The sequence below is a fragment of the Vibrio breoganii genome (assembly GCF_001677275.1).
GTDB lineage: Bacteria > Pseudomonadota > Gammaproteobacteria > Enterobacterales > Vibrionaceae > Vibrio > Vibrio breoganii.
In genome coordinates, this window is record NZ_CP016177.1 from 1,785,723 (window position 1) to 2,247,095 (window position 461,373).

The following is a 461,373-nucleotide window of genomic DNA, read 5'->3' on the forward strand; positions in this document are numbered from 1 at the left end:
CGATCGTCGACAATCCTCTTGCATTAAATGCTTGCAACAAAGCTCGTGAAACAACCGTTTTTCCTACATCCGTATCCGTTCCAGCAACGAAAATTGTCTTGTTCATTTCTTTATTAGCCCTAGGCAAACTCGGTAAGTTGCCGGTAATTTGAGATTGGTCTGAAATAATTGTTGATAGACCTGCTCTAGCTTAACCAATGAGCTTTTTTTGGTTAATCCTTGTGAGCGGCCACCTATTTGAGTCGCACCTATGCCTTTTAGATCTTTCATTAGCTCAAAGGCACTATGGTACCAATAGGTCATTTTTGCCAAGTCTACTTGAGAGCCATCACACTTCGATTGAGCCAACGCAATTTTTATTGCCTTTTCAGATACAAACTGCTTCACATGTTGATACTGATCAACATAGCTCCACGCCTGCTTTAATTCATACAGCGATCCCTCAACCAATGTAGAGAACAAGACATGCCCTCCCACTTTACACACGCGTTTTGATTCTCGGATGGGAACACTTAAATCCTCGCACCACTGCAACGCTAAACTCGAGACAACGTAATCAAAGCTATCATCAGCAAAGGGAAGAGCTTCAGCATCACCTAAGTAATAGGTAACCTGCTTTCCACAACGTAATCTAGCCTGATCTAACATTTTGTCCGAGAGATCTAACGCCACAACCTCAGCCCCTCGCTGCAGTAGTTTTTCGGTGAGATAACCTGTACCGCAGCCTACATCCAGAATCTGTTTACCTATCAGGCTTGCCGGCAGCCTTTCGAGTAACTTCTCTACCACGTCTCTTTGAAATCGAGCATGCTGGTCATAGTTAGAAGCTGCACGACCAAATGCGCTGGCAATGGCCTGTTTCTCTGGCGTAGCAATCAACACTCCATTTGAGCCCATGACTAACAACCCTCCTTGGCATACTGACATTCAAATTGCTTTAGCGATTGAGCAAGTTTACTGATCTGTTCAAGCTTATGATTGGCCGATAATGTCACTCGAATTCTGGCCTTTCCTTTTGGCACTGTGGGCGGTCTAATTGCCGTTGCCCAAAGCCCTTGCTGGCGCAAGTAACTTGCCATCGACATGGCTCGGTCTGCAGAGCCTGCTAAGTAGGGTTTGATTGGCGTTTGTGTCTCTATAAAACCCGGAAGGTCACCGAGCAGGCGCGAATAGGTATGTTGTAAATCCGATAATTGGTCACGACGCCATTGCTGAGTGCGAGTGAGCTGTATCGCTTTAGTCACTGTGGCGGCCTGTGCCGGTGGCATCGCCGTTGAATACACAAAGTGACGCGCATACTGACGCAAATATTCGGCTATGGATGAGCAGCACAAGATCGCCGCGCCTTGCACGCCTAACGCCTTCCCAAAGGTCACCACCAGCAATTGAGGCTTTATTGAAGACTCTGTGCAGCTGCCTTTGCCTTCCTTGCCTAACACCCCTAAGCCATGGGCATCGTCAACCATCAGCCAGCAGTTTTGTTTTTGGCTCTGAATTTGAATATCAGCCAGTGGGGCTTTATCCCCATCCATACTAAACACCCCTTCAGTGACCACTAAACCTGAGCCATTGCGCTCAATCAGATCACTTAAGCGCTGAGTACTGTTATGAGTGAACCGGTATTGGGTTGCGGGGCTTAACATGCCAGCCTCCATCAGAGATGCGTGATTGAGTTTGTCTTGATATAAGCAATCACCCTTTTCAAGCAACGCAAAAAGAGCCGCTTGATTGGCACTAAACCCTGAATTAAACAATACCGCTTGTTCATATCCAAGCCAGTCACATAAGGCGTCTTGCAGTTGCAAATGTGCGTAGGAAAACCCTGTCACCATAGGCGAGGCGGCGCTGCCTACACCGTGACGATCCACCGCCGTTTTCCACGCCTCTTTCAAGGTGTTGTCATTGGCAAGCCCTAGGTAATCATTACTAGAAAAATTAACGAAGCCCTGCTCAGCGATTTGGACCTGTGCTGTATTTCCGCCATGAACAGGGGTGAGGGTTCTAAGTAGCCCCTGTTCACGTCTTTGTTGCAGTGCGCTCGTGATCCTCGATTCAAACAGTGGCATCGTAGAAAAGATCATCTTTTGTCGGTCTTGCAGCCACCCTTTCATTGACCTGCTCGAGCAATTCATGCTCTTGGATCTGATCAGGTTTCTGGCTGGTTGCTAGGGTATTGATACCCAACTTTTTAAATAGCTGCATATCGCTATCTTCATCAGGATTCGGCGTTGTTAGAAGCTTGCAACCATAGAAAATGGAGTTAGCGCCCGCCATGAAACACAGCGCCTGCATTTGCTCGTTCATATTTTCACGGCCAGCCGACAAGCGCACAGCCGATTCAGGCATCATTATGCGAGCAATGGCAATCAGTTTGATGAACTCAAATGGGTCGACATCGTCAACGTCTTGCAGTGGTGTGCCCTTTACTTTCACCAGCATATTGATAGGAACGCTCTCAGGGTGAACCGGCAAGCTCGCTAATTCAGCCAATAGGCCTGCGCGATCTGCGGTGCCCTCGCCCATGCCAATAATCCCTCCAGAACAGATTTTCATTCCGGCTTCACGCACATGCGACAAGGTATCTAAGCGGTCTTGGTAGGTTCTGGTGGTGATGATGTTGCCATAATACTCTGGCGAGGTGTCTAGGTTGTGGTTGTAATAATCAAGCCCTGCAGTAGAAAGTTCGGATGCCTGCTCAGGGGTCAACATACCTAGAGTCATGCAGGTTTCTAAACCTAAAGACTTCACACCCTTAATCATATCGGTCAGCAAAGGCATATCGCGCGCTTTAGGGTTCTTCCAGGCAGCGCCCATGCAAAAGCGCGTAGAGCCTGAGTTTTTCGCCTTCTCTGCCGCTTCTAATACTCGCTCTACTTCCATTAAGCGCTCTTTATCCACGTCAGTTCGATAATGGGCACTTTGTGGGCAATATTTACAATCCTCAGGGCAAGCCCCTGTTTTTATGGAAAGCAATGTACTGACCTGCACATAGTTATGCTGCTGGTGCTGGCGGTGAACGGTCTGTGCTTGATACAACAGATCCATAAACGGGAGATTAAGTAGTGTCTGGACCTCTTCAACTGTCCAATTATGACGAACTTCCACGCTGTTATCCTTTTCTAAATTCATTGTATAAACGGCATTATTTTTAATGCTCTGTTGCTTGGCTAGTCTAACCTGAAGCGATACACTGTCAACACAGCAAGGATAACTTTGTTTACTAACGAACATTAATTGAACAATTTGAGCTCTTTTATGGATTTAAGCTTCGACAAACAACACCTTTGGCACCCGTACACCTCAACTCTGAGCCCTCTCACCTGCTACCCAGTGTCATCAGCATCGGGTGTTACATTGCGATTAGAAGATGGCACCGAGCTTATTGACGGTATGTCTTCGTGGTGGTCTGCAATACACGGCTACTCACACCCAAAGCTAAATGCTGCGGCTCACCAGCAAATTGATACTATGTCCCATGTGATGTTTGGCGGCATTACCCATAAGCCCGCCATTGAGCTTGGGAAAAAGCTACTCGATCTTGCACCCAAAAATCTCCAGCACATCTTTCTTGCTGATTCGGGTTCGGTGGCAGTAGAAGTAAGCCTCAAGATGGCACTGCAGTACTGGCACACCTTAGGTGAGCGCCGGCCCAAGTTTCTCACCCTACGACACGGTTATCATGGCGATACCTTCGCTGCGATGTCGGTGACCGATCCTGACAACTCAATGCATTCACTGTACAAAGGCTTTCTACCTGAGCACATCTTTGTGGATTCCCCTCAGTGTGGCTTTTTTGATGATTGGGATGAAGCCGATATAGCGCCAATGCTCGATGCCCTTGAGATTCATCATCGCGACATAGCCGCCATCATTCTAGAGCCCATAGTCCAAGGCGCAGGCGGAATGCGTCTGTATCATCCAAGCTACTTAAAGCGCGTGCGAGAATTGTGTGACCACTACGGCATCTTGCTCATTGCTGATGAAATTGCCACTGGATTCGGGCGTACAGGAAAGATGTTTGCAGTAGAACATGCTGGCATAGAGCCAGACATTCTATGTGTGGGTAAGGCTTTGACCGGTGGCTATATGACCCTGTCAGCAACCCTTGCTACACCAAAGGTCGCCAACACTGTCTGCGGAGGCGAAGCAGGGTGCTTTATGCATGGACCCACTTTTATGGGGAACCCACTCGCCTGCGCAGTGGCATCGGTGAGTTTGGAGATATTGCAATCCGGTCAATGGCAGCAGCAAGTTGCCGATATTGAAACGCAGCTTGCGCAGTCACTCGGTCAATTATCTCGCTATGCACTGGTAAAAGAGACTCGATACCTTGGCGCTATCGGTGTGGTAGAAACACATAAACCGGTCAATATGGAGAAGATACAGGCACACTTCGTAGAACAAGGGGTATGGATTCGCCCGTTTGGTAAGCTGATTTATATTATGCCGCCATACATTATTAAGCCGGATGAGTTGCAGATACTGATAGAGGCGATTGAAAGCGCGGTGCAAGATGACGGGTTGTTTTTGTAGGGTGTAATGTGCTTGCTAAGATCCTGCTGGGCTGGCATTCCAGTTTTCGTCAGGATGACAACTCCTTTATAAACGTCAGCTCTAAATTCGCATCATGTTGGGAAACCCGGAGTATCTCAGAGTCTTTAGCACCCTAAATCACCACACCGAATTCATAAAGCAGGCACCTGCTTATCGAACAGACATAAAAAAACCGGCTAACAAGTAGCCGGTTTTTCATGCAGTCACTTATCAACCAATGTGGGTCAAACCACCCATGTATGGTTGAAGTACAGCAGGGATCTCAATGCGACCATCTGCTTGTTGGTAGTTCTCTAGGATCGCTACCATGGTACGACCTACTGCTAGGCCAGAACCATTTAATGTGTGTAGAAGCTCTGGCTTCTTCTCACCCTTACGACGGAAACGCGCTTGCATGCGACGTGCTTGGAAATCGGCAGTGTTCGAGCAAGAAGAGATTTCACGGTACGTTTTTTGTGCTGGAACCCAGACTTCAAGGTCATAGGTCTTGCGAGCGCCGAAGCCCATATCGCCAGTACAAAGCACCACTTTACGATAAGGTAGCTCTAGCAATTGAAGTACTTTCTCAGCGTGACCGGTAAGTTCTTCCAAAGCATTCATTGAATCTTCTGGACGCGTGATCTGAACAAGCTCAACCTTGTCGAACTGGTGCATACGGATCAAGCCACGAGTATCACGACCGTAAGAACCCGCTTCAGAGCGGAAACATGGCGTGTGAGCCGTCATCTTGATTGGCAGGTCTGCTTCATCAACGATGGTATCACGTACCATGTTAGTTACTGGAACCTCAGCAGTAGGAATAAGAGAAAGCTTACGAGGCTCTTCGTCATTCACTTTTTCTGTTAGTGGCTCAGTGTGGAATAGGTCTTCACCAAATTTAGGCAGCTGACCTGTGCCAAATAAGCTTTCTGAGTTCACTAGGTACGGCACATACATCTCTGTGTAGCCATGCTCATCGGTGTGCAGATTCAGCATGAACTGCGCAATAGCACGGTGAAGACGAGCAAATTGGCCCTTCATCACGATGAAGCGTGCGCCAGTAATTTTGGTTGCGCTAGCAAAGTCTAGGCCACCAGCCATCTCACCAAGATCGACATGATCTTTTACTTCAAAATCGTACTCTTTTGGCGTGCCCCAACGAGAAATTTCTACGTTCTCGTTTTCGTCTTTGCCGTTTGGTACAGAATCATCTGGAAGGTTAGGTACAGACAGCGTGATGTCTTCTAGCTGAGCTTGAACCTCTGCTAGTTCGACTTTCTTCGCATCTAGGTCAGAACCCAGAGTACCGATCTGTTTCTTGATCTCTTCAGCGCCCTCTTTATCGCCAGCTGCCATTTTTTGGCCAATTTGCTTGGAGATAGAGTTACGAGAGGATTGCAAGTTTTCAACATCAACCTGAATAGCTTTACGCTTTTCTTCTAGTTGGCGAATGGTATCAACGTCTAAGGTAAAGCCTCGACGCGCTAGTTTTGCTGCTGTTTCGTCCAGCTCTGTACGAAATAATTTAGAATCTAGCATTGCTAATCCTGCGTGTAGTTAACGATAACTCTCAAGGAGCTAAAAAGGGTAAAATTTCAATCGAACAAAGATATCTAAAAAACACTACTTTTTGTAGCGCTTTCGTGTGCTTTTTTCGTCTAAAGAATGGAGATAGTTCAGCTTTTCAGCAATTTTTGTTTCTAGGCCACGATTTTCTGGGAAATAGTAGCGAGTCTCGCTCATTTCTGGAGGGAAATAGCATTCCCCTGCCGCATAAGCGCCAGGTTCATCATGAGCATAACGATACTCGTCACCATAGCCTAATTCTTGCATCAACTTAGTCGGTGCATTACGGAGGTGGTGTGGCACTTCTAGCTCTGATGTGTCGTCTGCATCTTGCAACGCTTGTTTCCACGCTGTGTAAACGGCGTTACTCTTTGGCGCGCACGCTAAATAGACCACGGCTTGCGCCAGAGCCCTTTCGCCTTCTGCAGGACCTATGCGTGTAAAACAATCCCACGCGCTAATCGCCACTTGCATGGCACGGGGATCAGCATTGCCAATATCCTCAGATGCAATGGCTAGCAAACGACGAGCAATATACAAAGGGTCACAACCCGCCTTGATCATGCGAGCACTCCAATACAAGGCCCCATCAGGGTTTGAGCCTCGAATTGACTTATGCACCGCAGAAATCAGGTCATACCAAATATCGCCCTTGTTATCGAAGCGTGCCACCTTAGAGCCAGCTACCTGTGCGAGCAACTCAAGATCTATCTGCTTAACGCCGTTTTTCTCTGGCGCCATATCAAACAACAGCTCTAAGTAGTTGAGCGCCATGCGCGCATCACCGCTGACAAGTTCCGCTAAGCGCTGATCGCTCTCGCCGATAAACTCCGCCTTAAGCTTACCTAAACCGCGCTCATCATCGTTTAAGGCCTGTTGAATCACTTGCTCGATATCTTGGGTATCTAGGGAGGCAAGCTTATACACTCGCGCTCGTGATAGCAGTGCGTTATTGAGCTCAAAGGAAGGGTTTTCGGTGGTTGCGCCTATAAAGGTGACCGTGCCATCTTCAATGTGCGGCAAAAAAGCGTCTTGCTGGCTCTTGTTGAAGCGATGCACCTCATCGACAAACAAGATGGTGCGATGTCCCGCCATCTTGTTGTCACGTGCCTTTTCAATGGCGGCTCGAATGTCTTTCACCCCAGAGGTCACGGCAGACACGCGCTCTACCCTAGCATCGGCATAGCTTGCGGCTACCTCTGCTAATGTGGTTTTGCCTGTGCCGGGTGGGCCCCATAGGATCATGGAGTGAAGCTGTCCTGCCTGCAAAGCACGATATAAGGGCTTACCCGGGCCTAAGACATGTTGTTGACCTATGTATTCCTCAAGGGTTCTTGGGCGCATGCGCGCAGCAAGGGGACGAAAATCCTCCCCCGTTGAGAAATCAAATTGCATATTGCTCATGATATAGGTTTAGTTACGCTGGTCGTCAACTTCAACCCCATTTGGGATTTCAAATACAAAGCGCGACTTAGCGGGCGTTTGGGCACGGTAGTCATTAAAGGTAAACTTACTGCGCTGGCCATCTTGCTCCACCACGTTAAAGCCTGAGATTGCTCCCGCTTTATCAATGTCAATTTGGAACTGGCCCTGTGTAGAGGTTTCGTCCATTGGCGTTAAGGTAAAGCGATCGCCATTTTGAATTACGTTGTATTTGTCCCAATCGCTGGCTTTATTGCGCGTTAGCAATACAAACGGTGTTTGCTCTGTCGCTTGCTCTTGCCAGTAAATACTCACTTGTTCGATAAACGGGCTGTAATACCACAGCGTTTCGCCATCAGACACTAATACATTTTCGTCGGGTGTATTGGTGGTCCAGCGAAAGAGGCTTGGCCTTGCGATCTCAACGGAGCCTGTGCCTTCCATAACAACTTCATCATCTGGGCTCACAACAGTTTGTGAAAACTGCGCAGTAAAGCCATCGGTTTTATCTAAGCGTTGCACAAGCTCTTGCTGAGGGTTGGCAGACACAGCGCCTGAAACCAACACCAATAAACTTACTAATATTTTCTTCATACTACTCTCTGAATACTGGGCCAAGAGGCCCTATTACATATCTTTAATTGGCGGCGGTGCAAGTACCTCTCGGTTACCATTATGCCCCGGAGCCGATACGATACCTTGCGCTTCAAGTTGTTCTACTATGCGAGCGGCTCGGTTGTAACCGATCTTAAATTTACGCTGCACGCCTGACACAGAGCCACGACGCGTCTCAGTAACATGCTCAACCACCTGGTCAAACAGCGGGTCCGTGTCCTCTTCCCTTTCCATTTTTTCACCCGGAAGCAAGGTTTCTGGCGACGGTTCACCCTTAGTGATCTCATCGATATACTGAGGTTTACCTCGCGCCTTCCAGTCATTCACTACCGCGTGCACATCATCATCTGAAGCGAACGCGCCGTGTACACGAATGGTATGGCTAGAGCCAGGGGGTAGATACAACATGTCACCCATACCTAGCAGCGACTCTGCGCCACCCTGATCTAGGATGGTTCGTGAATCAGTCTTGGTCGATACCGTAAACGCAACACGCGTCGGAATGTTCGCCTTAATCAGGCCTGTAATCACATCCACCGATGGACGCTGCGTGGCCAGAATAAGGTGAATACCCGCCGCACGCGCCTTTTGCGCGATACGAGCAATCAGCTCTTCAACCTTCTTACCCACCACCATGATAAGGTCGGCAAATTCGTCAACCACCACCACGATGTAAGGCAGTTTTTCAAGCAATGGCGCTTCTTGATCCATACTGTCGCCCGGTTGCCACAGTGGATCATGGATTGGATGTCCTGCATCCGCCGCCATTTTCAGCTTCTCGTTAAAGCCTTTCAAGTTTCGTACGCCAAGGGCGGACATTAGCTTATAACGGCGCTCCATCTCACCCACACACCAGCGAAGGGCATTCGACGCATCCTTCATATCTGTAACCACTTCGGACAACAGATGAGGAATTCCTTCATAGATAGAAAGTTCTAGCATTTTCGGATCAATCATGATGAAACGCACATCATCTGGTGTTGATTTATACAACATACTCAGAATCATGACGTTTACACCTACAGACTTACCCGAACCTGTAGTACCGGCTACTAACACGTGCGGCATCTTAGACAAATCAGCGACAACCGCATCACCGGCAATGTCTTGACCCAGCACTACCGCTGTTGGCGATTTATTCTCGATAAACTGCGGGCTACAAACCACATCGGACAAAAATACCGTCTGACGAGTCATGTTTGGAAGCTCTAAACCCACGTAAGGCTTACCAGGAATCACTTCAACGACACGCACTGCTAATGCAGATAGCGAACGCGCCAAATCCATGGACAAACTGGAAATCCTAGACACTTTGACCCCTGGCGCAAGGTCTAGTTCAAATCGAGTGATAACAGGTCCAGGGAAAATACCTACGACCGCTGCCTTAATTTTGTAGTCCGCCAGTTTGGACTCAACAAGACGCGCTATGTTTTGCAGCGCTTCTCTATCAATATGGTTTTCACGCTTTTCAGGATGATAAAGCAGTTCCAACGTCGGCATTGGACTGGTTGGCACGGGTAGGTCAGCATCTTTACGAATCAAGAATGGATTTTGAGAGGCCGCTTGTCTGGCTTTCTCATCGGCTATTTGTTTAGCAAAGGCTTCGGCATCCGTTAACTCTTCAACGATGACTTCTTCATCTTGTTCTTGCGCTTGTTCTTGTTCAGAAGCGGCAGTCTGCTCTTCCACCTCATCAAGGGATTCCATAGAGATGCTTGGCTGTGGCTTTTCTGCTTCTTCGACAATATCAAAGTCAGAAGAATCTCCGACTAGCTCTGCGTCATGATTGTGTGAATGTTGCTGTTCATCTTCAAGTAGCGGATCGCTTTCCAGTGTTGGTGGCTGGAAGCTTGGCTTCTCTTCTACTATCTCTTCCGTGGCAGAAAAATGCTCTTCCACCTCAGGAATCTCCATTTCTGGTGTTGGATCTTGGTTAGACTCTTGAGTCTGCGCCACTGTATCTACTGTCGGCTCTTCAGTATCCGCGTAGTCATTCGCTAGTTGGGCATCGCGCTCAAGCTGATCTATCGGCGCATTGAGGTTGCTGGTTCTATCGAAGGTAAAGGTTTCGTCTTCGCTGTCCTCAGGCATATAGATCTTGTATGGGGTTTCTTCTGCAAGCGCTTCAGTAGATGGCGCTAGTAACGGATCTTCTGTTATCGGACTCTCAGTATTCTCTAACGTAGGTTGCAGAGCTTCTGGAGAAGTATCTGCATAAACCAATTTTTGATCGTCAAGGCGCGTAGGTTCAAGCACCTGCTCTTTGTCACCACGGACAAAGTTCAAGCAAGAGGTCACGCACCATAAGGTGCCCTGACCGATGCGTTCAACAATCGATAGCCAAGAGATACCGGTAAACAGAGTAAAAGAGGCGCCCCAGAAAAATAGCAGCGCAAGGGTACTGCCTAGGCTGTTGAGCGTTGGAAGTGCCAGACTGGTGATCACATCACCCACCACGCCACCGGATGAGAAGTACCAGATGTCATCAAAGTTCAGATCCGCTAGGCCACAACTGGTTACAATTAACAGTGCACCGCCAAGCAACCTCGTGCCCCATAGCATCAAATCTACAGGTTCTGTGTCTGTGCGTTTACGAAATACAATCCAAGAAAGTAGAACGATAATGGCTGGTACAAAATAGGCCAGAACGCCGAAGGTGAATAACAATGTATCACCTATCCAGGCACCCATTAGGCCACCCGCATTCTTCACTTCCCCACCCCACGCCGTTTGCGACCATGAAGGATCTGCTGGGTTAAAGGTAATCAGTGATACTGCCATAAGGACAGCAAGCAATACGCCAATGATAAGACACCCTTCTCTGAGGCGTTGAATGCCGGTGAGATTGGGTTTGGCCTTGTGAGGAGACTTGTGAACTACTGTTCGAATTTTGGGATTTCTTTTCAACATATCCATTGCATGCGGGTCTTAGTCGGATAAACGACACGAGCGACTAATGTCGCCCGTGATTATCTTCATTTAAACACATGCTGAGGTAAAAACCCAAATAGAACCTCAGGGAATCAGCAATTTAGCGAGTTTTGATCACTAGGTTATTGCTCTGCTTCACTTCTTCCATGACGACATAAGTACGAGTGTCATTCACACCCGGCAGGCGTAGCAGGGTGTCGCCTAGCAATTTACGATAGGCACCCATATCAGATACACGTGTTTTCAATAGGTAATCGAAATCACCTGAAACAAGATGACACTCTTGAATGTCGTCTAGCTTTTGTACTGCAGTATTGAACTGCTCAAATACATCTGGCGCACCACGATTTAGGGTGATCTCTACAAATACCAGTAGAGAGGCATCTAAATATTGGGGGTTAAGTTGTGCGGTATATCCTAAAATATAACCTTGACGCTCAAGACGTCTTACCCTTTCCAAGCAAGGGGTTGGCGACAAACCAACACGCTTAGACAGTTCTACGTTAGAAATTCGGCCATCTTTTTGCAGTTCATTAAGAATATTTCTGTCTATACGGTCCAGTTCCTTGGACGGTTTACTCGCTTCTAACATGGTTTTGTTCCACCTTTTTACTTCCTTGCAACAATATACACTACAATATTAAAATATTCAGCATCAAATTTTGAATAAACGGTTCTATACTAGTTGATAACACCCCACATAAGCAATTTATGCAGTTACTATAACTAGAAAACAATAAGGAGTCAGGATGATAATTGGTATCCCTAAAGAGATTAAGAACCATGAGTACCGAGTTGGTATGGTCCCAGCCAGCGTGAGAGAAGTTATCTCTAACGGACACCAAGTTATAGTTGAAACGCAAGCCGGCAGCGGCATAGGTTTCAGCGACGATGACTATATCGCAGCAGGTGCATCCATTCTTCCAGCCACAACGGAAATCTTTGCTCAGGCAGAAATGATCGTGAAGGTAAAAGAACCTCAGGCCATTGAGCGAGCAATGCTTCGCGAAGGGCAAATCTTGTTTACTTATTTACACTTAGCTCCTGATTTTCCACAAACTGAGGAACTAATCAATAGCAAAGCGGTATGCATTGCGTATGAAACCGTGACCGACCGCTTAAATCAGCTACCTCTTCTTGCACCAATGTCAGAAGTTGCGGGCAGAATGTCCATCCAAGCCGGTGCACAAGCCTTAGAGAAATCCAATGCTGGCAGAGGCCTTTTGCTGGGTGGAGTACCCGGTGTTGAGCCTGCAAAAGTGGTGATCATTGGCGGTGGTGTTGTTGGCTCAAACGCCGCTCGAATGGCTGTCGGTATGCGTGCTGATGTGACTATCCTTGACCGAAACATTGATACGCTTCGCGCTCTTGATGAAGAGTTCCAAGGACGTGCAAAAGTAGTTTATTCCACTGAAGAAGCACTAAGTCGTCATGTATTAGAAGCCGATTTGGTTGTGGGCGCGGTATTGATTCCAGGTGCTGCAGCGCCAAAACTTGTTACAAAAAAACACATTGAATCAATGAAACCTGGTGCCGCTATCGTGGATGTGGCCATTGACCAAGGTGGTTGCTTTGAAACCTCCCATGCAACGACTCATGCTGATCCAATCTATATTGTCGATGATGTGGTTCATTATTGTGTCGCAAACATGCCTGGCGCGGTAGCTAGAACCTCTACCTTTGCCCTCAATAACGCGACCCTGCCTTATATCATCAAACTGGCAAACAAGGGTTATAGACAAGCGCTTACTGAAGACAAAGGCTTCCTGAACGGCCTTAACGTCATTCATGGTGTCGTGACATGTAAAGAAGTCGCCGACAACTTCAACCTAGAATATGTAGAGCCTAGCAAGGCGATAGCGCTATTTTCTTAATAACGACAGCCACGCATTGCCGAGGTTTCTTATCGGCAATTTCTTGGTTGTAAAGATCCCCGACAAGAGCACTCGGGGATGACGGGATTAGACTGTCAGCTATAACACCGCGTGTATGAGAATATTACGCGGTGTTATTTTTTTTTCGCAAAACTCCGTTAGATGAACCTTATAGCCGTGCTCTTGCAGATAGAGAGATTTATCTAGGATAAGCCACATCTCTAATGGTCGATGAAAAGCCATTTGCACTAAGCTGAGCTTTTCCATTCGCGCAAAACGCGCCTCTCCTAGTCTTTGATAACGCTTAAAATCACAATCGGGCAACTCAAAGCCCTTTCGCTGCGCCGCCCACTCACAAAACTCTATGAACCCAAGCTGCAACTGAGACTTCTTGACACTTGGAATGGGTTGATATTCGCTCAAGCCTAGCTCTTCTCGTAAAAGCTCATCCAGCCCAAGTCGATAACTCATTTCTTGATATCGATGGCGCTCCACTCTCTCGCCGCCGGTAACCGTTTCCTGTAAAGGAATACGCAGCTCTGACTTGGATAGTGCCAAGGCTGACTGCTTTCCCAAACTCGAAAGAGGCTGATACTGCTCATCCTGTATTAAGTGATAACAACAAGGCGCTATTGATAGCGCGGCTAACTGGTGATCCATCGCGTGCTTCATCAAAGAAACATGTAAATCTCCGCAGGCATGCAAAGCGACGGCATGTTGCTTGTGATTAAATATATGTTGATGGTCACAGTTAAAGGCATCACCCTGAATAAAGGTGACAGGAAGATTTTGCTTGTGAGCCTCGGCCTGTCCATGCTCACAAAGTGGCTGTTGCCACTCAAAACTGGTCACCGCCTGCCCCGAATGATGCGCGAGTATTCGCCCTAAGAATCCCTTACCGGCACACCACTCTAACCACTCCGCGCCTGAATGCGCTGAGAGCGCCCGAGAGCCCATAGCCGTGATTTGTTCTAGCTTTCTTCCGGGTATTCCAGTGGCAAGATGAGAATCAAGCTCTAGAGGCGTTGTCGATGAGTGCTCAAGCGTCACTAAGGGCTCTATATCCTTAAGTTCGGGTATAAATGTTTGTAGCTGCTGATACACACTCGATACGTCGTGCTTTAGGGAATGAGCATCGGACGCAGATAAACCGTCAAGCCAGGTTGCCAATGGCGTATCCGCAAATCGGTGTTGTCGAGAGCGACTCTCGTGAAAAGGCTCAAAACGCCAAAAGTGTTGGCATTTAAGCAATAGATGATCGAGCGGTGTAAAGTGTGTGAGCATGCTTCCCCCTAGGTGTTTATTTTAGAGGGAAGCGAATCAATTAGGAATGTTTAACGAACCGGAAGCTCAATATCCTTGAACATTTCCGTGATTTCATGATTGTTTTTCAACGAAATCGCCTGCTCTACCACTGGACGGGTTAAGTGCGGCGCGAAACGCTCCACGAAATCGAACATGTAGCTACGCAAGAAGGTGCCTCGTCTAAAGCCAATACTGGTGGTGCTTGCCCCAAAGATATGACTGGCATCAATCGCCACTAAGTCTTTATCTTGCTCTTCATCGATGGCCATACTCGCGATAACGCCCACACCGATCCCCATGCGTACATAGGTTTTGATGACATCAGCATCGGTGGCGGTGAATACGATTCGTGGTGTTAAACCAGCATTGTTGAAGGCTGCATCTAGCTCCGAGCGCCCGGTAAAGCCGAAGACATAAGTCACTAGTTGATATGCGGCAAGGTCTTCAATGGTCACGTTCGCCTTATTGGCCAGCGGATGGTCACGCGTCACCACTATTGAGCGATTCCAGTGATAGCACGGTAGCATGATGGCATCATGGTAAAGGTGTAGAGCCTCCGTCGCGATAGCGAAATTGGCAGTACCCTTGGCAATGGCCTGAGACATCTGTGAAGGTGTCCCTTGGTGCATATGTAGGGAAACCTTAGGATATCTCGCGGTAAAGCCTTTGATAACATCAGGAAGTGCGTAGCGGGCCTGAGTATGTGTGGTAGTGATGTTCAAGGTGCCCATTTCTGGATGGGTGTGCTCGGAGGCGACGGACTTTATCGATTCCACACGAGATAAGATCTCTCGAGAGATTTTGACAATGTCTTCGCCCGCTGGGGTCACCTGAGTCAGGTGCTTACCGCTTCGTTCAAACACTTGTATTCCAAGCTCATCTTCAAGCAGTCTCACCTGCTTACTGATGCCCGGCTGAGAGGTATAAAGACTCTCCGCGGTGGCAGACACATTGAGATTGTGATTAACCACTTCCACTATGTATCTTAATTGCTGTAGCTTCATGCTATGCCTCGTATTCCTTTACATATAATGATTAGTTATAACGTTTTTGGATTAGTATGAAAAGTAGTTTCATTGATATTCATGATATAAGGTCACTATAGACACAGCGAAACAAATTTCTTAGGCTACGGCATCGCTGTAATGACAATGGATCTCTCATGTATCAACACCTTCTCGAACCCATTCACCAATTTCTCAACTGCACTACTCCAACACAATGGATAGAGGAAGCAAAAAAGCCCGAGCGATTGCCTGTGGTGCTTATCGACCACCTGCTTTGTGAATTAAAAGCGGGCCAATCCGCCATGTTCCTGATCCGAAAATATGCGGCAAACAATGAGAGCAAACAGCAATTGTTGGAGTGGTTCAAGCCCTATGAAGAATTTGCCTATAAGGGTATTGGTGACCTGAATACCTTAAAAGGTAAAAGCAATATCTCAAAAGGCATTATTGCTCAATCCGATTCACCGTATAGCCAAGACCTTATCGATAAGATGGTGTTGCTGATCAAAGAAGAGCTGCATCACTTCTATCAAGTGCTAGAGATCATGGATAGCCGCGGCATTGAGTACAACCATGTACCCGCCAGCCGTTATGCGAAGGGTTTGCTTAAGCATGTGAAGACCTATGAACCACAGACACTCATTGATAAGTTGATTATTGGCGCATTTATTGAAGCAAGATCGTGCGAGCGCTTTGCTGCTCTGGCGCCACATATGGACGAAGATATACAGAATTTCTATATCTCTTTATTGCGCTCAGAAGCTAGGCACTATCAAGATTATCTAACCTTAGCTCAGCAGATTGCCAGTGAAGACATTAGTGAGCGAGTAGAATATTTTGCGAGGGTTGAGGCTGAATTAATTACTACACCTGATGTTGAGTTTAAATTTCATAGTGGTATTCCGGTTTAAGAACAAATAGTCAGTAATACTAGTTAAATCGTCATACTGGAAACCGCGACGCGGTTATCCAGTATCTTAGAGAGTGACAGTGGTGGGTATTGAGCTATCAGCTATCAGCTATCAGCTATCAGCTATCAGCTATCAGCTATCAGCTATCAGGGTCATCCTGATGGAAATCAGGAACTTAGTGAGCACTTGTTCTAAATTTCGAACGTTCTAAGATGCTGGATAAATACTTTGTATTTTCCAGCATGACGGGAGCGCACTAATTTTGCCTATCTTACGCTCGTCATCCTGATGAAAATCAGGAACTTAGTGAGCACTTGTTCTAAATTTCGCACTTTCTAAGGTCCTGAATCGAGTTCAGGATGACATTTGTTATTGGCAGAGTAGTTACGCTAGTGTCGCGTTGATCTCAGCTAACACTTTCGCAGGGTCAGCGGCTTGGGTGATTGGGCGGCCGATAACAAGGTAATCAGAACCTGCTTGAATCGCGTCAACTGGGGTCATGATGCGTTTTTGGTCGCCAACGGCTGCGCCTGCTGGGCGGATGCCTGGGGTCACCAATTTAAACTCTTTACCTAGCTCAGATTTCAAGAAGCTCGCTTCTTGGGCTGAACATACCACGCCGTCTAAACCGCTGTTCTTGGTTAGGTGTGCAAGGCGCAATACCTGATCTTTTGGCTCAACGTCTAGGCCAATACCTGCCAAGTCTGACTGTTCCATGCTGGTTAGCACAGTTACACCGATCAGTAGTGGACGATCTTTACCGTAAGGTTCCAAGATTTCACGTGATGCGGTCATCATACGCTCACCGCCACCGGCATGAACGTTCACCATCCATACGCCCATTTCAGCTGCAGCGCGAACCGCTTTAGAGCAAGTGTTTGGGATATCGTGAAATTTCAAATCCAAGAATACAGAAAAGCCTTTTTGATGGAGTTGTTTAACAAACTCAGGGCCAAATAGAGTGAACATCTCTTTGCCGACTTTTAAGCGGCATGAGGCTGGGTCGATTCGGTCTACAAAGTTTAAAGCGTCATTCTTGTTGTCATAGTCTAAGGCAACGATCACTTTTTGATCCATCGAAAGGTCTCCTAGTATGGGCATGGGGGATAAAGCGCGCCTATTCTAACCTTGTCAGACAGAGATTGTTAGAGTGAAACGTGATTTTATACCAATCACACTAAGTAAGTGATCAGAAGTAGCTCAGGAAAAATGCTCGAGAACAAGGCAGGATTTTTCGATAAGTAGTTATTCTACAATCAAAAATTTTAACGCAGTTATCGAGTATTTTAACCAGCTAGAATGACCAGTTATTTAGTACGATTGGTATTATTCGCCGTCTAGGCCTCGGATAGGCTTGATGCTACCCCAGCTGCGGCAAGATGGGCAATGCCAATGAAGGGCATGAGTTGAATAGCCACATTTGCGGCATCTGTGATGGGGTTTCACCTTCAATTGCTCACCAACCATGGTTTGCAGGGTGCTTAAGCTGTCTTTAGCACGGCCCTCTTCCGCCTCTGCAATATGGTAATCAATTAAACGGTAGAAGCCCTTCATAGTAGGGTTCTTGATGAGCTGTCGAGTCAACAACGATTGAGCGGCGCCTGTGCCTTCATGCTGAGCGACCACTTGTGCCAGCATGAGCTCGACGGACACACCCGCTTTCTTGTCGATACATTTACGAAGAAACTCTAACAGTTCAGGCTCTTGACCCAGGTGGTAATAGCAATCGGCGAGGTTTGGTAGCACCTCACTGATAAAGTCGACATCCTGAGCTAACACCGACTCTAGATACTTAATGGTCTTGGTGTACTCTTCCGTTTCCATGTAGATGCGGCCAAGTGATATGTTGGCACGCACACATTTAGGGTCTTCAGCTAGCGCTTTCTTATAGTACTGAATGGATTTGGCACGCTTGCCAAAGGCCTTTTCATTCAACGCCAGTTCACACCAGTAATGAGAAATACTGGTGCGCATTTTTCTGCGCCCCATCTTCACCAACATACTGGCGTAGTGGATAGCCTTGCTCCACTCCTTGGTTTGTTGGTAAATCGCCACCAATTGCTGCAGCGCCTGTTCTCTATGATCAGGCTCTTCCACCAATTGCTCGTAGATTTTTTCTGCGCGATCTAGAAAACCCGAGACCATGTAGTCTTTAGCCAACTGCTGCAAAGCAATGTTCTTTTGTTCAATGGTCAGTTCGGTACGCGAGATGAGGTTTTGGTGAATGCGAATCGCTCGGTCAACCTCGCCACGTGAGCGAAACAAGTTACCCAAAGCAAGGTGAGTATCTATGGTTTCGTCGTCGACCTGCAAGAGTTCGATGAAGTGATCCACCGCTTTATCTGATTGCTCGGATAACAGCAGATTTAGACCATGAACGTACTGTCTGGATATTTGGTTAGACTGTCTCTGGTTATCTTGACGTGCACTACGCTGGCCCATGTACCATCCATAGGCTGCTGCAATTGGTAAGAGTAGAAACAGTAACTCAAGCATCCAATAAATTTACTTCTCTGTTTTGATTGAAGCGGGTACGGACGGGGTAGTCGGTGCAGAAGTCGCCACTTGAGGCGTTAGCTTCTTCAGTTTTCTATTTAGCTTGCGCACTTGAAGTTGAGATTTGAAATGCATACTGCCAAAAACCAGTCCTGAGATAACAAAGCCAGTTACGAATACGATACCAATCAGCGTAGAGAGATGAAATTCACCTTCCGCGAGCAAGTAGTTAAATGTCACCACTTCTTGGTTTTGAGCGCCTAGAGCCAGCGCAATAAGAAACAGAACCAACACTAACGCTATCTTTAGAATTTTCACTAAGACTACCCTTTTAAAATCAGTCTAATAACAGTGATTATGCAGTAATTCGACACTCTACACCATGCTAATTCGTAAATTATCATCGACTTGAGTATTCAATAATCAAATTGTGAATTCGCATCAACTTGAGGCGCATCAACTGAGTAGCACAACGAAAAAAACGGCACTCCATTATGAAGTGCCGTTTTCATTACTCTTTATCACTATAGACTGTCGTTAACGCGCTCACGCAACTCCTTGCCTGGCTTAAAGTGCGGAACGAACTTTCCGTCCAGCTCTACCTGATCGCCAGTTTTAGGGTTACGACCCATACGCGGCTCACGATAGTGAAGAGAAAAACTACCGAAACCACGAATTTCAATTCGCTCACCCGTTTCTAGAGTGTCGGCCATATGCTCAATAATTTCTTTTACTGCGTCTTCAATTTCTTTGGCAGATAAGTGTGTCTGCTCAGCACACAGTCTCTCAATTAATTCAGACTTTGTCATAGTTTCCCTCATTCATAAATCAAAAAAAGGGAGCCGTATGGCCCCCTCTTAGCGATCATCTTTTAGTTAAAAAAGTGATTATTCGCCTTTAGCAGCCTTGAATGCATCTGCCATAGCGTTACCGAACCCGCCGTCTTCAGCTTTGTTCAGTGAAGCCATTGCTTCTTGCTCTTCAGCTTGATCTTTAGCTTTGATAGATAGGTTGATTACGCGGTTCTTACGGTCTACACCGGTGAACTTAGCTTCAACGCTATCGCCAACACTTAGGATCAGAGACGCATCTTCAATACGGTCACGAGATACTTCAGAAGCACGGATGTAACCTTCAACGCCGTCTACAAGTTCAATTGTAGCACCTTTTGCGTCTACTGCAGTTACAGTACCGTTAACTAGCGCACCTTTTTTGTTGTCAGCAACATAGTTGTTGAACGGGTCGTTTTCCATTTGCTTAACGCCAAGAGAAATACGCTCACGCTCTGCATCTACTGCAAGAACAACAGCTGAGATTTCGTCGCCTTTCTTGTAGTCACGTACTGCTTCTTCACCAGCAACGTTCCAAGAAATGTCAGACAGGTGAACTAGACCGTCAATGCCGCCTTCTAGACCGATGAAGATACCGAAGTCAGTGATAGACTTGATCTTACCAGTTACTTGATCGCCTTTCGCTTGAATTTCAGCGAATGACTGCCAAGGGTTAGCTTTACATTGTTTTAGGCCTAGAGAGATACGACGACGTTCTTCGTCAATCTCAAGAACCATAACCTCAACTTCGTCGCCTACGTTCACAACTTTAGAAGGGTGGATGTTCTTGTTAGTCCAATCCATTTCAGAAACGTGTACTAGACCTTCAACGCCTTCTTCGATTTCTACGAAGCAGCCGTAATCAGTAAGGTTAGTAACGCGACCAGTTAGCTTATGAGTCTCAGGGTAACGCTTAGCGATTGCTACCCATGGATCTTCGCCAAGTTGCTTAAGACCTAGAGAAACACGAGTGCGCTCACGGTCAAACTTAAGAACTTTAACTAGGATCTCGTCACCAACGTTCACGATCTCAGATGGGTGCTTAACGCGTTTCCAAGCCATGTCAGTGATGTGAAGTAGACCGTCTACGCCGCCAAGGTCAACGAATGCACCGTAGTCAGTAAGGTTCTTAACGATACCTTTAACTTCAGTACCTTCTTGTAGAGTCTCAAGAAGTTCGTCACGCTCAACACTGTTTTCAGATTCGATAACAGCACGACGAGAAACAACAACGTTGTTGCGCTTCTGGTCAAGCTTGATTACTTTGAACTCTAGCTCTTTGTTTTCTAGGTGAGCAGTGTCACGGATAGGACGTACGTCTACTAGAGAACCAGGTAGGAAAGCACGGATACCGTTTAGTTCAACAGTGAAACCGCCTTTAACTTTACCGTTGATGATACCAACAACAGTTTCAGCTTCTTCGTAAGCTTTCTCAAGTACGATCCAAGCTTCGTGACGCTTAGCTTTCTCACGAGAAAGTTGAGTCTCACCGAAACCATCTTCAACAGCGTCAAGCGCTACGTCTACTTCAGAACCCACTTCAACTTCAAGTTCGCCAGCAGCGTTCTTGAATTGTTCTGCAGGGATAGCAGACTCAGACTTAAGACCAGCGTCAACAAGAACGAAACCGTTCTCGATAGCTACTACAGTACCTTTAACGATGCTGCCTTGTTGGAATTCAGTTTCGTTTAGAAACTCTTCAAAGAGTTGAGCAAAAGATTCAGTCATTATTTGATCTTCAATATTTAAACGTCCACGGGCATCCTACCGCGTGGGGTTGATAAATTCGCCAGTCATCATCCTTGCGACCAACGTTCCATAAAGCCCTGATTACCTTAATAAAGGTGAAATCAAGACAGTTTAGATTCGATAAATTGTAAGGCTTTTTCTACCACTTCTTCAATAGAAAGTTCTGTAGAATCAAGCACTAAAGCGTCTTCCGCAGGACGTAAAGGTGCAACCGCTCTGTTGCGATCGCGATGGTCACGTTCTTGGATCTCGCTTAAAAGGTGGTCAATACTAACGCCTAAGCCCTTGCCTTGCAACTGATTAAAGCGTCTTTGTGCTCGTTCCTCAGCGCTGGCATCTAGGAAAATCTTTGCCACTGCGCTAGGGAAAACCACTGTCCCCATATCACGCCCATCGGCAACCAAACCTGGTTCAGTTTGAAATGCTCGCTGACGACGCAACAAGGCCTCTCTAACTCGAGGCAGAGCAGCAACTTTAGAGGCTGCCATTCCTGTTTCTTCTTTTCTTAATTCGCTTGAAACATCTTCACCTTCCAGTACAACCTGAACAAGGTCGCCCTGAGCGATAAATTGCACATCTAAGTGCGTCGCTAGTGGTACCAAGGCATCTTCTGATTCAATATCAACACCATGGTGAATTGCCGCTAGCGCTAGGACACGATAAATCGCACCTGAGTCGAGTAATTGGAAGCCTAACTTTTCAGCCAACATCATACATAAAGTGCCCTTACCCGCCCCACTTGGGCCGTCTACGGTAATGACAGGAGAAAGAGAAGACATATTTACTCCAGATGTTTTTCTTGTTGTTGTGGGTCTTTGCCCTAAGTGCGTCTCTTTGAACGCGCGGCATATTATAGAGGTAATTACCCCACTCTGCGAGTAATAACACAGAAGATTATACAAGGATGGCTCGCAGGCTAGGTAGCATGCAGGGCGATGAGTTAGCGCTATAATAAAACAGTCATAAAAAGGGAGTTTTTATGCCTAATTTATTCTCAGATATCCCCAATGATTTGCCCAACGAATTATTTAGCGATCTACTCAAGAGTGAACACACCCGTATAGAACGGATTATCTCTCATGGACACACCTCACCAGACACAAGTTGGTATGACCAAGAAGAACACGAGTGGGTGATCGTATTAAAGGGAGAAGGTGAGATTGAGTTTGAAAGTGGGGAAACGATAAAGCTAGGCGTTGGGGAGTATCTCAACATCCCTGCTCATCAAAAGCATAGGGTGGCCTGGACCACCCCTGAAGAGCCAACCCTATGGTTAGCGGTGTTCTATCGTTAACCGCCTAGGCGATTGTATCGCTAAACAATTGGGCGTTGACCACGCTGAACCCATTTTAGCAGCACTGAATCTGTCGCTTCTGCAGCCGCTTTTCCAAACTTGTCTGCTAGCTTCTTCTTCTGTACGTAATGAACCGCTAGTACGGTTTTATCCTTACACGCCTCTACCACTAAGTCGTCAGATGTTTGCACCTTATCGATCAAACCAAGGTCAAGGGCTTGGCTACCATACCAATGCTCACCCGTTGCGACTTTCTCTAGTTCAAGTTCCGGACGACGTTCGCGGATGAAATCTTTAAACAGCACATGGGTTTCTTCCAGTTCTTGCTTAAACTTCTCGCGCGCTTTATCGGTATTTTCACCGAACATTGTCAGAGTACGCTTGTACTCACCTGCGGTCATTTGTTCAAACTCAATATCGTTCTTTTTCAGAAGCTTATTAAAGTTAGGGATTTGAGCGATCACACCAATAGAGCCCACAATAGCAAACGGAGCACTGACTATCTTATCTGCCACACAGGCCATCATGTAACCGCCACTAGCTGCGACTTTATCCACCGAAATGGTCAATGGAATGTTTGCTGCTTTGATGCGATCTAACTGTGAAGCCGCCAGACCATAGCCGTGCACCATGCCACCGCCAGACTCTAGGCGCACCAATACTTCATCACCTTCACGAGCACACGCCAGTATGGCGGTGATTTCTTCACGAAGATTAGTCACCTCTTTGGCATCAATACTGCCAATAAAGTCCAATACAAATAAATGCGGTTTACGTTTGGTGTCTAGCTCGCCACCTTTAACCGCTTCTTTGATCTCTTTACCGCGCGCTTTCTCTTCTTCTTTACGCTTCTTTTTCGCCGCTTTATCACGAGCCTTGATAAACGCTTCATCGTGCAGATGATGCTCCATCAGTTCGATATTTTGCTCATGTTGCTCAGATAGGTTGGTCACCTCTAGTGATCCCTTTGCGCCTGATTTAGTTGATGCTGATTTTGCAATCACCAAAACCACAATAATCGCGGCGACAAACGTAACAATTTTGGCCAAAAACAAGCCGTAATCTAACAAAAATTCCAATGTCTTATCCCTGAAGATGAATATTGTTGTATTGTAACGTCCTATTCATATTCGTTAAATCAAAACCGCATACAAAAGGACTCAGATTGTGGATTACGCAGTAGCAACTGACGCTTTAAAAGACAAAATTATTCTAGTAACCGGTGCTGGAGACGGCATTGGTAAACAAGCCGCTCTCTCTTACGCCCAGCATGGCGCCACCGTTATTTTGCTTGGTCGCACCGTGAACAAGCTAGAAAAAACGTACGATGAAATTGTTAATGCAGGTTATGCCGAGCCGGCTATTGTGCCATTGGATATGCAAGGCGCCACTAAACAGCATTACATTGATATGGCTGAAACCATTGAAGGGCAATACGGTCGCTTGGACGGCTTACTGCACAATGCAGGTGTGCTAGGCATGATCAGTCCGTTTGACCAAATTGAAGAAGATACCTTTGACGAAGTGATGCAAATCAACGTCAAGGCTCAGTTCTTGATGACTCAAGCCTTACTGCCGTTAGTGAGAAAAGCAGAGTTTGGGCGCATTGTATTTACCTCATCAACCGTCGGCCACATCGGGCGTGCGCTGTGGGGCAGTTATGCCATTTCCAAGTTTGCGACCGAGGGCATGATGCAAGTCCTTGCGGATGAACTCAGCAATACTAATGTGCGCATCAATGCCATTAACCCTGGCGCTACTCGCACCTCAATGCGCGCTGGCGCTTATCCAGCTGAAGATTCAGCAACCCTTAAAACGCCACTGGATATCATGCCACTTTACCTCTATTTGATGAGTGAACAATCTCAAGAAATCAGTGGTTTATGTGTAGACGCTCAACCTAAATAATTGAGATAACTCACAAGGTACGTTTTGTAACTCAACCTTAGCTGACTCGCAGCTTGAGAGATGCTAAAGATAGACTTAGAAACCTTGTGCAATAAGGAGTCGCTATGCGTACCGTTTTGATTACCGGCGCCAATCGAGGGATTGGTCTTGGCCTTACCATTGCGTATTTGAAAATGGGGGCGAGCGTTGTCGCCACCTACAGAAACGAAGCCTCCAGTGAAGAGCTTCTTAATCTTTGTGAAAAGTACGATAACTTGCGCGTAAGGCATTTAGATGTCACTGATTACGCTGCCGTTAACGCATTCAAGAACGAATTTGAGCAGCTAGACCTGCTGATCAATAACGCGGGTTACTACGGTCCTAAAGGCTGCAGCTTCGGTGACACCGATGTTGACGAGTGGCGAAAGGTACTAGAGATCAACACCATCGCCCCTTTGAAGCTAGTAGAGGCATTATATCCTGTACTTGAAAAGAGCAGTGAGAAACGCATCGCAATCCTCTCCTCACGCGTTGGCAGTATGCAAGAAAACACCTCTGGTGGTGGCTACATTTATCGTTCGTCAAAGGCTGGAGTTAACTCTGTAGTAAAAAGTCTGCATAACGATTTAAGCCCACAAGGCTATACCGTTTTAGCGCTGCACCCAGGCTGGGTGAAAACGCGCATGGGCGGGCCCAATGCACTGATTGATGTCAACCAATCAGTGGCAGGCTTAGTTAAAGTGATAGAAGAGTCTGGAGATGGACAATCCGGCGGTTTCTACAACTACGATGGTCAAACTATCGCTTGGTAAGCTGTTGGCAAACGCTTTCTAATCACGCAAGCCTCGTTACTTAGCGCCGCCTTTCGAGTAAGACTTTTTCTTACTGGTGCGGCGTTTTTTAAAGGCTGGCTTTTTCACTTCTGGTAAAGAGCGCAGAGAATCTGGGACAGGGCCTGATTTGGCGGTATCCATCAATTGAGACAGTTGCTGCTGCAGTTGACTAATAAAGGGTTGATAGGCCTGCTTTTTCTCTGCCATGTCCTGTAGCTGTTTTTCCCAATTCGCGGTCAAATCTGGATAAGTAGAGAGATCAGGCAATGCTTGCACAAGGCCTCTTCCCGCAGGGGTGCTCAGTACTGACTTTCCACTTCTCATCAAAAGAGCGCGCTTAAACAAGGTGTCTAGAATACCAGCGCGAGTGGCCTCTGTACCTATGCCGTCTGTCTCTCTTAAGATTTTCTTCAATGAATCGTCTTGTACAAATCGTGCAATACCCGTCATCGCCTGAAGTAGTGTCGCTTCAGTAAAGTGTTTAGGAGGCTCAGTTTGCTTTTGTTTGATCTCGCCTTCTCGGCAAGTCAGTTCTTGCCCCTCTTGCAGCGCAGGAACTAACGGCGCCTGATCTTCCTTATTATTGCTATTTGCACCTTGGCGGGCAGGGAACAATGCCTTCCAACCGGGCAGGATTAACTGACGACCCGAGGCCACAAACTTTCCACCTTGGATATCAAACTCAAGCTTAGATTCTGCGTATTCCGCCGATGGGTAAAACTGCATCAGATATTGGATTGCGATTAACTGATACACCTTAGACTCTTGCGCTGGCAAGCTGCTCACCTTTTTCGGTGTCGGTATGATGGCATGGTGTGCATCAACCTTGGCATCATTCCATGCCTTAGAGCGCAGAGACAGGTTGGCGTTTTCCACTGCCACTTTGTGCTCTGACGAGTTTGCTAAGATTGCAGCGCAAACCGAGGACGCTTCTTTAAAATGCTCTTTAGGTAAATAACGGCAGTCCGAGCGAGGGTAAGTAATTACCTTATATTTTTCATACAGAGACTGACAAAGATCGAGCACCTGCTGCGCACTCATGCCGTAGCGTTTAGAGGCATCAATCTGCAGGGCACTCAATGAATACGGCAAAGGCGGCGCTTGTTTGGTCTTTTTCTGCTCTGACTTGACCACTTTAGCGGGCTGGCCCTTAATTCGGTGGGCTACATTTTCCACCAAAGCGCGGCTTAATACGCGGCCATCTTCATCTTGCCATTTTTCGCATGCCTCGCTTGGCACCCATTTAGCCCTGATATCGTAGGCTTGGGAGTTGTCTTGATACGGAATCAAGGCGTGTAAGGTGAAATAGTCTCGCGGTACAAAGCGTTCAATTTCCAGATCGCGACGCACAACAAGGCCGAGTACCGGTGTTTGCACTCGACCAACGGACAAGACTCCATTATAGCCAGCTTTTTTACCTAACAAGGTATAGGCACGTGACATGTTCATCCCATACAACCAATCGGCACGCGAGCGAGCTAAAGCGGATACGGATAAAGGGACGAATTCTCGGTTGCTGCGCATACTAGAGAGCGATCGCTTGACCGCCGCAAGGTTTAAATCGCTGATCAACAAGCGTTGGGCGGCTTCCTTTTTGGTTTTACTCACCTTGCAATAGTCAAAGACTTCATCCACCAGCAATTGCCCTTCTCTATCGGGGTCGCCAGCATTAACGATTTGTTTCGAGGATTTAAGAAGCTTTTTGACCACAGCAAGCTGCTTAGCAGCGCTTTTGCGAGGGCGTAATTGCCAAGCATCGGGAATGATGGGGAGATCCGCCAGATCCCACTTTTTATAACGTGGATCATAAGCGTCGGGCTCAACTTGTTCGAGAAGGTGACCGATACACCAAGTAACAACGTCGCCATTTCCACATTCAATGTACCCTTGCCCATTCTTATGGGGTCTGGGAAGTGCGGCGGCGATTGCGCGACCTAGGCTAGGTTTCTCTGCTACAAAAAGTCGAGTCATAAGGAAATTAACTGAAAATAGATTACTGGATAAATATACATACCCAGTAATCTAAGTGCAAGAATGATAAAGGGATTACCCTTGCTAAATGACGCTCGAGATAGGGCTATAGATACTCGACGAACTTATCAAGATCTCGCTCGGGCGCTTTGGCTGGCGTGCACTCTGATGTGCCTAAATATAAAAACCCGACAATCTTGTCTTGTCCTTCAACACCAAACGCTTTAGCAACATTGGGATCAAACATCCAAGTCCCCGAACGCCAAAAGCCCTGAAAGCCCTGTGCGACCGCGGCCATTTGCATCGCCTGTACAGCGCACGCAGCCGACAAGTACTGCTCAAACTCTGGCACTTTTGGGTGTGGCTTGGTTTTCGCAATTACCGTAATCACCATAGGCGCTCGAAATGGCGCCTTAGAAAGCTTCTCTATTACGGCTTCCTCAGCCTTCGCCACAGTTGCTGCTGATACCAAGATATCAGCCAGCTTTTGCAGCCCTTCACCTTGTGAGATAACAAAGCGCCATGGGGTAATAGCCCCGTGATCTGGCGCCCTTAAACCGGCTCTTAAGATATTCTCTAGTACCTCTCCACTTGGAGCAGGGGCAGACAGTCTCGCGATTGAGCGACGGTTTAATAATAGATCGAGTGCTTCCATGTATTTTTCATTCCAGAATCAGTTTTACATTACTCGAATGAGTGTAACATCTAAATGAGACTAGATCTTAATTGCAATCTCAAACCCTTGACGAATAGCGCGAACCGCATCAAGTTCACCGGCTTCACTTGCCCCACCAATGACGTGAACGTGGCCTTCTTTTTCCGCCCATTTATCTTCAAAGGGTCTTACTGACTCTTGTCCAGCGCACACCACCACACTATCAACGTCTAGGGTTTGCGATTCTCCCTTAACAGATAGATGCAGTCCGGCCTCATCCAGTTTCTCATAGTTAACCCCGCCCAGTAGATGAACACCGCGTTTTTGCAGCGTCGCTCTGTGTACCCAGCCGGTTGTTTTTCCTGGTCCCTTGCCAACGGTGCCGTCGCGGCGTTGCAATAACCACACTTCTGTTTTGGAATGGATCTCAGGGAAAGGATACAAACCACCGTCATGCTTGTACTCTTGGTCTATGCCCCATTCATGCATCCACTCTTGCAGAGAGTAACGACTAGGTTCAGTGAGCATGGTCGCTACATCAATGCCTACGCCACCGGCGCCTATCACCGCGACTTTGTCGCCGACATAGCTTTTCTCGCGAATTAACGTTTGATAATCATACACCTTGGTGCTTTCTGCCAAGCCTTCAATCTTGACCTGTCTTGGCTTAACGCCCGTGGCCATGATCACATCGTCGTATTCTTTCAGCACTTGCTCGGTTGCTTCCATATTCAGAAGCAAATTCACGCCATACTTATCCAGTTGGTTGGCAAAGTAGCGAATGGTTTCTCTAAACTCTTCTTTGCCTGGGATCTGCATCGCCAGCCTAAATTGACCGCCGATCCTATCGCTCTTCTCGATAAGGTCTACTTGGTGCCCGCGCTTGGCACAATAAAGGGCAGCGCTGAGCCCTGCAGGCCCAGCTCCGACAACCGCTACACGCTTGCTTTGCTTGGCTTTTATAATGGGGTATTCGGTCTCGTAGCACGCTCTAGGGTTGACCATACAACTGGCGCGCTTGCCCTTGAAGGCATTGTCTAAACAGGCTTGGTTACAACCGATGCAGGTGTTGATCAATTGCGGCTCGCCGTCTGCAGCTTTGCGAATGAATTCAGGGTCTGCAAGGAAGGGTCTTGCCATTGACACCATGTCCGCGGCGCCCTGAGCGATAATCTCTTCAGCCTGCTCTGGGCTATTGATTCGGTTGGTGGCTATGACAGGGATAGATACATGCGGTTTGACCTTGTTGGTCACCCAAGTAAACGCCCCTCTTGGCACTGAGGTGACTATGGTAGGAATGCGCGCTTCATGCCAGCCAATGCCAGTATTGATAATTGTGACACCGGCTTTCTCTAGCTCTTTAGCCAGCAAAATCACATCATCTAAGGTGCTCCCCTCCTCGACCAAATCCAGCATCGAGAGGCGGAAGATAATAATAAAGTCGTCTCCTGCAGAGCGACGAATAGCCTTCACTATTTCAAGGGGAAAGCGCATACGGTTCTTATAACAGCCACCCCAGTCATCGGCGCGCTTATTGGTACGCTTACAGATAAACTGATTAATGAGATAGCCTTCAGAGCCCATCACCTCGACGCCATCGTAGCCCGCCTGCTTCGCAAGAGCTGCACTGTTGGCGTAATCTTCGATAGTATTTTCGACCTGCCTAGAGCTCATCTCACTGGGTGCGAACTTAGCAATAGGAGCTTTAGCTGGAGTAGAGCTTTGAGTTAGAGGGTGGTAGCCGTAACGCCCAGCATGCAGCAACTGAAGGGCAATTTTACCATCATGGCGATGCACCGCTTCAGTGATCACCTTGTGTGCCTCAGCGTGTTTTGGTCGGCTAAATTGTGCAGCCGTTGGATAGAGACGACCACGCAGGTTAGGAGAGAATCCTCCAGTTACTATAATACCTACTCCGCCTTTGGCACGCTCTTCGTAAAAAGCCGCCAGCTTTTGCAGGCCTTTTGCACTGTCTTCAAGCCCTGTGTGCATTGAGCCCATTAAAACTCGGTTTCTCAATTGGGTAAAACCTAGGTCAAGTGGTCGAAGTAGGTTTGGGTACATAGCATCCCCTGTTTGCTTAATTCATCCTGGTCTGACCACGATAAAACGGGTTCCCTCATATGGCAAATATATTTTTACAATTCCGCAACATTCGTTAAGGTAATCACAATCTTTGCGATTAACGTATACCATATCTAAGAGTGCAGAATAATCTGTCACAGCAAACCTGTAGGTCTATGATTTTATTTGACTCTTTTGAGCAATATTTCGCACTGAGAGGTTTGTGATTGGACTGATTATCACTTAGCATTAAGAATCATTTCCCCTAAATCTCTGATTGTTGAAGGATCAGGCGGAGAACACAATGAAAACACTGTTTCGCTTCATAGGTAAGATAATAAAAGGCATTTGGAAGGTCATCACTTTCATTCGCCTCGCTCTCGCCAACCTTTTATTCATCGCAGCTATCGTCTTTATTTACTTCAGCTTCTCGCAAATTAGCTCAAAAGATGACGTTGCTCCTGTCGAAAAAGAGCCAAAAGCTCTGGTACTGAATATTTCAGGGAAAATCGTCGAACAACGACGCTTCGTGAATCCCATGGATTCATTAACAAGCTCGCTACTAGGTAACGAGATCCCGAGAGAAAATGTGCTCTACGACATCAGAGAGAGCATTCGCTATGCGGCTTCAGATGAAAACGTTTCAGGTCTCGTTCTCAACTTGAAGAAAATGCCAGAAACCAATCTCACCAAGCTGCGTTATATTGCCAAGGCTCTTAACGAGTTTAAGGCAAGCGGAAAGCCTGTTTATGCCATTGGAGATTTCTACAACCAGAGCCAATATTATCTAGCGAGCTATGCAGATAAGATTTATCTGGCTCCAGATGGTGGAGTATTACTTCGCGGTTACAGCTCATATTCTCTTTACTACAAAACCCTACTCGAAAACCTCGACGTTACGACGCACGTTTTCAAGGTGGGAACTTACAAGTCCGCAGTTGAACCCTTTACCCGTAACAATATGTCTGCACCCGCCAAGGAAGCGGCTGGCGTATGGTTAGGTCAACTTTGGGGAGCCTATGTCGATGATGTTGCCAGCAACAGAGGCATTGAGAAATCGGTTCTGAACCCAAGTATGGATGCCTTCTTGAAGGAGTTTGAACAAGCGGACGGCAGCCTAGCTCAGTTGGCAATGCAACTCGGTATGGTCGATGAATTAGCGACTCGCCAACAAGCAAGAGACGCGATGATCGAAGCCTTTGGTGGCGATGATGAAAATGGTTTTAAATCCGTTGGTTATTACACCTATAAAGACGAAGTGATCCAAGAACCCGTACTTACCGATAATGAAATTGCCATCGTTGTCGCCAGTGGCGCCATTATGGATGGCCCACAGCAAGGTAATTCGGTGGGCGGTGATACAACAGCCGCACTGATTCGAAAAGCTCGCCTAAATGACGACGTCAAAGCTTTGGTACTTCGCGTTGACAGTCCAGGAGGTAGCGCTTTTGCGTCTGAGGTGATTCGCAATGAACTGATTGCATTCAAGGCAACAAATCGTCCAGTCGTTGTGTCTATGTCTAGCCTAGCCGCATCTGGGGGATATTGGATTTCGATGTCTGCCGACGAGATCATGGCGCAACCAACAACCTTAACCGGCTCAATTGGTATCTTTAGTGTCGTGACCACCTTTGAGAAAGGCTTTAACAAGTACGGGGTCTACAGCGATGGACTTGGCACTTCTCCCTTCTCTGGTATTGGTATTGCTACCGGTCTAAACGATGGAGCGAAGCGGGCTATGCAATTAGGTATCGAAAATGGTTACCGACGCTTTACAGGCCTTGTGAGTGACAACCGAGGCATAGAAGCAGACGCTGTTGAAAAAATAGCGGAAGGCCGCGTTTGGACTGGTCAAGATGCGGTGGATAATGGCCTTGTGGATTCTATCGGTGATTTTGATGACGCCATTGCTCGCGCAGCAAGCTTAGCGGAGATAGATACCTACTCCCTTAATTGGCTACAGAAATCTTTGTCACCTGCACAGCAGTTTTTGCAGGACTTCAGCAAACGAATCTCAGTCTCTTTAGGTCTAGACGTTAATATGTGGCTTCCTAGCGCACTGCAACCTATTGCTTCGCAAGTTCAGCAAGACCTTAGCGTGATGCAACAGTTTAACGATCCAAACGGTTACTACACCCTGTGCCTGCCATGCCAAGTGCAATAAGCATTTAAATAGTAAGCACTAACCACCAAAGCCCAGTATTACGCTGGGCTTTGTTATATTTGCACCAGTGTCATATTGCTTGAGCCCTTAAATCCGCTATACTTCGCCCCAATCAGTTACCCGTCAAAAGCACCTGTTTTTATGTCTCAGCAGAACACACGTAAACACATTTATATCGCGTATACCGGTGGTACTATCGGTATGCAAAAATCCGCGAACGGCTATGTACCGGTAGCAGGTTTCATGGAATCGCAACTTGCTGGTATGCCGGAGTTCAATCGTCCAGAGATGCCAGAGTACACTATCCATGAGTACGCACCGCTTATCGACTCTTCCGATATGACCCCTGCTGATTGGCAACAAATTGCCGACGACATCAAGAATAACTACGACAAGTACGATGGTTTCGTGATTCTGCATGGTACCGATACCATGGCGTACACGGCGTCAGCTCTGTCGTTTATGTTGGAAAACCTTGGCAAGCCAGTAATAGTGACAGGGTCTCAGATCCCCCTCGCAGAGCTGCGCTCAGATGGTCAAGCCAATTTGCTTAATGCCCTGCATATTGCTGCCAACTACCCCATCAATGAAGTGACCTTGTTCTTCAATAACCAGCTAATGCGTGGCAATCGAAGCACCAAATCCCATGCCGACGGTTTTTCCGCATTTACCTCGCCAAACCTGCCTCCTTTACTTGAGGCAGGTATCAATATTCAGGTGAGTTCTATTGCAGAAGTGGATAAGAAGCCCGTCGGTGAATTTAAGGTACACACGATAACTCCTCAGCCTATCGGCGTTATCACTATGTATCCGGGTATTTCTCATGAGGTGATCCGCAATACATTGCGCCAGCCAGTGAATGCCATGATCTTACTGACCTTTGGTGTGGGTAATGCCCCGCAAAACCCGCAGTTGCTGGCACATCTTAAAGAAGCGTCAGAGCGTGGCGTTATCGTGGTTAACCTCACACAGTGTTTGGCAGGCAAGGTAAACATGGGCGGCTACGCAACAGGCTGTGCTCTGGCTGACTCTGGAGTGATCAGTGGCTATGACATGACTCATGAAGCGGCGCTGGCTAAGCTTCACTTCCTTCTAAGCAAAGGCTTGGACTACGAAGAGATCAAGGTTCAGATGCAACGAGTACTGCATGGTGAGATGAGTTTATAAGACTAAAGTCTTTTGGCTTGGTTTTTGTAGCGACCTTTCTTTAAGTAAAATAAGCCGACCAATATTCGTTGAGTCGGCTTGCTTCTGCCCTAATCATCTTGTGTCCTATCCGCCTTTAACAATCATCATAGTAAGTGCTATTGTCACCCTATCCAACCAATTAGGGTAAGTCGGTTATGCGCGATACAGTCTTATTTGATATTAACGAAACGGTTCTAAGCTTGGCGCCACTCAAACCTAAATTTGCAACCTACTTCGGCAGTGCAGATTACGCCGACACCTGGTTTTCTATGTTGCTGCATAGCTCAACGGTCGCCATCGCTACTAGGGTCAAATCCGATTTTGCGACTCTTGCAAAAATTGCCCTGCAAACATTAGCCTCAAAAAAACAAATATTGTTAAGTGAAGCCCAGCAAACCGAAATATTGTCGACATTTGCGAATCTTCCCGCTCATACAGATATAAAACCGGCACTAATTTGGCTTAGAGACAATGGTTATCGCACCGTTGCCCTATCCAACTCGTCCTCTAAACTAATTACCACACAGATAGAGAATGCCGGACTGACTGACTACTTCGACCAAGTCATCTCCGTCGAGGAAACAGAAAGCTTCAAGCCGTGTACGGATGTATATCATTATGCGGCGTCAAAGGTGGAGCGTTCGGTCGAAGACCTTAGATTAGTGGCAACCCATGATTGGGATACTCATGGGGCGATGACGGCAGGAATGCGCGCCGCTTACATTAACCGAAGCGGCGCCCTCTATCATCCGTTGTATAAAAAGGCTGAGGTTGTTGCTGACAATATGCAGCAACTGGTGGAGCAGATAGTGAACATTGACAATAAGCTGAAGGCTTAACAAACCATCACTAGTTAATCGACTTTAACTTTAGTGATTGTTTCTTCATTGTTAAACTGACGCTTCAATTCACTCTTAGATTTAAAACTGATTTCTCCGCCTGCCGCCACCGTCATGTGCTGCGCCTCGGTATTATTCTTACTTTGGTACAGCATTACCGCCTGCTGACAGTAGGTTCTTTGCTCTTCACTAAGCGCAGTCCCTTCAGGCCAGCGGCCAGTTTCTACAGCAAAGCAAAGCCTTTGATATGCCTCTGGAGTAATGGCATCGACCATTTGCTCTAAATCCGGTTTAGTTTGACTCATTGTCTCCCTCCTGCGTTGTTTTATGTCGTAACAAAGTTACCACAATGATTAACCTTGCTCATTATCCTTGTTAAACACTAAGGATATCGAGTTCACACAATAGCGCTCTCCGGTGCTAATAGGCCCATCAGGAAACACATGTCCCAGATGGCTATCACACTTCGCACAGCGGATCTCTACGCGCTTCATGCCATGACTGTTGTCTTCCAGATAACGAATCGCATCATTAGATACCGGTGCATCAAAGCTTGGCCAACCACAACCCGAGTCGTATTTATTGTCTGATTTAAACAGCAAAGTCTTACAGCAAGTGCATGCGTAATCGCCGGTCGCTTTATTGTGTAATAGTTTTCCACTATAAGGCGCTTCAGTGCCCTGCTCTCGACACACACGATATTCTTCTTCTGATAATTCCTGACGCCATTCTTGGTCTAATTTTTTACTATCACTCATACGTAAAACGAGTCCCTGCTTCCCTAATTAAAATTTATCATGACTTTTTGGCAGTGGATCACTTGCCTCGTCCGATGTTGTAGCACATACTTTCTTCCACTTATGTGAAAGAGATAGAAATTCGCGCTTCAATATCAGTTTTTTGTTGCGCAACACGCACTTATTGGACAGTACCTCGTCAAATGAGTGCAATAAACGACCATCTGCAGGGCTAAGTGCGATAAGAAAGTATTTTTTTTTGACTTTAAACAAAATAAGCATGATTATCGGTTGCAGAAGGAAACTGAGTTTTGTAATTTTACTACCAGTTTAAAATTAATCTGACATAAAAGTTGTGGAGCAACAATAATGACTATCAAAGTAGGTATTAACGGTTTTGGCCGTATCGGCCGTTTCGTTTTCCGTGCAGCACAAGAGCGTAACGACATCGAAGTAGTAGGTATCAACGACCTAATCGACGTAGATTACATGGCTTACATGCTTAAGTACGATTCAACTCACGGTCGTTTCAACGGCACTGTTGAAGTTAAAGACGGCAACCTAATCGTTAACGGTAAGACTGTACGTGTAACTGCTGAACGCAACCCTGAAGATCTTAAGTGGGACGCAATCGACGTAGACGTTGTTGCTGAAGCAACTGGTCTTTTCCTAACTGACGAGACTGCTCGTAAGCACATCACTGCTGGTGCTAAGAAAGTTGTTCTTACTGGTCCTTCTAAAGACGCAACTCCAATGTTCGTTAACGGCGTAAACTTCGACACTTACGCTGGTCAAGACATCGTTTCTAACGCTTCTTGTACTACTAACTGCCTAGCGCCAATCGCTAAAGTTCTTAACGACAAGTTCGGCATCGAGTCTGGTCTTATGACTACAGTTCACGCTACTACAGCAACTCAAAAAACTGTAGATGGTCCTTCTGCTAAAGACTGGCGCGGTGGCCGTGGTGCTTCTCAGAACATCATCCCATCTTCAACTGGTGCTGCTAAAGCTGTAGGCGTTGTACTTCCAGAAGTAAACGGCAAACTAACTGGTATGGCTTTCCGCGTACCAACTGCTAACGTTTCTGTAGTTGACCTAACTGTTAACCTAGTTAACGGTGCTTCTTACGAAGCTATCTGTGCTGCTATGAAAGAAGCTTCTGAAGGCGAAATGGCTGGCGTTCTTGGTTACACTGAAGACCAAGTTGTTTCTCAAGACTTCATCGGTGAAGTTTGCACTTCAGTATTCGATGCTAAAGCTGGTATCGCACTTAACGACAAGTTCGTTAAAGTTGTATCTTGGTACGACAACGAAATCGGTTACTCAAACAAAGTTCTAGACCTAATCGCTCACATCTCTAAGTAAGCATTAGCTAAGAAATTTGCATGAAGGCGGCTCTTGAGTCGCCTTTTTTTTGTCAAAAATTTAGGGCAACAACTACAACTGCACATTCAATCGTGCATCACAATACGCCCTAATTTAGTGAGAACTCAATATGGATGTATATCAACTACCCGCAATAGCGGTCCTCTCTGACAACGTCACTATCGCTGAGCAAGACGAGCTTAAGATTGTTCGCGTCATTCACGAAAAAGCGTCTGCTGCCATCGCGCTTCACGGCGGTCATGTCATCTCTTACAAGCCACAAGGCCAGCAAGACCTTATCTGGATGAGTGAACAAGCCATTTACGATGGTAAAGCAGCATTGCGTGGTGGGATCCCTGTTTGCTGGCCATGGTTTGGCCGAATTGCAGCACCTGCACATGGGTTTGCTCGCACCTCACAATGGAAACTTATCGAGCACAGAGAAAATGAAACCGGCGTTATTGTGAGTCTAGGTCTCAGCACCTCTGAAGAGACGCTAGCAGTATGGCCACATCAATTTGAAGCTGTGCTGAACGTAGAGGTTGGTAACGAGCTAAAGGTTAGCCTTGTTATAACTAACACAGATGAAGCCGACTGGCGCTTCTCTGGCGCGCTTCACACGTACCTTAATATCTCTGATATCCATAACGTTGAAACACGTGGCATGGGTCCTGAGTATATCGATAGCCTAAACGAAGCGAAACTGACTCAAGGCGGCGACGTACTCACCCTTACGGATACCATCGACAGAGTTTACACTCAGCCAAAACCACTCATCACCTTGAGCGATCCTGGCTTTGAACGTGAGATTGTCATTGAAAACCAAGGTTCAAACTCAGCAGTAATTTGGAACCCTTGGGCCGAGGGAGCGCAAGCAATGAGTGACATGCAAGACGATGGTTACAAAACAATGCTGTGCATTGAAGCTAGTCAGCATGCCCCAAGTATCGAGTCAGGCACGGTTGTTAAGCCTGGTGAGAGCTACACGCTGTCGACTACTATCGGTTGTAAGTAAACGCCTGTGAGTGACTCTAGATTCATTGCTAGAGTCACTTCTTATAATCATTGTCTCTATCATCGATAGCGACTACTATCTGCATACCATTTTTTGAATCCAGTTATTATGATCTACGCCTGTCCTCTTTGTTCACAACCTTTAGCCCTAGAATCTCGAACGTTTAAATGCCCTAACAATCATATGTTCGATAAGGCCAAGGAAGGCTACGTAAATCTGATGCCCGCTCATCACAAGCATTCAAAGAACCCAGGTGACAGTAAAGAGATGATGCAAGCCCGCAGAATCTTTCTAGAATCCGGTCACTATCAAAACCTGCAGCAGCAACTAGCCTCGACGGTCAATAAGTGCGTAGAAGGCATCAAAGCTCCAACGGTATTGGATATCGGCTGCGGTGAGGGCTACTACACCAATGAAATTGCCCTAACGCTTACCGATGATGCCGAAGTCTATGGTTTGGATATCTCCAAAGTGGCCGTTCGCTACGCATCAAAGCGTTACGCGAATTGCCATTTCAGTGTTGCATCAAGCTATAAACTGCCCTTTAGCGATAACAGCCTAGACGTCATTGTTAAGGTCTATGCACCTAGTAAACAAGAAGAACTGCTGCGCTGCCTAAAGCCTAATGGTCTATTAATTACAGTGACCCCTGGCGCAAGACATCTATATCAGCTTCGCGAACGTATATATCAAGAAGTCCGTTTGCACGAAGAAGAAGCCGATGAATTTGCAGGGCTAGAGTTAGTGGAACAAACTAAACTCAATTATCAGATGCAACTAGAAAAAGGCTTAGCGTTTGAGCTTCTGCAAATGACGCCCTTTGCTTGGAAAGCGTCTACGGAATTGCAAGCAGAGCTTAAAGACTTTGACACCTTTGAGTGTGAAGCGGACTTTAATATTCAGGTTTACAGGGTGAGTTAACCCAAACAGGCAGGAGAGCCGATATGTATGCACATAGAAACACCTTAGTTTTGCTCTCCTGTTTTCTTTGTTCCCAAGTCCTTGCTAAAGAGCAGCACTCTGCTGTCACTACATTTTTTGACTATCAGCTTTATCAAAAGCCGTCCAAGTCAATAACTCTATCCTCGCTTCCCTCGCAGGTCTTAAACGCAGATGTTGTCCTCGTTGGTGAGTGGCACTCTCATTCTGCCGTACATCGCTTTCAGTCAGATCTCTACCGATTGTTACTTGATAAGAACGAATACGTGGCTCTCTCTATGGAGCAATTCAGCCGACCTGCGCAATCAACTCTAGATCAGTATTTGAATGATGAAATTGGCGAATTAGCGCTGATTGCTCATGGAAATGCATGGCCTAATTACACCAGTGACTATCGCGCTCTTGTTGAGCAAGCCAAAGCGGCGAACATGCCTGTGATTGCGGCAAATGCCCCACGAGATATTGTGCGTTGTATCGGGAAAGTTGGTCCTGATTATCTTAAACAGCTAGACAGTAAAGAGCGCAAGTTTGTGGCGGCGCAACTGGATACTTCTGATAGGCCCTACAAGGCAAATTTCACCGAGATGATGGAAGGGATGGATAAAGATGTCGTAGACAAGATGTACGCGGCTCAGGTTTCATGGGACGAGACTATGGCGGAGAGTATTGCTATGCACATTAAAGACAACCCTGAACATCAGGTGATGCATACGGCTGGAAAGTTTCATGTTGAGAATGGGATGGGCATTGCCTACTCACTCAACAAGCGAATACCGGATCTCAAAATTGCGCTGATTACACCGGTGACAGAGGTTTCCGATATATCAAAACAAAGCCCCTTCCCTGAGTACCAATTATTAGTTTTACCTTTACCCGAACAGGTTGTTAGCGGAGCTCTTAATCATGGCATGTCAACACATCCGCATTCGGATGCGAAGACAGATTGTGAGTAGTTACTTTCTGTTTGGGTGATTTTGGATGTGGTCTTCCCAATCCACAACATCAATCTCATACACTACTTTGTTGCGAACGCTTTCGCCTGCAGCGTGCATGGCTGATTTTGAACCTGTGATCAACGGGTGCCATTCAGGCAGATCTTTATTTTCTGACAATAAGCGGTAAGCACAGGTTTCTGGCAACCAATGAAACTCATGAATCTTGTCGCGTGTGAGCTTTAAGCATTCTTCACCAGACTCAAAACGATTGGCATAATCTTTACAGCTACAGGTTTTGCTGTTTAACCAGCTACAGGCCACATTAGTGTAGTAAACCTCATCACTGTCTTCGTCCATAAGTTTGTGTAGGCAACATTTACCACAGCCATCACATAGAGCTTCCCACTCTTGTTCGCTCATCTGTTCTAGTGTTTTTGTTTGCCAAAATGGAGAAGTCATCTTAAATCTTACCGTCATAAACTTGGAGGCGTTTTATACCTATTCATCGCTTAAAATACAAGCAAAAGCGATAATCAAGCACTTACATGAATACTTTTCATCCGAGTACAGAAACTTCTTTCAATCTTAGTAAAACTGTTGATAATCCCCCTTCACTTTTCTTGTAAGGCTCAACTGTATGGAATGTCGTCTTTATTGTGGTGCCTGTTGTATAGCGCCAAGTATCTCTAGCAGCTTTCCACTGCATCCTAACGGCAAGAACGCCGGTGAGCGCTGTAAACAACTGACCGAAGATAACTTGTGTAAGCTTTTTGGCAAGAAAGAACGCCCAGACGTATGCCATGGCTTTAAAGCGGCAGAATGGGTGTGCGGTGATACCCGTGAACAAGCGCTTTTCATTCTCAATGATCTAGAAAACTGTACCGCGTAAAGTGGCTCTTGTCAGAATTCTTCGTTTTGTACCCTTATAAAATTTTCCACACTTAGAAAAACCGACTACCTTTATTAAGAATCAAACACTTATAGAAGGGATTCTTATGAATAAGTACTTAGCCGAACTGATTGGAACTTTTTGGTTGGTATTGGGGGGGTGTGGTAGTGCTGTTTTAGCGGCTGGCATTCCCGATCTTGGTATTGCCTTTGCGGGCGTTTCGTTAGCCTTTGGTCTTACCGTTGTCACTATGGCCTATGCTATTGGGCATATCTCAGGTTGTCACCTAAACCCTGCGGTGACTATTGGTCTTTGGGCCGGTGGCCGCCATGAAGCTAAGGAAGTCGTCCCCTATATCATTGCACAAGTTATTGGCGGCATTATCGCCGGTGGTGTGTTGTATGTGATTGCGACGGGTAAAGCAGGTGCCGATATTGGCGGGTTTGCTACTAATGGCTACGGCGATTACTCTCCTATGGGCTATGGACTGACCGCGGCACTAGTGACTGAGATTGTTCTCACTGCCGTGTTCCTATTCGTTATTATGGGCGCGACCGATGGTAGAGCTCCAGCGGGCTTTGCACCTCTTGCTATAGGCCTATGTCTCACACTGATTCACTTGATCAGTATCCCTGTCACCAATACTTCAGTAAACCCTGCGCGAAGCACCGGGGTGGCCGTATTTGTTGGGGACGCGGCAATCAGTCAGTTATGGCTATTCTGGGTAGCACCCATTATTGGCGGTATTATCGGCGCTATCATCTACAAAGCAGTTGCTGGCAAAGAGTAGTAATACAAACACACTAATGTAAGAAAGCATAAAAAAGGCCGCTTAGTCTACACTAAGCGGCCTTTTAACATCTTGCTATTAAAGCTTGTGTCGCCCAAGGAGGGAGTGAGACAAGGTGGTGCCATCCACTAGGTCCAGTTCGCCACCGACAGGTACGCCATGAGCAATCCTAGAGGCATTAACTTGGTGAATATGGCATAGCTCAGCAATATATTGAGCTGTGGCCTCACCTTCAACCGTTGGGTTAGTCGCCAATATCACTTCGGTGACTTCGCCTTCTTGAAGCTTAAAGTCGAGCTTATCAAGCCCAATATCACTGGGACCAATTCCATCAAGGGGAGAAAGATGCCCCATCAACACGAAATAGAGTCCAGAATACTGACCAGTTGCCTCTACGGCTGCAATGTCAGCTGGGCTTTCAACCACACATATTTGGCCTGTTTGCTGCCGTTTGGGGTTGCTACAGATATGACAAACATCGTTTTCCGTGAAGGTTCGACATTCGCCACAGTGACCCACTTCAGTCATTGCCTGACTCAGGGCGTCTGCTAGCTTAACGCCACCACTTCTATCTCGCTGCAATAAATGAAAGGCCATACGTTGCGCCGACTTGGGACCCACCCCAGGTAGACAACGTAAGGCCTCCATCAACTGCTCCAGCATGTTACTGGTACGCATTGATTAGTTCTGTTTCTTAGAACGGCATTTTCATGCCTGGTGGTAGTTGCATACCGCCAGTCACAGAAGCCATTTTTTCTTTTTGAGTCTCTTCAACACGACGAGCTGCATCGTTAAATGCTGCTGCAATCAGGTCTTCAAGCATCTCTTTGTCGTCTTCCATCAAACTCTCATCGATGTCAACGCGACGCACATTGTGGCTACCAGTGATAGTCACTTTAACTAGGCCTGCACCAGACTCGCCAGTTACTTCCATTTGTGCGATCTCTTCTTGAAGCTTCGCCATACGATCTTGCATTTGCTGGGCTTGCTTCATTAGGTTGCCCATACCGCCTTTTCCAAACATTCTGAATCTCTCTTTGATATCGGTATTGATAATTACTAGTGAAATGGGGATTACTCTAACCCATTTCAACCCTATATTGGACGAACACTCTCTCTATCCAGTTCCGCTGAAAAACGGGCCTCAATAAACTTTATATGCTCGTCGCTCTCTAAACTGTTAAACGCCTGCTCAAGCTTTTGTTGATACAGGGTTTCTCGTAGCTCTAACGGTGTTTGACCTTGCTCATCGACTTGTACCGTTATCTCTCGATGTTGCCCTGTCACGTCAGCAAGCGCCTGCATCAACTCACTGCGAGATTTGTCTCCATCGAGATGTTGTTGACTCGGTCTTAAATGCAAGACAATCCCACCCTCGCTTTCCTCAAAGTGCGAATTCAAGGCTAATTGTTCCACTAGCTTAGCGGTATTCAGCTTAGCTATCAAAGCGCTCCAGCTGTCTTGTGCGACAGATTCATCCACCAGTTTGGACACCATTTCGGGTGTCTTCTCATGTTCCAAAGCCTTTTTCAACAATGCCGGTGTTAGGCCTGGCTTTATTTCTTTGGGTTGAGAAGACTCTGACGCCTGCCATTGATATGGTTGACCACTGGTATCGACTTTTTCCTGCAGCACGGACTGTGAAGGTGTCTTTGGCGGGTGCTTTTGAGTCACTCGCTGAAGTACGCTTTCTTTCTTGCCTGTCTGTACTGCCTCACCCTTTTTTGAGCGGTCGCCTTGTACTGATGTTTTGCTTTGACGCTTAGAACGAAGTTGATGACGAAGGCCCACTAGCGGGCTCTGAACCGAAGTTTGTGGCTCATTCATTGTGTCATGACCAACAGGCTCTGCTGGCTGAACTAGGTTTGAGGCATCTTGGTCCTGCTGAGCCGCTGGCTCATATCCTGAGTGCACAGGAGGTACATCAGTCCTAGGCGGTTGCTGTGTTGAAATAGGCGGTTGTTGTGCAGAATAAGGGGCTTGTTGCAGCGGTTCTACAGGGCGAGGCTCAGATGAAACCGGTTTAGCACCCCCCTGCTCTAACACCTTTTTCGCTTGTTGAACCGGCGATGGCCTTTCCGCTACCGGCGCTGTATCCACAACAGGTAAGGACTGTGTTGCTTCACTGCTGATATTGCTCTGCGTAGAGATAGTGTTCGCTGCTGGCTTGTCAGCAGGGCTAAACGCTAACATACGCAACAAGGTCATCTCGGCCCCTGCTCGCTCTGTTGGCGCCATAGAAAGCTCATCACGCCCTTTTAGAGCAATTTGGTAGTAAAGCTGTACCTCTTGCGGAGAGATTTGCTCAGCAAGGTGTTGAACTCGTTCAGCGTCCATATGACCCGCATCTAAGGTGGCAGGAAGCGCTTGATACATGGCGATGCGATGCAATTGCATCGACAGCTCTTGCAACAAGCCATCCCAATCAACGCCATTGCTGGCAAGTTGATTTAGTGCCTCTAGGCTTTTCGATGCCTGCTTATGAACAATGGCATCAATCAGATATAGCGCTTGTTCGCTATCTAGAGTGCCAAGCATTCGCGACACTTGCTCTGTCACTACATTGCCGTTACCTAAAGCAATAGCCTGATCAGCTAGGCTCAAGGCGTCACGCATACTGCCATCAGCAGCATGGGCAAGCATACCTAGGGCACGGTCTTCTCTGGCAATACTTTCTTGCTCTAGAACGTGCTCTAGTTGCTGATGAATATCATCAACAGTAATAGGCTTAAGATGGAATTGAAGGCATCGAGACAGAATCGTCACTGGCAATTTTTGTGGATCCGTTGTCGCCAACAAAAACTTCACATACTCAGGTGGCTCTTCTAGGGTTTTCAGTAGTGCGTTAAAACTATGCTTTGACAGCATATGCACTTCATCTATCAGGTAAACCTTAAAGCGACCTCTAGCTGGCTTGTATTGAACGTTGTCCAATAAATCGCGAGTATCTTCAACCTTAGTTCTGGAGGCAGCATCGATTTCTAGCAGGTCAACGAATCGACCTTGATCTATCTCCACACAGCTTTGGCACGTGCCACAGGGTGTTGAAGTGATGCCAGTTTCACAGTTCAAGCCCTTGGCTAGTAGGCGACCAATCGTCGTTTTACCTACACCGCGAGTACCACTGAACAGGTAGGCGTGATGCAAACGGTTTTGATCCAATGCATTTTCCAACGCGGTCAAGACGTGCTCTTGCCCTACGACTTCTTTAAATCGCTTTGGACGCCATTTACGTGCTAACGCTAAATAACTCATTAATTATCCTGATAGATGAGAAGGATTAGTGGCCATCAAACTCGCATAGGCTAAACACTTCGATGCCCATTTTTTCAATGCGCTTATCACCACCAATCTCTGGCAGGTTGATAACAAAGGCTGCGTGTTCAACGATGCCACCAAGTTGGCGAATCAGCTTGGTTGTTGCTTCGATTGTGCCACCGGTAGCAAGCAGATCATCAACCACAAGTACCTTGTCACCTTCGGTGATCGCATCGGTGTGGATCTCCAGTACATCGGTACCGTACTCTAACTCATAAGATTGAGAGATAGTGTTACGAGGTAGCTTGCCTGGTTTGCGCACTGGAACAAAGCCAACACCCAATTCAAGCGCTAGAGGTGCACCAAACAAAAACCCACGTGCTTCAGTGCCCACCACTTTAGTAAAGCCCATGCCTTGGTAGCGTTCGATAAGCATCTCAATCGTGGCTTGATACACTTTTGCATCTTCCATCAAACTGGTCACGTCACGAAATAAAATACCTGGTTTCGGGTAGTCTGGAATGCTTTTGATGCTGGCTTTGATCAGGACTTGCTTTTCAATATTCATAGTTAATTCTTACAGTTTAATTCAGACCCTAACCATTGTCGTTCATCCCCTGACTTGGCATTGCTAAAACGCTGAGTAAGAGCACTCAGGATAGCTTAAATCATGGTGATGAACTGACGCCAATTTGCGTATGGGTTGAGTGCGATTGATATCTCTCTAACCAAAGTATAACCAGAGTCTCTGACCATAGTGATTAGATTGATATAAGTGGACGATATGGTAGTGATTTTATCAATTTTGAGCAAGCCACACTTTGGTATGCCTCAAGTTTTCGTTCTTGAGTTACTCAGCAGGCTCGGGAAGACGGCTCAACCACAGCAGTAATACTGCCATTATGGCCACCAACAGCAGTCTCACCCAGTTAATTGGCGCTAGAGCAATAGATAAAGCGAAACTAAACAAAATCAGCCAGTACGCTTTGCGCTTAACCGAGCGCTTTACGCCACGAGTATCGCGCCAGTCTTCGATAATAGGACCAAAAGTTGGGTGAGAGAGTAGCTTTTGATTGAGGCGCGGAGAGCTCCTCATGAAACAGGCACTAGCTAGCAGCACAAAAGGAGTGGTCGGTAACAGCGGCAACACAACGCCAATTATCCCTAACACAAGGCACACTACCCCTAGGGAGATTAACATCCATCTTTTTATTGGGTTTTTGGGGGTAGCCACTACTGTAAAGCCTTGTCCATGCATAAGTCTACAAAGAGAATATCTGAACTAGGCAAAAAAAAGAAGTGAAGCTAGGTTTACGACTAATTCGCTTTGCTTGCGATGACAATTTGACAGTTAGCGTTCGCTAGACCAGACAGCTTCAGGCTATTTTTTCCCGTTGTGGCAAGGGGGAACTGTTCCTGATGCAACACCTTATCGTCACCCAAGCTCTGTTGAGTTGCGAGTGCATGATTTGCATTCGAAGTGCTCCAAGCGCCCTCTATACCTGCGCTGATCACCTTAAATTCACGGTTTGAAAAATCAGCAAGACCGACTATCGCATTGATGGGTTCACCGCAATCAGCATAGCGAATGGCTTTTTCAAGATTGTTCACTAAATCTTGGATATGGAATACCTGTGATTCTTGGCTACGGATATAATCATTGAACAAAGCTCGAACCAATAGGGTTGTTGACACCCCAAACTGCTCGGCCGAGTCAGAATCAAGAACGTAAAATAGAAACTGCCCATTCATGCTCCATGCGTAGTCATAGACGATGGGCATGGATTCAGAACTTTGTAGTACCCGAAAGTGGCAGTTCCACACGCCTTGGCTTGTTTTCTGCTCAGGAACTAAAGCCTGCAACAAGTCACGGGATATATCAGGATGATTATCTAGGTACTCTAGGTGCCAATGCAATTCCTGGTCTTCTGGCAGTTCACCTTGAGGATTTAACTGAAACCATTGGCTGGTAAAGTCTCTTGCGCCCAATGCAGAGTCTTTCGCGTCTTCAAGGGTACTCTCTACCGTCGATAGAAGATGAGTAGGATTGACGATAGGTTTAGTAACGAAGTCTTTTATGCCGAATTTCAAAGCCTTTGCCACCACCGACATCTTTTCAGTACCGGAAATAACAATCAGGGGCAAAGAGGGATATTGATGACTGGCTTCTTCCACAAACTCCATACCATTTAACAACGGCATCTCAATATCGCAAATCACCAAGTCGGGTACATGTTTCGCAAGATGCTGTAATCCCTCGAGACCATTATCCGCTTCAAAGACGCGATAGTTTTGGGTCTCAAGTAGTGAACGTACTAAATTTCGAAATACGGCATCATCATCCAATATAAGAACGTCTGCTGCATATTTTTGACTCATCGGCAGCTCCACTAAGGTACTCTCTTGGTGCACTTTATACTCTTTAAGTCTACTTCAATTGCTATAACATTAGATGTCCGTTTAAATAATCACAAAGATAAATGACTTATTTTGACGACAAATTGTAAAAACTGTTTGATAATAAACACTAAATCACCTGACCCAATAGGGTTGTTACCCCCCTTTGAAAGTGAGCGCATATCTAGATCATGAAAGATACTATGAAACTTGATGACCTCAATCTGTTCCGACAAGTCGTGGAGCATGGAAGCTATACAGCCACCTCTCGAGCTACTCGCATACCCGTTGCGACCATTACTCGAAGAATACAAGCGTTAGAAGACGCCATTGATTTAAGGCTGCTGAATAGACACGCTCGCAAATTAACACTAACAGAAGCCGGCCAACGCTTTTATGAGCAATGTGGCCCTCTACTAAAGCAAATATCAAGTGCTGCCGTAGAACTGGGTGAAGAGTGTCGCGGTGCGGCAGGTCGCTTAAGAGTTTCCTCTCCTGCTAACCTGACTAAACGTATGTTGATGCCGTTGTTGGAAGGCTTCATGGATACCTACCCTGATATCCAGATTGACCTTAGCATGACCAACCGCGCTGATGAACTTGACCCTACAGAGTGGGACATGATTTTTCGTGTGGGTCCTCAACGAGATTCAAACCTCATCGCTCGTAAGCTTACCGAAGTTAAAGACATCTTAGTTGCTAGCCCTGAGTATCTGAAAAACAGTTCAGCGTCATTGCAGCATGCAGAAGACCTTACCGATCATGCCCTACTAAAAGGCTTACCCCTTACCCACTGGTCATTGCTCAATACTCACGGTGAAACCGTAGTGAACAAAGCGAAAGGTCGACTAGAAGCAACTGACCTTAATGTAGTGAGACATGCCTGCTCTGCGGGTGTCGGGATTGCTTTGATTCCCAACGTAATGGTGAATCATCACATCGAAAGTGGTGGCTTAGTGCAAGTATTACCAGAATGGGCAGCAAACCCACGTGATATCTTTATGCTATATAACCATAAAGACCATATCCCAGAGAAAACACGACTGCTGATCGACTACATCAGAGATTACTTTAACTAAACCAGTGTTGGTTGATATTCAAAGTACAAAAAAAGGCCCAGCATGATGCTGAGCCTTTTTATTTGAACTGAAGAAGCATTACGCGCCTTCGTTATACATCTCTAGGTTTGCTAAGTCTTGAGCAATGTTTTGCTCAGTTTTTGCATCGTCAGAGCGCAATGAATCAAGAAAGTCTAAGTACTCTTGGTCCACATCACCTGTCACGTATTGGCCACTGAATACAGAGGTCTCAAACGTCTTTATATCAGGGTTGCCCTCGCCTACTGCAGCAACAAGGTCTTCTATTGATTGGAACATCAGTCCATCAGCGCCGATAAGCTTAGAAATCTCATCCACTTCACGACCGTGAGCAATCAACTCATTAGCACTTGGCATATCGATGCCGTACACATTCGGGAAGCGTACTTCTGGCGCCGCTGAAACGATGTAAACCTTGTTTGCACCTGAATCACGAGCCATCTCGATGATCTGCTCGGATGTTGTACCACGAACGATAGAGTCATCAACTAACAGTACATTCTTGCCTTTGAATTCAGAGCGAATTGCGTTCAGCTTACGACGTACTGATTTCTTACGTTGCTGCTGACCTGGCATAATGAAGGTACGACCTACATAGCGGTTTTTAACGAAACCTTGACGGTATGGCTTGCCAATAATCTGAGCAATCTGCAGTGCGATATCACAAGAGGTTTCAGGGATTGGGATAACCACATCGATATCCAAATCATCCCATTCGCGCTTGATTTTCTCACCTAGCTTATTACCCATTTCAACGCGAGCACTGTATACAGATACCTTGTCGATGAATGAGTCAGGGCGAGCAAAATAAACGAACTCAAAGATACATGGGTTCAATTGTGGATTCTCTGCACATTGCTTAGTGTACAGTTGTCCATCAAAAGTAATGTATACCGCTTCACCTGGTGCTACATCACGCATGAAATCAAAACCTACAGCATCGAGTGCTACAGACTCAGATGCCACCATGTATTCTGTGCCACCTTCAACTTCACGTTTACCAAGGCATAAAGGACGAATGCCATTTGGATCGCGAAATGCAACCATGCCATGACCAATGATCATTGCTGTTACTGCATAGGCGCCACGAATAGTCTGATGTACACGCTCAACCGCATCAAACACGTCTTTCTCAGTAATGTTGAATGTCTTGGTCATATCAATGTTATGAGCCAGTACATTTAGCAGAACTTCAGAATCAGACGTTGTATTTACATGACGACGATCTTGTTCGAAAAGCTTCTGACGAACTTCAGCAGCGTTTGTTAGGTTGCCGTTATGAGCTAACGTGAGACCAAAAGGAGAGTTCACGTAAAAAGGCTGTGCTTCAGACGCACTTGAACTACCTGCAGTAGGGTAACGAACGTGTCCGATACCTACCGAGCCTTGTAAGCGTTGCATGTGTTTGGCTTCAAACACATCCTTAACTAGACCGTTTGCCTTACGCAGACGAAAACGATTGCTATCTATGGTAATAATACCCGCAGCATCTTGTCCACGATGTTGCAAAACCGTAAGCGCATCATAAATCGATTGGTTAACAGGAGTTGTGCCTACAATTCCAACAATACCACACATGTCTAAACCCTCAGTATTGGCCAGTTTAGCTTTATATCACGCCGGATAAAAAGCTAGACGTTTCTTTAAGATGTTCGAAAAACGGTGCGATCAGACGACTGAACTCTGGAATCAATTGCGATTGCTTCCACCAGTCGGAATTCGACAAACTGGTGAAGGCATCCATAAAAAACAGTACTGCAGCAACGATTAATACGCCGCGCAAAGTACCAAACACGACCCCAAGCACGCGATCTGTCCCGGACAGACCTGTCTTTTGGACCAACTGGCCTATGGTGTAGTTAATGACTGCACCAACGACTAGCGTTGCCACAAACAGAGCGCCAACTGCAGCTCCATTTCGGACCATGTCATCTTGGATGTTTGTAAAGTACACCGCTAATCTAGTGTAGTACTGGCTGGCAATAAAAAAGGCGCCAAACCAAATCACTAACGAGAGCGCTTCCTTAACAAAACCTCGTACCAAACTGATCAGCGCAGAGATGCCGATCACACCTAAAATAGTAAAATCTATCCAATTCATGAGCTTTACTTCCTCATGCTGGCGCGCATTCTAACAGAAAAATGCGCGACGCAAACGTTTTCTTTATGGTTTTAGTGGCTTAAATGTCTGAATCTGGCCAGAAGCGCCAGTGATCTTTTTCAATTCAGGCAGTTGCGATTCTAACTTGGAACGTGATACATCAGGACCGACTATCACACGGTAAAACTCATTCGCTTTTACAACGCTCGCTCGGTAACCACGGGTGCGGAGATCTTTTGCCAAGGTTTCCGCATTCTCGGAATTTCTTAAAGAAACGAGCTGGATTATCCAACCACTGTCTTGATAATTGTTACGCTCTTCAACCTTACGCTCTTTTACCTCAACTACTTCAGGTTTAGGCTTCACTTCTGGTTTGGGCTCAGCTTTTGGCTTGGTTTCTGCCACTTTTACCGGCTCAGAGCTTTCATGAATGATCTCTTCGACTGGCTCAGGTGGTAGTGATACATCCTCTTCGACAGGATCGAGGATCTCGAAGGACTCTACTTCTGATTCAAGCTGAGGCTTGATTGGAATGGCAACAAACTCTTCCTTGTAGTGAAGCTTCTCACCATCTAACACGTCAGGGAGTACGATAACCCCCACGGCAACGAGTACTATGGTACCGACTAAGCGACTTTGAAATTTACTCGCCATTGTTTCTCCTTGTTTGCCAGTGTTCCAACACGGCCCCTACGGTAAAAAATGATCCCAATACGACGACAATGTCCTCTTTACCTGCATCACTCATAGCTTGCTCAAACGCTTCCACAGGGTTTTCAAATCCTACGGTGCCCTTATCCAGATATTGACACAGCTCATCGGCTGACGCCGCTCTAGGGCCTTCTAGCGAAGCAGGATACCAATGCTGCGTGCAGCTTGAGAGCGCTTCGATTGTGGCTGCCACATCTTTATCATGAAGCATTCCAACAACCGCTCTTATTTTTTGCTGTGGATAGCGCTGTTGCAATTGAGCAACCAAGTATTCGGCAGAGTGAGGGTTATGAGCAACATCTAAGATGACGGTTGGCTGTTGCGATAAATACTGCATTCTTCCCGCAAGCTTGGCATTCTTTAGGCCGTTAACAATATTCACATCAGTAAGGTCTAAATCAGACACGCCCAACGCCATCAAAGCGGTAGCCGCATTGGCTAGCGGAAGATTCGGTTTTGGTAAATCGGAAACATCAAAGCTGCCAGACTGCCAATGCCACAATTCGCCGTCTTCTTTATACGAATATTGATATTCAACCTGATAAAGCGTCGCACCGATATCATCGGCATGAGCGGCTACTGTCATCGGTGCATTAGGCTGACCACAGATCGCCGGCTTGCCCGCTCTGAAGATGCCCGCTTTTTCAAAGCCAATGACATTGATGTCGTCACCAAGCCAGTCAACATGGTCCACCGCTAGGCTAGTAATGATACTGACGTCGTGATCGACGATATTGGTTGCATCTAGACGACCGCCAAGGCCCACCTCAAGAAGCACTACATCGACTTTTTGCTGCTGGAATAAGTGCAAAGCAGCAAGCGTCGCGTATTCAAAAAAGCTGAGGCTGATGTCGCCTCTTAATCTTTCGATAACATCAAAAGCAGCAACGTGAAACTCGTCCGCAAGCTCTGCACCATTAATTCGAACGCGCTCGTTGTAACGAATAAGGTGCGGAGAGCTATATACGCCAACGCTATATCCAGCGTCGAGCAATATGGCTTCCATAATGGCACACGTTGAGCCCTTGCCATTGGTTCCGGCAACGGTAATCACTTTGGGAGCAGGCTTAGTCAGGCTAGGCGTCGCTTTCTGGGCTACTTGAGATACACGGTCAAGACCTAGGTCTATCGCACTGGTATGAATGGACTGTAAATAATCAAGCCACACCGTTAGGGATGATGTGGCTTGTGGGATATGTGAACTCATCTATCTATATAACGCTAATTACTGGCAGATAATGAGTACTGTACTATTTTTCTGGCGCTACGGGTACTTCGTATTCAGCCTCTTTTGGGCCTTCGTTAACAGAAACCACTAAAGGTGATGAATGGTTTGTCAACTTGGCCAATAAGCCACCCACTCTTTGACGCATTTCACGGCGATCAACGATCATGTCAATGCCACCATGCTCAAGTAGGAACTCACTGGTTTGGAAGCCTTCAGGTAGGTCTTCACGAACCGTTTGTTCGATAACACGACGTCCTGCAAAACCGATAACCGCGCGAGGTTCACCAATATTGATATCGCCTAGCATTGCGAAGCTTGCTGATACGCCACCCATAGTTGGGTCAGTCATAACAGAAATGAACGGTAAACCTTTCTTTGAAAGTCGTTCAAGTGCTGCACTGGTTTTTGCCATCTGCATCAGAGACATTAGCGCCTCTTGCATGCGAGCGCCGCCACTTGCAGAGAAACAGACTAAACCACAGTTGTTTTCAATTGCAGCGTCTACTGCGCGAACAAAGCGTGCACCCACAACCGAGCCCATAGAGCCGCCCATGAATTTAAACTCCATCGCACACGCTACAACAGGTATACCGTGTATAGCACCCTTCATTGCGATCAATGCGTCTTTCTCACCACTGCTCTTTTGGTAAGTAGTGATACGATCTTTATAGCGCTTAGTATCTTTAAACTTCAGCTTATCCTGAGGCTCTAGCTCTGCACCTAGCTCTTCACGGCCATCTGCATCTAGAAAACTGTCTAAACGGTTACGTGCAGAGATGCGCATGTGATGATCACACTTAGGGCAAACCTCTAAGTTACGCTGTAGCTCTGCTTGATATAAAACTTGTTCACAAGAGGTACATTTCGTCCATACACCTTCAGGAACATTCGCCTTGCGAGACGTTGAAATACTGCTTTTGTTGAAAATCTTCTCAAGCCAACTCATGAAAGACCTTTTTCATTAAGCTCTCGCCGCAACGGCAAGAGGTTGATAATTTGCAAGGATTAAACCATAGATCCACTCTAGTGTAGATAAAAAACTGGTTGTACCTATCCCTTACTACTTAATTATTACCGCAAAATGACGTCTAATTGACGCTATATTTGCGTTTCATCACAATTCTTCGGGTAAAAACAGCGGCCCCATAGGCAATTCAGGAATAGCGAATTCCTCTGGGTAGTCCACTTTTACCAAATATAATCCGTGGGCTTTCGCCGTTGCTCCTGCTAGGGAGCGATTTTTCTGCGCTAGTAACCACTCAATCCATTCAATCGGTTGCTCATTGCGGCCTACCACCAGCAAGCTACCGACGATGTTTCGCACCATGTGATGGACAAAGGCATTCGCCTTGATATCGACAACGACATAGTGGTTATGGCGAGTCACGTTAATGTGCATCATGTTACGAAACGGACTGTGCGACTGACAATGCGCCGCCCTAAATGAGGTAAAGTCATTCTCTCCTAACAAGAACTGGGCAGCTTGATGCATTTTTTCTACATCAAGGTCGCCATGATAATGGCTCACCCCTTTTGCTAGGATTGCAGGGCGCAAAGCATGATTATAAATAACGTAGCGATAGCGCCTTGCTGTGGCACTGAATCGTGCGTGAAAGTCTTCAGAAACCTCTGTAGCCCAACGTACCGCAATATCACCGGGCATATTCGCGTTCACGCCCATTTGCCAAGCCAGCATCTTGCGAGAGGCAGTAGTATCAAAATGCACGACTTGTCCGGTGCCATGGACACCAGCGTCTGTGCGACCTGCGCATTGAACCTCTACTGGGTGATTCGCCACTATGGAGAGTGCTTTCTCTAAACGCTCTTGAACAGAATCGAACTCATTCTGTCTTTGCCAACCATAATATTTTGCACCATCGTATTCGATGCCTAGGGCGATTCTCATCAGTCACAATCCAGTTGAAATTTGGGGCGGGCAGTATAAACGATGCACGTTAACCTCACAAATTTCATTAAGAGCGAATAGACTCCAATAGCTGCTGAGCGCGCTGTTGTTCCTCTTGCGAGCCCTTTTCCAACACCCCTTTTAACAACTTTCTGGCATGGTTTAGGTCGTTCATTTGAATGTAAACCGTAGCAAGATCTAACTGACTTGCGACTTCTCCCTCCAAATCAACGTCTTTTAGTTCGACCTTGCCAATCACATCGGGGAATTCATCAAGCCCAACCCTAAGGTCTAGCTCTTCTTCATCTGGGTTTGTTGTAGGCTCAGCGTCTCCCTCAGCGATCACTTCATCGATAGTCTTATAAGGGCTATGAGGCTTCTGTTCTACTGATGGCTCATTCTCAACAGGTATCTGTTGCGACACAACGTCTTCCGTAGGATTAATCTCTTGTGATTCAGACTCTAACGACGATTGGGGGGCTGACTCTTCACCTGCAGGCTTGGATTCAGAAATCTTAGTAGTATCGTCTTCAGCTAATAGCTCTAACGCTTCTTTTCTAGCATCAGCTAACGCCTCTTTTTCACCATACTCTGGCAAGTCTTCATCATGAACAACCTCTTCTGGTTCGACTTCTGATTGAGAGCTTGATTTGACGTCCGCTTCTGCTAATTCGTCATGCTCACTCTCTGCTTGATCCGCCAAGATTTTATCAAGCTCTTGCTCAAACTCTTTATCTAACGGATTTACCGTGCCTTGCTGTGATTCAGTATGTGTAGATTCAGCCTGTGTAGATTCATCAGTAGCCGAATCTTTCCTTGCCTCCACAGGCTCTACATTTTCAATCTCTGGCTCATCATCACCTCGAGCAACAGGTGCTGGGTTTAGTGCCTTAGGCGCTGAAGGCTCATTACCGATCTGAGGAACAGGTCGAATGGAAAGGGTTAGCCTAATGATCAGCAACATAATCAAGGCAGTGACCGCCGCCGACAGCGCCACAATCACCCACACATTAGTGAGTAGGCTTGTACTGTCTTGACTAACAACTGTACCTGATGCATTACGCTGCTCAATGAGTATCTTTTCTACATTGGCGCGACGCTCAGACTCAAGGTCTAATTGACCTTTTAACTCCACTACGTCGGTGCGAATAGTGCCGATAGCCTTAAGTAGGTCCTGATTATTTTGTTGTAGGGAATTAAATTCACTTTGCGACGATTGCAATTGCTGCTGCAAAAACTCTATCTGTTTTTGCTGAATTTCTCGTGCGCCAAGGTCTTCAACATTAATCTGAGTAGGGGCATTTTCACTGGCTACCTTGGCAAGATAGCTCGCTTTGCGCTCATGAATTTTGAATAAACGAACCGCTTCCGCAACACTCTGTTTTTCTACTTCAGCATCCGTTGGAATCGTGATGGTGCTGCCCGGCTTTAGCAAATGAATGTTTCTGTCTTCAAAAGCGGTAGGGTTCGCTCTGTAGATAGCCAATACCATCTTATAAACAGATTGCTGCTCGCTAGTTCTTACCGTTTGACCAATAGACCATAAGGTCTCGTCTATAGCGGTAGGGCCATACGTTCTTTGAGTAGAAAGCCTGTTTTGGTCGCGATTTAGCGTCGTGCCATCAAGGTTATCTGGGACAATATAGGTAGGAACCGCTTGCAGTTTTCCACTGGGTCCGACAAGGCGAATTTCTTCAGCATGCGAAACAACAGAAAACAGAATACAAACAATGACAATAAGGGTACGACGATACAATTCCATTTGAGAGCGCAACTAGATTTACCTTAGGCGATGAATAGTTCTAATTTGCTAAAATTTACAACAAAAGACAACAACAGCATGCCAATTTACGTTAAAAATGTGTTGCAAATACCGCTAATGGTTAATCACTGAGCTTTATCTTGCCTAAATAGAAAAAGCCAGAGATGAACGAGTCAACTCTGGCTTTGCCAATCAGACGAGCATTACTTCATAGAAGCAGTCACCGTTTAGAAGTAATCGCGAATCAATAATTCAGCGATTTGTACCGCGTTAGTTGCCGCACCTTTACGCACGTTGTCAGCAACAACCCACAAGTTAAGGCCGCTTTGATGACTAATATCATTGCGTACACGACCGACCATAACGTGATCTTTGCCGCCAGCATCGCGTACCTGAGTTGGGAAGTCTTCACCTTGGAAAACCTCAATACCCTCTGTTTGCTCAAACAGCTCAATAGCATGCGCAGCATCAATAGGAGCGCGCGTTTCTACGTGCACTGCCTCTGCGTGACCATAGAAAACAGGAACGCGAACACACGTAGGGTTAACCATGATTGAAGGGTCATTGAAGATTTTTTGTGTTTCCCACACCATCTTCATTTCTTCTTTGGTGTAACCGTTATCCATAAACGCATCGATCTGAGGGATACAGTTAAATGCAATTTGCTGAGAAAACGTTTCAGGTTCTGCTGGAATACCATTAAGTAGCTTCGCCGTTTGGCCTGCGAGTTCATCAATGCCTGATTTACCTGCACCCGCAACTGACTGATAGGTCGATACGTTAATGCGTTCAATGCCGACTTCATCATGAATGGGCTTCAAAGCCACTAGCATTTGGATAGTAGAACAGTTTGGGTTTGCAATGATGTTACGGTTACGGAACTCAGCAATCGCCTCTGGGTTCACCTCAGGAATAACGAGAGGGATGTCGTAGTCGTATCTGAACTGCGAAGTATTGTCGATGACGACAACCCCTTCATCTGCCGCAACAGGTGCCCAGCGTTCAGACAATTCACCGCCCGCTGAAAATAGAGCGATATGAACTTGAGACCAATCGAATTCTTCAACATTTTGTACTTCGATGCTCTTACCGTTAAAACGGTAGCTCTTACCCTTACTACGCTCACTGGCCAGTAAATGCAGATCTCCTACTGGGAAATCTCTCTCTTTAAGCACTTCTAGTAGTGTTTCACCCACAGCACCAGTCGCGCCTAAAATAGCCACATTAAATTTTTGACTCATTTACTTACCTCTACCTTAAAACCTAATTCTTGCAAGGGTTGCAGATTACAAGACGCATCACCGGTCAGCGTCACCGCGCCATATTCTCGGCGGTCCCAGTATTCTTTGCGCATTTGGTCAAATGCACCCGTTTTCCCAATCTTTCGGCGAAACAGGGCATCGTCTTTGCGCACATCATAGATCAATTGTGTGATGTTGTGCAGTGTTGCTTCATCCCAAGGGCGAGATAAATGCATTTCAGGTACTGGCGCGATAGGCAAAAGATCGGCAGCGTTAGCAGAAAGTGGGCTCTCAATTAACTGACAAAAAGAGTTAAAGATCATAGTCGTGCCTCGGGCTTTACCCTCTAGGCCATATCCAGCAACGTGTGGCGTAGCAAAAGCCAGCAATGGAAGAAGCTCAAGATCGACCTCAGGCTCAAACTCAAACACGTCTAGTACTGCAGTGAAGCCATCATTGCGCTGTAGTCTCTGTTTTAGCGCAGAATTATCGACAATCGGTCCACGGGCTGCATTAATCAAAATTTGATCAGCACGCATTGCCTGCAAACGCTCAGAGTCGATGAGATGATGAGTTGGGTGCTCGCCGTCTCGGGTGATTGGCGTGTGCAGAGAAATCACATCACTTTGCTCTAGCAATTCATCCAAAGCGGTAAACTGACGAGTGTCACCCTCAGCCTCTTTTAATGGGTCATTAAGCAGCACCTTAATACCGATGCCAGAAAGGCACTTCGCTAAATAACTACCCACTTGCCCTGCACCTATGATGCCGACCGTCTTATCAAAGATTGAGAAGCCTTGCTGCTGAGAAAGTACCATCAATGATGAAATGACATATTCCGCCACACCCACCTTGTTACAGCCAGGGGCGTGAGTATAAGCAACGCCCTTTGCCTCGAGTGCTTTTTCGTCAAGGTGATCGTACCCCGCCGTTGCAGTACCCACGAACTTAAGTTTGTTGGCTTTAGACAACAGCTCACTGTTCACTTTAGTGACAGAGCGAATCATCAGGGCATCAACGTCGACTAGGTCATCCGCATTGATAGTACGTCCGGATAACGCGATAACCTCGCCTAGCTGACCAAATAACTCTTTGGCGTAAGGCATATTTTCATCAATTACAATTTTCATTAACAGGGCTTCAAAGTGATTGGCAGGGTTATAGATTAATAATAAAAGGCCCGACAAGCAAAGCCTGTCGGGCCTTAAAATTGTACTACCCAAAGCAGATTCCCGATAAAAAACACTCGGGAATGACATGTACCCTACCTAATAAAAGGTAGGGGGAGGGGATTAGCCTTCGTACTTTTTGAACACTAGCGTTGCGTTAGTACCGCCGAAGCCAAAGCTGTTAGACATCACGGTCTTAAGTTCTTGGTCGCGCTTCTCAGTCACAATATCAAGACCCGCAGCTGCTTCGTCTAGATTTTCAACGTTGATGCTTGGCGCAACAAAGCCGTGCTCTAGCATAAGCGCAGTGTAGATAGCTTCATGTACACCTGCCGCACCTAGTGCGTGACCTGTCATTGCTTTCGTTGCTGAGATTGCTGGGCTGTTGCCACCAAATACTTCTTGGATCGCGCCTAGCTCTTTCACATCACCAACCGGAGTCGATGTACCGTGAGTGTTCACGTAGTCTACAGAATCAACATTCTGCAGCGCCATCTTCATGCAGCGAACCGCACCTTCACCTGATGGAGCCACCATATCATGACCATCAGAGTTAGCACCGTAGCCGACAAGCTCGCCGTAGATTTTTGCGCCACGAGCAAGAGCGTGCTCTAGCTCTTCGACAACCATCATACCGCCACCACCAGAGATAACGAAACCATCGCGGTTTGCATCGTAGGTACGTGAAGCGCGAGTCGGCTCATCGTTGTATTTAGTAGACAGTGCACCCATCGCATCGAACATCATCGACATGCTGTAATCAAGCTCTTCACCACCACCAGCAAAAACAACATCTTGTTTGCCTAGTTGGATAAGCTCCATAGCGTGACCGATACAGTGAGCTGATGTAGAACATGCAGAGCTCATTGAGTAGTTAACACCTTTGATTTTGAATGGTGTTGCTAGACAAGCGGATACTGTAGAACCCATGGTACGAGTTACCATGTAAGGACCGACACGCTTAACGCCTTTTTCTCTTAGGATATCGATAGCCGCTACTTGGTTTAGTGAAGATGCACCACCAGAGCCTGCAACAATACCTGTGCGCTCGTTAGAAACCTGCTCTGGAGCCAGGCCTGAGTCAGCAATGGCTTGTTCCATAGAAATGAATGCGTAAGCTGCCGCATCACCCATGAAACGCATTTGCTTGCGATCGATATGTTCTGCTGGATTAATCTTCAGACTGCCCCAAACTTGAGAACGCAGCCCTTTTTCTTTAAATTGTTCTGAGGCTTCAATACCAGATTTGCCAGCTTTTAGAGACTCTAGTACTTCTTCGACGTTGTTACCGATGCTGGAAACAATACCCATACCGGTGATCACGACTCGTTTCATGTGACATTCCTATAATTCATAATTTCCGCTAGATGATAACCAGAAAGGCCGGATAAAGTGGTCAGCTTTCCTAGATATTTGTACAATCTCTACAGTTAACGACTCATTCTATGATCAATATGCCCAAAATTAAACATGCACAGCTGGATTGGAACGACTCTGGCACCCCTATCTCTGAACAATTCGATGACGTTTATTTTTCCAATAATGACGGGCTTGCTGAGACTCGCTACGTCTTTCTTACTCAAAACCATATCCCAGAGCGATGGCACAAATATGACCAATCGCGATTTGTCATCGCTGAAACAGGTTTTGGCACTGGTCTAAACTTTTTGGCGGTATGGAAAGAGTTTGAGCAATTTAGAGCAGAAAATCCACAAAGTAACCTGACTCAACTGCACTTTATCAGCTTTGAGAAATTCCCCGTTACCTTGCATGATCTCAAGCAAGCACACAAAGCGTGGCCTGAGCTGGAAAAGTACGCTACCGAACTTCAGCAGCACTACCCTATGGCATTGCCTGAATGTCAGCGCCTGATCTTAGCCGATGGTGCCATTACATTAGATTTATGGCTCGGTGATATTAAAGATAACCTGCCTCGAGTCCCCACTTATCAAGAAGGCATTATTGATGCCTGGTTCTTGGATGGGTTCGCCCCGAGTAAAAATCCAGAGATGTGGAATCAAGACCTGTTTAATGGCATGGCCAAAATAGCTAAGCAAGATTGTAGCGTTGCCACCTTTACCGCAGCTGGATTTGTGCGTCGAGGCTTGATTGAAGCGGGCTTTGAGATGAAAAAAGTGAAAGGCTTTGGTCACAAGCGCGAAATGATTGCAGGCTCTATGGTCAACAAGCAGCCTTACGGCAACCTCTCGCCACTGTTTGAGCGCCAATCTGCAACTGAAAAAGCAGAGCACCTTGGGGATATTGCAATTGTCGGGGGTGGCATTGCCAGTGCTTGCTTAGCATATTCATTGATTCAGAAAGGGGCGAGCGTCACCCTCTATTGCAAAGATGAATCTCTCGCAGAAGGCGCATCAGGAAACCGACAAGGGGCGCTCTACCCTCTTCTCAATGGCAATAACAATGCGGTGTCTCAAGTGTTTGCCAATGGCTTTACCTTTGCGAGACAGTTTTATGATCAGATTGCGAATAAAGTGGATTTTGACCATGACTGGTGCGGAGTGACTCAGCTTTTTTGGAATGAAGCAGAGCACAAAAAACTCTCTCGCTTAGTGCAAGGGCAATATCCACAAGAGCTAATCAAGTCATTAAGCCCGCAGAAAACCCGTGAAACAGCGGGCTTAGATTGCTCCTTTGGCTCGGTGCTTTATTCTCTTGGCGGATGGTTATCCCCTCAGCAATGTACTGAAGGCGTATTTAAACTGCTCAGTGAGCAAGGAAAACTGACTCTCAAGCTAAGTCATGAAGTCACCGACTTAACTGAACAAGACCAAAAATGGCAATTAGCGACTAACAAAGGGACGTTTGAGCATTCTGTTGTTGTGATTGCAAATGGCCATCTGTTCGACCAATTTACTCAAAGCCAATCAATACCATTGGGTAAGGTAAAAGGACAAGTCAGCCATATTCCTACCAATGAGCATCTGCAACAACTAAAAACAGTGGTTTGTTACGATGGTTACCTAACGCCAAAGAGTCCGTTGGATAAACATTGTATTGGTGCCAGCTATGATCGTAGCGACTTGACCACAGCGTTCGATCCACAGGCTCAGCAGCAGAATGCCTCTAAGCTACAGCAATGCATACCTGAGCAAGCGTGGACAACAAAGGTGGATATCAGCGACAACGACTCTCGACAAGGGGTTCGCAGTGTTTCCCGAGATCACCTTCCTTTCGCAGGAAATGTGGGACAGTTTGAACCGATACTCGAGCAGTATGCGAACTTGTATAAGAGAAACAGCGCCGAACCAACCCCTGTCAGCCAGTACACAAATCTGTTTTGCTTATTAGGACTGGGGTCGCGCGGACTAACATCGGCTCCAATGCTGGCTGAGGTATTGGCTTCTCAGATCCTTGGGCTGCCGTTGCCTATGTCTACCGATATGCTTGAAGCGGTGCACCCCAGTCGGATGTGGGTACGAAAGCTAAGAAAAGGCAAACCCATTCCTGGGCTCGAAAAATAAGATCTAGAAAGAGATATAGGTTTGGATAATAAAATGGGCTCACACTATATTCAGAGTTGAGCCCATTTTTGTTTTCATTCGATGCGGGAGAAGTTTACGCGACTTCTGCCACCAAGGTATCGACCGCTTCTTGAACCTTCCCTTTGAGTTCAGCTTCCTTGAACTCATTGCTCTCGACGTCAAAAACATCGTAAAAGCTTGGGATAGACAGTGACGCTTTGACGTCGGCGCCAAAATACGGCGCTGAGCCTACTGCGCTTGCCAATACACTCTGCGCGCCACCAGGGCCCGGTGAAGTAGCTAAATACACAACAGGTTTGTTCTGGAACACATTGCGCTCGATGCGAGTCGCCCAGTCGAATAGGTTTTTGTACGCTGCCGTGTAGCTACCGTTATGTTCCGCAAACGAGACAATCACAGCGTCAGCGCGACCAATCTTAGCAATCAGCTTTTGCGCCGACTGCGAATGACCAATTTCTTTCTCTGTGTCTTCGCTGAACAGCGGCGCAGGGAAATCAATTAGGTCAATGACTTCTACATCGGCACCAGGAATTTGCTGAGCGGCATAAGCGGCTAGAGTTTTGTTGATAGAGGTTGAGCTTGTGCTGGCTCCAAACGCGACTACTTTCATGATGACTTCCTATTTTAACTGTCTCTTAGTGTTACGTTCATAATAATAAGATCAGAGCATTTGACCATAGAGTCAGTTGTAACAACTTCATCAAAAAAATTGAACAAGTAAACGGGTCGAGTTAAAGACTAAACGATCGCCTTTGATAAGCCATCCCACATGTCTGCCACGATAACGCGATCAGCTGGAGTCAGCTCAGATTGCGCATCCGCCAAACTTTGTTCAATTTTTTGTTTGAATACGGCGACTTCAGTAACGGCTTCATATTCGCAATCAGCGGCAGCAAGGGAAATGTGACCACGCAGATAACCACCAGCAAACAACTCATCATCCGAGGCTGTCGCTACGGTTTGGTCAATAGTGTCAAGGAGTTGTTCTTCGAGTTGTAAAATCATGGTTTAAAGTACCTTAAAGTCTTCCTGAGTAAGTGAAGGGACACTGTAATGTTCCCGAAGCGCATTAGAAAGCATCTCGACCCTAGTTGGCAAGCCTTTCTCTAAAATGTCGATGACCTCTGCATGCACTTTTTTCATAAAACCTAATCTATCTGGCTCAAACGCGCCGTGCAAGTTGTCACAGCTGACTTGAAACCGAAACCCGGCGCTTTGTGAAAGTATCCACTCATAGGCCTGTGGCCTGATTTCCACTTTTTCGAATTCCGCCTGTGTATTGGCGTCGCGACCATCTGGCTCATACCAATAGCCGAAATCTTCAATAAGTCGTCGCTCAGCCCCTGCTACGCACCAGTGCGCGATCTCATGCAATGCAGAGGCATAAAAGCCTCTAGCAAAAATGATGCGATGATGGTGATTTGATTCATCCGCAGGGAGATAGATCGGCTCATCTCCGCCGAGTTCTAGCTTGGTATTGAACGAGCTATAAAAAGTATCGTTAAATAGAGTGATTAGGTCTGAGTACTCGTGAGTCATAGCGAGCTTTGGTCGTTGTATCTGTGTAAAACAATATTGTCTCTTTTTTAAGGCGATAGGTAAACCCGCAGTAATTCGCCCGCCATTAGATTTAGTAATCTGACAAACGATTGCGTCGGTACAAAATCTCATTCGTCACCGTTCGGATTTCGCTCTACACTCACGCCTAATTTTCCCGCCTACCAGCACAACTGGTCACGATTAGAGTCTCACAACATGCTACTAAGTGCTTTGTATATCATTGGAATTACAGCAGAAGCTATGACAGGCGCATTAAGCGCAGGTCGACGAAAAATGGATTGGTTTGGAGTAATGCTAGTCGCAAGTGCAACGGCCATAGGCGGCGGAACAGTCCGTGATATTTTGCTCGGCCACTACCCACTAAGCTGGGTGAAAAATCCCGAATTTTTAGTGATTACCTGTATTGCAGGCATACTCACTACTGGATTTGCCAAATGGGTAATCAAGCTCAAGGGAGTATTTATTCGCTTAGACGCTCTGGGATTGATCGTATTTAGTATTATCGGTACTAAGGTAGCGATGGGCATGGGACACCATGCGCTTATCTGTATGGTTTCAGCCTTGGTGACTGGCATTTTTGGCGGGCTTTTAAGAGACTTAATCTGTCGTCAAACACCTCTGGTATTGCACGAAGAGCTGTATGCCTCAGTGGCATTAATCGCATCGGGTTTGTACCTAACCCTACTTGAATTCGGCATTAGCGATGTTACTGCGACAATAACCACCTTGATTGTTGGCTATCTACTAAGAATGGCAGCCGTGCGATTCAAATGGCGCCTACCTTCATTTCATCTTGAAGCAGAAAGCTCACTGCACTAATGGCTCAAACCACATATGCACTCGTCTATTTATCACAAAGCGTAATATTGCGATAACTTTACGCTCTATTTCGGCCTTACTTTTTCCTCCAAAAGGAAAAGTAGCCGCGGCATTTTTTGGGTACTTTTTGTTGCTGCAGACAAAAAGTACCTCGCCGGTCAAAGGCGAAACCATTGCTAACCGTTATGAACAAAGCTGAATTTGTGACACCAAACAAAAAGGCCCCGAACATTTCTATTCAAGGCCTTGAAAGTACTCATCACCGTTAACTTTAAATCTTCGGCGTCTCTGTAGAAACACCAAAGTTTTGCCCACGATGACGAAGCAAATGATCAAGCACCACAATCGCCAGCATAGCCTCAGCAATCGGCACTGCGCGAATGCCCACACATGGGTCGTGACGACCCTTAGTGATTAACTGCGTCGCTTCACCCTGACGGTTGATAGTATTACCCGGCACGGTAATGCTCGATGTCGGCTTAAGTGCAATGTTGGCAACAATGTCTTGGCCAGTTGAGATACCACCTAAGATGCCACCAGCATGGTTTGATGCAAAGCCATCCGGTGTTAGCTCATCGCGATGCTCGCTGCCTTTCTGTGCAGCCACTTCAAAACCATCACCAATTTCAACGCCCTTAACAGCATTGATACTCATAAGTGCATGGGCAATATCGGCATCTAGGCGGTCAAAGATAGGCTCGCCCAAACCAACAGGTACGCTCTTTGCGACTACCTGAAGTTTTGCGCCTACAGAATCGCCGTCTTTTTTCAGTTCGCGAATCAGTTGATCAAATTTTTCAACCGCTGCTGCATCTGGAGAAAAGAACGGGTTGTTTTCAATCTCATCAAAATCGACATTCTCAATCTTTACGTCACCCATTTGAGTGAGGTAAGCCTTGATTTCAACACCAAACTCTTGCGCTAGGTACTTTTTCGCTACCGCACCTGCGGCTACACGCATGGCTGTTTCACGAGCAGAAGAGCGACCACCACCACGATAATCACGCACACCATACTTTTGATGGTAAGTGTAATCAGCATGACCTGGGCGGAATTTGTCTTTGATCTCAGAATAATCTTTTGAGCGTTGATCGGTATTTTCGATCAACAGACCAATTGAAGTGCCTGTCGTTTGCCCTTCGAACACACCAGAGAGGATCTTCACCTCATCCGGTTCGCGACGAGCGGTAGTATAACGAGAGGTACCCGGACGGCGACGGTCTAGGTCTTTTTGAAGGTCTGCCTCTTCTAAGGCTAAACCAGGAGGGCATCCATCGATGATACAACCCAAAGCGATACCATGGCTTTCGCCAAATGTGGTTACGCGAAAATGCTGGCCAATGCTGTTTCCTGCCATTACTTCCTCATTGTAAGTCTGTTTTGTGCGAGCTAATGTCTTTCATACTCGCCTTATCACACTCTATTGTAAAGATCTTTGACAACAAAAAACGGCACCTCCATGGGTGCCGTTATTCAATTTAGTTCTTAAAACTAGTCGATATACAGAGCAAATTCGTCTGCACAGTCAACGAGCTGCTCGCGAGTTAACATGAATACGCCATGACCACCGTTCGCAAATTCAATCCAAGTGAATGGAATTTGTGGGTACTGTTCTATCATGTGAACCATTGAATTGCCCACTTCACAAATCAGGATGCCATTTTCTGATAAGTAATTAGGGGCATTAGCAAGGATACGGCGCACTAACTTAAGGCCATCAGTACCCGCCGCTAAGCCTAACTCAGGCTCATGCTTAAATTCCTCTGGCAGACTGTTCATGTCTTCTTCATCCACGTACGGTGGATTAGTCACAATCAGGTCGTATTTCTCTTTAACCAAATCGCGGAACAAGTCTGAACGAATCGGCGTCACTTGAAGCTCTAGGCCGTGGTCTTGAATATTTTGCTCTGCCACTTCTAGCGCATCAGAAGAAATATCAATCGCGTCAACTTCAGCATCAGGGAAGGCATGCGCACACGCGATAGCAATACAACCGCTACCCGTACACATATCCATGATACGAGTTGGCTGGTCGACCAACCATGGCTGGAAATGACTTTCGATCAACTCACCAATTGGCGAGCGTGGCACTAGTACTCTTTCATCAACAAAGAATTCCATACCGCAGAACCATGCCTTGTTAGTCAGGTAAGCGGTTGGAGTGCGTTCGTTAATACGCTGAATGACTCGCTCTACGACACGTAAGCGTTCACTACTAGTCAGGCGCGAGTTTAAGACATGCGAAGGCACATCTAGGGGTAGATAGAGTGAAGGCAGGATTAATTGTACAGCTTCATCCCACGCATTATCTGTGCCGTGACCATAAAATAGTCCCGCCGCGTTGAATCGACTAACTGTCCAACGAATCATGTCTTGCAGTGTGTGAAGTTCCGACACTGCTTCATCTACAAAAATCTTATCCAAAATTTTCTCCAAAAAGCGCTACAATACTGCCCAATCAAAGATAGATCAGAAAACTAATCCCATGAACAAATCCGATAAGCCAAGTGATGATGACTTTGCTTTGTTTAAAGAAGCAGTACAGGGCGTTAAAAAGTTGCAACAGGATACCATAATCCAACCGCCAAAAAGAGAGACAAAGCAAAAACAACAGCAAAGGTTCAGTAGAGAAGCCAAAGACAACGAATTTTTCTTCTCTGATGAGTTCGAACCTATGCTCAGTGACGACGGCCCTACCCGTTATGCGCGAAGCGATGTGTCTAAATACGAAGTGAAGCGATTGCGACGCGGCGTTTACGTACCCGATGTTTATTTAGACATGCATGGCATGACTCAACAAGAAGCGAAGCGTGAACTTGGCGCAATGATTGCGCACTGCATCAAAGAAAACGTGCACTGTGCCAGCGTGATGCATGGCATTGGTAAGCATATTCTCAAACAGAAGGTTCCATTGTGGCTGGCGCAGCACCCTGATGTCATGGCTTATCACCAAGCCCCTCTCGAGTTTGGCGGCGCGGGTGCCCTGTTGGTATTGCTCTCTATTCCGGAAAAATAATGATCCTTTGCTCCCTCGTTGCGTAATCAATGTTGCATGTATCCAAAGCATTTGGATATTCAACAAGACAACACGAGGGATACGTTATGTTCACACAACTCGCAACAAAAGCAGTTTGGTTGGTCGGTTTACTGGCGCTAAGTTTTAATATCTATGCTGGCCATCACGGCATGAAAAAAGACATTGTTGATGTGGCGGCAAGCAATGACGATTTTTCAACGCTAGTCGCGGCGGTTCAGGCAGCAGGACTGGTTGATACGCTGAAAGGCGAAGGCCCATTCACGGTATTCGCACCCACCAACGAAGCGTTTGCCAAATTGCCCGACGGCACAGTGGAAATGCTACTAAAACCAGAAAACAAAGATAAGTTGGTGGCAATCTTGACCTATCACGTGGTGGCAGGAAAGGTAATGGCAGCCGATGTTGTGAAACTGAGTGAAGCACAAACAGTGCAAGGTGGCACGGTGATGATTAAAGTGATGGACGGCACCGTAATGGTAGACAATGCCACGGTAACCGCGACCGACATCAAGGCATCAAACGGCGTTATTCACGTGATCGATACTGTGATTATGCCTAAATAAGTAACCACACTATTAAAAACGGCGACCTGAGGTCGCCGTTTTTGTGTGTGAATTTTTATAGGCAAATTAAGGTGCAATATGCCACATCAACTCGCCATTACTGCTCTCAAGATCAAAGTCTATGGCAGCAAAGCCCGAGGTTGGAAACATAGGCGCGCTCATATCATTAACAAACTCAGCGGTTAGATAGCCCACCAAAGGCAAGTGCGAGACAAGAAGAATGGACTTCGGCTGCTGTGTGTCTGCGATTGCACACACATATTGATAGACGTCATCGGACTGGCCATAGGGCGTAATATCCGCACACTCCTCAACCTTTGTCGCCGAGAACTGCTCTTTAATCACATCCCACGTCTGCTGAGCTCGGATGTAAGGACTGACTAACACGAGATCAAAATGGGACACACCCTGCCCTACCACAGCTTTAGCGACCTCTAATGATTGCTGTTCTCCACGCTGAGTCAGAGTACGTTCTGCATCGCTTATTGCAAAGCTTCCCGCCTCTCCATGGCGCATGATAAATACGTTCATTTCTATCCTAAACTTGTGACTGCCTCATGAAAGAGTACACCATAACCAGTAGGGTTATCTCTGATTGAGCTAGCATTTCAATAAAAATTTACTTTTTAGGTTTGCTAGACGTCATTGCTCCGCCATACTTGATATACAAAACAATAGTTTACCTCGATAGAGATTAACATCTCTGGACGTGAGTAACTCAAAGGAGAGCGTTAAGTGCATCAAAGCCCGAATGATAAAAACAGCTATCGTCCCTTAACCCTAAGCAATCAACTTAAGGTTATCTTGGTTCAGGCTCCCGAAGCACTCCGTTCATCTGCCTCACTTGCCGTAAGAGTCGGCCACTTTGATGACCCTGCTGACCGTGAAGGGCTGGCGCATTACCTTGAACACATGCTCTTTCTTGGCACTAAGGCTTACCCTAAAGTCGGTGAGTTCCAAACGTTTATAAGCCAACATGGGGGCAGTAATAATGCCTGGACCGGTACTGAGCACACCTGCTTCTTCTTCGATGTTTCTCCTGACTTCTTTGAGCCTGCTCTATCCAGATTCAGCCAGTTTTTTATTTCTCCGCTATTCAACCAAGAAGCCTTGGACAAAGAAAGACAAGCGGTGAACTCTGAGTACCAGATGAAGATCCATGATGATTCTCGTCGCTTTTATCAAGTACAAAAAGAACTGGTGAACCCTGCTCATCCGTTTTCCAAATTCTCTGTGGGCAACGAAGAAACGCTAAATGACAGAGAAAGTGGTTCAATCAGAGACGAAATCATTCGCTTTCACGATGAAAAATACTCAGCCGATCTTATGACCGCAGTACTGGTTGGCCCTCAATCTTTAGATGAACTGGAAGAACTAGCCACTGGCTTATTTTCTGATATCCCCAATAAAGACTTTAATGGTAAAGCCCTCACCACCCCATTGCTCACCGAGCAAGAGCAGCAACTGTATATCCAGATAGAACCGGAAAAAGAAGTGCGAAAGCTAAGCCTCTCCTTCTCTTTCCCCAATATGGACAAGCATTACGCCACCAAGCCTCTGTCTTATTTTGCCCATCTCATTGGTTATGAAGGGCCGGGAAGCTTGACCTTAGCTCTTAAAAATAAACATTGGGTGACCTCTTTAGCTGCCGGTGGCGGTATCAGTGGTGGCAACTTCCGAGAATTCACTATCGGCTGTCTGCTCACACCCGAAGGGCTTGATCATATTGATGACATCATTGAGATGATCTTTTCCTACATGAAACTGGTGTTTGAAGAGGGTATTGAAGATTGGCGTTATCATGAGAAGCAAGCGGTTTTAGAATCGGCATTTCGCTTCCAAGAATCGGTGAAACCCATGGATCTGGCCAGTTATCTGGTTATGAATCTACAACACTACCCCATTGAAGAGGTGCTGTACGGCGACTATCGCATGAGCGATTTCGACCGTTCACTAATCGAAAGCTTTGTCCCGTATTTTTGCGTAGAAAACCTCCGCGTTTGGGTGACCGCCAAAGGGCTTGAGTATGACAAAGAAGCGGATTGGTACTTTACCCCTTACTCATCTAAGAAATTAAGTTCCGAGCAAGTTCATCGCTGGAACAATCCACATGCTAATGATGAGTTTGCACTTCCGAGTAAAAATCCGTTTATTTGCTACGACTTAGACCCAAAACCACTCGAAGAACGCAAAAAGCTACCGACGCTCATTGAAGAGTTGCCTGGTTTAAGGCTTTGGCACCTTCAAGAGCCGGACTTTCGCGTACCCAAAGGATCACTGTACATCGCCATTGACAGTCCATGCTCTGTTAAAGACCCGCAAAGCATAGTGAAGCTGCGCCTGTGTGTTGAGCTGTTCATGGAGGCTTTGTCTCGCCAGTCTTATCAGGCTGAGATTGCAGGCATGAGCTACAACATTTATGCCCATCAGGGGGGCTTAACCCTGACTATCTCTGGCTTTAGTGAAAAACAGCCTCAGCTATTGAAGATGATCTTGGAAAAGTTTGCCACTCGAAATTTTGAGCAGCAACGCTTTGACACCATTAAAGCTCAGATCCTTCGAAAATGGCGAAATGCCAGCAAAGATAGACCACTTTCACAGCTGTTCAATCAATTATCGGGGATCTTACAACCCAACAATCCACCCGCGGCTATACTTGCTGATGCCCTTGAAGAAGTGACCATTGATCAACTTCCAGAATTTGTCTCTATGCTATTGGGCAAACTCTACGTAGAGATGTTTGTGTTCGGCGATTGGACTCAACAAGCGGCCCATCAAATCTCTGATGAGTTGAAGAATGCATTACGTGTAGAAAATCAGGTATACAAAGAGTCACTGCGCCCTCTAGTGAAGCTGGGCAATCAAGGGACTTTCCAGCGAGAGGTTAAATGTAATCAAGACGACTCTGCTGTGGCTATATATCACCAAGGTAAAGACTCTAGCCCGACGTCAATTGCCACCTTTACTCTAGCCAATCATCTAATGTCGTCGGCATTTTTCAATGAAATCCGCACCAAGCAGCAACTGGGTTACATGGTGGGAACAGGAAACATGCCACTAAACCGCATTCCAGGCATTGTCCTCTACGTTCAGTCACCCGTTGCCGCTCCTATAGACCTTGTCGCTTCTATCGATGAATTCTTGAATGCGTTTTATATGGTGCTGTTGGAGCTCACCGAAGCGCAATGGCAAAACAGTAAGCAAGGACTACTCAATCAAATAATGGCGCCGGACAATAATCTACGAACTAAAGGTCAAAGACTGTGGGTCTCTATCGGCAATAAAGATAAAGACTTTAATAACAGAGAGATTGTGGTGGATAAGATTCGCGATCTCACTCGCGCAGATATGATTCGCTTTGTTGTTGAACAGCTCAAACCAAGAACGGCCAACCGCCTTGTCATGCACACGCAAGGAAACCAACACCACGATGCCCCGCCATTGAAACTAGGTAAAGAAATAGGCTCTATTGAAGAGTTTCAGCTGATGCCTAAAGATGTGGAGCTTGGCTAGGGTCTGTTGACCTTAGCAACGAATTGAAATATGGACAGAAGCAGTATCAAAGCTAAGCGCATGTTTTGGCTTTGATACTCTTAATCTGTTACATTCGCGACATTCTTAATCATCTTTGTTAGTAGCCATGCCCCAGCAAGAAATGTTCGACAAAATAGTTGAATTTGGAAACACTCTGCATAAGAGTGGATGCCCACCCTATAAGGTAGAAAAATTCACTCAACATTATGCGAAACAACATAACGTTCAAGTTATGCTGCAGGCACTACCAACATCGATTAATTACCAGTTTCCCGAAGACAATAATAAAGTCATTATGAAACGCCTACCGCCCGCTTCTATCGACCTTAGCCTTCTTGCTCAAACCATACAACGTCTGCGAAGACCTAATGGCGCAACCAAACAAGAGCCTTTTCGCTACCCTATCTGGGCGGTTGCTCTGGCAAATATGTCCATTCCACCAGCCTATCTGATGCTCATCGGCAGTACGCTTGAGGCGATCATCTGCTCGCTCTTTCTCGGGTTTATGGTTTGGGGTTGTCAAATGGTGCTGCGTGGGCGTCGTACCATCGCGGTGGAATTTATAGCGGCGTTACTCACTGGTATCTGTGTCGCTGGATTGAGTAGCCAAGGGCTCCCCATTCCCGTGTATGCATTATGTATCGCCGCGATCGTGCTATTTGTGCCCGGCTTGTCCATTGCCAACTCGCTCGAATGTCTCGCCTTCAACGACCTTGTCTCGGGAACCAGTTTACTTGGGCAAAGTGCACTGACCTTAATAAAGCTCTTTATCGGTATCTTCATGGGCGTTCAGGTGGGCGAAGCAATATGGGGAATGAGTGACTCTCTGACTTATACCAATGATGTGCCAGTGTGGATGCATATCGCAGGCTTACCCATTATATCTATTGCTATCGGCATCATATTCAATGCACAACCAAGAGACATGCTACTAGGGCTGCCTGTTGCTGTACTTGGTATGTGGGGACCGTATTATCTCGGTTTTGGCAGTGGTTGGATTGTAGGGACTTGGCTTACTACGGTCATTATTACCCTCTACGGCACATGGATTGCAAAAAAGATGAACCTGACCGGTTCCATCTATATTCTGCAAGGCATCATTATCCTAGTACCCGGTAGCCGAGTATTGGTCAGCGCCAGTGAGTCCGTGTTTGAGCAATCGATACTGCCGATCCCTAGCATTGGATTATCAGCATTGTTCATGTTCTCTGCGATTATGGCGGGGCAAATTACGGCGTATTCTATTTATTCGCCGAAGATTGAGAGGTAGATAGGTAGCAATGTGCACCCTAAGACCCCGGATAAGCTTCGCTTTCCGGGGTGACGCTTTTTCTCGTCATCCTGATGAAAATCAGGATCTTAGCACGCACAATAGTCAACTCTACCTACAAAAAAAGGCGTAACCCTTAATAAGAGTTACGCCTATTCAATTCGCTTATTGTCTCACCCCAAAATGGGCTTACCTGTCAGCTATAAAATTTCTCGCCTGATTCCAATCTATCCAGCAATCCCTGACACGGTTTAAATCGCTCGCCGTATTTGAGCTCAAATTGGTTCATCTTCTCGATCAAGTTCTCCAAGCCGTAGGTATCAATAAATCGGAACGGGCCACCTGTAAATGGTGGGAAGCCAATACCAAAAATGGCGCCAATATCGCCGTCTCGTGCACTAGCTATAATCCCTTCATCAAGACAGCGTACCGCCTCATTGAGCAGTGGAATGGTGCAGCGAAGAGCAATGTCGTCTTCGGATAGACTGCGTGAAGGCGTCAATTTCAATAATCCATACACAGATTTATCGACCTTCTTGTCCTTGCCTTTGTATTGGTAGAACCCTTTGCCGACCTTTCTACCCTTGCGACCATCATTAAGCAGGGTATCGAACAGATCTGGACCTTGGAATCGCTCACCTAGTTCTTTGACTAGGATGGGCATGATTTTGGCTCCAATATCTACGCCCACTTCATCTAACAAAGTAATAGGTCCTACAGGGAAGCCAAAGTTGAGCAAGGCATTATCAATATGCTCTATTTCTTGCTCTGCCATTAATACTTGCGCTGCCTCGTTCATATAAGGTGCAAGAATACGGTTCACATAGAATCCGGCGGTATCTTTGACCACAATCGGCGTTTTGCCTTGCTTACGAGCTAGGGCTACCACAGTGGCCACAGTTTCATCTGAGGTCGTTGCATGGGGTATCACCTCAACCAAAGGCATCTTCTCTGCTGGGCTAAAGTAATGCAGGCCTACGATATTTTCTGGCCTATGAGCACCTTCGGCTATCTGATGAATAGGCAAAGATGAGGTGTTAGACGCAAAGATAGTGTTATCTGAACACTCACTCTCAATCTCTTTCACCATGCTTTGTTTTAACGCAAGGTCTTCAAATACGGCTTCGATAACCACCTGAGCTTTATTAAACCCTAGGTAGTTCGTTCCGCCGCGAAGCTGAGACATTTTAGATTGCAGCTGTGCTTTAGAAAGAATGCGACGCTTGCGCTGCTTGTTTAAAAGCTTGTAGTTGTACCCAAGCGCATTAAGCACGCCATCTTGAGACACATCTTTAAGGTTTACGGGTAGCTTGGCTTTCGCCAGTGAAACATGCGCAATCCCCGCTCCCATCAGGCCGCCTCCAAGGACACCCACATGCTTAACCTTTGCAGGCGTAGCATTGCCAAAGTGCTCTTTCTTCATTTCTGTCGTAGCAAAAAACAAAGAACGCAGCGCTTTAGATTCAGAGGTCATCACTAGCTTGCCAAATTCAAGCGCTTCTTTTTCAAGCCCCTTAGCAAAGCCTTTTTCTAAGCCAAACTGCATCACTTCAAGGATCTTGTCAGCAGCGGGATAGTTTCCACGCGTCTTTTGCTTGGTTTTCTTTGCAGCTTGATCAAAAATCACTTTGCGACTCAAGCCAATGCTGGAGATGAGTTTCTCTTTGGCGGGCGCTTTGCGTTTGGGTTTAGATTTAGCGGCGTAGGTCTTCGCGACATCCATCAAGATACTCTGAGGAACGCTGGCATCTACAAGGCCCAATTTCTTTGCCTTCTTCGCTCTCACTTGTTTGCCAGTAAGGATCAAGTCAAGAGAGGCCATAAGACCAATCAAACGAGGCAAACGCTGAGTGCCCCCTGAACCAGGTAACAAACCCAGTTGAACCTCGGGCAAACCTAAGCGAGTAATATCATCATCACTGCACACTCTATAATCACACGCTAATGCTAGCTCTAGTCCACCGCCAAGGCACGGGCCATGAATGGCTGAGACCACAGAGAAGGGAAACTCACCCAATCTTGCAAACATCTTCTGACCCGTCGTTGCAAGCTCTGTTGCTTGCTCTGCGGTGCTACAGGCATCGAGCATACGCACATCGGCGCCAGCCACAAAGTTATCGGGTTTAAGGGAGTGAACAATCAGGCCTTTGATCTCTGATTTCTTCGCTTCAAGCTGCTCCAAGATGTCGTTCATCTCGTCAGCGAATGCCGCTTGTAGGGTGTTCATCTTCTCACCCTGCACGTCAATGGATAGCCAAGCTAGTTGCTCTGAATCTATGGTTAGATTAAATGTTTTAGTCTCGCTCATTATTCCACCTCCAAGATCATCGCAGCACCCAGTCCGCCCGCCGCACATGCGGTATTAAGACCTAACCCGCCCCCTCGTCGTTTGAGCTCTCTTAGGGTTTGCGTAATCATACGAGCGCCGGTAGCAGCAAATGGGTGACCATAAGCAATAGAGCCGCCCAGCACATTAAACTTATCCATATCGATTTCGCCAATCGCCTTATCTCTGCCTAGCTTTTCTTGTGCAAACTTATCACTGGCAAACATCTTCATATTCGCCAGCGCTTGAGCGGCGAAGGCTTCATGCATATCGATTAGTGTCAGGTCATTTAGTGTAATTCCAGCACGGTCTAGTGCTATCGGCGTTGCATACGAAGGCCCCATCAACATGTCTTTCTCAACGCCAGTGGCTGAAAACGCATAGGAGCGAATGTACCCTAGAATCTCTAGGCCGAGTGCCTTCGCTTTACTTTCTGTCATCAGCATTATCGCAGCTGCTCCGTCCGTAAGCGGCGTAGCATTGGCTGCCGTTACCGAACCGAACTGACGGTCAAAGGCTGGTCTTAATTTGGCGTAGCCTTCAATGGTGGAGTCAAAGCGAATGTTGTTATCGGTATCAATCCACTTCTTATAAGGTTCTGGGTAGGCTGTCATCACCTCATCGCGGATCTTGCCTTCATTCCACGCCTCTGCGGCAAACGCGTGGGAGCGATGCGCTAATGCATCTTGATCCTGTCTAGAAATAGAATGCGTCTTTGCCATTTGCTCTGCGGTTTGTCCCATCGACAATCCGGTAGAGTATTCAGCAACAGCGGGAGGCACAGGCATCAAGTCTTTCACCTTGAAGCTGCTTACGATTTTGAGCTTTTGTGATAGCGAGCGAGCTTTGCTCAGTGCTAAGAGATTTGAGGCTAGAGATTTAGTCACCCCAATTGGTAGCACTGATGATGAGTCTGCGCCACCAGCAATGCCCACCTCGATATTGCCGGCGAGAATCGACTCTACAACATTCGCGGTCGCTTGAAAGCTGGTCGCACAAGCGCGTGTCACACTGTAGGCATCAGTCTTAATATCCATGCCTGTACCCAGCACAATCTCACGCGCAATGTTTGGTGCAGCTGGCATTTGGATGACTTGACCAAATACGACCTGCTCTATCATTGACGGGTCGATCTCTGTACGCGCAAGCATTTCGCTTACCACCATCTTGCCAAGATCTAATGCAGGCACATCTTTGAGTTCTGTGCTTTGTCTCGCAAAGGGCGTTCGAAGCCCAGCGACTACTGCCACCCTATCTCCCTGCCGGGTCGTCAACTGTTGTAATCCCATCACACATCCTTAGTTAAGAGGTCAGACCTCAACCATTGTAATCAGAATGTTAATGAAATCAAAAGATAAAATGAGCAAACTAGATCTTAAGCAAAAAAAAACCGCACTCAAGGGTGCGGTTATAAAGTACTGTTAATACAGTGTACTACTCACTGTATCGTCAAATCTCACTAAAAAATGGTGAATAGCCAAAAGGCAAAAGGTTAAGTGAGAGATTGAAGTCAGTCTAAAAGGAAACTGTCACTTGAGTGGGCTTACAATATGCGATTGTTTTCACTATGCAATGGTATGTCCGACCAGATGACGGGGTGTACTATAGGGAAACTGAGCATTCATTCTTTGAAGTAGATCAATTTTTATAGTGTTATAGGTACAGTGAATACTACAAGCACGCATAAACCAAGGAGGTTGTGTGGCAATACTGCAGATTTTTAATAAAAAAGAAAAATCTCGAAAGAAAAGTTCGGCCTCTCCGGTCGACTCTAATATGGATAAACAAAGAAAATACGAAGCGCTCGTACGCGCTTATCATCGAGACCTATTTCGCTATGCATACTGGTTGTGTAAAGATCGCTCTGTTGCAGAAGATCTTGTGCAAGAAACCTGTTTGAGAGCGTGGAAGGCACTGGACTCTTTGCAAGACGACAAAGCCGCTAAGTCTTGGCTTATCACCATACTTCGACGAGAAAATGCTCGACGTTTCGAAAGAAAGCAGCTTGATCTTGTCGATATAGACGATCCTGGCAACGAAGGGCACAGTAGCGATGATGGCTTTCATCAAAGTGAGTGGCTTCAAGCTCAGATAATGCGCCTTGACCTCGAATATCGAGAGCCGTTGTTCCTGCAAGTAGTGGGTGGATTCAGCGGAGAAGAGATCGGTGACATATTAGACCTAAATAAAAATACTGTGATGACTCGACTTTTTAGGGCTAGAAACCAACTTAAAGAGTTACTTGATTCATCAACTTCAAATCAGGGGAGGCAAAATGGATGATTTAGAATTTCGCCGCCGTATCATGTCTGACCCGAAAGCGCGAGACGAAGACTTACTCAGCGCCATCGCAAATAGTGACAGCAATGCCAAGTTTGCCGATGACGTGTTAAATCTAGACGCGAGAATCGAACAGGCGATGCGTGTCGATGTGCCAGAGAGTTTGGCTGATAAGATTTTGTTTAATCAGAGTACTGAAGACAACGTGGTGCGCCCAAGCTTTGCCAAACGCAGTCTTGCGGTCGCAGCTTCTGTCGCATTTGCCGCTGGGATTATGATTGGGCAACTGAATTGGTCAGCAAATATTGTACCTGTTGCCCATGCAAGCCTTGCCGATGAAGCTATACACCACGTGATTGCTGAAAGCCCATTTACAGACAAACTTGATGAGCAGGTTGACTCTAACCAAATCAATACCAAGCTAACGCCATTTGCGTATCAGTTTAGTGAGAGTTTTCCCTACCACGTGTACTACTTAAATCATTGTGGTTTTGGTGAAAGTAACGCTTTGCACATGGTTTTCCAAGGTGAAAAAGGGCGAATTACCCTATTTATTACCAATATCAGCTCAGATCATGCAGTGAACTTTAGCGAAAACCAGATGTCCGGCACTGTAGTCCCCATTGGCTCTGCTTCTATGATACTCGTCGGAGAGAGTGACGAGGATGTTGCAAGTGTTGCTAAGCGGTTATCAAGCATCATAACACCCATCTCATAGCTATAATACCCCAATGATTTCAACCCCTTACAACTCAAAATTGTTAAGGGGTTATCATTTTTCACCTATTTTTCTTATCAACAATTGATTTAGAGCAATAACTCTAAGAATCACGATATTCCACGAATATTGCACCATATTGCTCTCAAAACTAAACAATTTAGCCATTTTGGGTAGTGGTCTGAGTTGTTAAATTTATAATAATCAATAGTATCAGCCGACTTCGACAAAAAGACCCGGTTGATGCGCTAGGATTTTGGCGTAAACCATAAGGAAATATTTCATGAATAAGACGCGTATTCTTAAACGCTCTCTACTTGCAGCAGCAGTGATTGCTTCAACTTCTCAAGCTCACGCAGCAGGCTTCCAACTTAACGCACAATCAGCAACAGGTATTGGTCGTGCATTTGCAGGTGACGCAGTAATCGCAGATAACGCGTCTTCTATGGCTCGTAACCCAGCGACAATGGCCCTTTTTGATAAAACTTCTTTGTCTCTTGGTTTTGAAGCGATCATTACTGATATTTCTGTTAAGGATGTACAAGTTCTAGGCATTGACGATCCAAATGGAAACTACGATGACATCGGTGGCACTTCAGTTGCGCCGAACATTCATCTTATCGTGCCAGTAAACGATAAGTTTGCGTGGGGTATCAACGCGTACTCAAACTTTGGTACTAGCACAGACTTCTCAGACAGCGATCGTTGGAACAATTCAGTATTCGGTGGCGAAACTGATATCCTGAGCATGAACATCGGCCTTTCAGGCTCTTACCGTTTGAACGAACAGTGGAGCTTTGGTGCTGGTCTAGACATCATCTACGGCAAAGGCACTATCCGACGTGGTGCTACAGAACTAGGCGCTCCTCTGCAAACACTTAATGTGCAAGATGCTGATGGTTGGGGCGTAGGTTTCAACGTTGGTACAGTGTACGAGTTGAATGAAAATAACCGATTTGGTTTATCGTATCGCTACAGCCCAGAAATCACAGCTAAAGATGATTACGGCCAAGAAATCAGCCTTCCTCTACCAGATATGGCTGAGTTCTCTGGTTACCACCGTATTAATGAAACGGCCTTCGCTGTTCACTATTCTGTTCAGTGGATTGGTTGGAGTGCATTCGACAAAATCGATTTTGATAACCTAGATCCTAGCCAATCTCTTATTGGTGCAGGTGGCGGTTCATACTCTAAGCCATATGAGTGGCAAGACGGTTGGCACTTTGCAATCGGTGGTACTTGGTACTTGAACGAGAAAGTTACTCTTCGTACCGGTTACATGCATGACACAAGCGCGCAGGATGAAATCACTTCAATCTCTGTACCTGACTCAGACCGTAACTGGATTTCTGCTGGTGCGACATACCACTTCAGCGATGACTCGAACATGGACTTCGGTATTACTTACCTAATCGGTTCAGACGAAGCTGTTGATGAAGGTCTAATTACAGCAACCACTCGCGCAGATGCAATCCTAGTAGGTCTACAGTACAGCCACAGCTTCTAAGCTAAGCTGACTGAAATCATTTAGATGGAAGGTGTTGAACTAAGGTTCAGCACCTTTTTTGTTTCTAGTGACTTATCATGATCGAAGGAGGGGAGATTCCTGCCTTCGCAGGAATGACGGGGAATAGCGCGATGTTTAGGAAACTAGACCCTGGTTCCTGGGCCCTAGGGCCTAGAAACCATAAACCCAGGATCCCGTCCCTAAACCCTATTATCCCCACAACTAAACGCGATAATCTGACTTATCTCATTAAAGCTTCTTCCCGACTGTTGCTGCCAGTGACAAAATGCCTTGTTAGTCGCCACTCTTGATTTTTTGGTATCACGGCCACCGTCGATAATGTGGTAACTTCGCAGATAACTTTCAACATCTGAGGATAAAATGAAGGTATCTACACCTATTTGTCTTAATGCGTATGGGCCTGTATTTCCACCCAATCTCGCACCATGTTTTTTCAAATGCTCCCATAAGCCTGTGATGCTCTCTGCTGGCCACTCGGCAACCATCTTGGAAAATGAGCCATATGTCAGCCTTGCGTCCATCAACATTTCTGCATTGGTTTTAATGGTCATTACCTTACCAAAGTGGCGAATGATCTTAGGATCTCTTGCTTTCATCTCCCAATGCTCATCAGATAGCATCAAAAGCAGCTCTGGTTTAAAACCAAAGAACAGCTCTTCAAAATTTGGCCATTTGTCTCTAACAACCTTCCATGACATTCCCGACTGAAACACCTTTAGGCTAAAGATCGATAGCCACCTATCATCTGGGATTTGAGAAATCTCCTGTTTGGAGAAAGGGATTGAAAGAAGCGCTTCAAGTTGAGCGCTTCCACCCTTTCGCTTGGCGGCGCGCTGATAGATATCGGAGAATTTTTCGAGATGCATAAAACAAAACCTAGCGAGTTCTTTACTAATATTTGAGAAACAAAAAGGGCGAAATCAAACCCGTTGATTTCGCCCTCGGTGTTATTTTGTTTAAATTACAGCATCGCTTCGCGGTCTGCTACCTTCTTCAGGTCGATAATTTCGCCCAGTTCAGTATCATTTAGGAAGGCACTCTAGAACTCCAGTTATAAGCACGAAACCATCTAGAAGCTCGCAGCTATCAACTAGCAACTAGCAACTGTCAAAAACCTAAAACTCCTCATCCAAATAATCATCAAGGAAGTCTTCTTCCTCCTCATCAACAGCTTCGTGGTCAGCCACTTGCGCTTTGTATGCGCGGCGCTGTAGGTAAGCGTCTCTGGATAAGGCGTAAGGATCAGGAGAGTTATTCAGAAGCTCTTCTTGTGCAACCAATGCAGAGCGGGTTTCCATGCCTTCAAACACCCATTTACCGAAGCTTGCCCAAATATTCAGGTAAGACAGTGTTGGGTAGAGGCCATCGGCAAAGTCCCCTACCTCACGCAATGTATAGGGGCCGTAACCCGGGAACATGAAGTACCAACCGCTTCCTAGCCCCCATTTGCCGAGCACGTCACTGAACGCCCGATCTTCTTCTTTGGCTATGCCACCATGTGCGGCTGCATCGTAGAGACCCGCGACACCAAAGGTGGTGTTAATCCAGAATCGATTAAAGTGGTTAAGTGCCAGAGTACCGTTACCCATCAATAGGTTGTTCACCACGCTTGATGGTTCGTCTAAATGAGCAAGGAAATTACTAATACCGGTTCGAATAAAACCAGGGGTATAGCCTGTATAGGCAAGGGAAACTGGGCGAACGAAATAAGGGTCAAGGATCTCGTAGTTGAAATCCCACATAGTGCGGTTGAAACCCTCAAAGGGGTCGTTGGGATGAGAGACTTCCTCCCCTTCGGGATTAGAGGCACAGCCAACCATCAATGTGACAATCAAGATCCAAATTCGACTCATATAGGACATCCGTTCCCTGTCGATTCAATTAGTTAGGTGCAAAGGCTCTGCCTTTGCACCTACTTACTAGTATTGACTATTTATGACTAAATTAACATCTTCCCCTTTAGTCGTCACTGCACTCTCGCCATACCAGTCACCACCTTTAGTGGAAACATTACCGTCGGTATCAATACGTGCACGTACAATAAACTCATCTAAATCAGACAGGTTTTGCCCTTCAATCATGCTGTTTCCATCATCCATCATGATCATGCGAGGGAAGGTACCAAGGCCGTATCGGGCAGCGGCAACCGGCATAGGCGAACCATCAGCTCTATGTACCGACACAATCAATACGCCCTGCTCAGGTAGCGCCACGTCATTTGACAACGAGATACCTATTCGCACTAAGCCAGGGGATGCTTCACCTTCTACACCTAAGCTACGGCGAGCGCTGTCGATACTACGCTCTAGCATCTCATAGCGGCTATCGTCGGGGCCGATAAGCTGCTGCATGGTTCTCCAGTAACGAATTGCGCCTGCATAGTCTTGTTTCTCAAATGCGCTAAAAGCAAGCAGTGAGAACACGCGTAAATCCACATAGTCTTTGCGTAGCAGATCATGAAGAAGACGCTCTGCTTCAAGTTGATCTACCTCGTCACCAGATAAAGTTAGCGCTTGCGCAAGACCTAGCTGAATATCAGGGTTCTCTGGCTCTAGCTTACGTGCTCGCTCCATTGCGCCAATAGCGGTTTGGATGTCACGATTGGCCAGTCCAATTCGGCCTAATAATAGCCAACCAGTCGCATCATCACTGTTCCTATGCAGGCTAGTTCTTAGCGCTAAAGTCAGGTCTTTAAGCTCATCGTCGCTCATTGGTTGCCCATTGGCATCCATTAGCTTCTTGCTAAGAGCCGGTAAGTTTGCACTTACTTCCTGCCAATGTTTCACATCATTGATTGCGCCAAACTTAGCATAGAAGCCATAAGAAACGCCCAATAAAAGAACGGCAGATACCACGGCAACAAGTACTGGAGAGGCCAGTTTTGTTGACGCTAGTTGCTGATCTTGAGGAATATCATCAAGGAGTGCTTGCTTCAAATCGACGATCAGCTCATCTTTATCAACAACGATACCTTCTTCATCTTCAACGCCAAGCTCAGCAACACGCTCTTTAAATATCGCTTTGTTAAGCTCATCACGACGCTCTGCATCGTTGATCGCTTTTTTGCGAACCAGTGGAATTACAATTAGTGCCGCCGAAAAGAGGACAATAACTAGGGTAGAAATCCAAAACAACGTCATTATTTGTTGTCTCCATTGTCTTCTTTAAGCAATGCATCAAGGCGTTGCTGCTCTTCTGCACTGAGTGGTGTGCTCTTTACAGCCTTGGCTGGTTTGCGTCGGCTTCTGGTGAGAATGAAACCAAAACCAATTAATACTACGCACAATGGTCCGAGCCACAAAATAGCCGTTGCTGCAGTAAACGGTGGCTGATAAGTCACGAAATTACCGTAACGTGCCACCATGTAATCGACAATCTCTTGCTTAGACTTACCCTCTTTGGTCATCTCATACACTTTCTCACGAAGATCGAGGGCGAGCTCTGCATTAGAGTCACCAATAGTGTTGTTCTGACATTTTGGGCAGCGAAGCGTTTGATTGAGTTCGTGAAACTGCTGCTCTTGCTCTGGAGAATCAAATTCATGAATCTCAATAACAGCAAACGCAGTCATACTCATCATCATTGAAGCAACTAAGGCAATTAACCACTTTTTCATGATTTCACCTCATCAAGCATCTCTTGATACATAGGGCCTAGCTTCTCACGCCAGTTGGTTGCATTCACATCACCCACATGGCGATAGCGAATTACGCCATTGGCATCAATTAAGAAGGTCTCTGGCGCGCCATAAACCCCTAAATCAAGTCCTAGCATTCCCCTGCCATCGAATAAGCTAACCATGTAAGGATTGCCCAGCTCTCTTAGCCATTTGATGGCTTTAACGCGATCATCTTTGTAATTCAAGCCAATGATCTTCACGCCTTGAGAGGACAGCTCATTAAGATACTGATGCTCGGCAAAACAAGTCGGGCACCAAGTTGCCCAAACATTAAGAAGCAAAGGTTGTCCGGTAAATATTGCCTGATCGTGTTGAAGACCTTCGGTTTCTAAGTCTTCAAGCTTAAACACAGGCACTTGCTTTCCAATCAGTACTGATTCCAGCTTAGTAGGATCATCGCCCCCTGCGTTGCGAGTTAACTGGGTAGCAAACACCATTGCTAACACCATAAACATCACTAGAGGTACAAATAATACTTTCTTATTCATTACGACTCCTTTTTCACCGCTTTATTACGAAAGCGGTAGCGTCTATCACTGATGGCAATAGCACCGCCGATAGCCATTAACAAACTACCAGCCCAGATCCAACGAACGAATGGCTTGTAGTAGATACGCACAGCCCATGAAACGCCATCATCAAGCTTCTCACCCATGGCGATATACAAGTCACGAGTCACACCAGCATCAATGGCCGCTTCTGTCATCATAGAGCGAGCTGTGGTGTAGAAACGCTTCTCGGCGTGTAGCGTATTGATGTGCTTACCATCTTTAGTGACATCAAAGTCGGCAATATAACCGTCGTAGTTAGGGCCGTCGTTATCACGCACTTTATCAAAGTAGAAGTTATAACCTTGAATCTCGAAGTTATCCCCCGGAGCAAGACGCACATCGCGTTCGATGCTGTAGTTTTGCACCATAGCGATACCTATCACAGTGACTGCCAAACCAATATGCGCTGACATCATCGCCCAGTGGTTGCGAGGTAGCTTAGTGATGCCCTTTGCAAACGAGTGACGGTGTGTCGCTCTGGTATAAAGCTCAAACGAATGTAAACAGATGATCCACAGCGCCATCACCCAGCCAAGGTATGCAAGACCAGTAAAGCGCTCACCCAATAGCGTCACCATTACCGCGCCCAATACTAGCGAGATAACCCCACTGATCACGATTGGCTTGGTAAAGTTCGCAATGCTGTCACGCTTCCAGCGCATCAAAGGACCAATACCCAATAGGAAGGCAAAAGGCACCATCAGCCAAGTGAACAAGGTGTTGAAGAACGGCGCACCGATAGACACCGAGCCAAGGCCAATTTGTTTGTGTACTAGCGGTAACAACGTACCAACAAGCACCACAACCAGAGCAGCTACGAGTAACACGTTGTTCGCCAGCAGTGCGTTCTCACGAGAGACTAAATCAAAGTTGCCACGTACACGTACTGACGAACCTTTCAGAGCAAACAGTAATAGAGAGCCGCCGATAACAAAGACCAAGAAGCCTAGAATGAACATGCCGCGAGCAGGATCAGACGCAAAGGCGTGCACTGATACTAAGATGCCTGAACGAACCAAGAAGGTGCCGAGCAAACTTAATGAGAAAGCAGAAATCGCCAGTAGCACTGTCCATGCTTTGAAGGTTCCGCGCTTTTCAGTTACCGCTAATGAGTGCATCAAAGCGGTACCCGCTAGCCAAGGCATAAACGAAGCATTCTCTACTGGATCCCAGAACCACCAACCGCCCCAGCCAAGCTCGTAATAAGCCCACCATGAACCTAGTGCAATACCCACAGTTAAGAAAGCCCATGCCGCAATTGTCCAAGGTCTTGACCAACGCGCCCATGCAGTGTCAAGTCGACCCGTCATTAGTGATGCGATAGCAAATGAGAACGCGACAGAGAAACCCACATAGCCCATGTACAACATTGGCGGGTGGATAATCAAGCCAGGGTCTTGAAGCAGTGGGTTAAGGTCTCGCCCATCGACAGGGAAGTAAGGTAATGTCCTATCAAATGGGTTTGAAGTGACGATGATAAACAGCAAAAAGCCCACAGTAATCAGACCCATAACCGCGAGTACGCGAGCCACAGACTCTTGAGGCATTCCCTTACTGAAGGTAGCAACAGCAACCGTCCAAGCCGCTTGAATCAATACCCAAAGTAGTAGTGAGCCTTCGTGCGCACCCCAAACAGCAGTAATGCGGTAGTACCAAGGCAAGCTACTGTTGGAGTTATTCGCGATATACTGCAACGTAAAATCGTTGTGATAAAAAGACCAACACAAGATGAAAAACGAAATCGCTAGCAGGATAAACATACCCCAAGACAAAGGTCTCGCTGTGTTCATCAGTAACGCATTGTTTTTAGAGGCGCCCCATAAAGGCAACACACTCAACAATACCGCCATCGCTAGTGAAACGATGAGAGCAAAATGCCCTAACTCAGCAATCATTGAGCGCTTCCTTGTTGTTGTTCTTGAGTGTACTCAAGAGGCTCGTGAACCACCTTCATTGCTTCAGCAACCTCGGGTGGCATGTATTCTTCGTCGTGCTTTGCTAAGACTTCAAAGGCTTCAACGGTATGGCTATCCGTCAAGACGCCTTGCGCTACGATGCCCTGCCCTTCACGGAACAAATCCGGCAAGATGCCATCGTAAGTAACCGTCACCGCTGGGCCAATATCCGCAACATCAAAAGACACACGTAGCGACTCTGAATCGCGAGATACAGTACCAGCAACAACCATGCCACCAATACGTAGACGCTGGCCGACTTCTGGTTTCTCACCGTTACTCTTACCGTTTACGATCTCAGTCGGCGTATAGAACAAATCCATATTCTGATTTAGTGCATACAGCATCAAACCTATCGTGGCTCCCAAACCAACCAACAGAGCGACAATTAAGCCCATTCTCTTTTTACGTCTAGGATTCATAGTGTGTTCTCCATATTTTTAGCCGCATCGATACGCGCTTGGCGATCCATCCGATTTTTAACCTCTTTTAAAGTCGCTTTACTGTCTAAGCGACTCGATAGAAAAATCAAACCTAGGGCGCCAAACGTGATGGCAAAAGCACCCCAAACGTAGGAGGCATAACCTCCCATATAAAATAAGTCCGACAGGGAATCAAAATGCATGCGTTACCCTTTAGCAAAAGTACGTTTAGCGAGTTCTTGCACCCAAGGTCTGTGTCCCTCTTTTTGCAGAATCGCGGTTCTAAAACGAGTCATGGTCACTGAGCCAAAGAAGAAGGCAAAGCCGAAGATGTTGAGCAGCAATGGCCATAACATGTCATTGGAAATTGATGGTTTTTCAAATTTGGTGATGGTGGCGCCTTGATGGAGTGTATTCCACCACTCCACAGAGAAGTGAATAATGGGCAAGTTGATAACACCTACCACAGCAAGTAAACCAGCCGCTTTTGCTGCTGTCTTTTGGTCATCAAAGGCGTGATAAAGTGCAATAACACCTAAATAGAGAAATAGAAGCACGAGCTCGGAAGTCAGACGTGCGTCCCATACCCACCAAGTGCCCCACATAGGCTTACCCCAAACTGCACCTGTTACTAGTGCTATAAAGGTAAACACAGCGCCAATTGGTGCCATTGCTGAAGCGGCGATACTGGCTAGGCGCAACTGCCAAACCAGACCAATAAAGGCCGCAATCGCCATCGACATGTAGGCGCCCATTGACCAAATTGCTGAAGGCACATGAATGTAGATGATTCTGAAGCTATCACCTTGTTGATAATCACTTGGCGCGAAAGCCAGCCCCCACACTGTTCCCCAAACGAGAAAAACTACAGCTAACGCTGTAAACCAAGGTTGCAGGGTTCCGCATAGGTTATAAGTTGCTTCAGGTTTTGCGTAAGGATGGAGCCACTTCCACATGTTTTTTACTCTCTGAGAAAATTAAGGTTAATTTACCGATACGCGCAATGCTGCGCTAGTTGCGAATGGCGTTAATGTTATCGAGCCCACTAACATGGCCGCTAAAATTGCGATTTGACCGTTGTATGCAACGCCTAGTCCTGCAGAGTCAATTGCAGAGGTAGCAAAAATTAGTACCGGAATATACAAGGGTAAGATCAAAAGACTCAATAAAACACCGCCTTTTTGTAGCCCAACGGTCAAAGCAACACCAATTGCACCCAAAAAGCTTAACGTTGGGGTGCCGAGCAACAAGGTAATCAATACCGCACTCCAAGACTCCCAAGTCAGACTTAGCAGTACAGCCAATAAAGGGCTGATGAGAATCAAGGGTAATCCAGTCAAAATCCAGTGCGCTATCACTTTAGAGATAACCACTAACGGCAATGGCAGTGGCATCAGCATTAATTGCTCAAGCGCCCCATCCTGATAGTCATCACGAAATAGTCGTTCCAAAGATAAAAGCGCCGCCAATAGCGCTGCAACCCATACAATGCCGGGAGCAATACGCATCAGCAAATTGGGCTCAGGACCAATACCAAGTGGGAAAAGGGTAATGACGATGATAAAAAACCACAATGGGTTAAAAACATCTGCGCGACGCCTAAATGCAATCAACAGCTCACGACGAATAATGGCCCACATATGCTTAAACATTAGTGACCCAACCTTATCTTGCGTAGCTTGCTGTTGTTCTCAAACATATCTTGGTGGGTAGTCAACAACACCATACCTCCCTGCTCCGTATGCTGAAGAAACAGCTGTTCAAGGACCTTCACTCCTTGTTTGTCTATGGCCGTCAGTGGCTCATCAAGAATCCAGAGTGGGTGCTTGCTTAACCATAGTCTTGCCAAAGCAACTCTGCGTTGCTGTCCCGCAGACAACTGGGCTACTGGCACATCTTCCCGCCCAGCAAGACCGACTTTGGTTAGTGCTTGCCAAACTTCATCATGGGTATAGGAATGGCCACTGATATTGAGATAAAACGAGAGGTTTTCAAAGGCACTCAAATCGCGCTTGATACCCGTTTGGTGTCCCAAAAATAGTAGGTCTTGGTGGAAACTGTCTCGGTCAGCAAAAATGGATTCATTCTTCCATGCAATATCGCCGGCTTCTTTATCACCTAAACCAGCAATAATTCGAAGCAGCGTCGTTTTACCCGTACCATTTCGCCCTTCGATCTGAATCAGATCTCCGGCCTCTACAGTAAAAGACAGGCTTTCGAATAAAATTCTTTCATCGCGAATTGCAGTTAATCCATTTACTTCCAGCATAGCCCGCCAGTACCTATTCCAAAGAAATGGCATAGTAACACAGGCTTATTATGGCCAACCAATGTAAACGATTAATTAGTAAGCGTTTCTTCACAGAAAAGTGAAGTATGTCGTCAGGATTTGAATCGGGTCATACTCTCAACCCTTAATGCCCTTAGTATGAGTAGGTCATTACCATATTTACCAGGTTTCGTTCTGGTCCTGCAACTAGCTCTAGGCTAGTGCCAAATGAGTCAGCAAAGTTCCAGTTCATACCCACAACTGCTGCGTATTGCGAAGAGCTACTTTGCTCTAGCGAGTAACTTAACCCTTCAACCCCCAAAGCATCGTTTTCCGCAACGCGACCTTCTGTATTCATATAAGCGGCCCCCACATATCCGTAGATGGCGCCATAGCCCTCAACGGGAAACAACTGGCCGATACGAGGACTGAACATCACGGTTTTTGCAGTAGTACGGCCGTCATCGGTTTTGGATTGAGTCATACTCAGCGGCATCACATAGGTAAACCCGCCAAACTGACCGACAAAATTCGCCGAAAAGCCCCAGTTTGTTCCTTTAATATCATCAATCTCAAAGGTGGGTATCTCTATCACCTCACCTATCTTGTCGCACAGTTCACCACCCAATCTTGGATCCGCTTGGCAATGCTCGGAGAAGCGTTCAAATATCGATGTCGGTATTGCAACGCTAAGGGCGGTTCGTCCTCGAAAGCGACCGCCATGCACACCCACCTGCAAATTAGGAAAAACCCATGCCGCTGCTCTTAATTGCAAAGTCGCACTTTCAATCTCTGGGTCTCCCCACGTTACCTGAGAAAGGTCATACTTATCGCTTAAATTGTTGTCTCCGTAAGAAACCTCAAGGGAATGGATATCGTAGCCCTGCTTCGCCACACTAGGGATCAAAGAGAGCGAAAAAGGCAGTGGTAGATGGTAACCAAGGTCGATCGCCTGCTGAGCATGAAACGGCAACATACGGTCGTACTTTTCATTCAGGTGCTCTTGCTGCTGCTGATCGGGGAAATCAACACGAGCAGAATCAGCTTGAGCTATCGCACTAAACAAACAAACAATGATTAAGCAAAGCAAGATGCGCATACTCAAAACGCCTCTGTAAAGGTGAGATAAAACCCCACCTCATCTTGATTTGAGAAGCCCAAGTCTGCGCGAACATTCATCCTTGGTTGCAACTCATAGCGATAACCCACCCCATAAGTCACAACCCAATCCTGATACAGGTCACTTGCTTGCTCACCAATAGAGCCCGCTCCAAGCCATAACGTGACACCGTGTCGGCTCAAACCGTCACCGTCTCTAAAGGTATGACGATACTCCACTGTATTTTCTGTGGCATTAAGGTCTCGAAAGTGACCTAAGTAGGTGCCTCGCATGAAATCCATACCGCCAAGGGTTGCCATATCGTAATAAGGAACGTCGCCTTCACTTAATTCGATTCGGTTCAAGAACGCAAAGGTGGATCCCACTCTTGGAGTGATGTAGAAGCGATAATCAAAGAGGGCTTTTTCATATTCAGAGTCACTGCCCCAATCTGGAGAGTAGCTTGAGTATTCAAGGTTAAAGAAGTGACCACGCCTCGCGTTAACCGCCACATCTCGGCTATCCCACTGAATAGCAGCGCCAAGGCCGAGGCTTAACGGTAAGTCTTTGAAGCGGTTAAAGTTGGGGTCTTGCAGAGCTGACTCTGGGATCTTATCTTCTGTTGGCGAGAAATACTTCAATCGTAAGATCGGCCCAATATAAAGCTGGTCATAAACCCGAAATGTAAGGTCAGCGTTATATTTGGCGAATTCGAGATCCACCAGCAAGTCATCACTTGCCTTCTGCGATGTGCCCGCCTCATAACCGATACCCCAGTAATAGAGACTCTGATGGCCCGCATCCAAATGCCCAAAGTAACGAATGTCGTCATCCGCAAAGAAGACCTTTTGCTTTGAGCGAATCCCAAAACCAATCCCCTCTTCAAGCTCGTTGGCAACCCCTACCAAGGTAATAGACGAGCGTTGTAGCGCATCATCGTCTTCTGTCTTAAAGGAGAAGAGTCCGCCAACGGCCAGCATTAACCCAGTTTCTGGCATATACCCCGGCCCGCCAAGGATAGAAAACATCGGACGATTAGGGTCTTTAGACTCAGAGCTAGAGGCAAACGCGTGCCATCCCCACAAAGGGCAGCATAAAGTTAGGGATAGGAATGCTTTAGTAGAGAATGAGCATCGACGCATATTGAAACACAGACAAAAGATCCATGTTAAAAGCAGACGTGATATTCATCTAATCACGTGTTTGCATTTCAGGTATGCGTGCACATCATATCGATTCTGCTTATTGCTGTATAAACATGACGACTTCCTAGAAACTAAAAAGCCCCATCAAATTTGATGAGGCTATCTTTGGCGTTTTTATCTAATCAATCTTACTTGGCAATAAAAGGCAGTGAACTCTCAAATACACTTTGAATTTGTTCTTTCATCCAAGTGTGAGAGCCATCTTTTTCATTCGCTCTATGCCAGTTCAAGTAGGTATTGAATCGGTCATCTTTGCCCGGTAATGGAAGCATACGAATATCGAACTGACTTCCTGCTTGTTCTATTACGCGTCTTGGAGCAACCGTTATTAAATCCGTATTGGCTACCACTGCCATCACCTCGTCTAAGCTGCTCGAAAGGTATGTTGGCTTTTGGCTCAATGCTTTGATTTTTTGAACTCGTGACTGCATGTTTACGGTTACTGCCATTTTCTCTGCTTGTAAGAACTCGAAGCAAAGGTTTGAATATTGAGTCAGACGTGGGTGATTGTTAGCAAACACCACAACTAGCTCATCGGATACTAACAAGCTATTGGTAAAGCCCTCTGTCATTACAGACTCTACATCAATAACAAAATCAACGTTTTGATTAAGGGAAGTCGTTGTCTGACTCGCTTCTGAAATCAGAGACAAAGTTATACCGGGTGCTTGCTCTGATACCTGGGTAATCAGATTACTCAAGTAGCGCTGATCTTGCGGTGCACGAAGCACAATATGGTAGTTGCGGCATGATGACTCAGCCACAAAACGACTGTTGGGTAGTTCATCTCTAATAATATGCATAGCATGGCTCAACGAACTCTGAAGTTGTTCAGCGCGAACGGTAGGCACAATGCCACGACCCATGCGCTCAAACAATTCATCATCAAACAAAGCACGTAAACGCGATAATGCGTTACTTACGGCTGGTTGAGACATGTTTAAGATCCTTGCTGCGCGAGTCACGTTCCTTTCAGCCATCACAGCCTCAAATACAACAATAAGGTTAAGGTCTACTTTCCTTAGTAGCGATATAGTATCGGGGTTGGTCGAGGTAAATGTGGGGGTAAGGGTTGCCTGCATGGTCAATTCTCTCTGTGTCTAAGCCAAATATGCACGCGACTACCGTTTTATAATTTAGGGTATGGCAGCGCTGTACAGAGAATGAACTATAAATGAGGCTGATGATTTATATGGAATAGTCGATATAACATTTCGGAAAATGTCATCAATCAAAGATAAATCAAATTAAAACAAAGAGTTAGATCCTGACATTATCCTGTCGTTATTTGATGCCTGAAACATCAGAAACAAAAGTGTAACCAAATACAACAAGGGCAGACCTACTGGCCTGCCCTAAGTTATCAATTAACCATGAAAACGATTACTCAAACGTATAGGTGTATACGCTATAGCCTTCGTTATCACCGACACTGCCAGTTTCGTTAGTGAATTCAATTGAATCAGTTTCGCCGGCAAATTCTTCGGCTCTTGGAGAAGAGAGGAAGTTCACTGTCAGACCTTGAGAGCCGATCAAGCTAAAGTTTTCAGCATTAACAAACTCATGCTCTGGAACAGTGCCTGCCACTGGAGAAACCGATTCTTCTGCTAAGTGCTTTAGATATTGATCAACAAGCTCGCGGTTAGAGTAAGCAGCATCTTCAAGGACAAGCTCAGCGTTATCAACACCTGGAATCCAGTTGTTTGAAGCGCGGTAGTTGTTAGTGACTACGTATACAACTTGAGTATCATCTAACACTTCACCATTGTAGGTAATATCACCAATACGGCGGTTATCGTTAGGGTCTAGCTGAGGTGTTTCGCCAACAAGCTCACCAGTACCATCAACTAGGTAGCGAGGCTCTTGCGAAACATCAATAGTGTAATGCAAGGCATTGCTTTCAACGTTTTCCTTCCAGCCACCGTAGAACACATCATAGTTATAACTGCGGAACATCTGGTGAAGGAGGTCATCACCCTCATTCGCCACTGTTTTATATTGCTGAGATGCAATAGTTTCTAGCCACTCTTTAACGTCAGCAACCGTTAGTTTTAAGATTGCTGGAGTGTTGTTATCAAACACATAAAGGTCAGCAACGCTTGCGTTAGTTAGCTCAGTGCCATTGATATCGGTGTAGTCATCTCTACCGCCACGGCCGCCTTTAAAAGGTGCAGAAACGGATAATAGAATTTCATCATCCTTAATCTCCAGTTCACCTTCTTCGATTAATTGTTGTCCCCAGTGGAACTGTGCTTCATTAACAATCTGTACTGATAGATCAGGCTTAATTGCAGAGAAGAAGCTATTAATCTTCTGGGAGATACCCAGAATTGGCTCTGCCATGTACTCTTGTGTAGCGGTATGCTCTTTTGCCACAGAGGCTGCAATCTGTATCGAGATCTGTGTTTGATCTTCAGGCAAAGTACGAAGTTCCGCAGTGCTTTGACCGTAGTTCACAGCCCAAGTCTCACCTTCATCACGCGTCTCAAGAACAAGGTCAATAACGCCCACATGGTTACCCCAGAAGCCAGGCATTACCGCAGGCTTACCAAAGATCTTACCTGCAGGAGCATCAACACCTTCCATCCCATCGTAACTACCTGCCGTCGTTGGGAAGTTATTATGGTCATGACCAAACATGATCGCGTCAATGCCGTCGATCTTCGCTAACTGCCATGTTGCGTTGTCTGCAAACTCAACGTCGAGATCTGCACCAGTCAAACCAGAGTGAGGAACCGCAACAATAATGTCAGCGCCCTGCTCTTTCATTAGTGGTACATAGTGAGCCGCAGTCTGCTTAATGTCAGAAACAACAACTTCACATTCCAAATGGCTCTTGTCCCAACTCATAATGTTTGGCGGAGTAAAGCCAATCACACCGACCTTAATGGTGTAGTCCTCACCGTTTCGAGCGGTGAAGGTGCGGTCTAGCATTACATAAGGTTCAAAGAAAGGTTTTGCTACCCCAAGAAATTCTGAATCCACTCTCAACTCACAAGAGTTAGTATCAAAATTATCCGCCGTAAGAAGGTTCTCATCATACTCAAAGACATTTGAGACAACATAAGGGAAGTTGGCGTGCTCTGTTGCCGCATCGAGGAAATCCAATCCATAGTTGAACTCGTGGTTTCCGATATTTGCAGCATCGTAATCCATTAGGTTCATTGCTTTGTAAACTGGATGTGGATTGCTCTTAAGATAATCTTCGTCTTGAGCAAATTGGTTCGCAATGTAATCCGCCATTGGGCTACCTTGGATAAGGTCACCATTGTCAAACAACATGCTGTTATTCACTTCACTGCGTGCCTCATTGATGATCAATGCAGTACGCGCGAATCCATAACTTGGTTCATACTTATTTGCGAAGTAATCAAACGGCATCATGTTGCCGTGCAGATCTGTGGTTTCCATCAAGCGCAAATCCATAGACACCCTGGAGTCACTTGAACTATTACAACCCAGCAAAGCTAGTGATATAGCACTGCATACTGCAGCTTTTTTAGTAAATAACATTAAATCATCGTAAGAATGCGATATAAAAGTCGACGGGGATAATAGTTGTATTTTGTGACGTTACCATGGCTTGGTTGGTTAGATATGTTTCTAGTTATTAATCGGAGCACGATTATTTTTAGAGTTATAACTCTAATTTAGCGCCAAATAGCACCACATTGAAAGCATTTAACAGCGAAGATTGCCATGCAATCGGTTGCGCCACCGTTTGCATAAGATGTAACTTTTGAAATAACTTTTTTCTTAAGATTAGAATTGAAGAAGTTGAATTGATGTCTTAGCTGCCTATTAGTGCTTGCTTTATATATGAAAAGCCCTCGCCATACAGCGAGGGGGTCAAAAGTAGCAAGACCAAAAAGTACCAATAATTGCTCAAAGCATTTTTCTTCAAGCTTCAGCTTTCATGCTTTTGAGCTTAACTAATAGATAGCGTTCGTTATCTAAGGGGCTAGTTATAAGCTCGAGCAAGAACACCGTTTCCTTGATATTGGTAAACGCTAGAATTATTGCTAACAAAAATAGACTCACCCGGTTTTAGGGTGATGCTTTGTCCTTCGGATGAAATCGTCGCTACACCTTCCACACAGAAAAGAATCTCCGCGCTACGTAGGTATTGTGCCTTGCTCTCATCGGTAGCCGACAAAATATCAAAACCAAAATCGTCCACAGGGATTGGGTAGCTCATCTTGCCTTCTTTCAATACCGGGTTTAGTCGAATATCTTCAGGCTTAATTGGCTCAAAAATAGTGTTGTCGATTAGCTCTGGTACATCGATATACTTGGGGGTAAGACCAGCACGAAGCACATTATCGGAGTTTGCCATGATCTCAAGCCCAGTCCCTTGCACGTATGCATGAGGGGTTTCTGCGTGAAGGAACATCGCTTCGCCCGGAGCCAATTCAACGGTATTGAGCATCAATGGCGCAAACAAACCGATATCATCGTTGTAATGTTGCTTGAACTCTTTGGAGTATTGCAATGCTTCTCGTCCCATCACCGTTTTGGCTGGGCGAGCATGAGCGGCATACAGCTCAGCTAATGCTGCTTCTTTACGCTCCCCTTCTAAAGACATAATTGCACTAAAAAACGCTTTTAATGCATCACTATCGCCATTAGCCTTCAGGACGTTTAATTCAATGTTAAGCGTGGTGATGTTTGCTTCTTCAAAAAGCGCAGCAATGTGCTCGATAGGTCGAAAGCCATTCATTGCTTTATAAAACGTCAACGCATACACCAGTTCTGGCTTGTGGTTGGGATCCTTGTAATTGCGGTTTGATGCATTTAGTGGAATACCCTCAGCATTTTCACGCTCAAAACCCAATTCGGATTTGCGCTTATTAGGATGCACTTGTATCGACAGTGGTGTTTCTGCTGCTAAAACCTTAAATAGAAAAGGCAGTCCACCAAATCGCGTTGCTGTATAGCCACCCAGAACATCCAGTTTGTTTTGGTCGATCACTTCGGATAGCGGTTCACCTGTTGTGCCCAGCTTTGAACAACCATTTGGGTGTGCGCCCATCCAGATTTCAGCTTGTGGTTCATGGTTTGGATTTACAATACCAAACAGTTGATTGATGGAGTCTTTACTGCCCCATGCGTAATTTTGAATAACGTTATCGAGTTTAAAAAGAGACATAATTACTTCTCATTGAAAATCTGTGCGCCAAGCTTGAGCGTGGCTGCGATATTACGGGCAGTGCGAGTTAGATTGTTACTCGCCTCGGATAAAACTTGTTCTAGAGGCTGAGGTGAACGAACCGTACCAAACGTGCTGTGTATGGTGCTGTATAGCTCATCAATCTCTTGACCCAACGAGCCTGCAATACCTATGGTGGGAATACCCTTCATCTGTGCACGCCTAGCGATACCGAAAGGGGTTTTACCCTGCAGTGTTTGATTGTCCATCTGGCCTTCACCAGTGATTACCAGATCTGCTCCTTCCAATACTGTGTCGGCTTCAAGTACATCAAGCACCATCTCGATGCCTTGCTTGATTTGAAGTTCAAACAGCAGCGAAAGCCCCATCGGTGTACCGCCGGCCGCCCCAAAGCCTTTAGAGCCAGAGTGATTAACACCCGTTTGCTGTTCACGAATCGACGCAAAATGAGCTAAAGCTTTATCAAGGGACTTCACAAGCTCCGGCGTTGCGCCTTTTTGTGGGCCAAAGACATGGCTTGCACCGCTTTCACCAACCAATGGATTGGCAACATCACAGGCAACAATAAACTCAACCTCTTTGCATCGAGGATGAATCTCTTCAAGATTGATGCTGGCCAAGTCTGCAAGTGCTGCGCCGCCAAAGGGCAGTTCTTTACCCTCTTTGTCCAGCAGTTTTCCACCCAGAGCTTGGACAATCCCCGCACCCGCGTCGTTGGTCGCACTTCCCCCTAGACCTAATAAGATCTTGGTGGCCTCGCTATTGAGCGCCTCTTTAATCAATTCTCCGGTACCAAAGGTTGTAGTTACCGCAGGATTACGCTGTTCAGGTTTTATGAGGTCCAAACCTGATGCCGCTGCCAGCTCGATTAATACCGTTTTCCCGTCATCAGTTTGTTTGTTGGTAAGGACTGCCCAACTGGCATTAACCTTCTCCCCCAATGGGCCTGTGACTTGTGTTTGGCGAATTTCACCCTCAAGTCCTTGCAGTAATACATCCACAGTGCCTTCGCCACCATCTGCCAATGGCAAATGAACATACTCTGCGGCGGGGAACACTTGGACAAACCCAGATTGAACACTTTCACAAGCCTGCTTCGCAGTTAGAGATTCTTTGAAAGAATCGGGAGCAATAACAATCTTCATCATCATTTACCTTTTCCGCCTGATTGCTCAGGCGGATTCTCACATTTGATAACCTAAAACTTCACTTGGAATGTTTTTGCCTGACAAGGCTTCAGTTCACCAAAGCTCTGCATCTCAACTTGGGTATCACGTACCTTCTCGTCTAGGCTCGCTTCTTGCCAAGAGGTAACCGATGGAGTGAAGTTGATGGTGTCTTCAACCTCACCATTTTCTGCTGGGTTATAGACACGTAAGATAAGTGCGTCTTCATCTTCCGCTTTTTTAAGAACGCTCAAGACTGCGCCTGACTGATCTTTGCTAAGCAATGAATAAGTCATTGGTTTGTCTTGCTCACCAACGTTTAGCTTCATCGCGTTGTATGGGATCTTGTTGTAGCATTCAATCGGCGTCACGTTATCGCGAGCTTCTGCCATAATGTTTGCTTCAATATGATTACCAGCAAAACCAAACAGTGCGAATTCACAAACGATCTTGCCGCGAGTTTGAGAATCTGGAGTTGGGATCTTGATGCCGGATGGGCGACCAGGACGAAGAAGAAGTTCCTCTTTACCTAGCACACCTACGCCACGTAACAGGGTCAAAGCAAAGGTATCGCGTTGTACATTGTTGTTTGAAGAGATCACTTCAAATTCACGCAGGCCGTTGGTCATTAATGCCATGCCGCCAGTGGTATCCTCAACAGCCGCAAAGTTCATTAGCTGATAAACAGGAACCGGTGCTTCTTTCCATTTCTCTTGTTCCCATACCGCCATTGCTGGGTCGTTCGTTGGGCGAGTAATAAGGCCAAACTGGTTGTCTGCAACCACTGTTTCTGAAACAAATGGGGTTGGTACAAGAACACGAACACGGTGATCATCCGCTTGGTTGTCCAGTTCCATGCGAACTTCAATGCGACGAGAATCGTTCTTCAGCACCACTTGGCAATCCACGTCAACAAAGCCATTTTGGCCAGTGCGCTCTTCACGCTCTTGTAGATTTGCAGGAACGTCCATGCGCAGTTTAATGCTTGCTACAGACTGGAAGCCTTCGTGCTTGATATTGGTTTCCGCTTTAAAATCGTCCGAGTACAACAACCACTCTTGACGTGATGGTGAGTAATCGTACTCATCACCATCGTCTGATCCATCCTCTATACGAAGGACTTGATCAAACAGCATCTCAGTCTCTTTATCGAAGATGGTTAGTGTGCCGTTGTCATTCACGTTGATGCGGTAGAACTCATTCTCCAGAACATAATCTTTTTGCTCTGCGATCATCTTGTTGCCTTTCCCATTAGCTTCAATGTGTAGAGTAGTGAAGCCCATTGCGGGTACAGCACGCTTGATTTGAATGTCGTATTCAATGAACGGGTCGTAGTTTCCGTAGTGCACAATTTGACGGTCAATCTTGCCTGGGTCGATTACACGCTGGTCTTGAACGTAGTATTCAATTTGGTTGCCATCTTCATCGAAGATATTGAACTCGTTGGCACGGATAGTAATTGTGGTGTTGATCACCTCTTCACGCTCGTAAGGAGAAAGGTTAAAGAAGGCGAGTTTGTCACAACCTTCACGCACTGGCATATGATCAACAATCTTACGCTTGTAGAAGTGGATAAGATTGGTTGCCATATCGTCCGCTAGGATGTAACGGTTTAGGATCTCTGCGTGCACCTTATCTGAGCAGCAGCAACCAATGGAGTCGTGAGCGTGATTCTTCATGCTCTCTTTCCACATCTTCTCAATTAGGCCGTGGTGGTATTCAAAGCCTAAAGACCATGCAATGGAAGCTAGTGGCTCAAGGATATTTACGATCTTGTTTTCTACTTCAGCGTGGATCAGTTTGATGTCCATACGAGTTGAAGAGATCGTACGGTGAACACGCATGTATTTACCGTCATTGAACTCACCTTTGATAGTATCTAGGTTGTCACGCTCTTCACGAATACGGTCAAACACCTCTTCAAAGCGGCTCATTACGAACTCTCGCTCTGGGTAGATTTCGCGTAGCTTATCCATCACCTCGAAGATGTCTTTTTGGATAGGCATCTGGTCATGGCCGTTTGGCAATAGAATGTCTTTGGTGACTGAAGGTTTCTCTAAAACAGGGAAATATTTATCAAGGCGAGCACGCAGACCTTCTTCGTCTTGAGGCAGATACTTACCAATCGCGTAACCAAGAGGAAGCACTTGTGCCATTACCTCTGAGCCGTCGTTTGATTGCCATAGGAATTCTGTCTTGTTTGTGCCATGACGCTCAGAACAACCACGCCAGAACATCGCAGTATCAATGCCAAAGCCGTTGTAGATCATCGGCAGCTGTGAGCTCATCGAGAACGAATCCGGCAGATAACCAATCTTCATTGGCTGGCCTAATTCAAGGCAATCACGCATTCCATAAAGCATGTTACGTACAATCGACTCACCGGACACCTGCATGGTATCTGTTTGGGAATACCAAGGACCCACAATCAGTTTGCCCGCTTCTGCCAACGCTTGTACGCGCACTTTGTTTTCTGGTTTGATTGCAAAGTAATCTTCAAGCACCGCTGTTTGGCCATCAAGTACGTAGTACTTGTACTCTGGATCGCTTTCCAGACGTTGCATGATTTCTTCCATGTTGTTCACAAGAAGAATTCGAGATTCTTCTGTTGTGAAATACCATTCACGATCCCAGTGCATGTGTGGAGTAATATGAACGCGTGATGTAGTCATTTTGCTTACCTCTAGAGACTATTCGGTCTTTGATAGACCAAATAGAGGGTTAATTCTTATATCAAGGAAATTGAATATCAGTCTGATTTTGGGCACAGTTATCCTGTGCCCATCAGTTACTTATTTTTTATGAGCTTTCTGTTTAATACTTAGTGATTTAAAGCTGAAGAGGTTAAGCGGCAGCCTGAGCCTGAAACTTACCCTTTTTTACTGCATGGCCACGCCACATCAATAAGGTAATGGTAGAGATAACCGTACCCACAATAGCTGCACCAAACCAAATACCTGCGGCCATGAAGCTACCAATACCTGCATCATGCAGTAAGAAAAGTGAGAAAATGCCTGCGCCTGGAGTTGATAGTCCAATACCTGCAGCACCCACCATGGCACCTGTTACGACAGAGCCTAGAAGGAATGAGCCGATTACGCGGATTGGATCTTCAATCGCCATTGGAATTGCACCCTCAGTGATACCAGCAAGGCCAAGTAGCCATGTTGATTTACCCGTCTCAATCTCAAAGTCTTTGAATAGGCGTGGAGCAATCATAGTTGAGGCTGTTACCGTGAAAGCCGATACCATTTTCACTGAACCAAAGATTGCGTATGGGCCGTAAACACCATTCGCCATTGCACCTAAACAGAATGCATAAGCGGCTTTGTTTACAGGTCCACCAAGGTCGAAAGAGACAAACAAACCAAGGATTGCGCCTAGCAATAGGGCGTTTGTGCCTGACATACCGTTTAGCCAATCCGTTAGGCCTTGGTTTAGCATGGCAACTGGCTTACCAATGACAAACAGCATCAGTGAGCCGGCAATCAAGGTACCGATAACTGGGTATAGGTAGAAGGTTAGGAAACCATTAAAAGCTGGACCTAAGCGAACGTTTTCTTTTACCCAGCGCATCACGTAACCGGCAATCAAGCCACCTACAACACCACCTAGGAAACCAGAACCGATTAGGTTTGCGGCAATGCCGGCTGCGAAACCAGGGCCTAACGCAGGTTTATCAGCTAGTGAGTAAGCAGTATAAGCAGCCAGCACTGGCACCATTAATGTGCCTAGCAGACCGCCACCAAGCTTGCGGTACATCCATAACCAAGAATCTTTTGTAGCGTAGAGCTCTTGCAGGTCAAAAATTTGGGCAATAAGAACGGCGACCGCAAGAACAGTACCACCAGCAACGATCAAAGGAACCGCATAAGAGATACCTGACAATAGTGCTTGTTTAAGTTCTGTCTTCAAAGGCAATTTCTTCGGAGCATCATCGACTGCGACTGCAGCATCAGCACTGCGCCCAGCCTTACCGGCTTCGATTGCTTCATTAAGGATGCGCTCTGAATGTTTGATTGGTTCTGCAACAGGAACCTCTATTCTTGGAATGCCGTTAAAGCGCTCACTTTCTTTAATCGCTACTTCAGCTGCAAACACTACAGCGGTTGCATTATTGAGCTGCTGCGCAGTTAAGCGGTCTTCAATACCATTTGCACCCTGCTTTTCGACATAAACTTTATAACCAAGCTTTTTGCCTGTTTTTTCAAGGTACTCAGCGGCCATATAGGTATGTGCGATACCTGCAGGACAAGCGGTCACAGCAACAATTGTTGGTGCATCAGCATCAATAATGTCTTTTTCTTGTGCTTCTGACGCATCTTCATTGCTCAGCAAAGCCATAATTTGTTCTATATTTGTAGCATTAAGAACAGCTTCACGCACTTCATCATCAACGAGTGTCGTTGTCAGCTCTGTAAGCAAATGCATGTGGGTGGAACCCGCTTCCGCATTCGGGATTGCAATCAAGAAGATAAGATTTACATCCTCGTCTTCATCAAGCCCTTTCCACTTCAAATCTTCCTTTAGTGTTGCTACTGCAAAGGCCGCTTCTTTTACTGCGTCTGTTTTACCGTGAGGTACAGCAAGGCCTTCTCCCAGGGCTGTTGGGCCTTGTTCTTCGCGAGCAAATACCGCTTTTAGATACTCGTCTTTATTATGTAGTTTTCCTTGCTGATTTAGTTGTTCAGCAAGTGCTTCAATCGCTTCATTACGACTTGTAAATGTCGTTTGTAGGGTAATCAGCGATGAGTTGGTCAGAGATGTCAAATTCATAACGTATGTCCCAATGTCTCAATGTTTGACTGTCTATTTACGTACAGTGTTTCCGTACAACAGTGAGACAATAATACCTTTTAAATACAAATAAACTGTGATCAAGATCTCACACACAGAAATATATGTATTATATTTGTATTGTTAATTTTCCCTTATTTATAAACTAATACTTGTTTTAGCCAATTTAAATCGTATTATGCTAGCTATGTAGAGTAGGATTACTGGGCATAATAGCCTATGAGAGTATGCAAAACGTTTACTCGGATCATATCTATGAACATCTTTAGATTTACCATGAAGAATATGTATTCTTTCTCATTACATTTGTATTATCTGTAGAGGTTTTAATGGCAAGATTGCCAATGTATCGTCAAATTGCTGATGCTATTCGTGAAAAAATCAGCACTGGTGAGTATAAAGTCGGCGAGGCTCTTCCTACCGAGGCTCAACTTCGTGAAGAGTTTTCAGTTAGCCGAGTGACAGTAAGACAAGCCATCAAGCTGTTGGTAGAGAGTGAAGAACTTGAAAGCATTCAAGGTAGCGGTACTTACGTTAAAGAAAGCAAAGTGAACTATGACATTGATCAACAGAGTAGTTTCGCAGAAAAGTGGGCTCACCTAGAAGGTGTCACTCACAGCAATGTGCTTGCATTTGAGATACAACCCGCCTCGCTAAGCATCGCTGATATCCTAGAGATCAACGAAAAAGAGATGGTGTTTTACATCAAGCGAGTTCGCTTCTTAAATGACCAGCCTATTACCGTTGAAGAGACATGGATGCCAACGGAGATGTTCCCTGATCTTACCTATCAAGTAATGCAAGGCTCTAAGTATGACTTTATAGAAAAGCAGAAAGGTATGGTGATTGATCGTAGTGAGCAAGAGCTGATCCCTGTCCTGCCACAACAAGATATCGCTGATCTGCTGAATATTGATGCTGCACTGCCGATCATAGAAAAGCGTACTCGTGGGCATTTGCACGATGACACCGTGTTTGAGTACAGTCGGAACTATTTCACAACAAATGATTACAAGTTCAAACTTATAGCTAAGCGTCAGCGCCCATAATAGGTTCGCTTTTTAGCCTGTATGAATGAAGCATTAAGTGAATAAGCTTTTTACTGGCACCCAAATCGCACCGGTACATTTTTTGATTGATATAACTAATTAATAGATAAAGAAAAAAACCTGAAGTGGCGTCCCCTACAGGATTCGAACCTGTGTCTAAGGCTTAGGAGGCCCTTGTTCTATCCAGCTGAACTAAGGGGACGTAACAATATGTTTACCATAGCTTTTCTATGGCAACAATCCTAAGTCTTTTGGATGGTGATTTTTTGTTCATTCAAAGGCTAACACTTTGAACACGATCGTGAACGCGCTCCACTCTTGGTATGTATATCGACCAACTCCCCCTGCTCATTGAGCGAGAAGTCGCAGCATTGGTTGAAGACCTCAAGTAAAAGCTTTCGCCCCTTTTGTACTCGTGATTTTAGCGTTGAGTAAGCCACACCCACCTGCTGGGCGTACTCTTTTTGCGATAGTCCTTCTATCTCGATAGCAGTCAGCAGTTTTGCCTCTTCTTCAGGTAAGGCTTGAATGAAGGGATGTACACAATGGGTCATCTGTTGATAGAGGCTCTCCTCGATATTTTCATACCAAAGATCATCAGGGTTGAAGTTGTCTTTTCTAGCTCTCGCTCGGTAAAAATCAATGATTGCTCGATTCGCTACCTGAAAAAGCCACGGCTTTAGCTTGTTCACATCTTCAATGCGATGCAAATTTTGGTGGGTCTTTAGCATGATCTCTTGTAGCAGATCATCAACATCATCGGCATTTGAAACATTCTTCAATAAAAACACCTTGAGGCTCGCCTGATATTCAGACCAAATAGCTTCTATCTTCATTGTCATCCTTTATGCATCAAAGCCCCTTTATAAGAGGCTTTGTCTACTTTGTTTTTAGCAGCAGCTAGTCTTTGTGCCGCACCCTTTTGGCTGAACAATATTTTGATTGTCTGCAAGATAGGTGTTGTTTAAGTAAAAGGCCTTAAATGCCGTTTCAAAGTCTTCTGACACCGTCTGCTCAACCAATCCCGAATTCAGCACGTTCTTTTGCCATGCCTGAGCCTTGGGTAAACCGCACAAAAAATCGTAGCCGCTGTGTTGTTTGATGATATGCGCTCTATGCAGCAAAGGCAGCCATGCGATATCAATGTTCCTTAATTGGTTTGATTTAAAAAAGGCGAAATCAGAGTCCAACTTTGCCTCTACCTTGTTAAATGCCGCGATTAGCTTTTCAGAGCGCTGCTCTAAGATGTCCGCACTCTTGCTACTCATTGCTCCACATTGAGGAAGATAATGCTTAGTACCTAAATAACTCCATGCTCTATCTAGCGCACGCTGTTCATTGCTCACATTCTCTTCAAGTGAGCCATATTCATCTTCTATATATTCAACGATAGCATCAGACTCAAACAATGCCGTACCTGATTCCGTAATCAATACAGGAACCTGTCCATTAGGAGAAAGGTCTAAAAACCACTGTGGCTTGTCCTTAAGACTAATGTATTCAATCTCAAACGGAATGCCTTTGGCCGCTAGAGCACCTGTCACTCGTTGAACAAAAGGGCAGATTTTAAAACTGACAATCTTTAACATGTTTTACTCTCTTAATAGTTATCTAACCTCTATAAGACGGAGTGGGTAAGGAAAAGACGACAACTATCTGAGCTTTTTTCTGAAACTAGCCTCTTATTTAAGCTAACTATCTGACAAAACAAGGACTATTCTTCTGTACAGGTAGACACATCTTGTTTCATAATCTCGGCCTTCTAAAGCAAAATGTGATCGCAAAAGGTCAACAGGGCCTAATCGACCCCAGCTATCAGGACATTGAATGGATACTATATCAGCCGCTGTGATGCTATTTCTTATCATGGACCCTATGGGCAACCTGCCCATCTTTACGTCATTACTAAAACATATTGATAAGAAACGACGTCGCCTAGTATTGATTCGTGAGCTAGTGATAGCGCTCGTGGTAATGTTCCTATTCCTATTCGCAGGCGAACAGATCCTCACCTTCCTTGGATTGGATAAAGAAGCCGTATCCATTTCTGGGGCTATCATTCTATTTTTGATCAGTCTAAAAATGATTTTTCCGCCAGAGGGTGGCCTTGGTGCGAGCTTAGGGGCAGGTGAAGAACCTCTGATAGTACCGCTGGCTATTCCTATGATGGCTGGCCCCTCTATCATTGCGACCTTAATCCTACTTGCTCACCAAGATCCACACCGCATGATGGATTGGTCGTTAGCTCTGGTTGGTGCTTGGTTGGCCTCTGCTGTGATCTTAATGTTCTCAGAGCTATTCCAGCGTATCGTTGGCGAAAAGGGCCTAAAGGCTGTTGAACGACTAATGGGAATGCTACTGCTAATGATCGCGGTTCAGATGTTCTTGAACGGCATTGAGAGCTACCTCGGTTAACCTCTAAACCAAATCGATTATTGCAAAATGAGTAAAAGTATTTTGCTCATTTTGCGGTTTAAGACAATAGTGCGCGCTGATAGTCTAGCCTCAGTTTCCAATCCATTAAGGAATTGACCCATGACTTCAGCACTATTTGAACCTATCAAACTTGGCAACATCACCCTCAAGAACCGCATTGTAATGCCTCCAATGACTCGCTCTAGAGCGTCTCAACCAGGCGATGTTGCAAATGAGATGATGGCAACCTATTACGGTCAGCGCTCTCAAGCCGGCCTCATCATCTCTGAAGGCACTCAGATCTCGCCTATGGGCAAAGGCTATGCTTGGACTCCTGGAATCTATAGCAAAGAACAAATTGCTGGCTGGAAAAAGGTTACCACTGCAGTACATGGCAATGGTGGAAAGATCTTCGCTCAGCTTTGGCACGTAGGTCGCGTCACCCACCCAGATAATATTAATGGCAACCAGCCTATCTCTTCTTCAGCAATCAAGGCTGAGAACGTTAAGGTATTCATCGATAATGGTTCAGATGAGCCGGGTTTTGTGGATGTGGTTGAGCCAAGAGAAATGACCACTGCAGATATCAAAGATGTAATCGCTGAGTTTCATCAAGCAGCGTTAAATGCACTAGAAGCGGGCTTTGATGGCATCGAGCTTCACGCAGCCAATGGTTACCTAATCAATCAATTTATCGATTCAGAATCGAATAACCGTACCGATGAATACGGTGGCAGTCTAGAGAACCGCTTACGCTTTTTGGACGAAGTAGTGACAACACTGGTTGATGCTATTGGAGCAGACCGTGTAGGCGTGCGCCTCGCACCGCTGACAACCCTAAATGGTACAGTGGATGCAAACCCAGAGCATACGTACACCGAAGCGGCTAAGCTATTGAACTCGCATAATATTGCCTACCTACACATTGCAGAGGTGGACTGGGACGACGCCCCTGATACCCCTAAGGCGTTTAAGCTTGCGCTACGCGAGGCGTTCAAGAATACCTTGATCTACGCTGGTCGCTATAAAGCCGACACTGGCGCAAAAGCAGTCGAAGAAGGATTGGCAGATATGATCGGATTTGGCCGACCATTTGTGGCAAACCCTGATCTGCCAGAGAGAATTCAAATCGGTGCACCGCTAGCACAGCACGATCCAAATACCTTGTTTGGTGGCGGTGAAAAAGGACTCACTGATTACCCGACGTTCAGTCAAGAGAAATAACAAAAAGCCCCTATTGCCACTGCTCCTTCGAGTCACAGCAATAGGGGCTTTTTTCAAATCTAGTCTTTATAAACGATTAAGTACGTTCACTAATAGGTCGAGCCTTGGCTTGATAGAATCAATCAGAAGATACTCTTTATCCGAGTGAAGACCAGCGCCAGACGGCCCAAAACCATCCAGAGTTGGCGTGCCTACATTGGCGGTAAAGTTACCATCTGATCCGCCACCGGCGTTCTCCCAGTCGTAAACGAGATTCAGTTTATCGGCTTCAGCACTCACCAGTTCAATCATCTGTTCCGTCGCAGCAGTGGGGATCATAGCGGGTTTAAAGGCCAATCGCTTAACCTCCACTCGCGCGCCTTCCTCAAACGGTGTTGCTGCCATCTGTTCTAGTTTTTGATGGATAGCTTCTGCTTCTTCATTATTCCAGAAGCGTAAGTCGACAATCGCCTTAGCGTGATCAGGAACCACATTAACAGCCACTCCCCCTTCAACCGTACCCACGTTCATTGTGGTGCCCGTCTCTAGGTTCACCATATCTTTAATAGCCAATGACCAGTGGCTTAGCTCGTAAATAGCCGACACGCCATCTTGCAGCGCCGAGCCTGCGTGAGAGGCTACCCCATGAAAGGTCAGCTCATATTTTGCATTACCTTTACGAGAACGGATCAGGTTGCCGTTTGCGCGTGAGGCCTCACACACTAGCACTTTATTACTCTTACGGGCTAAAGACTCCACCCACTCTCGAGAATATCGCGAACCAATCTCTTCATCGCTGTTCAGCGCAACAAGAATAGAAAGCTTATCTCTTTGTTCCGAAGACAGCATTTGCAGTGCATACCATGCGCTTAGGATCCCCGACTTCATATCCGTCACACCAGGGCCATAGATCTTCTCACTATCAAAAGTAAGAGGACGCGTCTCTATTGTGCCATCGGGAAATACCGTATCCATATGCCCACAAAGCATGACATCGTAACGCTCGGCATTGGGCTTATTGGTGATTTCTAGACAAGGGCCTGCATCGCTATCAACGCTACGTCTTGTAACGTTAAACCCTATTTGCTCAAACATAGGAGTCAGCACATCCGCTACGTTAGCGATGCCCTGCACGTTCGCACTGCCACAATCTATATTAACCAGCTTGGAAAGCTGCTCAATATAGGTATTTACGTCAAAAGAAACTGTCATGATACACCTCGAGAGAGCTCTCTAATTGAGAGTAGAGAGCTTATTTGAATTGATTACGCTGTCAGATTACGCCGCCATAGGTACTAGGAAAATGGTACCAATAATAACGGTGGCAAGACCACACATAACGGGAACAAAGGTACGCTTTACCACCTCAAATGGGCTGATATTACCCATACCAGAGGTTGCTACAATAACACCAGAAACAGGAGAGATTGTGCGGCCTAAGTTAGAAGCTTGAAGCATTGGGATAATAAGGAACGCTGGGTTAATGCCCATTTTACCCGCTAACGCTGGGGCCAGTTCAACAAATGCATAGAATGGCGCATTACCAGAACCGGTAGCGATGGCTGCGGCAACTGTTAGCCCCGTCAGCAATAGCATTAGAGCAATCGCGCCTGCACCTGCGTTATCCGCTAGGTGAATCAGGTTATCGATAGCGCCAATAGACATTAGGCCTTGAGCAAATACACCGGCAGCCACCAGTAGCATTACCACACCTTTAAACGCATCAGCCATACCCGCATAGCAAGATTCAAGATCTTCAAGGGTTTGCTTACCGTCAAAGCGCTTCACCACGTAATCTACTACAGCGCCGATAAAGATAGACAGTACAACGATGGTATAGATATCTAGCGAGAGGCCAGGAATCGTGCGTCCGTTGAACAAGAACACACCTAGGATTGGCAAGAACGGCAGAATGGCATAGAACGCAGGCGCATTCACTTCCATCTCTGAAAGGTCTAGCTTCTCCATTGGCGTATTTTGCTTTTTATCTAGATATTTGTTCCAGAAGTAAGCCGCAACCGCCATCACCGCGATAGCACTGATAGAAACTGGCAATACCGTTTGGAAAGCAAAGATATCTAATGCCATGCCCGATTTTTCAGCGGCAATAACCACGTCACCAGAAGTAGGAGACAAGATGATCGCAGCAGGCGATGCACACACAGCAACAGCGGCTGGACGTGAAATACCCATCGCCGTCATCATAGGGAACAAAGTCGCCATCAATAGCACACCAAGCCCTGTTGCAGAGCTTACCGCCAAAGACATCAAACACGCCACGATATAAGCCGCTACCAATAAAATGTAAGGCGATTTGATGAACGAAAGAGGTTTAGAAAACTGCTTTACCACCACATTGTTTGCGCCAATGTGTGTCATATAAGAAGCGAAACCACACAGCAACATGATTTGTAGACCAAGACCGCCACCACGGTACTGAAGCATATACTTCACAAACTCAAGTGCATCGGTAAAGGTATTACCTGTCGACGCCACTTTAGCAGGCAATACAGTGTGACCCAGTAGGCCAGTAATAATAAGGAGTGTAAGGCCAGCGGTCAGCAGTACACCTGCCGCTCGATAACCTTTAATAATGAAATAGCCGACGATTACTGTGGCGACTAATCCAATGAGTAGTTCTAACATGTCGATAAACCTTGCTAATGTTCAAATTATCGACGCAAGTTAGCAGAGCCTTTGCATTTAAAAGGGGATGCAAATCAACTTTTGATACACTTTTAACGATCAAATTTACATTTGGTTACATTCGTGAGTCGTATCAATTTTTCATTGCTTTCAACTACAGTAAATTCAACCCGCTGATTACATAACAAAAACAAATTGCTCCCACTTATACATCATCCCTGTTGCAAAAGGGAAACCTACTCCGGCTTCCCCTATTACCATCAGAGCAAGTTACAACTGAGAAAGTATTTTGTCGCTGCCACTTTCTATGAGATCAAGCACATGTTCAAACCCTTGTTCACCACCATAATAAGGATCGGGAATTTCATCAGTCTCTAGGTCTGCACCTTTAAGAAACAAAGCCAATTTGTATTGATACTCGCTAGGACAGATACCTTGAAGGTCTGCAAGGTTTTGTTTGTCCGCTGCCAGTATTTGGTCAAAGTAATAGAAATCTTCTTGCGTTACCCCTCGAGCTCGTTTTCTACCAAAGGAATAGCCCCTGCTCCGCGCTGCCGCCTCTGCACGACTGTCCGGCTTTTCTCCATGGTGATAATCAATGGTGCCTGCCGATTCTACCTCAATCAATAAGCCGTTATTTTCGGCTCTCGTTCGTAGCACGGCCTCTGCAGTTGGACTGCGGCAAATGTTTCCCATACACACAACCAAAATCTTCATTGCGATCAATCCTTCTTTTATCAGTAGAACTATGTTTATCATAGCCTTAACTCGGGATCAGCAAGTCTCAATACCGAGTATTTTTAACCATTGGCAGAATGCTCTATTAACACCATCATTCTGTGTCGCAGTTATGACGGCAATATGTCAGCAATGTAACGGGAAGGACAATGACTCAAAAACAGGATCGCCACCAGCAACGTCAGCAAAAGCTAAAAGAAAAAGTCGATGAGAAGATAGCTGCGGCTACGGAAGAAAAAGGGCTAGTGTTGGTCATAACCGGTAACGGAAAAGGAAAGTCCACATCAGGCTTTGGCACTGTGGCTCGCGCTGTAGGACACGGTTTTAGCTGTGGCGTGGCGCAGTTTATCAAGGGCACTTGGGATAACGGCGAACGAAACCTTTTAGAGCAGCATGGAGTGACATTTCATGTAATGGCGACAGGCTTTACTTGGGAAACGCAAAACAAAGAGGCAGATACTGAAGCCGCACAACTGGTATGGCAAGAGTGCAAAAAGATGCTGCAAGACCCAAGTCTCGACGTGGTGCTGCTCGATGAGCTTACCTATATGGTCAGCTTTGATTATATAGATTTGGACGAAGTGATTAACGCCATTGAACAGCGCCCAACCCAGCAATCTGTGGTCATCACAGGTCGTGGAGCGCACCGCTCGCTAATTGAATTGGCTGATACGGTATCAGAGGTGCGTAATGTTAAGCACGCCTTCGATTCTGGCATCATGGCTCGCAAAGGTATTGATTGGTAGGTAAGAGTGCGCTCTATTGATTTATGCTCTTTTAGGTCAGGGACCACTCTACTGCGGAAGAAGCGTGAATCAGCGTGGTATCAAACAAGGGAACATCAGTGTGTTCCTTGTTAACCAGCAGTCCAATCTCTGTACAGCCAAGAATCACGCCTTCGGCTCCTCGAGATTTTAAGTCTGTAATAATATCAAGGTAGATCTGGCGAGATTCAGGCAAGATCTTACCTTGGCACAATTCATCATAGATGATCGTATGGATCTGTTTGCGCTGCTCTTTATTGGGCACTAATACACAAATAGCCTGATCGGTCAGTCGCTGCTTATAAAAGTCTTGCTCCATGGTGAAGGCGGTACCCAGCAATGCAACCTTATCGATATTTTCTTGCTTAAGGGTTCGCGCGGTCGCATCCGCAATGTGGAGTAGAGGAATAGAGATAACCTGCTCAATATCCTCTGCCACCTTATGCATGGTATTCGTGCAGATCACAATGGCTTCTGCACCTGCGGTTTGCAATGAAAGTGCAGCTCTAGACAAAATCTTAGCCGCTTGCTTCCACTCTCCTTCTCGCTGAAGCTTTTCTATTTCGGCGAAGTTGACGCTATACAGCACGAGCTTCGCCGAATTTAGACCACCTAGGCGCTGCTTTACTTGAGTATTTAACAGCTGGTAGTAGGTCTGAGTGGACTCCCAACTCATTCCTCCTATTAAACCTAAGGTTTTCATTGTCATTTGCCTCGATTAGAACAATTTTTTCAGCAATGAATCCGTGATGTTCTTAGTTTCTTCATCACTGGCTTTATCACCCAGTAGTTTTTTCAAACCGCGCTCAGTTTCTTTTTTGGCCTTCTCTTCAAGCTTCTTCTTATTGCGTTCGATCTCTTGCTGTTGCAGGGCCGCCAAGTCTAAGCTCACTTTAGGGCTCGCCCAACTTCCCTGTATACGCAATGGAATAGTCAAATCGGTCAGATCATCAATGTCTTTACCGCCCTGCCCTTCAAGAGAACCCACTACCGAGGTCTTCGCTAAGATATCCATGGTCTCTTTTAGGTAGTTCGCATCACCACTCGCTTTGATGCGCAATAAAGGTGACTGTACCGACACACCAGACAGTGTTGCCACCCCTTTATTCAGCTTAACCACTGCATTCATAGCGCTAAAGTCTGTTTTCTTGGCCTCAGTTTCCTTTGGCACTTCTTCACCCTTGAACTTGGCATAGTTAGTACGAATAATTTGCGCCACATTAATGCCATTGATCGCACCATCTGCAAACTTGACCTGTATGGTGCCGGCTAAGTGCTTCTTCAGTTCATCCGGGATAAGGCTTTTACCCTTCAGGTCTATATCGATATTACCCGTGCCTTCAAGAGTGTTGTTATCCGCTACATCCACCAGTAAAGGGCCAACCTTTACGTTCTTAACCGCCGCATCGATGTCGTAGCTCGCAACAGGCTGCTTCGCATTGACTACGGCTTTGGCATTGATACTGCCTTGGTAAAGCCTTGCTTTTAAAGAACGCAGGTTAAACACGCCATCTTTAATGGCAATGTCCGCAAAGGCATTTTGCATCTTAGCGTTACTGGCCTGCAGCTTATCAATGGTGATATTACCTGCAACATCTACTGTCTTCAGTACAGATAAATCCGGTTCTTGTGCTGCCTGTGGTGTTTGATTTGATGATCCTGACGCTGCCTTTTCTGCTGTCGCAGGCTGCGTCGAATCTGCACCTGTCCATTCATCAACATTGATGTTCGGACTATGTAGCTTAAAGCGAACCTTGGGAATATCCGCTAACACAACGCTAGTAGTGCCATCAAATTGCAGGTCGTTGGCAGCCAGCTTGTTTAGAATTAGCGACAATTTATTCTTGGTAAGATCAAATTCGATGTTCGAGTTGATATCAAGATTGATCGGGTTTTGCGGTAGCGCGTCTCCTGCTACTTTACCTTTCACGTCAAAGCCATTGATATTGACCTTGGAAATCGCCTCATCAACCAACAGACTCCCCATCATTGTAATATTGCTATCCATACCCGCAGCATTACCAATTACGGCTAATTGAAAACCACCTGGTTCTCCAAACCTAAATGATGACATACCAAGCCTAACGGTTTCGATATCCAGGTCTTTACCCTTCAGAGGCGTTTCTAAAGCAAGATCTTTAATACCAAAGGTCGCGAGGTCTTTTTCCAGCTGAGCTTGTACTGTACTGGTTAGATCAAATTCGTTGCCTGCGGCATTGCCTTTGGCCAGCAAGGATATATTTGCCCATGCCCCCAATTTGAACTCATCCACTTTCAATTCAAAGCTGGCAAGATCAAAGTCAGGTTGTGAGAAGCTTCCGCCAACCTCAATGTCTTTGACTTGGTAGTCAGTAAATTCTGCATTGGTTTTTGCGTTCGCTTTACCGGATAGTGCGAATTTTTGTTGGTTGTTTACCCCAGAGAAGCTAAAGCTTACTGGTGTCCACTGGTCAAATTCAAAGTTAGCCACCTGCAGATTGACGTTCTCAAGCTTGGTATACAACTTAGCCTGGTCGTCTTTGATCTCAAGAAAGGCATTTTCAATGTTTGCCCCTTCAAGTGAGATAGTCCATGGTTCTGCGGGTGCATCGGTAGTTGTGGTCTCAGTGCTTGTCTCAGTAGTAGACTCAGTAGCGACTGATTCGTCGGCGACTTGTTGAGATCCCGTAAGGGCATCGAGGTTACTGCTGCCATCTGCGTGAGTTTCCATATAGAACTCAGCGCCAACCAAGGTGACATTTCCTACTCTTAGCTCTTTATCCAGTAATGGAAGAACGGAGATATCCAAGCCGACTTGGTCGACTTTTAGCATGTTAGGGGCACTAAACCCTTCTGGGTTACTTAGCGTGGTTTTACCAAGAGAAAATCCAATAGAAGGAAAGAACTGCCAACCAATATCCCCTTCGATGGTTAAATCAAGGTTGGTCTGCTTCTTAGCTTGCTCCACCAGCATGGGTTTAAATTGATTGGGGTCGACAAATACTAGCAAGGCGACGACGGCTAATACGACCAACACGATTGGTGTGATGATAAATAATGACAGCTTTTTCATCTTTTCTTCCCTGTAACCTGATTTTTCTATGCGCTCGCTGGGTTTGGCAAACGTTAGATACAAAAAATGGCACATCCGTGCCATTTAATTCTTAACCAAAACTTGCCACTTGTATGTAACGTCAGCCTAAAAAATACTGTGCTTATTCTTTAGGTGTAATGAAACCGTGTGTGCCAAGTCTATTAAAGCGACAACTAGTCAGTAAATTACTAAGATTTCAATAATTTAGCAATATGTGCTTTTAATACATCAATCGCGATACGGTTTTTACCACCACGTGGAACAATGATGTCGGCGTATTGCTTTGACGGCTCAATAAACTGCATAAACATTGGGCGCACTGTTTTTTGGTATTGGTTCAGTACGGACTCCATGGTGCGGCCACGTTCTTCAACATCACGCTTCACACGGCGTAGCAAACAAATATCCAAAGGAGTGTCCATAAATACGCTTGCATGCATGATCTTGCGAAGACGAGGGTCTGTTAGTAGCAAGATACCTTCAAGGATAATAACTTTTTTAGGTGTCATGGTTTTCGTGTTGCTAGTGCGAGTATGCTCTGTATAGCTGTACTCTGGCACTTCAACCGCATGGCCATCAGCCAGTTGCTGAAGATGCTCACACAATAGATCGTGATCCAATGCCTTTGGATGGTCGTAGTTGGTCTTTACGCGCTCTTCCATGCTCAAATGACTTTGGTCATTGTAGTATCTGTCTTCCGTGATTACACCGATTTGATCTGGGCCTACCTTTGCACGCAGCTCGTTATAGATAGTACTAGCAATAAGGCTCTTACCGGACGCCGATGCACCCGCGATGCCGACGATGACACATTGATTATTTTCAGACATTTACTGATCCTAACGAAAAACAGAATTTAAACCGTGTAATTATAGGGATTGATAAACTTTGATACCAGAAATAAGCTCATAATCCCTAAAGGTTGGGCATAATATAGTCAGCCATTAGCAAATGCGGTACACAATACGCACAATTATTTTACTTCAACAAAACTGATGCGTTCAGGCTGGGGTTTACCATGCCAAAATAAGCGACTCACCACTTGTTCTGCCAGTTGTAAATAACCTTGCGCTTGCTCTGCTGATTCAGGGTTTACCACAGAAGGCACCCCCATATCGATGTCTCGGCGAACGTTAAGGTGCAATGGCAATTGACCCAATACTGATATCCCCTTTTCTGCGGCTAATTTCACCGCGCCACCACTGCCAAAGATGTCTTCATGTGAGCCACAATTGCTACACACGTGATAGCTCATGTTCTCGATAAGCCCTAATACTCCAACCTCGGCTTTCTCAAACATGGCGATACCTTTTATTGCATCTGCCAGCGCCAAGTCTTGCGGTGTTGTCACCACTAATGCACTGGTTAATGGTATCTCTTGAGAAAGGGTCAGCTGCAGATCGCCCGTGCCCGGTGGCATATCGATAATCAGATAATCCAACTCTGGCCATTGCGTTTCTTTGAGCAGTTGCATCAACGCCTTCGATGCCATAGGGCCACGCCAAACCGCTGCATCATCACTTGAAATCAAATAGCCAATGGATTGAGTAAAAACGCCGTGCGCTTCTAACGGTTTCATCCACTTATTGTCGATGATTTCTAAGTTTTTGCCCTTAGTACCGAACATCAACGGAATAGAAGGACCGTACACATCAGCGTCCAGCACGCCTACCTTAGCGCCTTGCTTGGCGATAGCTAGAGCCAGATTTGCGGTAGTGGTGGATTTGCCCACTCCGCCCTTTGCCGATGTCACGGCAATGATATTTTTAATGCTGGTTAGGCTGCTGACAACCTTGCTCTCAAGCGGGCGTACTCGGGCTGAAACATAAAACGTGTACTCATCCCATTCAGTTGGAGCATCGTGCTGTGATATCCAATCGCCAACCGCTTGCGTTAAAGACTCCACCAAAAAGGGGATCTCTACATCAATCGCTTTGTCCTTTTCGTCTACGGTCACCACGCCTTGAGTCGCCGCCCACTCACTCACAAGTAACGGATGCTGAAATTGATTCAACCAAGCGTGAAGACCCTGTATTTCTTTATTCATTGATGCGTCCTTTTCTAGTTATGAATACATCTTAGCGCTAATATCGCGCTGAATTAACAGGATTCTTTCACCTATAACAAATTAGCGACATATGTGCGGTTATTTTCAGCAATTACCTAGGTTTCCTTACTTGTTACTAGGTAAACACAATGCAATTTATCCGTGAGATCCTTTTCGTTATTGCTAGCTTACGGTAGTATAAGCGCCTACAAATTTAACCTATCTGCGAAAAGTTAAGTATGACTACTGAATTAAGAAAAATGCTCGTCACTTGTGCGCTACCGTATGCCAATGGTTCAATCCATTTAGGTCATATGCTTGAGCACATCCAAGCTGATATCTGGGTGCGTTACCAACGCCTACGTGGTAACACGGTAAACTTTGTGTGTGCCGATGATGCGCACGGTACCCCTATCATGCTTAAAGCCCAGCAGATGGGAATTTCGCCAGAAGACATGATCGCAGCGGTAAGCGAAGAACATCAAAAAGACTTCGCAGGTTTTGACATCAGCTTTGATAATTATCACAGCACTCACAGTGAAGAGAACCGTGAGCTGGCGTCTAACATCTACCTTGAGCTTAAGAAGAATGGCTTTATCTCTAGCCGTACTATCTCGCAGCTGTTTGACCCAGAAAAAGAAATGTTCCTGCCGGATCGCTTCGTTAAAGGCACCTGCCCTAAGTGTAAGTCTGAGGACCAATACGGCGACAACTGTGACAACTGTGGTGAGACCTACAGCCCAACAGAGCTTATTAATCCTAAGTCTGCGGTATCTGGTGCGACTCCAGTAATGAAAGACTCTGAGCACTTCTTCTTCGACCTTCCGCAGTTTGAAAGCATGCTAAAAGAGTGGACTCGCTCGGGCTCTTTACAAAGCGAAACCGCGAACAAGATGCAAGAGTGGTTTGAATCAGGCCTGCAACAGTGGGATATTTCTCGCGATGCACCTTACTTTGGTTTTGAAATCCCAGGCGAGAAGAATAAGTTTTTCTACGTATGGCTAGACGCACCTGTGGGTTACATGGCATCTTTCAAAAACCTTTGTAGCAAGCGTGATGACCTAGATTTCGAAGAATACTGGAAGAAAGACAGCACCACTGAGCTGTATCACTTCATCGGTAAAGACATCGTTTACTTCCACAGCCTATTCTGGCCAGCCATGCTAGAGGGCGCAGGTTTCCGTAAGCCAAACAATGTTTTTGTGCACGGCTACGTAACGGTAAACGGCGCAAAAATGTCTAAATCTAAAGGCACCTTCATTAAAGCGAGCACTTACCTAGATCACCTAGATCCAGAGTGTCTGCGCTACTACTACGCGGCTAAGCTAAACAGTCGTATTGATGACCTAGACCTTAACCTTGAAGACTTCACTCAGCGTGTAAACTCTGATGTTGTAAACAAGATCGTTAACCTAGCATCTCGTAATGCTGGTTTCATCACCAAGCGCTTTGAAGGCAAGCTGTCTCAAGACTTTGCTGAGCCAGCGCTATACAAAGAGTTTGCTGACGCCGCTGACCGTATTGCAGAGCTGTACGAAACTCGCGAATTTAGCCGAGCTATACGCGAAATCACTGCACTGGCAGATAAAGCAAACCAATACGTTGATGAAAAAGCACCTTGGGTTGTTGCTAAGCAAGAAGGCCAAGACAAAGAGCTTCAAGACATCTGTTCTGTGGGCATTAACCTGTTCCGCGTGCTAATGACTTACTTGAAACCGGTTATGCCAGAGCTTGCAGCTCGCACTGAAGGCTTCTTGAATCAAGAGTTGACTTGGGAAGGTGTCGCAATGCCTTTAACTGATCACGAGATCAGCAAGTTCAAAGCGCTATTTAACCGTGTTGACCCTAAAAAGGTAGAAGCAATGGTTGAAGCATCGAAAGAAGATGCGGCAGCTGAAGCAGCGGCCAAAGAACAAGCAGAGCAAGCTAAAAACGAAACTGAGCTGACCAAAGAGCCAATCGCTGATGAAATCGAGTTCGATGATTTTGCCAAGGTTGACCTGCGTATCGCTAAGATCGTCGAGTGTGAATCTGTGCCTAAAGCAAACAAACTACTAAGACTGGTACTGGATCTTGGTGGTGAAACTCGTCAAGTATTTGCTGGCATCAAATCAGCCTATCAGCCAGAAGACCTCATTGGTAAGCACACCGTAATGGTAGCAAACCTTAAACCTCGTAAAATGAAGTTTGGTATGTCTGAAGGCATGGTGTTGGCAGCAGGCCCTGGTGGTAAAGATCTTTGGATCTTAGAGCCTCATGAAGGTGCACAGCCTGGCATGCGCGTAATGTAAGCGCCGTACTGTCACAAAGTGGTTCAATACTAAAATACCGGCCTTAATGGCCGGTATTTTTTTGCGCCAAACCAGTGCAATATCGCCCTCAAGTAACGCAACTTAATTCACGCTTTATATGCAACTCACTGTTTTTATTAACGAAAGCACACAAACCCCCTCTGGCATAGATACTGCAATACCCTTATTTGACTCGTAGCTTTTAGGGAGTAAGTTATGTTCATGATTATTGCAGCCAGTCTCAGCGCTATCATCGTGCTCTATTTATTGATGCGACACGGCAGGCAATCCAAACTCAATGACAATCGCTATCGGTTGGTGTGCGAACTGCGCAGCGTTGCCGAGCAACTGCGCGAGCACAGGCACCTTGCCCACACTCATCTTAGCTTTGAACCTATCCCCGATAACCATACCGTTGAGATTGAGAAAAACATCAGTAACTCGCTGCTCTTCCTCGTCGAAAAAAGCTTCGTCAATGACCGTCCAATGTTTCGTCTTTTGATGAAACAGATACAAACATTACTGTTTGAATGGCGCGATATGACGCCATCTAAGAGCCAAATGAGCCACGGTAAAGCCATACGCGCTACCTTGTACCTCATTGATGAAATCGTACTAACTTGGTTGGTAGAGTCCGATCAGGTGGAATTGAGTGAGCAATATTCACGGCAATGGAGCCACGTCATTGATTCATTGGAGGCGTTGACCCAGTTTAGAATGCTGGTAAGTGATTCTAGAGATGAGCTGCAGTGTGAGCGCCTGAATCTGAAGGCACAAGTACTGCTGCGTAAAATAAATCGATTAAGCTTACTGTCACCCTTGGGCGTACATGCTCCGAGTACCAGTCATGCGGCAAGACAATTAACTGAAATCATCTCTGCCCATGGTCATATCGAAGAGTTGGATGAACGAGAGCTTTATCAGCTAACAAGTACGTTATCACTGGCCATATTTAAAGTGTACGACCAAATCTTAATTGAGCTTAGCGAGCAGCTTAATCAGCCTTTGCCAGCTAAAGAAGTTAAGGCCTAGCCCTCGACCACTTTCATCAAGAGTACACCATCATACAGGGCTTGCTTAATCAAGGCGGCACCCGGCATGGTGGCGTTCTTGATAAAGCGACTTGGTACAATTTCTAAGTCTTGACGATAGATAGGCAGGCTTTGCTCCTGCACGCAGCGTTCAATCTCAGGCAAGATGATGCCTTTGGCTACGTTGATGTCGCCACCAATGAGTACCTTCTCTGGATTAAACATATTCACCACCAAAGAAACCGCCATACCCAAGCGCTTTGCTAGCTGCTTAATGATTTTCAGTGCAACCTCATCGCCATTATTGGCTGCCATACAGATATTGATGACCGATAGGGTTTCTAGCTCTAAACTGGTTTCATCACCGGCGGCAATGGCTTCTTGGGCCTGGCGAAGCAGCGCATGAGAGCTAGCTACCGTTTCCAAGCAGCCTCTATTACCACAGTGGCAAGGGTAACCATTTGGATCCACTTGGATATGGCCAAGCTCACCTACGTTCCCCAAACGACCCTGAAGGACTTTGTCCTCAAGGATAATCCCTGCACCAATACCATTGTGAATAGAGATCAGCACAGAGTTTTTGTTCTGCTGAGAATTACCAAATAACTTTTCAGCCAGTGCCCATGCGCGCGTATCGTTGGCAATAAATACAGGCAGGCCTGTCGCTTTATACAACGCAGGGCCAAGCTCAAGATACTTCACATCAAAGTGAGGCATCTGCAACACTAAACCACTTTCAGAGTGAACAAGACCCGGTAGCGTAATCGCAATACTGGTCATGCGCTCTAGTACTGCTCCCTTATCTTCGAAGAACTGAGTAATCTCAGACAACAGACGCTCAAGCATCTCATCTTGATGACGCTCTTCAATATCGATGTACTTTTCAGTGATCACCTCGCCGCCGAGTTCATGCAGTGCGATGGTTAAGTAACCTCGGCCTAGACGAAGCGATAAGAACTGCCAACCTTCATTATTGGTTTGCAATCCAACAGCAGGGCGACCACGACTTGTCGCCTCTTGCACAACCGTCTCATGGATAAGATGGGCATCGATGAGCTCGCGGGTGATCTTAGTGATACTCGCTGGCGCAAGAGCGCTCAGCTTAGATAGGTCGATTCGGGAGATGGGACCAAATTGATCAATTAGTTGATACACCTTGCCGGCGTTAATCTGTTTAATATGGTCAATGTGGCTTGGTTGAGCCGTGTACATAGAATTTCTCCCCAATCGTGAGGTTCTATTTTTTTACAGCTCGAAGTAAATGTGAAGCACTGTTATCTAAAGGCGTGAGCCTGCTCACCGATTAAGCGTTAATTGACGTGTGCGCCTTTCTTTATCTTTCTTTTTCGAGTGCTCTGATACTCATCAATGAAGCGATATCCCGAGTTTAATCCCTGCTGATAGTCAAAGAGTAGGTCCTCGGTACTGCTCATCAGCGACGAACTGCGCAGAGGTTCTTCTGGGATGATCTGCATCACGTAGCAGTCTTCAGGTGGGTTAGAGATAAATTCTTGAGTCAACGCATAGGTTTGATAGTGCACCATTAGCATATCGGCTAACCCTGCATCGAGTCGATTGCCTAGCAAATGAGACAATCGATAGACGTTGTCCGCCCCGAATAACCATCGACCTCCATTGAGTAGCTCTAAACGCGACATGGGTTTTCCAGATCCGCTTTGACCCACTCTCTCATCGATAAAGTCTTCAATACTCTTTTTGCCTTGATCGAGCTTGTCGTTCCAAAAACTTTGAATATTGTCTATCGGACTGCGATACCAGACCTCTTTGTCATGCGCCTGCGCAGACTCTGCTCCTTCTTGCCCTGTAAGCAAAGGGTGTTCTGGTAACTCGGTTCGAATAACCACAATACTACGAGCGCCTTGCCTCCAAGCTTCTTGAACCGGTACCGACGCTGAGACCCCCCCATCCACAAATTCCTTACCTGCTACAGAAATGGGCCTAGATACAAGGTTAGGTATCGCGCACGTTGCCCGAATAACATCTAGCCAATCAGTCGAAAGCATAGGGAGATAGTCATCGTGGAAATTGTCTGCTCGTGTCACTGCAGCAAAGGCCTCTCTTCCAACAAGCATTTCTTTCCCCATATCAATATCGAGTTTATAAGGAGGAGAACAAATCTTACCGAGCGCCCAATCGAGCCCAATATAATGTTTTTGCCTGATAAAACTGAACAGATTGAAAAAACGATCGTCAGTGGTGAGGTCTAAAAGGAATGATTTCCCGATTTCGGGTTGCCGGCAGAGGTACGCACAAAGGTTGAGCGCGCCAGCAGAGGTGCCATAGAAGGTGTTAAATGGGTCAAAATTGGAATACAAGAAAGCATCTAAAACACCGGCGGTGAAGATACTACGTTGTCCTCCTCCCTGTGCAACTAGCGCATTTTTGCCATTAATATACTCAGCAAACATCTCTTGCTTGTATAAGGCATTGTTACCCCAAACTAACCCACTATTGTCCATTTATCCACCAAAAGAAATTAGCTAAACACCGCCACTAATCCATAAGCGATAAGTATTGCAAAGATTGAGGTTACTATTGTTATGGTAAATTTTAGATCGGTACTCATTCTCTCACCTTATAGATATTCGACAGTCCCTAAAGATAATAATACCTAGGGTTAACATAAGTTTTAGCATTCCTCAGTTTACCTCTCAAGACTTAGCGAAAAGCCGTGCAGAATTATGCAGTTACTGTCACAATTACAACTACGTAACTTAGTCGCTACATTAGCGAGAGTGTCGATCGTTGACACTAAGTAAACATGCTCTAGATTGACAAGGATGACAATACTATGAACAGAAAGACCCTCACCCTATTGGTACTAGCCTGTGGTTATCCTGCTGTATCTCAAGCAAACATCCACATTACCCCTATGGTTGGCTACAGCATGGGTGGTTCGTTTGATACCGAAGAGAATGGCAGTTTTGATATCAAAGAAGCCGTCAACTACAACATTGCGATTGAAACTAATGTCGATGCAGGACGCTTAGGCTTACTCTATTCTCAACAAGACTCTTCTATTGAAGACGTTAATCTTGATACCACACTGCGCTACTTACACTTTCAAAGTGCCGTCTTTTATCCATCAGGAGACAAGTGGAACTCCTACATAGGTCTGAGTTTAGGTGGAACACAAATAGATGTTCAGGGCGCAAGCAATGAATACAAATTCTCTGCAGGCTTCTATGGCGGTGTCGAATACAAATTCACTGACAGTTTTGCCCTGCAAGGACAGGTTCGCTACTTAGGAACCTTGGTTGATGGGGATTCCATTACGGTATGTAACTCTTCTAGCGATGGTACAAGCTGTAAGTATGCGTTCTCCGGTGATTGGATGAGCCAAGTTCAAGCCAACCTAGGCTTTAGATTTAGCTTCTAAATCGATACATAATCACAACAATATATTAACGAGCGAGAGATCCTTGGTTTTTCGCTCTTAAATTAACATTTAGTCATATCCTCTAACTTAAACCATTTATTTAATTGATGACAGCGGTCAGAAAGTCATTTGCAGTACGATCCATTAATAAGCTCCCTATCACCAGCAATTCTGCGATCATTCTTACCAAATATGAGCCTTATTTTATCTTGCCAGACAGAATATCTCACGGTAACCTGCCGTTATGACCCAGAATATTCTACTAGTTTTAGAGCCTGGGCAGTAAATTCTCAAAAATAAACCACTACTTATTAAGCGTTAAATCAGAACTAATAACTACCTTATCGCATTGATGCGAGGTGATTATTTTATACACTCTGGTTATTTAAGCAAAAGAGACTCTTAACTCTCAATTAATATTTGCAACTCTTCATAAGTAATTACAAGGAGTAATTATGAAACGAGAACAATGGGGTTCCCGTACCGGATTTATCTTAGCCGCAGTAGGCTCAGCAATCGGTCTAGGTAATATATGGCGCTTCCCGTATATGGCCTACGAAAATGGCGGTGGCGCATTCTTTATCCCTTACCTTTTCGCCATGTTAACGGCCGGTATTCCATTTATGATTATGGAATTCAAGCTGGGTCAAAAATATCGTGGTTCTGCACCTGCAGCACTTCGCTCTGTCAATCCAAAGTTTGAATGGTTGGGCTGGTTCCAAGTTGGTATTGCAGCATGTATCGCTGTTTACTACGTTGCTGTTATCGGTTGGTCGATCTCATACCTTGGCATGTCTTTCAATCAGGGTTGGGGAACCGACACTAACGCCTTCTTCTTCAGCGAGTACTTGAACCTAGGTGATAACTCACCGTCTAACCTTGGCTCTATCCAATGGAAGATTGCGGGCACCATGCTTCTAGCTTGGGCTATCACCTATTCAGCCATTGCAGGTGGTGTTAAGTCTGGTATCGAACGCGCAGCTAAAATCATGATGCCAGTATTGTTCATTATGGTATTAGTGCTAATCGGTCGCACTATCTTCCTACCGGGTGCACTTAACGGCATCAACTACCTGTTTGAACCAGATTTCAGTAAGATCATGGATCTTAAGGTGTGGGCAGCGGCTTATGGTCAGATCTTCTTCACCCTAAGTATCGGCTTTGCAATCATGCTTGCTTACTCTAGCTACCTGCCAGAGAAATCAGACATCAATAACAACGCCTTTATGACGGTATTGATTAACTGTGGCTTCTCTATCCTTGCGGGTATCATGATCTTCTCTGTATTAGGCTTCATGGCACATGAACAAGGTAAAGAGCTCACAGACGTGGTTTCTGCTGGTGTAGGTCTTGCCTTCGTTACATTGCCTGCGGCAATCAACGAGCTACCTGCTCCTTATATCCTAGGTCCACTACTGTTCCTAGCACTGACTATTGCTGGTTTAAGCTCGCACATATCAATCATTGAAGCGGTAACATCGGCAATCATTGATAAGTTTAAGCTAGAACGTAAAAAAGCAGCGACATTGGTGTGTGGTATTGGCGCGATAGTCTCTCTAGCGTTTGCTACCAACGGTGGTTTGCTACTGCTAGACCTTGTTGACTACTTCACTAACCAGATTGGTATCGTACTAAGCTGCTTCATCGAAGTTCTGTTGATTGTATGGATTGTTAAGACCGCAACGATTCGCAACTATGTAAACTCAGTCTCTGATTTCCAAATTGGCGTTTGGTTTGATGTTTGCTTGAAGTTTGTAAGCCCAGCAATTCTAGCGCTAACACTATTCAACACATTGAAAGCAACCCTAACAGACGGTTATGGCGGCTACGCACAATCTGATCTGCTACTACTGGGTTGGGGACTACTCGCTCTTCTCGTTATCATTGGTGTAGCGATTAACGTACTAAGCAAAAAGGAAGCGTAATTATGACGACTAGCGCAATCATTATGATGGTTCTTGGCCTTGGGATTACTTGGGGTGGCGCAGCCATCTGTATCCGTAAGGCAATGAAAAAACAGCAATAAAAACGAGTAGCTGACAGTTTAAAGCTGTCAGCTATCAGAAATGAAAAAGCCGACATAGTCTATGTCGGCTTTCTTGTATCTATTTGCATAAAAATTAGAAGCGGTAAGTCACACCTATTGCGGCACCGAACTTAAGCTTTGATTTGTCTTGGATCTGCCATTCTGGTGCAACTTGTCCAAAGGCATTCCAATTTGGCGCGAAGTTCCAATCCAAGCCTAGTGGTACTCGAAGACCCCAATCGTCATCCCATTCATACCAGCCACCAGCCCCGACATACCAATCAAAAGGAACATCTTGAGAAAAGCTGCCTTTGGCAAAATGGTAATCAAACGCCATTCCATCATTGCCTACCGTTAAGTTAAATCTGTCTTCAAATTTAACTACCGCACTTAGGCCCTGATCAAACGCCATACCTACTTTAACATTAGTAGGACCGGCTGCTTTCGCTGCTCCAACATAGGTTGCTACACCAGTAAGAACTGCCGTGACCAATGCTAACTTCCCAATATTCACTTTATGTATCCTTGATTATGTGTAACTTCGCGAATTTTAACCTTATTTTAGCGCTCTTTGTCAGCGATATGTGATGAAATCTGTAAAAGTGCGTTTCGTAACACATTTTTATTTCTAGTAACACATTCAGCCCTTGTATACCAAGGGTGATTAGAGCATCGCAGTTTGTTCAAGATCAAAAAAAGGAGGCCTAAGCCTCCTTTTTGTATCATGGTTATATGTGGATATTAACCGTTGTTACGAATCCACTCGTCCATGTCTGTTTTAAGGTTGTCAGACTTAGTACCGAAGATAGCCTGTACACCACCTGAAACAACAACTACACCCGCTGCGCCAAGTTGCTTAAGCTTATCTTGGTCAACGTTATCAGTGTCAGCCACTGCTACACGTAGACGTGTAATACAAGCATCAAGACCTGTGATGTTCGCTTTGCCACCGAATGCAGCAACAAGCTCGCCTGCTAGTTCAGAACCAGTTGCAACTGAAGCTGCTTCTTCTGTTTCGTCTTCACGACCAGGAGTTTTAAGGTCCATAGCAGTGATAACAGCGCGGAATACGAAGTAGTAGATTGCAGCGTAACCAAGACCAACAGCAACCATTAGACCCATCTTCTGAGCATTACCAGAAAGAACGATGAAGTCGATTAGACCGTGTGAGAATGATGTACCGTGTACAAAGCCTAGTACGTTAGAAACAACGTATGCAGAACCAGCTAGTAGTGCGTGAATTCCGTAAAGTACAGGAGCAACGAATAGGAATGAGAATTCGATTGGCTCAGTGATACCTGTTAGGAAAGAAGTCAACGCAGCAGAAAGCATGATACCCATTACTTTAGCGCGGTTTTCAGGCTTAGCACAGTGTGCAATAGCGATTGCAGCAGCTGGTAGACCGAACATCTTGAACATGTAACCGCCAGCAAGTTGACCGAAGCCATTACCTGCAGCACGAGATGCTTCATCAGCAACTAGGTAACAAGTTAGAACACCGTTTTGAGCTACGCCGTTTCCGTCAACACAAGAACCTGCTTCGAAGAAGAAAGGTACGTTCCAAACGTGGTGAAGACCGAATGGGATTAGTGAACGCTCAACGATACCGTAGATACCAAATGCTAGCTCAGGGTTTTGTTCAGCTGCCCAGTGTGAAAATGCACCGATTGCAGAACCGATTGGTGGCCATATGATAGAAAGTAGGATACCAAGACCAATAGATAGGAAACCAGTGATGATTGGCACAGCACGCTTACCAGCGAAGAAGCCAAGGTACTCTGGAAGTTGGATGCGGAAGAAACGTGCAAATGACCATGCAGCAACACCACCGACTAGGATACCACCTAGAACACCAGTATCGATTTTCTCAACGCCCATAACACCAGCCATAACGCTAAGTGTTGCAGTCATGATGCCGTAACCAACGATAGCAGCTAGACCTGCTACACCGTCGTTATCTGTAAAGCCAAGTGCCACACCAACAGCAAATAGCAGAGCCATTTGACCGAATACTGAGCCACCCGCTTGTTCCATTAAGTTAGATACAACGTCTGGAATGAAACCAAGGTCAGCGGCGCCGACACCTAGTAGAATACCTGCAACTGGAAGTACTGATACTGGTAGCATCAGAGACTTACCAACTTTCTGCAAGTTCGCAAAAAGGTTCTTAAACATGTTTATGCTCCTGAAAGATTATTAGTATTTTGTCGGGTCCCATCGACTTACCCCCGTAGTCCGAATGATGGTTCCCATCGAAGAAATGTAACCTCTACGATTATATTTTTCGTCTCTAAATATATATTGATGCGCCTCAACTTTCCTCACTGACTAAAATCTAAGTTTTCAAAAGCCGTTATGGATCACATTCGACAACACGAACAATAAACAAACAAATGCATCCTAAGTAACTGTATTTAAATAAAAAAACTACATTAAAAATGACGTTATTCACTAATGTACGCGCTTTCAAGTACTTATTTTTTATACGGAAACTTACTACAACAGCTATGTGAAGTCGATTTTAAACACATAACATAATAAACAACACATATGGTAATTATGCTAAGTTATCGCATCATTTTAGACCAAAGAGGTGAAATACGCACAAAAACTAACTTAGCGACGCAAAAAAAGATCGGCGAAATTTTGCGTAGTTTTTTCCGCTACCTGACCTAATGAAATGCCTTTTAGCTGCGCAATATAGCTTGCAACTTCAACTACATAGGCAGGTTGGTTCTCTTTTCCTCGGTGAGGCACTGGCGCCAAATACGGAGAATCTGTTTCAATAAGCAAACGTTCTAGAGGTAATTTTTTAACAACCTCTTTTAATTCAATAGCTTGACGAAAAGTCACGATCCCTGACACTGAAATGTAGAATCCGAGTTCCATCGCAGCTTCTGCAAATGACTGGTCTTCAGTAAAACAGTGGATAACCCCACCGCACTTTTCTGCCCCACCGTCACGCAATATTGCGAGTGTCTCTGCTCGTGCCTGTCGCGTATGGATAATCAAAGGCTTTTTTACTTCAACCGCTAGCTCAACTTGTTGTTCAAATCGTTCGATCTGTAAGTTCTTGGTCTCTGGCTTGTAATGAAAATCAAGACCGGTCTCACCAATCGCTACTACCTTTTCATGTCGAGCAAAAGAAGCAAGCTGTTCAAGGTCAAATGCGCTCTCCACATCAAGAGGATGAACCCCTGCAGAAGCATGAACCTGTGGAAAGGGAGTAATGAGCTCGATCATCTTTGGAAAAGCGTCAAGGGTCACTCCAACCGATAACAGTTGCTTGACGTTTGCTGCTTCCGCTTTAGCAATGACGTCGGCTACACCAGTGTGCAAGTCTTGATAATTCAGCTTATCAAGATGGCAATGAGAATCTACAAACATATAACACCTATAAAAAAACGCGCTATGCGCGCGCCTTGTAAACAATAATTTTAACTAGTACGAATAATCATCTAGTTTTCGTTTCAATGAGCCACTGACTTAATAGTAGTTCTTTATTAAGCCCAGTATGAAGGGTAAGTTGCTCAATAAGCTTGGCGAGTCTTCGTGTCATGTCAAACACCTGCTGATAATCTAAAACTGATTTGAGACGTTTTAATTGAGGGTGGTTTTCTACCGTAGGCAGTTCAACAAAATACCCTTTCTGCAATTCGATCAAAGCCAATGACAACAGACTCAGCTTAGCGAGCGTGTCCGTAGAACACTTATCTACGAAGGTTTTCGGTAATGCAAAGTCCTGCTCAATAAAATCCGTTAACGCAGCCAATGTAGAATCAAACTCCGCGCCTTGCCCTTCATCAATAAATGCTTTTAGCTTTAATGGAGCGCCTAAGCACAGCTGATAATACAGCTCAGGCACCTCAGAGATCCCATTAGCCGTTAGCCATTGCTGATATTCACTCAGCACAGGTGTTTTAACGTGCCAATGCTGACAGCGACTCTTAATCGTAGGCAACAAGCGATGAGGTGCATGGCTTCTTAAAATAAACACACAGCTATCAGGTGGGCTTTCGAGTGTCTTCAATAACGCATTCATCGCCTGCTCTGTCATTGATTCAGCAGGCTCTATAATAATGACTCGTTGGCCACTCAGTTGGGACGACTCTAGAGCATAGCGATTCCCTTCACGGATCTGATCCACTGAAATGGTCGCTTTACCCTCAGCGGGTGCAATTCGATGTAGATCAGGGTGTGTCCCAGCTTGAAATAATGCACAGCTGTGACAAAAGCCGCATGCCTCTACTTCACTACTGTTGCACAATTGCACCTTGAGCAATGCTTCAACCAGTGATTCTTCACCAAGACCTTCCGTTGCACTAAACAGCAAAGCGCCAGGCAATGAGCCATGTTGCATGCTCGCCTGCAAATTCGTCCAAGTTTCAGATAGCCATGGGTACTGAACACCATTCATTACTCGTGACTTCCTAACCAATGAATTAGTGCTGCTTCAATATCACTGGCCACTTTATCAATCGGCTGCGCAGCATTAATGATTAAAATCGAACTATCGCTGTTAGCCAATTCTAGGTAGCGCTCTCGTGCTCGCTCAAAAAACGAAATATCCATTTTTTCAATGCGATCCAAATCGCCACGGCCGCGCGCACGCTCTAAACCCAATCGCGGCTCAATGTCCATGTATAGGGTAAGATCGGGTTTAAAATCACCTAAGCTAATCTGCTTCAATGACTGCATTGTTTCTGCTGGGATCTGTCGGCCGCCACCTTGGTATGCCTGAGATGAAAGGTCATGACGATCTCCCACCACCCAATTACCTGAGCTCAATGCAGGCTTGATGACAGTTTCTACCAACTGTACTCGAGCGCCATACATAAGAAGTAATTCGGTGATATCTTGAATCTCTTCTGCTTCATGCTCTTCTTTGACCAAAGCACGCATTTTTTCCGCTAAAGGAGTACCACCAGGTTCTCTTGTTGAGACGATATTCTCGATACCTGACGAGGTTAACACCGACATAATACTCGCTATAGCGGTACTTTTTCCGGCGCCCTCTAGGCCCTCAACAACAATAAACTTACCTTGTTCCATTTATTTACGTGCCCTTAGCTTTCTTAGATATTCTTGAACAGCGCGGTTATGATCTCTTAAGTTTTTAGAGAAGACATGCCCACCATCACCACTTGCTACAAAGTACAGATACTTGCTGTCATCCGGGTCAACAGCTGCGGCTATTGCCTCTTCACCGACCATAGCAATTGGCGTTGGTGTCAGACCGTACATGGTATAGGTGTTGTATGGTGTTGGCGTTTGTAAATCACGCTTACGAATATTGCCTTTATACTTATCACCCATACCGTAGATAACGGTCGGATCTGTTTGCAATCGCATGCCAATATTCAAGCGATTAACAAACACAGACGAAACTAACGGGCGCTCTTCGGGAACCGCCGTTTCTTTTTCAATAATAGAGGCTAGGATAAGCGCTTCATAAGCGTTCTTCAGAGGCAGTTTGTCTTGGCGTTGACCCCAATATTGTTCTAGAACACGGTTCAACTGTGTATGAGAGCGCTTCATGATGTCCAAATCTGACATGCCTACCGTATAGTGGTAAGTCTCAGCCAAGAATAAACCTTCGAGTTTCTCTCTATCAATCTGCAGGGCTTCGGCTATCTCAGCCTCAGTCATGTCTTTGGTCGTGTGTATAAGGTGGGGCGCCTCGTCGAACATTGCGCGCCATTCTTTAAAGGTGCTTCCTTCAACAAAGGTGATGCTAAATTGCATCTGCTGCCCATGGACCAAATCTAAAAGGGTTTGTTTAAGGGTAAGATTCGGCTGTACCTGAAAGGTGCCCGCTTTAACCTGAGTGAGTTCAGGGTGCGCACGACGCAATAAACGAGAAAAGTCGCTTGGTTCAATCCAGCCGTCTTTCTCAAATCGATTTAACAACGAATTAAATGAGGTTCCCGACTCGATAGTCACTAGAGTGGGCTCATCAATTTTCACTGATTGGTTAACATAGCCGTCGAGTTGGTTCCAAACGTAGAACAAACCCGCTCCAGCCAAAAGAATGCAGATGATACAAAGGGTGATGATTTTTTTAAGCACTATTTATACTCTCCTGAAAGTCGCGTGTGATTATACCGACTGGATAGGATTTATGTGTGATTTTTACGACAGGAGCGATACCTAACAAGGAATTACACATGAAAACTTCATCTGCGGTCAATAAGTGTCCCATTTCAAACTCACCAAACAGCACCTTCATACCCAACATCTGAGCATCTTGGATAACTAATCGGCGAATGACACCAGACACACCACACTTTTCCATACTAGGGGTATAGAGCGTCTTACCTTTAACCCAAAATAGATTTGCCATCGTTGTTTCTACGATATGGTCATTAAGGTCAAGCACTACCCCGTCAAGGTGGCCTTGCTGTTCAATATCGGCCTTTAACAGCACTTGCTCTAATCGATTGTTGTGTTTATGCCCGGCTAATAGGGGATTAATTCCCAGTTTGTGCTCAGCAACGCCTAGCTCAACGCCTTGCTGTTGCCATTCTTTGTAGTGTGCAGGGTAGCCAAATTCACTGATGGTCACTAAAGACTCGGTAACTCCCGCAGGACTATACCCTCTACCGCCACTGCCTCGACTGACGTGGAGCTTCACGCCCCCTAAGCCTTTTTCTATTGCCGCCTGCTCCACCCATGCCCGCACTTGTTTCCAATTAGGCTGAGAAATTTGTAGCAGCTGCAAACAGGCTTGCATCCTTTCTACATGCAAAGACCAAAAAAGAAGCTTTCCATCAATCGTTTTGATTGTGGTAAAACCGCCGTCTCCGTAATTGAAGCTTCTGTCACTGGCCGAGACAGTGGCTTCTTGGATTCCATTTATCCAATACATGCACTCTTTCCATAGGTTACTAACAATAAAAAAGGCCAGAGCCAGTTTCTTTGAAACTGAGTCTGACCCAAACTATTCTAGCTAACTATTTGTTCTATGGTATCTAGGATTATTAAATCTTTTTGAAGATTAATGAACCGTTCGTACCACCAAAGCCAAATGAGTTACATAGAGCATATTCGATATCAACATCTTGAGCGACGTTTGGCACCAAGTCGATACCTAGCTCTGCAGCACGCTCATCCATATTATCTAGGTTGATTGTTGGCGGAACTTTTTGGTCACGAAGAGCCAATGCTGTGATAATAGCTTCAACAGAACCTGCAGCACCCAATAGGTGACCAATCATAGATTTAGTAGAAGAAACCTTCACTTGCGCAGAGCCTGCATCACCTAGAGCGCGTTTAACGCCTTTAAGTTCTGCAACATCACCCGCTGGAGTCGAAGTGCCGTGTGCATTGATGTAGCCAATTTGCTCACCAGTCACACCCGCATCACGCATTGCCGCTTCCATTGCTAGTGCACCGCCAGAACCATCTTCACTTGGAGAGGTCATGTGGTACGCATCGCCACTCATACCGAAGCCAACTAGCTCACAGTAGATGTTAGCACCGCGTGCCTTAGCTGATTCGTACTCTTCCAGTACCATCATGCCAGCACCATCGCCCAATACGAAACCATCGCGCGCTTTGTCCCATGGACGAGAAGCTGCTTGTGGGTTTTCATTATTAGTTGATAGAGCCTTAGCTGCACCAAAGCCTGCGATACCCATTGGAGTAGACGCTTTTTCAGAGCCACCCGCAACCATCGCATCAGCATCACCGTAAGCAATCATACGTGCCGCATGGCCGATGTTATGCAAACCAGTAGTACAGGCTGTAGAGATAGCAATGTTAGGACCACGAAGGCCACGCATAATAGAAAGGTTACCTGCAACCATGTTTACGATGGTTGACGGAACGAAAAATGGGCTCACTCGACGTGGGCCTTTGTCGTTCATAACATGGATACCGTTTTCAATCAGACCTAAACCACCAATACCAGAGCCAATCGCCACGCCTACGCGAGTGCAATTTTCGTCAGTGATTTCTAGGCCAGAATCATCAAGAGCTTGGATACCTGCTGCGATACCGTATTGGATAAATAAATCCATTTTACGAGCATCTTTTTTAGACATGTACTCTTCGCAGTTAAAGTCTTTAATAAGACCTGCAAAGCGTGTTGTGAATTCGGTGGTGTCAAAGTGTTCGATATTTGAAATACCGCTTTGACCAGATAGCAGGGCTTTCCAAGAAGATTCTACGGTGTTGCCGACCGGTGACAACATACCCATGCCAGTGACAACTACACGACGCTTGGACACGATTTTTACTCCGGGTTAGATTAGTTAGATATTGATTTTAAACAATAAGGGAACTGAAATGAATCAGGCGGCCAAGATAGACCGCCTGAGAAGAGAATTACTGAGCGCCAGTTACGTAATCGATAGCAGCTTGAACAGTAGTGATTTTCTCTGCTTCTTCATCAGGAATCTCAGTGTCGAACTCTTCTTCTAGAGCCATTACTAGCTCAACTGTGTCTAGAGAGTCAGCGCCTAGATCGTCAACGAAAGATGCTTCGTTCTTAACTTCAGCTTCGTCAACACCTAGCTGTTCAACGATGATTTTTTTTACACGTTCTTCAAGATTGCTCATTTTTTATTTCCTATACATAAGTCGCTTAATGCGATGTTTTGCGTAGTTTATTCGAAAGTTAAAAAGTTGCAAGGGCATCCTTGCTGGTCAAACCACAAATTTGTGAATTTAACCGATTTTAATGGCATTTTTGACATATATCACGCCAAAAATGCGCAAAATTACACCATGTACATGCCACCATTGACGTGCAATGTTTCACCTGTGATGTAAGCGGCGTCTGGAGAGGCAAGAAATGCCACAGCAGCTGCAATCTCACGAGGATCACCTAAGCGACCCGCAGGCACAGAAGAGAGCGTCGCAGCGCGTTGCTCGTCGTTCAATGCTTTTGTCATATCAGTTTCGATAAAGCCCGGTGCTACAGTATTGACCGTTACTCCGCGAGAAGCAACCTCACGTGCCATAGACTTTGTAAAACCAATCACGCCCGCTTTCGCTGCTGCGTAGTTTGTTTGTCCAGCGTTGCCCATAGTACCAACTACTGAACCTACATTGATGATTCTACCGCACTTTTTCTTCATCATGCCACGTAGAACGGCTTTAGACAAACGGAAGATTGAGGTCAGGTTAGTGTCCATGATATCTGTCCACTCGTCGTCCTTCATGCGCATTAGCAGGTTGTCACGTGTGATACCTGCGTTGTTCACTAGAATATCAAGAGGGCCAAACTCTGTGGTGATCTCTTTAAGAACTGACTCAATAGACGCAGGATCAGTCACGTTAAGTGCCATTCCCTTACCTTTGTCACCTAAATACTCGCTAATCGCTGCAGCACCGTTTTCGCTCGTTGCTGTACCGATCACTGTTGCACCACGTGCAACCAATGTTTCAGCGATAGAACGACCGATACCACGGCTAGCACCAGTAACTAGTGCGATCTTTCCTTCAAGGTTCATTATTCGTTATCTCCGTTAAGAATCTTATTTCGCCGCTTCAAGGGATGCAGTGTCATTGACAGCTGCAGCCGTTAGGCTTTTTACAATACGTTTAGTTAGACCGGTTAGTACTTTACCCGGACCTAATTCTAGAAGTTTTTCAACACCTTGCTCGTGCATCTTCTGCACACCTTCTGTCCAGCGTACTGGGCAGTATAGCTGACGCACTAATGCATCTTTGATCTTTGCAGGATCCGTCTCAGCAGCCACATCCACATTGTTGATCACTGGCAGCGCTGGTGCGTTGAACTCAATATCTTTAAGTGCTTCAGCCAAACGATCCGCTGCTGGCTTCATCAATGCACAGTGTGATGGTACAGAAACAGGAAGAGGCAGTGCACGCTTAGCCCCTGCTTCTTTACACAGTGCACCCGCGCGCTCTACAGCCGCCTTGTTACCTGCGATAACCACCTGACCTGGAGAGTTGAAGTTAACCGGTGAAACAACCTCACCTTGCGCCGCTTCTTCACATGCCTTGGCAATCGCATCATCAGCAAGACCAATAATAGCGTACATTGCACCCGTACCTGCTGGTACCGCTTCTTGCATCAATTGACCGCGTAGTTCAACTAATTTAATCGCTTCTTTGAAGTCAATAACACCCGCACATACTAGCGCTGAGTATTCACCTAGGCTGTGACCCGCTAATAGCTCAGGAGTCGCTAGGCCTTGATCGTTCCAAACGCGCCAAACTGCAACAGAAGAAGCCAGTAGTGCGGGTTGAGTGCGATGAGTTTGGTTCAAATCTTCAACTGGGCCGTCTTGGATAAGCGCCCAAAGGTCGTAACCTAACACCTCTGAAGCTTCTGCAAATGTTTGTTTAACAATATCAAACTGCTCGCCAAGTTCAGCTAACATACCAAGGCTTTGAGAGCCTTGACCTGGAAATACGATTGCAAATTTGCTCATAATTCGTCCTTTAAGCCTTGCTAAATATTGAAAAAGAAGTGCAAAGGCACTTCTTTTGGTTAATCGAACGCGCTTGGGTTAAAATTTAACCAGCGCAGAACCCCAGGTGAAACCACCACCAAAGGCTTCTAGCAACAGCGTCTGACCACGCTTAATTCGACCATCTCGCACTGCTTCATCCAACGCTGTTGGAACTGTTGCAGCCGAAGTATTGCCGTGGCGATCAAGGGTCACTACCACCTGATCCATAGACATAGACAGTTTCTTTGCCGTTGCGGTAATAATTCTTAGGTTTGCTTGGTGTGGCACTAACCAATCCAAGTCTTCTTTACTCATGTTGTTGGCTTTTAGCGTATCGGTAACCAAACGAGAAAGTTGGGTTACTGCCACCTTGAATACTTCATTGCCCGTCATGTGTAGCCACTTATCGACTTCACCACCACGAACTGGCATTTCAAGACTAAGCAGCTCGCCATAACGGCCATCAGCGCCTAAATGCGTCGATAGGATGCCCTGCTCTTCGCTTGCACCTAACACCACAGCACCTGCACCATCACCAAACAAGATAACCGTTGAACGATCAATCTCATCCACTGATTTAGACAAAGCATCAGAGCCAATAACTAAGATGTTTTTGCACATGCCTGAACGGATGTGTTGGTCTGCTATTGATAGTGCGTATACAAAGCCCGTACATGCAGCTGCCACATCGAACGCAGCACAACCAGGGATCTCTAAGAGTCCTTGGACCTGACACGCTGAAGATGGGAATGCATGACTACCACTTGTAGTAGCAACAATGATGAGATCGATATCTTTCTTATCGATACCGGCCATTTCAATTGCATTTTTAGCGGCAATAAAGCCCATATCCGCCACCGATTCATCGGGAGCAGAGATGCGACGTTCTTTGATACCTGTACGAGCAACAATCCACTCGTCGGCAGTATCTACCATTTGTTCTAAATCTGCATTGGTGCGCACTTGGGAAGGCAAATAGCTGCCTGTGCCTAATATTTTGCTATACATGAAGACTAATTTTGCCTCTCGAGTAAAACGGTTTCCAAACGGTCACTTATACGACTGGGTACTTGACGTTTGACCTCGTGAACTGCCTCTATGATTGCATTGATGATAGCAGTTTTATCCGCACTTCCGTGACTTTTAATGACAATGCCGCGCAATCCTAGCAAACTTGCCCCGTTATACTGGTCGGGGTTCAGCTGTTTTAGCTCAGAAAACAGCTCAGAGAAGAATAATTTTGAAATCCAAGCTCTTAGCTTAGACGACAGCATATGACGTTTTAGCCTTTCAAGGAATAGATTTGCGACTCCTTCAGACGCTTTTAGGCATACATTGCCTACAAAGCCATCACATACCACTACATCCGCTTCATCGTGTAATAATTGATGAGCCTCGATAAAGCCGGTGTAATTAATTGATTTTACCTGCTGAAGCATTTCAGCACAGTTTTTTACCAGATCATTTCCCTTAATCTCTTCCTCGCCCACATTCAATATCGCCACTCTTGGTGCACGTTGCAGGTGTTCTTCAGCAAGTGCTGAGCCCATCACCGCAAATTGAAATAGCGTGTTCGCATCGACGGAGACATTTGCGCCAAGATCCAACAACCATACTTTTTGGCCACTACGGGTAGGTAAAGCAGAGATCAGTGCTGGCCTTTCAATGCCGGGAAGTAACTTTAGACGATAACGAGAGAGTCCCATCAAGGCACCTGTATTTCCTCCGCTCACACAAGCCTGTGCAGTCTGATCTTCAACAAGATCGATGGCTCGACGCATAGAAGTGCCTACGCTACGGCGCATGACGGAAGAAGGTTTATCGGTGTCTGCAATGACCTTATCGGTATGCTCGATATGAATTCGGTCTTTGGGGTAAGAACCCAATGTAGAGAGGTGGGGAATGAGGACAGATTCGTCGCCCACTAATATAACTTTCAGCTCTGGGAAAATAGACAATGCCTGCACGGCGGCAGGCACTGTAACATGGGGACCGAAATCCCCACCCATTGCATCAAGTGCAACGGTAATCGTTTGCAAAAGGCAACCTTACTTGTTGACTACCTTTTTGCCACGGTAGTAACCTTCAGCAGTCACGTTGTGACGTAGGTGAGTTTCACCTGAAGTTGCGTCTACAGATAGTGCAGCTGTAGTTAGCGCATCGTGTGAACGACGCATGCCACGCATTGAACGTGATTTTTTGCTCTTTTGTACGGCCATTGACCCTACTCCTTTGTCTTTGCTTTTAAGCTTTTTAAAACTTCGAACGGGTTTGGTTTATCTTCCTCAATTTCTTCAGGAATATCACCAAAAACCAAGTTATGTGTATTTACGCTACAGTCAGAAACATCATGCATTGCTATTTGAGGCAAATTTAGAAGGAACTCGTCTTCAACTAACTGTATGAGATCGCATTCACCGTACTCGTTCAGATCTACCAAATCGTACTCTTCCGGGGCTTCCTCTTCGGTCTTTTCGCCCTTATTAGGGGTATAGACGAATTGGACTTCACAAACATGTGTGAAGTTCTCATTGCAGCGTTGACACTCTAAATCGACTTCGACGTTAGCTTTACCAGAGATAACGACCAATCGTTGTTCATCTAAGTCAAATGACAATGTGACTTCTGCGTCGCGTTTTACGCCTTCGACCGACTCGGCCAAGCGCTTGAGCAGACTGACTTGGATGATGCCATCATAGTCTAGTCGTTTCTGAGCAGCTTTACTCGGGTCAACCGTTCGCGGTATTTTTACCTTTTGCATAGGGCGCGAATATTATCTCTCAATTTATATTTAGTCAAAGGAAAACAGAAAAAACTTACTCAATTTTTGTACGTCGATTATTCTATAGCAATCAATACTGACCCATAGATGGAATTCATGAGCGAATATCAAATTGTTTTAGCCTCAACATCACCCTATCGAGCTGAAATTCTGCATAAATTATCTCTTTCTTTTACTCAGCTTAGCCCAGATTTTGACGAAACCGCTCAGGACAATGAAACACCCGAGCAACTCGTTGCCAGACTGGCCGAAGGAAAAGCGAAATCTTGCGCCCTACCCGATGGCAATCACCTCGTTATTGGCTCCGACCAAGTATGTGTGGTCAATGGCCAAATCGTCGGTAAACCGCATACGGTAGAAAACGCGATTCAACAGTTGCACGCTCAAAGCGGCCAAACTATTACGTTTTACACTGGCCTTGCATTATACAACAGCAAGCAGTGTCACACTCAAGTGGTTGTTGATACCTTTAAGGTTCATTTCAAAACTCTAACAGACACTCAAATCAAGCGTTACGTTGAATTGGAACAACCTCTCAATTGTGCTGGTAGCTTCAAGAGCGAAGGACTGGGCATCGCTCTATTTGAAGCTTTGGAGGGTAAAGACCCAAATACATTAATTGGGCTACCACTCATCGATCTTATTACTTTGCTCGAAAACGAAGGGGTTTCTGTATTAGGTAACGCCGCTACTTAACACGTAGCCCTTCGATAGCACGTTGCAGTTTATTTTCCATTGGTGCAGAAATGTCCATTTCCTTTTCTGTACCTGGATGGATAAATTTAATATTTGCCGCATGTAAGAAAAGACGGTCAAGACCCACCTTCCCAGTGAAAGCATCAAAACGGCGGTCACCATAGCGATCATCCCATGCAATTGGATGACCTACATATTGAGTGTGTACACGAATCTGATGCGTACGCCCGGTGATAGGGCTCGCCTGTAGCAAAGTCGCATTGTTGAGCTTTTCAATTATCTTAAAGCGAGTTTCTGACGCCTTGCCGTTCGGGTTTACACGCACAATGCTGTTCACTTCATTCTTGAGAAGTGGCGCAGTTACTTTACGAATGCTGCTCTTCCACTCACCCATCACTAACGCGAAATAGTACTTCTGTACAGTCTTCTCACGAAATTGAGCTTGTAGATGACGCAATGCCGAACGCTTCTTAGCGATTAATAGGATTCCAGAGGTATCTCTATCAATGCGATGCACCAACTCTAAAAATCTCGCTTCTGGTCTAAGCGCTCGCAAGGCTTCAATAGCGCCAAACTTCAGGCCACTGCCGCCATGAACCGCGGTGCCCGATGGCTTGTTAAGAATCAGCACATGCTCATCTTCATACAAAATGCAGTGTTCGAGCTCTGACACCTTATTCAGCTTAGTGCTAAGGGCCGGCGCTTCTTCGGTAGCAGGCAAGGTTACAGGTGGGATCCTGACGATATCACCCGCTTGCAGCTTGTATTCTGCTTTAACACGCTTTTTATTTACACGGACTTCTCCCTTACGCACGATTCGGTAAACCATGCTCTTAGGGATCGCCTTCAATTGATTGCGCAAAAAGTTATCAATGCGCTGTCCAGCCATGTCGGAATCTATGTCAACAAACTGTACTTGGGTTCTAATTTCACTCATTCCCTTAGTCTAACATCCTAAAGTGCTGTAAATCACATTTTTCTCTACTAAAATGGATAACTGAAACAAGCTGTGTTCCTGTTTGTTGGTTATTTAAAAACCTGTGTACAACATTAAGCCGTCACAGTTTTGTCATTTTTGCTGACATTTATTAAACAGTTTAATATCAGCTACTTATATGTACAGCCTTCGCAGTTTTTAGATTTATTTCTATCCTTTATCTGTTTGTCGATTGCTGTGTATTAGTGACACTGTTATAGTTCGTCAATCAATATGCCCTCTTGGTTGTTTTTTACACTTTTCTAAGGTGCAAATTGATAAAAAAACGAAAGTCGATTGTTCATTTCCCAGTGCTGCGTAAGGCATAAGACATTGATAATGAACAAACTTATCGCGCGACTTTTACCTATCGATGCAGAGATCGACTGCAATTACTCGCAGATCATGTTTTTCTGAAGAGAAAAATGTGATGGCTAAAGTGTCCCCGAGCATCCCTTCCAGCCGAGAGGCTGCATTGATTGACCATGGGATCAGACACCATCGATAGAAACCATTGCGATAAACACAATTGAAATAATTAAAGAATCACAACGAGATTTCGAATGAAAAGAATGTTAATTAACGCAACTCAAAAAGAAGAGTTGCGTGTCGCCCTCGTTGATGGACAGAAGCTATTCGATCTAGATATCGAAAGCCCTGGCCATGAATCAAAGAAGGCGAATATCTACAAAGGACGTATCACACGCATCGAACCAAGCCTAGAAGCGGCGTTTGTTGACTATGGTGCAGAGCGACACGGTTTCCTCCCTCTAAAAGAAGTTGCTCGCGACTACTTTCCTGCTGGTTACACATACCAAGGCCGTCCAAGCATTAAAGAAGTGCTTAAAGAAGGTCAAGAAGTCATTGTACAAGTAGAGAAAGAAGAACGTGGTAACAAGGGCGCAGCCCTAACTACCTTTATCTCTCTTGCGGGTAGCTACCTAGTACTGATGCCTAACAACCCTCGTGCAGGCGGTATTTCTCGTCGTATCGAAGGTGACGAACGCACTCAACTTAAAGCAGCTCTAAGTACATTAGAACTGCCTCAAGGTATGGGTTTAATCGTTCGTACAGCAGGTGTTGGCAAAAGTGCTGAAGAGCTTGAATGGGATCTAAACGTACTTCTTAACCACTGGACTGCAGTAAAAGAAGCGTCTGATGCAAATCAAGCGCCTTTCCTGATCCATCAAGAAAGTAATGTTATCGTTCGAGCTATTCGCGACTATTTGCGTCGTGATATTGGCGAGATCCTTATCGATAGCAACACTATCTTTGAGCGTGCTCAAGCGCACATTCAATTGGTTCGTCCTGACTTTATCAACCGTGTTAAAAAATACGAAGGTGAAGTACCACTATTTAGCCACTACCAAATTGAAAGCCAAATCGACTCTGCGTTCCAACGCGAAGTTCGTTTGCCTTCTGGTGGCTCAATCGTTATCGACCCAACTGAAGCGTTAACCTCTATCGATATCAACTCTGCTCGCGCAACAAAGGGTAGCGATATCGAAGAAACCGCACTGAACACTAACTTAGAAGCGGCCGATGAGATTGCTCGTCAGTTGCGTCTACGTGACCTAGGTGGTCTGGTTGTTATCGATTTCATCGATATGACTCCAGTACGCCACCAGCGTGAAGTAGAAAACCGCCTTCGTGAAGCTGCGCGTCTTGACCGCGCTCGTGTACAGATTGGTCGTATCTCTCGCTTCGGTCTTCTAGAGATGTCTCGTCAGCGTCTGAGCCCTTCTCTAGCAGAAGCCAGCCACCACATTTGTCCTCGTTGTTCGGGTACCGGTGTTGTACGTGACAATGAATCTCTAGCGCTATCTATCCTTCGTTTGGTTGAAGAAGAAGCACTGAAAGACAACACAGCTCAAGTACTTGCTGTTGTGCCTGTGCCTATTGCTTCTTACTTGATGAACGAAAAACGTCGTAGTGTTAATCACATCGAGCGTTGCCAAGAAGTTAAGATCCTTATTGTTCCTAACTCAGACATGGAAACGCCTCACTTTGAGGTGGTTCGTGTTCGTGAAGGTGAAGAACAAAGCCTGCTTTCATACCTATTGCCGAAGAAACTAGACGCAATGAAAGAAGCAGAAGCTCGCGATGCTGGTGAAGTTGAAGCTGCACCTCGACGCATTGAAGAGCCTGCACTACAAGGTTTCGCTTCTCCTGCTCAATCAGCAGCGCCTGCGCCAAAACCGCAAGCAGCACCGGTTGCGGCAGCACCTGTGGCTACTGCTCCAGCTAAGCCTGCAGCACCTGGCCTATTCTCTCGCATCATCTCAGCTATCAGTAAACTGTTCAGCTCAGAAGAAGAAGTGAAAGAAGAGAAACCGGCTGTTGAAGAAAGCAAGCCAAAACCGCAACGTCGCGATCGCAACGATAACCGTCGTCGCAATAACCGTGATAACCGTCGTCGTAACAACCGTCCAAACCGTAACAAGTCTGAGAACGAAGAGACCACGACAGAAGCACCTCGCGACCAAACACCTCGCGAACAAGCACCTCAACAAGATGCACCTCGTAAAGAGAACAAGCGTAAACCTCGTAAAGAGAGAAAAGCGCCAAGCAAAGTTGAAGAGCAAGGTAAGCAAATTGCCGAGCAAGCTCAGCAAGAGCCTGAAGCGAAGAACGACAAAGAAACCAAGACAAGTCAGGTTAAACAACGTCGTCAACGTCGTCAGATGAAGAAACAAGTACGCGTTAAGGATCAGCAAGCAGAAGCGAACCAACAGGACGTAACTGCGGAAGCTCCAGCGGCTAAAGTGTCTAAACCTGAAGCAGAAAAACCAGCGAAGAAGCAACAACCGAAAGGCAAAGTTTCAGCTGAAGACAATGCTCAAGGCGAAAACGCTGAGAAGAACGAAGCACCACAACAACGCCGTAACCGCCGCTCTCCGCGTCACCTACGTGCAAGTGGCCAACGTCGTCGTCGCGGTCGCGATCGCAGACCTAACCCATTCCGCCTACGCAAAGGTGGTGTTGCCTCTCCAGAGATGGCAATGGGTAAAGTGATGCCTAAGTACGACTTGCCTAAGCCGAAGAAGAAAGCGCCTAAAGTTGAAGAAACAACCGTTAGCGTAATCGGTGGTGTTGCTTTCCCTGAAATGTCTATGGGTAAAGTTATCGTAATGAAAGCCGCTCAACCTGTTAAAGCAGAACAACCTAAGGTAGCACCTAAAGTTGAAGAAGCTAAGGTTGAAGTTGCTAAGGTTACTGAAGCTAAAGTTACTGAAGCCAAGGTAGAGCAAGCGAAACCTGTAGTGGCAGAAGCAAAAGCTGAAGCACCAGTTGCAGCACCTATCGTTGCAGAAACTGTTGAGCAACAGCCTGTTGAACAGCAGCCTGCACCAGTAGTTGAAGCTCCTGCACCAGAAGCCGTAGTGGTTGAAGCAACGCCTGTTGAAACTACACCTGTAGAAGCGGCGCCAGTGGAAACAGCAGAAGTTGTTACTCCTGAGGTAGCGAAGCTGCCAGAAGTGAAAGCTGCGCCTGCACCAAAAGTACCGCAGTCTGCTCCTAAAGCGACAATGAGCTTTAAGGGTCACGCAGGGTCAGGAATGACAAGCGCGCCTGGTCCACAGGAAACACGTGAAATTACTGTCAAGGCAGCCGATTTCCGTAGCGAACGCTTACAAGGCAAAGCCGGTGGCAGTCAGTCTGCTACTGCTAAGGCAACGGCCGGAACCACTAAACCAAATTACTAATTTGGATTAGCTAGAAAAGAGTCAGCTTTATGCTGGCTCTTTTTTTTATTGGATATTACTGCAGTTTCTCATCCCTTGATTGCACTTCAACCTCGTTTCCGTTAGCATTCGCCGACGAAAATTATAATAGCAAGCATGAATGTGTTACCTGGTGTAACCATATTCCGCAAGTATCCACTATCACGACTATTCTTTAAGTCTCCGGTCGTGAACCCAAACCAAAAGATGAAATAACACAAATGTTTGAATCTCCACAGTTTTCAGCTCAAAGCGTCAAGAATGACGTTTTGTCCGGTCTAACCGTAGCACTTGCATTGGTACCCGAAGCGGTAGCCTTTGCCTTTGTTGCAGGTGTTGACCCTATGGTTGGCTTATACGCTGCCTTTATCGTTGGCTTAATCACTTCTATCTTCGGCGGTCGTCCAGGTATGATCTCTGGTGCGACAGGCGCAATGGCTGTTGTAATGGTAAGCCTTGTTGCCGTGCATGGTGTTGAGTACCTATTTGCCGCTATCATGCTTACCGGTTTATTGCAGGTGCTTGCCGGCATATTTAAGTTAGGTAAGTTCATCCGCATGGTGCCTCATCCAGTAATGATTGGCTTCGTGAACGGCTTAGCGATTGTTATTTTCCTTGCTCAGTTGGGACAGTTTAAAGCACCAGATATTGCCGGTGTAATGACTTGGCTTCCTGCTGGTCAAATGACGATCATGCTAGGTCTTGTTGCACTGACTATGGGTATCATTTTCTTCCTTCCTAAGCTGACCACAGCAATTCCGTCTTCTTTGGTGGCCATAGTTACAGTAACCCTAATTGTTCAATTTGGCGGTCTTGATACGCGCACTGTTGTTGACTTCTTACGTGCTATGTCTGGTAACGATGCGGCAACTCTTGCAGGCTCACTACCAACATTCTCAATTCCTCAAGTGCCATTCAATCTTGAGACACTGAAGATCATCTTGCCTTATGCCATCGTTCTAGCAGCGATTGGTCTAATTGAATCACTACTGACGCTAACGGTTCTTGATGAAATGACAAACACCCGTGGTAAGAGTAACCGCGAATGTGTGGGTCAAGGCATCGCAAACCTAAGCTGTTCAGTATTTGGCGCTATGGGTGGCTGTGCGATGATTGGTCAATCTATGATCAACATTAACTCAGGTGGTCGTGGTCGTCTTTCTGGTATCGTTGCCGCAGTTGCACTACTGATATTCATTCTGTTTGCTTCAGCGCTTATCGAGATGATTCCACTGGCTGCGCTAGTTGGCGTTATGTTTATGGTAGTTATCGGCACCTTTGAGTGGGCAACATTCAAGTTGGCACGCCGCGTACCTAAGCAAGATTTCTTTGTTATTGTTCTAGTAACTGTTGTAACAGTGCTGACTGACCTCGCCGTTGCGGTTGCAGTGGGTGTTATAGCTTCGGCTCTGATGTTTGCTTGGCAACATGCGAAACACATCTATGCAAGCAGCCAGACCAATGAAGAAGGCTCAAAGGAATACCGCATTCACGGCCCTGTATTCTTCGGCTCTGCGGCTAACTTTTTAGAACTGTTCGATGCACACAACGACCCTGTCGACGTGATCGTTGATTTCGCTGATTCTCGCGTTGCTGACCACTCAGCGATCGAAGCCATTGAAACTCTGGCTGAGCGCTATTCCGCTGTTGGCAAAACGCTACATTTGCGCCATCTTAGCCAAGACTGCCGTGCATTGCTGCACAAAGCAGGTAGCCTTGTAGAGATCAACGTAAAAGAAGATCCTAGCTACAAGGTTGCAACTGACGTCCTAGCGGGCTAACAGCGACAAAATACAAAAAAGCCTATAGGGAGGCTCTCTATAGGCTTTTTTTAACTCCGCGTCTTATTACTTTTGCTCTGTTGCCAGTTCATCATTCTTCGCAAGCTCTTCCATTACCACAGCATCATGAGTACAAAACGGCTGCATGTTAACGCTGTGCAACCCTTCATCTACCTCATCCTCAACAGCCGCCTCCTTGTTCAGCTGATGGACATGAAACCTAAGAGCGGCCAGCGCAATCAAGCCAAAGACGATATTGCCCACCGCCTGTCCGTACAATACGCCTAACGCGCCAAACCAAGCCGAGCCAATATAAACGAAAGGGATAGTACCAACGGTCGCCTTACCTACATTAAGAGCCGTGGAATACAAAGGCTTACCAAGATTGTTAAACGAGGTGTTCGCCACAAATTGAGCGCCATTGAACAGGAAAGTCACAGCGACAAAGGTGCAGAAGGTTCGAACTAACACATCAGCATCACCCGTTAAGTTAAAACCGCTGACTATAAAGGATTGAAGGAGGTATAAGACAAGACTTACGGTAACGCAGTAGATACTGACTACGATTAAAGAATTCAACAGCGTTTCTTTCACCCTATCGATGCGATCAGCTCCATAATTCTGCCCAATGATAGGCCCTACCGCGCCCGATAACGCAAAAATAGCGGCAAACACTACCGGTGTCAGACGCCCAACAACCGCAAAGCCTGCCACAAAATCCTCACCATATTGCGCAATGGAACTGGTGACGATGGCATTGCCTATTGGGGTAGCGATATTGGTAAAGATAGCGGGTAGCGCAATGGCAAATATCGCTCGTTGGCTAATGAGCCACTGCTTATATCGGAACTTGCCAACCAAGTCATGGTGTTTGATCAGTGGGGCTAACGAAAAAGCCAGTACCGTAAATCGCGACACGACAGAGGCCAAAGCTGCGCCTTCTACGTTCCACATAAACACGAAGATAAATATAGGATCAAGAATTGCGTTAACCACCCCGCCCCATATAGTCGCCATCATAGAGCGTTTGGCATCTCCTGCAGCACGTAATGCGGCACCAGCAGCCATACCAAGAGCCACAATGGGCGTACTTGGCAGTAAGATATACATGTAATCTTTAGCATGCTCGAATGCCGCGCCCTTGGCGCCAATGAGCTGCAATAACTCAGGGATGTAATAGGTCATCACGCCAGTAATTACCGCGTTGACCAAAAAGGCCGTCACCAAAACATTGATAACAAGATGACGAGCACTTTGAACGCGCTTTGCGCCAAGCTCTTTCGATACCAAGGCGCCCATGGCAATGGAGGTACCAATAGATATTGAGGTGGAGAAAAAGATGATTGTTCCTGCAAAGCCCACTGCCGCTGCCAGCTCAACCTGCCCTAGCATACTGATGAACATCATATCTAGGAGGTCGACAATAAATAGCGACATTAAACCAATGGAACCGGCCCCCGACATCGTCAGGATATGCCTCATGGTTGAGCCTTCGACGAATTTCGCTTGCTGTTCTGGCACCGTCACTTCCTTGTCGGTTGTTAGGGTCTGTTGACCTAGAAGTTTATCGTAATAATTCGATAGCGAGTATTAGCATCACAGCGCCCACCGCTCCTTCAAGTACTTTCCAAGTATGGGCTTTTTTGAAGTAAGGGGTTAATAATCTTGCGCCGTATCCCAAACTAAAGAAGAAAACAAAGGATGCGCACACCGCCCCGATACCGAATAAGTCTTTATCTGCGCCATATTGAGTAGACACTGAACCCAATAACACTAAGGTATCAAGATAGACATGAGGATTGAGCCAGGTAAAGGCGAGGCAAACGGTGAGGGTTTTACTTAATGAGGATGGCGCTTTAGCGGTTGGGTCTAATGTATGTTTATTCTTAAACGCAGACCACAGACTGCTTGTGCCATACACAATCAAGAATAATGCACCGCCATATCGCGCAATATCTTCCACTTGAGGGTAAGCCTTCACGACCACAGAGAAGCCTGCGACACCTGCGCTGATCAGCAGAGCATCTGAAACGGCGCATACCAAGCAGACCCAAAACACATGCTGCCTAAGCAAGCCCTGCTTTATGACAAAGGCATTTTGCGCTCCGATAGCCAAAATGAGTGATAGACCAATAGAAAAGCCGGCCAAAAACGCAGACATTGATTCATCCTTGAATACTACAATGTGACAACTCTACAAGTGAACTTGTTAATTTACAAAAGGAAAAAGAGCAAACCCATCGGAAAGAGTTTGCTCTTTGTGCCCACAAGCAAAAAGCAATGAGCGGTATCACTAGTTGTCTTGGTATTGTTGGAGGTTCTAGGTTCTAGGTTCTAGGTTCTAGCTTCTAGCTTCTAGGTTCTAGGTTCTAGCTTCTAGCTTCTAGCTTCTAGCAGCTTGTAGCTTGTAGCTTGTAGCTTGTAGCTCGTAGCTCGTAGCTCATCCTAATAACAATAGATATCAATCTGGCGGTAGAGATCCATCTATTTGGGCATAAGACTGGAAGTTAGCTGTAATTCACGACAACGCATGAATAAACAAGAGGGATGGACAGCTAACTTCCAGAATACTTTACTAAGCTCTTTTTGCTTTTAGCGCTTCATCAACCGCTACTGCAAGAGCCACAGATGCACCCACCATTGGGTTGTTACCCATACCGATGAAGCCCATCATTGCAACGTGTGCGGGTACTGAAGAGCTACCTGCAAACTGAGCGTCAGCGTGCATGCGACCCATAGTATCTGTCATGCCGTATGATGCAGGACCTGCTGCCACGTTATCAGGGTGAAGAGTACGACCAGTACCACCACCGGATGCTACAGAGAAGTACGCTTTACCTTCGCGATTACATTCTGCTTTGTAGATGCCCGCTACAGGGTGTTGGAAGCGTGTAGGGTTAGTAGAGTTACCAGTAATACTTACATCAACACCTGCACTGCGCATGATAGCGACACCTTCACGTACATCGTCAGCACCGTAACAGATGATCTCGCCGCGTGGGCCTTGAGAGAAACGACGGCGTTCTACTTCATTAAGCTCGCCAGTATCGTAGTCGTATTGAGTTCTTACGTAAGTGAAGCCATTAATGCGTGAGATTAGGTATGCTGCATCTTTACCTAAACCGTTAAGGATAACTTTAAGCGGTGTAGTACGTGCTTTGTTTACGTTAAGTGCAATCTTGATTGCGCCTTCTGCTGCCGCAAATGACTCGTGGCCAGCAAGGAAAGCAAAACAGGTGCTTTTTTCATCTAGAAGACGAGCGGCTAGCGCGCCGTGACCAATACCAACTTGGCGTTGGTCTGCCACACTGCCTGGTTTACAAGACGCTTGTAGTCCTTTACCAATGGCATTTGCCGCTTCAATTGAAGTCTTGCTATCAGTGAATAGAGCGTAAGCGGTACCTACAGTGTACGCTTCAACTGCGCTTTCAAAAGCGATAGGCTGAGTTTCCATGACTTGTTCACGGGTATCGATGCCAAATTCTTTACAATAAGCGAACGCTTCTTCTAAAGAGTTCATGTTCATTTCGGTTAGTAGAGCTTGAGTTGCGTTGTTCATGATTCAGTCCTCTTCGCTTATTGTTGACGTGGGTTAATAGTTTTAACAGCTTCGTCGAAACGACCATACTGACCACTAGCTTGTGCCAGTGCTGTCTCAGCATCAACGCCAGCGTTGACTGCTTTCATGAATTTACCAAGGTTCATGTATTGGTAACCGAAAGACCCATTTTCGTTACATAACCTTCTGCGATTTCCATGTAACGAACGCCTTTCGCTCTAGTTGAGTAGCTAGTACCCACTTGGCTACGAAGAGTTTGACCTAGGTCTTCTAGTGCTTCACCCACTTCCAGACCGCCATCTGAAAATGCTGATTGAGTTCGACCGTAGGTAAACTGAAGGAAGATTTCGCGCATTGCCACGTTGATAGCGTCACACACTAAGTCAGTGTTCATTGCTTCAAGAATGGTTTTGCCGGTAAGAATTTCTGATGCCATTGCTGCTGATTGAGTCATACCTGAACAGCCAATGGTTTCGATTAGAACTTCTTCAATGATGCCTTGCTTTACGTTGAGAGTAAGTTTAGCAGCGCCTTGCTGAGGTGCACATGCACCTACGCCGTGGCTTAGACCAGAGATTGCAATAACCTCTTTAGGATTGATCATACGGCCTTCTACTGGAATAGGAGAAGAAGCATGTAGGTCGCCACGTTGAATTGGGCACATTGATTGAATTTCGTTTGTGTAATGCATAATGTTTTCCGCTCTAACAAATGAATAAAGTTGGGAAAACAGTGCGAGAAAGGATTGGTTGCAAGATGGATTAGATACGCCCTACCAAACCGAGTACTACAAGGTACTAGCCTCAAAGGTCATAAAGACCATGAGTCACTGTTTCCGATTTTGGTAGGAGTCATTAGCCGACTGGTCGGCGGTTAAGTAGGTGGAACCCCATCACCTGTGCCACTAAATTTAAGTCAAACGAGCGAGTGTCGCAATAGGCATAAATGCAATCTAACATTACAACTATGCAACTGGTTAACTACTTAAGATCGAGAGCTGGATAAAATTTACGTTATTTCAATAAGATAGTTTTAATAATGCTTGCTAACATTCATGAATAGACAAGTAAACCGTACTTAGGGATAAGCAATTAATGTCACAAAAAACCATTGAATATAATAATTTGCCGAGCAATCTGCGCATTTTGGGCAGAACTTTATTCAAATCTCAATCCCGTTCCGCTATCCCACAATTACATTTCACCGTAAAAGATTTTCACTTTGACCAAACGCACCTACAAAGCTACCAACGCTATTGTGGTTTTACTCATGCGCAGCTGCCCTTGCCCTATTTATTTGTTGCCAGCCAAAAGGCGCAATTGCATCTACTCACCGACAATCAGTTTCCGCTAAAGACATTAGGGTTAATCCACACTGGAATTCGTTTTTATCGACATAAGGAGATCGATACTAGAGCAAACTACGATGTCACTGTTTCGGTTGGCCATGTTGAAAGCAAGGCTCGAGGCATAGAGTTTGAGTTATGTGTACAGTTTTTTGAAAATGATGAACGAGTGTGTGGGTTCGATAGCCTCTATTTTTCCATCACGAGTAGCCAGCGAGGAAATAAGCCTGCGCCAATAGCGGACGACTTTAGTGCCTTTCAGCATATTGCTCGGCTGAAGATAACAGAGCAAAGCGTTCGCGGGTATGCACGGGTATCGGGCGACTACAATCCCATCCATTTGCACAGGCTGACATCCGCACCCTTCGGCTTTAAGAAACCCATCGCCCACGGCCTCTATTTATTGGCTCGCTCGCTAGTGTCTCTGGATATTGCGCCAGCAGAGGTCGAAGTCAACTTTAAGCGCCCTGCACTGCTGCCCATTGAAACCGAATTAGTTCAAACGGGCAATCAGGCATTATTGCTTAATCCAGAATCAAAACCGCTGCTTGATATAAAGTGGACTAGCTAATCTAATCTCGCTCTGTGAGTGTGATAGTCACAATGCCATGGTCGCTGGCCATACGGTCGATGGCATAGATAGGGTTTACAAGATGACTATCAGAGACCTGATAATGACTCACCTCAAACAAACAAGACGCACTATTGCGATCAAATTCCTCTGAAAGCATGATGTAGTCTAGGACGCTGCCTTTTGCGCCATAATAGTGTGTGGCTTGTATTGGTGGCTCTTGTGCTAAAACGGTCTTCGAATCGCCAAGTCCTGTTGTTTCATCATCGCGAGTCGCATGGAAACAAGAAAATTCGGCACTGGATAAATCTCGATTAAAGTCTCCCATCAATACCTGAGGGTAACCTTTGCTGCGCTTACGCTGGGCAAAGAAAGCATCAATAAAACGAGCCTCAAGCCCCCTTTGCATGGTAGAACGCCAACTCTCAATCGGCTTCAAGCCGGGGTTTTCGACGCTCAGGGCTTTAGGCCGCTGAGACTTAAAGTGCACCACCACACAATCCACCTTACCAATAACCGGCAATTCGATAAGTGCATGCAAGGGGGCTCGGCTAAAAGCAAAACCTAACTCTGCCGATGCCGTAGGGTCAGATTCAATCGCAGAGACCGACAGCAATGGATAGCGAGAAGCAATGCCCACCACTGGCTCTGAATGGATAAAATCACTCTCGACCTTTGGCTCATCAATCACCGCAAAATACGGATAACCTATGCTAGCGAGCTGCTCTTCCAATTCAACGGCACTGAAGATCTCCTGAAAACCAATCACGTCGGCATCCGAAGCCTCTATTTGCTGGAGTGTCCAATGTTGTTTGTCCTGCCAATGGGCAAAGCTATAGATGTTTTCGAAGTCGTAATACGCCCCCGGAGGCGCTAGGTAATTAAACAGGTTGAAGGTCGTGATCTTAATTTGATGTGGGCGCAAAGAGCATCCATCCATTACAGTTGCCAGAAAGCTTAACTCCAAGATAACTCAAGTTACTGGTTTCAGCGAGTGCCATAGAGTATCTTAAAGAGATAATCAGGATGAGGAGAGCCCACATGGAATACGCCAAACTTGGCCATAGTGAACTGCAAGTATCGCGCGTCTGCTTAGGTAGCATGACTTGGGGAGTGCAAAACAATCAACAAGATGCCGATGAGCAAATCAGTCATGCCCTAGCGCAAGGCGTCAATTTTATCGACACCGCAGAAATGTACGCCATCCCGCCTACTCCAGATACTTACGGAAAAACTGAAGCCATCATTGGTGACTGGATCGCTCGCAATCAAGCTAAGCGTCAAGAGACTATTATTGCCACAAAAATTGCAGGGCCCGGCATGCATTGGGTTCGCGATGGTGGCCCTATTACTGGCGAAGCCGTTATTCAATCGGTAGAGAATTCGTTAAAGAGGCTGCAAACGGACTACATTGATCTTTACCAACTGCACTGGCCAAACAGAACCTCTCCTCACTTTGGTAAGCAATGGCCAAATACCTTCAGCTTCGCAGACGTTGACGTCAGCTCACAGCGCTCACAAATGCTAGAGATCTTACAGGCGCTCAACGAATGTATTACCGCAGGTAAGATTCGCCATTGTGGGCTATCCGACGAAACGACTTGGGGCATCAGCACCTATCTAGAGCTTGCCGAAAAACACAGCCTACCTAAGATGGTTTCCATACAAAACGAGTTCAGCCTACTGTGTCAAAAGGATTGGCCCTACTTGATTGAACACTGCCATCATGCGGATGTCGCTTATCTACCTTGGTCACCGTTGGCTAGTGGTTTGTTAACCGGGAAATATGCCAATGGCGCTCGCCCTGAAGGCAGTCGCTGGAGCTTAATGAACTCAAATAACATCTACCGAAGCACTGAACTCGCACACAGCGCCGTAGCGCAGTACGCTGACATCGCCAAAGACATCGGCATTACTCCAGCGCAACTGGCGTTAGCGTGGTGTAACAGCGTTCAGGGGGTGACCTCTAGCATTATTGGCGCGACGAGCATGTCTCAGCTAAAGGAAGACCTAGCAGCCTTCGAACTGACTCTGGATAATGAGACTCAGAAGCGTATTGCCAACGTCATCAAGCAAATCCCTGCTCCTTATTAATTGACCAAACTCGAGCCCAGAAAAATGAGTGAGTTAACACCTTTAAAAAACGACACTGCTGCGCCTTCATCTCCGAAATCAAACCGCGCACTCCTTACCGTAATTACTCTGCTTCTCACCATTGGCGCAGTGCTAAACTTTGCGGATCACTACGCCGATATCAAACTCAACGAATCCTTAGAGCAAGGCGTCGTCGCCTTTGCATCGGTGCGCAGTATTCATGCTGTCATATCTATGCTGAAAGGCACTGAAATCAGCGTCCCATTCCTTACAGTGAGTGTTGGGGAGATTCTATCGCCCGCAACAGAGATACTGCAGTCGACTTCTACCGTACTTACCACAGCTTTAGCATCGCTGGGCTTACAGAAAATCTTACTGGATGTGTTTTCAGCCAAATTGGTCAATATAACCATAGCCATCAGTGCCTTTGCCTATTTGGTTACCTTGTGGGTATCGTCTTTTAGTCGATTTTTGAAGTTCACACAGTCGCTATTTTTTGTCCTCTGTCTGACTCGATATCTGCTAGTAGGAACACTATTGCTCAATAGCCTAGTCGATACCTTGTTTTTAAATGAACAAACAGAACAGATCACCCAGCAGACCGATTTTATTGCCACAGATTTGCATCAGTTTAATCAGCAGTTGATTGACGGAAAGGCAGCAGAGTACGAGGAAGATGATAGCCTACTGGGCAGCGCGAAAAGAACGTGGAATAACGTAACCAATGGCTTTGAACAAACCAAGCAAGAGATGCAACAAAGCTTTGATGAACTTCAGGAAAAAACAGAGTCTTTAGTCATCAATCTACTCACCCTGATTGCAATGTTCACGCTAAAAACCATTTTGATCCCCATAGGCTTTTTGCTACTGCTGAAAAACCTGTATTGGAGTCTGATTAAGCGCTTATCACCTATTTAATTACTCGCTTCCCCCCTGAATGTTAGGGGGAAGCGAGTATAAGACCTAGTCTCTGTATTTGGCGGAGGTAATAAATTCGCCAAAGCTTTCACACCAAATAATCACGGTCGTGTAATCTTCAAGGTCGATGGACTTATCGACAGTGAGACTAAAGCCGTTAAAGCTTTTTACGTCTCCCACCTGCACCATCTGTGGTTTTAATTGGTTGAATTTGGCTTCTGTTTCTACATAGTCTGGAGAGAGGTACAACTTGTAGTCAGGGCCCGGCGCTAATTCACCCACAAAGGAGATTTGCTCTGCGCTAAGCATCACCTTTCCTTCTCCCCAATGGAAAAAGTCGCTGTCTTGGCGCTCTTTATCAAAGCTTGCGGTAAACTCAGCCTTATCAAAATGCTGAATGATTTGTTCCGTTGGTGCCGGTGGTGCGGTCAAAATCGGCAGTGCGTAAATACCAAGGGCAAAACCAAAGCCAATCGCGATTATATGAGTAACCAATAACAATACTTTTTTCAACGCCATCAATCCTTGTACAAAGGGTTCACTAACTCATTCAATTCTAGGCATATTCACGGCGACTTGCTGAAGAAAGTGCATAAGCGGTAATACCCAATAACAATCCCCAAAAAGCACTACCAATACCCATAAGCGACACGCCAGATGCGGTCATTAAAAAGGTAAGCAAGGCTGGCTCTCTTTCACTCGCGTCATTTAGCGCAATAGCAAGGCTATTACCTATGGTTCCCACTAGAGCGAGTCCGGCTATGGTAAACACTAAGGTTTGCGGAAAGACCGAAAATAGCGTCGCTACCGTTGCCGCAAATAGCCCAGTGAGCAGATAAAACAGGCCTGCCCATACCGATGCCATATAACGCGTTTTAGGATCTTCGCCCGCTTCTTTTCCCATACATATAGCCGCAGTAATGGCAGCCAGATTAAACGCAAAGCCACCAAACGGTGCCATCAGCACGCCCATGAATCCGGTGGTTGAGATAAGTGGAGACGATGGCGTCTGATAGCCATTCGCCCTCAACACAGCAATACCCGGCACATTTTGTGAGGCCATGGTCACCACAAATAAGGGGATCCCTATGCCTATCAGCGCAGATAAAGAAAACTCTGGGGAAATCCAAACAGGAGCGGCCATTTCCAACCTGATGCCCTCTAATCTTAATGAACCCTGAGTCAAACTTATGGCGACACCTATCAACAGCACCAAGGGAATGGCATACAAAGGAACACATCGTTTTAGAACAAGGTAGCCAATGAGCATACCGCCCACCAGCAAGGGGTCGATGGCGATTCCCGTAAACACATTTAGACCAAACTGCAATAAGACTCCGGCCAACATGGCAGAAGCGATAGAGCTTGGTATATGGCGAGTCAGTTTTTCAAACCAACCCGTTAGGCCGCACACCAGTATTAGGGTGGATGAGAACAGAAACACCCCTATCGCCTGATTGAGACTAACGCCGTCTAGTGAGGTTGCCAGTAATGCAGCCCCAGGTGTCGACCATGCCGTTAATATGGGGGTTTTATAAAAGAGGGATAAGCCTATAGTGGTCACCGCCATCCCTACACCTAGCGCCCACAGCCATGAACTGATTTGCTCAGCACTGGCACCCGCTGCATTAGCGGCTTGAAAGATAATGACCGCAGAGCTGGTATAGCCGACCAACACCGCAATAAACCCTGCGGTAACATGAGATAGATTAAAGAAGCGATGGATCTTTTGACCATACTGACTGACGTGCATACCCTTGCCCTTCCCCTATTACTATAAACAGCATCCTTTGTGCGTAATAACGCACAAATCAAAAGATAGCACTTGTGCGCTATAACGTACAGCTCTAAACTAATAAAGGATAAGCAGGGAAAACGAGCGTGGTATCAAGTGTCAGAACAGCTATTTAAGCAGCAAGTGGGAAAGAAGTTAAAATCAATTCGTCTGGATAAACAGCTTAGCCTAGACGCTGCTGCAAAGCTCACTGGGGTGTCCAAAGCAATGCTTGGGCAGATTGAACGAGGTGAATCCAGCCCTACCATCAATAAGCTTTGGCAAATTGCCAGTGGGCTAGAGGTGTCCTTTTCTTCTTTCTTTGCCACAAACAAAGAACTGCGTCAGCACACCCAAGCCTTTCCCAACGACAGTAAGATGAAGGTCGATACGCTGTTTGGCTATCAAGGCGATACCCAGTTTGAAATGTTTGAAATACAGCTTACAGACTTTCATCAGCAAGACTCTACACCTCACAGCCATGGGGTCATTGAGCACATTGTCGTGTTATCGGGGGAGCTCGCTATGTGGTTCGACGGTGACTGGCACCCATTACAGCAAGGAGAGTGTGTTCGATTTTTTGCAGATCAAGCGCACAGCTACAAAGCCATAACTGAAACCGTGCGCTTTCAAAATATTGTGTACTACCCCTAGCCCTAGCTATAACGCTAGATTATGAGGCTACATCGGTAGCTATGTCCGCAGCCTTGTCGGTGGGTTTTTTTCTTCTGCGCCAGCGGATGGGCATTAACGGAACCACAATCATCGCAATACCAATGATAGTCAACAGGTCTGGGATCTCGTCAAACCACATGATCCCAAACAGGGTAACAAAAACCAGACCTGAATATTCTGCCAAGGCTATCTGACTTGCTGGGGCTTTTTTATACGCCACAACCACCAGCGCGTGATAGCTCAATACAAAAAAGTTAATCGCTAAGATCCAGAACAGGTGACGAATTTCAATGGGCCCCCAATTCGGTAGCGCCAGTAAAAACGCTCCAGGGATCGTTAAAGCGGTAGTCCAAAACAGCGTCGACACCACTGACTGAGAAACCGGCAAGCGCTTGATTAAGATATTGCCTACCGCCATCGCCAAAGCACTACCCAAGGCAATAATCGCCGCCCAATGAAAATGCTCAGGTCTTAACACCACCAGCACGCCAATAAAGCCAATACCCGTTGCGATCACCTTCTTCATCGGAGGCATCTCTTTCAAAAAGATGATCGACAATGGCAGCATCATTAACGGGGCCACATAAAACATCGCGTTCGCCGTTGCCAAGGTTAAATGGGTAATCGCCACCATAGCGCAGCCGCTGCCAATCAAAATAAATTGCGAGCGCCAAAAGTTAATCTTGCCACAACCCTGCATACGCTCTTCCCTTGGTAGGCGCAGCCATAATGGCGCAATGATCAGCAGGCTCATGATCTGCCTGATCAACACATACTGAAAGGTGGGCACCTCACCATTAAGGACCTTAAGTGAAACATCCGAGAGTGAAGCTAAGAAATTGGCAAAGACCAATAATAAGATGGCTTGAGTGACCGAGTTACCGCGCATAGTGCTCTAACATAGTGAAGAATGGCAAAGAGGCGCGAAGATATCAGTCTTTGTGCGATAGATCCAATTGTATGATTAATTAAGCTTGCGCTAACATTAAGCTAAGCATGTGCTAAAGTAGCGACCGCAAAGCAGACACCCAATACCGAGTATCGATATCCTGATGAAAAATAACAAAGTTGCCGCAAAAAAAGCTGTGAAAGCCGGTCTTCATCCGCGAAATAAACACCACGGACGCTACGATATCGATGCCTTGGTAAAAGCACTCCCAGAATTAAAACGTAAAGTGACACTCAATCCTAAGGGAGAGCAAACCGTAGACTTTAGCGACCCTGAAGCCGTGCTAACCCTTAATAAGGCCTTGCTGGCGCACCATTATCAGGTGAAGTTCTGGGATATCCCAAAGGGCTACCTATGCCCGCCGATCCCAGGACGTGCCGATTATGTGCACCGCTTAGCAGACTTATTGGATACCGCGGATAACACCATCAATGCTCTCGATATCGGCACAGGGGCGAGCTGTATTTACCCGATTATTGGTGCCACGGACTACCAATGGCACTTTACTGCGTCCGATGTTGACCCAATATCCATCAAAGTCGCTACCGAGATTGCCAAGCTAAACCCTCATCTATCGATGAAGATAGTCCCGCGCCTACAAAAAAATGCTGACAATATCTTCAAGGGAGTCATTAAAGAGGGCGAGTACTATCACCTCACCATGTGCAACCCACCCTTTCACAAATCTTTAAAGGATGCGGAGCAAGGGACAAAACGAAAGGCTGACAATCTTGCAAAGAACAGAGCCAAGCGCGGCTCAGAGGCTATGAATAAAAAAGGCCAGCCAATAAAATCAGCGCCACAAGGGCTCAACTTTGGTGGCCAGAAAGCGGAGCTTTGGTGCCCGGGCGGCGAAGAGGCCTTCATCAAAAACATGGCCGTAGAAAGTGCCCTATTTAAAGAGCAAGTAGGCTGGTTTAGTACCCTTATATCCAAAAAAGAGAACGTCGCACCGATGCAGAAGGTACTTGGCAAACTAGGTGCGAGCGAGGTCAAGGTTGTTGAGATGTCTCAGGGACAGAAAATCAGTCGATTTATTGCTTGGCGATACTAGGGTCTGTTGATCCTAATTTACTCAAGGCATAAAAAAGCCAGTAAGCAATAACTTACTGGCAAATACAACTACCCGAATTTGGTTTTTACTCGGTAATGTAATCCACTACCTCTAAGCCGAAACCAGACAAGGCGTGATACCTTTTATTTGAAGACGAGAGTAGCTTCATTTTTGATATCCCAAGATCCGCTAATATCTGAGAGCCAACACCCACCTGACGTGACGTATCCACAGGCTTGTGCTTAGGAGTAGCCTCGCCTTCCGCTTGCATTTGAATTGACTTGATCTTTTGTATCTTAGCCTCTGAGGTTTGCTCTTGGCCTAAAATAACAACCGTACCACCTTCGTTAGCTACCTTCTTCAAAACCTTATCTATTGGCCAAACAGGCTGTCCTGCATGGGTAGACAATAGTACGTCACTGAGCTGATCGTATACGTGCACACGCACTAGAGGCGCTTCCAAATCTGAGCCACTACTTAACGCATAATGAATCTGGTTATCTATGGTGTCTCTGTAGGTCACCATATCAAACTCACCAAACTCAGTTGGCATCTTACATTCAGCAATACGTTCAATCGTCGTTTCTTGAGTATTTCGGTATTCAATCAAGTCCGCAATAGTACCGAGCTTAATATTATGTTTTTCCGCAAACACTTCTAATTGAGGACGGCGAGCCATTGTGCCGTCTTCATTCAAGATCTCTACAATCACAGAAGAAGGCTCAAATCCCGCTAGTCGAGCTAGATCACAACCCGCTTCAGTATGCCCTGCACGGCTAAGTACCCCACCGTCTTTAGCCGCCAAAGGAAAGATATGCCCAGGCTGGACAAGATCGGATGCTACCGCTTGCTTTGCAACAGCAGCCTGAATGGTTACCGCTCGGTCTTCAGCAGAGATGCCCGTTGTCACCCCACTAGCAGCTTCAATAGAGGCGGTAAATGCAGTTGCCCAAGGTTCTGTTGGGTTTTGCACCATAGGAAAGAGATTAAGCTTGTTACAGCGTTCCTGAGTCATGGTCAGGCATATCAGGCCTCGGCCGTGAGTGGCCATGAAGTTGACATCTTGAGCTGTCACACACTCGGCAGGGAGCATGATGTCACCCTCATTCTCGCGATCTTCATCATCCATTAAGATCACCATCTTACCCTGACGATAATCTTCGATAACTTCTTCTATTTTACTGATAGGCATTACTAGGGTCCGTATCTGGTTAAACTGAAACTAATTACTGGCTAACTGGCGAATGTAAGAAATACTTTCGTCCAATACTCGAGTGATCTCTTCAATGCTCTCAGGGGAGCGACCACGCACAGGGAAGGTATCCTTACGTCTATGCATTCTTAGTGGCTTTTCAATACTGAATGGTACACACCTATTACTCAATGACTCAACAATAGGCTTAAAATTGATCATACCTTGACCTAAGGCTGGGAAGGTAAACTTATCATCATGAACCGAGACATCTTTCACATGAAAATGTCGGCAGAATGGCATGGCAATACGTGCCTCTTCACTTGGGCTCAGGTTGGGAGCCAAAGAAACGCTGTTTCCTGGATCAAAGTTAAGCGCTAATGCGGGGTGAGACACTTCACTAAGTATGCGTACGCCATCATCAGCGCTAGTGAAGGCATTAAAGTTATGATCCCCACCATTCTCGATACAAATAACACATCCATGCTCTTCGGCATAAGGAGCTAATTGCTTGAGGTTATTGATAATAATATGGCGATCACCGATAGGCCCAGTACATGTATTGAGGTATTTAACACCTAAGTGATGAGCAAAGCGTATACGCATTTTAAACTCTTCTAGTGCATTGGGCGAAGCAAGGTTCATGGTACAGCCTAAGGCTTCTGTTTTAAGTTGCTCTTTCTCCAATAGAGAGAGCAAATAGTGAGCATGAGCCTCAGAGAACATGTCACTATCGAGCTGGCCTACGTATCCTTGGTTAAAGGCAAATTCTACATATCCAACCCCTAGGCTTTTGATCGTTTTTAAAGAGATCTTCAAATCATGCCCATCAAAAATAGCGGTATTAATCGCCAACCTATCTAAAATACTCATTTTCTATATCCTTATATGTTTCGCTCAAACTAAACGCGAAACAATGACTTCCCAAGCAAACACCGACAACAGAGATAACCCCGTCGACCCGACAATGACACTTGCTGTGGCTTCCCTCGCGACTTGGTAGCGTTCTGCCAATAAATAGACATTAATTCCGGTGGGTAAACTACAAAGTAACACCAACACCTGCATTTCAAGTAAATCCAACTGTAACCAAAAGTAGCTGATGCACAGCACAATGAATGGGAATCCAATCATTTTCACAAACAACAACATAGTGACTTTCTGTTGTAATAGCTGTTGAGTGTTGTAAAAACTCAAGCTCGCTCCCAACACTAGTAAAATGATAGGCAACGCATACATTCCAACATGATCTACCGCACTCAGTAGATAAGACGGCAAAGGAATGGAAAGCAAGTTGATCAAAGCACCCGTTACAATTGCGATAATGATGGGGTCACTAGCAACCTTTCGATAGCTGTAGAACCCAGCCTCACCACTGCGAATCATCAATATATTAAAAAGAGGCAACACCAAGACTAAGTTGATGAATACCACGCCCATTAATATCAGCTCGGCCTCCGTTCCGTACAAAGAAAAGATCAACGGAACGCCAACACCAACAGCATTAGGATATAACGCTGACATCGACTTTATGTTTGAACAGGACGATGTTTCATCGCAGGTCTTAGCAAGAAATAACCGCATCAGCACAAATAGAGTGAACATGGCCAATAGGTAACTAATCACCAGATTCAAAGATGGCAAGTGATCAAAGTCAGCCTTCACCATTGAACCAAAAAATAGAGTGGGCGTTAAAAAAGCAAATGCAAAGCTTCTTACCCAACCCACTCTGGTTTCGTTAAAGGCGTGAATGAATTTAGCCAACATAAAGCCGACTAATATCCATCCAATTAACTGCACTTGTTGCATCTAATTTAGTTCGCTTTGCTTTGCGCTATTTCTAGCAAATGGCAATACCCATCGGCATTCCAAGCAGTACGGCCCACAAACAAGCCATCGATATTCGCTTGGTCTAGTAGTTCAGAGGCGTTATCAAGATTGACACTGCCACCATAAAGTAGAACCATTTTTTGCGAAATTGATGAACCAAACTCAGCGCTCAAAGCATTACGAATCGCTAAGTGCACTCGCTCTGCTTCCTCTGATGTCGCAGGGATACCCTGCTCACCTATCGCCCACACCGGTTCATAAGCAATAATGACATCTGTAACTTGCTCTTTTGGCACTTCGTATAAGGCAATCTTCACCTGCCTAATGACTGACTCTGCTGACACACCCCAACGCTTTTCATCGTGAGTATCGCCCACACACACTAAAGGGGTTAAGCCATGCTTGAGACTAGCAAGTACCTTTTTGTTTACTCGTTCATCCGTTTCACCAAACATCGCGCGTCGCTCAGAATGGCCAATTTCAACCAGAGTGGCTCCACAATCTTTTACCTGTATGGGTGACACTTCTCCTGTATAAGCGCCTTCATCCTGCCAACAGATATTCTGTGAGCCGATGCGAACACCTTTATCATTCAGTTGCTCACTCACCTGTTGAATGTATGGAAAAGAAGGGATCACAAAAGGTTGAACCGACTCCGAGCACGCTTTTACCGCAGGTTCTACCGCGGATGCCCATGCATCCGCCGCAGCGCTGGTTTTGTTCATTTTCCAACTAGTGCCTATCCACACTTTTTTCATGCTGTCACTTGCTCCGTAGCAAACTCAGTCATAAATTGAAGAATAAACGCCATAGACACAGCACCAGGATCTGGGTGTCCTAGAGAACGTTCACCCAATGTTTTTGCCTTACCCGTTGTGGCAATCATATCTTTAGTCGCTTCTACACCTTGCTGAGCGGCAGCGGCAATGGCAGGTAAATTCTCTGCTAAATCGCCTTTGCGAGACTCAGATTCCTTAACTGCAGCCACCAATGCATCAATCATGGTTTTATCGCCAGGTTTCGCGCCGCCACGCTCATACACACCCTGTAAACCTGCTGATAAAAATTCAGACAATGTTTCAGCGTTTAGCTCGGTCGCGCCTTTAATTGCTTTTGCACCTGAACGGAACAAAGTACCAAAGATAGCGCCAGAAGCACCGCCCATAGTCGCCATCATTGTGGAGCCGATTTTTAACAGTAGCTTGCTCACATCAGCAGGTTGATAGCTCTCATCTGCTAGCAGTTCTTGGACCGCTTTGAATCCACGTTCCATACCAATGCCGTGGTCACCATCGCCAATGGTTTGGTCAAACTTAGTTAACACCGGCTCACTAGCTACCATTTGTTTAGCAACATAAGCCATCATTTCTTTTGCAATTACTACGTCCATTGTCTTACTTCCTTAAAGCAAATGAGTCACAAGGTTGGTTGTATAGTTCTTTCAGCTCTGCATCGAGCTTGAGCAGGGTCAGTGAATACCCTGACATTTCTTGAGAGGTACAGTAGTTACCCACTAGCGTGTCGTGTACTGTGATGCCACGTTCTGCCAATAGTTTGTGCGCTTGGCGAGTTGCAATAAGTAGCTCCATATAGGTCGAAGCACCCAAGTTGTTCACCAGAAGGCACACTTCATCGCCGTTTTGATAAGGCAGGTCATCACACAACTGGTCAATGAGCTTAGTTACGACTTCGTCGGCAGTGCTCATTTTCTCTCTAGCAACACCTGGTTCACCATGGAGCCCCATGCCGATTTCAAGCTCGTCATCAGGCAGTTCAAAATTAAAGGTATTGGTTTGAGGTACCGAGCCGGCAGAAAGGGCCACACCAATTGAACGTGTGTAATCACGAGCACGCTCAGTCACTTCAACGACTTTGTCGAAATCGTCATAAGCTTCCGATGCAGCACCCGCAATTTTCAATACATAAAGATCACCCGCGGTGCCACGACGTTCTTCTATTTTCTCCAGTGGCGCAGAAGCCACATCATCCCATACGCGAATGGTATGCGTCTTGATATCATCGTCATCAGCCAGCTCAGACGCGATATCAAAGTTCATGTTGTCGCCAGCATAGTTGCCATAGATATAGATAACGCCTTTACCGTTATCTACCGCCTCTGTGGTTTGCAAAATTACGTTTGGTGGTGGTGCTGCAAATATGTCGCCTAAGGCAGCTGCGTCCGCTAGACCTTTACCCACATAGCCTGCGAACAATGGTTCATGGCCAGAGCCGCCCCCCGTCAAAATAGCCACTTTATCGCTAGGTAGGTCAGTACGAATCGCGCCCGTGATACCGGGTAGGCCCTCTAGCTTGCCACTCATTGCCGCCAACAAACCCTCATATTGCTCTTTAGCAACTACCATTGGGTCATTAATCAGTTTCTTTGGCTTTCTCATGATAGTTTCCTTACGCAAATTTCTTCTGGTAGGTCGTCGCCATCTTCACTGTTGTGATCAAGGCATTTTCCATAGCAGCTGTTGATGCAATATTTTTTCCGTAGATATCAAATGCACTGCCGTGGTTTGCTGTAGCGATTGGTAGCGGAATGCCGCCTTGTACTGTAACGCCACGGTCGAAGCCCATCATTTTCAAAGCAGTAGCACCTTGGTCGTGATACATAGACACTACCGAGTTCATGTTTTGTTTTTGCACAATCCACATGGTGGTATCACCAGGGTATGGTCCAAAGGCTTGGATCCCTTTCTCTTTCGCTTTCTCAATCGCTGGCGTGATAATGGTGATTTCTTCATCGCCAAATAGGCCGCCTTCCCCACCGTGCGGGTTTAGAGCTTGTACTGCAATCTTCGGCTCTGGGAAGCCTGCTGACTTAAGAGTACGATCCATCAGCTCGATGGTTTCTAGTACTGACTCCACACTTAGATTGTCCACCACATCTTTAAATGGGATATGAGAGGTAACTCGACCCGCCCAAATGTCATCAACCACATTCACTTCACAGCCAAAATCTTTGTAATCAGTAAGCTCTGCAAACCAAGACAACTCGTCACGATGCGCTAGACCCGCCATATGCATTGCTTGTTTGTTCAGAGGAGCAAAACAGATTCCGTGAGTTTTTCCAGCAAGAGTAAGATCTACAGCTATCTTCAAAGAGTCCAATACGTATTGACCACCCTGCGCGGTCGCCTTGCCGTATTCAATGTCATCTGCATGAGAGTTCTTGAATGTCAGTAGCGCTGGCGTATTGTTTTTAAACTCGGCTTCTTCAAAGCTTGATACTAGCTGGTAGTCAAAGCTTGCCTGCGCCACATCCATGCCTTTACGTAATTCGTACTCTTCAGCAATAATTAATATGTTAGCCAGCTCTCTATTCTTTTGTTCGCTTAGCACTTTAACCGCGACTTCCGGGCCAATACCTGATGGGTCGCCTAGCACTAGAGCAATAGTTGGTTTCGTCATTTTCATTTGTCCTTAAATTTAGTTGTATAGGTAATTTACAAATCCAATAGAGATTGCGGGTACGTAGGTCGCGAGCATCAATACCGCTACTAATACTGCGATGAACATCGCGTTCACTTTTGTCACGGACCAAATATCTTTCTTAGCAATCGAACAGGCCGTAATTAATACACTGGCGACTGGTGGCGTTTGCTGTCCGATCGAGATATTCAGAGCCAACATAATGCCAAAGTGGATAGGATCGATTCCCAATTGGTGAATCAGAGGTAACACAATCGGTACTGTTAGGATGATGGCAGCTGCGCCATGCAAGAATATGCCAACGACCAGTAACATTAAGTTCAACATCATAAGAACAACATATTTGTTCTCTGAAATGCTAAGGATGCCAGCAGCCATTGCTTGAGGAACTTCTTGCTCTGTTAAAAACAGGCCCAATACAGCTGACGTCGCAACTAACAACATCACGACTGATGTACCAGTAACACCTTCCATTACTGCTTTGTAGAAGGTTTTCAACGACATTTCTTTGTAGATGAAAACTGAGATAACAAGTGCAAGCAGTACGGCAATACCTGCAGCTTCTGTTGCTGTCATAAAGCCTGATAGGATGCCACCAAGGATTGCAAACGGTAGAGTCAAAGCCCAAAAAGCATCTTTAAACGCGACCCAAAGCTTACGTAAGCTAAATGAATCTTCTCGAGGCAAGTCATACTTAACGGCGTAGTAGTAACACACACCGAACATACCTGCTGCGCCCAATAAGCCAGAAATAATGCCCGCTACAAATAGCTGTGAAATAGACACATCAGCCATTGCGCCGTAGATAATCATTGGTAGCGAGGGTGGGATAATGACAGCAAGTGATGCAGAAGAAGACGTCACAGCAGCAGAGAAGCTACCTGAATAACCACGCTTTTTCATCGCTGGAATCAAGATCGAGCCCAATGCAGCCACATCAGCAACGGCCGAGCCTGAGATTTCCGCAAAAATCATCGACACGCCCACGTTCACCATAGACAGACCACCACGCACGAAACCCACAATAGCATTAACAAAGTTAATCAATCGCAGTGAAATACCACCAGTGTTCATCAATGCACCCGCAAAAACGAACAATGGAATAGACAATAGGGTGAATTTCGAACCACCTTCAAACATCGCTAAAGCAGCGTTGTAAATTGAATCAATACCTGAGGTTGCAACCATACCAACCAAAGCAACCGCACCAATTGCAATGCCAATAGGTACATTGATCATCACAAGGGCAATCAAACAAACCAAAACTAAAATCGAACTCATTTCACTGTCTCCATGACATCGGCCATCTCTTTCTTAGCATCGCGAATGGCTTCTTCTATTTCTTCGCCTTCTTGAGTCGTGCCCTTGCTAACCATTTCCCACGCTTTAGGGAAAGAGCAAAGCTGCGCCACTACAAACAAGACTGCGCCAATAGGAAGTGCTGACTGAGCAAATGAAAGCGGAACAAATTCCAGACTGGTTAAGGTCTCATCGCCGAAGATTTGCAAGATGTAATAGCTTGCCCAGGCAATGGTGACAAAAAAACTGATAACAATAAGTTCACTAAGCAAAAAGAGTGCTTTACGGCTGGTCAGTGGCAAGCTTGCTATAAAACCACCAAAGCCCATATGAGATCGTTTAAGTGCGCAAAGCGCAGAACCGTAGAAACTAAGCCAAGCCAATAAAATGGCAGATACTTCATCGTACCAATACAAAGAAGCACCACTAAAACGGGAGAATACCGCTGTAATTATGATTGCGCTTAACGACAATAGAATCGTTGCTGAAACAACAATGAGTACTTTTTCTAAAACATTGGATATGGCATTTATACCGCTTCTAAATGACATCTTGTCCCCCAAAAGAAAGAAAAAGTCATGCCCCTTACGGGACATGACTTAAATGGTTATTGCGCGCTTGATAGTGCTTTTGTCAGCATAACATCGCCGTTATTTACGTTTTTCTTGAAGTCGTCGTAGATTGGGCCACTTGCATCAACAAATGCCTGGCGATCTGCCACATTCAGCTTCATACCACCAGCCACTAACTTGTCTTTCAGCTCGGTTTCAAGCTGTGCAGCCTGGGTGTAGCCCCATTGTTGAGCAGCCTTAGCTGATGCTTCCAAAATATCGCGAACTTCTTGAGAGTGCTTACCGTAGTGTTTTGCACCCGCAGTCAAATACGCTGGCGTGTAAACGTGATTAGTCACACTTACGTAGCTTTGAACTTCATTTAGCTTAGCGGCATAAATGTTAGTGTATGGGTTTTCTTGACCATCAATAACGCCTGTTTGCAAACCAATGAATACTTCACTGAAGCTCATAGGAGTTGGGTTTGCTCCCCAGTTCTTAAACATTTTCACACGCCAAGAGCTATTTGGAGTACGAATCTTAAGGCCTTTCAAATCAGCTGGTGTATTGATTGGGCGCTCACTGTTAGTGATGTTACGGAAGCCGTTTTCCCAAAAACCAATAACGCGATAGCCTTTCTTTTCAGCCGCAGGCGCGATATAAGGCCAGAACACTTCTTGCTCAATTTTTGCTACATGTTCACGGTCAGAAACAAGGAAAGGTAATTCAAAAAGTGCCATTTCTGAAACATGAGTAGGAAGCGTTGACGTCAATAGAGCAAGGTCAATCGTACCTAGCTTCAGTTTTTGTTGAACATCTTTGTCTTTACCTAATTGGGCAGCACCGAAAAACTTCAAGTTGTAATCGATACCTGCTTTATCAAACTCTTTGTTTGCATAGTCAGTAAAGTATTCTGTCGTGTTGTACTGAAGAGAGCCTACTTGCGCACTGGTCGCTACTTTCAGGTCTTTAGCGAACGCTGTTGAAGACATCATTACTGCTACAGCTACTGCACTTGGTATTAGAATAGTTTTTTTCATTGTTTGTTCCACGTTAGTCCATTAATTAAGCAAATTGATTAAGCGATAAATTCTTTCTCTATCTCCTTGATTCGATTTACTTTTGGGGTTGATGGCCCATCAGAAAACTCTGATATTAGCCATGTATCTAGGATGCTCTTCGCCAATTCACTGCCGATAACTCTTGCACCCATAGTAATAATTTGCGCATCGTTGCTCTTACGCGCACGCTCTGCAGAAAAGGTGTCATGGCATAAGGCGGCTCTGATTCCAGGGACCTTATTTGCAACGATTGATACACCAATACCCGTGCCACAAAGAATGATGCCTCTTTCGTGTCGCCCTTTACTTACCGCCACGCTGACTTCCTTAGCTACATCAGGGTAAAGAATTCCATCTTCTGGATCGGCTCCATAATCAACGAATTCAATTCCTTTTGAGCTCAGGTGTTGCTTCAGTATTTCTTTGAGCTCTACTGCTGCATCATCACACCCTATTGCAATCGACATCCCTACCTCACTGTTCATATGTTCTTCATAAGTTACAAATGATAGTAAACAGATTGTTACCAATCGCAACATACGACGAGTTGCAAACGCGATAATTATCACAAAAAAACAACAATACCACGCATGTCTGTGATTACGATCAAATAAAAATCCTGTGTATACAAGCTGTTTATTTATTAACCGAAAATCACTGAAAATCTATATATCTCATATTTTTCAATTACTTACTGAAACCACTCAGATAATGAAGCACTCAGTTATAAATCAATGGCCAATTGTGCATTTACCGTTGAAATGCTCAATAGAGCGCATATAGAGAATCAAAAATAATTAACATTCGTTGCTTTTTATATCAGTGAACATTTGTTAAGTTATATGAACATATGAACACACCTAACTATTGTTAAGGACACGACAATGAAACCAGAACTATCCATAGCCTTCTCTCAGGTCACAGAGGGCGCAGCATTAGCGGGTTACAAATGGCTGGGAAGAGGAGATAAGAACTCAGCGGACAAATCAGCCGTTGAAGCGATGCGTTATCTACTTAATAACACCTCTATCGATGGCAAGATTGTCATTGGAGAGGGCGAGATTGATGATGCTCCAATGCTCTACATTGGCGAAGAGCTTGGTTTAGGTGGCAGCGCTGTGGATATTGCAGTGGATCCTATAGAGGGAACACGAATGACAGCGATGGGGCAATCTAATGCTATCGCCGTTTTAGCTGCCGGAGAAAAAGGCAGCTTTCTAGAGGCGCCCGATATGTATATGGAGAAACTTGTAGTGGGTCCTAAAGCCAAAGGTTGTATCGACCTACACCTTCCCCTACAAGAAAATCTACATAACGTAGCAAAGGCACTGAACAAAGAATTAGAAGAGCTTGTTGTAGTTACCCTTGCCAAGCCTCGACATGAAACTGTTATTCGTGAAATGCAACAACAGGGAATCCGCGTGTATGCATTTCCTGATGGAGACGTCGCCGCCTCTATTCTGACGTGCATGCCAGATAGTGATATCGATCTTATGTATTGTGTTGGCGGTGCTCCAGAAGGCATTGTGACCGCCGCCGTAATGAAAGCGTTAGATGGAGATATGCACGGTAGGTTGCTCCCACGACATCAAGTCAAAGAACAATCTGATGACAATATTCGCCATGGCAATATCGAGATTAAACGCTGCATTGAAATGGGTGTTGAACCAAACCAAGTATTGGCTCTCAATGATATGGTTAAGTCAGACAATGTGATCTTCTCGGCAACGGGCATTACCAAAGGTGATTTACTTGATGGTGTTTATCGTGATGGTGACCTAATCACTACGGAAACACTCCTTATCCAAGGAAAGAACCGAACCATTCGCAAGATAAAGTCAACACACGACATTAAGCACCTAGATGCAAGCCTCGCCGAACTGGTGTGCTAATAATGTAAATTGCCTACTTTTTTACTAAAGTAGGCAATTTACCTGTTGTTAACTTATTAATTTTATTATTCTTTGTGTTATGCAGTAAAAATACTGAATGGACGCTATGAAAATCGAACAAACAGAAGAAACGAACCTACTCACCGAAATTGCTGTCGCCTATTATCAAGATGGCGCAACGCAAGAAGAGATCTCTAAGCGATTTGGACTAACCCGAGTTAAAGTGGGTCGACTTCTAAAGCGAGCTCGAGACATTGGTATCGTAGAGATCACGGTTAAGTACCATCCGGTTTTCAGTGCTAAATTAGAAGAAAAACTAAAAGAAACATTCGGCTTAAAGCGAGCTTTAATCGCTCTAGATCAACCCAGTGAAGAAGAACAACGAACACTGATCGCCAGCGTAGTTTCTACCTATCTCTCCTCTAGCCTAAACGACAACATGGTCATCTCTGTTGGACAAGGAAGAAACGTATCTGCGGTATCTGAGCATATTGGCATAGTCACCCCCAAAGAGTGCACCTTCGTTGCCAGCATCGGTGGTATTCACCCTAGAGGTGGCATGTTAAATGCCGATCATATATCTCGACAGTTTGCGAAAACCTTTGGTGGTGTGAGTGAAACCCTTTATGCCCCGGCCTACATCTCAGATCCTGACCTGCGCAATACTCTGATGAACGACATTACCGTTCGCCAAACTATGGATATTGCTCGTAAAGCTGACGTGGCATTGGTCGGTATTGGTGATCTCGCTGAGAACAGTTATATGGTTAACCAAGGCTGGTTTTCAGTTCAAGAAATGGTGGAGGCACGAATCCAACAAGGCGTTGTCGGAGAAGTGGGGGGGTATGACTTTTTCGATATTAAGGGAGAGGTTCAAGATACTAAAATGAGTAACCGCGTTGTAGGTTTAACTATTGCTGATTATCAAAAAATACCAGAGGTTATCGCGATCGCAGCAGAGAATAGTAAGCCACTCTCTATCTTAGGCGCTTTGCGCACTGGCGCCATTGATGTTCTTGCCACTAGCGTAGCAAACGCTATCACGATTCTAAACCTAGAAGCACAACAGTAAACACTTAAGACGCGCGGGTATCTACGCGCGTCTTTCTTCACGACTTGCTATGCAATCCACTGCAAACTTAGCAAAACCACACCCGTTGCAAACAAAGAAAACAAACCTACCACACCACAAATTTCATCAAAACGCATAGCGACTGTGGATGACGCATTCTTAGTATTGGTATTCACTACTGTTGCTGAGTTCATATGCACCTTCATTGTTGTAATATTTCAGATTGATGGCGACATTCTAACCAGTTATGTGATCAGCATCAATATTATATGTAACAAAAGTACAAATACCTCATTTATCTAGTTACAAACAGATCATCGCTACGTTTCGATATCAGCCACCTTTATCTTAAGCTCAGAGGGCCTTGCAAAGGTGCCAAATAAATCAGGTTTAGTGCAAGAAGGTTTCTATAATTCATAGATAATCCTAAGGGGATAAAGCATGTATTGGATCATCACTAAATACCTCATCACCGCAGGCTTAATCGTGTTCATCTCAGAGGTGGCCAAGCGCAGCGATAAACTGGGTGCGCTGGTTGCAGCATTGCCTACTGTCACTATCTTGGCTCTAATCTGGATGCACATTGAGGGATTACCTAGAGAGAAACTCGCCAATCATTCCTTTTATACCTTTTGGTACGTCCTCCCCACTCTTCCTATGTTTTTGCTCTTCCCTATCCTTATAGAACGTTTTACGTTTTGGATTTCATTGCTGTTATGTGTCGGACTTTCCCTATTCTGTTTTGGCGCAGTGGCGCTTCTGGCAAGGTTTGTAGGTGTACAATTACTTTAACCTTATGAAATGCGTTAAAAATGAATAACATAGACACTTTAAATATTTTATGTAAGCGCTTACATAACTAGCTGAAAATAACTCTAACCCGGATCATGTTTTGACACACTCTGTCATTTGATTTGCACTATTTCTAGGTCACTCACATTTAAAATTAATCATACAAGTCAATGGGTTACAACTTGAATTGGCGCACATTTATACAATTAAATTCACTTTAATATCATGCATAGAGCGTATGAATGTTACCCCCGCATATCAATGCTCTACGGATATCATTTACCTCACTGACGAGACCAATAATGAAAACAAAAATAAATTTACTCTCCAGTGTAATTTCGGCCACATTAATCTTAGGTTGTACTTCTTTGGGCGCCAAAGAAAGCGCTTTCACAATTCCCCACTTTGATGAATGGCCCCAAGTAGACAGTGTTGTTAAAACCAACCCCGGCATAGAAAATCGAGTTCAAAAAATTCTAGCGAAAATGACGCTGGAAGAAAAAGTGGGCCAGATGGTTCAGCCCGACCTTCGCGAAGTCACTCCAGAAGAAGCCAAAGAATATAAACTGGGTTCCTTGTTAAACGGTGGCGGGGGTTGGCCAAATGAGGACAAATACGCCACAGCAGAAGATTGGGCAAAAGAGTCAGATAAATACTGGTTTGCTCTAAAAGAAGCGTATGCCGATAGAGGCTTCGATATCCCGTTCATTTGGGCAACCGATGCAGTACACGGTCACAACAACGTATTCAAGGCGACGGTATTCCCGCACAACATTGGTCTAGGTGCCGCCAGAAACCCTGACCTTATTGAAGAGATCGGTCGTGCCACCGCAAAAGAAATCGTGGCTACCGGTCTAGATTGGACCTTTGCACCAACGGTTGCGTCTCCTCGAGATTATCGCTGGGGCCGAGTCTATGAAGGCTACTCAGAAGATCCTGAGGTGATTTACGCTTATGCAGGCCGTATGGTTACCGGTCTTCAAGGTGGTAAAAACGGTATCAAGACCGACAGTCACGTCATCTCTAACGTGAAACACTGGGTTGGCGACGGCGGTACCCTTGATGGTGTTGACCGCGGCGAAAACCACTACAGCGAGGAGTATTTAAGAAACATCCATGCTACCGGTTACTTCTCAGGGCTAAATGCTGGCGCTCAGGTAGTCATGAGCTCATTTAACTCTTGGCACAACCCTGCTAACTACGACCAAACGGGTACGGGTGAGTACAACTATAAGATCCACGGCAGTAAGTATCTTCTCAATGATGTACTAAAGGACGAAATGGGCTTTGACGGCATCATTGTTACCGACTGGAATGGTCAAGGTGAGATCAACGGTTGTACCGCTGCAAACTGTCCAGAGGCAGTGAATGCGGGTAACGATGTATTCATGGTGACCTCTCGCAACGATTGGAAGTCTTTCTACCACAATGTCATTCAGCAAGTGGAAGATGGCATTATCCCAATGGAACGTATTGATGACGCGGTTACCCGTATTCTGCGTGTGAAAATGCGCGCGCAGCTTTGGGAAAAACCACAACCATCGCTTCGTACCTATGCGGGTAAATCTGACATCTTAGGTGCGGATGAGCATCGCGCATTGGCGAGAGAAGCCGTGAGCCAATCACTCGTTCTTCTAAAGAATAACGACAATATTCTGCCACTTTCACCTAATCAAAAATACTTGGTTCTAGGTAGTGCGGCAAATGACATTCAAAAACAAACCGGTGGCTGGACACTGACTTGGCAAGGCACAGAAAATGAAATCGAGCGCGATTTCCCTGGTGCTCAAACCATGCTGATGGCCATGCGTGAGCTAGTAGGTGAAGAAAATGTCATTACTGATATTAATCAAGCCGATGAAGACACCACGGCAATTGTTGTGTTTGGTGAAGACCCATACGCTGAGATGTTTGGTGACATTAAGAAGAACCAAACCCTTGAATACGCCACATTAAAATCCAAGTATGGCGAAGACTTAGATCTCATTCGAGAACTGAAACAACAAGGCAATCCTGTGGTTTCTGTGTTCTATTCTGGCCGTCCATTGTACGTCAATGAAGAAATCAATAAATCAGATGCATTCGTTGCAGCATGGCTTCCGGGTACAGAAGCAGGAGGCATCACCGATGTACTCTTTGCTCAAGACAACCATGGTTTCACCGGTTCATTGTCTTACTCTTGGCCTAACCTAAAATGCTCGACAACCATCAACCGTCACGCACCAAACATTAAAGACTACGTGACTCCAGAAACAGAGCAAGACATTGAAGGCGAGCACAAGCCACTATTCCCTTACGGCTATGGCTTGACCTACTCTAGCAATACCGAAGATCAAGACTTGGATAACTTGCCTCTAGATCCTCGAGAGTTTGGCTGTGGGCAGGACAAACCTGACGATGGCATCGCTACCGAGCCTCTAGAAATCTTTGGACGTTCAAGCTCTGGTGAGTTTGTTGCAAGAATGTCTGGCGATAATACCGGTTGGGCTGGCGTTGATGTTTCAAATGGTTCAGAAACCACCATTGGTAACCTAACGACTCACCCTATCAACTACATGCACCAGCAAGATGCTATTAATGTGACTTTCTCAGGAGAAGGCGCGCGTCAACTGTACATGCAAACCTATGACGAGCAAGGTGAGGATAGAAACTCATATCTCAATGCGGATGCAACGCTGCAGTTTGATATCGATGTGAAGAAAGAAATACCTGATAACTTCATTCTATCAATGCACTGTGAGTGGCCTTGTTTTGGCGAAGTGGAAGTCGGAAAAGTTCTACCAAAACCACTGGCAGACCCATCACAGAGCAACTGGCAAACCATCAAGATACCTTTGCAGTGTCTTGCTGATGAAGGCATGAGCTTCCCAATGATGAATACCGCATTCCTGCTGTACTCAAACGAGTCTCAAGAATTCGAATTTAACCTTGGTGAAATTCGCTTTGTACCTCGTTCAATCGATCCTGCTGAAGATGCGCTAACTTGTGAAGAAATAGCAGGTGAAGTATTGCCTCCACTTGATCAAGACGTTGTCGATGTAAGCGCGCTTTGGCCAAACCTAACCGACTACAAGGTGAATACGGATGACTGGCAAGGTATCGAAGGTCATATGACTTATCAAAGACTGTCGAATGGCGATTTAAGCGTTGCCTACGATGCAACAAGTCCAGAAAGCTACAAAGGTATTGTCTTCGTTCAAGGTGAGCCTCAGAACCTAGAAAACTACCTTGATGGCACGCTAGAGTTTGAGCTTTATGTAGAAACCTATGGTACTCCAGCCAACGAGGGTGAAAATGCCACTCAAGGCTTAGTGATCAAGATGGAATCTCCAGAAGGCCCTGGTGATGACCTACTATTGCCTCGCGCTGATTACCCTTTGGGCGAGTGGCACAAGGTCTCAGTACCAATGTCACAACTTAACACTGGTAGCTTAAACATTAACAATGTGAATACCCCACTCGCTTCGCTACCGTCATGGAATGCTAGCCAAGCTGGATTTACATTCACAGTGAGAAACATTGAGCTAATTAAGTAGCTATTGGTTAGTACTTACTACTAAATCAAAAGGTCAGGTCTATTATAGACTTGACCTTTTTCTTTTTTGTCTGGTTAAAAAACACTCTTTCACAATAACTCCATAAATCAATCACCTAGAATCGGCCCCATTTTTGCTTTGTCAGAACAACGTAAGAATCACCCTGCATATATTGATGTGCTCAATAATCGAGCCGTATAGTGGCTCGTGTGAACACGTTTTAATCAAAGTACAGGTGCTGTACAAGGTAGTTTAGGTACAACAATGCGATATATACCGATCATCCTTTTGTCGACTCTTTTAATCGGTTGTGGCTCAGGTTCGAGTTCTACGAGTAACTCCGAGCCCAATTCAGAAACAGACCCAACAAACGATCCCATAGCGACGGTTCCCGATAGTGACGGAAGCACACCAGGAAACGAGGACGGCTCAGAGCCAGAATCAACGTCACCCGACGAGCAAACCCCAGAACAAGATGACTTCGCAAGCTTGATGCTAACTGCAGTCAATCACGCCCGCTCAATAGAGCAAAACTGTGGCGGAACCATCATGCCAGCAGTACCTGCCCTAAAATGGAATTATGACTTAGAAGCAGCCGCATTCAGGCACTCAAGTGATATGGCTAATGGCGATTTCATGGATCACACAGGCTCGGATGGCAGCACACCCGCAGAACGCGTCGCAGATACCGGCTATTCAGCCAATGCATGGGCAGAAAATGTCGCCGCTGGGCAAAATTCAATAGACGACGTCATGGCATCATGGATGAGCAGCGCTGGCCACTGCCAAAATATAATGAGCAGTAATGTCACAGAGATGGGCGCAAGCGCAGTAGAAAATGCAGATACCCAATACGGCATCTACTGGACACAGGTGTTTGCTAATGCTTGGTAAAGTTGTGAGGTGATGCGTTCCAACCAGATTTTCATAAATTGCAATTAAGCATCATCAGAAAGTAGTTATTCCTGTTGGTTAAGCAGATACAAAAAAGCAGTGAAGAAGAACTCCACTGCCTTTTCTTTTTTACGACGCTTTTTTGATTACTGAGTAACAACAGTCGCTGTAGGTAAATTCATGAACGCTTCGATTTCAGGCTCGTACGCTCTCAAGACAATATTCCAAGGCTTCGCTGCGTAAAGATAGTTTTCAGCACCTTCTTTACACTCTTTCGGGCCAACCGTCACTTCAATCTGACCCGTTTCATCACCTTTGATTGTGTTGCTTTCATCGGCCATTAAGAACATATCTTTGCCGTAAATAGTCAGGCTGTAAAAACCGTTAGCGTTAGTATCCACAACAGGACCTTCAAACGTCACTGTGCTGCACTCTAGATCTTTAGGGCCAGGGATCAATTTATATGATGCACGTTCTTCGGCACTCAACCCCCAACCTGCAGCACTAATTAGCGTGTATTTTTCCCAATCAGCGATTTTGTCGGTTGTTTCAACCATGCCACCTGAGCTATCCATCGGACTTTTTGCAAACTCTTGCTTTAATGCAGTACGCGTAGCAAGCAATTTATCTAAGTCGTACGAAGGTAGAGGGTTTGCATTAGTAGCGGTGACTGAGAGTTCATTTGAAATAACGTCAATTTGCTCTTCAGCATCAGCGTTATCTTCGACACCAATACGCACTAATATACCAACATGGTTATCAAACTTTTCAGAAGAGAAAGTGTACTCACCACCTTTAGTAAGATGAACCGGTGTGGTGTGCGTATCAAGGTTGATAATTTGCGCAGTGACTAGACGGCTGTTATCAACTGGCAAGTTAAGCGTAAACCCTCCTGTCGTATCGACGATAGCCGCTGTGTATAACACATTCACGTTTGGAGTCGTTAGGATTTGGTTGTTCACACTTGCAATGCTAGGCGTATTGAATGTGTTAAGACCATTTACTTTTACTAGGTTGGCTGCAAAATCCATCCCTTCAGACCAAATGAATTCTTCTGATGTCAAGCCTGTTGCTTCAGGGCGCGTGCCCCAATCAGACGTATCCACAACCGTCTCGGGAGCGACAGACAAAGCAATCATTGATTTTTTCATTATTAAGACCCTATTTTCAGTAAAAGATGCAACGTCCTGTCGCTGGAAGTGCCGTCATAATATAAAGTCACTTGTTAATTGGATATTCATTAGATTTGCATTTAGTCTTAAGCTGTACTTAATACCTAAGCAGAGCATAAGATGACAAAAGATAAACTGAAGAACCTAGATTTAAACTTACTCAAGTTATTCTCTGTCGTTTATCAACAAAGAAACTTAAAGCGTTCATCCGAACTGCTATTTATATCCCCACCAGCCGTCAGTCAAAACATCAGTAAATTAAGAAATCATTTTGACGACGAACTGTTCATCAAGACCACAAAAGGCTTTGATGTGACTCCTTTTGCAGACAGTTTATTCAAGGCACTGACACCCATCATGGAGCAATTATCAGTTGCATTGAATGAACATCATCAATTCGATCCCGGCAATCTAGAAGGCACTATTACCATTGAAATGGGACAACAAATCCTACCCTGGCTACCCTCCCTACTGTTTTCACAGATCGCGAACGTGTCTCCCAATGTCGCCTTTGCCGCTCACAACATCACTCAAGACACGCCTAGAATGATTCTAAGCGAGCAAGTCGATATGGCGATTCAGTTTCAATTTGCCCACATGAGCAAAGATATCTACGAGATGCCCTTGGTCGATGTCGAAGTGTTTGCAATGGTAAGGGAAGACCATCCTCTGAAAGAAAAGGCCGTTGAGGTTGAAGCGCTACTCAATTACAACTTTGCTTTAATTGAAATGCCGTTATTTAACCAGTTCCACTCTTCACTCATTGAAGCCTCAATGGAAAAACGTGGTACGCCTATAAAAGTCATGTATCGGAGCACTTCAGCCAGTAGCGTGAAACAGGCAGCACTGAACTCCGACCTGATTTTCCCTGCGCTTGGCAACTACGCTAAGCATTGTGGTGAGGGATTACGCGCTATCCAAGTCACCAACATACCCGAAGTAAACAAATTAACCTTATGCGCCTACATCCACAGAAAAAACCGCAAAAGCAAAAAGCATCTTTGGTTGTATGAAATGGTCAAATCAAAATTACAGGGCGATTAGGCGACGACTTTAGTATTGATATAGCCACCATGGCAGCCAATAATTCAATATATAGACTTGCAGTTGGTGCGTATCAGAACGACAGAAGTTTTAGGGAGGTTCAAATCCTTTCATCTCTAACCAAGAGCTAACTAGACTATGAACAGCAAAAACGAAAAAGGCCTGACAACTTAAAAAGTCGTCAGGCCTTATAGAATGTGGCGCGCCCTGTAGGATTCGAACCTACGACCACATCCTTAGAAGGGACGTGCTCTATCCAGCTGAGCTAAGGGCGCGCTATGGGGAAGGATTATACGAGTTGAGAATCAATGGTCAACGGCTTTATTGAACATTATGATCTAAGTGCCGAAAAAAAAGTCAACGTTATACATTGTGGATATAAAATACCCGACGCAAACGTTTGCTATGTAGCAAAACTGTTTCGTTTCTGCGACAATGCGCCAAAATGTTGAACCGCCTTAACTTAGGGATCGTCATGACTGCTCAAAACATTGATGGAAAACTGATTTCTCAAACCGTTCGTTCTGAAGTTTCAGCGCGAGTAAAAGCTCGCACTGAGGCTGGATTACGTGCACCTGGCCTAGCTGTTGTTCTTGTGGGTCAAGACCCTGCATCTCAAGTTTATGTGGGTAGTAAGCGCCGCGCTTGTGATGAGGTTGGCTTTGTGTCGAAGTCTTTTGACTTGCCCTCTACCGCTACCGCGCAAGAGCTTTTAGAGCTGATTGACCAGCTCAATGCTGATAATGAAATCGACGGTATCTTGGTTCAGCTTCCTCTTCCAGCGGGTATCGACTCTACTGAGATCCTTGAGCGTATCACTCCAGAGAAAGACGTGGATGGCTTCCACCCTTATAACGTGGGTCGTCTCGCACAACGCATGCCTAAGCTTCGCTCTTGTACGCCAAAGGGTATCATCACTCTGCTAGAGCGTTACAACGTACCAACACACGGTAAGCATGCGGTAATCGTCGGCGCATCCAACATCGTTGGCCGCCCTATGACCCTTGAGCTTCTGCTAGCGGGCTGCACAACTACAACCTGTCACCGCTTTACTAAAGACTTAGAGAGCCACGTGCGTCAGGCTGACGTGCTTGTGGTTGCGGTAGGTAAGCCTAACTTTATTCCGGGTAACTGGGTGAAAGAAGGCGCGATCGTGATTGATGTAGGCATTAACCGCCTAGACAATGGCAAGCTAATTGGTGACGTTGAGTATGATGTTGCACGTGAGAGAGCAAGTCTTATCACTCCAGTACCAGGCGGTGTTGGCCCAATGACAGTGGCAAGTTTGATTGAAAACACCATGATTGCCTGCGAGCAGTTTGGTAAATAAGCTTTAAGACTGCACAAACAAAACAAAAAGAGCGAGGATAATCCTCGCTCTTTTTTATAATGATTTCAGCTGATCCGCTAAATGACTCACCGCCAAACCAAAGTAGTAGGAGCGGTTCCATTTCATCAATACTTGATAGTTGTTGTACACCAAATACACCCTGCCAGATGGTGAATCTGGCGCTATCAGCCAAGCATCAATATCCTTTTTAAGCTTAGGTAAATCATGCCCTTGCAGGTTGCGAACACCCAACTCTTGCCACTGCGTCAATGTTTTAGCTTGCTCAGGCTGTCGCCCAAAAAGGCTATCATCTAGAGACTCAGATAAGGTCACCTGACGACCCCAGGTATAGGTATCATTCCATCCAGATTGCTTTAGATAGTTAGCAGCAGAGGCGAACACATCGGATTCATTCTTCCAAATATTCTTGGTGCCATCGCCATTACCATCAGCCGCGTAATTTAAGAAAGAACTTGGCATAAACTGAGGCTGACCCATAGCTCCAGCCCACGACCCTTTCATATTTTTCGCGGTGATATGACCTTCATCTAAAATGGTTAGCGCCGCCATCAGCTCATTGCGAAAAAACGTCTCACGGCGCCCTTCATAAGCCATAGTGGTCAAAGCATCAATCACATTGTAGCCGCCAGTCAGCACGCCAAAGTTACTCTCAACGCCCCATAGAGCAACGATAAACCTTGGCTGCACGCCATAAAGCTCACCGATGCGCTCGAGCTCAGCTTGATGTTGACGATATTTCTGCTTGGCCTGTTTTACCTTCCACTTCGGTACCGCTCTAGGTATGTACTCATCCAGAGTGATTTTGTTTTCTGGCTGAGAACGGTCAGCCGATACCGCACGAGGCTTAAACTGCACATTAGCAAAGGCACTTTCTACAGTTTTAGACGTAATCCCCTGCTCTGCTGCCTCGTTTTTTAACGCAACAACGTACTCATCAAAGCTGACATCTCGCTTAGGTATCTGCGTATTCGCTGATACTGAAACACTACTTGCTAGTAAGATAAGCCCAATGCTTTTTGCGCATTTCAACATCCTTATCATGCTATCTCTATTCCTTTATGCGTGTTAATCAGCCGAATCGTCTTGCTCTTTTTTACGTCGCTTATAGGCATCCAATTCATTCTCAACTGGAGGTGGCAACTGCAAGAAGAAGCCATCGCTTAATAGTGATTCTTTTACTTTTTCGACATTGACAGTGGCAAGACCGCGCTTCGCGAGATTCACCACCATCACCATGGTCGGCTTACCGAACATCTGCATTAATTGATCTGGCACTGCAGAAAAATCATCTTTTTTAGTGATGTAGAGGTACATCCCCTGTTTTTTGTTACTTTTATAGATTGCACAAATCATATATCGCCTTGATCTATCGAGTTCATATCCAAGCTTAAACAGCTAAAGTGTCAATTTTAAAGACTTTGTGTGATTTTGAGCTTAAAACCAACATTTGACAACAAGTTACTTGTTCGTTGTCACTATGATAGATAACATAACAGGTAACTGTTTGATTATATGCCAAGGCTAGGTTAGATGTCTCAAACTCCAGATCTAAAGGGAAGCAGTTTTCCACTTACTGTGCTTCACATGTATGAGCACGACACTGATTCAGCAATTCGTTATTTAGATGAAAAAGTGGCTAAGGCCCCTGCCTTTTTTAAAGCTGCTCCACTGGTCGTTAACCTGTCTCAGGCAAGCTCTGAGCTCGATTTAGCTCGTCTCAAACAAGGCATTATTAATATTGGTATGGTGCCTGTAGGCGTCACCGATTGCACCAACAAACACCTCGAAAAGCTAGCAAGAGAAGCAGGGCTTGCTGTTATGACTGGCACCAACCGTCCAGATAAAGCACCCGTAGCCATTACGCCAAGCAAAATAATTCGTACTCCAGTGCGTTCTGGACAACAGATCTATGCCAAAGACAGCGACCTAATCATCCTAAGCCATGTGAGCGCGGGTGCCGAGGTGATCGCTGACGGAAGCATCCATATTTATGGCACTTTGCGCGGACGTGCTATCGCAGGCGCGAGCGGGCAAGCGGCCTCAATACTTTGTCATAACATGCAAGCAGAATTAGTCTCCATTGCTGGAAACTATTGGCTTAGCGAACAAATAGAATCTCACTTCTGGGGAGAAAAAGTGATTTTGGGTTTAACGGACCAAACCCTGCACTGCGATCTCCTCAATATTAAATAAAGGATAAAATGATGGCACGTATCATTGTTGTTACTTCAGGAAAAGGCGGCGTAGGGAAAACCACCTCCAGTGCCGCTATTGCATCGGGTCTAGCCCTGCAGGGTAAGAAGACCGCGGTTATCGATTTCGATATCGGTCTACGAAACCTAGACCTTATTATGGGCTGTGAACGCCGCGTAGTGTATGACTTCGTTAATGTTATTAACGGCGAGGCGACACTAAACCAAGCGCTTATTAAAGATAAGCGCACAGAAAACCTATTCATTCTGCCTGCATCACAAACTCGTGATAAAGACGCACTTTCTAAAGAAGGCGTTCAGCAAGTATTGAATGACCTAGACGAAATGGGTTTCGATTTTGTTATCTGTGATTCTCCAGCGGGTATTGAGCAAGGTGCTTTGATGGCATTGTACTTTGCCGATGAAGCGGTTGTAACGACCAACCCTGAAGTATCATCAGTACGCGATTCAGACCGTATCCTAGGGATTCTTGATTCTAAATCTCGCCGTGCGGAACAAGGCCTTGAGCCTGTGAAGACGCACCTGCTGCTGACTCGTTACCATCCTGCTCGCGTAACTCAAGGTGAGATGCTAAGCGTGGAAGATGTAGAAGAAATCCTTCACATCAATCTACTAGGCGTGATCCCTGAGAGCCAAGCGGTACTGAATGCGTCTAACAAGGGCGTGCCAGTTATCTTTGACGAGCAGTCTGATGCAGGCATGGCTTACCACGACACAGTACAGCGTCTACTAGGTGAGCAAATCGAGTTTCGATTCCTTACGGAGCCGAAGAAAGGTATCTTCAAACGTCTATTTGGGGGTTAATTAATTTATGTCTTTACTAGAATTTTTCCGTCCAAAAAAGAAGACGACGGCTAACGTTGCCAAAGAGCGTTTGCAGATCATTGTTGCAGAGCGTCGCAGTCATGACGACCCAGCGCCGTCTTACTTGCCAGAGCTTAAGGCTGATATCTTGAAGGTTATCAGCAAGTATGTAGACATTGATCCAAACATGGTGAACGTCTCTTTTGAACACAAAGATGATGACATCTCAGTACTCGAATTAAACGTGAAGTTACCAGAAGAAGAGTAATTCTTACTCTGACAGAAAAAAGTAAGGCGATGATCTCTCATCGCCTTTTTTATTAATTCAATTTCTTGAGTAAACGCTCACCAAGCAGAGGTTTACGCCAGCCCTGCATTAAATCAGGGGTGGACTCTGGTGCCATGTTCTTGCGCCATACCCAAGAGATAAGTTGGTTCACTTGCTTCTTAGAGGCTAAAAATTCAGGGGCAAGATGCGAGTCCTTCACCACCTTGTTCACTTCGTCTTTCAGTGACTTGAACGTCTGCTTGTAGTTTGGCAGATCCACTAGGCGATCAATCTTTTGCGGCCACTCGGCTTCTGGTGTGCTTTGCGCTTTACGCACAATATTGGCAATCACAGCGCTATAACGACGTACCGAGCGTACATCACACTGCTCTCTTTCCATATCACGTGCTGAGGTGAGACTAAAGCGAGCAACAGCCAGCAAATCGACTTCTTTAAACACAAAGTTAAGTGCCAAGTCTTTACGCAGTGCCGTTTCATAACGCCATGTTGCCAACGGCTTAAGAACGCTAAGCTGCTGCGGAGACAATTGCCATGCGCCCTTAATGTCGAGATACGCTTTCTCTGGCTCATGATGACGAATACGCTTAGCCACCTGAAGTTCAGACTCTTGCATCGCATTCTGCCAGTAACCCGACTCCTTAAGAGCCGCTTGCAGCTTGTCAAATAGAGGTTGCAGATAGAATACATCCGCCGCCGCATAATCTAATTGCTTTGGGGTCAATGGACGAGCTAGCCAATCTGTACGCGCTTCGCTTTTATCCAGCGCTACTGACAAGTATTCATTTACCAAAGTGGCAAAGCCTGTCGAAAGGCCGTGGCCTAAAAATGCCGCCATTACCTGCGTATCAACCATAGGCGTTGGGACACTCTGGAAATGGTGTTGGAAGACTTCAATATCTTCACCACACGCATGCAACACCTTAAGCACAGAGGTATCTTGCAGCAGCTCTACTATCGGAGTGACATCATCAATAACGGTGGTATCTATCAAGCTAAGAAGCTCGCCATCGTACATCTGCACCAAGCCAAGCTGCGGGAAAAAAGTACGGGTACGGACAAATTCGGTATCCAACATCACCGCTTCTTTTTGACGGGCTTGTTCGCACGCCTGTGCCAGAGTTTGAGTGTCTGTCACTATCTGATAATTCAAAATAGTCTCTTTATATATCCATAATTAAAAACGCCCCTGCATTGCATGCGCTGATTGCGTCTGCTCTGCAGGGGCTTATGTTCAATATCGGTTTCGTTTAAGCCGATTTTGCTTCTTTAGCGTCAGTACGTAATTCACGACGCAAGATCTTGCCAACGTTTGTCTTTGGCAGATCTTCCATAAACTCAACAATCCTAGGTATCTTATAACCTGTTAGATGCTGACGACAATGGTTAATTAGCTCATCCTTAGTTAATGATGGATCGCGTTTAACTACGCAAATCTTAACCACTTCACCTGATACATCGTGCGGTTCGCCAATAGCGGCGACTTCTAGCACCTTACCATGCAGCGCAACCACGTCTTCGATCTCATTTGGATAAACGTTGAAGCCAGACACTAAAATCATGTCTTTCTTACGATCAACAATGTGCAAGAAGCCTTCGTCATCAAACTTAACAATGTCACCCGTTGATAGCCAACCGTCTTGAGTAATCACTTCACGGGTTGCTTCCGGACGTTTCCAGTAGCCTTGCATCACCTGCGGGCCGCGTACTTGTAGCTCACCCACTTCAGTATTCTCTAGAGGCTCACCTTCGTCATTAACAATACGAACCTCTGTAGAAGGCACTGGTAAACCGATAGCGCCATTGTAATCAGTCATGTCGTGTGGACAGCCCGATACCAGTGGAGAACACTCTGTCAAACCATAGCCTTCCAGCAAAAAGACACCTGTAGTCTTTTTCCATTTGTCCGCTACCGCTTGTTGAACTGCCATACCACCACCAACAGATAGCTTCATACGGCTGAAATTCAGCTCATGGAAGTCTTCATTGTTGACCAAGGCATTGAACAAGGTATTTACACCGGTAATCGCGGTGAACGATACCTTCTTTAGCTCTTTCACAAAGGTAGGAATATCGCGCGGATTGGTGATTAACAGGTTGTTGGCACCCAACTCTAAGAACAGCAAGCCGTTCACTGTCAAAGCGAAGATATGATAAAGCGGCAACGCCGTAACGACTAACTCTTTACCTTCTTCTAGCTTAGCAGCATACGCCCCCTTGGCTTGCAGTACATTGGCAACCATATTGCGATGCGTCAGAACCGCACCCTTGGCCACGCCGGTTGTACCACCGGTGTATTGCAAGAAGGCAATATCTTCACCACTCATAAATGGCTTCACATATTGAAGGCGACGGCCTTTATGCAATGCCTTTTTGAATGAGATAGCACCAGGAAGGTCGTATTTTGGCACCATGCCTTTCACGTACTTGACGACAAAGTCGACAACCGTACCTTTGGCTGTCGGTAGCATTTGTCCTAGGCTCGTCAATACCACGTTTTTCACAGAGGTATTGTCAACGATTTGCTCAAGGGTGTTCGCAAAGTTAGAAACAATAACAATGGTTTCTACTTCCGCATCATTCAACTGATGTTCAAGCTCACGCGGGGTGTAGAGTGGATTTACGTTCACTGCAATACAGCCGGCACGAAGCACACCAAACAGCGCAATGGGATATTGCAGTAGGTTTGGCATCATCAAGGCAACTCGATCACCCTTTTTAAGCTTTAATTCATTCTGCAAATACGCAGCAAATGCACGACTTCTTTCTTCTAATTTACGATACGTCATTACCGACCCCATATTGAGGAAGGCAGGTTGATCAGCAAACTTTAGAACACTGTTTTCAAACATCTCTACCAAAGATGGGTAGGTATCTGGGTCAATCATTTCTGGTACATCAGAAGGATATCGAGAGAGCCAAGGTTTATTCACGTTATTACTCCTGAAAAAATAGCAACGCATTATATACGACTATCAGGTTGAATTTCTTTGTTTTATTGCGATTCCATTACAGGATAGCCGGAAAATCCAAAGGCGTTCAAATGGTGTTCACAAAAGCACACTAACCGAACAAAATTAGAGCGATTATTGCCTCAGAAATAGACTTCGGACAAGTTAAGTGGCAGTGATGACCACCCTTAATGTGTGAAATTCTCGTCGTTGGGGAACAAATTGAGCTCAAATGGGTAAAACCCGCATCACCCAAAATGAGTAGATTGGACTTAGGAAGAGCATCAATAACCTGTTTCGCATGCGCTTCTGTCATTCGATACAGGGATTCGGCCTTGAGTTTTTTGTCGTGTCGCCAGCACCACCCCTGCTCTGTTTGCTCAGAATCTCGCTCCACCAGCGGAGTAATTTCATCCGCGTTTAAAACATAGCGCTTAGCGCGCAGCTGCACCATTTCTTCAAAGCTTTCAAAAAAACGTGCTGGTTTTTTAGTGACTCTTTGCCTACTCAGCACACCCTTTCTCAATCGAGTTAAGCTGTTCTGTGGCGACTCAGATATCGGGCCATAACCCTCGATTTGAACCAAGTGTTCGACATTCTCAGAAAAGGCCGCAGAGTAACAACTCGCGATAAGCGCACCCATTGAATGCCCCACTAGAGTGAGAGGGCAATTGAGCTCTTTTTTAAGCTCAGTGATAACTTGATGTAGGGAATCAATATAGTCATGGAAGGGATAATAGCCACTGCGCGAGTGGGAGCTATAACCGTGGCCGGGAAGGTCTAACGAGATAAGCTGGATATCTGGGTGTTGCGAGCGCATTACGTCCATTAAAGGCGTAAATGACGCCGCATTATCTAGCCAGCCATGTAACATCAAAACACAATGCGAGGGGCTCTGTGGTTCATAGCACAAAGCCGATAGCAAGTAGTCACTAACCTCAAAGGTGCGTTCTGATAACACCGTTATTCAACACTCTGCACGACGTGCCCTGTTCTAGGTCCATAGTTGACCTCGCGACAGTACAGCGAACGACAAGGGAACATACTCAACGGTTCATCATGCACAATCAGCTTTTCTTTGATTTGCCATAGATGGTAGCCGTCGGCATTAAGCACAGGGAATCGATATTCATACTCTCCTACTTTGCCACTCTCATTGCCGGCAGGCTTTCCTAGCACAGAGATCAAACGCCCTTTGGCGAAGGTTACAGGGTCAATAAAGCCATCCACGTAGGCAACAAAGCGCCCTTCAGGCTCTACATTAATATCCGGCTTGCCATCTTTGGCTATGGGTAGGTTCACGATTTCAAGGCGTGTTTTTGCCTCAAGATTCGTGATCTTGGCAATCACACCGCCAAGTCGTACTTCGGAGACCTCTTCGGGTGCGCTGTTCACCCAGTTACCGTAGTCGGTCACTATCTTTTCGTTGCTCGAAACAAGCGAGTCAGGCAAAGAGCTGCAGCCCGCCAACACTAAACCCAAAAGAAGAGCGGTTAATACTCGATACATACAGTCTCCGTGTACAACGTATCTAACGTGATGTGGTTATTCTCGACCCGGAAGCTTTTTCCAAGCCACCTTATCACGTAGATAAACAGGTGACGCTTCTTCCGCCCCCACTTGATTGCCATTGGCAAGCTCGTGCTGAGCCAAAATAACGATATCTTGTGATTCAGGGTATAGTAGACCGCTGTCAGTGCGCTTAAGTTCAAGCTGATTTAATTCTTCAGCGTACGCTTCCCAGCCCGTGCCCACTTGAGCCCAAACCAGTTCGCTTTTTGCAGTTTGCTGAACAAGCTCAGCCGGAGGAATCACACACTCTTCATCGTCGATGTGCCAAACGCCAGATTCCATACGACTGAATCGACCCCAGTACACCTCGCTCATGCGAGCATCAATAGCAGCCGCCACGTTGTTTGCTTGAGTGGTACGATACGCACCTTGAGCCATTGCTTGCAGGGTAGAAACGCCCACCATAGGCAAGTCAGCACCAAAGGCTAGGCCTTGAGCAATACCAATACCAATCCTAACACCCGTAAAACTGCCAGGGCCTTGGCCGTAAGCAAGGGCATCTAAATCACCCAGTTTCAAACCTGCCTCAACCAAGAGTTGATCCACCATTGGCAAGATCTTGGTGGTGTGTTCACGAGGGGCAACCTCACCTTTAGATAACACCTCTCCGTCAACCATAATGGCTGCAGAGCAAAACTCGGTTGAGGTATCTAGTGCTAGAATTTTCGCTTTCATCTATTACTCAATTATTCGCTGTACTATTCAGCCTCGATCACGACATCGGTCGAAGGCTGTAAGAAATTTATAATGTTCGAAACGCTACGAGTGCGCGGTATCGGTGGCAGACTGGATAAAAACATCTTACCGTAATCGCGTGTTACCAAGCGATTATCGCAGATAATCAATGCACCTCTATCGCTTTTATCTCGAATTAAGCGCCCCACCCCTTGCTTCAATGCAATAACAGCATCAGGGAGTTGCACCTCATAAAAGGGTTCGCCACCGTTGAGTTTACAGTCCTCAATGCGCGCCTTTAACAGCGGGTCATCAGGGGCGGTAAACGGCAATTTGTCGATAATAACACAGCTTAACGCGTCACCTCTAACATCTATCCCTTCCCAAAATGCTCCGGTGGCCACCAGCAAGGCATCGCCCAGTTCAGTAAACTCTTTTAATAACGCCTGCTTACTGCTCTCCCCTTGCATTAGCACAGGCAAGTCTAGTCGTTGTCTGAAGCGTTCGGTGAGGTCTTTCATCATGGCGTGCGAGGTACACAAGAAGAAACAACGCCCTTTGTTGGTCTCAATAACCGGCGTCAACATAGACACCAGCTTTTGCGCCATTTGCGGGCTGTTTGGCTCAGGCAAATAGCGAGGCACGCACAGTCTTGCTTGTGACTGATAATCAAATGGACTGCTTAAGGCTAGGCTCTTTTTCGCCTTTAACCCCAAACGAGAGGTAAAGTGCTGAAAATCGCCCGATACCGACAAGGTCGCCGAAGTAAACACCCAACTTCCGCCGTGTGCGTCCACTTGCTCTTGAAACTTATTCGCTACTGAAAGCGGTGTGATGTTCAATGAGAAGTGTCTTGGGGTGCACTCAAACCAGTAGGAATACCCCATGATCGAGGTATCACACACTCGCGTTAAGCGGTTTTGTATCTGAGTGACACGATCAAACGCGGTATCTAGAAGCTGGCTGCGGCCTAGCGCCATTTTGAGCACATCACGACATAGTTGCAGCGCATCTTGCAGGCGCTCCATCTCTCGTTGTAGCTTTTGATTTTTCAGCGCGTCGCGCCAGTTGCCACGAAAGCCCGGCTCACCCAAGGAAATACGCATCTCAGAGGCCGAGCTCACCAGTTTATCCGCCACCTTTTGTAGCTGACGCATGTCTTTGGCTTCCGTGCGATAACCAATCTCTATGTCTTTGGCTAAATCCGCAATCTGCTTAGAGCTAATAGACTGACCAAAGTATTGGCTGGCAATATCTGGGATTTGATGTGCTTCATCGAATATGAAGACCTCCGCCTCTGGCAACAGCTCACCAAAGCCGGTTTCCTTTACCGCCATATCCGCCAAAAACAGGTGATGGTTCACCACCACAAGATCAGCCTCGAGCGCTTTATTGCGTGCCTTAAACACAAAGCAATCGCCGAAACTCGGACATTCCTTCCCTAAGCAGTTTTCATTGTTAGAAGTAATATCTGGGATAATTCGGCTGTCTTCGGCAAGGTCTTCACATTCGCCAAGGTCGCCGCTTTTTGTCGATGAGGACCAAGAACGAACCTTAACCAATTGGGTCAGTAATTGCGGATCGGAATGGTGGCCGTGACTCTCGACAATCTGACGGCTCAATCGGTCAAGGCACAAGTAATTGGCGCGGCCTTTTAACAGCGCAATACGACCCGTAAAGCCCAGTGCATCTTTCATCAATGGCAGGTCGCGGTGAAACAGCTGTTCTTGCAGGTTTTTCGACCCCGTAGAGACGATGGTTTTCTTACCGCTCAACAATGCAGGAGCAAGGTAAGCAAATGTCTTTCCAGTACCCGTGCCCGCCTCAACCACCAGTTGAGACTGCTCTTTAATAGCTTGATGGACACTTTCTGCCATCATGGTTTGCTCATCACGCGGCTGAAAGCCAGAGATCGCTTTACCTAATGCGCCATCGGCAGAAAAAACAGTACTGATATTCACAAAAGGGGGCCTTGTTGATTGAGCGAGAAATTATACCAATCGTACTAAATAACGGGTCATCCTAGCTGGCTAAAATGCTCGATAACGGCGTTAGGATTTTTGATTGTAGAATAACTACTTATCAAAAAACTCTGCCTTGTTCTCGAGCATTTTTCCTGCGCTATTTCTGATCACTTACTTAGTGTGATTGGTATTATTATGTCAGCTTTTACCCATTGGTGCGACTGTGAGCTTAGAGTGCAGGGCAATCTAGCCACTAGTTGAATTTGCAAGCAGGTGAAAAATTGGATAATGTCGAAGCAGACCTATTTTCATCATTTTTATTAAAGAGTCATCATGGAAAGAAAGACCCTACTCACCCATTGCTCTGACGAGCCAGGACTGATCGCGAAGATCACTAATATCTGTTACAAACATCAACTGAACATCATTCATAACAATGAATTTGTAGACAACACCAGTGGTCACTTTTTTATGCGTACTGAGCTTGAAGGCAACTTCAACGATTCGGTATTTATGGAAGACCTAACGTTTGCATTGCCTCAAAACGCCAGCAAGAAACTGGTGGATTCAAGCAAGAAGAAGGTAGTGGTGTTGGTCACCAAAGAGTCGCACTGTATAGGCGATATCTTAATGAAAACCTTTGATGGCAGCCTAAATGTGGATATCACCGCAGTGGTCAGCAACTATGACATCCTGCAACCGCTAGTAGAGAAGTTTGATATTCCGTTTCGTCACGTGAGCCATGAAGGGCTAAACCGTGAAGAGCATGAAGCGAAGGTGAAAGAAGCCATCGATGGCTTTGATGCTGATTACCTAGTGCTGGCCAAATACATGCGTATCCTAACGCCAAGCTTTGTTGAGCATTACCACAATCGCATCATCAACATTCACCACAGCTTCTTGCCGGCCTTTATTGGCGCTAAGCCTTATCTTCAGGCGTATGAGCGCGGCGTGAAAATCATTGGTGCAACGGCGCACTTTGTGACTAACGATCTAGACGAAGGCCCAATCATCAAGCAAGACGTGATACCTGTGGATCATAACTTCAGCGCTCAAGATATGGCGCAAGCAGGTCGCGACGTTGAGAAGAACGTGCTGAGTAAAGCACTAAACAAGGTAGTGAACGACCACGTATTTGTTTACGGCAATAAGACCGTTATCTTGTAATCTTCTTTGACTGAACCCCGTCTGGGGTTCAGTTTCTACCCTTGTTACGCTTGCTCTGATTCTACAATTTTCTTTAGCGGATGCGGGTGCAGCTTGATACACACTCCGTCTTTCTTAAACGCTACGGTAGGATTGACTAAACGCTCCCCTTCGCCCTTCGGGCTAGATAACTTCATCTTCATCCCTGTTTCAAGGTTAAAGCTTGGAAATCGCTGCTTGATATCTTGCAGGTAATCTTGCGCATCGACCTTATCTGATGGGATCACAAACTCAATGTGTTCCCAGTCTTGAGCAGGATAGATCTTACCCTTTGCTGGATAAGGAAGCTCTAGGCAATCAATAGACCAAGCGCCGGCGCTGATTGGGGTATCAAAGGCAATCACTACGATAGGTCTGCCATTGATTTGCGCCTGTGAAATGGTCGCGCCTAGCTCTGACCACGCCTCGTGAGCAAGCTTAGCAAGAGCTGAGTCATTGATTCTGAGGGCAATATGATCCGCCTGAAATTGGCTGAGGTCTAACCCTAGTTCCTGTCCCAAAACGGCTATCTTTTCAGCAAACGCATCAACCCTATCTAGCATCTGTTGTGGGTGCAGATTTGCCTGTTGTAATTGCTCCATATTCCCTACCCTTTGGTCATTTAATCCAGTTTTGGCAGAAGTTTACCTTCAACAGAGAGTTTTGCTACAGATTAATTGGATTGCACCCTTTGAGAGCACTTTTAGATCAGCGCTGATCTTGTTATCATTACCCCCATTTTTGTGAACTACGGCACGAAAGCACTTATTATTAGCTTTCTTGACACTCCTTGAATTGAAGGAATTGCGTGTGAATATCCAAGCACTTATTAACGACAAAGTATCTCAAGCACTAGAAGCAGCAGGCGCGCCAGCAGGCAGCCCAGCAGCAGTGCGTCAATCTGCAAAAGCTCAGTTTGGTGACTACCAAGCGAACGGCGTAATGGGCGTTGCAAAGCGACTAGGTACAAACCCACGCGAATTTGCTCAAAAAGTGCTTGAGCACCTAGACCTAGATGGCATCGCTAGCAAAACTGAAATCGCAGGCCCTGGTTTCATCAACATCTTCCTAAGCGAAGAGTTCCTAGCGAAGTCGGCAAAAGCAGCACTAGCGGATTCTCGTCTTGGCGTTGCATCAGAAGCACCGCAAACTATCGTAGCGGATTACTCTGCACCAAACGTGGCCAAAGAGATGCACGTTGGTCACCTGCGTTCAACCATCATTGGTGATGCTGTAGTTCGTACTCTTGAGTTCTTGGGCCACAAGGTTATCCGTGCTAACCACATCGGTGACTGGGGTACTCAGTTCGGTATGCTTATCGCAAACCTTGAGCGCGTTTCAGAGCAAGATGGCGAAGTTTCAATGAAACTGTCTGATCTTGAAGCCTTCTACCGTGAGTCTAAGAAACTGTACGATGAAGACGAAGAGTTCGCGGTTAAAGCTCGTAACTACGTCGTTAAGCTGCAAAGTGGCGATGCGTTCTGCGTAGACATGTGGAAGAAGTTGGTGGACATCACCATGCAACAGAACCAACTGAACTACGACCGTCTAAACGTATCTCTAACTCGTGACGACGTGATGGGTGAGAGCCAATACAACGACATGCTAAAAGGCATCGTTGCTGACCTTAAAGAAAAAGGCCTAGCAAAAGAAGATGACGGCGCACAGGTTGTATTCCTAGACGAGTACAAGAACAAAGACGGCGAGCCTATGGGCGTTATCGTTCAAAAGCGTGACGGCGGCTTCCTATACACTACCACCGACATCGCTTGTGCAAAATACCGTTATGAAGAACTAGGCGCGAACCGCGTACTTTACTTCATCGACTCACGTCAGCATCAGCACCTAATGCAAGCTTGGACTATCGTTCGCAAAGCGGGTTACGTGCCAGAAGACGTTTCTCTTGAGCACCACGCATTTGGCATGATGCTAGGTAAAGACGGTCGTCCATTTAAGACTCGTGCTGGCGGTACTGTTCGTCTAGTTGACCTTCTTGACGAAGCAGAAGAGCGCGCGGGCAAGCTTATCGAATCTAAGAACCCAGAGCTTGCAGAAGACGAGAAGAAAAACATTGCGTCTACTGTTGCTATGGCTGCGGTTAAATACGCTGACCTTTCTAAGCACCGTACCACTGACTACGTGTTCGATTGGGACAACATGCTGGCATTTGAAGGCAACACAGCGCCGTACATGCAATACGCTTACACTCGCGTAGCGTCTGTATTTGCAAAAGCTGGCGTGTCTATGGATGACTTGCAAGGCGACATCATCGTTACTGATGAAAAAGAGAAAGCGCTTATCGCTAAACTGATGCAGTTTGAAGAAGCAGTACAAGCTGTTGCTCGCGAAGGTCAGCCTCACATCATGTGTAGCTACCTATTCGAACTAGCGGGTCAATTCTCTAGCTTCTACGAAGCATGCCCAATCCTAGTAGCAGAAGACGAAGCGGTTAAGCAAAGCCGTCTGCAACTAGCAGCGCTTACAGCGAAGACCATCAAGCAAGGTCTGTCTCTACTGGGTATTGAAACTCTAGAGCGCATGTAATTCATCGAACTATCGCGGCTTAAAGTTAAGCCACTTTAGAACGAGACAAACGAGAAGGCTTGAACATCACGTTCAGGCCTTTTTATTTGCCCTCAGTAAAGCCTTCCGCACACTAACCTACTGAAATAAAAACGAAATATAGATGACATTTATCTGCAATGAATAGTGTTTAGCTTATGGTCTTCATTAGTTAAACCTAAAAGGAATGTCCGTGAAACTTACACCTGTAGTTGCAGCTCTAATTATGTCCGCCAGTTCAGCAAGCTATGCTTTTGATCTGCAAACACCTGCCAATAACGATACCGACAACTTGGTGTGGACGGGTCACTTAAGCCCTGATACCGATACAGTAATGTCGGCGCTACTTGCAGCTCACATCTACGGTGGCACCGCGACAGTTCCTGAGCAAATCAACCCTGAGTCAGAGTTCGTTCTTAACTACTGTAAGGCTGAGTCTCCTCGCGTTGAATCAGACTATTCCTCATACCAAGTAGGCTTGGTGGACTTTAACCAGACTACGCAGTTAGCACCCACTATCGATCAAAACTCCATTGTGGCAGTAATTGACCACCACGCTATTGGCGGCTCACCAATCAATACCCCACAAATCGTAGCCATGGATATCCGCGGCTGGGGCTCAGCGGCAACTATCTTGGCTGATAACGCCGAAAAGCTTAACGTTACCCTACCTAAGCATCTTGCGTGTGCAGGCCTAGGCGCAATCCTATCTGACACTGTCGTGTTCCAGTCATCAACCACTACAGACTACGATAGAGAATTTGCCGAAAAACTAGCAAAAATTGCAGGTGTTGAAGACCTCGAAGATTTCGGTCAGCAGATGCTAGTGGCCAAATCAGACCTAAGCCACCTATCATCAGAAACCATCCTAACTATGGATTACAAAAACTTTGAATATGGCGGTAAAAAGGTAGGCATCGGCGTAGCAGAAACCCTAACGGCTCAACAGTTGATTGACCGCAAGGATGAACTGCAATCAGCGATGAAAACTTACAAAGAAGCCAACGGACTGGATCACTTGTTCTTCTCTATCACGGATACCAAAGACAAGAAAGCCAACCTACTGTGGGTTGATCAAGGTGATTACCAAGTTATCAAGACTGCGTTTAATGTTGAACCAACCTCTGACATGTTGACTCTGGATGGCGTAACTTCGCGCAAACGCCAGATTGGCCCAGCGATTCAGAAGGCGCTTGAGAGTTTGTAATAGAAGCTTTCGCTGAGCGAATAGAAATTAGAAGGGTCTGAATGTTATGCTCAGACCCTTTTTGGTGTTTGGAATAGATGAGCTAACTCGGAAATGGACAATTCTGAGTTACGCAGGGGCAATTGGTGAACGTTAGAAATAAACGTTCATTTACTGATAATTACACATTGTTTACGTTGATTTACATGATACACCCTAATATATGCGCCAGTTATTTTAGTTAGTTCAGCATATTGATTTGCTGAGACTAAAACCTATACTCAAGTTTCATACTTACTATTGGACTTCTATTGATTATTAATATAAACAATCAAGTATTCGTTCTTTCATCTATCGCCCTGTTTTTGACTGGTTGTTCTCAGTCCTCTGACCTAACTGTTAGTGGAAGCATCAATGATTACAAGGGTTCAGCTAGCATTACTCAAGGTCTTGCAAAAACAGTAGAAGCGAATCTTTTTGAATGTGCAAACGGTCGAAGTCGTGTGGCAGGCATCGGTGAAATTGCTGATGCTGACGGGAAAGTATGGACAGTTCCAGCTAAAAACCATTTCACAACTGCGCCAAAAGCTGTCGATCTTTATGAAGAGTGCACTAATATCACGCCTGATAGCATAACTGATGTGGATGAAGAGCCTGTCCCTGTGGCTGTTATTGACTCAGACGGTGAAGAGATCACAGGTTACATCTTTGCTGACAACTATTTCGAGTTATATATTAATGGTCAGCTTGTCGCAGTAGACACGGTACCTTTCACACCGTTTAACTCTAGTATCGTCAAGTTCAAAGTAAATAAACCTTACACGATTGCCGTAAAAGTAATTGATTGGGAAGAAAACTTAGGTTTAGGTACAGAAGATAACCGTGGCAAGGCATTCCATCCAGGTGATGGTGGCTTTATCGCAAGCTTTAGTGACGGCACTGTGACAGGTTCCGACTGGCAAGCTCAGACATTTTATACTGCACCAATCTATGATTTAAGTTGCCTAAGTGAAGTCGATGGGAAGCGACTATCGGAGAACTGTACAACACAAGGTACAGATAACGGTGAAAATGCTTATGCGGCTCATTGGGAAACCCCAAGTAACTGGATGGCAAAAGATTTTGACGCAGTTTCATGGCCGCAAGCGACTGAATACTCAGAAGATGAAATTGGTGTGAATAACAAGAAATCGTACATGAACTTTATTGATAAATTCAGTGGTGCTGGAGCTAGCTTCATTTGGTCAACAAACGTTGTTTTGGATAATGAAGTTCTACTTAGGTACGAAGTAAAATAGCCTTACCCTCTCACATAAGAAGCAGTTATATCTCATCAGAACAGATATAACTGCTTACCTTTCTTTGTTCATTACTTCTTACAAGCCCTTTTCCCTCTCTAGCAAGCTTTGGGGCAAAACCTTGTTATCCAGAAAAACAAAAACCTCTGCATGTATGACTACAAACAGAGGTTTTTCATTGTTAATTGCTACTACTTCAGAGGGTCATTATCCGGCAACACGCTGTGCATCCAAAGCGCTAAGCGGTGCTTGATGTTAGGACCGTCTAGCTTATTGTCTGGCAATGGCGTGATTTGATTTACGCCTACTAGAAACAGGTACACACCTTGCGCCTTTAATGGTCCTGTCGAACTCGGCAAATCAATGCCTTGCATCTTTGCCATCTTCAAACCGACTTCTATTGCCTTTTTTACTAGCTTGTCTTCATTGTGAATCTTTGCGGTTTTTGACATATCGAGCTCATCCTTTGCGTTGATTTACAACTGAGTATATCAAAGGCTAAGAGACTCACGCTCACGCAAATCTCAAGTTGAGAAGTGAGTCTCAGGCCGCTTGCATTAACGTTCGATTGCTAGAGCGTCTGGTTTCATAGATGAGCTGCGCTAGTAAAAGCACACCGGTAACGCCAAGGCCGACACCAATACCACCCCAAATACCGGCTAAACCATAAGCCTTCATCAAGTACCATGCGGCTGGCAAGCCAAATGCCCAGTAACCGATTGCCGTCATTATGGTTGGCACCATCACTATCTTCATTCCGCGAAGCAGGTTAATGGCGAGTAGCTGCCATGCATCCACCACAAAGCATAATGCCACTACCCAGATCATCGACGTCAACAAAGTGGTCAGTTCATGACTGCCCTCTGCATCCAACTGGAATAGATTAGCAATGGCTTCAGGCCACACGATAAAGCCAAAGGCGATCACAAAGCTCAGCACGGTTACTGCTACAAAGCTCTTCTTGGCGATGGTTTTGATGCCATCGTAATTGTTCGCACCGTACTCTTTGCCCACCAAGATGGCAGAGGCTTGTGCAAAGCCAAAGTTGATGTTCCAGGTAAAGGACAAGCACTGCAGTAAAATTTGGTGTAATGCTAAAGATGCCACACTAATCATACCCGCCATCAAGGTGCCACCATAGATAAGGCCGTGCTCCAGCATGCCCGCTAAGGCAATTGGCATACCCATAGACAAAAGCGGTCCCATGAGTCTTGGGGTGTACTCGTGCATATTTTGCCAAGGTGCAAAGCGTTGGTATTTGCTTTGACGAAATACCCAAGTGCCGTAACCCACTAATACGAACCAAGCTGCGATTGCAGTACCGTAGCCAAGGCCTGCAATACCCCAATCTAAAGTAAAGGCAAGGAAGTAGCTGATTGGCACATTGATGATTACCGTCAGAATCGACATCACCATCACTGAGCGCACATCACCAAAGGTGCTAGTAAGCCCGCGCAGAACAAGCAAAAGCAGCGTTGGCAACATTGCCCACTTCAATGCGTTGAGATACAGCATTGCGATATCTATGACTTCTGGTGATTGTTGAGCTTTCGCTAACAGTTGAGGTGCATACAAGAAGCTAAAACTCAGTGTGACCGCTAGCAGAACAGAAAGCATCACTGCGCCTTTGACCGCAAAGCGGATCTGCTGCTGGCCAAATTCAGGGCGCGCAATACTCTGCCCGTAAGCGATGGCAATCAAATTGGCGACACAACCCACGATGCTGCCTGCCATAAGAAAAACAAACGAATACACAGAGGCACCCAATCCACCAGCGGCGAGATCGGCAACACTGATTTGTGACATCATCCAAACATCGGTGAGTACCAATGCCATAGCGATGAGTTGGGATAATGTCAGCGGCAATGCCAGTTTAAGAATGTTTTTCATACAGCCCTCTATGATTTGGGCTCAAAGTACTGCTAATTGAGCTAGGATTCAATTAACATTTATGTCAGTTGGCATTACCTGAGATCATGTGAAGAACTATGAAGCCTTATCCCGATATCCCCTACTCCCACAACAGCTTGAAAACCTTTGAGGCCGTTGCCCGCCACCTGAGTTTTACTGAGGCAGCGGATGAGTTGAATGTCACCCAAAGCGCCGTCAGTCGTCAGGTCAAACAGCTCGAAGAAGGCCTAGGTGTCGAGTTAATTGTGCGAGGGCATCGAAGCATCGACTTAACGCTGCAAGGCTCAGAGTTGTTTGCTGTGCTTCAGCGGAACTATCAGAGCGTACAAACCTTAATACAGTCTTGGCAACCCAATCAGCAGCAGCGAATCGTAATTAAGGCCGCGCTCAGTTATGCCACTCGCTCATTGCTCCCAAAGATACAGCAGCTGCAAGAGCGCTACCCTGAACATGAGATCGTGGTGATTCCCACTATTGATGAAGATGAAGCCCTTAAATCCACTGACTATGACTTGCTGATTCTTAACACTCGGATTCCCCACCAATATAAGAAGCGCTCTGATGTGGTGTTTTTAAGAGATGAATACATGGCGCCAGTGTGCTCTCAAGAGCTGTATTCAAAAGAAGGTAGCCTGCAATCTCTACTCACGATGCCACGATTGCACCCCACCCTTGACCATCATGACTGGAAAACCTGGCTAGCCCGTGTCGGACACAAAGACAGCGCAAAGATACGCAACACCACCTTCTTTACTCTGGATTTGGCCTTGAGTGCTTGTTTATCTAGCCAAGGAGTGACCGTGAGTGACCTGCTATTGATCTTGCCTGAGCTGGAACACGGCTATTTAGTTTGTCCTAGCAATGCACAAATCCAGCCTAGTGCTTGGCAATACTTCTGCCATTGCCGAGGTACTTCCGACATTGTTAAAGAAATTCATCAATGGATTCAAAGAGAAACGGCAAAGGAGTTGAAGACATTAGAGAGGTTAAGCAGAGAATTTGGCTGGAATAGCGTTTAAACGCAATTATAGGCAACTAAAGTGAATATAAATGCAGAGGTAATATCTAAATAACCAAGCGATAGATTTGAGTTCGTAAGCCACAGAGCTGTTCAGAACAAGAGACTTTAAGACAGAAAGTGGCGCTAAAACACGTAAAGTTCTTTGAACGACTCAAGCGGAAACATTTTTCAGAGAGGTGTTTTTAGGGGCAATCAGCTAATGATTGTGCAATAAACTAGCGATTAACTGCAATTATGCGATCAATGCCCGATAAATGTACTTTTAAGGGTTTTAACTTTACTCACAAACTGGTTAACTTGCCACTCTTAGAGCGTCACTCAAAACTTATATGGTGTAAACCTTTATTTACACCCCTCTTTTTAAGGCGCCGAGTAGTAAAAACACAACATTAAATTTGGAGTAATTGTGGCGACTGGAAATGCATCAGCAGCCCCTCGTGATAACTGGGGTTCAAAACTTGGATTTGTAATGGCAGCGGCTGGTTCAGCTGTTGGCCTTGGTAATATTTGGAAATTTCCGTACACAGCGGGTGAGAACGGTGGTGGTGCATTCGTACTTATCTACCTAGCATTCGTAATCATTATTGGTTTCAGCGTAATGCTGACTGAATTTGCAATCGGCCGTCACACTAGCCGTTCTGCTGTAGGCGCATTTAAATCAACAGATAAGCGTTGGAGCTTTGTTGGTGTTATTGGTGTACTAAGTGGTCTATTGATCATGGGCTTCTACCCTGTTGTAGGTGGTTGGGCTCTAGCGTACATCCCTAAAGTGGCTACTGGCCTACTAGACACCCCTGAAGCAATCGGAGATAGCTTTGGTGGCTTCATCTCTAACCCAATCCAACCACTATTGTGGATGGGCGCATACCTAGTGCTTAACATTGTTATTGTGAGCAAGGGTATCTCTGGTGGTATCGAGAAAGCAGGCAAGATCCTAATGCCTTTGCTATTCCTTATTCTTATCATCGTAGCGGTTAAAGGTCTTTCTCTACCTGGCGCAAGCGCAGGTCTTGAGTTCCTATTCAAACCAGACTTCACTCAAGTAGATAGCCAAACTGTTCTAGCTGCATTGGGTCAAGCGTTCTTCTCCCTATCTCTTGGTATGGGTTGTATGATCACTTACGGTAGCTACCTGAAGAAGAAAGAGAACCTTGTTCAAACTACAGGTATGGTTGTAGGTATGGATACTGCGGTAGCTCTACTTGCAGGTATCGCTATGTTCCCAGCAATGTTCGCATTCAACATGGAACCAGCGGCTGGCCCAGGTCTAGTATTCGTTGTTGTTCCTCAGCTATTTGCTCAAATGGGTGGCACAGGTCTTATCTTTGCACTTATCTTCTTCGTTGGTCTAACGGTTGCTGCACTGACTTCTTCTGTATCTCTACTAGAAGTAGTTGTGTCTTACCTAATCGACGAGAAAGGCATGAAGCGTGTTAACGCTGTACTTTCTGCAAGTGCAGTAATGGCAGTGATGTGTGTGTTTGCTTCTCTATCACTAGGTGGTCTTGGTCCTAAGCTGTTCGATACAGGCGTATTCGACATCTTCGACCTACTAACTGACAAAGTATTCCTAGCGGTTGGCGGTATGTTCATCTGTATCTTCGCAGGCTGGCGTCTAAACCGTGTTGACCTAGAGAAAGAAATTACTAACGACGGTAAAGTATCTTTCCCACTATTCGGTCTATGGTACAACCTAGTTAAGTACATCATCCCTGTAGCAGTTGCTGTAGTTGCAATCGCAGGTATCCTAAGCGGCTTTGAAAGCGGCAAAGGCCCAATCATGATTCTTGCAATCGCTATCATTGGTTTGACTGCGGTAGTATCTAAGAAGCTGTAATTGAGATAGCTGACAGCTTGAAGCTATCAGCTATCAGATAAAGATTTGAAGAGACCCTTATGGGTCTCTTTTTTTTGTCTGCAGATGAATCCAAGTAGCTGTTGCTTTAAAAACTGACAGCTGACAGCTGACAGCTAAAAGCTTTCAGCTATAAAAATCCATTTTCTCTACGCCTAAATTTTGCTACCTTAAATGGACTTCAGGGCGGGGCGAAATTCCCCACCGGTGGTAAAAGCCTAGCTTGAGCCCACGAGCGCCTTCACTACGTGAAGGGACAGCAGATCTGGTGTGAATCCAGAGCCGACGGTTACAGTCCGGATGAAAGAAGTGACACAATTGATTAGCGTATTGACCACCAAGCGAGCTCTCGCCTTGGTGTTAAATGCGTTTATTGCAAAACTGCACTCAAGATGCGTCTGGTGCGGTTTGGCGCATCATATTGCCTTACCTCTTAGCTCTGTTCACGTTTTTAGAAATCTAACCAGATAGCGCGTCGCTACTGGTATGAATTTGGAGATCCTCGTGGCAGGTATAGTTTTTGTAATGATCGCGGCTGGTTTATGGGCTGCTGATACCCTATTTCGTTATCCTCTTTTAGAGACTAACAGCACCCTACAGATAGTGTTCTTTGAACACATAGTGTTAGTGGTGATGATTGCCCTATTGCAAATTGCAGTGCCTAGGTGGCGCTTTGCCTACATCAAGGGCTCACTGCTGCCCTTTATCTTGATTGGTGTACTGGGCTCAGCCATTGGCACCCTCGCCTTCACTAAGGCGTTTACCCTGATGAATCCGACTATAGTGATCTTGCTGCAGAAGCTTCAGCCTATCGTGGCTATTACGCTATCGGTTATCTTGCTCAAAGAAAAACTTCAGAAGCACTTTGTCCTATGGGCGAGCGTTAGCCTTATTGGCAGTATCGTGATGATTGCGCCAGATATTATTGAGCTATGGTCAGAAGAGGCAGTTTGGCATTATGACCCGAAATTGATTGCTATCTTACTTGGCTATGGCTCAGCATTGCTCGCCGTTGTTGCCTGGGGAGCTTCCACTGTGTATGGACGCAAGCTAACGATGATGGGCTATAACACCATGCAAATCATGTCAGGTCGCTTTAGCCTTGCTCTCGTTGCACTGACCGTTGCGATGCTTTGTTATGGTGAACACTTCACCCTATCTGAGGGCAGTTTTGTTAGCTTGTTTTATATGGTGTTGCTGTCGGGTCTACTGGGGATGTTTATCTATTACAAAGGGCTTGAAAGAATACCTGCGCGATACGGCACAATTGCAGAATTGTTCTTTCCTGTTTCCGCTGTTGCCATCAACTGGGTGGCGTTTGATGCTACATTAACTCCACAACAGATCACAGGTGCAGTAATGCTAGTGGGCGGCGCACTGATGATGAGCCGCGAGCCTAAACAAGCACTACCGGCAGAGCCTGTTACCGCATAATGACAAGGGATTATCGATGGAATTTCAACTTCATCCGCAGTTAGCAAAAGATACCAATATGATTGGTGAGTTTCCTCTGAGCTTAGCGCTGTTGCATAAAGATAACTGCGTGCCTTGGGTGATATTGGTGCCCAAGAAGCATGAGCTTAAAGAGCTTCACCACCTGCCAATGCAAGAGCAGCAACAATTCTTGATAGAATCACAAACGGTGATGCAGGCACTAGAAGCGTTATTTTCGCCCGATAAGATGAACCTTGGGGCTCTGGGCAATATGGTGCCGCAGCTGCACGTTCATCATATTGCGCGCTTTAAGACCGACCATGCATGGCCAGGGCCGGTATGGGGAAACACCAAGGGTGAATTTAGACGCGACCTGGAACAACAGCAACTGCTAGAGCAGATCAAAAAAAAGCTAGGCAACTGCGAGCAGTTTAAACCTAGCTGATTGGAAACTTAGCGTGTAGCGACGTTTACATTTGAACGTTTAAGCTAATACCTTGATTGATGGTATAGCGCACGCCCTTTTCTTGACCCTTGATGGTGTCAAACATGCGGGTGACCTTACCTTTGTTCACCCACACTTGAAGCATTGCGTCTACACCGTCTTCAGACAGACCGAAGTGATTAGCAAGCACGGCTCTCTCAGTAGTGCCGTGCTGTTCAAGGTAGGACTTGAGTTGCTGTAGTATCATAGTCGTCTACGCCGCAGATTCTTGTTCTTGAAACTGCTGTTTGCTGCCATGGTGCTTCAACCCTAAGTAGGTTGCCACCGACACGATCATCACAGCCAGTATCCAAATAGCACTCTTTCCAGGGTGAGCTGAGAAGTTCATTACTTGGTTGTAAAGCACAGCGCCAAAGTAACCCAGCCCCATAGTCCACACGGCAATAAAGCGTGCATACTGAGCACCAAACTCACGAACGTATGCGCCCATCGCTGCTACACACGGTGTGTACAGTAGGATAAACAGCAGGTAAGCAAAGGCTGCATGGCCGTTAGCAAATTTACCCTGTAGGTTCGCAAACACCGACTGGTCAACTTCTTGGTCATCCGCCACGGCTTGAGTATCTGTCAGGTCACCGACTTCGATACCTAGCGGGTCACTAAAGCTCAGACCGCTTAGGTTCTCAGGAATCGACATTACTGCCTCTTCTAGACTCGCCATTAAATCAAACTCGGCTTCTTCATTAGAAGGTGAGGCGTATAGGTTGTTCAATGTCCCTACCACGGCTTCTTTTGCGAAAATACCTGTGACAATACCTACCGTTGCTGGCCAGTTGTCTTGCTCGATACCCATAGGTTCAAACACAGGAGTGATGACTTGAGCTGCCTTAGATAGAACAGAGTTCTCGCTGTCTTCGTTACCAAAACTACCATCAGTACCAATAGAGTTTAGGAAGCTAAGAATAGTCACAACCACAACGATGGTTTTACCTGCGCCAAATACAAAGCGCTTCAGTTTTTGCCATGTCTTGATAATTACGTTACGCAGACGAGGAATTTCGTAATCCGTCATTTCCATAACGAAGCTGTCATTGCTACCAGGGTAGATAGTGTTCTTCAGAATAAACCCAGTAAATACCGCGGCTAGAATACCAATCACATACAGCGCAAATACCACGTTTTGACCAGCACTTGGGAAGAACGCCGCTGCAAACAACGCGTATACCGGCAGTCGAGCACCACAAGACATAAACGGAGCCATAGATGCCGCTAAACGGCGCTCACGCTCTTGGTCTAGTGTACGGCTTGCCATAATCGCGGGTACGTTACAGCCAAAGCCTAATACCAGTGGAACAAAGGCTTTGCCCGGCAGGCCCACTTTCTGCATGACTTTATCCAGTACGAATGCCGCACGAGACATGTAACCTGAGCCTTCTAGCAGGGTCAAAAATAGGTAAAGACCGGCAATAACAGGGATAAAGGTTGCTACGGTTTGGATACCGCCACCGACACCATCGGCAAGCAGAGTCACCATCCATGCAGGTAGAACTGGGTCTAGCAGCGCATGAGTACCATCAACTAATACCGCGCCAAAGGCGATATCAAAGAAGTCGATAAACGCGCCACCGATGTTAATAGCAAACATAAACATCAGGTACATCACGCCAAAGAACAGCGGCACACCAATCCATTTGTTCAAAACCACGGCGTCAATCTTTTCGCTTAGGCGACGAGTGATCTTGCCTTCTGTCGTTCTGAAGGATTTAGACAGCTCATGTAAGAAGGTGAACTTTACATCAGCAATGTGCAGGTCAATATCCATATCAAGAGAATGACGTGCTTGAGCGGTCGCATCTTTTACTTCCGCAGGTACTGTGTGCATGACAAGCTGATCGTTCTCTAGGGCGCGAATAGCCAGAGCACGATTACTCACCATGTCGTTTTCAAACTGATCTTGAATGTCAGACACGACTTCTTCAAATTGAACGCCGTAGTCCAGTGCTAGAGGTTCAACCTCAATACCTGTCGCCAACATCTTGTGCAGGTCGGCTTTTAGCTTATTGACCTCGTTGATACGAGTTGCTGTCACTGCCATAACCGGGCAGCCAAGCGCTTTAGATAAGCCTTTAATGTTGACCTTCTGACCCATGCGAGCCAGCGCATCCATCTTGTTTAGGATAACAATCATAGGACGGCCTAACTCACGTAGCTGTAGGGTTACGTATAGACTTCGTTCTAAACAAGTGGCGTCAATAACATTAATGATAACGTCAGCAGGCGTCGATAACACAGCGCGAGAGGCAATGGTCTCATCCAAGCTGTTGTTGTCGTTGCCACTGTCTAGTGCGTAGATACCCGGAAGGTCTGTCAGGCTAAACTCTTCGCCAGCCAGAGAATAAAGACCGGTTTTTTTCTCAACGGTCACACCAGCCCAGTTACCGACTTTTTGGTTTGCACCGGTGAAGGCATTAAAAAGTGTGGTTTTACCGCTGTTTGGATTACCAACGGTCAGAATTGAGTAGTCCACTATGCAACCTCTACTGAAATTTGTTCTGCTGTAGATTTACGAATCGCAACGCTAACGTCTCGAACTCTCACCTGTAGTGGGTCGCCCATAGGCGCTTTGCGCACTAAAGTGACTGGCGTATTGGGAAGAATCCCCATTACCATCAGTTTTTTACGAGTAGAGCCATCTAATTGTTGCAGAGAAGAAATAGTGGCTTCTTGTCCTATTGTGAGTTCAGCGAGCTTCATAATCTAAATGCCAATCGTTATCATTTGCGTAGACTTTAACACAACTTGTTACAAAGTCACCTGTTCTAAATCAAAAAAAAACGCCCTTTAAAAAAGGACGCCCTATGAAAGTTTCAATATTACTTATTTCAAACACGTCTCAAACTGACCAGATAGTTGCTTTAAGAAAGCAAAATAAGCACCTGGTTTATCTTCAGTATCTGTTGCCAATGGATCTAGCTCACCAGTATTCACATCACTGCCTCGCGTGACGGTTTCAATCACGGCTGGTGTATATTGCGGCTCACTAAAGACACAGTAGACGTCCCCTTCAGCTAAACGCGTTTTTATTTGGATAAGAGTTCTTGCTCCCGGCTTTCTTTCTGGGCTTACCGTAAAGTGACCTAAATGATTTAAGTCGAAGAACTCCTCAAAGTAGCCGTAGCCGTCATGGAAGACAAAGAATCCATGATCCCGTACAGGCTCAAGTTGTGCATTGATCTCGCTGGTTGTCAGCTGCAGATTACTCATGAAGGCTTCAAGATTGTCTTTGTAGTAAGTCGCATTGTCAGGGTCTAGCTCGATCATTTTACTCGCAATGGCTTTTGCAACAGTCCCTGCTTGCTTTGGGCCTAACCAAAAGTGCGGATCAGTATTGCCATGATTATGGCCATCATGATCGTGATGCCCTTCTTCATAGTGACGAAGGTCCAGATCTGGAAGTTGACTAATGGTCAATACTTTATCTTGGCTTTCCACAATAGAAGACATGAAGCTTTCAAGTTCAGGTCCAAACCAAATCACCAGATCGGCATCGCGAACCTTTTTCACATCTGACGGACGCAGTGCGTAATCATGTGGTGACATATTGGTACCCAGTAGTACTGACGATGAAGACGCGCCTTTGGTGATCTCTTGGGTAATAAGGTGTATCGGTTTAATACTATTTAGCACCTCAATAGCTTGGGCACTAGTAACAAAGCTCAATGAGAGCAGGCATAAAAGTAAACGTTTCATCGATGCGGTTCCGTTGCAATAGCCAAATTTCTGCGCAAATGTTACTTTATATCATTCGTAATAAGCAAACGAAAAGTATGTTTGCGCACTATTATTTTACTTTACTCTTTGGGTGAACACGGGTAGAAAACCCGGTTTGCACTCCAACCCATACACAGGCCTGAATGCTATGACCCAACTCGTCACCCTAAAAGACGTGACTGTTCAGTTTGAACAACGAAAGGTATTAGATAAGATCAACCTTTCAATTAATGAGTCAGAAATCACCACCCTAGTCGGTCCCAATGGCGCAGGTAAATCCACCCTAGTGAAAGTCATACTGGGACTGCAAAAAACAGATTCAGGAAAGGTCACTAAACAGAACAAGCTACGTATTGGCTATGTTCCGCAGAAGCTAAAACTTAATGAGACCTTGCCTCTTACGGTTGATCGTTTTCTGCGTTTGGCAGGAAAATACAGTCAGCAGGAGCGCCAAGATGCCCTCGCCCTTGTGGGTGCGAGCCACCTTATTCAGGCTGATGTGCATAAGCTATCAGGCGGGGAAACGCAGCGAGTGCTCTTGTCTCGAGCCCTTTTGATCAGACCGCAATTACTGGTACTCGATGAACCAGCTCAAGGAGTGGATGTACAAGGTCAGGTTGACCTTTATAACCTCATCGATACCATTCGTCATAGATTTAACTGTGCGGTGTTTATGATCTCTCATGACTTGCATTTAGTGATGGCCAAAACCGACAATGTGATTTGCTTACAGCACCATATCTGCTGTTCAGGCACGCCGTCAGCGATCTCTAATCATCCAAGTTATTTGCAGATGTTCGGCAATACCCCTGAATCCAGTCTCGCACTTTATCAACATCATCACGACCATCATCATCATGATCTCTCTGGCGATCCAGTGACAGGAGACGCGACCTCATGTCACAACCACAAACACGGACATACCCATGATTGAGTTTTTACTGCCTTCATTGCTCGCTGGCTTTGGTATCGCAATTATTGCCGGCCCTCTTGGCTCTTTCGTCGTTTGGCGAAAAATGGCTTACTTTGGCGATACCCTAGCTCATGCCTCTCTAATGGGATTAGCTTTGGGCTTCTTATTAGACATTAACCTCTATTTGGCACTCGTTGTGTGCTGTATGGCACTAGCCATAATTTTGGTCACACTGCAAAGACAACAGCTCGTCGCAACCGATACCTTGCTTGGTATTCTTGCGCATAGTGCGTTATCCCTAGGTCTTATTGCGGTGAGCTTCTTGGACAACGTGCGTATCGACTTAATGGGCTACCTATTTGGTGACCTTTTGTCGGTGAATAACTACGACGTCATGTTTATTTATATGGGCGCTGCGGTAGTAATGTTGCTGTTAGTGGCATTTTGGCGACCACTGCTTTCCAGCACCGTAAACGAAGAGTTAGCGGCAGTTGAAGGGGTGAATATCTCACTAATGAGACTGCTGATCATGCTGATGATTGGCTTGGTTATCGCTGTGGGTATGAAGTTTGTTGGCGCCTTGATTATCTCTTCGCTACTGATTATCCCCGCTGCAACCGCAAGGCGTTTATGTCGTAGTCCAGAGCAGATGGCGATCATGGCCTCTATTATCGGCATGATCTGCGTGTGTACCGGGTTAAGTATGTCTTGGTTCTACGATACGCCGGCGGGTCCTTCGGTTGTGGTTAGTGCGACAGTGTTGTTTTTGTTGGCACAGTTTAAGAGGCAGGCGGGATAGAAGTGGGGGTAAAGCTATCAGCTATCAGAGTTTTCAATACAGCGAACATCGTCATACTGGAAAATACGGAGTATTTATCCAGTATCTTAGGTAGTACTAAATTCAGCTAGGTGCTTACTAAGATCCTGCTGGGCTGGCACTCCACTGGGCTGGCATTCCAGTTTTTATCAGGATGACATAATTTGACTATTGTGGTTCCTATCCAACCTACGTCATGCTGGAAAATACGCAGTATTTATCCAGTATCTTGGATAGTGAAAAATTCAACTCCGTGCTTACTAAGATCCTGCTGGGCTGGCATTCCAGTTTTCATCAGGATGACGGTGATTTGACTAATATCGCCCATATCAACCCAGCGTCATCCCGGAAAATGACTTTGTCATTTATCCGGGATCTTAGTGAGCACAAGTATTCACCACCAACAAAAAAGCCTCTGAACAATCAGAGGCTTTCGCATATTTACATCAAGGAAAAGCTAGATTACCAACCGGTGATCTCGCGTAGGCCTTTGCCGATGTCTGCAAGGCTTTTCACTGTTTTCACTCCAGCCGCTTCTAGCGCTTGGAATTTATCTTCAGCTGTACCCATGCCACCAGAGATGATTGCACCAGCGTGACCCATGCGTTTGCCTGGAGGCGCTGTAACACCTGCGATGTAAGAGACTACAGGCTTAGAGACGTTGTCTTTAATGAATGCCGCTGCTTCTTCTTCCGCTGTGCCGCCGATCTCACCGATCATCACGATAGCTTCAGTTTCAGGATCTTGTTCAAATAGCTTCAAGATATCGATGAAGTTTGAACCAGGAATTGGGTCACCACCAATACCAACACAGGTAGACTGGCCAAAGCCTTCGTCTGTGGTCTGCTTAACCGCTTCATACGTCAGCGTACCAGAGCGAGATACGATACCCACTTTACCCTTCTTGTGAATGTGTCCTGGCATAATACCAATCTTACACTCATCAGGAGTAATTACGCCTGGGCAGTTAGGACCAATCATCACAACGCCAGCTTCGTCTAGACGAACCTTAACATCAAGAAGGTCAAGCGTAGGGATGCCTTCCGTGATAGTCACGATAAGCTTGATGCCTGCATCGATAGCTTCAAGGATTGCATCTTTACAGAACGGCGCCGGTACGTAGATGACGGATGCTGTTGCACCAGTTGTTTCTACTGCGTCACGTACTGTGTTGAACACAGGTAGACCAAGGTGAGTTTGGCCGCCTTTGCCCGGTGAAACACCACCGACCATTTGCGTTCCGTATTCGATCGCTTGCTCTGAGTGGAACGTACCTTGACCACCAGTAAAGCCTTGGCAGATAACTTTAGTATCTTTATTAATTAGTACAGACATTATTTGCCCTCCGCTGCAGCTACTACTTTTTCCGCTGCTTCAGTCAGAGAGTTTGCAGCAATAATGTTTAGACCACTTTCTGCCAGTTTCTGTGAGCCTAGAGGGGCATTGTTACCCTCTAAACGAACTACTACTGGAACCTTAACGCCCACTTCTTCAACTGCACCGATGATGCCATCAGCAATCAGGTCACAACGTACGATACCACCAAAGATGTTGACGAGAACCGCTTTAACATTGCTATCAGATAGGATGATCTTAAACGCTTCAGTTACACGCTCTTTAGTCGCGCCGCCGCCTACGTCTAGGAAGTTAGCAGGTTGCCCGCCGTGTAGGTTTACGATATCCATCGTACCCATAGCAAGGCCTGCGCCGTTTACCATACAACCGATGCTGCCATCTAGCGCAACGTAGTTCAGTTCCCACTGAGCTGCGTGTGCTTCACGCTCATCTTCTTGAGATGGATCGTGCATTTCACGAAGCTTAGGTTGACGGTACATCGCGTTTGAATCGATGTTGATCTTGCCATCTAGACAAAGCAGGTTGTTCTCTGCAGTTACAACCAATGGGTTGATCTCTAGAAGTGCTAGGTCGTATTGAGCGAACATGTTGCCAAGACCCATGAAGATCTTCACAAACTGTTTGATTTGATCGCCAGAAAGACCCAGCTTAAACGCAAGCTCACGGCCTTGGTAAGACTGAGGACCAACCAAAGGATCGATAGCCGCTTTATGAATCAACTCTGGAGTCTCTTCGGCTACTTTTTCAATCTCTACGCCACCTTCAGTTGAAGCCATGAACACGATACGACGTGAAGCACGGTCAACAACGGCACCAAGGTAAAGCTCGTTAGCGATGTTAGACGCTTCTTCAACCAAGATCTTCGATACTGGCTGACCATTCGCATCTGTTTGGTAAGTCACTAGGTTTTTGCCTAGCCACTTTTGAGCAAACTCTTTAACACCATCTTTGGTATCGTGCAGTTCAACACCGCCCGCTTTACCACGGCCACCAGCATGCACTTGGCACTTGACCACTTTCTTTGCTGTGCTAATGCGACCTGCTGCTTCGAACGCTTCTTGTGGCGTATCGCAGGCATACCCTTCTGGTACAGGTAGCCCAAATTCAGCAAACAGTTGTTTAGCTTGATATTCATGCAAATTCATTAGTATCTTCCATTCCTTTTTAAACGAGTGCTGAGCGCTCGCCTAAATAATTTCCTCTCGCTAAAGATTGCTCTTTAACAGGTGTAGGGTACTTCTTGAGCTATGACCCGAGGGTCTAATAAGGGTGCCAAGGGGCACCCCTAATTCTTAATTAAACATCCAATAGAAGACGTGCTGGATCTTCTAGTAGTTCCTTGATGGTTACCAAGAAGCCTACTGATTCACGGCCATCAATCAAACGGTGATCGTAAGACAGAGCCAGATACATCATTGGTAGGATTTCAACCTTGCCATCGACAGCCATTGGGCGATCTTGGATCTTATGCATACCCAAGATAGCGGCTTGTGGTGGGTTGATGATAGGTGTCGACATCAGAGAGCCAAACACACCACCGTTAGTGATAGTGAAGTTACCGCCAATCAACTCATCAACAGTTAGCTTGCCGTCACGGCCTTTGATTGCCAGCTCTTTAATGCCCTTTTCAATCTCGGCAAAGCTGAGTGTGTCACAGTCTTTTAGGACTGGAGTCACTAGGCCACGCGGTGTAGATACTGCCATGCTGATATCGAAGTAGTTATGATAAACAATATCCTCGCCATCAATAGACGCATTCACTTCTGGGTAGCGTTTCAGTGCTTCTGTCACAGCTTTCACGTAGAAAGACATGAAACCTAGGCGAGTGTCATGACGCTTCTCAAATGAGTCTTTGTACTGTGCACGAAGGTCCATAATTGGCTTCATGTTCACTTCGTTAAACGTCGTCAGCATTGCTGTGCTGTTCTTCGCTTCTAGCAAACGGTTTGCCACTGTCTTACGCAAACGAGTCATAGGCACACGTTTTTGTGTGCGAGCTGCTGCAGGTAGCTCAGGCTCAGCAGTTGGTGTCGCTGCAGGTGCCGCTTTTGCTGCTTTAGCCGCGTTCGCTAGGTGTGCATCGACATCTTCACGAGTAATACGACCGCCAACACCTGTGCCTTTCACATCGGATGGGCTAAGGTTGTGTTCAGCTAGAAGACGACGTACAGCAGGGCTCAATGCCTCATTGCTCTCTTCTGTCAAAGACGCCTTATGACGCTTATCTGGAGAGGCTTCTGTATCTTCAGTGCTGTCTTTCGTTGGCTCGCCAGCAACAGCGCCAAGTTTGATCTTTGCAAGAAGTTGCTTTGAAAGAACTGTTGCACCTTCTTCTTCGAAAATTTCTTCAAGAACACCCGCTTCTGGAGCGGGTACTTCAAGGACAACTTTATCAGTCTCGATATCAACCAATACGTCATCACGCTCTACTCTTTCACCTGGCTTTTTGTGCCAAGTTGCAACGGTAGCATCTGCAACTGATTCAGGTAAATCAGGAACCAGAATTTCAATTGTCATTTGTTGGGCTTCCTTATTCTTCTAGTTCTTTATCAATTGTAAGAGCGTCATTGATTAACGCTTTCTGTTGTTTCAAGTGAACTGACATATAACCAACCGCTGGTGATGCAGAGGCAGGACGACCTGCATAGCTAAGGGTTGTGTTAAATGGCGTTGCTGCTCGGAAGTTGTGCTGGCTCGAATACCAAGCACCTTGGTTTTGTGGCTCTTCTTGACACCAAACGAAGTCTTTCGCTTCAGGGTAAACCGAGATCACTTCACGAAGGTCTGCTAGCGGGAATGGGTATAGCTGTTCAATACGAACAATCGCTACATCATCAAGCTCACGCTTACGTCTCTCTTCTAGTAAGTCGAAGTAAACCTTACCCGAACAGAATACAACGCGGCGTACCTTAGCATTATCTAGCTCATCAACCTCAGGGATCACCGATTGGAAGGTACCTTCCGCTAGGTCTTCTAGAGACGACACACACTGTGGGTGGCGCAGTAGCGACTTAGGTGACATCACAATAAGAGGACGACGCATTGGGCGCACTACCTGACGACGCAACATGTGATACACCTGCGCAGGGGTCGATGGCACAACAACCTGCATGTTCTGTTCAGCACACAACTGTAGGTAGCGTTCTAGGCGAGCCGATGAGTGCTCTGGGCCTTGCCCTTCATACCCATGAGGTAGCAATAATGTAATACCACATAGACGATTCCACTTTTGCTCACCAGAAGAGATGAACTGGTCAATCACTACCTGAGCGCCGTTGGCGAAATCACCAAACTGAGCTTCCCAAATAGTCAGGCCACCCGGCTCTGCGGTGGTGTAGCCATACTCGAATGCCAATACTGCTTCTTCGGACAATACTGAATCGAACACTTGGAACGGGCCTTGCTTATCATGGATATTCGCAAGTGGAACGAAGGTGCTGGCATCTTCTTGGTTGTGCAATACCGCATGACGGTGGAAGAAGGTTCCACGGCCTGAGTCTTGACCTGAGATACGGATGCGTTTTCCGTCATCCACTAAGGTGGCATAAGCTAATGTTTCTGCCATACCCCAGTCGATGGCTTTCTCGCCTTCGACCATGGACTTGCGGTCGTTATAAAGCTTGTTTACGCGACTTTGCAGTTTGTGGCTATCTGGGTAATCACAGAGCTTGTTGCCCAGTTCTTTAAGGCGAGTCAGCTCATACTTGCTGTCCCACTCCATATCCCATTCATGGCCTAGATAAGGAGACCAATCCACTGAATGCAATGCCATTGGACGCCACTCTTTTACCACCACTTCACCGTGGTCGAGGGCATCTCGGTATTCATTCACCAGTTGCGTCGCAGTATCGATACCAATCTCTTCGCGCTCCATCATCACATCAGCGTACAGCTTACGTGGCGTTGGGTGCTTTTTGATTTTTTGGTACATCAACGGCTGTGTTGCATTCGGCTCATCGGCTTCGTTGTGACCATGGCGACGGTAACAAACAAGGTCGATAACAACATCACGCTTAAACGTGTTGCGGTAATCAAGGGCAATGCGCGTTACAAACGCTACTGCTTCTGGATCATCAGCATTCACGTGGAAGATCGGTGCCTGTACCATCTTAGCGATATCAGTACAGTACATGGTTGAGCGCGTATCACGAGGGTTAGAAGTTGTGAAACCAATTTGGTTGTTCACAACGATACGAACCGTGCCGCCCACTTGGAAACCACGCGCTTGAGACATATTAAACGTCTCTTGCACCACACCTTGACCTGCGATTGCAGAGTCACCGTGGATAGTAATTGGTAATACCTTTGAACCATTCTTGTCACCAAGACGGTCCTGACGAGCACGTACTGAACCAATAACTACTGGGTTAACGATCTCTAGGTGAGAGGGGTTAAATGCCAATGCTAAGTGAACATTACCGCCTGGAGTGGCAAAGTCAGCTGAGAAGCCTTGGTGATACTTAACATCGCCGGTACCCCACGTTTCATCGTGCTTACCCGCAAACTCATCAAACAGGTCCTGAGGTTTTTTACCCAGAACGTTGACTAGCATGTTCAAGCGACCACGGTGAGCCATGCCCACAACGACTTCACGCATACCACTGCGACCGGCATGACGAATCAGCTCTTTAGTCATAGGGATAAGTGCGTCACCGCCTTCTAGAGAGAAGCGTTTTGCGCCTGGGAATTTAGCGCCAAGATAGCGCTCTAAGCCTTCGGCTGCGGTAAGTTCGTCAAGATAGGTGATCTTCTCATCAAGAGTAAATTCTGGTTGAGATTGAACCGATTCAAGGCGTTGCTGAACCCAACGTTTCTGTTCTGTGTTGGTCATGTGCATGTATTCTGCACCGACGGAGCCACAGTAAGTTTTGTTGAGCGCTTTATAGAGGTCTTTTAACTGCATGGTTTCTTGCGCTACCGCAAAAGAACCGACGTTAAAACTTTCGTTGAGGTCGTCTTCGGTAAGACTGTGGAACGCAGGGTCTAGTTCAGGCTGAACTGGGCGTTCCCACAAGCCTAGTGGATCCAGATTGGCCGCTTGGTGGCCTCTAAATCGATAGGCGTTAATAAGTTGAAGTACCCTTACTTGTTTTGCATCGACATCAGGATCACTTACTTGGACATTATAATGCTTAGTCTCTTGTGCAAGTCTGCGAAAGTAGTCACGAACACGCGTATGAGATTGCTCCCCTTGCTCTGATGCCTGCACTGGCAGTTCATCAAAAACGCGTTTCCATTCCTCACTCACCAGATCTGGGTCACTTAGATAAAGTTCGTAGAGTTCTTCTACGTACGTTGCATTGGCGCCTGCCAAGTGTGAAGACTCGAGCCATGCCTTCATCACACCGTTATGCATATATTCCCTTAACCTGTAGATTAATACTTATTGTTTCGGTCTTTGCCGAACTTCTGCCCAAACCTAAATGTTTGGCTATGACGGGCTAAACAGTAAACTCTGAAAAGCCCGTAATTTCAATAATCTATACCGAACGATTGACCAACATTGTCTTAATATGCCCAATCGCTTTGGTAGGGTTCAACCCCTTAGGACATACACTGACACAGTTCATGATGCCATGACAACGGAAAACACTAAATGCGTCGTCTAGATCGCTCAGTCGTTCATCAGTTGCCGTATCTCGGCTATCTATTAACCAGCGATAAGCCGCTAAAAGACCCGCAGGACCAATGAACTTATCCGGGTTCCACCAGAATGATGGGCATGATGTGGTACAACATGCACACATGATGCACTCATACAAACCGTCAAGGTGTGCACGCTCTTCTGGAGACTGTTTATGTTCACGCGATGGTGGCAATTCGCCGTCTGAAATCAAGAACGGTTTCACCTTGGCGTAATTGTCATAGAACTGAGTCATATCAACAATCAAGTCACGCACAACAGGCAAGCCTGGTAGCGGACGAATCGTCAAGGTATCGCCTTTTAAGGCAGACAGTGGCGTGATACACGCCAAACCGTTCTTACCATTCATGTTGAGGCCATCACTGCCACACACACCCTCACGACATGAACGACGGAAAGAAAGCGATGGGTCTTGTTCTTTCAACAAGATCAACGCATCCAACACCATCATGTCCGACCCTTCTTCCACGTCTAGCGTGTACTGTTTCATGTAGGGCTTGCTGTCTACGTCTGGGTTATAGCGATAGACAGAAAAATTCAGGTTCATATCTCGCTCCCTTAATAGGTTCTAGCTTTCGGTGGAAACGCTTCGCGATGCACAGGTTCCATGTTCACGTCACGCTTAGACATGCTCTCCGTTTCCGGGTTATAGATTGAGTGACATAGCCACTGCGAATCATCACGGTCTGGGTAGTCAAAGCGAGCGTGTGCGCCACGGCTCTCTGTACGGTAGTTCGCAGCAACAGCCGTTGCTACAGCGGTTTCCATCAAGTTGTCTAGCTCTAGACACTCAATACGTTGTGTATTGAATTCTGTTGATTTGTCGCTAAGGTGCGCATCTTGCAGACGCTCACGGATAACACGCAGCTCGTCAAGACCCGTTGCCATCGCTTCACCTTCACGGAATACCGAGAAGCTGTTTTGCATGCAGCTTTGCATGTCTTTACGAATCTGAGCAGGGTCTTCGCCGCTAGTGCTGTTTTCCCAGCGCATAGTACGAGCCAGAGAAGCTTCAATATCCGACTCTGAAACTGGACGTGCTTCTGATTGAACTGCCAGCGTATCGCCAAGGTGCAGACCAGTAGCTCGGCCAAATACCACCAAATCAAGTAGCGAGTTGCCACCTAGGCGGTTAGCGCCGTGTACTGATACTGATGCAATTTCACCACAAGCAAACAAGCCTTGTACTTCAACATCAGAACCGTTCGCATCTAGCTTGATTGCTTGACCAGACACCTGCGTTGGTACGCCACCCATCATGTAGTGACAGGTTGGGATAACCGGAATCGGTTCTTTCACTGGATCAACGTGAGCAAAGGTGCGTGATAGCTCACAGATACCTGGCAGACGTGACTCGAGTACGTCTTTACCTAAGTGATCCATCTTCAGCTTAATGTGTGGACCCCAAGGACCATCACAGCCACGACCTTCACGGATCTCGATCATCATAGAACGAGCTACAACGTCACGACCGGCTAAGTCTTTCGCATTCGGAGCATAACGTTCCATGAAGCGCTCGCCGTCTTTGTTGAGAAGGTAACCACCCTCTCCACGACAACCTTCGGTCACTAGTACACCTGCACCAGCGATACCGGTTGGGTGGAATTGCCACATCTCCATGTCTTGCATAGGGACGCCAGCACGAAGTGCCATACCAACACCATCACCGGTATTGATGTGAGCGTTAGTGGTGGAAGAATAGATACGACCTGCGCCGCCGGTCGCTAAGATTGTGGCCTTCGACTTGAAGTAACACATCTCGCCAGTTTCCATGCAGATAGCCGTACAACCCATGACTACGCCGTCTTGGTTTTTCACCAAATCAAGGGCGTACCACTCACTGAAAATCGTGGTTTTGTATTTGATGTTCTGTTGGTACAGGGTGTGCAATAGTGCATGACCTGTACGGTCAGCTGCCGCCGCAGTACGTGCAGCTTGCTCGCCACCGAACTGTTTTGACTGACCGCCAAACGGACGCTGATAAATAGAGCCGTCTTCGAAGCGAGAAAATGGTAGGCCCATTTTTTCTAGCTCGATGACAGATTCTGGACCGTTCTTACACATGTATTCAATAGCGTCTTGGTCACCAATGTAATCCGACCCTTTAACGGTGTCGTACATGTGCCATTGCCAATTGTCTTCATGTGAGTTGCCCAGAGCAACGGTGATACCACCCTGCGCAGATACTGTGTGAGAACGAGTAGGAAATACTTTTGATAACAATGCGCAAGTCAAACCTTGCTCAGAGATTTGTAGTGCTGCACGCATGCCTGCACCACCAGCACCAATGACTACTGCATCAAATTCGCGAACTGGAATCGTCATTTATGCCCCCCAAAGAATAAATAGGCCAGAGAAGAAATAACCTAGTAGCACTGCAATGAGAACCAGTTGCAGACTACCGCGCAATAGCGCCGGTTTAATGTAGTCGGTCAGTACCTGCCATAAACCAATCCATGCATGAATCAGAATGCAGAACAACGCGATCATAGTGAAGATCTTGGTGAACAGTCCACCAAAGAAGTTGCTCCACTCCATATACCCTATGTCACCTGAGATCAGGAAAAATCCACATAAGTAGATGGTGTAGAGGGTCAGGATGATTGCGGTTGCACGAACCAGCAGGAAATCATGGACGCCATTGCGTCCAAATGAAGATACGTTATTTACCATACGATTATCCCCGCAACGAGTGCTAGAACGCCGGTAATGATGAAGGAGATCTGTGCACTTTTAGCACCGCTCTCTAGTTCTTCAAAATACCCTAGGTCTTGGCAAAGGTGTCTGATACCGCCCACGATATGGTAGAAAAGCGCAGTTAGTATTCCCCACAAAATGAATTTAACGAAGAAGCCATCAACGTAACTGGCAGCCTCCATAAACCCTTTAGGTGATGACAGAGAAATGGAAAGTAACCAAAGTAAGATTCCGACAGCGACAAAGGTGATAACACCAGATACCCTGTGCAGGATCGAAGCAATGGCAGTGATCGGGAAATGAATCGTCTGGAGGTCCAGATTGACAGGTCTTGTTTTTTTCTTGTCCACGGCGTGCTCACTCAGCTCCTTTGAGCAGTTTTACAAATTGTAAACATTTGGGCTTCTTTAGCAGAAATTTAACAAAAACTTACATAACTATGGGTCGCCCCTGAATGTTTTGTCACTTTGTTAGTCTATAAAATAGAAAACTCTCCCTTAGCAAAGCCGATATCATAGGGAGATGAAACAAAGATATAGCTTAGATTTCAGCGCCACTATACGACCGTTAACAAACCAATACAATTGCATTAACAAATAATGTTACATAGACCCAATTTTTATTAATTCTACGTATAGAAACCTAAACAAGTGCACACAAAAAGGTATATAAATTGACTTCTCGCCCGAAGATCAGTACAAATTTGGTGCACCATTGAATCAAGATGGAAAATAAAATAACAAAGGAGAATGTTATGGCAGATAAGCAAGCGACTCTGACTATTGAGGGTCAAGCGCCTATCGAATTGCCGATTATGAAGGGAACCGATGGCCCAGACGTGATCGATGTTCGTACATTGGGAAGCAAGGGTTACTTTACCTTTGACCCTGGTTTTCTTGCCACTGCATCTTGTGAATCTCAAATCACTTACATTGATGGTAACGCGGGCATTCTATTGCACCGTGGTTTTCCAATCGATGAATTAGCAAACAACGCGGATTATTTGGAAGTTTGCTACATTTTGCTGTACGGAGAAGCCCCAACTCGTGAAAAATACGAGGATTTCAAGAAGATTGTAACGCGCCATACTATGGTGCATGAGCAAATCGCAAGCTTCTTTCACGGCTTCCGTCGCGACGCCCACCCAATGGCGGTAATGTGTGGGGTAGTAGGTGCACTAGCGGCCTTCTACCACGATTCACTAGACATTAATAATGATAAACACCGCGAGATTGCGGCATTCCGACTGTTGTCGAAAATGCCAACACTAGCGGCAATGTGCTACAAGTACAGCATAGGTCAACCATTTATTTACCCAAGAAACGACCTAAGCTATGCAGAAAATTTCCTTCATATGATGTTCGCAAATCCTTGTGAAGAATATGAAGTAAACCCTGTTGTTGCTCGTGCTATGGATAAGATCTTTACCTTGCACGCTGACCACGAACAGAATGCTTCTACGTCGACCGTTCGACTGGCTGGTTCTTCTGGTGCTAACCCATTTGCGTGTATCGCAGCGGGTATTGCATCTCTATGGGGACCTGCTCACGGCGGTGCAAACGAAGCTTGCCTACACATGCTTGAAGAAATCGGCAGCGTAGACAAGATTGAAGAATATGTAGCACGCGCGAAAGACAAAGATGACCCATTCCGTTTAATGGGCTTCGGTCACCGCGTTTACAAAAACTACGATCCACGCGCAACAGTAATGCGTGAAGCGTGCCACGATGTATTGAAAGAGCTGAACATTAAAGATCCTCTGCTAGATGTAGCAATGGAACTTGAGCGTATTGCTCTATCAGACGAGTACTTTGTAGAGAAGAAACTGTACCCTAACGTAGATTTCTACTCAGGTATCATTCTTAAAGCGATTGGTATCCCAGTATCTATGTTTACGGTTATCTTCGCTATCTCTCGTACCGTTGGTTGGATTGCACACTGGAGCGAAATGCACAGTGATCCGCACAACCGCATTGGCCGCCCACGTCAGCTATACACTGGTGAAACGCAGCGCGAGTTTAAGCCTCTTCACGAACGTGAATAGTCCAGCTTAAAACACAACGACCAAAAGCCGTATTTCGATACGGCTTTTTTCGTTTTTGGGCTACACATAAGCTCTCATTTAACTCACAACAATCGACCGTTTACTGCCCTACTCTCAGCGCCAGAAACAAAAAAATCGCCTCATAGAGGCGACGCTAAATAGCATTATTGTGTCTTACCAATCACAACACATAGCTTAGGCAGATAACTAGGTTACACGAGACCACAGCTCGGTTTATGAGCCATAAACCTTGGTTTGTTGTTTGTGACTGATCCCCCATCAATCACAAACTTATCTACATCGCCTTAGACTAAGTAAACTATAAGAAATTAACTAAAATCAGACTGTCTCAGCCGGCATTACCACCATACATCCGCTTGAATACCAACGATAAAATCACTTTCCAGCTTAGTCGAACCATCAGGCTGATCCACTTCGTTGGTCCAAGACTCAGGTAGGTAACTCGCGAGGAAACGAATCTCAGGCGCGACACCGTATGGCGTTGCCATAATAAATGTCGGTGCGATAGTAAACTTGCTTTGCGTCCACGATGAACCACCCCAGTTGTTGTAGACATAACCGAGCTCACCTTGCAGATAGAAGTATTCGCTAATTGGCATCGTTGGACGCACCATTGCCGAAACCCAGTAGTTGTAGTCAGATTCTGCGCGAGCATCACCCTCCGCCATATGGTTGTATTGACCTTGAACAGAAGGGAATAAGCTGAGTCCATTGTCGAAGGTGTAGCGACCCCATAGCAATACACGCCCAGAGGTATCATCATCTTCTAAATGCGTGATCAGATAGGTAGCATCCCCTGCATCACCCCAATCATTATGTTGACCTTGAGCTAAAGAACCTGGTCCATAGGCGTTGTAACCCGTGATCGTACCGCCCAGCAAGTTACCAGCACCTAGACCTTTACCACCTTGAACGATTAATTTGGAATCTCCATTACCCGGTAAGCCAAAGAAGCTGTGCATGGTGTAGGTAAAGGTTAAATCAAAGCCCGATTCTGCCCATTCATTCCCTTCTTTATCCCAGTTATCCGGCATACCTTTGACTAACGCAGAAAGTCTAACGTCACCGTATGAAACGCCAATATGAAGCGCGTGTAATAGGTTATTAAGGTTAGTAGTGTTGTTACCAATTACCGCAGAGTCGTCGTTCCAACGATCAAATTCAGAGTCTGAACGGTCACTAGCGATATAAGCCAAGTCCCACAACGACTCACCGATCTCATATCTGACAATACCTGCACCAATGCCCGACATATCTGAGTAAAAGAAATCGGTCATAAAGATGTAGTTGTCGACCTTTCCATATTCTCGACCACCACCCCATACAACGCCGGATGAAGACATGCCCGTAAATTCAACATAGCCGTTATCGATACCGGCGCCTTTTGCTTCTGCGCTTGTACTAATCCCCGCCTCTTCATCAATGGTTCCAAAACCTAGATTGATCTTGAAGCTTTTATCCTCATCCCATGTCCAGGTATTAGCAAATTGTGCGCTAAAATTGTTGTCGGCTTCGATACCTAGACGTCCTAATGTTTCTTTTTGTCCCGCGAAGTTTGAACGCTTGAAATCATTTTCTGCACTCATCAAAACACCAGCTCGGAAATAACCGTGGTATTCAAACCCTTCAACCGGATTTGCAAGCACTGTAGGAGCAACTGCTAGTCCCGTTAATGCTGTAACTAAACCCAAAGCGACCTTTGACATTTTCATATAAACTCCATTTACTTTTAGCCGAGCTTTATGGCGCGGCAATTCATCAATTTGATTGCAAAATGAGAAGGACAGACCGCCTGCCCTTCCAATTTAGTTAGCGTTCAAAACGCACGTTATCCATCATTAGCGTCATCTCACCTTGAGGCTCAATAACCAGCAAGTTTATGATTTTGCTCATATCTACTTTGTTTCCTGCAGCGAAGCGGTTGCCTCCGTTCGCAAGATCTGACAACTTAATTCGCACTTCTTGCCACTGTCCTTGAGAAGGTAGTGACACGCCTAGGTCGCTGACCTTTGGCCAGCCGCTGTCTATCTTCACAAGCAGTTCAGAATCACCAGGGTTTGATTCAACAAGCAGGTCGAATACCAACTCACCACTTGCTAGCCAATCACTCAGATCCACTTCTGGTGTTTTGAAGTAGGTGTTACCACTGGCACCCGATTTTTCAATGCGCAATACCTTTCCTTTGCTCGCATCATCAACAAAGCTCGCATTGATGTTGGCGTCAGGATCATATCCGCTTAATACAAGAAGAGGGTTAATCTGCTCAGAAAAGACTTCGAGCGAATTTCCTTTTCCGTAGTTGGCATCAGCCACTAAGATTTTCGGCGTTTCATGGCCTTTGGTGATTTGAATGCTCTCATCACTCGTTGCACATCCACGACCTGTTTCTACGTCGTTTGAGCATTGATAAACTCGAACATAATCAACGGCTAAAGTTTGTGGGAAGGCTGAGGCATCAATGCCACCTTCATTGGTGTTCCCAGACCAAGCACCACCTACCGCAAGGTTAAGTAACAGGTGAAAACGCTCGTTAAAGGGGGCAGAATCTGGCGCTGTTACTAGCTGCCCATTCTCTTTATATTGGCCATACCAGCCGTCTTGTGTTTGGGTAGCGTAGTGAACATCATCGACGTACCAACGGATTTCGCCTTCTTCCCATTCAATGGCATAGGTATGAAAAGCATCCGCAGGGCTTGCGTTGTTTGGTAAAACATATTCGGTACCAGTGTGTACATTCTCAGGCCAAGCTCGGCCGTAATGTAGAGAACCATAAATGCGGTTTTCAACCTCACCCTCAGCCGCATCCTTTTTATCGGTTGGTGTCTTGAGGTTGACCGCTTCCATGATGTCTATCTCGCCCGATGCCGCCCAAGTACCGTACTTCCAATCACTTGGCAACATCCAAATCGCAGGCCAGGTTCCTTGACCGGAAGGCATGAGAGCTCGAATTTCAAAGCGACCGTACTTCCAGTCACCCTTGTTTAAGGTTCTAAGGCGTGCAGACGTATAAGGAAGGGTCGCTTTAGCGCGCATGTCGCCATCGGGATTGTTTGGACCAGTAAAACTGCCTTTCTTCGCAACAATATGCAGAACACCACTATCGACAAACGCATTCACTTTACGGTCGGTATAACATTGCTGCTCATTGTTACCGCCACCCCAGCAGTTTTCTTCAAAGCTCCACTTAGATTTATCGATTTCGGTGCCTGAGAATTCATCATTCCAAACCATCTGCCAGCCTGTATCTGGTGTTTTTGATGTATCTACCAGTTGGTCTGGAGTAATCTGCACTGGAGCACTGCTTGAGCTACAGCCTGCTAATATAAGTGGAATCAAACTTGCCAACATTGTTCGGTTTATAGTTTTGCTCACGATTTCTAACTCCATGTTCTTAGACTTCCTACTATTTCGATTGATGGTCAAACCTGCCACAATGTAAGCGGTTACATTTGATCGACGAACGACACTAAAAAATCTTTCTCTAGCCCTAACAATCCTTGCCTGCAGTGGACTCGATAAACGCTCGTCTACCTTATGCCTACAATTGCCCTTGGAAAAACACTTACTTACTTTTGTTTGCTTAAAGTAAAATGTAAGCGGTTACAAAATTATATCAAGTACCACCGTTCTGCTTTTTGAATTAGCGCACGCTTTCGCTTTTTATGCTGAAATAATCAATAGAAATAACATTTTTATGTCTAAGAGGTATCACTCTAGAGGCTATTATTCATTAGAAGAAAATTAGCTCAAGTGAGGCTTCAAGGTGGAGCTTAGCGGAGGATACGTATCGATAAAATAGACGGATCAAATATGGTACTCTCAAAAAAAATTGCCACTCGTTAATAATTAAGTGGCAACTTTAAAGGTCACATTTGATGTTACGTTAATAGAAATAGATATTATCTAAGTAGACGCTATCGCTAGTTGTTCCCCACAAAGCCATGCCTAACTGCTGCATTGCTGCTTTGTTGTAGCTTGCATCCGCCCCAAGTGCATCAAAGCCGAGTTCCACTGTCACCCATTGACCATGTTGAACATTATTTAAGTCATAGATTAGTGGACCGCTTTGCGACAGTAATTGGAACTGAGCCTTAGTAACACCAGTGGTTGCATAAAAATCAAACCTCAAGCCTGTCATTGCGGATGCATCAACAGGCTCCTGCACTCCATACTGTATTCCCGTAACACCTCCGCTAGTTCCATCTGGCGTTATTTGAAATTTGGCGGTCGCATTACCACCGATATTTATCATCGAGTGCACAGGTGGATTCCACCATGGATCAGACCAATAAGTGATGTAGTGAGGACTATCCAAGTTATCACTAAATAGTGAAATAACCTCGTTGCTAGATACATTAGGAGTTGGGGCTGCTGTTACTGGTCCTGGATTAAGTGCGGACAGTGTAAGGTTTAGTGACGCTGCACCTGAGTCAACCGTATGCAATTGCTGCGTCACCCCATACCCGTCTGCCACAGCTTTTACTTTTTGCACTCCCTCTGATAACACTAGAGTGGCAACACCACTGCTATTGGTCATAACTTTGTATGCCACGTCATGTTCACCATCAATGCCGACGATTACTTCAGCATTTTGCAATGCTGCACCAAAAGTATCCTTAACTGAAACATTTAAGTCATAGCTATTCGATTGACCTGAGAAGTAAATATTATCAACAAATATCGCTTTCCCAGCTTCACCCCAAAGCTGAATACCGGCCATCTGCATTTGAGCTGTATTTAATGCCCCATTGCCATTTATAGCCATATCTAAGAACGGTATTTGTAGTGACAACCATTGACCCGCCTGTGGGTTATCTATGCTATAAGTCGATGAGCCATCACCTGACACTAGTTGAAGCATTACCCGATTAATACCAGGCTCAACATATAAATCCATATTCCAGGTATTGTGTTCTGATACATCGACCGAGCCATATTCGATACCGTATTGAACACCTACTACCCCACCTTCTGCTCCTGAGCCTAAGATTTCATAACGCGCATAGTTGTTCCCTTCAATGCTTCCTGCCGAATAAAATGGCGCATTCCACCAATTTTCATTCCATAGAGATACAAATTTATCCTCAGAAAGACTGTCACTAAATATAGAGAACACTTCACTATCAATGGCTTCTGGAGTCGGTGCAGGTACGCTTGGTTGACTTACACTGACTTCCTTAGTGATAAAAGACACATCACTCAGCAATACAGAACTCGTCTGATCACTTGTAAATACAAGGCCAAACCATTTTAAATCGTAGGTTGTAGGTATTGGCACCTCGAACTGTACCCAACCATTAGATAATGGTACACCTGAGCTAATCGGATAGTCGGAGCTAAAGTCTGGAATGCCAAACCCTTGAACATTAACCTGAACAGTTGTGAACGTTGTGGTCTTAAGAGCAAATTTTGCATGAGTATAACTAGAGGTATCGATAGCATTAACTTGCTCATTACCCCATGCGATCCCTGCACCATTTCCCCAGTTTGTGCCGCTGTCTATCTTCAACACTTTAGGATAATCAGGATCATCCGACACATCTTGAACCAAAGCTCCAGAGCCCCAAGTGTCGCCCCAGTATTGCATGTAATATGAATCATCATTTTGTGAGTGAAATATAAACATTTCTTCTGGTGCAGGAATAACCTCTTGTGCTTCTAAGTCCATTACTACAGATGAGTCATTTCCGGCAATCAAGACTTGGCTCTCAGTCGAATGATACCCGGTTTTATTCACTGTAATTGTATGCACACCATCTTCAACTTCATAGGTCACTTCACCTTGTGCGTTGGTATCCTTATATTGGTTCCCAATCTTTACAGATGCTTGAGTTAGGTGGCTTTGTAGATTAGCGTCTCGAATTGCAATGGTTAATTGACTCAATTCAGGCGTTGGCGTTGGGGAGCTAGGCTCATTACCTGAACTAGAACCACTGCTATCGCTATCACTGCCACACCCAAACAGAGTGGTCATTACGCAAGCGACCCCTATTTTTTTCAAACTATTTTTCATGATTGATATCCCTATCTAATTCAAAATTTTGCGGAAACTATGACGTGAAACTGCCAAAAGAAATAAGCCGAAAATGAATGGTAAGCTAGAGCTACCTCCTGAGCTGCCACTGCTAGGTGTCGGCTCAATAGGAGGGCTTGTTGCATCTTCTTTACTGCGAACTCGAACAATCATTACGGCTCGGCTGTTTAATGACTCATCCGTAACATGCTCTAGCAATACTCCAATTTCGTAGTCGCCATCGAGCATCGATGAAGGATCAAACGTCAAGGTTTGCATCTCCATTACAGGGCTAGGAATATCGTCTACTTGCCAGTAAAGGCTATAATCTGCCTTCTGCTCGTCCGATAGATCTATATCAACGGTCACTGAAGCTTCGCCTGCAAAAGGCTCTATCACATCAACGCTTCCATTACCTTGAGTTAAAGTAAGCTGAAGTTCTGGTAGGGGTATAGCCGGAATTAACTCATCAGATTTAGGAGTTTGTTCATCACAGAACTTTGCATCATTACCTTCCGAAAATTGGCAATGCGCTATGTAATCGATTTCCATCGTGGCTTGTTGTAGGTTGGGATCAATACTCCCACCTAAATTACCACCCATGGCGACATTAAGTAGCACGAACATTGGCTCTTGGTACTGACGACAACCTTGAATATTTTGGCTGACAACCAATGTATCATTCATATAGAAGTCAATTTTATCGGGAGTCCACTCCACTGCATATTTTTGCCACTCTAGGACATCAGCTGCACCTTGAGGGTATGGATGACGGTATTCACTGCCGCAACCTGAAGCATTATAAAAATTAGTAATGTAGCTGGTTGGTTGATTAGAGAACCATTCCCAAACATCAATTTCTCCTGCTCCTGGATTAGGCCAACCGACATTATCACCATCCCCTTTAATAGGCTGCTCTGCAATGCGGTTTTCTAGCATCCAAAACGCAGGCCAAGTGCCTCGTTCTAGATTATGGAAGCGTATTCTTGACTCAATACGACCATATAAAAATTCTCGTTTGTCTTTACTATTTAATCGTCCGGAGGTCCAAGACTTAGTTTGGCCTCCAAGTGTTGGGCAACTGTGCAGTTTTTTTCGAGCTATGATTTTTAATGTGCCATCAGACACGTCATAATTTCGTTCGGATGAATAGTCGTCAGCGGTGTAGCACTGGACTTCATTGTTATAATTGGCTTGAGTTTGTGCAGTCCAATTACGCCAATCAACCCCGTCACCTTCAAAAGAATCTATCCACTGGACTTCCCATCCGGCGCTTGCTGGTGCAGAGAAACCTAATGTAAGTCCAAGTGCTAGCAACATGGTTGAGGAGGTTTTTTTTCTGTTAATAAGCGAATCTAGCATCGCATTCTAACCTTTTATCTGATTACGTCGTTTGCTTCAGAATCTAAGCCAGTGACGTATAAATGAGTCTATAAGTAGCGACGAGTGCTGGGGCACTTCGTCGCTTACAATATTCAAATCATGTAACTAATAACAAAGGAGAACTACTCATACCAAGAGATGTTTCTAACCTCTATATTGCTCTTGGTTGGCGCGCTTCCTCCGGATGTTTCATAGAGATCAGAGATAGTAAATGGCGAAATCACTTGGTTAAGGTCAGGTGTGCCAGAAAACTCACTAAGATTGACGTTGATTGTTTGCCAATCGGTAGTTAAGGAATAACCTTGACCTGCATTAAAGCGAATCCAGTGATTGCCACCCCCCTCTGTTTGGAAACCCAAATAGAAACCAAATTGAGCTAATACACTTTCACCGCTCTCTACGCCTCTAATTTGGAAACTCATTGATTGATATCCAGAAAGGTTACTCGTTTGACCTGCAATACCAACACCTGCGCCCCATCCCCAGACTGCTGCCAATGCTGGGTCTGCCGCAACCGTTAGAACTCCTGTCGTTTCATCTACACCCGCCCATGCCGTGATTGGGTTATCCCAACCATAAGCGGCAGCTCCTGAGTACAAGGCAGCGCCCAATACCTGAAACTCACCTTCTTCTGGCGGCGCAACAGCAGCTTGAAACGGAGGTGGTAGAACGGTATCCATTAAAGTAATTTCATCGCCAGAAAAGCTAGCTTGGAAAGACGAAACATCACCACGAGTTAGACCTAGATTATTTAGCGTGTCGACTTTGTCCCACGCTACATATTTAACGTTCCCATCAATATCAATTAGGCCAAAGTGTTTTTCTGAGTGCGTAGGATTATTAGGGTCACCTTTCCACGGCTCATCAAAGGCTTGGAAGAAGAACAGTGAAGCACCGAAGTCATTGGAAAACTCTCGCATAGCGTCGTAGAACAGCTTCTGCTTATATTCGTCAGCTGCTTGAGTTCCACCTTCTCCAAACATTTCTGAAGAAACGGTTGACCAGCCAGTCTCACCAATATGAATCGGCTTGGTAGGATCCACACTATTAATAAATGTTTGTGCTTGAGCTAGTTGAGAAATACTGCGGCTGTGCGCTTTGGTCATCGCAGAAGCAATCTGCTCCTCTTTAGATAAAGATTGTTCACTAAGAGGGACCTTCCATTCCTCTTTAAAGATTGGGTCATAATGCGTGTCATGATGCGCGTACGTATGTAAAGAAACATAATCAATCGCTTGAATCAGTGCTTTAATATCGGTCTGATCGTTGTTGTTACCATTGGCATCATCACCCGCCCAAACAGCAAAATTATCAGAGCTTGTGATCCACAAATCATCTGTATCACCACTTTGCATCTTCCAAGATTGCAAATCATTGACGTGGTCAAGGATAATGCTAGGCACAACATGATATTCAGCCCACGCCACCATGGCTTCGTTACCTACCGCTATTACCTTGATAATATCTGGATACGCTAGAGCTAATTCCTTCGCTTTGGCAATTTCATCCGCATTAACAGGGTTTTCTTGATCGTGTATTACTTCATTACCCGTCCAAGAGTTCAGTGCGTCAATCCACACCCCTAGCATCACGTACATTTCAAATGATGAATCCTCTTGTTGTAACTCATCAATGGCTTGCAATAAGTTTTCAGTATTGCTCTTTCCATCTAGCCCAGTGAAGCCTTGGGTGTTATATGTACGCAATACTTTTATACCCATTGCGGACAATATTTTCATATCTTCTTTATGTTCAGCAACAGAAGGAACCTCTGCTCCTGACTCGCGAGTGGTTGTGCGCCAAGCACCATAAGAAACCGCTAGGTATTCAGGGTTTCCTAGCAGAGGCTCACCATTTCTCGCTGTTGGGAATGAGGTAGGGACTGGCTGCGGGGCCAGTTCAGCAATATCATTATCACCGCCAGCATCCGGAGCATTACCACCAACACTCAACTGCTCATCGCCACAGGCAATGAGTAGGCAGGACAGGACTGTGGTTGCGAAAATCTTAAAATTAGACCGTCTCATTACTACTTCCTTATAAATCTTTACTCAACTTGAGAGACTTAAATTACATTCATAAAAAAACGCCACATAGATCTATATCTATGTGGCGTTAAGGCTATTTAATCTCTAATCGAACATTATCAAACGACACTTGCGTTTGGCATCCATCTACGGCACCACACACACCACCAATAGCTAGGTCTAGTCCCCACTCAGGATTGTCACCAACATCAAAGTCGTAGCTATATTCGCTCCATACTGTCGTCAAATTAGGAATATCAAAGATATCTGTCTTAGAAACACCGGCTGAGCTTGTCGTATACAGCAACCCATTGGCAACACTACCATTTGCAGTGAAGCCTTTAGCTTGGAAAGACAAAGTAACTGTCTGGCCTGCGGTCACTAGGCCCTGACCGACTTTTTCAGCTTTAATCCTCGCTTCATTTCCCGTTGCAGCGGCAACAGTAACGGACTGGTCTTGAACAACAACACTACCACCACCAACTTGGAACCAAGGGGTTAACAGGTCATCAGTAAAATCACCATTCACAATGAGATTACCTGTTCCATCATCAGGTGGCAGAATTGGGCCTTCTTCTGGGTTATCTGGTGTTTCCCCGGTTCCTTCCTCGGGCACTACAGCAATATTGTCTAAGAAAAGGTCGACACTACAGGTTGCTACCGCACCACAAACTCCCCCAATAGTGAAATCTAAGCCTGCAGATGTTCCTGCACTAACGACCATTTCTTGAGAGTATGATTGCCATTCAGTAGTAGGCGCAGGCATATCAATGACCTCAGTACCAACAACTCCATCACCAATAAAGTGGATAATTGCATTCGCTACACCACCATCAACGGCTTCACCACGATAAGAGAACGAAACAGTAATGGTTTGGTTTGGATTAATGTCGCCCGCTCCAATTCCATTAGCTTTAATCCTAGATTCAGCGCCATTTCCTGCTTGTAAACGCGCGGCACCGCTATCGATAGATACACTTCCGCCGCCAATCGAATACCAAGGGTCAATAGAACCGGTTTCAAAATCACCATTCACAACGACATTACCTTCAACATCTACTGGAGGTAATACCGGCCCTTCTGGCTGTTCTGGTTCTTCTGGAGCAGAGCTGCCTGCCGATGAGAAGATTACATTGTCAACGACATAAGATGCACCATCACCCGAGCCCCATGCAGGGAACATCATAACGAGATCTATTGCGCTTAGGTTCACGCCGCCATCGGCTAAGTCACTTAAGTTAAAGGTATAACGTTTCCAAACATCCAATTCTGGTACATCGGCTAGAGTAAGCTCCAAGGCTCCACCACCAGCGGATTCAACCTTAAACTTCCAATCAATTGCACCATTGTCATTGGTTAACTTCAGATCAAATGATACTGTACCAGTGTCTTGCCACGCAGAGACATCAACGGGAGCACCACCTACCGCTCCATCGCCATCTCTAGAGGTAAAGCCCACGACCGTAGCCCCTACAATGTTGAACTCTGTTACAGCGCCATAGTTATCGTCACTATCCGTAATGACGGCTGGGGCAGTGCCGCCACAGCAATCCCATGCTAACCACGCAGGATTAGCAACATCATTGAAAATGACAAAAGACTCTCCATCGTCTACCGGTGGTTCTTCTGGATCAACAGGCGGCTCTTCTGGATCAACAACTTCGTCGACTTCAACAAATGTCATATCGGCCCAGTAAAATTCCTTGTTCGCAGCCTCTGCCAAGAAATCAAAGAATATGGACTTTTTGTCAAAGCTATAGTTTGGGTCTAATACACCGCCATTTAAATCATTAAAATCAAACTCAAGCTTTTCCCACTCGTTTACAAGCGAAGTTTGAACTAACACCTCAGCTAATTGCTCTGGTACTACTGAGTTTTCGACTTTGAATAACACCGGTATACCTGCTTCTGCAGAGAACACCCATACGGAAACAATGCTTCGTTCAGGTGTTATGTCAAGAACAGTAATATCACCAAGAGTCGTTCCAGCCCATATCTCTGCACCTGCTGGTTTGATCGTTTTTATCAAGGTTCCTGCAGGTAATGTTTCACTCGATGGATTGGCAGCCGCTTGCTCTGATGCTGCACCACCAAAATCTTCCATTGCAACCACTAGATCTGGCTTGTAGCCTTCATCAGACTCATTTGGAATAATCGGGTCGGAAGGGTTTTCTGGCTCAGACGCATCACCGTCAACAAATTTAACATTATCAACTCGGTATACTGCCCCCTCACCCTCTTCCCATGCAGGGTTAATCAGAATCTTATCGATATTGGTTAAATCAAGGCCTTGATTAGACAAATCCGCAAGAGAAACTTGAACCTTGGTCCACATACCAATTTTTGGTGCAGGGATAGATAACTCAACGGCTTCGCCATTACTTTCTTGATCTCCGCCGTTACTTTCTAGTTTCACAATCCAATTTACATTGTCACCAGGGCTGTTTCGTAATTTGATCTCAAATTCAAGCATGCCTGCAGATTCCATGTCACTGACATCGACACCCGCAAGTCCTTCAGCACGAACAAACCCTAATACTGCTGGTTGCTCACCGACTCTAAACTCTGTCGTTAACCCGTACTCATCAAGCTCCATCGGATAAATTGGCGTTGTTCCACCGCAACAATCCCATGCAGGCCACTTGGCATTCACGGAGTTTTCAAATACGACCATATCACTACCTGATGGCGGCGTTGGTGTTGGTAATGTTGGTGTTCCAGAACCATCAGGACTATCTGCGGATGCTCCTGCTTGTGAACTAAGGGATTCATCGCCACATCCCATCATAGCTAATGCTATAGCGGTAACGAGAGCTAGATTTGCGACTTTAAAACGTCGATTACTCACTTCCATTGCGTTTCCTTGTATTCATCAATTTAACTGTCCAAGTAGCGATATCATTGACCGCATGAATATTGTAAGCGGTTACAAAAGAGCAAAAAACGCCCCAAATAGATACCAAAAGAGTCACTAGCAATCCATAAAAGCCTATGAAAAAGAGGGTTGATTGCAAAAACTTAACAAACCATAAACCTTAATTTAGAGAATGTAACCTCCAACCCTCTCAAATTAAGAACCACATCACAGATATGTAAGCGGTTACAAAATGTTTTGCATTAGTTGAAAGTAAGGTGTCTAGTAGCGTATATTAACAGCTTGTAACATGTGTGTGCTTATACCTAGCCTAAGCAATTATTTGGCTGAATTAAGCATAAGGTATGTTTATAATTAGACTATCCGAGCAACTCAACGATGAATGTTCGTTCTTTCTTGAAATAGCTAGGTTTACAAAATTATCACTGTTTCGAGAAGTAAATTAACGGGTAATAAAATTGGCAACGATAAAAGAAGTTTCAGCGCTAGCAAAAGTCTCAACAGCAACCGTTTCTCGAGTTCTCAACGGGCACGCTTATGTGAAGGAGGCTAACAAGCAGAGAGTCTATGAAGCGATGAAGGCTTTGAACTTTCAACCAAATGCGTCAGCCCAAGCCTTAGCATCCAATAAAACCAATAGTATTGGCATGCTTGTTGGCTCCTTCGACAGTCCCTTTTACGGTCCTCTAATGCATCACGTTGAGCAGCAAGTGCGTGAGAAAAACATGCATCTGATCGTAACCAGTGGTCAAGAGTCTCTTCAAAAAGAACAAGACTCCATCGAATTCCTCCTTGCTAAACAAGTCGACGGGTTGGTTCTTCATTCCGATAAGCTCTCCGATGACACTCTGATTAGCTTGCTGTTACGCCATCCCAATACCATGATCGTTAATCGTCTTGTACCTGAGATTGCCGAGAGCTGTATCTATATTAACAATGAGCAAGGTGGCATGGTTGCCACTCAGTTTTTGGTAGACAATGGTCACACTGAAATAGCCTGTATCAGCGGCCAAATGAGCAAGGTTGATAGCCGAGATCGCTTGCAAGGGTATCGAAACGCGCTTGGTGCTTCCGGGCTTCCTTACAATCCAATGTATGTGATCGAAGGGCGGTTTGACCATCAGGGAAACCACGATGCAGTAAGACGATTGCTTGATCGAGCACCGAAAATCACCGCCATCTTCTGTCAGAACGATAATATAGCGTTGGCGGTTTATGATGTATGTGCGGAGCGAGGTATTACTATTGGTAAAGAGTTATCTGTTATCGGCTTTGATAACGATAGCCATAGTCAGCACGTGAGACCGAGACTGACGACGATTGATTATCCTGTTCATCGAATTGGTGAGGTGGCAGCGAAAGCCTTGCTAGCACGAATCGATAACCGTAAATATTCGCCGTCTAATAGCCTGGTACCAGAGTTGGTTGAGCGAGATTCAGTCTGTAAGCTCAAGTAAAAAGGGTAGCCCGCAAGTGATTGCTAGTGCTTAGGGGATACCCGTTGCCATTAAACTGGATTATTAATATCAACAAAGGTGACGTCTAGCCCATGCTCTGCGGCTAGCCATTCACCCAGCGCTTTAATGCCATAGCGCTCTGTTGCGTGGTGACCCGCTGAGAAGTAATGAATATCTTGCTCGCGTGCCACAAAGGTGGTGCGCTCTGAGATCTCACCTGAGATGAAGGCATCCAAGTCGTTGTCTGCAGCCAATTGAATGTAATCTTGACCACCCCCCGTGCACCAACCAACAGTTTCAATCATTTTATCGGCGTTTTCAGGTGCGATATGCAGTGGCTCTCTATGTAGGGCTTTGTCAATGCGCTTAGCAAATTCCGCGCCGCTCAACGCTTGCTTCAAGCGGCCGTGCATTGCGACAGATTGAGCATGCCCCTCTAACCCGCCTTCAACATCAATGTCCAAAAGCTGAGCCAGACGTGCGTTGTTACCCAGTTGTGGGTGAATATCCAATGGCAAGTGATACCCATAAAGATTGATATCGTTCTTGATCAATGAGCGAATACGGCGACCTTTCATACCGACTATCGGCTCAGGCTCACCCTTCCAGAAATAACCATGATGAACAAGGATAGCGTCGGCACCTAACTCGATAGCCTTATCGATAAGCGCTTGAGAAGCAGTCACTCCAGTAACGACTTTATTGATGGTTTTGCTTCCTTCAACCTGAAGTCCATTTGGCGCGTAATCTTTAATCAGTTCAGGGGAAAGCTTGTCATTAAGAATGCGTTGCAGTTGTAAATTGTTCATTTTGCTTCCAAATAATTGAAAATACGTCTGATATGTAGCAAGTTAAACAAACAAATGTCTGCTCGTCTAGCTACTAGGGTCTGTTAGCCAATGCCAAATACCTATGTTGATGTCTCTACATTATCTCAATTCGCTGATTGGATAGCGACAACACCGCCACTGTTGCATGGTGATGAGATAATTGTAGAAGCACTTCCTTTTCAAACCCTCTGCGCTGAGAAAATGCACACCTATACGGGCAACCCTCGGCTCGGGTTTATCTATCAGTATTTGTGTGAGCAACTGTTCATACACCACCCTTCCCTATCCATCACCACCACTGAACTGCAGCTCAGTGATAATGGCAGAACCATTGGCGAGCTGGATTTTATTCTGCACAACCACCAGCACGATAGATTTGAGCATTGGGAGGTCGCCATTAAGTTTTATCTGCTCCATGGGGATAAATGGTACGGCCCTAACGCCATAGACCGACTTGATAAAAAGCTTAAACATATGTTGGAAAGGCAGCTTCAGCACACACAATCTGACATCTTTATCCGTCAATATCCACAATGGAAAGACCTTTCACAACACCTGTTAATGCAAGGACGCTTGTACATTAATCCTTTTGAGGCTCACACTGTGCCTACGCATTGTGAAGGGAAAAAGATAAACACCTCGCAGATCGTGGGCTATTGGTGTCATCAGAATCAAGCTAATCAAATAGATGAAAAACTGTATCGCTTAGATAAGCCACTTTGGGCTACTGGTAGAACAGAAAACTCTCCATTATTGGATGGTATTCAAGGCAAGATCTTGCACTGTCAGAGTGAATCAGGACGCTTTTGGTTTATTGTTCCTGATGACTGGCCCAATAATATCTAGTCAATTGTAGAAACTGTGATTTCATATTCAAAACAATCAATAACGAGTGCAAATAAATCGTTTTAATACAACAATTTAAATGTTGCACATCCACTTACTCATAAAGAAGCATCGCATAAGCGTACAGACTCATATTGAATCCCAACCTGCATAGGCATACAGTCTCGCTGATTCAAAACACTTGATACATATGCGGTTCATCTAGGAGTTTCCATGACCGAATTGATTGAAGCCATATCTGTTTTTATGCTGATGCTCTGTGCACCAATCTTGCTTGTCACTTTATTTCAGAGAAAGCAAAAAAATAAGCAGGTATAAACAAGCTACAACCGTTTTAACCCCATAAAAAATCCCCACTGTGCGCAAACACAATGGGGATTTATTTATTCAGGCTTAAGCGTTCTAAGGCTTAAATTATAGGCCTGCTGCCTTAAATACTTGGTTCACAATCTCTTGTGCTTCAGTTTCAATTAGCTTCAGGTGTTCAGCACCCTTAAAGCTTTCACAGTAAATCTTGTAGATTTCTTCTGTGCCTGATGGACGCGCTGCGAACCAGCCGTTGGCTGTCGTCACTTTAAGACCACCAATTGCCGCACCGTTACCTGGAGCGTGAGTCAAACGAGCAGTGATTGCATCACCCGCTAGTGTATCCGCAGACACCATTTCAGCCGATAGCTTCTTAAGCACATCTTTTTGTGGACCATTGGCAACCGCTTGAATACGGTTGTAGCTAGACTCACCGTGCTTAGCTGCTAGTTCGTTGTAGTATTGCTGAGGGTTCTTGCCAGTTACTGCAGTGATTTCTGCTGCAAGAAGACATAGGATGATACCATCTTTGTCCGTAGCCCAAGGTGTGCCGTCTTTACGCAAGAATGACGCGCCCGCGCTCTCTTCACCACCAAAACCAAACTTACCTTCGTATAGACCATCTACAAACCATTTGAAGCCAACTGGCACTTCGCATAGCTCGCGACCAAGGTCAGCAACCACGCGGTCGATGATTGCGCTTGATACTAGAGTTTTGCCTACAGCAACCTCAGCGCCCCAGCCTTCACGGTGACGATATAGGTAATCGATACATACCGCTAGGAAGTGGTTAGGGTTCATTAGCCCTGCTGGAGTCACAATGCCGTGACGGTCGTAATCTGGGTCGTTGCCAAATGCTAGGTCGTAGTCGTCTTTGAGTGCCAACAAGCCAGCCATCGCGTAAGGCGAAGAACAGTCCATGCGCACTACGCCGTCTTTATCCAAAGACATAAACTGGAAGCTAGGGTCTACAGCTTCGCTTACTAGAGTTAGGTCTAGGTTGTATGCCTTCTGGATTTGACGCCAGTAATCGATGCCTGAGCCACCTAGTGGATCAACACCAATCTTAAGGTTTGCTTTTTGGATTGCTTCCATATCAACCACGTTCACTAGATCAGCAACGTAAGGAGCAACCAAATCTTTCTCAACGAATAACTCGCTCGCTTTTGCAGCGGCAATGCCTACACGTTTCACATCAGCTAAACCTGCTGCGATGATCTCGTTTGCGCGATCTTCGATAGCTTGTGTTAGCTCACCCTCAGCAGGACCACCGTGAACTGGGTTGTACTTGATGCCGCCATCTTGTGGTGGGTTATGCGACGGAGTAATTACAATGCCGTCTGCTTTTGCATCATTAACCAAGTTGTAAGTAAGGATTGCGTGAGAGATACCCGGAGTTGGTGTGTAACCTTCGTCTTCTTGACAGATAACTTGAACACCGTTTGCCACTAATACGTCGACAACCGTTGCAAATGCTGGCTCTGAAAGTGCGTGAGTATCTTTACCCACGAATAGAGGACCAGTCACACCGTTGCTTGCGCGAACTTCAGCTACTGCTTGAGCGATAGCTAGAATGTGGTTTTCGTTGAACGTAGTCTTGTCAGCACTACCACGGTGTCCAGAGGTACCAAATGCTACCTTATGATCCGCGTTGCCTGCTTCAGGTTGAAGTAGGTAATAGTTAGCTACCAACTGAGGGATGTTGTGTAAATCTTCTTGCTGAGCCTTTTGCCCAGCGCGAGGATGCATAGCCATTGTGTTATTCCTTTTTTATAGTTCTTCAAATATTAAAATGCCCGCAAAAAGGGGGAAGTTCTTTGCAGGCATAATTCCTTGGGATTAAATTGAGCGAGCCACTCGCTCTATTAACTCGGCGGGGAATGACATTCTCACCATCAACTGCTCAACCATCTGACGTTTACGGCTGGTGTTGTTATTGGTGATCACCCAAAAAGGTGACCCAGGAATGGCTCTTGGTTTGGTCGTGGTGCCACTTGCCAAGAGCACTGCTTCGTTATCTGCGAAGTAAACGCGTTTGCGACCCTTAACCTGAGTCGCTTCGGCGAATCCATCTTTATCAATTCGATGAAGTGCAGATAATACAAACATAAATCTATCAATCGCTTTATCTAAAGCGGCAAATTCATCAGAGATAAGTTCACTGCGAATCTGCTTGATAGGGTCAATCGATTGCGACGGTTTACCTACGATGATAGGTGTGGCCGCGCCTGTAGGCTCAATATCTGTTTCTGGCGTTGCCTCAACAGACTCTGCTTCTAGCTTGGCTATACCATCCACATCTAGTAAACGTCGTAGAATATCGGATGCACTCTCTCCAATGCGTTGGGTACGGCTCGCGATAAATCTATACAGTTCTTCGTCAACTTCGATGGTTTTCATTCGCTTTTCACAATCTTATTAGTTTAAACTGCGCCAGATTATACCCAGTTATTGAGTAAGTCTCTACGGAAAGCAAAAGGGAATTGGAGAAAATGTCGAGCCAGTTACACTATAAGATCCAAGGTCATGGTAAACCTATACTTTTGATCCACGGTTTGTTTGGAAGTTTGGATAATTTAGGCCTCCTTGCCCGCGATCTCAGCCAAGATCACCAAGTGATTAGCGTGGATCTGCGCAATCATGGGCGATCCTTGCACAGTGATGAACATACTTATGCCGCACAGGCCGAAGATATTCGTCAGTTAATGGATGAATTGGCATTAGATGAGTTAACTGTGGTCGGCCATTCGATGGGTGGTAAAGTGGCAATGAAGTACGCCTCTATTAGTCCAATGAACATCCAAAGATTGATTGTATTGGACATGGCCCCTGTCGCCTACAACGTGGATCGACACAGCAATGTGTTTGCGGGGATTCAAGAAGTCGCTAAACAGAAGCCAAAACTGCGCTCTGAAGCGATGGGTCTAATGGCCAAGCACATAGAGATGGAAGGTGTAAGGCAATTTTTGAGCAAGTCATTATATAAAGATGGCGATACCTTAGATTGGCGCTTCAACCATCAAGCCCTGAAGTCACAATATTCTGAGATCATGACCTGGTCTGCCCTAGCAGAAAACCCTTTGCCTACCCTCTTTATTAAGGGCGCAGATTCGGATTACATTCAAGGTGAACATCAACCTGAGATAATGGCTCAGTTTCCGAACGCCAAAGCGCATGTGATTGCGAACACAGGACACTGGCTGCATGCCGAGAAACCGGACATGGTGTTACGCGTTATTCGCAAGTTTATTGCACAAAATTAAAGGTCAAGGGTAAACAGACATAAGCTGACTGTGATATAGTTCCGCGATTGATAAAGCATAAAGGGATGCCATGCTCTACGATTACATAAATCAGATTGAATCCATTGGACTTGATTTGTTGTTTGCCTCCGTATTTTTACTCATCGGTCTCGCAATCAAAGACGTTCTGAAGCAGGGTAATGTCCCTCCATTTGGCCGTCGTATCGTATGGCTTGTGTTGTTTTTAGGTTGTGCCGGTTTCATTATCAAGGGGCTGATTCAGCTCTCTTGGGAAGGCTCAGGTATATAACCTACAACTCACTTTATAAACGCATCCGATTACATCTAATATAGGTACTGATTCTATGGCAAGTGTAGGTCTCTTCTTCGGCAGTGATACTGGTAATACAGAAGCTGTTGCAAAGATGATTCAAAAGCAACTAGGTAAAAAACTGGTTCACGTTCAAGATATTGCAAAGAGCAGCAAAGAAGACATTGATAACTTCGATCTGCTTCTGATCGGCATTCCAACCTGGTACTACGGTGAAGCTCAATGTGACTGGGACGACTTCTTCCCTGAACTAGAGGGTATCGACTTTAGCACTAAGCTAGTCGCTATCTTTGGTTGTGGTGACCAAGAAGATTATGCTGAATACTTCTGTGACGCTATGGGTACCGTTCGCGATATCGTAGAAGGCAAAGGTGGCACTATCATGGGTCACTGGCCAACAGAAGGTTACGAGTTTGAAGCATCAAAAGCACTTGTTGATGACGACAACTTCATCGGCCTATGCATCGACGAAGACCGTCAGCCAGAATTGACTGACGAGCGCGTAACAAAGTGGGTTAATCAAATCCACGCTGAGATGTGTCTTGCTGAACTAGAAGACTAATCTTGTACAGATTTTGAAATTTTGAAAAAGGGGCCTTGTGCCCCTTTTTTGTACCTGTTATTTCACCAGTTACAAATTTGTAAATATTTATCACATACTATTCGTGACATCCTTCCGTTTTATGACCAAAAGAAATAACCATCATAAGTACATGGTTTATTGTTCTGGTTCCTTCCCATATAATGAACATTAGAGTAAGGCTCAGATTTTTATAGGAACATGCATGCCAGATAATAATAAAGCCCTAAAGGAAGCAGGGTTGAAGGTCACTTTACCACGCTTAAAAATTTTAGAGCTACTTCAGCAGCCAGGTTGTCAGCACATCAGTGCGGAAGAGCTGTACAAGAAATTAATAGATATCGGTGAAGAGATTGGTCTTGCTACCGTTTACCGAGTTCTCAACCAATTTGATGACGCAGGCATTGTTACTCGTCACCACTTTGAGGGCGGCAAGTCAGTATTTGAACTGTCTACCCAGCACCACCATGACCACCTTGTTTGTCTAGATTGTGGCTCAGTGATTGAGTTTAGCGACGAAGTTATTGAAGAGCGTCAGCGTGAGATTGCAAAACGTTACAATATCAATCTGACTAACCACAGTCTTTACCTATACGGTCGCTGTGCCAATGGTGACTGTAAGGCTGATCCTAAGGCGCACACGCCTAAGTAGTAGAGTCATAAACAAAATGTCTATCAGTAAAAATGGATTTACGCTGATTGAGTTGGTTGTTGTTATCGTGATAATCGCGGTGCTAGCTGTAGTGGCTGCCCCGCGATTTTTAGATCTTAACTCTGACGCGCGAGAATCGATGCTTCAAGGTGCGGCGGCTGAATTCCAACAGTCTATTAATTTTGCGCATCAAAGATGGGCGCTAGAAGGCAGAGGCACAGAATCCTACGCCAATATGCCTGGATATGCCGAAGGGACAGATGCCACTGAAGGTAGCAACAGCATAGACAGCCATCTGGATATGAATGATGTTGGCTATCCACTGGGCGTTGATAAGAATGACCCTATGGGAGCACCCTTTAATATTGGTAAGGGCGACAAAGCCTGTTATTTGTTGTGGGATAGGCTTCTGAATTCATCCCTTACTGCGACTGATAGTGTCGCCCAAGCTGAAGATTATGATTTCTACGCTATTCGGCAACAAGATGACAATAATTATTTTTCTAAGTGTGTTTTTATCTTCACCAAAGACGGTTATGACCCCGACCCTGAGTCAGCTAAGCATGTCATCTGGTATGACTCTCGAACAGGTGATGTCTCTTACGTTCTAAATGATTAACTAAAACTACTCTTAAACCGGACATAAAAAATGCCAGCATCTAGCTGGCATTTTTTTTTTTAATACAAAAGCATTAATTAGCTATTGTTTGCCCAAGTATCACGTAGACCGACTGTGCGGTTAAACACTAAGTTCTCTGCAGTGCTGTCTTTGCTGTCCACACAGAAGTAGCCTGTGCGCTCGAACTGGTAACCCGCTTCTGCTTCAGCGCCCACTAGGCTAGGTTCAACAAAGCCTTGCTTCACATCTAATGATTCAGCATTAATCGTTGCTTTAAAGTCTTCCGCCGCTGCTGGGTTTGGTACCGTAAACAAGCGATCGTATAGACGAATCTCTGCAGGAACACCTTTGTCAGCGGATACCCAATGGATAACACCCTTCACTTTACGACCGTCCGCTGGGTTCTTACCTAGCGTCTCATCATCATAAGTACAGAAGATAGTGGTGATGTTACCTTGCTCATCTTTTTCGATGCGCTCAGCCTTAATCACGTAAGCGCCACGCAGACGTACTTCTTTACCTAAAACTAGGCGTTTGTACTTCTTGTTCGCTTCTTCACGGAAGTCATCAGCCTCGATCCACACTTCACGAGTGAAGGGGACTTCACGACTGCCCATTTCAGGCTTGTTCGGGTGATTAGCAACGTTTAGCGTCTCAACCTGACCTTCTGGGAAGTTTTCAATAACGATCTTAACAGGCTCAAGAACAGCCATCGCACGAGGAGCGTTCTCGTTTAGGTCATCACGAATACAAGACTCTAGTGAACCAAACTCAATCATGTTCTCTTGCTTAGTCACACCAATACGCTTACAGAATTCACGGATAGACGCAGGCGTAAAACCACGGCGACGCAAACCAGAGATGGTTGGCATACGCGGGTCATCCCAGCCATTGACCAAGTTCTCAGTCACTAGTTGGCTTAGCTTACGCTTAGACATCACCGTATATTCAAGGTTTAGGCGGCTAAACTCATACTGATGAGGCTGAGTCTCAATGGTAATGTTTTCCAGAACCCAATCGTACAAGCGACGGTTGTCTTGAAATTCAAGGGTACACAAAGAGTGAGTAATTCCCTCTAGGGCATCCGAGATACAGTGAGTAAAGTCGTACATCGGGTAAATGCACCACTTGTCAGCGGTTTGATGGTGATGAGCAAAACGCACACGATATAGAACCGGATCACGCATCACCATGAATGATGAGCTCATATCGATCTTAGCACGCAGACACGCCTCACCTTCTTTGAAGCCACCATCACGCATTTTTTCAAATAACGCTAAGTTCTCTTCAACGGTGCGGTTGCGATATGGGCTTTCTTTACCCGGTGCTTTCAACGTACCGCGGTATTCGCGGATTTCATCAGCGGTTAGCTCTTCAACATAAGCTAGGCCCTTGTTGATCAACTCAACAGCATACGCATACAACTGATCAAAGTAGTTTGACGAGTAACAGATATCGCCAGACCAGTCGAAACCTAGCCATTGAACGTCGTTCTTGATTGAATCAACGTATTCAATGTCTTCTTTTTCAGGGTTGGTGTCATCAAAGCGCAGATTGCACTGGCCCTGATAGTCTTGAGCAATACCAAAGTTTAGACAGATCGACTTAGCGTGTCCGATATGCAGATAACCGTTTGGCTCTGGCGGGAAACGAGTATGCACGCTGTTATGTTTGCCATCCGCGATATCTTTATCGATGATTTGGCGGATAAAATTCGATGGTCGAGCCTCAGCTTCACTCATCTACAACACCTCATGGTTCAATTTTGAAATTCTTCTACGCCCTACATTGTATTCGTCTAAAGAACTAAATCTAGATGTTTGTGTTATGAAAGGTAAAAAAAATGCCTCCCGAGGGAGGCATTGGCACAATAATCTAGGAGTTATTGATTAAGATGGAAGCTGTACAGTTGTTAGGTCAGCATCTGCAGGGATTTGTTTCATCTCACCTGCTACGATTTCTGCTAGTGGACCTAGGATAACTTGAACGTTATTTGAACCTAGTTTAACCACACCCATTGCACCTAAGTCTTTCAGTTGCTTCTCGTTGATTACGCTCGTGTCGTTTAGAGTTAGGCGTAGACGAGTGATACATGCATCAATTGAAGAGATGTTGCTGTGACCACCTAGTGCTTTAAGGTACTGCTTCGCAAGCTCAGAAGAGTTTGAAGAACCCACAGTTGTTGAAGCACCATCTTCGTCATCTTCACGACCTGGAGTCTTAAGACCGAACTTAACGATTACTGTACGGAACACTGCGTAGTAGATTCCGAAGAATACTAGACCTTGAAGGATTAGCATGTACCAATCTTTCGCTAGTGGGTTACGGCTAGATAGAACCATATCCACAAGACCTGCTGAGAAGCCAAAGCCTGCAATCCATTCCATTGATGCTGCGATGTATACAGAAACACCCGTCATAACAGCGTGCAGAACATACAGTGCTGGCGCTAGGAACATGAATGAGAATTCTAGTGGCTCAGTCACACCAGTGAAGAAAGAAGCGAAACCTGCAGCAATCATGATAGACGCTACTTTTTCTTTGTTCTTAGATTTTGAAGTGTGGTAGATAGCCAGTGCTGCACCCGGTAGACCGAACATCATGATAGGGAAGAAGCCCGCTTGGTACATACCAGTAACACCTACTGTTGCAGTACCTTCTGCAAGAGACTTAGCGCCACCTAGGAAGTTAGGGATGTCGTTAATACCTGCAACGTCGAACCAGAATACTGAGTTCAGTGCGTGGTGAAGACCAACAGGGATAAGTAGACGGTTAAAGAATGCATAGATACCAGCACCTACAGAACCCATACCTTGGATAGACTCACCGAAGTGTACTAGGCCATCGTAGATTGCAGGCCACACGTACATAAGTACGAATGCCATTACGATACCAGCAAAAGAAGTCAAGATAGGAACAAGACGCTTACCAGAGAAGAACGCTAGTGCTTTATGAAGCTCAACGGTCGAGAAGCGGTTGTAGATCTCAGCAGAGATAATACCGACTAGGATACCTACGAATTGGTTTTGAATCTTACCAAATGCCGCTGGAACTGCGTCGCCACTAATACCCTGAATCTGTGCTACTGCACCAGGAGATAGAAGAGTAGTAACAACGTACATCATTACTAGGCCAGCCAGTGCCGCTGCACCGTCTTTATCTTTAGACATACCGTAAGCAACACCTACAGCGAATAGCCAAGACATGTTGTCGATGATTGCTGCGCCCGCTTTAATAAGGAAGCCAGCTAGTGCACTGTTGCCACCCCAACCGGTCGGGTCAATCCAATAACCGATACCCATGAGTATCGCTGCTGCTGGTAGCGTAGCAACCGGCACCATTAGCGCCTTACCTACCTTCTGAAAATATCCAAGAATGTTCACGTTACTTCTCCCCCTGAGGAATCTGAAAATAAGCTTAAAACTTTTTTTAGCTGATTAATTTAGTCCTCTTCATCTTAATGGCTTAAATTTGCGTCGCAAATTAAAACCCCATAAAACGTGAGCCATGTCATAGCAATCTGTGTAGACAGCCTGTTTTTGTTAGGTAGATCATAAAACTTATTTCACTATTAAAAATAACGATCATTTTGAGTATACTAAGGACAATTAAACAGAATCTTAAATCTTGGCGAGGTATCCACCGTGAGGCTCATCCCACTAGAAACAAGCGCAGACGTCGGTCGTTGGTCTGCTCGACATATTGTCAATACAATAAATAAGTTTAACCCAACCGCTGACAGACCTTTTGTGCTTGGCCTACCTACTGGTGGAACACCGCTGAACACCTACAAGTACTTAATTGAAATGTACAATGCAGGAAAAGTGAGCTTTAAGAATGTGGTGACCTTCAATATGGATGAATACGTTGGCTTGCCTAGCGATCACCCAGAGTCATACCGCACCTTCATGTATGAAAACTTCTTCAAGCATGTGGACATTCAAGAGCAAAACATAAACTTGTTGGATGGCAACACTGAAGACCACGATGCCGTGTGCAGAGCTTATGAGGCTAAGATTAAATCTTATGGCCGAATTAACCTGTTCATGGGTGGCGTGGGTCATGATGGTCATATCGCATTTAACGAGCCGGCATCGTCTCTTTCATCACGTACACGCATTAAAACGCTGACCGAAAAAACACGTATTGCTAACTCTCGCTTCTTTGATGGTGACATTAGCCAAGTGCCTAAGTATGCACTGACTATCGGTGTTGCGACGCTTCTCGATGCAGAAGAAGTGATGGTGTTGATTACTGGCCACAATAAAGCTCAAGCACTGCAAGCAGCAGTAGAAGGCTCGGTGAATCACCTATGGACAGTAAGCGCAATGCAGATGCATTCAAAAGCCGTTATTGTCGCTGACTCTCCAGCTTCTCAAGAATTGAAAGTCAAAACCCTTAAATATTTCCGCGAGTTAGAAGCGGAAAACATCAAAGATCTTTAATTAGGAGCAGCAAGTATGTATGCATTAACGAACTGCACCGTTTTCACGGGTAGCGACATTTTAAATAACCACGCGGTTGTCATCGAGAACGACCGTATCAAGGCGGTATGCCTTGAAGAAACATTAGACGCAGGCATTGAACGTATCGATCTACAAGGCGCTAACCTAAGCCCTGGCTTCATCGACCTGCAATTAAATGGCTGCGGTGGTGTGATGCTCAATGATGACATCTCCCCTGAAACGATGCAGATTATGCACGAAGCCAACCTGAAATCCGGTTGCACCAGCTTTCTACCCACGCTGATCACCTCTTCAGACGAGAGCATGCGCAGCGCTATCGAAGCTCAGCGTAAATATCAGGAACAAAACAAGCATCAGTCACTCGGTCTACACCTTGAAGGTCCTTACCTTAACCTTGCTAGAAAAGGCATTCATACCGAGTCATACATTCGTCAATCGGATAATGAGATGATCAGCTTTATTTGCCAGCACTCAGACCTAGTGGCCAAGGTAACCCTAGCCCCAGAACAAAACAGACCTGAGCACATCAAGCAACTGAAAGAAGCTGGAATTGTTGTTTCTATTGGTCACACTGCCGCAACGTATCAAGAAGCGCGTGATAGTTTTGAGCAAGGCATTACCTTTGCCACTCATCTATTTAACGCTATGACGCCAATGACAGGTCGTGAGCCAGGCGTCGTTGGCGCAATATTCGACACTCCAGACGTATATGCGGGCATTATCGTTGATGGGCATCATGTTGATTATGCTAACATCCGTATCGCTCACAAACTTAAGGGCGAAAAACTGGTACTAGTAACAGATGCAACGGCTCCAGCAGGCGCTGAAATGGACCAATTCAATTTCGTCGGTAAAACCGTGTACGTTCGTGATGGAATGTGTGTAGGTGAAGACGGTACATTGGGCGGTTCTGCACTTACCATGATTGAAGCCGTAGAGAACTGCGTTAAGCATGCAGGTTTATCTCTCGATGAAACACTACGCATGGCAACACTCTATCCCGCGAAAGCAATGGGCATGGAGCATAAACTAGGTCGCGTAAAACCTGATATGATTGCGAACCTTACCATTTTCAACAACGACTTTAACGTTAAAGCGACCGTAGTAAACGGTCAATTTAAACAGGGATAATTATGACTGGCGGACAAATTGGCAACGTAGACCTAGTAAAGCAGTTGAACAGCGCAGCTGTTTATCGACTGATTGATCAACAAGGGCCTATATCACGCATTCAGATTGCTGAATTGAGCCATTTAGCGCCAGCAAGTGTCACTAAGATCACTCGTCAGCTATTGGAATGTAATTTAGTACAAGAGGTTGCACAGCAGGCCTCTACTGGTGGCCGACGAGCAATATCCCTAACCACACAGGTGACTCAGTTCCACTCTATCGCAGTGCGTGTTGGGCGAGATTATATTCAATTGTCTTTGCATGACCTGAGCGGAGAAATCCTAGCGCAAAGTGAATCGGCAATTCAGTACAGCGACCAAGAGCAATTGGTTGGGCAAATATTCGATAAGATTAAGCTTTTCAAAGCCAGTAACGAAGGTATCTCTCATAACCTGATTGCGATTGGTGTGATTTTGCCAGGCTTAGTAAACCCAGATGTAGGCGTTGTGCAATACATGCCTAACACTAAGATTGATAACCTGCCTTTAGCGAAAATTCTGAAAGATGAATTTAAGACCGAGTGCTTTGTCGGTAATGATATCCGAGGTATGGCTCTTGCTGAGCACTACTTTGGCGCAACCCGTGACTGCAAAGATTCCATCCTAATTAGTGTTCACCGTGGAACCGGTTCCGGCATTATGGCTGGAGGTCAGGTGTTCCTAGGTTCAAACCGAAACGTCGGCGAAATCGGTCATATTCAAGTGGACCCTCTTGGCGAGCAGTGCCAGTGCGGTAACTTCGGCTGCCTAGAGACTATCGCTGCTAACCCTGCGATTATCAAAGGTGTGAAAGCACGTTTGGCACAAGGCTATAATTCAACGCTCGCCGATGAGCCCCAAGTCACCATCAACGCTATCTGCAAGCACGCACTCAGCGGCGATGCACTAGCGACACAAAGCATCGTGCGCGTGGGCGATCAACTCGGTAAAGCGGCGGCCATTGTGATTAACTTGTTTAACCCGCAAAAGATAGTCATTGCAGGTGATATTACCAAGGCAAAAGAGGTATTATTCCCAGCAATTCAAAGGAACGTAAATAGCCAATCGCTAACGGCGTTTCATAAAGACTTACCTATTGTCTCCTCTGAACTAGAGCAGTATCCGACAATGGGGGCGTTTGCTATTGTTAAACGAGCCATGTTAAATGGCATATTGTTACAAAAATTGATGGATTCTACGCAATAAGTTCAATCATCTCAGACTCGTTTGTGGTTGAATATGCGCCAATTTCTCAACCACTTTCGAGACTGCATAAATGGATATAATGCTCATTTTCGGTGCTTTTGTTGCCGGCTTTGTCGCACAGCGCTGTAACCTCCCTCCCCTTGTCGGTTTTTTGCTGGCTGGTTTCACCCTGAATGCCTTTGGTTTCGAAAGCAACGATGCAATCAATCAGCTTGCTGATCTTGGTGTCACCTTACTGCTGTTCACTATCGGCCTAAAGCTGGATATTAAGGTGCTACTGTCCAAAGAGATTTGGGCTGGCGCTACCCTGCACAACCTCGCCTCTACCGCCTTTTTTACCTTCTGTTTAGTGGCATTGCAGGTTATCGGTGTAAACCTTTTCGCTGATATGTCCTTTGCGCAGCTCATCATCTTAGGCTTTGCACTCTCTTTTTCTAGCACCGTATTTGCCATCAAGGCCCTACAAGATAACGGTGAACTAAACTCCGTCTATGGCACCATTGCTATTGGTATCTTGGTTATGCAGGATATCTTTGCGGTAGCTTTTCTGACCGTATCTACCGGTAAGGTTCCAGAATGGTACGCCATTATCCTGTTTGCGCTGCCGTTAGTCCGCCCTCTTTTCTACAAGGTATTGGATAAAGTGGGCCACGGCGAATTACTAGTACTGTGCGGTATCTTCTTTGCCTTAGTTGTGGGTGCTGGGCTATTTGAATTGGTTGGCGTAAAAGGCGATCTCGGTGCGCTAATTCTTGGAATGCTGCTTGCCGGACACAAGAAGGCGTCTGAGCTTTCCAAATCTTTGTTCAATTTGAAAGAGATGTTCTTGGTCTGCTTCTTCCTAAACATTGGTCTGTCTGAACAGCCGACCGTGGCTGGATTGATTCTGGCTCTGGTATTCATGCTGTTGTTGCCAGTTAAGGGAGTACTGTATTACCTCATCTTAGACCGATTTAAGTTTCGAGTTCGAACCTCGCTCCTCGCATCCCTCACGCTGTTCAACTTCAGTGAATTTGGCTTGATTGTCGGCGGTTTAGCCTACAAACAGGGCTGGATATCCGGTGATATCATGGTCTCTATCGCTTTAGCGGTATCCATTTCTTTCATTATTGCTGCGCCCCTTAACCGCTTTAGCAATAGCATCTATCGTCGCAGTGCCAGCTGGCTTAAAGAGCACAGCGACGCCAAGATTAATATTCGCGACCAATTTATTGGCGTTGGTCAGGCTCAGGTTATGGTGCTGGGTATGGGTCGTATCGGGACGGGTGCCTACGATGAACTCACAGAGCGCCACGGCGATATCTGTTTAGGCGTAGAAATACGAAATGACACAGCCGATCACCACCAACGCCATGCAAGAAACACCATTTGTGGTGATGTGACCGACTCCGATTTTTGGGAGCGCATCCAGAAATTGGACCAAATAGAATTGGTCTTACTGGCCATTCCGAATAACCAAGGTAACCGCTTTGCCCTAGAGCAGCTACAACTTAGAGGCTACCGAGGGAAAGTCGCCGCCATTGCTGAATATCAAGACCAGGTTGAGCAATTTATTGAACTGGGCGCGGATGCGGCATTCGACATTTATCGAGAAGCGGGTAGCGGTTTTGCGCGGCACGTATGCGATACGCTATCCCCTAACTTCAAACCCATCAAATAGCACCAAATCGAGCCCTCAATAAGGGCTCGATTTGCTTTATTTCATTGATAATACGGAATATTCCCGTTTAGGCTCAGACTTGTTCTATTATTGATACAAAGCCTTTTTCGAGTGAGAGTGTGTGACCCCGACTTTCAGTACCGACGTTCCAGTTGGTTTTAATGACTATGTAGCAAAACACAATAAAAAGCAGTTAAAGTTTTGGCTGCCTTTGCTCGCACTATTCATGTTGCTGCTTGGTGTTGGCATGCCTCTTTGGGAAGAGCAAAGTTTTTTGCTGGCAACAGAAAGCATCAATTCATTTTTTCACTTCTACATGGTTTATGTGCTGCCACTGGCCTTTTTGCTCGTCAGGTTCATCCTGATAAAGTTGCCGACAAATAACAAAACTAACCTAATATGCTTGTTTGTGGTTTCTAACCTACTTGTCGCTCAGCATGCAGCCATGATCACCCTATCCGTCACACTTGCTCCCCTCTCGGTAATATTGGTTACTGCCATGGCAAAGATGATGATCCTGCGCGTCAGAGAAATCGTGTATGTGTGGGGCATTAGCGTAATCACAGGATTCTTAATTGTAGAGATAGCTCAAGACGTACCCATTGCCTCATTTCACTTATATTTCTCTATTTCTTTCATGCTCATTTGGGTGCTCTATTTGGGCAGTGACCACTATAAAACCAAGTTACAAGCCTTCATTTACGACAAAGAACAATGGAAAGCAAAAAAACAAATCACCCTACAATTAATGGAGTTAGAAGCGCAGAAAAAAGAGCTTCAGCAATTGATTGGTAAAGACGCCCTTACCGGAATATTCAATCGCGGTTACTTCGACCAACATTTAAGAGACGAAATAAAACGAACCTCACGCTCATCCGCACCGTTAGGATTGCTAGTGGTAGATATCGACCACTTTAAAATGGTTAATGACCAGTTAGGGCACCATACCGGCGACGTCTACCTAACAAAGGTAGCAAAAGCGTTAGAGGGTATTGCTAAGCGACCAGCAGATGTCGTTGCGCGCTACGGCGGTGAAGAGTTTGTGCTTCTGCTCCCTGATACGGATAAAAAAGGCCTAGAAATACTCTCTCAGCACATCCTAAGCAGCATCAATGGGCTGGAAATTCCTCACCCTATTCAATCACACCTTACCGTCAGCATCGGCGGTTGTGAGTTTGATTCACACTCTATGGATAAAGTGGCGTTTTTTGAACGAGCAGATCAGGCTTTGTATCGAGTCAAAACCAATGGGCGTAATAACTACTTTATTGCCAACTAGCCCCATCCCTACACTGATATTGTCTAATTGTTGACTTACATTAGACGCCATCTAACAAAAACACCTTTTTATTAAACAAATTCAACATTAGTCACTCTTTGATTATTAAAATGTTGATTAGTGGGTTGCTTTTTTTAGCGACAATGGCAAATTGAACACATACGGAAATGAATTTGTAAGGAAGATATATGTGTTCGGTATTTGGTATCCTCGACATAAAAAGTGATGCAGAGAAACTTCGCCCATTGGCGTTAGAGATGTCGAAGAAACTTCGTCACCGCGGACCTGACTGGTCTGGTATTTACTCATCAGAAAAAGCGATTCTAGCGCACGAGCGTTTGGCGATTGTGGGTCTAAACAGCGGCGCGCAGCCTCTATACAGCCCAGACAAAAAGCTAGTGCTAGCGGTTAATGGCGAGATCTACAACCATAAAGAAATCCGAGCACGTTACGAAGGTAAATACGACTTCCAAACAGATTCAGACTGTGAAGTTATTCTAGCCCTTTATCAAGATATGGGTGCTGACCTACTTGAAGAGCTAAACGGTATCTTTGCGTTTGTTCTTTACGATGAAGAGAAAGAGACTTACCTCATTGGTCGTGACCATATTGGTATCATTCCTCTATACCAGGGCCATGATGAGCACGGAAACTTCTACGTTTCTTCAGAAATGAAAGCACTTGTACCAGTGTGTAAAACCGTCAGCGAATTCCCTCCAGGTTGCTACCTAGAATCAGGCGCACTCGCTCCAACTCGCTACTACATCCGCGACTGGAACGAATACGCAGCGGTTCAAGGCAACTCCACCAGCAAAGAAGACCTGACAAAAGCGTTAGAAGATGCCGTAAAACGTCAGCTAATGACAGATGTGCCATACGGCGTATTACTCTCAGGTGGTCTAGATTCTTCTATCACTTCTGCTGTCGCAAAACGTTTTGCTGCAATGCGTGTTGAAGATGATGACCAATCTGAAGCTTGGTGGCCACAGCTTCACTCATTTGCTGTTGGCTTAGAAGGCGCGCCGGATCTTATTGCCGCTCGCGAAGTCGCTGACCAGATCGGTACTGTACACCACGAAATGACTTACACAATCCAAGAAGGTTTGGATGCGATTCGTGACGTGATTTACCACATTGAAACGTACGATGTGACAACGATTCGAGCATCAACGCCAATGTACTTATTGGCGCGCAAGATCAAGGCGATGGGTATCAAGATGGTACTTTCTGGTGAAGGTGCCGATGAAATCTTTGGTGGCTACCTGTACTTCCACAAAGCACCAAACGCACAAGAGTTCCACGAAGAAACAGTACGTAAACTACTGGCGCTGAACATGTTTGACTGTGCTCGTGCTAACAAATCATTGGCAGCATGGGGCGTTGAAGGCCGCGTACCTTTCCTAGACAAAGAGTTCATCGATGTAGCAATGCGTCTTAACCCAGCAGACAAAATGTGTGGCAACGGTAAGATGGAGAAACACATCCTGCGTGAGTGTTTTGAGCACTACCTACCAGAATCTATCGCATGGCGTCAAAAAGAGCAGTTCTCTGATGGCGTTGGCTACAGCTGGATTGATACCTTGCGTGAAGTCGCTGAAGCTAAGGTAACGGATCAGCAAATGGAAACCGCTAAGTTCCGCTTCCCATACAACACTCCTTTAACTAAAGAAGGCTATGTATACCGCGAGATCTTTGAAGAGTTGTTCCCGCTACCGTCAGCTGCTGAGTGTGTTCCTGGTGGACCGTCTGTGGCGTGCTCTTCGGCTAAAGCCATTGAGTGGGATGAATCGTTTAAGAACAACGCTGACCCTTCAGGTCGCGCTGTTAAAGCGGTACATAACGAGGCTTACTAAGTCATTAGACTAGTTAACGAGAAAAGGGCGCTATTTTAGCGCCCTTTTTGGTTTTAGGTTCTAGGACCTAGGACCTAGGACCTAGCCTCAATATCCTGATTGTCCACTTGAACCTCTACCTTTTTGTTAATCATCGTAATCAACAAAATAGAGCGCTTCTCACCATCAGCCTCATGGTAAATCGCATCGACGCCAGCGAACTGTCCTGACTTGATAATAACTTCATCGCCTTTTTGAAGTAAGTCAGATTCAATCTCAACGTTTTCCTGAGAGCCCTCTACCTGCTTAAGGGTATACACTAGGTCACCTTGCAACTCTGTAGGGTAAACGCCATTGCGAATAAAATCGGACACACCACGTGTTGAGCGCACAGTGGTAAACGAAGGCCCTACTTCAAAATCAAAGCGTACAAACATGTAGCTTGGAAACAGAGGCTCAGATCTCTTCTGACGCTTACCTCGAACCATTTTTTCTACAGTGATCTTCGGGTAATAAACCTCAACACCTTGATTTTCAAGGTGCATTTGCGCCCGCTCTTGATCACCGCGCTTACAATACAATAAATACCAACGTTTCATGGCTGCTACCTTTTATCTGATACTAGGCTCTGCGCCAAAATTTTAACCTTGGTATTCTATCAGCTCACCTACAGACATGAAATCCGACCGAGCATGAGTGCTCACTCACCATTCAATAAACGCGCATTTACTAGACTCGCCATCAGTTCAATGTGCTTGTCGCTATCATTGAGGCACGGTATGTAGTTAAAGCTTTCACCACCCGCCTCTTTATAGATATCGCAGCATTCTTCAGATAACTCCTCTAATGTCTCAAGACAATCCACAGAGAAAGCAGGTGCTATGATATCCAGCTTTTTAATACCTTGATTGGGCAACTTCTCTAGGGTCTTATCGGTATATGGCTGTAGCCATTCTTCGCGACCAAAACGCGATTGATAGGTCATGCCCATTCGGTCTGAGCCTAGTCCTAGTTCTTGCGCTAAAAGCTCAGTGGTTTTCTCGCAATGTTGAGGGTAGACATCACCATTGTCAGCAAATCGTTTCGGTATGCCGTGATAAGAGCAAAGTAGGTATTCACTCTCTCCACGCTCACGCCAAGATTCTCGTACAGAGTCAGCCAAAGCCTTAATATAAAGCGGGTGATCGTGATAATCGCCAATCACCTCAAAGGAAGGCACCACCGTCATTTGTTTGAACGCCTTACCCAGACCATCAACAACGGCGGCGGTTGTGGTTGCAGAATACTGCGGGTACAAAGGTAGCACTATCACCTTTTCAACGCCCTGCTCAAGCAGTGACTGCATGCCAGACAGCAAGCTTGGATTACCATAGGTCATCCCAAGCTCAACTGGAACATTGAGGCTTTGCTTTAATTTACTCGCTTGCCTGCGAGAGAAGACCATCAGGGGTGAGCCTTCACTCATCCATACCCCTTGATAGAGCTTGGCTACCTTGGGAGCGCGAATAGGCAATATCACGCCGTGCAGCAATGGGCACCATAACCAACGCGTCATATCCACTACACGCTTGTCGTGTAGAAACTGACTTAAGAATCGTTTAATGGCTTTAGGGGTTGCTTCATCTGGGGTCCCTAGATTAACTAATAACACCCCTGTTTTAGATTGGTTTTCCATAACGTCCTGACATATAAGCAATAAAAAAGGACGACCAACTGGTCGTCCTTCTAGTATCTAAATTCGCTTAACAATAAGCAATGATTAAGATAACGCTTTTTCGATGTCAGAGCTTACTTCTGCAACTTGCTTAGTACCATCGAACTTAAGGTACTTAGTGTTACCTGCTTCTGCTTCTTTACCGTAGTACTGAACTAGCGGAGCAGTTTGCGTGTGGTATACACCTAGGCGAGCGCGAACAGTCTCTTCTTTGTCGTCATCACGAACAACAAGAGCTTCACCTGTTACGTCGTCTTTACCTTCCTCTTTAGGCGGGTTAAACACAACGTGGTAGGTACGACCTGATGGAAGGTGAGCACGACGACCGGCCATACGCTCAACAATCACATCGTCAGCTACGTCAAACTCGATAACGTAATCAACATCAATACCCATCTCTTTCAGGCCATCAGCCTGAGGGATAGTGCGTGGGAAACCATCTAGTAGGAAACCTTTCTCACAATCGTCTTGTGCAATACGCTCTTTGATAAGACCTAGAATGATATCATCAGAAACCAATTGGCCTGCATCAATTACACCTTTAGCTTTTTTGCCTAACTCAGTGCCCGCCTTGATAGCAGCACGTAGCATGTCACCAGTAGAAATTTGTGGGATACCGTATTTTTCCATGATGAACTGAGCCTGAGTGCCTTTACCTGCACCAGGAGCACCTAAAAGAATGATGCGCATTGTTTTTCCTCTTTAATGTTCTTCTTTTATACCGAAGCTCACAAACCGACAACAAACAGTAAGCCACTGATTTTGTTGTAAGTTTCGGTATAACTATACTTTTAGTAATGATTAAGCCCAGAATACTACCATAATTCTGGGCTTAATGTTCAGCTTTGCGACTAATCCGTGAGATTGACTATTTAATCAACAATTGGTTTACCGCGCTTAGGAACTGGCTTGGGTCTTCTAGAGAACCACGCTCTGCAAGCATCGCTTGACCAAGCAGAAGTTCAACATAGCGACCAAAGGCAATTTCATCAGCGGTATCAGCCATTTGCTTAACTAGATCGTGCTCTGGGTTTAGCTCTAGGATGTACTTCACCTCAGGAGCGGCTTGACCTGCAGCCTCAAGAAGCTTAGCCATCTGCGTGCCCATTTCCATATCATCGGTCACCACTACCGCAGGAGTGCTTGCAAGCTTAAAGGTGGTACGAACCTCTTTCACGCGATCACCCAGGTACTCTTGAGTACGCTCAACCACAGACTTGAACTCTTCTTCCGTCTCTTTCTGCTTCTCTTTTTCTTGTTCGTCTTCAAACTTGCTAAGATCTAGGCCAGCTTTGGTGATTGACTGGAATTGTTTGCCGTCGAACTCTGTCAGGTAGTTCATTAGCCACTCATCGATGCGATCGTACATCAGCACAACCTCAATACCTTTCGCTTTAAATTGCTCAAGGTGCGGGCTGTTTTTCGCTGCTGCATAGCTGTCAGCCGTAAGGAAGTAGATCTTATCTTGACCTTCTTTCATACGCTCAACATAGCTTGCAAGGCTTACAGACTGCTCGTTGCTGTCGACTTCTGTTGAAGAAAAACGCAATAGACCCGCGATCTTCTCTTTGTTAGAAGCATCTTCTGCAGGGCCCTCTTTTAGCACTAGGCCAAATTCCTTCCAGAAAGACAGGTACTTGTCGTCGTCTTTCTTCGCCAGTTTCTCTAGCATAGTAAGAACGCGCTTAGTGCACGCATTACGCAGTGACTGAGTCACCTTGTTGTCTTGCAGGATTTCACGTGACACGTTAAGTGGCAGATCGTTTGAATCAATCAAGCCCTTAACAAAGCGCAGGTACGAAGGCATGAACTGCTCTGCGTCATCCATAATGAATACACGCTGAACATACAGTTTAAGACCGCTCTTATGGTCACGGTTCATCATGTCCCAAGGAGCTTTTGAAGGAACGTACAATAGGCTTGTGTAATCGTTTTTACCTTCTACCTTGTTATGGCTCCATAGCAATGGATCAGCAAAGTCATGCGAAACATGCTTGTAGAACTCTTTATATTCTTCATCGTTGATGTCAGATTTTGCTCGAGTCCAAAGCGCTTGCGCCTTGTTGATTTGCTCCCACTTGGTTTCGTCTGTTTCCTTGCCTTCTTCATCCGTTACCTTGGTAAGGATAGAAACAGGAATACCAATGTGGTCAGAGTATTTACTGATCACATCACGTAGACGCCATTCAGATAGGAACTCTTTACCTTCATCACGCATATGCAGGATGATGTCAGTACCGCGGCTTTCTTTGGTAATGTCTTCAATGGTGTAGTCACCTTCACCCGCTGAGTGCCACTGCACGCCGTGGTCAGCCGATAGGCCTGCAGCACGTGTACGTACAGTTACAGCATCTGCCACGATAAAGGCGGAATAGAAGCCAACGCCAAATTGACCAATAAGCTGTGAGTCTTTTGATTGGTCTTCAGAAAGCTTAGAGAAGAACTCCGCCGTGCCCGATTTTGCGATTGTGCCTAGATGCTCAATCACATCATCACGGCTCATACCAATACCATTGTCCGATACGGTCAGTGTGTTGGTCTTCTCATCGAAAGAAAGCTTCACACCTAGATCGGCATCGCCTTGGTATAAGTCAGGCTGAGATAGTGCTTGGAAGCGCAGCTTATCTGACGCATCTGACGCGTTAGAAATAAGCTCACGTAAGAAAATTTCTTTATTTGAATACAGTGAGTGAATCATAAGGTGCAGCAGTTGCTTTACCTCTGATTGGAAACCTCGAGTTTCTTTGTTAGCTGACACAGTCTCGCTCATTTTGACTCCATACTTTTATGTTTACTCATAACCACACCAGGTTCGAATTTGCTGATGCTTGTACTCATAAGGCATGAAATAAGGGTGAGAAGTGCAAATTCAAGGTCAATTAGTATAAAAAAACTGTTTTTTAGATAAAATTTTATTATGCTATGGCGGTTATTCGCTCTAAAAGGCGATATATCTCACACTTCATATGGAATGAGTGTGATGGGTTACGGAAGCGTGTGTCAGCGAAAATCAAAGAAGATCTAAATGAGTAAAATCGGTATTAAATACGTACTAGCCCAGAAGTATATTTTTGATCCAAACAGCAACTCACTTGTCGATCAATCAGATGACGATAGTTTAGTGCGACTTGGTAGTAATGAAAGTCGAATCCTCACCCTACTTTGCGAACATCCAAATGAGGTGGTTACTCGTGACCAACTGCATGAATTTGTTTGGAGAGATCAAGGTTTTCAAGTTGATGATTCTAGCCTAACTCAGGCAATTTCTACTCTTAGGAAAATGCTAAAAGATTCCACTAAATCTCCGCAGTTTGTAAAGACTGTGCCGAAGCGTGGCTATCAATTGATTTCGTCTGTCGAGCGCGAAACCCCGACTCCTCAAACCGAGGAAAAAGCCGCTACTCCTGCAGCAGAGCCGGCTCTTGCTTCGATCACTACATCGCAGCTAAAAGAATCTAAAGCCGAGCAAAACACCAAGAAACAAGCGTTCTGGTCAAATTGGGATACAAACACCCGAATTTTACTGTTAGTGGCGATTTTATTGCCAATTATTGCGCTGATGATCCCTAATTCTTCACCCTCTACATTCCGTGCCGTCACGGTAGTAAATGATGTACCGGTTAAAACAACCGAGGGCCACCCTGATCTGACTAACTGGATGGAAAGCATCGAAAGCTGTGTAGACCATTACATGACCGCTTATACGGATGAGTCTGATCCCGTCGAAGTCATTGCAACGGCAAGCCAATCAGAGCAACTCTATTTAAGCTACATTCATGGACCACAGTTTACCTCTGAAAATAGCACTGTCCGTCTTGTTGGCAAACAGCAAGACCTTGCCAAGATCTGCGCAAAAGGAGGCCGTAAGTAATGAACCAACGTGTAGCATCAATTTTATTAGTGATCTCTGTGGTTTTCAGTGGTTGGTTATACTGGGGCAGCGACGTCAAGATCGAACAAGTGTTGACCTCTCGTGAATGGCAAACAAACCTAGATACGTTTGTTTACTCTGATCTCGCAGACGAAAGCATTGGGCCTCTGAACAAGGTTCACATTATGTCTAATGTGAAATACCTACCCAATGGCGACTATATCCGTGCATCACGTATCCAGCTGTTTAATGACGTCAATGTTGTGTCATTTACGATGAACATTACTGAATCAGGTCTGTGGCAATTAAGTGACAACTATCTGCTGATCGACCCTAAAGAGTTTAAAGATTCTGCAGCCATCGATAGCAAAGATTTCACTGAACAACAGCTTCGAGTGATAAAGCAGCTGTTTATCACTGATGCCCAACAAAGCCGTCGCGTGGACATCATCGATGACAACTCAATCTTGCTAACCAGCCTAGGGCACGGTTCTCGAGTGTTGGTCTCAACTCCAACGATGTAAGTTAAAATAAAAAAGGAGGCTAAGCCTCCTTTTTTGATCCTGGGTCCTGGGTCCTGGGTCCTAGGTCCTATATTCCTATATATTCGTTTCCGCCAACACATCCCCATCAAAGCTAACCACACTGAGTTTGTTATCTTCAAGCAACCCGTAGCTTGCTACATTGCCACCTTTAGGCAAGGTTACAGAACCAGGATTAAACAAAGTGTAATCACCCATTGATGCAGCTACAGGCAGATGAGTGTGCCCATGGGCTAATACATCACCGGCTTTCAGTGGTGGCAATCTGTCTTGGTTGTACAAGTGACCGTGAGTTAAGAAAAGACGCTTCCCGCTTTCTAATAACACTATCGCAAAGTCGCTGAGTACAGGGAAATCAAGTAGCATCTGATCTACTTCACTATCGCAATTACCTCTTACTGAAATAATGTCATCTTTGTATTCATTTAGAAGTTCGGCTACCTGTGCTGGCGCATAGGCTTCTGGTACTGGATTTCTCGGCCCATGGTTAAGGATATCGCCAAGCAAGATAAAATGCTCCGCACCAGAGGCGTGATAAGCGTCGACAGCTTTTTGGGTTGAGGCCAAGCAGCCATGCAAATCAGAGGCAAAAAACAGTTTCATATTGAATTACTCTATCGTCTTTCATTGCCCGAGAGTGTAACAATGCCCTCTGTTTTTCTCCAGAGGATAGCGCCTGAAGTTGGTAAACAGCTGTTACTTCACTCTTATGCTAGGTTCTTGTTGCTTGGTTAGAACTCCGAATCTAGCACCATGCCCTTCACAACAATATTGTTGTAGCTCACCATCCCAAGCACATTGCCATCTAATACAACCGGAGCCCGACTAATTCCAAATCGCTCAAACAATCGTGCGCAGTATTTGACGTTCATATCTGGTGATACACACAACGCAGGCTTACTCATTATCTCATAGACATTAGTTCGAGCCGGTGAGCGATTCTGAGCCAATACTTTCTTGGCAATATCATTCATCAACACCAAACCATATTCGTCATCCTCATGGCGTTTATTCACGATCAGTGCTTTGACCTCGTTTTCACGTGCTATGCCTATTGCTTCTTGAACCGTCATTAAGCCATCAACAATGGCATAGGTTGCAGACATGACATCCTTTACTCTGCGGCTGGTGTGACTTTTCATATCATAGTTCCCTCTCTACTATCTTGGTTAGAGTCTCAACCTGATGGGCGACTCCAACGGCGTCCTCTACATCTATCTGTACCGCGATACCCTGTCCTGATTCTTGGTCAAACTCACCAATATCGCTGATCTTCTCCAAAATACGGCGCGATAAGTGCTCTTCAACCACAAACAACAATACGTCCTTTTGAACCTCAAGCGTCAGCCCTAAGAAGGTACGCTTTTGATTCAACCCTTCACCTCGAGCATTACTGATCACAGTCGCACCCGTTGCACCCGCAGACCGAGCGGCATCAAGTACCGCATCCGTACGGATATCCTCAACAAAGGCTAGTATCAATTTAAATCGCATTAGAATCCTCCTTAATAGGATAGCGCTGGTTAAGCCAGCGTGTAATCTGCGCATACCCCATTACGGTAATAATTGGGAATAAACTGGCAAAGGCAATAAGCCCAAAGCCATCAATCAGTGGGCTTCTACCTGGCACCGTCGAAGCGAGCCCTAAACCTAACGCTGTCACTATGGGCACAGTGACGGTTGATGTGGTAACACCGCCACTGTCATAGGCAAGGGGAATGATCATGGATGGAGAGAAGTAGGTCTGTACGATAACGATCAGATAGCCCACTATGATGTAATAATGAATCGGGTCTCCGGCAACGATGCGATAACACCCTAATGTAATGCCAATCGCCACCCCTAGCGCCACCGCCAATCGCAAGCCGTTCACCTTAATGCTGCCACCGGAAACCTGATTGGCTTTAATCGCCACCGCTATTAACGAGGGCTCAGCTATGGTGGTACTAAAACCGATGCAAAAGGCAAACAGATACACCCAGTAATAATCAAACCAATGCAGCAAACCTGACTCAGATAAACGCATCTCTTTTAGGAACTCAGGCATGGTTAACTGCATGGCCATGGTTTCCCCTAACGGAAATAACGCTGCCTCTAAGCCAATCAGAAACAGCGCTAATCCCACAATCACTAATACGAAGCCGAGCAATACAGAGGGTAAATTTCGTATGGGTCTGCGCAGAACCGCCACCTGAAAACCAAATAAGATCACACCAATGGGGAAAACATCCATGACTGTAGAGGCAAATACTTCAAGGGTATGCGCTAAAGTAATCATGACAGCCACATCCCATACAGCATGACGAAGATCATGGGCAGCAAGGAAGCAAATGCGATTAACCCAAAACCATCCACCATGGGGTTGCGACCCTTGATAGAAGATGCCAGCCCTACCCCTAAAGCGGTGACCAAGGGCACAGTGATGGTCGAGGTAGTTACCCCACCCGAGTCATAGGCAATGCCGATGATGCTTTGTGGGGCAAAAAAGGTCAGCGAAACCACCAACAAGTAGCCACTGATGATCAAGATATGGATGGGCCAGCCCTTGAGAATTCGGTACACCCCAAGCACCAAGGCGCACCCCACCGACAGCGCGACGGTTAATCTGAGGTGGAAGGTATAATCCTGCATGCTGTCATCATTGAACGCGATCACCCCTTCTTTCGCCGCCACCTCAGCGGCCTCCATTGCTACAGCCGTAAGAGCGGGCTCCGCTATGGTTGTGCCAAAACCAAGACAAAAAGAGAAGAATATCAACCAAGCCACACTGCCCTTACGTGCAAAGGCCTGCGCCATCGACTCTCCGATGGGAAACAGCCCCATATTGAGCCCAAGCACAAATAAGGTAAGTCCGAGCACCACCAGTAGCATGCCGAATAGAATAGTAAAAAAGTGTGGGAGGGGTTGTTGCAGGATAACTAGCTGAAAGAATGCCACCACCAAAACGATGGGCGTCAGATCTTTTGCACTATCAATGAAAGATCGTAGGAAGACATTCATCTGCTTGCGTTATTCCTTACGTATTAAAGAAATTAAACCGTGTGTTAGTCTTATAGATTAACTATGGTCAATTATCCGTGGCCTAGGTGTGACGTAAGGCTCGAAATGTAACGTCTATAATTATAGGCTCTTTCAGCTTAGCGCTGGATTTACACATAACGTCGACTGGCAATTACTCTACTTGGAGCAGGTATGCACATATTGATTACTGGTGGTACTGGGTTTATTGGTCGCGCATTGGTCAAACAACTCATCCCTCATCAAATGACTATCTTGACTCGTGACAGTGACAACGCTGCGCAGCAATTAAAGCACGTAAACCCTAATTGCTTGCTCTTTGTGCAGTCTCTTGATCACCTGCAAGACCTTTGTGACTTTGATGCAGTGATTAATTTGGCCGGAGAGCCCATTGTGAATAAGCGCTGGACTGATCAACAAAAGAAACGCATTTGTGACAGTCGCTGGGACATCACTCGTCAAATCGTCGACCTCATCAAACGCTCTTCAAATCCGCCCAAGGTATTTATTAGCGGTTCTGCAGTCGGCATTTACGGAGATCAAAACCAAATTCGAGTCGACGAAGAAACCCCATATAAGGCTGAGGGTTTTCCGCATTGCGTCTGTCAAGAGTGGGAGGACATCGCCAATCAAGCGCGCAGCGAGCAAACCAGAGTCGCGCTACTTCGAACAGGGATTGTATTAGGCCAAAATGGGGGCGCATTAGAAAAAATGCTACTGCCCTACAAGCTTGGTCTTGGCGGCCCATTAGGTGCTGGTCAGCAATATATGCCGTGGATTCACATTCAAGATATGGTGAGAGCCATTCAATTTCTACTCGAAACCGAGATCTGCTCTGGCATCTTCAATATGGTGGCACCGCACCCTGTCACCAACAAAGAATTTAGCCAAACATTGGCAAAGACCCTCTCAAGACCGCACTTTTTATTTACACCTAAGTTTGCCATGCAGATGGCCTTGGGCGAATCCAGTTGTTTACTGTTTGATAGCGTCAAAGCCAAGCCCAAACGACTCACTGAAATGGGCTTCACTTTCAATTACTCAAGGGTTCAACCAGCGCTGTCGCAAATTTTGTCACACTAACTTTTTACAATTTTTTCTACAAAACTGTCGTTTCGCCATAAATTTGTAATAAAAGGTGTGCAAAATACAGCCTGTTATGATTAATCATGTTCAAGTTTCAGAGGACAGTATGTCTTTAAACAAACTCAACTGGTTAAGTGTGGGGGTTGTGGTTCTTGTTTTAGTGCTAATTTAACCCATACACTAACCAAGCCTACAGAAACTCAGGTTCGCTCCGTTAATTAATGAGATTAGCGAGAATGGCCTGAGTTTTTTGGTTTTCATAAACAAACACCTTGAGATTGCCTAAAGTAACCCAATCTATAAGAGACTCATCATTAGTCTAGGGACACATTCATGCATTCAGAATTCATCGTCGAAATGAACCAACAAAACTTCCAACAGATCTTGGAAGGCTCAATGAACACACCCGTTGTGGTCTACTTTTGGGCGCCGATGAGTCAAGAGAGCGCTGATCTTGTTCCACAAATCCAGCAACTTGCACAGCAATATGCAGGCGCCTTCACCCTAGCCCTGCTCAACTGCGAGCAAGAGCAGCAAATTGCCGGACAGTTTGGTATTCAGGCGCTGCCGACTATCGCTTTGTTTAGTCAAGGCCAAGCCATTGATGGATTAGGTGGACCGCAGCCAATTCAAGCCATTGAGGCCATGCTACAAAAACACCTGCCAAGCCAAGATGAGCTTAATCTGCAAAAAGCATTGAGCTTAATGTCAGAACAGCAATACACAGAAGCGCTTGTTCTGTTTGGCTCTTTACCTGAAGAGTTGCAAAATAAGGGTGAAGTAAAACTGGCTAAAGCTGATTGCCTAATCGCAACCGCGCAATTTAGCGAAGCTGAAGCTGTGCTATCTCATATCCCACTAGAGTATCAAGACAACTACTACAAAGGATTGATGGCGAAACTAGAGCTTCACGCGCAAGCGGCAAACAGCCCAGAGATACAAGCCCTAGAGACTCAGCTAGGCAATGACGCTGAGAACGCTAAAATCGCCAACGAACTGGCGCTGCAATACCATGAAGTGAACCGCAGCGATGAAGCCCTTGAGCTATTGTGGACATTTATTTCTAAAGACCTAGGTGCATTGGACGGTGAGATGAGAAAAACCTTTATGGATGTTCTGTCTGCATTAGGACAAGAGAATGCAACGGCTAAACAATATCGTCGCCAGTTGTACTCTATTCTCTACTAATCTTATTGAATAATAAGGCTCTTTTTTCTGTTCAAGGCGTGACGTTTTCACGCCTTTTTTAATCTATTCGCACAAAATATCCCCTAGAAATAGAGTATAGTTAGCGTTCTACTACTTCATCGTTAGGAAAGTACGCATGGACTCTACTCTCATTACCATCGCCATTTTTATCGCACTGGCCGTTATCTTAATTGCTGCTGGGATCAAAACCGTTCCTCAGGGAAGCAACTGGACCGTTGAGCGCTTTGGCCGCTACACCAAAACACTGCATCCAGGGCTGAACCTTATCATTCCCTTTGTCGACTCTATTGGCAATAAAATCAATATGATGGAGCGAGTGCTGGATATCCCCGCTCAAGAAGTCATCTCAAAAGATAACGCCAACGTCACCATCGATGCCGTGTGCTTCGTGCAAGTATTTGATGCCCCTAAAGCGGCCTATGAAGTCACTGAGCTAGAGCACGCTATTCGTAATCTTACTCTCACTAATATCCGTACCGTACTTGGCTCGATGGAGCTCGACGAAATGCTCAGTCAAAGGGATATGATCAACACCCGCCTACTATCGATTGTTGATGAAGCGACTAACCCTTGGGGCGTTAAAGTCACTCGTATTGAGATCAAAGATGTTCAGCCACCAGCCGACCTCACCGCTGCCATGAATGCACAGATGAAAGCAGAGCGAAACAAGCGTGCCGAAGTCCTTGAAGCAGAAGGTATTAGACAAGCGGAGATCCTTAAAGCGCAGGGTCACAAGCAATCTGAAATCTTAAAAGCAGAAGGTGAGAAGCAAGCCGCAATATTGCAAGCTGAAGCTCGCGAGCGTTCGGCTGAAGCAGAAGCAAAAGCAACACAAATGGTTTCTGATGCGATTGCTGCAGGTGACATGCAGGCCGTTAACTACTTTATCGCACAAGGCTATACCGATGCGCTGAAATCCATTGGCCAAGCGGAAAACGGAAAGGTCATTATGTTGCCGCTTGAAGCAACAGGCTTGATGGGCTCCATTGCGGGCGTTGCTGAAATGTTTAAAACGGCCGATGACAAGGGTAAATCGTGATAGAGCTCCTGCAACAAATTAACCATTGGCATTGGCTAGCATTTGGCCTGGCACTGCTGTGCTTTGAAGTCTTAGGTACTGCTGGCTACTTTCTTTGGCTTGGCATCTCTGCTCTTATTGTTGGCGCCATTCTTAGTGCGCTTCCTCTAGGATGGCAAATGCAGTGGATGAGCTTTGCAAGCTTTGGCCTCATCACTACTTGGCTTTGGTGGCGCTACCAGAAAGGCAAAGATAAAATCGATGAAAAGACGACTACTCTGAGTAAACGCTCACAGGCCTTGATTGGTCAGTTCACCACCTTAGAGCAAGACTTTCCCGCTGGTAAAGGTCGTCTAAAACTGGGCGATACCTCTTGGACAGCCGTGGCCGAACAAAGCCTAGAAGCGGGCACCGCTGTTGAGGTCCATAAGGTCGAAGGCATTATCTTGCACATTCGCCAAAAGAGTTAATATTCTTTAACTCACGTATTACAAAGCAAATAAAAAAGGCTTCTAAGATGATGAACATCTAGAAGCCTTTTTAATGCAAACAATACTCAGTATTAGCTAATGCCGTGCTGTTGCATTAAATCAATCAGCCCTTGCTCATCTTGTATTTCAACCCCAAGGTCTTGCGCTTTTGCGAGCTTGGAGCCTGCCGCTTCACCAGCAAACAAGATGTCGGTCTTTTTCGACACACTGCCCGTTACCTTAGCGCCTAGGTTTTGCAGTGCAGCCTTAGCATCTGAGCGAGTAAGCTGGGATAGTGAGCCCGTTAGCACGACCGTTTTACCTGCTAAAGGTAATTCTTCGGCATTTGCCACTTCCTTAATCTCAGCCCAGTTGATGCCGCTCTCGATAAGCTCGGCAATCACCGCTTGATTTCGCTCTTGAGCAAAGAATGCCTTAATGTGCTCAGCCACAATGGCTCCAACATCGGGCACTTCCAGCAAAGCTTCAACGCTTGCTTGCTCAATACGCTCAAGGGTCTTAAAGTGCTGCGCTAAGTTGGCTGCGGTAGCCTCTCCTACTTCTCGAATGCCTAAAGAATATAAGAATCGAGGTAGGGTCGTTTGTTTTGATTTTTCTAGGGCGTCGACAACATTTTGCGCAGATTTTGGTCCCATACGGTCAAGAACAGTAATTCGACCTGCACTTAGCTTGAAAAGATCGGCTGGTGTTTGCACCATTTCTTTTTCGACTAATTGCTCAACGACCTTGTCGCCTAAGCCATCCACATCCATCGCTTTACGCGATACAAAGTGCTTCAGTGCTTGCTTACGTTGCGCAGAACATACCAATCCACCAGTACAACGGGTCACCGCTTCACCTTCGGTACGTTCAGCATCGGAGCCACACACAGGGCATACCACTGGGTAGACAATCGCTTTGGCATCATCTGGGCGTCTGTCTAACACCACGCCAGTGATTTGAGGGATCACATCACCCGCACGGCGGATAATAACCGTATCTCCCACCATCACGCCCAAACGCTGGATTTCATCGGCGTTGTGCAAGGTGGCATTGCTGACCGTCACGCCGCCAACAAATACCGGCTCAAGCTTAGCTACAGGCGTAATGGCGCCAGTGCGCCCTACCTGAAACTCCACATCATTCAGTGTTGTCAGTTCTTCTTGTGCAGGAAACTTGTAGGCAATAGCCCAACGCGGAGCGCGAGCGACAAAGCCAAGCTGCTCTTGCTTTGCTATTTCATCAAGCTTGATCACTACGCCATCTATCTCGTAATCAAGGTCATCTCGCGTCTCAAGAATGTATTGGTAGTAAGCAATCACGTCATTGAGGTTTTCAACCTTACGCACCACAGGGCACATAGGTAATCCCCACTCTTTGAGCTGCAAAAAGCGTTGATAGTGGCTGTTTTCCAGCTCGCCTCCCTCAATAACGCCCACGCTATAGGCATAAAAACCCAAAGGACGTTTTGCCGTAATGCGCGAATCTAACTGACGCAAACTACCCGCTGCTGCGTTTCTTGGGTTAGCAAACGGCTTTTCGCCCTTCGCTATCGCCTGCTCGTTAAAACGGTCAAAACCCGCCTTAGGCATAAAGACTTCACCGCGCACTTCAAGTCGCGTTGGATAGCCCTCGCCCTGCAGTTTTAAAGGGATAGCGCTAATGGTGCGAACGTTCTGAGTAATGTTTTCACCCGTCGTTCCATCACCACGGGTTGCCGCTTGAACTAACACGCCATTTTCATACATCAAGCTCACCGCTAGGCCGTCAAGCTTAGGCTCGCAACTGAACGCACCAAGCTCACTGCTATTCAGTCTATCTTGCATGCGTTTATGAAACGCCTTGAGCTCCGAATCATCAAAGGCATTATCTAGAGATAACATTGGCACTTGATGGGTGACTTGGGTAAAGCCTGACAATGGCGCTCCGCCTACCCTTTGCGAGGGTGAGTCCACCGTGACTAATTCAGGGTTAGCTTCTTCTAATTCAATGAGTTGACGCATCAAGCGATCGTATTCTGCATCTGGGATCTCAGGGCTATCCTCAACATAATAACGCACCGCATGATAATGCAGTGCCTCAGATAGCTTAGCGTGTTGTTGTTGAATAGAATCTGGCATAGGGATTTCTCAAAAATAGGGAAAAGAAAAGGCTCTATGGAGAGCCCTTTATGTAATCTTGTTTATAAACCAAAGAGTTAGACTATATTGCTGGTCTCTTTTTGTTTTTGTCTTTGCACAAACTCCTGAATCTGACGCTTAAAGGCATCAATGCGATCGCGGGTCATTAGTGAGCGTTTATCATCTAATACGTGCCCACCTAGATCATCGGCAATCATTTGTGCAGTATGCAGCATGATCTTAAAGTTCTGCTCAGGATCGCCATAGCTTGGCAAGGTCATAAAGAACGAAATACCTTCTGTAGTGAAGGTCGCTGGGTCATCGTGAGACAATGTGCCCGGTTTAAGCATATTTGCGACACTGAATAACACTTTGCCCGTACCTGACATATCCGCATGGCGGTGATAAATGTCCATAGGACCAAAATGAAGACCGTTTTGTTCCATGCTGACAAACAAATCACTGCCGACAAAGATCTGGTTTGGCAAAGCCTTAACGTGCAAAACCAATACTTCGAGTTCTGGTTCTTCAGGTTCAGCAGCAACAGCAACAGCAACTGGCGTAGTTTCCGGCTCAACGGCTATCACCTCAGGCTCCACACTCTCTTCTATCTGCGGCTCTTTAGCAACAAAGGCAGAAGATGGCTCGTCTTCATGCTTAGAGTAAGCATCAGAGCTAATGGTAATTGTTGGTAATTCATCCGTATTAACCGCGACAGTCGGTCTGATTGTCTCAACATCATCGTGGTCATGGTTGTCTAACAGTGGATCACCAATATCATCATCGAAGCTAGAAAAGCTTGGCTCTTTCTTGCCACTCTTTTTCTTCACTTTTACCACATCGAAGTCATCTTCAATCACTGGTGTCTCTGTTGCCGGACTCTTAGGAGTCACAACCTCAGACTCAGTTGAGAACTCGCTAGAGAGATCTGTTGAAGACTCGTTGGCTAATTTACTTAATGGTTTATCCGAAAACTTACCACTTTGTTCGCGTTTATTCGTCCATAAACCATGAATAAGTAGACCCGCTATCGCTAGCACACCTACAACTATCAGTACGATTCGCAATTCCTGCATTTTTTGCTCTCTGCTTTACCCTGGTGAGACACCGAGATTGAGTTACTTAAACTACTTTAACAAAACTCTCCTAGAGAGTTGAATCTTTTAATAAAATCTATTCACTTTATGCTGTGATTTTGAGCACGCTTTTCTTATATTAGGCATAATTCGCGACAATCTCCGTCATAGGAAGACAAAATGCATCAAAATTTGAACCCAATGTCAGGCTTCGGTTACTTTTTCTCCGGATTTAAATTGGCATTACAACCTGGTTTGCGCCGCTATGTATTTATGCCACTACTGATCAACATCCTTCTGGTCGGTGGCGCACTCTTCTACCTATTTAGCAATCTCAATCAATGGATTGAGCAATGGCTTGGCGCTTTGCCTGAATTTTTAGATTGGCTTCGTTATCTACTATGGCCATTACTTGCTATTACTATCCTAGCAACCTTTTCCTACTTCTTTAGTACTCTAGCAAACTTTATTGCCGCCCCGTTTAACGGGTTATTGGCTGAGAAGGTAGAACAAAAGCTCAGTCCCGAGGGAATGATTGACCAAAGTGTGGCAGACCTTATTAAGGATGTACCACGAATATTAGGGCGTGAATGGCGCAAGCTTGTTTATCTTATGCCTAAAGCATTAGGCTTGTTCTTGCTGCTACTCATTCCCGCCTTTGGTCAAACTATCGCTCCCTTTGTATGGTTTATCTTTACCTCATGGATGCTGGCCATTCAGTATTGCGACTACCCATTTGATAATCATAAGGTCGACTTTAACTCTATGCGACTTGCGCTAAAACAAAAGCAAGGTAAATCCTATGGTTACGGTTCGATGGTGGCGCTGTTTACCTCCATCCCTCTCTTGAACCTGGTTATCATGCCGGTTGCTGTATGTGGTGCTACATTAATGTGGGTAACAGAATTCAAACAACATCAAAAAGTTAGCTATTAGTTATAACCTTTTATTCCTTTATAACAAGATAGTTGCATCTTATTCTAGGATTGTAGAAGCAATTTGCTCGAGTCATCAACAGTGTATGGCTCGACCTCAATGACATAGCGCGTCAACGCACAAGGAAGCAAGCATGAGCAAAATTTACGATGACAATTCACTCACTATAGGTAACACGCCTCTCGTTCGTTTAAACCGCGTCAGCAACGGCAACGTTCTCGCTAAAATTGAAGCACGCAACCCTAGCTTTAGTGTTAAGTGTCGTATTGGCGCCAACATGATTTGGGAAGCAGAAAAAGCGGGCACGCTAACTAAAGGCATTGAACTTGTAGAGCCTACCAGTGGTAATACGGGTGTTGCTCTTGCTTTTGTTGCAGCAGCACGTGGCTACAAACTGACGCTAACCATGCCTGAGTCAATGAGTCTTGAGCGTCGTAAGCTACTTAAAGCGCTAGGTGCAAACCTTGTTCTTACCGAAGCAGCTAAGGGTATGAAGGGCGCTATCGCTAAAGCAGAAGAGATTGTGGCTGAAAGCCCAGAAACCACTCTGCTTCTTCAACAGTTCAACAACCCAGCAAACCCTGCAATTCATGAACAAACCACAGGCCCTGAGCTTTGGGAAGCTACTGACGGCGAGATTGATGTATTGGTTTCTGGTGTCGGTACTGGTGGTACAATTACCGGTACTAGCCGTTACATTAAGCAAACGAAAGGCAAGGCAATCACTTCTGTTGCTGTTGAGCCCGCTGAGTCTCCGGTCATCAGCCAAGTGCTTGCAGGCGAAGATGTGCAGCCTGCTCCACACAAAATTCAAGGTATCGGCGCTGGTTTCATCCCTGGCAACCTAGATTTAGAGCTAGTAGACAAGGTTGTGACTGTCACTTCAGATGAAGCTATCGATATGGCACGTCGTTTGATGGAAGAAGAAGGTATTTTAGCCGGAATCTCTTCAGGCGCAGCGGTTGTTGCTGCTAATAAAATCGCGGAACTCCCTGAATTTGCTGGGAAAACTATCGTAACCGTACTACCAAGCTCTGGTGAGCGTTACCTCAGTACTGCGTTGTTTGCTGGTATATTCACAGAGAAAGAGAATCAGCAATAAGCACAAAAAAAGTGTGCCCAAATCAAGTTTTCAACCAAAAAAGCCCCTTTTAGGGGCTTTTTTATTGATTCGCGGTCAGCATTTGGTAATATTTCTAGGCTTTATTTTTCGCTTCAAAATAAAAGAAGCACGAATTTAGGCTACACATAAAAGTCATAAGAACTTACGTAGTCAAAGTCATGAGCCAGTTTAAACAATAAATAGGCGGCTCAGACTTCAAAACATAATCTAATATCAACGGGGTATATCACATGTATGAGAAGCAAGTAGAAATCACTGCAGAAAACGGTCTTCACACTCGTCCAGCGGCGCAGTTTGTTAAAGAAGCAAAATCATTTGATGCAGATATCACTGTGACTTCTAACGGCAAAAGCGCTAGCGCAAAAAGCCTATTCAAGCTTCAAACTCTAGGTCTAGTTAAAGGCACTATGGTTACTATCTCAGCTGAAGGTCCACAAGCTACTGAAGCTGTTGACCATCTAGTAGCTCTAATGGATGAGCTACACTAAGAGACTACTGTTTCAAAAACTAAAGCCACTTCGTTGTTAACAACCAAGTGGCTTTGTTGAAATAGCGTCTATGTAAGCTAAAAATTAGTAATCCGCCCACTTATAGACCAGTTTAAGGTAAAGCTATGATCTCAGGTATTCTAGCGTCTCCAGGTATTGCTTTTGGTAAAGCACTACTTCTTCAAGAAGATGAAATCGTTCTAAACACACAAAAAATTTCTGCCGACCAAGTCGATGCAGAAGTTCAGCGTTTTTATGACGCTCGCAACAAATCAGCAGCCCAACTTGAAATCATCAAGCAAAAAGCCCTTGAGACTTTTGGCGAAGAAAAAGAAGCGATCTTTGAAGGTCACATCATGCTTCTTGAAGATGAAGAACTAGAAGAAGAAATTCTTGCTCTTATTAAAGGCGAGAAACTATCTGCAGATCATGCGATCCATTCAATCATCGAAGAGCAAGCCGTTGCGCTTGAGTCTCTAGATGACGAATACCTAAAAGAGCGTGCTACTGACATCCGTGACATCGGCACTCGATTTGTTAAAAACGCACTAGGTATCAACATTGTTTCACTAAGCGACATCGATGAAGAAGTTCTTCTTGTTGCTTACGACCTAACGCCATCAGAAACAGCACAAATCAACCTAGATTACGTTCTAGGCTTTGCTTGTGACATCGGCGGCCGTACGTCTCATACCTCTATCATGGCTCGCTCTCTTGAGCTTCCTGCGATCGTGGGTACTAACGACATCACTAAACAAGTGAAAAACGGCGACATGCTAATTCTGGATGCGATGAACAACAAGATCATCATTAATCCAACAGAAGCAGAACTAAACGAAGCGAAGCAGATTCGTGACGACTTCCTAGCTCAAAAAGCGGAGTTAGCAAAACTGAAAGATCTGCCAGCAATTACTCTTGATGGCCATCAAGTAGAAGTGTGCGGCAATATCGGTACAGTTAAAGACTGTGATGGCATCAACCGCAACGGCGGTGAAGGCGTTGGTCTGTACCGTACAGAATTCCTATTTATGGACCGTACTGCTCTTCCTACTGAAGACGAGCAATACCAAGCCTATAAAGAAGTTGCTGAAGCAATGAATGGTCACTCAGTGATCATCCGTACTATGGATATCGGTGGTGATAAAGACCTACCGTACATGGACCTTCCAGAAGAGATGAACCCGTTCCTTGGTTGGCGCGCAGTTCGTATCAGCTTGGATCGTCGTGAAATCCTACGTGACCAAGTTCGCGGCATTCTACGTGCATCAGCACACGGTAAGCTTCGCATCATGTTCCCAATGATTATCTCTGTTGAGGAAATCCGTGAACTGAAAGCAGCTATCGAAGAATACAAAGCAGAACTTCGCTCTGAAGGCCTAGCGTTTGACGAGAACATCGAGATTGGTGTTATGGTTGAAACTCCGGCAGCAGCGGCAATTGCTCACCACCTAGCGAAAGAAGTTTCTTTCTTTAGTATTGGTACAAACGATTTAACTCAGTATACTCTAGCAGTAGACCGTGGTAATGAGCTTATTTCTCACCTATACAACCCACTATCACCGGCTGTTCTAACTGTGATCAAGCAGGTGATCGACGCTTCTCACAAGGAAGGTAAGTGGACTGGAATGTGTGGCGAACTAGCGGGCGACGAGCGTGCAACACTTCTTCTACTAGGTATGGGCCTAGATGAGTTCTCTATGAGCGGCATCTCTATCCCTGCAGTGAAGAAAGTAATTCGCAACGCAAACTTCGCGGAAGTAAAAGCAATGGCAGAAGAAGCTCTTCAAATGCCAACTGCCGCAGAAATTGAAGCGCACGTTGAGAAATTTATCGCGGATAAAACAAACTAATAATATAATTTAATAGAAATTAATTGCTTAGGAGCATGTAATGGGTCTGTTTGACAAACTTAAGAAGCTGGTATCGGACGAAGGCAACGCTGCAGGTTCAATCGAAATCATTTCACCTCTTTCTGGTGAGATCGTTAACATTGAAGATGTGCCAGATGTAGTTTTCGCTGAAAAAATCGTTGGTGACGGTATCGCTATCAAACCAACTGGCAACAAAATGGTTGCACCAGTGAATGGTACAATCGGTAAGATCTTTGAGACAAACCATGCGTTCTCTATTGAATCAACTGACGGTATCGAACTATTCGTTCACTTCGGTATCGACACTGTTGAACTGAAAGGTGAAGGCTTCACTCGCATCGGTTCAGAAGGCCAAGAAGTTAAAGCTGGTGATACTATCATCGAGTTTGACCTTGCATTCCTAGAAGAGAAAGCTAAATCTACTTTGACTCCAGTTGTTATCTCTAACATGGATGAAATCAAAGAGCTGAACAAGCTTTCTGGCGCTGTAACTGTTGGTGAAACTCCAGTTCTACGCGTAACTAAGTAACTTCTACTTAGATTCAAGTGAATAAAAACGCAGCCAATGGCTGCGTTTTTTTATGCTTATCAATCAGTAATCAGCCCAACTCGCGCTTGCGGTTAGGCATGAATCGATTAAGACAGAGCCAGTTGCTTCAACATCGTCTGACTCGGCGCAAAGAAGTACGCACCTGTGACTGCTTTTGTGTAATCCAGTAGCGCATCGGTAGTGCCATCGACTTGTCCATACATGCTCTCAAGCATATCAGTGAAGTTACTTAGCGTATTACAGTAAGCGATAAAGAGTAACCCGTGATCACCAGAGACAGAGCCATACGGCAAGCTGTGACGGACAATCTTCAAGCCCTTGCCTTCTTTTTTGATATCTACACGTCCTACGTGAGACTCAGCCGGCACGTCTTCAAGCTCTATCGAATCTTCTTTAGTTCGACCAATCTTTTGTTCTTGTTGACTGACAGACAGGGCATTCCAAGCAGGTAGGTTGTGCTCAAAGCGTTGCACCATTACATAGCTGCCGCCTTCAAAAGGACCTTCACTTAAAAGAGCCACTTCAGATCTTGCATCCCCTTTCGGGTTTTCAGTGCCATCAACAAAGTCCGTCATATCGCGCGAATCTAGGTAACGGTAACCGTAAGTTTCATCAACAATAGTGACGTCATTAGCGATCTCTTGCATTAACTTACGCAGTAAGAAAAAGTGCAGGTCGTGACGGTGCGAATGGCAATGCACCAGTACATCGACGTCTGTTGTCGGTGCTTCAATATCGCCACACTCTAAGCGAGGAAACGGAATCAGTTCGCTCGGTACGTCTTTAGAAATGCTCTCACTCCAAAATTGGTGAGAAAAAGCAATGCTACTGGTTAAATGTGCACCGGGTTGATTGAAATTGATATCCCCTACCCAGTCACCCATCTGTTGCAGTGCGTTCAGTACTTTGCTTTTATCTCCGGTAACCTTGATAAGCACGTATAACGCAAATGGGCCCGGTTCTGGCACTATGGCCGCTTGAGGTTGAATCATTGTAATTTCCTTAGACTAATTATCCGAAATGCTGTCAAAACAATCTTTTACTCGTCGGCTGTTGAATAGATAAATAATAATCCAACTCAATCCAACGACCGATAGGGCTGCGCCCCAAGTAAACTGACCATGTTGTAAAGAAATATAGTGCAACTCGAGTGCCAACTGGACGATAGAGAGTAGGATGGTCGTCATACGACCGAGGCCAATCAATTTGTTTAGCCATCTTCTATCCGGGTTTCTTAACCCAATCACCCACATTAACAGCAGGCTCGGCACTCCCATACACATCATAATATATAGACTGAAAGAGTTAGGATAGATCATCGAAAGGATATCGCTTCCTTTATCGCGAGTGACTCCTGCCATCACAAACACTATCCAGCCTCTGGCTAAGAACAACCAAGCAAACCAAAGCCAAATTGGCGCTTTTAGATAGCCATTCTTGTCATATTCTTCAATTAAATAACGCACATTATCCACTTTCTATTGAAGAACTTATTTATAATTAAGGGCATAATTAACTCTGGCACTTCACTTGCAAAAAACTTATGAAAAAGAACAATACGACAATCTCTTCAGAAACCCAACAACAAGCGATGCAGGTCGCTAAATCTATCCAAAAACCTGGGCAAACCAAAGAGCAAACCAAGCTCATTGCGTTGGGAATAGAAAAGGGTATCGCAGAATATAAAAAACGTCAGAAGCAAAAGGCGCGTGAAGCCGACAAGCTAAAAAAACGCAGTCAAAGGCAAAAACAAAGCGCGACTGAATCGGTAACCGGTGATGTGGCAGAAACAGAAGCCCCATCCAACTCAAGCAAATTACCTTGGGCACTATTAGTCGTCAGTTGGATAGGTTTTATTGCTTATGTTGTGCTTACTGCTGCTTAGCGTATCAAGACAGGTGAGAGCGGATTTCGGTGGTATTGCCTGCCACCCATTGCTGGTCTAGCGGGCCCCAATCGGACACTTGATAGTAGCCATCATTGTGGCGACAACCATCCTGAACAAATTTCAACGAGATGCCGATCCCCGGCAGGGCCTTCAAAACATCTTGGATCGTGCGACGTGGCCAACCTGTGCATTCTATTAATTTGGGAACATTTGGACGCTCCATGCTTGCAACCAAATGAGCTAAATATATACGACGAGCAAAAACAGGATTCAATTCCATTGATACCTCCTACAACTGTTTTCACTAATTATTGCCAATATGGGCGAGAACGACTTGAGTCTGATCAAACAACATTGACTCTTTATTCGCTTTTGTGAATTTTTTTACACAATTCATCGCTTATGTGCGCTACTTCAAACCGAGTTAGGTATACAAGATGTTGGATTAGTTTGATAGGATTCAAGTATCGATAAACGCACTAAGGACAGATCATGAGCGTAATCATGTATGGTATCCCAAATTGTGACACCATAAAAAAAGCCAAGAAGTGGCTTCAAGAACATCAAATAGAATTCACCTTTCACGACTATCGCAAACAAGGTATCACCACCGAAATGGTGAGCGAGTTTTGTGACTTTTTTGGTTGGGAACAAGTGCTCAATAAGCGCGGCACCACTTACCGACAACTGCCTGACGAACAAAAACAAGCCCTAGACCGTGACAATGCCATTGCCCTTTTGCTTGAGCATCCCGCCATGGTCAAACGCCCTATCATACGCATTGGCGATCTTCTGCATATTGGCTTTAAAGCCGACCAATACGACAACATTTTTCATATTTAAGGAATTAGGATGAACTCAAGTCCTGTTTTAGACTTGGCTATCGACTTGATGAGCCGTCAATCCGTCACTCCAGAAGATGCTGGCTGCCAACCTCTGATGATTGAACGTCTTAAAGCGCTCGGCTTTGACATTGAAGTCATGCATTTCGAAGATACGCTCAATCTATGGGCTCGTAAGGGCTCAGAAGCGCCTTTGTTTGCCTTCGCTGGACACACTGATGTGGTGCCAGCAGGAAACCTCAATGACTGGCACACACCTCCATTTGAGCCAACAGTAAAAGAGGGCTACCTATACGGTCGTGGCGCAGCAGATATGAAGGGCTCGCTGGCTTCTATGGTTGTTGCAGTAGAGCGCTTTATCGCTGAAAATCCTGACCATAAAGGCTCTATCGCCTTTTTAATCACATCAGACGAAGAAGGCCCGTTCATCAACGGTACGACCCGAGTCGTTGACACCCTTGTTGCTCGTGATGAAATCATCGACATGTGTATTGTGGGTGAACCTTCAAGCACAGAAAAGGTGGGTGATGTTGTTAAAAACGGTCGCCGAGGCTCATTTACGGGTGAATTGACCGTTAAAGGTATTCAAGGCCACGTCGCCTACCCACATATTGCGAAGAACCCGATTCACCATGCTCTTCCTGCGCTAACTGAGTTAAGCCAAATAGAATGGGACAATGGCAATGAGTTCTTCCCGCCAACCAGCTTCCAGATCCCAAATCTCAATGGTGGTACAGGCGCGAGCAATGTCATTCCAGGCGAATTGCATGCGATGTTCAACCTAAGATACAGCACTGAGATCCACCATGAACTGATCAAAGAGCGCGTCTACGAGGTGCTGAACAAGTATGACTTTGACTATGACCTAAAGTGGACGCTAAATGGCGAACCCTTCCTAACAGATACCGGTGACCTATTAACGGCTGTGGTTGATGCTGTCGCTAAAGTGAACGGCGTAGAGCCTCAACTTCTTACCACAGGTGGAACCTCCGACGGTCGATTCATTGCCAAGATGGGCACTCAGGTCATTGAACTGGGCCCTGTGAATGCCACCATTCACAAGGTGAACGAATGCGTGAAGGCGGAAGACTTAGATCTACTGGCTGACATGTACCAAAACGTTCTGGTTAACCTACTGGGTCAATAATATGCAAAAGACTAGCGACTGGGATCACCGACAGCTTACCGGACTGAGCCAATCACACCTTACGATTCTGAGTCTCAGTGAGCGTGAGGTATTGGTTCACAAGGATGTTGAATCGGCGCTTCTATCGCTGGTTGCTCTTGCCAAAAAAGCAGGGTTCGAGGTTGCAATAGCCAGTGGTTATCGTGACTTTGCAAGGCAACGCATGATATGGAACAACAAGTATCTGGGTCTGAGACCGATTCTAAGTAGTGATGGTCAAGTGCTTGATGCCAAGTCTCTCTCTATAGAGGAGCGCATTCATGCCATATTGCGTTGGTCTGCGCTTCCCGGGGCAAGTCGCCATCATTGGGGGTGTGATTTTGATTTATACGCCCACAACCTTCTGCCTTCCGATACCAAGCTTCAGTTAGAACCATGGGAATACTTAGAGGGACATCAGGCACCGTTTTATCAGTGGCTGCTTAGCAATGCGCAGCAACTGGGGTTCTTTTTCCCCTACTCTAAAGACAAGGGGGGCGTAGCAATCGAGCCTTGGCACCTTAGCCACCAGCAAACCTCTAACCTTGCCTTAGAGCAACTGACTCAAAGCATGCTTGCTGAAACCCTAGAGCAAAACCCAATAGAGGGAAGCCGCGAGGTATTAAAGCACCTCAATAGCATCTACACTCAATATGTTACCAACATTTCAACTACGTAGGACATCTCACGCATGTTTTTAGATTTATTGTTCAACCCTTGGGTAATCATTACCATCGTAGTTAGCGTTATTGTCGGTAATATTGCAGCACTTAAATACACTGCAAATATGAAGGTAGGTACTATGTCTAGAGATCAGAAAGACGATATTGAACGACTCAAAGAGTTGGATGAAGAGCGCCAGAAGAAGGTCAATGAACACCTGAAAAAGAAAAGCCCAGGCCAATCTAATGATGATGGAGAGAGTGGCGGAGAATAACGCTTTATCGCGAACAAAAAAAAGGAGCTATCACATGTGTGAAGCTCCTTTTTTAATTTCAGTATCAGAGACTTAGTTCGATTCTGATTCTTTTGGTTCAGTGCTTTGCTGCATCATAGTCGCCAACACTGGAATCATCTCTTCTAACATAGGCTCTGTAACAGGCTTACCAGAAGCATCGGTAATGTTAATGGAGGTTCGGTTACCTAAATCACCCAACAGGAATGTGTAAGTCTCTCCGTTATAGCTCAGTGGCTTGGTGCCTACACTTTCCCAGAAATCATCACTTGGTGGCGCATACAAGGCCTTAATTTCACCTTGAGATTGATTTCGCTCATCAATACTAAAGCCCATAATTGGCAGCAGTTCCGGGAAGCGCTGCCAGAAAGCATCATAGGGTGCACGAGCAATGATAATAGGCAGACCGCTGCGGTCTTTACCCATGCTCAGAGGAATCACTTTAACCAATTCTAGCGCTTGTTTTGCCGCTTCTTCACGAACCACTTGATCGTAGCGAGACATCACCAAGTTCGTCATCAAGGTGTTGTATCGTTCTTTATTGGTGTAGCTCACCGCCTGCTCTTGACGGCCTTCTTTCCAAGCAATCAAGCTAATGCGGAAGCCATAGCGAGAATTTTTTTCAAATCGTTCAATGAGGTAGCGACTGCTGAGGGTTTCTTCCTCATCTTCCTCTTCCCACACGATCCAATCGGTTTCGATAGTGCTGTCTGTCGATTCTATAAGCTTGATATCGCGCGTTGACATCATATCTTGAGCCGTCTGCCAAACCTTGTCGCGTTCATCTTCAGTTAGCAGCCAAAGGGTAATAACCCCATCACGCTGCTCTGTACGTGCACCAGGGATGAGCTCTAGAACTTGCTGAGGAGGTCGAATATCGACTTCTCTACCCGTGCCACCAATGTATTCACCTTCAGGGATCTGATAATTCGGATACTCTTCGAGTTGCTGATCTTCGGGCGAGACAAGGACATCAAGAGGCTTTGCATCTAGATACTTAAAGTCGTCCTTTGCTTGACGACGCTCTGCTGCACTACCTGCACAACCACTTAAAATAGCGACAGCCAGTGAACTGAGCACTAGCTGATTAACAAACTTCATTAAAACTCCTGACTCTTCACGCCTACGTTGAGGCGTGAATCGTAGATAATAGATTTAGCTGATATTGGCTTGTGCCAATGCTGCCTTAACCACTTCTTGGCCGGCTTCTGACAACGGCGTCATCGGTAAACGTAGTCCGCCATTCTCAATCAAATGTAACTCATGGGCAGCCCATTTTACAGGGATTGGGCTCGACTCAACAAACAGTCCAGAGTGCAGACCCATCAAACGTTGGTTGATGATTTCCGCTTCTGCATAGTTATTTTGCTCAGCTAGCTTAAACATGTCCGCCATATCGCGTGCGGCAATGTTATTGGTTACAGAGATAACACCGTGTCCGCCTAGTTTAACGAAATCTAGACCCGTAGCGTCATCACCACTAAGTAAGATAAAGTCTTCGCCACAAAGTTCCCTGTGTTTTTCAACACGAGAGAGATCGCCAGTGGCATCTTTAACTGCAACAATCTTGTCAATCTTAGCCAGGCGAGCAACAGTTTCAGGTTGCATATCAACACCGGTACGACCAGGGACATTGTACAAAATGATAGGCACAGCGCTCGCTTTAGCGATGGCTTTAAAATGCTGGTACAAGCCTTCTTGAGTAGGCTTATTGTAATATGGCGTGACACTTAAACAACCTGCAATACCAGAATTGTTAAGTAAACGACTAAAAGTGATAGCTTCGTGAGTGGCGTTTGCTCCAGTACCTGCAATGACGGGAATACGCCCATCAGCAAATTCTACTACCTTACTAACGACCTTCACATGTTCTTCAACGGTAAGCGTTGCCGACTCACCTGTAGTGCCCACTGCTACAATCGCAGAGGTGCCAGCATCAATATGATACTCAACCAAGTTCTTGAGGCTTTGGTAATCCACTTCACCATCGATATTGAAAGGCGTTAATAAAGCAACGATACTTCCTGAAAACATGATTCACTCCCTAAATTTCATTGATATCGCATGGTACTTGATAGAGATTAGATAACACAAGCGGATAAAGGCTTAGCCGTGAATTATTTACCATTTATTTGCATACAGTTTGACCCTGTCGACCTCTAAAAATCGGCAGATGTTAATCATGTTAGATTTTCTAACATTTACCAACACAACTGCAATTGTTTCCGTGTATGCTAATAAGATTATTGTCAGTCGAAGGATCACACTATGGCGCAGCACCTAGTCATTACTGCCGTCGGTACAGACCGCCCAGGTATTGGCAACAAAATCATTCATTTAGTCTCAGATCTAGGCTGTAACATCATTGACAGCAGAATAGCGCTATTTGGCAATGACTTTACCCTAATCATGTTGATTTCCGGCACGGTCTCACAGGTCACTCGAGTGGAGCATTCACTTCCACAATTAGGCCAAGAACATGACCTCATCACCATAGTTAAACGTACTTCACCTCACCAAGAGATAGCACAAGGCTTTACTCTAGAGGTGAATGTTCAGGCAACGGATAAGATTGGTCTTACAGAGAGAATCACCCACTTCTTTGCAGATAGAGAGATAGGCATTAGCTCGCTAAGCGCCCGTACTCTGAGTAAAGAAAAAACCAAACAGGGTGAAGACCAATTTCAGATCTCGATAACGGCTTTTCTATCAAATGAATACAATTTGATGCAGTTGCAAGAAGACTTTACTTCTCTTTGCGACGACCTCGGCGTCAAAGGAACTCTCAACTTCATTAACAACGGATAATGTTTAAGGAACTTCAATGCAAACATTAACGGCTGGTACTCCGGCACCAGATGTGACTCTTTTAGACCAAGATGGCAATGCCGTCTCACTGAAAGACCTTAAGGGACAAAAAGTCCTGTTTTACTTCTACCCTAAAGCGATGACCCCAGGTTGTACCGTTCAGGCTCAAGGCCTTCGTGATGTAAAAGCAGAGCTGGATGCACACAATGTGTTAGTGCTTGGCGTTAGCATCGATCCTGTGAAACGACTAGGCAAGTTCATTGAACGTGACAACCTCAACTTCACTCTACTATCAGATGAAGACCACTCTGCCGCAGAGGCGTTTGGGGTTTGGGGAGAGAAGAAGTTCATGGGCAAGGTCTATGACGGCTTGCACCGTATTAGCTTCCTTATCAATGAGGAAGGTGTCATTGAGCATGTGTTTAACAAGTTCAAAACCAAAACCCACCATGAAGTGGTGTTGGACTATTTGAACCAAGCCTAAAAACAAAAAGCCAGTCCTAATGACTGGCTTTCTTTTACCTCACACTAAGTGATGGTTTAACGCTACTCTACCGCATCCAAATTAGGGTGAGTGAAGGCATTCACCACCGCTTTCACTAGGGTCGCCAAAGGTATCGCGAAGAAGATCCCCCAGAATCCCCACAAGCCACCAAACACCAATACCGAGATAATAATCGCGACTGGGTGCAGGTTTACCGCCTCTGAGAATAGAACCGGGACCAGCACATTGCCATCTAAAGCCTGAATAATGCCGTAGGCAATCAATAAGTAATAAAACGGTGGCGTGAGTCCCCACTGGAACAGTCCAACGATGGCAATGGGCACAGTCACTGCCGCTGCGCCAATATATGGAATCAATACTGACAGACCTACCGCAACGGCAAGTAGTGCTGAGTAACGCAGGTCCAGAATCACAAAGGTCACGTAGCTTACACCACCCACAATCAAAATCTCTAATACCTTCCCGCGAATGTAGTTTGAGATTTGGTCGTTCATTTCATGCCATACCTGATAAGCCAGGTTACGGTTTTGAGGAAGCATTCCGCCCAACATGCTTAGCATTTCTTCTTTATCTTTTAACAAGAAGAAAATCAGAAGCGGTACCAAGATTAAGTAAACGCCTATCGTGGCTAGGCTGACTAAAGAGGCAAGCGATCCCTTAACTATGCTCTCGCCAAGACCAACGAATTTGTTTTTCATGTCAGCAAACACAAACTCAACATTGGTCACAGTCGCCAGTTCCGGATAACGCTCTGGAATACTGTTGATGTAATTTTGCAGTTCGAGATACATGTTCGGTACATCATTCATTAGATTACCGATCTGTTGCCAAATGGTAGGAACAATGCCGATAAAGGCGACCAATACTAAGCCGATAAACAACAACAAGACTAAAATTACGGCAAAGGTTCTAGGGATACCAAACCGTATAAGCTGCACAACAGGCCACTCTAGGAGGTAAGCTAATACAATAGCCACCAATAAGGGTGCAATAAGGTGGCCAAAGAAATAGATGGTAATGAAACCAAATAAGATGATCGCAACTAGGCTAACAGCGTGAGGGTCTGAGAATCGGCGTTTATACCATTGCTTCATCATATCAAGCATGGGGTCTACTCTTTAGTTATGGTTAAGTAATAATAGTGAGGGGCTTTCCTCACATCCACGAGCATATCGTGGCGTAAAAAATAGGCCTGCATATCATTTACAGAGCTCAGCTCCATCACCAAAAAGGTCAGGGTCTGAGATGGTTTGAGGTCCCTGCTGGCGCGTTTCGCCAGTAACAAGCTCATTGGGCATCGCTCATCAGTAAGATCAATGACTTTCATCGACATAATAAAGCGACTTCTGTTTATTCTAAATACGTCTATTGTAAATCTTTTTTAGTTCAAAACCACTATTATCCCGTGCTAACCTAGTGTACAAATTGTTAATAGCTCTCGTTAATGCGCTTTCCAAGAAACCAAATGGAAATTGCAGAGTCTACAGTTGTATACCCTTTCAAGAACGGAACAGGACCTGACGTTAAACAAACGATGAATGCCTCTATTTTGAAACGTGCACCTTCAGTATTAGCTATGCTGTTGGGCGCAACGTTGAGCCTTAGCTCGTCCAGTCTAGCCAATACCTCAGACTTGCCTGATATAGGGACAACTGCGGGTGGCACCTTGACCATAGACCAAGAGCGAAACTATGGCGATGCCTATATGCGCATTCTTAGGGCGAGCCAACCTGTCATCAATGACCCTGTTTTATCCGAGTATGTTTCAAGCTTGGGGTATCGCCTTGTCGCAAATGCAGAAGACGTAAAGACACCGTTTGAGTTTTTCCTAATTCGAGATCGAAACATTAACGCATTTGCCTTTTTTGGCGGACACGTTGCTATCCATACCGGCCTTTTCTTACATGCTAACTCAGAGGGCGAACTTGCTTCAGTAGTGTCGCACGAAATCGCTCACGTTACTCAGCGACACTTAGCCCGTCGTATGGAAGATCAAGCCAGAAAAAACCCAGTCACCCTAGCCGCTCTTGCCGGTTCTATCTTATTAGCTATAGCTGCGCCTGAAGCGGGTATCGCTGCGTTGACGGCAACCCAAGCTGGTGCAATGCAAAGTGCAATCAACTACACACGAAGCAACGAAAAAGAAGCGGACCGTGTAGGCATGAATACGCTAATCAAAGCGGGATACGATCCTCATGCTATGCCTAGCTTTTTTGGCCGCCTAGCGGATCAATATCGCTACGCGAGTAAGCCGCCACCAATGCTGCTGACTCACCCATTGCCAGAGGATCGTATTACCGATTCACGAGCTCGAGCGGATGCCTACCCTATCAATCCTGCTGCTCCCTCTTTAGAGTTTCACATGGCCAAGGCGCGCGTGGTGGCTCGGTATGTGGGGATAAGCAGTGATGGTGCAATGGACTGGCTGGAGCGAAAAGAAAAGTCCGCCTCCAAGGCCATGAAACCGACTTACGAATATGGTAAGGCGTTGGTTTATCTTGATACCAAACAGCTCGATAAGGCTGAAGAACTGTTGCTGTCACTTCAGAAGCAGTTCCCACACAGCAACTTTGTGTTGGATGCGTTATCCGATCTCAACATAGAGAAGAAAACACCGGAAAAAGCCGAAGCACTTCTCAAAGAAGCACTAAAGACCAAGCCTCGTAACCCAGTGCTGCAGATCAACTTAGCCAATGTAATGATTGAAGCTGAGAAAAATGAGCAAGCGGTTCGAATGCTACAAAGATACACGCACGATAATCCGAATGATACTAACGGCTGGCACCTACTCAGCAAGGCGCACGCCAACTTAAGTGACCCTGCAAATGAACTGGCTGCACGCGGAGAACTGTACGCGCTAAACGCCAACTGGAACCGAGCGATTCAAAGCTTTACCCAGGCAGCTCAATTATCTGAATTAGGCAGTCTTCAACAAGCACGTTTTGATGCGCGCATTGACCAACTTTTACAACAACGCGACCAATTTATGGCGCTACAAAATTAGAAAAGGAAACTTCATGTCTGTTGTTATTTATCACAACCCTCGCTGCTCAAAAAGCAGAGAAACGCTCGCACTGTTGGAAGAGAATGGGATTGCTCCAGAGGTTGTGCTTTATCTAGATGCTGATTTAGACATTGAAACGCTGCAAGGCCTGTATGCTCAACTTGAACTGCCTAACGTACGTGCAATGATGCGTACCAAGGAAGCGATTTATAAAGAGCTCAACCTTGGGAATGATTCTCTTACAGAGCAAGATCTGTTTAAGGCGATGCTTGAAAACCGCAAGCTTATTGAGCGCCCAATTGTGATTGCCAATGGCAAAGCTCGACATGGTCGCCCACCACAACAGGTGCTAGAGATCCTATAATGCCAACCACACCCCCTGCTGAAATGGCGTCAAAAACAAGGTTATGGTTACGAGTGGCTCAAACGGGGCACTTTGCGCTTTTGGCTTGGGTCATACTTTGGCATAGCCTCATATCACCACCACTGGAATTCAGCCCGTGGTTTTTGACTATTGCTTGGGCACTGCCTTTGCTCTTCCCTATTAAGGGAATATTGCAGCAAAAGCCGTATACCTTTGCTTGGGCAAACTTCGTGCTTCTGCTGTATTTCCTACACTCACTCACCTTGGTCTATGTGGATGAAGGCGAGAGAATGCTGGCCATTGTGGAAGTGCTGCTAACCAGTATCGCGTTTATAGGCAATACCTTGTATAGCCGATTGCGAGGTAGAGAATTAGGCTTAAAGCTGAAGAAGCTCTCTGAATACAAGCAAGAAGAGCAAGAGCGTTTTGGTCGCAAGCGTTAAGGTCAAAAAGCGAAACGAAGCCCCGTCAGTTGATGGGGCTTTTTCTTAGAGCGTCTAATTAGCACGCATGCTAACTATCCGCCAGTGGGCTCATAGCTAAACTCGTCAAAGTCAGCATGACAGCCAAACCCACTAATATCAGCACAATGAAGCCCTACGAAAGCGCCCGTAAAGAACCCTCTTCCATCAATGTAGTCATCCGATAAACGCCAAGCATCGTGTACTAGAGGCAGCTTTTGCCATGCCTTGCCATCAAATGAGTAACTGTATTGATAGGTTAAGCCCTCGACGTTCACACTAAGCCAAACACTACGCACATCGTCTGGGATCTCTATGGATTCATCATCATAAAAATGAAAACTGGCCGCCTGCTTGTCCACTTGCATCACTCGCAAACAGCGGCGCTTGCGCTCTTCATCAAACTCAATCGCTAAATAGGTCCAGTTACTGGTATTGTAGTAACAACATAAGCCTGCTGACTGCTGAAAATTGGTCGGCTCAAACTCAAGCTTAGTGGAAGCAACAAAATTATGGTGACGCCAACGGGTCGCTACCGTTGACTGCTCAAATGTCGACAGCAAGCTATCATTGCCACGCAAGCGCAAATACCCCTGTCTTTCATTTAAACTTCCCATGGATTCGCTAAAGGGAATCCTGAGTGTTTGCCAATGGCCAAGCAAATACTCAGCAGAGAAGTCATCATAAATAGACTCACTCTCGGCAGGAGAGGTAACGGCAAGGGCCAACTCTGGTATTTCTAGCTTGGCATGTTTTCCACCCACCACCGAAGGCCAGCCATCTATCCACTCAATACGGTCAATGCCCGTTTCTCTTCCTAGAGAACACGCCCCTCGCCCCCACCTAGCTAGCCTTGGTCTGCCTGCAAACTTTAGCGGACGACTCACTAGATAAGTAATGAACCACTCACCATCAGGCGTTTCAACCAAGGAGCCGTGCCCCGCTTTTTGCAGTGGATTATCGGGCGTATGCCAAGTGGATAGCAATGCGCCGTACGGAGAAACCTCGTAAGGCCCTAATAGACGCTTAGAGCGAGCCACAGTCACATGATGCTCAAAGCTAGTCCCGCCTTCTGCGGTAAGGAGATAGTAGTAGCCATCTTTCTTATACAGATGAGGGGCTTCTGTGTACTTTAGGTCCGTACCATTAAATATGGGCTGTCTATCACTTACTAATCTTTGTGAAGTATCATCATATTCTTGCACCACTATCTCATTAATAGGGTCGCTATGATTTCTCGGCCCCCAGGTGCGATAAACGTAGTACTTTTTGCCATCATCAGCATGAAATAACGATGGATCAAACCCGCCATTTCCCATTGGAATAGGCTCACTCCAAGGCCCCTGTATATTCTCGGCCGTCACTAAATAATTGCGACCGTTTTTCCAAGGTGCATCTATCACCTTTACATCGGTGTACAGTAGCCAAAATTTACCGTCAGCATAGCTAAGAGCCGGGGCCCAAATACCTCCGGAGTCAGGGTTACCCTTCATGTCGAGCATCTCAACGGTATCCAAAGGCATTGAAGCCAGCTTCCAGTTTTTTAAATCCTTAGAGTGAAATATTCGAACCCCTGGAAACCACTCAAAGGTAGAGGTGGCAATGTAGTAGTCCTCACCTGCACGACATACACACGGATCAGGGTGAAACCCTTTTATTATTGGATTGCTTATCATTTCGAGCCCTCTTTATCTTCAGCATCTTTCCACTAAAGTTACCGGTAACAGTTGGTGCTTATAGTATTCGGTGTAAAAAGGTTTTGATGGGATGGTCGTTAGATAAGCAAAAAAACAGAAGTAAGAAATAAAAAAACGAAAAGCTCAAAAGCCTAGGGTAAGGATTAGATGAAGATGAATGTAGCCAATCTTAAGCAACGACAGAAGTAAGAAAAGAAGCAACAAAAAAGCCAGTAACAAGAGCTACTGGCTTATCAACAATCGCATTATTATTGATTTATTCTATGACTGCCATTCATACATCAATACTTCAGGCTTAGGTTCCACTGACTCTTCATTAGCAGGCTCAACCTCTTCAGAAGATTGAGATTCAGTGTTATCAACTGTTGTCGATTCTGCACCTGATTGGGGGGCGTCTAGCGTAGTTGCAGCCTGTGCTTCAGTTGCAGGTTCGGCTGGCGCCGACTCTACTGTAGCTTCAACTTTCGTGACCTTGTTGCTACGCAGAATCTGGCGGTCAAAATCTGCTGCGTCAGTAATTAGGTTCACACGAAAATCAACCGAGCTACCCATTACATGCATAAGCTCTACTGACGCTACGCTGGAAAGATCTTCTAGCATGCGCTCTATGTTAAAGAATGACTGAGCTTCAGCTACGCCTTTAAAGTTCACGACAACTGAAGAGGCAATCTCTCCACTGGCCTTAGCTGAACTCTTTTGAGCGTAATAGCGACCAAGATCCGCAACAAATGTCTCTGTTACTTGCTTGTTTGTGCCCGAGGCTTCACCCGTTACCGGAGATAGAGATGCATCAGCGATGAATTGAGGCTTGTCATCATACAAGGTCCAACGCAGGTTCTGCTGGCTACCATTACGAGTAATTCGCGCCACAACCACTGCATCAACGTCATAACGACGACTGCTGTCAGAGATCTGCTTGGTAAAGTTACCCCATACCTCAGTTGGCTGAATGCTAGTCACATCATCAATGTCACCCACAGGCACCGTAATAGGCAGGCCTTTTTGAGCGGCAACATATCTTAGGTTCTCAATAGAGGTTCTTTGAGACTGTTCCCAGCTAATGGTGCGATCATACCCGTTGTCTTCAACCACCCAGACTAGCAAACGAGCGCGCTCGTCAGGCCAATATGGCAAATCTGCTTGAGCAAGCAATGCTTGAATCTGTTTAGGGTTGAAGGACATTTTTAGGGTTGGCTGTCCATCTTTCTCAGATGGAGTAATCGTTGAAAGAAAGCGACTACTTTGAGTAATAGCTTTCTTTACTACCGCATTATCCAAAGAGGCAGCATCGCCAGTTGCTCGAACGATAACATCTCTCATGCCTTCGCGACGAGCCAGCTCTTCACCGCTGTATCTTGCATCTTCTTTCTGTTTAATCACCACGGCTTCGGTATCAAACACATTGACCTTAGTGACTGCAAACGCAGAAAAAGACGTTAACGCCGCTAGCATACAAGCCAAAAATCGCATAAATAACTCAATAATATGAAGTAGTTAGAAAATAATAAGCAAAGATTGCAAAACCAACAAGTAGAGTCACCAGAAAGCGCCCTATTCTTGTTGGTTTTTTGGGTATTATTTAGTACCGAAGATCTTGTCGCCTGCATCGCCTAGACCAGGAACAATGTAGCCCTTGTCATTCAAGCACTCATCGATCGCAGCTGTGTATAGCTCGATATCAGGATGAGCTTTTTCTAGCGCTTCAATACCTTCAGGTGCCGCTACAAGCACAAGTGCCTTAATAGTCTTACAGCCTTGTTCTTTAAGTAGGTCGATAGTGGCAATCATAGAGCCACCCGTTGCCAGCATTGGGTCAACAACAAGTGCAATTCGCTCATCAATGCATGATGCCAGCTTATTGAAGTATGGAACAGGCTCAAGGGTCTCTTCGTCGCGGTACACGCCAACGACACTGATTTTTGCACTCGGTACGTGCTCTAACACGCCGTCCATCATGCCAAGACCTGCACGCAAAATTGGCACTACAGTGACCTTTTTGCCTTTAATTTGGTCAATTTCAACTGGGCCATCCCATCCATTGATCGTTACGCGCTCAGTTTCGAAGTCTGCCGTCGCTTCGTATGTGAGTAGGCTACCTACTTCTGTAGCTAACTCTCTAAAACGCTTGGTGCTAATGTCCCCTTCGCGCATCAAACCCAACTTATGTTTCACAAGAGGGTGTCTTACCTCAACGACTTTCATGCCTTTCTCCAGTCTAAAATCAACAAACCTAGGAATTATATACCCAAACGACACCAAGTTACGAGTCGCACAGCCCTCTAGGCGCAATTAATCCCAACTAAAGAATGCAATTTACGACTATCAAAAAAGTGAGCCTGTATTACTAGGTAACAGATTGCTTTAATTGCAAAATAAATCATCATCTAGGGGCTCAAATCAATAACAATTAGAAATAACCGCGCAAACGTTTGCTATTGTCGATTATCCCTTGTTAGAATAGCGCCGATTTTTCTTCCCTAACTTTTTCTAAACGAGGAATTTCCCGTGAGTAGTAACAAGGCTTCTCTTAGCTACAAAGATGCTGGTGTAGACATTGACGCTGGCAACGCACTGGTTGACAAAATTAAGGGTGCTGTAAAACGCACACGTCGTCCAGAGGTCATGGGTGGCATTGGTGGCTTTGGCGCATTATGCGAACTGCCAACCAAATATAAGCAACCAGTACTGGTTTCGGGTACAGACGGCGTTGGCACTAAATTACGCCTTGCACTAGATATGAAAAAGCACGACACCATCGGCATCGATTTGGTTGCTATGTGTGTGAACGACCTGATCGTTCAGGGTGCTGAGCCTCTATTTTTCCTAGATTACTACGCGACAGGGAAGCTCGACGTAGACACTGCTGCTGATGTAGTTGCTGGTATTGCTGAAGGCTGTGTACAGTCTGGTTGTGCACTTATCGGTGGTGAAACTGCAGAAATGCCTGGCATGTACGAAGGCGACGACTACGATGTTGCTGGATTCTGTGTTGGTGTTGTCGAAAAAGAAGACATTATCGATGGCACTAAAGTGGCAGCCGGTGATGCTTTGATTGCTGTAGGTTCAAGCGGCCCACACTCAAACGGTTACTCTCTAGTTCGTAAGATCCTTGAGGTGTCTAATGCAGATCTAAACCAAGATCTTGAAGGCAAGCCACTGGGTGAGCATCTACTAGAGCCAACTAAGATTTACATCAAATCAGCACTTAAAATGATCGAGAAGCATGATATCCACGCTATCTCTCATATTACCGGCGGTGGTTTCTGGGAAAACATCCCTCGCGTTCTTCCTGAAGGTACTAAAGCAGTTATCGACGGCAACAGCTGGAACTGGCCTACTATCTTCAACTGGCTTCAAGAGAACGGCAACGTTACCACTCACGAAATGTACCGTACATTCAACTGTGGTGTTGGTCTAATCGTTGCTCTGCCTCAAGATCAAGCAGAACAAGCGGTTGCTCTTCTTAATGAAGAAGGCGAAAACGCTTGGGTTATTGGTCAAATCGCTGAAGCAAATGGCGAAGAAGAGCAAGTAGAGATCCGTTAATCATGACTAGAATCGTCGTCCTTGTTTCCGGAAATGGAAGTAACCTTCAGGCCATTATGGATGCCTGTGCAAACGGTGACATTCAAGGTCAAGTCTGTGCTGTCTTTAGTAATAAAGAGCAAGCCTATGGCCTTGAACGAGCAAGAACAGCGGCGATTCCAGCCCATGCTTTATCTCACAAGAACTTTGCTGACCGTCTAAGCTTTGATATGGCTCTGATGAAGAAAATCGACGAGTACCAACCAGATTTGGTGGTACTTGCTGGTTACATGAGAATTCTCAGTGATGAATTTGTTGAACACTACCTCGGTAAGATGATCAACATCCACCCTTCACTGCTTCCCAAGTATCCAGGGCTTCACACCCACCAGCGCGCCATTGATGCTGGGGACTCAGAGCACGGAAGTACCGTTCACTTTGTGACCCCAGAACTCGATAGTGGCCCGATCATTGGTCAAGTCAAAGTCACCATCACGGCTAATGATGATGCCGATAGCCTTATGACTAAGGTACAAAAAGCGGAACATCAACTCTACCCGGACATAGTCCGACAGGTAATTTCTGGTGAGATAAACTGGAAAAGTTAACATCTAGAAAGCAGCCTTTGAGCTGCTTTTTTTATGTCTAATACCAATTAAAGTAAAAATATGATCTAATTGAGGCTATCAAACAATTGTGAAATATTGCTATGGATAGCCTTGATAATACCGATTTCAAAAAGCTAGCGAGTCAACAAAAAACCATTCAGATGAAGGTTCGCTTACTAGCGCTTGCACACTTCAAAGAAGGTCATTCGCGAACTCAAATTGCTAAATATCTTAAAGTTAGCCGAACCAGTGTGAATAAATGGGTTAAGGTCTTTTTTGAAGAAGGCTTGGAAGGGCTTCAAGAAAAACCCCGCACAGGTAGACCTGCATATCTCAATGAGGAACAACGAAAACAACTCAGCGAATTCATACAAAAAGCAGCTGAATCACCGTCTGGAGGACGTCTTGTCGGTAGCGATATACATGACTACATCGTTGAACACTTTGATAAACACTATCACCCCAATTCCATCTATTATCTGCTCGAGCACATGGGCTTTTCTTGGATAACTTCTCGTTCAAAACACCCTAAGCAATCACAGCAAATCCAAGACGATTTTAAAAAAATTCCAAATAGAAACGAACCTTAAGATCCCCGGCCATATTGGGCTAGAACAGGTTGATGTCTGGTTTCAAGATGAGGCTAGATTTGGTCAGCAGAACACAACAACTCGTCTTTGGGCGACTCGCGGAACGAGGCCTAGAGTCGTAAAACAGCAGCAATTTGAATACGCTTATTTGTTTGGCTCTGTGTGCCCAGCAAGAGGGATCGGCGAAGCAATAGTTGTTCCTTGGGTAAACAAGGACATCATGATCAACCACCTAGAACAAATATCGAAAGCTACAGAAAAAGGTCGTCATGCAGTCGTAATAATGGATGGTGCAGGCTGGCATACGGACGACATAGCGAACCAATTTAATAACGTCAGTATCATCAAGCTTCCTCCATACTCGCCAGAGCTGAACCCTATTGAACAAGTTTGGAGCTGGTTAAGACAACATTATTTAGCAAACCAAAGTTTCACTGATTACAACGAAATTGTGTCCAAGGTTTGTCGCGCTTGGAATGGCTTTCTTGAGTGCAGAGATCGCGTCACAAAAATGTGCCAAAGAGATTGGATAGACCTGATCAGTTAATTTTCCGGATTGGTATAAAGTGGACAGACTGCAAAAACAACAAAGGCACGTTTATCGTGCCTTTGTTTTATTCTTCTAGTACTTGTGTGGGCGCCTGACTGGCTGGCTTTGGTGCCGCGTAAGCTACATCAACCAATAAGTCTGAGTTACCCGCAACAACCTCACCATTTTGAAACAGCGTAAACTCGCCCGGTTTCAGCCTGTGCCAAGTTTCGTTATCGGTGAGAGGCTGGGTTGCAATCACTGACACGACATCGTTGAGTGTTGTTTCTTCTTGGAAGTTAATGGTGACGTCTTCGTCGATAAGAGTCGCCTTACCAAAAGGAGCGCGCCTGGTAATGTAATAAAGATGGTTGGTGCAATACGCCATCACGTACTCACCATCGCTCAGCAGCATGTTAAACACGCCAAACTCTCTTAAGCTATCACACAGGGTAACCATGTAAGCAAAGACGGGCTGCATGTCTTGAGGGGGCTCAGGGAAGCGTTCCTCTAATTTATGCATTATCCAGCAAAAAGACAGTTCACTGTCTGTTTTTCCTACCGGACGATGTCGACCGGTGTGCATTTCATGATAATCAGATAATTGCCCATTGTGTGCAAACGTCCAATATCTGCCCCACAACTCGCGAGTAAATGGGTGGGTATTTTCTAGATTAACCGCCCCTCGGTTCGCTTGCCTTATATGGCTAACCACTGCGCAGCTCTTGATAGGGTAGCTTTGTACTAATTCTGCTATTTTTGAATCACAGCTGGGGTTTGGGTCTTTAAAGGTGCGAAAGCCCTTCCCTTCATAGAAAGTAATCCCCCAGCCATCGGTGTGAGGTCCTGTGTTCCCCCCACGCTGAATCAAGCCAGTAAAGCTAAAACAGATATCTGTTGGCACATTAGCGCTCATGCCAAGCAGTTCACACATAGTAATCTCCTGCTAATAAATCCTCAGTGTCCTTACTGAGTTTCCATCTCTTTTTCAATTAATTGAATGATGATATGGATGATCTTGATATGTATCTCTTGTATACGATCGGCATAGCCAAAATGTGGTACTCGCACTTCAACATCAGCGGTACCCGCCATTTGACCGCCGTCTTTACCAGTCAAAGCAATGGTTTTCATTCCCTTTGCTTTGGCCGCTTCAATAGCTCTTAGTATATTGGCTGAGTTACCAGACGTAGACAGTCCAAACAGCACATCCCCCTTCTGGCCTACGGCCTCTACATAGCGAGAAAACACCGCTTCATAGCCGAAGTCATTGCTCACGCAAGAAAGGTGGCTAGGATCAGAAATTGCGATACCAGGGTATCCTGGGCGGTCTTCTCTGTATCGTCCTGTTAACTCTTCAGCAAAGTGCATAGCATCACAATGAGAACCGCCATTACCACAAGACAAAACCTTACCACCAAGCTTAAAAGAATCCGCAATGGTTTTTGCAGCTTTCTCTATCTGAGCAATGTTCTCATCATCCGATAGAAAAGCTTCTAGTACTTTAGCAGCTTCATTTAATTCACCCTTAATAAGGTCATGGTACATGGCAGATCTCTCCTGATTAATAACGCCATTGTTATAGCATCGAATGTAACAAGAAAAGTTTAGCAGTGTCGAGACTCTTACTCGCAGATTTCCAACTCAATAGGCTCAATGGCTACTATTTCACCGACAAATCACTTTTGATGCCGCTCGCGACTCAACTCACAAAACACCACCAATAACACTTTACAAATAATTAACATTTGCGATACTAATTTGAACTGGTTAGACCTCTTACCTATTATTAAGGGGTAACACTGCTTAATGGAGATGCTTCTTACATGGAAATACTTGTTGCTCTACTTACCCTAATCGTGGTGTCAGGCATCTGCCTGTATCACCGTACATCACTGTTTTCTGGGTTTCTGGCCAATACGACAGCCTTGATTATCTGTTCCATCCTATCGGGCTTCTCCTTCATTGCTTGGGCCGTTTTACTATCAGTCACTGCGTTTATGATGTTCGATAAATGGCGTCAGGATACCGTGACCAAAAAGGTACTCGACGTATTTAAAGGCATGCTGCCACCTATGTCCCAAACCGAAAAAGAGGCGCTTGATGCCGGCACAACCTGGTGGGAAGCAGAGCTGTTTCAAGGCAAGCCTAACTGGCAGTTCTTAAAAGACATTCCAAAATCTGAGCTTTCTGCAGAGGAAAAAGCCTTTCTCGATGGCCCAGTGAATGAGCTGTGCTCAATGATCAATGATCATGAAATTACCCATGAGATAGCCGATATGCCTCCAGAGGTATGGCAATACCTGAAAGACCATAAGTTCTTTGCCATGATCATCAAGAAGAAATACGGCGGCCTTGAGTTTTCAGCCTACGCTCAGGCGCTAGTGCTACAAAGACTGGCAGGTACTTCTATCGTTGTTGCCTCGACCGTTGGCGTTCCCAATTCTCTTGGCCCGGGTGAACTACTGCAAATGTACGGTACCAAAGAGCAACAAGACCATTACCTACCGCGTCTTGCAAAGGGCAAAGAGATCCCGTGTTTTGCATTAACTAGTCCAGAAGCAGGCTCAGATGCGGGCGCTATCCCTGATTTTGGTGTGGTATGTAAAGGTGAATGGCAAGGTAAGAAAGTGCTGGGTATGCGCCTTACTTGGAACAAGCGCTACATCACTCTGGCGCCCGTTGCTACCGTTTTGGGCTTGGCCTTTAAGCTGAGAGACCCTGATGGCCTATTAGGTGACAAGGAAGAGTTAGGTATCACCTGCGCCCTGATCCCAACCAACCTTGAAGGCGTCAAGATTGGCCGCAGACATTTCCCGCTAAACATTCCATTTCAAAACGGCCCTACACAAGCAGAAGACCTGTTTGTACCCCTAGATTTCATCATTGGTGGACAAGAGATGGTGGGCCAAGGTTGGAAAATGTTGGTGGAATGTTTATCAGTGGGACGTGCAATCACCCTACCGTCAGCTAATACCGGTGGAATCAAGACCAATGCTCTTGCTATTGGTGCGTATGCTCGTATTCGTCGTCAATTTAAACAACCTATTGGCCGAATGGAAGGTATCGAGGAGCCGCTTGCTCGAATCGCAGGTAGTGCATACCTACTAGAAGGAGCAAACCTACTAACCATGGGTGCCATTGATAATGGCGCTAAGCCGTCGGTTATCTCTGCCATTGTTAAGTATCATTGTACTCACCTAGGTCAAAGAGCATCCATTGATGCGATGGACGTCGCCGGCGGCAAGGGCGTAATGCTCGGCCCCTCTAATTTCTTAGGGCGTGCCTACCAAGGCGCTCCAATCTCCATCACAGTGGAAGGGGCAAACATACTGACTCGCTCATTGATGATATACGGACAAGGCGCTATTCGCTGCCATCCTTATATCCTTAAAGAGATGGAAATGGCCTATTCTGATGCACCGAATGCTTTAGCGCAGTTTGATAAGGCTCTGTTTAGCCATGTTGGCTTTGCTATGAGTAACCTATCTCGCAGTCTAGTTTTCGGTGTCACTGATGGCATAGGCTCTGACGCGCCCACCAATGATGAAACCAAACGCTACTACCAAAAGCTTAACCGCTACAGTGCAAACCTCGCGTTTCTTTCTGATGTCTCTATGGCTTTCCTTGGGGGTTCCTTGAAGCGTAAAGAGCGCCTATCTGCACGCTTAGCCGATATGCTAGGACAGCTCTATCTATGCTCTGCAATGCTCAAGCGCTTTGAATTAGATGGTAGCCCTAAAGAAGACCTGGCACTGGTGCATTGGACCGCTCAAGACAGCTTATTTAAGATTGAGTCTGCGATGCATGACTTCTTAGTGAACTTCCCTGTGAAATGGATGGGGCTTAAGCTGCGTGTACTGTTAATGCCGATTGGGCGAGTGCGCAAAGCACCATCAGATGCTCTGGATAGCGAGTTAGCTAAGATACTGCAAACACCGAGTGCGACGCGCTCTCGACTTGGACGTAATCAATACCTAGAGCCATCGAAGTACTGTGTTCAAGGGCAATTAGAGTTAGCGCTAACCGTCGTACTGCAGGCGGAGCCTATCTTCGATAAGGTATGCAAAGCGCTTGAGCAACGTAAGTCTTTCACCCGACTAGACCTTATTGCGAAGCAAGGACTCGAAGCTAACGTGATCAGTCAGGAAGAAGCAGAGATCTTAATAGAGGCGGAACAGCACCGACTTCGCAGTATCAATGTCGATGACTTTGACCCGCAAGAACTGCCAGCTAACTCGGTAAAGTCGCAACAAGTCTTAAGCGAAACTGAGGCATAGGATCTAGGGCCTAGGACCTAGGACCCAGGCTCTGGGTTCTGGGTTCTGGGTTCTGGGTTCTGGGTTCTTTAAAGCGCTACTACCAACTTGGCTCACCAGAGAGCAGTGTCAATCTTTCCGCATGGGCTGCTAGCTCATCATCACTGGCCTTGATGACTCTAAGCGGGGCTCTTCCGGATGCCGCGCGTTGAATCCCTGCTCCACCAGCCTCACCACTGCTATCACCGCCAAACTGAATCGCTGTTTGACCACCGGTCATAAACAAGAACACATCTGCCAGTATCTCGGCATCGAGCAAAGCGCCGTGCAATACACGTGCGGAAATATCGATGGTGAAGTGCTTAGCTAGTGAGTCTAGGTTTTTGCGCGCTGGCATGTTTGGCATGCGCTTGGCCATTGCCAAGGAATCGGTAATTTTGCAGTAGTCTTCCGTTTTTCCGATAGAAGGGTCTAGCTTGCTAAATTCATTATCCATAAAGCCGACATCGAAGGGCGCGTTATGAGCAACAAGCTCAGCCCCATCGATAAACGCTAGAAACTCTTTATGAATATCTTTGTATTCTGGTTTATCTCGTAAGAATTCATCGGTAATACCGTGGACTGCAATCGCATCCGGTTGAATCTCACGGTCTGGCTTGATATAGACATGGAAGTGACGCCCCGTTAGCTTACGGTTCACTATCTCTACAGCACCGATCTCTATGATTCGGTGACCAAGGTAGGTAGGACCGCCTTCACGGTTCATACCTGTGGTTTCTGTATCGAGCACCACTATGCGGCGCGAATTGTTACTAGTATTCATAATTAAAACTGTGTCAGACTAATAGGAAGGCCTCTATACAGACAATCATATCAAATCATGAATAAACAGGTTGAGATTTTCACAGATGGATCTTGCTTAGGCAATCCAGGTCCAGGTGGCTATGGCATCGTCATGCGCTACAAAGAGCACGAAAAACAGATAGCCAAAGGCTTCACACTGACGACCAACAACCGCATGGAAATGATGGCAGCCGTTGAAGGGCTTAAGCTTCTTAAGGAGCCATGTACGGTAGTCCTTACCACTGATAGCCAGTATGTACGCCAGGGGATTACTCAGTGGATTCATAACTGGAAGAAACGTGGCTGGAAAACGTCGGATAAAAAACCCGTAAAAAATGCTGATCTATGGCAAGCGTTGGACAAAGAAAACCAACGCCACCAAGTAGAATGGAAATGGGTAAAAGGTCATGCAGGGCATAGAGAAAACGAAATTTGTGACGAGATTGCTCGTCTCGCAGCAGAAACCCCTACCGATGAAGATACCGGTTATCAGCCTTCTTAAGCTAAACAGGTAATACTAGGCTTTAGGGTTAACTCGGCAATTTAACCTCACTGGAGACAGACGACGCTTCAGTTTCCAATGGGGTTTTATCGGTTTAAGCGGGTACGTTCTCTTGCGAGCCACGATAAAGTATTGACTGCAAAACGGCATACTCCAGCCCCCTATCCCATTTTCTATCCAAGTCCATATCGCACGTTGCTTTTTCGACGGTATCAATCCATAACTGTCCATGTGCACCACTTGATAATTAAGTACACTGAGCCAGTCCTGAACCCGATACGGCGTAAACATTCGCCCGCTCCAAGGCAGGTTTTTCTTTCGCCATGGCATCAAGCTATTCAACCCCGATAAACTGATTGGATTAAAGCCTGTCAGTATTAGATAGCCATCATCGATCAACACGCGGTCTACTTCTCGTAATAAGCGATGCGGATCCAAGCAATAATCAAGTTGATGCGTCATTAAAACAACGTCTATGCTCTTCTCTAGGAAGGGTAAATCATAAGCATCGGCTACGATGCTATGAATTGGGTTTACTATATCTAGGTTGATTTGATGCTGAATGTTACAGTTGCAACTGGTAATCTCACAACTTAAACCGCCAAGCTTAAGCATATGATAACCAAATAGTTTTGGGCACCACTCATCCAAACGCATTTGAATCGCATCGCGCACCCAAGCATGTTTAGGCAAGTCGTCCCAATAATGGGGCTGATTAATTTTCCGTGATACCCGAGCTGGTCGCATTCAGCAGTCATCCGTACAGAAACAATAGGAATATCTTAATGTTAGTCGTAAAAAGCATACCCGCATTTAATGATAATTACATCTGGCTTATTCACAATAAGCAAGGTCAATGTGCGGTTGTTGATCCCGGTGATGCTACTCCAGTGCTGTCTTACCTAAAGGAACACCAATTGGAACTCACCACAATCTTAGTCACCCATCACCACGCTGACCATATTGGTGGAGTATCGGAGCTCAAGCGCGCCTATCCAGACACCATGATTGTAGGTCCTAAAAATGATGCTGTGGCAGGTCTGACGCACTCGGTTGATGCAGGACAGCAGCTAGACCTATTTGGCGAGCGTTTCTTAGTTCTGGGCTTACCTGGGCATACTCTAGGGCACATAGGTTACGTAGGGGATGGCAAACTTTTCTGTGGTGACGTGCTGTTCTCTGCCGGTTGCGGCCGCGTGTTTGAGGGAACGCCCGCTCAAATGTGGCAATCTCTACAAAAACTGGCTGCCCTCCCAGTAGAAACAGAGGTATACAGTGCTCATGAATACACCTCAAGCAACCTCTCATTTGCCATGGCGATTGAGCCAGGTAACCCGCAGTTACAAATTTACAGAGAAAAAGTAAATCAGCTTAGAGCTCACCAAAAACCAACATTACCGACTACTATTGAACAGGAAAAGTGGATTAACCCTTTTTTGAGGGTAGAAATCCCAGAGGTTGTCAATTCTGTGTCACATCGTACAGAAGATCTTAGCCCACAAGGCGTGTTTACCGCCCTACGTAAATGGAAAGATAGCTTCTAATTCAGTAAACTCGGACAAATTTTTATATTCAGCACCAAAGGAAAGGCTTTTTAATGAGATTGAAATACAGCTGGATACTGGCTCTGCTACTTGCAGGTTGTCAGGCTCCACAACAGCCCACGGATAAGGACGTCTCAGAGCTTCCTCCTACAACAGAAGAAAGCCAAGCTGAACAGACACAGCCCATCGATGGCTCTACGAACGCAGAAACGCTACCTGTAGAAGAAACAGAAAAAGCTTCGGAGCTCACCGCCCAACAACAAGACGATCTTTGGAAGCGTATTGGCATGCAATTAGAGCTGCCCGTTGCTGACGATAAGATGGTTGATTACTACCGCAACTGGTACATCAAACACCCAAGTCATTTAAGAACCGTCTCTAAAAGAGCCGAACCTTTTTTGTACCTGATCATCGAAAAGATTGAAGAACGAAACATGCCGCTAGAGCTGGCGCTACTGCCTGTTGTTGAAAGCTCTTACGATGCCTTCGCCTACTCTCATGGTAGCGCAGCGGGCCTATGGCAGTTCATTCCTGGCACAGGCAAGATGTATGGCCTAGAGCAAGACTATTGGTACGATGGTCGTCGCGATGTGGTTGCCTCAACCGATGCCGCTCTAAATTATCTGACCTATCTTAACGAAAGATTCGACGGCAACTGGAACCACGCAATTGCGTCGTACAACAGCGGCAGCGGCCGTGTTAGCAGCGCCATTCGCAAGAACCGAAGAGATGGTAAACCAACCGACTTTTTCTCACTGCAACTGCCAAAAGAAACTAGCGCTTATGTTCCTAAGCTGATGGCGATTGCCGATATTGTGGCAAACCAAGAAAAGTACGGCGTGAAGATCCCACCGATTGCCAACAAACCAGTATTGGTTGAAGTGGATCCCAAAGAGCAACTCGATCTCGGCATTGCCGCGCAATATGCCGGTATCCCCGTGAAGGAACTTCAGAGCTACAACCCAGCTTACAATCAATGGGCTACCGCTCCTGAAGGGCCACAAAAGCTGTTGATCCCAGCGGAACAGCAAGAGCAATTCTTAGCCAAGGTTGAAGAAAATCGTGGCAAGGGTGTCAAACTGGTTCGCTACAAAATTCAGCCAGGTGATAGCTTAGGTGTTATTGCACAAAAACATAACACCACCATAAAGGTCATTCAGAATGCCAACGGCATGTCTGACTCCAATATTAGGGCGGGACGTTACTTGTTGATTCCGACCTCTACCCAGTCAGACAGCACCTATGCCCTAAGTGCGGACAACCGTCTAAAACAGACCCAATCGCGCAACCGAGGCGACTACAAGGTCTCTCATACGGTGAAATCGGGCGAGAGTTTCTGGACCATAGCTAAAGAACATAATGTATCAGTACAATCATTGGCAAAGTGGAACGGTATGGCACCGAAAGACACGCTACGTATTGGTCAGAAGTTAGTGGTGTGGAAACAGGGTGAGCAAGGCGCTGTAATGCGCACCGTTTACTACAACGTCCGCAGTGGGGACAGCATTAGCACTATCGCCAGCCGATTTAAAGTGCGCTCTAGTGACGTGATCAAATGGAACAACCTGAATAAATCTGACTACCTGCAGCCCGGGCAAAAGCTCAAGCTGTATGTGGATGTCACTAAGGTTAGCGTTTAACCTCTGTAATAGAAAAACTCGCTAGCATTGGATTATGATCGGAGGCGTCACTAGTGGGCGCCTCCGCTTTTTTTAGGTCTAAGCCACGATAGTAGATATGATCTAACACATGTCCCCCCATAAACTCGGTTCGTTGGTCGGGCTCAAATTGTGCTTCTTTAAGATTTGCCGATAACATAATCTTCGTCAATTGCTCAAGCCTTGCATCGCTCCAGGTATTAAAATCCCCGCCCACAATGACAGGTCCATTGTGTTGCTCAAGCTTACTTGCCAATAGTTTTAGCTGCTTTGAGTACGCCTTAGTGCCAATAGTAAAGTTGATGCCGTGCAGATTGCCTACCGCAAGCACTTCCCCATTAGACAGTGGATAGGTGGCAAAGAGCGCTGACTTAGGGATTTGTATCCAAGGTTCTGCATCTAACTGTGCACAAGCACGAATAGGATAGACTTGAGTAATATTAAATACACCCGCGCTAACATCAAATGATTCAAAGGCTTTCACCTGCTGTCCCACCCAATCCAGTTGATATAACCAAGTCCTAAATTCATCAGTAAAGCTAACTTCTTGCAACAAACCCAGCTGCTTACCTTTGAGCAATTGGGTCAGTTCGGATTGCCAATCATCTTTATTTTGCTTGTAGATATTCCAAACCAACACATCGATGCGTCCATTATTATCAATAGCCTCACCACTTTGCTCAAATACAGAACATTGAAATGCACTTTCCGTTTCGGTATCGGTGATCCCATCCGCCATAATCAAATGCTCGGAATCAGGCAGGCTAATTGGAAATTCAATCGCGAGCACTGCTGTGGTCAACAGCACAGCGATAACAGGTGCAAGCAGCCACCTTTTAGAGGGTGAGGTCATAGTGTGAGATACCTAGCTAACAAGGTGTGAATGGTTGAGTTTTATAACCTTATACTAATTCTTATCTCATAGAAAAGAAAAGCCCCCGCACAATGGCGAGGGCTTGCAGTGATTTTTCAGCGCGATTAAATCGCGTCTTCGTCTTCTTCGCCTGTACGGATGCGAATAACACGCTCTACGTCGGTCACGAAGATTTTACCATCGCCAATCTTACCAGTTTGCGCGGTTTCAACGATTGTATCAATGCATTGCGCCGCAACGTCTTCTGATACAACAATTTCCAGCTTAACCTTAGGAAGAAAATCAACCATGTACTCAGCACCACGATAAAGCTCAGTGTGGCCCTTTTGACGACCGAAGCCTTTAACTTCAGAAACCGTCATCCCTGTAATTCCAACCTCAGCTAGCGCCTCACGCACATCATCAAGTTTAAAAGGTTTAATGATCGCATCAATCTTTTTCATTCCTACTCCCTAATTCGGTCAAGCCTATGACAAGTCCAAGTATTATCAACGATTTCTAGCAAATTACCATATAGGAATTGTGCATTCTTGAGCTTAAAAGAGTAAAAAGTGTTGCTATTATTTCATCGAAGAATAATAAGCCGCTAGATTCTCCATATCTTGATCACTGAGCATTGACGCTTGCGCCTGCATAACAGCTGCTAGACCACCATTGCGTTGCTTCGCCTTGTAGGACTTCAATGAGGTCACGATATATTTGGCATTTTGACCATTGAGATTAGGATAGCCGTCAATAACGGCCTTACCGTCAGCGCCATGACATGCAGCACAAATTTTCGCTTTCGCTTTACCTGCTTCAATATCAGCAGCCTGTGCTGTAACCCCTACCAACGACGTTAATAGAGCCGCAACAATGAGAGACTTCTTCATAATTACTCCTTGTTAATTATGTTTTTTCCAATAAAAACGGTGACTTGAGCCTGCGTATCCTCTGCATACGAATGAATCGCCGACCGCAACTACCTCTTCGTTATACATCAAAATAGGTGTCTGCGATCGTTTCCATGGCGGAATTTGATACTCCTGAAACAGTTTTTTTAGTTTTCGGCTCCCAGAGCGCTCATCTGGGTGAGCGGTTAAGCCTCCAGGATTAAACTGAATCCACACTTTTTCACCCTGCTCTGGTGCTCGCACAAGTAAGCCAATGTCACTATGGCTACTGACCTCTACAAGGCCTAACCCCTTGGGTAACTCCAAGGCTGTATCAATAACAATAGCGGATTGCCAGTACGACGCCTCTTTACTCTGCTCAACCAGAAATAGACTTTTTTGAAAGCGTCTTACGCTCACCTTGCCGATGATTAATTTAGGATTGGCGTCTTGTGACGCGTTAATGACCTCTCGGTAAATCAACCCTAGTTGTTTCTTGCCGGGCATGGGAAGACCAGATTGAGCAAACCAGCGTCTTAGCAAGCGATTACGTATGGCTTCTGACAGTTCACATAGGGACTCAGCATTCAGGCTATCATCAGCGTTGAGAACGCTTTGATACTGCTGCTCTAGAAGCTCATCCAATAGCTGTTCTTGTTCAAAACAGAGCTGCGCACTTCGCAATGCATTGGCTTGTATTTCTGGCCAGCGTCTTGATAAAGCGGGAATCACTTGGTGACGAAGAAAATTTCGATCAAACTGCGTGTCTTGGTTACTTTCATCTTCTACCCAATCAAGATTCTGTTGCTTGGCAAAGTCTTCAAGCGCTTCTCTCTTCAGTGATAAAAATGGGCGCACCAACACAGCCCCACCAAACGCAGATTTCACACCCATGGCTGCCAATCCCTTAGGACCACTACCACGCTTTAGTGCCAATAGCATGGTCTCTAACTGGTCATCAGCATGCTGAGCTGTAAGGAGTAAATCATTTTTGCTTAGGTGTTGAGACAATAGCGCATAGCGTGCTTCTCTCGCCTGGGCTTCAAGGCTCTGCTTACTGTGTATGTCTAGATTGGCAAACTCCGCATAAAAAGGGATTCTGGCCTCTTCACACCATGTTTTACATTGCTCCAGCCAATGATCAGCATTGTCACTTAATCCGTGATGAACATGGACCGCGCGCACCTCTAGCTGTGGATTCTGTAATTGATAATGAGACAAGCACGCCAGCATTACTCTAGAATCTAGGCCGCCACTTAGCGCAAGCACCAATCGGCTAGAATCCTCAATAAGACAGGCAGTTATCACATCTGAAAAGGTTTCAATAACAGACTTCACGGTGTTCCCTTAACGAGTAAAATCAAAACAAGCAGAATCAAAAAAGGTGAGCCAAGCTCACCTTTAACAATAAATCATTCGCAACCTAGTTGCCTAGATTAGCAGTAGCCGTAGCTCATTAGGCGGTCATAACGACGCTCTAAAAGCTCTTCGTTATTTTTGCCTTCCAGCTCTTTAAGCTGAGCAATCAGCGTGCTCTTCACGTTCTCTGCAGTATGCACAGGATCGCGATGCGCGCCACCTAGAGGCTCAGAAATGATTTCATCAATCAAGCCAAGCTCTTTCAAGCGAGGAGCAACTAGGCCCATAGCTTCAGCCGCTTGCGGGGCTTTATCTGAGTCACGCCATAAGATTGAAGCACAGCCTTCTGGAGAAATAACTGAGTACGTTGAGTATTCAAGCATGTTGACATAATCACCCACGCCGATAGCAAGAGCGCCACCTGAGCCCCCTTCGCCAACAACGTTACAGATAACAGGAACCGTTAGTCCTGCCATCACTTTAAGGTTAGTTGCGATGGCTTCAGATTGACCACGCTCTTCTGCACCCACACCTGGGTAAGCACCGGCAGTGTCGATAAAGGTAATGATTGGCATCTTAAAGCGTTCAGCCATTTCCATTAGGCGCAATGCCTTACGGTAGCCTTCCGGCTTAGGCATACCAAAGTTACGAATTACTTTCTCTTTGGTTTCACGACCTTTTTGATGACCGATGATCATTACAGGGCGACCATCTAGACGAGCCATACCACCAACGATAGCCTTATCATCAGCAAACGTACGGTCACCGCACAGTTCATCGAACTCAGTGAATACGTTCTCAATGTAGTCATACGTATAAGGGCGCTGTGGATGACGAGCTAGCTGAGCTACCTGCCATGCACCTAAGTCACCAAAGATCTTTTTCTTCAGCTCTAGGCTCTTCTTTTCAAGGGAAGCAATCTCCTTGTTCAGATCAACTCCCTCTTCTCCACCGTGTCGACTTACATCGCGCAGGGCTTCAATCTTTGCTTCTAGCTCTGCAATTGGCTTTTCAAACTCTAGAAAGTTCAAAGTCATCTAGCATTCCTTCATTCTTTTGAGCTGAAGACAGCGTGTTCTGTCATCAGTTAAATTCGAGTTCCACTTGGTCATTACCAAGCAACTGCTTTAAATCGTCTATCAGCGTATCGGTTGGCGTCACTCGCCATTCCACTCCCAAAGAGAGCTTAGCTCTTGCGTCGCTACGTTGATAATAAATATTGACTGGGATAGTACCAGCGCGATGCGGTTCCAACACTCGACTAAAGCGTTCAAAGAACTGGGCATCGATTTGAGACTCAGAGATCGAAATACTGAGTCCTGAGGCGTATTTTTCACGGGCATGGCCAAGATCCATAACCTCGCGCGCCGTCATTTTAAGGCCACCATTGAAATCATCAAAGCTGACCTGTCCAGAAACCACTACAATTCTATCTTTTTCTACCAATTCTGCATACTTTTCTAACACATCTGAGAAAAGCATCACCTCCATTCGGCCAGAACGGTCATCAAGAGAAAGAATACCGATACGTGTTCCTCGCTTAGTCGTCATCACTTTAGCCGCAATAACAAGACCTGCTAAGGTCACCGATTGGTCTCGTCTTGTAGGAGTCGCATTGTTCAATCGACAACTGGTGTATTTAGCCAGTTCACGAAGATACAGATTAATTGGGTGGCCCGTTAGGTACAAACCAAGGGTTTCGCGCTCCCCTTCTAACCATACTTTCTCTGGCCACTCAGGAACTTGAGCGTACGCCTGCTCTACATCTGAGTGAGTATCAGTTAATACGCCAAACATGTCGCTCTGACCAAAGGCCTCAGCCTGATGGTATTGGCCTGCGGCTTTCACTGCGGCATCCACCGAAGCCATCATAGCGGCTCTGTGCGGGCCTAAGCGGTCAAGTGCACCGGCTTGTATCAGCTTTTCAATAACGCGTTTATTACACTTTTTAAGATCGATGCGGGCACAAAAGTCGAACAGGTCTTTAAAGTGCCCATCTTTGTTTCGAGCTTCGATGATACTCTCAATAGGGCCTTCGCCCACGCCTTTGATAGCGCCTATACCATACACAATTGCGCCAGTATCATCGACATTGAAGCGATAAAGGCCTGAGTTCACATCTGGCGGAAGCAGTTTCAGCCCCATGCGAAGACATTCATCCACCAGTCCAACAACCTTTTCGGTGTTGTCCATATCAGCAGTCATTACCGCCGCCATGAATTCTGCTGGATAGTGGGTCTTCAGCCATAGAGTCTGATAAGAAACCAAAGCATAAGCCGCTGAGTGCGATTTGTTAAAACCGTAGCCTGCAAACTTTTCTACCAAGTCGAAGATCTTCATCGACAACTCGCCATCGACGCCGTTGTTCTCAGCGCCCTCTTTAAAGATGGAGCGTTGCTTTTCCATCTCCTCAGGCTTTTTCTTACCCATAGCACGGCGAAGCATATCGGCTCCACCTAGCGTATAGCCTGACAAGATCTGAGCGATCTGCATGACCTGCTCTTGATAGAGAATGATGCCGTAGGTTGGGTCTAGCGTCTCTTTTAGTGACTCATGTTGCCAAGTTTCATCAGGGTAAGAGATGGCCTCACGACCGTGCTTACGGTCGATAAAGTTATCTACCATACCCGATTGCAGCGGGCCTGGGCGGAACAGGGCTACCAATGCAATAATATCTTCGAAACAGTCCGGCTGAAGACGCTTGATAAGGTCTTTCATACCTCGGGATTCTAACTGGAATACTGCCGTAGTTTCGGAGTTCTGCAGTAGCCTAAACGAAGCCGGATCATCTAGTGGAATGGATTCGATGCGAATGGGTTGTTGGCCGCTTTTTTCCAAGCGAGGATTCACTAACCCCAAAGCCCAGTCGATGATGGTGAGCGTACGCAAGCCTAAGAAGTCAAATTTGACCAAGCCTGCAGTTTCTACATCGTTCTTATCAAACTGAGTAACAGGGAATTGTCCCTCGGCATCCGCGTAGATAGGTGCAAAATCGGTAATCGTAGTTGGAGAGATAACCACACCACCGGCGTGCTTACCGGCGTTACGTGTACAGCCCTCTAGGATGCGACACATATCGATAAGGTCTTTAACCTCTTCATCCGCTTCGTACAATTCACCCATCTGCGGCTCAGCATCAAATGCTTTCGCCAGAGTCATACCAGGATCTGGTGGTACTAGCTTGGAAATTCGGTCGACAAAGCCGTATGGGTGACCCAATACACGGCCTACATCGCGGATAACCGCTTTTGCCGCCATGGTACCAAAAGTAATGATCTGCGAAACCGCATCACGCCCATAGAGCTCCGCTACGTGGTCAATAACCTGATCACGCTTATCCATGCAGAAGTCGATATCGAAATCGGGCATAGAGACACGCTCAGGGTTCAAGAATCGCTCAAACAGCAGGTCATATTCTAGCGGGTCAAGGTCGGTGATCTTGAGTGCGTAAGCCACCAGTGAGCCAGCACCTGAACCACGTCCTGGGCCCACCGGAATGTCGTTATCCTTAGACCACTGGATAAACTCCATTACGATCAAGAAATAACCAGGGAAGCCCATCTGGTTGACAACTTCAAGCTCAATCTGCAAGCGCTCATCATATTCCGGACGCTTTTGTTGCCTAATAGCAGGATCAGGGAATAGAAACTCTAGACGCTCTTCAAGGCCTTCTTGGGATTTGTGTACCAAGAAGTCTTCAATGGTCAAATCACCCGTTGGGAAGTTCGGAAGGAAATACTCTCCAAGGCGCACGGTAACATTACAGCGCTTAGCGATCTCGACACTGTTCTGCAACGCTTCTGGGATATCAGAGAAGAGCTCACACATCTCTTCTTCAGTACGCAGGTATTGCTGAGCACTGTAATTTTTAGGGCGACGAGGGTCTTCTAGGGTGTAACCGTCATGGATAGCGACACGTATTTCATGGGCATCAAACTGGTCTTGGTTAACAAAGACCACTTCATTGGTTGCCACGACAGGCAACTGAGTTTGCTCGGCACATTCAAGCGCAAAGTGGAGATAGCTCTCCTCATCAACGCGACCTGTTCGCGTCAATTCTAGATAAAATCGATCTGGAAAATGTTGCTGATAAAACCCAACGCATTGTGCAGCAAGGTCATGATTGCCTTTGAGCAAGGCTTTACCTACTTCGCCACTCTTACCACCAGAAAGGACGATTAAGCCTTCATTTAGCTCAGCAAGCCACGCTTTATCAATGACGGGCTGATGCTGAACGTGTCCTCTAAGGTAAGCCTTTGAGATCAACAGGGTCAGGTTTTTATAGCCTTGATTGTTGGCAGCAAGAACCGTTAGACGAGTCAGTTCATCACCAAACTCGTCCGATTGCATTGTGAAGTCAGCACCAATAATGGGCTTAACACCAGAGCCGTGAGCGGTGTTATAGAATTTCACCAAACCACAAAGGTTAGTGAAATCGGTAAGCGCCATTGCTGGCATGCCTATCTCAGCTACCTTTTTTACCAAAGGTGGCACTTTAGACAAGCCATCCACCATGGAATAGTCGCTGTGGACGCGTAAATGTATAAACCTAGGCTCTGTCATAATTACTCTGTTGTTCCGTTAGTCCATTAATCTCTATTTTGGAGAAGGAATTCAAATTTTAGGATTAAGTTGTTTCGAGTTGGGATTATTCTAAGCCCAGCGCTCGTTTAACGGGTTTAAAACTCTTTCTATGCTCTGCAATCACGCCATGTTGTTCGATGGCTTCAAAGTGCGCCTTGGTTGGGTAGCCTTTGTGTTTTGCAAAACCAAATTCTGGGTGCTTTTTATCAAGCTCGATCATTTCTTCATCGCGCACCACCTTAGCAATGATAGAGGCGGCACTAATCTCAGCAACCCTTAAGTCACCCTTAACTACCGCTAATCCAGGCATAGTTAAGTCGGGCACTCGATTGCCATCAATTAAGGCGAAATCAGGCTGTACTGAAAGCCCTTCAATGGCTCTGGTCATTGCTAACATAGTCGCATGCAGAATATTAAGCTGGTCTATTTCTTCTGGAGAGCAGCGACCCACAGACCAGGCTAATGCTTTTTCTTTTATCTCAGGAAATAGCGCTTGTCGTTTCTTCTCTGATAATGCCTTTGAATCGGTTAACCCTTCAATGGGGTTGTCGGGGTCTAAAATCACCGCAGCAGTAACCACATCACCCACTAATGGACCACGTCCAACTTCATCCACGCCAGCAAATAAGGTATACCCTAGCGGGTATTCAAATGGGGGGAATTCTACTTTTGCTTTAACCATATTACTTGCCTATCAAATTCAATACTGCGTTGGCTGCCTGCTTGTCGGCATCACGCTTGATCCAAGAGTGCATCTCTGTGAATTTCTCTGTCATGTAAGACGTATCGCCATCGATAATGTTTTGCATCGCTTCGAAGATATTCTGCGGATTACATTCTTCCATGATCAACTCTTTCAGCAACTCTTCATCAGCAAGGAGATTAGGCAAGCTGTAGTATTTATTGAGCATCATACGCTTGGCGATAAAGCCACTGAGCTTATTGACTTTATAGGCGGTGACCATTGGTCGATTGACCAACATGCCCTCAAGTACAGCGGTACCACAAGCGAGCAGGATATAGTCAGCGGCGGCCATAATATTGCGCGCTGAATTCTCTTCTATAATTTGAAAGTCGAGCTCAGGCGCCGTTTGTTGCCAAGCCTCTTCAAATTGCGCTCGTCTTGCTGGGTTCACAGCAGAAACAATAAATCCGATATCAGGGTACTTCTCTTGCAACAATCTACAGCCGCCAATGAAGTCTTCAGCCATCAGCTTAATCTCACCACGACGACTGCCTGGTAATACCGCTATCCAGCGCTTGTCTTGCTCTAAACCAAAACGCTCGCGAGCCTCTGCTTTACTCGAATGTAAAGGAATGGCGTCGGCAAGTGTATGCCCAACAAACTCACAAGCGACGTTGTATTTATCGTAGAAGGCCTTCTCAAAGGGTAAGAATGCTAAGACTAGGTCTGTCGCTGCATCAATCTTGAAGATACGCTTTGGTCGCCATGCCCATACCGATGGGCTGACGTAATGCACGGTTTTAAGACCGGCATTTTTTAGCTCGAGTTCAAGACGCAAATTAAAATCAGGGGCGTCGATGCCGATAAAGACATCCGGTTGCCACTCTTTAAAGAACTTAGCCACTTCTTTCTTAATGTGCAGAATGCGACGTAATCGACCTAACACCTCAACCAAGCCCATGACTGAGAGCTCTTCCATATCAAACAGAGAACGACAACCCAAGGCTTGCATCTTAGGCCCAGCAATACCGACAAATTCTGCATCAGGGTAGCGTTGCTGGATCCCTTTAATAAGACCCTCGCCAAGAGTGTCTCCAGACAATTCTCCGACAACAACACCGATACGTAATGGTCGACTCATACTTGGCTCTCCTGAGGTATTTCCTGAAATATACAAACAAAAAGACCGCCCATTACAGCGATCTTTTAGAGGGTCAACTAATCACTGAGATCAGCGAATGATGCCACGATTAACATCATTATTTAGATAGTCCATAAACTGCTTAACCGCTGGGTATTCCTCAGCTGATTTGGCAATTTCTTCTTTGGCTTCATCTAAGGTTAGACCTGAGCGATACAGTGTTTTGAACGCGCGACGCACAGCTAGAATATCTTGCTTCTCAAAGCCGCGGCGCTTCATGCCCTCAGAGTTGATACCGATTGGGCTACAGTGATTGCCCTGTGCCATTACAAATGGCGGGATATCTTGAGCAACGGTTGAGCCACCACCAACAAAGGCATGTGCACCTAGCGTACAGAACTGATGTACCGGAACTAAGGCGGTCAAGATAACATAATCTTGAACCTTCACGTGACCCGCTAGTGTGGCATTGTTACCCAAGATAACGTTGTCGCCAATCATGCAGTCATGTGCAATGTGTGCGTTTACACAAAATAGGTTATCACTACCTACTTGAGTAATGCCTTTATCTTGAATCGTGCCGCGATGCATTTGCACACTTTCACGAATCACATTGCGATCACCAACAATAAGTTGCGTGGCTTCGCCTTGATATTTTTTATCTTGGTTCTCTTCACCCAAAATAGCAAAAGAGAACACGCGGTTTCCATTGCCAATCTTGGTCAAACCTTTAATTACGACATGAGACATAATCTCGTTGTCTTCACCAATCTCTACATCGCCACTGATGTATGTAAACGGGCCTACCGTTGTGTTGGCACCAATTTTTACATTACCTTCAATAACTGCAGTAGGGTGAATTTTTGCAGTAGGATCAATCATATTAGAATTCTCGACGAGCACATTTCAGTTCTGCAGAACAAACAACCTCACCATCTACTTTAGCAACACCGTTGAACATCGCGATACCACGACGGTTTTTCAACAGTTCTACTTCGATGATCATTTGGTCACCAGGGCTAACAGGTTTACGGAACTTCGCTTGGTCAACACTAGCAAAGTAGTACAACTCATTTTCTTTTGGTTCACCAAAGGTCTTGAACGCAAGTAGGCCCGTTGCTTGAGCCATTGCTTCTAGGATAAGAACCCCCGGAAAAACAGGTAATTGAGGAAAGTGGCCTTGGAACTGAGGTTCGTTAAAGCTCACGTTTTTCAAACCAACTAGGTACTTACCTTCTTCAAAATCAGTTACTCGGTCAAGTAGTAGAAACGGGTAACGGTGTGGAAGAAGAGATTGGATCTCCATTATATCCATGGTCTTTTTTTCAGAAGTCAAAGTTCAGTTCCTTTAATGTAACGCTTTAATTTATTTGAGAATTATAGACTAAAAAGACCTGCTTATTGCAGGCCCTAATGCTAACTTTATTCGCCAAGCCTTTTTTCAATCTCGCCGAGGCGATTCAGCATGTCTTCTAGCCTATTTAGGCGAGCGACAGATTTGCGCCACTCCCTATTAGGTTGTGCCGGCATACCAGAGGAGTATACCCCTTTCTCAGTGATACTCTTAAGGATCATAGCTCGACCTGAGATCATTGTCCCATCGGCTATTTCCAAGTGTCCTGAGATGGCTGCGCCGCCACCAATAATACAATATTTGCCGATATGGGTACTACCACCAACGACAGTACCGCCAGCAATACAAGAACCGTAATCGATACGCACGTTGTGACCAATCTGAAGTTGGTTATCCAGAATCACATTACTTTCAATAATGGTGTCATCTAGGGCACCTCTATCAACGGTAGTGCTCGCACCAATCTCGACTCGATCGCCGATTTTTACCGAACCCACTTGCGGGATCTTAATCCACTCGCCACGTTCGTTTGCGTAACCAAAGCCATCAGCACCGATCACAGAGCTTGAGTGGAACACACAACGCTCACCGACTTCTACATGATGGTAGAGAGTTGCGTTCGCCCACAACCAAGTGCCTGCACCGATTTTAGCGTTTTTACCTACATAGGCGCCTGCGCCAATGCAGACGTTATCCCCAAGGACTGCGCCCGATTCTACAGTAGCATTTGGGCCCACTGAAACGTTGCTTCCTAGGGTTACGTCATCAGCAATAAATGCCGAGGCAGAGATCCCTACTGCAGGTACTTCAGCATTATTCAATGCTTGAGCCACCTTGGCATACGCCACATAAGGGTCGGCAACAACAAGAACATTACCAGCGCAATGCTCTCGTTCGCTTTCTTTAACCATGACCACTGACGCTTTACACTCTGGCAATTGCTTCTTGTAGCGAGGATTAGACAGGAAGGTAATTTGCCCCTCTACTGCTTTATCCATCGCTGCCACAGAAGAAACCGTAGCATCTGGGTCACCATACAGTGTGCCACCCGTGATTTGTTCAAGTTGTTTTAGCGTCAGTTTTGTCATAGTCGATTACTTTAGCTCGTCGATTACTTTTTGAGAAAGATCCAGTTCAGGTTTAGCGTATTGTAGAGCTTGTGCATCTACAACCATATCAATACCTTCACGCTCGGCAACAACACCGATTGCATCTTGGATAACTTTAAATAGTTTTTGCTTCTCTTGAGCTTCACGACGCTTGCCGTCACGCTCTAGAGCTTGACCCTTAAGCTTGTATTCTGCTTCAAGGCCTGCGATTTCGATTTGTAGCTTACGAACACCGTCGTCGCCTAACAGTTCACCGTCGCGACGAGCTTGATCCATCTTGCTCTTAATCTTTCCTTCGATTTCTTTTAGCTCAGCAGACTTGTCTTTGAACTCATCTTGAAGAGTCCTAAGAACAGCTTCACGCTGAGGAAGCTCTTGAAAGATCTGAGCGGTATTTACGTATGCAACCTTCTGCGCAGCTTCTGCCGCGTGCGCTACCAAAGATGTCGATAGGACTACAAGGCTTAGGCCAGCTGCTTTAATTAGTTTTTTCAAAATGTTTTCCTCAAAGATTAGAAGGTTCTACCAATTGTAAAGGTGAAGACCTCTTTATCGTCACCCTCATAAATTTCTATAGGCGTTGCCAACGAGAAGACCAATGGTCCCATCGGAGACATCCATTGCATTGCAGCACCAACGGAAGCGCGGAATGCAAACGGGTCTGAGTAGTCGTAGTAGTATTTAGAGCCCGGTAGGTTCTCATCAATAGCTACATCAGTAAACTCAGTATCCCACACACTTGCAATATCAAAGAAGACACTGGTACGAAGCTGGTTACGGAACTCATCGCCCGCAAACGGCGTCGGTACAATCAACTCAATACTACCCAGCATGGTTGCGTTACCACCCGCCGATTCGTCTGTTGCAGAGTAACATGGGTTGTTACCACCGCCATTGCCTGAACAACCCGTTGGGTCGTTATAAACGGCTTTTGGACCCGCTGAGTTAGAGCCAAAACCACGCAGCGTGGTGAAACCACCTGCATAGAAGTTCTCATAGAACGGGAACAGGTTGTCGTTACCGTCAGTCTTGCCATAGCCATTACCATAACCTAAGCGGCCACGTAGCAATAGTGCAAAGGTCTGCTTCTGGTTCAGTGGGAAGTACTGTCTCGCATCGTACTGAACTTTAAAGTATTGGGCATCCGAACCAGGAACCGTCATTTTACCCGTCAGGCGTTGGTGGTTACCTGAGGTCGGGAAAATACCACGGTTTAGATTATTACGCGTCCATGTCAGAGAAACATCAAAATCGTCTGTATCTAGCGTATTATTGAGTGCATCGTAGTTATCCCCTTGAGATTGAAGGAATTTTTCAATCTGTACGTATGGGTCAAGGTTGGACAAACTGTTGTGCGTATAACCAAGGCCTACTTCGAAGAAGTTCAATTCATCAAATGGGAAACCCCAAGTCAAAGAACCGCCGTAACTTTCGTTGGTATAGTCGACGATACCCGCTTCCGAAGCTTCAAATTTGTTGTAGAAGATCTTACCACCCAGACTCACACCATCGAGGTTCCAGTATGGGTCACGGTACTCTAAGCTGATGTTTTGTTGGTAGTCGTTCGTCATAGCGTTGATACCAACGCGATTACCTGTACCTAAGAAGTTGTCTTGTTGAAGACCAAGCTGGAAGCTGATACCCGACTCAGTACCGTAGCCGACACCAAAGTTAACACTACCTGAGTTCGCTTCTTTCACCGAGTACACCACGTCCACTTGGTCTGCGGTACCTGGTACTCGAACGGTCTGAACATCAACGGTTTCAAAGAAGCCCAAACGGTTCAAACGAGTCTTACCTGTTTCTAGGTTTCTCGAGTTCAGCCAGCTGCCTTCCATTTGACGCATCTCACGGCGCAGTACTTCGTCTTTGGTGATGTTGTTACCCACAAAACGAATGTCACGAACATAAATACGGTTACCCGCTTCTACATTCACCACTAGAGATACGGTATTGTTCTCATCATCAAATTCTGGGATGGTGCGCACGTTAGGATATGCGTAACCGGCTTCACCTAGCACTCGCTTAATTGACTCTTCCATTCCAGTAACAGCGCCGCCACTATAGACATCGCCTTTCTCAAATGGGTTCATCCCTTCAAATTCTTCACGCTTACCGATCAGCTCACCACGGACCTCGACGTCTTCAACCTTGTACTGCTCACCCTCATCTAAGAATAGAGTGATGTATACCCCTTTCTTATCCGGCGAGATAGCAACCTGGCTAGAGTCGACCTTAAACTTGAGGTAGCCCTGATCCAGATAGTAAGACTTCAGCGCTTCCAGATCACCGGCAAGCACTTGCTTCTGGTATTTATCATCAGCCATGAAGTTCCACCATGGCACGTTAACATTTAGGTTAAAGCGCGATAGAAGATCACTGTCTGAATAGACGGTATTACCGATGAAGTTAATCTGTTGGATCTTGGCTGAAACGCCCTCAGAGAAGACAAACTTCAAGTCAGCACGGTTACGAGGAAGAGGCGTTACAACGGCTTGTACAGACGCGTTGTATTTACCCACACTGTAGTAAAAGTCCTCAAGTCCCTTCTCTATGGTACTCAATGCAGTGCGGTCTAATGCCTCACCCACTTGAACACCTGATGAATTTAGGTTTTGTTGTAGTTGCTCTTCTTCAATGGCCTTGTTACCAGAGAATGACACGCTCGCAATAGTAGGGCGTTCTGTAACTCGAACCACCAACACATTGCCATCGCGCAACACCTTTACATCTTCATAGTTGCCAGAGCGGTATAAAGATTTAATGATGTCCGATACATCCTTTGAGCCGACATCATCGCCAACACGAACAGGCATCTCCAATAATGCAGCACCTAATGCAACGCGCTGCAAACCTTCGATTCTTATATCTTCAACTACAAAATTTTCTGCACCGTGAACAGCACTACTTCCAAGTAGTAACGCGGTAAGCAGGATACGTTTTAGCGACATATCGACTTCTAACTTCCTATAAAAATACGCTGTTAGTCCCGTTGGACTACAGTCGCATAAAATCGTTTAAAATTGCGATAGACATCAGTGCAAACACAATTGCGCCACCGACGCGGTACCCCATTTCTTGAATTTTCTCTGGTACCGGGCGACGAATCACCGCTTCGACCGCAAAAAACAACAGATGCCCGCCATCCAATATAGGCAATGGCACCAAGTTGATAATTCCTAGGTTAATACTTATTAAGGCTAAAAAGCCAAGAAAATAAGCTATACCATAATCTGCTGTCGCTCCAGCTCCCTTGGCTATAGATATTGGGCCACTCAGATTGTTCAATCCTACGTCACCCACGACTAATTTTTTCAACATGCTCAGCGTTAGAGAGATCACCTGCTTAGTTTTCTCAATCGCTTTGCCGACAGACTCTACAGGGCCAAACCTCAGGTCAAATCGATACTCTTTAGGCCATTCACCCACTTCAGGCGATACGCCCGCAAAGCCCATATCACCCTCTCGAGTCTCTCGTACGCCCGGAGTAAGAGTGATGGGTACTGTCATACCATCGCGATTAACCTCTAACTGCAATGGTAGGCCGGGATTATCGCGGATATGAGAGGCAAAGTCTTGCCACTCGCTCACAGAGTTACCATTCACTGATAAAACCGTGTCCCCAACCTTAAGGCCTGCCTCATCGGCTGCTCCGCCCTCTTGCACGTGAGCAAACGTCAGGAAAATCTCAGGAGAATAAGGCCTAAAACCTAACGTGCCCATGGCGGACTCTTTCTCTGGATCGAAGTTCCAGCCGTTAAGGTCAACAACAAAGGTCTGCTCTTGGCCGACTTCCTCTGGCGAAGTCACCGTTACCGTCATTTGATCATCGCCAATACGCGAAATCAAACGCATGTTAACTGATTCCCAGTCCGCGGTTTTGACGCCATCGATGGACTTAAGTTCCATGCCTTGCTGAATTCCAGCTTGAGCAACAATAGAATTGGGAGTTACCTCACCAATTACTGGCTTAACTGCTGGAATACCAATTAGGAATACGAGCCAATAGGCCAAGACAGCAAAAAGGAAGTTAGCAAGAGGTCCAGCAGCAACAATAGCGCTTCGCTGCCACAGCTTCTTTTTATCAAAGGCTTGATTTTGTTCATGCTCGGCAACGTCTTCTACACGCCCATCAAGCATCTTGACGTAGCCACCCAGAGGAATCACAGAAATAGAATACTCGGTTCCCGTCTTACCTATCTTTTTCCAGATAGATTTACCAAAACCGATAGAAAATTTATGAACCTTAACCCCACATTTACGGGCAACCCAAAAATGGCCATATTCATGAACTGCGACCAAAATGCCCAGCGCAACAATAAATGAAGCAAAATTCCATAATATGGAGGTCATTACGTCTATCCTTAACCCAGTTGCTCGCGAGCGAGAATGCGCGCCATTCTATCTAGCTCTATCAAGCTTTCCAAGCTATCCAATTGGTTGGCTTGCTCAGTTGCACAAACCTTGTTCATTACAGCACTATTTATTCGCGCAATATCAGTAAATGCTATCTTGTGTTGCAAAAACGCGTCCACTGCGACTTCATTTGCCGCATTCAGCGCCGTTGTCGCGTGTTGCCCACTATAACAAGCTTCAATTGCCAGTTCCAAGCACGGATATCTAGCAAAATCTGGTTTGATAAAGGTCAACTCTCCCATCTCAGTGAAGTCTAAGGGCTTAACACCCGCTTCTACGCGCTGTGGATAAGAAAGCGTCAAGGCTATTGGCGTACACATATCGGGCTCGCCCATCTGTGCAAGTGTCGAGCCGTCGGTGTACTGCACCATTGAATGAATCACAGATTGAGGATGAATAACCACTTGCAGATGATCTTTATTGGCATTAAACAACCAGCGAGCCTCTATATATTCTAGGCCTTTATTCATCATGCTGGCCGAGTCTACAGAGATCTTTGGGCCCATAGACCAGTTGGGATGGGCAATAGCTTGCTCTGGCGTTACCGAGGCTAAGCTATCTATATCACTGTAGCGAAATGGCCCACCCGATCCTGTTAATAAGATCTTATGCACACCGGCATCATCAAGAGCGCAGTGGCCGAGGTTAGTTTGAATGCTCTGAGGTAGACATTGAAAGATAGCGTTGTGTTCACTATCCACAGGCATAAGTTCAGCGCCATGTTCTTTCACTGCATCAACAAATAGCTGACCGGACATTACAAGCGCTTCTTTATTAGCCAATAGCACGCGCTTACCCGCCTTCACCGCCGCCATTGTAGACAACAGGCCTGCAGCACCAACAATTGCCGCCATGACCATATTAACTTCAGGTAGCGAGGCAATATGGCAAAGCCCTTCTTCTCCTGCTAGAACCTCAGTTTTACAGCCCGCTACTGCTAACTCTTTTTGTAAGATTAAAGCGGCCGCTTTATCCGCCATTGCGACATATTTAGGCTGCCATTGTTGGCACAGAGTAAACATTTGAGCATGGTTACTACCCGCACCAAGAGCAAACACACGGTATCGCAAAGGGTTCTGTGCGATAACCTTAAGGGTGCTGCTACCAATTGAACCGGTAGCACCTAGAATAGTGATATTTTTCATGCTAATTGACCAATCAAGTGCCGTTTACTGCAACATGAAATAAAGAACGGTAAATACCGGGAACGCTGCGGTTAGGCTATCGATGCGATCTAATACGCCACCATGACCTGGAATGATATTACTGCTGTCTTTGATGCCGGCGACACGCTTAAACATACTCTCAACGAGGTCACCCAATACCGAAATAACTACAGTGACAAGGGTCAGCAGCATCATTAACCACGGGGTAGAAAACTCTAGACCAAACCAAATGGTCAGTCCCCAGCCAATCAACATAGCCACGATAATGCCGCCAATCAGCCCCTCAATGGTCTTATTCGGGCTCACACTTGGTGCCATTTTATGTTTGCCAAACTTGCGGCCAGCAAAATAAGCACCGCTGTCTGCAGCCCATACGAGAGCACACACATACATAACTAGCTTGGCACCATAGTAAAAATCGGTGTCAATATCGATAGCACGCAGTGCTGCGATACTCCAGAAGAAAGGCACTAAGGTCAGTACGCCAAACACGAAACGCAATAAGTGGGAGTCTTTCCAAGAAGCCGTATATTTAGGATGAGTAATGGCCAGAGCACTAGCGATAAGCCACCAAATGGCGCCGCCCACTACGACGACAAGTAATGCACCGGTCAATTCGGATAGTTTGAGTACGCTCTCTGGGATAAACAGAAAAGGGATAAGAAAGGAGGCAAAAAGCAGTACCATTTTTTGAGCTCGAGTGCCCATCTCGACAAACTGGGTCCACTCCCACAATCCGAGTAGGGTGATAAAACCAAGCATGAGCATAAAGCCCGATAGCGGCAACATGAACACCCCAAGGATGACTAGAGGGGCTAGAATCAGTGCCGTAATAATGCGTTGCTTCAAGGCGACTTCCTTATTTATTGTCCATTAATGCTTTGATCTGATCTCCAGTACAGCCAAATCGACGTTCGCGATTGACATACCAAGAGATAGCTTCGGCTAAGCCGTCTTCGTCAAAGTCTGGCCAGTGCTTTTCGCAGAAATAAAACTCTGCATAAGCCACTTGCCATAGTAAAAAGTTACTTAGGCGCGATTCACCGCTAGTACGAATCAAGAGATCGACCTCAGGTAAATCGGCTAGGCACACTTCTTGTGAAATCAGTTGCTCAGTAATATCCGCTGGCTGAATCTCACCACGCAATGCCTTCTCAGCAATACGTTTCGTGGCCTGTGTGATATCCCATTTACCACCATAGTTGGCAGCAACATTGATCACCAAACCTGTATTATCTTGTGTCAGCTCTTCAGCTTCCGCTATTTTTTTCTGTAAACGAGAGTTGAAGCCACTTTTGTCACCAATAATCCTCAGTTTAAGATCGTTTTTATGCAAACGCTTCACTTCAGTGGTTAACAAAGTAATAAACAGTTCCATTAGAAGACTGACTTCTTCTTCTGGACGGCGCCAATTCTCACTGCTAAATGCAAACAAGGTTACTGACTTAACGCCAAGTTTTGCCGCAGCAGTAATCGTTTTACGAACTGCACTCACTCCTTTCTTGTGGCCATAAACTCTTGGCTTGCCACGTAATTTTGCCCAGCGTCCATTACCATCCATGATGATAGCGATGTGTTGAGGAAGAGTACTTGATGTTACAGGTATGTCAGACATAAAAGGATTAGGTACATTTAACAGGAGGGAGATAATAGCAGAAAAAAACGCTGCACTGTAGGGTGCAGCGTTTGAGCAGTCAATCGATAACCAGTTTAATTAAACTTCCATCAATTCTTTTTCTTTTGATGCTAGGACATCATCAACGTTCTTAACAGCAATATCAGTCAGCTTTTGAATCTCGTCTTGTGCTTTACGATCTTCATCTTCAGAGATCTCTTTGTCTTTAAGAAGAGATTTAAAGTCGCTGTTGGCGTCACGACGGATGTTACGAATAGCGACGCGAGCGCCTTCAGCTTCTCCACGAACGATCTTAACTAGGTCTTTACGACGCTCTTCTGTCAACGGTGGAAGTGGTACACGGATAACCGTACCCGCAGACATTGGGTTTAGACCTAGGTCAGATTGCATGATTGCTTTCTCAACCTTAGGTGCAAGCTCTCTGTCAAATACAGTGATTGCTAGAGTACGTGCATCTTCAGCAACAACGTTTGCTACTTGGTTAAGAGGCGTTGGAGCACCGTAATACTCAACTGAAAGACCAGAGAGAAGGCTTGGGTGAGCACGACCTGTACGCACCTTTGAAAGAGTGTTCTTTAGCGCTTCAACGCTTTTTTCCATGCGCTGTTGCGCGTCTTGTTTGATTTCGTTAATCACGATTTCACCTTTGAAATTGTCGGGGTCTAATGACCTAACTAAATTATGCTTGGGCGATTATTCAGCGTTGCTGATAAGAGTACCTTCAGCTTCACCCATCACCACGCGACGTAGTGCGCCTGGCTTGTTCATATTAAATACGCGAATTGGCATGTTGTGGTCGCGTGCCAATGTGAACGCAGCTAGATCCATAACCTTAAGCTCTTTATCTAGTACTTCATTGTACGATAACTTGCTGTAAAGTTCAGCGTCTGGGTTCGTTGCAGGGTCAGCATTGTATACACCGTCAACTTTTGTTGCTTTTAGTACTAGATCCGCTTCGATCTCGATACCACGAAGACAAGCAGCAGAGTCTGTTGTGAAGAATGGGTTACCCGTTCCTGCAGAGAAGATAACTACACGACCTTGGCGAAGCTCACGGATAGCGTCAGCCCAGTTGTAATCGTCACACACGCCTTTAAGCTGAATCGCTGACATTACGCGAGCATTCACGTATGCACGGTGCAGTGCATCACGCATAGCTAGGCCATTCATCACTGTTGCTAGCATACCCATGTGGTCGCCAACTACGCGGTTCATGCCCGCTTCTGCAAGGCCAGCACCGCGGAACAAGTTACCACCACCAATAACTACACCAACTTCTACACCTAGTTCAACTAACTCTTTCACTTCCTGAGCCATACGCTCTAGGATCGTTGGGTCGATACCAAAGCCTTCTTCGCCTTGAAGAGCCTCACCACTCAGTTTTAACAGGATACGCTGATATGCTGGTTTAGGATTTGTCGTCATGAAGTATACCTTCTAAAAGAGTTATCGATTAACAGTTGAGGATGGAGACTCAGAAAACAGCTATCAGCTATCAGCTATCAGCTATCAGCTGCAAGCTACAAGCTACAAGCTACAAGCTACAAGCTACAAGCTGAAGACTAGAAGCTAGAAGCTAGAAGCTCGAAGCTCGAAGCTCGAAGCTCGAAGCTCGAAGCTCGAAGCTAATTATAAGTCACTATTCTCAACGGCTAAACTTAAGTATTTATTCGTAAAAAGACCGTAGCAATTGCCACGGTCTTTTTGGTATTCATTAAGGCTAATGATTAACCTTTTTGAACTGCAGCTACTTCATCAGCAAAGCTCATTTCTGCCGCTTTTTCGATGCCTTCGCCAACTTCTAGACGAACAAAGTCAGTTACTTCTGCGCCACGCTCTTTAAGAACTTCACCAACAGATTTCTTTGGTTCCATTACGAACGCTTGACCAGTTAGAGAGATTTCGCCAGTGAATTTCTTCATACGGCCAACAACCATCTTCTCTGCGATCTCAGCAGGTTTGCCTTCGTTCATAGCGATTTCAACTTGAACCGCTTTTTCTTTCTCAACTACTTCAGCAGGTACGTCTGAAGGGTTAAGGAAGTCTGGACGAGAAGCAGCAACGTGCATAGCAACGTGCTTAAGTACTTCTGCGTCGCCAGAACCAGCAACAACAACACCGATTTTCTCACCGTGACGGTAAGAAGCGATTTCAGCACCTTCAACGTACTGTACGCGACGGATGTTGATGTTTTCACCGATTTTAGCAACTAGTGCAATACGAACTTCTTCGAATTGTGCTTGTAGCTCTTCAACAGAAGCTTTTGATGCTAGAGCAGCGTCAGCTACTTCGTTAGCAAATCCAGTGAAGTTTGCATCTTTAGCAACGAAGTCAGTTTGGCAGTTAACTTCAAGAAGAACAGCAACGCCGTTTGCATCTTTAACAATGATCGCGCCTTCAGCAGCTACGTTGCCTGCTTTCTTAGCAGCTTTAGCAGCGCCAGATTTACGCATGTTTTCAATTGCTAGTTCGATGTCACCGTCAGTAGCAGTAAGAGCTTTCTTACAGTCCATCATACCTGCGCCAGTGCGGTCGCGCAGTTCTTTTACTAGAGCAGCAGTTACAGCCATTCTCTAATCCTCAAGTTGATTCAAAAGGTAAAATTCAGGGGCCTAAATTGGGGCCCCTGATGCATACTAGCACTTAGTTTATCTGCTGTTCGGTTTCCCGGCAAACAACTAAGTGTGACTTGGAGCTGCTATTACTCAGCTTCTTCTACGAAACCGTCTTTGTCAGCAGCAGTAGCAACGTCTTTGTTACGACCTTCAGTCACAGATAGTGCTGCAGCGTTTAGGTAAAGTTGTACCGCGCGGATTGCATCGTCGTTACCAGGGATGATGTAATCAACACCGTCTGGGTCAGAGTTAGTATCTACAACAGCGTATACAGGGATACCTAGGTTGTTCGCTTCTTTAACTGCGATGTGCTCGTGATCAGCGTCGATTACGAATAGAGCGTCTGGTAGGCCGCCCATATCTTTGATACCACCAAGAGATTTCTCTAGCTTCTCCATTTCGCGAGTACGCATTAGAGCTTCTTTCTTAGTTAGTTTCTCAAAAGTACCGTCTTGAGCTTGAGCTTCAAGTTCTTTTAGACGCTTGATAGACTGACGAACAGTTTTGTAGTTTGTTAGCATACCGCCTAACCAGCGGTTGTTAACGTAGAATTGGTTGCTTGCGATAGCAGCTTCTTTAACAGCTTCAGATGCAGCGCGTTTAGTACCAACAAAAAGAACTTTACCTTTTTTCTCGCCAACTTTAGCAAGCTCAGTTAGAGCTTCGTTGAACATAGGAACAGTTTTTTCTAGGTTGATGATATGAACTTTGTTACGAGCACCAAAGATGAATGGCTTCATTTTTGGGTTCCAGTAACGAGTCTGGTGACCGAAGTGAACACCAGCTTTTAGCATATCGCGCATTGATACAGTTGCCATTTTAAAATCCTCTAAATTGGGGTTAGGCCTCCACATTCCCCATGGTCTCGACTCCCTCTGTTTGCAATCGCAAACCGGAGCACCCCGAAACATGTGACGAAATGTGTGTGATTTAAGTAAATTAAGTTAGTGACATAGAAAAACACCTCGCCCTATTCAAAATAGGAAGACAATGGAATCTATCTCGGCGCGGTTTATACCATATTTTTGGGCTCGATTACCAGAAATATCACGTTTATTTCACTTAAGAGACGAAAGGCGTCCCTACTTGAGTTTTATTTTCATTTGCGAGTGTGCCCAGTGTTGTTAGAATAAAGGCAATTGAAGCAAGAGTTAACTGAGTACAGCATGTCGATAAAAATCAAAACTGAAGCAGAAATCGAGAAAATGCGCGTTGCCGGCAAATTAGCAGCCGACGTTTTAGAGATGATAGCCCCACACGTGAAAGAAGGGGTATCTACTGAAGAACTGAACAAAATCTGTCACGAATTTACCCTAGAAAACGGTGCGTATTCTGCTCCGCTTGATTATCACGGGTTCCCTAAGTCTATCTGTACTTCAATCAACCATATCGTATGTCATGGTATTCCTGCATCAGAAGACGCGGTGGGCAGCAACGGCCAAAAGAAACCGGCTGTACTGAAAAGCGGTGACATCGTTAATATCGATATTACGGTGATTATTCCGAACGATGAAAACGCCGACCTTAGCACCCGCCCTGAAGGCTACCACGGTGATACCTCTAAGATGTTCTTGATTGGCGATGTAGACCCAAGTGATAAGCGTCTTTGTATGGTGGCTCAAGAAGCACTTTACCTAGGGATGAAACAGGTTAAGCCTGGTGCGACTGTAGGCGAAATCGGTACGGTTATTGAAAAGTACATCAAAGAGAACAACAAAAAGAACCCACGCAACAAGTTCTCTATAGTTAAAGATTTCTGTGGTCACGGTATTGGCAATGAATTCCACGAAGAGCCACAAGTGGTGCACTATAAAAACTTCGACCGCCGCGTACTAAAAGAAGGTATGTGTTTTACCATCGAGCCAATGATTAACGCTGGCAAGTTCGGCTGTAGTATCGATGCCAATGATGATTGGACGGTTTACACGGGCGACGGCAAAAACTCAGCTCAGTGGGAACACACTATCGTAGTAACTAAAGATGGTTGTGAAGTGCTGACCCTTCGTAACGAAGAGTCCATCCCTCGATTGATGGTGAACAGTTAAGAGAAATGAGCCAGCGTAATGCTGGCTTTTTTGTGCTTGGAAAAATTCTGACCGACCTTAGAGAATGAGATTATCCTGTTCAGCTTTAAGCTGTCAGCTATCAGCTTTCAGTTCAAGTGCCAACTCACCGTCACCTCCAATGCTAGCTAACCGTCATCCCCCGAGTGCTGATCAACCGTCATCCCCGAGCGCTTTTCTGGGCCAGCACTCTGGTCGGGGGATCTAAAGCGCACAAGCCATAGATTGCCGATAAGAGACTTCGGCAATGACGTGTTTTACTACCCTAGAGGGTTGTAAAACGATTGTTCTAAGTCATCGAGTGCATTTAACAAGGCTCTCTCACTATAAACTTCTAAACCCAGTATTCTGTTATATCAACCTCATCTATCTGCTCAGGGGCTAGGTAACGCTTAGCGTACTCAAGATACGTTCCGCTGCTCAAGAACAGGCGATATGTCTCTTTGTCTAGGTGCTCATCTTGCACCATGAATTTCATAATTCTCAAAGACTCACTGAGGGTCTTAGCGCTCTTGTAGGGTCTATCTGCGGCGGTCAGCGCTTCAAATACATCCGCCAACGCCATAATGCGCTCTGGGATGCTCAACTCCTCTCCCTTCAACTGTCTTGGATAGCCCGTACCCTTCATGGTTTCATGGTGAGTTGACGCGTAGCGTGGCACCTTAGATAAATCATCAGGGAATGGCATGCGCTCCAGCATTTTGATAGTACTGATAATATGCTCATTGATCTTAAATCTATCTTCAGCGGTTAGCGTGCCTTTGCGAATGATTAGATTGTAGACCTCCCCTCTGTTCGCGAGGTACTCAGGCACCTCCATCTTTATTTCAAAGCTTGGGTCATACTCAATCTTCGATGGATGTTTGTAGAGATGCTCAGCTTTATCTGCCAGCAAGGACTCAACGGCAGGAGTTACTGAGCGAATACCTCGAGACTCCAGACGTCGTTGCTCTTCTGGGGATAAGCCTAGCTGGTCATCTAAGTAGCGAGTCCAGGTGCGTTTCGCAATTTGTTCAATTCGCTCTACCGCCTCATCGTCCATGAATTCGCCCCCCACATTGGCATTGGCAACCTCAGCAAACTCTTGCTTTAACAGCTCAATGTCCCCTTGAAGAGCACTATCCTGCTCAGGTTGTAATGTTGGAGCCTGCTGCTGATAAAAAGCAATGATCTGATCTCTAATCATCACCTCAAATCGAGTACGAACCTCATGGATACGATTGTAATTCGCCTCAAGCTTTGAGCCCTTGTCAACAATGTGCTCTGGGGTCGTGATCTTGCCACAATCATGCAACCAAGCGGCAATCCTAAACTCACGCCTTTGCGCATCGCTTTCAAAACCAAACTCAGCAAAGGAACCATCACTCGATTTTTCGGCCTGATCAACCAGCATAATGGCTAGCTCTGGCACCCGATTACAGTGCCCTGCAGTGTACGGTGACTTGTCATCGATGGCTTGTGCAATGAGCTTGATAAAGGAATCAACAAACTCCTGCTGCTGCTTTTCATAGACCGAAAGCTCATTAGCTGTAGTCTCAATCGATCGTGAGAGTTGATAGATCTCTTTTATCCGAGATGGCACGCCATCCACATCTGAATAGCGACGCTCTCGCACCTTCTTTGTCTCTTCAATCAAGGCTTGAATAGGACTGACAATAGGCTTTGAAAATACTCTCGATAGGGGGATAAGTAGGGTTAACAGTGCGGCAGAACCTAAAGTAGACGCAACAACATTACTCAATGCAGCATCCAATAAAGATTCAGAAGGAACCGTAATGCTAAAATATTCAGTACCGCGTTCAAATAGGTCAATTTGTTCTATGTAAGTGAAATAACTCTCTCCATCCACCTCAAACGTCAGTAACTGGTCGCGCAGACTTTCATCCTTAGTGGCATCAATTAAGAATTCATACGGAACAACACCACTTGGGCTGCCTTTAGAAAACCACTTGGTCTCGAGAAAACGAATCTCTTCTGGTGTGAAACTCGCGATAGCTTGATTTATGATGTCGCCCATCTGGGAGTCAATATTCTCAATCGCCATATGAAAGGTATTGGTCGAATGAAGATCTTGCTTAGCGTCGACAACGTTGACCGTCAATCCATCAAAGAAATGCTGCTCTATGGTGCTCTCAAGAATTACATTTAGGTCCATTACTGCATCAAGATCGCCACTATAAAGAGAGAGCAATCCAGCATAAAGATCATCTAGCTCAACGATTTGAACTTCAGGGTGGCTCACCCTTATCTCTTCAATGATTGACCAGCCTTTCAAAATGCCCAGTTTTTTCCCAAGCAATTGTTCAAGTCCGCCATAGCCGTTTCCTGAAGTGGCTAATCCAAAATCAAATCTAGCTAAGGGGGCACTCAACGCACCAAAAGATCTATTTGTGGCATTGTTCGCAACCGGATAAAGAATATCAACATCACCTTGCTTATACTCTTCAACAAGTTCAGCCCAACTAACACCATTGATGAACTTAAGGCGGATACCGGTTTTAAGGCCAATAATTCGCATCTTATCAACGAAATATCCTGCGGGTTTTCCGCGCACAGCAAAATCTAGAGGAGGCCAATTGGTTTGGTTTGATACCTCAATGTTTCCAATAGAGGCAATCAGGCTTTGCTGGTCTTTTGTTAAACTTAAAGGAGTGACATCAGGTAGCGAAATAAGTTTATTGTCATTGGAAGATGCCTTGAGTGCACCCGTTTCATCGTAAACATAAAATTCTGCGGGTAGCTTAGTTATTGCGTGTCCCAAGCGACCTTTTATTTTATTCGATAGTGTCTCAGATATGACATCCATCCCAAGCACACTGCCAAATACTGAATCGTCGATTTTTGAAGCATACGTTTGACCACTAACTTGAACATTGTGGAATAAATAAGGCTCTGTTTTAAAAAGATTCGAATTTTGCGCACCCACAAACCAAGGTCTTTGAACTGCATTATATTTACTTTCTACCGAAACCTTATCTCGTAGTTGAAATGAGTGGTCAAAAAACGAGGTTGTCTTTATGTTTTTTTGCCCTTGTCTAATTATTTCAACCAATACCCAACGATCCGATGATTCAGCACCTAGATCTTCTCTAATTTCCTCTAAAGAATTCAAATTGATGAGTTGATAAAAGTGGCCATCTGCCCTTGCTATATACAAACTATAAAATATCGGATCTCCTCTCATCAATTGAGCAAAGGCCGTTCTCGCCAGCAAGTTTTCATCGAACTGTTCAAAATCTTGTCCGAGGCCCGACAGTAATAAAGTCAAATTACTAAAGACCCTATCGACATTTTTCACTTCTTTGGTGATGAGGCTAGAGATATTTTGGTACTTCTGTAGTGCGCTTTGCAATGCTTGCTGTTTACTAAAGTAATACTGCAAACCAATCGCAACAGAGGCAGTGAGACAAGTAGTGAGGATAAAGAGACTGATCACTGTCAGCTTTATCGAATAACGCCTTTTCATTTTATCCTCTGATACAAAAATCCTTTCCTCATAGATTAGAACAACATTCCCTAAAGTGTCTGAAAATATTGGTTTTTCCTTAATCTCTTCAAGGTATTAGAGCGCTATAAACTGAAGTTTGCCTTGCCATCAGACGTAAAATCAGGAAGTATCAGAAGTAGTGACCTTAATGCATAAAAAGGATTTAGTGCGTGCCAAACCTAAATGCCCTCTCCCCTACCAAGTTGCCTCAAGAACAACTTGATATACAGACTCTACGAACACTTCTTCAAGATTTTGGTGATCAGCAAAAGCACTCATTTTTTGAACATCACCTTGTAGCGGATCTCGTTCAAGAGCGCAGTGACTTCATGGACTCCTTGCTAGAGCGACTATGGAAGCACTATGGGTTTAATCAAATCGAAGGCGTGTGTTTAGTCGCTGTAGGCGGGTATGGCCGTAGTGAGTTACATCCGCTGTCTGATATCGACATCCTTATCCTTTCTAAAAGAACCCTTAAAGAAGAGTGGACTCCCAAGATCAGTGAGTTTGTTACCTTGCTGTGGGATCTAAAATTAGAGGTTGGGCATAGCGTACGAAGCGTCAAAGAATGCCTGCAGGTTGCTAGAGAAGATCTGACTGTTGCGACCAACCTTCAAGAATCTCGCCTCATTTGTGGCAGCCAAGATTGCTTTCAAAGCCTAAGAAATGAAATTGATTCTGATGAGTTCTGGCCCAGTGAAATATTCTACAAAGCCAAACTGGAAGAACAAAGAGAGCGACACGCTCGATACCACGACACAGGCTACAACTTGGAGCCGGACATTAAGTCCAGTCCAGGTGGTTTGCGCGATATACATACCCTGAGTTGGGTCGCACGACGTCACTTCGGTGCTACCTCATTATTAGAAATGAGCCACCATGGCTTTCTTACCGATGCCGAGTATCGTGAACTGCAAGAGTGTCAGAACTTTCTCTGGCAGATCCGATTCGCACTGCACATTGAACTAAAGCGCTATGACAACCGCCTCTCATTTGCGTATCAGGCGAAAGTGGCGGAAAACCTTGGGTTTACGGGTGAAAGAAACCAGCCTGTTGAACGCATGATGAAAGAGTTTTATCGTACCCTTCGTCGCATCACTGAGCTCAACAAAATGCTGCTCAAGCTATTTGATCAGGCGATATTGAATCAAGGTAAGTTAATCCCCGCTGAAATCATCAATGAAGACTTTCAGCGCAGAGGCCATCTTATTGAAGCGAGAAAGCCGGCCCTATTTCAGGCTCGTCCGGATACCATCTTGGATATGTTTATCCATATCGCCAACGACTCTACGATAACGGGTGTCGCGCCACCTACCTTGCGCCAACTGCGTACTGCCAGGCGACGCCTGAATCGATTTTTGCATACCATTCCTGAAGCGCGCGAAAAATTCATGCTATTGGTGAGACACCCCAACGCACTCACCAAGGCATTCAGGCTAATGCATCAGTTAGGTGTACTGTCTGCTTACCTCCCACAATGGAGCCAGATCGTTGGGCAGATGCAATTTGATTTGTTCCATGTCTACACCGTAGACGAACATAGTATGCGACTGCTAAAGCATATCCATAAGTTCAGCTTTGCAAAAAACAGGGAAAAGCACCCTATTTGTTGTGAGGTACTGCCCAGAATTCAGAAGCCAGAACTGCTGACCATTGCCGCCATTTTCCACGATATAGGCAAAGGCAGAGGTGGCGATCACTCCGTGATTGGGGAAAAAGAAGCGTACGATTTCTGTATCGATCACGATTTATCTAAACCTGAAGCTAAGCTGGTTGCATGGCTAGTGAGAAATCACTTGCTGATGTCTGTCACCGCACAAAAGCGCGACATTCAAGACCCTGACGTCATTGCCGAGTTTGCCAAAAAGGTGAAGACAGAAGAGTATCTAGAGTTTCTTGTTTGCCTGACCGTTGCCGATATTTGCGCGACTAATCCAGAGCTTTGGAACAGCTGGAAGCGCTCACTTTTAACTGAGTTATTCTACTCCACACAAAGAGCCCTGCGTCGCGGGCTAGAGCACCCCGTCGATGTCAGGGATAGAATTAGACACAATCAGCAACAAGCCTCTGCTGTGCTGCGTAGCCAAGGCTTTACGCCGCGTGAAATCGAGGTGCTATGGCAACGCTTCAAGGCTGACTATTTCCTTCGTCACACACCACAGCAACTGGCGTGGCACGCTCAAGCTATCCTTGAGCAAGAAGACCCTGACTCTCCATTAGTGCTGATCAACCCTCAACCCACTCGAGGGGGCTCTGAGCTGTTTGTATACACCAAAGACCAGCCTGTCCTCTTTGCCAGTGTGGTAGCCGAGTTGGATCGCCGAAACTTCAACGTACATGACGCTCAGGTTATGGTGAGCCGTGATGGATACATCCTAGACACCTTCATTGTGTTAGACCAAAACAACCAGCCTCTTGAAGAGCGCAGGCATGAAGCGGTTATCAAACACCTGCAACATGTCATCAAAGATGGTCGTTTGACTAAAATTAAGGTGCGACGCACCCCAAGAAACCTCGTTCACTTTAAGGTAAAAACACGAACAGAGTTTATCGAGACCAAGAACGCGAAACAGACGCTGATGGAGCTAGTCGCATTAGACACCCCTGGCCTGTTAGCGGCAGTGGGCGCGACCTTTGCCGAGATGGATTTGCACCTGCACTCAGCCAAAATCACCACCATTGGTGAGCGAGCGGAGGATTTGTTTATCATCACCTCTCCGGAAGGTAAAAAGCTGGATGCAGCGCTTCAAGAGACCCTACGTCAAAACCTAATTGAGAACTTATCGGAGCTGGCGCCAAACTAAAATGTGAATGAAAGCAGGGTTGAAGGGGATCTCGCTACCTAAGCACCTGATTCCCTGCTAGATTTACAATTAAGTATGAAAAGCCATACTCATACCAATCACACTAGGTAAGTGTTCAGTTATTGAGTACGATTGGTATCACGGAGCTCTTCACTAGGAAGTTCAGCAAATTTGATCGCAGAGGTGCCTATGTATCCACACCTAACCGGGTTGGGAATTCACGAAACAAAGCAAATTGACCGCTATTCATTGCGCCAAGAAGCTCATAAAGATGTTCTTAAGATCTACTTTAAAAAGCAAAAAGGTGAGTTATTCGCAAAGAGTGTAAAGTTTAAGTACCCAAGACAGGTAAAAAGTGTACTTATCGATGATGGTAGCGGGCAATACCGAAACAAAACAGAAATTAACCGCAATCTGACCTTGGTTATCGACGAGCTCAATACTCTGACTAAACCCGTCAAGTCTCAAGATGTCGACGTGAAACAAAAAATACTGTCAGATTTACGCCACTTAGAAAAAGTGGTTTCGGGCAAGATTGCAGAAATTGAAGCCGATCTAGAAAAGCTGAAATAATCGCCCTGATACAAAAAGCTCATACTTTAACTCTTTCTAAGTATGAGCTTTTCTGTTTTATAACGCTTACTCGTCGTCGAATGCACCTTGCCATTCAAAGCGCTCAATGAGTTGTCGCCACGTTTCATCAAACTTTGCCTCAAGCACTAGTCGCACACCAGTAAAGGGGTGTTCGAACTCAAGCCTTGATGCATGCAAAAGTAAGCGGTCACTGGCTAAGTTCTCTTTAAACAAGCGATTGTGCTTGCCATCCCCATGCGTGGTATCCCCAACAATAGGATGACGCAAGTGCTTCATGTGTCGGCGTAACTGATGCTTACGGCCCGTCAGGGGTTGCAGTTCCATCAAGCAATATCGAGAGGTAGGAAAGCGCCCTGTTGAGAACGGCACTTCAATCTTAGCCAAGGGGCGGAAATCCGTTATCGCTTGCTGAGCTTCTTTCTCTTTATCGGCAAACTTGTCCGCAATCTTATCCAGTTCTACTTTCAAGGCGTAATCTAGTCGATCACCCTCTTCAATCCAGCCACGCACTATCGCATGATAGGTTTTCTGCATTTGATGCTCAGCAAACATAGGCATCATCTGTGAGGCAACCTCACTAGATAAAGCAAACACAAGCACGCCAGAGGTTGGACGGTCAAGACGATGTAAAGGGAACACATGCTGACCTATTTGGTCACGCAGTGTCTGCATGACAAACTGGGTTTCATGCTTATCGAGCCAAGAACGATGCACTAACATCCCTGCTGGCTTATTAACAGCAACGATAAACTCGTCTTGGTAAATGATCTCCAACATTACGCACATACCTCATCAATCTCTTTCAGCACTTTAATTACCTTTGCCCATTCTGGCTTACCCTGACAAGTTTGCTCAAAGTACGGAGAAATAGCGAACCCAACAGGTAAGGCTTGCTGCGAGCTTACAATCTGTTGCATTTTTGGAATGAAGATCCATTGTAGCCATTGCTCAGGATGAAGAGTATCCACAGCAAAGGGTTGGGTGCTCATCAGCGCCTCAGGAGACGGCTTATTTACTTCCCACAAGCCAGATTGCTTGAGGGTATATTCCGCATCGATGAGCAGTTTTTGCGTCTGTAGGTGAACTGTATTCAAGCTATTTCTCTTGTTACTCTTGAAATTCGGCGCAAGATTACCATGTTATAGGGAGAGTATGGGTTATTTAGACGTAGGCAAATGGAAAATATTTCAACACTGACACAGATATTACGAGACAGCGATTGTCACTTTAAGGTACACGACTTAGGTCGTCGTATCGAATTGATCCCTAACGATGAATTTGAAAGCATTGAACTAGGCCGACAAGCCTATCCTTACCCTATTCAGCGCCAAGCGCAATTTGCCATCACCTACTGGAACGAGCAAAAGCAGCCTTGGATTTGGTTCCTTAAGTTCGACTTGGACGAGCGTGGTTTATTAAACTCAGCCGACATCGGTAACTTCATCAAGTTTGTACTTGAGGCTATGGGTTCAAGACTGCAAAAAGAACTGAATGAAGAAGTGCAAGAGCAACTGGCTAACAACCCATACACCTTCAAGCCAAAAGAAGACAAGCTAGCGGTATTTAACAGCCAAGTCAGCGCTGAGCTAGATCTATCTCCAAGCCAATATTATGCCCATGCTTTGACCTATTTTAAGGGCGATCTCGGCTGGAATAATTGGCAAACTGTCGGTCTGCAAGGGATCACCGATATCTGCGCTCGCCTAAAAGAATCGAACAATGAGTTGATGGTGAAAAAAAGCCTCTCTCAACTGCCGACTCAGCCTCTGTACGCTTTATTAGGAGCCCTAGAGCATTGTGATATCAGCGACTCTCTCGCCACCAGGTTGTATGATCTAGCGTTGGATCAGCTAAATCACCCAGAGGGTGACCTATTCCTATTATCAGCACTGGCTCGCGCACTATCTGGCAACAAAGGGAATAAACTCACTTCTCTTGTGACGGCTATTTTGTCAGAGAGTAAATATTGCCATCAGGAAGTCTTGATCGCTATTGCAGGTCGCTGTTGGGAGCCACTGCAGCAAAGTACGCTTGCTGAACAATTCTTGGTAAGACTGGCACAAACCAATAACCAAGGGCTATTCAACCAGCTATTTGCCGACCTAGTGATGCAGCCGAAGCTGCGCATGGTGATATTGCCAATGCTTCACCAAGCTCCCTCACAAGAACTGGCTCAAGCATTAATTGCCTTACAAAATAATACTAAGGGACAAAGCTAAATGGACAACCTGCTCGCCATACTCGGGTTAGCGATTTTCCTTACTCTATTCTGGCAACACAGACGCCAGGCCGAGTTGGCCAAGACTGCCATTATTAGGCATTGCAAAAAACTGGAACTGCAGGTTGTCAGTATTTCTTCTGGGACGCACAGACTACGTCGCCCCGATGGTAAATTGGGCTGGCATACGGTATTTGCCTTTGAGTTTTCAGCCCTAGGTGATGATTGCTATCAAGGCGAATTAACCATGGTCGGACTGCGAGTCTCGCATTTTCACACCGATCCTCATCGCATCTAATTTACTAAGCGATAGAGATAATAAACACCATACTCATCCTCGTGTCGGGAAGCTTGTATAAAACCAAGCTTCTCTATCACTCGCTCTGACGCACTATGCCCTTGATCAATAGTCGCAAATACACGCGGTTTTGAGAGGTTATCAGGCAGTTGTTCCATCAACATTTTCAGCGCTCTAGTCGCATACCCCTGCCCCCAATACGCATTATCAAAGATGAAGCCTAGCTCCCAGCCCTCTTCTTGTTCGCTGATAAATAGATGCCCTACATAACGACCATTAACCTCTACTGCTCGAGCTATCGTTGATTCCTCACCCTGCAACTTATCAAACAGCCTTGAGGCACTTTCATAAGAATGTGCGCCATTCATGTGGGCGCGATTGATCGGGCACGTATTAAGGCGAATAAATTCTTGCCGATCTCGCTCATGATAGTCACGGATAATAAGCATGGTTAAGCCTGCGATTGATAAGTTGCTGTGTACTCATGATAGTGATTTCGATAGGATGACGATAAATCGTTAAACCAGAATTGATACTATGCTCACTAAAGAAGTTACCGACGAATTAAATCAGATTTTCCAAGCACTTGAATCTGAAGGTAAAGAACCTACCATGGCACTTGTCAAAGCACGCCTTGGCAGTAAGGTTCCTATGCCAGCACTCATTGCCGCTATCAAGAACTGGAAGAGCACCAAGCGTGTTCCAAAAATTGAAGTCGCGGTGAATAGCGAGAGTTCTGATTCAAAGATTGAAACACTAGAGAAAACGATCATCGAGCTCACTCGCCGTATCGAAGCACTAGAAGGTAAGCAATAATGAAGATATGGGTCGATGCCGATGCGTGTCCAAAGGTCATTAGAGAAACACTAGTGCGCGCCTCTGAGAGAACAGGAATTGAATGTATCTTTGTTGCCAATCACCCTATCCCACTGCCTAAGCGCAACACCATTCGCTTTGTGCAGGTCAGTCAAGGCTTTGATATTGCCGATGATGAGATAGCGCTGCGCATAGAAGCCAATGATCTGGTCATTACCTCAGACATTCCCCTTGCTGACGAAGTCATCACTAAGGGTGGACAGGCATTAAGCAGTCGTGGGGAGTTATTCACTAAGGAAAACATTAAGGCTCGCCTTAACGTGCGTGATTTCATGGACACTATGCGTTCATCAGGAGTGCAAACCGGCGGCCCAAGTGCATTGTCACAGACTGAGCGACGCGACTTTGCCAATGCGCTAGATAGGATTTTAGCGCGAGCGAAGAAATAGAAGGAACCTAGAACCTTGGTCCTAGGTTCTAGGTTCTAGGTTCTAAGACCTGATTTATCCCGCTTCAGACTCAGCTACGATGGATAGCGCCAGCGCCTCAGCTACCTTGATACCATCGATGCCTGCAGACAGGATACCGCCTGCATAGCCCGCGCCTTCACCTGCAGGGAAGAAACCCTTTAGGTTGATGCTTTGGTAGTCTTTACCACGCTTGATGCACAGTGGCGAAGAGGTGCGAGTTTCTACACCCGTCAGCAAACCGTCTTCCGTTGCAAAACCCTTAATCTTCTTATCAAAGGCAGGGATAGCTTCACGTATGGCTTCGATTGCGTAATCTGGCAATGCCTTAGACACATCCGTTAGCTTAATGCCTGGAGTAAATGAAGGCTCAACCTCTCCCAATGCGCTTGGATCGCGACCTTTCAAGAAGTCGCCAATCTTCTGCGCTGGAGCATCGTAAGTCTCGCCGCCCAGTTTAAATGCGCCAGACTCTAGCTCACGTTGCAGGCGAATACCCGCAAGTGGGTCACCTGGGTAGTCTTGCTCAGGGGAGATACCCACTACAATCGCACTATTGGCATTGCGCTCGGCGCGAGAGTACTGGCTCATACCGTTGGTTACTACGCGCCCCTCTTCAGAGGTTGCAGCAACCACTGTGCCGCCCGGGCACATACAGAAGCTGTATACAGTGCGACCGTTCTTACAGTGGTGTACCAATTTGTAATCGGCAGCGCCAAGGATGGGGTTACCTGCATTTTTACCAAAACGCGCTTCATCAATCATTGATTGCTTGTGCTCGATACGGAAGCCAACAGAGAATGGTTTTGCTTCCATATAAACGCCACGTTCGTGCAGCATCTCAAAGGTATCACGTGCGCTATGACCCACAGCCAATACAACGTGACGAGACTTAATAGTTTCACCATTAGACAGCGTCAGGCCAGTCAATTGACCGTCTTCCATATGCAGATCATCAACACGGGTGCTAAAGCGAATCTCACCACCCAGTTCAATGATTGTTGCACGCATTTTCTCAATCATGGTGACGAGTTTGAAGGTACCAATATGTGGCTTGCTGACATATTTGATCTCAGCAGGGGCGCCCGCATCGACAAACTCGTTGATCACCTTGCGGCTATAAAACTTAGGGTCTTTGATCTGGCTATACAGCTTACCGTCAGAGAAGGTTCCTGCGCCGCCTTCACCAAACTGCACGTTTGATTCTGGATTTAGGTTGCGCTTACGCCAGAAGCCGAAGGTATCTTTAGTACGCTCACGAACTTCTTTTCCTCGCTCAACCACGATAGGTTTGAAGCCCATTTGTGCCAATACAAGAGCTGCGAACAAACCACAAGGACCGAATCCAACCACTACTGGACGTTCGGTGTAGTTTTCAGGAGCTTGTGCAACGAACTTATACTCCATATCAGGAGTTTCACGCACGTGCGGGTCGTCAGCAAACGCTTCAAGCAGTTGTGCTTGGTTTTCTACTTCAACATCTAGGGTGTAAATCAGCAGGATCTTTGATTTTTTACGAGCATCGTAGCCACGTTTAAACATATTAAAAGAAAGCACTTCCTCAGAAGTGATGCCTAGTTTTTTCACTATGGCAGCTTGAATAGCCTCTTCCTTGTGATCTAAAGGAAGCTTTATTTCGGTCAAACGTATCATGCAGATGTCTCGTAGTAGGTGTCTTAGCTAAAGGGTAAAGCGCATAAAGCCAGGTAGAATACCAATCGTACTAAATAACTGGTCATTCTAGCTGGTTAAAATACTCGATAACTGCGTTAGAATTTTTGATTGTAGAATAACTACTTATCGAAAAATCCTGCCTTGTTCTCGAGCATTTTTCCTGCGCTATTTATGATCACTTACTTAGTGTGATTGGTATAAATCGGCGAATATTCACTCACACTTGCTCACAATGGCGGGGATTTTACGTTAACTTGAGAGGTCTGTCATATTAATTAACCGCATCTTGAGACAATTTACTTTGTAGTGGGAGTGCTAAACTAGGCGGTAAGCATGACAAATAAAAGCACAAACCCTTGAAGATTTTATAGGACAAATATTGTGTTTTTGTTTGGTATCCGTATCATCGCCCATCCGAAAATAGACTAATGAGAGTTCATCACCATGGCGTTTGTCGTAACCGATAACTGTATAAAATGTAAATACACCGATTGTGTGGCGGTATGCCCTGCGGACGCATTTTATGAAGGGCCTAACTTTATGGTGATAAGCCCTATAGACTGCATCGATTGTGGCCTTTGTGTGCCGGAATGCGATGCCGCAGCTATCTTTCAGGAAGATGAACTAGCCCCAGACCAAGAAGTCTTTATTCAGCTGAACGAAGAACTCGCTGAAGAATGGCCAAACATCACTGAGGTTAAGCCCGCCCTACCCGATGCAGAAAAATGGAATGGCGTGCCTAACAAGTTGGATATGCTGGAGAGATAATCCCACCAGCGTCATTGGTTTTTGTTAGCTGTGTTGACGGCGAAGGTTGTCCAGAATGATGCCTGTTGCCATCGCGACATTCAGCGACTCTGCACCACCAAAAGCAGGAATGGTTACCTTATCGGTCACAAACTTTGCAGCCTGTTCACGAACACCATGAGACTCACTGCCCATCAGTAAGATACCGTCCGCAGAAAAAGCTTTCTTGTGAACGCTCTCTCCCTCTAGAAATGCCCCATATACTGGCAGCTCTGCTTGTTCTAGGTAGCTAGGTAGATCTAACTGGCTCACAAACACTCGGCCAAAGCTTCCCATGGTCGCACTGATGGTCTTAGGGTTGTATGGATCGGCGCAATCCGCGCTCGCAACAATATGCTTGATGCCGTACCAATCTGCTATACGAATAATCGTACCTAGATTGCCAGGATCGGATACACCGTCTAAGGCAATCATCAGTCCTTCCGCCTTTGGTACATCAACGCGTGGGATCTCAACGATTGCAATGGCCGCGTTATTACTCACCAAAGTGCTGGCTTTTGTCAGCTCATCGAGCGTCGCCTCAACGCGGTCAAAGCCTTTTAGTGACTGACTATTCTCTGACAAGAAATCAGCGGTCGCAAAAACACTCTTAACCGTGAGCTGGCTGTTGCTTAATTCAAGGACATTTTTCTCCCCCTGAACAAGGAACAATCCATGAGCCTTGCGTTGTTTCTTCTGGCCTAGGGCACGAATAAGTTTTAATTGGTTTTTAGAAATCATTCTTTTTCCAAAGGATTAGATTTAGGTTCACAACTTCAAAGGGCGTTACTTCAAGTGATCCCAAGAGATATTTGACAACAGTCGGCACGAGTCGCATTTAAAGTGGAACATGTCATGCAGAGGTTCATCTAATAACCACTCACCACCGCACTTCGGACACTTGCGTTGTTGCTCCTGCTTTAGGCTCTCGCCTCCCACTTGATACAGATAATAGTAGGTCGGTACCTTAGTGATGTATTCAATACGCCCGCGCAAATCCCAACCACGGCGGTAGATGTCACTGTCGACCGAGTTTAATTCGCGTAGGGCCGCATGCTCCGCCTTACAGCCACCCGCCATCTGCAACTCATCACACGCCTGCCACTCTGTTTGCCATTTAATAATGGATTTATGGTCACCATTGAGCGTGGGTGGATTACGATATAGAGGGATCGGCATAAATGAGTCACCACTTCTCAGTGGCGAGCAGGTATGCACATAGGTGGTATAGAGGATCTGCCAACTAGGGGCATCCTCTGTGCATGTTTCTTCTGAATTAAGATCTTGCCCCAAGACTCTCAATTTCGGCGCGAGCAATCCTGCCTCTGATAGCTTTGCCATAGAAAAGCGCACGAAGTCCGAATGGTTTTTTGGGTGCAGGCTGTCTTTTTCAGGACACACGCAACGCAAGCTAAACGTCCCACCATCGATTGCGAGGGGAAACTCTCTGCCTAATACCTGACCATTGAAACGCAGCGCCTCCATCAGGCCATTGATGGACTTCTCAACCGCGGTGAATGTGGTGTTGTCATAGCATTCGAACTGCAATTCACAGACAAACATACTAGACCTCTACATCCAGTTGTTGCAGGAACTCCAGTAGATTTTCCGCAAGCACTTCACGCTTGTCGGTACCTAGCGATTCCAGCACTACATTCCCGCTAATGTTACATACAGAGATTACATCAAGGTCTGAATCAATGGCGGCGATAAACACCGTAGGTTTTAGCTTTAAACGGCGCTGTGTGACTAGGTGACCCAGAATGTTTTCTTGTAGGCGAACAAAGTCTTCATCGCTCCATACTTGCAACAGAGTAAGAGGCTTACCTTTCCAGCTCATGGTCAAGTCAGCGCTATAATGACTGCCGTAGAACTCTTTAATATCAGAGTGCAGCAACAGCTCAATTCCCTGCTCTACATTGGTAAAGTCGGCATGTTCATCACGTTGAAGTGGTTTCCAGAATACCTCTCCTGATTTGCTGTCTTGAATACAGGGAGAAGCAACGCCCACCAGCTCTGAGCTGGTCGGTAGTGTGCCGTACTCTTGCTCAAAGGTTTTCAGGTATTGTTGATGAATTGAGTTAAGCGCATTGGCGATTGAATTGGACATAAATAACCCTACAGGCGTTCCGTTGATGACATCGAAGTATCTATTCAGTAAAATTCCTAACATTCTACTCTATAACGCAGTGTAAAATGAGCAAATATTCAGACGCAAAAGAGCTTGCCGGGCTAACCCTTGGCCAAAAAACGCAATACGCTTCTCTCTATGACCCCGAGTTGTTGCAGGCAGTACCAAGAAGCCTCAACCGAGATGATCTGGAGCTTGGCGATACATTGCCGTTTAAGGGGCAAGATATTTGGACGTTATACGAGTTATCTTGGCTCAATGCCAATGGCTTGCCACAAGTGGCTGTTGGCGAGGTTTCTATACCTGCGAGCTCTCCAAATTTGATTGAATCCAAATCCTTTAAGTTGTATCTAAACAGCTATAATCAAACGAAATTTAGTGATTGGGACGCGGTGAAAAATCAATTATCTGTTGATTTATCCGCTTGTGCAGGAGGAGAGGTTTCGGTGACCTTGAGTCGAGTTCAAGACTTTAACCAGCAGCCTATTGTCGATATGCAAGGCGCTTGTATTGACGAACAAGATATCTCAATTACAGAATATGAATTCAGCACTGACTACCTCAAGGGCAGCGTATCTGAAGAATCCGTGGATGAGGTATTACACAGTCACCTTCTAAAGTCTAACTGCCTAATTACCAACCAGCCAGACTGGGGAAGTGTTGAGATTCGATACAGTGGTAAGAAAATTAATCAAGAGGCTCTATTGCGCTACCTAGTGTCATTTAGAGAACACAACGAATTTCACGAGCAATGCGTGGAACGAATCTTCACGGACATCATGCACTTCTGCCAGCCGAAGACTTTGTCGGTTTATGCTCGCTACACGCGCCGCGGTGGTCTAGATATCAATCCGTATCGCACCAGCTTAGACAGTGAATCAAACGCTCCAGACAGCACTTTGCGCTTGGCGAGACAATAAATGATGGGTTCTTTGTTCAGGTTATCCACCCTCCCCCTACTTACCTTGTTGGTCATCGTATTTTCGCTACCAACGACCGCGAGTGAGACCACCAGCAGCCTGACAAAGGACCTAATTGACGCCAGACGCTTAGTTCACGTTACGCCTTTACAATCAAAGAATAAGGCCAAGGTTTACCTTAATAATCAAGGCAACCTGAGAAACGAAGAAGATTTCTCGACCAATGCCGTCAAACGTAAGATGACGCCGATTGCAAAGGCCACCAACCAAATTCACGCGTATCAAACCATAGGTATCGCTGACTATATTCTTGGCAATTACCGTTCATCACTGTCTAGCCTAGAGCAAAGTATCTCCATCTCTGTCGCCAATCATTTGATCGTGCGAGAAATTGAGTCTCGCGTGCTAAAGACCAGCTTGTTATGGAGAATGACTGAGGACCTTCGCAAAGTAGAGGCGCCTCTTGCTGAAATCGAAGAGATGATGGAGTCGTCGCATATTGAAGGCTTAACCAAGGATAGACTTGAGTATGAGCTGAGCTTGGTACATGCCAAGGTCTACTCAGATATAGGTGAAAACGAAAAAGCCGAAAAAAGCTTTCTACGTGCAAAAAAATACGCCGAAGGGCTCCCTAGCTACCAGCAAGGCCTCGAAGCAAGCCTTCAACTGGGGCAGCACTACCTGAAAGTCCATCGATTAAACTCAGCATTGAAAGAGTTAATTGAAAGCTACTGGGTGGCAATCGGTAAGGATAACGCTCAGTATATCGCTCGAGCCAATCACCTGTTGGCTGACCTCTATTTCGAGCGCCAGATCTATGCAAAAGCCCAAGAGCACTTATCTCAAGCAGCGAGCTATTACGGAAACTACGACCAATCGCCTCTGTTTGCGACCGTTTTGCGTAAGCTTGCGGATGTCTACTTCATTCAAGGTCGCTACAACCTCGCACTGGTTCACTACTTTAACGTACTAGATCAAGAGCTGGCGGAAAAGGATCTGGAAAGCATTATCGACTTGAGACTAAAGCTCACAGAAACCTATCTAAACCTGTTTAATTTCACTTTGGCAGAGCGCTATCTAAACCGAGCAACCGAGTTGCTCGACTATACCGATATCAAAGCACAAAGAGTGAAGTCGACACTGCTGACCGCAAAATTAGACTTTCTGCAGAACGAGCCTAAAAAAGCAGAGAAGCTGGGTAAAGAAGCCCTAGAACAAGCGCAAAAGATGGGCGATCAGTCCATTCAGTTAGAGGCCTTATCACTACTGCATCGCGTGACTAAATCCGTCAATAAAGACAAAGATTCGCTCACCTACCTTGAGGAATACAACAGGCTTACTGCGATTAATCTCCAGCAAAAGGATGAGCTGATAAGCCGAACCTTCCTCAATCAAGTCTCTTCTATTGAGCAGTCCTTACACTATAAGGATCAAGTAGACGAGCTGAGCGACCTGAGTGTTGATTACGACAAGTCCAAAACTCTAACCTTAGTGTTAGGTGTCACTACAACCATCTTGTTCTTCTTGGTGGTGCTAAATGCACGCCGTCTAGGGCGCAAACACAAAATCATTGCAGAGCTGAGTCAGGAGCTCTACACACACCCTCGCTCTGGCCTAAGAAACATGAGGATGTTGAGTAGAAAACTGCCTACTTCTCTCAACAAGTCAGTGACCAGCTATGAGCAATGGCGATTTGGACAACTTATCGATGAGCCGCTAAATGATCGCTTAAAGTTCGCCTTGATTAACGTGCCAATGATCTTCGATATCTATGCGAAGCATGGCTATAAAGCAGGACGATCTACAGAGAAAGCCTTTGGTGACCACATCAGAAATCACCTTAAAGAGGGCACTCGTCTTTATCATTTGTCAGACAGTTCATTCTTGTATATCGAGCCGAACCCACAGAAGTTGCATCAACCTGAGCTTCTATTTGATCGATTCAAGGAGGTCATTGATAACTTTGAAACCCAATATGAGGTCGATCGTATGTTCGGTGTGAGCATTGCCGATTACCCGTTTTTACCAAGAGCCTATACCGCTATCAACGATGAAGACCTTATTGATCTTCTGTTGTTAGCTGCTGATATTTGTGACTCTGTGGTGCAACTTGAACAGGAAAGTCAGTGGGTGTCCTTCACCGCTATTCCACTGGCACCGGCTGCGTGCTTTGCTCAAGATGATATGCGCCGTTCTATCTTAAATGCCATTCGAAACGGCTTAATCAAAGTCCATTCGTCATGCCTAGAAGAGAGTTTGACGCAAGCTTTGGAACAGCTACCCAAACATGAAGATGCTCAGGATTTAACCTAACGATCATTTTAAGCTACTAATTTTAGTCGAATTTTTATTGCAATTGTTAGTCTGGCATCTACTGTTAAGGTTAGACGGAACATACGGTTCATTACATTAATGTCCGTTTCACTGCGTATAAATTGTGGGCTTATTCAACAGCCCACCGCTAAGCTCCTCTCACTTCTCTGAGCTTAGTGTTACTAATAAGGAGCAGTTATGATTACGACAATCAATCCTGCGGGTAGCATGGATCTTCTCTCTCAACTTGAAGTTGAACGTCTCAAAAAGACCGCCTCAAGTGATATCTATAACCTCTATCGAAACTGTACTCTGGCGGTGCTCAACTCCGGCAGTCACACCGATGACAGTAAAAAACTGTTAGAGCAATATAAGTCATTCGATGTAAACGTACTCAGACGTGAGCGAGGCATAAAACTCGAACTGAGTAATGCCCCAGAACATGCCTTTGTCGACGGCACTATCATCAAAGGCATCCAAGAGCACTTGTTCGCCGTATTGCGCGATATTGTATTTGTGCACATGTCTATGGAACAAAACAAGCTACTGCAACTCGACAACTCTGTACATGTGACCAACCTAGTATTTAGCATCCTGCGTAACGCTAAGGTTTTGATTCCAGGCATCGAGCCAAATCTTGTGGTGTGCTGGGGGGGACACTCTATCAACGAGGTTGAATACCAATATACCCGCCTTGTGGGACATGAACTTGGACTTCGCGAACTGAACATCTGCACCGGCTGTGGGCCGGGTGCAATGGAAGGTCCAATGAAGGGCGCAGCTATCGGTCACGCAAAGCAGCGACATAAGCAGTCTCGTTACATTGGCCTAACCGAACCCTCTATCATTGCAGCAGAGCCGCCTAATCCCATAGTGAATGAGCTGATCATCATGCCGGATATCGAAAAGCGCCTTGAGGCCTTTGTTCGTATCGCCCATGGCATTGTGATATTCCCTGGTGGCCCAGGTACCGCAGAAGAGCTGCTGTATGTGCTGGGTATTATGATGCACCCGAAAAATCAAGATCAGCCACTGCCTATTGTGTTAACTGGGCCAAAAGAAAGTGAAGCCTACTTCCGCTCCATCGATAACTTCATTCGCGATACCCTTGGCGAACAAGCGCAGAAGTATTATCAAATAGTCATCGACGATCCTGCAAAAGCGGCTCGCATTGTTAAAGAGGCTATGCCTGCGGTCAGGCAGCAACGCAAAGAGAATGAAGATGCCTACAGCTATAACTGGTCACTGCATATTGAGCCTGAATTCCAGATGCCGTTTGATCCTAACCATAAGAATATGCACAACCTAGATCTGCACATGGACCAACCCCCTGAAATTCTCGCGGCGAACCTGCGAAGAGCCTTCTCTGGTGTTGTCGCAGGCAATGTTAAGGCTGAAGGCATTCAAGAGATAGAAGAGAAAGGCCCATTCATCATTGATGGTGACAAAGAACTGATGAAGAAAATGGACGTCCTATTGGGGGATTTCGTTAAGCAGCAACGGATGAAACTTCCAGGCTCGGCATATACCCCTTGCTATAAAGTGCAAACCTCAGATTAAGATTAAACTCTTGATCTAATTTTAGTTACAATGGGGCTACGGCCCCTTTTTAGTTTGTTGTTATGTCTATACACCTGGTTATCATTGATGCTTTAAACCTCATTCGTCGCGTACATTCAGCGCAACCTGACGAAACTGATATCCAGCGCACTATAGAAACCACCACCCGCACCCTAAAACGCATTCTCAATGAAACCGAGCCTAGCCATATCATTGCCGTTTTCGATCACCATCAGCAAGTGCGCGGATGGCGAGAAGAGCGTTTCCCTGAATACAAACAAAACCGTAAGCCTATGCCAGAGGCGCTTGCCTTAGGACTAGATAAGATTCAGCAGGCGTGGTGGGAGCTCGGCATTGATTCACTGCTCTCTGATGGGGATGAAGCGGATGACCTAGTCGCGACTCTTGCGGTAAAACTGGCAAGCCAGCAGCACCAAGTCACCATCATTTCCACGGATAAAGGCTACTGTCAGCTGCTTTCTCCCTCCTTACGCATCAGGGATTACTTCCAGCATCGCTGGCTAGATCAGGCCTTTGTAGAGAAAGAATTTGCGGTAAAGGTCTCTCAACTGAGCGATTACTGGGGGCTCACTGGCATCAGTGGCACAGGTTTAAGCGGTATTCCCGGCATTGGGCCGAAAGCGGCTCGTGAGATCCTCACTGACAACGAAAACCTTGAGCAAGCCTTTGCCGATGAAGGCTTAGCTGAAAAGTACAAAAAGAAGATTGCAGGGAATGAAGAGCACGCCCTTCTATGCCGTGAATTGGCCTCTTTAAAGACTGATTTAGAGCTTGGGTTTAATCTTCAGGATTTACGTTGGGTTAAGCCATAGCAACACCGGCATCCTGATGAAAACTGGAATGCCAGCCCAGTGGAATGCCAGCCCAGTGGAATGCCAGCCCAGCAGGATCTTAGAGAGTGCCAATGTTCGGGTTCAACACTCTCTAAGATCCTTATATGGACCCCCTCGGTAAATCAACAAAGAATTTGGAAAACAAGTATAGATGCGCACTTATATACGGGCTTTATTGAGGAGCTACCTCGCCCTAAAATGTAGTCGCACCAGTAGGCTATTTCTCGATATCGGCAAGTCTACTGCCTCGAATCTTATCTAGCTCATACTGGTCGGTCTTACCTGTCTTACATCGCTCTTCGTTGACTATGCTCGGTCTATCATGACAATTTAATTGGCTGATAGTCCGAATCATTCTTTAATAAAGCATAAGCGGTTCGAACGGTTTTGTTCGCTAAAGCAATTGCAGCGATCTTTTTTCCTCGCCGTTCGACTAGCGCTTGTAACCACTGCTCTTTGTTTGTTGTCGCTGGACGGTTTAATACATGAGTGATAACGGAAAGCGCTCCTTGAAATAAAATTGAACGAAGTCGCTTATCCGCACTGTACTTAGATATATGTCCAATACGCTCTTTCCCGCCGGAACTGTTCTGTTTAGGTGTTAGCCCTATATTAGCGGATGCTTCTCGGCCATTAGAAAAGTTTTCACCTCGCCCTAATCGTAACGCTAACCCTAGCGCCCCTAACGGACCGACCCCTTCTAGCTTCATCAGCTTTTTGCAAATATGATGCGACTTAACCAAAGATTCGAGCTGCCTATCTAGTTCTTGCAAGTGTTCAATTTGGCACAATAAATGTGACCATGACCTGTGTAGCGCCGTTCTAAAACTATCAGGTAAAGAGTTATCAGCATCTTCTAGGATGAAAGGGATTTCCTTTCTTAACTTAGATAGGCCTTGCGGTAGAATAACTCCGAACTCAGCTAATACTCCTCGCATCTGGTTACTTTGTGCGACTAGTTGAACCTTAGCCAAGTGTCGCATACGCTCTAACGATTGAAGTGCCTGCTCCTCAGTTGAGTGAATATGAGTACCATGGATGTGCTCTTGCTGTGCTGCAACACCAATGGCTAAAGCATCATTCCTATCTGTCTTTTGCTTGGTTTGAAATGCTTTTACGGCTCTGGCGTTGATGACTTTTACAATGTGGCCTGCGCTAATTGCGAATCGAGCCCAGTAGTGTGCACTGCCACAGGCTTCCATAGCCACGAGGGCTTGTTTTTCATTTATCAGAATTTCTTTGAGTTTTGCTCGACTGACTTCGCGGTTGTAAATGACTTTTCCGTTAGGGCAGAGTTTGCAAACTTGGAATACATTCTTTGCTAAATCAATAGCTAATAGATTAGGCTTAGTCATGTATGGGCTCCTTTGGCTAATCTTTAGTCGGATTAAGACCGTAGCTCCTCAAGGAGAGGGAGTCCATACATCTGGATAACTACTGACGTAGTTTCCAGGATGACGTGTCTGAGGCGTGATTGATTGTATTGTTGGAACAAGGAACAAAACAAACACCGTCATACTGGAAAACACGCAGTGTTTATCCAGTATCTTAGAGTCAGCGAAACTGAGTATTAGCACTCACCAAGATTCTGAATAACTACTAGCGTAGTTTCCAGGATGACGAAAGCCGATTACCAACCTAGATTAGTATGCGACTGCACATGCACCGTGATCTCTTCACGGTCATGGTAAAGGTGCTTTGCTTGCAAGGTAAACTTGATGCCATTTTCTTTCAAAAAGACCTTCAAGTTCTCAATATCACCAAGCACTTCATCATAGCGACCCTTCATAGGTAGCTTGAGGTTAAAGATCGCCTCTTTACACCAGCCTTTGATGATCCACTCACCCATTAATTGAGCAACACGTGATGGCTTCTCAATCATGTCGCATACTAGCCAAGTGACATTCTTACGCGGTGGTTCAAACTTAAAGCCATCCACTTGTTGGTGCTTCACTTGACCTGTATCCATCAGGCTTTGTGCCATCATGCCGTTATCAATAGCGTGAACGAACATAGAGCGCTTCACCAACTGATATGTCCAACCGCCCGGACAAGCGCCCAAATCCACAGCCCACATGCCCGATGCTAATCTCTCTTCCCACTCACTTTTTGGAATAAAGACATGGAATGCCTCTTCGAGCTTAAGTGTCGAACGACTTGGTGCATCTGCAGGGAACTTCAAGCGAGGAATGCCCATAAAGAACTGTGAGTTATTGTTGGCATAAGAGTACCCAACATAACACTTACCTGGTTCAACAAAGCACAGGTGCATCACAGGCTTTTTCAGGTTGTCTTTCTTGTACAGCAACCCTTTGCCACGCATTGCCTGCCTTAGTGGCACGGTAAACTTGCGGCAGAACTTCAAAAGCTCTTTTGCTTCATTGGTATCGGGGGTTTCTACTCGTAAGTCACCACACGTAGGAACACCTTCTTGCTCTGCTAGAGCATCTAAGATAGGTGAAATGCGATCTGATTCTGGCAGTTCTTCCAAACTCGCTGCAACAGCAAACATTTGACGAGCAAAAATAAGCGTTTTGAAATCAATCTCACGTACTAAGCGTTCCGCATCCCCTTCGGTGTAACATTCAAACAGAACATAGCCACTATTGCGCTTAACGCGGGGGAAACCAAACACCTCAAGGTTGTTTGCCTTGTCTTGAATCTCGCCAGCACAATCTTTCTCAAAGCCTGCACGGCAATATAAAATAACCTGTTTCAAGTTAAACCTCGTTTCAATGCGTTAAGAAGCTTCAACGCTCGACGCTATCGCGTCTAAAATATTCTCATCTTGGCTAATGGAAGGTACACCTTCGCTCGCCGCTATACTCAGCATCCAGTCTCTAAATGTAGCAATTCGTCCAACGTCTGCTTGTTTCTCGTGACACACCACATAAAAGGCATTCTTACTCACCAGTACTTCATCAAAAGGACTGATTAATCTACCGGCCTCAATTTCAGGTTGAGCCAACACGTTATTACCTAACGCAATACCTTGTCCGTGAACCGCCGCCTGCAACACCATGGTTGAATGGCTAAAGATTGGACCGTGGTTGACATTGATCCCCTCGAGATGATGCTGGCGAGCAAACTGCTTCCAGTCCTTACGCGAAGTATCATGTAACAAAGTGTGTTTGGATAGGTCACTTAATGAGCCTAGCGGTTTAACACCGTCTAACAAACGTGGTGCACAAAGAGGGATCAAATACTCTTGATACAATTTGTCAGCGCGCAATCCGTGCCAATTTCCGCGACCATAGTAAATGGCGACATCAACGTCATCGGTTAATGAGCCATCGTCCATATCGACCGCTTTAATACGAACATCAATATCGGGCTCTTGCTCATTAAAATCAGCAAGCCTAGGAACTAGCCATTGGATAGCAAAGCTAGGCTGCAGGCTGATGGTCAAAGAGCCTTTCTCACTGCGCTCTAGCACCTTATCGGTCGCCTCTGACAGGGAAGTAAAGATATCCTTAATATCAAGGAAATAGCTCTGCCCTTCTTCAGTCAACAGCAAGGAGCGGTTGCGTCTTCTAAATAACTTTAAGCCTAAATATTCTTCAAGCGCTTTCACCTGATGGCTGACAGCTGCTTGAGTAACAAACAGCTCTTCAGCTGCCCGTGTAAAGCTCAAATGACGTGCAGCGGCTTCAAAAACCTTCAGTGATTTTAGTGGGGGTAATCGTCTTGCCATTCTATCTTATCTAGCATTAGTTTTTTTTATCTGAAACATTATAAATTGTCCGTTGTTCAACAGCCAGAGAAAATCTATATTGCGTCCCACGCGACGGGGGTCTAAACGGCATGCCTTTGGCATGGATCCCTACTTGCGATGTTGTGTTTGTGAGCTCATTTTGAGCACGGTAGTTTCTACCACTGCTTGGGTTTAACCGAAGCATACTTCCAATTTAATGAACTTGTCTGTCATTTTCGCACCGCTCCTCTGAGCGGTGTTTTTTTATGCCTGAAATAAAAAATAAAGCCGAGATCAGAGTGACTGACCTCGGCTAAAATTAGTTTATGTGATGACTAAGGGCGATAGACTTTAATATTGCTAAAGCCTTGCTCTTGTAAGTACAACGCCTGCAAGCGACTCATTACACCACGGTCACAGTACAGTAGGTAGGTTTTAGACTGGTCAAGATCACCAAACTTAGTCGCCAGTTTGTAGAAAGGCAGATGCTCAACCTCGACACCGTCGATCTCAAGAGGGTTATCGTCTTCTTCTTCTGGGCTACGAATATCAAGCACAATGGCGTGCTCTTGAACCGCTGTTACTTGCTCGACTTCAGGCGCTTGTTCTAGGCTTTCCTTTTCGATATCGCGAATATCCATAACTCGACTCTCGCTAACTACTCGTTCTAAAACAGAAAAATCAAAGTTCTGTTCTTGAGCTTCAAGCTTACCTTTAACGGCTTTAACCGTAGGCTTACGTGAAATAACGCCGCAATACTCAGGCATTACCTTGGCAAAGTCTTCAGTACCGATAATGCGAGACAAGTCGATGATGTCTTCTTTGTCCCAGTTAATCAGCGGACGAAGGATCAGCGTTTCGGTTACGCCGTCGATCAGACGTAGATTCGTTAGCGTCTGACTAGATACCTGACCTAGTGCTTCACCCGTAACCAGAGCTTCAATCTTAAAGCGATCGGCAATCATGCCTCCAGCACGCATAAACATACGCTTAAGCACTACGCCCATTTGGCCGTCTTCAACGTTCTCTAAGATCTCAGCAACCACAGGTTCAAAGTCTACAGAGATGAACTTCACCTTCGCAGAAGAGCCGTACTTCTTCCAAAGGTAGTGCGCCACTTGCTTAACGCCAATCTCATGCGCAGGACCGCCAAGGTTAAAGAAGCAGTAATGGGTTTTTGAACCACGCTTGATATGCAAATAACTCGAGACACCAGAATCGAAACCACCAGAAATCAGGCTCAATACATCCTCTTGTGTACCAAGAGGGAAGCCGCCCAAACCTTTATGGCGAGCCAACACTTGGTTTAGCTTTTCACCCGTCACTTCAATGTTAACTGTAACATCTGGACGAGTAAGCTTAACCTTGGCGCTCTCCACCGCTTGATTTAAACCACCGCCAACATAACGTTCTAGCTCAATGGAGGAGAAGTCGTGTTTACCGCGGCGCTTAGCACGTAAGGCGAAGGTCTTGCCTTCGATACGATCACGGCTGAGCTCAAGCACTTGCTCGAAGATGTCATGCATATCAGTAAACTCTGATTGCTTGACCTCTAACGAGTGGTGAATACCCGGAGTTTGCGTCAGGATTTCCAGCACTTCTTGGTAGTATTGGTGACTCTCAGAAGAAACCTCAATATGATCCCTACGATTGAATACTGCCACTGATTCTGTGCGACGCTGGATGATGATCCTGAGATTGCACTCCAGAATACGTATGAAGCGTTTTCTTACTGATTCGCTTTTTACAAAAATTTCTGGATGTGGTTTTACAATAAACTTCATAGGTAACTTCACTTCTGATTAGTCGATGACTTGAGTCTAGCCTAAATTATTCTGCTGATTGGAAATGCAGGGATAATTGAGGGCGACGAATTATATACCTATTTAAGGCAGAGTAAAAATAAAACAACTCACCTGTCTGTTCATTTAACTATCAGAAAATGAACTAAAGTTAGTGATATCGCAGGATTTTTAACTGCTAAAATTGACCATAACTCCTGCCTGAGTTACCTTTCCCAGATCCTAGCGTAGAAAAGAATGAACATGGCGACCAAAAAACCAGAGAATATGAGTTTTGAAGAGTCTCTCAAAGAGCTCGACAGCATAGTCAATCAGCTTGAACAAGGTGATCTCGAACTCGATTCTGCATTGAAGAATTTCGAACGCGGTATTGCACTGGCTCGCGCTGGTCAATCCAAGTTAGACCAAGCAGAACAACGTGTTTCAATCTTGATGGAAAATCAGGTTGAAGCGACTCCTCAAGATTTCAAATTTGAATCTGGCGATGATCCATTTTAAACAACAACTTGAACGCTACCAGAAGCGCAACAACCAGCAACTAGAGACCTGGTTAGACTCTTTACACTCTCAAGACAATAACCTGATTCAGGCAATGCGCTATGGGCTATTATTGGGTGGCAAGCGTGCTCGGCCTTTTCTTGTTTACGCCACTGGTTCAGTGTTTGGTTTAAGTGATGACTCATTAGATACGCCAGCGTCGGCCATCGAGTGCATTCATGCTTATTCTTTAATTCATGATGACTTGCCTGCTATGGACGACGATGAATTACGTCGTGGCCAAGCTACGTGCCATATTGAGTTTGATGAAGCGACCGCTATTTTAGCCGGTGATGCTTTGCAGACATTAGCCTTTAGCATCTTGGCAGAGGGCAAACTTGCCCCTCAAGCGGAAAGCTACCGTATAAAGATGGTACAAAGCTTGGCAAATGCTTCTGGAGCATCAGGAATGTGCCTTGGGCAATCTCTAGACTTAGAGGCAGAAAATCGTCAAGTCTCTCTAGACGAACTAAAACTGATTCATCGCAATAAAACAGGCGCACTGATAAAATCTGCCATTCAATTGGGAGCATTAGCCGCCGGTGAGCAAGGTATCGAGCAATTGCCTCGTCTTAATGCCTTCGCAGAAAACATAGGACTGGCTTTTCAAGTCCAAGATGACATTTTAGACATCACTAGCGATACGCAAACGTTAGGCAAGCCTCAAGGCTCAGACTTAGCGTTGAACAAATCGACCTACCCTTCGCTTCTCGGACTTGAGGGCGCGCAGGCTAAGGCCACACAGTTGTTAGAAAAGGCCTTGCTAGAGCTGGAAGGCATTCCTTACAACACTGACCTTCTAGAGCAGTTTGCTCGCTATGTGGTCGAAAGAAAGAACTAATTACTCACTTATCAGCGCGAATACATATGACACTTGATATCTCGAAATACCCAACATTGGCATTGGCCAACACGCCTGATGAGTTGCGTTCTCTTCCTAAAGAGACGCTTCCAACACTTTGTGATGAACTGCGTACTTACCTACTCAACAGTGTAAGTCAATCCAGTGGTCACCTAGCCTCAGGCTTGGGTACGGTCGAGCTTACCGTTGCCCTGCACTACGTCTATCAAACCCCTTATGATCAACTTTTGTGGGACGTGGGACATCAGGCTTATCCACATAAAATCCTAACCGGTCGTCGTGAGCAACTGCCAACCATTCGTCAAAAAGACGGTTTGCATCCTTTCCCTTGGCGAGGTGAGAGCGAATATGACGTACTTTCAGTAGGCCACTCTTCTACCTCGATCAGTGCGGCTCTCGGTATCGCCATTGGCGCGGAAAAAGAAGGCCAGAATCGTAAGGTGGTTAGTGTTATCGGTGATGGCGCTATCACTGCCGGTATGGCGTTTGAGGCGATGAATCACGCAGGTGACATTCACCCAGACATGCTTGTGGTGCTAAACGACAACGAGATGTCTATCTCTGAAAACGTCGGTGCACTGAACAATCACCTTGCTCAAGTGCTGTCAGGTAGCCTGTATACCTCGATTCGCGAGGGCGGTAAAAAAGTCTTATCCGGCGTGCCACCAATTAAAGAGTTGGTTCGTCGTACTGAAGAACACCTGAAAGGCATGGTTGTTCCTGGCACTATGTTTGAAGAGCTAGGGTTTAACTACATAGGTCCTGTTGATGGACACGATGTATTAGAACTGGTTAAAACACTGAAGAACATGCGTCACCTTAAAGGGCCGCAGTTCCTGCACATCATGACCAAGAAGGGTAAGGGCTATGAGCCTGCTGAGAAAGACCCTATTGGCTATCATGGCGTGCCTAAGTTTGATCCGGCGACAAGTTCATTACCAAAGAGCAAGGGTGGCAAGCCAACCTTCTCTAAAGTCTTTGGAGATTTCCTGTGTGACATGGCGGCGCAAGACCCTAAGCTGATGGCAATCACGCCAGCTATGCGTGAAGGCTCTGGCATGGTGCGCTTCTCCAAAGAGTTTCCAAAACAATACTTTGATGTGGCGATAGCTGAGCAGCATGCGGTGACGTTAGCGACCGGTTTAGCCATCTCTGGCAACAAGCCTATTGTGGCGATCTACTCCACCTTCTTACAGCGTGGCTACGATCAGCTAATACATGATGTCGCCATCATGAATCTGCCGGTGTTGTTCGCGATTGACCGAGCAGGGCTTGTCGGCGCGGATGGTCAAACCCATCAGGGTGCGTTTGATCTTAGCTTTATGCGCTGCATCCCTAACATGATGATTATGGCACCAAGCGATGAAGACGAGTGTCGTCAGATGCTGTACACCGGCCATCAACATCAGGGGCCGGCAGCGGTTCGCTACCCAAGAGGCAGTGGTATTGGCGCTGAAATTCAGCAATCATTTACTGCCCTTGAAATTGGTAAAGGCCGAGTTGTTCGCAAGGGTAGCAAGGTTGCTATCTTGAGCTTTGGTACCTTCCTTGATAATGCACAGCAAGCTGCAGAGCAACTCGACGCCACAGTGGCCGATATGCGCTTTGTTAAGCCTCTAGACGAAGCGTTAATACAGCAATTGGCCGCAGAGCATGATGTATTGGTGACTATCGAAGAGAACGTCATTGCAGGCGGTGCAGGTAGCGGTGTTGTGGAATACCTAATGTCGCAAAAAATCGCTAAGCCAGTATTAAACTTAGGTCTTCCAGACCGATTTATTGCTCAAGGTACACAAGAAGAGATGCACGCTGAACTAAAATTAGATGCCAAAGGCATTCAGCGTCAGATTGAAGAGTATCTAGATAAGTAGTTATTAGGCCCTGGGTTATAGGTTCTGGGCCCTAGGGTCTAGAAACTAGGATCTAGGGCCTAAATAAACTATACCCAGCCCAAGCCCCAGCCAAGTAACGCCAAGCACAATCCAGCCATCACACCGGCTAGAATGTCATCGATCATAATCCCGAAGCCACCATGGACATGTTTGTCTAAATAGCTAATTGGCCATGGTTTTACCATGTCGAAGAAGCGGAATAATACAAAGCCTGCGATAAGCCAGCGCCACTCATTGGCGGGAATGCTCAATAGTGGCACCACCAGCATGGTAATCCAAAATCCTGCAAATTCGTCCCATACGATAGAGCCGTGATCATGCACGCCCATATCCTTGGCAGTCACATCACAAATCTTGATGCCGATAATGCAGCTGAGTAATACAACCACCGCATACGCCCCCAATGGCAACTGCACTAATGCTAAGTAGAGCGGAATAGAGGCCAAGGTGCCCATCGTGCCAGGGATGATCGGTGAGAGACCGCTACCAAAACCTGTTGCTAATAGATGCCAGGGGTTATCTAACGAAATCTTATCAAGGGGATTGCTCATTGAGTGTCTCTAAGTCGTTATGGTCAATAGATTCAAGAACGAAAGTGGTCAAAACCGGCCACATTCTCTTGTAAGGCTTTGTTATTACGAAACAGTTTCAAGGTTTGAGAATCAGTGATCTCTCCAACCTCAGTGACCTGAACGCCTTCATTTTTCGCAGCCAGACACACCGACTCTATCAGATGTTTTGGCACGGTAAAACAAAGCTCGTACTCTTCACCGCTTTTTAATGCATAGCTCTGAGCTGTTTGCTTACCCTCGCAAAACTCAACCAGTTCTAGAGAGACAGGAAGCCTATCGCAATGTAAATCAGCACCTACATTAGAACGCTCCATTATGTGCTTTATATCCGAAATCAAACCATCTGAGATATCGATGCAGCTACTCGCCTTGCCCCTTAGGAGCATTCCCAAACTCGCTCTAGAGTTTGCGCAGTAATGGCGTTTTTCAAGCTCTGAGGCGTGCGGCAGAAGGCGCTTCTCTTTATTCAGTATCACCTCAAGTCCCGCATGACTATCTCCAAGGGTGCCACTGACAAAGACCTTATCGCCTACCTTTGCACCAGAGCGCAGCAGCGCTTGCGTCTCGGGAACGAAGCCATGAATGGTGAGCGTAATGCTCAGTGGGCCCCGGGTGGTATCTCCACCAATCAATTGCAGGTTATGGCTATCGGCAAGACTGAAGAACCCTTCACAAAACCCTTCAAGCCATTGTTCATCAGGCTCAGGCAATGAGATTGCCATGGAGACCCAAGCAGGCTCTGCCCCCATAGCAGCCAAATCGCTGATGTTTGAGGCGAGCGCCTTATGCCCTACCCACTTAGGATTGGCATTTTCAAGAAAGTGAGTACCCGCAACTAAGGAGTCAGTGCTGACGGCAATCTGAGTACCTGGAGGGGAAACCAGCAGTGCGCAGTCATCGCCTTGAGATAATTCAACGTCACTTCGTTTTAGCTTCTGTTTAGCAAAGTACTTGCTAATCAGCTCAAACTCTCCTGCCACACTCACTCCCCTTTAATTACTCAATCAACAGATACAAAAAAGGCCAGCAGATGCTGACCTTTATAACTATATGATTTTCAACAATCGGTTTCGACTATTATTTGTTTTTACGAAGTGATGGTGCTGCTTTATCAAGCACACCGTTAACGAACTTGTAGCTGTCTTCTGCAGCAAACACTTTCGCTAATTCAATCGCTTCGTTAATAACAACTTTATGAGGAACGTCTTCACGACGCGTCATCTCATAAATCGCTAGACGAAGTAGAGCTAATTCCATCATATCCAAGTCCTGCATAGGACGAGAAAGGAATGGACGTAGCTTGCTGTCGAGCTCTTGGTGAGACAGTGCAACACCAGTCAACAGGTCACGGAAGTATGCTACATCTGTCTCTTGTTCATTTAACGCTGGCTCGTCAGCATGGGTGTCTTCTTCACCATACTTTCCAGCGGACAAAAACTGTTCTTCTACAGTAGCGATATTCTCTTTAGTGATCTGCCAAGAATATATAGCTTGTAGAGCAAATTGACGTGCATTACGACGTGCGGCTGGTTTCACACTGGCCCCCATTAGGAATCGATTTCAGAAAGAACGTTGATCATCTCTAGCGCGCTCAGTGCAGCCTCTGCACCTTTGTTACCAGCCTTGGTTCCAGCGCGCTCGATAGCTTGATCTATGGTATCAACAGTCAAAACACCAAATGCTACTGGTAAGCTGTACTCCAGTGACACTTGTGCTAGACCTTTATTACACTCACTACAAACATAGTCGAAGTGTGGCGTTCCGCCACGAATTACCGTACCTAGAGAAACGATAGCATCGTATTTCTCGGTACGAGCAACACGTTGAGCAACAAGTGGTAATTCTACCGCACCTGGGCAACGCACTACTGTAATGTTCTCTTCTGCAACCTGTCCATGTCGCTTCAAGGTATCGATAGCACCAGACAACAAGCTTTCATTGATGAAGCTGTTAAAACGCGAAATTACTATAGCAATTTTTGCATTAGGTGCTGGAAATCCACCTTCGATGACTTTCATAAGTTTTCCTTCAACTATCTCATGAGCGAGAATCGCCGGATTCTAGCACAATAGTGTGACTAGGATCTAATATCATTTCAGCTAATTCTCGAGTTATTGGTTAAATGGGTCAAAACAGCGACCCATCCATATTCATTGTTATTCACACACGTATTCTACAACGTCCAGACCAAAGCCTGACAGAGAGTGGTAGCGTTTATTACTTGATGACATCAGCTTCATCTTGCTTACGCCCATATCAGCCAAGATTTGAGAGCCCACACCTACGCGACGTGATGTGCCTTGTTTCTTAGCCATAGTAGGCGCTTCACCTTTGTCTTGCTGTTCAAATGCTTTCAGCTTGTGGATGAGCTGCTCATTTGTTTCCTCGTGACCAAGAACCACAAGAACACCGCCCTCTTCTCCAATGCGTTTCATCGCTTTGTCTAGAGACCAACTGCGATCAGAATCGCGGTTAGAGTGCAGTAAATCCGTAAAGGTGTCTTGTAAGTGCACACGCACTAGACAGGGTTCTTCAGAGACCTCGCCTTTGCGAAGCGCGTAGTGAACTTGATTGTCAATGGTGTCACGGAACGTCACCATATCAAAGTCACCGAATTCGGTTGGCATTTTGCATTCTGCGACACGCTCAATTGTTGTTTCGGTATTGTTGCGGTATTCAATCAGGTCAGCAATGGTGCCTAGTTTGACGTCATGCTTTTCAGCGAAGATCTCTAGATCAGGGCGACGCGCCATCTCACCGTCGTCTTTTAGGATTTCAACGATAACCGATGCAGGCTCACAACCCGCTAGGCGTGCTAAATCACAGCCAGCTTCAGTGTGTCCAGCACGTGTGAGTACACCACCATCTTGCGCAGATAGAGGGAAGATGTGTCCTGGTTGTACTAGGTCAGCAGCCTTTGCATCAGCCGCGACTGCCGCTTGTACCGTTACAGCACGGTCAGCAGCAGAAATACCCGTAGTCACACCTTCAGCAGCCTCAATTGAAACGGTAAACGCCGTTGAGTACTGAGCATTGTTATCTTGCACCATAGGAGGAAGACCAAGACGCGCACAGCGCTCTTGAGTCATGGTCAGACAGATAAGACCGCGTCCGTAGGTTGCCATGAAGTTGATGGCTTCAGGAGTAATATGTTCCGCAGCCATGATAAGATCGCCTTCGTTTTCGCGGTCTTCATCATCCATTAGGATAACCATCTTACCTAAGCGAATATCTTCAATAATTTCTTGCGGTGAGCTGATAGGCATTTTTTCTTTCCTAGTTAAGTGTCTGTCGCACGCGTATAGAAACGACTATGCAAAGCCGTTTTGTTGTAAAAATTCCATCGTAATAGTAGAGGAACCTTGTTGCTGATTCGAGCCCATACCAAGCAATCGCTCCATATAGCGAGCAAGGACATCGACCTCAAGATTGACTCTTCTGCCAACCTCAAATTCATCAATAATGGTTTGTTCTGACGTGTGTGGCACGATAGTAAGTTTAAAACCATTCTTGCGTAAGTCATTCACCGTTAGGCTAATACCATCGACGGTAATAGAGCCTTTCTGAGCCACGTAGCGCTCAAGATCCGGTGCCATTTCAACCCAGTATTCTACTGCGCGACCCACTGGAATTCTTTCGACAATAGTGCCAACGCCATCCACGTGCCCTGAAACAATGTGGCCGCCAAAGCGAGTGGTCGGTAGCATGGCTTTTTCTAGGTTTACTCTGTCACCCACCTGATATTGGCTAAAGCCTGTTTTCGTCAACGTTTCTACAGATAGGTCTGCGGTGAACGAGCGATTATCAAATCGTACAACCGTCAAACAAATGCCATTGGTGGCAATACTGTCACCCAATTTGACATCAGACATGTCCAGGTTTCCGGTTTCCACCGTAATTGAGATGTCTTCGCCCTGATTTGTAATGCTAGAGAGCGTGCCAACGGCTTCAACAATACCGGTAAACATAGTAATTCCTACTCTATTTTGATGTTTTGAACGTAGCAACCAATTTAATATCCGGCCCTACTTGGGTGAGTTGTTCAATGTTCAGATCAATAGTCTGGTCCATGCTGGTTAAACCCAATAGGTTCACCAAGCCACGACCATCGGTTCCCATGATCTTTGGTGCCAAATAGACAACCAGCTCATCGACGAGTTGTTGCTCTATAAAGCTAGCGGCTAATGTCGCTCCAGCTTCCACCCAGATGTGGTTTATATTGTGTTCGCGAGCAAGTTTTGCAAGTAGCTCGGGTAAATCAATGTGCTTTTGTTGGCTATTTTTTTGCTCAGAAACCACCAACACCTCACCATCTGTATGAAACAGGCGCAGTTCTGTGGTCAGTTCTGGGGTCATGTTTTGCTGACGGTCTAAGATAACGCGTAGCGGCTGTCTAACCTCATCCTCAGGATACAAGGACTGGATTTCATCGGACAGTTCAGAAAAGCGCACGTTCAAAGAGGCATTATCCTCAATCACTGTTTTTGAGCTGGAGAGAATCGCGCCCGATTGTGCTCGATAAAGCTGAACGTCTGCACGCGCTTGGCTACTGGTTATCCACTGACTTTGACCATTGCTAAGGGCTGTTTTGCCGTCTAGGCTCGCTGCCATTTTGAGCTGAACCCATGGCAAACCTGTGCGCATTTTTTTCAAAAAAGGACGATTAATGCGCTCAGCTTCAGACTCCAGTAGACCTACCTGAACCTCTATACCCGCCTCTTGTAGCATGGCGATACCATTGCCAGAGACTTGCGGATTAGGGTCTTGCATGGCGCAGATAACACGGGAAACACCCGCCTTAATGAGCCCTTCAGCACAAGGGGGCGTGCGACCATAATGAGAGCAAGGCTCTAGTGTTACATAGGCTGTTGCACCTAACGCCTTTTCGCCTGCCATACGCAAGGCATGCACTTCCGCATGCGGGCCACCCGCACGAATATGATAGCCGTGGCCAACAATAGCTTCGCCTTGAGTAATGACACACCCAACATTGGGATTTGGGTGTGTGGTAAAGCGGCCTTTTTCAGCCAGCTTTATCGCTTTCGCCATCATCTGATGGTCAAATACAGAAAAACTCATTTATGACTCTTTGAGGTTGAAAATCTATTCTACGAGTTAGTCTTCTAATCTGGCGATCTCTTCGCCAAACTCACGGATATCTTCGAAGCTACGATAAACAGACGCAAAACGAATGTAGGCAACCTTATCTAATTCTTTCAATTGCTCCATTACAAGATTCCCAATCATATCGCTGGAAACCTCTCTCTCACCGGTCGCACGAAGCTTGGACTTGATGACACTCATAGAAAGCTCTACCGCATCTGCGCTAACAGGACGTTTTTCAAGTGCACGATGTAAACCGTTAGATAATTTATCTTCATTGAAGGGTTCGCGGTTTCCATTGGACTTAATCACCTTCGGCATGACCAGCTCGGCAGTCTCAAAGGTGGTAAAGCGTTCACTACATGCTAGGCATTGGCGACGACGGCGTACTTGATGCCCGTCAGCAACCAATCGGGAATCGATTACTTTCGTCTCATTCTCTGAACAAAATGGGCAGTGCATACAAGCTCCATAGTTTTACGATGAAAGGGGACACTATGCTGATATTACTAGTGAGTATTATTAACAATCAATTTGATCTGATTAGTGTAACGGATTTAGTGATTTGATTCGAGGGTGAAGCTCTATGCCTCAGCATCAAAAAAGGGCTCTGTGATAGAGCCCTCATTACTTTTTATGTCAAAATCTTAATAACCTGAATCATCTTGGTTTTCAGACCGTTGCCCGTAGGAGCTAATTATGGTCTTGGTAAGTAGTTACCCTTCCCAACCCATTTATAGCTGGTGAGCTCCTCTAAACCCATAGGGCCACGAGCGTGCAGTTTTTGTGTAGAAACCGCCACCTCAGCGCCAAGGCCAAACTGAGCACCATCGGTAAAGCGCGTAGACGCATTCACATAAACCGCAGCAGAACCTGCCGCGTTAATAAAGCGCTCTGCGTTATTTAGGTCATTGGTCATGATCGCATCAGAGTGGCTCGCATTGTGCTCACGCATATGCTCGATTGCCTCATCCACATCTTTCACTACCTTTACACCCAAAATAAAGGCAAGCCACTCAGTGTCAAAGTCTCCGCCAATCGCTTCACGAAACTTCGCGGCATTGGTTAAATAGGGCAATGCAGAAGCATCAGCCACAAACTCGACCTTGTCACTCAGTTGGTGAGCAAGTTTGCCTAGAAACTCTTCAGCGATAGCTTGGTGAACCAGCAAGGTATCCAAAGAATTACACGCAGAAGGACGCTGCACCTTAGAGTTTTCTACTACTGTTAGCGAGCGCTCAATATCCGCACTCTCATCAACATACACATGAGAAATACCAAAGCCGCCAATGATCACTGGGATAGTGCTGTTCTCTTTACACATCTTATGTAAACCTGCACCACCACGAGGGATGATCATGTCAACGTACTCATCAAGCTTCAATAGCTGTGAAACCAACTCGCGATCTGGCTTTTCAATGTATTGAACCGAAGCTGCTGGCAACCCTGCTTGCTCTAGTGCCGTTTGGATAACCTTGACCAGAGCCATGTTTGAATGGAAGGTCTCTCGGCCGCCACGCAAAATACTGGCGTTACCGGTTTTAAGGCACAAAGACGCAATATCAATGGTCACATTTGGGCGAGCTTCGTATATCACACCGACTACACCTAAAGGTACTCGTCTGCGAGATAGCGACAAGCCATTTTCCAACACGCGGCTGTCCAGTTCGCTGCCGATAGGGTCATTTAGCTTGATGACATTACGAACGTCATCAGCAATTGCCGATAATCGAGCTTCATTTAGTAACAAGCGGTCAAGAAGCGCCTCGCTCATGCCCGCTTCACGACCGCTTTGAATATCGATGGCATTCGCTTCTAGAATAATTTGCGACTGCTTCTCAAGCTCATCAGCCATAATCGCTAGAGCTTGGTTTTTCGTTGCGGTGGTCGTCGTTGCTAGGGCAAAAGATGCGTGTTTTGCGCGCTGGCCAAGTTGAATTAGATCCACTGTGTCATCCTCTATAATTTCTTGTGAGCAACTAATCTTGCATCATGACTAAATCGTCACGGTGTACCACTTCGGAGCCATAGTCATAGCCCAAAGCTTCACCTATTTGTTTGCTGTGCATGCCCTTTATCTGGCGCATGTCGTCACAGGAATAGCTAACTAGGCCTTTCGCAATCAAGATTCCAGATTGACTGATAACGCGCGCAACTTCACCACGAGCAAAGTTGCCATTAACGCCAATGACACCTTTAGCGAGAAGACTACTGCCTTTAGTTTGTAAGGCTTTCACTGCCCCTTCATCGATAACAATCTCACCCGTTGCGGCAGGCCCTGCCAGTATCCAGCGCTTACGATTTTCAAGCGCTTCAGGAAGCGCTACGAAGCGTGTGCCACTTGGCGACGAGGAAACACTCTCAATCACCACATCTTGCGCACTTCCGGCAGCAATGATCACCTCAATACCAGCACGGCGAGCAATGTCGGCGGCTTGTAGTTTCGTCGCCATGCCACCGGTACCTAAGGTTGTGCCACTGCCACCTGCGATTTTACGCAAGGTTTCGTCAATGGTGGTGACTTCTCGAATCAATTCAGCTTCAGGGTTGTTTCTAGGATCGGCGGTAAATAAACCGGGCTGATCGGTCAGTAGCAATAGCGTATCCGCTCCGCACAGAATCCCAACCAAGGCCGAAAGATTATCGTTATCGCCTACCTTGATCTCGGTGGTCGCCACCGCATCATTCTCATTTACGATAGGGATAATGTCATGCTCAACTAGAGCATTAATCGTGTCCCTAGCGTTTAGGAAGCGCTCTCTGTCTTCAAGATCCGCGCGAGTCAGCAACATCTGGCCAATCTTTAGGCCATAGATAGAAAACAGCGACTCCCACACTTGGATAAGGTGTGATTGGCCGACCGCAGCTAAGAGTTGCTTACTTGCCATTGAGTTGGGGAGTTTGGGGTGTCCTAGATGCTCTCGTCCAGCGGCTATGGCGCCAGAAGAAACTAGTACTAGGTTATAGCCACGCTGCTTCAATTCTGCGCATTGGCGCACGAGATCAACCATGTGGGCGCGGTTTAGGAACTGAGAGCCCCCTGTTAGCACACTTGTGCCAAGTTTCACCACAACTGTCTTAGCTTGCATTTGTTACTCAATGATACTGATAAAAGAGTCTCATTTTTAGCAAGCTGAGACCCGTTGCACAAGTAAAAAAACAAAAAGGCGCCCTTAGGCGCCTTGAATCACATTATTTTCTCTACGTTACAGCTTCAGAGTCTTCATGCAGAGCGAATTCTAACGCAAATTGCTCACTCAGCTGTTTCTGCACTTTTGCTTGGAAAACACTTTGAGTGCGCTGAACTTCGGCTTCTGCGGCAGCTGGAAGCTTTTCATCTATCCAAGCGCCTGACGCGTTGTACATACCGTGATGAAAGCGAGCGGTACAGATATTTTCATCGTCTTGCTTTTCGAGTTCCATCCACCAGCCCCAAAATTCTCGGCACTCTGGTGATTTAGTGTCGTCGACACAAACAGACAAACAATCGAACAAGAATAGATTGGGTTTACATTCCGCTTCACGTAGATAAGGACCAATCGCTTTAAGCTTTGCGATCATGCGATGATAAGTAGGTTGGGTACCTGGCATAATAACTCCATTTATTTATGCTTCGCCATGCACAACGACGCACAGCGAATTTTATGTTGCTCATCAGTTACATAAGCAACAGTTATAGTGCCATTAAATTAACATCTTTGTCACGATTTTAATTCTTCAAGAAGCCAATCGATCGCTAGGTTTAGTGATTTTTGGTATCCAGAGCTCAAATTTTTCGCAGGGATCTTCACCGCTTTGCCTACCTTACTCGACATAGCGATCAATTTATTATCGCTATGCGGCGCTACCGGGTCGCCTTCCAAAGAGATAGCGAGCATTGGCACATTGGTGCGACGAGCCGCGAGCAAACCTTGAGTGCGAAGAGACCATGCTGACATCTGCCCTGCCAAGCTTTGAATATCAATGGGCGATTTACCTAAACGAGACCCAAGAACATCGAGATACATCTTCGACATGTTCGTCAGCTTGTCTGGATTAGCTAAGATGTCGTGTACAGGAGAACCTATTGCAACGCATGCCTTAATTCTCTCTTGCTCCAGAAAGCTTAAGCGAACCAAAGCATTGCCGCCAAAGCGGAAGCCAAGCAATCCTACCTTCCAGTGATCCACAAACGGAACTTCAGGTAGATAATCTAGCAATGCTTTGTGCAAGCAGCTGGTATCCTCTGAAAGGGTCCATTGACTACTCTTGCCCACCGATGGCATATCAATGGTCAGCATCGCAAATTCATTGGGAGCCAAGTGATCAAGGAACAGCTTCCACATATCGGTTTGTACGCTATCTAGCCCAGCACAAACGATCACTACAGGTAACGGGCGTTCAGTATGTGGCAGATGTAAATTCGCCTGCACCGTTTTGCCTTTATAAGGCACATTCAGTTGCTTAAACACATACTTGCTCGCATGGGATGCTTCTTCGTACGCCTTATTCGCCAATACCTGAGCTTGTATGGATAGATTATCGCCCTTGATATGTGGGTAGGCTGCAATGCTGAAATAAAGACTCGCTTTATAGAGAGCCTCGGCAGCTTCATCACCCTTTAACTCTGCTGCGCGTTTTTGATGAATCATCCCTGCGTGGGTCCATTCATAGGCCCAGTTTCCCGAACGAAATCCCATGACGGTATCTAGCCATTCGTCGTTGCTTCGAGAGTGCTCAGATGAGGATATACGCGCAAGCACCTGATCTTGTTCAATGGGGTCTGCCCCCTGCCAAATCCATTGCAATCGGCGCAGATTACGATACCAAGAGTGCTGTGGCTTGCTCTCTAAGATGCTCAGGCTACTTGGCATGTACTGCGTTAAGCCAGAGGTTTCCTTGGCTTGTAAATGCTTGGAAAAGAGCTGTTCGGAAAGATTTTTTTTGTGTTCTTCAGTCATATGAGAGGCATCTTCGAATTGAACTTATGCTTAAGCATAAACAAAAAATGCCTCTAAATAGAGGCATTTAATATAAAAATTATTTTGCGATACTTTGTGAGCATCGAAAGAGCAAATTACTTGCGTTTGCGATTAATTGGCTCAACGAACTGCAGCTGCATATCCCAAGGTTGCTCAATCCAGGTTTCTTGAGCGATATCAACAACGTAATCGTCCAGTAGCTCAGCGCCAGAAGGCTTTGCACATACCGCGATCAATTTCGCTTTAGGGTACATTTCACGTAGCTTACGTGCAGTGTCACCACTATCCACTAAATCTTCAACGATTAGGAAACCTTCGCCATCACCTTCAGGAGCTTTAAGTACGCTCATGTCACGTTGATGATCATGGTCGTAGCTTGAGATGCAAATAGTATCAACGTAACGGATACCTAATTCACGAGCAAGAATCGCAGCAGGTACTAGACCACCGCGGCTCACACCCCAGATACCTTTCCACTGTTCAGCAGGCATTTGGCGAGCAGCAAGCTCACGACAGTTTGTCTGCATTTCATCCCAGGTGATGATGTATTTTTTTGGCATAACTTGAAAACCTATTTAATGACGCAATTAAGCGGTCAAAACATATTTTAGGATAAAGACAGCAGACATAACCCAAACACTCATGGAAACGTCACGTCCCTTACCGCTCAACAATTTGATTGCAGCGTAAGAGATGAAGCCTAGAGAGATACCCTCTGCGATAGAGAACGTTAGAGGCATTAGCAGGCAAGTTACTACTACAGGAGCAGCTTCTGTAATGTCACTCCAGTCAATGTTCACTAGACCAGAAAGCATCAGGATAGCTACATAAAATAGCGCTCCTGCTGTCGCATAGGGCGGAATCATACCCGCTAATGGAGAAAACAGCAAAGCCAATAGGAAAAGTACACCTACGGTTACTGCAGTCAAACCAGTACGACCACCAGCCGCAACACCAGCGGTTGATTCTACGTATGATGTGGTGTTAGAAGTACCAAGCAAAGCACCCACAGAAGTGGCTGTTGAGTCAGCCAGTAGTGCTTTATTAAGGCGAGGTAGCTTGCCATCTTCTTTGATTAGGTTAGCTTTAGTTGCAACACCCACTAACGTGCCCGCTGTATCAAAAAGGTCAACAAACAAGAATGCGAAGATAACTGAGATCATGCCAACTTCAAATACACCAGCAAAATCCAATTGCATGAATGTTGGTGCAAGGCTCGGTGGAGCTGACATTAGGCCGTTGTATTGCACATCGCCAAAAATTAGACCGAAAACGGTAACGCAAAGGATAGCGATCATAACCGCACCACGAACGCCGCGGTGAACAAGAGCGATAGTAATAAAGAAGCCAACTGCTGCCAGAACCGCATTCAAACTCGTGATATCACCAAGAGAAACGAATGTTGCTGGGTTATCGACTACGATGCCTGCGTTCTTAAGGCCGATAAATGCAAGGAATAAACCAATACCCGCTGAGATACCGGTACGCAGAGACATAGGAATTGAATTAATAATCCACTCGCGAATACGGAACAAGCTAAGCAAGATGAACAAGATGCCCGATACAAATACCGCTGCCAGTGCAACCTGCCACTCATAACCCATGCCAAGAACAACGCCATAGGTAAAGAAGGCGTTAAGACCCATACCTGGGGCTTGAGCAATTGGGTAGTTAGCGTAGAGGCCCATGATGAAGCAACCAATAGCAGCAGCTAAACAGGTTGCTACAAATACAGCACCGTGATCCATACCAGTTGCAGATAGCATCGATGGGTTAACAAAGATGATGTACGCCATTGTCAGGAAGGTAGTCATACCTGCAATGATTTCCGTGCGAACCGTAGTGCCGTGTTCACGTAGTTTGAATAGCTTCTCGAGCATAATCAATTCCTAAAAGTTTCTAAAAGTAATCGTTTGCGTATCTAAATTGGCGTGAATTATAGTGAGTAACATCACGAAATACCATACTGTTTTGGCTATAAATTCATTTGGATCACTTAATGCGCAGGTCACTAATGTAAGCGTATACATTAAGTCATTGATATTTATAAATATGAAAGACTTAATTCCCTCTGTAAAATGAGGTTAATATTTCATCTTGTCTTAAAGTTACAACTCAAAAACGACAGATAAGCACTTATGTAGCACATAGAAATAAGCCTCTTACCCAGTAATCATCAGAAGAGCACTCAAACTGACATCATCCCCCACTTGTTCATCACCATTGACTGCCTTCGAATGAGAAATTCAGGCGAAAAAAAAGCCGCTCCAAACTGGGCGGCTTATGAAATCAGTAATAAATTTCCAATATATCAGGGGTGAACCGAAGTTCAATCACATGCTTAAAAACCCTATAAATAGGGTTGAAACTCTATATGAAATACATCTTTAGCTGACAAGCCATTGATGTACCCATCTAAAATTCCAAGACTAATTAGTTTAAAATCAACAAATTAGCACTTTAATTCAGCATAGATACAGACAAAATGATGAGCGGGGTGGCTCACAGAAGGGTAGTCTGTATCGACAGGGTTAATATTACCGATCCTGTAATTTAATTACAAGTATTTTTCTTTAGTGGGGGCGTTAAAATCTAAAACGGGCTATTTTACGACCTGATTTGGTAATTTAATTTCACACGTAAAATAAATAACTTAACCTCAATTGCTTCACTATCACGTCACAAATGATAATAAAACTTACTCAACAGTTACGAGTTTGCCTGTCCAACCCTAGTTCACAGTGATATCCTGCCCACCATTCATCGGCCTACTCGAGGTCGAATTGAGTACTTAGTTGCTATCTGTATGCATGAAGGAGTATTACATGTCCCAATTTCTCAGCGAGATCACTCAACAAACTCAAAATCCAATCTGGCCATTCTTCGATAAGATCTGTTCTATCCCGCACCCATCTAAGCATGAACAAGCGCTAGCCAATCACATTGTTGCTTGGGCTAAAGAGCAAGGATTAGAAGTAAAAGAAGATGCGGTAGGCAACCTTTTCATCAAAAAGCCTGCAACTCCTGGTATGGAAAATAAGAAAGGTGTTGTGCTTCAAGCGCACATCGACATGGTTCCTCAGAAGAATGAAGATACCATTCATGACTTTACTACTGACCCTATTCTTCCGTATATCGATGGCGAATGGGTAACGGCGACGGGTACTACCTTAGGCGCTGATAATGGTATTGGTATGGCGTCATGCCTTGCTGTTCTTGCATCAAACGATATTGCTCATGGCCCTATTGAAGTTCTGCTGACCATTGACGAAGAAGCAGGCATGACCGGTGCTTTCGGTTTGCAACAGGGCTGGCTTGAGGGGGACATCCTTCTTAATACGGACTCTGAGCAAGAAGGCGAAGTGTACATGGGTTGTGCCGGTGGCATCGACTCTAGCCTTGAATTCGTTATCGAGCGTGAAGAGGCTCCGCAAGGCTCTGCGACTAAAAAGCTGATCTTGAAAGGCTTGAAAGGCGGTCACTCTGGCTGTGATATTCACACTGGTCGTGGCAACGCGAACAAGTTACTGGCACGTTTTCTTGCCGGCCATGCCGAGGAGCTAGAACTAAGACTGATTGATTTTACCGGTGGTAGCCTGCGCAATGCGATCCCTCGTGAAGGCTCAGTTACCCTTGCCTTACCTCAAGCAAATACAGCTAAGCTTGAAGAGCTGTACGCAGCTTACACTGACATGCTTAAGGCCGAGCTAGGTGCTGTTGAAACCAACCTTGTTACCTTTGTGGAAGATGCACAAGCTCAATTCGGTGTTTTCTCAACGCAAAGCCAGCAATCATTAGTTGCCGCGTTTAACGCATGCCCAAATGGCGTGATTCGCATGAGTGATGCCATTGAAGGCGTAGTGGAGACCTCTCTAAACCTTGGCGTGATCACTACAGAGCAAGATAAGGTGACGGCGCTTTGCTTGATTCGCTCTCTTATCGACTCAGGTCGCAGCCAAGTGGAAAGCATGCTGACGTCTGTTGCGACACTGTCTGGTGCTAAGATCGCATTTTCTGGTGCGTATCCTGGTTGGAAGCCGGATGCAGATTCAGAAATCATGGCTATCTTCCGTGACATGTACCAAGAAGTGTATGGTCACAAACCCAACATTATGGTGATTCATGCCGGTCTTGAGTGTGGTCTGTTTAAGAAGCCTTATCCAAACATGGATATGGTGTCGTTTGGCCCAACCATTAAATTCCCTCACTCTCCTGATGAGAAAGTGAAAATCGACACCGTTGATTTGTTCTGGGAACAAATGGTGAACCTACTTAAGCATATCCCTGAGAAAGCATAAGTTTTCTATTTCAGATACTAAAAAGCCGAGCACTTAGCTCGGCTTTCTTATATCTAGAGCAAAACGTTATGCTTTAGTTGCTGCTAGTTCTTCAAGTTGAGAAAGCGTAGTTTCAGACATTAGCTCACCGTTGTAGTAGTAGCTAACTTTTTCGCCGTCACGTACACCCATGATCAATGCCTTGTCGCCATTGTTGTAGGTTACGTTCATTTGAATCGTATCTGCATCAATTGCTTCGAATGTAGATGATTCAACCTGACGCATAGAAATTGGGTCTAGAGGTGCTTCAGTCAGTGAAGGATCAAGATCATCGTTCATGTTGTACATAGTCTTCACTTTCGAGTCGAAGATATGTGGCTTGCCATTGATTGGGTTTTTACCTGCCCAGAATTCGATGGAGTTAAAGATCAACGCATCCACCGCTACCGTTAGTGCGTATACAGGTGCAAGAAGCATGTTCACACCACCACGAGCGTAACGGTTATCAACCACTTCAAGGTTAAACTTCATTACGTAACCAGTCACTGCGTTACTACCGATACAACCACTTAACGAAGCAGCAACAACTGCCAAACCCACTGCCTTTAAGCCAAATTTTTTCATGCTATGAATCCTTCAAATTTTTATAATGAAAAAGGTGATCTGCCTATCTAAAATAGCTGATTTTCAATTGTTTACAATAAAATAATTGAACCTGCTTGTAAGTTTAGTGTCAATTCCGTCTTCCCGACATCGGAATCATATGTGAACCTAATAAATACAATCAACATCAAAAGGTTAGGTTAATAAATGCAAAGATTCAACAACTAAAGCTACAAATACCAAACACCAGCAACAAACCAGAAACTATTCGTAACTTATTAAATTTAGACACAAAAAAAAGCGACCTTTGCAGGTCGCTCTTGTATATAAATAAGACTATTAACGCTGTTTAGCCGATATTCTTACGAACGTTGCGGAACATGCGCATCCAAGCCGAATCTTCACCCCAAGACTCTGGAGCCCATGAGTTGGCTACGGTTCTAAATACACGCTCTGGGTGCGGCATCATAATAGTCACACGGCCATCTGCTGTAGTTAGACCTGTAATTGCGTTTGGTGAACCATTCGGGTTGTTCGGGTACTGCTGAGTCGCATTACCGTTATTGTCTACGTAACGCAGTGCAACCGTACCTGAGTTCTCAATCGCATTCAGATGAGCTGAATCTTTCACTTCAACTCGACCTTCACCATGAGATACAGCGATAGGCATACGAGAGCCCGCCATACCATCAAAGAACACAGAATCAGACTTCTGAACCTCAACCAAGCTAAAGCGAGCCTCAAAGCGCTCAGATTCATTACGTACGAATCGAGGCCAAAGGTCAGCACCAGGGATCAGCTCTTTAAGGTTAGACAGCATCTGACAGCCATTACATACACCTAGAGAGAAGGTATCTTCGCGGTTGAAGAAGCCTTCAAACTGGTCGCGAGCCGCTGAGTTAAACAGTACAGACTTAGCCCAGCCTTCACCAGCGCCTAGAACATCACCGTAAGAGAAGCCACCACAAGCCACAAGGCCTTGGTATTCTTCAAGTACCGCTTGGCCTGTTAGGATATCGCTCATATGGATATCAACAGAATCAAAGCCAGCACGGTCAAAGGCAGCAGCCATTTCTACATGAGAGTTGACACCTTGCTCACGCAAGATTGCCATCTTAGGCTTAACGCCTGTTGCAATGTATGGTGCCGCTACATCTTCACGGACATCGAAGGTTAGGTCTACGTTTAGGCCTGGGTCAGAATTATCTTTCTTCGCTGCAAACTCTTGGTCTGCACAAGCAGGGTTATCACGCAGCGCTTGCATCTTATGCGTCGTTTCAGCCCAGATAGTACGTAGTTCGATACGAGAGCGCTCTATGATTGCACTGCCGTTAGCAAAGATTTCAAAGCTGTCGCTTGCTTCAACACTGCCGATAACATGTGAACATGCTTCTAGGCCGTTTGCTGCCAATACTGCGCGCACTTGCTCAAGGTCTTCGTTCTTAACCTGAACAACCGCACCTAATTCTTCATTGAAGAGTGTCGCTAGCGTGTCTTCGCCTAGATCAGAGATGTCAGCTTTCATGCCACAGTGACCAGCAAACGCCATCTCAGCAAGGGTAACAAATAGACCGCCATCACCTTTATCGTGGTAAGCAACCAGCTTGTCATCACGCACTAGGGTTTGCATCGCGTCAAAGAAGCCTTTTAGCTGCTCTGCGTTATCCACATCAGCAGGCTTATCACCCAACTGCTTGTAAACCTGTGCCAGTGCTGTAGCACCCATGCGGTTCTTGCCATTGCCAAGGTCAACAAGGACTAGGCTTGAATCGCCTTTGTCGGTACGAAGCTGCGGCGTTACCGTCTTACGCACATCTTCTACGCGACCAAATGCTGTGATAACCAGTGAAAGTGGAGAAGTCACTTCTTTGTCTTCACCATTCTCGTTCCACTTAGTCTTCATCGACATAGAGTCTTTACCCACAGGGATAGTCAGACCCAGTGCCGGACATAGCTCTTCACCCACAGCCTTCACTGCTTCATAAAGACCTGCATCTTCACCAGGGTGACCTGCTGGAGACATCCAGTTTGCCGAAAGCTTAATGCGTTTAATATCGCCAATGTCAGTACCCGCGATGTTAGTGAGAGACTCACCCACAGCTAAACGAGCTGAAGCGCCGAAGTCTAGCAGTGCCACTGGAGTACGCTCACCCATCGACATAGACTCGCCGTGGTAAGTGTCGTAGCTCGCTGCAGTCACAGCACAGTTCGCCACCGGTACCTGCCAAGGGCCAACCATTTGGTCGCGAGCGACTAGGCCCGTTACACTGCGGTCACCAATGGTGATTAGGAAGGTTTTCTCAGCAACGGTTGGTAGGCGAAGTACGCGATCAACCGCTTCGTTTAGCTCAATTCCATCGCGATTGATTGCCGGGCTTTCAACCTTCAGCGTTTGCGCGTCACGGTGCATCTTAGGTGTTTTACCTAACAAGATGTCCATTGGCATATCGATTGGCGTGTTATCGAAATGAGAATCTTCGAGTGTTAGCTGACGCTCTTCAGTTGCGATACCTACAACCGCGTACGGTGCACGTTCACGCTTACAGATAGCGTCAAACGCTGCCATGTTCTCATCCGCAACTGCCATTACATAGCGCTCTTGAGATTCGTTACACCAGATCTCTAGTGGGCTCATGCCCGGCTCATCGTTTGGCACATCACGCAGTTGGAATTTACCACCACGCTCGCCATCATCGACGAGTTCAGGTAGTGCGTTCGAGATACCGCCAGCACCCACATCGTGGATAAAGGCAATTGGGTTGTCATCGCCAAGCTGCCAACAACGGTCGATCACTTCTTGACAGCGACGCTCCATTTCAGGGTTTTCACGCTGAACAGAGGCAAAATCTAGGTCTTCTGCCGACTGACCTGACGCCATTGAAGAAGCGGCACCGCCACCAAGGCCGATGTTCATTGCAGGACCGCCAAGTACGATTAGCTTAGCGCCTACAGGGATTTCTTTCTTCTGAACGTGCTCGTCACGAATATTACCCATACCACCAGCAATCATAATTGGCTTGTGGTAACCACGGATTTCTTCACCCGCGTGAGAGGTGACTTTTTCTTCGTAAGTACGGAAGTAACCCAATAGGTTTGGACGACCAAATTCGTTGTTGAATGCTGCGCCACCTAGCGGGCCTTCAGTCATGATGTCTAAAGCCGTAACGATACGGCCTGGCTTACCAAAGTCCGTTTCCCATGGCTGCTCAAAACCTGGAATACGTAGGTTTGAGGTTGTGAATCCCACTAGACCCGCTTTTGGCTTGCCACCAATACCGGTCGCGCCTTCATCACGAATCTCACCACCAGAACCGGTTGAAGCACCTGGCCAAGGAGAGATTGCTGTTGGGTGGTTATGGGTTTCAACCTTCATCAAGATGTGTGCATCTTCATGATTGTAAGAGTATTGACGAGTCTCTGGATTCGGGAAGAAACGACCCACTTTAGAGCCTTCCATAACCGCTGCGTTGTCTTTGTATGCAGACAGAACGTGGTCAGGGGTAACTTCCATGGTGTTCTTGATCATCTTGAACAGTGACTTGTCTTGAACTACGCCGTCAATTGTCCAATCTGCGTTGAAGATCTTATGGCGACAGTGCTCAGAGTTTGCTTGAGCAAACATCATCAATTCGATGTCGTTAGGGTTACGACCTAGTGTATTAAAGCTATCAACTAGGTAATCAATTTCATCTTCCGCTAGCGCAAGACCCAAGTTTACATTGGCGTCTTCTAGGGCTTTGCGGCCACCGGCTAGTACATCGACAACAGTATGCGGCGCTGGCTCTGCAACCGTGAATAGTGCAGCAGCTTGTTCCATCTCACCAAAGACCACTTCCATCATGCGGTCATGTACCAATGCTTTTACAGCCTTGATTTGTGCTTCATCCAAAGCAACAGATGTTTCAACATAGTATGCCGTACCACGCTCTAGACGCTTAACCTTGTCCAAGCCACAGTTATGAGCAATATCTGTCGACTTAGAAGACCAAGGAGAGATAGTGCCTGGGCGAGGAGTCACAAGCACTAAAGTGCCTTGTGGTTCATGCTCTTCGATCGTTGGACCATAAGTAAGCAGCTTTTCAAGCTTCTCTGCCTCTGACGCGTCAAGTTCTGCACTCACGTCTGCAAAATGCATAAACTCAGCATAAATACCTGTTACTGGCAGGTCTTGTTCACGGCAAAGTTCTAGTAGTTTTTGTACACGAAACTCAGAAAGAGCTGGGGAGCCACGCAAAATTCTCATGTGCTTAGGTCTCTTTGATGATGGATTAAAGATAATATTCAAATAAAAACAATAACTTAATTAAATTATCCATCTTTATTTCAATATTACCTGGGTTGTTTCGGGCGTATTATAAAGCAAATCTTTTTGTGAAGTAACACAAAAAGCAACCGTTTGCGCAATTTTTTGCGTCAAGGTATCTCTGATGGATACATCGTGAGGTCAAACCCTCAGATGCGAATACAGTTTGCTCATGATTCTAGTTTCACTTCCCCGGTGATAAGGGGTTTGATATAAAGGGCGAAGCGTTAAAAAAAATCCCCCTTATTATTCGGAGTTGTCCCGCACAATGCGCACGTCAGTGTTAACTAAATTCTCCCTGCTAATGGCCTCGTTCATAGCCTTACTTTCTGTCACTGGCTGTCAGTACGAAACCGACACTAAGAACGAATTGCAACAGATCAAAGACCGAGGTGTGCTGCGCGTTGGAACGCTAAACAATCAACTCTCCTATTATATCGGCCCTGATGGCCCCACCGGCTTAGAGTATGAGCTAGCGTCAGAGTTTGCGAAGCAACTTGGCGTTCGTTTGGAGATCAAACCTGCCTATCGCCTCTCTGAGCTATTCCCTGCATTAAGAAATGGCGAGGTCGACATTGTTGCGGCAGGCCTTACTCAGGCACCTAACCGAGTTAAAGCGTTTAGAGCGGGACCGGCTTATTACTACGTCAGCCAGCAAGTGGTCTACAAAAAAGGCACTTGGCGCCCTCGCAACCTAGACCAGCTCATTGAAAGCGGTGAATCCATTACTGTGGTTAAAGGATCGCATTTTGAGCAGACCCTCTTGGATCTTGCGAAGGAGCATCCTGATCTTAAATACGAGATCACCGATAGCTATGATATTAATGATTTGCTAAAACAAGTCTCGCAAGGCGAGCGTCTATTTACAGTCGCCGATTCTATCGAGCTTTCCATTACTCAACGTATCTACCCTAATATCGCGCTCGCGTTTGAATTAACAGAAGACCAGCCTACGTCTTGGTTCTTGCGCAGAGGCGCAGACGAGAGCCTTTATGCTCTGGTTTTAGAGTTCTTTGGCGGCATTCAACAAAATGGTCAATTACAGCTAATAGAAGAGAAGTACTTTGGGCATATCGAAGACTTTGATTATGTCGATACTCGCGCGTTTGTACGCGCCTTAGACAGCAAACTACCTAAATGGGAACCTCTCTTTCAAAAGTATGCCGGTGAGTTTGACTGGCGCTTAATCGCCGCCCTTGCTTATCAAGAGTCACATTGGAATCCAGATGCAAAATCGCCAACAGGTGTGCGTGGCATGATGATGTTGACTCTACCCACGGCAAAAAGTGTGGGTGTCACCGATCGCCTTGACCCTGAACAGTCGATTCGAGGCGGTGCTGATTACTTGAGAAAGATCGTTAATCGCATTCCCGACAGTATCAATCAGCATGAAAAAATCTGGTTTGCTTTAGCCTCATATAATGTTGGCTATGGGCACGTAATGGATGCTAGACGCATAACCAAAGCACAAGGTGCAGACCCTGATCTATGGAGTGATGTGAAAACGCGCCTACCCCTGCTTCGTAAAAAGGGTTACTACGAGTACACACGCTACGGCTATGCCCGTGGTGATGAGGCTCTCAATTATGTGGAAAATATTCGTCGTTACTATCAAAGCATCATTGGACATATTGACCAACGGGATCACGCCAGTGTAGAAACCAACACCGATGGCCTCATGGTGATAGAAGCCCTAGAGCCTGCAAAGTCTGAGGCTTCAGAAACACTCAGAGATGAAAGTGAATCCGCCACCGAGGAATAGAGAGAGATGGCTCACAAATTAAATTCAACTGAACAATCGTTTGCGTTTATTTGCGATCTAGATCCTATGTTTAGATTCATATTATAGTAACAATCATGTTCTATATATGTGTAGTGCAAACATCGAAACGTCAGTGATTGTTTGCCTACATGAAGTTCATAGGAGATTGTTCGTTGAAACTAAAAAGAAAGCTATCTAAGAAATTATCAAATAGCACTGTTTCAGCTAACCGTCGTAAGCGTATGCTAGCCAATAACAAGAAGAAGCTTCTTTGGCGAAACCGTTCTTACGTAACGTTAGCGTTGTAGTAAAACTGAAAGCAAACATTTGGCGCAAAGAAGTTGAATGTTTGCCTAATCCCCCTTCTGCTCAGCCTCTCTTTTCAAACGCTTTAATTCTTTCTGCTCTTTCCTGCGCCTTTTAAAAAACGCCTGCAATTGTTCTCTGCATTCTACTTCCATCAAGCCCGATTCAACCGTAGCGTAATGATAAGCCGCTTGGCTTTCAAATAGATCAAGCACCGTTCCTGCCGCTCCAGCTTTGAGATCCTGCGCACCAAACACAATACGTTTTACTCGACTATGCAATAAGGCACCTGCACACATAGGGCAAGGCTCAAGAGTGACGTATAAGGTGGTATCAAGCAGTCGATAATTTTGCAAAGCCTCACCGGCCTTTCGCAGTACCTGGATCTCAGCATGAGCGGTCGCATCGTGAGCGCCAATACAACGGTTCCAGCCTTCAGCAATGATTTCATTATCTCTTACCAGAACCGCGCCTACCGGCACCTCGCCTTCATCTTCTGCATTTTGCGCAAGCTCTATAGCACGCTGCATATAATGATGGTCTTGTTCAGAAAAGGATGGAGTGTTTATTTCGCTCATATCAAGGCCTACGAATTAATTTGAGGGCAATGTACCCTGAGCCAGTTTCGCGCTCAAGAATTCAATTGCCATTTTGACTTTAGGTGAAAGATGACGGTTTTGTGGATACAGTGCCCAGATAGGCTCTCGCTCGCAGCGATAATCAGGGAGCAGCTCTACTAGGTTGTTCTTTTCTATATGCGACGCCACATAGAAGTCAGGAAGCTGAACGACACCTCGCCCTTGCAAAGCAGCTGCAGTCAGGACATTTCCGCTATTGCATCGAAAGCTCCCTCTCATCGTAAGGTTGAGCTTTTTGTTATTTTCCAGAAAACGCCAGGTAGAAGAGGAGCTCAACAGGCAATCATAGTCAGCCAACTGAGAGGGATGTGGAACTTCTCCATGCTCAGCAATATAGTCAGGGCTTGCGCACACATATTGCTGACGCTCCGAGAGCTTCTTTGCAATGAGAGTGGAGTCCGGAAGCTCGCCGATACGAATCGCAATATCGAATTTATCAGCGATGAGGTCTAGCCTATCGTTACTCAATTGCAAATCCAGCTCGAGCTGAGGATAAAGCGCAACAAACTCCATCAGCAAGGGCGCTATCACCGATTCTCCATAGGTAGTGGGCGCCGTGATTCGCAAACGGCCGATAGGTAAAGAGTGCGATTCGGTAACCTCTCTTTCTGCTTCTGCGAGCCCATCAAGTAGCATACGGCAATGCTCAGCATACCCTAGCCCAACATCCGTCACTGATACTCTGCGTGTTGTTCTGTGTACCAGTTTGACGCCTAATCGAGCTTCTAAAGCGGATAATCGACGGCTGATCTGAGCAACAGAGGTATCGAGCGCGAGCGCTGCCTTAGTGAAGCTTTCACTATCCGCCACAGCAACGAACTCTTCAATGCCTTCCCACTGACTCATTATTACACCTGCGTAAAAGTGATTTTCAAAAAGGCTAGTTTATCATCATAAAAGAAACAATATAATCGTTCTCATAGTCTAAAGTTTTAACTAACCCTTTCGCCAATAGGAAATCACTATGACCGACCAATTTATCAAATCACGCGCAGCTGTTGCTTGGGGACCAAACCAACCACTGACTATGGAAGAAGTGGATGTCATGTTGCCTCGAAAAGGCGAGGTTCTGGTAAAGATCATCGCAACCGGCGTATGTCATACCGATGCATTTACTCTATCGGGCGAAGATCCAGAGGGTATCTTCCCGTCAATTCTCGGCCATGAGGGTGGCGGTGTTGTAGAGATGGTCGGCGAAGGCGTCACCAGTGTCTCTGTAGGTGATCATGTAATTCCTCTTTATACCGCAGAGTGTGGCGAGTGTAAGTTCTGTAAATCAGGTAAGACCAACCTATGCCAAGCGGTACGCGAAACCCAAGGCAAGGGCTTGATGCCAGATGGTACAACACGCTTCTACAAAGATGGCCAGCCTATTTATCACTATATGGGTTGCTCTACCTTCTCTGAATACACAGTATTGCCTGAGATCTCTTTGGCAAAAGTGAACAAAGATGCCCCTCTTGAAGAGGTGTGCTTACTAGGCTGTGGGGTTACCACAGGTATGGGCGCGGTATTGAATACAGCCAAGGTAGAAAAAGGCGATAACGTGGCTATCTTTGGCCTTGGCGGTATCGGTCTGTCGGCAATCATTGGGGCGAAAATGGCTGGAGCGAATCGCATCATCGGCGTTGATATCAACGAAAGTAAGTTTGAATTAGCGAAGCAACTAGGCGCTACCGACTGCATTAACCCTAAAGACTACGATAAGCCAATCCAAGAAGTGATCGTTGAGATGACGGATGGCGGTGTTGAGTACTCATTTGAATGTATTGGTAATGTCGATGTGATGCGTTCTGCCCTTGAGTGTTGTCACAAGGGTTGGGGCGAATCCGTTATCATTGGTGTTGCCGGTGCAGGGCAAGAGATCTCTACTCGTCCATTTCAGTTAGTCACTGGGCGCGTATGGCGCGGAAGTGCATTTGGCGGGGTGAAAGGCCGCTCTGAACTGCCTGAGATTGTAAATCGCTATATGGCTGGCGAGTTTGGCCTGCAAGAGTTCATCACTCACACCATGGGCCTTGAAGACATCAACGAAGCCTTTGACCTAATGCACCGAGGTGAAAGTATTCGAACGGTAATCCATTTCGATAAATAACAGCAGTAATAGCGGCGCTATATCCAGGATGTAGCGCCGCTTTTTTTATTTTGGGAACCCTTTATGAGCATCAACAAAATCAGTGAAACAAAAGTCTTTGGTGGGTTGCATCAACGATTTACTCATCAATCCAGCGCTACACAATGTGAGATGACCTTTGCCATCTTCTTACCCCCGCAGGCCGAGCAACACCCTGTGCCTGTGCTCTACTGGCTTTCGGGACTCACCTGCACCGATGAAAACTTCATGCAAAAAGCCGGGGCCTTTCGCAAGGCTGCCGAATTGGGTATTGCTATTGTCGCTCCCGACACTAGCCCTAGAGGTGACTCAGTACCCGATGACAGCGACAAAGCCTATGACTTCGGACTAGGAGCAGGGTTTTACTTAAACGCCACCGAAGCGCCTTGGAACGCATACTATCAGATGTACTCCTATGTGGTTGATGAATTGCCCGCTTTGATTGAGTTGCAGTTTCCGGTCACCCACAAGAAAGCGATCTCAGGACACAGCATGGGCGGTCATGGCGCCTTGATCATAGGGCTGAAGAATCAAGACAAATACCAATCAATCTCAGCGTTTAGTCCTATTACCAACCCGACCGAATGCCCTTGGGGCATCAAGGCATTCTCAAACTATCTAGGTAATGAGCAAGCGCAATGGCAAGAGTATGACGCATGTAAGCTGCTGGCAAAGCACGGCTGTCAATTGCCGATTCTGGTTGACCAAGGTGATGCTGATGGCTTCTTAGAAGAGCAGCTGAAGCCTAACCATCTCATTGATGTGGCAGCACAGCAGCAACTGGACTTTGAGCTTCGTATGCAGGCTGGCTATGACCATAGTTATTTCTTTATCTCAAGCTTTATCGATGATCATCTAGCCTTCCACGCTAAACACCTGTAATACCAACCCGTAGAAACAACAAAGCCCGCCTAAATAGGCGGGCTTTTCTTTTATCTATAAGTCACTTACATAGTGTAAGTGTAAGGTGCTTGGATACCTAGTGGGATACCAAGAGCCCAGTAAGCTAGCAAGAAGATAGTCCAACCAATCAGCATTGCGATTGAGAATGGCATCATTAGAGAAGCTAGGGTACCGATACCTGTGTTCTTAACGTAGCGTTGGCAATAAACCACAACTAGAGGGAAGAACACCATTAGTGGAGAGATGATGTTAGATACAGAATCACCCACACGGTATGCAGCCTGAGATAGCTCAGGAGAGATACCCACCGCCATCAACATTGGAACTAGGATAGGACCAATCAGTGCCCACTTAGCCGATGCAGAACCTACAAGAAGGTTAACCATCGCTGTCAGTAGAATCATGCCAACAACCGTTGCTTCACCTGGAAGGTTCATCGCTTTTAGGCCTTCAGCGCCGTATAGCGCTAGCATAGTACCGATGTTTGATTGACCAAACGCCACTAGGAACTGAGCACAGAAGAATGACATTACCATGTACGCACCCATAGTGTTCATGGTGTCAGACATAGATTTGATGACGTCGTTGCTGCTAGAGAACTTACCTACCACTCGGCCATATACGATGCCAGGAATGATGAATAGGATGAAGATCAATGGAACAATTGACTGCATGATCGGCGCAGAGAATGCGGTGATCTCACCTTCAGGAGAACGCAGTGCAGAGTTCTCAGGCATGATTGCAAATACAAGTAGTGCAATACCCGCGATCATTGACCAACCAGCGTATTTGAATGCTTTCGCTTCTAGCTCAGTCATAGAGCCAAGATCAGGTGCTTCTTCAGCGTCTTCATCTACTTTAGTGGTCGCGTTTAGGCGAGGTTCGATGATGCGCTCAGTAACAAACCAACCGATAGCAACAATCAATACTGAAGATAGGCCAGTGAAGTAGATGTTTGCTAGTGGGTTAACAATGTATTCAGGGTCTAGAACGTTTGCCGCCGTCTGAGTAAAGCCAGCTAGAAGCGGGTCGATACCAGAAGGAATAAAGTTCGCAGAGAAACCACCAGATACACCTGCAAATGCAGCTGCAATACCCGCTAGAGGGTGACGACCCGCAGCGTGGAAGATGATACCACCTAGTGGGATAACCAATACGTAGCCAGCATCTGCTGCTGTGTGAGACACGATAGCAACAAGGATAAGCATTGGAGTAAGAAGTTTAGCTGGCGTGAAGCTCAACATCTTCTTTAGACCCGTAGTGATGAAGCCAGAAGAATCTGCTACACCAACACCCAACATTGCAACCAGAACGATACCTAAAGGAGCAAAGCCTGTGAAGGTCGTTACCATGTTCGCAAGGAAGTGGGCCAACGCATCACCGGTTAATAGGTTTGTAATCTCAAGAGGATCACCGGTACGCGGGTTAATTAGGTCAAAAGAGACATTAGAAAGTAGGGCTGAAAATACCCAAACTATGATTAATGCCCAAAAGAATAAGATAGCTGGATCTGGGATCTTATTACCTGCTTTTTCTATCAGGTTTAAGAAGCGATCCATGCCACCTTGTTTAGGTGTTGTGTGTGCTGCTTGGTTGCTCATTAGATTACCGCTCTGTGACTTTTACAAAAATGTAAAATGCTAAAAAATTGGTATTATTTTTATTAGGGCGCACATTTTACCCAAACTAATGCGAAAAAACAGAATCTAAGTTTGCAAAATGAGGTGTCTGGCGCTTATTTTGCACCCAGTTAACAAGTGCAAAATAATCCCATTACAGGTAAATCTACAATTAATCCACAAACGCAACCGAGCGGTTACCTAAACGATACTTTATGTATTCATATCGTTGATTATTACTCTCTGCAACATTTGATGGCGAGCAGTTAATATAGAGTTAATGAAATGCTACCCAAGTGGATATCGCAACAGATTCAGGCTGACCCCATGGATTGACCCAACTAGCAGCAACCTCTAGCTTGGTCCCCAATACGCCCACAGATGATGTTTGATTACTACTAGAGAGCGTCATATCAACACTGAGCTCTTCTAACGCTGGCCACTGCGGGTCGATGGCAGTGCCTGCAATCGTCCTAATGCGGGCGTACTCCAAATAGTTTTCCATATGATGCAGTACAAGTAAGGATTGCTCTGCGTGCTTCGACTCTCTTTGCAAAAACACGCCACCTTGAATCAAACTCAGCGACAGCAGTGACACCAAAGCGACGGATACCAATACCTCAAGCATGGAAGCCCCCAACTCCCTGAAAGAACAATTAGAAGTCACGCCAACTGCCTTTGAGCCATTCTCGCTTAGCAAACCTAAACCTAGACGTCATAAGATGCGCTTCATTTTCCACAACCTCTAGGACGCCTTGCTCAAGCAAAATCGGCGCTGAAAGCTCAAAAAACAATCCTCCCTCAATCATTGGATTTGCGACAATACTAACCTCAAAGCTTTCCTCCTCTGAGTGCCAGATTACGATGACTCCCTGTAGTGTTTGAGTGCCAGAAAAGGTCAAGTCGCCGCCAACAAACAATAGAAAAAATGGCTCAGCTGAGGATAAAGCGGTTAATTGATCCCAGTGATAAGTGCTAATAGAGCAATGGCCAATAATGACGAAACTGCGAGCACCATTCGCACTTTTTAGTAAAAGGTCATCACCGCAAGCCTGCTTTGACGTCACTTCAATTTCTTCCCCCCAGCGCGGTTTTAAGAGGCTGAGATCTGTATATCCAAAGAAATGCGAAACCACCGATGGTCCAACGAATATCGAAGATCCCAATATGCCCTGCGGTAAAGCCTGGTTTGAGGCAATTGCCACATCGTGTTCCATCTCCCCAAGGATCATAACAGCGCTGCTCGCTATGCTTCCTTGGTCTGCTTGAAGCTTAAACTGGTTCTTCATTTCTTGGGCTTCAAGCGACAAGTTAGTGTTGCCATCTTGCGCGCATTGCGCCGTTGGTAGTGTGTGTAGCGAGGTGGTATGGATAGCCAAGCAATTGATGGCCGACTCGAGTTGCCAATCGAGGTTCAGCCGCTTGTGGTGCAGGAGTGCTTGCCACTTCATTGAATCGGTCAAATAGCGAGAGTTATCTAATGCGATAAACCCCATTACAAATAGAAGTACTAACACCAAAAAGAGTACATACCCTCTACTGTGATGCATCGCCATCTACTTGCATGTTACGTGATGCCACATAGATAGCATTGGCTCTAGGAGACTCTCCTTTTAGCGCTATGGCATAGTCAATGCGCAGTAAACTTCCGTCATCAGAAGCCTTGGTAACCTCAAAGTCCCTCATAGATAAAAGCTTGTCGTTCAACATCGAAAAGTTGATGGTGTCAGAGCAGGTATCGAGCAAGGGTAATTCGGACCCGTGAGAGCCAGCGCAATACTTGAGTTTGTACTGCAACGCATCTCGCCAAATTGATACTCGGCGATACTCTCCTGCTTCATCTTTGTAACCCAGAGAAATTTTTGCTCCTTGTATCTCGATGCCATAAGATTGTGCGTACCCAGCCCTTCTTACTTCACTTCTTAGGTAAGTGGCTAGATGATGACTGGCGATGAGCAGTTGCGTGCGTTTGATTTGCTGTGACAACAACTGCTGCTGGTGCACAAATAAGGTAGAAGAAGAGAGCAACAGCAAACTGGACAGGCCAAGCCCGAGGACCAACTCAAGCAGTGATAGACCGCTTTGTGCCCTTAGCATGTGCTATAGCCATAAGTACGTTCACCGGCAGCGCAAATCCTGATTCTTCCAGTAATGTCATGGTAGATCACTTTGATCTTACTCTCCGCATCTAGCCAAACACTGATATTGCCGTTGCCCGATGGCCTGCCGGTTAGGCCTGAAAATCGCAGTACTGTTGTGGTCGAGCTTAAAGAAACATCGGAGAGGGTCTGAGGGTTAATCGCCTTATTGAATATGGAAGATGCAGTGCGCGCATCGGCATCTATATGGAGGGCGATATAGCTATTGCTGGGTGTTGATTGAATATGAAGCCATAGGTCCTTTTTCATTCCATAGGCGGCATCTCGCCCAGCAATAAAAGCGGTATGAACTTGAGCTACCGCACGCTTCATTTTGAGATTATCAAGTTGCTGCTGAACTGGGCTAACGACCCACTGGCCTGTTATCCCCAATAACAAACAACATACCAATACCTCGATGAGAGAGTAACCCTTAATGCTCTTGATTGTCGTGTTCATAACCGAACACTAGTTGACTCTGCAACGAAGGTAAATCTGGCAAAAGTATCTTAGGGGATAAGACGCAAAAACTCATACTTCTACTGGTACAAAAAAGGCCAACACTAGGTTGGCCTTTACAAATCAAACGCTAATCAACACTTAGCTGGTTAGGTCATCAAAGAATTTTTTAACGCCGTCGAAGAAGCCTTCAGACTTTGGCTTATGCTTGTTAGCCGCTTCGCCGCCGCAAGACTCTTCAAACTCTTTAAGCAGTTCTTTCTGACGAGCGTTCAGCTTAACTGGCGTCTCAACAACTAGCTTCACGATCAAGTCACCTTGTGGACCGCCACGAACGCCTTTCACACCCTTACTGCGCATACGGAACATACGGCCCGTTTGCGTTTCAGCAGGAACCTTCAGGCTTACACGTCCATCTAGAGTAGGAACTTCTACTTCGCCACCTAGAGCGGCCATAGTGAAGCTAACTGGAACTTCACAATACAAGTTGCTGCCGTCACGCTCAAAGATATGGTGCTCTTTAACGTGTACTTGAACATAAAGATCGCCCGCAGGAGCGCCGTGTTCACCAGCTTCACCCTCGCCTGATAGACGGATGCGATCGCCCGTATCTACGCCAGCTGGGATCTTAACGTTAAGTGATTTAGTTTTGTGCTTACGACCTTCACCATGACACGAGTCACACGGGTCTTTAATGATCTTGCCTTTACCGTGACAGGTAGGACAAGCTTGCTGCACAGCAAAGAAGCCTTGACGCATTTGAACCTGACCATGACCATGACAGGTGCCACACGTCTGAGCAGAAGAACCTTTCTTCGCGCCCGAACCATCACACACTTCACAGCCCACTAGCGTAGGAACTTCGATCTCTTTTGAGCAACCACGAACCGCTTCTTCAAGAGTCAGTTCCATATTGTATCGTAGGTCAGCGCCACGTTGTGCACGCTGTTGACCGCCGCCACGACGGCCGCCACCAAAGATATCACCAAACACATCACCGAAGATGTCGCCAAAATCAGCACCGCCGCCGCCACCAAAGCCGCCACCGCCCATGCCACCTTGTTCAAAGGCTGCATGACCATACTGGTCGTAGGCTGCACGTTTTTGAGAGTCAGTAAGAACCTCGTACGCCTCTTTAACCTCTTTAAACTTCTCAGACGCGCCATCGTCACCTTGGTTGCGGTCCGGGTGGAACTTCATTGCAAGGCGTTTGTATGCTTTCTTGATATCACGCTCAGAAGCGTCTCGGCTTACGCCCAGTACTTCGTAAAGATCACGTTTAGACATGTGTTTCGTCACCAAATTGTTTACTGCAAGCGGCTTGGCCGCCTAGTGTTTATATCGATATAGATGGAGGTTCTAGGTTCTAGGTTCTAGGTTCTAAAAATATCATCTATAGCGACAGCTATTATTACAAACAGAAGGGCGTTAAGGTTTCCCTAAACGCCCATAAGCTACTGTTAGAATAGAAAAAGTTATTTTCTAAACTAGAGCGAGTTATCCATAGAAGGCAGTACCTTCATCGTGAATTCACTCGCTATAGTGTCGAGAATTATTTTTTCTCGTCTTTTACTTCTTCAAACTCAGCATCAACAACATCGTCGTCTTGAGACTGTTGTTGGCCAGCGTCAGCACCTTGTGCTTGCTGTGCTTGAGCTTGCTGTTGAGCAATTTCCATTAGCTTTTGAGCCGCAGTCATTAGCGCTTGAACTTTAGCATCGATAGCTTCTTTGTCATCACCAGACTTAACTTCTTCTAGCTCAGTGATAGCTGCTTCGATCTTAGTCTTCTCTTCAGCAGGAAGTGCGTCGCCCGCTTCTTCGATTTGCTTACGAGTACCGTGGATCATTTGGTCAGCTTGGTTGCGTACAGTCACTAACTCTTCGAACTTCTTGTCCGCTTCTTTGTTAGCTTCTGCTTCTTGTACCATTTTCTCGATATCGTCGTCGCTTAGACCGCCAGACGCTTGGATAGTGATCTTCTGCTCTTTGTTAGTCTGCTTGTCTTTCGCAGAAACGTGCAGGATACCATCCGCATCAAGGTCGAAGGTTACTTCGATTTGAGGCATACCACGTGGTGCAGGCTGAATGCCTTCTAGGTTAAATTGACCTAGAGATTTGTTGTAAGACGCTTGCTTACGCTCACCTTGAAGAACGTGGATAGTTACCGCGTTCTGGTTGTCTTCTGCTGTAGAGAAAACTTGGTTCGCTTTCGTTGGGATAGTCGTGTTCTTCTCAACTAGCTTAGTCATTACGCCACCCATAGTCTCGATACCTAGAGACAGTGGAGTTACGTCAAGTAGAAGTACGTCAGTTACGTCGCCCGCAAGTACACCACCTTGAACTGCAGCACCCATTGCTACTGCTTCGTCAGGGTTAACGTCTTTACGTGGCTCTTTGCCGAAGAACTCAGTTACCTTAGCTTGAACCATAGGCATACGAGTCTGACCACCTACTAGGATTACGTCAGTGATTTCGCCTACAGATAGGTCAGCATCCGCTAGAGCAACTTTAAGTGGCTCAAGAGAACGTTGAACTAGGTCTTCAACTAGAGCTTCTAGTTTCGCACGCGTTACTTTAACGTTCATGTGCTTAGGACCAGTCGCGTCAGCAGTAACGTAAGGTAGGTTTACGTCAGTTTGAGTAGTAGAAGAAAGCTCGATTTTCGCTTTTTCTGCTGCTTCTTTAACACGCTGCATCGCTAGAGGATCAGCTTTAAGGTCGATACCTTGCTCTTTTTTGAACTCGTCAACCAAGTAGTTGATCATGCGGTTATCGAAGTCTTCACCACCAAGGTGAGTGTCACCGTTAGTTGCTAGAACTTCAAACGTCTTCTCGCCTTCAACTTCGTCGATTTCGATGATAGAGATATCGAATGTACCACCACCAAGGTCGTAAACTGCGATAGTGCGATCGCCACCAGACTTGTCTAGGCCGTATGCTAGAGCAGCAGCTGTTGGTTCGTTGATGATACGCTTAACTTCAAGACCTGCGATACGACCAGCATCTTTAGTTGCTTGACGCTGTGCATCGTTAAAGTAAGCAGGAACTGTGATTACAGCGCCAGTTACTTCTTCACCAAGGAAGTCTTCTGCAGTCTTCTTCATTTTCTTAAGAACTTCAGCAGATACTTGAGGAGCAGCCATTTTTTGGCCTTTCGCTTCTACCCATGCATCACCGTTGTCAGCCTTAACAATTTTGTAAGGCATGATTTCGATGTCACGCTGAACTTCTTCGTCTTCAAAACGACGACCGATTAGACGCTTGATTGCAAATAGCGTGTTTTCTGGGTTGGTTACTGCTTGACGTTTAGCAGGCTGGCCAACCAAAGTCTCGCCGTCTGTGTATGCGATTACAGATGCGGTTGTGCGCTCACCTTCTGCGTTTTCGATTACGCGTGGCTTTTCACCGTCTAGAACTGAAACGCATGAGTTAGTTGTACCTAAGTCAATACCAATGATTTTACCCATCAGGCTATCTCCAAAAATTTGATTATTTGTTTCTTTACTACCCCATAAGTGGGGATGCTTAGCTTGGATTCAACCCCAAGCTACAAATTAGTTAGTAGCAGTTAGCTTATGTTTAATTGCTCTGCACCATAGATAGGGTCTGGATTCTTTGTTTCAAGACTTGGGCAGAAAAAAAAACAAAAAAAGAGGCTGAAAACAGCCTCTTTTTAAAACTTGATGCTTTGGACGCTTATTTAGCAACCATTACCATCGCAGGACGAACCACACGACCATTAAGCTCATAACCCTTCTGCAATACGATAGTTACGGTATTGCTTTCGTGATCTGGGCTTTCAACCATAGATACTGCGTTGTGCAGTTCAGGGTTGAATGCTTCACCAACGGGGTTAATTTCTACTAGACCGTTTTTAGAAACAACATCAGTAAATGATTTATGTGTCATTTCGATGCCTTCAAGGAATGGCTTAACCACTTCGTTCTCAGAGTCAGCCGCTTCCATAGCACGCTCTAGGTTATCGATAACCGGTAGCAATTCTTCAGCAAACTTGTTAATCGCAAATTTACGAGCTTTAGACATCTCTTGTTCTGTGCGGCGACGCATGTTCTCTACTTCAGCTTTAGCGCGAATAACGCTGTCTTGCTGTTCTTTAAGACGCATCTCTGTTTGAAGCAATGCAGCTTCTAGTTGTGCAACCTTAGACTCTTCCACTTCTGCATCAGTTTCTTCGTTCCACTCGATGTCACCTTCACCGCCGATCACTTCAGCTTCTTCAGTCACTTCTTCTGCAACTTGTTCAGCTTCATTGGCCGCTTGTGCTAGTTCTTCTTCGTTAATCTTGTTTTCTTTATCGCTCATGATCTCTCCGACGCGGATACGCATATTCCTGAAAGTGCTATTATTTTGACAGAAATGCATCCACAAAAAATTAGCATCTGAATTCAACTTGCCTTTATTATGGGGATCATCGTTTCTGAATCAAGCCTAACCATTTATTTTGGGACTAAAATGAGCAAGCATTTCTCTACAATCGCTATTTTGGGTAAACCTCGCGACATCAGTGCCATCCAGACTCACCATGAGATCTATCATTGGCTTGCTGAAAAAGACTATCGCATTCTTATTGATGACCGACTACAAGAGTTGTTACCCGAATTAGACGACAAGGTCTTCAGCAACCTAATGCAAATAGGCAAAGAGGCCGACTTAGCTATTGTAGTCGGAGGGGACGGAAACATGCTAGGCGCTGCTCGTGTCCTGTCTAGATTTGATATTTCGGTCATTGGTGTCAACAAGGGCAATCTTGGATTCCTGACCGATTTAGACCCCGATAACTTCAAAGCACCCTTAGAAGAAGTCCTAGACGGCCATTACCTCACAGAACAGCGCTTTCTTTTAGAAACTGAGATACATCGTCACGGTCTGGTAAAAAGCCAAAATGCGGCGCTCAACGAAGCAGTGCTTCACCCTGGTAAAGTGGCTAATATGATTGAGTTCGAGGTGTATATCGACAACTCTTTTGCCTTCTCACAGCGTTCTGACGGCTTGATACTCTCAACGCCAACCGGTTCTACTGCCTACTCTCTCTCTGGCGGTGGTCCAATCCTATCCCCAAGCCTAAACACCATCTCCTTGGTACCTATGTTTCCTCATACGTTATCAAGCCGTCCGCTAGTAGTGGATGGGAATCGTCGTATTAAGTTGGTATTAGCTCCGGATAACCGTGGCACCCAAGAGGTGAGCTGTGACGGGCAGATTTCATTGCCTGTAGAGCCTGGTGATGAGATACATATTTATCGTAGTGATAATGTACTGCAACTTATCCATCCAAAAGACTACAGCTACTACCATGTACTGCGAGAGAAATTGGGCTGGTCGAGCAAACTTTTTTAAGCCAGCACACAAAAAACAACAAAAATCTATTTGAGCGACTTTACTGTATGTAAAACCAGTATATACTGTTTCCATATACAGTGTTTCATTCTATGGATTTTTGTATGTTAGCTCATCTTAGTGTTAATAATTTCGCCATTGTAAAATCGCTACAAATTGAACTTCAGCCAGGCATGACCACCATTACGGGTGAGACAGGTGCTGGTAAATCTATTGCTATCGACGCCTTAGGTCTGTGCTTGGGAAGCCGCTCTGATTCGGGCATGGTTCGCCAAGGTGAAGACAAGGTAGACCTGTGCGCCAGCTTTATGATTGAGAGCAACCTCAGTGCACAGCGTTGGCTAGAAGACAACGAACTTACCGATGGTGAGGAGTGCATTTTACGTCGAGTTATTGGCAAAGATGGCCGCTCTCGCGCCTTCATTAATGGTAATCCTGTGCCTGTTTCTCAGCTTAAGAGCTTAGGCCAGACACTGGTGAGCATCCATGGGCAACACGCCCACCACCAATTGCTTAAAAAAGAGTATCAACTCACCTTGCTCGATCAGTATGCAGGGCATCAAAGCTTACTGAATAATGTTCAAAAGCATTACCAAGCCTGGCGCCAAGCCGATAACACGCTCAAGCAAACCATTCAAAATGGTCAACAAAATCTTGCCCAAAAGCAGCTACTTGAATACCAAATTAAAGAGCTAGATGAATTAGCCCTTCTAGAAAATGAGTTCAGCGAGCTGGAAGACGAGCACAAAAAACTATCCAATAGCGGTGAGCTTCTGTCATTAACTCAACAAAGCCTTGATGTGATTAACGACAATGACGATGTTAATGCCATTGCCCTACTGCACAATGTGATACATCAAACCCAGCAATTAGGTGAACTAGACAGCTCCCTTTCAGGCATCAGCGAAATGCTCAACGAAGCCTTGATCCAGATGGAAGAAGCGAGCAGTGAACTGCGTAATTATCTTGATTCCATCGATATGGACCCAATGCGTATGCAGATGGTAGAGGAGCGCTACTCTCGCGTAATGTCATTGGCTAAAAAGCACTTAGTTTTGCCTGAAGACCTGTATCAGCACCATCAAGATCTGGCAAAGCAAATTGAAGCCCTTGATTGCTCCGATGAACGCATTCAGCAGCTTAAAGCCGAAGTAGAGCAAGCCCTAGAGAAGTACTTAAAAAGCTCCGAAAAACTGAGCAAGTCGCGCAAACGCTATGCAAAAGAGCTCAATAAACTGATCTCAGAAAGCATGCACCAGCTAAGTATGGAAAAGGCACGCTTTGATATCAGTATTAATAACGACCCTAAATATGCATCGCCACTGGGCACTGATGATGTCGAGTACTTAGTCTCGGCTAACCCTGGACAACCTTTACAGCCATTAGGCAAGGTCGCCTCTGGTGGTGAGTTGTCACGAATCTCGTTGGCGATTCAAGTAATCACTGCACAAAAAGTAGAAACCCCTAGCCTAATCTTCGATGAAGTGGATGTGGGGATCAGCGGTCCAACCGCGGCTGTGGTTGGACAAATGCTGCGTAAACTGGGTGAAAGTACGCAAATCCTGTGTGTGACTCACTTGCCGCAAGTCGCCGGTAGTGGCCATCAGCAAATGTTTGTCGCCAAGAAAGCCAAGGGCGGCACCACAGAAACAAGAATGTTTACCCTAAATACAGAGCAACGTGTAGAGGAACTGGCAAGGCTATTAGGAGGAAGTGAGATCACCTCCTCAACATTGGCCAACGCCAAAGAGTTAATGGCAGCCTAAAGGAACTCAAGCTAAATCCGACTGTCTACAGCCATGAAAACACGGGAAATGTCATATTTTGCACAGTCAATAACAGGCAATCCCCACTCTCATGGCTGTTTCTCTATACAAGCTGGCTCAGCTTGTTTATTATCTGCCGAGTTTTATTTAGAAGTTAAAGACCTGATCATATGCAGCTTACAAAATGGTTAATCGCAGTTCCACTGGCACTAACAATGCTATCTGGCTGTGCTTTCTTAGAAAAATTGGTTTATCGAATTGATATTAGCCAAGGCAATTTTGTCGAACAATCTGCAGTAGATCAGCTTCGTATTGGCATGTCGAAAGAACAGGTACGCTATGTTCTAGGCTCACCTATGCTGGTAGAAAACGGTAAGCCAAACAAATGGTATTACATCTATCATTTCACAAAAGGTCATAACGACCCTGAGCAAAAGAACCTTTTCGTGTTCTTTGGCAGTGACGAGCGCCTAGAACGCATCGAAGGTGACTTCAGCGCAGGCCCAGCTTTCAATCAAGCTATTCAGTAACGGCGTCGCAACACCAAACACAAAAAAAGGGAGCACATGTGCTCCCCTTTTTATTTCTCTCAATTTATTGCTGCGCGGCTTTTTTCGCTGCTTGTTCGGCTCGTTTACGTCGAATCTCTTTTGGATCGGCCAATAGTGGTCGATATATCTCAATGCGGTCGTTGTCTCTAACCGTTGCATCAAGTTTAACGTTACGGCTAAACACGCCGACCTTATTCTGTTTCAAGTCTATCTCAGGAAACAAGGCTAACAGCCCCGACTGCTCTATGATCTGCTCAACAGTCAGTTCTTTATTTACGACCAGTGCCACTACTCGTTGCTCATGCGGCAGTGCATACACCACTTCCACATGAATCATATCGGAATCAATACTCATAACACGGGTACACCTGTTTTGCTCGCTGGGTAAAGGCATTAATCATGTTAGAAGTCAGCTCGTTGAATACCTTACCAAAGGCCATTTCTATCATTCGGCTAGAGAATTCAAATTCAAGCTTCAACTCCACTTTACACGCTCCCTCATCAAGAGGCGTAAAGAACCAACCGCCCTTAAGGTGCTTAAATGGGCCATCAACCAGATTCATTTCAATCGCACGACCAATATGCAATACATTCTTAGTGGTAAAAGTTTTACTGATACCCGCCTTTGAAACATCCACAGAGGCTGTCATCTTTGTATCATCAAAATCATGCACCTGAGAGCCAGAGCATCCAGGTAAAAATTCAGGATATCGCGCGACATCGTTGACCAAATGGAACATTTGTTCAGCGCTAAACGATACCAATGCTGAACGGGTCACCTGCGGCATAACTACTCCTCAACTACTAAATCGCTAATTTTATTGAGCTTTACCCTAAACCGAGTAAAAAGAATTTCCCTATAATAAGGCAATCCGTATAATGGCGCCATTATGGCAAAGAAAAAATCAAAAACCAAAGCGTCTAGTAATACTATCGCGCTGAATAAAAAAGCCCGTCACGAGTACTTTATCGAGGACGAGCTTGAAGCTGGCTTAGAGCTCCAAGGTTGGGAGGTAAAATCTTTACGTCAGGGTAAAGCGAATATCGCTGAAAGCTACGTTTATCTTAAAGATGGCGAGGCTTTCATTAGTGGTATGAGCATTATACCACTTAACCAAGCGTCTACTCATATTGTAGCTAACCCTACTCGTATCCGTAAGCTTCTGCTTTCGCGTCGTGAGCTAGACAACCTTTTCGGTAGCATTAACCGTGATGGCATGACCCTTACAGCATTATCCCTGTACTGGTCGCGTTCATGGGTTAAAATTAAGATAGGTGTCGCTAAGGGTAAGAAATTACACGATAAACGTACCGATCTGAGAGATAAAGACTGGGCGCGCGATAAAGCACGGGTTATGAAGAGTAAACTGCGCTAATATTGAGCATCCAGTAGGCATGGCGCTAGACAGGCTAGTCTTTTCTGGTACTATGCAAGAACACTAGGGGCTGATCTAGGATTCGACGGGAATTCTGAAGTCTGAGGTGCATGTCGTGGGGCGGTTGGCCACGTAAAAAGCCGCAAAAAAATAGTCGCAAACGACGAAAACTACGCACTAGCAGCTTAATAACCTGCTGAGAGCCTCTTTGCCCTAGCTTCCGCTTGTAAGACGGGGAACAACAAAGAGTCAAACCCAAACTAGCTAGATCGGATTCTCCCGCCTGAGAGATGAAGTTCGAAATATAATTCAGGATAGTCATTTACTAGCGTGTCGGTTCGCAGGTACTTGGTGAATTTAAAGATCGACTAAGCATGTAGTACCAATGATGAACGGTTTTCGGACGCGGGTTCAACTCCCGCCAGCTCCACCAATCGATTGGAAAAGGCCACCTTCGGGTGGCCTTTTTTGTATGCGAGTTCTTATAACTCAATAACTTACAATCTTGCTCGTTCCCAACCAAGATCACTACAATCTAGACATACTATTCCCCAAACAGGTCCCGCCGATCCAATTTAACTTGGGAGACTAAAGCTTTCGGGAAGAAGAAACCTACACCATGATTAAAGTAGTAAGAAATCTTAAAGAGTGGCTTTCCCTGAATTCATCAATACACTAATTGTGTTTATCGACCTCACTCACATAATCGGAAATAGCTGAAAGGACAGATTTCTTTATCGTTGATACTTGCTTCGAGTGTGGGCACCAAAGTGCTATTGCAAATTTAAAGCCCTGTTTCACTCCCATTTTTTCCCTTAATGGCTCAATACCTATGGTTGAATCTGACTCACGAACGGCCTTGGGTAACCAAGCCCAGCCAAATCCCTCTTTCACCAGTTTGATTATAAGTGCCATGTTCTCAACTTCTTCATGATTCGCAGACATTAAAACCTTTTCTTTAAGGCCTTCATCAATCAAGCTCTTCAATACAAATTGGCGTTCACTTCGCAACGCGACAACCAGTTCTTCAAAGTCCATGTCCAACTTTTTGTCGCCTTTTGCAACAAACGGAATAAACTCAATATGCCCTAAAAATGTAGAATCGAAGCTGTGTATACCGCGACTCTCATGAATGTTAACTAGAGCAAAGTGAATCTCGCCACTTTCAATACCGCGTTTAACCTCCGACTTAGTTTTAAATACGAAGTTAACCCGCATTGACGGAAAATCTCGCAATAGACGCTCACGGATAATACAAAGCGCCCTTGGTGGAATAATTGGGGAGCTTGCAATAGTGATACTTTCTAGCCCTCCAAAAGACAGACTTAACGCAACCTTGTCCAACACTCGCGCTTGCTCTAACGTTTGCTTGGCATAATGGTAAAGTAAGTGTCCATCCTCTGTCGGTTCGACCTTACGACCAATACGCACAAAAAGTGTTACCGCTAACTGATCTTCTAGGTTCCCAATCACCTGACCAACAGTGGTTCTATGCTTGTTTAGCTTTACTGCTGCCTTGCTAAAAGAAAGCTGATCATAAACAGTCACAAAGGCAAGAAGTTGTTCAATACTAAAATTCATGGCATCACGTTATATTGTTAGTATCTATTAAATCTAACACCGTTCTGAATAATGACAAATTAATTTGAGTAGATATCAAGGTGTTACTGTAAAAATAACCATCCAAATATCAAACTATAAAGACTAGTTAAATCAACCATTATCTAAGTTATGATTACCTCTGCTATTCAAATTTTTCGATACTGTTATGAATTCTGACTCCAACAAACCAAGAAAAGCCACACGCATCGAGAGCGTGATGAATTCTGCTATGTGGCACCTTACTCAGAGGGATATGACCGAGAGTGAACTACTGACTAAGCTCAAGGCGAAAACAGATAACCAAGAATGGATCGATCAGACTTTAGAGAGCCTTCGAGGCTACGGTTATCTCAAGTCTGATTCTGTGTTTGCCGAACAGTTTGCTGAGCGCTCTTTTAGTAGTGAGTATGGTTCAAACTACATTGCCGAGAAGTTGAAGCATAAAGGGATTAGCGAGCACACCATTGTCAGCGCTATCGATACAGTTAAAAAGCGACTTGAAATAGACGAGTTGGCTATTTTGCTAGAGCGACTCAATAACCAATATCAGGAGTTTACGATCAGTCGTGAGAAGCTGGTTAATTCTCTCTTAAAGCGTGGTTTTACATTTCAGCAGGTGCAAACGGCTATCTCTCAGCACCCTGCCGTGAAGACTTTACGCTCAAATTTAGAAATCAAAGCTGAAAAGGCAGACCTTGAAAAAGAAGTGCTCAAGTATGTGAGAAAAGGCAAAGGTCTTACTGTCATTCGACAGGAACTCAAGCAACGTAAAATTGACATTTCCGACCTCGATTCCTTCATCGAGCAAGCGATTAACAGCGGAGAGATAGACTTTTTTACTTCTTGCCTCGAGCAACTACATAAAAAGTCTTACGACCTGAATGACTTCAAAGAGCGAAATAAAGCCTACGCCATGCTTTCCCGAAAAGGCTTCTCTTCTGAGGAAATAAAGTATGCGTTGAGCGACGGAGAAGAGTAATCCACGACGCATAATTGGCTTACTTTCTATAAAGGAAGTGAAAATCATCTTTGATCAAAGACAACCAACACTCACCACTACAGTCCTTTCAGAAACCCAAAACGCTTAAAGCATGTGTGAGATGTTGCTCATTGGAACACCACCCTGTTTATAGTTTCCATCCTTTACATAGCTATGACGTGTAGAAATCATTCATCGCTAAGATCTATTTGAAACACACTCTTCCAATCCTTAATAGATACTATAAATGAAAAAACTACTGATCATTCTTCCTATTCTTTTAGCTCTTATTCTTTCTGGATGCTCATCGGCTTCTAGCGGTACTTCGGCAAAAACAAAACAGTACGCATCAAACCATGACCTGAATGGCCAAGCCTCATGGTACGGCAATGCCTTTCATGGAAAACTCACGGCGAGCGGTGAAACCTACAACATGCGAGCTTACACCGCCGCGCACAAGACCTTACCATTTGGCACTATCGTGCGAGTAACAAATACCGAAAACAACAAGAGTGTCGACGTGAAGATCAACGATAGAGGGCCTTACGTTAAGGGGCGAGTAATTGATTTGTCATTAGTTGCTTTCAACAAAATTGGTGACAGCAGTAAAGGCTTGGCGCCAATCAAGATCGACATTCTCGATGACAGCAATACATTTAGGTATAAGCATTAATTTACTGACTCTTGAGGCTTATTATCACCATTGTGAACCAAGAACAGCATCGCTACGTACACAGTCTCGGTAATAACCAAAATCGTCGAGGCAAATATGAAAAGCGCAGCAATACTTGCTCTACTGTTCTCTGGTTCAGTATTAGCAAACCCTGACATTTGTATGGAAATTGGTAAGGCACAATCCGTTAACGACCATGAAAGAGTGATTGAACTGGCTGCAGGATTGAACCCAGAGGACGTTGAACAGTGCAAAGCTATTGCGGACGACGCACGCGCTGACGCGAATTACGACCTTTACTCTTTGACGGATGATTAGACCTAGCACCGACGTCTTTTCCAATCTGAACAGCACGCAACCTGCGTGCTGTTTTTATTTGGCCAGCATCAGATAAAACATTATTTTTCAAAGCCTTAAATAGAGTCAGTTATTTGAAAACCTCAATACACATCCTCTCCAAACTGAGAACAGTGACTCTTTTTCAAGATATAGCAAAGTACCACCCTCAAATACAACTCGCCTATCCATCCAATTAATTGGTTACTCATCGCAATCATCAGCTCAATTTTTTGAGCTGGATCTAGTGATTATGTTTCAAAATGTGATCAATCATGCACATCGTAGCTTATGTTCTTTTCTTCGTAATTAGCACACCTATTATGTACGACAATAATACATACAAGGAATTACATAATGAAACAAACTCTTGTTCTTGCGGGTTCACTCTTACTTGCTCTACCGGCTGCTGCTGATGTAGCCAACAACGGAGTTTCGTACCCTGTTCCTGCAGACAAATTCGATATGCGTAACTGGAAGATCACTATCCCTTCAGACATCAATGAAGATGGCAAAGTGGATGAGATTGAAGGCGTTGCAATGCTAAGTTACTCTCACGAAGATTTCTTCCACTTAGATAAAGATGGCAATCTTGTATTTGAAGTACAAAACAAAGCTATCACTACTAAGAACTCTAAGAATGCCCGCTCCGAGCTGCGTCAAATGCCTCGCGGTGCAAACTTCGACAACATTCTTACCGACTCTAAGATGAACCAGTGGGCGCTATCAAGCCACCCTGAAGCGGATCAATACAGCGCAGTTGGCGGTACTTTAGAAGCAACACTGAAGGTTAACCACGTTTCTCTTCACGCTAAATTCCCTGAAAAATACCCAGCACACTCAGTTGTGGTTGGTCAGATCCACGCGAAGAAACACAACGCTCTGATTGAAGCTAAAACCGGCTACGGTCACGGCAACGAACCACTGAAAATCTTCTACAAGAAATTCCCAGGTCACGAATACGGTTCAGTTTTCTGGAACTACGAGCGTAACCTAGAGAAAAAAGATCCAAACCGTGCAGATATCGCTTACCCAGTATGGGGTAACACTTGGGAAAACCAAGCGGAGCCGGGTAAAGCGGGCATCGCTTTAGGTGAAGAGTTTAGCTACAAAGTTGAAGTTAAGGGCACCATGATGCACCTGACTTTCGAAACAGCAAGACACGACAAGGTGACTTATGACATCGACCTAAGCAAGGGCATCGATGCGAAAGACCACCCAACTGGCTATGCAGAAGATGACTTCTACTTCAAAGCAGGCGCTTACGGTCAGTGTAGTGTTCAAGAATCTCACCCTGTATGGGGTCCAGGCTGTCAAGGTACTGGCGATTTCGCTATCGATAAAAAGAATGGCGACTACAACAGCGTGACATTCTCAGCGCTAAAACTAAACGGTAAATAGTTCACCTTTTAACTCCTAGATTATTTGTCTCCACGCTTGGCCTTTCACGAACTCTTTGTGAAAGGCCTTTTTTATTCCCTACACTTTCCTACTTTCTAACTTTCTAGCTTCCGCCCTCCTCTCGCTCAACCATCCAAGAACTAGCACCTCAACAGTACGTGCTAAGTCGGATAATTCAACGTAGGTCTCAAAAATCACACTTTCACAATTTATTTTTAAAACGCAATTTCATTTTACTTGATTGATCGATTTATTTTGTTTAATGTAACCACATAAACAACACAATGTTGTACCCAACACGTGATTACACATAGGACTTAATAATGATTCTCAACTCATTCGATCTAAAAAATAAAGTAGCAATTGTGACTGGCTGTGATACTGGTCTTGGACAAGGCATGGCGCTAGGTCTTGCAAGCGCTGGTTGTGACATCGTTGGCGTAAACATCGTAGAGCCAACAGAAACCATTGAAAAAATGAAAGAAACAGGCCGTAAGTTCATCGATATTCGTGCAAATCTGATGAAACTTGACGACATTCCTTCAATCGTTGATCAAGCCGTTACTGAGCTGGGTCGTATCGATATCCTAGTAAACAATGCCGGAATCATTCGTCGTAATGATGCGATTGATTTCACAGAGCAAGACTGGGATGACGTAATGGACATCAACGTTAAGTCTGTGTTCTTCATGTCTCAAGCCGTTGCTAAGCAGTTCATCTCTCAAGGTGAAGGCGGCAAGATCATCAATATCGCTTCTATGCTTTCTTTCCAAGGCGGTATCCGTGTGCCTTCTTACACTGCGTCAAAGAGTGGTGTAATGGGTGTGACTCGCCTTATGGCAAACGAGTGGGCAAGCCACAATATCAATGTGAATGCCATTGCACCGGGCTACATGGCGACTAACAACACGGCAGCTCTGCGTGCTGACGAAGCGCGTAACGCTGAAATTGTTGGCCGTATCCCTGCAGCTCGCTGGGGTACACCTGAAGATCTTGCTGGTCCATGTGTGTTCCTCGCTTCAAATGCATCTGATTACATCAATGGCTACACCATCGCAGTTGATGGTGGCTGGCTGTCTCGCTAATAGGACCAGTAATGTTTATTTATAACCAAAGCATAGAGTTAGAAGATCTTGGTGAAGGTGTAAAGCGCAAAATCTTAGCTCATTCAGAAAACATGATGACTGTTGAAGTGCATTTCGATGACGGAGCTATTGGTGCTTTACATCGCCACCCACATGAGCAAATCACTTACGTTCTATCCGGTGAGTTTGAGTTCACTATTGGTGGCGAAAGCAAAATTGTGAAAGCCGGCGACACTATGTACAAAAAACCTGACATTGTTCATGGCTGTACATGCCTAAAAGCAGGTGTGTTGCTGGATAACTTCACTCCTATGCGAAAAGACTTTTTGTAAAAAAGCAGTGTGTTGATTTAGGCTTTAAAGGCTCTATACACGGATTAACTACCAGCAACACACTTATACCAAAAGCCACCAAGGATGGGACTTTCATTCTGGTGGCTTTTTTGTATCCATATATCAGCTAAACACTGTACCTGCATGCTAGTGATAAACCATACGCCAAGATCACGAAGGCCAAGGGTGATTTTGGCAACATTAAGAAACAGCTCATCGTTTCAACTAGAAACACTTAATTCAAACAAAAATAAAACAACGTTTCATTGATCACATTTCTGACATGAATGATTCGAAGATTCATCATACAATATTCATAATGAACCAGTGGTTTAAAAAATAACGACTAGCATTTTATTACTATATTAGGGTGGGAACAATGAACATAGACATACTCGTCGTCGGGGTCTACTTCATCTTTATGATTGCCGTAGGCATCATCTTCAAGCGCTTTGCTGGCAACAGCACCAGTGATTACTTTAGGGGTGGCGGTAAAATGTTGTGGTGGATGGTAGGCTCAACAGCCTTCATGACCCAATTCAGTGCTTGGACATTTACAGGTGCAGCAGGTAAAGCCTTCACCGATGGCTTTCCTATCATGGTTATCTTCTGGGCAAATGCCTTTGGCTTTTTGCTGTCATGGATGTTCTTCTCATACCGCTTCCGTCAAATGCGCACAGTAACGCCGATTGAAGGCGTACGTCGTCGTTTTGGTGCTTCTAATGAACAAGTATTCACTTGGGCAACCATGCCAACCAGCATCGTTTATACCGGTATCTGGCTTAACGGTTTGGCGCTATTTGTAAGTGCGGTATTTAAGATTGATATCGAAACTACCATTATCGCAACCGGCTTAATTGTTCTGTTCATTTCAGTACTCGGCGGGGCATGGGGCGTTGTAGCTTCAGACTTTGTGCAGATGGTTGTGATCATGGCTGTAACCGTAGTTTGTGCTGTCGCTGCTCTTATCGAGATTGGCGGGCCTACTAACCTAATTGAGCAGTTCCCAAGTGACACTATCATGGGTCCAGACATGAACTACCCATTGTTGTTTGTTGCGTGGTTTATCTTCATGTTTGTGAAGCAGCTGCAAAACATCAACAACATGCAGGACTCTTACCGCTTCCTTACCGCAAAAGACTCAATTAACGCTCGAAAAGCAGCGCTACTTGCCTTTGCTCTGATGTTGATTGGTCCTGCAATCTGGTTCATGCCTCCTTGGGTAACTGCTGTTATCTACCCTGATGCAGCTATGGTTCACGCTGATGCTTTAGGCAACAAAGCAGCGGACGCGGTATACCTAGTATTCGTAGAGCGTGTGATGCCTGTCGGTATGGTTGGTCTTCTGATGTCTGCGGTATTTGCTGCGACCATGTCTTCTATGGATTCTGGCTTAAACCGTAATGCGGGTGTATTCGTTCGAAACTTCTACAGCCCAATCATCAATAAAGACGCATCAGAGAAGAAACTAATGCGTGTGAGCCAGCTGGTTACAGTGCTATTTGGCGCTCTTATCATCATGGTTGCTTTATTCATCAACTCCCTACGCGAGCTGAGCTTGTTCGACGCAATGATGTACGTAAGTACTCTATTGCAAATGCCAATTTTGGTTCCTCTGTTCTTTGGCATGATCATTAAGAAAACGCCAGATTGGGCCGCATGGGCAACACTTGTTGTGGGTATGTTTGTTTCTTATCTAGTGAGCTTTGTCATTACGCCAGATGTGATTGCCAACATGCTTGGTCTAGAAAATGGATTCACTGCTCGTGAAACATCAGATCTTATCGTTATGAACGGCATCATTGGACACCTGTTTATTACTGGTGGTTTCTTCTGCCTAACCACTAAGTTCTATAAAGAGCCTGTAGGCCAACGTGAGAAAGAGCTAGATCACTTCTGGAAAGATGTTGCAACACCGGTTGTTGAATCTGCTGGTCAAGATGAAATGGATCGTCAACAACGCAATTTGCTGGGCAAACTGATTTTGGTGTTTGGTGCTCTTGTGACGGCAATGATCTTAATACCAAACCCGTTCTGGGGAAGAATGGCATTCCTATTCTGTGGTGCTGTAGTTGTCACCGTCGGTGTTGCCTTATTACGCAGTGCTAAGGTGAAGAAAGCGGAACCTCAAATACAAACTCAAAGCTAACTGTTAACTCAAACCAAGGAGATCGTCATTTGGCGCTCTCCTCTTTTATGCGTATAAGGCCAGACATGTACCAAGAATACATCCATGACAATGTGCTGTTAACCTCATCTCTTGCTCAGCATCTGTATCGCAACTATGCCACACCTATGCCGATTATTGATTATCACAATCATCTTGATGCAAAAGATATCTGGTTCAATACCAAGCATAAAAACCTAACTGAGGCATGGCTGCACAGTGATCATTATGTATGGCGAGCAATGAGAAGCAACGGTATCGCTGAGCGCTACATTACGGGCGACGCCACTGATAGTGAAAAATTCGACAAGTGGTGTGAGGCTATGCCCTACCTCTTGGGTAACCCTTTGTACCAATGGTCGCATCTAGAGCTAAAACGTTTTTTTGACTGTGATTTGCTGCTTAACCCAAGCAATTCAAAAGCCATTTGGAATCATTGCAATAGCGCACTAAGAGCCTCAAACATGAGCACTCGTTCGGTATTGGAGAGGCTCAATGTTGATACGCTTTGTACCACCGATTCTCCTCTGTCAGATCTTGAATACCATCAAAAGCTTAAGCATTCAGACTTTGCAGTTAAGGTTTTACCGACCTTCAGAGCCGATGAACTCATTGCATTTAGCAACACTCAAGGTTTTTTGAGCACCCTGTCTCAACTAAGCCAGATCACCAGTATCAATATTGGCTCACTCGGTAACTACGTTGAGGCCATTGCCAGTCGCATTGAATTCTTTCATGAAATGGGGTGCAGACTTTCTGATATCGGCCTGCCAACGGTTTGTTATGCCAAAGGAAGCACAGGGCAATGCGAAAGTATTTTCCTCAAACTACTGACTGAACAACAACTGTCAGCGCAAGAAAAAGCCCAATTAACCACTTACGTATTAAACCAACTTGGCAAGCTCTATCACAAATATCATTGGAGCCAACAGTTGCATATTGGAGTCCTTGCCAATGTGAATGAAAGACGCAAACAAGAGCTTGGTGCAGGTACTGGCTTTACCGTGATTGACCATGATTTAGATATAGAGGCGCTAGCAAAGCACCTTAGCGATCTTGATAGAGAACACAAACTGCCAAAGACGGTGCTCTACAACCTCAATGCCAATCACAACCAACTGCTTAGCTGTTTAGCGGGTGCATTTCAGAGTGATGATGCTCCGGGCAAAATTCAATTTGGCGCAGCATGGTGGTTTAACGACCACAAAGACGGCATGGAGGCGCAGCTCACTAGCCTAAAAAACCTAGGTGCTCTAGGTCGGTTTGTGGGCATGTTAACGGACTCCCGCAATCTATTTTCATTTAGCAGACACGAATATTTTAGGCGTGTGCTGTGCAACTTACTTGCAAGCTGGGTTGAGAGCGGAGAGATCCCTTACGACCTAGATCTACTTAGGCAGACCGTAGAAAACATCTGCTACCACAATGCAAATAATTATTTTAAATTCAACGATATAGCATAGCTATTAAGGTATTTTGTCATGCTACAGTTTTCTGAATCAGAGATACAGGCAATCATCGAGCGCGCGAGTGTCTCTATGATTGAAACGCTCAAAAACAACAATGATGTGGTGCTCAATCACGACACTTTAGTACCAGAGACAGGTATCGCGACATGGAATCTCTACTATTTCTGTCCTGAGCACGGTGTTCGTCTCACTTGGGATCGCTACAAGCCTAAATCTCATTGTTGTCCTGTTGATGGAAAAGAATTCACTGGCCAGCCGTATGACGGAGCTTGGTGGCGCTGGCTCAATGGCTTAAATGCAAAGGCCTGTTACGACCTTGGCCTACTATGGCAGTTGACTGGCGATAATCTATACCTAGATAAAGTGACGGGGATTCTTTTAGAGTACGCGAAATACTACCCAGATTATGAAGAACATGGCGGCATCCCTTACAACGGCCCTGGCAAAGCCAACGCACAAACCCTGTGTGAGGCTAACTGCCATCTAGATTTTGCACGCGGATATGACTTCGTCAAAGACCAACTCTCTGCAGAACAGCAGCAGTATGTCGAAGATAGATTACTGCGTGAGGGCGCTGAATTCTTAATGAAGCATCGCACGGCGCAACTGCATAATCATGAGATGAAGATCAACGCTACGGTTGGCGTTATCGGCCTTATCTTGGATGAGCAAAGCTACATCGACTTTGCTCTCAATACTGAATATGGCATTCACTACCAATTGGATCATGGCTGCACAAATGAAGGCATGTGGTTTGAAGGCTCAATTCACTACCATTACTACGCACTGCAGGCGCTACTCAATTTTGAGAAAATAGCCTGCAATACGCCTTATTCGGTCAGCAGTAATGCTAACTTCTTAAAAATACTGAAGTTCCCGTTAAGCCTAGTCCTGAATAATGGTGAGTTCCCTCGCCTCAATGACAGCATTGATGGACAGCAAAAACTGACCCATGCTCACTTGTTTGAGTTTGCGCAAAGACAGTACCCTTGTGAGTTGTTTGCGAGAACGCTAGCGAGCATCTACCAAAACATCAGTCGCGATAACATAGAGGCATTACTTTACGGTGTGGATGAACTGCCACTCGCAAAACCTTTGGTTTGCCAGTCTATTCATGCCGAAGAGGCTGGGATTACCCTAGAATTTGATGCCAAGAATGACAATGCATTGCTATATAAACACGCGCCTTATGGCGGTGAGCATGATCACTATGATCGTCTTGGTATCATTGTGACTCGTCAAGGCAAAGAGATCCTGCCTGATCTTGGCACTACTGGCTACGGCGCTGAGCTTCACTACGGCTATTACAAGAATACAGCTACCCACAACACGCTTGCGGTAAACCAGAAAAACCAGTCCCCAATCAACCCTGTGTTGAATCACTATCTACAAGGCGATACGGCTACGGTAATCGATGCTGAGGTGGATTGGTCACAAGAAGAAGCTAGCGTTGATAGTCATACTATCGTGCAGTGGGATTCTTCAAGCTATCAAAATGTGAAGTACCGTAGAGTATTGATTTGGCTGGATAACCTGTTAGTCGAATTACACAAGATTGATAACCCGAATCAGCAGCAGCTGGATCTTACCTATCATGTACGTGGCACTCATAAGCACGCTCAGACAATGTCAACGATTGAGAATCCGTTGCAGGGTCCGCTAGCGCGCATGACAGAGGCTCGTTTATCAGCGCAAGCTCAATCTCATGCACTGACTTATGGAATAGAGGATCAAGCCGATTACACTCAGCACATTTGGAGTAATGAGGCATGCCAAGTTCTTACTGGGTATGCACCTGACAACCCAGCTGTGAGTGATCTAGCTTATTCTCTTGTTCGAAGCACTGCAGCGACATTTAACGCTGTGGTATTGCACGATTTGTCTGATGAACAAGCGGTATCTGTTGAACTTATTGAGTGGAAACAAGACAGTGTCAGCTGCACTTTTGTTAAAGATGGTAAGCAACAAACGCTGAGTTATGACCTAGCATCACATGCTTTAGACCACCTATAGTAAAAGTACTACAGTAGGCCAAAAGGCTAGCAGATGAACTGCTAGCCTTTCAACTTAATCCAGTTTCAAGAACTGCCTAACCCTTGGAGAGTCTGGGTTAGTAAAGAATTTTTCGGGTGGATTCTTTTCTATCAAGATGCCCTTTTCAAGAAACACCACTTGGCTTGATACATTTCTGGCAAACTCCATTTCGTGGGTCACCACCACCATGGTATAGCCCTCCTTAGACAGCTTTTGCATCACCAACAGAACCTCATCCACCAGCTCAGGGTCAAGGGCAGACGTTGGTTCATCAAACAATAACACCTCAGGCTCCATCGCAAGAGCACGGGCAATAGCAACGCGCTGTTTCTGACCACCGGAGAGCATACTTGGGTAGCTGTCGAGCTTGTGTGACATCCCTACTTTTTCTAGCTGCACTTTGGCAATATCTTCAGCCTCTGCTTTCGACATTTTCTTAACGTGCAATAAGGCTTCCATCACGTTCTTCAGCACAGTGAGATGAGGCCAAAGGTTAAACCCTTGAAAGACCATACCAATTCGCTCTCGCATCTTTGCTAAATCACGATACTTAAGAGGCTTATCGGTTTGTGGGTTAATGCCGATGCGTTCATCCCCAAGATGAATGGTGCCGCGCTCAGGTTGCTCAAGCCAGTTCATACAGCGAAGCAGTGTTGATTTACCCGAACCTGAAGAACCTAGGATACTCACCACCTCCCCTTTTTTGATGGTCAGATTGATATCTCTCAATACCTCAATGCCATCAAATTGCTTGGATAGATTCACTACCTTCACAATATCTTCCGCATCACTGGCAATTACTGACTCACAGTGCTTAATAGGCAGTTCAACAATGGGCGCAACCTCTTTATATGATTCAACGGTCTTGGTTTCTAATGTTTGATTAAGCATGGCTTAGCCCTCTTTCTTGAACTTTGTTGAGCGTAATTTTAGTGATCTGCTCTATGACGATACTGATCAGCCAGTACAGTGCGATAGCGACAATAAACGCATTGAGCGGAATGAAATAAGTCGATTGGATACTGTTAGCCGCAGCGGTGATCTCTCCTACCGTGATAATGCACAAGAACGCGGTATCTTTGAGGCAGATGATCAACTGGTTGGCAATCAAAGGCACCGACTTAAACAGCACATTGGGCACAACAACGCGAGTAAAGATCTTAAATTTTGAAAAGCCACAGGCTTGAGCTGCCTCTATAAAACCAGGATCTAGCCCCTTTCTGATACCACGGAAGATTTCACAAAAATAGGTGCCGTGATAGAGGCTCAATGAAACCAACCCTGCGGTAAAGGCATCCATGCGGATACCCACTTGCGGCAGTCCGTAATACAACAAGTACGCCAAGATCAAAAAAGGCAGGGTGCGCATAATGTTGATGGTCAAAACGACACTGCCTTTTAGCCATTTAGTGCCATTTTCCAAGGTATACAAGAGTGCAATACCCAGTAGAAAGCTCACTACAGAGGCAATAATAAACAATAGAAAAGTATTGCCAAATCCCGAGACAAATACGTCTTTTTGCTGCCAGATGATTTCCCATTCAGACATAATTACTCCTTAATGTGATGGTATTAGCTCGCTAGGTAGTCGGCTTTACGTTCTGCGATTTCTTGCAACTTGATCAGTACGCCTATGATGAGCATGTAAAGGACACCGGCGCACAAGATTGGCACTAACGGCTCATAGGTCACAGCTGCAATGCGATTGGTGACGCGAGTAAGGTCAACCACGCCAATCACCGCAATAGCAGGGCTGCCCTTAATCAAAAATGACATCTCATTCACAAGAGCAGGAAGACTCATGATCACCATCTGCGGAAACATGATGCGTCTAAAGTAAGTAAGTCGCTGCATGCCGAGTGCTTCGGCGGCCTCTTTTTGCCCATTGGAAAAATTAATAAAGGCGTTTCTCCAAATCTCGGCGTTAAATGCTGAGGTATTCAGGGTTAAGCACAAGATGGCAGAGAAGTGTTTGTCGAGATTGATGCCGAAAGAGGGAAATGAGAGAAAGATAAACAAGGCTAAGGTCACTAAAGGAGTGGCTCGCGCCCAACTCACATAGACCCCTAACACTTGGTCAATGACGGGAAGCTTAGCCATTCGAACAAGGGCAATCACCAGCCCAATGACAACCCCGAGGGCAATCGACACCATCGATATCCATGCGGTTGTCCAAGCCCCTTGGAGCAATTGCATCCACGCGTAGTAATCCATATACACCTACTTGTCTGCTTGAATAATTGAAACGGTTTTGGAAAGTAGGACCAAGGCAACGGCAGTGTGTGCTCTATTTTGGCCTTGGTCGCTACTGATTTGTGACGTTTTTTCTGCTTTCTTTTTTATTGGACGGCGGTCAATTTGTGGTATTGCTCGACAGATACAATGGCTTCCATTGGTAGGTCTTCAAATGACTCTCCAAACCACTTCTCTTGAAGCTCCGCCAATCGTCCCGTCTCTTTAAGGTGAACAAAGAACTCGGTTAGGTAAGCAAGAAGCTCAGGGTTGTCCTTAGGTACAGGCCAGCTAACAAAGCCAGGTCCTGATACGGCTTCACCCTTTTTAAACATCTTAGACTTAGCTTTTACTACCTCATTAACGGATACAACGCTGTTGATGACATAATCCACTCGACCATTTGCAAGGTCGGCGTAAGCTTCTGGGTAAGATTGATATTCAACGACTTTACCTAGGTCTTTACCTTGGGCTTCAAGCATTTCTTTCAGCTCTGGAAGTCTTTCTAAAAGCGCACTACCCGCTTGCAAACCGACGGTTTTACCATCGAGATCGCTAATGGTATTGGTACTGTCATCTTTTGCTCTGGCAACAAAGTAGTGCTGCGCTGAGGCAATAGGTGGCGTAAAATCAAAGACCTTGAGGCGAGCGTCCGTCACAATTGCCCCTGTTAATGCCAAATCATATTGCCCTGCAGAAACAGAAGCCAACAGACCTGTCCAAGGCAGAATGTCTTGTTTCACCTCAAATTCGGAATAGGTTCGAAGTTCATCCAGTAAGTCCTTATTAATGCCCGTCGCCTTGCCTTGAGCAATGAAGTTGAATGGAGAGTAGTTATCCTCTGTTGCCACCTTCAAACCATTACTGGCAAACGATGGCATCTCATCTGCGAGTGCCAAACTAGACATACCTAAGGTCATTGTTGCTGCCGCGACTGCTACCCATTTTTTCAGTTTCATACCCTGTCTCATAATTCATTCCTTGCTGTATTTGTGGACACCTTCACTTTAGAGACAGGACAAGGTTGTGAGTTAGAGCCAATTTTATAGGCCGATTGGGACAGTCTTGGAAAACAGCAAGATAATACTAAATGGGTAGACTGGCTTACTTCTTGCACCACTTAATGAAATGCAGTGAATAATAATCATAAAGAGGTTGGCTCAATGGCAATCAATTACAGCTGTTTCATTGAATTCGATTCGAAGAGAAGCTTACAAGAACAAGTACGTGAGTACTTAGTAAAGGCGATACTCGAAGGGGTGTTCTCTGCGGATGAGGCTTTGCCTTCTTGCCGTAAGCTCTCTACTCAGCTAAAGGTTTCGCGTAATACGGTATCGCTGGTTTATGAAGGGCTGTCTGATGATGGCTACCTGATCAGCAAGCCAAGAAGTGGTTACTATCTGTCTGAAAAATATCGATTAAGACTGCAAGAGGTTGAGGATGAGCTGGATCATTTTGAGGCAGACAATCCCGCCAGCGCACCAAACTGGGCTAGCCGGTTAAAAATCTCTACTGATCGCTTTCCTCGCATCGTTAAACCGTCACATTGGAGCTGCTATCAATATCCATTTATTTATGGCCAACCTAGTATCAATGATTTCCCACTGGCTCAATGGCGTGAATCGGCGCGCAAGGTCATTGCTGATCCACATGATCACGGCTGGCTTTGCGATAAAGTCGATAAAGACGTTGAACTGCTCGTAGAACAGATACGCACACGCGTGCTTCCGCAACGGGGCATACACGCCAAGAGCGATGAAATATTGATAACCATTGGCTCTCAAAACGCCTTGTATCTAGTGTCTCAGTTGCTCATGGATAAGGGGACTCGTGTGGGGGTTGAAAACCCGGGCTACAAAGAGGCAAACAATATCTTTGGTTTGGCTGGCGCACAGCTACACCCGCATGCTGTGGATGAAGATGGCTTGAAGTTAAACGAGCTCTCTTCCATGTGTGATTACTTCTATGTCACCCCAAGTCATCAAGCCCCAACAGGGGTCACCATGAGCAAAACAAGGCGTGATGAACTGCTGCAACAAGCACGAGCCAATGACGCCATCATTATCGAAGATGATTATGACTCTGACAGTAACTCTGAGTGGGCGCCTCTGCCTGCGCTTAAGGCATTAGATAAAGACAATCGGGTTATCTATGTCAGTAGCTTCTCTAAGATACTGGCTCCTGGATTACGCCTAGGTTATATCGTTGCACCGGAAGAGTTAATCTACGAGCTTCGCACATTGCGCCGCCTCATGTATCGACACCCGCCAAGCCGCGTGCAAATGGAAATGGCCCACTTTATCTCACAAGGGTACTACGACAGCTTCCTTCGCCGATTTAAAGACAATACTCGTCAGCGCTGGCAAACCATCAATGATGCCGTTGAGCACTATCTTCCTGATTGTGCGCGACTAGCAAAAGACAACTACAGCAATGCTTTGTGGCTCGAAACTCCCGACAAAATGAGCAGTCAGCGACTGGCCTCTCGCGCCTCATCTCGCGGTGTGCTTATAGAGACCGGCTACTCACACTTTATGGATAAACAGCAATCTCACCCCGAAACCAACACCTACTTTAGGCTTGGTTTTCATGCCATAGATAAGGCGCTCATTACTCCCGGAATCGAACAACTCGCAAGAGTGATACAAGGTTAACCTCGACCAAGTATCCCGTTTTATTCAATGCGCCAACGCCAAGACAATTGTCTTGGCGTTTTTTTATGCTCTGTAAGCTAATCAAACTCAGCCAGTACTTGACTGATGATCGCCACACCTTGTGCAATCTCATTAGGTTTGATGATCAAAGGTGGCGTCACATGAATACGATTATTCACAATAAAGGTCAGCAGCCCTTTCTCAGTTAACTTAGACTTCAGTAACGCTATTTTGCTGTTACTCAAAGGCTCACGTGTTGCTCTGTCTTCAACCAACTCCAACGCCCAAAACATGCCTTTGCCACGAATATCTCCTACGGTCTCATGCTTTTCCATAAGTTCCAGTAACGCAGGGCCAAGAACGTTGTTTCCCACTTCATCGGCGTATCGAACAATGCCTTCCTCTTCCATTGCATCTAGAGTGGCGACAATGGCTGACATCGCGAGTGGATGACCTGAGTAGGTTAGGCCTCCCATAAAGAAATTACTCTTGAAGTACTCTGAGATAGCCTCGCTGACCACAACGCCACCAGCAGGTACATACCCTGAGTTCACGCCCTTAGCAAAGGTAATGAGATCAGGCACGACATTGAAATGCTCAAACGCAAACCAGCGACCGGTGCGTCCAAAACCCACCATCACCTCATCAAAGATAAGCTGTATACCATGCTCTGTAGCCAGCTCACGAACGCCTTGCAGGTAGCCCTCTGGTGGCAACAAGAAGCCCGCGGTTCCTGGAATAGTTTCAAGAAGAATCGCAGCAATGGCCTCTGGTCCTTCACATTCAATAACACGTTTAAGGTGCTGCAGCGCACGCTCGCACTCTTGCTCCTCGGTTTGCGCATTAAACTCGGTGCGATACAGATAAGGATTAAAAAAGTGCACATGCCCACGGCTATATTCATTAGGTACGCGACGAAAATCCCCCGTAGCAGCAATTGCCGAGCCCGTATTGCCATGGTAAGAACGGTAAGCAGAGAGCACCTTATCTCGACCCGTAAACTGTCTCGCCATTCGGATCGCATTTTCGTTAGCATCCGCGCCCGCATTGGTAAAAAACACCTTTTTAAAGCTGTCAGGTGCTCGGTCTAAGATGCGCTTTGCAGCTTCGCCTCGAGTAAGGTTCGCCGTGGCAGGTGCGATAGTCACTAACGACTCAGCCTGTGTCTTGATGGCATCGATCACCTTAGGGTGCTGATAGCCAATATTAGCATTCACCAATTGGCTACTGAAATCGAGATACTGCTTCCCATCAAAATCCCACAAGTTACATCCCTGAGCTCCCGCGATAGCAATTGGCGGAGCCGCTTCCTGCACTGACCAAGAGTGAAAGACATGCTTATCTAGCTCTAGGACGTACTGATTTGATACCTCTGTTCCAAATCCATTCATTTTTATTCTCCTGTGCGATATCTAGGCTGTGTAGATGTACTGTTGTGTGTAGATATCTTGGCGACAAACGCTGATAAGGACGTAGGGTCAGTTTAAAAAAAGCCTTGGGTCAGACAGTGCCCTTTCCCCCTGCCTCACACAATCTTAAAAACTGGCTCTATAGCTTAATCCAATGGCTGATTACATTGATGTCATTGACGATTAAGTGATGGGGTTGAAGATGGGGCTAGCGGCAGTATTTGTGTTCTTTGCCGGAATGGTAAGAGGCTACAGTGGCTTTGGTTTTGCCATTATTGCAGCCTTGTGTCTCAGCTTTATCTACTCTCCTTTTGAGTCGATTGCTATTGCATTGACTTTGGATCTACTGAGTAGCCTTTGCTTACTTAGAGGGATCAAGCGAGAGCTCAACAAGCGACTACTGACTCTGCTCACACTAGGTATGCTAGGGGCAATCCCTGTTTCTCTAATGTTCATCTCTCAGGTTTCAGCTCATCAGCTCAAGATGATGATTGCAGGTACCTCTCTTGTTGCTGGCACTTTGATTATGCTGAATCTAAAAATACGTTGGCTGAATCAGCGCTATGCATTACTCGCGGGCGCCGTATCAGGGTTTAGTATGACGACCGCCTCTGCGGGAGGGCCACCACTGGTTTTGTACCTATTGAATCTGTCCCTTAGTGCTAGTGAAGTAAGAGCCACAGCCATCGTATTTTTTATTTTCAGCTCATTAGCATCGTTAATGGGATTACTGTATGTGGATGCCATTTCGACGCAGTCTATCCAATTTAGCTTATTGCTCTTTCCCGCCGCAGTCATTGGCAACATGGTGGGCAAAAAGCTATTTAGTAAGTACCCAGATCCGTCACCAAGAAAAACAATAGCGCCCATTCTAGTAATGTTGGCACTACTCATAATCCTATTTTAAGAAGGAACTTAGCATGAAGAAAATCGCATTTATCACTGGCGCTACCTCAGGTTTTGGCAAGGCCGCTGCACACCGATTTGCAAAAGAGGGATGGTCATTAGTGTTGTCTGGCCGTCGTATTGAACGATTACTAGACCTGAAAGAAGAGTTGTCTGTACCTGTTCATGTCATGCAGTTGGACGTTCGTGATGCTGACGCCGTTAAACAGGCTGTAGACGCTCTGCCAGATGAGTTCTCATCAGTTACTGCATTGGTCAACAATGCTGGCTTAGCCCTTGCACCACAAGGCGCCCCTGAAGTAGAGCTATCCGATTGGCATACCATGATAGATACCAATGTGACCGGCTTAGTCAATGTTACCCATGCTCTTTTACCTACCCTAATCAAAACTGGTGCCGGCGCGACTATCATCAATGTAGGTTCCATTGCCGGTCAATGGCCTTACCCTGGGAGCCACGTTTATGGCGCGAGTAAAGCCTTCGTTAAGCAGTTCAGCTATAACCTCAGATGTGACTTACAAGGCACAGGAGTGCGCGTTACGGACCTTTCCCCAGGTATCGCAGAAACCGAATTTACCCTAGTACGTACTAAGGGCGACCAAAGCGCTTCAGACAATTTATATCAAGGCACCACACCACTTAGCGCAGAAGATATTGCCGAGCAGATGTTCTACATTGCATCACTGCCAGACCATATCAATATCAACCGCGTAGAAGTAATGCCAACCCGCCAGGCATGGTCACCGTTTGCCATTGAACGTGACTAACCTCGTTACTATCAATGACCATTGCATGCACAGCTTTGGTGTTCGTATTATTAACAACCGTCGTCCCCGAGGGCTTTTATCGGGGACCTTTTATATGACGAGTACCCTAAAGTCCAAGTTGTGATCAAGAGACAGGCTATCAGCTATCAGCTATCAGCTATCAGCTATCAAGAAAACAACCCAAACCATTGATATTCAATAAATAATCAAGATGCCGTCAGCATCTTCTGAATATCTTGAGCATGAGAGACACAATTATTCACCAAATGTCCTAGGGGCTCACTCATACCTTCTTTCTTGTAATAGATATACAGCGGAAGCGCCAGGCTGATTTCTTTTATTGGGATACATACACAGTTTTTATCAGCAACGAACTTGATGCATTGTGGTGCGATGGATATTCCTAGTCCTGACGAAACTGAAGTGACCAGATGTCGCATATTTTCAGGGTGAAAACTCACGTCCAGCGAGAAGCCTCTCTCTTGGCAGAGCAATGAGATGTGCTCAAACATTTCACTCCACTCAGAGCGACGAAACAGTATGAACTTTTCGCTGCGAAGCTCATTTAAACTTACTTCAGTATTATTCGCTAAAGGGTGATTGGCCGGCAAGATTGCCACCAGCTTATCGGTATAGATCTTTTCTACATTGAACACGCTGCCATCTAGTTGTGGCTGACGTCTTGAAAAAGCGATATCAATCTTGTTTTCCAGCAACCCATCTTGCTGTTCCTGAGCGGTCATCTCAAAAAGGTTCGTGGTTACCTTGGCATTGCTACTGGAAAATTCCCCCAGAATCTTTGGCAGGAAAAATGAGCAAGCAGTAGCCAGGTACCCAATATTAAGCACTGACTCTTTGGACTCCAACGCCTTACCCACCAACGCCTTTACTCGTTTATCATTAGCAATAATGGCCAAGGCTTCTGGTAACAACACCTCTCCGGCTGCGGTCAATTCTACCTGATGGGTGGTACGCAAAAACAACTTGGTTCCTAGCTCATTTTCCAAATCGGAAATATGACGAGAAACCGTAGGCTGAACGGTATTTAGCTCTCTAGCGGCCGCTGAAAAGTTTTTCAACTTAGCTACTGAAAGAAAGGTTTTAAGCGTCTTAATGTCCATGGGAGTTGGTCATTCGTTGATTGTATTATTGTTATACAATAATAATATTTCCACTCTATGATAAGCCTCCTTATGATGAAACGTGTGTTAGGTCTCAGACCACAATAAAAATGTGTCTACTCCACAAACAAGAAAAAAAGGATGTAGCTATGCCTCTCTACCCTATTACTACAGGAACCATTAAGCATGGATATTGATATTATTGTTGTACTCGTTTACTTCATTTTTCTCATCGGTCTCGGGTGGGTTTTCCGCTCTGCAGCCTCAAATACCAGTGAGTATTTTAGAGGAGGTGGCCGAATGCTATGGTGGATGGTCGGTTCCAGTGCCTTCATGATGGCATTGAGTGCAATGACCTTTACCGGCCTTATGGGCAAAGCCCTTACCAACGGTATGTCCGTCGCTGTTGTATTTTTCGCTAACGCTTTAGGTTACTTCTGTAACTACCTTTTCTTTGCAGCCAAAGCGCGTCAAATGCGAGTGATCAGTCCTCTGCAAGGCATCAGACTTCGACTTGGTGCGGTAAATGAACAAGTATTTACTTGGGCAAACGTTCCTCTCAGTGTTTTACAAGCAGCAATCTGGCTTAACGGTCTTGCTGTGTTCACTAGTGCTGTTATCGGCGTACCTCTAGAGCAAACCATTATCGGTGCAGGCTTAGTGGTATTGTTCATGTCATTGGTTGGCGGCAGCTGGGCCGTTATCGCTTCCGACTTTATGCAGATGATCATCATCACGGTAATGACCTTCATTGCTGCCATGGTTGCTATCTGGAAATCAGGCGGTGTAGGCAACCTACTTGAGGTAGGTCTACCAACGCAACAGCTAATTGGTGATGGCTACAGCTACAGTTACCTATTTGTTGGCTGGTTTATCTGTATCTTTGTTAAGCAATTCTTCAGTACCAATAACATGGTCGACTCTTACCGTTTCATTGCTTCTAAAGACACAAAGAATGCTCGTAAAGCAGCTCTACTCGCTTGTTCACTAATGATACTTGGTCCACTTGTTTGGTTCCTACCGGCTTGGTACGTAGCGGGCAATTACCCTGATGTGACTACATGGGGTCTAGAAGGCTTAGGCGACAAGGTTGCAGATGCGACTTACTACATGTTTGTTAAGAGTGAAATGCCAGTGGGTATGGTTGGTCTAATGCTAGCAGCTATGTTTGCAGCCACTATGTCTTCAATGGACTCAGCGCTGAACCGTAATGCGGGCATCATTCTTAAGAGTGTTTACGAACCATACTTCTGTAAAGACTTCTCTGAGAAAAACCTAATGAGAGCAAGTAAGGTTCTTACTGCGATATTCGGTATCGTGATCATCCTTACCGGTTTGTTCTTAACATCTCTAAAAGAATTCGGCCTATTCGACCTTATGATGTTAGTCGGCACTCTTGTTGGCTTCCCAGTGCTTATTCCATCAATCATGTGTTTCTTTGTGCGTAAAACGCCAGATTGGGCAGGCTGGGGTACTATCCTAGTCGGTATGTGTGTGTCAGCTGTGATCGCTTTTGTAATTACGCCAAACACGATTGAAACAATCCTTGGTCTTGATACGCAGCTTACCGCTCGCGAATTCTCTGAAATGAAGTCAGTAACACTGGGCGTAATTGGTCATATGTCGATTACTCTGCCGTTCTTTGTTCTATCTCGTTTCTTCTACAAAGAGCCATCGGCTGAGCGTGCCGCTGAAATCAACCAGTTCTTCAACAATGTTGATACTGAAGTGGTTGTTGAAGAGTCAGAGCAAAGCATTCTTATGGATAACAAGCAGCACATCATGCTTGGCAAGATGCTACTAACTGCATCTGTATTCTTAGCTATGTTAACGCTGGTTCCTAATCCACTTTGGGGTAAAGCGTTGTTTGCCATCATTGCGGGCATCATAGGCTTTATTGGATTCATTCTATTGCGCACGGTAAAGAAACCTGCCGAGCTTCAAGTTAAGCAAAGCTGCGCATAAAAATAACATTAAAACAGTAAGATAGGAGGGTTACCTCCTATCTATTGAGGTAAACATGTCAGTACAACAAAAATTCGGTGGGGAACTTACCGATGAAGAATTTCGCAAGTTCACCCTTTACACCACCCAAAGCAATAACGCTGCCGATGACAACACCCGAGCTCAGATAATGGGCTTCACAAACGAAGGTGTAAGAGTTGCTCCGGGAGCTATCGTTCGAATTGGTGATAAGCAAATTGGCGCAAATTCTTATATTGGACTGTACAGCTACATCAATGGTGATGTCACCATTGGTCAAAACATACTCATTGGCCCCCATGTTTCTATCGTTGCGTCGAATCACTTGTATGACCCAACAACGGATCATTTTAGCGCTCGCAGCAGCCTTGAAGAAGGCAAAGTAGAGATCAAAGACGGCGTTTGGCTTACCACAGGCGTTGTCATCACCCCAGGAGTCACCATTGGCAAATGCGCTCTGGTGTGCGCTAACTCGGTAGTGACTCAATCGGTGGAAGACTACCAAATTGTTGCAGGCTCTCCGGCAAAAGCGATTGGGGAAATCAATCCTGAAACGGGCGAATATCTTTGGTTTAAGAAGGAGCAATAGAATGTTGTCATTGCAAAGAAACCATGACTTTCAAGTATTTATGTCTCCAGGACATGAACAAGAGGTGCTTGTAAACCCACCAAGCTTTAACTGGCCTCAACCTAGTTATCATGACAGCTTTAGTATTGAATTAGAGCACACCAATAAACCTCTGCAGTGGTGTTGGGAGAACGTATCCTCTCCTTTCCAGTTGCCTTTCACGCTTCCAAATGGTGAATATCGTTGGCGCTTGGTTAATGCTGAGCATCAAGCGACACCTTGGTTTTCTTTTAGCGTCACTGAAAAGTCAGAAGACTACCTGGCGCCTACCGCCAAAGAATTATTTGAGCGCTGCCAACCTCACGAACAATTCTTGATGTACTTCGATGAGGATATCAACCACGTTCGTATCTCTTCATGGATGGCCTATGACAAGCTCAAGAAAACAGCGGAACTTGCCGACATTGACGCGATTACCTACCCGACTCATTACCGAAGAGGCGAGGAAGAAGGCAAACGCACAGCTATTGCGAATGTCAGAAAGTGGATAGATAGAGACCTTACCTCTCTAAGCTTGCTGTACAAGATTTGGGGAGATAAGCAAAGCGGTGAAACCGCAGTGTCTTTATTACTCAAGTTGGCAGAGTGGAGCCCAGAAGGTCCGGCATCACTGCTTCGTCCATGCACTTGGGGAGACGAGGTTGGTCTTTCTTTAGCTCGCAACCTTTACTTGGCATACCACTGGCTTGCGCCTCTTCTAACCGAAAGCGAAAAAAGCTTTGTGAGGCCTATGTTGGTTCGCATTGCTTATCAGATGGAGGAGCGATTAGAGCAAGATCAGTTCAAGCAGTTCCCTGGACACTCTCATACATCTCGCCTGCCAGCGTATCTTGGGGTAGCCGCTCTTGCACTGCACAAAGAGTTTGATCAAAGCGTCTGTGAACGCTGGCTTAACTACTCGCTAATGATCTACCGCGGTGTATTGCCATTTTATGGTGGCGAAGATGGCAGCTGGGCAGAGGGTCCATTTTATTCCTCATCTTACAGTAAGTGGTTCCATCCGTTCTTCCTTTCCGTTGAGCGAATCAGTGGCTTCTCTTTCTACAACCACCCTTTCTACAAGAACTACAGCAATTTTGCGATGGATTTTGTAGCGACCCAAGATGACATACACCCATTTGGTGATGGCTTCTGGTGCAAGCGAGATGGCGCCGAATGGCCGGGCTTCTTTGCTCAAAACCCGCTGCGAATCTACGCTGAACGCTTCGGCGATCGCGCAACTCGAGAGATGAGTTTAGAGCTTGAACAACAGATCTCGTCTTATGATTTACACCTGCTCGATGTAGTGCCAACGATCCCACAAATTAAGCACTCTGAACGACCTTTATTGAACCTAGACGAGAGCCAAGAATGTGACGGCATCTACAGCAAGTATTATGATTTTGCTGGACTGGGTGCCATCAAGAGCAAGCGTAGCTCTGTATTCTTTAGAGCCAGCCAATTCGGCAATAGCTCTCACCGTCACGCCGATCAAGGTAATATCGCCTTAATCGATTCACACACTAGCGTCCTGACGCCAAGTGGAAGTTATGGCTATCGTTTTGGCAGTGCCCATCACAGCGAATGGACCAGAACCACCAAAGCGCATAACCTGCCATTGATTGGTGGAAGAGGACAAATACTGGACGATGAGTCTGCAACCGCATCCGTTATCACCCATAAAACAGGGGCTAACTGGAGTGTTGTACAAATGGACTTAAGCCGAACTTACAGTGATGCAAAACGCTTTGTTCGAACCTTAGTCACCGTCGCAGATAAAGGCGTTCTCATCGTTGATAATATGAGTTTAGCTTCAGCGCAACCGGTGCAGTGGCGACTTCACTCTCCGCTAAATGCAGAGAAGAAAGGACAACACGTTCTTCTTAATAATGACGAGTTAGCATACACAGTAAAACTGTTAGCTGATGGGCTATCAGAGCCCTGTATAGAAATAGGCTATCAGGAAGAAACCTCTCTTCATGAATCTGTAGTCTCTGATGCAAACCAAGATATAAGACATATAGAATGGCAAGCGGCGCCTGCTGCTCAGCATACCTTTGTGGCGTGTTGTGAAAACAATCCTATCTATCACGATATGGATAATGCTGGTCTTTTGAAGGTTGATATTGGCGAAGGCATTATTGTCATAGATATTGATGGTGAACGCGTACAAAAGCAGGCTAAGCAAATTGAACTAGCTTAGAACTAGCCTCCCAGTTCTGACTACTAAAAAGCCAAGTGCGAGCAGACGCACTTGGCTTTTTTGCCTCTATAGTGACAGTACCTTCCTTAAGGAAAGGTGTAACTCAATGGATAAAAAAAGAGCCTGCAAAAGCAGGCTCTAAAAAAACGTGAGGAAACATTGAAGTGAATCATAGGTAAATCGCCATTGAAGACAGTTCAATCCCCGATTTCCTCACCGCTATCGAGACTCTAGCCCCCACCAGAAATCTCGACATGCTCTTTGACATTCGATGAATGTCAGTTAAACCGAATTATTGATCTAGGCTGAACTTGAAGAAGCTCACTTTAGAGTAATCGCCAGCTTCGATGCCGTTGTTTGCACAACCGCTTGAGCCAGTATTACATTGGTTGTAAGTACCTGCTTTGAAGTACATCCAGTCGTTTGCGTAGCCTTGGTCGTATTTGTCGCCTTGGTATTCACCTTTTGCTAGGTCAATATCATACGTCTTAACTTCTTGGTTTGGTTTGCCTGGGTTCTTAGTGAACGTTAGGTGCATGATATCACCTTCTACATTTACGTCGTACGAGAAGATCTCGCCCAGTTTGATACCCGTTACAGGATCTTCTGAACCTTGGCGCAGACCGCTTTGACCGAACACTTCATGGCGAATATCACGACGCTTGCTGTAATCGTCACCTAGAGCATTAGTTTCGTAGTTCCAGTAAATAGAGCCGTATTCATGCTCTGGCAGTTTACGGTACATGATTTTTAGAGGCTCGTTCTTCGAACCGTGGATTTGACCGATTACGGTAGCAAATGCACCATTTTTCTTGTAATCACCACTGGTACTTACCCAGTCAACCGACATGGTCGCACTCATGTGACCGCCAATCGCACCGTATGCTTCAGCATTATCTGTAGAAGCAATAGTGAAGTTGTTCTTTGGAGATGAGTAGTCATCAGAAAGCATCGCACGCAGTTCACTACGAGCATTCTTAGAGTTTGGTGTTGTCATTGCTTTGTTTGGAGAAGCAAACACCATAGCGCCAGTTATAGAATCAGTGTAGAACCACTCAGCATCAGAGAATGGGTTAGCCTTGTCATTCAACATAGGCTTGTAGATTTCCATTACCTTACCCGCACGCTCTGGCTTGTTATCGTCTCTTGGCGTATTTAGCTTGAACTTAGATAGATCGAAGTTTTCAGCTGGAACCTTGTTCACGTCTAAGTTGTACTGCACAGCCAGTTGCGGATCATTATTCGCTGAAGGAGCTTGCGTTGCAGACGGAGCTTGTTGTGTCGCAGATGCAGTATCGGGGGAAGAAGCTGTTGAGCAGCCTGCTAGGCCAGCAACGAGTGCTGAAACAACAACAGCAGCAATCTTGTTCTTTGTATGCATATTAACCTCTAGGTATTTATTTTTAGTGCCAAGAGAAACGGGAACAATACCCATCTCTTCTCTTAACGAGCGAGGGTCATAATGCACTAATATAATAATACAAGATATGAACAGGATCACGATCAGTAACATTTGCTGTCGAGATAATCTCAATCTTAATTTTCAATTATTGAGAACGAAAAAAGAGCCAGTGATTGCCTCACTAGCTCTTAGTATTAACACTCTGTTTTCGTTTACCGCTTAGGTATCTAACTGCATCTGCTTTTTCTTCTTCATCTTCATTGTCGAGTACACAGAAAAGACAGCTAACACAATAAAGGCTAAAGCAATCGGTCTTTCATACAGGAATGACCAAGAGTTATCGTACATCAGCAAGGCTTTACGCAGGTTGGTCTCCGCCATTGGACCAAGGATAATAGCGAGAAGTATTGGCGAAGATGGTATATCCATTTTGCCTAACACAAAGCCTAAAATACCAAAGGCAATCGCAATACCCACATCAAACATTGAGTTGTTAATCGCGTATGCGCCGACCACTGACAAGAATATGATGATAGGGATCATCAGCAACTTGGGCACCTCAATGATGCGACAGAAGAAGCGAATACCCACTAGGCCAACGATTAACATCACAATGTTAGCCACCAGCATTGAACTGAATACGCCGTACACCACCTCTGGATTCTGAGCGAACAGCAGAGGACCAGGAGTTAGACCTTGAACAATCAGAGCGCCCAATAGTACTGCCGCTACCGCATCACCCGGAACACCTAGTGTAAGTAAAGGAACAAGAGAGCCCCCTGTTACGCCGTTGTTACCCGCCTCTGCTGCGGCAAGGCCTCGTACAGAACCTTTACCAAATTCATCCGGATTCTTCGAAGAACGCTTCGCTTCGTTGTAACAAACAAATGCAGAGATGTCCGCGCCAGCGCCAGGAACAGAACCAATGGTTGTCCCCATCAGACCACTTTTAACTGCTGTAGGCATCATCTCTTTAAGATCTTGTTTGCTCAGCAATTTGTGATCAAATTTAGCAACTTTAGCTTGCTTCTCTTTTAGGATTTTTTCAATCTGGTTGATCGCTTCAGACAGTGCAAATAGACCAATCAGAACAGGAATTACATTGATCCCGCTATACAGATCCATCACGCCAAAGGTAAAGCGAGGCACACTACTAATTGGGTCTAATCCCACTGTTGAGATCAACAGACCAATAGTACCCGCCAATAGGCCCTTCAAAATATTCTGCGCTGAAACACTGGCAATGATGGTTAGACCAAATAGAGCCAATGCAAAGTATTCTGGTGCATTAAATCGCAATGCGAAGTTTGCTAGCAGTGGAGCAATAGCGATCAAAACGATTGTACTGATCAACCCGCCCACAAACGAAGCGATTGCCGAGATACTCAGCGCTCTCGCCGCTTGGCCTTTGGCAGCCAGAGTATGCCCATCAAGCACCGTTGCGGCTGAGGCCGGAGTGCCTGGTGTTTTCAGCAAGATAGCGGCAATGGAACCACCATAGATACCACCGATGTAGACACCGATTAGCATAACCAGCGCCGCTGTTGGCTCCATGCCAAAGGTAAATGGCAGAAGAATGGCCACACCCATGGTGGCGGTCAGGCCCGGCAACGCACCGAGTACGATTCCGCCCACAACACCAAAGATTAAAATAGGTAAAACAGCTGGACTGAACGCGGTCAGTAAGCCATTCAATAGATGCTCAATCATACCGCCTCCTTAATAAAATAGACCTTCAGGAAGTGCTATGTAGAACACCTCACCGAATAGGTAATAAACGCCAAATACAAAGGTCCATGCCACAACGTAATACAGTGGCTTCTTGACCTTGAACAACACAAGATAAACTGTGAATGCAACTAGACTCGCTAACAAGTAGCCAATCACGCTAATTAATAATGCATATCCAATCAGGAATATGACACCGAATACGGCCATTTTTGAGAAAATAACTGACTGTACTTCAGTGTTAGTAGATTTGAGTTTGTGTTGCACTAATAAGGCAATACAAATAATGATTTGAGCAACCGCAATGGCTGTTGGGAAAAATTTCGCATCGACGCTCGCGTCTTGAAAGCGAGGTTCTGCAAACTGTCCAATAAGAACCAAAATAACTGCGCTTAGGGCAATGATTAGGGATGGGAAGACAACATTTCTATTAATCATAATGCTACCCTTTAAAGCTAAACTTCAAAGAAGGAGGGAGCCCTAGCAAGAGCTCCCAGGTGGAAATTAGTTGATTAGAGCACCAAGGTTTTTAGTGTCTTGCTCAACAAAAGTAGTGAACTCTTCTGCATTCATGTTGTGGATAGTCATCGCACCTTTCTCCATGAATTCTTTGAATTCAGCAGATGCCATAGCTTCGTCGAATGCTTTGCCTAGAGTTTCGATAACTTCATCTGGAGTGTTTTTCGGAGCACCGATACCACGCCATGTACCCGTTACAACGTCAATGCCTTGCTCTTTTAGAGTAGGTACATCTGGGATGAACGAAATACGCTCTTCAGACATCACACCTAGTGCTTTAAGTTGACCCGAACGTAGCTGAGCAATAGCTTCACCTGGAGTAACCATAGTTACGTCAGTGTGTTTACCTAGTACCGCTGGGATTGCTTCTGATGCACCGTTGTATGGGATAGCGTTTAGCTTGATACCTTGGTCTTTTTCAAGAGCCATTAGGTAGAAGTTTGGCGCTGCTGTAGAAGCAAATTTAACCACACCGTCACCTTTCTTCGCTTCTGCGATAAGGTCATTGATTGTGTTGTATGGGCTGTCTGCAGAAACCAGTACTACTGCTGGATCAAGGTTAACCATGCGGATAAGTTTAAAGTCGCTAGCATCGTGTTGCATTAGACCCATTTGAGGTAGAGATGCAATCTCACGAGTGACCACTGTTAGTGTGTAACCATCAGCACGTTGCTGAGCACCAAAGCTCATACCCACTGCACCAGCACCACCTGTGCGGTTCATTACCGCAATGTTTTGACCAAGAATGTCTTTTGCAGAGTTAGCCAGAGTACGACCAACCGCATCGGTACCACCACCCGCACCAAAAGGTACAACTAAACGGATATTTTTGCTTGGGTAGTCCGCCGCAACAGCCGTTGCAGATACCATGATGCCTGCGGCAACAAGAAGGGATTTAAGAAGTTTGTTCATGTTAATTCCTTTTGTGTCAGTTTTAATTAGTTTCTAGTTGTTTGTGTAGGGTTACTTACTTTGTTGTTCTGGTACTCGGCCATGCACAACTGTTCAATTGCTACTGCAATCCAGCCACTGATTAGCATGTCGTACCATTGTTCAACACCACTGCAGCCAACCACTACGTCTCCATAAACAAATGAGCCATAGAAAAGCAGATCATCTTCGTTTAGTGACGCTGTATGTAGTGTTTGATTGGTGATATTTGCACGTGTATTGCGCCATGCTTGCTTGGCTTTTTTGCGTGCAAACTCATCAAAAGGGATAGTCCACTGCTCTGGATTACCTAGGGAGCTTTCAACCAAAATCGCTTCTTCGAATGATGTTTCCCAAGGCTTAACGCGTGGGTCCATGACAACGATATGAAGCTCTTTGCGATTGGTTCTTTCAAACAACCTTTCGATTGCGGGTGTTACTAATTCGATAGCATCCTTTGCTATTTCTGCATGACTTTTCATTGCCTAACCTCTGCTATAGACATTCACCTCATCGATGTATCTAACTATATTGTATGACATAAAAAACTAGCATGAGCGACGCGGTCAAATGATAACTAGATCACTTGCCCCTCTCTAAAAGGGTCTAAGAGATCGAATTTTTGAGGGTTCTTGCGATTTTTTATATGACACTGGTCACACAGGGGATTTTAGAAAAAGTGTGATGAGTAAGACGTTTGCAGGACTGATGTGAGCAGACGAAAGTGTATTTTTGCCAGTATCAGATCGAAAATGGAGTATTAAATGATTAAAAATGGAAGAATGTGTACTTAAAAGCCAATCAGTGACTGGCTTAATCTTTACACAATTATGCAGTTTTCACTTTGTACTTGGCCTTCATTCTCAATGCCACATTAACCAAAGCGATCAATACCGGCACTTCAATCAGAGGCCCAATCACACCAGCAAACGCCTGATCTGAGTTAATACCAAATACTGCAATTGAAACCGCAATCGCCAATTCAAAGTTATTGCCTGTAGCTGTGTAGGCAATAGAGGCATTCTTATCATACGGAATCCCCAATCGTTTACCGACAAAGAAGCTTACAAAGAACATCAATACAAAGTAGATAGCCAAAGGTATAGCAACGCGCACTACGTCCATTGGGAGCTCTAGAATCATTTCACCTTTAAGGCTAAACATCAGCACTATCGTAGCCAACAGAGCGATAAGCGTTATCGGCGAGATACGAGGGATATAGACCTCGTTGTACCACTGCTCACCCTTTGCTGAAACCAACAGTTTACGGCCTAGAAAACCCGCTAAGAATGGAATACCAAGATAGATGAATACGCTCTGTGCAATATCAGCCATAGAGATATCCACGACCATTCCCGTATACCCAAATATTGGTGGCAACACGGTAATAAATAACCAAGCCATGAAGCTATAAGTCACGATTTGGAAGGCACTGTTTAGGGCGACCAACGCCGCTCCGTATTCTTTGTTACCGCCGCCAATATCATTCCATACTAGAACCATTGCAATACAACGGGCTAAACCTATAAGAATAATACCGACCATGTAGCCAGGGTGATCACCCAAGAATGTCAAAGCCAGTACAAACATCAAGATCGGACCGACAATCCAGTTCATGACCAAAGAAAGCTTAATCGCTTGCTTATCTTGCGCTACTTTTCCAAGCAGGCTGTAGTCTACCTTAGCTAAAGGCGGATACATCATTAAGATCAGACCGATAGCCAAGGGGATGTTGGTGCTGCCCACTGACATCGCTTCATTAAGATCAGCCACCTCTGGATATACGGCGCCAATACCAACCCCAACCGCCATGGCCAAGAATATCCATAGGGTTAGGTATCTATCGAGAAAGCTCATCTTTGGTGAGGCGCTCGCTGCTGCTGTTGTCATCTGTGTATCTCTTTCGTTTATCGTCGAATGACGATTATTGTAATTAAAAAATAGTGTCTACTGAATCATTAGCTGCTTCATTTCACTAAAACAAACTATCAAAAAGTTCTTTCACTCTATGCATGGCTTGCGTCTCTATTCGATAGCAAACCTTAGGTGGCTTAGGCTCACTTCGAACCAACCCCGCCTGACGCAGAATTCGCAGATGCTCTGATACTGTAGATTGAGCTAAACCTAATTGCCCAACTAAATCCCCATTCAGGCAGCCGCCCTTTGTTTCGAGCTCGAACAATACCTTTAGGATTCGGACTCGAGCAGGATGAGCAATGGCCTTTGCTAAAGTCGCGAGTTCTTGTTCTCGCTTTGCATCCTCGTCTGAGATAACAGGTGCGATGCACTCTTGAGTCTGGCAACTGGTCATAATTATATTTCGACAATCGTGGAATGACGATTAATATACCGTTCCGGATTACATTCTGCAACTGAATATTTTCGATGCATTTTGAAAGAGAAATCGTCGCTATTAGATGAAAAGATAAGCAAACGTTTACATTTATTAATATTTCCGCAGTGAATACTTATTGAACTAAGTCATTTTAAGGAGCAAAATCAAAGTATCAAAAAAACTGATACTTATTTTTCATTTCTGAGGGTTGCATGTTCAAGTTTTCTCTAAAGCAAATCGCTGTATTCGACGCCGTTGCAAGCCATGAAAGTGTCAGTGCTGCCGCCAAGAAGCTCTCTATGACCCAATCAGCGGTCAGTATGTCTCTGTCTCAACTAGAGTCTGTCTTAGACCGCCCACTGTTCAACCGCCAGGGCAATAGATTAGTGCTAAGTCATTGGGGGCATTGGCTAAGACCAAGAGCCAAGCGCTTACTTCAAGACGCGAGACAGATTGAGTTTGGCCTTCATGAGCAGCACCTTATTAGTGGTAATTTAACTCTTTGCACTAGTCAAACTGCAGCAAAACACTTAGTTCCTGCTCTTATCAGCAAAATTGATAACGACTTCCCTGAAATGCGCATTGATTTGATGGTCGAAAATACAGAAAACGTGATCGATGCACTGCTCAACTATGACTGTGACTTAGGTATTATCGAAGGAAGAAACACGGATAGCCGTCTACAACAAGAACATTGGCTTGACGACGATTTAGTAGTGATTGCCTCACCTAATCATCCGTTTGCTCAATATAAACAAGTGACTCTTGCTCAGTTAGAACAAGCGAAATGGGTATTACGAGAGCCTGGTGCCGGTACTCGCCGCATCTTCGATGGCGCTGTTCATGGCCTTATCGACAATATTAAGGTGTGGAAAGAGTACGAGAGTATTCGAGTGATTAAATCACTGGTTGCTAACGGTAGCTACTTGGGTTGCGTACCTTATCTAGATATATTGCCTGAGCTTGAAAGCAATCAATTGGTAGTACTACCAACACCACAACTTAACATGCAGCGTGAGATATCGTTTATTTGGCGTAATGACAGTGGCGAATCACCACTTAGAGAATGTTTACTGTCTGAGGCGAGAAGATTGACCAGAGGAAGATCTTTCAAGCCACGCAAGGATTAACTCCCTGCGTGACCCAAAAACTTAGTTGTGCTTTTTTAAAAAGGGCTACACCTGCCCTATTTGCTGTCGCTTAGCATTAAGCGACAGACAGGTCCTTCTCTTTTTGCTGCTGTGGCTGATTAAAGTTAGCCACCCACTGTGCAATCGCATCGCGATTCAAAAGACCTACATACTGACCATTAAATACCACAGGGTAAGCACTTGGCATTTTGCTTGCCGCTTTCGCTAGGCGTTCGCTGAATGACAATGCCTCACCACCCATGAAGAAACCGCCTTGATTGACTGGGTATAGAGTGTCTTGGTCAACAATCATTGGCTCAAGCGCTGTCAGAATGCTTTGCTCTGGAGTAAGAGTGCATACTGGAGTCTGCATGAAGTCTTTTACTACCATGACCGCATTCACGTCAAAGTCCTGACCCCACATTGCTCGAAGAAGATCCTGCTGAGAGATAAAGCCTTGAACTTGATGATCTTCGCTTAATACTGCAGCGCCTGCTTGATTGTTATCAATCAATAGCTTAAGTGCTGAATGACAGTTCAAATCTTCTGAGAAAGTGATTTGGTTGTCTGAGGCTAGGTCTGCAACTCGTAAACGTTTCATTTGTTCTAACATGGCATGCTCCAATGAATTTAATGATGAAAATTGAATATCTGAATTTTTGATTGGGTAGATTGATGGTGATGCGCTCTGCTTTGGTTCAATGCTCCAATAAGCAAGCCCCACCAATACCGCGCCGCCAAAAATGTTTCCAAGGGTCACTGGAATAAGGTTCGCAGTGATAAATTGTTTAATATTGAGTAGTTCTAGATGAATACCAGCTTCTGCTGCTGCACTTAGCATATGAGCATCGGCGCTCGCCTTAATGGCGATACCTAGAGGCACCATAAACATGTTTGCAATGCTGTGTTCGAAGCCTGAGCTAACAAACATCGCCACTGGTAGCAGTACTAAAAAAGCCTTACTTGCACTTTCTTTACTGCTAAAACTCATCCAAATACCTAGACAAACCAATAGGTTACACATAACACCTAGAGAGAATGCCTGCCACCATGAGTGCTCTAGCTTATGCGCAGAGATACTCAAGGCGTTTAGCCCCCAATTGCCATGGTCAAGAATGTGCATCTTTGCCATCATAATGAAAGCAAGGGTCAGCATGGCTCCAGCAAAGTTACCTGCATACACACGAGCCCAACATCCAAGTAACTGCTTAGTAGTGACTCGTTTTTGAGCCCAAGCAACCGAGCTAAGCACGGTACTCGTAAACAGTTCCCCTCCACATACAACCACCAGCATTAAGCCAAGGCTAAAAGCGAGACCACCAATAAAGCGGGTCACACCCCAACCGTTTTCGTATGAGCCTGTAGTCACAGTGATATAGAAGACAAAGGCAAGAGCTATAAAAGCACCAGCAAACATCGCCAATACAAATGACTGTTTAAAAGGTTTCAATACTTTCTGGTGCCCATAGTCTGCCGCTTGCATGGTGAGACTTGGCTTCGCCTTTGACGAGCTGCTATCTACCAATTCAGGGCGTGGGCGTTTTAACGGCATGATTTCCTCCTTATCTGAGAATGACCTCAGTAGTCATCCGTTGTTATTAACTGCTTTCCGTTGAAAGCCCATTCAGATTAAGAGAAGTGTGGAAGAAAAAATATCTAGTAGTTTTGAAGCTGATCGTGAGGAATATTGATGATTGCAACAAGGTGCAGATCAACCTCTTGCTCACGGCAATTATGAGCAAGAGATTGAATATGGGTATAAGGGGAAATGCGGTTCCTAGGAACTAGGAACTAGGAACTAGGAACTAGGAACTAGGAACTAGGAACTAGGAACTAGGAACTAGGAACTAGGAACTAGGAACTAGGAACTAGGAACTAGGAACTAGGAACTATTTTAACGTATGGAAGCCAGAGTAGATGCGGGTTGCGGTAGTGAACCAGCACATGGCGCCAAATATATATGCAAGCTCTGCAAAGTAGTTGGGCAATAGGCACATCAGGATAAAACAGCTTATGGTCTCAGTGCCTTCGGTTAAGCCACTCATATAGTACAAAGACTTATGCTTATACACAGGGTTATCTATGCCTCGCTTTCCTGCCATTACAGCAAACGCCAGAAAGCTACTTCCCGTGCCGATGAATGAGAAGATCAAGAATGCACCTGCGATGGCGTTCGCTTCTGGGTTGGCGAGTACAAAGGCAAACGGCACCATGGAGTAGAATAAAAAGTCGAGACTAATATCCAAAAAGCCACCGGCATCAGTGATCCCCTGCCTTCTGGCAAGTGCGCCATCTAAGCCATCACAAATCCTGTTTAGCAGTATCAATAAGAGTGCTGTTGTATATTGCTCAAATACCAATAACGGCAAAGCAAAACAACCGATAATAAAACCGAATAGGGTCGTTTGATTGGCAGTGATACCCAGGCTGTTTAAAACCCTCGCCCCTTGCGCTAAGGGCCAGCGGATAACCTTGATGCTAAAACTATCAAGCATGGCTCGTCTCCCAAGGCCAATTTAACACGCGACTATTATCAGGGATGTCTTGTTCATCATGAGTCACCATAAGCGCAGGGACATTTGCGACCTTTAACTGCTCGAATACCCAGTCACGAAACTGTGAGCGCAGTTGCTTATCAAGTTTACTGAAGGGTTCATCCAATAACGCTACCTCAGGTTGCGCCAATAGCATTCTGGTTAGGCTCACCCTCGCCCTCTGTCCTCCTGATATCTGCTCAGGGTAGGAATAGGCCAGTTGACTCAAGGATATTTGCTCAAGCGCCTCAATCGCCTGTTGTTTTCTGTGCTCGCCTTTTACTGTGTTAGGGAGCGCAAAGGCTAAGTTCTCCCAGATATTAAGGTGTGGAAACAACAAATCGTCTTGAAACAGTATCCCTACCTTGCGCTGATGTGCAGGCACTGAGTCCAACGGGCGTTCGTTGAGCACCACCTCTCCCTGATAAGAAAACTCTTCTGATAGATGGCCTGCGATAACATCCAATAAGGTCGACTTTCCACATCCGCTAGGTCCCATCAAAGACACGACTTCACCAGAATCGATAGTCATATTCAAACTATCAAACAACACACTGCCATCCAGTTTACGAACTGTGAGATTTTTTAGACACAGACTCATTCGACTGCAACCCCTTGAATTTGCTACGACGATATCGAACTTGCATTCGACTGCCCAATATCGCGATAAAGAAAAAGATTAATGGTAACAGCGCTTGCCACAAGGCATAGATGGCCGTTACTCGGCGGTCAAAGCCACTGGATAAAGCCACCGCTTCAGTCGTCAGTGTTGAGATACGCCCTGCCCCTAAGATTAGGGTGGGTAAGTATTGAGATAGACTGACACTGATGCCAATTGCCCACGCAAACAAGATAGCAGGAAACACCTGAGGTAATTTCACCTTTAGAAACACCGATAATGGCGTTTTTCCTAGGCTCAGTGCGACGCGAGTCATCGCTTCATTGTAACTGCGCCACGGGCCATCAAGAGAAAGGTAGACAAACGGGAACGCAAAAAACATATGCGCCCAGCACACCCACAACCAATGGGCATTTCCACCGATAAACAAGGTGGTTATCTGCAATCCAAACAAGATAGAGAGTTGCGGGATTAACATAGGAATAGCGATGACATAACCCGGAACCTGCCAGCGATGTCGAATGCGGTATTCATGAGCTATTAACGCTAGAACAACCGCAACCGTTCCAGAGACCAGCGCCAGGCTTAGACTCTGCTCAATGGTGCTGACTATGCCTGACCATTCATACTCCCAAAATCGCGCAGAATAGCGGCTAGGAACAATATCAGGAAAGCGCCAGCGCTGGGCAAAGCTCCACACTAGCATCAGGGGAAGCATGGCGCCGGTAAGTAGAATCATTCCACTAAATAGCCCTCTCCCCGGAAGCATGACGCCACGTCGCCCAGAGATTTGCCAACCTCGAAAGCCCTTAGTCACTAACCATTCAACTGTTCGAGCAAAGGCAATGATCAACGTCGCTATGATAAATAGCACAATAGCCCCAGCCGATGCTCTTGGCAGTAACGTAAGATCAGGGTCGTTAAACCACTGCCAGACCAGTACGGCAAAGGTCGGCGGATTGGTTGGCCCCACAATCAATGCCACGTCCACCACCGATAAGCTATAAGCCAATACCGCCAGCATAGGAAAGCGCAGTTTTACCAACCATTGTACAAACAAAGACTTCCACCAAGCATGTGCACGGCTGTAGCCCATGGAGGCCGTGATCTTCTCTGTCTTATCAATGTTCAATTGTTTGAGGATGGGAATACTCATCAATAGCAAAAAAGGCACTTCCTTAATGGCTAGCATGATGATTAATCCCAGCGCGTAGGGATCATGAATGAGCAAGGCAAGCTCATGTCCTGTGGACTGATTAAGATCGTAGCCAAACAGAGCATGAATAAGGCGAACACCTAAGCCTGTCGGGTCGAACAAAAAGGCAAAGCCAATGGCAAACGCCACATGAGGAATAGAAAGCAGAGGTGATAGGGAAAGCTCTATCTTCTGCCACCAGCGGGTGTTCCAACAACGTTGCAAAATGGCAAAGGCCAATACGCAGGCTAGGTAACTACTGACAATGGCAGAGAATAGGGTTAAGCCGATAGATTGCCAAACACCATTCCAAGCAAATACTTGCTTAAAGCCAGTGAAAGAGAGTGAGTCCATCCCCAGTGGGGGAATGTAGCTAAGTGAAGACGAAACAACACCTAGCACTCCCGGAACGGTTGGCAATACGCACAAGACTACAACCAGTGCGTAGAGAAGACGAAGCATATACCGTTATTGCCCGTAACGCTTAAGCCATTCTTTCTCAATCAAGGCTTGCCAGCTTGGATGAGGCTCATCGATGGCTTCAAACTGCTCAGAGGCTTGCGCACTTCCCTTCAGGTATTTATGTTCAAGAACAGAAGGGTCTCCCCACACGGCTAAGTCGCCTTTGTGAGATTGCGCTTCAGGGCTAAGTAAAAAGTTGATAGCGACGAGCGCTCCCTCTTTCGCTGTGGCATTCCAAGGAATAGCTAGGAAGTGAATATTTGATAGAGCACCGGCATTCATCGCATAGGGCTTAGTGCTGTATTCAAGATTTCCAGCCGCTTGCGCGGAATAAACTGCGTTGGGATTAAACGTCACCGCAAGATCCAGTTGCCCGTCATCAAGTAAGCGAATCATCTCAGCAGTGCCAGCAGGGAACTGCTTACCGCTTCTCCAGGCCACACTATGAAACTCGTCTAGATAAGCCCAAAGCAATGAACTGAGTCGAGAAAAATCTTCTTCCGTTGCAGGTTTAGACAGTGCAGGGTCATTATTTGAAAGCTCTATAAGCAGCGCTTTTAGGAAGCTAGTGCCATGAAACTCTGGTGGCTTAGGATAGCTCAAGCGATTTGGATTTTGTTTAGCGTAGCGGAGCATTTCGGCAAATGAAGCAGGAGGCGTTGAAAGCAACTCTTCATCGTAAATAAAGACCAACTGCCCTACTCCCCACGGCGCTTCCAACCCTTCTGTTGGCTCCGAAAAATCCACCGCTACGGGCAAGGTTTTATCGACATATTGCCAATTAGGTAGCGATTCAGTGAAAAGGCCAAACAACAGCTGGTTCTCTTTCATAGATTTGAAGTTTTCGCCATTGATCCACACCAGATCGATGCTTCCACCCTCACTTTTACCAACGGCTTTTTCTGCAATCAGACGAGGGGTACTTTCTGCGATATCAGTGACCTTAACGTGCTGTAGGGTGACATCATATTGCTGCTGCAACTGCTTATTCGCCCATTGGATATAGCGGTTAATTTCTTGACTGCCGCCCCAAGCATGAAAATAGACGGTTTGTCCCTCAGCCTTTTTTTCCACTTCTTTCCAATCAAGTTCTTTCGCACCCACCCCAAACGCGGTACAAAGCGTTAGGACTGCCGTGAGTATTTTCTTCATAATATTGTCCGTTATTTTCCGTGGCTGATGCCTTAAACGAGTGATTCCATGTAACACCTAGTTTTATGCCTAGGGCTTAATAGTAATACGCCAGCGCCGCTAAACGTAAACAATTGTTGCATCCTATAACAAAGGCTGTGAATCTAAACGTTAAAGTAACATTTATCCCCCACAAAGACCTGACATCGACCGAGTTTCTTTCATGGTTTCTCTAAAGACAAATTTGAGCGCTTATTTTTCAGACAGGCATAAAAAAGGGCAGCCAGTGCTGCCCTACCAAACCTTATCAGGACGGATCAAGGTTACCCATTACCACATAAGGTCATCTGGCACGACGAAGTCCTTATAAGGGTCATCTTCATCAGGCGTTTCTTCTTCAGGTTTCTGAGTTTCAACAATCGCCTCTGGTACTCGAGTCGCAATCTTCTCTGCCACAATGGTAGGAATAACCGCATAGCTCTCGCCATCGCGAGCAATACTCAAGATACCTTTGATAAGCTGAGTACGAGAAAGTTCGTCAACATAAACAGACTTCACCAATGTACCATCGGTAAAGTTGTATTTGATCTCGCCCTTGGAGGTGTCGATACGGTTCATCTCGATAAGTTGTTTTACTTGCGCTTTAAGCTCTTTAGCCAATCGCTGCTGTTCACGCTCTTGGTTGATTTGTTTATCACGCTCTTGCTGCGCGGCTCGGTTTTCTTCTGCGGCTGCTTTTGCTTCGCGTGCTTGCACGCGAGATTTCTTAGCGCCTTTCTTTGCTTTCTTTAGCTTCTTTTCATTTACCAAGCCAGCTTTCAGCATTTGCTCTTGAAGGGTCAGTTTTGCCATCTGTAATTCTTCTATCTATCGATTATTCTGATTAGGACTATTTTCGCATGCCTCGGGCCATTTTTCCTAATTTTTGGGTCACATAAAAAAAGCCCGCTAGCTAGGCTTGCGGGCTCAAGTAACTCTAATTCATGCTAGCGAGGAATTATTCCCACTCGATAGTTGCAGGTGGCTTACCTGAGATATCGTAAACAACGCGTGAGATACCATCGATTTCGTTGATAATACGGTTTGAAACCTTACCTAGGAAGTCGTATGGCAGGTGTGCCCAATGCGCAGTCATGAAGTCAATTGTTTCTACTGCACGCAGAGAAACAACCCAGTCGTATTTACGACCATCGCCCATTACGCCTACAGAGCGAACTGGCAAGAATACAGTAAACGCTTGAGATACCTTGTGGTAAAGGTCTGCATTGTGCAGCTCTTCAATAAAGATAGCGTCAGCACGGCGTAGCAAGTCACAGTACTCTTTCTTCACTTCACCAAGAACACGAACACCTAGGCCAGGTCCTGGGAATGGGTGACGATAAAGCATGTTGTATGGAAGACCAAGCTCTAGGCCAATCTTACGTACTTCATCTTTAAAGAGTTCACGCAATGGCTCAACCAAGCCCATTTCCATGTCATCAGGAAGACCACCCACATTGTGGTGAGATTTGATGACGTGTGCTTTACCGGTTTTAGAAGCCGCAGATTCGATAACATCAGGGTAGATAGTACCTTGCGCAAGCCATCTTGCATTCTCAAGTTTCTTAGACTCTTCATCGAATACATCAACAAAAACGTGACCAATGGTCTTACGCTTCTCTTCTGGATCAGACTTACCTTCAAGTGCACTCAGGAAGCGCTCTTCTGCTTCTACCTTGATAATGTTTAGTCCGAAATGGTCACCAAACATATCCATCACTTGCTCGCCTTCATTGAGACGCAGCAGGCCGTTATCTACGAATACACACGTTAGCTTGTCGCCAATTGCGCGGTGAACCAGCATAGCCACAACCGATGAATCAACACCACCAGATAGGCCAAGGATCACTTCGTCATCACCCACCTGCTCTTTAATACGAGCAATAGCGTCGTCAATGATAGACTGAGACGTCCAAAGTTTTTCACAACCACAGATGTTGATAACGAAGTTTTCTAGCATACGTGCGCCTTGGCGAGTGTGCGTTACTTCTGGGTGGAATTGAACACCGTAGTATTTCTTCTCTTCGTTCGCCATAGCCGCGAACGGACAAGTATCTGTTACAGCGATCTTAGTGAAGTCAGATGGGATTTCGACAACCTTGTCACCGTGACTCATCCATACATCTAGAAGGGCATTGCCATCTTCAGCGATTGCATCTTCGATGTTATTAAATAGAGCTGACTTTTCTACCACTTCTACTTGAGCGTAACCAAATTCACGCTCATCAGAACCAGCAACTTTACCACCCAACTGTTCAGCCATAGTCTGCATGCCGTAACACACACCTAGAACTGGAACACCTGAGTCAAAAACGTATTGTGGAGCACGCGGAGAATTTTCTTCTGTCACACTCTCTGGGCCACCAGAAAGAATGATGCCGTCTGGGTTGAATTCACGGATATCCGATTCTTCTACATCCCAACTCCAAAGCTCACAGTAAACACCAATTTCACGAACGCGACGCGCAACAAGTTGAGTGTACTGAGAACCAAAATCAAGGATCAAAATACGCTGGTCATGGATATTCTTAGTCATTTAGAAATCTCAATAGTATTAGATGGATGGAGGCAAATGGCCTCCAAAACTTTAAATAAATTATTACCCTACGATATCGAGGGATTAGGTGATTTTAGCTAAGTTGAGTGAGTTTTTAGCAAGGAGAAAGCGCGCAGTTTACAAAAGTAAATGAGCACTTTCGACGCAGCTAAAATCTCAATCAACGACGCAAAAATTAACCTAAGCGGTAGTTTGGAGCTTCCTTGGTGATCTGAACGTCGTGAACGTGAGATTCATTTAGACCAGCACCAGAAATACGAACAAACTCAGCTTTAGTACGCATGTCTTCAATCGTTGCAGAACCTGTTAGGCCCATGCTCGAGCGTAGACCGCCCATTTGCTGATGAACGATCTCTTTTAGGCGACCTTTATACGCGATACGACCTTCGATGCCTTCAGGAACAAGCTTGTCTGCAGCATTATCAGTTTGGAAGTAACGGTCAGATGAACCTTGCGACATAGCGCCAAGAGAACCCATACCGCGGTACGACTTGTAAGAACGACCTTGGTATAGAATAACCTCACCCGGAGCTTCTTCAGTACCCGCAAACATAGAACCAACCATCACACATGATGCGCCAGCTACGATAGCTTTACAGATATCACCAGAGAAACGAATACCGCCGTCAGCGATAACAGGGATGTCGAATTCACCTGCCACTTCTGCTGCATCTGCTATAGCCGTAACTTGAGGAACGCCTACACCAGTAACGATACGAGTGGTACAGATAGAACCAGGGCCGATACCTACTTTCACTGCGCTTACGCCAGCTTCGATAAGAGCGCGAGCACCAGCACCCGTAGCAACGTTACCACCAATGATCTCTAGATCTGGGTGTGCTGCGCGAGTTTCACGGATGCGGCTTAGTACGCCTTCAGAGTGACCGTGTGAAGAGTCAATAAGTAGAACATCAACGCCCGCTTCAACAAGAGCGGCAACGCGCTCTTCGTTGCCAGCGCCTGCGCCAACTGCAGCACCAACACGGAGACGACCACGTTCGTCTTTACATGCATTAGGTTTGCGCTCAGCTTTATGGAAATCTTTTGCTGTGATCATGCCGCGCAGTTTGAAGTCGTTATTTACAACAAGAACTTTTTCAACGCGAGCTTCATGCATCTTCTCTTGAACTTCTTCAGGAGATGCACCTTCTTTAACAGCGGCTAGGTTTTCTTTTGGCGTCATTACTGCTGAAACAATTTTGCTCATATCAGTAACAAAACGAATATCACGGCCAGTGATGATACCCACTAACTCTTGATTATCAGCAACAACAGGGAAGCCGGCAAAGCCATGCTTTTCAGTTAGCTTAAGCACTTCTTCGATGGTTTGCTCAGGACGAACCGTCACAGGATCAGAAACGATACCAGCTTCGTAGATCTTAACCTGACGAACCATCTCAGCTTGCTGCTCGATAGACATGTTCTTGTGAATAAAACCAATACCGCCTTCTTGAGCTAATGCGATAGCCAAGCGAGCTTCTGTAACTGTATCCATAGATGCAGAAATCATTGGGATATTAAGGTCGATATTCTTCGTCAAGCGGGTGCGAAGATCCGCTGTATTTGGGAGAACGGTGGAGTGTGCTGGAACCAGTAGGACGTCGTCGAAGGTCAGCGCTTCTTTGGCAATACGTAACATTTGCAATATCTCACAACATAGATGTTTAAAGTAAGGACCCAACGATTTACAAGGTTTTGTAAACTGAGTTGGATTGATATTGCGGACGGATTATACGCAGAGCGCAATCGTTTGGCTATACATTTTTTGGAATTAAATTTGCGCTTTACCCCTTGCTGTGTATTATATTGGCGCTATCCTCCATACTCACGTCTGACGAGCGCCATTTTGCCTTCCCCGCAATCTAGCAACATCTTTACTGTTTCACGCCTTAATGCCGAAGTCCGCTTACTCCTTGAGAATGAAATGGGCGTCGTTTGGTTAATTGGCGAAGTCTCAAATTTCTCAGCTCCTGTCTCCGGCCACTGGTACCTGACACTCAAAGATTCACGTGCTCAAGTCAAATGCGCAATGTTCAGAGGCAATAATCGCCGAGTGACCTTCCGTCCTGAAAACGGTAAGCAAGTGCTGGTGAAAGCAAGGCTTTCTCTGTACGAACCTCGTGGCGATTATCAGTTGATCATTGAATCAATGCAGCCTGAAGGCGATGGACGACTACAGCAGCAGTTCGAACAATTAAAGATGCAACTGGCCGCCGAAGGGTTGTTTGCCCAATCAAATAAGCTCACCATACCTGAGCACCCAAAGCACGTTGGTGTAATTACCTCTGCAACGGGCGCTGCCCTACATGACATTCTGCAAGTACTTAAGCGACGCGACCCTAGCCTTCCTGTCATCATCTACCCGACTATGGTGCAAGGTGATGCAGCAGCGATTAGCATTGCTCAAGCGATTGGACTCGCCAACGAGCGTAACGAATGTGATGTATTGATTGTTGGACGCGGTGGCGGTTCACTGGAAGATCTTTGGTGTTTCAATAATGAAATCGTGGCTCGAACCATTGCTTCTAGCCAGATCCCTATTATTAGTGCCGTAGGGCATGAAGTGGATGTCACTATTGCCGATTTCGTGGCTGACCTGCGTGCCGCCACGCCATCCGCTGCAGCCGAATTAGTAAGCCGAGATCAAAGCTTCAAACTGCAAGGCATTCTAGCGAAGCAAAAACAGCTGATGAATGCCATGAATCGCTATATTAGCCAACAGCAGCAGCAAGTCTTGATCCAGCAACATCGGCTTGAGAAGCTTCATCCAAAGCATCAACTGCAAAAGCAAAGCCAGCAGTTAGATGAAAAAGAAGCTCAGTTAAAGCGCGCCATGCTTGATCAAATAAACACGGCTAAGCAACGCCTTGCTCGCTTGCAGATGCAACTAGAGATGCATGCTCCGGCAAATAAGATAGCGAAAAAGCAACAAACTCTCAGCCATTTACAGCAAAGGCTAAACAAGGCCATCGAAACTCAAGTGCGACAAGAAAGGCATCAGTTCGAGTTACTTACCGAAAAGCTAGATGCGGTTAGCCCACTAGCGACTATGCGCCGAGGTTATTCGATTTCAACTAAGCAAGGTAAGGTGGTCACTCAATCTCAGCAATTGAAAGCAGGTGACACCTTAGTGACACGCTTTGCCGACGGTGAGGTTTCCTCTAGCGTACAATCCGTCAAGCCTTCTGAAGATTAATCGACTTTCTTAAACTCAAACCGAGCTCGAGACTTGCTCTTGAGCTCATTGCAGCTTGCATTACAAAAATAACTTTCCGCACCACAGGCTTGTAGCTTTTCCAACTCAGCATCACAATCAGGACAAAAGGCCAGCTTCTTATAGTGTGACTGGCAATCAGCGCAATAATACTGTCCATCCCAATCCAATTCTTTACTACACTCAGGGCAGATATTCTGTGACATAGAGAACCTCTCAACTCTCAAACATTAACTGATGCTAATGTATCATGAGATAGGGAGATGTTTCTATTATGAGCCTGTTTTATCAAAAGCATCTTCTTACAGCGTTTATGTGATCTTTGTTTGATCTTCTACTTTATTGGTCGTGATCAGCGATCTACCTAAAAAAGAACATTTATATAACCACACACCGAAAGCATAAGTTACATATGCTGTTTATGGATTTAAAGCAGGATATATCACCATACACATAAGCTCAAAGCCAAATATTAGAGAATAATAAAAAGATCATCTGAACAGAGAAATCCAAAAACAGCCAGGTTACGGGTATAAAAAAACCGCTTCAGTGACTGAAGCGGTTCTATTCAATGCTTGGCAGGTTACTTCTTGCTACGGCCTCGAAGCATCTCAGAAAGACGTTTCTTCTTACGCTCTTGTGAGATAGTCATCTTGCTAGTCTTACCCTCAAACGGGTTTTCACTGCTTTGGAACTGGATACGAATTGGCGTACCCATAATCTCCAACGAACGACGGTAGTAGTTCATTAGGTAGCGCTTGTAAGAAGCTGGTAGATCATTAACCTGGTTACCGTGAATAACCACGATTGGTGGGTTATAACCCCCTGCGTGCGCGTACTTAAGCTTAACGCGGCGACCACGCACCATAGGTGGTTGGTGATCATCCGTTGCCATCTTCATGATACGGGTAAGAACAGATGTACCTACACGAGTCGTCGCCGACTTATAGGCTTCTTGTACTGATTCAAATAGGTTACCCACGCCAGTGCCATGTAACGCAGAGATGAAGTGAATACGAGCAAAGTCAACAAAGCCTAAGCGACGATCCAGTTCTTTCTTAACGTGTTCTTTAACGTCAGTATCCAGTCCGTCCCACTTGTTAACCGCAATAACAATAGAGCGACCAGCATTGAGCGCAAAGCCTAATAGGCTTAGATCTTGATCTGAGATGTTCTCACGAGCATCAATCACTAATAGTACAACGTTGGCATCTTCTACCGCTTTTAGCGTCTTAACCACTGAGAATTTCTCAACGGTTTCATTGATACGTCTACGACGACGAACACCTGCAGTATCAATCAATACATATTCACGCTCATCACGCTGCATTGGAATATAGATAGAGTCACGAGTCGTTCCTGGCATATCATAAACGACGACGCGTTCTTCGCCCAAGATACGGTTGGTCAGCGTAGATTTACCTACGTTAGGGCGACCAATGATCGCCAGTTTAATTGGCTGATCTTGTAGGCGCTTAAATTCTTCTTCCGCTTCTTCTTCTGTGTACTCTAGCTTCTCTTCTTCTTCATCTACGAAGTCAGTAAGGTCTTCAAGCTCAGCTTGTTCCTTCTGCAGTGCTTCAGCAAATGGGTTTAGAGCACGGTCAATCAGTGCGCTTACACCACGACCGTGTGCAGCAGCAATCTGGTACATGTTTTCAACGCCAAGTTTCCAGAAATCTGCACTTGCTGCATCGCCATCAATACCGTCGACCTTGTTTACTACCAGCATTGCTGGCTTCTCAATACGACGTAGGTGTTGAGAGATAGCTTCATCAGAAGGCGTTAAACCCGCACGGCCATCAACCATAAACAGTACAACATCAGCTTCATCAATCGCTGCTAGCGACTGCTCGGCCATTTTGGTTTCCACACCCTCTTCCGTACCATCGATACCGCCGGTATCGATAACGATAAATTCATGCTCACCAAGCTTTGCTCGACCGTATTTTCTATCGCGTGTTAGACCTGGAAAGTCTGCAACTAGTGCATCGCGAGTACGAGTTAGGCGGTTGAATAGTGTGGATTTTCCTACGTTAGGACGCCCAACAAGCGCAACAACTGGAACCATAATGACCTCAAAATAAAAAGCGTTATGTAGTTATAGGTAAGAAAAGCGGTTAATCCCTGCTTACCTATAACTACACCAAAATTAATAACAAAACGGCTCTTAACTGTTTCCAGTCAAGAGCCAATTGTGAATTATATCACGTTATTTAAACGTCGGGAGATCTAATTGATCTTCAGCATCTTGACGTCGCCATTACGCGTTGTGATAACAAAGCCGTCTTCAACCTCAATAGGAGCGACAGCAAAGCCACTATCATGCTCTAACTGCTGGGAGATAAATTCACCGGTATTGCGATCTAACCAATATAGGTAACCTTCGCTATCACCCAATACGATCTTACGATCTATGATGCTAGGTGCGGTAAGCAAGCGATATTCAAGCTCACGGTTTTGCCAAAGCTCAGTACCACTTCGTGCATCAACAGCCACTATATAGTCTTTGTCTGTTACCAAGTAGATATTACGACCGTCTGTCGTCATATCTTGCGCAGAAGAGTAATTACGCTTCCATGCAGGAGAACCAGAGCGAAGATCGATGGCAACCAGTTGTCCATTGATACCAATGGTGTACAACATACCGCCGACAATCAGTGGCTTGGCATCAGAATCAACTAGGCGATCAATCTCTGTCGCGCCTTTTGGCGTTCCTACCGGCTGCTGCCAAATCATCTGGCCACGCTCTACGATAGCGGCAGCGAGACGACCGTTAGCGGTACCCCAGAAAACACCACCAGAAACGGCAACAGGAGCACTGGTTCCACGTAGTGTTAAGTTTGGCACTTCGGTGCTCACTGTCCACATTTCGTTACCTGTTTCTTCCTCTAGGGCTACAAGAGCACCACGAGTAGTGTGTACAAGCACTAGGTTGGCATCAGTTTCAGGTACAGATAGCACCTCACCGTCCACCTCCACACGCCACTTCTCTTCACCGGTTTCAGCATCTAGCGAGATCATCTCGCCATTTTCAGTACCGATGAACAGTTGTCCGTATGAAGCCTTAATTCCGCCAGATAGACGAGCGGGTACCTCTTTCTCAAGATCCGCAGTCCATATTTTATCGCCAGACTCAGGATCCAGTGCCATTACCTTGCCATCACGGCTGGCAACAAACACTTTATTGTAGGCGTAAGTCGGAGTGAGCTTTGAGAAGTACTGCCCTACACCATCACCTACAGAAGTTGACCATACAACGTCCGGTGTAAATTGACTCTCTACTAAAGGCACTGGGGCCATGATAATAGTGTCTTCTTCACTGGCACAGCCGACAATAGCAGTTGCAGCAACTGCTATGAGTGTTCGACGAAGCCACTTGTTAGTTAGCATGCAATGCAGTCCTATTTCGCTAGGTCATCAAGTTTGAACTGGATAGTTTGGCTCGCATCTGCCGCTTGTTGTGCTTCAGAGTAAGCCGTTAAAGCGCCTTCGCTATCGCCATTGCGAAGCAGTAGATCGCCTTTTAGTTCAGCAACGCGACCTTCCCAACCTGCAACTTGCATTGCAGAAAGGTCTGCAATTGCGCCGTCAATATCGCCAGTTTCAGCTTTAACACGTGCCACACGTAGTGTAATAACAGGTACAATCGCATCATCTTTGGTATTGGCTTTCGCCCACTCTAGTTGTGCTAATGCTTCTTTATATTCCGCAGCAGCAACTTGAGCTTGTGATAACTGCAACGCAGCAAGTACTGCATACTCGCGATCCGCGTTATCATTGATAAAGGTTTGCACTTGCTCAGTGGCATCAAGACCTTGAGCTTGCAACGCTTGAATGGATTTACCATAAGCATCTGATGCCGCTTCTTGCCCCTCGACTACTGAGTCTTGGTAGTAACGCCAGCCAAATAGGCCACCAAGACCAATCACAGCACCCAAGATGACTGCTTTACCGTTCTCTTTCCACCAATCCTTGATGGCTTCAACTTGTTGTTCTTCGCTATCGTACAATTCCACGACCGATCCTCTTAAATTAATTCTTTTAGTTTGTTCACAAGATCTGCTTGCGCGATAGTGATTTGCTCGCCGCCGATAAGATCCTTAACCACAACGTTGTCTTCTGATACTTCATTTTCACCCAGAACTAGGGCTACAGCTGCACCGACTTTGTCAGCACGCTTAAATTGTTTCTTGAAATTGCCACCACCAAAGTGGTTCATGACACGAAGCTCAGGCATTTGCTCACGCAGATTTTCTGCCAGCTTCATTCCCGCCATCAACGTACCTTCGCCTGCAGTGACAACATAAGCATCTACAGAGCGACGAACCTCGTTAAGTTCTAGTGTTTCTAGCATAAGTACCAGACGCTCTAGACCCATAGCGAAGCCTACTGCTTTGGTTGGTTTGCCACCTAGCTGTTCAACGAGACCATCGTAGCGACCACCGCCACAAACGGTACCTTGTGAGCCTAGGCTCTCAGTAATCCACTCGAATACCGTGCGGTTGTAGTAGTCCAAGCCACGAACTAGACGTTCATTAACTTGATATTCGATTCCAGCGGCATCAAGAAGTTCACACAAACCCGCAAAGTGTTCTTTTGACTCTGCATCTAGGTAGTCCGAAAGACGTGGAGCATCACCTAAGATCGCCTGAACATCAGGGTTTTTAGTGTCGAGTACACGCAATGGATTGGTGTGCATACGACGCTTACAATCGTCATCCAAAATGTCGATGTGTTGCTCAAGGTAAGCCACAAGTGCAGTGCGGTAGTTTGCACGCGCTTCCAGTGATCCGATGGAGTTCAGCTCTAGGCGAACATGCTTATCGATACCTAATTCACGCCACAAACGTGCGGTCATCATGATTAGCTCTGCATCAACATCAGGGCCTTCAATACCAAATACCTCAACGCCACACTGATGGAATTGACGGTAGCGACCTTTCTGGGGACGCTCATGACGGAACATTGGGCCCATGTACCATAAGCGCTGCTCTTGGTTGTACAGCAGACCATTTTCAATTCCTGCACGTACACAACCAGCAGTACCTTCTGGACGAAGAGTTAGGCTATCGCCATTGCGGTCTTCAAAGGTATACATTTCTTTTTCAACCACGTCGGTGACTTCACCGATAGCGCGACTAAACAGATTGGTCATCTCAACGATTGGCATACGCACTTCGTTGTAGCCGTAAGCACTGACTACACGCTGAACGGTTGACTCAAGTTTCTGCCACAAAGGAGATTGAGTGGGTAGGCAGTCATTCATGCCTCGGATTGCTTGGATTGTTTTTGCCACAATTAAATACCGTGTATTGTCAGGGCCTACGCCCTGAGCATTTATTCTTGAATATCGTTAACGTCGATGCGGTTTGCTGGATCAAGTTGACTCGCTTTTGCACGAATCTTTGCCTCTAGCTGCTCAATGATCTTGTCATTATCGAAGCGCTCTTTCTGGCGTTTACCATCTAGGTAGTAAGCACTCTTTCTGTTGCCACCAGCAAGACCTAAGTGTGAGACTTCAGCCTCACCAGGACCATTTACCACACAACCAATGATAGACACATCCATCGGCGTAATAATGTCTTCTAAGCGCTGCTCTAGTTCATTAACCGTATTGATGACATCGAACTCTTGACGTGAGCAGGTTGGACAAGCAATAAAGTTGATGCCTCGAGAACGAATGCGCAGTGATTTCAGGATATCAAACCCTACCTTCACCTCTTCAACGGGGTCAGCAGCCAAAGAAACGCGTAGCGTATCACCGATGCCTTCAGACAATAACATGCCTAGACCTACCGCCGACTTCACTGATCCTGCTCTAGCGCCACCGGCTTCAGTGATGCCTAGGTGCAAGGGTTGATCGATCTGTTTTGCTAGTAGTCGATAAGAGTCCACCGCCAAAAATACGTCTGACGCTTTAACACTTACCTTGAATTGATCAAAGTTGAGACGATCTAGAATATCCACATGACGCATAGCCGATTCTACCAGGGCTGCAGCCGTTGGTTCGCCATACTTTTCTTGGATCTCTTTTTCAAGAGAGCCGCCATTAACGCCAATACGAATTGGAATATTCATATCACGAGCACAATCAACTACAGAGCGAATACGGCTTTCGTTACCAATATTACCTGGGTTAATGCGCAGACAATCAACGCCGTACTCTGCGACTTTTAGCGCAATACGGTAATCGAAATGAATATCAGCAATCAAAGGAACATTGACTTGCTGTTTAATCGCTTTGAATGCTTCAGCCGCATCCATCGTTGGTACAGAAACGCGTACCAAGTCAGCGCCTACTTTTTCAAGGGAGCGAATTTGTGCGACCGTGGCTTCTACATCTGTAGTGCGGGTGTTCGTCATTGACTGAACGGCAATAGGTGCGCCGTCGCCAACAGGTACGTCGCCTACATAGATGCGAGTCGAAGAACGACGCTTAATTGGAGATTCGTGATGCATAGTTACTCTGCAGTGAAACGTGCTACTTTGCCCGCAGTATACCTAGAAAGGTCGACAGGTTCACCCGAAATTGAGAGTGAAACCGCCTCAGGTGCACCAAGAACAAATTTGAATGGCCCTTGTCCTTCTAACTCAAGTTGTTGACCCGCATTTTTTACGCCAGTCCACAAGGTTTTACCGTTCACGTCTTGAACCTGAATCCAGCAGTCCGCTTTGAAGTTCATTGCAATAGTAGGGACGGGAGTTTCATCTATTTCTGGTAGTTGCACAGGTTTTGGTGCATCGACTGCAGCGGTCTCTTCACCTTCAGCAACCGGTGCAGGCTCTAAGCCTAATTCTGCGTCATCTAACGCAGCTTCGTTATCGGCTACAGCCCGCTCTTCTCTATTCGGAGACTGTGGCTCAGCAAGCAATTGAGCGTCTAATGCAGGGTCATAGTTTTCGTCTACCACTGACTCATTCACCTCAATCGGCTCACTTACTACAGTGTCTGAGTTTTGCTCACTCTGCCACCACCAAACTGCTGAGATCCCCACTATGATAGCGAAAATACCCCAAGTCAGTTTCATGATGTTGTTATCGTGTTTGGTTTTCTTGGTTTGCTGAGAGAAGCTTTGCATTTTATCTTCGGTAGGCTTGGCAAACTCTGAGCTATCAAACAGTTCCAGCAGCACTTTCTCATCCGCACCCACAGCGCGAGCGTAAGAGCGAATGTACCCTCGAGTAAAGGTGTGTACTTGGCCTAATTGGAAGTCATTGCTATCAATACTTTGTATGATAGCGACTCTAAGACGCAGACGATCGGCGATCTCTTTTTGACTAATACCCAAAGACTCACGTTTTGCTCTTAGGATGTCACCCACCATAGGTGATGTTGCATGGCCCTCTTTAGGGTCAAGGTGTTGTGTATCTGTAGTGTTTGATTCTTTGCTCATTCTTTATAGTACTTCAATCTTTAAGGAAGCTTGGATGGGGATTCGCCACTATTGCGTTACCGATGATTTATGGTCTAACTCATCTTGTAACTGTTGCGTCTCTACCCTAGGACCAAACCTCGTGTGAATATGTTGTAATCGTTGCTGAGCTTCGCTAAAGGCGCCGAAGTGAACAGATAACTTGACCAGTTCAATACTGCTTCGGAAGCGAGATGGCTCATGCTCTAAAGACTTAAGAAAATAGGTCTCAGCTAGTCGCAGATTACCTTGCATTGTGGCGCACAGGCCGGCATTTTCATAACTTGCGGAGACATAGTCGTAATCGGACTGTTGAATGGCTAGCTCAAACTGTCTTTGAGCCAAGGTATATTCTTGTCGTCGACACAAGAACACACCATAGTCATTCAACACGTCACCGCTTGTTGGTGATTCTGCCAATGCTTTTTTATACCAAATATCAGCAAGTTCAGGCTCTGCTACCTGCTGGTAATAATAGGCTATTGCGGAGGAAGCGCGTACATAATTAGGCGCATAACGGTGTGCCAGCTCAAGATTTTGCTTTGCTCTGACATTATGCCCAAGCGCTAGGTAGTTTATACCGAGCTCTATTCTGGCATCCGCTGCTTTGAAAGGATTGAATTGCGCGTTTCCAGCCTCACTATCAACTGTAACACAACCGACTAATAGACAGAGTAAAAAAAGTGTGACCAATCCTTTAAACATAAGGTTCCCCGATAGTTAAACCGGGGAACCTTAGTCAAATTAGTCAACGAGTTTACTATCCGTTAAAGCGATTTAACTGGAATGGCTTCCCCAGTGTTCTTCTGAGTACGCTTAGTTCGGTCGATAACGTCACCAACCAATTGACCACAAGCGGCATCAATATCGTCACCACGAGTCTTGCGCACCGTTACCGTGTAGTCGTATTGCATCAACGTTTTTTGGAAACGGTCGATACGCGAATTACTCGGTTTCTTATAAGGTGAACCAGGATACGGATTAAAGGGTATTAAATTGATCTTCGCTGGGGTGTCTTTAAGCAATTCTGCGAGCTGTCTCGCATGGTCCATATCATCATTAACATGATCAAGAAGAACATACTCTACCGTCACCTTACCGCGGTTTGCATTTGAAGATGCGATATAACGACGAACAGACTCTAAGAAATCTTGAATGTCCCAACGATCATTGATCGGCATGATCTGACTACGCAATTCATCTGTCGGTGCATGCAATGAAATCGCCAGTGCCACGTCAATGTTGCCCGTCATTTGGTCAAGGCCAGATACCACACCAGAAGTGGATACCGTGACTCTACGCTTAGACAAGCCAAAACCTAAATCATCAAGCATGATGTTTAGAGACGGCATTAGGTTCTTCATGTTAAGCAGGGGCTCGCCCATACCCATCATTACTACGTTAGTAATTGGACGGCGACCTGTTTCTTTTTCCAGACCGATCTCACGAGCTGCACGCCAAATCTGACCGACAATCTCAGAGACACGAAGATTACGGTTGAAGCCTTGCTGCGCCGTTGAACAGAATGTACATGCAAGCGCACAGCCTACTTGTGAAGACACACACAATGTCGCTCTGTCACCATCGGGAATATAGACAGTTTCAACGTCTTGATCACCCACTCGCATTGCCCATTTAATGGTGCCATCGCTAGAGTGCTGAGCTTCTGAAACGTAAGGTGAACGAATCTCAGTAAGACGCTGCAATTTTTCGCGTAGCTTCTTGTTTAGGTTGGTCATTTTTTCAAAGTCATCACAACCAAAGTGGTATATCCACTTCATAATCTGATCTGCGCGGAATGCTTTTTCACCCAGCTCATCAGCAAAGTACTGACGTAGGCCTTGGCGATCAAAATCAAGCAGATTTACTTTTGCTTTAGTCATGGTGCCTCTCAACGACGAACAACAAATCTAGGGGCGCAGATTGTACAGGGTTTGTGCAACAGCAACAAGAAATATGTGACGTAGATCTTTTTTAGCTTCAAGCTGTCAGCTGTCAGCTGTCAGCTTGAAGCTATCAGCGATTAAGTTCGAGGGTGAATCTCTGAAGCAGGGAAGAAGAACTCTATTTCACGGGCAGCAGAGGCTGGGCTATCTGAGCCGTGTACAGAGTTGTAACGCATGCTAAGGGCATAGTCAGCGCGGATAGTGCCGCAGGCAGCCTGCTCAGGGTTGGTCTTACCCATCAGCTCACGGTAGCGAGAGATAGCATCCTCGCCTTCTAGGACTTGGACCATGATAGGGCCAGAGGTCATAAACTCTTTTAGTGCAGGGAAAAATTCTTTGCCTTCATGCTCAGCATAAAAGCCACTTGCTTGTTCTTCTGTAAGGTGCAGCATTTTTGCCGCTACGATACGTAAACCCGCTTGCTCCATACGCTGGTAAATAGCGCCAATTAGGTTACGTTTTACAGCATCGGGCTTCACGATAGAAAATGTTCTTTCAATGGCCATTTAATTTCCTTATAGCTCTTGGGTCGTTAAAGACGTTTGTTAAAGACGTTTGTTAAAGACGTTTGTTCTCTTATGGTAAAAAAGGCCCCACAGGGCCTCAATTTATTATTGGTTGTTCAGTAGGTTTGCGAGAGTGCGCACACCCATACCTGTACCACCCGCAGCCCACTTATCAGTCGCTGACTTACGGTAAGCGCCAGCACAGTCAATGTGCAGCCAGCCCGTTTTATAGTCGTCGACAAAGTAAGATAGGAAACCTGCTGCTGTAGATGCACCTGGTGAGAAGTCACCGCTGCTGATGTTGGATAGATCAGCAAAGTTAGACGGCAACATGCCACGGTGGAAGTCAGCTAAAGGCAACGGCCATAGGCCTTCTTTCTCTTCTGCAGCGCATGCAAGCGCTTGCTCAGAGAATGCAGAATCAAAGCTAAATAGAGCATGGAAATCATTGCCCAGCGCGTTTTTAGCGGCCCCTGTTAAGGTCGCACAGTCAATGATCACCTCAGGGTTTTGTTCGCTCGCATAGATAAGGCCATCAGCCAGTACCAAACGCCCTTCAGCGTCGGTGTTCATGACTTCTACTGTCTTACCATTTTTATAGGTAATCACATCACCTAACTTGATGGCACGCCCAGAGATCATGTTCTCTGCACAACATAGGATAAGTTTAACGCGCTTGTTCAAGCCACGAAGAATCGCTAATGCTAAACCGCCAGTAATGGTCGCAGCGCCGCCCATGTCCGCTTTCATTGCGGTCATGCCCTGAGACGGTTTGATGCTATAGCCGCCTGAGTCAAAGGTAATGCCCTTACCCACTAGACAAGCCATCACAGGTGCATCAGGGTTGCCTGTTGGGTTGAAGTCTAGCTGCAACATAGCCGAAGTTCGTGCAGAACCGCGACCCACAGCGTAGATGCCTTCCCAGCCTTCCGTTAAAAGATCTTTGTCTTTTACGATACGGTACTTCACTAGACCTGGTGCAACTGATTTGATGAACTCACCCGCCATGGTTGCCAATTGGCGTGGCGCGACTTCTTCTGCACTCTTATTAATGATATCGCGAGTCCAGTTAGCCACCTTAATACGGTCTTGAAGCTCTTTTTCATCCGCTTCAGGCAATGGTTGCCATTCCAGTGCGTTGTCGCGTCTTGGATTACGGAAACCCTGAGCAAAAGACCAGATACCTTCTAGGTCCCACTCACTGCCGATTAAACTAATGCTTTTGATGCCTTGAGCGTCTAACTTACGAGCCGCTTTTTGAATCGCGCCGTAATCATGACCTTGGCCAATGTGCACAGAACAACCTTGCTCTGTGTGAGAAAGAATGGCGTTTTCGCCCCATTGAGGTGCTGCTTTATCTGTAGATAGTGATACTTGCATTGCTGTAGACATGACCTCTCCTTGCCCTCTACTTGTCTTATTATGTTTGTTACTTTTATGTTCTCAAGATACAGGAATCCCGGTTCCTCCGACAGAGGAAACTCAGTTATTAATGGAAAGTAAGATATCCCTTTCCTAACAAGGCGTTTCTAGTAGCTTGTTACTGATTTTATGAGCCTATTATGCCTAGGCTAAGTGTCAAAAACATAAAAATCGGGCTCTAAGGCCCGATTTTTATTAAATAAATGTTAAGTGGACCGTTAATCCGCTTCGTCCATCCAACATAGAATAATAGCTTCTAAGATTTTCTCATTAGAGTGCTTCGGATCGTCATCAAAATCTTCCAACTCTAATATCCATTGATGCAAGTCAGTAAAACGCACTGTCTGCGGATCTACCTCTGGAAACTTTTCCACTAACTCAATGGCGATATCTCTCGTGTCTATCCATTTCATGCAAACCTCCTTGTTAGCTAAATTGATTAATGATCTTCTGATGCGTGGTTCAGCGTGTAGCGAGGGATCTCAACTACAAGGTCTTCATCTGCAACGATCGCTTGGCAACCTAGACGAGACTCAGGCTCTAGGCCCCATGCCTTGTCTAACATATCGTCTTCAAGCTCTTCGCTCTCTTCTAGAGAGTCGAAGCCTTCACGCACAATCACGTGGCAGGTAGTACAAGCACACGACTTCTCACACGCATGTTCAATGCCGATGCCATTTTTTAGAGCCACATCTAAAACGGTTTCACCCGTATTGGCTTCTAATACTGCACCTTCAGGGCAAAGATCATCATGGGGTAAAACTACAATCTTAGGCATAACCGCTTATCTCTATATATCATCTACTGATTGGCCAGACAAAGCCTGACGAATCGATTTATCCATACGACGGGAAGCAAAGTCTTGGCTCGCTTTATCCGTCAGCTTAATTCCGTCTTCAATCGCATCAGCATCGTCGCCGTTGCGCAGAGCAATGAGGTCTTCAATCACTTTAAGTAGCGCAGTACGCTCTTGCTCGCTGAGTAGCTCATCGCCGTCGACTTGCAACGCAGCAATCAAACCTTCAATAACACGGTCAGCTTCTACACGTTGCTCTGCTAATGCCCTTGCTTGCATGTCTTCTTTAGCAAAAGTCATCGAGTCTTTCAGCATATTTGCGACTTCATTATCACTTAGGCCGTATGAAGGCTTAACCTGAATCTCAGCTTGTATACCTGTGCTCTTTTCCATCGCAGTCACTGAAAGCAAGCCATCCGCATCAACCTGATAGGTCACACGAATGTGCGCAGCACCAGCCGCCATTGGTGGGATGCCCTTCAATGCAAACTTGGCTAGGGAGCGACAGTCATCAACCATCTCACGCTCGCCTTGTACCGTGTGCACTGTCATTGCTGTTTGACCGTCTTTAAAGGTCGTGAACTCTTGTGCTCTTGCTACGGGTATCGTGGTGTTGCGAGGAATGATTTTCTCGACCAAGCCACCCATAGTTTCAATGCCTAGAGACAGTGGAATAACGTCCAATAGCAGCATATCTGAATCAGGCTTATTGCCGGCGAGGATATCGGCCTGAATCGCAGCGCCTAGTGCCACCACTTCATCAGGGTTGATGCTGGTTAACGGCTCTTTATCAAAGAAGTCACCCACCATAGAGCGAACCAAAGGTGTGCGCGTAGAACCACCGACCATCACAACCTGAAGCACATCATCATTATCAACCTGTGCGTCTTTCAGAGCACGGCGACATGACATCAGGGTCTTTTTCACTAGAGAGCGAATAAGATCATCAAAGGTTTCACGAGTGATCTCCCCTTGCCAATCCAATACAGAAACTTGAGCTGTCTCGTTGTCAGACAGAGCAATCTTGGTCTTTGCCGCAGCATTGAGCAAGATACGGTTCTGTTCATCCGTTAACGACTCTAGACCCATTTCTTTTTGAATGTGCTCTGCAAGAAGGTGGTCAAAATCATCACCACCCAGCGCCGAATCACCACCCGTTGATAGCACTTCAAATACGCCTTTAGACAGGCGCAAGATTGAGATATCAAAGGTGCCACCACCTAGATCATAAACCGCAATCACGCCTTCTTGACCTGAATCTAGGCCATAAGCAATTGCCGCCGCCGTTGGCTCGTTGAGCAAGCGAAGTACATTCAAACCGGCAAGCTTAGCAGCATCTTTGGTTCCTGCACGCTGTGCATCGTCAAAGTAAGCCGGCACTGTAATAACCACACCAGTAAGCTCCCCGCCTAGTGTAGATTCGGCACGCTGACCTAAGGCTCTTAAGATATCCGCTGAGACTTCAACTGGGTTCTTATTGCCAAGTGTGGTTTGTAAAATCGGCAGGCCATTGTCGCTGTTTAGCAACGTATACGGCAGCTTTGGATAGCGCTGTTTTATATCTTCAACCGAACGGCCAAGAAGTCGCTTCACTGAGATAACGGTATTTTGAGGATCGCTCTCAGCAGCGTCTAGGGCAGAATAACCCACATTAAAGCCATCTGATTTGTAGTGCACCGCTGACGGTAAGATAGCGCGGCCTTCAGAATCAAGGAGTGGGCTTGCTTGCCCACTGCGCACAGAGGCAACCAGTGAGTTTGTGGTACCTAGGTCAATACCTGCTGCTAGCTTATGTTCATGAGGTGCAGAACTTTGACCTGGTTCTGCTATCTGTAGTAATGGCATGACATTCCTATTGTATATACGACTAGTTAAGTAGCTTATCTTCTAGTCGTTCGATTTCTACTAATAACTTGGCAATAAATTTCAGCTTTCTAACGCTATCGGCCGCTTCAGCCCAACATTGATCATTGATCTGTTGCTCGACTTGTTGCAACTGCTGCTTGTGCATTTTGGCGACTTTAGATTCAAAATCAAACAGTAAATCATCCGCGTCAGTGCTATCGCCAATTTCCTCAAGCTCCTCACGAAGTTCCATCTGTTGCATTAAAAATAGAGGATCTTGCAACGTTTGCTGCTCAGAGCGAATATCGTGCTCATTCTCTGCCAACATGTATTCGGCGCGAGCGATAGGATTCTTGAGGGTTTGGTATGCATCATTGATGCTTGCGGCTTTTTGCACAGCCATCAAACGGTCGCGCTCAGAGGCAGTAGCAAACTTATCGGGGTGAAAACGGCGCTGCAATTCTCTGAATTGAGAAGAAAGAAGGCTACCATCCACATTAAATTGTGCTGGTAGCCCGAATAGTTCGAAGTGGTTCATAATGAGACTCTCGATATCTAAAGAGAGAGGGCTCACTCTTATGATGAACCCTAGCCTTAACTCGCTCGTTAAACGTTGAAGCTTTCGCCGCAGCCGCATTCACTCTTAGCGTTAGGGTTGTTGAATTCAAACCCTTCGTTAAGACCTTCTTTAACGTAATCTAGCTCTGTACCATCAAGATAAACAAGGCTCTTGGCATCAATCACCACTCTAACGCCTTTGTGCTCGAAGATGCTGTCTTCTTCATTTACGTCATCTACGAATTCAAGCACATACGCCATACCTGAACAGCCCGTTGTTTTAACACCCAGCCTTAAACCGACGCCTTTGCCTCGAGTGTCTAGGAATGCTCTAACGCGGTCTGCCGCGGTTTCTGTCATTGTGATGGCCATACTACAACCTTTATTGCCGATGAGGGGAAGCCTCCCCTCTAATTATTACTCTTGATGTTTTTTCTTATAGTCTGAAACAGCTGCTTTAATCGCATCTTCCGCTAGGATAGAGCAGTGCACCTTAACCGGTGGTAACTCTAGCTCTTCAGCAATTTCAGAGTTTTTGATTGAAGCGGCTTCATCAACGGTTTTACCCTTCACCCACTCTGTAACCAGTGAGCTTGATGCGATAGCACTACCACAACCGTAAGTTTTAAACTTAGCATCTTCGATGATGCCCTCAGGTGTCACCTTGATCTGCAGCTTCATTACGTCGCCACAAGCTGGTGCGCCTACCATTCCACTACCTACGCTTGGATCTTCTTTATCAAAAGAACCAACGTTGCGTGGGTTCTCGTAGTGGTCAATTACTTTTTCGCTGTAAGCCATAATATAGTCCTCTAATCCTCTACTTCCTTGGAATTAGTGATGTGCCCACTCTACGGTGTCCAGATCAATACCTTCCTTGTACATATCCCAAAGTGGAGACATGTCGCGTAATTTTGTTACCGCAGTGCGAATTTGCTCTACCGCATAGTCGATTTCTTCTTCCGTTGTGTAACGACCGAAAGAGAAGCGAACTGAGCTGTGGGCAAGTTCATCATTGAGGCCTAGTGCTCGCAGTACATAAGAAGGCTCAAGGCTTGCTGATGTACATGCTGAGCCAGATGAAACGGCTAAGTCTTTCAGTGACATAAGCAGAGACTCACCCTCAACAAACGCAAAGCTCACGTTCAGGTTGTGTGGTACACGCTGCTCAAAATCACCATTGACGGTTACTGCTTCCAAATCTTTAACCGCATTAAATAGACGGTTACGCAGATTCAGAGCATGTTGGTAATCTTTTTCCATATCCAATTTCGCAACACGGAACGCTTCACCCATACCTACGATCTGGTGAGTTGGAAGTGTGCCAGAGCGGAAACCGCGCTCATGACCACCACCGTGCATTTGTGCTTCTAGGCGGATACGTGGTTTACGACGAACGTACAAAGCGCCGATGCCTTTAGGGCCGTATGCTTTGTGTGCTGATAGCGATAGCAAATCAACTTTAGTCTCTTGAACATCAATCGGCAGTTTACCTGCTGATTGAGCGGCATCCACATGGAATACAATCTTGCGTTCGCGACATAGCTCGCCAATTGAAGTGATGTCTTGAATCACGCCAATTTCATTGTTTACGTGCATGATAGAAACCAAAACGGTGTCTTCACGCATTGCGTCTTTAAGCTTGTTCAGGTCAATAATGCCATTGGCTTCAGGCGCTAAATAAGTCACCTCAAAGCCTTCACGCTCAAGCTGACGACATGGGTCTAATACCGCTTTGTGTTCAGTCTTGCAGGTGATGATGTGCTTGCCTTTCTTTGAGTAGAAACGAGCTGCACCCTTGATAGCAAGGTTGTCTGATTCTGTCGCGCCAGAGGTAAATACGATTTCGCGAGGATCCGCATTTAAAAGATCAGCAATCTGTTCACGAGCAGTATCAACAGCTTCTTCAGCTTGCCAACCATAGCGGTGTGAGCGAGACGCAGGGTTGCCGAAGGTACCATCCATAGTCATATACTGGACCATTTTCTCAGCAACGCGTTCATCTACTGGGCAAGTTGCTGAATAGTCTAAATAAATTGGCAGTTTCATTATTTACTCCAAGTAAAACTGTTTGCTCTATGAGCGGACATTGACGCCGATTGCTTCGGCTATCGATTTAGAGCTAAAACCATGATTAGAGGCTAACTCTAAATCTTGGCGTCCTGAAATCTCTAAAACTTCATTGTCCAACATCAACTCACCTAAGGTGATGTTGTTTAAAAAATCACTAATTCGAGAACTCAAATCTCGCCAAAGCGTGTGGGTAAGGCAACGAGCGCCCCCCTGGCAATTGGCTTTTCCATTACAACGTGTCGCTTCAACTGATTCATCAACCGCTGAAATAATGGTACCAATAGCAATAAGTTGCGCGTCTTTTCCTAGGTTATAACCACCACCTGGACCGCGAACACTAGCAACTAATCCCGCTTTGCGTAGCTTTGAAAATAATTGCTCTAGATAAGAAAGAGATATACCCTGACGTTCCGATATGTCAGCCAGTGGTACTGGGCCTGACTGAGAATGCAATGCTACATCAAGCATGGCGGTTACGGCATATCTTCCTTTCGATGTAAGCTTCATATCACACTCTTTCCAATTACTTCGTTGCGGAAAGTCTCCCATACCCGACCAAAACGGTCAAGTATTTATTTGACCAATTTACTCAAGTATTTAACCCTATACGGATTATGGCTATTATTTGTGCGAAATTTTCTTTTGTATCGCCGTAAGGACACCACGCAAGATGTTGATCTCTTGTGCTTCTGGACGAGCGCGACTGAATAGTCTTCTCAGTTTATTCATCACCTGGTTCGGCTTATCCTTCTCAATAAACTGGGTATCAAGAAGTACGTTTTCAAGGTGCTGATAAAACATTTCTAATTCGTTATGACGCGAATAGACCACTGGATCGTCTTGTGGATACTGCGCCTTATCACTTTCTAGGAATGCCATTCTCACTTCATAGCTAAGGGTTTGAACCGCCATCGCTAGATTCAGTGAGCTGTATTCTGGGTTAGCGGGTATAGCGACATGATACTGACACAGTTGCAGTTCATCATTGGTTAGGCCGGTGCGTTCACGACCAAACACAAGTGCCACTGGGGTATGTCTTCCCTCTTCGACAAACTTAACACCACATTCACGTGGCTCTAGCATTGGCCAATTAAGGGTACGAGAGCGTGCACTCGATCCAACCACAAGGGCGCAATCGGCGACCGCTTCTTGCATGGTCGAAAACCTGTGTGCGTTATTCACTACATCGTCAGCGCCCGCCGCCAATGCCATGGTTTGCTCATCGATTTCACATTGCGGGTCAACTAAGACTAACTGAGTCAGTCCCATCACCTTCATTGCACGTGCAGCTGAACCAATATTCCCTGGGTGAGAGGTTCCCACCAATACCACTTTGACGTTTTGTAACATCAAGCCTACCTCTATATTTCACAACCGACGCATACTAACACATCCCAAAAGCGGAATAAAAAAAACACTCGTGCAAAAAATAACCACTTCCCTTTTGCCACAATCTTGCTTATACTCCGCCCCGCTTTCCGTTCTTTAACATCCGTTGGGTATAATTATGCATCCTATGCTAAATATCGCTATTCGCGCTGCGCGAAAAGCAGGCAATCATATTGCGAAATCTCTAGAAACTGCTGACAAGATTGAAATCTCGCTGAAAGGCGAAAATGACTTTGTGACTAACATCAACAAAGACGCAGAACATGTGATTATCGATACAATCAAGTCTTCTTACCCTGACCACAGCATCATTGCTGAAGAGTCTGGTTTAACTGTAGGTAAAGATGACGCAGTTCAATGGATCATTGACCCACTGGATGGCACCAATAACTTCGTTAAGGGTATCCCACACTTCGCTGTATCTATCGCTGTTCGTATCAACGGTAAAACAGAAGTAGCGTGTGTTTATGACCCAATGCTTAACGAACTTTTCACTGCACAACGTGGTTCTGGCGCACAGCTAAACAACGCTCGTATCCGTGTTAAGCAATTAAAAGACCTTCAAGGTACTGTTCTTGCAACTAGTTTCCCAACTAAGCAAAAGCAACACTCTGAATCTTACTTCAAAATCATGAGCTCTCTATTTGTAGAAGTTGCTGACTTCCGCAGCACTGGTTCTCCAGCTCTTGACCTATGTTACCTAGCGGCTAACCGTGTTGACGGTTACTTTGAGCTTGGCCTTAAGCCTTGGGACATCGCAGCTGGTGAGCTTATCGCTCGTGAAGCTGGCGCAATCCTAACGGACTTTGCTGGCGGTACTGACTACATCAAGTCTGGTAACCTTGTAGGCTCAAGTGCACGCGGTGTTAAGAATATTCTTCGCCACGTACGTGAGCACGCAAACGAAGGCATGCTGAAGTAATCGCATCCCCTTTGTAAAAATAGTATAAAAAAAACGGCCATCAGATGATGGCCGTTTTTGTATCTAGTGTTTAGCTTTTTAATGACTTAGCGATTTAGCAGTGTTCACGAACTGTATCGGCGATACGGTTTGCCAGCTTAAGCACTAACTCTCCATCTTCACCCTCTACCATTACGCGAATTAAAGGCTCAGTACCTGATTTACGCAGAAGCACACGTCCCTTATCACCCAGTTCTTGCTCTGCTTGCACAACAGATTGTTGAACCACATCCAATTGCATTGGGTCTGTTTCGCCTGAGAAGCGAACATTGATCAGCTCTTGCGGGTATAACGTCATTCCTTGAGAAAGGTCGAATAGGCTCATGCCACTATCAACGATCGAGGATAGAACTTGAAGCGCCGCAACAATAGCGTCACCCGTGGTCACCTTATCTAGCAAGATGACGTGGCCTGAGTTTTCTGCGCCAATACTCCAGCCTTTTTCTTTTAGCTGTTCCATGACATAGCGGTCGCCTACTTTAGCGCGCGAGAATGGAATGCCCAATTGCTTAAGACCATTTTCCATACCTAGGTTTGTCATCAGGGTACCAACAACACCCCCTTTTAGCTCACCACGGCGCAATGCGTCGCGGGCAATGATATAAGCGATTTGGTCGCCATCCACTTTATTGCCTTTATGGTCAACCATGATAATGCGGTCACCATCACCATCAAAGCCAAGACCTAGGTCAGCTTTCTCTTCAACCACTTTTGCTTGCAGCGCACGCACATCCGTTGCACCCACTTCAGCATTAATGTTCAAGCCATCAGGTTCACACCCCATAAGCACCAATTCCGCACCTAGCTCTTTAAATACGTTTGGAGCGATATGGTAGGTAGCGCCATGGGCACAATCCACAACAATCTTTAGTGAGCTTAGGTTTGCGTTGCTTGGAAAGGTACTCTTACAAAATTCAATATAACGACCGGCAGCATCGTTCATGCGAGAGGCTTTACCAAGTAGAGCGGACTCGACACATTCAATGTCTTTATCTAGCTCAGCTTCAATGGCTAATTCAATGTCATCAGGAAGCTTTGTGCCTTCAGAAGAGAAGAACTTGATGCCGTTATCGTAATACGGGTTATGTGATGCCGAAATCACAATACCCGCTTCTGCGCGGAACGTCTGTGTTAGGTAAGCAACTGCTGGTGTTGGCATTGGACCGGTAAAGGTCGCCTTTAGACCCGCAGCAGCAAGACCTGCTTCTAGCGCAGACTCAAGCATGTAGCCAGAGATACGAGTATCTTTACCAATAATGACCTTCTTGGTGCCTTGTTTAGCCAAAACACGGCCCGCAGCCCAGCCTAGCTTGAGTACAAAGTCAGGAGTAATTGGGTATTGGCCTACTTTTCCTCGGATACCGTCGGTACCAAAATAACGTCGTTGAGACATTTCTAATTCCTAATTATTATTTTATTGATTCCATAAAGTTCACCACTCGCACGGCATCAGCCGTTTCAGCAACGTCGTGAACTCGAATAATTTGTGCGCCTTTTTGAGCTGCCACAACCGCACAGGCAACACTACCGGAAATGCAGTCTGCCGGTGCTTTATCTAGCAACTTGAACACCATCGACTTTCGAGACATACCCGCTAATAGAGGCATTTCAAAACGATGAAATTGTTCCAAGTGTTGCAATAGATGGTAGTTATGTTCGAGTGTTTTACCAAATCCAAAGCCAGGATCCAGTATTAACTTATCTTTGCTTATTCCCACAGCTTCGCACGCCTTAATGCGCTCTGCTAAGAACTGCTCCACCTCAGAGATAAGGTCATCATAGTGCGGGTTGGCCTGCATTGTTCTCGGTTGCCCTTGCATATGCATAAGGCAGATGGGCACTCCAGAGTCAGCAGCCACTTGCAGTGATCCAGGCTCTTGCAGTGCTCGCACATCATTGATCAAGTCAGCTCCAGCTTCGGTAGCTTGGCGCATCACCTCAGCTTTACTGGTATCGATGGATATCCACACATCAGACTCAGCGCGAAGTGCTTTGATTACAGGAATGACGCGTTCTAGCTCTTGCTGCAACTCTACCTCTGGTGCACCCGGTCTTGTTGACTCACCACCGATGTCAATAATGGTTGCTCCCGCCGCAATCATCTTGCGAGATTGAGCTAAAGCATCATCAATTCGGTTGTATTGGCCACCATCGGAGAAGGAATCAGGGGTTACGTTAAGTATGCCCATGATCTGCGGTGAAGATAGGTCGAGCTGTTTTTTGCCACTGTTTAAGATCATAACACTAACGAGTTTCAAAAAGGTTAAAGCGAAAATTTGGGAAGGGTAGAAACAGAAAAACCCCGAGAGCTCTCGGGGTTTGCTTATTTAGCAATTATTCTGAATCTTTTTCAGCGGGTTCTGTCTTAGTTTCTTCTGCCGTTTCTGGTTCAGCTTTCGCTTCAGCCTTTGGCTCTTCAACAGGTTTTGATTGCTCACCCCAACCGGCTGGTTCACGAATATCACTACGACGTTCCATTAGGTCATCAATCTGACCTGCATCAATGGTTTCGTACTTCATCAGTGCATCTTTCATGGTATGCATGATATCCATGTTCTCTTCAAGAATCTGACGAGCACGAGCATAGTTGCGATCGATGATTTGACGAATCTCATCATCAATCAGCTTAGCGGTATCATCAGACATGTGTTTAGTCTGAGTTACGCTACGACCCAAGAATACTTCGCCTTCTTCTTCAGCATAAAGAAGAGGACCTAGCTTCTCAGAGAAGCCCCACTGAGTCACCATCTTACGAGCGATATCAGTCGCACGTTCGATATCGTTTGATGCACCAGTAGATACACGCTCTTTACCGTAGATAAGCTCTTCAGCTAGACGACCACCGTAAAGGCTCGAGATCATCGACTCAAGGTGACGACGGTTCATGCTTACGCGATCTTGCTCTGGTAGGTACATAGTCACACCCAGCGCACGGCCACGTGGAATAATCGATACCTTGTACACAGGATCATGCTCAGGAACCAAGCGACCAATGATTGCGTGACCTGCTTCGTGGTATGCCGTTGACTCTTTAATGTCATCAGTCATCACCATAGAGCGGCGTTCTGCACCCATCATGATCTTGTCTTTCGCTTGCTCAAACTCAGCCATAGCAACGTTGCGCTTGTTACCACGAGCCGCGAATAGTGCCGCTTCGTTTACAAGGTTAGCAAGGTCCGCACCAGAGAAACCTGGAGTACCACGAGCAATCAAAGATGGCTCTACATCACTAGCAAGAGGTACCTTGCGCATGTGTACTTTCAGGATCTGCTCACGACCACGTACATCCGGAAGACCAACCACTACCTGACGGTCAAAACGACCAGGACGAAGTAATGCAGGGTCCAATACGTCTGGACGGTTAGTTGCAGCAATAACGATAATACCTTCGTTACCCTCAAAGCCATCCATCTCTACCAACATTTGGTTCAACGTTTGCTCACGCTCATCGTGACCACCACCAACACCTGCGCCACGCTGGCGACCTACGGCATCGATCTCATCGATGAAGATGATACAAGGCGCTGCTTTCTTCGCTTGCTCGAACATGTCACGCACACGAGATGCACCAACACCGACGAACATTTCTACGAAATCAGAACCTGAGATAGTAAAGAACGGAACTTTAGCTTCACCAGCAATCGCCTTCGCAAGTAGAGTTTTACCTGTACCTGGAGGACCGACGAGCAAGACACCCGTTGGGATCTTACCACCCAATTTCTGGAATCGGCTTGGGTCACGCAAGTAATCCACTAGCTCTTTAACGTCTTCTTTTGCTTCATCACAACCGGCAACGTCAGAAAATAGTGTTTTAATTTGTTCTTCGCTCATCATACGAGC

General features: G+C 45.7%; 426 protein-coding genes, 2 tRNA genes, 1 other RNA gene, 1 pseudogene and 2 riboswitches (2 of these 432 running past the window's edge). Of the genes and pseudogenes, 147 read left to right on the forward strand and 283 right to left on the reverse strand.

Features of this window, described 5'->3' with window-relative positions:
* The 4 genes in view from bioD to bioB are tightly spaced (at most 2 nt apart) and all read right to left on the reverse strand, a layout consistent with a single transcriptional unit that may run on beyond the window.
* A protein-coding gene (gene bioD, locus A6E01_RS08225) for a dethiobiotin synthase (protein ID WP_017027675.1) crosses the window boundary here: on the reverse strand, nt 1–106 show its 5' end (the start). Its footprint begins 572 nt before the window's first position; 106 of the gene's 678 nt are visible here — the first part of the coding sequence; it begins with the start codon at nt 104–106; its stop codon lies beyond the left edge, outside the window.
* On the reverse strand, nt 103–897 hold the full coding sequence (bioC, locus tag A6E01_RS08230) for a malonyl-ACP O-methyltransferase BioC (RefSeq protein ID WP_065210042.1): 795 nt from the start codon (nt 895–897) through the stop codon (nt 103–105). The genes bioD and bioC overlap by 4 nt, the downstream gene beginning before the upstream one ends.
* 2 nt (nt 898–899) lie before the next feature.
* Nucleotides 900–2,066, reverse strand: coding sequence for an 8-amino-7-oxononanoate synthase (locus A6E01_RS08235; RefSeq protein WP_065210043.1), 1,167 nt, complete (start codon nt 2,064–2,066; stop codon nt 900–902).
* Nucleotides 2,053–3,105, reverse strand: a complete 1,053-nt coding sequence (gene bioB / locus A6E01_RS08240) for a biotin synthase BioB (protein ID WP_026026098.1) — start codon at nt 3,103–3,105, stop codon at nt 2,053–2,055. The genes A6E01_RS08235 and bioB overlap by 14 nt, the downstream gene beginning before the upstream one ends.
* Before the next feature lie 150 nt (nt 3,106–3,255).
* On the opposite strand from bioB, the gene bioA reads away from it, so the two are divergent.
* Nucleotides 3,256–4,533 carry an adenosylmethionine--8-amino-7-oxononanoate transaminase gene (bioA, locus tag A6E01_RS08245; protein ID WP_017027680.1) on the forward strand — a complete coding sequence of 426 codons (1,278 nt, stop codon included), beginning with the start codon at nt 3,256–3,258 and terminating at the stop codon, nt 4,531–4,533.
* A gap of 231 nt (nt 4,534–4,764) precedes the next feature.
* On the opposite strand, the gene serS is transcribed toward bioA, so the two are convergent.
* From serS to lrp, 5 genes are all read right to left on the reverse strand, one after another.
* Complete coding sequence (serS, locus tag A6E01_RS08250; protein WP_065210044.1) at nt 4,765–6,072, reverse strand: serine--tRNA ligase; 1,308 nt, start codon at nt 6,070–6,072, stop codon at nt 4,765–4,767.
* A gap of 84 nt (nt 6,073–6,156) precedes the next feature.
* Complete coding sequence (locus A6E01_RS08255; protein ID WP_065210045.1) at nt 6,157–7,503, reverse strand: replication-associated recombination protein A; 1,347 nt, start codon at nt 7,501–7,503, stop codon at nt 6,157–6,159.
* 9 nt (nt 7,504–7,512) lie between these two features.
* Nucleotides 7,513–8,115 carry an outer membrane lipoprotein periplasmic chaperone LolA gene (gene lolA, locus A6E01_RS08260; protein ID WP_017027683.1) on the reverse strand — a complete coding sequence of 201 codons (603 nt, stop codon included), beginning with the start codon at nt 8,113–8,115 and terminating at the stop codon, nt 7,513–7,515.
* Nucleotides 8,116–8,148: 33 nt separating this feature from the next.
* A complete protein-coding gene (locus tag A6E01_RS08265; RefSeq protein WP_065210046.1) occupies nt 8,149–11,052 on the reverse strand; it encodes a DNA translocase FtsK in 2,904 nt (967 codons plus the stop codon).
* 115 nt (nt 11,053–11,167) lie between these two features.
* Nucleotides 11,168–11,659, reverse strand: a complete 492-nt coding sequence (gene lrp, locus A6E01_RS08270) for a leucine-responsive transcriptional regulator Lrp (protein WP_017027685.1) — start codon at nt 11,657–11,659, stop codon at nt 11,168–11,170.
* Nucleotides 11,660–11,816: 157 nt separating this feature from the next.
* Between lrp and ald the strand changes: the two genes are divergently transcribed.
* On the forward strand, nt 11,817–12,941 hold the full coding sequence (ald, locus tag A6E01_RS08275; protein ID WP_065210047.1) for an alanine dehydrogenase: 1,125 nt from the start codon (nt 11,817–11,819) through the stop codon (nt 12,939–12,941).
* Nucleotides 12,942–13,040: 99 nt separating this feature from the next.
* Here the strand turns inward: ald and A6E01_RS08280 are convergent, their stop codons facing one another.
* Nucleotides 13,041–14,225: a methyltransferase gene (locus A6E01_RS08280; RefSeq protein ID WP_017027687.1), complete on the reverse strand. Its 1,185-nt coding sequence runs from the start codon at nt 14,223–14,225 to the stop codon at nt 13,041–13,043.
* A gap of 50 nt (nt 14,226–14,275) precedes the next feature.
* On the reverse strand, nt 14,276–15,250 hold the full coding sequence (gene cysB / locus A6E01_RS08285; RefSeq protein ID WP_017027688.1) for an HTH-type transcriptional regulator CysB: 975 nt from the start codon (nt 15,248–15,250) through the stop codon (nt 14,276–14,278).
* 158 nt (nt 15,251–15,408) lie between these two features.
* On the opposite strand from cysB, the gene miaE reads away from it, so the two are divergent.
* The gene (gene miaE, locus A6E01_RS08290; protein ID WP_017030381.1) at nt 15,409–16,164 is read left to right on the forward strand and encodes a tRNA isopentenyl-2-thiomethyl-A-37 hydroxylase MiaE; all 756 of its coding nucleotides are present in this window, start codon (nt 15,409–15,411) and stop codon (nt 16,162–16,164) included.
* A gap of 384 nt (nt 16,165–16,548) precedes the next feature.
* Here miaE and pyrF read toward each other — a convergent pair whose 3' ends face one another.
* The 6 genes from pyrF to cmk form a co-directional block, all read right to left on the reverse strand.
* The gene (pyrF, locus tag A6E01_RS08295) at nt 16,549–17,241 is read right to left on the reverse strand and encodes an orotidine-5'-phosphate decarboxylase (protein ID WP_017027844.1); all 693 of its coding nucleotides are present in this window, start codon (nt 17,239–17,241) and stop codon (nt 16,549–16,551) included.
* A gap of 249 nt (nt 17,242–17,490) precedes the next feature.
* Nucleotides 17,491–18,660, reverse strand: a complete 1,170-nt coding sequence (gene lapB / locus A6E01_RS08300; RefSeq protein ID WP_017027843.1) for a lipopolysaccharide assembly protein LapB — start codon at nt 18,658–18,660, stop codon at nt 17,491–17,493.
* A gap of 9 nt (nt 18,661–18,669) precedes the next feature.
* A complete protein-coding gene (locus tag A6E01_RS08305; RefSeq protein ID WP_026026115.1) occupies nt 18,670–18,978 on the reverse strand; it encodes a LapA family protein in 309 nt (102 codons plus the stop codon).
* A gap of 206 nt (nt 18,979–19,184) precedes the next feature.
* Nucleotides 19,185–19,469: an integration host factor subunit beta gene (gene ihfB, locus A6E01_RS08310; protein WP_017027841.1), complete on the reverse strand. Its 285-nt coding sequence runs from the start codon at nt 19,467–19,469 to the stop codon at nt 19,185–19,187.
* Nucleotides 19,470–19,547: 78 nt separating this feature from the next.
* A complete protein-coding gene (rpsA, locus tag A6E01_RS08315) occupies nt 19,548–21,218 on the reverse strand; it encodes a 30S ribosomal protein S1 (RefSeq protein WP_017027840.1) in 1,671 nt (556 codons plus the stop codon).
* A 122-nt stretch (nt 21,219–21,340) separates the two neighbouring features.
* Complete coding sequence (gene cmk / locus A6E01_RS08320; protein WP_017027839.1) at nt 21,341–22,018, reverse strand: (d)CMP kinase; 678 nt, start codon at nt 22,016–22,018, stop codon at nt 21,341–21,343.
* Between the two features lie 200 nt (nt 22,019–22,218).
* Here cmk and A6E01_RS08325 point away from each other — a divergent pair, with 200 nt between their 5' ends.
* The gene (locus A6E01_RS08325; RefSeq protein ID WP_017027838.1) at nt 22,219–22,533 is read left to right on the forward strand and encodes a cupin domain-containing protein; all 315 of its coding nucleotides are present in this window, start codon (nt 22,219–22,221) and stop codon (nt 22,531–22,533) included.
* A gap of 20 nt (nt 22,534–22,553) precedes the next feature.
* Here the strand turns inward: A6E01_RS08325 and sohB are convergent, their stop codons facing one another.
* Nucleotides 22,554–23,612 carry a protease SohB gene (gene sohB, locus A6E01_RS08330; RefSeq protein WP_017027837.1) on the reverse strand — a complete coding sequence of 353 codons (1,059 nt, stop codon included), beginning with the start codon at nt 23,610–23,612 and terminating at the stop codon, nt 22,554–22,556.
* 88 nt (nt 23,613–23,700) lie between these two features.
* Here sohB and A6E01_RS08335 point away from each other — a divergent pair, with 88 nt between their 5' ends.
* Nucleotides 23,701–24,441 carry a YciK family oxidoreductase gene (locus A6E01_RS08335; protein WP_017027836.1) on the forward strand — a complete coding sequence of 247 codons (741 nt, stop codon included), beginning with the start codon at nt 23,701–23,703 and terminating at the stop codon, nt 24,439–24,441.
* 104 nt (nt 24,442–24,545) lie between these two features.
* Nucleotides 24,546–25,232 carry an SDR family oxidoreductase gene (locus A6E01_RS08340; protein ID WP_065210048.1) on the forward strand — a complete coding sequence of 229 codons (687 nt, stop codon included), beginning with the start codon at nt 24,546–24,548 and terminating at the stop codon, nt 25,230–25,232.
* 36 nt (nt 25,233–25,268) lie between these two features.
* Here A6E01_RS08340 and A6E01_RS08345 read toward each other — a convergent pair whose 3' ends face one another.
* The 3 genes from A6E01_RS08345 to A6E01_RS08355 form a co-directional block, all read right to left on the reverse strand.
* The gene (locus tag A6E01_RS08345; RefSeq protein ID WP_017027834.1) at nt 25,269–27,224 is read right to left on the reverse strand and encodes a DNA topoisomerase III; all 1,956 of its coding nucleotides are present in this window, start codon (nt 27,222–27,224) and stop codon (nt 25,269–25,271) included.
* A 106-nt stretch (nt 27,225–27,330) separates the two neighbouring features.
* Nucleotides 27,331–27,879 carry an NAD(P)H nitroreductase gene (locus A6E01_RS08350; protein WP_017027833.1) on the reverse strand — a complete coding sequence of 183 codons (549 nt, stop codon included), beginning with the start codon at nt 27,877–27,879 and terminating at the stop codon, nt 27,331–27,333.
* Nucleotides 27,880–27,939: 60 nt separating this feature from the next.
* Nucleotides 27,940–29,943 (reverse strand): NADPH-dependent 2,4-dienoyl-CoA reductase, encoded by a 2,004-nt coding sequence (locus A6E01_RS08355; protein WP_065210049.1) that lies wholly within the window; start codon nt 29,941–29,943, stop codon nt 27,940–27,942.
* A 304-nt stretch (nt 29,944–30,247) separates the two neighbouring features.
* Between A6E01_RS08355 and sppA the strand changes: the two genes are divergently transcribed.
* The 3 genes from sppA to A6E01_RS08370 all read left to right on the forward strand — a co-directional run bounded on the left by sppA (nt 30,248) and on the right by A6E01_RS08370 (nt 34,134).
* Nucleotides 30,248–32,107: a signal peptide peptidase SppA gene (gene sppA, locus A6E01_RS08360; protein ID WP_065210050.1), complete on the forward strand. Its 1,860-nt coding sequence runs from the start codon at nt 30,248–30,250 to the stop codon at nt 32,105–32,107.
* Between the two features lie 141 nt (nt 32,108–32,248).
* Nucleotides 32,249–33,274 (forward strand): asparaginase, encoded by a 1,026-nt coding sequence (gene ansA / locus A6E01_RS08365; RefSeq protein ID WP_017027830.1) that lies wholly within the window; start codon nt 32,249–32,251, stop codon nt 33,272–33,274.
* 176 nt (nt 33,275–33,450) lie between these two features.
* A complete protein-coding gene (locus tag A6E01_RS08370) occupies nt 33,451–34,134 on the forward strand; it encodes a haloacid dehalogenase type II (RefSeq protein ID WP_065210051.1) in 684 nt (227 codons plus the stop codon).
* Nucleotides 34,135–34,148: 14 nt separating this feature from the next.
* On the opposite strand, the gene A6E01_RS08375 is transcribed toward A6E01_RS08370, so the two are convergent.
* Both A6E01_RS08375 and msrB read right to left on the reverse strand, forming a co-directional pair.
* Nucleotides 34,149–34,439, reverse strand: coding sequence for a YeaC family protein (locus A6E01_RS08375; protein ID WP_065210052.1), 291 nt, complete (start codon nt 34,437–34,439; stop codon nt 34,149–34,151).
* Between the two features lie 48 nt (nt 34,440–34,487).
* Nucleotides 34,488–34,892, reverse strand: coding sequence for a peptide-methionine (R)-S-oxide reductase MsrB (msrB, locus tag A6E01_RS08380; RefSeq protein ID WP_017027827.1), 405 nt, complete (start codon nt 34,890–34,892; stop codon nt 34,488–34,490).
* A gap of 348 nt (nt 34,893–35,240) precedes the next feature.
* Between msrB and gap the strand changes: the two genes are divergently transcribed.
* The 4 genes from gap (at nt 35,241) to A6E01_RS08405 (ending at nt 39,143) form a co-directional block, all read left to right on the forward strand.
* Nucleotides 35,241–36,236, forward strand: a complete 996-nt coding sequence (gene gap / locus A6E01_RS08390) for a type I glyceraldehyde-3-phosphate dehydrogenase (RefSeq protein WP_017027825.1) — start codon at nt 35,241–35,243, stop codon at nt 36,234–36,236.
* Between the two features lie 130 nt (nt 36,237–36,366).
* The gene (locus A6E01_RS08395) at nt 36,367–37,251 is read left to right on the forward strand and encodes a D-hexose-6-phosphate mutarotase (protein WP_065210053.1); all 885 of its coding nucleotides are present in this window, start codon (nt 36,367–36,369) and stop codon (nt 37,249–37,251) included.
* A gap of 108 nt (nt 37,252–37,359) precedes the next feature.
* On the forward strand, nt 37,360–38,172 hold the full coding sequence (gene rlmA / locus A6E01_RS08400; protein ID WP_082961353.1) for a 23S rRNA (guanine(745)-N(1))-methyltransferase: 813 nt from the start codon (nt 37,360–37,362) through the stop codon (nt 38,170–38,172).
* A 23-nt stretch (nt 38,173–38,195) separates the two neighbouring features.
* A complete protein-coding gene (locus A6E01_RS08405; RefSeq protein ID WP_065210055.1) occupies nt 38,196–39,143 on the forward strand; it encodes a ChaN family lipoprotein in 948 nt (315 codons plus the stop codon).
* Here the strand turns inward: A6E01_RS08405 and A6E01_RS08410 are convergent, their stop codons facing one another.
* On the reverse strand, nt 39,144–39,584 hold the full coding sequence (locus A6E01_RS08410) for a YcgN family cysteine cluster protein (protein WP_065210056.1): 441 nt from the start codon (nt 39,582–39,584) through the stop codon (nt 39,144–39,146).
* Nucleotides 39,585–39,762: 178 nt separating this feature from the next.
* Here A6E01_RS08410 and A6E01_RS08415 point away from each other — a divergent pair, with 178 nt between their 5' ends.
* Nucleotides 39,763–40,014 (forward strand): hypothetical protein, encoded by a 252-nt coding sequence (locus A6E01_RS08415; RefSeq protein WP_065210057.1) that lies wholly within the window; start codon nt 39,763–39,765, stop codon nt 40,012–40,014.
* Between the two features lie 106 nt (nt 40,015–40,120).
* Nucleotides 40,121–40,804, forward strand: coding sequence for an aquaporin Z (gene aqpZ / locus A6E01_RS08420; protein WP_065210058.1), 684 nt, complete (start codon nt 40,121–40,123; stop codon nt 40,802–40,804).
* A gap of 78 nt (nt 40,805–40,882) precedes the next feature.
* Here aqpZ and recR read toward each other — a convergent pair whose 3' ends face one another.
* The 6 genes from recR to A6E01_RS08450 all read right to left on the reverse strand — a co-directional run bounded on the left by recR (nt 40,883) and on the right by A6E01_RS08450 (nt 46,441).
* Nucleotides 40,883–41,482, reverse strand: coding sequence for a recombination mediator RecR (gene recR / locus A6E01_RS08425; protein ID WP_017027818.1), 600 nt, complete (start codon nt 41,480–41,482; stop codon nt 40,883–40,885).
* A gap of 16 nt (nt 41,483–41,498) precedes the next feature.
* On the reverse strand, nt 41,499–41,828 hold the full coding sequence (locus A6E01_RS08430; protein ID WP_017027817.1) for a YbaB/EbfC family nucleoid-associated protein: 330 nt from the start codon (nt 41,826–41,828) through the stop codon (nt 41,499–41,501).
* Between the two features lie 71 nt (nt 41,829–41,899).
* Nucleotides 41,900–44,059, reverse strand: coding sequence for a DNA polymerase III subunit gamma/tau (gene dnaX, locus A6E01_RS08435; protein WP_065210059.1), 2,160 nt, complete (start codon nt 44,057–44,059; stop codon nt 41,900–41,902).
* A gap of 25 nt (nt 44,060–44,084) precedes the next feature.
* Nucleotides 44,085–44,630, reverse strand: a complete 546-nt coding sequence (gene apt / locus A6E01_RS08440; protein ID WP_065210060.1) for an adenine phosphoribosyltransferase — start codon at nt 44,628–44,630, stop codon at nt 44,085–44,087.
* Between the two features lie 282 nt (nt 44,631–44,912).
* Nucleotides 44,913–45,320 (reverse strand): YbaN family protein, encoded by a 408-nt coding sequence (locus A6E01_RS08445; RefSeq protein WP_102359412.1) that lies wholly within the window; start codon nt 45,318–45,320, stop codon nt 44,913–44,915.
* A 59-nt stretch (nt 45,321–45,379) separates the two neighbouring features.
* Nucleotides 45,380–46,441: a response regulator gene (locus A6E01_RS08450; protein ID WP_237334466.1), complete on the reverse strand. Its 1,062-nt coding sequence runs from the start codon at nt 46,439–46,441 to the stop codon at nt 45,380–45,382.
* Nucleotides 46,442–46,662: 221 nt separating this feature from the next.
* On the opposite strand from A6E01_RS08450, the gene A6E01_RS08455 reads away from it, so the two are divergent.
* The gene (locus tag A6E01_RS08455; RefSeq protein WP_065210361.1) at nt 46,663–47,538 is read left to right on the forward strand and encodes a LysR family transcriptional regulator; all 876 of its coding nucleotides are present in this window, start codon (nt 46,663–46,665) and stop codon (nt 47,536–47,538) included.
* A gap of 78 nt (nt 47,539–47,616) precedes the next feature.
* On the opposite strand, the gene purF is transcribed toward A6E01_RS08455, so the two are convergent.
* From purF to fabB, 10 genes are all read right to left on the reverse strand, one after another.
* A complete protein-coding gene (purF, locus tag A6E01_RS08460) occupies nt 47,617–49,134 on the reverse strand; it encodes an amidophosphoribosyltransferase (RefSeq protein WP_065210062.1) in 1,518 nt (505 codons plus the stop codon).
* A 31-nt stretch (nt 49,135–49,165) separates the two neighbouring features.
* Nucleotides 49,166–49,657, reverse strand: coding sequence for a CvpA family protein (locus A6E01_RS08465; RefSeq protein WP_017032463.1), 492 nt, complete (start codon nt 49,655–49,657; stop codon nt 49,166–49,168).
* Between the two features lie 63 nt (nt 49,658–49,720).
* Entirely contained in the window at nt 49,721–50,311 is a 591-nt protein-coding gene (locus A6E01_RS08470; protein WP_065210063.1) for an SPOR domain-containing protein, read from the reverse strand.
* A complete protein-coding gene (gene folC, locus A6E01_RS08475) occupies nt 50,301–51,575 on the reverse strand; it encodes a bifunctional tetrahydrofolate synthase/dihydrofolate synthase (protein ID WP_017027808.1) in 1,275 nt (424 codons plus the stop codon). Before folC ends, A6E01_RS08470 begins: the two co-directional genes overlap by 11 nt.
* 43 nt (nt 51,576–51,618) lie before the next feature.
* On the reverse strand, nt 51,619–52,542 hold the full coding sequence (accD, locus tag A6E01_RS08480; RefSeq protein ID WP_017027807.1) for an acetyl-CoA carboxylase, carboxyltransferase subunit beta: 924 nt from the start codon (nt 52,540–52,542) through the stop codon (nt 51,619–51,621).
* Nucleotides 52,543–52,710: 168 nt separating this feature from the next.
* Nucleotides 52,711–53,502, reverse strand: a complete 792-nt coding sequence (gene truA, locus A6E01_RS08485; protein WP_017027806.1) for a tRNA pseudouridine(38-40) synthase TruA — start codon at nt 53,500–53,502, stop codon at nt 52,711–52,713.
* Between the two features lie 67 nt (nt 53,503–53,569).
* Nucleotides 53,570–55,276, reverse strand: coding sequence for a FimV/HubP family polar landmark protein (locus tag A6E01_RS08490; protein ID WP_237334467.1), 1,707 nt, complete (start codon nt 55,274–55,276; stop codon nt 53,570–53,572).
* Between the two features lie 215 nt (nt 55,277–55,491).
* The gene (locus A6E01_RS08495; protein WP_017032469.1) at nt 55,492–56,505 is read right to left on the reverse strand and encodes an aspartate-semialdehyde dehydrogenase; all 1,014 of its coding nucleotides are present in this window, start codon (nt 56,503–56,505) and stop codon (nt 55,492–55,494) included.
* On the reverse strand, nt 56,502–57,635 hold the full coding sequence (locus A6E01_RS08500; protein ID WP_065210065.1) for a 4-phosphoerythronate dehydrogenase: 1,134 nt from the start codon (nt 57,633–57,635) through the stop codon (nt 56,502–56,504). The genes A6E01_RS08495 and A6E01_RS08500 overlap by 4 nt, the downstream gene beginning before the upstream one ends.
* A gap of 162 nt (nt 57,636–57,797) precedes the next feature.
* Complete coding sequence (gene fabB, locus A6E01_RS08505; RefSeq protein WP_065210066.1) at nt 57,798–59,009, reverse strand: beta-ketoacyl-ACP synthase I; 1,212 nt, start codon at nt 59,007–59,009, stop codon at nt 57,798–57,800.
* 119 nt (nt 59,010–59,128) lie between these two features.
* Between fabB and mnmC the strand changes: the two genes are divergently transcribed.
* Entirely contained in the window at nt 59,129–61,156 is a 2,028-nt protein-coding gene (mnmC, locus tag A6E01_RS08510; protein ID WP_065210362.1) for a bifunctional tRNA (5-methylaminomethyl-2-thiouridine)(34)-methyltransferase MnmC2/FAD-dependent 5-carboxymethylaminomethyl-2-thiouridine(34) oxidoreductase MnmC1, read from the forward strand.
* 94 nt (nt 61,157–61,250) lie between these two features.
* Here mnmC and A6E01_RS08515 read toward each other — a convergent pair whose 3' ends face one another.
* The 3 genes from A6E01_RS08515 to A6E01_RS08525 all read right to left on the reverse strand — a co-directional run bounded on the left by A6E01_RS08515 (nt 61,251) and on the right by A6E01_RS08525 (nt 62,716).
* A complete protein-coding gene (locus A6E01_RS08515; protein WP_017027800.1) occupies nt 61,251–61,787 on the reverse strand; it encodes an NADPH-dependent FMN reductase in 537 nt (178 codons plus the stop codon).
* A gap of 128 nt (nt 61,788–61,915) precedes the next feature.
* A complete protein-coding gene (locus A6E01_RS08520) occupies nt 61,916–62,182 on the reverse strand; it encodes a YfcL family protein (protein WP_017027799.1) in 267 nt (88 codons plus the stop codon).
* Between the two features lie 3 nt (nt 62,183–62,185).
* On the reverse strand, nt 62,186–62,716 hold the full coding sequence (locus tag A6E01_RS08525; protein ID WP_102329841.1) for an elongation factor P hydroxylase: 531 nt from the start codon (nt 62,714–62,716) through the stop codon (nt 62,186–62,188).
* A 216-nt stretch (nt 62,717–62,932) separates the two neighbouring features.
* On the opposite strand from A6E01_RS08525, the gene A6E01_RS08530 reads away from it, so the two are divergent.
* Nucleotides 62,933–63,556 (forward strand): trimeric intracellular cation channel family protein, encoded by a 624-nt coding sequence (locus A6E01_RS08530; protein WP_017027797.1) that lies wholly within the window; start codon nt 62,933–62,935, stop codon nt 63,554–63,556.
* 271 nt (nt 63,557–63,827) lie between these two features.
* On the opposite strand, the gene aroC is transcribed toward A6E01_RS08530, so the two are convergent.
* Nucleotides 63,828–64,913, reverse strand: coding sequence for a chorismate synthase (gene aroC, locus A6E01_RS08540; protein WP_017027796.1), 1,086 nt, complete (start codon nt 64,911–64,913; stop codon nt 63,828–63,830).
* 134 nt (nt 64,914–65,047) lie between these two features.
* The gene (prmB, locus tag A6E01_RS08545) at nt 65,048–65,980 is read right to left on the reverse strand and encodes a 50S ribosomal protein L3 N(5)-glutamine methyltransferase (protein ID WP_017027795.1); all 933 of its coding nucleotides are present in this window, start codon (nt 65,978–65,980) and stop codon (nt 65,048–65,050) included.
* Between the two features lie 61 nt (nt 65,981–66,041).
* Between prmB and smrB the strand changes: the two genes are divergently transcribed.
* Together smrB and A6E01_RS08555 are read left to right on the forward strand one after the other, a co-directional pair.
* Nucleotides 66,042–66,572 carry an endonuclease SmrB gene (gene smrB, locus A6E01_RS08550; protein ID WP_017027794.1) on the forward strand — a complete coding sequence of 177 codons (531 nt, stop codon included), beginning with the start codon at nt 66,042–66,044 and terminating at the stop codon, nt 66,570–66,572.
* A gap of 86 nt (nt 66,573–66,658) precedes the next feature.
* Complete coding sequence (locus tag A6E01_RS08555; RefSeq protein ID WP_017027793.1) at nt 66,659–67,156, forward strand: fasciclin domain-containing protein; 498 nt, start codon at nt 66,659–66,661, stop codon at nt 67,154–67,156.
* A 66-nt stretch (nt 67,157–67,222) separates the two neighbouring features.
* On the opposite strand, the gene sixA is transcribed toward A6E01_RS08555, so the two are convergent.
* Nucleotides 67,223–67,687 (reverse strand): phosphohistidine phosphatase SixA, encoded by a 465-nt coding sequence (sixA, locus tag A6E01_RS08560; protein WP_017027792.1) that lies wholly within the window; start codon nt 67,685–67,687, stop codon nt 67,223–67,225.
* Between the two features lie 204 nt (nt 67,688–67,891).
* Here sixA and A6E01_RS08565 point away from each other — a divergent pair, with 204 nt between their 5' ends.
* Together A6E01_RS08565 and A6E01_RS08570 are read left to right on the forward strand one after the other, a co-directional pair.
* The gene (locus tag A6E01_RS08565; protein WP_065210068.1) at nt 67,892–70,669 is read left to right on the forward strand and encodes an insulinase family protein; all 2,778 of its coding nucleotides are present in this window, start codon (nt 67,892–67,894) and stop codon (nt 70,667–70,669) included.
* A 127-nt stretch (nt 70,670–70,796) separates the two neighbouring features.
* Nucleotides 70,797–71,960, forward strand: a complete 1,164-nt coding sequence (locus tag A6E01_RS08570) for a threonine/serine exporter family protein (protein WP_017032479.1) — start codon at nt 70,797–70,799, stop codon at nt 71,958–71,960.
* A 196-nt stretch (nt 71,961–72,156) separates the two neighbouring features.
* Here the strand turns inward: A6E01_RS08570 and fadJ are convergent, their stop codons facing one another.
* Nucleotides 72,157–74,268 (reverse strand): fatty acid oxidation complex subunit alpha FadJ, encoded by a 2,112-nt coding sequence (gene fadJ, locus A6E01_RS08575; protein WP_065210069.1) that lies wholly within the window; start codon nt 74,266–74,268, stop codon nt 72,157–72,159.
* Nucleotides 74,268–75,575 (reverse strand): acetyl-CoA C-acyltransferase FadI, encoded by a 1,308-nt coding sequence (gene fadI, locus A6E01_RS08580; protein ID WP_065210070.1) that lies wholly within the window; start codon nt 75,573–75,575, stop codon nt 74,268–74,270. The genes fadJ and fadI overlap by 1 nt, the downstream gene beginning before the upstream one ends.
* 412 nt (nt 75,576–75,987) lie before the next feature.
* On the opposite strand from fadI, the gene A6E01_RS08585 reads away from it, so the two are divergent.
* The 3 genes from A6E01_RS08585 to A6E01_RS08595 all read left to right on the forward strand — a co-directional run bounded on the left by A6E01_RS08585 (nt 75,988) and on the right by A6E01_RS08595 (nt 78,791).
* The gene (locus tag A6E01_RS08585; protein WP_065210071.1) at nt 75,988–76,569 is read left to right on the forward strand and encodes a sigma-70 family RNA polymerase sigma factor; all 582 of its coding nucleotides are present in this window, start codon (nt 75,988–75,990) and stop codon (nt 76,567–76,569) included.
* Nucleotides 76,562–77,284, forward strand: a complete 723-nt coding sequence (locus A6E01_RS08590) for a DUF3379 family protein (protein ID WP_065210072.1) — start codon at nt 76,562–76,564, stop codon at nt 77,282–77,284. The genes A6E01_RS08585 and A6E01_RS08590 overlap by 8 nt, the downstream gene beginning before the upstream one ends.
* Nucleotides 77,285–77,567: 283 nt before the next feature.
* Entirely contained in the window at nt 77,568–78,791 is a 1,224-nt protein-coding gene (locus A6E01_RS08595; protein WP_065210073.1) for an outer membrane protein transport protein, read from the forward strand.
* A gap of 200 nt (nt 78,792–78,991) precedes the next feature.
* Here the strand turns inward: A6E01_RS08595 and A6E01_RS08600 are convergent, their stop codons facing one another.
* The 19 genes from A6E01_RS08600 to mngA form a co-directional block, all read right to left on the reverse strand.
* On the reverse strand, nt 78,992–79,678 hold the full coding sequence (locus A6E01_RS08600; protein ID WP_065210074.1) for a DNA-3-methyladenine glycosylase I: 687 nt from the start codon (nt 79,676–79,678) through the stop codon (nt 78,992–78,994).
* A 249-nt stretch (nt 79,679–79,927) separates the two neighbouring features.
* Entirely contained in the window at nt 79,928–80,665 is a 738-nt protein-coding gene (locus tag A6E01_RS08605; protein ID WP_082961356.1) for an MlaA family lipoprotein, read from the reverse strand.
* Between the two features lie 66 nt (nt 80,666–80,731).
* On the reverse strand, nt 80,732–81,952 hold the full coding sequence (gene ccmI, locus A6E01_RS08610) for a c-type cytochrome biogenesis protein CcmI (protein ID WP_065210076.1): 1,221 nt from the start codon (nt 81,950–81,952) through the stop codon (nt 80,732–80,734).
* Complete coding sequence (locus A6E01_RS08615; RefSeq protein ID WP_017027780.1) at nt 81,952–82,428, reverse strand: cytochrome c-type biogenesis protein; 477 nt, start codon at nt 82,426–82,428, stop codon at nt 81,952–81,954. The genes ccmI and A6E01_RS08615 overlap by 1 nt, the downstream gene beginning before the upstream one ends.
* A complete protein-coding gene (locus tag A6E01_RS08620) occupies nt 82,425–82,979 on the reverse strand; it encodes a DsbE family thiol:disulfide interchange protein (protein ID WP_065210077.1) in 555 nt (184 codons plus the stop codon). The genes A6E01_RS08615 and A6E01_RS08620 overlap by 4 nt, the downstream gene beginning before the upstream one ends.
* Nucleotides 82,979–84,937 carry a heme lyase CcmF/NrfE family subunit gene (locus A6E01_RS08625; RefSeq protein WP_065210078.1) on the reverse strand — a complete coding sequence of 653 codons (1,959 nt, stop codon included), beginning with the start codon at nt 84,935–84,937 and terminating at the stop codon, nt 82,979–82,981. The genes A6E01_RS08620 and A6E01_RS08625 overlap by 1 nt, the downstream gene beginning before the upstream one ends.
* On the reverse strand, nt 84,934–85,419 hold the full coding sequence (gene ccmE / locus A6E01_RS08630; RefSeq protein WP_065210079.1) for a cytochrome c maturation protein CcmE: 486 nt from the start codon (nt 85,417–85,419) through the stop codon (nt 84,934–84,936). The genes A6E01_RS08625 and ccmE overlap by 4 nt, the downstream gene beginning before the upstream one ends.
* The gene (gene ccmD, locus A6E01_RS08635) at nt 85,416–85,622 is read right to left on the reverse strand and encodes a heme exporter protein CcmD (protein ID WP_017027776.1); all 207 of its coding nucleotides are present in this window, start codon (nt 85,620–85,622) and stop codon (nt 85,416–85,418) included. The genes ccmE and ccmD overlap by 4 nt, the downstream gene beginning before the upstream one ends.
* 3 nt (nt 85,623–85,625) lie before the next feature.
* A complete protein-coding gene (locus tag A6E01_RS08640; protein WP_065210080.1) occupies nt 85,626–86,375 on the reverse strand; it encodes a heme ABC transporter permease in 750 nt (249 codons plus the stop codon).
* 27 nt (nt 86,376–86,402) lie between these two features.
* Entirely contained in the window at nt 86,403–87,071 is a 669-nt protein-coding gene (ccmB, locus tag A6E01_RS08645) for a heme exporter protein CcmB (protein ID WP_017027774.1), read from the reverse strand.
* Complete coding sequence (ccmA, locus tag A6E01_RS08650; protein WP_017032495.1) at nt 87,071–87,688, reverse strand: cytochrome c biogenesis heme-transporting ATPase CcmA; 618 nt, start codon at nt 87,686–87,688, stop codon at nt 87,071–87,073. Before ccmA ends, ccmB begins: the two co-directional genes overlap by 1 nt.
* Nucleotides 87,689–87,842: 154 nt before the next feature.
* A complete protein-coding gene (locus A6E01_RS08655) occupies nt 87,843–88,787 on the reverse strand; it encodes a hypothetical protein (RefSeq protein WP_065210081.1) in 945 nt (314 codons plus the stop codon).
* Between the two features lie 2 nt (nt 88,788–88,789).
* Entirely contained in the window at nt 88,790–89,929 is a 1,140-nt protein-coding gene (locus A6E01_RS08660) for a BamA/TamA family outer membrane protein (protein WP_237334468.1), read from the reverse strand.
* 191 nt (nt 89,930–90,120) lie between these two features.
* Nucleotides 90,121–91,074, reverse strand: coding sequence for a transcriptional regulator LeuO (gene leuO, locus A6E01_RS08665; RefSeq protein ID WP_065210083.1), 954 nt, complete (start codon nt 91,072–91,074; stop codon nt 90,121–90,123).
* Nucleotides 91,075–91,375: 301 nt separating this feature from the next.
* On the reverse strand, nt 91,376–93,505 hold the full coding sequence (locus A6E01_RS08670; protein WP_065210084.1) for a bifunctional 2',3'-cyclic-nucleotide 2'-phosphodiesterase/3'-nucleotidase: 2,130 nt from the start codon (nt 93,503–93,505) through the stop codon (nt 91,376–91,378).
* 448 nt (nt 93,506–93,953) lie between these two features.
* Nucleotides 93,954–95,141 carry a mannose-6-phosphate isomerase, class I gene (gene manA, locus A6E01_RS08675; protein WP_017027767.1) on the reverse strand — a complete coding sequence of 396 codons (1,188 nt, stop codon included), beginning with the start codon at nt 95,139–95,141 and terminating at the stop codon, nt 93,954–93,956.
* Nucleotides 95,142–95,143: 2 nt separating this feature from the next.
* Nucleotides 95,144–96,307, reverse strand: coding sequence for a glycerate kinase (locus tag A6E01_RS08680; RefSeq protein ID WP_017027766.1), 1,164 nt, complete (start codon nt 96,305–96,307; stop codon nt 95,144–95,146).
* Nucleotides 96,308–96,360: 53 nt separating this feature from the next.
* Complete coding sequence (gene mngB / locus A6E01_RS08685) at nt 96,361–99,000, reverse strand: mannosylglycerate hydrolase (protein WP_065210085.1); 2,640 nt, start codon at nt 98,998–99,000, stop codon at nt 96,361–96,363.
* 172 nt (nt 99,001–99,172) lie between these two features.
* Nucleotides 99,173–101,104 carry a PTS 2-O-a-mannosyl-D-glycerate transporter subunit IIABC gene (mngA, locus tag A6E01_RS08690; protein WP_017027764.1) on the reverse strand — a complete coding sequence of 644 codons (1,932 nt, stop codon included), beginning with the start codon at nt 101,102–101,104 and terminating at the stop codon, nt 99,173–99,175.
* A gap of 350 nt (nt 101,105–101,454) precedes the next feature.
* Between mngA and A6E01_RS08695 the strand changes: the two genes are divergently transcribed.
* Complete coding sequence (locus A6E01_RS08695) at nt 101,455–102,174, forward strand: GntR family transcriptional regulator (RefSeq protein WP_026026110.1); 720 nt, start codon at nt 101,455–101,457, stop codon at nt 102,172–102,174.
* Nucleotides 102,175–102,300: 126 nt separating this feature from the next.
* Here the strand turns inward: A6E01_RS08695 and A6E01_RS08700 are convergent.
* From A6E01_RS08700 to A6E01_RS08710, 3 genes are all read right to left on the reverse strand, one after another.
* Nucleotides 102,301–102,376 (reverse strand) — tRNA-Arg (locus A6E01_RS08700).
* A gap of 79 nt (nt 102,377–102,455) precedes the next feature.
* Nucleotides 102,456–103,010 carry an RNA polymerase sigma factor SigZ gene (gene sigZ / locus A6E01_RS08705; protein WP_065210086.1) on the reverse strand — a complete coding sequence of 185 codons (555 nt, stop codon included), beginning with the start codon at nt 103,008–103,010 and terminating at the stop codon, nt 102,456–102,458.
* Nucleotides 103,011–103,064: 54 nt separating this feature from the next.
* On the reverse strand, nt 103,065–103,763 hold the full coding sequence (locus A6E01_RS08710) for a glutathione S-transferase family protein (RefSeq protein WP_017027761.1): 699 nt from the start codon (nt 103,761–103,763) through the stop codon (nt 103,065–103,067).
* A gap of 238 nt (nt 103,764–104,001) precedes the next feature.
* Between A6E01_RS08710 and A6E01_RS08715 the strand changes: the two genes are divergently transcribed.
* Complete coding sequence (locus A6E01_RS08715) at nt 104,002–104,589, forward strand: YhgN family NAAT transporter (protein ID WP_017027760.1); 588 nt, start codon at nt 104,002–104,004, stop codon at nt 104,587–104,589.
* A gap of 120 nt (nt 104,590–104,709) precedes the next feature.
* Entirely contained in the window at nt 104,710–105,813 is a 1,104-nt protein-coding gene (locus tag A6E01_RS08720; RefSeq protein WP_017027759.1) for an alkene reductase, read from the forward strand.
* 66 nt (nt 105,814–105,879) lie between these two features.
* Here the strand turns inward: A6E01_RS08720 and A6E01_RS08725 are convergent, their stop codons facing one another.
* The 3 genes from A6E01_RS08725 to A6E01_RS08735 all read right to left on the reverse strand — a co-directional run bounded on the left by A6E01_RS08725 (nt 105,880) and on the right by A6E01_RS08735 (nt 109,155).
* On the reverse strand, nt 105,880–107,004 hold the full coding sequence (locus tag A6E01_RS08725) for a M20 family metallopeptidase (RefSeq protein WP_065210087.1): 1,125 nt from the start codon (nt 107,002–107,004) through the stop codon (nt 105,880–105,882).
* Nucleotides 107,005–107,070: 66 nt separating this feature from the next.
* Complete coding sequence (dcuC, locus tag A6E01_RS08730) at nt 107,071–108,438, reverse strand: anaerobic C4-dicarboxylate transporter DcuC (RefSeq protein WP_017027757.1); 1,368 nt, start codon at nt 108,436–108,438, stop codon at nt 107,071–107,073.
* 270 nt (nt 108,439–108,708) lie between these two features.
* Nucleotides 108,709–109,155 carry a low molecular weight protein-tyrosine-phosphatase gene (locus tag A6E01_RS08735; RefSeq protein WP_017027756.1) on the reverse strand — a complete coding sequence of 149 codons (447 nt, stop codon included), beginning with the start codon at nt 109,153–109,155 and terminating at the stop codon, nt 108,709–108,711.
* 170 nt (nt 109,156–109,325) lie between these two features.
* Here A6E01_RS08735 and cobO point away from each other — a divergent pair, with 170 nt between their 5' ends.
* A complete protein-coding gene (gene cobO / locus A6E01_RS08740; protein ID WP_017027755.1) occupies nt 109,326–109,922 on the forward strand; it encodes a cob(I)yrinic acid a,c-diamide adenosyltransferase in 597 nt (198 codons plus the stop codon).
* A gap of 31 nt (nt 109,923–109,953) precedes the next feature.
* Here cobO and A6E01_RS08745 read toward each other — a convergent pair whose 3' ends face one another.
* The 4 genes from A6E01_RS08745 to apbC all read right to left on the reverse strand — a co-directional run bounded on the left by A6E01_RS08745 (nt 109,954) and on the right by apbC (nt 115,060).
* Complete coding sequence (locus A6E01_RS08745) at nt 109,954–110,643, reverse strand: aspartate/glutamate racemase family protein (RefSeq protein WP_065210088.1); 690 nt, start codon at nt 110,641–110,643, stop codon at nt 109,954–109,956.
* 15 nt (nt 110,644–110,658) lie between these two features.
* Nucleotides 110,659–112,992 carry an AsmA family protein gene (locus A6E01_RS08750; protein WP_065210089.1) on the reverse strand — a complete coding sequence of 778 codons (2,334 nt, stop codon included), beginning with the start codon at nt 112,990–112,992 and terminating at the stop codon, nt 110,659–110,661.
* 209 nt (nt 112,993–113,201) lie between these two features.
* Nucleotides 113,202–113,843: a uridine kinase gene (gene udk / locus A6E01_RS08755; RefSeq protein ID WP_017027752.1), complete on the reverse strand. Its 642-nt coding sequence runs from the start codon at nt 113,841–113,843 to the stop codon at nt 113,202–113,204.
* 143 nt (nt 113,844–113,986) lie between these two features.
* Nucleotides 113,987–115,060, reverse strand: coding sequence for an iron-sulfur cluster carrier protein ApbC (apbC, locus tag A6E01_RS08760; protein WP_017027751.1), 1,074 nt, complete (start codon nt 115,058–115,060; stop codon nt 113,987–113,989).
* Between the two features lie 239 nt (nt 115,061–115,299).
* Between apbC and metG the strand changes: the two genes are divergently transcribed.
* Together metG and A6E01_RS08770 are read left to right on the forward strand one after the other, a co-directional pair.
* Nucleotides 115,300–117,351: a methionine--tRNA ligase gene (gene metG, locus A6E01_RS08765; protein WP_026026108.1), complete on the forward strand. Its 2,052-nt coding sequence runs from the start codon at nt 115,300–115,302 to the stop codon at nt 117,349–117,351.
* 216 nt (nt 117,352–117,567) lie between these two features.
* Nucleotides 117,568–118,383, forward strand: a complete 816-nt coding sequence (locus A6E01_RS08770; RefSeq protein ID WP_065210090.1) for a hypothetical protein — start codon at nt 117,568–117,570, stop codon at nt 118,381–118,383.
* On the opposite strand, the gene mlc is transcribed toward A6E01_RS08770, so the two are convergent.
* The 3 genes from mlc to cydH all read right to left on the reverse strand — a co-directional run bounded on the left by mlc (nt 118,380) and on the right by cydH (nt 120,969).
* Nucleotides 118,380–119,594: a sugar metabolism global transcriptional regulator Mlc gene (gene mlc, locus A6E01_RS08775; RefSeq protein ID WP_065210091.1), complete on the reverse strand. Its 1,215-nt coding sequence runs from the start codon at nt 119,592–119,594 to the stop codon at nt 118,380–118,382. The two genes, A6E01_RS08770 and mlc, sit on opposite strands and share 4 nt — an antisense overlap.
* A 98-nt stretch (nt 119,595–119,692) precedes the next feature.
* Nucleotides 119,693–120,862: a patatin-like phospholipase family protein gene (locus A6E01_RS08780; protein ID WP_065210092.1), complete on the reverse strand. Its 1,170-nt coding sequence runs from the start codon at nt 120,860–120,862 to the stop codon at nt 119,693–119,695.
* A gap of 17 nt (nt 120,863–120,879) precedes the next feature.
* Nucleotides 120,880–120,969 carry a cytochrome bd-I oxidase subunit CydH gene (gene cydH, locus A6E01_RS21695; RefSeq protein WP_107504252.1) on the reverse strand — a complete coding sequence of 30 codons (90 nt, stop codon included), beginning with the start codon at nt 120,967–120,969 and terminating at the stop codon, nt 120,880–120,882.
* A 225-nt stretch (nt 120,970–121,194) separates the two neighbouring features.
* Between cydH and A6E01_RS08785 the strand changes: the two genes are divergently transcribed.
* From A6E01_RS08785 to A6E01_RS21245, 3 genes are all read left to right on the forward strand, one after another.
* Nucleotides 121,195–121,782 carry an outer membrane beta-barrel protein gene (locus A6E01_RS08785; RefSeq protein ID WP_017027746.1) on the forward strand — a complete coding sequence of 196 codons (588 nt, stop codon included), beginning with the start codon at nt 121,195–121,197 and terminating at the stop codon, nt 121,780–121,782.
* Nucleotides 121,783–122,237: 455 nt separating this feature from the next.
* Nucleotides 122,238–123,707, forward strand: a complete 1,470-nt coding sequence (locus A6E01_RS08790) for a sodium-dependent transporter (RefSeq protein ID WP_017027745.1) — start codon at nt 122,238–122,240, stop codon at nt 123,705–123,707.
* A gap of 2 nt (nt 123,708–123,709) precedes the next feature.
* Nucleotides 123,710–123,808, forward strand: coding sequence for a MetS family NSS transporter small subunit (locus A6E01_RS21245; protein ID WP_017027744.1), 99 nt, complete (start codon nt 123,710–123,712; stop codon nt 123,806–123,808).
* A 94-nt stretch (nt 123,809–123,902) separates the two neighbouring features.
* Here the strand turns inward: A6E01_RS21245 and A6E01_RS08795 are convergent, their stop codons facing one another.
* From A6E01_RS08795 to yceD, 15 genes are all read right to left on the reverse strand, one after another.
* On the reverse strand, nt 123,903–124,322 hold the full coding sequence (locus A6E01_RS08795; RefSeq protein WP_017027743.1) for a hypothetical protein: 420 nt from the start codon (nt 124,320–124,322) through the stop codon (nt 123,903–123,905).
* A gap of 227 nt (nt 124,323–124,549) precedes the next feature.
* Nucleotides 124,550–125,983 (reverse strand): PTS glucose transporter subunit IIBC, encoded by a 1,434-nt coding sequence (ptsG, locus tag A6E01_RS08800; protein WP_065210093.1) that lies wholly within the window; start codon nt 125,981–125,983, stop codon nt 124,550–124,552.
* Nucleotides 125,984–126,424: 441 nt separating this feature from the next.
* Complete coding sequence (locus A6E01_RS08805; protein ID WP_065210094.1) at nt 126,425–127,195, reverse strand: TatD family hydrolase; 771 nt, start codon at nt 127,193–127,195, stop codon at nt 126,425–126,427.
* A gap of 67 nt (nt 127,196–127,262) precedes the next feature.
* Complete coding sequence (holB, locus tag A6E01_RS08810) at nt 127,263–128,225, reverse strand: DNA polymerase III subunit delta' (protein WP_017027740.1); 963 nt, start codon at nt 128,223–128,225, stop codon at nt 127,263–127,265.
* Nucleotides 128,225–128,860, reverse strand: coding sequence for a dTMP kinase (tmk, locus tag A6E01_RS08815; RefSeq protein WP_017032533.1), 636 nt, complete (start codon nt 128,858–128,860; stop codon nt 128,225–128,227). Before tmk ends, holB begins: the two co-directional genes overlap by 1 nt.
* The gene (gene mltG, locus A6E01_RS08820) at nt 128,861–129,877 is read right to left on the reverse strand and encodes an endolytic transglycosylase MltG (RefSeq protein ID WP_017027738.1); all 1,017 of its coding nucleotides are present in this window, start codon (nt 129,875–129,877) and stop codon (nt 128,861–128,863) included.
* On the reverse strand, nt 129,870–130,676 hold the full coding sequence (pabC, locus tag A6E01_RS08825; protein ID WP_065210095.1) for an aminodeoxychorismate lyase: 807 nt from the start codon (nt 130,674–130,676) through the stop codon (nt 129,870–129,872). Before pabC ends, mltG begins: the two co-directional genes overlap by 8 nt.
* Before the next feature lie 112 nt (nt 130,677–130,788).
* The gene (gene fabF, locus A6E01_RS08830; protein ID WP_017027736.1) at nt 130,789–132,039 is read right to left on the reverse strand and encodes a beta-ketoacyl-ACP synthase II; all 1,251 of its coding nucleotides are present in this window, start codon (nt 132,037–132,039) and stop codon (nt 130,789–130,791) included.
* A gap of 97 nt (nt 132,040–132,136) precedes the next feature.
* The gene (gene acpP / locus A6E01_RS08835; protein WP_017027735.1) at nt 132,137–132,370 is read right to left on the reverse strand and encodes an acyl carrier protein; all 234 of its coding nucleotides are present in this window, start codon (nt 132,368–132,370) and stop codon (nt 132,137–132,139) included.
* Between the two features lie 161 nt (nt 132,371–132,531).
* On the reverse strand, nt 132,532–133,266 hold the full coding sequence (fabG, locus tag A6E01_RS08840; protein ID WP_017027734.1) for a 3-oxoacyl-ACP reductase FabG: 735 nt from the start codon (nt 133,264–133,266) through the stop codon (nt 132,532–132,534).
* 24 nt (nt 133,267–133,290) lie between these two features.
* Nucleotides 133,291–134,214, reverse strand: coding sequence for an ACP S-malonyltransferase (gene fabD, locus A6E01_RS08845; RefSeq protein ID WP_065210096.1), 924 nt, complete (start codon nt 134,212–134,214; stop codon nt 133,291–133,293).
* A gap of 78 nt (nt 134,215–134,292) precedes the next feature.
* On the reverse strand, nt 134,293–135,243 hold the full coding sequence (locus A6E01_RS08850; RefSeq protein ID WP_017032535.1) for a beta-ketoacyl-ACP synthase III: 951 nt from the start codon (nt 135,241–135,243) through the stop codon (nt 134,293–134,295).
* 5 nt (nt 135,244–135,248) lie between these two features.
* Nucleotides 135,249–136,274: a phosphate acyltransferase PlsX gene (plsX, locus tag A6E01_RS08855; RefSeq protein WP_017027731.1), complete on the reverse strand. Its 1,026-nt coding sequence runs from the start codon at nt 136,272–136,274 to the stop codon at nt 135,249–135,251.
* A gap of 9 nt (nt 136,275–136,283) precedes the next feature.
* Nucleotides 136,284–136,454, reverse strand: coding sequence for a 50S ribosomal protein L32 (gene rpmF / locus A6E01_RS08860; protein ID WP_017027730.1), 171 nt, complete (start codon nt 136,452–136,454; stop codon nt 136,284–136,286).
* A 5-nt stretch (nt 136,455–136,459) separates the two neighbouring features.
* Nucleotides 136,460–136,996: a 23S rRNA accumulation protein YceD gene (gene yceD / locus A6E01_RS08865; protein ID WP_017027729.1), complete on the reverse strand. Its 537-nt coding sequence runs from the start codon at nt 136,994–136,996 to the stop codon at nt 136,460–136,462.
* Between the two features lie 117 nt (nt 136,997–137,113).
* Here yceD and A6E01_RS08870 point away from each other — a divergent pair, with 117 nt between their 5' ends.
* Nucleotides 137,114–137,713, forward strand: a complete 600-nt coding sequence (locus A6E01_RS08870) for a Maf family protein (protein ID WP_017243495.1) — start codon at nt 137,114–137,116, stop codon at nt 137,711–137,713.
* Here A6E01_RS08870 and rluC read toward each other — a convergent pair.
* Nucleotides 137,706–138,650, reverse strand: a complete 945-nt coding sequence (gene rluC / locus A6E01_RS08875; protein WP_017027727.1) for a 23S rRNA pseudouridine(955/2504/2580) synthase RluC — start codon at nt 138,648–138,650, stop codon at nt 137,706–137,708. The two genes, A6E01_RS08870 and rluC, sit on opposite strands and share 8 nt — an antisense overlap.
* Nucleotides 138,651–139,252: 602 nt before the next feature.
* On the opposite strand from rluC, the gene rne reads away from it, so the two are divergent.
* The gene (rne, locus tag A6E01_RS08880) at nt 139,253–142,396 is read left to right on the forward strand and encodes a ribonuclease E (RefSeq protein ID WP_065210097.1); all 3,144 of its coding nucleotides are present in this window, start codon (nt 139,253–139,255) and stop codon (nt 142,394–142,396) included.
* A 239-nt stretch (nt 142,397–142,635) separates the two neighbouring features.
* Entirely contained in the window at nt 142,636–144,195 is a 1,560-nt protein-coding gene (locus tag A6E01_RS08885; RefSeq protein ID WP_017027725.1) for a SulP family inorganic anion transporter, read from the forward strand.
* Nucleotides 144,196–144,261: 66 nt separating this feature from the next.
* Here A6E01_RS08885 and A6E01_RS08890 read toward each other — a convergent pair whose 3' ends face one another.
* The 4 genes and pseudogenes from A6E01_RS08890 to A6E01_RS08905 all read right to left on the reverse strand — a co-directional run bounded on the left by A6E01_RS08890 (nt 144,262) and on the right by A6E01_RS08905 (nt 148,445).
* Entirely contained in the window at nt 144,262–145,716 is a 1,455-nt protein-coding gene (locus tag A6E01_RS08890; RefSeq protein ID WP_065210098.1) for an MATE family efflux transporter, read from the reverse strand.
* Between the two features lie 43 nt (nt 145,717–145,759).
* Nucleotides 145,760–146,356 (reverse strand): LysE/ArgO family amino acid transporter, encoded by a 597-nt coding sequence (locus tag A6E01_RS08895; protein ID WP_065210099.1) that lies wholly within the window; start codon nt 146,354–146,356, stop codon nt 145,760–145,762.
* Nucleotides 146,357–146,770: 414 nt separating this feature from the next.
* Nucleotides 146,771–147,754: a GGGtGRT protein gene (locus A6E01_RS08900; protein ID WP_065210100.1), complete on the reverse strand. Its 984-nt coding sequence runs from the start codon at nt 147,752–147,754 to the stop codon at nt 146,771–146,773.
* Between the two features lie 17 nt (nt 147,755–147,771).
* Nucleotides 147,772–148,445: pseudogene (locus tag A6E01_RS08905) on the reverse strand (iron-sulfur cluster assembly scaffold protein).
* A gap of 147 nt (nt 148,446–148,592) precedes the next feature.
* A riboswitch (Fluoride riboswitch) is annotated at nt 148,593–148,660 on the reverse strand.
* A gap of 188 nt (nt 148,661–148,848) precedes the next feature.
* Here A6E01_RS08905 and A6E01_RS08910 point away from each other — a divergent pair.
* Nucleotides 148,849–149,670, forward strand: a complete 822-nt coding sequence (locus A6E01_RS08910; protein ID WP_065210101.1) for a MaoC/PaaZ C-terminal domain-containing protein — start codon at nt 148,849–148,851, stop codon at nt 149,668–149,670.
* Nucleotide 149,671: 1 nt separating this feature from the next.
* Here A6E01_RS08910 and A6E01_RS08915 read toward each other — a convergent pair whose 3' ends face one another.
* Nucleotides 149,672–150,610 (reverse strand): endonuclease/exonuclease/phosphatase family protein, encoded by a 939-nt coding sequence (locus A6E01_RS08915; protein WP_065210102.1) that lies wholly within the window; start codon nt 150,608–150,610, stop codon nt 149,672–149,674.
* 101 nt (nt 150,611–150,711) lie between these two features.
* On the opposite strand from A6E01_RS08915, the gene A6E01_RS08920 reads away from it, so the two are divergent.
* Together A6E01_RS08920 and A6E01_RS08925 are read left to right on the forward strand one after the other, a co-directional pair.
* Nucleotides 150,712–151,764, forward strand: coding sequence for an aldo/keto reductase (locus A6E01_RS08920; RefSeq protein ID WP_017027718.1), 1,053 nt, complete (start codon nt 150,712–150,714; stop codon nt 151,762–151,764).
* A gap of 24 nt (nt 151,765–151,788) precedes the next feature.
* On the forward strand, nt 151,789–152,682 hold the full coding sequence (locus A6E01_RS08925; RefSeq protein ID WP_017027717.1) for a hypothetical protein: 894 nt from the start codon (nt 151,789–151,791) through the stop codon (nt 152,680–152,682).
* 45 nt (nt 152,683–152,727) lie between these two features.
* Here A6E01_RS08925 and A6E01_RS08930 read toward each other — a convergent pair whose 3' ends face one another.
* Together A6E01_RS08930 and A6E01_RS08935 are read right to left on the reverse strand one after the other, a co-directional pair.
* Nucleotides 152,728–153,201: a DM13 domain-containing protein gene (locus tag A6E01_RS08930; RefSeq protein WP_017027716.1), complete on the reverse strand. Its 474-nt coding sequence runs from the start codon at nt 153,199–153,201 to the stop codon at nt 152,728–152,730.
* Between the two features lie 37 nt (nt 153,202–153,238).
* On the reverse strand, nt 153,239–154,435 hold the full coding sequence (locus tag A6E01_RS08935) for a benzoate/H(+) symporter BenE family transporter (protein ID WP_017027715.1): 1,197 nt from the start codon (nt 154,433–154,435) through the stop codon (nt 153,239–153,241).
* A gap of 138 nt (nt 154,436–154,573) precedes the next feature.
* Between A6E01_RS08935 and A6E01_RS08940 the strand changes: the two genes are divergently transcribed.
* On the forward strand, nt 154,574–155,110 hold the full coding sequence (locus A6E01_RS08940; RefSeq protein ID WP_017027714.1) for a helix-turn-helix domain-containing protein: 537 nt from the start codon (nt 154,574–154,576) through the stop codon (nt 155,108–155,110).
* 19 nt (nt 155,111–155,129) lie between these two features.
* Here A6E01_RS08940 and A6E01_RS08945 read toward each other — a convergent pair whose 3' ends face one another.
* Complete coding sequence (locus A6E01_RS08945) at nt 155,130–156,020, reverse strand: DMT family transporter (RefSeq protein WP_017027713.1); 891 nt, start codon at nt 156,018–156,020, stop codon at nt 155,130–155,132.
* Nucleotides 156,021–156,183: 163 nt separating this feature from the next.
* Here A6E01_RS08945 and rlmF point away from each other — a divergent pair, with 163 nt between their 5' ends.
* Entirely contained in the window at nt 156,184–157,134 is a 951-nt protein-coding gene (gene rlmF, locus A6E01_RS08950) for a 23S rRNA (adenine(1618)-N(6))-methyltransferase RlmF (protein ID WP_065210103.1), read from the forward strand.
* An 85-nt stretch (nt 157,135–157,219) separates the two neighbouring features.
* Here rlmF and ribB read toward each other — a convergent pair whose 3' ends face one another.
* From ribB to rpiB, 11 genes are read right to left on the reverse strand one after another with little or no spacing between them, the layout of a single operon-like run.
* On the reverse strand, nt 157,220–158,326 hold the full coding sequence (gene ribB / locus A6E01_RS21250; protein ID WP_017027711.1) for a 3,4-dihydroxy-2-butanone-4-phosphate synthase: 1,107 nt from the start codon (nt 158,324–158,326) through the stop codon (nt 157,220–157,222).
* Nucleotides 158,327–158,356: 30 nt separating this feature from the next.
* Complete coding sequence (locus A6E01_RS21255) at nt 158,357–159,199, reverse strand: sugar phosphate isomerase/epimerase family protein (RefSeq protein WP_017027710.1); 843 nt, start codon at nt 159,197–159,199, stop codon at nt 158,357–158,359.
* Between the two features lie 24 nt (nt 159,200–159,223).
* Nucleotides 159,224–160,135 carry an AEC family transporter gene (locus A6E01_RS08965; RefSeq protein ID WP_082961357.1) on the reverse strand — a complete coding sequence of 304 codons (912 nt, stop codon included), beginning with the start codon at nt 160,133–160,135 and terminating at the stop codon, nt 159,224–159,226.
* Nucleotides 160,136–160,140: 5 nt separating this feature from the next.
* Nucleotides 160,141–160,914, reverse strand: coding sequence for a triose-phosphate isomerase (locus A6E01_RS08970; protein ID WP_065210104.1), 774 nt, complete (start codon nt 160,912–160,914; stop codon nt 160,141–160,143).
* Nucleotides 160,911–161,546 carry a dihydroxyacetone kinase subunit DhaL gene (gene dhaL, locus A6E01_RS08975; protein ID WP_017027707.1) on the reverse strand — a complete coding sequence of 212 codons (636 nt, stop codon included), beginning with the start codon at nt 161,544–161,546 and terminating at the stop codon, nt 160,911–160,913. Before dhaL ends, A6E01_RS08970 begins: the two co-directional genes overlap by 4 nt.
* A 4-nt stretch (nt 161,547–161,550) precedes the next feature.
* On the reverse strand, nt 161,551–162,552 hold the full coding sequence (locus A6E01_RS08980; protein WP_017027706.1) for a dihydroxyacetone kinase subunit DhaK: 1,002 nt from the start codon (nt 162,550–162,552) through the stop codon (nt 161,551–161,553).
* Nucleotides 162,553–162,562: 10 nt separating this feature from the next.
* Nucleotides 162,563–163,573 (reverse strand): 4-hydroxythreonine-4-phosphate dehydrogenase PdxA, encoded by a 1,011-nt coding sequence (locus A6E01_RS08985; protein ID WP_017027705.1) that lies wholly within the window; start codon nt 163,571–163,573, stop codon nt 162,563–162,565.
* 18 nt (nt 163,574–163,591) lie between these two features.
* Nucleotides 163,592–164,875 carry a TRAP transporter large permease gene (locus A6E01_RS08990; RefSeq protein WP_017027704.1) on the reverse strand — a complete coding sequence of 428 codons (1,284 nt, stop codon included), beginning with the start codon at nt 164,873–164,875 and terminating at the stop codon, nt 163,592–163,594.
* Nucleotides 164,872–165,444 carry a TRAP transporter small permease gene (locus A6E01_RS08995; RefSeq protein WP_017027703.1) on the reverse strand — a complete coding sequence of 191 codons (573 nt, stop codon included), beginning with the start codon at nt 165,442–165,444 and terminating at the stop codon, nt 164,872–164,874. The genes A6E01_RS08990 and A6E01_RS08995 overlap by 4 nt, the downstream gene beginning before the upstream one ends.
* A 56-nt stretch (nt 165,445–165,500) precedes the next feature.
* Nucleotides 165,501–166,484, reverse strand: coding sequence for a TRAP transporter substrate-binding protein (locus tag A6E01_RS09000; RefSeq protein ID WP_017027702.1), 984 nt, complete (start codon nt 166,482–166,484; stop codon nt 165,501–165,503).
* 38 nt (nt 166,485–166,522) lie between these two features.
* The gene (rpiB, locus tag A6E01_RS09005; protein ID WP_017027701.1) at nt 166,523–166,990 is read right to left on the reverse strand and encodes a ribose 5-phosphate isomerase B; all 468 of its coding nucleotides are present in this window, start codon (nt 166,988–166,990) and stop codon (nt 166,523–166,525) included.
* A 399-nt stretch (nt 166,991–167,389) separates the two neighbouring features.
* Between rpiB and glpX the strand changes: the two genes are divergently transcribed.
* Together glpX and A6E01_RS09015 are read left to right on the forward strand one after the other, a co-directional pair.
* Nucleotides 167,390–168,397, forward strand: coding sequence for a class II fructose-bisphosphatase (gene glpX, locus A6E01_RS09010; protein ID WP_065210105.1), 1,008 nt, complete (start codon nt 167,390–167,392; stop codon nt 168,395–168,397).
* A gap of 97 nt (nt 168,398–168,494) precedes the next feature.
* Nucleotides 168,495–169,469 (forward strand): sugar-binding transcriptional regulator, encoded by a 975-nt coding sequence (locus tag A6E01_RS09015; RefSeq protein WP_026026198.1) that lies wholly within the window; start codon nt 168,495–168,497, stop codon nt 169,467–169,469.
* Nucleotides 169,470–169,516: 47 nt separating this feature from the next.
* Here A6E01_RS09015 and A6E01_RS21260 read toward each other — a convergent pair whose 3' ends face one another.
* Entirely contained in the window at nt 169,517–169,663 is a 147-nt protein-coding gene (locus A6E01_RS21260) for a hypothetical protein (RefSeq protein ID WP_017028962.1), read from the reverse strand.
* Nucleotides 169,664–169,910: 247 nt separating this feature from the next.
* On the opposite strand from A6E01_RS21260, the gene A6E01_RS09020 reads away from it, so the two are divergent.
* From A6E01_RS09020 to A6E01_RS09030, 3 genes are all read left to right on the forward strand, one after another.
* Entirely contained in the window at nt 169,911–170,261 is a 351-nt protein-coding gene (locus A6E01_RS09020) for a DUF3147 family protein (RefSeq protein WP_017028961.1), read from the forward strand.
* A 302-nt stretch (nt 170,262–170,563) separates the two neighbouring features.
* The gene (locus tag A6E01_RS09025; RefSeq protein WP_237334470.1) at nt 170,564–173,797 is read left to right on the forward strand and encodes a glycoside hydrolase family 3 protein; all 3,234 of its coding nucleotides are present in this window, start codon (nt 170,564–170,566) and stop codon (nt 173,795–173,797) included.
* Between the two features lie 264 nt (nt 173,798–174,061).
* Nucleotides 174,062–174,691 (forward strand): CAP domain-containing protein, encoded by a 630-nt coding sequence (locus A6E01_RS09030; RefSeq protein ID WP_017032556.1) that lies wholly within the window; start codon nt 174,062–174,064, stop codon nt 174,689–174,691.
* A gap of 146 nt (nt 174,692–174,837) precedes the next feature.
* On the opposite strand, the gene A6E01_RS09035 is transcribed toward A6E01_RS09030, so the two are convergent.
* On the reverse strand, nt 174,838–175,842 hold the full coding sequence (locus A6E01_RS09035; RefSeq protein WP_156744617.1) for a DUF1214 domain-containing protein: 1,005 nt from the start codon (nt 175,840–175,842) through the stop codon (nt 174,838–174,840).
* Nucleotides 175,843–175,983: 141 nt separating this feature from the next.
* Between A6E01_RS09035 and A6E01_RS09040 the strand changes: the two genes are divergently transcribed.
* A complete protein-coding gene (locus A6E01_RS09040; RefSeq protein ID WP_017028957.1) occupies nt 175,984–176,907 on the forward strand; it encodes a LysR family transcriptional regulator in 924 nt (307 codons plus the stop codon).
* Between the two features lie 198 nt (nt 176,908–177,105).
* On the opposite strand, the gene A6E01_RS09045 is transcribed toward A6E01_RS09040, so the two are convergent.
* Nucleotides 177,106–177,182: transfer RNA gene (locus A6E01_RS09045), tRNA-Arg, on the reverse strand.
* Between the two features lie 200 nt (nt 177,183–177,382).
* Between A6E01_RS09045 and folD the strand changes: the two genes are divergently transcribed.
* Nucleotides 177,383–178,237, forward strand: coding sequence for a bifunctional methylenetetrahydrofolate dehydrogenase/methenyltetrahydrofolate cyclohydrolase FolD (gene folD / locus A6E01_RS09050; RefSeq protein ID WP_017029469.1), 855 nt, complete (start codon nt 177,383–177,385; stop codon nt 178,235–178,237).
* Nucleotides 178,238–178,291: 54 nt separating this feature from the next.
* On the opposite strand, the gene A6E01_RS09055 is transcribed toward folD, so the two are convergent.
* Nucleotides 178,292–179,290: a lytic murein transglycosylase gene (locus A6E01_RS09055; protein WP_017029470.1), complete on the reverse strand. Its 999-nt coding sequence runs from the start codon at nt 179,288–179,290 to the stop codon at nt 178,292–178,294.
* 33 nt (nt 179,291–179,323) lie between these two features.
* Nucleotides 179,324–179,611, reverse strand: coding sequence for a YcgL domain-containing protein (locus A6E01_RS09060; protein WP_017029471.1), 288 nt, complete (start codon nt 179,609–179,611; stop codon nt 179,324–179,326).
* Between the two features lie 177 nt (nt 179,612–179,788).
* Between A6E01_RS09060 and minC the strand changes: the two genes are divergently transcribed.
* Genes minC through minE form a run of 3 tightly spaced genes read left to right on the forward strand, consistent with a single transcriptional unit; the run spans nt 179,789 to nt 181,543 of the window.
* Nucleotides 179,789–180,451, forward strand: coding sequence for a septum site-determining protein MinC (gene minC / locus A6E01_RS09065; protein ID WP_017029472.1), 663 nt, complete (start codon nt 179,789–179,791; stop codon nt 180,449–180,451).
* A gap of 11 nt (nt 180,452–180,462) precedes the next feature.
* On the forward strand, nt 180,463–181,275 hold the full coding sequence (minD, locus tag A6E01_RS09070; RefSeq protein WP_017029473.1) for a septum site-determining protein MinD: 813 nt from the start codon (nt 180,463–180,465) through the stop codon (nt 181,273–181,275).
* Nucleotides 181,276–181,282: 7 nt separating this feature from the next.
* Nucleotides 181,283–181,543, forward strand: coding sequence for a cell division topological specificity factor MinE (gene minE, locus A6E01_RS09075; RefSeq protein WP_017029474.1), 261 nt, complete (start codon nt 181,283–181,285; stop codon nt 181,541–181,543).
* Between the two features lie 52 nt (nt 181,544–181,595).
* On the opposite strand, the gene rnd is transcribed toward minE, so the two are convergent.
* The 6 genes from rnd to A6E01_RS09105 form a co-directional block, all read right to left on the reverse strand.
* Nucleotides 181,596–182,714, reverse strand: coding sequence for a ribonuclease D (gene rnd / locus A6E01_RS09080; protein ID WP_017032560.1), 1,119 nt, complete (start codon nt 182,712–182,714; stop codon nt 181,596–181,598).
* Nucleotides 182,715–182,811: 97 nt separating this feature from the next.
* Entirely contained in the window at nt 182,812–184,494 is a 1,683-nt protein-coding gene (gene fadD / locus A6E01_RS09085) for a long-chain-fatty-acid--CoA ligase FadD (RefSeq protein ID WP_017032561.1), read from the reverse strand.
* A gap of 130 nt (nt 184,495–184,624) precedes the next feature.
* Nucleotides 184,625–185,473: an alpha/beta hydrolase gene (locus tag A6E01_RS09090; RefSeq protein ID WP_102359383.1), complete on the reverse strand. Its 849-nt coding sequence runs from the start codon at nt 185,471–185,473 to the stop codon at nt 184,625–184,627.
* Nucleotides 185,474–185,475: 2 nt separating this feature from the next.
* A complete protein-coding gene (locus A6E01_RS09095) occupies nt 185,476–186,021 on the reverse strand; it encodes a Slp family lipoprotein (RefSeq protein ID WP_017032563.1) in 546 nt (181 codons plus the stop codon).
* Nucleotides 186,022–186,057: 36 nt separating this feature from the next.
* Complete coding sequence (tsaB, locus tag A6E01_RS09100) at nt 186,058–186,759, reverse strand: tRNA (adenosine(37)-N6)-threonylcarbamoyltransferase complex dimerization subunit type 1 TsaB (RefSeq protein ID WP_017242507.1); 702 nt, start codon at nt 186,757–186,759, stop codon at nt 186,058–186,060.
* A 23-nt stretch (nt 186,760–186,782) separates the two neighbouring features.
* Complete coding sequence (locus A6E01_RS09105; RefSeq protein WP_017242508.1) at nt 186,783–188,720, reverse strand: ATP-dependent DNA helicase; 1,938 nt, start codon at nt 188,718–188,720, stop codon at nt 186,783–186,785.
* A gap of 336 nt (nt 188,721–189,056) precedes the next feature.
* On the opposite strand from A6E01_RS09105, the gene purU reads away from it, so the two are divergent.
* Complete coding sequence (gene purU / locus A6E01_RS09110; protein WP_017032566.1) at nt 189,057–189,890, forward strand: formyltetrahydrofolate deformylase; 834 nt, start codon at nt 189,057–189,059, stop codon at nt 189,888–189,890.
* Nucleotides 189,891–189,934: 44 nt separating this feature from the next.
* Here the strand turns inward: purU and A6E01_RS09115 are convergent, their stop codons facing one another.
* On the reverse strand, nt 189,935–190,510 hold the full coding sequence (locus tag A6E01_RS09115; RefSeq protein ID WP_065210107.1) for a VOC family protein: 576 nt from the start codon (nt 190,508–190,510) through the stop codon (nt 189,935–189,937).
* A gap of 208 nt (nt 190,511–190,718) precedes the next feature.
* On the opposite strand from A6E01_RS09115, the gene argS reads away from it, so the two are divergent.
* The 3 genes from argS (at nt 190,719) to A6E01_RS09130 (ending at nt 194,954) form a co-directional block, all read left to right on the forward strand.
* Complete coding sequence (gene argS, locus A6E01_RS09120; RefSeq protein WP_017032568.1) at nt 190,719–192,452, forward strand: arginine--tRNA ligase; 1,734 nt, start codon at nt 190,719–190,721, stop codon at nt 192,450–192,452.
* A 211-nt stretch (nt 192,453–192,663) separates the two neighbouring features.
* Nucleotides 192,664–193,677 (forward strand): manganese-dependent inorganic pyrophosphatase, encoded by a 1,014-nt coding sequence (locus tag A6E01_RS09125; RefSeq protein WP_017029484.1) that lies wholly within the window; start codon nt 192,664–192,666, stop codon nt 193,675–193,677.
* Nucleotides 193,678–193,973: 296 nt separating this feature from the next.
* The gene (locus A6E01_RS09130; protein WP_156744621.1) at nt 193,974–194,954 is read left to right on the forward strand and encodes a hypothetical protein; all 981 of its coding nucleotides are present in this window, start codon (nt 193,974–193,976) and stop codon (nt 194,952–194,954) included.
* Nucleotides 194,955–195,145: 191 nt separating this feature from the next.
* Here the strand turns inward: A6E01_RS09130 and A6E01_RS09135 are convergent, their stop codons facing one another.
* Together A6E01_RS09135 and A6E01_RS09140 are read right to left on the reverse strand one after the other, a co-directional pair.
* Nucleotides 195,146–195,406, reverse strand: coding sequence for a DUF5062 family protein (locus tag A6E01_RS09135; protein ID WP_017029606.1), 261 nt, complete (start codon nt 195,404–195,406; stop codon nt 195,146–195,148).
* Nucleotides 195,407–195,497: 91 nt separating this feature from the next.
* The gene (locus A6E01_RS09140) at nt 195,498–196,844 is read right to left on the reverse strand and encodes an MATE family efflux transporter (protein ID WP_017029607.1); all 1,347 of its coding nucleotides are present in this window, start codon (nt 196,842–196,844) and stop codon (nt 195,498–195,500) included.
* A 98-nt stretch (nt 196,845–196,942) separates the two neighbouring features.
* On the opposite strand from A6E01_RS09140, the gene A6E01_RS09145 reads away from it, so the two are divergent.
* From A6E01_RS09145 to A6E01_RS09160, 4 genes are all read left to right on the forward strand, one after another.
* Entirely contained in the window at nt 196,943–197,884 is a 942-nt protein-coding gene (locus A6E01_RS09145; RefSeq protein ID WP_017029608.1) for a LysR family transcriptional regulator, read from the forward strand.
* A 408-nt stretch (nt 197,885–198,292) separates the two neighbouring features.
* Nucleotides 198,293–199,723, forward strand: coding sequence for a sodium-dependent transporter (locus A6E01_RS09150; protein WP_065210108.1), 1,431 nt, complete (start codon nt 198,293–198,295; stop codon nt 199,721–199,723).
* A gap of 191 nt (nt 199,724–199,914) precedes the next feature.
* Nucleotides 199,915–200,057: riboswitch (FMN riboswitch) on the forward strand.
* 188 nt (nt 200,058–200,245) lie between these two features.
* Nucleotides 200,246–201,175, forward strand: a complete 930-nt coding sequence (locus A6E01_RS09155) for a DMT family transporter (protein WP_017029610.1) — start codon at nt 200,246–200,248, stop codon at nt 201,173–201,175.
* A 16-nt stretch (nt 201,176–201,191) separates the two neighbouring features.
* Nucleotides 201,192–201,620 carry an HIT domain-containing protein gene (locus A6E01_RS09160; RefSeq protein WP_017029611.1) on the forward strand — a complete coding sequence of 143 codons (429 nt, stop codon included), beginning with the start codon at nt 201,192–201,194 and terminating at the stop codon, nt 201,618–201,620.
* A 25-nt stretch (nt 201,621–201,645) separates the two neighbouring features.
* Here A6E01_RS09160 and A6E01_RS09165 read toward each other — a convergent pair whose 3' ends face one another.
* The 4 genes from A6E01_RS09165 to znuA form a co-directional block, all read right to left on the reverse strand.
* Nucleotides 201,646–201,867 carry a FeoC-like transcriptional regulator gene (locus tag A6E01_RS09165; RefSeq protein ID WP_017029612.1) on the reverse strand — a complete coding sequence of 74 codons (222 nt, stop codon included), beginning with the start codon at nt 201,865–201,867 and terminating at the stop codon, nt 201,646–201,648.
* A 6-nt stretch (nt 201,868–201,873) separates the two neighbouring features.
* Entirely contained in the window at nt 201,874–204,147 is a 2,274-nt protein-coding gene (gene feoB, locus A6E01_RS09170; protein WP_065210109.1) for a Fe(2+) transporter permease subunit FeoB, read from the reverse strand.
* On the reverse strand, nt 204,147–204,374 hold the full coding sequence (locus tag A6E01_RS09175) for a FeoA family protein (protein ID WP_017029614.1): 228 nt from the start codon (nt 204,372–204,374) through the stop codon (nt 204,147–204,149). Before A6E01_RS09175 ends, feoB begins: the two co-directional genes overlap by 1 nt.
* A 123-nt stretch (nt 204,375–204,497) precedes the next feature.
* Nucleotides 204,498–205,370 (reverse strand): zinc ABC transporter substrate-binding protein ZnuA, encoded by an 873-nt coding sequence (znuA, locus tag A6E01_RS09180; RefSeq protein ID WP_017029615.1) that lies wholly within the window; start codon nt 205,368–205,370, stop codon nt 204,498–204,500.
* 169 nt (nt 205,371–205,539) lie between these two features.
* Here znuA and znuC point away from each other — a divergent pair, with 169 nt between their 5' ends.
* Both znuC and znuB read left to right on the forward strand, forming a co-directional pair.
* Complete coding sequence (gene znuC, locus A6E01_RS09185) at nt 205,540–206,325, forward strand: zinc ABC transporter ATP-binding protein ZnuC (protein ID WP_017029616.1); 786 nt, start codon at nt 205,540–205,542, stop codon at nt 206,323–206,325.
* On the forward strand, nt 206,318–207,103 hold the full coding sequence (znuB, locus tag A6E01_RS09190) for a zinc ABC transporter permease subunit ZnuB (RefSeq protein ID WP_017029617.1): 786 nt from the start codon (nt 206,318–206,320) through the stop codon (nt 207,101–207,103). Before znuC ends, znuB begins: the two co-directional genes overlap by 8 nt.
* Before the next feature lie 480 nt (nt 207,104–207,583).
* On the opposite strand, the gene sucD is transcribed toward znuB, so the two are convergent.
* From sucD to sdhC, 8 genes are all read right to left on the reverse strand, one after another.
* A complete protein-coding gene (gene sucD, locus A6E01_RS09195; protein ID WP_017026740.1) occupies nt 207,584–208,456 on the reverse strand; it encodes a succinate--CoA ligase subunit alpha in 873 nt (290 codons plus the stop codon).
* Nucleotides 208,456–209,622 (reverse strand): ADP-forming succinate--CoA ligase subunit beta, encoded by a 1,167-nt coding sequence (gene sucC / locus A6E01_RS09200; RefSeq protein ID WP_017026741.1) that lies wholly within the window; start codon nt 209,620–209,622, stop codon nt 208,456–208,458. The genes sucD and sucC overlap by 1 nt, the downstream gene beginning before the upstream one ends.
* Nucleotides 209,623–209,773: 151 nt before the next feature.
* The gene (gene odhB / locus A6E01_RS09205) at nt 209,774–210,994 is read right to left on the reverse strand and encodes a 2-oxoglutarate dehydrogenase complex dihydrolipoyllysine-residue succinyltransferase (RefSeq protein WP_017026742.1); all 1,221 of its coding nucleotides are present in this window, start codon (nt 210,992–210,994) and stop codon (nt 209,774–209,776) included.
* Between the two features lie 13 nt (nt 210,995–211,007).
* Nucleotides 211,008–213,833: a 2-oxoglutarate dehydrogenase E1 component gene (sucA, locus tag A6E01_RS09210; RefSeq protein ID WP_065210110.1), complete on the reverse strand. Its 2,826-nt coding sequence runs from the start codon at nt 213,831–213,833 to the stop codon at nt 211,008–211,010.
* A 124-nt stretch (nt 213,834–213,957) separates the two neighbouring features.
* Complete coding sequence (locus A6E01_RS09215) at nt 213,958–214,668, reverse strand: succinate dehydrogenase iron-sulfur subunit (protein ID WP_017026744.1); 711 nt, start codon at nt 214,666–214,668, stop codon at nt 213,958–213,960.
* A gap of 11 nt (nt 214,669–214,679) precedes the next feature.
* Complete coding sequence (gene sdhA / locus A6E01_RS09220) at nt 214,680–216,446, reverse strand: succinate dehydrogenase flavoprotein subunit (RefSeq protein WP_065210111.1); 1,767 nt, start codon at nt 216,444–216,446, stop codon at nt 214,680–214,682.
* Nucleotides 216,447–216,794, reverse strand: a complete 348-nt coding sequence (sdhD, locus tag A6E01_RS09225) for a succinate dehydrogenase, hydrophobic membrane anchor protein (protein ID WP_017026746.1) — start codon at nt 216,792–216,794, stop codon at nt 216,447–216,449. It lies immediately after the preceding gene.
* Nucleotides 216,788–217,168, reverse strand: coding sequence for a succinate dehydrogenase cytochrome b556 subunit (gene sdhC / locus A6E01_RS09230; RefSeq protein WP_017026747.1), 381 nt, complete (start codon nt 217,166–217,168; stop codon nt 216,788–216,790). Before sdhC ends, sdhD begins: the two co-directional genes overlap by 7 nt.
* A 404-nt stretch (nt 217,169–217,572) precedes the next feature.
* On the opposite strand from sdhC, the gene A6E01_RS09235 reads away from it, so the two are divergent.
* Nucleotides 217,573–218,862: a citrate synthase gene (locus tag A6E01_RS09235; protein ID WP_017026748.1), complete on the forward strand. Its 1,290-nt coding sequence runs from the start codon at nt 217,573–217,575 to the stop codon at nt 218,860–218,862.
* Between the two features lie 359 nt (nt 218,863–219,221).
* Here the strand turns inward: A6E01_RS09235 and A6E01_RS09240 are convergent, their stop codons facing one another.
* The 6 genes from A6E01_RS09240 to A6E01_RS09265 form a co-directional block, all read right to left on the reverse strand.
* Nucleotides 219,222–220,595 carry a carbohydrate porin gene (locus A6E01_RS09240; protein WP_017026749.1) on the reverse strand — a complete coding sequence of 458 codons (1,374 nt, stop codon included), beginning with the start codon at nt 220,593–220,595 and terminating at the stop codon, nt 219,222–219,224.
* A 97-nt stretch (nt 220,596–220,692) separates the two neighbouring features.
* Nucleotides 220,693–222,270: a glycoside hydrolase family 16 protein gene (locus A6E01_RS09245; protein ID WP_017032597.1), complete on the reverse strand. Its 1,578-nt coding sequence runs from the start codon at nt 222,268–222,270 to the stop codon at nt 220,693–220,695.
* 496 nt (nt 222,271–222,766) lie between these two features.
* Nucleotides 222,767–224,896: a carboxypeptidase-like regulatory domain-containing protein gene (locus A6E01_RS09250; protein ID WP_237334471.1), complete on the reverse strand. Its 2,130-nt coding sequence runs from the start codon at nt 224,894–224,896 to the stop codon at nt 222,767–222,769.
* 15 nt (nt 224,897–224,911) lie between these two features.
* Complete coding sequence (locus tag A6E01_RS09255) at nt 224,912–226,258, reverse strand: glycoside hydrolase family 16 protein (protein ID WP_065210113.1); 1,347 nt, start codon at nt 226,256–226,258, stop codon at nt 224,912–224,914.
* A 143-nt stretch (nt 226,259–226,401) separates the two neighbouring features.
* Nucleotides 226,402–228,306 (reverse strand): glycoside hydrolase family 17 protein, encoded by a 1,905-nt coding sequence (locus A6E01_RS09260; protein WP_065210114.1) that lies wholly within the window; start codon nt 228,304–228,306, stop codon nt 226,402–226,404.
* A 94-nt stretch (nt 228,307–228,400) separates the two neighbouring features.
* A complete protein-coding gene (locus A6E01_RS09265; protein WP_065210115.1) occupies nt 228,401–231,160 on the reverse strand; it encodes a carbohydrate binding domain-containing protein in 2,760 nt (919 codons plus the stop codon).
* 479 nt (nt 231,161–231,639) lie between these two features.
* Here A6E01_RS09265 and A6E01_RS09270 point away from each other — a divergent pair, with 479 nt between their 5' ends.
* Entirely contained in the window at nt 231,640–232,638 is a 999-nt protein-coding gene (locus tag A6E01_RS09270) for a LacI family DNA-binding transcriptional regulator (protein ID WP_065210116.1), read from the forward strand.
* Nucleotides 232,639–232,688: 50 nt separating this feature from the next.
* Here the strand turns inward: A6E01_RS09270 and A6E01_RS09275 are convergent, their stop codons facing one another.
* Entirely contained in the window at nt 232,689–233,447 is a 759-nt protein-coding gene (locus A6E01_RS09275) for a Nif3-like dinuclear metal center hexameric protein (RefSeq protein ID WP_065210117.1), read from the reverse strand.
* Nucleotides 233,448–233,537: 90 nt separating this feature from the next.
* On the opposite strand from A6E01_RS09275, the gene A6E01_RS09280 reads away from it, so the two are divergent.
* Nucleotides 233,538–234,314 carry a DUF1853 family protein gene (locus A6E01_RS09280; protein WP_017026757.1) on the forward strand — a complete coding sequence of 259 codons (777 nt, stop codon included), beginning with the start codon at nt 233,538–233,540 and terminating at the stop codon, nt 234,312–234,314.
* 414 nt (nt 234,315–234,728) lie between these two features.
* Here the strand turns inward: A6E01_RS09280 and pgm are convergent, their stop codons facing one another.
* Nucleotides 234,729–236,375 (reverse strand): phosphoglucomutase (alpha-D-glucose-1,6-bisphosphate-dependent), encoded by a 1,647-nt coding sequence (gene pgm, locus A6E01_RS09285; RefSeq protein ID WP_065210118.1) that lies wholly within the window; start codon nt 236,373–236,375, stop codon nt 234,729–234,731.
* 84 nt (nt 236,376–236,459) lie between these two features.
* Nucleotides 236,460–237,020 (reverse strand): replication initiation negative regulator SeqA, encoded by a 561-nt coding sequence (gene seqA / locus A6E01_RS09290; RefSeq protein ID WP_017026759.1) that lies wholly within the window; start codon nt 237,018–237,020, stop codon nt 236,460–236,462.
* A gap of 92 nt (nt 237,021–237,112) precedes the next feature.
* On the opposite strand from seqA, the gene A6E01_RS09295 reads away from it, so the two are divergent.
* The 5 genes from A6E01_RS09295 to A6E01_RS09315 all read left to right on the forward strand — a co-directional run bounded on the left by A6E01_RS09295 (nt 237,113) and on the right by A6E01_RS09315 (nt 240,044).
* On the forward strand, nt 237,113–237,883 hold the full coding sequence (locus A6E01_RS09295; RefSeq protein WP_065210119.1) for an alpha/beta fold hydrolase: 771 nt from the start codon (nt 237,113–237,115) through the stop codon (nt 237,881–237,883).
* A gap of 70 nt (nt 237,884–237,953) precedes the next feature.
* Nucleotides 237,954–238,172, forward strand: a complete 219-nt coding sequence (locus A6E01_RS09300; protein ID WP_017026761.1) for a DUF2788 domain-containing protein — start codon at nt 237,954–237,956, stop codon at nt 238,170–238,172.
* A 55-nt stretch (nt 238,173–238,227) separates the two neighbouring features.
* On the forward strand, nt 238,228–238,755 hold the full coding sequence (gene fldA / locus A6E01_RS09305; RefSeq protein ID WP_017032610.1) for a flavodoxin FldA: 528 nt from the start codon (nt 238,228–238,230) through the stop codon (nt 238,753–238,755).
* 223 nt (nt 238,756–238,978) lie between these two features.
* Nucleotides 238,979–239,425: a ferric iron uptake transcriptional regulator gene (gene fur, locus A6E01_RS09310; protein WP_017026763.1), complete on the forward strand. Its 447-nt coding sequence runs from the start codon at nt 238,979–238,981 to the stop codon at nt 239,423–239,425.
* A gap of 16 nt (nt 239,426–239,441) precedes the next feature.
* The gene (locus A6E01_RS09315; RefSeq protein WP_017026764.1) at nt 239,442–240,044 is read left to right on the forward strand and encodes a prepilin-type N-terminal cleavage/methylation domain-containing protein; all 603 of its coding nucleotides are present in this window, start codon (nt 239,442–239,444) and stop codon (nt 240,042–240,044) included.
* Between the two features lie 77 nt (nt 240,045–240,121).
* Here the strand turns inward: A6E01_RS09315 and glnS are convergent, their stop codons facing one another.
* Together glnS and nagE are read right to left on the reverse strand one after the other, a co-directional pair.
* Nucleotides 240,122–241,786 (reverse strand): glutamine--tRNA ligase, encoded by a 1,665-nt coding sequence (gene glnS / locus A6E01_RS09320; protein ID WP_017026765.1) that lies wholly within the window; start codon nt 241,784–241,786, stop codon nt 240,122–240,124.
* Between the two features lie 147 nt (nt 241,787–241,933).
* Entirely contained in the window at nt 241,934–243,427 is a 1,494-nt protein-coding gene (gene nagE / locus A6E01_RS09325; protein WP_026026037.1) for an N-acetylglucosamine-specific PTS transporter subunit IIBC, read from the reverse strand.
* Between the two features lie 261 nt (nt 243,428–243,688).
* Between nagE and nagB the strand changes: the two genes are divergently transcribed.
* From nagB to asnB, 6 genes are all read left to right on the forward strand, one after another.
* Nucleotides 243,689–244,489, forward strand: coding sequence for a glucosamine-6-phosphate deaminase (gene nagB, locus A6E01_RS09330; RefSeq protein ID WP_017026767.1), 801 nt, complete (start codon nt 243,689–243,691; stop codon nt 244,487–244,489).
* A 15-nt stretch (nt 244,490–244,504) separates the two neighbouring features.
* Nucleotides 244,505–245,641 carry an N-acetylglucosamine-6-phosphate deacetylase gene (nagA, locus tag A6E01_RS09335; protein WP_065210120.1) on the forward strand — a complete coding sequence of 379 codons (1,137 nt, stop codon included), beginning with the start codon at nt 244,505–244,507 and terminating at the stop codon, nt 245,639–245,641.
* A gap of 2 nt (nt 245,642–245,643) precedes the next feature.
* The gene (gene nagC / locus A6E01_RS09340; protein ID WP_017026769.1) at nt 245,644–246,864 is read left to right on the forward strand and encodes a DNA-binding transcriptional regulator NagC; all 1,221 of its coding nucleotides are present in this window, start codon (nt 245,644–245,646) and stop codon (nt 246,862–246,864) included.
* 70 nt (nt 246,865–246,934) lie between these two features.
* A complete protein-coding gene (locus A6E01_RS09345) occupies nt 246,935–248,524 on the forward strand; it encodes a cation:proton antiporter family protein (protein WP_026026038.1) in 1,590 nt (529 codons plus the stop codon).
* A gap of 121 nt (nt 248,525–248,645) precedes the next feature.
* On the forward strand, nt 248,646–249,803 hold the full coding sequence (locus A6E01_RS09350) for a GGDEF domain-containing protein (RefSeq protein ID WP_065210121.1): 1,158 nt from the start codon (nt 248,646–248,648) through the stop codon (nt 249,801–249,803).
* 188 nt (nt 249,804–249,991) lie between these two features.
* On the forward strand, nt 249,992–251,656 hold the full coding sequence (asnB, locus tag A6E01_RS09355; RefSeq protein ID WP_017026772.1) for an asparagine synthase B: 1,665 nt from the start codon (nt 249,992–249,994) through the stop codon (nt 251,654–251,656).
* Between the two features lie 74 nt (nt 251,657–251,730).
* Here asnB and rfaH read toward each other — a convergent pair whose 3' ends face one another.
* The 4 genes from rfaH to htpG all read right to left on the reverse strand — a co-directional run bounded on the left by rfaH (nt 251,731) and on the right by htpG (nt 256,119).
* A complete protein-coding gene (gene rfaH / locus A6E01_RS09360) occupies nt 251,731–252,234 on the reverse strand; it encodes a transcription/translation regulatory transformer protein RfaH (RefSeq protein ID WP_065210122.1) in 504 nt (167 codons plus the stop codon).
* Between the two features lie 101 nt (nt 252,235–252,335).
* Nucleotides 252,336–253,310, reverse strand: a complete 975-nt coding sequence (gene hemH, locus A6E01_RS09365) for a ferrochelatase (RefSeq protein WP_017029274.1) — start codon at nt 253,308–253,310, stop codon at nt 252,336–252,338.
* 84 nt (nt 253,311–253,394) lie between these two features.
* Entirely contained in the window at nt 253,395–254,039 is a 645-nt protein-coding gene (gene adk, locus A6E01_RS09370; protein ID WP_017029273.1) for an adenylate kinase, read from the reverse strand.
* Between the two features lie 178 nt (nt 254,040–254,217).
* Complete coding sequence (gene htpG, locus A6E01_RS09375; RefSeq protein ID WP_017029272.1) at nt 254,218–256,119, reverse strand: molecular chaperone HtpG; 1,902 nt, start codon at nt 256,117–256,119, stop codon at nt 254,218–254,220.
* Nucleotides 256,120–256,374: 255 nt separating this feature from the next.
* Between htpG and A6E01_RS09380 the strand changes: the two genes are divergently transcribed.
* Nucleotides 256,375–257,220, forward strand: coding sequence for a winged helix-turn-helix domain-containing protein (locus A6E01_RS09380; protein WP_017029271.1), 846 nt, complete (start codon nt 256,375–256,377; stop codon nt 257,218–257,220).
* Entirely contained in the window at nt 257,220–257,744 is a 525-nt protein-coding gene (locus A6E01_RS09385; RefSeq protein ID WP_017029270.1) for a regulatory protein ToxS, read from the forward strand. The genes A6E01_RS09380 and A6E01_RS09385 overlap by 1 nt, the downstream gene beginning before the upstream one ends.
* A 75-nt stretch (nt 257,745–257,819) precedes the next feature.
* Here A6E01_RS09385 and yfcE read toward each other — a convergent pair whose 3' ends face one another.
* The 5 genes from yfcE to A6E01_RS09410 form a co-directional block, all read right to left on the reverse strand.
* On the reverse strand, nt 257,820–258,365 hold the full coding sequence (gene yfcE / locus A6E01_RS09390; protein WP_065210123.1) for a phosphodiesterase: 546 nt from the start codon (nt 258,363–258,365) through the stop codon (nt 257,820–257,822).
* A gap of 128 nt (nt 258,366–258,493) precedes the next feature.
* Nucleotides 258,494–258,904, reverse strand: coding sequence for a CBS domain-containing protein (locus tag A6E01_RS09395; protein WP_065210124.1), 411 nt, complete (start codon nt 258,902–258,904; stop codon nt 258,494–258,496).
* Between the two features lies 1 nt (nt 258,905).
* Nucleotides 258,906–259,256, reverse strand: a complete 351-nt coding sequence (locus A6E01_RS09400) for a P-II family nitrogen regulator (RefSeq protein WP_017029267.1) — start codon at nt 259,254–259,256, stop codon at nt 258,906–258,908.
* Nucleotides 259,246–260,040 carry a DUF1538 domain-containing protein gene (locus tag A6E01_RS09405; RefSeq protein ID WP_017029266.1) on the reverse strand — a complete coding sequence of 265 codons (795 nt, stop codon included), beginning with the start codon at nt 260,038–260,040 and terminating at the stop codon, nt 259,246–259,248. Before A6E01_RS09405 ends, A6E01_RS09400 begins: the two co-directional genes overlap by 11 nt.
* Nucleotides 260,037–260,762 (reverse strand): DUF1538 domain-containing protein, encoded by a 726-nt coding sequence (locus A6E01_RS09410; RefSeq protein WP_065210125.1) that lies wholly within the window; start codon nt 260,760–260,762, stop codon nt 260,037–260,039. The genes A6E01_RS09405 and A6E01_RS09410 overlap by 4 nt, the downstream gene beginning before the upstream one ends.
* Nucleotides 260,763–260,954: 192 nt before the next feature.
* Between A6E01_RS09410 and A6E01_RS09415 the strand changes: the two genes are divergently transcribed.
* From A6E01_RS09415 to A6E01_RS09430, 4 genes are all read left to right on the forward strand, one after another.
* On the forward strand, nt 260,955–261,863 hold the full coding sequence (locus tag A6E01_RS09415; protein ID WP_065210126.1) for a TIGR01777 family oxidoreductase: 909 nt from the start codon (nt 260,955–260,957) through the stop codon (nt 261,861–261,863).
* A gap of 336 nt (nt 261,864–262,199) precedes the next feature.
* Nucleotides 262,200–263,054, forward strand: a complete 855-nt coding sequence (locus A6E01_RS09420) for a co-chaperone YbbN (protein ID WP_017029263.1) — start codon at nt 262,200–262,202, stop codon at nt 263,052–263,054.
* A gap of 136 nt (nt 263,055–263,190) precedes the next feature.
* Nucleotides 263,191–264,114 (forward strand): SPFH domain-containing protein, encoded by a 924-nt coding sequence (locus A6E01_RS09425; RefSeq protein WP_017029262.1) that lies wholly within the window; start codon nt 263,191–263,193, stop codon nt 264,112–264,114.
* Nucleotides 264,111–264,563 carry an NfeD family protein gene (locus A6E01_RS09430; RefSeq protein ID WP_017029261.1) on the forward strand — a complete coding sequence of 151 codons (453 nt, stop codon included), beginning with the start codon at nt 264,111–264,113 and terminating at the stop codon, nt 264,561–264,563. The genes A6E01_RS09425 and A6E01_RS09430 overlap by 4 nt, the downstream gene beginning before the upstream one ends.
* Nucleotides 264,564–264,655: 92 nt before the next feature.
* Here A6E01_RS09430 and ligA read toward each other — a convergent pair whose 3' ends face one another.
* Nucleotides 264,656–266,683 (reverse strand): NAD-dependent DNA ligase LigA, encoded by a 2,028-nt coding sequence (ligA, locus tag A6E01_RS09435; protein WP_017029260.1) that lies wholly within the window; start codon nt 266,681–266,683, stop codon nt 264,656–264,658.
* A gap of 77 nt (nt 266,684–266,760) precedes the next feature.
* On the reverse strand, nt 266,761–267,759 hold the full coding sequence (zipA, locus tag A6E01_RS09440; protein WP_017029259.1) for a cell division protein ZipA: 999 nt from the start codon (nt 267,757–267,759) through the stop codon (nt 266,761–266,763).
* 180 nt (nt 267,760–267,939) lie between these two features.
* On the opposite strand from zipA, the gene cysZ reads away from it, so the two are divergent.
* The 5 genes from cysZ (at nt 267,940) to crr (ending at nt 272,706) form a co-directional block, all read left to right on the forward strand.
* Nucleotides 267,940–268,695, forward strand: a complete 756-nt coding sequence (gene cysZ, locus A6E01_RS09445; RefSeq protein WP_017029257.1) for a sulfate transporter CysZ — start codon at nt 267,940–267,942, stop codon at nt 268,693–268,695.
* A gap of 133 nt (nt 268,696–268,828) precedes the next feature.
* Entirely contained in the window at nt 268,829–269,797 is a 969-nt protein-coding gene (gene cysK, locus A6E01_RS09450; RefSeq protein WP_017029256.1) for a cysteine synthase A, read from the forward strand.
* 251 nt (nt 269,798–270,048) lie between these two features.
* Nucleotides 270,049–270,306 carry an HPr family phosphocarrier protein gene (locus A6E01_RS09455; protein ID WP_017029255.1) on the forward strand — a complete coding sequence of 86 codons (258 nt, stop codon included), beginning with the start codon at nt 270,049–270,051 and terminating at the stop codon, nt 270,304–270,306.
* A gap of 125 nt (nt 270,307–270,431) precedes the next feature.
* Entirely contained in the window at nt 270,432–272,156 is a 1,725-nt protein-coding gene (gene ptsI, locus A6E01_RS09460) for a phosphoenolpyruvate-protein phosphotransferase PtsI (protein WP_065210127.1), read from the forward strand.
* 40 nt (nt 272,157–272,196) lie between these two features.
* On the forward strand, nt 272,197–272,706 hold the full coding sequence (gene crr / locus A6E01_RS09465) for a PTS glucose transporter subunit IIA (RefSeq protein WP_065210128.1): 510 nt from the start codon (nt 272,197–272,199) through the stop codon (nt 272,704–272,706).
* A gap of 107 nt (nt 272,707–272,813) precedes the next feature.
* On the opposite strand, the gene A6E01_RS09470 is transcribed toward crr, so the two are convergent.
* The gene (locus A6E01_RS09470) at nt 272,814–273,719 is read right to left on the reverse strand and encodes a Dyp-type peroxidase (protein ID WP_017029252.1); all 906 of its coding nucleotides are present in this window, start codon (nt 273,717–273,719) and stop codon (nt 272,814–272,816) included.
* Between the two features lie 15 nt (nt 273,720–273,734).
* Nucleotides 273,735–274,193, reverse strand: coding sequence for a DUF2919 domain-containing protein (locus A6E01_RS09475; protein ID WP_017029251.1), 459 nt, complete (start codon nt 274,191–274,193; stop codon nt 273,735–273,737).
* A gap of 77 nt (nt 274,194–274,270) precedes the next feature.
* Between A6E01_RS09475 and A6E01_RS09480 the strand changes: the two genes are divergently transcribed.
* Nucleotides 274,271–274,612 (forward strand): DUF2956 domain-containing protein, encoded by a 342-nt coding sequence (locus A6E01_RS09480; protein WP_017029250.1) that lies wholly within the window; start codon nt 274,271–274,273, stop codon nt 274,610–274,612.
* Between the two features lie 4 nt (nt 274,613–274,616).
* Here the strand turns inward: A6E01_RS09480 and A6E01_RS09485 are convergent, their stop codons facing one another.
* Nucleotides 274,617–274,895 carry a winged helix-turn-helix domain-containing protein gene (locus A6E01_RS09485; protein ID WP_017029249.1) on the reverse strand — a complete coding sequence of 93 codons (279 nt, stop codon included), beginning with the start codon at nt 274,893–274,895 and terminating at the stop codon, nt 274,617–274,619.
* A gap of 212 nt (nt 274,896–275,107) precedes the next feature.
* Here A6E01_RS09485 and A6E01_RS09490 point away from each other — a divergent pair, with 212 nt between their 5' ends.
* The 4 genes from A6E01_RS09490 to A6E01_RS09505 are packed head-to-tail and all read left to right on the forward strand — an operon-like array spanning nt 275,108 to nt 277,559.
* Nucleotides 275,108–275,458 carry an ArsC family reductase gene (locus A6E01_RS09490; RefSeq protein ID WP_017029248.1) on the forward strand — a complete coding sequence of 117 codons (351 nt, stop codon included), beginning with the start codon at nt 275,108–275,110 and terminating at the stop codon, nt 275,456–275,458.
* Between the two features lie 9 nt (nt 275,459–275,467).
* Nucleotides 275,468–276,604 carry a succinyl-diaminopimelate desuccinylase gene (gene dapE / locus A6E01_RS09495; protein ID WP_017029247.1) on the forward strand — a complete coding sequence of 379 codons (1,137 nt, stop codon included), beginning with the start codon at nt 275,468–275,470 and terminating at the stop codon, nt 276,602–276,604.
* Nucleotide 276,605: 1 nt separating this feature from the next.
* Nucleotides 276,606–277,301 (forward strand): M15 family metallopeptidase, encoded by a 696-nt coding sequence (locus tag A6E01_RS09500; RefSeq protein WP_017029246.1) that lies wholly within the window; start codon nt 276,606–276,608, stop codon nt 277,299–277,301.
* Between the two features lie 12 nt (nt 277,302–277,313).
* Nucleotides 277,314–277,559, forward strand: coding sequence for a DUF2897 family protein (locus A6E01_RS09505; protein WP_017032631.1), 246 nt, complete (start codon nt 277,314–277,316; stop codon nt 277,557–277,559).
* Nucleotides 277,560–277,631: 72 nt separating this feature from the next.
* Here A6E01_RS09505 and bamC read toward each other — a convergent pair whose 3' ends face one another.
* The gene (gene bamC, locus A6E01_RS09510) at nt 277,632–278,678 is read right to left on the reverse strand and encodes an outer membrane protein assembly factor BamC (protein ID WP_017032632.1); all 1,047 of its coding nucleotides are present in this window, start codon (nt 278,676–278,678) and stop codon (nt 277,632–277,634) included.
* Between the two features lie 54 nt (nt 278,679–278,732).
* Nucleotides 278,733–279,611 (reverse strand): 4-hydroxy-tetrahydrodipicolinate synthase, encoded by an 879-nt coding sequence (gene dapA / locus A6E01_RS09515; RefSeq protein ID WP_017029243.1) that lies wholly within the window; start codon nt 279,609–279,611, stop codon nt 278,733–278,735.
* Between the two features lie 234 nt (nt 279,612–279,845).
* Here dapA and A6E01_RS09520 point away from each other — a divergent pair, with 234 nt between their 5' ends.
* Both A6E01_RS09520 and bcp read left to right on the forward strand, forming a co-directional pair.
* Entirely contained in the window at nt 279,846–280,385 is a 540-nt protein-coding gene (locus tag A6E01_RS09520) for a glycine cleavage system transcriptional repressor (RefSeq protein WP_017029242.1), read from the forward strand.
* A gap of 16 nt (nt 280,386–280,401) precedes the next feature.
* The gene (gene bcp / locus A6E01_RS09525) at nt 280,402–280,869 is read left to right on the forward strand and encodes a thioredoxin-dependent thiol peroxidase (protein WP_017029241.1); all 468 of its coding nucleotides are present in this window, start codon (nt 280,402–280,404) and stop codon (nt 280,867–280,869) included.
* A 62-nt stretch (nt 280,870–280,931) separates the two neighbouring features.
* Here the strand turns inward: bcp and A6E01_RS09530 are convergent, their stop codons facing one another.
* Together A6E01_RS09530 and A6E01_RS20930 are read right to left on the reverse strand one after the other, a co-directional pair.
* Complete coding sequence (locus A6E01_RS09530; protein WP_017029240.1) at nt 280,932–281,996, reverse strand: AI-2E family transporter; 1,065 nt, start codon at nt 281,994–281,996, stop codon at nt 280,932–280,934.
* A 5-nt stretch (nt 281,997–282,001) separates the two neighbouring features.
* Nucleotides 282,002–282,223 carry a sulfurtransferase TusA family protein gene (locus A6E01_RS20930; protein ID WP_017029239.1) on the reverse strand — a complete coding sequence of 74 codons (222 nt, stop codon included), beginning with the start codon at nt 282,221–282,223 and terminating at the stop codon, nt 282,002–282,004.
* Nucleotides 282,224–282,436: 213 nt separating this feature from the next.
* Here A6E01_RS20930 and bepA point away from each other — a divergent pair, with 213 nt between their 5' ends.
* From bepA to A6E01_RS09545, 3 genes are read left to right on the forward strand one after another with little or no spacing between them, the layout of a single operon-like run.
* On the forward strand, nt 282,437–283,894 hold the full coding sequence (bepA, locus tag A6E01_RS09535; RefSeq protein ID WP_065210368.1) for a beta-barrel assembly-enhancing protease: 1,458 nt from the start codon (nt 282,437–282,439) through the stop codon (nt 283,892–283,894).
* Between the two features lie 13 nt (nt 283,895–283,907).
* Nucleotides 283,908–284,258 carry an arsenate reductase (glutaredoxin) gene (gene arsC, locus A6E01_RS09540; RefSeq protein WP_065210129.1) on the forward strand — a complete coding sequence of 117 codons (351 nt, stop codon included), beginning with the start codon at nt 283,908–283,910 and terminating at the stop codon, nt 284,256–284,258.
* A gap of 23 nt (nt 284,259–284,281) precedes the next feature.
* A complete protein-coding gene (locus A6E01_RS09545) occupies nt 284,282–284,701 on the forward strand; it encodes a DUF2069 domain-containing protein (protein ID WP_198589728.1) in 420 nt (139 codons plus the stop codon).
* 74 nt (nt 284,702–284,775) lie between these two features.
* Here the strand turns inward: A6E01_RS09545 and A6E01_RS09550 are convergent, their stop codons facing one another.
* The 3 genes from A6E01_RS09550 to upp form a co-directional block, all read right to left on the reverse strand.
* Complete coding sequence (locus A6E01_RS09550) at nt 284,776–286,395, reverse strand: glycoside hydrolase family 43 protein (protein ID WP_065210131.1); 1,620 nt, start codon at nt 286,393–286,395, stop codon at nt 284,776–284,778.
* 282 nt (nt 286,396–286,677) lie between these two features.
* A complete protein-coding gene (locus A6E01_RS09555; RefSeq protein WP_065210132.1) occupies nt 286,678–287,886 on the reverse strand; it encodes a DUF2066 domain-containing protein in 1,209 nt (402 codons plus the stop codon).
* A gap of 105 nt (nt 287,887–287,991) precedes the next feature.
* Nucleotides 287,992–288,618 carry a uracil phosphoribosyltransferase gene (upp, locus tag A6E01_RS09560; protein ID WP_017029233.1) on the reverse strand — a complete coding sequence of 209 codons (627 nt, stop codon included), beginning with the start codon at nt 288,616–288,618 and terminating at the stop codon, nt 287,992–287,994.
* 303 nt (nt 288,619–288,921) lie between these two features.
* On the opposite strand from upp, the gene purM reads away from it, so the two are divergent.
* The 3 genes from purM to A6E01_RS20935 all read left to right on the forward strand — a co-directional run bounded on the left by purM (nt 288,922) and on the right by A6E01_RS20935 (nt 291,686).
* Nucleotides 288,922–289,962 (forward strand): phosphoribosylformylglycinamidine cyclo-ligase, encoded by a 1,041-nt coding sequence (purM, locus tag A6E01_RS09565; protein ID WP_017029232.1) that lies wholly within the window; start codon nt 288,922–288,924, stop codon nt 289,960–289,962.
* A gap of 2 nt (nt 289,963–289,964) precedes the next feature.
* Nucleotides 289,965–290,549: a phosphoribosylglycinamide formyltransferase gene (purN, locus tag A6E01_RS09570; protein WP_082961360.1), complete on the forward strand. Its 585-nt coding sequence runs from the start codon at nt 289,965–289,967 to the stop codon at nt 290,547–290,549.
* A gap of 101 nt (nt 290,550–290,650) precedes the next feature.
* Nucleotides 290,651–291,686 (forward strand): IS630 family transposase gene (locus tag A6E01_RS20935; RefSeq protein ID WP_418368972.1). Its coding sequence is split into 2 segments (ribosomal slippage): nt 290,651–291,117 and nt 291,116–291,686, totalling 1,038 coding nucleotides; the frame shifts between segments, so codons are not numbered across the junction.
* 67 nt (nt 291,687–291,753) lie between these two features.
* Here A6E01_RS20935 and A6E01_RS09585 read toward each other — a convergent pair.
* Nucleotides 291,754–292,602 (reverse strand): class II glutamine amidotransferase, encoded by an 849-nt coding sequence (locus tag A6E01_RS09585; protein ID WP_017029230.1) that lies wholly within the window; start codon nt 292,600–292,602, stop codon nt 291,754–291,756.
* A 32-nt stretch (nt 292,603–292,634) separates the two neighbouring features.
* A complete protein-coding gene (gene lpcA / locus A6E01_RS09590) occupies nt 292,635–293,216 on the reverse strand; it encodes a D-sedoheptulose 7-phosphate isomerase (protein ID WP_017029229.1) in 582 nt (193 codons plus the stop codon).
* A gap of 278 nt (nt 293,217–293,494) precedes the next feature.
* Here lpcA and fadE point away from each other — a divergent pair, with 278 nt between their 5' ends.
* The gene (gene fadE, locus A6E01_RS09595; protein ID WP_017029228.1) at nt 293,495–295,948 is read left to right on the forward strand and encodes an acyl-CoA dehydrogenase FadE; all 2,454 of its coding nucleotides are present in this window, start codon (nt 293,495–293,497) and stop codon (nt 295,946–295,948) included.
* Nucleotides 295,949–296,027: 79 nt separating this feature from the next.
* Here the strand turns inward: fadE and dnaQ are convergent, their stop codons facing one another.
* A complete protein-coding gene (dnaQ, locus tag A6E01_RS09600) occupies nt 296,028–296,750 on the reverse strand; it encodes a DNA polymerase III subunit epsilon (RefSeq protein ID WP_017029227.1) in 723 nt (240 codons plus the stop codon).
* Nucleotides 296,751–296,807: 57 nt separating this feature from the next.
* Here dnaQ and rnhA point away from each other — a divergent pair, with 57 nt between their 5' ends.
* Nucleotides 296,808–297,272, forward strand: a complete 465-nt coding sequence (gene rnhA / locus A6E01_RS09605; protein WP_017029226.1) for a ribonuclease HI — start codon at nt 296,808–296,810, stop codon at nt 297,270–297,272.
* Between the two features lie 15 nt (nt 297,273–297,287).
* On the opposite strand, the gene A6E01_RS09610 is transcribed toward rnhA, so the two are convergent.
* Nucleotides 297,288–298,019, reverse strand: coding sequence for a class I SAM-dependent methyltransferase (locus tag A6E01_RS09610; RefSeq protein WP_065210134.1), 732 nt, complete (start codon nt 298,017–298,019; stop codon nt 297,288–297,290).
* A 38-nt stretch (nt 298,020–298,057) separates the two neighbouring features.
* On the opposite strand from A6E01_RS09610, the gene gloB reads away from it, so the two are divergent.
* Together gloB and A6E01_RS09620 are read left to right on the forward strand one after the other, a co-directional pair.
* Complete coding sequence (gloB, locus tag A6E01_RS09615; protein WP_017029224.1) at nt 298,058–298,816, forward strand: hydroxyacylglutathione hydrolase; 759 nt, start codon at nt 298,058–298,060, stop codon at nt 298,814–298,816.
* A gap of 53 nt (nt 298,817–298,869) precedes the next feature.
* Entirely contained in the window at nt 298,870–300,456 is a 1,587-nt protein-coding gene (locus A6E01_RS09620) for a LysM peptidoglycan-binding domain-containing protein (RefSeq protein WP_065210135.1), read from the forward strand.
* Here A6E01_RS09620 and A6E01_RS09625 read toward each other — a convergent pair.
* The 21 genes from A6E01_RS09625 to rpsB form a co-directional block, all read right to left on the reverse strand.
* On the reverse strand, nt 300,446–301,327 hold the full coding sequence (locus tag A6E01_RS09625; RefSeq protein ID WP_065210136.1) for an endonuclease/exonuclease/phosphatase family protein: 882 nt from the start codon (nt 301,325–301,327) through the stop codon (nt 300,446–300,448). The genes A6E01_RS09620 and A6E01_RS09625 overlap by 11 nt on opposite strands.
* A gap of 125 nt (nt 301,328–301,452) precedes the next feature.
* Nucleotides 301,453–301,791: a nitrogen regulatory protein P-II gene (gene glnB, locus A6E01_RS09630; protein ID WP_065210137.1), complete on the reverse strand. Its 339-nt coding sequence runs from the start codon at nt 301,789–301,791 to the stop codon at nt 301,453–301,455.
* 117 nt (nt 301,792–301,908) lie between these two features.
* Nucleotides 301,909–302,220, reverse strand: a complete 312-nt coding sequence (locus A6E01_RS09635) for a c-type cytochrome (protein WP_065210138.1) — start codon at nt 302,218–302,220, stop codon at nt 301,909–301,911.
* Between the two features lie 12 nt (nt 302,221–302,232).
* Nucleotides 302,233–303,558, reverse strand: coding sequence for a tRNA lysidine(34) synthetase TilS (gene tilS / locus A6E01_RS09640; RefSeq protein ID WP_017029219.1), 1,326 nt, complete (start codon nt 303,556–303,558; stop codon nt 302,233–302,235).
* A gap of 98 nt (nt 303,559–303,656) precedes the next feature.
* Nucleotides 303,657–304,616 carry an acetyl-CoA carboxylase carboxyl transferase subunit alpha gene (gene accA, locus A6E01_RS09645; protein WP_017029218.1) on the reverse strand — a complete coding sequence of 320 codons (960 nt, stop codon included), beginning with the start codon at nt 304,614–304,616 and terminating at the stop codon, nt 303,657–303,659.
* Between the two features lie 46 nt (nt 304,617–304,662).
* A complete protein-coding gene (gene dnaE, locus A6E01_RS09650; RefSeq protein WP_026012763.1) occupies nt 304,663–308,142 on the reverse strand; it encodes a DNA polymerase III subunit alpha in 3,480 nt (1,159 codons plus the stop codon).
* Nucleotides 308,143–308,227: 85 nt separating this feature from the next.
* Nucleotides 308,228–308,845 (reverse strand): ribonuclease HII, encoded by a 618-nt coding sequence (gene rnhB, locus A6E01_RS09655; protein ID WP_017029216.1) that lies wholly within the window; start codon nt 308,843–308,845, stop codon nt 308,228–308,230.
* A 1-nt stretch (nt 308,846) separates the two neighbouring features.
* Nucleotides 308,847–309,989: a lipid-A-disaccharide synthase gene (gene lpxB / locus A6E01_RS09660; protein ID WP_017029215.1), complete on the reverse strand. Its 1,143-nt coding sequence runs from the start codon at nt 309,987–309,989 to the stop codon at nt 308,847–308,849.
* Between the two features lie 90 nt (nt 309,990–310,079).
* Entirely contained in the window at nt 310,080–310,871 is a 792-nt protein-coding gene (lpxA, locus tag A6E01_RS09665) for an acyl-ACP--UDP-N-acetylglucosamine O-acyltransferase (RefSeq protein WP_017029214.1), read from the reverse strand.
* A gap of 1 nt (nt 310,872) precedes the next feature.
* Nucleotides 310,873–311,304, reverse strand: coding sequence for a 3-hydroxyacyl-ACP dehydratase FabZ (fabZ, locus tag A6E01_RS09670; RefSeq protein WP_026012765.1), 432 nt, complete (start codon nt 311,302–311,304; stop codon nt 310,873–310,875).
* Nucleotides 311,305–311,411: 107 nt separating this feature from the next.
* Nucleotides 311,412–312,431 carry a UDP-3-O-(3-hydroxymyristoyl)glucosamine N-acyltransferase gene (lpxD, locus tag A6E01_RS09675; RefSeq protein ID WP_017029211.1) on the reverse strand — a complete coding sequence of 340 codons (1,020 nt, stop codon included), beginning with the start codon at nt 312,429–312,431 and terminating at the stop codon, nt 311,412–311,414.
* A gap of 6 nt (nt 312,432–312,437) precedes the next feature.
* The gene (locus tag A6E01_RS09680; RefSeq protein ID WP_017029210.1) at nt 312,438–312,947 is read right to left on the reverse strand and encodes an OmpH family outer membrane protein; all 510 of its coding nucleotides are present in this window, start codon (nt 312,945–312,947) and stop codon (nt 312,438–312,440) included.
* A gap of 17 nt (nt 312,948–312,964) precedes the next feature.
* Complete coding sequence (gene bamA / locus A6E01_RS09685) at nt 312,965–315,403, reverse strand: outer membrane protein assembly factor BamA (RefSeq protein ID WP_017029209.1); 2,439 nt, start codon at nt 315,401–315,403, stop codon at nt 312,965–312,967.
* Between the two features lie 46 nt (nt 315,404–315,449).
* Nucleotides 315,450–316,805, reverse strand: coding sequence for a sigma E protease regulator RseP (gene rseP / locus A6E01_RS09690; RefSeq protein WP_065210139.1), 1,356 nt, complete (start codon nt 316,803–316,805; stop codon nt 315,450–315,452).
* Between the two features lie 11 nt (nt 316,806–316,816).
* Nucleotides 316,817–318,013: a 1-deoxy-D-xylulose-5-phosphate reductoisomerase gene (ispC, locus tag A6E01_RS09695; RefSeq protein ID WP_017029207.1), complete on the reverse strand. Its 1,197-nt coding sequence runs from the start codon at nt 318,011–318,013 to the stop codon at nt 316,817–316,819.
* Between the two features lie 24 nt (nt 318,014–318,037).
* On the reverse strand, nt 318,038–318,883 hold the full coding sequence (locus tag A6E01_RS09700) for a phosphatidate cytidylyltransferase (RefSeq protein WP_017029206.1): 846 nt from the start codon (nt 318,881–318,883) through the stop codon (nt 318,038–318,040).
* A 10-nt stretch (nt 318,884–318,893) separates the two neighbouring features.
* A complete protein-coding gene (locus A6E01_RS09705) occupies nt 318,894–319,649 on the reverse strand; it encodes an isoprenyl transferase (protein WP_065210140.1) in 756 nt (251 codons plus the stop codon).
* A 99-nt stretch (nt 319,650–319,748) separates the two neighbouring features.
* Nucleotides 319,749–320,306 (reverse strand): ribosome recycling factor, encoded by a 558-nt coding sequence (gene frr / locus A6E01_RS09710; protein WP_017029204.1) that lies wholly within the window; start codon nt 320,304–320,306, stop codon nt 319,749–319,751.
* A gap of 57 nt (nt 320,307–320,363) precedes the next feature.
* Nucleotides 320,364–321,095 carry a UMP kinase gene (pyrH, locus tag A6E01_RS09715; protein WP_017029203.1) on the reverse strand — a complete coding sequence of 244 codons (732 nt, stop codon included), beginning with the start codon at nt 321,093–321,095 and terminating at the stop codon, nt 320,364–320,366.
* 302 nt (nt 321,096–321,397) lie between these two features.
* Nucleotides 321,398–322,240 (reverse strand): translation elongation factor Ts, encoded by an 843-nt coding sequence (tsf, locus tag A6E01_RS09720; protein WP_017029973.1) that lies wholly within the window; start codon nt 322,238–322,240, stop codon nt 321,398–321,400.
* A 131-nt stretch (nt 322,241–322,371) separates the two neighbouring features.
* On the reverse strand, nt 322,372–323,103 hold the full coding sequence (gene rpsB / locus A6E01_RS09725) for a 30S ribosomal protein S2 (RefSeq protein WP_038133582.1): 732 nt from the start codon (nt 323,101–323,103) through the stop codon (nt 322,372–322,374).
* Between the two features lie 348 nt (nt 323,104–323,451).
* Between rpsB and map the strand changes: the two genes are divergently transcribed.
* Nucleotides 323,452–324,330, forward strand: a complete 879-nt coding sequence (map, locus tag A6E01_RS09730) for a type I methionyl aminopeptidase (protein ID WP_026026431.1) — start codon at nt 323,452–323,454, stop codon at nt 324,328–324,330.
* Between the two features lie 352 nt (nt 324,331–324,682).
* Here the strand turns inward: map and A6E01_RS09735 are convergent, their stop codons facing one another.
* Nucleotides 324,683–327,814, reverse strand: a complete 3,132-nt coding sequence (locus A6E01_RS09735) for an HD domain-containing phosphohydrolase (protein ID WP_065210141.1) — start codon at nt 327,812–327,814, stop codon at nt 324,683–324,685.
* 191 nt (nt 327,815–328,005) lie between these two features.
* Between A6E01_RS09735 and glnD the strand changes: the two genes are divergently transcribed.
* A complete protein-coding gene (glnD, locus tag A6E01_RS09740) occupies nt 328,006–330,639 on the forward strand; it encodes a bifunctional uridylyltransferase/uridylyl-removing protein GlnD (protein ID WP_017029977.1) in 2,634 nt (877 codons plus the stop codon).
* Nucleotides 330,640–330,828: 189 nt separating this feature from the next.
* Nucleotides 330,829–331,212 (forward strand): DUF3461 family protein, encoded by a 384-nt coding sequence (locus tag A6E01_RS09745; RefSeq protein ID WP_026012768.1) that lies wholly within the window; start codon nt 330,829–330,831, stop codon nt 331,210–331,212.
* Nucleotides 331,213–331,278: 66 nt separating this feature from the next.
* Here A6E01_RS09745 and truC read toward each other — a convergent pair whose 3' ends face one another.
* Together truC and A6E01_RS09755 are read right to left on the reverse strand one after the other, a co-directional pair.
* A complete protein-coding gene (gene truC, locus A6E01_RS09750; RefSeq protein ID WP_026012769.1) occupies nt 331,279–332,019 on the reverse strand; it encodes a tRNA pseudouridine(65) synthase TruC in 741 nt (246 codons plus the stop codon).
* On the reverse strand, nt 332,010–332,327 hold the full coding sequence (locus A6E01_RS09755) for a YqcC family protein (protein WP_017029980.1): 318 nt from the start codon (nt 332,325–332,327) through the stop codon (nt 332,010–332,012). The genes truC and A6E01_RS09755 overlap by 10 nt, the downstream gene beginning before the upstream one ends.
* A gap of 81 nt (nt 332,328–332,408) precedes the next feature.
* Here A6E01_RS09755 and A6E01_RS09760 point away from each other — a divergent pair, with 81 nt between their 5' ends.
* Together A6E01_RS09760 and A6E01_RS09765 are read left to right on the forward strand one after the other, a co-directional pair.
* Nucleotides 332,409–333,452 (forward strand): DUF3549 family protein, encoded by a 1,044-nt coding sequence (locus A6E01_RS09760; RefSeq protein WP_065210142.1) that lies wholly within the window; start codon nt 332,409–332,411, stop codon nt 333,450–333,452.
* Nucleotides 333,453–333,749: a DUF3301 domain-containing protein gene (locus A6E01_RS09765; protein ID WP_065210143.1), complete on the forward strand. Its 297-nt coding sequence runs from the start codon at nt 333,453–333,455 to the stop codon at nt 333,747–333,749.
* Here A6E01_RS09765 and A6E01_RS09770 read toward each other — a convergent pair.
* On the reverse strand, nt 333,746–334,198 hold the full coding sequence (locus A6E01_RS09770) for a GNAT family N-acetyltransferase (RefSeq protein ID WP_017243179.1): 453 nt from the start codon (nt 334,196–334,198) through the stop codon (nt 333,746–333,748). The genes A6E01_RS09765 and A6E01_RS09770 overlap by 4 nt on opposite strands.
* Before the next feature lie 88 nt (nt 334,199–334,286).
* Between A6E01_RS09770 and A6E01_RS09775 the strand changes: the two genes are divergently transcribed.
* Both A6E01_RS09775 and A6E01_RS09780 read left to right on the forward strand, forming a co-directional pair.
* A complete protein-coding gene (locus tag A6E01_RS09775; protein ID WP_017029984.1) occupies nt 334,287–334,565 on the forward strand; it encodes a hypothetical protein in 279 nt (92 codons plus the stop codon).
* Nucleotides 334,565–335,014 (forward strand): YaiI/YqxD family protein, encoded by a 450-nt coding sequence (locus tag A6E01_RS09780; RefSeq protein ID WP_017029985.1) that lies wholly within the window; start codon nt 334,565–334,567, stop codon nt 335,012–335,014. Before A6E01_RS09775 ends, A6E01_RS09780 begins: the two co-directional genes overlap by 1 nt.
* 54 nt (nt 335,015–335,068) lie before the next feature.
* Here the strand turns inward: A6E01_RS09780 and A6E01_RS09785 are convergent, their stop codons facing one another.
* Nucleotides 335,069–336,685 (reverse strand): NAD(P)/FAD-dependent oxidoreductase, encoded by a 1,617-nt coding sequence (locus tag A6E01_RS09785; RefSeq protein ID WP_017029986.1) that lies wholly within the window; start codon nt 336,683–336,685, stop codon nt 335,069–335,071.
* Nucleotides 336,686–337,150: 465 nt separating this feature from the next.
* Between A6E01_RS09785 and fdxA the strand changes: the two genes are divergently transcribed.
* Complete coding sequence (gene fdxA, locus A6E01_RS09790; protein WP_017029987.1) at nt 337,151–337,474, forward strand: ferredoxin FdxA; 324 nt, start codon at nt 337,151–337,153, stop codon at nt 337,472–337,474.
* Between the two features lie 24 nt (nt 337,475–337,498).
* On the opposite strand, the gene A6E01_RS09795 is transcribed toward fdxA, so the two are convergent.
* From A6E01_RS09795 to syd, 3 genes are read right to left on the reverse strand one after another with little or no spacing between them, the layout of a single operon-like run.
* Nucleotides 337,499–338,233 carry an RNA methyltransferase gene (locus tag A6E01_RS09795; RefSeq protein WP_017029988.1) on the reverse strand — a complete coding sequence of 245 codons (735 nt, stop codon included), beginning with the start codon at nt 338,231–338,233 and terminating at the stop codon, nt 337,499–337,501.
* A 45-nt stretch (nt 338,234–338,278) separates the two neighbouring features.
* The gene (locus tag A6E01_RS09800) at nt 338,279–339,055 is read right to left on the reverse strand and encodes a Zn-ribbon-containing protein (RefSeq protein ID WP_017029989.1); all 777 of its coding nucleotides are present in this window, start codon (nt 339,053–339,055) and stop codon (nt 338,279–338,281) included.
* Between the two features lies 1 nt (nt 339,056).
* The gene (syd, locus tag A6E01_RS09805) at nt 339,057–339,602 is read right to left on the reverse strand and encodes a SecY-interacting protein (protein WP_017029990.1); all 546 of its coding nucleotides are present in this window, start codon (nt 339,600–339,602) and stop codon (nt 339,057–339,059) included.
* Between the two features lie 86 nt (nt 339,603–339,688).
* Between syd and queF the strand changes: the two genes are divergently transcribed.
* From queF to xni, 4 genes are all read left to right on the forward strand, one after another.
* Complete coding sequence (queF, locus tag A6E01_RS09810) at nt 339,689–340,543, forward strand: NADPH-dependent 7-cyano-7-deazaguanine reductase QueF (protein WP_017029991.1); 855 nt, start codon at nt 339,689–339,691, stop codon at nt 340,541–340,543.
* Complete coding sequence (locus A6E01_RS09815; RefSeq protein WP_017029992.1) at nt 340,544–342,856, forward strand: tetratricopeptide repeat protein; 2,313 nt, start codon at nt 340,544–340,546, stop codon at nt 342,854–342,856.
* Between the two features lie 198 nt (nt 342,857–343,054).
* Complete coding sequence (ppnN, locus tag A6E01_RS09820; RefSeq protein WP_065210144.1) at nt 343,055–344,416, forward strand: nucleotide 5'-monophosphate nucleosidase PpnN; 1,362 nt, start codon at nt 343,055–343,057, stop codon at nt 344,414–344,416.
* 62 nt (nt 344,417–344,478) lie between these two features.
* Nucleotides 344,479–345,249 carry a flap endonuclease Xni gene (xni, locus tag A6E01_RS09825; protein ID WP_017029994.1) on the forward strand — a complete coding sequence of 257 codons (771 nt, stop codon included), beginning with the start codon at nt 344,479–344,481 and terminating at the stop codon, nt 345,247–345,249.
* Nucleotides 345,250–345,590: 341 nt separating this feature from the next.
* Here xni and A6E01_RS09830 read toward each other — a convergent pair whose 3' ends face one another.
* From A6E01_RS09830 to thiI, 4 genes are all read right to left on the reverse strand, one after another.
* A complete protein-coding gene (locus A6E01_RS09830) occupies nt 345,591–346,625 on the reverse strand; it encodes an IS110 family RNA-guided transposase (protein WP_065210145.1) in 1,035 nt (344 codons plus the stop codon).
* 275 nt (nt 346,626–346,900) lie between these two features.
* Nucleotides 346,901–347,989 (reverse strand): 23S rRNA (cytidine(2498)-2'-O)-methyltransferase RlmM, encoded by a 1,089-nt coding sequence (gene rlmM / locus A6E01_RS09835; RefSeq protein WP_065210146.1) that lies wholly within the window; start codon nt 347,987–347,989, stop codon nt 346,901–346,903.
* 21 nt (nt 347,990–348,010) lie between these two features.
* Complete coding sequence (locus A6E01_RS09840; RefSeq protein ID WP_017028255.1) at nt 348,011–348,964, reverse strand: transcriptional regulator GcvA; 954 nt, start codon at nt 348,962–348,964, stop codon at nt 348,011–348,013.
* 335 nt (nt 348,965–349,299) lie between these two features.
* Entirely contained in the window at nt 349,300–350,748 is a 1,449-nt protein-coding gene (gene thiI, locus A6E01_RS09845) for a tRNA uracil 4-sulfurtransferase ThiI (protein WP_017028256.1), read from the reverse strand.
* Nucleotides 350,749–351,009: 261 nt separating this feature from the next.
* Here thiI and xseB point away from each other — a divergent pair, with 261 nt between their 5' ends.
* Genes xseB through dxs form a run of 3 tightly spaced genes read left to right on the forward strand, consistent with a single transcriptional unit; the run spans nt 351,010 to nt 354,036 of the window.
* Nucleotides 351,010–351,264 (forward strand): exodeoxyribonuclease VII small subunit, encoded by a 255-nt coding sequence (gene xseB, locus A6E01_RS09850; protein ID WP_017028257.1) that lies wholly within the window; start codon nt 351,010–351,012, stop codon nt 351,262–351,264.
* Entirely contained in the window at nt 351,251–352,144 is an 894-nt protein-coding gene (gene ispA, locus A6E01_RS09855) for a (2E,6E)-farnesyl diphosphate synthase (RefSeq protein WP_017028258.1), read from the forward strand. Before xseB ends, ispA begins: the two co-directional genes overlap by 14 nt.
* Nucleotides 352,145–352,170: 26 nt before the next feature.
* Complete coding sequence (gene dxs / locus A6E01_RS09860) at nt 352,171–354,036, forward strand: 1-deoxy-D-xylulose-5-phosphate synthase (RefSeq protein ID WP_065210147.1); 1,866 nt, start codon at nt 352,171–352,173, stop codon at nt 354,034–354,036.
* Nucleotides 354,037–354,104: 68 nt separating this feature from the next.
* Here dxs and pgpA read toward each other — a convergent pair whose 3' ends face one another.
* The 14 genes from pgpA to A6E01_RS09930 form a co-directional block, all read right to left on the reverse strand.
* Nucleotides 354,105–354,608 carry a phosphatidylglycerophosphatase A gene (gene pgpA / locus A6E01_RS09865; RefSeq protein ID WP_017032671.1) on the reverse strand — a complete coding sequence of 168 codons (504 nt, stop codon included), beginning with the start codon at nt 354,606–354,608 and terminating at the stop codon, nt 354,105–354,107.
* Between the two features lie 32 nt (nt 354,609–354,640).
* Complete coding sequence (gene thiL / locus A6E01_RS09870; RefSeq protein WP_065210148.1) at nt 354,641–355,609, reverse strand: thiamine-phosphate kinase; 969 nt, start codon at nt 355,607–355,609, stop codon at nt 354,641–354,643.
* Between the two features lie 97 nt (nt 355,610–355,706).
* Entirely contained in the window at nt 355,707–356,177 is a 471-nt protein-coding gene (nusB, locus tag A6E01_RS09875) for a transcription antitermination factor NusB (protein ID WP_017028262.1), read from the reverse strand.
* A complete protein-coding gene (gene ribH, locus A6E01_RS09880; RefSeq protein ID WP_017028263.1) occupies nt 356,177–356,647 on the reverse strand; it encodes a 6,7-dimethyl-8-ribityllumazine synthase in 471 nt (156 codons plus the stop codon). Before ribH ends, nusB begins: the two co-directional genes overlap by 1 nt.
* A gap of 138 nt (nt 356,648–356,785) precedes the next feature.
* On the reverse strand, nt 356,786–357,895 hold the full coding sequence (gene ribBA / locus A6E01_RS09885) for a bifunctional 3,4-dihydroxy-2-butanone-4-phosphate synthase/GTP cyclohydrolase II (protein ID WP_017028264.1): 1,110 nt from the start codon (nt 357,893–357,895) through the stop codon (nt 356,786–356,788).
* A 45-nt stretch (nt 357,896–357,940) separates the two neighbouring features.
* Nucleotides 357,941–358,597, reverse strand: coding sequence for a riboflavin synthase (locus tag A6E01_RS09890; RefSeq protein WP_017028265.1), 657 nt, complete (start codon nt 358,595–358,597; stop codon nt 357,941–357,943).
* Between the two features lie 13 nt (nt 358,598–358,610).
* Complete coding sequence (ribD, locus tag A6E01_RS09895) at nt 358,611–359,708, reverse strand: bifunctional diaminohydroxyphosphoribosylaminopyrimidine deaminase/5-amino-6-(5-phosphoribosylamino)uracil reductase RibD (RefSeq protein ID WP_065210149.1); 1,098 nt, start codon at nt 359,706–359,708, stop codon at nt 358,611–358,613.
* A 36-nt stretch (nt 359,709–359,744) separates the two neighbouring features.
* The gene (gene nrdR / locus A6E01_RS09900) at nt 359,745–360,194 is read right to left on the reverse strand and encodes a transcriptional regulator NrdR (protein WP_017028267.1); all 450 of its coding nucleotides are present in this window, start codon (nt 360,192–360,194) and stop codon (nt 359,745–359,747) included.
* A 235-nt stretch (nt 360,195–360,429) separates the two neighbouring features.
* Nucleotides 360,430–361,680, reverse strand: coding sequence for a glutamate-5-semialdehyde dehydrogenase (locus tag A6E01_RS09905; protein WP_065210150.1), 1,251 nt, complete (start codon nt 361,678–361,680; stop codon nt 360,430–360,432).
* Nucleotides 361,681–361,711: 31 nt separating this feature from the next.
* A complete protein-coding gene (proB, locus tag A6E01_RS09910; protein ID WP_017028269.1) occupies nt 361,712–362,821 on the reverse strand; it encodes a glutamate 5-kinase in 1,110 nt (369 codons plus the stop codon).
* A gap of 112 nt (nt 362,822–362,933) precedes the next feature.
* A complete protein-coding gene (crl, locus tag A6E01_RS09915) occupies nt 362,934–363,323 on the reverse strand; it encodes a sigma factor-binding protein Crl (protein ID WP_017028270.1) in 390 nt (129 codons plus the stop codon).
* A 110-nt stretch (nt 363,324–363,433) separates the two neighbouring features.
* A complete protein-coding gene (frsA, locus tag A6E01_RS09920; protein WP_065210151.1) occupies nt 363,434–364,672 on the reverse strand; it encodes an esterase FrsA in 1,239 nt (412 codons plus the stop codon).
* Nucleotides 364,673–364,788: 116 nt separating this feature from the next.
* Complete coding sequence (gpt, locus tag A6E01_RS09925) at nt 364,789–365,253, reverse strand: xanthine phosphoribosyltransferase (protein ID WP_017028272.1); 465 nt, start codon at nt 365,251–365,253, stop codon at nt 364,789–364,791.
* Nucleotides 365,254–365,280: 27 nt separating this feature from the next.
* Nucleotides 365,281–366,573 carry an NCS2 family permease gene (locus A6E01_RS09930; protein WP_017028273.1) on the reverse strand — a complete coding sequence of 431 codons (1,293 nt, stop codon included), beginning with the start codon at nt 366,571–366,573 and terminating at the stop codon, nt 365,281–365,283.
* Between the two features lie 945 nt (nt 366,574–367,518).
* Here A6E01_RS09930 and A6E01_RS09935 point away from each other — a divergent pair.
* Nucleotides 367,519–368,991, forward strand: a complete 1,473-nt coding sequence (locus A6E01_RS09935) for an aminoacyl-histidine dipeptidase (RefSeq protein ID WP_017028274.1) — start codon at nt 367,519–367,521, stop codon at nt 368,989–368,991.
* 66 nt (nt 368,992–369,057) lie between these two features.
* On the opposite strand, the gene A6E01_RS09940 is transcribed toward A6E01_RS09935, so the two are convergent.
* Entirely contained in the window at nt 369,058–369,594 is a 537-nt protein-coding gene (locus A6E01_RS09940) for a DUF3332 family protein (protein WP_017028275.1), read from the reverse strand.
* Between the two features lie 328 nt (nt 369,595–369,922).
* Nucleotides 369,923–373,816 carry a phosphoribosylformylglycinamidine synthase gene (gene purL / locus A6E01_RS09945; protein ID WP_065210152.1) on the reverse strand — a complete coding sequence of 1,298 codons (3,894 nt, stop codon included), beginning with the start codon at nt 373,814–373,816 and terminating at the stop codon, nt 369,923–369,925.
* A 328-nt stretch (nt 373,817–374,144) separates the two neighbouring features.
* Between purL and mltF the strand changes: the two genes are divergently transcribed.
* Together mltF and A6E01_RS21630 are read left to right on the forward strand one after the other, a co-directional pair.
* Nucleotides 374,145–375,638, forward strand: coding sequence for a membrane-bound lytic murein transglycosylase MltF (mltF, locus tag A6E01_RS09950; RefSeq protein WP_065210153.1), 1,494 nt, complete (start codon nt 374,145–374,147; stop codon nt 375,636–375,638).
* Between the two features lie 173 nt (nt 375,639–375,811).
* Nucleotides 375,812–375,946: a hypothetical protein gene (locus A6E01_RS21630; RefSeq protein WP_257744107.1), complete on the forward strand. Its 135-nt coding sequence runs from the start codon at nt 375,812–375,814 to the stop codon at nt 375,944–375,946.
* Between the two features lie 45 nt (nt 375,947–375,991).
* Here the strand turns inward: A6E01_RS21630 and tadA are convergent, their stop codons facing one another.
* Together tadA and A6E01_RS09960 are read right to left on the reverse strand one after the other, a co-directional pair.
* A complete protein-coding gene (tadA, locus tag A6E01_RS09955) occupies nt 375,992–376,522 on the reverse strand; it encodes a tRNA adenosine(34) deaminase TadA (RefSeq protein WP_017028278.1) in 531 nt (176 codons plus the stop codon).
* A 15-nt stretch (nt 376,523–376,537) separates the two neighbouring features.
* Nucleotides 376,538–377,428, reverse strand: coding sequence for a LysR substrate-binding domain-containing protein (locus A6E01_RS09960; protein ID WP_017243411.1), 891 nt, complete (start codon nt 377,426–377,428; stop codon nt 376,538–376,540).
* Nucleotides 377,429–377,546: 118 nt separating this feature from the next.
* On the opposite strand from A6E01_RS09960, the gene A6E01_RS09965 reads away from it, so the two are divergent.
* Both A6E01_RS09965 and fghA read left to right on the forward strand, forming a co-directional pair.
* Nucleotides 377,547–378,677, forward strand: coding sequence for an S-(hydroxymethyl)glutathione dehydrogenase/class III alcohol dehydrogenase (locus A6E01_RS09965; protein WP_017243412.1), 1,131 nt, complete (start codon nt 377,547–377,549; stop codon nt 378,675–378,677).
* Nucleotides 378,678–378,740: 63 nt separating this feature from the next.
* Complete coding sequence (fghA, locus tag A6E01_RS09970; RefSeq protein ID WP_017028281.1) at nt 378,741–379,577, forward strand: S-formylglutathione hydrolase; 837 nt, start codon at nt 378,741–378,743, stop codon at nt 379,575–379,577.
* A gap of 65 nt (nt 379,578–379,642) precedes the next feature.
* On the opposite strand, the gene A6E01_RS09975 is transcribed toward fghA, so the two are convergent.
* The 8 genes from A6E01_RS09975 to grpE all read right to left on the reverse strand — a co-directional run bounded on the left by A6E01_RS09975 (nt 379,643) and on the right by grpE (nt 388,139).
* Nucleotides 379,643–381,199, reverse strand: coding sequence for an AbgT family transporter (locus A6E01_RS09975; RefSeq protein ID WP_065210154.1), 1,557 nt, complete (start codon nt 381,197–381,199; stop codon nt 379,643–379,645).
* 295 nt (nt 381,200–381,494) lie between these two features.
* The gene (locus tag A6E01_RS09980) at nt 381,495–381,845 is read right to left on the reverse strand and encodes a hypothetical protein (protein ID WP_065210155.1); all 351 of its coding nucleotides are present in this window, start codon (nt 381,843–381,845) and stop codon (nt 381,495–381,497) included.
* Nucleotides 381,846–381,873: 28 nt separating this feature from the next.
* A complete protein-coding gene (locus A6E01_RS09985; RefSeq protein WP_237334472.1) occupies nt 381,874–382,767 on the reverse strand; it encodes a hypothetical protein in 894 nt (297 codons plus the stop codon).
* On the reverse strand, nt 382,754–383,314 hold the full coding sequence (locus A6E01_RS09990) for a hypothetical protein (RefSeq protein WP_065210156.1): 561 nt from the start codon (nt 383,312–383,314) through the stop codon (nt 382,754–382,756). The genes A6E01_RS09985 and A6E01_RS09990 overlap by 14 nt, the downstream gene beginning before the upstream one ends.
* Entirely contained in the window at nt 383,308–383,814 is a 507-nt protein-coding gene (locus A6E01_RS09995) for a hypothetical protein (RefSeq protein ID WP_065210157.1), read from the reverse strand. The genes A6E01_RS09990 and A6E01_RS09995 overlap by 7 nt, the downstream gene beginning before the upstream one ends.
* A gap of 141 nt (nt 383,815–383,955) precedes the next feature.
* Nucleotides 383,956–385,101, reverse strand: a complete 1,146-nt coding sequence (gene dnaJ, locus A6E01_RS10000) for a molecular chaperone DnaJ (RefSeq protein WP_017028287.1) — start codon at nt 385,099–385,101, stop codon at nt 383,956–383,958.
* A 265-nt stretch (nt 385,102–385,366) separates the two neighbouring features.
* The gene (gene dnaK / locus A6E01_RS10005; protein ID WP_017243418.1) at nt 385,367–387,283 is read right to left on the reverse strand and encodes a molecular chaperone DnaK; all 1,917 of its coding nucleotides are present in this window, start codon (nt 387,281–387,283) and stop codon (nt 385,367–385,369) included.
* Nucleotides 387,284–387,512: 229 nt separating this feature from the next.
* Entirely contained in the window at nt 387,513–388,139 is a 627-nt protein-coding gene (gene grpE / locus A6E01_RS10010) for a nucleotide exchange factor GrpE (RefSeq protein WP_017028289.1), read from the reverse strand.
* Between the two features lie 150 nt (nt 388,140–388,289).
* On the opposite strand from grpE, the gene nadK reads away from it, so the two are divergent.
* The 3 genes from nadK (at nt 388,290) to A6E01_RS10025 (ending at nt 391,470) form a co-directional block, all read left to right on the forward strand.
* Nucleotides 388,290–389,174, forward strand: coding sequence for an NAD(+) kinase (gene nadK / locus A6E01_RS10015; protein WP_065210158.1), 885 nt, complete (start codon nt 388,290–388,292; stop codon nt 389,172–389,174).
* Between the two features lie 104 nt (nt 389,175–389,278).
* On the forward strand, nt 389,279–390,940 hold the full coding sequence (recN, locus tag A6E01_RS10020) for a DNA repair protein RecN (RefSeq protein WP_065210159.1): 1,662 nt from the start codon (nt 389,279–389,281) through the stop codon (nt 390,938–390,940).
* A 170-nt stretch (nt 390,941–391,110) separates the two neighbouring features.
* Nucleotides 391,111–391,470 (forward strand): outer membrane protein assembly factor BamE, encoded by a 360-nt coding sequence (locus A6E01_RS10025; protein WP_017032689.1) that lies wholly within the window; start codon nt 391,111–391,113, stop codon nt 391,468–391,470.
* A 64-nt stretch (nt 391,471–391,534) separates the two neighbouring features.
* On the opposite strand, the gene A6E01_RS10030 is transcribed toward A6E01_RS10025, so the two are convergent.
* Nucleotides 391,535–391,846 (reverse strand): RnfH family protein, encoded by a 312-nt coding sequence (locus tag A6E01_RS10030; protein WP_065210160.1) that lies wholly within the window; start codon nt 391,844–391,846, stop codon nt 391,535–391,537.
* Nucleotides 391,836–392,279 carry an SRPBCC family protein gene (locus tag A6E01_RS10035; protein WP_065210161.1) on the reverse strand — a complete coding sequence of 148 codons (444 nt, stop codon included), beginning with the start codon at nt 392,277–392,279 and terminating at the stop codon, nt 391,836–391,838. Before A6E01_RS10035 ends, A6E01_RS10030 begins: the two co-directional genes overlap by 11 nt.
* 102 nt (nt 392,280–392,381) lie before the next feature.
* Here A6E01_RS10035 and smpB point away from each other — a divergent pair, with 102 nt between their 5' ends.
* Both smpB and ssrA read left to right on the forward strand, forming a co-directional pair.
* Nucleotides 392,382–392,867 (forward strand): SsrA-binding protein SmpB, encoded by a 486-nt coding sequence (smpB, locus tag A6E01_RS10040; RefSeq protein ID WP_017028295.1) that lies wholly within the window; start codon nt 392,382–392,384, stop codon nt 392,865–392,867.
* Between the two features lie 66 nt (nt 392,868–392,933).
* Nucleotides 392,934–393,300, forward strand: a transfer-messenger RNA (tmRNA) gene (gene ssrA / locus A6E01_RS10045).
* Nucleotides 393,301–393,542: 242 nt separating this feature from the next.
* Here the strand turns inward: ssrA and A6E01_RS10050 are convergent.
* Nucleotides 393,543–394,448: a LysR family transcriptional regulator gene (locus A6E01_RS10050; RefSeq protein WP_017028296.1), complete on the reverse strand. Its 906-nt coding sequence runs from the start codon at nt 394,446–394,448 to the stop codon at nt 393,543–393,545.
* A gap of 187 nt (nt 394,449–394,635) precedes the next feature.
* Here A6E01_RS10050 and A6E01_RS10055 point away from each other — a divergent pair, with 187 nt between their 5' ends.
* From A6E01_RS10055 to A6E01_RS10095, 9 genes are all read left to right on the forward strand, one after another.
* Nucleotides 394,636–395,448 carry a RecX family transcriptional regulator gene (locus tag A6E01_RS10055; protein WP_017032708.1) on the forward strand — a complete coding sequence of 271 codons (813 nt, stop codon included), beginning with the start codon at nt 394,636–394,638 and terminating at the stop codon, nt 395,446–395,448.
* A gap of 247 nt (nt 395,449–395,695) precedes the next feature.
* On the forward strand, nt 395,696–396,121 hold the full coding sequence (locus tag A6E01_RS10060; RefSeq protein ID WP_017028298.1) for a septal ring lytic transglycosylase RlpA family protein: 426 nt from the start codon (nt 395,696–395,698) through the stop codon (nt 396,119–396,121).
* Nucleotides 396,122–396,217: 96 nt separating this feature from the next.
* Nucleotides 396,218–396,439: a hypothetical protein gene (locus tag A6E01_RS10065; RefSeq protein WP_017028299.1), complete on the forward strand. Its 222-nt coding sequence runs from the start codon at nt 396,218–396,220 to the stop codon at nt 396,437–396,439.
* Nucleotides 396,440–396,814: 375 nt separating this feature from the next.
* Nucleotides 396,815–397,858, forward strand: a complete 1,044-nt coding sequence (locus A6E01_RS10070; RefSeq protein WP_017032709.1) for a polysaccharide lyase family 7 protein — start codon at nt 396,815–396,817, stop codon at nt 397,856–397,858.
* 323 nt (nt 397,859–398,181) lie between these two features.
* On the forward strand, nt 398,182–398,943 hold the full coding sequence (gene kduD, locus A6E01_RS10075) for a 2-dehydro-3-deoxy-D-gluconate 5-dehydrogenase KduD (RefSeq protein WP_017032710.1): 762 nt from the start codon (nt 398,182–398,184) through the stop codon (nt 398,941–398,943).
* Nucleotides 398,944–398,954: 11 nt separating this feature from the next.
* Complete coding sequence (locus A6E01_RS10080) at nt 398,955–399,275, forward strand: cupin domain-containing protein (RefSeq protein WP_065210162.1); 321 nt, start codon at nt 398,955–398,957, stop codon at nt 399,273–399,275.
* A gap of 379 nt (nt 399,276–399,654) precedes the next feature.
* Nucleotides 399,655–401,424, forward strand: a complete 1,770-nt coding sequence (locus A6E01_RS10085) for a sodium:solute symporter family protein (RefSeq protein ID WP_017028303.1) — start codon at nt 399,655–399,657, stop codon at nt 401,422–401,424.
* A gap of 47 nt (nt 401,425–401,471) precedes the next feature.
* On the forward strand, nt 401,472–402,905 hold the full coding sequence (gene uxaC / locus A6E01_RS10090) for a glucuronate isomerase (RefSeq protein ID WP_017028304.1): 1,434 nt from the start codon (nt 401,472–401,474) through the stop codon (nt 402,903–402,905).
* A gap of 18 nt (nt 402,906–402,923) precedes the next feature.
* The gene (locus tag A6E01_RS10095) at nt 402,924–404,924 is read left to right on the forward strand and encodes a heparinase II/III domain-containing protein (RefSeq protein WP_065210163.1); all 2,001 of its coding nucleotides are present in this window, start codon (nt 402,924–402,926) and stop codon (nt 404,922–404,924) included.
* A 54-nt stretch (nt 404,925–404,978) separates the two neighbouring features.
* Here the strand turns inward: A6E01_RS10095 and A6E01_RS10100 are convergent, their stop codons facing one another.
* From A6E01_RS10100 to A6E01_RS10115, 4 genes are all read right to left on the reverse strand, one after another.
* On the reverse strand, nt 404,979–405,836 hold the full coding sequence (locus A6E01_RS10100; RefSeq protein ID WP_017028306.1) for an amino acid ABC transporter ATP-binding protein: 858 nt from the start codon (nt 405,834–405,836) through the stop codon (nt 404,979–404,981).
* Complete coding sequence (locus tag A6E01_RS10105; RefSeq protein ID WP_065210164.1) at nt 405,829–406,494, reverse strand: amino acid ABC transporter permease; 666 nt, start codon at nt 406,492–406,494, stop codon at nt 405,829–405,831. Before A6E01_RS10105 ends, A6E01_RS10100 begins: the two co-directional genes overlap by 8 nt.
* Nucleotides 406,495–406,517: 23 nt before the next feature.
* Nucleotides 406,518–407,159 (reverse strand): amino acid ABC transporter permease, encoded by a 642-nt coding sequence (locus A6E01_RS10110; protein ID WP_017032713.1) that lies wholly within the window; start codon nt 407,157–407,159, stop codon nt 406,518–406,520.
* Between the two features lie 125 nt (nt 407,160–407,284).
* A complete protein-coding gene (locus A6E01_RS10115; protein WP_017028309.1) occupies nt 407,285–408,148 on the reverse strand; it encodes a transporter substrate-binding domain-containing protein in 864 nt (287 codons plus the stop codon).
* Between the two features lie 192 nt (nt 408,149–408,340).
* Here A6E01_RS10115 and pdxR point away from each other — a divergent pair, with 192 nt between their 5' ends.
* Entirely contained in the window at nt 408,341–409,831 is a 1,491-nt protein-coding gene (gene pdxR / locus A6E01_RS10120; RefSeq protein ID WP_017028310.1) for a MocR-like pyridoxine biosynthesis transcription factor PdxR, read from the forward strand.
* A gap of 77 nt (nt 409,832–409,908) precedes the next feature.
* On the opposite strand, the gene A6E01_RS10125 is transcribed toward pdxR, so the two are convergent.
* Nucleotides 409,909–411,222 carry an aspartate aminotransferase family protein gene (locus tag A6E01_RS10125; protein ID WP_065210165.1) on the reverse strand — a complete coding sequence of 438 codons (1,314 nt, stop codon included), beginning with the start codon at nt 411,220–411,222 and terminating at the stop codon, nt 409,909–409,911.
* A 220-nt stretch (nt 411,223–411,442) separates the two neighbouring features.
* Here A6E01_RS10125 and A6E01_RS10130 point away from each other — a divergent pair, with 220 nt between their 5' ends.
* Both A6E01_RS10130 and A6E01_RS10135 read left to right on the forward strand, forming a co-directional pair.
* On the forward strand, nt 411,443–412,147 hold the full coding sequence (locus tag A6E01_RS10130) for a TSUP family transporter (protein ID WP_017028312.1): 705 nt from the start codon (nt 411,443–411,445) through the stop codon (nt 412,145–412,147).
* Between the two features lie 13 nt (nt 412,148–412,160).
* The gene (locus A6E01_RS10135) at nt 412,161–412,913 is read left to right on the forward strand and encodes an SDR family NAD(P)-dependent oxidoreductase (protein ID WP_017028313.1); all 753 of its coding nucleotides are present in this window, start codon (nt 412,161–412,163) and stop codon (nt 412,911–412,913) included.
* 206 nt (nt 412,914–413,119) lie between these two features.
* On the opposite strand, the gene A6E01_RS10140 is transcribed toward A6E01_RS10135, so the two are convergent.
* Nucleotides 413,120–414,034 carry a LysR family transcriptional regulator gene (locus tag A6E01_RS10140; protein WP_065210166.1) on the reverse strand — a complete coding sequence of 305 codons (915 nt, stop codon included), beginning with the start codon at nt 414,032–414,034 and terminating at the stop codon, nt 413,120–413,122.
* 186 nt (nt 414,035–414,220) lie between these two features.
* On the opposite strand from A6E01_RS10140, the gene A6E01_RS10145 reads away from it, so the two are divergent.
* From A6E01_RS10145 to A6E01_RS10155, 3 genes are read left to right on the forward strand one after another with little or no spacing between them, the layout of a single operon-like run.
* On the forward strand, nt 414,221–415,999 hold the full coding sequence (locus tag A6E01_RS10145) for a sodium:solute symporter family transporter (protein WP_065210167.1): 1,779 nt from the start codon (nt 414,221–414,223) through the stop codon (nt 415,997–415,999).
* 55 nt (nt 416,000–416,054) lie between these two features.
* Nucleotides 416,055–416,606, forward strand: a complete 552-nt coding sequence (locus A6E01_RS10150) for an acyltransferase (RefSeq protein WP_017028316.1) — start codon at nt 416,055–416,057, stop codon at nt 416,604–416,606.
* A 1-nt stretch (nt 416,607) separates the two neighbouring features.
* Nucleotides 416,608–418,827, forward strand: a complete 2,220-nt coding sequence (locus A6E01_RS10155) for a heparinase II/III domain-containing protein (protein WP_065210168.1) — start codon at nt 416,608–416,610, stop codon at nt 418,825–418,827.
* Between the two features lie 292 nt (nt 418,828–419,119).
* Here A6E01_RS10155 and A6E01_RS10160 read toward each other — a convergent pair whose 3' ends face one another.
* From A6E01_RS10160 to A6E01_RS10190, 7 genes are all read right to left on the reverse strand, one after another.
* Nucleotides 419,120–420,262, reverse strand: a complete 1,143-nt coding sequence (locus A6E01_RS10160) for a polysaccharide lyase family 7 protein (protein ID WP_065210169.1) — start codon at nt 420,260–420,262, stop codon at nt 419,120–419,122.
* 186 nt (nt 420,263–420,448) lie between these two features.
* Nucleotides 420,449–421,939 (reverse strand): tripartite tricarboxylate transporter permease, encoded by a 1,491-nt coding sequence (locus A6E01_RS10165; protein ID WP_017032720.1) that lies wholly within the window; start codon nt 421,937–421,939, stop codon nt 420,449–420,451.
* A 9-nt stretch (nt 421,940–421,948) separates the two neighbouring features.
* On the reverse strand, nt 421,949–422,395 hold the full coding sequence (locus A6E01_RS10170; protein ID WP_017028320.1) for a tripartite tricarboxylate transporter TctB family protein: 447 nt from the start codon (nt 422,393–422,395) through the stop codon (nt 421,949–421,951).
* Nucleotides 422,396–422,461: 66 nt separating this feature from the next.
* A complete protein-coding gene (locus A6E01_RS10175; protein WP_017032721.1) occupies nt 422,462–423,388 on the reverse strand; it encodes a tripartite tricarboxylate transporter substrate binding protein in 927 nt (308 codons plus the stop codon).
* A 26-nt stretch (nt 423,389–423,414) separates the two neighbouring features.
* Complete coding sequence (locus A6E01_RS10180) at nt 423,415–423,888, reverse strand: hypothetical protein (protein WP_017028322.1); 474 nt, start codon at nt 423,886–423,888, stop codon at nt 423,415–423,417.
* A gap of 346 nt (nt 423,889–424,234) precedes the next feature.
* Nucleotides 424,235–425,296, reverse strand: coding sequence for an ACR3 family arsenite efflux transporter (gene arsB / locus A6E01_RS10185; RefSeq protein ID WP_017028323.1), 1,062 nt, complete (start codon nt 425,294–425,296; stop codon nt 424,235–424,237).
* A gap of 85 nt (nt 425,297–425,381) precedes the next feature.
* Nucleotides 425,382–425,717, reverse strand: a complete 336-nt coding sequence (locus A6E01_RS10190; RefSeq protein ID WP_017028324.1) for an ArsR/SmtB family transcription factor — start codon at nt 425,715–425,717, stop codon at nt 425,382–425,384.
* A gap of 236 nt (nt 425,718–425,953) precedes the next feature.
* Here A6E01_RS10190 and A6E01_RS10195 point away from each other — a divergent pair, with 236 nt between their 5' ends.
* Nucleotides 425,954–426,871, forward strand: a complete 918-nt coding sequence (locus tag A6E01_RS10195; RefSeq protein WP_017032724.1) for a LysR family transcriptional regulator — start codon at nt 425,954–425,956, stop codon at nt 426,869–426,871.
* A gap of 76 nt (nt 426,872–426,947) precedes the next feature.
* Here A6E01_RS10195 and focA read toward each other — a convergent pair whose 3' ends face one another.
* The 8 genes from focA to guaB all read right to left on the reverse strand — a co-directional run bounded on the left by focA (nt 426,948) and on the right by guaB (nt 437,047).
* Entirely contained in the window at nt 426,948–428,423 is a 1,476-nt protein-coding gene (gene focA, locus A6E01_RS10200) for a formate transporter FocA (protein WP_017028326.1), read from the reverse strand.
* 337 nt (nt 428,424–428,760) lie between these two features.
* Nucleotides 428,761–429,366 carry a CDP-alcohol phosphatidyltransferase family protein gene (locus tag A6E01_RS10205; protein ID WP_017032726.1) on the reverse strand — a complete coding sequence of 202 codons (606 nt, stop codon included), beginning with the start codon at nt 429,364–429,366 and terminating at the stop codon, nt 428,761–428,763.
* Nucleotides 429,359–430,006, reverse strand: coding sequence for an ATP-binding cassette domain-containing protein (locus A6E01_RS10210; protein ID WP_017028328.1), 648 nt, complete (start codon nt 430,004–430,006; stop codon nt 429,359–429,361). Before A6E01_RS10210 ends, A6E01_RS10205 begins: the two co-directional genes overlap by 8 nt.
* On the reverse strand, nt 429,972–431,681 hold the full coding sequence (locus tag A6E01_RS10215; RefSeq protein ID WP_017028329.1) for an ABC transporter permease: 1,710 nt from the start codon (nt 431,679–431,681) through the stop codon (nt 429,972–429,974). The genes A6E01_RS10210 and A6E01_RS10215 overlap by 35 nt, the downstream gene beginning before the upstream one ends.
* 6 nt (nt 431,682–431,687) lie before the next feature.
* On the reverse strand, nt 431,688–432,833 hold the full coding sequence (locus tag A6E01_RS10220; protein WP_065210170.1) for an ABC transporter substrate-binding protein: 1,146 nt from the start codon (nt 432,831–432,833) through the stop codon (nt 431,688–431,690).
* Nucleotides 432,834–433,142: 309 nt separating this feature from the next.
* Nucleotides 433,143–433,664 carry a DUF2058 domain-containing protein gene (locus A6E01_RS10225; RefSeq protein WP_017028331.1) on the reverse strand — a complete coding sequence of 174 codons (522 nt, stop codon included), beginning with the start codon at nt 433,662–433,664 and terminating at the stop codon, nt 433,143–433,145.
* 145 nt (nt 433,665–433,809) lie between these two features.
* On the reverse strand, nt 433,810–435,387 hold the full coding sequence (gene guaA / locus A6E01_RS10230) for a glutamine-hydrolyzing GMP synthase (protein WP_065210171.1): 1,578 nt from the start codon (nt 435,385–435,387) through the stop codon (nt 433,810–433,812).
* A gap of 196 nt (nt 435,388–435,583) precedes the next feature.
* The gene (gene guaB, locus A6E01_RS10235) at nt 435,584–437,047 is read right to left on the reverse strand and encodes an IMP dehydrogenase (protein ID WP_017028333.1); all 1,464 of its coding nucleotides are present in this window, start codon (nt 437,045–437,047) and stop codon (nt 435,584–435,586) included.
* A 207-nt stretch (nt 437,048–437,254) separates the two neighbouring features.
* Between guaB and xseA the strand changes: the two genes are divergently transcribed.
* Entirely contained in the window at nt 437,255–438,604 is a 1,350-nt protein-coding gene (xseA, locus tag A6E01_RS10240) for an exodeoxyribonuclease VII large subunit (protein ID WP_065210369.1), read from the forward strand.
* Here xseA and A6E01_RS10245 read toward each other — a convergent pair.
* The 20 genes from A6E01_RS10245 to trmJ form a co-directional block, all read right to left on the reverse strand.
* Complete coding sequence (locus A6E01_RS10245; RefSeq protein WP_017032730.1) at nt 438,601–438,828, reverse strand: zinc ribbon domain-containing protein; 228 nt, start codon at nt 438,826–438,828, stop codon at nt 438,601–438,603. The genes xseA and A6E01_RS10245 overlap by 4 nt on opposite strands.
* 377 nt (nt 438,829–439,205) lie before the next feature.
* Complete coding sequence (gene der / locus A6E01_RS10250; RefSeq protein ID WP_017028336.1) at nt 439,206–440,693, reverse strand: ribosome biogenesis GTPase Der; 1,488 nt, start codon at nt 440,691–440,693, stop codon at nt 439,206–439,208.
* Nucleotides 440,694–440,854: 161 nt separating this feature from the next.
* Nucleotides 440,855–442,015 carry an outer membrane protein assembly factor BamB gene (gene bamB / locus A6E01_RS10255; protein ID WP_017032731.1) on the reverse strand — a complete coding sequence of 387 codons (1,161 nt, stop codon included), beginning with the start codon at nt 442,013–442,015 and terminating at the stop codon, nt 440,855–440,857.
* Nucleotides 442,016–442,026: 11 nt separating this feature from the next.
* Entirely contained in the window at nt 442,027–442,641 is a 615-nt protein-coding gene (locus A6E01_RS10260; protein ID WP_017032732.1) for a YfgM family protein, read from the reverse strand.
* A gap of 11 nt (nt 442,642–442,652) precedes the next feature.
* Entirely contained in the window at nt 442,653–443,921 is a 1,269-nt protein-coding gene (gene hisS, locus A6E01_RS10265; protein WP_017028339.1) for a histidine--tRNA ligase, read from the reverse strand.
* Between the two features lie 41 nt (nt 443,922–443,962).
* A complete protein-coding gene (gene ispG, locus A6E01_RS10270) occupies nt 443,963–445,084 on the reverse strand; it encodes a flavodoxin-dependent (E)-4-hydroxy-3-methylbut-2-enyl-diphosphate synthase (protein ID WP_065210172.1) in 1,122 nt (373 codons plus the stop codon).
* A 2-nt stretch (nt 445,085–445,086) separates the two neighbouring features.
* The gene (locus A6E01_RS10275; protein ID WP_017028341.1) at nt 445,087–446,019 is read right to left on the reverse strand and encodes a RodZ domain-containing protein; all 933 of its coding nucleotides are present in this window, start codon (nt 446,017–446,019) and stop codon (nt 445,087–445,089) included.
* A gap of 48 nt (nt 446,020–446,067) precedes the next feature.
* Nucleotides 446,068–446,742 carry a type IV pilus biogenesis/stability protein PilW gene (pilW, locus tag A6E01_RS10280; protein ID WP_065210173.1) on the reverse strand — a complete coding sequence of 225 codons (675 nt, stop codon included), beginning with the start codon at nt 446,740–446,742 and terminating at the stop codon, nt 446,068–446,070.
* Nucleotides 446,743–446,804: 62 nt separating this feature from the next.
* A complete protein-coding gene (rlmN, locus tag A6E01_RS10285; RefSeq protein WP_017028343.1) occupies nt 446,805–447,920 on the reverse strand; it encodes a dual-specificity RNA methyltransferase RlmN in 1,116 nt (371 codons plus the stop codon).
* 140 nt (nt 447,921–448,060) lie between these two features.
* The gene (gene ndk, locus A6E01_RS10290; protein ID WP_017028344.1) at nt 448,061–448,489 is read right to left on the reverse strand and encodes a nucleoside-diphosphate kinase; all 429 of its coding nucleotides are present in this window, start codon (nt 448,487–448,489) and stop codon (nt 448,061–448,063) included.
* Nucleotides 448,490–448,594: 105 nt separating this feature from the next.
* Nucleotides 448,595–449,881 (reverse strand): aminopeptidase PepB, encoded by a 1,287-nt coding sequence (gene pepB / locus A6E01_RS10295; RefSeq protein WP_065210174.1) that lies wholly within the window; start codon nt 449,879–449,881, stop codon nt 448,595–448,597.
* 248 nt (nt 449,882–450,129) lie between these two features.
* Nucleotides 450,130–450,324 carry a Fe-S cluster assembly protein IscX gene (gene iscX / locus A6E01_RS10300; RefSeq protein WP_017028346.1) on the reverse strand — a complete coding sequence of 65 codons (195 nt, stop codon included), beginning with the start codon at nt 450,322–450,324 and terminating at the stop codon, nt 450,130–450,132.
* A 26-nt stretch (nt 450,325–450,350) separates the two neighbouring features.
* A complete protein-coding gene (gene fdx, locus A6E01_RS10305) occupies nt 450,351–450,689 on the reverse strand; it encodes an ISC system 2Fe-2S type ferredoxin (RefSeq protein ID WP_017032736.1) in 339 nt (112 codons plus the stop codon).
* Nucleotides 450,690–450,701: 12 nt separating this feature from the next.
* Complete coding sequence (hscA, locus tag A6E01_RS10310; RefSeq protein ID WP_065210175.1) at nt 450,702–452,552, reverse strand: Fe-S protein assembly chaperone HscA; 1,851 nt, start codon at nt 452,550–452,552, stop codon at nt 450,702–450,704.
* A gap of 22 nt (nt 452,553–452,574) precedes the next feature.
* On the reverse strand, nt 452,575–453,090 hold the full coding sequence (gene hscB, locus A6E01_RS10315; protein WP_065210176.1) for a co-chaperone HscB: 516 nt from the start codon (nt 453,088–453,090) through the stop codon (nt 452,575–452,577).
* 68 nt (nt 453,091–453,158) lie between these two features.
* Nucleotides 453,159–453,482: an iron-sulfur cluster assembly protein IscA gene (gene iscA / locus A6E01_RS10320; RefSeq protein ID WP_017032739.1), complete on the reverse strand. Its 324-nt coding sequence runs from the start codon at nt 453,480–453,482 to the stop codon at nt 453,159–453,161.
* Nucleotides 453,483–453,527: 45 nt separating this feature from the next.
* On the reverse strand, nt 453,528–453,911 hold the full coding sequence (gene iscU / locus A6E01_RS10325; RefSeq protein ID WP_017028351.1) for a Fe-S cluster assembly scaffold IscU: 384 nt from the start codon (nt 453,909–453,911) through the stop codon (nt 453,528–453,530).
* Between the two features lie 33 nt (nt 453,912–453,944).
* A complete protein-coding gene (locus tag A6E01_RS10330; protein ID WP_017242581.1) occupies nt 453,945–455,159 on the reverse strand; it encodes an IscS subfamily cysteine desulfurase in 1,215 nt (404 codons plus the stop codon).
* Nucleotides 455,160–455,186: 27 nt separating this feature from the next.
* Entirely contained in the window at nt 455,187–455,690 is a 504-nt protein-coding gene (gene iscR, locus A6E01_RS10335; RefSeq protein ID WP_017028353.1) for a Fe-S cluster assembly transcriptional regulator IscR, read from the reverse strand.
* A gap of 114 nt (nt 455,691–455,804) precedes the next feature.
* Complete coding sequence (gene trmJ / locus A6E01_RS10340) at nt 455,805–456,533, reverse strand: tRNA (cytosine(32)/uridine(32)-2'-O)-methyltransferase TrmJ (protein WP_065210177.1); 729 nt, start codon at nt 456,531–456,533, stop codon at nt 455,805–455,807.
* Between the two features lie 157 nt (nt 456,534–456,690).
* Here trmJ and suhB point away from each other — a divergent pair, with 157 nt between their 5' ends.
* On the forward strand, nt 456,691–457,494 hold the full coding sequence (suhB, locus tag A6E01_RS10345; protein ID WP_065210178.1) for an inositol-1-monophosphatase: 804 nt from the start codon (nt 456,691–456,693) through the stop codon (nt 457,492–457,494).
* Between the two features lie 94 nt (nt 457,495–457,588).
* Here suhB and glmM read toward each other — a convergent pair whose 3' ends face one another.
* The 3 genes from glmM to ftsH form a co-directional block, all read right to left on the reverse strand.
* Complete coding sequence (gene glmM, locus A6E01_RS10350) at nt 457,589–458,926, reverse strand: phosphoglucosamine mutase (protein ID WP_017028356.1); 1,338 nt, start codon at nt 458,924–458,926, stop codon at nt 457,589–457,591.
* A 16-nt stretch (nt 458,927–458,942) separates the two neighbouring features.
* Nucleotides 458,943–459,773, reverse strand: coding sequence for a dihydropteroate synthase (folP, locus tag A6E01_RS10355; protein ID WP_065210179.1), 831 nt, complete (start codon nt 459,771–459,773; stop codon nt 458,943–458,945).
* Nucleotides 459,774–459,867: 94 nt separating this feature from the next.
* A protein-coding gene (gene ftsH, locus A6E01_RS10360) for an ATP-dependent zinc metalloprotease FtsH (RefSeq protein WP_017028358.1) crosses the window boundary here: on the reverse strand, nt 459,868–461,373 show its 3' portion. Its footprint extends 414 nt past the window's final position; only the last 1,506 of its 1,920 coding nucleotides appear in the window; its start codon lies beyond the right edge, outside the window; it ends in the stop codon at nt 459,868–459,870.

Coding starts and splice junctions, on each gene's coding strand:
- bioC (WP_065210042.1), bottom strand. CDS start 897: ATGGGCTCAAATGGAGTGTTGATTGCTACGCCAGAGAAACAGGCCATT.
- A6E01_RS08235 (WP_065210043.1), bottom strand. CDS start 2,066: ATGCCACTGTTTGAATCGAGGATCACGAGCGCACTGCAACAAAGACGT.
- bioA (WP_017027680.1), top strand. CDS start 3,256: ATGGATTTAAGCTTCGACAAACAACACCTTTGGCACCCGTACACCTCA.
- serS (WP_065210044.1), bottom strand. CDS start 6,072: ATGCTAGATTCTAAATTATTTCGTACAGAGCTGGACGAAACAGCAGCA.
- A6E01_RS08255 (WP_065210045.1), bottom strand. CDS start 7,503: ATGAGCAATATGCAATTTGATTTCTCAACGGGGGAGGATTTTCGTCCC.
- lolA (WP_017027683.1), bottom strand. CDS start 8,115: ATGAAGAAAATATTAGTAAGTTTATTGGTGTTGGTTTCAGGCGCTGTG.
- A6E01_RS08265 (WP_065210046.1), bottom strand. CDS start 11,052: ATGGATATGTTGAAAAGAAATCCCAAAATTCGAACAGTAGTTCACAAG.
- lrp (WP_017027685.1), bottom strand. CDS start 11,659: ATGTTAGAAGCGAGTAAACCGTCCAAGGAACTGGACCGTATAGACAGA.
- ald (WP_065210047.1), top strand. CDS start 11,817: ATGATAATTGGTATCCCTAAAGAGATTAAGAACCATGAGTACCGAGTT.
- A6E01_RS08280 (WP_017027687.1), bottom strand. CDS start 14,225: ATGCTCACACACTTTACACCGCTCGATCATCTATTGCTTAAATGCCAA.
- cysB (WP_017027688.1), bottom strand. CDS start 15,250: ATGAAGCTACAGCAATTAAGATACATAGTGGAAGTGGTTAATCACAAT.
- miaE (WP_017030381.1), top strand. CDS start 15,409: ATGTATCAACACCTTCTCGAACCCATTCACCAATTTCTCAACTGCACT.
- pyrF (WP_017027844.1), bottom strand. CDS start 17,241: ATGGATCAAAAAGTGATCGTTGCCTTAGACTATGACAACAAGAATGAC.
- lapB (WP_017027843.1), bottom strand. CDS start 18,660: ATGCTTGAGTTACTGTTTCTACTCTTACCAATTGCAGCAGCCTATGGA.
- ihfB (WP_017027841.1), bottom strand. CDS start 19,469: ATGACAAAGTCTGAATTAATTGAGAGACTGTGTGCTGAGCAGACACAC.
- rpsA (WP_017027840.1), bottom strand. CDS start 21,218: ATGACTGAATCTTTTGCTCAACTCTTTGAAGAGTTTCTAAACGAAACT.
- cmk (WP_017027839.1), bottom strand. CDS start 22,018: ATGTCTTCTCTTTCTCCTGTCATTACCGTAGACGGCCCAAGTGGGGCG.
- A6E01_RS08325 (WP_017027838.1), top strand. CDS start 22,219: ATGCCTAATTTATTCTCAGATATCCCCAATGATTTGCCCAACGAATTA.
- A6E01_RS08340 (WP_065210048.1), top strand. CDS start 24,546: ATGCGTACCGTTTTGATTACCGGCGCCAATCGAGGGATTGGTCTTGGC.
- A6E01_RS08345 (WP_017027834.1), bottom strand. CDS start 27,224: ATGACTCGACTTTTTGTAGCAGAGAAACCTAGCCTAGGTCGCGCAATC.
- A6E01_RS08350 (WP_017027833.1), bottom strand. CDS start 27,879: ATGGAAGCACTCGATCTATTATTAAACCGTCGCTCAATCGCGAGACTG.
- A6E01_RS08355 (WP_065210049.1), bottom strand. CDS start 29,943: ATGTACCCAAACCTACTTCGACCACTTGACCTAGGTTTTACCCAATTG.
- sppA (WP_065210050.1), top strand. CDS start 30,248: ATGAAAACACTGTTTCGCTTCATAGGTAAGATAATAAAAGGCATTTGG.
- ansA (WP_017027830.1), top strand. CDS start 32,249: ATGTCTCAGCAGAACACACGTAAACACATTTATATCGCGTATACCGGT.
- A6E01_RS08370 (WP_065210051.1), top strand. CDS start 33,451: ATGCGCGATACAGTCTTATTTGATATTAACGAAACGGTTCTAAGCTTG.
- A6E01_RS08375 (WP_065210052.1), bottom strand. CDS start 34,439: ATGAGTCAAACTAAACCGGATTTAGAGCAAATGGTCGATGCCATTACT.
- msrB (WP_017027827.1), bottom strand. CDS start 34,892: ATGAGTGATAGTAAAAAATTAGACCAAGAATGGCGTCAGGAATTATCA.
- gap (WP_017027825.1), top strand. CDS start 35,241: ATGACTATCAAAGTAGGTATTAACGGTTTTGGCCGTATCGGCCGTTTC.
- A6E01_RS08395 (WP_065210053.1), top strand. CDS start 36,367: ATGGATGTATATCAACTACCCGCAATAGCGGTCCTCTCTGACAACGTC.
- rlmA (WP_082961353.1), top strand. CDS start 37,360: ATGATCTACGCCTGTCCTCTTTGTTCACAACCTTTAGCCCTAGAATCT.
- A6E01_RS08405 (WP_065210055.1), top strand. CDS start 38,196: ATGTATGCACATAGAAACACCTTAGTTTTGCTCTCCTGTTTTCTTTGT.
- A6E01_RS08410 (WP_065210056.1), bottom strand. CDS start 39,584: ATGACTTCTCCATTTTGGCAAACAAAAACACTAGAACAGATGAGCGAA.
- A6E01_RS08415 (WP_065210057.1), top strand. CDS start 39,763: ATGGAATGTCGTCTTTATTGTGGTGCCTGTTGTATAGCGCCAAGTATC.
- aqpZ (WP_065210058.1), top strand. CDS start 40,121: ATGAATAAGTACTTAGCCGAACTGATTGGAACTTTTTGGTTGGTATTG.
- recR (WP_017027818.1), bottom strand. CDS start 41,482: ATGCGTACCAGTAACATGCTGGAGCAGTTGATGGAGGCCTTACGTTGT.
- A6E01_RS08430 (WP_017027817.1), bottom strand. CDS start 41,828: ATGTTTGGAAAAGGCGGTATGGGCAACCTAATGAAGCAAGCCCAGCAA.
- dnaX (WP_065210059.1), bottom strand. CDS start 44,059: ATGAGTTATTTAGCGTTAGCACGTAAATGGCGTCCAAAGCGATTTAAA.
- apt (WP_065210060.1), bottom strand. CDS start 44,630: ATGAATATTGAAAAGCAAGTCCTGATCAAAGCCAGCATCAAAAGCATT.
- A6E01_RS08445 (WP_102359412.1), bottom strand. CDS start 45,320: ATGCATGGACAAGGCTTTACAGTAGTGGCTACCCCCAAAAACCCAATA.
- A6E01_RS08450 (WP_237334466.1), bottom strand. CDS start 46,441: ATGAGTCAAAAATATGCAGCAGACGTTCTTATATTGGATGATGATGCC.
- A6E01_RS08455 (WP_065210361.1), top strand. CDS start 46,663: ATGAAACTTGATGACCTCAATCTGTTCCGACAAGTCGTGGAGCATGGA.
- purF (WP_065210062.1), bottom strand. CDS start 49,134: ATGTGTGGTATTGTTGGAATTGTAGGCACAACTCCTGTTAACCAATCG.
- A6E01_RS08465 (WP_017032463.1), bottom strand. CDS start 49,657: ATGAATTGGATAGATTTTACTATTTTAGGTGTGATCGGCATCTCTGCG.
- A6E01_RS08470 (WP_065210063.1), bottom strand. CDS start 50,311: ATGGCGAGTAAATTTCAAAGTCGCTTAGTCGGTACCATAGTACTCGTT.
- folC (WP_017027808.1), bottom strand. CDS start 51,575: ATGAGTTCACATATCCCACAAGCCACATCATCCCTAACGGTGTGGCTT.
- accD (WP_017027807.1), bottom strand. CDS start 52,542: ATGAGTTGGCTTGAGAAGATTTTCAACAAAAGCAGTATTTCAACGTCT.
- truA (WP_017027806.1), bottom strand. CDS start 53,502: ATGAGAATCGCCCTAGGCATCGAATACGATGGTGCAAAATATTATGGT.
- A6E01_RS08495 (WP_017032469.1), bottom strand. CDS start 56,505: ATGAGTCAAAAATTTAATGTGGCTATTTTAGGCGCGACTGGTGCTGTG.
- A6E01_RS08500 (WP_065210065.1), bottom strand. CDS start 57,635: ATGAAAATTGTAATTGATGAAAATATGCCTTACGCCAAAGAGTTATTT.
- fabB (WP_065210066.1), bottom strand. CDS start 59,009: ATGAAACGAGTCGTGATCACCGGTATGGGTATTGTTTCCAGCATCGGT.
- mnmC (WP_065210362.1), top strand. CDS start 59,129: ATGCCCAAAATTAAACATGCACAGCTGGATTGGAACGACTCTGGCACC.
- A6E01_RS08515 (WP_017027800.1), bottom strand. CDS start 61,787: ATGAAAGTAGTCGCGTTTGGAGCCAGCACAAGCTCAACCTCTATCAAC.
- A6E01_RS08520 (WP_017027799.1), bottom strand. CDS start 62,182: ATGATTTTACAACTCGAAGAACAACTCCTTGACACTATTGACCAAACC.
- A6E01_RS08525 (WP_102329841.1), bottom strand. CDS start 62,716: ATGACTCACGAGTACTCAGACCTAATCACTCTATTTAACGATACTTTT.
- A6E01_RS08530 (WP_017027797.1), top strand. CDS start 62,933: ATGCTACTAAGTGCTTTGTATATCATTGGAATTACAGCAGAAGCTATG.
- aroC (WP_017027796.1), bottom strand. CDS start 64,913: ATGGCAGGAAACAGCATTGGCCAGCATTTTCGCGTAACCACATTTGGC.
- smrB (WP_017027794.1), top strand. CDS start 66,042: ATGAACAAATCCGATAAGCCAAGTGATGATGACTTTGCTTTGTTTAAA.
- A6E01_RS08555 (WP_017027793.1), top strand. CDS start 66,659: ATGTTCACACAACTCGCAACAAAAGCAGTTTGGTTGGTCGGTTTACTG.
- sixA (WP_017027792.1), bottom strand. CDS start 67,687: ATGAACGTATTTATCATGCGCCATGGAGAGGCGGGAAGCTTTGCAATA.
- A6E01_RS08570 (WP_017032479.1), top strand. CDS start 70,797: ATGCCCCAGCAAGAAATGTTCGACAAAATAGTTGAATTTGGAAACACT.
- fadJ (WP_065210069.1), bottom strand. CDS start 74,268: ATGAGCGAGACTAAAACATTTAATCTAACCATAGATTCAGAGCAACTA.
- fadI (WP_065210070.1), bottom strand. CDS start 75,575: ATGGGATTACAACAGTTGACGACCCGGCAGGGAGATAGGGTGGCAGTA.
- A6E01_RS08590 (WP_065210072.1), top strand. CDS start 76,562: ATGGATGATTTAGAATTTCGCCGCCGTATCATGTCTGACCCGAAAGCG.
- A6E01_RS08595 (WP_065210073.1), top strand. CDS start 77,568: ATGAATAAGACGCGTATTCTTAAACGCTCTCTACTTGCAGCAGCAGTG.
- A6E01_RS08600 (WP_065210074.1), bottom strand. CDS start 79,678: ATGCATCTCGAAAAATTCTCCGATATCTATCAGCGCGCCGCCAAGCGA.
- A6E01_RS08605 (WP_082961356.1), bottom strand. CDS start 80,665: ATGAGTCGAATTTGGATCTTGATTGTCACATTGATGGTTGGCTGTGCC.
- ccmI (WP_065210076.1), bottom strand. CDS start 81,952: ATGACGTTGTTTTGGATTTCTACCCTAGTTATTGTCCTCTTTTCGGCG.
- A6E01_RS08615 (WP_017027780.1), bottom strand. CDS start 82,428: ATGAAAAAGTGGTTAATTGCCTTAGTTGCTTCAATGATGATGAGTATG.
- A6E01_RS08620 (WP_065210077.1), bottom strand. CDS start 82,979: ATGAATAAGAAAGTATTATTTGTACCTCTAGTGATGTTTATGGTGTTA.
- A6E01_RS08625 (WP_065210078.1), bottom strand. CDS start 84,937: ATGATTGCTGAGTTAGGGCATTTTGCTCTCATCGTTTCACTAGCGATG.
- ccmE (WP_065210079.1), bottom strand. CDS start 85,419: ATGAATCCTAGACGTAAAAAGAGAATGGGCTTAATTGTCGCTCTGTTG.
- ccmD (WP_017027776.1), bottom strand. CDS start 85,622: ATGCATTTTGATTCCCTGTCGGACTTATTTTATATGGGAGGTTATGCC.
- A6E01_RS08640 (WP_065210080.1), bottom strand. CDS start 86,375: ATGTGGAAGTGGCTCCATCCTTACGCAAAACCTGAAGCAACTTATAAC.
- ccmB (WP_017027774.1), bottom strand. CDS start 87,071: ATGTTTAAGCATATGTGGGCCATTATTCGTCGTGAGCTGTTGATTGCA.
- ccmA (WP_017032495.1), bottom strand. CDS start 87,688: ATGCTGGAAGTAAATGGATTAACTGCAATTCGCGATGAAAGAATTTTA.
- A6E01_RS08655 (WP_065210081.1), bottom strand. CDS start 88,787: ATGCGCATCTTGCTTTGCTTAATCATTGTTTGTTTGTTTAGTGCGATA.
- A6E01_RS08660 (WP_237334468.1), bottom strand. CDS start 89,929: ATGCGTCGATGCTCATTCTCTACTAAAGCATTCCTATCCCTAACTTTA.
- leuO (WP_065210083.1), bottom strand. CDS start 91,074: ATGCAGGCAACCCTTACCCCCACATTTACCTCGACCAACCCCGATACT.
- A6E01_RS08670 (WP_065210084.1), bottom strand. CDS start 93,505: ATGTTATTTACTAAAAAAGCTGCAGTATGCAGTGCTATATCACTAGCT.
- manA (WP_017027767.1), bottom strand. CDS start 95,141: ATGTCTCTTTTTAAACTCGATAACGTTATTCAAAATTACGCATGGGGC.
- A6E01_RS08680 (WP_017027766.1), bottom strand. CDS start 96,307: ATGAAGATTGTTATTGCTCCCGATTCTTTCAAAGAATCTCTAACTGCG.
- mngB (WP_065210085.1), bottom strand. CDS start 99,000: ATGACTACATCACGCGTTCATATTACTCCACACATGCACTGGGATCGT.
- mngA (WP_017027764.1), bottom strand. CDS start 101,104: ATGAATTTGACATCTCTGACCAACTCATCGCTGATTACCCTACAAACG.
- A6E01_RS08695 (WP_026026110.1), top strand. CDS start 101,455: ATGGCAAGATTGCCAATGTATCGTCAAATTGCTGATGCTATTCGTGAA.
- sigZ (WP_065210086.1), bottom strand. CDS start 103,010: ATGAAGATAGAAGCTATTTGGTCTGAATATCAGGCGAGCCTCAAGGTG.
- A6E01_RS08710 (WP_017027761.1), bottom strand. CDS start 103,763: ATGTTAAAGATTGTCAGTTTTAAAATCTGCCCTTTTGTTCAACGAGTG.
- A6E01_RS08715 (WP_017027760.1), top strand. CDS start 104,002: ATGGATACTATATCAGCCGCTGTGATGCTATTTCTTATCATGGACCCT.
- A6E01_RS08720 (WP_017027759.1), top strand. CDS start 104,710: ATGACTTCAGCACTATTTGAACCTATCAAACTTGGCAACATCACCCTC.
- A6E01_RS08725 (WP_065210087.1), bottom strand. CDS start 107,004: ATGACAGTTTCTTTTGACGTAAATACCTATATTGAGCAGCTTTCCAAG.
- dcuC (WP_017027757.1), bottom strand. CDS start 108,438: ATGTTAGAACTACTCATTGGATTAGTCGCCACAGTAATCGTCGGCTAT.
- A6E01_RS08735 (WP_017027756.1), bottom strand. CDS start 109,155: ATGAAGATTTTGGTTGTGTGTATGGGAAACATTTGCCGCAGTCCAACT.
- cobO (WP_017027755.1), top strand. CDS start 109,326: ATGACTCAAAAACAGGATCGCCACCAGCAACGTCAGCAAAAGCTAAAA.
- A6E01_RS08745 (WP_065210088.1), bottom strand. CDS start 110,643: ATGAAAACCTTAGGTTTAATAGGAGGAATGAGTTGGGAGTCCACTCAG.
- A6E01_RS08750 (WP_065210089.1), bottom strand. CDS start 112,992: ATGAAAAAGCTGTCATTATTTATCATCACACCAATCGTGTTGGTCGTA.
- udk (WP_017027752.1), bottom strand. CDS start 113,843: ATGTCTGAAAATAATCAATGTGTCATCGTCGGCATCGCGGGTGCATCG.
- apbC (WP_017027751.1), bottom strand. CDS start 115,060: ATGAATAAAGAAATACAGGGTCTTCACGCTTGGTTGAATCAATTTCAG.
- metG (WP_026026108.1), top strand. CDS start 115,300: ATGACTACTGAATTAAGAAAAATGCTCGTCACTTGTGCGCTACCGTAT.
- A6E01_RS08770 (WP_065210090.1), top strand. CDS start 117,568: ATGTTCATGATTATTGCAGCCAGTCTCAGCGCTATCATCGTGCTCTAT.
- mlc (WP_065210091.1), bottom strand. CDS start 119,594: ATGTACACGGCTCAACCAAGCCACATTGACCATATTAAACAGATTAAC.
- A6E01_RS08780 (WP_065210092.1), bottom strand. CDS start 120,862: ATGGACAATAGTGGGTTAGTTTGGGGTAACAATGCCTTATACAAGCAA.
- cydH (WP_107504252.1), bottom strand. CDS start 120,969: ATGAGTACCGATCTAAAATTTACCATAACAATAGTAACCTCAATCTTT.
- A6E01_RS08785 (WP_017027746.1), top strand. CDS start 121,195: ATGAACAGAAAGACCCTCACCCTATTGGTACTAGCCTGTGGTTATCCT.
- A6E01_RS08790 (WP_017027745.1), top strand. CDS start 122,238: ATGAAACGAGAACAATGGGGTTCCCGTACCGGATTTATCTTAGCCGCA.
- A6E01_RS21245 (WP_017027744.1), top strand. CDS start 123,710: ATGACGACTAGCGCAATCATTATGATGGTTCTTGGCCTTGGGATTACT.
- ptsG (WP_065210093.1), bottom strand. CDS start 125,983: ATGTTTAAGAACCTTTTTGCGAACTTGCAGAAAGTTGGTAAGTCTCTG.
- A6E01_RS08805 (WP_065210094.1), bottom strand. CDS start 127,195: ATGTTTGTAGATTCTCATTGCCATCTTGATAAGCTGAATTATCAAGAC.
- holB (WP_017027740.1), bottom strand. CDS start 128,225: ATGAATGGTGTTCAGTACCCATGGCTATCTGAAACTTGGACGAATTTG.
- tmk (WP_017032533.1), bottom strand. CDS start 128,860: ATGGAACAAGGTAAGTTTATTGTTGTTGAGGGCCTAGAGGGCGCCGGA.
- pabC (WP_065210095.1), bottom strand. CDS start 130,676: ATGTATTGGATAAATGGAATCCAAGAAGCCACTGTCTCGGCCAGTGAC.
- acpP (WP_017027735.1), bottom strand. CDS start 132,370: ATGAGCAATCTTGAAGAACGTGTAAAAAAAATCATCGTTGAACAGCTA.
- fabG (WP_017027734.1), bottom strand. CDS start 133,266: ATGAACCTTGAAGGAAAGATCGCACTAGTTACTGGTGCTAGCCGTGGT.
- fabD (WP_065210096.1), bottom strand. CDS start 134,214: ATGAGCAAATTTGCAATCGTATTTCCAGGTCAAGGCTCTCAAAGCCTT.
- A6E01_RS08850 (WP_017032535.1), bottom strand. CDS start 135,243: ATGTATAGCAAAATATTAGGCACAGGCAGCTATTTGCCTTCCCAAGTG.
- rpmF (WP_017027730.1), bottom strand. CDS start 136,454: ATGGCCGTACAAAAGAGCAAAAAATCACGTTCAATGCGTGGCATGCGT.
- yceD (WP_017027729.1), bottom strand. CDS start 136,996: ATGCAAAAGGTAAAAATACCGCGAACGGTTGACCCGAGTAAAGCTGCT.
- A6E01_RS08870 (WP_017243495.1), top strand. CDS start 137,114: ATGAGCGAATATCAAATTGTTTTAGCCTCAACATCACCCTATCGAGCT.
- rluC (WP_017027727.1), bottom strand. CDS start 138,650: ATGAGTGAAATTAGAACCCAAGTACAGTTTGTTGACATAGATTCCGAC.
- rne (WP_065210097.1), top strand. CDS start 139,253: ATGAAAAGAATGTTAATTAACGCAACTCAAAAAGAAGAGTTGCGTGTC.
- A6E01_RS08885 (WP_017027725.1), top strand. CDS start 142,636: ATGTTTGAATCTCCACAGTTTTCAGCTCAAAGCGTCAAGAATGACGTT.
- A6E01_RS08895 (WP_065210099.1), bottom strand. CDS start 146,356: ATGTCTGCGTTTTTGGCCGGCTTTTCTATTGGTCTATCACTCATTTTG.
- A6E01_RS08900 (WP_065210100.1), bottom strand. CDS start 147,754: ATGAACAACGCAACTCAAGCTCTACTAACCGAAATGAACATGAACTCT.
- A6E01_RS08910 (WP_065210101.1), top strand. CDS start 148,849: ATGTCACAAAAAACCATTGAATATAATAATTTGCCGAGCAATCTGCGC.
- A6E01_RS08915 (WP_065210102.1), bottom strand. CDS start 150,610: ATGGATGGATGCTCTTTGCGCCCACATCAAATTAAGATCACGACCTTC.
- A6E01_RS08920 (WP_017027718.1), top strand. CDS start 150,712: ATGGAATACGCCAAACTTGGCCATAGTGAACTGCAAGTATCGCGCGTC.
- A6E01_RS08925 (WP_017027717.1), top strand. CDS start 151,789: ATGAGTGAGTTAACACCTTTAAAAAACGACACTGCTGCGCCTTCATCT.
- A6E01_RS08930 (WP_017027716.1), bottom strand. CDS start 153,201: ATGGCGTTGAAAAAAGTATTGTTATTGGTTACTCATATAATCGCGATT.
- A6E01_RS08935 (WP_017027715.1), bottom strand. CDS start 154,435: ATGCACGTCAGTCAGTATGGTCAAAAGATCCATCGCTTCTTTAATCTA.
- A6E01_RS08945 (WP_017027713.1), bottom strand. CDS start 156,020: ATGCGCGGTAACTCGGTCACTCAAGCCATCTTATTATTGGTCTTTGCC.
- rlmF (WP_065210103.1), top strand. CDS start 156,184: ATGAAAAATAACAAAGTTGCCGCAAAAAAAGCTGTGAAAGCCGGTCTT.
- ribB (WP_017027711.1), bottom strand. CDS start 158,326: ATGCCTATCAGTAAAATAGAAGAAGTTATCGAAGATTATCGTCAGGGT.
- A6E01_RS21255 (WP_017027710.1), bottom strand. CDS start 159,199: ATGAGTATTTTAGATAGGTTGGCGATTAATACCGCTATTTTTGATGGG.
- A6E01_RS08965 (WP_082961357.1), bottom strand. CDS start 160,135: ATGCAACAAGTGCAGTTAATTGGATGGATATTAGTCGGCTTTATGTTG.
- A6E01_RS08970 (WP_065210104.1), bottom strand. CDS start 160,914: ATGAAAAAAGTGTGGATAGGCACTAGTTGGAAAATGAACAAAACCAGC.
- dhaL (WP_017027707.1), bottom strand. CDS start 161,546: ATGGACGTAGTAATTGCAAAAGAAATGATGGCTTATGTTGCTAAACAA.
- A6E01_RS08980 (WP_017027706.1), bottom strand. CDS start 162,552: ATGAGAAAGCCAAAGAAACTGATTAATGACCCAATGGTAGTTGCTAAA.
- A6E01_RS08985 (WP_017027705.1), bottom strand. CDS start 163,573: ATGACGAAACCAACTATTGCTCTAGTGCTAGGCGACCCATCAGGTATT.
- A6E01_RS08990 (WP_017027704.1), bottom strand. CDS start 164,875: ATGAGTTCGATTTTAGTTTTGGTTTGTTTGATTGCCCTTGTGATGATC.
- A6E01_RS08995 (WP_017027703.1), bottom strand. CDS start 165,444: ATGTCATTTAGAAGCGGTATAAATGCCATATCCAATGTTTTAGAAAAA.
- A6E01_RS09000 (WP_017027702.1), bottom strand. CDS start 166,484: ATGAAAAAAACTATTCTAATACCAAGTGCAGTAGCTGTAGCAGTAATG.
- rpiB (WP_017027701.1), bottom strand. CDS start 166,990: ATGAACAGTGAGGTAGGGATGTCGATTGCAATAGGGTGTGATGATGCA.
- glpX (WP_065210105.1), top strand. CDS start 167,390: ATGAAACCAGAACTATCCATAGCCTTCTCTCAGGTCACAGAGGGCGCA.
- A6E01_RS09015 (WP_026026198.1), top strand. CDS start 168,495: ATGGACGCTATGAAAATCGAACAAACAGAAGAAACGAACCTACTCACC.
- A6E01_RS21260 (WP_017028962.1), bottom strand. CDS start 169,663: ATGAACTCAGCAACAGTAGTGAATACCAATACTAAGAATGCGTCATCC.
- A6E01_RS09020 (WP_017028961.1), top strand. CDS start 169,911: ATGTATTGGATCATCACTAAATACCTCATCACCGCAGGCTTAATCGTG.
- A6E01_RS09025 (WP_237334470.1), top strand. CDS start 170,564: ATGAAAACAAAAATAAATTTACTCTCCAGTGTAATTTCGGCCACATTA.
- A6E01_RS09030 (WP_017032556.1), top strand. CDS start 174,062: ATGCGATATATACCGATCATCCTTTTGTCGACTCTTTTAATCGGTTGT.
- A6E01_RS09035 (WP_156744617.1), bottom strand. CDS start 175,842: ATGAAAAAATCAATGATTGCTTTGTCTGTCGCTCCCGAGACGGTTGTG.
- A6E01_RS09040 (WP_017028957.1), top strand. CDS start 175,984: ATGACAAAAGATAAACTGAAGAACCTAGATTTAAACTTACTCAAGTTA.
- folD (WP_017029469.1), top strand. CDS start 177,383: ATGACTGCTCAAAACATTGATGGAAAACTGATTTCTCAAACCGTTCGT.
- A6E01_RS09055 (WP_017029470.1), bottom strand. CDS start 179,290: ATGTTGAAATGCGCAAAAAGCATTGGGCTTATCTTACTAGCAAGTAGT.
- A6E01_RS09060 (WP_017029471.1), bottom strand. CDS start 179,611: ATGATTTGTGCAATCTATAAAAGTAACAAAAAACAGGGGATGTACCTC.
- minC (WP_017029472.1), top strand. CDS start 179,789: ATGTCTCAAACTCCAGATCTAAAGGGAAGCAGTTTTCCACTTACTGTG.
- minD (WP_017029473.1), top strand. CDS start 180,463: ATGGCACGTATCATTGTTGTTACTTCAGGAAAAGGCGGCGTAGGGAAA.
- minE (WP_017029474.1), top strand. CDS start 181,283: ATGTCTTTACTAGAATTTTTCCGTCCAAAAAAGAAGACGACGGCTAAC.
- A6E01_RS09095 (WP_017032563.1), bottom strand. CDS start 186,021: ATGTATCGAGTATTAACCGCTCTTCTTTTGGGTTTAGTGTTGGCGGGC.
- tsaB (WP_017242507.1), bottom strand. CDS start 186,759: ATGAAAGCGAAAATTCTAGCACTAGATACCTCAACCGAGTTTTGCTCT.
- purU (WP_017032566.1), top strand. CDS start 189,057: ATGGAAAGAAAGACCCTACTCACCCATTGCTCTGACGAGCCAGGACTG.
- A6E01_RS09115 (WP_065210107.1), bottom strand. CDS start 190,510: ATGGAGCAATTACAACAGGCAAATCTGCACCCACAACAGATGCTAGAT.
- A6E01_RS09135 (WP_017029606.1), bottom strand. CDS start 195,406: ATGTCAAAAACCGCAAAGATTCACAATGAAGACAAGCTAGTAAAAAAG.
- A6E01_RS09140 (WP_017029607.1), bottom strand. CDS start 196,844: ATGAAAAACATTCTTAAACTGGCATTGCCGCTGACATTATCCCAACTC.
- A6E01_RS09145 (WP_017029608.1), top strand. CDS start 196,943: ATGAAGCCTTATCCCGATATCCCCTACTCCCACAACAGCTTGAAAACC.
- A6E01_RS09160 (WP_017029611.1), top strand. CDS start 201,192: ATGGAATTTCAACTTCATCCGCAGTTAGCAAAAGATACCAATATGATT.
- A6E01_RS09165 (WP_017029612.1), bottom strand. CDS start 201,867: ATGATACTACAGCAACTCAAGTCCTACCTTGAACAGCACGGCACTACT.
- A6E01_RS09175 (WP_017029614.1), bottom strand. CDS start 204,374: ATGAAGCTCGCTGAACTCACAATAGGACAAGAAGCCACTATTTCTTCT.
- znuA (WP_017029615.1), bottom strand. CDS start 205,370: ATGAAACGTTTACTTTTATGCCTGCTCTCATTGAGCTTTGTTACTAGT.
- znuC (WP_017029616.1), top strand. CDS start 205,540: ATGACCCAACTCGTCACCCTAAAAGACGTGACTGTTCAGTTTGAACAA.
- znuB (WP_017029617.1), top strand. CDS start 206,318: ATGATTGAGTTTTTACTGCCTTCATTGCTCGCTGGCTTTGGTATCGCA.
- sucD (WP_017026740.1), bottom strand. CDS start 208,456: ATGTCTGTACTAATTAATAAAGATACTAAAGTTATCTGCCAAGGCTTT.
- sucC (WP_017026741.1), bottom strand. CDS start 209,622: ATGAATTTGCATGAATATCAAGCTAAACAACTGTTTGCTGAATTTGGG.
- odhB (WP_017026742.1), bottom strand. CDS start 210,994: ATGACAATTGAAATTCTGGTTCCTGATTTACCTGAATCAGTTGCAGAT.
- sucA (WP_065210110.1), bottom strand. CDS start 213,833: ATGCATAACGGTGTGATGAAGGCATGGCTCGAGTCTTCACACTTGGCA.
- A6E01_RS09215 (WP_017026744.1), bottom strand. CDS start 214,668: ATGAACCTGAATTTTTCTGTCTATCGCTATAACCCAGACGTAGACAGC.
- sdhA (WP_065210111.1), bottom strand. CDS start 216,446: ATGACGATTCCAGTTCGCGAATTTGATGCAGTAGTCATTGGTGCTGGT.
- sdhD (WP_017026746.1), bottom strand. CDS start 216,794: ATGGTAAATAACGTATCTTCATTTGGACGCAATGGCGTCCATGATTTC.
- A6E01_RS09235 (WP_017026748.1), top strand. CDS start 217,573: ATGGCAGATAAGCAAGCGACTCTGACTATTGAGGGTCAAGCGCCTATC.
- A6E01_RS09240 (WP_017026749.1), bottom strand. CDS start 220,595: ATGAAAATGTCAAAGGTCGCTTTGGGTTTAGTTACAGCATTAACGGGA.
- A6E01_RS09245 (WP_017032597.1), bottom strand. CDS start 222,270: ATGGAGTTAGAAATCGTGAGCAAAACTATAAACCGAACAATGTTGGCA.
- A6E01_RS09250 (WP_237334471.1), bottom strand. CDS start 224,896: ATGAAAAATAGTTTGAAAAAAATAGGGGTCGCTTGCGTAATGACCACT.
- A6E01_RS09255 (WP_065210113.1), bottom strand. CDS start 226,258: ATGCTAGATTCGCTTATTAACAGAAAAAAAACCTCCTCAACCATGTTG.
- A6E01_RS09260 (WP_065210114.1), bottom strand. CDS start 228,306: ATGAGACGGTCTAATTTTAAGATTTTCGCAACCACAGTCCTGTCCTGC.
- A6E01_RS09265 (WP_065210115.1), bottom strand. CDS start 231,160: ATGGAAGTGAGTAATCGACGTTTTAAAGTCGCAAATCTAGCTCTCGTT.
- A6E01_RS09275 (WP_065210117.1), bottom strand. CDS start 233,447: ATGAACAATTTACAACTGCAACGCATTCTTAATGACAAGCTTTCCCCT.
- A6E01_RS09280 (WP_017026757.1), top strand. CDS start 233,538: ATGCCAAATACCTATGTTGATGTCTCTACATTATCTCAATTCGCTGAT.
- pgm (WP_065210118.1), bottom strand. CDS start 236,375: ATGGCTATGCATCCTCGCGCTGGGCAAAAGGCTCAGCAAGAAGATTTA.
- seqA (WP_017026759.1), bottom strand. CDS start 237,020: ATGAAAACCATCGAAGTTGACGAAGAACTGTATAGATTTATCGCGAGC.
- A6E01_RS09295 (WP_065210119.1), top strand. CDS start 237,113: ATGTCGAGCCAGTTACACTATAAGATCCAAGGTCATGGTAAACCTATA.
- A6E01_RS09300 (WP_017026761.1), top strand. CDS start 237,954: ATGCTCTACGATTACATAAATCAGATTGAATCCATTGGACTTGATTTG.
- fldA (WP_017032610.1), top strand. CDS start 238,228: ATGGCAAGTGTAGGTCTCTTCTTCGGCAGTGATACTGGTAATACAGAA.
- fur (WP_017026763.1), top strand. CDS start 238,979: ATGCCAGATAATAATAAAGCCCTAAAGGAAGCAGGGTTGAAGGTCACT.
- A6E01_RS09315 (WP_017026764.1), top strand. CDS start 239,442: ATGTCTATCAGTAAAAATGGATTTACGCTGATTGAGTTGGTTGTTGTT.
- glnS (WP_017026765.1), bottom strand. CDS start 241,786: ATGAGTGAAGCTGAGGCTCGACCATCGAATTTTATCCGCCAAATCATC.
- nagA (WP_065210120.1), top strand. CDS start 244,505: ATGTATGCATTAACGAACTGCACCGTTTTCACGGGTAGCGACATTTTA.
- nagC (WP_017026769.1), top strand. CDS start 245,644: ATGACTGGCGGACAAATTGGCAACGTAGACCTAGTAAAGCAGTTGAAC.
- A6E01_RS09345 (WP_026026038.1), top strand. CDS start 246,935: ATGGATATAATGCTCATTTTCGGTGCTTTTGTTGCCGGCTTTGTCGCA.
- asnB (WP_017026772.1), top strand. CDS start 249,992: ATGTGTTCGGTATTTGGTATCCTCGACATAAAAAGTGATGCAGAGAAA.
- rfaH (WP_065210122.1), bottom strand. CDS start 252,234: ATGAAACGTTGGTATTTATTGTATTGTAAGCGCGGTGATCAAGAGCGG.
- hemH (WP_017029274.1), bottom strand. CDS start 253,310: ATGGAAAACCAATCTAAAACAGGGGTGTTATTAGTTAATCTAGGGACC.
- adk (WP_017029273.1), bottom strand. CDS start 254,039: ATGCGCATCATTCTTTTAGGTGCTCCTGGTGCAGGTAAAGGCACTCAG.
- htpG (WP_017029272.1), bottom strand. CDS start 256,119: ATGAGCGAGACTGTGTCAGCTAACAAAGAAACTCGAGGTTTCCAATCA.
- A6E01_RS09380 (WP_017029271.1), top strand. CDS start 256,375: ATGAGTAAAATCGGTATTAAATACGTACTAGCCCAGAAGTATATTTTT.
- A6E01_RS09385 (WP_017029270.1), top strand. CDS start 257,220: ATGAACCAACGTGTAGCATCAATTTTATTAGTGATCTCTGTGGTTTTC.
- yfcE (WP_065210123.1), bottom strand. CDS start 258,365: ATGAAACTGTTTTTTGCCTCTGATTTGCATGGCTGCTTGGCCTCAACC.
- A6E01_RS09395 (WP_065210124.1), bottom strand. CDS start 258,904: ATGAAAAGTCACACCAGCCGCAGAGTAAAGGATGTCATGTCTGCAACC.
- A6E01_RS09400 (WP_017029267.1), bottom strand. CDS start 259,256: ATGCGATTTAAATTGATACTAGCCTTTGTTGAGGATATCCGTACGGAT.
- A6E01_RS09405 (WP_017029266.1), bottom strand. CDS start 260,040: ATGATTACTTTAGCGCATACCCTTGAAGTATTTGCCTCTACAGTCATG.
- A6E01_RS09410 (WP_065210125.1), bottom strand. CDS start 260,762: ATGAATGTCTTCCTACGATCTTTCATTGATAGTGCAAAAGATCTGACG.
- A6E01_RS09415 (WP_065210126.1), top strand. CDS start 260,955: ATGCACATATTGATTACTGGTGGTACTGGGTTTATTGGTCGCGCATTG.
- A6E01_RS09420 (WP_017029263.1), top strand. CDS start 262,200: ATGCATTCAGAATTCATCGTCGAAATGAACCAACAAAACTTCCAACAG.
- A6E01_RS09425 (WP_017029262.1), top strand. CDS start 263,191: ATGGACTCTACTCTCATTACCATCGCCATTTTTATCGCACTGGCCGTT.
- ligA (WP_017029260.1), bottom strand. CDS start 266,683: ATGCCAGATTCTATTCAACAACAACACGCTAAGCTATCTGAGGCACTG.
- zipA (WP_017029259.1), bottom strand. CDS start 267,759: ATGCAGGAATTGCGAATCGTACTGATAGTTGTAGGTGTGCTAGCGATA.
- cysZ (WP_017029257.1), top strand. CDS start 267,940: ATGCATCAAAATTTGAACCCAATGTCAGGCTTCGGTTACTTTTTCTCC.
- cysK (WP_017029256.1), top strand. CDS start 268,829: ATGAGCAAAATTTACGATGACAATTCACTCACTATAGGTAACACGCCT.
- A6E01_RS09455 (WP_017029255.1), top strand. CDS start 270,049: ATGTATGAGAAGCAAGTAGAAATCACTGCAGAAAACGGTCTTCACACT.
- ptsI (WP_065210127.1), top strand. CDS start 270,432: ATGATCTCAGGTATTCTAGCGTCTCCAGGTATTGCTTTTGGTAAAGCA.
- crr (WP_065210128.1), top strand. CDS start 272,197: ATGGGTCTGTTTGACAAACTTAAGAAGCTGGTATCGGACGAAGGCAAC.
- A6E01_RS09470 (WP_017029252.1), bottom strand. CDS start 273,719: ATGATTCAACCTCAAGCGGCCATAGTGCCAGAACCGGGCCCATTTGCG.
- A6E01_RS09480 (WP_017029250.1), top strand. CDS start 274,271: ATGAAAAAGAACAATACGACAATCTCTTCAGAAACCCAACAACAAGCG.
- A6E01_RS09485 (WP_017029249.1), bottom strand. CDS start 274,895: ATGGAATTGAATCCTGTTTTTGCTCGTCGTATATATTTAGCTCATTTG.
- A6E01_RS09490 (WP_017029248.1), top strand. CDS start 275,108: ATGAGCGTAATCATGTATGGTATCCCAAATTGTGACACCATAAAAAAA.
- dapE (WP_017029247.1), top strand. CDS start 275,468: ATGAACTCAAGTCCTGTTTTAGACTTGGCTATCGACTTGATGAGCCGT.
- A6E01_RS09500 (WP_017029246.1), top strand. CDS start 276,606: ATGCAAAAGACTAGCGACTGGGATCACCGACAGCTTACCGGACTGAGC.
- A6E01_RS09505 (WP_017032631.1), top strand. CDS start 277,314: ATGTTTTTAGATTTATTGTTCAACCCTTGGGTAATCATTACCATCGTA.
- bamC (WP_017032632.1), bottom strand. CDS start 278,678: ATGAAGTTTGTTAATCAGCTAGTGCTCAGTTCACTGGCTGTCGCTATT.
- dapA (WP_017029243.1), bottom strand. CDS start 279,611: ATGTTTTCAGGAAGTATCGTTGCTTTATTAACGCCTTTCAATATCGAT.
- A6E01_RS09520 (WP_017029242.1), top strand. CDS start 279,846: ATGGCGCAGCACCTAGTCATTACTGCCGTCGGTACAGACCGCCCAGGT.
- bcp (WP_017029241.1), top strand. CDS start 280,402: ATGCAAACATTAACGGCTGGTACTCCGGCACCAGATGTGACTCTTTTA.
- A6E01_RS09530 (WP_017029240.1), bottom strand. CDS start 281,996: ATGCTTGATATGATGAAGCAATGGTATAAACGCCGATTCTCAGACCCT.
- A6E01_RS20930 (WP_017029239.1), bottom strand. CDS start 282,223: ATGTCGATGAAAGTCATTGATCTTACTGATGAGCGATGCCCAATGAGC.
- arsC (WP_065210129.1), top strand. CDS start 283,908: ATGTCTGTTGTTATTTATCACAACCCTCGCTGCTCAAAAAGCAGAGAA.
- A6E01_RS09545 (WP_198589728.1), top strand. CDS start 284,282: ATGGCGTCAAAAACAAGGTTATGGTTACGAGTGGCTCAAACGGGGCAC.
- A6E01_RS09550 (WP_065210131.1), bottom strand. CDS start 286,395: ATGATAAGCAATCCAATAATAAAAGGGTTTCACCCTGATCCGTGTGTA.
- A6E01_RS09555 (WP_065210132.1), bottom strand. CDS start 287,886: ATGCGATTTTTGGCTTGTATGCTAGCGGCGTTAACGTCTTTTTCTGCG.
- upp (WP_017029233.1), bottom strand. CDS start 288,618: ATGAAAGTCGTTGAGGTAAGACACCCTCTTGTGAAACATAAGTTGGGT.
- purN (WP_082961360.1), top strand. CDS start 289,965: ATGACTAGAATCGTCGTCCTTGTTTCCGGAAATGGAAGTAACCTTCAG.
- A6E01_RS09585 (WP_017029230.1), bottom strand. CDS start 292,602: ATGTGTGAACTGCTTGGCATGAGCGCTAATGTGCCAACAGATATCTGT.
- lpcA (WP_017029229.1), bottom strand. CDS start 293,216: ATGTACCATGACCTTATTAAGGGTGAATTAAATGAAGCTGCTAAAGTA.
- fadE (WP_017029228.1), top strand. CDS start 293,495: ATGGAAATACTTGTTGCTCTACTTACCCTAATCGTGGTGTCAGGCATC.
- dnaQ (WP_017029227.1), bottom strand. CDS start 296,750: ATGAATACTAGTAACAATTCGCGCCGCATAGTGGTGCTCGATACAGAA.
- rnhA (WP_017029226.1), top strand. CDS start 296,808: ATGAATAAACAGGTTGAGATTTTCACAGATGGATCTTGCTTAGGCAAT.
- A6E01_RS09610 (WP_065210134.1), bottom strand. CDS start 298,019: ATGCGACCAGCTCGGGTATCACGGAAAATTAATCAGCCCCATTATTGG.
- gloB (WP_017029224.1), top strand. CDS start 298,058: ATGTTAGTCGTAAAAAGCATACCCGCATTTAATGATAATTACATCTGG.
- A6E01_RS09620 (WP_065210135.1), top strand. CDS start 298,870: ATGAGATTGAAATACAGCTGGATACTGGCTCTGCTACTTGCAGGTTGT.
- A6E01_RS09625 (WP_065210136.1), bottom strand. CDS start 301,327: ATGACCTCACCCTCTAAAAGGTGGCTGCTTGCACCTGTTATCGCTGTG.
- glnB (WP_065210137.1), bottom strand. CDS start 301,791: ATGAAAAAGATTGATGCGATCATTAAACCTTTTAAACTTGATGATGTG.
- A6E01_RS09635 (WP_065210138.1), bottom strand. CDS start 302,220: ATGAAGAAGTCTCTCATTGTTGCGGCTCTATTAACGTCGTTGGTAGGG.
- accA (WP_017029218.1), bottom strand. CDS start 304,616: ATGACTTTGAACTTTCTAGAGTTTGAAAAGCCAATTGCAGAGCTAGAA.
- dnaE (WP_026012763.1), bottom strand. CDS start 308,142: ATGACAGAGCCTAGGTTTATACATTTACGCGTCCACAGCGACTATTCC.
- rnhB (WP_017029216.1), bottom strand. CDS start 308,845: ATGGTTAAAGCAAAAGTAGAATTCCCCCCATTTGAATACCCGCTAGGG.
- lpxB (WP_017029215.1), bottom strand. CDS start 309,989: ATGAGTCGACCATTACGTATCGGTGTTGTTGTCGGAGAATTGTCTGGA.
- lpxA (WP_017029214.1), bottom strand. CDS start 310,871: ATGATTGATCCTACTGCAAAAATTCACCCTACTGCAGTTATTGAAGGT.
- fabZ (WP_026012765.1), bottom strand. CDS start 311,304: ATGGATATAATGGAGATCCAATCTCTTCTTCCACACCGTTACCCGTTT.
- lpxD (WP_017029211.1), bottom strand. CDS start 312,431: ATGACAAAACTGACGCTAAAACAACTTGAACAAATCACGGGTGGCACA.
- bamA (WP_017029209.1), bottom strand. CDS start 315,403: ATGTCGCTAAAACGTATCCTGCTTACCGCGTTACTACTTGGAAGTAGT.
- rseP (WP_065210139.1), bottom strand. CDS start 316,805: ATGACCTCCATATTATGGAATTTTGCTTCATTTATTGTTGCGCTGGGC.
- ispC (WP_017029207.1), bottom strand. CDS start 318,013: ATGAAAAATATCACTATTCTAGGTGCTACCGGTTCAATTGGTAGCAGC.
- A6E01_RS09705 (WP_065210140.1), bottom strand. CDS start 319,649: ATGTCTGACATACCTGTAACATCAAGTACTCTTCCTCAACACATCGCT.
- pyrH (WP_017029203.1), bottom strand. CDS start 321,095: ATGACGACAAATCCTAAACCAGCATATCAGCGTATCCTGTTAAAACTG.
- tsf (WP_017029973.1), bottom strand. CDS start 322,240: ATGGCTGTAACTGCTGCTCTAGTAAAAGAACTGCGCGACCGCACTGGC.
- rpsB (WP_038133582.1), bottom strand. CDS start 323,103: ATGGCAACTGTATCAATGCGCGATATGCTAAAAGCTGGTGTTCACTTC.
- map (WP_026026431.1), top strand. CDS start 323,452: ATGTCGATAAAAATCAAAACTGAAGCAGAAATCGAGAAAATGCGCGTT.
- A6E01_RS09735 (WP_065210141.1), bottom strand. CDS start 327,814: ATGAAAAGGCGTTATTCGATAAAGCTGACAGTGATCAGTCTCTTTATC.
- A6E01_RS09745 (WP_026012768.1), top strand. CDS start 330,829: ATGTATCCACACCTAACCGGGTTGGGAATTCACGAAACAAAGCAAATT.
- truC (WP_026012769.1), bottom strand. CDS start 332,019: ATGTGCGTAATGTTGGAGATCATTTACCAAGACGAGTTTATCGTTGCT.
- A6E01_RS09760 (WP_065210142.1), top strand. CDS start 332,409: ATGGAAAATATTTCAACACTGACACAGATATTACGAGACAGCGATTGT.
- A6E01_RS09765 (WP_065210143.1), top strand. CDS start 333,453: ATGGACAACCTGCTCGCCATACTCGGGTTAGCGATTTTCCTTACTCTA.
- A6E01_RS09770 (WP_017243179.1), bottom strand. CDS start 334,198: ATGCTTATTATCCGTGACTATCATGAGCGAGATCGGCAAGAATTTATT.
- A6E01_RS09775 (WP_017029984.1), top strand. CDS start 334,287: ATGCTCACTAAAGAAGTTACCGACGAATTAAATCAGATTTTCCAAGCA.
- A6E01_RS09780 (WP_017029985.1), top strand. CDS start 334,565: ATGAAGATATGGGTCGATGCCGATGCGTGTCCAAAGGTCATTAGAGAA.
- A6E01_RS09785 (WP_017029986.1), bottom strand. CDS start 336,685: ATGATACGTTTGACCGAAATAAAGCTTCCTTTAGATCACAAGGAAGAG.
- fdxA (WP_017029987.1), top strand. CDS start 337,151: ATGGCGTTTGTCGTAACCGATAACTGTATAAAATGTAAATACACCGAT.
- A6E01_RS09795 (WP_017029988.1), bottom strand. CDS start 338,233: ATGATTTCTAAAAACCAATTAAAACTTATTCGTGCCCTAGGCCAGAAG.
- A6E01_RS09800 (WP_017029989.1), bottom strand. CDS start 339,055: ATGTTTGTCTGTGAATTGCAGTTCGAATGCTATGACAACACCACATTC.
- syd (WP_017029990.1), bottom strand. CDS start 339,602: ATGTCCAATTCAATCGCCAATGCGCTTAACTCAATTCATCAACAATAC.
- queF (WP_017029991.1), top strand. CDS start 339,689: ATGAGCAAATATTCAGACGCAAAAGAGCTTGCCGGGCTAACCCTTGGC.
- A6E01_RS09815 (WP_017029992.1), top strand. CDS start 340,544: ATGATGGGTTCTTTGTTCAGGTTATCCACCCTCCCCCTACTTACCTTG.
- ppnN (WP_065210144.1), top strand. CDS start 343,055: ATGATTACGACAATCAATCCTGCGGGTAGCATGGATCTTCTCTCTCAA.
- xni (WP_017029994.1), top strand. CDS start 344,479: ATGTCTATACACCTGGTTATCATTGATGCTTTAAACCTCATTCGTCGC.
- A6E01_RS09830 (WP_065210145.1), bottom strand. CDS start 346,625: ATGACTAAGCCTAATCTATTAGCTATTGATTTAGCAAAGAATGTATTC.
- A6E01_RS09840 (WP_017028255.1), bottom strand. CDS start 348,964: ATGGCAAGACGATTACCCCCACTAAAATCACTGAAGGTTTTTGAAGCC.
- thiI (WP_017028256.1), bottom strand. CDS start 350,748: ATGAAGTTTATTGTAAAACCACATCCAGAAATTTTTGTAAAAAGCGAA.
- xseB (WP_017028257.1), top strand. CDS start 351,010: ATGGCGACCAAAAAACCAGAGAATATGAGTTTTGAAGAGTCTCTCAAA.
- ispA (WP_017028258.1), top strand. CDS start 351,251: ATGATCCATTTTAAACAACAACTTGAACGCTACCAGAAGCGCAACAAC.
- dxs (WP_065210147.1), top strand. CDS start 352,171: ATGACACTTGATATCTCGAAATACCCAACATTGGCATTGGCCAACACG.
- pgpA (WP_017032671.1), bottom strand. CDS start 354,608: ATGAGCAATCCCCTTGATAAGATTTCGTTAGATAACCCCTGGCATCTA.
- nusB (WP_017028262.1), bottom strand. CDS start 356,177: ATGGGGGCCAGTGTGAAACCAGCCGCACGTCGTAATGCACGTCAATTT.
- ribH (WP_017028263.1), bottom strand. CDS start 356,647: ATGAAAGTCATCGAAGGTGGATTTCCAGCACCTAATGCAAAAATTGCT.
- ribBA (WP_017028264.1), bottom strand. CDS start 357,895: ATGCCTATCAGCTCACCGCAAGAAATTATTGAAGATATTCGCTTAGGT.
- A6E01_RS09890 (WP_017028265.1), bottom strand. CDS start 358,597: ATGTTTACCGGTATTGTTGAAGCCGTTGGCACGCTCTCTAGCATTACA.
- ribD (WP_065210149.1), bottom strand. CDS start 359,708: ATGAGTTTTTCTGTATTTGACCATCAGATGATGGCGAAAGCGATAAAG.
- nrdR (WP_017028267.1), bottom strand. CDS start 360,194: ATGCACTGCCCATTTTGTTCAGAGAATGAGACGAAAGTAATCGATTCC.
- proB (WP_017028269.1), bottom strand. CDS start 362,821: ATGCAAGCTAAGACAGTTGTGGTGAAACTTGGCACAAGTGTGCTAACA.
- crl (WP_017028270.1), bottom strand. CDS start 363,323: ATGCCAGGTACCCAACCTACTTATCATCGCATGATCGCAAAGCTTAAA.
- frsA (WP_065210151.1), bottom strand. CDS start 364,672: ATGACTGAAGAACACAAAAAAAATCTTTCCGAACAGCTCTTTTCCAAG.
- gpt (WP_017028272.1), bottom strand. CDS start 365,253: ATGCCAAAAAAATACATCATCACCTGGGATGAAATGCAGACAAACTGT.
- A6E01_RS09930 (WP_017028273.1), bottom strand. CDS start 366,573: ATGCTCGAGAAGCTATTCAAACTACGTGAACACGGCACTACGGTTCGC.
- A6E01_RS09935 (WP_017028274.1), top strand. CDS start 367,519: ATGTCCCAATTTCTCAGCGAGATCACTCAACAAACTCAAAATCCAATC.
- A6E01_RS09940 (WP_017028275.1), bottom strand. CDS start 369,594: ATGAAAAAATTTGGCTTAAAGGCAGTGGGTTTGGCAGTTGTTGCTGCT.
- purL (WP_065210152.1), bottom strand. CDS start 373,816: ATGAGAATTTTGCGTGGCTCCCCAGCTCTTTCTGAGTTTCGTGTACAA.
- mltF (WP_065210153.1), top strand. CDS start 374,145: ATGCGCACGTCAGTGTTAACTAAATTCTCCCTGCTAATGGCCTCGTTC.
- tadA (WP_017028278.1), bottom strand. CDS start 376,522: ATGAGCGAAATAAACACTCCATCCTTTTCTGAACAAGACCATCATTAT.
- A6E01_RS09960 (WP_017243411.1), bottom strand. CDS start 377,428: ATGAGTCAGTGGGAAGGCATTGAAGAGTTCGTTGCTGTGGCGGATAGT.
- A6E01_RS09965 (WP_017243412.1), top strand. CDS start 377,547: ATGACCGACCAATTTATCAAATCACGCGCAGCTGTTGCTTGGGGACCA.
- fghA (WP_017028281.1), top strand. CDS start 378,741: ATGAGCATCAACAAAATCAGTGAAACAAAAGTCTTTGGTGGGTTGCAT.
- A6E01_RS09975 (WP_065210154.1), bottom strand. CDS start 381,199: ATGAGCAACCAAGCAGCACACACAACACCTAAACAAGGTGGCATGGAT.
- A6E01_RS09980 (WP_065210155.1), bottom strand. CDS start 381,845: ATGCTTGAGGTATTGGTATCCGTCGCTTTGGTGTCACTGCTGTCGCTG.
- A6E01_RS09985 (WP_237334472.1), bottom strand. CDS start 382,767: ATGCATCACAGTAGAGGGTATGTACTCTTTTTGGTGTTAGTACTTCTA.
- A6E01_RS09990 (WP_065210156.1), bottom strand. CDS start 383,314: ATGCTAAGGGCACAAAGCGGTCTATCACTGCTTGAGTTGGTCCTCGGG.
- A6E01_RS09995 (WP_065210157.1), bottom strand. CDS start 383,814: ATGAACACGACAATCAAGAGCATTAAGGGTTACTCTCTCATCGAGGTA.
- dnaJ (WP_017028287.1), bottom strand. CDS start 385,101: ATGTCTAAACGTGATCTTTACGAAGTACTGGGCGTAAGCCGAGACGCT.
- dnaK (WP_017243418.1), bottom strand. CDS start 387,283: ATGGGTAAAATCATTGGTATTGACTTAGGTACAACTAACTCATGCGTT.
- grpE (WP_017028289.1), bottom strand. CDS start 388,139: ATGAGCGATAAAGAAAACAAGATTAACGAAGAAGAACTAGCACAAGCG.
- nadK (WP_065210158.1), top strand. CDS start 388,290: ATGAGCAAGCATTTCTCTACAATCGCTATTTTGGGTAAACCTCGCGAC.
- recN (WP_065210159.1), top strand. CDS start 389,279: ATGTTAGCTCATCTTAGTGTTAATAATTTCGCCATTGTAAAATCGCTA.
- A6E01_RS10025 (WP_017032689.1), top strand. CDS start 391,111: ATGCAGCTTACAAAATGGTTAATCGCAGTTCCACTGGCACTAACAATG.
- A6E01_RS10030 (WP_065210160.1), bottom strand. CDS start 391,846: ATGAGTATTGATTCCGATATGATTCATGTGGAAGTGGTGTATGCACTG.
- A6E01_RS10035 (WP_065210161.1), bottom strand. CDS start 392,279: ATGCCGCAGGTGACCCGTTCAGCATTGGTATCGTTTAGCGCTGAACAA.
- smpB (WP_017028295.1), top strand. CDS start 392,382: ATGGCAAAGAAAAAATCAAAAACCAAAGCGTCTAGTAATACTATCGCG.
- A6E01_RS10050 (WP_017028296.1), bottom strand. CDS start 394,448: ATGAATTTTAGTATTGAACAACTTCTTGCCTTTGTGACTGTTTATGAT.
- A6E01_RS10055 (WP_017032708.1), top strand. CDS start 394,636: ATGAATTCTGACTCCAACAAACCAAGAAAAGCCACACGCATCGAGAGC.
- A6E01_RS10060 (WP_017028298.1), top strand. CDS start 395,696: ATGAAAAAACTACTGATCATTCTTCCTATTCTTTTAGCTCTTATTCTT.
- A6E01_RS10065 (WP_017028299.1), top strand. CDS start 396,218: ATGAAAAGCGCAGCAATACTTGCTCTACTGTTCTCTGGTTCAGTATTA.
- A6E01_RS10070 (WP_017032709.1), top strand. CDS start 396,815: ATGAAACAAACTCTTGTTCTTGCGGGTTCACTCTTACTTGCTCTACCG.
- kduD (WP_017032710.1), top strand. CDS start 398,182: ATGATTCTCAACTCATTCGATCTAAAAAATAAAGTAGCAATTGTGACT.
- A6E01_RS10080 (WP_065210162.1), top strand. CDS start 398,955: ATGTTTATTTATAACCAAAGCATAGAGTTAGAAGATCTTGGTGAAGGT.
- A6E01_RS10085 (WP_017028303.1), top strand. CDS start 399,655: ATGAACATAGACATACTCGTCGTCGGGGTCTACTTCATCTTTATGATT.
- uxaC (WP_017028304.1), top strand. CDS start 401,472: ATGCGTATAAGGCCAGACATGTACCAAGAATACATCCATGACAATGTG.
- A6E01_RS10095 (WP_065210163.1), top strand. CDS start 402,924: ATGCTACAGTTTTCTGAATCAGAGATACAGGCAATCATCGAGCGCGCG.
- A6E01_RS10100 (WP_017028306.1), bottom strand. CDS start 405,836: ATGCTTAATCAAACATTAGAAACCAAGACCGTTGAATCATATAAAGAG.
- A6E01_RS10105 (WP_065210164.1), bottom strand. CDS start 406,494: ATGTCTGAATGGGAAATCATCTGGCAGCAAAAAGACGTATTTGTCTCG.
- A6E01_RS10110 (WP_017032713.1), bottom strand. CDS start 407,159: ATGGATTACTACGCGTGGATGCAATTGCTCCAAGGGGCTTGGACAACC.
- A6E01_RS10115 (WP_017028309.1), bottom strand. CDS start 408,148: ATGAGACAGGGTATGAAACTGAAAAAATGGGTAGCAGTCGCGGCAGCA.
- pdxR (WP_017028310.1), top strand. CDS start 408,341: ATGGCAATCAATTACAGCTGTTTCATTGAATTCGATTCGAAGAGAAGC.
- A6E01_RS10125 (WP_065210165.1), bottom strand. CDS start 411,222: ATGAATGGATTTGGAACAGAGGTATCAAATCAGTACGTCCTAGAGCTA.
- A6E01_RS10130 (WP_017028312.1), top strand. CDS start 411,443: ATGGGGCTAGCGGCAGTATTTGTGTTCTTTGCCGGAATGGTAAGAGGC.
- A6E01_RS10135 (WP_017028313.1), top strand. CDS start 412,161: ATGAAGAAAATCGCATTTATCACTGGCGCTACCTCAGGTTTTGGCAAG.
- A6E01_RS10140 (WP_065210166.1), bottom strand. CDS start 414,034: ATGGACATTAAGACGCTTAAAACCTTTCTTTCAGTAGCTAAGTTGAAA.
- A6E01_RS10145 (WP_065210167.1), top strand. CDS start 414,221: ATGGATATTGATATTATTGTTGTACTCGTTTACTTCATTTTTCTCATC.
- A6E01_RS10150 (WP_017028316.1), top strand. CDS start 416,055: ATGTCAGTACAACAAAAATTCGGTGGGGAACTTACCGATGAAGAATTT.
- A6E01_RS10155 (WP_065210168.1), top strand. CDS start 416,608: ATGTTGTCATTGCAAAGAAACCATGACTTTCAAGTATTTATGTCTCCA.
- A6E01_RS10160 (WP_065210169.1), bottom strand. CDS start 420,262: ATGGGTATTGTTCCCGTTTCTCTTGGCACTAAAAATAAATACCTAGAG.
- A6E01_RS10165 (WP_017032720.1), bottom strand. CDS start 421,939: ATGATTGAGCATCTATTGAATGGCTTACTGACCGCGTTCAGTCCAGCT.
- A6E01_RS10170 (WP_017028320.1), bottom strand. CDS start 422,395: ATGATTAATAGAAATGTTGTCTTCCCATCCCTAATCATTGCCCTAAGC.
- A6E01_RS10175 (WP_017032721.1), bottom strand. CDS start 423,388: ATGAACAAACTTCTTAAATCCCTTCTTGTTGCCGCAGGCATCATGGTA.
- A6E01_RS10180 (WP_017028322.1), bottom strand. CDS start 423,888: ATGAAAAGTCATGCAGAAATAGCAAAGGATGCTATCGAATTAGTAACA.
- arsB (WP_017028323.1), bottom strand. CDS start 425,296: ATGACAACAGCAGCAGCGAGCGCCTCACCAAAGATGAGCTTTCTCGAT.
- A6E01_RS10190 (WP_017028324.1), bottom strand. CDS start 425,717: ATGACCAGTTGCCAGACTCAAGAGTGCATCGCACCTGTTATCTCAGAC.
- A6E01_RS10195 (WP_017032724.1), top strand. CDS start 425,954: ATGTTCAAGTTTTCTCTAAAGCAAATCGCTGTATTCGACGCCGTTGCA.
- focA (WP_017028326.1), bottom strand. CDS start 428,423: ATGCCGTTAAAACGCCCACGCCCTGAATTGGTAGATAGCAGCTCGTCA.
- A6E01_RS10205 (WP_017032726.1), bottom strand. CDS start 429,366: ATGCTTGATAGTTTTAGCATCAAGGTTATCCGCTGGCCCTTAGCGCAA.
- A6E01_RS10210 (WP_017028328.1), bottom strand. CDS start 430,006: ATGAGTCTGTGTCTAAAAAATCTCACAGTTCGTAAACTGGATGGCAGT.
- A6E01_RS10215 (WP_017028329.1), bottom strand. CDS start 431,681: ATGCTTCGTCTTCTCTACGCACTGGTTGTAGTCTTGTGCGTATTGCCA.
- A6E01_RS10220 (WP_065210170.1), bottom strand. CDS start 432,833: ATGAAGAAAATACTCACGGCAGTCCTAACGCTTTGTACCGCGTTTGGG.
- A6E01_RS10225 (WP_017028331.1), bottom strand. CDS start 433,664: ATGGCAAAACTGACCCTTCAAGAGCAAATGCTGAAAGCTGGCTTGGTA.
- guaA (WP_065210171.1), bottom strand. CDS start 435,387: ATGACTAAGAATATCCATGACCAGCGTATTTTGATCCTTGATTTTGGT.
- guaB (WP_017028333.1), bottom strand. CDS start 437,047: ATGTTACGTATTGCCAAAGAAGCGCTGACCTTCGACGACGTCCTACTG.
- A6E01_RS10245 (WP_017032730.1), bottom strand. CDS start 438,828: ATGTCACAGAATATCTGCCCTGAGTGTAGTAAAGAATTGGATTGGGAT.
- der (WP_017028336.1), bottom strand. CDS start 440,693: ATGGTTCCAGTTGTTGCGCTTGTTGGGCGTCCTAACGTAGGAAAATCC.
- bamB (WP_017032731.1), bottom strand. CDS start 442,015: ATGCTAACTAACAAGTGGCTTCGTCGAACACTCATAGCAGTTGCTGCA.
- ispG (WP_065210172.1), bottom strand. CDS start 445,084: ATGCATCACGAATCTCCAATTAAGCGTCGTTCTTCGACTCGCATCTAT.
- A6E01_RS10275 (WP_017028341.1), bottom strand. CDS start 446,019: ATGAGCAAAGAATCAAACACTACAGATACACAACACCTTGACCCTAAA.
- pilW (WP_065210173.1), bottom strand. CDS start 446,742: ATGTTTAAAGGATTGGTCACACTTTTTTTACTCTGTCTATTAGTCGGT.
- rlmN (WP_017028343.1), bottom strand. CDS start 447,920: ATGACTAAAGCAAAAGTAAATCTGCTTGATTTTGATCGCCAAGGCCTA.
- ndk (WP_017028344.1), bottom strand. CDS start 448,489: ATGGCCATTGAAAGAACATTTTCTATCGTGAAGCCCGATGCTGTAAAA.
- pepB (WP_065210174.1), bottom strand. CDS start 449,881: ATGTCTACAGCAATGCAAGTATCACTATCTACAGATAAAGCAGCACCT.
- iscX (WP_017028346.1), bottom strand. CDS start 450,324: ATGAAATGGATAGACACGAGAGATATCGCCATTGAGTTAGTGGAAAAG.
- fdx (WP_017032736.1), bottom strand. CDS start 450,689: ATGCCTAAGATTGTAGTTTTACCCCATGATGATCTTTGCCCTGAAGGT.
- hscA (WP_065210175.1), bottom strand. CDS start 452,552: ATGCCATTACTACAGATAGCAGAACCAGGTCAAAGTTCTGCACCTCAT.
- hscB (WP_065210176.1), bottom strand. CDS start 453,090: ATGAACCACTTCGAACTATTCGGGCTACCAGCACAATTTAATGTGGAT.
- iscA (WP_017032739.1), bottom strand. CDS start 453,482: ATGGCCATCACAATGACAGAAACCGCGGCAGACCGCGTTAGAGCATTC.
- iscU (WP_017028351.1), bottom strand. CDS start 453,911: ATGGCTTACAGCGAAAAAGTAATTGACCACTACGAGAACCCACGCAAC.
- A6E01_RS10330 (WP_017242581.1), bottom strand. CDS start 455,159: ATGAAACTGCCAATTTATTTAGACTATTCAGCAACTTGCCCAGTAGAT.
- iscR (WP_017028353.1), bottom strand. CDS start 455,690: ATGAAGCTTACATCGAAAGGAAGATATGCCGTAACCGCCATGCTTGAT.
- trmJ (WP_065210177.1), bottom strand. CDS start 456,533: ATGTTACAAAACGTCAAAGTGGTATTGGTGGGAACCTCTCACCCAGGG.
- suhB (WP_065210178.1), top strand. CDS start 456,691: ATGCATCCTATGCTAAATATCGCTATTCGCGCTGCGCGAAAAGCAGGC.
- glmM (WP_017028356.1), bottom strand. CDS start 458,926: ATGTCTCAACGACGTTATTTTGGTACCGACGGTATCCGAGGAAAAGTA.
- folP (WP_065210179.1), bottom strand. CDS start 459,773: ATGATCTTAAACAGTGGCAAAAAACAGCTCGACCTATCTTCACCGCAG.